The sequence below is a fragment of the Neorhizobium sp. CSC1952 genome, from assembly GCF_030378245.1.
GTDB classification, from domain to species: Bacteria; Pseudomonadota; Alphaproteobacteria; order Rhizobiales; family Rhizobiaceae; genus Neorhizobium; species Neorhizobium oryzae_A.
The window spans coordinates 1-446,108 of sequence record NZ_CP128416.1 but is presented as its reverse complement, the minus strand read 5'-3'; the positions used below and the strand labels follow the sequence as shown (position 1 = coordinate 446,108).

General features: G+C 62.9%; 446 protein-coding genes, 9 tRNA genes and 1 pseudogene (1 of these 456 running past the window's edge). 237 read left to right on the top strand and 219 right to left on the bottom strand.

Features of this window, described 5'->3' with window-relative positions:
* The 6 genes from QTA58_RS02285 to QTA58_RS02260 all read left to right on the top strand — a co-directional run.
* Positions 1-1,520 carry the 3' portion of a heme lyase CcmF/NrfE family subunit gene (locus QTA58_RS02285; protein ID WP_289671556.1) on the top strand. The gene continues 469 nt to the left of window position 1, outside the view, so 1,520 of the gene's 1,989 nt are visible here — the last part of the coding sequence; its start codon lies off the left edge, out of view; it ends in the stop codon at positions 1,518-1,520.
* 200 nt (positions 1,521-1,720) lie between these two features.
* Complete coding sequence (locus QTA58_RS02280) at positions 1,721-2,155, top strand: cytochrome c-type biogenesis protein (protein WP_289671555.1); 435 nt, start codon at positions 1,721-1,723, stop codon at positions 2,153-2,155.
* 152 nt (positions 2,156-2,307) lie between these two features.
* Positions 2,308-3,876, top strand: a complete 1,569-nt coding sequence (locus QTA58_RS02275) for a Do family serine endopeptidase (protein WP_085422780.1) — start codon at positions 2,308-2,310, stop codon at positions 3,874-3,876.
* An 81-nt stretch (positions 3,877-3,957) separates the two neighbouring features.
* Entirely contained in the window at positions 3,958-4,710 is a 753-nt protein-coding gene (locus QTA58_RS02270; RefSeq protein WP_289673340.1) for a response regulator transcription factor, read from the top strand.
* Between the two features lie 10 nt (positions 4,711-4,720).
* The gene (locus QTA58_RS02265) at positions 4,721-6,130 is read left to right on the top strand and encodes a HAMP domain-containing sensor histidine kinase (protein WP_143531676.1); all 1,410 of its coding nucleotides are present in this window, start codon (positions 4,721-4,723) and stop codon (positions 6,128-6,130) included.
* A gap of 33 nt (positions 6,131-6,163) precedes the next feature.
* Complete coding sequence (locus tag QTA58_RS02260; RefSeq protein ID WP_289671554.1) at positions 6,164-9,115, top strand: bifunctional [glutamine synthetase] adenylyltransferase/[glutamine synthetase]-adenylyl-L-tyrosine phosphorylase; 2,952 nt, start codon at positions 6,164-6,166, stop codon at positions 9,113-9,115.
* 185 nt (positions 9,116-9,300) lie between these two features.
* Here the strand turns inward: QTA58_RS02260 and QTA58_RS02255 are convergent, their stop codons facing one another.
* Positions 9,301-11,637 (bottom strand): ATP-binding protein, encoded by a 2,337-nt coding sequence (locus QTA58_RS02255; protein WP_289673339.1) that lies wholly within the window; start codon positions 11,635-11,637, stop codon positions 9,301-9,303.
* Between the two features lie 166 nt (positions 11,638-11,803).
* Complete coding sequence (locus QTA58_RS02250) at positions 11,804-13,003, bottom strand: MFS transporter (RefSeq protein ID WP_289671553.1); 1,200 nt, start codon at positions 13,001-13,003, stop codon at positions 11,804-11,806.
* 121 nt (positions 13,004-13,124) lie between these two features.
* On the opposite strand from QTA58_RS02250, the gene QTA58_RS02245 reads away from it, so the two are divergent.
* Entirely contained in the window at positions 13,125-13,700 is a 576-nt protein-coding gene (locus QTA58_RS02245; protein WP_289671552.1) for a TetR/AcrR family transcriptional regulator C-terminal ligand-binding domain-containing protein, read from the top strand.
* Between the two features lie 161 nt (positions 13,701-13,861).
* Here the strand turns inward: QTA58_RS02245 and pepN are convergent, their stop codons facing one another.
* Positions 13,862-16,510, bottom strand: a complete 2,649-nt coding sequence (gene pepN / locus QTA58_RS02240; protein WP_289671551.1) for an aminopeptidase N — start codon at positions 16,508-16,510, stop codon at positions 13,862-13,864.
* 313 nt (positions 16,511-16,823) lie between these two features.
* On the opposite strand from pepN, the gene QTA58_RS02235 reads away from it, so the two are divergent.
* Entirely contained in the window at positions 16,824-17,762 is a 939-nt protein-coding gene (locus tag QTA58_RS02235) for a DMT family transporter (protein ID WP_289671550.1), read from the top strand.
* Between the two features lie 12 nt (positions 17,763-17,774).
* Here QTA58_RS02235 and QTA58_RS02230 read toward each other — a convergent pair whose 3' ends face one another.
* The 5 genes from QTA58_RS02230 to QTA58_RS02210 all read right to left on the bottom strand — a co-directional run bounded on the left by QTA58_RS02230 (position 17,775) and on the right by QTA58_RS02210 (position 21,748).
* Positions 17,775-17,930 (bottom strand): hypothetical protein, encoded by a 156-nt coding sequence (locus QTA58_RS02230; protein WP_289671549.1) that lies wholly within the window; start codon positions 17,928-17,930, stop codon positions 17,775-17,777.
* A 25-nt stretch (positions 17,931-17,955) separates the two neighbouring features.
* Complete coding sequence (locus tag QTA58_RS02225) at positions 17,956-18,147, bottom strand: hypothetical protein (RefSeq protein WP_085422787.1); 192 nt, start codon at positions 18,145-18,147, stop codon at positions 17,956-17,958.
* A 172-nt stretch (positions 18,148-18,319) separates the two neighbouring features.
* Positions 18,320-19,225, bottom strand: coding sequence for a uracil-DNA glycosylase (locus QTA58_RS02220; RefSeq protein WP_289671548.1), 906 nt, complete (start codon positions 19,223-19,225; stop codon positions 18,320-18,322).
* A 195-nt stretch (positions 19,226-19,420) separates the two neighbouring features.
* Entirely contained in the window at positions 19,421-20,713 is a 1,293-nt protein-coding gene (locus tag QTA58_RS02215; protein ID WP_289671547.1) for an Hsp70 family protein, read from the bottom strand.
* Between the two features lie 144 nt (positions 20,714-20,857).
* On the bottom strand, positions 20,858-21,748 hold the full coding sequence (locus QTA58_RS02210; protein WP_085422791.1) for a LysR family transcriptional regulator: 891 nt from the start codon (positions 21,746-21,748) through the stop codon (positions 20,858-20,860).
* A 104-nt stretch (positions 21,749-21,852) separates the two neighbouring features.
* Here QTA58_RS02210 and blaOXA point away from each other — a divergent pair, with 104 nt between their 5' ends.
* A complete protein-coding gene (gene blaOXA / locus QTA58_RS02205) occupies positions 21,853-22,659 on the top strand; it encodes a class D beta-lactamase (RefSeq protein WP_289671546.1) in 807 nt (268 codons plus the stop codon).
* Positions 22,660-22,809: 150 nt separating this feature from the next.
* Here the strand turns inward: blaOXA and QTA58_RS02200 are convergent, their stop codons facing one another.
* The 5 genes from QTA58_RS02200 to QTA58_RS02180 form a co-directional block, all read right to left on the bottom strand.
* On the bottom strand, positions 22,810-25,935 hold the full coding sequence (locus QTA58_RS02200) for an efflux RND transporter permease subunit (RefSeq protein WP_289673337.1): 3,126 nt from the start codon (positions 25,933-25,935) through the stop codon (positions 22,810-22,812).
* Positions 25,935-27,176 carry an efflux RND transporter periplasmic adaptor subunit gene (locus tag QTA58_RS02195; RefSeq protein ID WP_289671545.1) on the bottom strand — a complete coding sequence of 414 codons (1,242 nt, stop codon included), beginning with the start codon at positions 27,174-27,176 and terminating at the stop codon, positions 25,935-25,937. The genes QTA58_RS02200 and QTA58_RS02195 overlap by 1 nt, the downstream gene beginning before the upstream one ends.
* Positions 27,177-27,373: 197 nt before the next feature.
* Positions 27,374-27,577, bottom strand: coding sequence for a hypothetical protein (locus tag QTA58_RS02190; protein ID WP_085423418.1), 204 nt, complete (start codon positions 27,575-27,577; stop codon positions 27,374-27,376).
* Positions 27,578-27,666: 89 nt separating this feature from the next.
* Entirely contained in the window at positions 27,667-27,999 is a 333-nt protein-coding gene (locus QTA58_RS02185) for a hypothetical protein (protein ID WP_289671544.1), read from the bottom strand.
* A gap of 106 nt (positions 28,000-28,105) precedes the next feature.
* Positions 28,106-28,909, bottom strand: coding sequence for an SDR family oxidoreductase (locus tag QTA58_RS02180; protein WP_289671543.1), 804 nt, complete (start codon positions 28,907-28,909; stop codon positions 28,106-28,108).
* A gap of 259 nt (positions 28,910-29,168) precedes the next feature.
* Here QTA58_RS02180 and QTA58_RS02175 point away from each other — a divergent pair, with 259 nt between their 5' ends.
* Positions 29,169-30,830 (top strand): electron transfer flavoprotein-ubiquinone oxidoreductase, encoded by a 1,662-nt coding sequence (locus QTA58_RS02175; RefSeq protein WP_289671542.1) that lies wholly within the window; start codon positions 29,169-29,171, stop codon positions 30,828-30,830.
* 115 nt (positions 30,831-30,945) lie between these two features.
* Here QTA58_RS02175 and QTA58_RS02170 read toward each other — a convergent pair whose 3' ends face one another.
* A complete protein-coding gene (locus tag QTA58_RS02170; RefSeq protein ID WP_341850286.1) occupies positions 30,946-31,149 on the bottom strand; it encodes a type II toxin-antitoxin system VapB family antitoxin in 204 nt (67 codons plus the stop codon).
* A gap of 204 nt (positions 31,150-31,353) precedes the next feature.
* On the opposite strand from QTA58_RS02170, the gene QTA58_RS02165 reads away from it, so the two are divergent.
* Complete coding sequence (locus QTA58_RS02165) at positions 31,354-31,971, top strand: L,D-transpeptidase (RefSeq protein ID WP_085422798.1); 618 nt, start codon at positions 31,354-31,356, stop codon at positions 31,969-31,971.
* Between the two features lie 30 nt (positions 31,972-32,001).
* Here the strand turns inward: QTA58_RS02165 and QTA58_RS02160 are convergent, their stop codons facing one another.
* Positions 32,002-32,418: a DoxX family protein gene (locus QTA58_RS02160; protein WP_085422799.1), complete on the bottom strand. Its 417-nt coding sequence runs from the start codon at positions 32,416-32,418 to the stop codon at positions 32,002-32,004.
* Positions 32,419-32,539: 121 nt separating this feature from the next.
* Positions 32,540-33,556 carry a zinc-binding alcohol dehydrogenase family protein gene (locus QTA58_RS02155; RefSeq protein ID WP_289671541.1) on the bottom strand — a complete coding sequence of 339 codons (1,017 nt, stop codon included), beginning with the start codon at positions 33,554-33,556 and terminating at the stop codon, positions 32,540-32,542.
* A gap of 126 nt (positions 33,557-33,682) precedes the next feature.
* On the opposite strand from QTA58_RS02155, the gene QTA58_RS02150 reads away from it, so the two are divergent.
* Complete coding sequence (locus QTA58_RS02150) at positions 33,683-34,078, top strand: helix-turn-helix domain-containing protein (protein ID WP_085422801.1); 396 nt, start codon at positions 33,683-33,685, stop codon at positions 34,076-34,078.
* Positions 34,079-34,081: 3 nt separating this feature from the next.
* On the opposite strand, the gene QTA58_RS02145 is transcribed toward QTA58_RS02150, so the two are convergent.
* Positions 34,082-35,323, bottom strand: coding sequence for an MFS transporter (locus QTA58_RS02145; RefSeq protein WP_289671540.1), 1,242 nt, complete (start codon positions 35,321-35,323; stop codon positions 34,082-34,084).
* 255 nt (positions 35,324-35,578) lie between these two features.
* Between QTA58_RS02145 and QTA58_RS02140 the strand changes: the two genes are divergently transcribed.
* The gene (locus QTA58_RS02140; RefSeq protein WP_289671539.1) at positions 35,579-36,517 is read left to right on the top strand and encodes a diacylglycerol kinase family protein; all 939 of its coding nucleotides are present in this window, start codon (positions 35,579-35,581) and stop codon (positions 36,515-36,517) included.
* A gap of 32 nt (positions 36,518-36,549) precedes the next feature.
* Here QTA58_RS02140 and QTA58_RS02135 read toward each other — a convergent pair whose 3' ends face one another.
* Together QTA58_RS02135 and QTA58_RS02130 are read right to left on the bottom strand one after the other, a co-directional pair.
* Positions 36,550-37,293, bottom strand: a complete 744-nt coding sequence (locus QTA58_RS02135; protein WP_085422803.1) for a GGDEF domain-containing protein — start codon at positions 37,291-37,293, stop codon at positions 36,550-36,552.
* Positions 37,294-37,392: 99 nt separating this feature from the next.
* Entirely contained in the window at positions 37,393-38,742 is a 1,350-nt protein-coding gene (locus QTA58_RS02130) for a glutamine synthetase family protein (protein WP_289671538.1), read from the bottom strand.
* A gap of 76 nt (positions 38,743-38,818) precedes the next feature.
* On the opposite strand from QTA58_RS02130, the gene QTA58_RS02125 reads away from it, so the two are divergent.
* Positions 38,819-40,186 carry an aspartate aminotransferase family protein gene (locus QTA58_RS02125; RefSeq protein WP_289671537.1) on the top strand — a complete coding sequence of 456 codons (1,368 nt, stop codon included), beginning with the start codon at positions 38,819-38,821 and terminating at the stop codon, positions 40,184-40,186.
* 3 nt (positions 40,187-40,189) lie between these two features.
* Here the strand turns inward: QTA58_RS02125 and QTA58_RS02120 are convergent, their stop codons facing one another.
* Genes QTA58_RS02120 through QTA58_RS02110 form a run of 3 tightly spaced genes read right to left on the bottom strand, consistent with a single transcriptional unit; the run spans position 40,190 to position 44,256 of the window.
* Complete coding sequence (locus QTA58_RS02120) at positions 40,190-41,713, bottom strand: glycosyltransferase family 39 protein (protein WP_289671536.1); 1,524 nt, start codon at positions 41,711-41,713, stop codon at positions 40,190-40,192.
* Positions 41,714-41,747: 34 nt separating this feature from the next.
* Positions 41,748-43,262 carry a glycosyltransferase family 39 protein gene (locus QTA58_RS02115; RefSeq protein ID WP_289671535.1) on the bottom strand — a complete coding sequence of 505 codons (1,515 nt, stop codon included), beginning with the start codon at positions 43,260-43,262 and terminating at the stop codon, positions 41,748-41,750.
* Complete coding sequence (locus QTA58_RS02110; RefSeq protein ID WP_289671534.1) at positions 43,237-44,256, bottom strand: glycosyltransferase family 2 protein; 1,020 nt, start codon at positions 44,254-44,256, stop codon at positions 43,237-43,239. Before QTA58_RS02110 ends, QTA58_RS02115 begins: the two co-directional genes overlap by 26 nt.
* A gap of 96 nt (positions 44,257-44,352) precedes the next feature.
* Here QTA58_RS02110 and QTA58_RS02105 point away from each other — a divergent pair, with 96 nt between their 5' ends.
* Positions 44,353-45,312, top strand: coding sequence for a lysylphosphatidylglycerol synthase domain-containing protein (locus QTA58_RS02105; RefSeq protein WP_289671533.1), 960 nt, complete (start codon positions 44,353-44,355; stop codon positions 45,310-45,312).
* On the opposite strand, the gene QTA58_RS02100 is transcribed toward QTA58_RS02105, so the two are convergent.
* From QTA58_RS02100 to QTA58_RS02055, 10 genes are all read right to left on the bottom strand, one after another.
* The gene (locus QTA58_RS02100; RefSeq protein ID WP_289671532.1) at positions 45,309-45,737 is read right to left on the bottom strand and encodes a type II toxin-antitoxin system VapC family toxin; all 429 of its coding nucleotides are present in this window, start codon (positions 45,735-45,737) and stop codon (positions 45,309-45,311) included. The two genes, QTA58_RS02105 and QTA58_RS02100, sit on opposite strands and share 4 nt — an antisense overlap.
* On the bottom strand, positions 45,734-46,012 hold the full coding sequence (locus tag QTA58_RS02095) for a type II toxin-antitoxin system VapB family antitoxin (protein ID WP_289671531.1): 279 nt from the start codon (positions 46,010-46,012) through the stop codon (positions 45,734-45,736). The genes QTA58_RS02100 and QTA58_RS02095 overlap by 4 nt, the downstream gene beginning before the upstream one ends.
* Positions 46,013-46,058: 46 nt before the next feature.
* The gene (amn, locus tag QTA58_RS02090; protein WP_289671530.1) at positions 46,059-47,561 is read right to left on the bottom strand and encodes an AMP nucleosidase; all 1,503 of its coding nucleotides are present in this window, start codon (positions 47,559-47,561) and stop codon (positions 46,059-46,061) included.
* A gap of 86 nt (positions 47,562-47,647) precedes the next feature.
* Positions 47,648-47,818, bottom strand: coding sequence for a hypothetical protein (locus tag QTA58_RS02085; protein WP_159457651.1), 171 nt, complete (start codon positions 47,816-47,818; stop codon positions 47,648-47,650).
* 284 nt (positions 47,819-48,102) lie between these two features.
* A complete protein-coding gene (locus QTA58_RS02080; protein WP_085422812.1) occupies positions 48,103-48,390 on the bottom strand; it encodes a hypothetical protein in 288 nt (95 codons plus the stop codon).
* 464 nt (positions 48,391-48,854) lie between these two features.
* A complete protein-coding gene (locus QTA58_RS02075; protein ID WP_085422813.1) occupies positions 48,855-49,115 on the bottom strand; it encodes a hypothetical protein in 261 nt (86 codons plus the stop codon).
* A gap of 88 nt (positions 49,116-49,203) precedes the next feature.
* On the bottom strand, positions 49,204-49,470 hold the full coding sequence (locus QTA58_RS02070; RefSeq protein ID WP_289671529.1) for a hypothetical protein: 267 nt from the start codon (positions 49,468-49,470) through the stop codon (positions 49,204-49,206).
* Between the two features lie 87 nt (positions 49,471-49,557).
* A complete protein-coding gene (locus QTA58_RS02065; protein ID WP_085422815.1) occupies positions 49,558-49,815 on the bottom strand; it encodes a hypothetical protein in 258 nt (85 codons plus the stop codon).
* 86 nt (positions 49,816-49,901) lie between these two features.
* Positions 49,902-50,126: a hypothetical protein gene (locus QTA58_RS02060; RefSeq protein ID WP_289671528.1), complete on the bottom strand. Its 225-nt coding sequence runs from the start codon at positions 50,124-50,126 to the stop codon at positions 49,902-49,904.
* Between the two features lie 574 nt (positions 50,127-50,700).
* Complete coding sequence (locus QTA58_RS02055) at positions 50,701-51,039, bottom strand: DUF2147 domain-containing protein (protein ID WP_085422817.1); 339 nt, start codon at positions 51,037-51,039, stop codon at positions 50,701-50,703.
* A 489-nt stretch (positions 51,040-51,528) separates the two neighbouring features.
* On the opposite strand from QTA58_RS02055, the gene QTA58_RS02050 reads away from it, so the two are divergent.
* Positions 51,529-51,795 carry a sel1 repeat family protein gene (locus tag QTA58_RS02050; protein WP_085422818.1) on the top strand — a complete coding sequence of 89 codons (267 nt, stop codon included), beginning with the start codon at positions 51,529-51,531 and terminating at the stop codon, positions 51,793-51,795.
* Between the two features lie 154 nt (positions 51,796-51,949).
* Here the strand turns inward: QTA58_RS02050 and QTA58_RS02045 are convergent, their stop codons facing one another.
* The 3 genes from QTA58_RS02045 to QTA58_RS02035 form a co-directional block, all read right to left on the bottom strand.
* Entirely contained in the window at positions 51,950-53,059 is a 1,110-nt protein-coding gene (locus QTA58_RS02045; protein ID WP_289671527.1) for a pyridoxal phosphate-dependent aminotransferase, read from the bottom strand.
* A 43-nt stretch (positions 53,060-53,102) separates the two neighbouring features.
* The gene (locus QTA58_RS02040; protein WP_289671526.1) at positions 53,103-53,996 is read right to left on the bottom strand and encodes a LysR family transcriptional regulator; all 894 of its coding nucleotides are present in this window, start codon (positions 53,994-53,996) and stop codon (positions 53,103-53,105) included.
* Between the two features lie 345 nt (positions 53,997-54,341).
* Entirely contained in the window at positions 54,342-54,695 is a 354-nt protein-coding gene (locus tag QTA58_RS02035) for a hypothetical protein (protein ID WP_085422822.1), read from the bottom strand.
* A gap of 244 nt (positions 54,696-54,939) precedes the next feature.
* On the opposite strand from QTA58_RS02035, the gene QTA58_RS02030 reads away from it, so the two are divergent.
* From QTA58_RS02030 to QTA58_RS02010, 5 genes are all read left to right on the top strand, one after another.
* Positions 54,940-56,163 (top strand): FAD/NAD(P)-binding oxidoreductase, encoded by a 1,224-nt coding sequence (locus tag QTA58_RS02030; protein ID WP_289671525.1) that lies wholly within the window; start codon positions 54,940-54,942, stop codon positions 56,161-56,163.
* A gap of 14 nt (positions 56,164-56,177) precedes the next feature.
* Positions 56,178-56,978 (top strand): HpcH/HpaI aldolase/citrate lyase family protein, encoded by an 801-nt coding sequence (locus tag QTA58_RS02025; RefSeq protein ID WP_289671524.1) that lies wholly within the window; start codon positions 56,178-56,180, stop codon positions 56,976-56,978.
* A 179-nt stretch (positions 56,979-57,157) separates the two neighbouring features.
* Positions 57,158-57,248 (top strand) — tRNA-Ser (locus QTA58_RS02020).
* Positions 57,249-57,669: 421 nt separating this feature from the next.
* Positions 57,670-58,722, top strand: a complete 1,053-nt coding sequence (locus QTA58_RS02015; protein WP_085422825.1) for a porin — start codon at positions 57,670-57,672, stop codon at positions 58,720-58,722.
* A gap of 178 nt (positions 58,723-58,900) precedes the next feature.
* Positions 58,901-59,932 carry a porin gene (locus QTA58_RS02010; RefSeq protein ID WP_085422826.1) on the top strand — a complete coding sequence of 344 codons (1,032 nt, stop codon included), beginning with the start codon at positions 58,901-58,903 and terminating at the stop codon, positions 59,930-59,932.
* A 319-nt stretch (positions 59,933-60,251) separates the two neighbouring features.
* On the opposite strand, the gene QTA58_RS02005 is transcribed toward QTA58_RS02010, so the two are convergent.
* Entirely contained in the window at positions 60,252-62,339 is a 2,088-nt protein-coding gene (locus QTA58_RS02005) for a lytic transglycosylase domain-containing protein (protein WP_289671523.1), read from the bottom strand.
* A gap of 286 nt (positions 62,340-62,625) precedes the next feature.
* On the opposite strand from QTA58_RS02005, the gene dapA reads away from it, so the two are divergent.
* The 5 genes from dapA to QTA58_RS01980 all read left to right on the top strand — a co-directional run bounded on the left by dapA (position 62,626) and on the right by QTA58_RS01980 (position 66,184).
* Complete coding sequence (dapA, locus tag QTA58_RS02000; protein WP_289671522.1) at positions 62,626-63,510, top strand: 4-hydroxy-tetrahydrodipicolinate synthase; 885 nt, start codon at positions 62,626-62,628, stop codon at positions 63,508-63,510.
* A 393-nt stretch (positions 63,511-63,903) separates the two neighbouring features.
* Positions 63,904-64,380 carry an SsrA-binding protein SmpB gene (gene smpB / locus QTA58_RS01995; RefSeq protein WP_085422829.1) on the top strand — a complete coding sequence of 159 codons (477 nt, stop codon included), beginning with the start codon at positions 63,904-63,906 and terminating at the stop codon, positions 64,378-64,380.
* A 6-nt stretch (positions 64,381-64,386) separates the two neighbouring features.
* The gene (locus QTA58_RS01990; protein WP_289671521.1) at positions 64,387-64,800 is read left to right on the top strand and encodes a DUF3830 family protein; all 414 of its coding nucleotides are present in this window, start codon (positions 64,387-64,389) and stop codon (positions 64,798-64,800) included.
* Positions 64,801-64,854: 54 nt separating this feature from the next.
* Positions 64,855-65,139 carry a WYL domain-containing protein gene (locus QTA58_RS01985; RefSeq protein ID WP_289671520.1) on the top strand — a complete coding sequence of 95 codons (285 nt, stop codon included), beginning with the start codon at positions 64,855-64,857 and terminating at the stop codon, positions 65,137-65,139.
* A gap of 67 nt (positions 65,140-65,206) precedes the next feature.
* The gene (locus tag QTA58_RS01980; RefSeq protein ID WP_289671519.1) at positions 65,207-66,184 is read left to right on the top strand and encodes a YbhN family protein; all 978 of its coding nucleotides are present in this window, start codon (positions 65,207-65,209) and stop codon (positions 66,182-66,184) included.
* 567 nt (positions 66,185-66,751) lie between these two features.
* Here QTA58_RS01980 and QTA58_RS01975 read toward each other — a convergent pair.
* Both QTA58_RS01975 and QTA58_RS01970 read right to left on the bottom strand, forming a co-directional pair.
* Complete coding sequence (locus QTA58_RS01975) at positions 66,752-67,816, bottom strand: trifunctional transcriptional activator/DNA repair protein Ada/methylated-DNA--[protein]-cysteine S-methyltransferase (protein WP_289671518.1); 1,065 nt, start codon at positions 67,814-67,816, stop codon at positions 66,752-66,754.
* 67 nt (positions 67,817-67,883) lie between these two features.
* Positions 67,884-68,459 carry an NYN domain-containing protein gene (locus QTA58_RS01970; protein WP_085422834.1) on the bottom strand — a complete coding sequence of 192 codons (576 nt, stop codon included), beginning with the start codon at positions 68,457-68,459 and terminating at the stop codon, positions 67,884-67,886.
* A 292-nt stretch (positions 68,460-68,751) separates the two neighbouring features.
* On the opposite strand from QTA58_RS01970, the gene rpoZ reads away from it, so the two are divergent.
* The 6 genes from rpoZ to QTA58_RS01940 all read left to right on the top strand — a co-directional run bounded on the left by rpoZ (position 68,752) and on the right by QTA58_RS01940 (position 73,435).
* On the top strand, positions 68,752-69,159 hold the full coding sequence (rpoZ, locus tag QTA58_RS01965) for a DNA-directed RNA polymerase subunit omega (RefSeq protein ID WP_085422835.1): 408 nt from the start codon (positions 68,752-68,754) through the stop codon (positions 69,157-69,159).
* Between the two features lie 128 nt (positions 69,160-69,287).
* The gene (locus QTA58_RS01960; RefSeq protein ID WP_085422836.1) at positions 69,288-71,501 is read left to right on the top strand and encodes a bifunctional (p)ppGpp synthetase/guanosine-3',5'-bis(diphosphate) 3'-pyrophosphohydrolase; all 2,214 of its coding nucleotides are present in this window, start codon (positions 69,288-69,290) and stop codon (positions 71,499-71,501) included.
* A 76-nt stretch (positions 71,502-71,577) separates the two neighbouring features.
* Positions 71,578-71,862, top strand: a complete 285-nt coding sequence (locus QTA58_RS01955; protein ID WP_289671517.1) for an acylphosphatase — start codon at positions 71,578-71,580, stop codon at positions 71,860-71,862.
* A 92-nt stretch (positions 71,863-71,954) separates the two neighbouring features.
* On the top strand, positions 71,955-72,422 hold the full coding sequence (locus QTA58_RS01950) for a DUF1801 domain-containing protein (RefSeq protein ID WP_289671516.1): 468 nt from the start codon (positions 71,955-71,957) through the stop codon (positions 72,420-72,422).
* A 165-nt stretch (positions 72,423-72,587) separates the two neighbouring features.
* Entirely contained in the window at positions 72,588-73,016 is a 429-nt protein-coding gene (locus QTA58_RS01945; RefSeq protein ID WP_289673334.1) for a helix-turn-helix transcriptional regulator, read from the top strand.
* Positions 73,013-73,435 (top strand): VOC family protein, encoded by a 423-nt coding sequence (locus tag QTA58_RS01940; protein WP_289671515.1) that lies wholly within the window; start codon positions 73,013-73,015, stop codon positions 73,433-73,435. Before QTA58_RS01945 ends, QTA58_RS01940 begins: the two co-directional genes overlap by 4 nt.
* Positions 73,436-73,528: 93 nt before the next feature.
* Here the strand turns inward: QTA58_RS01940 and QTA58_RS01935 are convergent, their stop codons facing one another.
* Entirely contained in the window at positions 73,529-73,897 is a 369-nt protein-coding gene (locus QTA58_RS01935; protein ID WP_289671513.1) for a DsrE family protein, read from the bottom strand.
* A 69-nt stretch (positions 73,898-73,966) separates the two neighbouring features.
* Between QTA58_RS01935 and QTA58_RS01930 the strand changes: the two genes are divergently transcribed.
* Entirely contained in the window at positions 73,967-74,965 is a 999-nt protein-coding gene (locus QTA58_RS01930; protein WP_289673332.1) for an AraC family transcriptional regulator, read from the top strand.
* Between the two features lie 55 nt (positions 74,966-75,020).
* Here QTA58_RS01930 and QTA58_RS01925 read toward each other — a convergent pair whose 3' ends face one another.
* On the bottom strand, positions 75,021-75,152 hold the full coding sequence (locus QTA58_RS01925) for a hypothetical protein (protein ID WP_289671512.1): 132 nt from the start codon (positions 75,150-75,152) through the stop codon (positions 75,021-75,023).
* Between QTA58_RS01925 and QTA58_RS01920 the strand changes: the two genes are divergently transcribed.
* The 6 genes from QTA58_RS01920 to era all read left to right on the top strand — a co-directional run bounded on the left by QTA58_RS01920 (position 75,151) and on the right by era (position 79,238).
* Positions 75,151-75,306: a DUF3563 family protein gene (locus QTA58_RS01920; protein ID WP_085422843.1), complete on the top strand. Its 156-nt coding sequence runs from the start codon at positions 75,151-75,153 to the stop codon at positions 75,304-75,306. The genes QTA58_RS01925 and QTA58_RS01920 overlap by 2 nt on opposite strands.
* A gap of 257 nt (positions 75,307-75,563) precedes the next feature.
* A complete protein-coding gene (locus QTA58_RS01915) occupies positions 75,564-76,124 on the top strand; it encodes a DUF2062 domain-containing protein (protein ID WP_289671511.1) in 561 nt (186 codons plus the stop codon).
* 84 nt (positions 76,125-76,208) lie between these two features.
* The gene (acpS, locus tag QTA58_RS01910; protein ID WP_289671510.1) at positions 76,209-76,613 is read left to right on the top strand and encodes a holo-ACP synthase; all 405 of its coding nucleotides are present in this window, start codon (positions 76,209-76,211) and stop codon (positions 76,611-76,613) included.
* 98 nt (positions 76,614-76,711) lie between these two features.
* Complete coding sequence (lepB, locus tag QTA58_RS01905) at positions 76,712-77,461, top strand: signal peptidase I (RefSeq protein ID WP_085422846.1); 750 nt, start codon at positions 76,712-76,714, stop codon at positions 77,459-77,461.
* Positions 77,458-78,177: a ribonuclease III gene (gene rnc, locus QTA58_RS01900; RefSeq protein WP_085422847.1), complete on the top strand. Its 720-nt coding sequence runs from the start codon at positions 77,458-77,460 to the stop codon at positions 78,175-78,177. The genes lepB and rnc overlap by 4 nt, the downstream gene beginning before the upstream one ends.
* A gap of 122 nt (positions 78,178-78,299) precedes the next feature.
* Entirely contained in the window at positions 78,300-79,238 is a 939-nt protein-coding gene (era, locus tag QTA58_RS01895) for a GTPase Era (protein ID WP_085423421.1), read from the top strand.
* A gap of 313 nt (positions 79,239-79,551) precedes the next feature.
* On the opposite strand, the gene QTA58_RS01890 is transcribed toward era, so the two are convergent.
* Entirely contained in the window at positions 79,552-79,947 is a 396-nt protein-coding gene (locus QTA58_RS01890) for a hypothetical protein (protein ID WP_085422848.1), read from the bottom strand.
* A 184-nt stretch (positions 79,948-80,131) separates the two neighbouring features.
* On the opposite strand from QTA58_RS01890, the gene recO reads away from it, so the two are divergent.
* The gene (gene recO, locus QTA58_RS01885; RefSeq protein WP_085422849.1) at positions 80,132-80,887 is read left to right on the top strand and encodes a DNA repair protein RecO; all 756 of its coding nucleotides are present in this window, start codon (positions 80,132-80,134) and stop codon (positions 80,885-80,887) included.
* Between the two features lie 10 nt (positions 80,888-80,897).
* Positions 80,898-81,290: a GFA family protein gene (locus QTA58_RS01880; protein WP_085422850.1), complete on the top strand. Its 393-nt coding sequence runs from the start codon at positions 80,898-80,900 to the stop codon at positions 81,288-81,290.
* A 22-nt stretch (positions 81,291-81,312) separates the two neighbouring features.
* Here QTA58_RS01880 and QTA58_RS01875 read toward each other — a convergent pair whose 3' ends face one another.
* The gene (locus QTA58_RS01875; protein ID WP_289671505.1) at positions 81,313-82,566 is read right to left on the bottom strand and encodes an MFS transporter; all 1,254 of its coding nucleotides are present in this window, start codon (positions 82,564-82,566) and stop codon (positions 81,313-81,315) included.
* 263 nt (positions 82,567-82,829) lie between these two features.
* Entirely contained in the window at positions 82,830-83,726 is an 897-nt protein-coding gene (locus tag QTA58_RS01870; RefSeq protein ID WP_289671504.1) for a DMT family transporter, read from the bottom strand.
* A gap of 321 nt (positions 83,727-84,047) precedes the next feature.
* Here QTA58_RS01870 and QTA58_RS01865 point away from each other — a divergent pair, with 321 nt between their 5' ends.
* Complete coding sequence (locus QTA58_RS01865) at positions 84,048-84,518, top strand: VOC family protein (RefSeq protein ID WP_289671503.1); 471 nt, start codon at positions 84,048-84,050, stop codon at positions 84,516-84,518.
* Between the two features lie 41 nt (positions 84,519-84,559).
* Here QTA58_RS01865 and QTA58_RS01860 read toward each other — a convergent pair whose 3' ends face one another.
* From QTA58_RS01860 to QTA58_RS01845, 4 genes are all read right to left on the bottom strand, one after another.
* On the bottom strand, positions 84,560-84,796 hold the full coding sequence (locus tag QTA58_RS01860) for a hypothetical protein (RefSeq protein ID WP_289673331.1): 237 nt from the start codon (positions 84,794-84,796) through the stop codon (positions 84,560-84,562).
* Between the two features lie 158 nt (positions 84,797-84,954).
* Positions 84,955-85,128 carry a hypothetical protein gene (locus QTA58_RS01855; RefSeq protein WP_159457653.1) on the bottom strand — a complete coding sequence of 58 codons (174 nt, stop codon included), beginning with the start codon at positions 85,126-85,128 and terminating at the stop codon, positions 84,955-84,957.
* Positions 85,129-85,384: 256 nt separating this feature from the next.
* Positions 85,385-85,579, bottom strand: a complete 195-nt coding sequence (locus QTA58_RS01850; protein ID WP_289671501.1) for a hypothetical protein — start codon at positions 85,577-85,579, stop codon at positions 85,385-85,387.
* Positions 85,580-85,657: 78 nt separating this feature from the next.
* A complete protein-coding gene (locus QTA58_RS01845; RefSeq protein WP_085422855.1) occupies positions 85,658-86,272 on the bottom strand; it encodes a TetR/AcrR family transcriptional regulator in 615 nt (204 codons plus the stop codon).
* 124 nt (positions 86,273-86,396) lie between these two features.
* Between QTA58_RS01845 and QTA58_RS01840 the strand changes: the two genes are divergently transcribed.
* Positions 86,397-87,632, top strand: a complete 1,236-nt coding sequence (locus QTA58_RS01840; RefSeq protein ID WP_289671499.1) for an MFS transporter — start codon at positions 86,397-86,399, stop codon at positions 87,630-87,632.
* 197 nt (positions 87,633-87,829) lie between these two features.
* Positions 87,830-88,486 carry a LysE family translocator gene (locus QTA58_RS01835; protein ID WP_289671498.1) on the top strand — a complete coding sequence of 219 codons (657 nt, stop codon included), beginning with the start codon at positions 87,830-87,832 and terminating at the stop codon, positions 88,484-88,486.
* A 30-nt stretch (positions 88,487-88,516) separates the two neighbouring features.
* On the opposite strand, the gene QTA58_RS01830 is transcribed toward QTA58_RS01835, so the two are convergent.
* Genes QTA58_RS01830 through QTA58_RS01820 form a run of 3 tightly spaced genes read right to left on the bottom strand, consistent with a single transcriptional unit; the run spans position 88,517 to position 92,820 of the window.
* The gene (locus QTA58_RS01830; protein WP_289671497.1) at positions 88,517-89,365 is read right to left on the bottom strand and encodes an MOSC domain-containing protein; all 849 of its coding nucleotides are present in this window, start codon (positions 89,363-89,365) and stop codon (positions 88,517-88,519) included.
* A 9-nt stretch (positions 89,366-89,374) separates the two neighbouring features.
* Entirely contained in the window at positions 89,375-90,025 is a 651-nt protein-coding gene (locus QTA58_RS01825) for an HD domain-containing protein (protein ID WP_289671496.1), read from the bottom strand.
* Complete coding sequence (locus tag QTA58_RS01820) at positions 90,022-92,820, bottom strand: DUF2339 domain-containing protein (protein ID WP_289671495.1); 2,799 nt, start codon at positions 92,818-92,820, stop codon at positions 90,022-90,024. The genes QTA58_RS01825 and QTA58_RS01820 overlap by 4 nt, the downstream gene beginning before the upstream one ends.
* A 239-nt stretch (positions 92,821-93,059) precedes the next feature.
* On the opposite strand from QTA58_RS01820, the gene QTA58_RS01815 reads away from it, so the two are divergent.
* From QTA58_RS01815 to QTA58_RS01795, 5 genes are all read left to right on the top strand, one after another.
* Entirely contained in the window at positions 93,060-94,091 is a 1,032-nt protein-coding gene (locus QTA58_RS01815) for an ABC transporter substrate-binding protein (RefSeq protein WP_289671494.1), read from the top strand.
* 197 nt (positions 94,092-94,288) lie between these two features.
* The gene (locus QTA58_RS01810) at positions 94,289-95,077 is read left to right on the top strand and encodes an ABC transporter ATP-binding protein (RefSeq protein WP_289671493.1); all 789 of its coding nucleotides are present in this window, start codon (positions 94,289-94,291) and stop codon (positions 95,075-95,077) included.
* Positions 95,074-95,895, top strand: a complete 822-nt coding sequence (locus tag QTA58_RS01805) for an ABC transporter permease (protein WP_085422861.1) — start codon at positions 95,074-95,076, stop codon at positions 95,893-95,895. The genes QTA58_RS01810 and QTA58_RS01805 overlap by 4 nt, the downstream gene beginning before the upstream one ends.
* 76 nt (positions 95,896-95,971) lie before the next feature.
* Complete coding sequence (locus tag QTA58_RS01800) at positions 95,972-96,361, top strand: MbcA/ParS/Xre antitoxin family protein (protein ID WP_289671492.1); 390 nt, start codon at positions 95,972-95,974, stop codon at positions 96,359-96,361.
* Positions 96,358-97,050 carry an RES family NAD+ phosphorylase gene (locus tag QTA58_RS01795; protein WP_289671491.1) on the top strand — a complete coding sequence of 231 codons (693 nt, stop codon included), beginning with the start codon at positions 96,358-96,360 and terminating at the stop codon, positions 97,048-97,050. The genes QTA58_RS01800 and QTA58_RS01795 overlap by 4 nt, the downstream gene beginning before the upstream one ends.
* A 281-nt stretch (positions 97,051-97,331) precedes the next feature.
* Here the strand turns inward: QTA58_RS01795 and QTA58_RS01790 are convergent, their stop codons facing one another.
* The 10 genes from QTA58_RS01790 to QTA58_RS01745 all read right to left on the bottom strand — a co-directional run bounded on the left by QTA58_RS01790 (position 97,332) and on the right by QTA58_RS01745 (position 103,401).
* Positions 97,332-98,228 carry a mechanosensitive ion channel family protein gene (locus QTA58_RS01790; RefSeq protein ID WP_143531628.1) on the bottom strand — a complete coding sequence of 299 codons (897 nt, stop codon included), beginning with the start codon at positions 98,226-98,228 and terminating at the stop codon, positions 97,332-97,334.
* Between the two features lie 65 nt (positions 98,229-98,293).
* Entirely contained in the window at positions 98,294-98,869 is a 576-nt protein-coding gene (locus QTA58_RS01785) for a tyrosine phosphatase family protein (protein ID WP_085422864.1), read from the bottom strand.
* Positions 98,866-99,483: an HD family hydrolase gene (locus QTA58_RS01780; protein WP_289673329.1), complete on the bottom strand. Its 618-nt coding sequence runs from the start codon at positions 99,481-99,483 to the stop codon at positions 98,866-98,868. The genes QTA58_RS01785 and QTA58_RS01780 overlap by 4 nt, the downstream gene beginning before the upstream one ends.
* Positions 99,484-99,539: 56 nt before the next feature.
* Positions 99,540-100,382, bottom strand: a complete 843-nt coding sequence (locus QTA58_RS01775; RefSeq protein WP_289671490.1) for a folate-binding protein YgfZ — start codon at positions 100,380-100,382, stop codon at positions 99,540-99,542.
* 315 nt (positions 100,383-100,697) lie between these two features.
* Positions 100,698-101,498, bottom strand: a complete 801-nt coding sequence (locus QTA58_RS01770; RefSeq protein ID WP_289671489.1) for a hypothetical protein — start codon at positions 101,496-101,498, stop codon at positions 100,698-100,700.
* 16 nt (positions 101,499-101,514) lie between these two features.
* Positions 101,515-101,772: a hypothetical protein gene (locus tag QTA58_RS01765; protein WP_085422867.1), complete on the bottom strand. Its 258-nt coding sequence runs from the start codon at positions 101,770-101,772 to the stop codon at positions 101,515-101,517.
* A 99-nt stretch (positions 101,773-101,871) separates the two neighbouring features.
* The gene (locus tag QTA58_RS01760) at positions 101,872-102,252 is read right to left on the bottom strand and encodes a TIGR02301 family protein (protein WP_289673327.1); all 381 of its coding nucleotides are present in this window, start codon (positions 102,250-102,252) and stop codon (positions 101,872-101,874) included.
* Between the two features lie 87 nt (positions 102,253-102,339).
* Positions 102,340-102,756 (bottom strand): NUDIX domain-containing protein, encoded by a 417-nt coding sequence (locus QTA58_RS01755; RefSeq protein ID WP_085422868.1) that lies wholly within the window; start codon positions 102,754-102,756, stop codon positions 102,340-102,342.
* 31 nt (positions 102,757-102,787) lie between these two features.
* Positions 102,788-103,096, bottom strand: a complete 309-nt coding sequence (locus QTA58_RS01750; protein ID WP_289671488.1) for a HigA family addiction module antitoxin — start codon at positions 103,094-103,096, stop codon at positions 102,788-102,790.
* 26 nt (positions 103,097-103,122) lie between these two features.
* Positions 103,123-103,401, bottom strand: a complete 279-nt coding sequence (locus tag QTA58_RS01745) for a type II toxin-antitoxin system RelE/ParE family toxin (protein WP_289671487.1) — start codon at positions 103,399-103,401, stop codon at positions 103,123-103,125.
* A gap of 149 nt (positions 103,402-103,550) precedes the next feature.
* On the opposite strand from QTA58_RS01745, the gene QTA58_RS01740 reads away from it, so the two are divergent.
* From QTA58_RS01740 to QTA58_RS01720, 5 genes are read left to right on the top strand one after another with little or no spacing between them, the layout of a single operon-like run.
* A complete protein-coding gene (locus tag QTA58_RS01740; protein ID WP_085422871.1) occupies positions 103,551-103,811 on the top strand; it encodes a type II toxin-antitoxin system ParD family antitoxin in 261 nt (86 codons plus the stop codon).
* Positions 103,807-104,109 (top strand): type II toxin-antitoxin system RelE/ParE family toxin, encoded by a 303-nt coding sequence (locus tag QTA58_RS01735; RefSeq protein WP_341850285.1) that lies wholly within the window; start codon positions 103,807-103,809, stop codon positions 104,107-104,109. Before QTA58_RS01740 ends, QTA58_RS01735 begins: the two co-directional genes overlap by 5 nt.
* Positions 104,110-104,116: 7 nt before the next feature.
* Entirely contained in the window at positions 104,117-104,443 is a 327-nt protein-coding gene (locus QTA58_RS01730; RefSeq protein WP_289671486.1) for a YnfA family protein, read from the top strand.
* A 47-nt stretch (positions 104,444-104,490) separates the two neighbouring features.
* Positions 104,491-105,258 carry an SOS response-associated peptidase gene (locus QTA58_RS01725; RefSeq protein ID WP_289671485.1) on the top strand — a complete coding sequence of 256 codons (768 nt, stop codon included), beginning with the start codon at positions 104,491-104,493 and terminating at the stop codon, positions 105,256-105,258.
* Between the two features lie 59 nt (positions 105,259-105,317).
* Entirely contained in the window at positions 105,318-105,935 is a 618-nt protein-coding gene (locus tag QTA58_RS01720; RefSeq protein ID WP_289673323.1) for a LysE/ArgO family amino acid transporter, read from the top strand.
* Positions 105,936-105,942: 7 nt separating this feature from the next.
* On the opposite strand, the gene QTA58_RS01715 is transcribed toward QTA58_RS01720, so the two are convergent.
* The 5 genes from QTA58_RS01715 to QTA58_RS01695 form a co-directional block, all read right to left on the bottom strand.
* Positions 105,943-106,080, bottom strand: coding sequence for a hypothetical protein (locus QTA58_RS01715; RefSeq protein ID WP_200814091.1), 138 nt, complete (start codon positions 106,078-106,080; stop codon positions 105,943-105,945).
* A gap of 171 nt (positions 106,081-106,251) precedes the next feature.
* On the bottom strand, positions 106,252-107,070 hold the full coding sequence (pssA, locus tag QTA58_RS01710; protein WP_085422876.1) for a CDP-diacylglycerol--serine O-phosphatidyltransferase: 819 nt from the start codon (positions 107,068-107,070) through the stop codon (positions 106,252-106,254).
* Between the two features lie 20 nt (positions 107,071-107,090).
* Positions 107,091-107,789: a phosphatidylserine decarboxylase gene (locus tag QTA58_RS01705; protein ID WP_289673322.1), complete on the bottom strand. Its 699-nt coding sequence runs from the start codon at positions 107,787-107,789 to the stop codon at positions 107,091-107,093.
* A 207-nt stretch (positions 107,790-107,996) separates the two neighbouring features.
* Complete coding sequence (locus tag QTA58_RS01700) at positions 107,997-108,380, bottom strand: YciI family protein (protein ID WP_289671484.1); 384 nt, start codon at positions 108,378-108,380, stop codon at positions 107,997-107,999.
* Between the two features lie 86 nt (positions 108,381-108,466).
* A complete protein-coding gene (locus QTA58_RS01695) occupies positions 108,467-108,595 on the bottom strand; it encodes a hypothetical protein (protein WP_289671483.1) in 129 nt (42 codons plus the stop codon).
* A gap of 319 nt (positions 108,596-108,914) precedes the next feature.
* On the opposite strand from QTA58_RS01695, the gene QTA58_RS01690 reads away from it, so the two are divergent.
* Positions 108,915-110,462 carry a class I SAM-dependent methyltransferase gene (locus tag QTA58_RS01690; RefSeq protein ID WP_289671482.1) on the top strand — a complete coding sequence of 516 codons (1,548 nt, stop codon included), beginning with the start codon at positions 108,915-108,917 and terminating at the stop codon, positions 110,460-110,462.
* A gap of 59 nt (positions 110,463-110,521) precedes the next feature.
* On the opposite strand, the gene QTA58_RS01685 is transcribed toward QTA58_RS01690, so the two are convergent.
* Entirely contained in the window at positions 110,522-112,411 is a 1,890-nt protein-coding gene (locus tag QTA58_RS01685) for an ABC transporter ATP-binding protein/permease (RefSeq protein ID WP_289671481.1), read from the bottom strand.
* Between the two features lie 179 nt (positions 112,412-112,590).
* Positions 112,591-112,845, bottom strand: a complete 255-nt coding sequence (locus QTA58_RS01680; protein WP_085423429.1) for a DUF982 domain-containing protein — start codon at positions 112,843-112,845, stop codon at positions 112,591-112,593.
* Between the two features lie 157 nt (positions 112,846-113,002).
* Between QTA58_RS01680 and QTA58_RS01675 the strand changes: the two genes are divergently transcribed.
* A complete protein-coding gene (locus QTA58_RS01675) occupies positions 113,003-113,188 on the top strand; it encodes a hypothetical protein (RefSeq protein ID WP_085423430.1) in 186 nt (61 codons plus the stop codon).
* A gap of 760 nt (positions 113,189-113,948) precedes the next feature.
* Here QTA58_RS01675 and QTA58_RS01670 read toward each other — a convergent pair.
* Positions 113,949-115,781 carry an Ig-like domain-containing protein gene (locus QTA58_RS01670; protein ID WP_289671479.1) on the bottom strand — a complete coding sequence of 611 codons (1,833 nt, stop codon included), beginning with the start codon at positions 115,779-115,781 and terminating at the stop codon, positions 113,949-113,951.
* Between the two features lie 215 nt (positions 115,782-115,996).
* Here QTA58_RS01670 and QTA58_RS01665 point away from each other — a divergent pair, with 215 nt between their 5' ends.
* Positions 115,997-116,602, top strand: coding sequence for a TIGR00730 family Rossman fold protein (locus tag QTA58_RS01665; protein WP_085422883.1), 606 nt, complete (start codon positions 115,997-115,999; stop codon positions 116,600-116,602).
* A 15-nt stretch (positions 116,603-116,617) separates the two neighbouring features.
* Here QTA58_RS01665 and rarD read toward each other — a convergent pair whose 3' ends face one another.
* The 16 genes from rarD to alr form a co-directional block, all read right to left on the bottom strand.
* A complete protein-coding gene (rarD, locus tag QTA58_RS01660; RefSeq protein ID WP_289673320.1) occupies positions 116,618-117,520 on the bottom strand; it encodes an EamA family transporter RarD in 903 nt (300 codons plus the stop codon).
* Between the two features lie 536 nt (positions 117,521-118,056).
* Positions 118,057-118,416, bottom strand: coding sequence for a hypothetical protein (locus QTA58_RS01655; RefSeq protein WP_085422885.1), 360 nt, complete (start codon positions 118,414-118,416; stop codon positions 118,057-118,059).
* 61 nt (positions 118,417-118,477) lie between these two features.
* Complete coding sequence (cimA, locus tag QTA58_RS01650) at positions 118,478-120,094, bottom strand: citramalate synthase (protein WP_289671478.1); 1,617 nt, start codon at positions 120,092-120,094, stop codon at positions 118,478-118,480.
* Between the two features lie 220 nt (positions 120,095-120,314).
* The gene (gene pip, locus QTA58_RS01645; protein ID WP_289671476.1) at positions 120,315-121,274 is read right to left on the bottom strand and encodes a prolyl aminopeptidase; all 960 of its coding nucleotides are present in this window, start codon (positions 121,272-121,274) and stop codon (positions 120,315-120,317) included.
* Positions 121,271-121,747, bottom strand: coding sequence for a GFA family protein (locus tag QTA58_RS01640; RefSeq protein ID WP_085422889.1), 477 nt, complete (start codon positions 121,745-121,747; stop codon positions 121,271-121,273). The genes pip and QTA58_RS01640 overlap by 4 nt, the downstream gene beginning before the upstream one ends.
* Positions 121,740-122,240, bottom strand: coding sequence for a GFA family protein (locus tag QTA58_RS01635; RefSeq protein ID WP_085422890.1), 501 nt, complete (start codon positions 122,238-122,240; stop codon positions 121,740-121,742). The genes QTA58_RS01640 and QTA58_RS01635 overlap by 8 nt, the downstream gene beginning before the upstream one ends.
* Entirely contained in the window at positions 122,237-122,722 is a 486-nt protein-coding gene (locus tag QTA58_RS01630) for a GFA family protein (RefSeq protein WP_289671473.1), read from the bottom strand. The genes QTA58_RS01635 and QTA58_RS01630 overlap by 4 nt, the downstream gene beginning before the upstream one ends.
* 248 nt (positions 122,723-122,970) lie before the next feature.
* Positions 122,971-123,333, bottom strand: a complete 363-nt coding sequence (locus tag QTA58_RS01625) for a DUF559 domain-containing protein (protein ID WP_085422892.1) — start codon at positions 123,331-123,333, stop codon at positions 122,971-122,973.
* A gap of 247 nt (positions 123,334-123,580) precedes the next feature.
* The gene (gene cysS / locus QTA58_RS01620; protein WP_289671472.1) at positions 123,581-124,966 is read right to left on the bottom strand and encodes a cysteine--tRNA ligase; all 1,386 of its coding nucleotides are present in this window, start codon (positions 124,964-124,966) and stop codon (positions 123,581-123,583) included.
* A gap of 274 nt (positions 124,967-125,240) precedes the next feature.
* The gene (locus QTA58_RS01615) at positions 125,241-125,981 is read right to left on the bottom strand and encodes an SDR family NAD(P)-dependent oxidoreductase (RefSeq protein ID WP_289671471.1); all 741 of its coding nucleotides are present in this window, start codon (positions 125,979-125,981) and stop codon (positions 125,241-125,243) included.
* A 385-nt stretch (positions 125,982-126,366) separates the two neighbouring features.
* Positions 126,367-127,869, bottom strand: coding sequence for an amidophosphoribosyltransferase (gene purF, locus QTA58_RS01610; protein ID WP_289671470.1), 1,503 nt, complete (start codon positions 127,867-127,869; stop codon positions 126,367-126,369).
* A gap of 139 nt (positions 127,870-128,008) precedes the next feature.
* The gene (locus QTA58_RS01605; RefSeq protein ID WP_085422895.1) at positions 128,009-128,596 is read right to left on the bottom strand and encodes a CvpA family protein; all 588 of its coding nucleotides are present in this window, start codon (positions 128,594-128,596) and stop codon (positions 128,009-128,011) included.
* A gap of 300 nt (positions 128,597-128,896) precedes the next feature.
* Positions 128,897-130,300: a DNA repair protein RadA gene (radA, locus tag QTA58_RS01600; RefSeq protein WP_289671469.1), complete on the bottom strand. Its 1,404-nt coding sequence runs from the start codon at positions 130,298-130,300 to the stop codon at positions 128,897-128,899.
* A gap of 9 nt (positions 130,301-130,309) precedes the next feature.
* Positions 130,310-130,621 (bottom strand): type II toxin-antitoxin system RelE/ParE family toxin, encoded by a 312-nt coding sequence (locus QTA58_RS01595; RefSeq protein ID WP_289673318.1) that lies wholly within the window; start codon positions 130,619-130,621, stop codon positions 130,310-130,312.
* Entirely contained in the window at positions 130,617-130,883 is a 267-nt protein-coding gene (locus QTA58_RS01590; RefSeq protein WP_289671467.1) for a type II toxin-antitoxin system ParD family antitoxin, read from the bottom strand. Before QTA58_RS01590 ends, QTA58_RS01595 begins: the two co-directional genes overlap by 5 nt.
* 67 nt (positions 130,884-130,950) lie before the next feature.
* The gene (gene alr / locus QTA58_RS01585) at positions 130,951-132,114 is read right to left on the bottom strand and encodes an alanine racemase (protein WP_289671466.1); all 1,164 of its coding nucleotides are present in this window, start codon (positions 132,112-132,114) and stop codon (positions 130,951-130,953) included.
* A 249-nt stretch (positions 132,115-132,363) separates the two neighbouring features.
* On the opposite strand from alr, the gene QTA58_RS01580 reads away from it, so the two are divergent.
* Entirely contained in the window at positions 132,364-133,590 is a 1,227-nt protein-coding gene (locus QTA58_RS01580) for an alpha-D-ribose 1-methylphosphonate 5-triphosphate diphosphatase (protein WP_289671464.1), read from the top strand.
* 70 nt (positions 133,591-133,660) lie between these two features.
* On the opposite strand, the gene QTA58_RS01575 is transcribed toward QTA58_RS01580, so the two are convergent.
* From QTA58_RS01575 to QTA58_RS01535, 9 genes are all read right to left on the bottom strand, one after another.
* A complete protein-coding gene (locus QTA58_RS01575) occupies positions 133,661-134,023 on the bottom strand; it encodes a transcriptional regulator (RefSeq protein ID WP_289671462.1) in 363 nt (120 codons plus the stop codon).
* Positions 134,020-134,307, bottom strand: a complete 288-nt coding sequence (locus QTA58_RS01570) for a DUF6516 family protein (RefSeq protein ID WP_289673317.1) — start codon at positions 134,305-134,307, stop codon at positions 134,020-134,022. Before QTA58_RS01570 ends, QTA58_RS01575 begins: the two co-directional genes overlap by 4 nt.
* 48 nt (positions 134,308-134,355) lie before the next feature.
* Positions 134,356-135,852, bottom strand: coding sequence for a replicative DNA helicase (locus QTA58_RS01565; protein WP_085422901.1), 1,497 nt, complete (start codon positions 135,850-135,852; stop codon positions 134,356-134,358).
* A gap of 263 nt (positions 135,853-136,115) precedes the next feature.
* Complete coding sequence (rplI, locus tag QTA58_RS01560; RefSeq protein WP_085422902.1) at positions 136,116-136,694, bottom strand: 50S ribosomal protein L9; 579 nt, start codon at positions 136,692-136,694, stop codon at positions 136,116-136,118.
* A 21-nt stretch (positions 136,695-136,715) separates the two neighbouring features.
* Positions 136,716-137,690, bottom strand: coding sequence for a DUF2232 domain-containing protein (locus QTA58_RS01555; protein ID WP_085422903.1), 975 nt, complete (start codon positions 137,688-137,690; stop codon positions 136,716-136,718).
* Between the two features lie 343 nt (positions 137,691-138,033).
* Positions 138,034-138,282, bottom strand: coding sequence for a 30S ribosomal protein S18 (rpsR, locus tag QTA58_RS01550; RefSeq protein ID WP_085422904.1), 249 nt, complete (start codon positions 138,280-138,282; stop codon positions 138,034-138,036).
* A gap of 22 nt (positions 138,283-138,304) precedes the next feature.
* Entirely contained in the window at positions 138,305-138,727 is a 423-nt protein-coding gene (gene rpsF / locus QTA58_RS01545; RefSeq protein WP_289671460.1) for a 30S ribosomal protein S6, read from the bottom strand.
* Between the two features lie 340 nt (positions 138,728-139,067).
* Positions 139,068-141,122 carry a DEAD/DEAH box helicase gene (locus QTA58_RS01540; RefSeq protein WP_289671458.1) on the bottom strand — a complete coding sequence of 685 codons (2,055 nt, stop codon included), beginning with the start codon at positions 141,120-141,122 and terminating at the stop codon, positions 139,068-139,070.
* 260 nt (positions 141,123-141,382) lie between these two features.
* Positions 141,383-142,426 carry an aldo/keto reductase gene (locus tag QTA58_RS01535; protein WP_289671456.1) on the bottom strand — a complete coding sequence of 348 codons (1,044 nt, stop codon included), beginning with the start codon at positions 142,424-142,426 and terminating at the stop codon, positions 141,383-141,385.
* Positions 142,427-142,590: 164 nt separating this feature from the next.
* On the opposite strand from QTA58_RS01535, the gene fabD reads away from it, so the two are divergent.
* The 7 genes from fabD to gmk all read left to right on the top strand — a co-directional run bounded on the left by fabD (position 142,591) and on the right by gmk (position 149,366).
* On the top strand, positions 142,591-143,535 hold the full coding sequence (gene fabD, locus QTA58_RS01530) for an ACP S-malonyltransferase (RefSeq protein ID WP_289671455.1): 945 nt from the start codon (positions 142,591-142,593) through the stop codon (positions 143,533-143,535).
* A 113-nt stretch (positions 143,536-143,648) separates the two neighbouring features.
* Entirely contained in the window at positions 143,649-144,386 is a 738-nt protein-coding gene (gene fabG / locus QTA58_RS01525) for a 3-oxoacyl-[acyl-carrier-protein] reductase (RefSeq protein WP_289671454.1), read from the top strand.
* Positions 144,387-144,675: 289 nt separating this feature from the next.
* Entirely contained in the window at positions 144,676-144,912 is a 237-nt protein-coding gene (locus tag QTA58_RS01520) for an acyl carrier protein (protein WP_003502080.1), read from the top strand.
* Positions 144,913-145,155: 243 nt separating this feature from the next.
* A complete protein-coding gene (gene fabF, locus QTA58_RS01515) occupies positions 145,156-146,418 on the top strand; it encodes a beta-ketoacyl-ACP synthase II (RefSeq protein WP_085422910.1) in 1,263 nt (420 codons plus the stop codon).
* Between the two features lie 124 nt (positions 146,419-146,542).
* Entirely contained in the window at positions 146,543-147,739 is a 1,197-nt protein-coding gene (gene mltG, locus QTA58_RS01510; protein WP_085422911.1) for an endolytic transglycosylase MltG, read from the top strand.
* A gap of 55 nt (positions 147,740-147,794) precedes the next feature.
* The gene (locus QTA58_RS01505) at positions 147,795-148,682 is read left to right on the top strand and encodes a YicC/YloC family endoribonuclease (protein WP_085422912.1); all 888 of its coding nucleotides are present in this window, start codon (positions 147,795-147,797) and stop codon (positions 148,680-148,682) included.
* 3 nt (positions 148,683-148,685) lie between these two features.
* Complete coding sequence (gene gmk / locus QTA58_RS01500; protein WP_289671436.1) at positions 148,686-149,366, top strand: guanylate kinase; 681 nt, start codon at positions 148,686-148,688, stop codon at positions 149,364-149,366.
* A gap of 86 nt (positions 149,367-149,452) precedes the next feature.
* Here the strand turns inward: gmk and QTA58_RS01495 are convergent, their stop codons facing one another.
* The 8 genes from QTA58_RS01495 to QTA58_RS01460 all read right to left on the bottom strand — a co-directional run bounded on the left by QTA58_RS01495 (position 149,453) and on the right by QTA58_RS01460 (position 159,803).
* On the bottom strand, positions 149,453-151,213 hold the full coding sequence (locus QTA58_RS01495) for a penicillin-binding protein 2 (protein WP_289671435.1): 1,761 nt from the start codon (positions 151,211-151,213) through the stop codon (positions 149,453-149,455).
* A 231-nt stretch (positions 151,214-151,444) separates the two neighbouring features.
* Positions 151,445-152,278 (bottom strand): 16S rRNA (adenine(1518)-N(6)/adenine(1519)-N(6))-dimethyltransferase RsmA, encoded by an 834-nt coding sequence (gene rsmA / locus QTA58_RS01490; protein ID WP_085422915.1) that lies wholly within the window; start codon positions 152,276-152,278, stop codon positions 151,445-151,447.
* Positions 152,278-153,303, bottom strand: coding sequence for a 4-hydroxythreonine-4-phosphate dehydrogenase PdxA (gene pdxA / locus QTA58_RS01485; RefSeq protein WP_289671433.1), 1,026 nt, complete (start codon positions 153,301-153,303; stop codon positions 152,278-152,280). Before pdxA ends, rsmA begins: the two co-directional genes overlap by 1 nt.
* Positions 153,304-153,317: 14 nt before the next feature.
* A complete protein-coding gene (locus tag QTA58_RS01480; protein ID WP_289671432.1) occupies positions 153,318-154,259 on the bottom strand; it encodes a SurA N-terminal domain-containing protein in 942 nt (313 codons plus the stop codon).
* Positions 154,260-154,395: 136 nt separating this feature from the next.
* The gene (locus tag QTA58_RS01475) at positions 154,396-156,726 is read right to left on the bottom strand and encodes an LPS-assembly protein LptD (RefSeq protein WP_085422917.1); all 2,331 of its coding nucleotides are present in this window, start codon (positions 156,724-156,726) and stop codon (positions 154,396-154,398) included.
* Entirely contained in the window at positions 156,726-157,814 is a 1,089-nt protein-coding gene (gene lptG / locus QTA58_RS01470; protein WP_085422918.1) for an LPS export ABC transporter permease LptG, read from the bottom strand. Before lptG ends, QTA58_RS01475 begins: the two co-directional genes overlap by 1 nt.
* A complete protein-coding gene (lptF, locus tag QTA58_RS01465) occupies positions 157,811-158,986 on the bottom strand; it encodes an LPS export ABC transporter permease LptF (RefSeq protein ID WP_085422919.1) in 1,176 nt (391 codons plus the stop codon). The genes lptG and lptF overlap by 4 nt, the downstream gene beginning before the upstream one ends.
* A 112-nt stretch (positions 158,987-159,098) precedes the next feature.
* A complete protein-coding gene (locus QTA58_RS01460; protein ID WP_289673315.1) occupies positions 159,099-159,803 on the bottom strand; it encodes a phosphatase PAP2 family protein in 705 nt (234 codons plus the stop codon).
* Between the two features lie 311 nt (positions 159,804-160,114).
* On the opposite strand from QTA58_RS01460, the gene QTA58_RS01455 reads away from it, so the two are divergent.
* A complete protein-coding gene (locus QTA58_RS01455) occupies positions 160,115-161,605 on the top strand; it encodes a leucyl aminopeptidase (protein WP_289671429.1) in 1,491 nt (496 codons plus the stop codon).
* Positions 161,605-162,054: a DNA polymerase III subunit chi gene (locus tag QTA58_RS01450; protein WP_085422921.1), complete on the top strand. Its 450-nt coding sequence runs from the start codon at positions 161,605-161,607 to the stop codon at positions 162,052-162,054. The genes QTA58_RS01455 and QTA58_RS01450 overlap by 1 nt, the downstream gene beginning before the upstream one ends.
* 59 nt (positions 162,055-162,113) lie before the next feature.
* On the opposite strand, the gene QTA58_RS01445 is transcribed toward QTA58_RS01450, so the two are convergent.
* The 5 genes from QTA58_RS01445 to QTA58_RS01425 all read right to left on the bottom strand — a co-directional run bounded on the left by QTA58_RS01445 (position 162,114) and on the right by QTA58_RS01425 (position 168,081).
* The gene (locus tag QTA58_RS01445) at positions 162,114-162,506 is read right to left on the bottom strand and encodes a type II toxin-antitoxin system VapC family toxin (protein WP_289671428.1); all 393 of its coding nucleotides are present in this window, start codon (positions 162,504-162,506) and stop codon (positions 162,114-162,116) included.
* Positions 162,493-162,771 (bottom strand): type II toxin-antitoxin system VapB family antitoxin, encoded by a 279-nt coding sequence (locus QTA58_RS01440; protein ID WP_289671427.1) that lies wholly within the window; start codon positions 162,769-162,771, stop codon positions 162,493-162,495. Before QTA58_RS01440 ends, QTA58_RS01445 begins: the two co-directional genes overlap by 14 nt.
* 62 nt (positions 162,772-162,833) lie before the next feature.
* On the bottom strand, positions 162,834-164,873 hold the full coding sequence (locus QTA58_RS01435) for a prolyl oligopeptidase family serine peptidase (RefSeq protein ID WP_289671426.1): 2,040 nt from the start codon (positions 164,871-164,873) through the stop codon (positions 162,834-162,836).
* A 220-nt stretch (positions 164,874-165,093) separates the two neighbouring features.
* Positions 165,094-166,977, bottom strand: a complete 1,884-nt coding sequence (locus tag QTA58_RS01430; RefSeq protein ID WP_289671425.1) for an ABC-F family ATP-binding cassette domain-containing protein — start codon at positions 166,975-166,977, stop codon at positions 165,094-165,096.
* A 78-nt stretch (positions 166,978-167,055) separates the two neighbouring features.
* Entirely contained in the window at positions 167,056-168,081 is a 1,026-nt protein-coding gene (locus tag QTA58_RS01425) for a GGDEF domain-containing protein (RefSeq protein ID WP_085422926.1), read from the bottom strand.
* Positions 168,082-168,290: 209 nt separating this feature from the next.
* On the opposite strand from QTA58_RS01425, the gene QTA58_RS01420 reads away from it, so the two are divergent.
* Together QTA58_RS01420 and ndk are read left to right on the top strand one after the other, a co-directional pair.
* Positions 168,291-168,980 (top strand): glutathione S-transferase family protein, encoded by a 690-nt coding sequence (locus QTA58_RS01420; protein ID WP_085422927.1) that lies wholly within the window; start codon positions 168,291-168,293, stop codon positions 168,978-168,980.
* Between the two features lie 82 nt (positions 168,981-169,062).
* Positions 169,063-169,485 carry a nucleoside-diphosphate kinase gene (gene ndk, locus QTA58_RS01415; RefSeq protein WP_085422928.1) on the top strand — a complete coding sequence of 141 codons (423 nt, stop codon included), beginning with the start codon at positions 169,063-169,065 and terminating at the stop codon, positions 169,483-169,485.
* Between the two features lie 273 nt (positions 169,486-169,758).
* Here ndk and QTA58_RS01410 read toward each other — a convergent pair whose 3' ends face one another.
* On the bottom strand, positions 169,759-170,259 hold the full coding sequence (locus QTA58_RS01410) for a hypothetical protein (RefSeq protein WP_143531679.1): 501 nt from the start codon (positions 170,257-170,259) through the stop codon (positions 169,759-169,761).
* Complete coding sequence (locus QTA58_RS01405) at positions 170,259-170,807, bottom strand: CGNR zinc finger domain-containing protein (protein WP_085422930.1); 549 nt, start codon at positions 170,805-170,807, stop codon at positions 170,259-170,261. The genes QTA58_RS01410 and QTA58_RS01405 overlap by 1 nt, the downstream gene beginning before the upstream one ends.
* 65 nt (positions 170,808-170,872) lie before the next feature.
* Here QTA58_RS01405 and QTA58_RS01400 point away from each other — a divergent pair, with 65 nt between their 5' ends.
* Positions 170,873-171,769, top strand: a complete 897-nt coding sequence (locus QTA58_RS01400) for a branched-chain amino acid ABC transporter permease (protein ID WP_085422931.1) — start codon at positions 170,873-170,875, stop codon at positions 171,767-171,769.
* Between the two features lie 3 nt (positions 171,770-171,772).
* Here the strand turns inward: QTA58_RS01400 and QTA58_RS01395 are convergent, their stop codons facing one another.
* The 4 genes from QTA58_RS01395 to uvrC all read right to left on the bottom strand — a co-directional run bounded on the left by QTA58_RS01395 (position 171,773) and on the right by uvrC (position 175,744).
* The gene (locus QTA58_RS01395) at positions 171,773-172,234 is read right to left on the bottom strand and encodes a molybdenum cofactor biosynthesis protein MoaE (protein WP_289671424.1); all 462 of its coding nucleotides are present in this window, start codon (positions 172,232-172,234) and stop codon (positions 171,773-171,775) included.
* Between the two features lie 261 nt (positions 172,235-172,495).
* The gene (gene moaD / locus QTA58_RS01390; protein ID WP_289671423.1) at positions 172,496-172,753 is read right to left on the bottom strand and encodes a molybdopterin converting factor subunit 1; all 258 of its coding nucleotides are present in this window, start codon (positions 172,751-172,753) and stop codon (positions 172,496-172,498) included.
* Positions 172,750-173,337 (bottom strand): CDP-diacylglycerol--glycerol-3-phosphate 3-phosphatidyltransferase, encoded by a 588-nt coding sequence (gene pgsA / locus QTA58_RS01385; protein ID WP_085422936.1) that lies wholly within the window; start codon positions 173,335-173,337, stop codon positions 172,750-172,752. The genes moaD and pgsA overlap by 4 nt, the downstream gene beginning before the upstream one ends.
* Before the next feature lie 346 nt (positions 173,338-173,683).
* The gene (uvrC, locus tag QTA58_RS01380; RefSeq protein WP_289671422.1) at positions 173,684-175,744 is read right to left on the bottom strand and encodes an excinuclease ABC subunit UvrC; all 2,061 of its coding nucleotides are present in this window, start codon (positions 175,742-175,744) and stop codon (positions 173,684-173,686) included.
* Between the two features lie 683 nt (positions 175,745-176,427).
* Here uvrC and QTA58_RS01375 point away from each other — a divergent pair.
* Positions 176,428-177,066 carry an outer membrane protein gene (locus tag QTA58_RS01375; RefSeq protein ID WP_085422938.1) on the top strand — a complete coding sequence of 213 codons (639 nt, stop codon included), beginning with the start codon at positions 176,428-176,430 and terminating at the stop codon, positions 177,064-177,066.
* Between the two features lie 69 nt (positions 177,067-177,135).
* On the opposite strand, the gene QTA58_RS01370 is transcribed toward QTA58_RS01375, so the two are convergent.
* Both QTA58_RS01370 and QTA58_RS01365 read right to left on the bottom strand, forming a co-directional pair.
* Positions 177,136-177,732 (bottom strand): glutathione S-transferase, encoded by a 597-nt coding sequence (locus tag QTA58_RS01370; protein ID WP_085422939.1) that lies wholly within the window; start codon positions 177,730-177,732, stop codon positions 177,136-177,138.
* A 26-nt stretch (positions 177,733-177,758) separates the two neighbouring features.
* Positions 177,759-178,388, bottom strand: coding sequence for a ribonuclease (locus QTA58_RS01365; protein ID WP_234811172.1), 630 nt, complete (start codon positions 178,386-178,388; stop codon positions 177,759-177,761).
* Between the two features lie 111 nt (positions 178,389-178,499).
* Here QTA58_RS01365 and QTA58_RS01360 point away from each other — a divergent pair, with 111 nt between their 5' ends.
* Positions 178,500-179,459: a lysylphosphatidylglycerol synthase domain-containing protein gene (locus tag QTA58_RS01360; RefSeq protein ID WP_085422941.1), complete on the top strand. Its 960-nt coding sequence runs from the start codon at positions 178,500-178,502 to the stop codon at positions 179,457-179,459.
* A gap of 3 nt (positions 179,460-179,462) precedes the next feature.
* Here QTA58_RS01360 and QTA58_RS01355 read toward each other — a convergent pair whose 3' ends face one another.
* Positions 179,463-180,311: a 23S rRNA (adenine(2030)-N(6))-methyltransferase RlmJ gene (locus QTA58_RS01355; protein ID WP_289671419.1), complete on the bottom strand. Its 849-nt coding sequence runs from the start codon at positions 180,309-180,311 to the stop codon at positions 179,463-179,465.
* A 15-nt stretch (positions 180,312-180,326) separates the two neighbouring features.
* On the opposite strand from QTA58_RS01355, the gene QTA58_RS01350 reads away from it, so the two are divergent.
* From QTA58_RS01350 to QTA58_RS01340, 3 genes are all read left to right on the top strand, one after another.
* Complete coding sequence (locus QTA58_RS01350) at positions 180,327-182,531, top strand: molybdopterin oxidoreductase family protein (RefSeq protein ID WP_289671418.1); 2,205 nt, start codon at positions 180,327-180,329, stop codon at positions 182,529-182,531.
* Positions 182,528-183,121, top strand: coding sequence for an NUDIX domain-containing protein (locus QTA58_RS01345; RefSeq protein WP_289671417.1), 594 nt, complete (start codon positions 182,528-182,530; stop codon positions 183,119-183,121). The genes QTA58_RS01350 and QTA58_RS01345 overlap by 4 nt, the downstream gene beginning before the upstream one ends.
* Before the next feature lie 65 nt (positions 183,122-183,186).
* A complete protein-coding gene (locus QTA58_RS01340; RefSeq protein ID WP_289671415.1) occupies positions 183,187-184,008 on the top strand; it encodes an alpha/beta hydrolase in 822 nt (273 codons plus the stop codon).
* On the opposite strand, the gene QTA58_RS01335 is transcribed toward QTA58_RS01340, so the two are convergent.
* The 4 genes from QTA58_RS01335 to purM form a co-directional block, all read right to left on the bottom strand.
* A complete protein-coding gene (locus QTA58_RS01335) occupies positions 184,009-184,524 on the bottom strand; it encodes an RES family NAD+ phosphorylase (RefSeq protein WP_289671414.1) in 516 nt (171 codons plus the stop codon).
* Positions 184,521-184,883 carry an antitoxin Xre/MbcA/ParS toxin-binding domain-containing protein gene (locus QTA58_RS01330; RefSeq protein WP_289671413.1) on the bottom strand — a complete coding sequence of 121 codons (363 nt, stop codon included), beginning with the start codon at positions 184,881-184,883 and terminating at the stop codon, positions 184,521-184,523. Before QTA58_RS01330 ends, QTA58_RS01335 begins: the two co-directional genes overlap by 4 nt.
* 69 nt (positions 184,884-184,952) lie before the next feature.
* On the bottom strand, positions 184,953-185,612 hold the full coding sequence (gene purN / locus QTA58_RS01325; protein WP_289671412.1) for a phosphoribosylglycinamide formyltransferase: 660 nt from the start codon (positions 185,610-185,612) through the stop codon (positions 184,953-184,955).
* Positions 185,609-186,682 carry a phosphoribosylformylglycinamidine cyclo-ligase gene (gene purM / locus QTA58_RS01320; RefSeq protein WP_289671411.1) on the bottom strand — a complete coding sequence of 358 codons (1,074 nt, stop codon included), beginning with the start codon at positions 186,680-186,682 and terminating at the stop codon, positions 185,609-185,611. Before purM ends, purN begins: the two co-directional genes overlap by 4 nt.
* Before the next feature lie 202 nt (positions 186,683-186,884).
* Here purM and QTA58_RS01315 point away from each other — a divergent pair, with 202 nt between their 5' ends.
* From QTA58_RS01315 to QTA58_RS01295, 5 genes are all read left to right on the top strand, one after another.
* On the top strand, positions 186,885-188,054 hold the full coding sequence (locus QTA58_RS01315) for an AI-2E family transporter (RefSeq protein ID WP_085422949.1): 1,170 nt from the start codon (positions 186,885-186,887) through the stop codon (positions 188,052-188,054).
* Complete coding sequence (hdaA, locus tag QTA58_RS01310; RefSeq protein WP_289671410.1) at positions 188,051-188,770, top strand: DnaA regulatory inactivator HdaA; 720 nt, start codon at positions 188,051-188,053, stop codon at positions 188,768-188,770. Before QTA58_RS01315 ends, hdaA begins: the two co-directional genes overlap by 4 nt.
* Positions 188,771-188,830: 60 nt before the next feature.
* Positions 188,831-191,023, top strand: a complete 2,193-nt coding sequence (locus tag QTA58_RS01305; protein WP_289671409.1) for an RNA degradosome polyphosphate kinase — start codon at positions 188,831-188,833, stop codon at positions 191,021-191,023.
* 10 nt (positions 191,024-191,033) lie between these two features.
* Positions 191,034-192,554, top strand: coding sequence for an exopolyphosphatase (gene ppx, locus QTA58_RS01300; protein ID WP_085422952.1), 1,521 nt, complete (start codon positions 191,034-191,036; stop codon positions 192,552-192,554).
* A gap of 311 nt (positions 192,555-192,865) precedes the next feature.
* Positions 192,866-193,117: a hypothetical protein gene (locus tag QTA58_RS01295; RefSeq protein WP_289671408.1), complete on the top strand. Its 252-nt coding sequence runs from the start codon at positions 192,866-192,868 to the stop codon at positions 193,115-193,117.
* Between the two features lie 70 nt (positions 193,118-193,187).
* Here the strand turns inward: QTA58_RS01295 and QTA58_RS01290 are convergent, their stop codons facing one another.
* Both QTA58_RS01290 and QTA58_RS01285 read right to left on the bottom strand, forming a co-directional pair.
* The gene (locus QTA58_RS01290; protein WP_289671407.1) at positions 193,188-194,546 is read right to left on the bottom strand and encodes an esterase-like activity of phytase family protein; all 1,359 of its coding nucleotides are present in this window, start codon (positions 194,544-194,546) and stop codon (positions 193,188-193,190) included.
* 128 nt (positions 194,547-194,674) lie between these two features.
* Positions 194,675-195,583, bottom strand: coding sequence for an AraC family transcriptional regulator (locus QTA58_RS01285; protein ID WP_289671406.1), 909 nt, complete (start codon positions 195,581-195,583; stop codon positions 194,675-194,677).
* On the opposite strand from QTA58_RS01285, the gene QTA58_RS01280 reads away from it, so the two are divergent.
* On the top strand, positions 195,582-195,989 hold the full coding sequence (locus tag QTA58_RS01280) for a DUF2000 family protein (protein ID WP_289671405.1): 408 nt from the start codon (positions 195,582-195,584) through the stop codon (positions 195,987-195,989). The two genes, QTA58_RS01285 and QTA58_RS01280, sit on opposite strands and share 2 nt — an antisense overlap.
* A 10-nt stretch (positions 195,990-195,999) precedes the next feature.
* Here QTA58_RS01280 and QTA58_RS01275 read toward each other — a convergent pair whose 3' ends face one another.
* Complete coding sequence (locus QTA58_RS01275; protein WP_289671404.1) at positions 196,000-197,004, bottom strand: DUF2891 domain-containing protein; 1,005 nt, start codon at positions 197,002-197,004, stop codon at positions 196,000-196,002.
* 78 nt (positions 197,005-197,082) lie between these two features.
* Between QTA58_RS01275 and QTA58_RS01270 the strand changes: the two genes are divergently transcribed.
* Positions 197,083-197,355: a hypothetical protein gene (locus tag QTA58_RS01270; protein ID WP_289671402.1), complete on the top strand. Its 273-nt coding sequence runs from the start codon at positions 197,083-197,085 to the stop codon at positions 197,353-197,355.
* On the top strand, positions 197,352-197,771 hold the full coding sequence (locus tag QTA58_RS01265) for a type II toxin-antitoxin system VapC family toxin (RefSeq protein WP_289671401.1): 420 nt from the start codon (positions 197,352-197,354) through the stop codon (positions 197,769-197,771). Before QTA58_RS01270 ends, QTA58_RS01265 begins: the two co-directional genes overlap by 4 nt.
* On the opposite strand, the gene rnd is transcribed toward QTA58_RS01265, so the two are convergent.
* Together rnd and QTA58_RS01255 are read right to left on the bottom strand one after the other, a co-directional pair.
* On the bottom strand, positions 197,768-198,913 hold the full coding sequence (rnd, locus tag QTA58_RS01260; protein ID WP_085422959.1) for a ribonuclease D: 1,146 nt from the start codon (positions 198,911-198,913) through the stop codon (positions 197,768-197,770). The genes QTA58_RS01265 and rnd overlap by 4 nt on opposite strands.
* A 77-nt stretch (positions 198,914-198,990) precedes the next feature.
* Positions 198,991-200,229 (bottom strand): MFS transporter, encoded by a 1,239-nt coding sequence (locus QTA58_RS01255; RefSeq protein WP_289671399.1) that lies wholly within the window; start codon positions 200,227-200,229, stop codon positions 198,991-198,993.
* A gap of 237 nt (positions 200,230-200,466) precedes the next feature.
* Here QTA58_RS01255 and aspS point away from each other — a divergent pair, with 237 nt between their 5' ends.
* Positions 200,467-202,254 (top strand): aspartate--tRNA ligase, encoded by a 1,788-nt coding sequence (gene aspS / locus QTA58_RS01250; protein ID WP_085422961.1) that lies wholly within the window; start codon positions 200,467-200,469, stop codon positions 202,252-202,254.
* Between the two features lie 79 nt (positions 202,255-202,333).
* On the opposite strand, the gene QTA58_RS01245 is transcribed toward aspS, so the two are convergent.
* Both QTA58_RS01245 and QTA58_RS01240 read right to left on the bottom strand, forming a co-directional pair.
* Positions 202,334-203,338: a lipid A biosynthesis lauroyl acyltransferase gene (locus QTA58_RS01245; protein WP_289673313.1), complete on the bottom strand. Its 1,005-nt coding sequence runs from the start codon at positions 203,336-203,338 to the stop codon at positions 202,334-202,336.
* 9 nt (positions 203,339-203,347) lie between these two features.
* Positions 203,348-204,760 carry a cytochrome P450 gene (locus QTA58_RS01240; protein WP_289671397.1) on the bottom strand — a complete coding sequence of 471 codons (1,413 nt, stop codon included), beginning with the start codon at positions 204,758-204,760 and terminating at the stop codon, positions 203,348-203,350.
* 197 nt (positions 204,761-204,957) lie between these two features.
* On the opposite strand from QTA58_RS01240, the gene QTA58_RS01235 reads away from it, so the two are divergent.
* Complete coding sequence (locus QTA58_RS01235) at positions 204,958-205,281, top strand: DUF1236 domain-containing protein (RefSeq protein WP_085422964.1); 324 nt, start codon at positions 204,958-204,960, stop codon at positions 205,279-205,281.
* Positions 205,282-205,515: 234 nt separating this feature from the next.
* On the opposite strand, the gene QTA58_RS01230 is transcribed toward QTA58_RS01235, so the two are convergent.
* A complete protein-coding gene (locus QTA58_RS01230; protein WP_289671395.1) occupies positions 205,516-206,706 on the bottom strand; it encodes a hypothetical protein in 1,191 nt (396 codons plus the stop codon).
* A 232-nt stretch (positions 206,707-206,938) separates the two neighbouring features.
* Here QTA58_RS01230 and parC point away from each other — a divergent pair, with 232 nt between their 5' ends.
* Complete coding sequence (gene parC / locus QTA58_RS01225; RefSeq protein ID WP_289671394.1) at positions 206,939-209,194, top strand: DNA topoisomerase IV subunit A; 2,256 nt, start codon at positions 206,939-206,941, stop codon at positions 209,192-209,194.
* Here parC and QTA58_RS01220 read toward each other — a convergent pair whose 3' ends face one another.
* The 6 genes from QTA58_RS01220 to QTA58_RS01195 all read right to left on the bottom strand — a co-directional run bounded on the left by QTA58_RS01220 (position 209,195) and on the right by QTA58_RS01195 (position 212,487).
* Complete coding sequence (locus QTA58_RS01220) at positions 209,195-209,584, bottom strand: type II toxin-antitoxin system death-on-curing family toxin (protein ID WP_289671393.1); 390 nt, start codon at positions 209,582-209,584, stop codon at positions 209,195-209,197.
* On the bottom strand, positions 209,581-209,802 hold the full coding sequence (locus QTA58_RS01215; RefSeq protein ID WP_085422968.1) for an AbrB/MazE/SpoVT family DNA-binding domain-containing protein: 222 nt from the start codon (positions 209,800-209,802) through the stop codon (positions 209,581-209,583). The genes QTA58_RS01220 and QTA58_RS01215 overlap by 4 nt, the downstream gene beginning before the upstream one ends.
* Positions 209,803-209,887: 85 nt before the next feature.
* Positions 209,888-210,796, bottom strand: a complete 909-nt coding sequence (locus QTA58_RS01210) for a DMT family transporter (RefSeq protein ID WP_289673312.1) — start codon at positions 210,794-210,796, stop codon at positions 209,888-209,890.
* Positions 210,793-211,554, bottom strand: coding sequence for an arginyltransferase (locus QTA58_RS01205; RefSeq protein WP_085422970.1), 762 nt, complete (start codon positions 211,552-211,554; stop codon positions 210,793-210,795). The genes QTA58_RS01210 and QTA58_RS01205 overlap by 4 nt, the downstream gene beginning before the upstream one ends.
* Before the next feature lie 129 nt (positions 211,555-211,683).
* Complete coding sequence (locus tag QTA58_RS01200; protein WP_085422971.1) at positions 211,684-212,142, bottom strand: RDD family protein; 459 nt, start codon at positions 212,140-212,142, stop codon at positions 211,684-211,686.
* Between the two features lie 78 nt (positions 212,143-212,220).
* Positions 212,221-212,487, bottom strand: coding sequence for a BrnA antitoxin family protein (locus tag QTA58_RS01195; protein ID WP_289671392.1), 267 nt, complete (start codon positions 212,485-212,487; stop codon positions 212,221-212,223).
* Positions 212,488-212,635: 148 nt separating this feature from the next.
* Between QTA58_RS01195 and QTA58_RS01190 the strand changes: the two genes are divergently transcribed.
* On the top strand, positions 212,636-212,863 hold the full coding sequence (locus QTA58_RS01190) for a hypothetical protein (protein ID WP_289671390.1): 228 nt from the start codon (positions 212,636-212,638) through the stop codon (positions 212,861-212,863).
* Positions 212,864-212,868: 5 nt separating this feature from the next.
* Here QTA58_RS01190 and hemB read toward each other — a convergent pair whose 3' ends face one another.
* A complete protein-coding gene (gene hemB / locus QTA58_RS01185; protein WP_289671389.1) occupies positions 212,869-213,879 on the bottom strand; it encodes a porphobilinogen synthase in 1,011 nt (336 codons plus the stop codon).
* Positions 213,880-214,015: 136 nt separating this feature from the next.
* Between hemB and QTA58_RS01180 the strand changes: the two genes are divergently transcribed.
* The 15 genes from QTA58_RS01180 (at position 214,016) to QTA58_RS01110 (ending at position 229,884) form a co-directional block, all read left to right on the top strand.
* Positions 214,016-214,453, top strand: a complete 438-nt coding sequence (locus tag QTA58_RS01180; RefSeq protein ID WP_085422975.1) for a DUF6163 family protein — start codon at positions 214,016-214,018, stop codon at positions 214,451-214,453.
* Between the two features lie 234 nt (positions 214,454-214,687).
* A complete protein-coding gene (locus QTA58_RS01175) occupies positions 214,688-215,203 on the top strand; it encodes a MarR family winged helix-turn-helix transcriptional regulator (protein WP_143531681.1) in 516 nt (171 codons plus the stop codon).
* 175 nt (positions 215,204-215,378) lie between these two features.
* Positions 215,379-215,948: an aminotriazole resistance protein gene (locus QTA58_RS01170; RefSeq protein ID WP_289671387.1), complete on the top strand. Its 570-nt coding sequence runs from the start codon at positions 215,379-215,381 to the stop codon at positions 215,946-215,948.
* A gap of 15 nt (positions 215,949-215,963) precedes the next feature.
* Positions 215,964-217,484 carry an ATP-binding cassette domain-containing protein gene (locus tag QTA58_RS01165; protein WP_289671386.1) on the top strand — a complete coding sequence of 507 codons (1,521 nt, stop codon included), beginning with the start codon at positions 215,964-215,966 and terminating at the stop codon, positions 217,482-217,484.
* Positions 217,481-218,158, top strand: coding sequence for an energy-coupling factor transporter transmembrane component T (locus tag QTA58_RS01160; protein WP_085422979.1), 678 nt, complete (start codon positions 217,481-217,483; stop codon positions 218,156-218,158). Before QTA58_RS01165 ends, QTA58_RS01160 begins: the two co-directional genes overlap by 4 nt.
* Positions 218,155-218,787, top strand: a complete 633-nt coding sequence (locus tag QTA58_RS01155; RefSeq protein WP_289671385.1) for a phosphoribosyltransferase family protein — start codon at positions 218,155-218,157, stop codon at positions 218,785-218,787. Before QTA58_RS01160 ends, QTA58_RS01155 begins: the two co-directional genes overlap by 4 nt.
* Before the next feature lie 251 nt (positions 218,788-219,038).
* Positions 219,039-220,370, top strand: coding sequence for a L,D-transpeptidase family protein (locus QTA58_RS01150; RefSeq protein ID WP_085422981.1), 1,332 nt, complete (start codon positions 219,039-219,041; stop codon positions 220,368-220,370).
* A gap of 304 nt (positions 220,371-220,674) precedes the next feature.
* Positions 220,675-221,964 (top strand): serine hydroxymethyltransferase, encoded by a 1,290-nt coding sequence (gene glyA, locus QTA58_RS01145; protein ID WP_085422982.1) that lies wholly within the window; start codon positions 220,675-220,677, stop codon positions 221,962-221,964.
* A 63-nt stretch (positions 221,965-222,027) separates the two neighbouring features.
* Positions 222,028-222,507, top strand: a complete 480-nt coding sequence (gene nrdR, locus QTA58_RS01140; RefSeq protein ID WP_085422983.1) for a transcriptional regulator NrdR — start codon at positions 222,028-222,030, stop codon at positions 222,505-222,507.
* Between the two features lie 5 nt (positions 222,508-222,512).
* On the top strand, positions 222,513-223,811 hold the full coding sequence (ribD, locus tag QTA58_RS01135) for a bifunctional diaminohydroxyphosphoribosylaminopyrimidine deaminase/5-amino-6-(5-phosphoribosylamino)uracil reductase RibD (RefSeq protein WP_289671384.1): 1,299 nt from the start codon (positions 222,513-222,515) through the stop codon (positions 223,809-223,811).
* Complete coding sequence (locus QTA58_RS01130) at positions 223,811-224,425, top strand: riboflavin synthase (protein ID WP_289671383.1); 615 nt, start codon at positions 223,811-223,813, stop codon at positions 224,423-224,425. The genes ribD and QTA58_RS01130 overlap by 1 nt, the downstream gene beginning before the upstream one ends.
* Positions 224,426-225,335: 910 nt before the next feature.
* On the top strand, positions 225,336-225,791 hold the full coding sequence (locus tag QTA58_RS01125; protein WP_289671382.1) for a 6,7-dimethyl-8-ribityllumazine synthase: 456 nt from the start codon (positions 225,336-225,338) through the stop codon (positions 225,789-225,791).
* 4 nt (positions 225,792-225,795) lie between these two features.
* On the top strand, positions 225,796-226,287 hold the full coding sequence (gene nusB, locus QTA58_RS01120; RefSeq protein ID WP_085423437.1) for a transcription antitermination factor NusB: 492 nt from the start codon (positions 225,796-225,798) through the stop codon (positions 226,285-226,287).
* 13 nt (positions 226,288-226,300) lie between these two features.
* On the top strand, positions 226,301-227,527 hold the full coding sequence (locus QTA58_RS01115) for an MFS transporter (RefSeq protein WP_289671381.1): 1,227 nt from the start codon (positions 226,301-226,303) through the stop codon (positions 227,525-227,527).
* Positions 227,528-227,742: 215 nt separating this feature from the next.
* On the top strand, positions 227,743-229,884 hold the full coding sequence (locus QTA58_RS01110; RefSeq protein ID WP_289671380.1) for a sodium-translocating pyrophosphatase: 2,142 nt from the start codon (positions 227,743-227,745) through the stop codon (positions 229,882-229,884).
* 72 nt (positions 229,885-229,956) lie between these two features.
* Here QTA58_RS01110 and QTA58_RS01105 read toward each other — a convergent pair whose 3' ends face one another.
* Entirely contained in the window at positions 229,957-230,487 is a 531-nt protein-coding gene (locus tag QTA58_RS01105) for an outer membrane protein assembly factor BamE (protein ID WP_085422989.1), read from the bottom strand.
* A gap of 237 nt (positions 230,488-230,724) precedes the next feature.
* On the opposite strand from QTA58_RS01105, the gene QTA58_RS01100 reads away from it, so the two are divergent.
* The 7 genes from QTA58_RS01100 (at position 230,725) to QTA58_RS01070 (ending at position 235,776) form a co-directional block, all read left to right on the top strand.
* The gene (locus tag QTA58_RS01100) at positions 230,725-231,285 is read left to right on the top strand and encodes a ubiquinol-cytochrome C chaperone family protein (RefSeq protein ID WP_289671379.1); all 561 of its coding nucleotides are present in this window, start codon (positions 230,725-230,727) and stop codon (positions 231,283-231,285) included.
* 6 nt (positions 231,286-231,291) lie between these two features.
* Positions 231,292-231,858, top strand: a complete 567-nt coding sequence (locus QTA58_RS01095) for a DUF177 domain-containing protein (RefSeq protein ID WP_085422991.1) — start codon at positions 231,292-231,294, stop codon at positions 231,856-231,858.
* 136 nt (positions 231,859-231,994) lie between these two features.
* A complete protein-coding gene (gene plsX, locus QTA58_RS01090) occupies positions 231,995-233,041 on the top strand; it encodes a phosphate acyltransferase PlsX (protein WP_289671378.1) in 1,047 nt (348 codons plus the stop codon).
* Positions 233,042-233,060: 19 nt separating this feature from the next.
* A complete protein-coding gene (locus QTA58_RS01085; RefSeq protein ID WP_289671377.1) occupies positions 233,061-234,032 on the top strand; it encodes a beta-ketoacyl-ACP synthase III in 972 nt (323 codons plus the stop codon).
* Positions 234,033-234,154: 122 nt separating this feature from the next.
* Entirely contained in the window at positions 234,155-234,493 is a 339-nt protein-coding gene (locus tag QTA58_RS01080) for an integration host factor subunit alpha (RefSeq protein ID WP_085422993.1), read from the top strand.
* A gap of 149 nt (positions 234,494-234,642) precedes the next feature.
* Positions 234,643-235,179, top strand: a complete 537-nt coding sequence (locus QTA58_RS01075) for a MerR family transcriptional regulator (protein WP_289671375.1) — start codon at positions 234,643-234,645, stop codon at positions 235,177-235,179.
* Positions 235,180-235,293: 114 nt separating this feature from the next.
* The gene (locus QTA58_RS01070) at positions 235,294-235,776 is read left to right on the top strand and encodes a BA14K family protein (protein WP_085422995.1); all 483 of its coding nucleotides are present in this window, start codon (positions 235,294-235,296) and stop codon (positions 235,774-235,776) included.
* Positions 235,777-235,899: 123 nt separating this feature from the next.
* On the opposite strand, the gene QTA58_RS01065 is transcribed toward QTA58_RS01070, so the two are convergent.
* The 9 genes from QTA58_RS01065 to QTA58_RS01025 form a co-directional block, all read right to left on the bottom strand.
* Positions 235,900-235,976: transfer RNA gene (locus tag QTA58_RS01065), tRNA-Pro, on the bottom strand.
* A gap of 144 nt (positions 235,977-236,120) precedes the next feature.
* Positions 236,121-236,447 carry a hypothetical protein gene (locus QTA58_RS01060; protein ID WP_085422996.1) on the bottom strand — a complete coding sequence of 109 codons (327 nt, stop codon included), beginning with the start codon at positions 236,445-236,447 and terminating at the stop codon, positions 236,121-236,123.
* Positions 236,448-236,635: 188 nt separating this feature from the next.
* Positions 236,636-236,824, bottom strand: coding sequence for a hypothetical protein (locus QTA58_RS01055; RefSeq protein ID WP_085422997.1), 189 nt, complete (start codon positions 236,822-236,824; stop codon positions 236,636-236,638).
* 103 nt (positions 236,825-236,927) lie between these two features.
* Positions 236,928-237,077 carry a hypothetical protein gene (locus QTA58_RS01050; RefSeq protein ID WP_200814093.1) on the bottom strand — a complete coding sequence of 50 codons (150 nt, stop codon included), beginning with the start codon at positions 237,075-237,077 and terminating at the stop codon, positions 236,928-236,930.
* Positions 237,078-237,160: 83 nt separating this feature from the next.
* A complete protein-coding gene (locus QTA58_RS01045) occupies positions 237,161-237,457 on the bottom strand; it encodes a helix-turn-helix transcriptional regulator (RefSeq protein WP_085422998.1) in 297 nt (98 codons plus the stop codon).
* 32 nt (positions 237,458-237,489) lie between these two features.
* Positions 237,490-238,761 carry an O-antigen ligase family protein gene (locus QTA58_RS01040; protein WP_289671373.1) on the bottom strand — a complete coding sequence of 424 codons (1,272 nt, stop codon included), beginning with the start codon at positions 238,759-238,761 and terminating at the stop codon, positions 237,490-237,492.
* A complete protein-coding gene (locus QTA58_RS01035; protein WP_289671372.1) occupies positions 238,758-240,311 on the bottom strand; it encodes an undecaprenyl-phosphate glucose phosphotransferase in 1,554 nt (517 codons plus the stop codon). The genes QTA58_RS01040 and QTA58_RS01035 overlap by 4 nt, the downstream gene beginning before the upstream one ends.
* An 81-nt stretch (positions 240,312-240,392) precedes the next feature.
* The gene (locus QTA58_RS01030; RefSeq protein ID WP_289671371.1) at positions 240,393-241,553 is read right to left on the bottom strand and encodes a glycosyltransferase family 4 protein; all 1,161 of its coding nucleotides are present in this window, start codon (positions 241,551-241,553) and stop codon (positions 240,393-240,395) included.
* 6 nt (positions 241,554-241,559) lie between these two features.
* Entirely contained in the window at positions 241,560-242,159 is a 600-nt protein-coding gene (locus tag QTA58_RS01025; RefSeq protein WP_289671370.1) for a polysaccharide biosynthesis/export family protein, read from the bottom strand.
* 184 nt (positions 242,160-242,343) lie between these two features.
* On the opposite strand from QTA58_RS01025, the gene QTA58_RS01020 reads away from it, so the two are divergent.
* Positions 242,344-244,587 carry an exopolysaccharide transport family protein gene (locus tag QTA58_RS01020; protein WP_289671369.1) on the top strand — a complete coding sequence of 748 codons (2,244 nt, stop codon included), beginning with the start codon at positions 242,344-242,346 and terminating at the stop codon, positions 244,585-244,587.
* A gap of 5 nt (positions 244,588-244,592) precedes the next feature.
* Here the strand turns inward: QTA58_RS01020 and QTA58_RS01015 are convergent, their stop codons facing one another.
* Positions 244,593-245,825, bottom strand: a complete 1,233-nt coding sequence (locus QTA58_RS01015; RefSeq protein WP_289671368.1) for a GNAT family N-acetyltransferase — start codon at positions 245,823-245,825, stop codon at positions 244,593-244,595.
* Positions 245,826-245,952: 127 nt separating this feature from the next.
* Positions 245,953-246,165, bottom strand: coding sequence for a DUF2842 domain-containing protein (locus QTA58_RS01010; protein ID WP_085423004.1), 213 nt, complete (start codon positions 246,163-246,165; stop codon positions 245,953-245,955).
* A gap of 189 nt (positions 246,166-246,354) precedes the next feature.
* Here QTA58_RS01010 and QTA58_RS01005 point away from each other — a divergent pair, with 189 nt between their 5' ends.
* Positions 246,355-247,455, top strand: coding sequence for a COX15/CtaA family protein (locus tag QTA58_RS01005; protein WP_289671367.1), 1,101 nt, complete (start codon positions 246,355-246,357; stop codon positions 247,453-247,455).
* A 98-nt stretch (positions 247,456-247,553) separates the two neighbouring features.
* Positions 247,554-247,979: a DoxX family protein gene (locus tag QTA58_RS01000; protein WP_289671366.1), complete on the top strand. Its 426-nt coding sequence runs from the start codon at positions 247,554-247,556 to the stop codon at positions 247,977-247,979.
* Here the strand turns inward: QTA58_RS01000 and QTA58_RS00995 are convergent.
* The 8 genes from QTA58_RS00995 to QTA58_RS00960 form a co-directional block, all read right to left on the bottom strand.
* Entirely contained in the window at positions 247,976-248,836 is an 861-nt protein-coding gene (locus tag QTA58_RS00995) for an aminoglycoside phosphotransferase family protein (RefSeq protein WP_289671365.1), read from the bottom strand. The two genes, QTA58_RS01000 and QTA58_RS00995, sit on opposite strands and share 4 nt — an antisense overlap.
* Complete coding sequence (gene argC / locus QTA58_RS00990) at positions 248,833-249,765, bottom strand: N-acetyl-gamma-glutamyl-phosphate reductase (RefSeq protein WP_289671363.1); 933 nt, start codon at positions 249,763-249,765, stop codon at positions 248,833-248,835. Before argC ends, QTA58_RS00995 begins: the two co-directional genes overlap by 4 nt.
* Before the next feature lie 73 nt (positions 249,766-249,838).
* Positions 249,839-250,789, bottom strand: a complete 951-nt coding sequence (gene speB, locus QTA58_RS00985; RefSeq protein WP_289671362.1) for an agmatinase — start codon at positions 250,787-250,789, stop codon at positions 249,839-249,841.
* Between the two features lie 11 nt (positions 250,790-250,800).
* Positions 250,801-251,130, bottom strand: coding sequence for an XRE family transcriptional regulator (locus QTA58_RS00980; protein ID WP_289671361.1), 330 nt, complete (start codon positions 251,128-251,130; stop codon positions 250,801-250,803).
* Positions 251,120-251,485 (bottom strand): type II toxin-antitoxin system RelE/ParE family toxin, encoded by a 366-nt coding sequence (locus tag QTA58_RS00975; RefSeq protein WP_289671360.1) that lies wholly within the window; start codon positions 251,483-251,485, stop codon positions 251,120-251,122. Before QTA58_RS00975 ends, QTA58_RS00980 begins: the two co-directional genes overlap by 11 nt.
* Before the next feature lie 110 nt (positions 251,486-251,595).
* Positions 251,596-252,063, bottom strand: a complete 468-nt coding sequence (gene rpsI / locus QTA58_RS00970; RefSeq protein WP_085423009.1) for a 30S ribosomal protein S9 — start codon at positions 252,061-252,063, stop codon at positions 251,596-251,598.
* A gap of 2 nt (positions 252,064-252,065) precedes the next feature.
* A complete protein-coding gene (rplM, locus tag QTA58_RS00965; protein WP_085423441.1) occupies positions 252,066-252,530 on the bottom strand; it encodes a 50S ribosomal protein L13 in 465 nt (154 codons plus the stop codon).
* An 815-nt stretch (positions 252,531-253,345) separates the two neighbouring features.
* Entirely contained in the window at positions 253,346-253,696 is a 351-nt protein-coding gene (locus QTA58_RS00960; protein ID WP_289671359.1) for a hypothetical protein, read from the bottom strand.
* Positions 253,697-253,783: 87 nt separating this feature from the next.
* Here QTA58_RS00960 and QTA58_RS00955 point away from each other — a divergent pair, with 87 nt between their 5' ends.
* From QTA58_RS00955 to QTA58_RS00945, 3 genes are all read left to right on the top strand, one after another.
* On the top strand, positions 253,784-254,212 hold the full coding sequence (locus QTA58_RS00955; RefSeq protein ID WP_289671357.1) for a CoA-binding protein: 429 nt from the start codon (positions 253,784-253,786) through the stop codon (positions 254,210-254,212).
* Positions 254,213-254,435: 223 nt separating this feature from the next.
* Positions 254,436-255,719, top strand: a complete 1,284-nt coding sequence (locus QTA58_RS00950) for an O-acetylhomoserine aminocarboxypropyltransferase (RefSeq protein ID WP_289671355.1) — start codon at positions 254,436-254,438, stop codon at positions 255,717-255,719.
* Between the two features lie 30 nt (positions 255,720-255,749).
* Positions 255,750-256,094, top strand: coding sequence for a cupin domain-containing protein (locus QTA58_RS00945; protein ID WP_085423011.1), 345 nt, complete (start codon positions 255,750-255,752; stop codon positions 256,092-256,094).
* 4 nt (positions 256,095-256,098) lie between these two features.
* Here QTA58_RS00945 and QTA58_RS00940 read toward each other — a convergent pair whose 3' ends face one another.
* Positions 256,099-256,575: a MarR family winged helix-turn-helix transcriptional regulator gene (locus QTA58_RS00940; RefSeq protein ID WP_289671354.1), complete on the bottom strand. Its 477-nt coding sequence runs from the start codon at positions 256,573-256,575 to the stop codon at positions 256,099-256,101.
* 154 nt (positions 256,576-256,729) lie between these two features.
* Between QTA58_RS00940 and QTA58_RS00935 the strand changes: the two genes are divergently transcribed.
* A complete protein-coding gene (locus QTA58_RS00935; protein WP_289671353.1) occupies positions 256,730-257,539 on the top strand; it encodes an SDR family oxidoreductase in 810 nt (269 codons plus the stop codon).
* Positions 257,540-257,610: 71 nt separating this feature from the next.
* On the opposite strand, the gene QTA58_RS00930 is transcribed toward QTA58_RS00935, so the two are convergent.
* The 5 genes from QTA58_RS00930 to QTA58_RS00910 form a co-directional block, all read right to left on the bottom strand.
* Entirely contained in the window at positions 257,611-258,012 is a 402-nt protein-coding gene (locus tag QTA58_RS00930; protein ID WP_289671351.1) for a type II TA system antitoxin MqsA family protein, read from the bottom strand.
* Positions 258,009-258,314: a type II toxin-antitoxin system MqsR family toxin gene (locus QTA58_RS00925; protein ID WP_289671350.1), complete on the bottom strand. Its 306-nt coding sequence runs from the start codon at positions 258,312-258,314 to the stop codon at positions 258,009-258,011. The genes QTA58_RS00930 and QTA58_RS00925 overlap by 4 nt, the downstream gene beginning before the upstream one ends.
* A gap of 35 nt (positions 258,315-258,349) precedes the next feature.
* Positions 258,350-259,609: a cytochrome P450 gene (locus QTA58_RS00920; protein WP_289671349.1), complete on the bottom strand. Its 1,260-nt coding sequence runs from the start codon at positions 259,607-259,609 to the stop codon at positions 258,350-258,352.
* A gap of 40 nt (positions 259,610-259,649) precedes the next feature.
* Positions 259,650-261,404, bottom strand: a complete 1,755-nt coding sequence (gene ggt / locus QTA58_RS00915) for a gamma-glutamyltransferase (protein WP_289671348.1) — start codon at positions 261,402-261,404, stop codon at positions 259,650-259,652.
* 99 nt (positions 261,405-261,503) lie between these two features.
* The gene (locus QTA58_RS00910) at positions 261,504-262,754 is read right to left on the bottom strand and encodes a GGDEF domain-containing protein (protein WP_289671347.1); all 1,251 of its coding nucleotides are present in this window, start codon (positions 262,752-262,754) and stop codon (positions 261,504-261,506) included.
* A 370-nt stretch (positions 262,755-263,124) separates the two neighbouring features.
* Between QTA58_RS00910 and clpP the strand changes: the two genes are divergently transcribed.
* The 5 genes from clpP to QTA58_RS00885 all read left to right on the top strand — a co-directional run bounded on the left by clpP (position 263,125) and on the right by QTA58_RS00885 (position 271,015).
* Positions 263,125-263,757, top strand: a complete 633-nt coding sequence (gene clpP / locus QTA58_RS00905; RefSeq protein ID WP_085423019.1) for an ATP-dependent Clp endopeptidase proteolytic subunit ClpP — start codon at positions 263,125-263,127, stop codon at positions 263,755-263,757.
* Positions 263,758-264,042: 285 nt separating this feature from the next.
* Positions 264,043-265,320: an ATP-dependent Clp protease ATP-binding subunit ClpX gene (gene clpX / locus QTA58_RS00900; RefSeq protein WP_085423020.1), complete on the top strand. Its 1,278-nt coding sequence runs from the start codon at positions 264,043-264,045 to the stop codon at positions 265,318-265,320.
* Between the two features lie 406 nt (positions 265,321-265,726).
* Positions 265,727-268,147: an endopeptidase La gene (gene lon, locus QTA58_RS00895; protein WP_085423021.1), complete on the top strand. Its 2,421-nt coding sequence runs from the start codon at positions 265,727-265,729 to the stop codon at positions 268,145-268,147.
* Positions 268,148-268,349: 202 nt separating this feature from the next.
* A complete protein-coding gene (gene hupB, locus QTA58_RS00890; RefSeq protein ID WP_085423022.1) occupies positions 268,350-268,625 on the top strand; it encodes a DNA-binding protein HupB in 276 nt (91 codons plus the stop codon).
* Positions 268,626-268,822: 197 nt separating this feature from the next.
* On the top strand, positions 268,823-271,015 hold the full coding sequence (locus QTA58_RS00885) for an esterase-like activity of phytase family protein (protein WP_289671346.1): 2,193 nt from the start codon (positions 268,823-268,825) through the stop codon (positions 271,013-271,015).
* Between the two features lie 196 nt (positions 271,016-271,211).
* Here QTA58_RS00885 and QTA58_RS00880 read toward each other — a convergent pair whose 3' ends face one another.
* Both QTA58_RS00880 and QTA58_RS00875 read right to left on the bottom strand, forming a co-directional pair.
* A complete protein-coding gene (locus QTA58_RS00880) occupies positions 271,212-271,988 on the bottom strand; it encodes an aminoglycoside adenylyltransferase family protein (RefSeq protein ID WP_289671345.1) in 777 nt (258 codons plus the stop codon).
* A gap of 46 nt (positions 271,989-272,034) precedes the next feature.
* Positions 272,035-273,021 carry an aldo/keto reductase gene (locus QTA58_RS00875; RefSeq protein WP_289671344.1) on the bottom strand — a complete coding sequence of 329 codons (987 nt, stop codon included), beginning with the start codon at positions 273,019-273,021 and terminating at the stop codon, positions 272,035-272,037.
* 95 nt (positions 273,022-273,116) lie between these two features.
* Between QTA58_RS00875 and QTA58_RS00870 the strand changes: the two genes are divergently transcribed.
* Positions 273,117-274,349: a DNA repair exonuclease gene (locus QTA58_RS00870; RefSeq protein ID WP_289671343.1), complete on the top strand. Its 1,233-nt coding sequence runs from the start codon at positions 273,117-273,119 to the stop codon at positions 274,347-274,349.
* Positions 274,349-277,801 (top strand): YhaN family protein, encoded by a 3,453-nt coding sequence (locus QTA58_RS00865; RefSeq protein WP_289671342.1) that lies wholly within the window; start codon positions 274,349-274,351, stop codon positions 277,799-277,801. The genes QTA58_RS00870 and QTA58_RS00865 overlap by 1 nt, the downstream gene beginning before the upstream one ends.
* On the opposite strand, the gene QTA58_RS00860 is transcribed toward QTA58_RS00865, so the two are convergent.
* Complete coding sequence (locus QTA58_RS00860; protein WP_289671341.1) at positions 277,798-278,649, bottom strand: DUF6030 family protein; 852 nt, start codon at positions 278,647-278,649, stop codon at positions 277,798-277,800. The two genes, QTA58_RS00865 and QTA58_RS00860, sit on opposite strands and share 4 nt — an antisense overlap.
* A 455-nt stretch (positions 278,650-279,104) precedes the next feature.
* Here QTA58_RS00860 and QTA58_RS00855 point away from each other — a divergent pair, with 455 nt between their 5' ends.
* The 4 genes from QTA58_RS00855 (at position 279,105) to QTA58_RS00840 (ending at position 290,221) form a co-directional block, all read left to right on the top strand.
* The gene (locus QTA58_RS00855; protein WP_085423029.1) at positions 279,105-280,292 is read left to right on the top strand and encodes a polysaccharide biosynthesis/export family protein; all 1,188 of its coding nucleotides are present in this window, start codon (positions 279,105-279,107) and stop codon (positions 280,290-280,292) included.
* Positions 280,293-280,526: 234 nt separating this feature from the next.
* Positions 280,527-287,972, top strand: coding sequence for a type I polyketide synthase (locus tag QTA58_RS00850; protein ID WP_289671340.1), 7,446 nt, complete (start codon positions 280,527-280,529; stop codon positions 287,970-287,972).
* The gene (locus QTA58_RS00845; protein ID WP_289671338.1) at positions 287,972-289,402 is read left to right on the top strand and encodes an aminotransferase class I/II-fold pyridoxal phosphate-dependent enzyme; all 1,431 of its coding nucleotides are present in this window, start codon (positions 287,972-287,974) and stop codon (positions 289,400-289,402) included. Before QTA58_RS00850 ends, QTA58_RS00845 begins: the two co-directional genes overlap by 1 nt.
* Positions 289,403-289,435: 33 nt before the next feature.
* Complete coding sequence (locus QTA58_RS00840) at positions 289,436-290,221, top strand: SDR family NAD(P)-dependent oxidoreductase (RefSeq protein WP_289671336.1); 786 nt, start codon at positions 289,436-289,438, stop codon at positions 290,219-290,221.
* A gap of 7 nt (positions 290,222-290,228) precedes the next feature.
* Here the strand turns inward: QTA58_RS00840 and QTA58_RS00835 are convergent, their stop codons facing one another.
* The 3 genes from QTA58_RS00835 to QTA58_RS00825 form a co-directional block, all read right to left on the bottom strand.
* A complete protein-coding gene (locus QTA58_RS00835; protein WP_289671335.1) occupies positions 290,229-291,014 on the bottom strand; it encodes a metallophosphoesterase family protein in 786 nt (261 codons plus the stop codon).
* 214 nt (positions 291,015-291,228) lie between these two features.
* Complete coding sequence (locus QTA58_RS00830; RefSeq protein WP_289671334.1) at positions 291,229-292,029, bottom strand: DUF6030 family protein; 801 nt, start codon at positions 292,027-292,029, stop codon at positions 291,229-291,231.
* 172 nt (positions 292,030-292,201) lie between these two features.
* Positions 292,202-292,789 carry a transglutaminase-like cysteine peptidase gene (locus tag QTA58_RS00825; protein WP_289671333.1) on the bottom strand — a complete coding sequence of 196 codons (588 nt, stop codon included), beginning with the start codon at positions 292,787-292,789 and terminating at the stop codon, positions 292,202-292,204.
* Positions 292,790-293,069: 280 nt separating this feature from the next.
* Between QTA58_RS00825 and QTA58_RS00820 the strand changes: the two genes are divergently transcribed.
* The 16 genes from QTA58_RS00820 (at position 293,070) to QTA58_RS00745 (ending at position 311,586) form a co-directional block, all read left to right on the top strand.
* Complete coding sequence (locus tag QTA58_RS00820; RefSeq protein WP_289671332.1) at positions 293,070-294,509, top strand: O-antigen ligase family protein; 1,440 nt, start codon at positions 293,070-293,072, stop codon at positions 294,507-294,509.
* Between the two features lie 133 nt (positions 294,510-294,642).
* The gene (locus QTA58_RS00815) at positions 294,643-295,824 is read left to right on the top strand and encodes a polysaccharide biosynthesis/export family protein (protein WP_341850276.1); all 1,182 of its coding nucleotides are present in this window, start codon (positions 294,643-294,645) and stop codon (positions 295,822-295,824) included.
* A gap of 143 nt (positions 295,825-295,967) precedes the next feature.
* Positions 295,968-296,726: a hypothetical protein gene (locus QTA58_RS00810; RefSeq protein WP_289671330.1), complete on the top strand. Its 759-nt coding sequence runs from the start codon at positions 295,968-295,970 to the stop codon at positions 296,724-296,726.
* Between the two features lie 54 nt (positions 296,727-296,780).
* Positions 296,781-299,057 carry a polysaccharide biosynthesis tyrosine autokinase gene (locus QTA58_RS00805; RefSeq protein ID WP_289671328.1) on the top strand — a complete coding sequence of 759 codons (2,277 nt, stop codon included), beginning with the start codon at positions 296,781-296,783 and terminating at the stop codon, positions 299,055-299,057.
* A complete protein-coding gene (locus QTA58_RS00800) occupies positions 299,047-299,751 on the top strand; it encodes a hypothetical protein (protein ID WP_289671326.1) in 705 nt (234 codons plus the stop codon). The genes QTA58_RS00805 and QTA58_RS00800 overlap by 11 nt, the downstream gene beginning before the upstream one ends.
* Positions 299,752-300,408: 657 nt before the next feature.
* Positions 300,409-300,612, top strand: a complete 204-nt coding sequence (locus tag QTA58_RS00795) for a KTSC domain-containing protein (RefSeq protein ID WP_085423041.1) — start codon at positions 300,409-300,411, stop codon at positions 300,610-300,612.
* Between the two features lie 541 nt (positions 300,613-301,153).
* On the top strand, positions 301,154-302,257 hold the full coding sequence (gmd, locus tag QTA58_RS00790) for a GDP-mannose 4,6-dehydratase (RefSeq protein WP_289671325.1): 1,104 nt from the start codon (positions 301,154-301,156) through the stop codon (positions 302,255-302,257).
* Complete coding sequence (locus QTA58_RS00785) at positions 302,250-303,221, top strand: GDP-L-fucose synthase (RefSeq protein ID WP_289671323.1); 972 nt, start codon at positions 302,250-302,252, stop codon at positions 303,219-303,221. Before gmd ends, QTA58_RS00785 begins: the two co-directional genes overlap by 8 nt.
* Positions 303,218-304,510 (top strand): WcaI family glycosyltransferase, encoded by a 1,293-nt coding sequence (locus tag QTA58_RS00780; RefSeq protein WP_289671322.1) that lies wholly within the window; start codon positions 303,218-303,220, stop codon positions 304,508-304,510. The genes QTA58_RS00785 and QTA58_RS00780 overlap by 4 nt, the downstream gene beginning before the upstream one ends.
* Positions 304,507-305,823 carry a lipopolysaccharide biosynthesis protein gene (locus QTA58_RS00775; protein WP_289671321.1) on the top strand — a complete coding sequence of 439 codons (1,317 nt, stop codon included), beginning with the start codon at positions 304,507-304,509 and terminating at the stop codon, positions 305,821-305,823. The genes QTA58_RS00780 and QTA58_RS00775 overlap by 4 nt, the downstream gene beginning before the upstream one ends.
* 27 nt (positions 305,824-305,850) lie before the next feature.
* On the top strand, positions 305,851-307,194 hold the full coding sequence (locus QTA58_RS00770) for a hypothetical protein (protein ID WP_289671320.1): 1,344 nt from the start codon (positions 305,851-305,853) through the stop codon (positions 307,192-307,194).
* On the top strand, positions 307,184-308,317 hold the full coding sequence (locus tag QTA58_RS00765) for a glycosyltransferase (RefSeq protein WP_289671319.1): 1,134 nt from the start codon (positions 307,184-307,186) through the stop codon (positions 308,315-308,317). The genes QTA58_RS00770 and QTA58_RS00765 overlap by 11 nt, the downstream gene beginning before the upstream one ends.
* A gap of 40 nt (positions 308,318-308,357) precedes the next feature.
* On the top strand, positions 308,358-308,933 hold the full coding sequence (locus QTA58_RS00760; protein WP_289671318.1) for a DapH/DapD/GlmU-related protein: 576 nt from the start codon (positions 308,358-308,360) through the stop codon (positions 308,931-308,933).
* Positions 308,930-310,060: a glycosyltransferase family 4 protein gene (locus QTA58_RS00755; RefSeq protein ID WP_289671317.1), complete on the top strand. Its 1,131-nt coding sequence runs from the start codon at positions 308,930-308,932 to the stop codon at positions 310,058-310,060. The genes QTA58_RS00760 and QTA58_RS00755 overlap by 4 nt, the downstream gene beginning before the upstream one ends.
* Positions 310,047-310,610, top strand: a complete 564-nt coding sequence (locus QTA58_RS00750; protein ID WP_289671316.1) for a DapH/DapD/GlmU-related protein — start codon at positions 310,047-310,049, stop codon at positions 310,608-310,610. The genes QTA58_RS00755 and QTA58_RS00750 overlap by 14 nt, the downstream gene beginning before the upstream one ends.
* A gap of 70 nt (positions 310,611-310,680) precedes the next feature.
* Positions 310,681-311,586, top strand: a complete 906-nt coding sequence (locus tag QTA58_RS00745) for a glycosyltransferase family 2 protein (protein ID WP_289671315.1) — start codon at positions 310,681-310,683, stop codon at positions 311,584-311,586.
* Between the two features lie 35 nt (positions 311,587-311,621).
* Here the strand turns inward: QTA58_RS00745 and QTA58_RS00740 are convergent, their stop codons facing one another.
* The 3 genes from QTA58_RS00740 to QTA58_RS00730 form a co-directional block, all read right to left on the bottom strand.
* Positions 311,622-312,389, bottom strand: a complete 768-nt coding sequence (locus tag QTA58_RS00740) for a hypothetical protein (RefSeq protein WP_289671314.1) — start codon at positions 312,387-312,389, stop codon at positions 311,622-311,624.
* 275 nt (positions 312,390-312,664) lie between these two features.
* Entirely contained in the window at positions 312,665-314,872 is a 2,208-nt protein-coding gene (locus QTA58_RS00735; RefSeq protein ID WP_289671313.1) for a right-handed parallel beta-helix repeat-containing protein, read from the bottom strand.
* 225 nt (positions 314,873-315,097) lie between these two features.
* Positions 315,098-315,173 (bottom strand) — tRNA-Val (locus QTA58_RS00730).
* Between the two features lie 263 nt (positions 315,174-315,436).
* On the opposite strand from QTA58_RS00730, the gene QTA58_RS00725 reads away from it, so the two are divergent.
* From QTA58_RS00725 to dnaE, 28 genes are all read left to right on the top strand, one after another.
* Positions 315,437-315,513: transfer RNA gene (locus QTA58_RS00725), tRNA-Asp, on the top strand.
* 71 nt (positions 315,514-315,584) lie between these two features.
* A tRNA-Asp gene (locus QTA58_RS00720) sits at positions 315,585-315,661 on the top strand.
* Positions 315,662-315,924: 263 nt separating this feature from the next.
* Positions 315,925-316,290, top strand: coding sequence for an NADH-quinone oxidoreductase subunit A (locus tag QTA58_RS00715; RefSeq protein ID WP_289671311.1), 366 nt, complete (start codon positions 315,925-315,927; stop codon positions 316,288-316,290).
* Positions 316,281-316,862: an NADH-quinone oxidoreductase subunit B gene (locus QTA58_RS00710; RefSeq protein WP_085423052.1), complete on the top strand. Its 582-nt coding sequence runs from the start codon at positions 316,281-316,283 to the stop codon at positions 316,860-316,862. Before QTA58_RS00715 ends, QTA58_RS00710 begins: the two co-directional genes overlap by 10 nt.
* Before the next feature lie 31 nt (positions 316,863-316,893).
* On the top strand, positions 316,894-317,496 hold the full coding sequence (locus QTA58_RS00705) for an NADH-quinone oxidoreductase subunit C (protein ID WP_289671310.1): 603 nt from the start codon (positions 316,894-316,896) through the stop codon (positions 317,494-317,496).
* A gap of 59 nt (positions 317,497-317,555) precedes the next feature.
* On the top strand, positions 317,556-317,930 hold the full coding sequence (locus QTA58_RS00700; protein ID WP_289673309.1) for a four helix bundle protein: 375 nt from the start codon (positions 317,556-317,558) through the stop codon (positions 317,928-317,930).
* Positions 317,931-317,986: 56 nt separating this feature from the next.
* Positions 317,987-319,177, top strand: a complete 1,191-nt coding sequence (locus tag QTA58_RS00695; RefSeq protein WP_289671309.1) for an NADH-quinone oxidoreductase subunit D — start codon at positions 317,987-317,989, stop codon at positions 319,175-319,177.
* A complete protein-coding gene (locus tag QTA58_RS00690; RefSeq protein WP_289671308.1) occupies positions 319,177-319,440 on the top strand; it encodes a hypothetical protein in 264 nt (87 codons plus the stop codon). Before QTA58_RS00695 ends, QTA58_RS00690 begins: the two co-directional genes overlap by 1 nt.
* A gap of 16 nt (positions 319,441-319,456) precedes the next feature.
* Positions 319,457-320,656 (top strand): NADH-quinone oxidoreductase subunit NuoE, encoded by a 1,200-nt coding sequence (gene nuoE / locus QTA58_RS00685; RefSeq protein WP_289671307.1) that lies wholly within the window; start codon positions 319,457-319,459, stop codon positions 320,654-320,656.
* Positions 320,657-320,666: 10 nt separating this feature from the next.
* Entirely contained in the window at positions 320,667-321,971 is a 1,305-nt protein-coding gene (gene nuoF / locus QTA58_RS00680) for an NADH-quinone oxidoreductase subunit NuoF (RefSeq protein WP_289671306.1), read from the top strand.
* Positions 321,972-321,976: 5 nt separating this feature from the next.
* Positions 321,977-322,693: a 5' DNA nuclease gene (locus QTA58_RS00675; RefSeq protein WP_289671305.1), complete on the top strand. Its 717-nt coding sequence runs from the start codon at positions 321,977-321,979 to the stop codon at positions 322,691-322,693.
* Positions 322,694-322,751: 58 nt separating this feature from the next.
* Positions 322,752-324,833, top strand: a complete 2,082-nt coding sequence (gene nuoG, locus QTA58_RS00670) for an NADH-quinone oxidoreductase subunit NuoG (RefSeq protein WP_085423059.1) — start codon at positions 322,752-322,754, stop codon at positions 324,831-324,833.
* An 8-nt stretch (positions 324,834-324,841) separates the two neighbouring features.
* Positions 324,842-325,885, top strand: a complete 1,044-nt coding sequence (gene nuoH, locus QTA58_RS00665; protein ID WP_289673307.1) for an NADH-quinone oxidoreductase subunit NuoH — start codon at positions 324,842-324,844, stop codon at positions 325,883-325,885.
* A gap of 52 nt (positions 325,886-325,937) precedes the next feature.
* Positions 325,938-326,429 carry an NADH-quinone oxidoreductase subunit NuoI gene (gene nuoI / locus QTA58_RS00660; protein ID WP_085423060.1) on the top strand — a complete coding sequence of 164 codons (492 nt, stop codon included), beginning with the start codon at positions 325,938-325,940 and terminating at the stop codon, positions 326,427-326,429.
* A gap of 133 nt (positions 326,430-326,562) precedes the next feature.
* Positions 326,563-327,177, top strand: coding sequence for an NADH-quinone oxidoreductase subunit J (locus QTA58_RS00655; RefSeq protein ID WP_085423061.1), 615 nt, complete (start codon positions 326,563-326,565; stop codon positions 327,175-327,177).
* A gap of 22 nt (positions 327,178-327,199) precedes the next feature.
* A complete protein-coding gene (gene nuoK / locus QTA58_RS00650; RefSeq protein WP_085423062.1) occupies positions 327,200-327,508 on the top strand; it encodes an NADH-quinone oxidoreductase subunit NuoK in 309 nt (102 codons plus the stop codon).
* A gap of 7 nt (positions 327,509-327,515) precedes the next feature.
* Positions 327,516-329,516 carry an NADH-quinone oxidoreductase subunit L gene (nuoL, locus tag QTA58_RS00645; RefSeq protein ID WP_289671303.1) on the top strand — a complete coding sequence of 667 codons (2,001 nt, stop codon included), beginning with the start codon at positions 327,516-327,518 and terminating at the stop codon, positions 329,514-329,516.
* On the top strand, positions 329,516-331,027 hold the full coding sequence (locus QTA58_RS00640) for an NADH-quinone oxidoreductase subunit M (protein ID WP_289671302.1): 1,512 nt from the start codon (positions 329,516-329,518) through the stop codon (positions 331,025-331,027). Before nuoL ends, QTA58_RS00640 begins: the two co-directional genes overlap by 1 nt.
* 18 nt (positions 331,028-331,045) lie before the next feature.
* On the top strand, positions 331,046-332,488 hold the full coding sequence (gene nuoN, locus QTA58_RS00635) for an NADH-quinone oxidoreductase subunit NuoN (RefSeq protein ID WP_289671301.1): 1,443 nt from the start codon (positions 331,046-331,048) through the stop codon (positions 332,486-332,488).
* Between the two features lie 2 nt (positions 332,489-332,490).
* Positions 332,491-333,261, top strand: coding sequence for a biotin--[acetyl-CoA-carboxylase] ligase (locus QTA58_RS00630; protein ID WP_289671300.1), 771 nt, complete (start codon positions 332,491-332,493; stop codon positions 333,259-333,261).
* Positions 333,262-333,269: 8 nt separating this feature from the next.
* Positions 333,270-334,937: a ribonuclease J gene (locus QTA58_RS00625; protein WP_289671299.1), complete on the top strand. Its 1,668-nt coding sequence runs from the start codon at positions 333,270-333,272 to the stop codon at positions 334,935-334,937.
* 258 nt (positions 334,938-335,195) lie between these two features.
* A complete protein-coding gene (gene mce / locus QTA58_RS00620; RefSeq protein ID WP_289671298.1) occupies positions 335,196-335,600 on the top strand; it encodes a methylmalonyl-CoA epimerase in 405 nt (134 codons plus the stop codon).
* Positions 335,601-335,860: 260 nt separating this feature from the next.
* The gene (locus tag QTA58_RS00615; RefSeq protein ID WP_289671297.1) at positions 335,861-336,130 is read left to right on the top strand and encodes a DUF1467 family protein; all 270 of its coding nucleotides are present in this window, start codon (positions 335,861-335,863) and stop codon (positions 336,128-336,130) included.
* Between the two features lie 558 nt (positions 336,131-336,688).
* On the top strand, positions 336,689-338,014 hold the full coding sequence (gene proS, locus QTA58_RS00610) for a proline--tRNA ligase (protein WP_289671296.1): 1,326 nt from the start codon (positions 336,689-336,691) through the stop codon (positions 338,012-338,014).
* A 115-nt stretch (positions 338,015-338,129) separates the two neighbouring features.
* A complete protein-coding gene (locus tag QTA58_RS00605; protein WP_289671295.1) occupies positions 338,130-339,440 on the top strand; it encodes a lipoprotein-releasing ABC transporter permease subunit in 1,311 nt (436 codons plus the stop codon).
* A 21-nt stretch (positions 339,441-339,461) separates the two neighbouring features.
* A complete protein-coding gene (locus QTA58_RS00600) occupies positions 339,462-340,145 on the top strand; it encodes an ABC transporter ATP-binding protein (RefSeq protein ID WP_085423071.1) in 684 nt (227 codons plus the stop codon).
* A 156-nt stretch (positions 340,146-340,301) separates the two neighbouring features.
* Entirely contained in the window at positions 340,302-341,015 is a 714-nt protein-coding gene (locus tag QTA58_RS00595) for a phosphatase PAP2 family protein (protein ID WP_289671294.1), read from the top strand.
* Positions 341,016-341,351: 336 nt separating this feature from the next.
* Positions 341,352-344,849 (top strand): DNA polymerase III subunit alpha, encoded by a 3,498-nt coding sequence (gene dnaE, locus QTA58_RS00590; RefSeq protein ID WP_289671293.1) that lies wholly within the window; start codon positions 341,352-341,354, stop codon positions 344,847-344,849.
* A gap of 13 nt (positions 344,850-344,862) precedes the next feature.
* Here the strand turns inward: dnaE and QTA58_RS00585 are convergent, their stop codons facing one another.
* Together QTA58_RS00585 and QTA58_RS00580 are read right to left on the bottom strand one after the other, a co-directional pair.
* Positions 344,863-346,221 (bottom strand): L,D-transpeptidase family protein, encoded by a 1,359-nt coding sequence (locus tag QTA58_RS00585; protein ID WP_289671292.1) that lies wholly within the window; start codon positions 346,219-346,221, stop codon positions 344,863-344,865.
* A 107-nt stretch (positions 346,222-346,328) separates the two neighbouring features.
* Positions 346,329-347,621: a DNA polymerase IV gene (locus tag QTA58_RS00580; protein WP_289671290.1), complete on the bottom strand. Its 1,293-nt coding sequence runs from the start codon at positions 347,619-347,621 to the stop codon at positions 346,329-346,331.
* A 72-nt stretch (positions 347,622-347,693) separates the two neighbouring features.
* Here QTA58_RS00580 and QTA58_RS00575 point away from each other — a divergent pair, with 72 nt between their 5' ends.
* Positions 347,694-348,272: a GNAT family N-acetyltransferase gene (locus QTA58_RS00575; protein ID WP_085423076.1), complete on the top strand. Its 579-nt coding sequence runs from the start codon at positions 347,694-347,696 to the stop codon at positions 348,270-348,272.
* A 2-nt stretch (positions 348,273-348,274) separates the two neighbouring features.
* Here the strand turns inward: QTA58_RS00575 and QTA58_RS00570 are convergent, their stop codons facing one another.
* Together QTA58_RS00570 and QTA58_RS00565 are read right to left on the bottom strand one after the other, a co-directional pair.
* Positions 348,275-348,928, bottom strand: coding sequence for a hypothetical protein (locus QTA58_RS00570; protein WP_289671289.1), 654 nt, complete (start codon positions 348,926-348,928; stop codon positions 348,275-348,277).
* 1 nt (position 348,929) lies between these two features.
* Positions 348,930-349,232 (bottom strand): DUF3572 domain-containing protein, encoded by a 303-nt coding sequence (locus tag QTA58_RS00565; protein ID WP_085423078.1) that lies wholly within the window; start codon positions 349,230-349,232, stop codon positions 348,930-348,932.
* 121 nt (positions 349,233-349,353) lie between these two features.
* Between QTA58_RS00565 and QTA58_RS00560 the strand changes: the two genes are divergently transcribed.
* Complete coding sequence (locus QTA58_RS00560) at positions 349,354-349,725, top strand: response regulator (protein WP_085423079.1); 372 nt, start codon at positions 349,354-349,356, stop codon at positions 349,723-349,725.
* Between the two features lie 16 nt (positions 349,726-349,741).
* Positions 349,742-351,112: a PleD family two-component system response regulator gene (locus QTA58_RS00555; RefSeq protein ID WP_085423080.1), complete on the top strand. Its 1,371-nt coding sequence runs from the start codon at positions 349,742-349,744 to the stop codon at positions 351,110-351,112.
* Positions 351,113-351,890: 778 nt separating this feature from the next.
* Here the strand turns inward: QTA58_RS00555 and rpmG are convergent.
* From rpmG to topA, 6 genes are all read right to left on the bottom strand, one after another.
* The gene (gene rpmG, locus QTA58_RS00550) at positions 351,891-352,058 is read right to left on the bottom strand and encodes a 50S ribosomal protein L33 (protein WP_003587245.1); all 168 of its coding nucleotides are present in this window, start codon (positions 352,056-352,058) and stop codon (positions 351,891-351,893) included.
* 91 nt (positions 352,059-352,149) lie between these two features.
* Positions 352,150-353,334 carry an MFS transporter gene (locus QTA58_RS00545; RefSeq protein WP_085423081.1) on the bottom strand — a complete coding sequence of 395 codons (1,185 nt, stop codon included), beginning with the start codon at positions 353,332-353,334 and terminating at the stop codon, positions 352,150-352,152.
* A 10-nt stretch (positions 353,335-353,344) separates the two neighbouring features.
* On the bottom strand, positions 353,345-353,995 hold the full coding sequence (locus tag QTA58_RS00540; RefSeq protein WP_289673305.1) for an NUDIX domain-containing protein: 651 nt from the start codon (positions 353,993-353,995) through the stop codon (positions 353,345-353,347).
* Positions 353,996-354,027: 32 nt separating this feature from the next.
* The gene (locus QTA58_RS00535) at positions 354,028-354,489 is read right to left on the bottom strand and encodes a DUF983 domain-containing protein (RefSeq protein ID WP_289671285.1); all 462 of its coding nucleotides are present in this window, start codon (positions 354,487-354,489) and stop codon (positions 354,028-354,030) included.
* 1 nt (position 354,490) lies between these two features.
* Positions 354,491-356,854 carry a ribonuclease R gene (gene rnr / locus QTA58_RS00530; RefSeq protein ID WP_289671284.1) on the bottom strand — a complete coding sequence of 788 codons (2,364 nt, stop codon included), beginning with the start codon at positions 356,852-356,854 and terminating at the stop codon, positions 354,491-354,493.
* On the bottom strand, positions 356,851-359,520 hold the full coding sequence (topA, locus tag QTA58_RS00525) for a type I DNA topoisomerase (RefSeq protein ID WP_289671283.1): 2,670 nt from the start codon (positions 359,518-359,520) through the stop codon (positions 356,851-356,853). The genes rnr and topA overlap by 4 nt, the downstream gene beginning before the upstream one ends.
* 248 nt (positions 359,521-359,768) lie before the next feature.
* Between topA and QTA58_RS00520 the strand changes: the two genes are divergently transcribed.
* Positions 359,769-359,987, top strand: a complete 219-nt coding sequence (locus tag QTA58_RS00520; RefSeq protein WP_085423085.1) for a hypothetical protein — start codon at positions 359,769-359,771, stop codon at positions 359,985-359,987.
* 5 nt (positions 359,988-359,992) lie between these two features.
* Here the strand turns inward: QTA58_RS00520 and QTA58_RS00515 are convergent, their stop codons facing one another.
* The 5 genes from QTA58_RS00515 to QTA58_RS00495 all read right to left on the bottom strand — a co-directional run bounded on the left by QTA58_RS00515 (position 359,993) and on the right by QTA58_RS00495 (position 364,674).
* The gene (locus QTA58_RS00515; protein WP_289671282.1) at positions 359,993-360,586 is read right to left on the bottom strand and encodes an SCO family protein; all 594 of its coding nucleotides are present in this window, start codon (positions 360,584-360,586) and stop codon (positions 359,993-359,995) included.
* Positions 360,587-360,674: 88 nt separating this feature from the next.
* Positions 360,675-361,814, bottom strand: coding sequence for a DNA-processing protein DprA (gene dprA, locus QTA58_RS00510; protein ID WP_289671281.1), 1,140 nt, complete (start codon positions 361,812-361,814; stop codon positions 360,675-360,677).
* 4 nt (positions 361,815-361,818) lie between these two features.
* Entirely contained in the window at positions 361,819-362,481 is a 663-nt protein-coding gene (gene plsY, locus QTA58_RS00505; RefSeq protein WP_289671280.1) for a glycerol-3-phosphate 1-O-acyltransferase PlsY, read from the bottom strand.
* Complete coding sequence (locus QTA58_RS00500) at positions 362,450-363,736, bottom strand: dihydroorotase (RefSeq protein ID WP_289671279.1); 1,287 nt, start codon at positions 363,734-363,736, stop codon at positions 362,450-362,452. Before QTA58_RS00500 ends, plsY begins: the two co-directional genes overlap by 32 nt.
* The gene (locus QTA58_RS00495) at positions 363,733-364,674 is read right to left on the bottom strand and encodes an aspartate carbamoyltransferase catalytic subunit (protein WP_085423090.1); all 942 of its coding nucleotides are present in this window, start codon (positions 364,672-364,674) and stop codon (positions 363,733-363,735) included. The genes QTA58_RS00500 and QTA58_RS00495 overlap by 4 nt, the downstream gene beginning before the upstream one ends.
* Before the next feature lie 198 nt (positions 364,675-364,872).
* On the opposite strand from QTA58_RS00495, the gene QTA58_RS00490 reads away from it, so the two are divergent.
* Positions 364,873-366,525, top strand: coding sequence for an acyl-CoA dehydrogenase family protein (locus QTA58_RS00490; RefSeq protein ID WP_289671277.1), 1,653 nt, complete (start codon positions 364,873-364,875; stop codon positions 366,523-366,525).
* Here QTA58_RS00490 and QTA58_RS00485 read toward each other — a convergent pair.
* Complete coding sequence (locus QTA58_RS00485; protein ID WP_289671276.1) at positions 366,507-367,442, bottom strand: AEC family transporter; 936 nt, start codon at positions 367,440-367,442, stop codon at positions 366,507-366,509. The two genes, QTA58_RS00490 and QTA58_RS00485, sit on opposite strands and share 19 nt — an antisense overlap.
* Positions 367,443-367,615: 173 nt before the next feature.
* Between QTA58_RS00485 and QTA58_RS00480 the strand changes: the two genes are divergently transcribed.
* Complete coding sequence (locus QTA58_RS00480; RefSeq protein ID WP_289671275.1) at positions 367,616-368,260, top strand: TetR/AcrR family transcriptional regulator; 645 nt, start codon at positions 367,616-367,618, stop codon at positions 368,258-368,260.
* Positions 368,261-368,552: 292 nt separating this feature from the next.
* Complete coding sequence (locus QTA58_RS00475; RefSeq protein WP_085423095.1) at positions 368,553-368,885, top strand: DUF6105 family protein; 333 nt, start codon at positions 368,553-368,555, stop codon at positions 368,883-368,885.
* Here QTA58_RS00475 and ruvX read toward each other — a convergent pair.
* On the bottom strand, positions 368,822-369,316 hold the full coding sequence (gene ruvX / locus QTA58_RS00470; RefSeq protein WP_289671274.1) for a Holliday junction resolvase RuvX: 495 nt from the start codon (positions 369,314-369,316) through the stop codon (positions 368,822-368,824). The genes QTA58_RS00475 and ruvX overlap by 64 nt on opposite strands.
* Before the next feature lie 379 nt (positions 369,317-369,695).
* On the opposite strand from ruvX, the gene QTA58_RS00465 reads away from it, so the two are divergent.
* From QTA58_RS00465 to QTA58_RS00445, 5 genes are all read left to right on the top strand, one after another.
* Positions 369,696-370,397: a metal-dependent hydrolase gene (locus QTA58_RS00465; RefSeq protein ID WP_289671273.1), complete on the top strand. Its 702-nt coding sequence runs from the start codon at positions 369,696-369,698 to the stop codon at positions 370,395-370,397.
* 197 nt (positions 370,398-370,594) lie between these two features.
* On the top strand, positions 370,595-370,882 hold the full coding sequence (gatC, locus tag QTA58_RS00460; RefSeq protein ID WP_085423098.1) for an Asp-tRNA(Asn)/Glu-tRNA(Gln) amidotransferase subunit GatC: 288 nt from the start codon (positions 370,595-370,597) through the stop codon (positions 370,880-370,882).
* A 56-nt stretch (positions 370,883-370,938) separates the two neighbouring features.
* The gene (gatA, locus tag QTA58_RS00455) at positions 370,939-372,420 is read left to right on the top strand and encodes an Asp-tRNA(Asn)/Glu-tRNA(Gln) amidotransferase subunit GatA (RefSeq protein ID WP_289671272.1); all 1,482 of its coding nucleotides are present in this window, start codon (positions 370,939-370,941) and stop codon (positions 372,418-372,420) included.
* Positions 372,411-372,905: a GNAT family N-acetyltransferase gene (locus tag QTA58_RS00450; RefSeq protein ID WP_341850275.1), complete on the top strand. Its 495-nt coding sequence runs from the start codon at positions 372,411-372,413 to the stop codon at positions 372,903-372,905. Before gatA ends, QTA58_RS00450 begins: the two co-directional genes overlap by 10 nt.
* A 24-nt stretch (positions 372,906-372,929) precedes the next feature.
* Positions 372,930-373,205 carry a hypothetical protein gene (locus QTA58_RS00445; RefSeq protein WP_289671271.1) on the top strand — a complete coding sequence of 92 codons (276 nt, stop codon included), beginning with the start codon at positions 372,930-372,932 and terminating at the stop codon, positions 373,203-373,205.
* Between the two features lie 66 nt (positions 373,206-373,271).
* On the opposite strand, the gene QTA58_RS00440 is transcribed toward QTA58_RS00445, so the two are convergent.
* Positions 373,272-373,529, bottom strand: a complete 258-nt coding sequence (locus QTA58_RS00440) for a YjhX family toxin (protein WP_289671269.1) — start codon at positions 373,527-373,529, stop codon at positions 373,272-373,274.
* Between the two features lie 280 nt (positions 373,530-373,809).
* Between QTA58_RS00440 and QTA58_RS00435 the strand changes: the two genes are divergently transcribed.
* From QTA58_RS00435 to QTA58_RS00410, 6 genes are all read left to right on the top strand, one after another.
* Complete coding sequence (locus QTA58_RS00435; RefSeq protein WP_289671268.1) at positions 373,810-374,319, top strand: GNAT family N-acetyltransferase; 510 nt, start codon at positions 373,810-373,812, stop codon at positions 374,317-374,319.
* A gap of 87 nt (positions 374,320-374,406) precedes the next feature.
* Positions 374,407-375,909 (top strand): Asp-tRNA(Asn)/Glu-tRNA(Gln) amidotransferase subunit GatB, encoded by a 1,503-nt coding sequence (gatB, locus tag QTA58_RS00430; protein WP_289671267.1) that lies wholly within the window; start codon positions 374,407-374,409, stop codon positions 375,907-375,909.
* 4 nt (positions 375,910-375,913) lie between these two features.
* Entirely contained in the window at positions 375,914-376,420 is a 507-nt protein-coding gene (locus tag QTA58_RS00425; RefSeq protein WP_289671266.1) for a GNAT family N-acetyltransferase, read from the top strand.
* A gap of 83 nt (positions 376,421-376,503) precedes the next feature.
* Positions 376,504-376,965, top strand: coding sequence for a GNAT family N-acetyltransferase (locus QTA58_RS00420; protein WP_289671265.1), 462 nt, complete (start codon positions 376,504-376,506; stop codon positions 376,963-376,965).
* A gap of 102 nt (positions 376,966-377,067) precedes the next feature.
* On the top strand, positions 377,068-377,466 hold the full coding sequence (locus QTA58_RS00415) for an NADH:ubiquinone oxidoreductase subunit NDUFA12 (protein WP_289671264.1): 399 nt from the start codon (positions 377,068-377,070) through the stop codon (positions 377,464-377,466).
* Between the two features lie 76 nt (positions 377,467-377,542).
* The gene (locus tag QTA58_RS00410; RefSeq protein ID WP_289671263.1) at positions 377,543-377,962 is read left to right on the top strand and encodes a DUF2155 domain-containing protein; all 420 of its coding nucleotides are present in this window, start codon (positions 377,543-377,545) and stop codon (positions 377,960-377,962) included.
* 4 nt (positions 377,963-377,966) lie between these two features.
* Here the strand turns inward: QTA58_RS00410 and aat are convergent, their stop codons facing one another.
* The 6 genes from aat to QTA58_RS00380 all read right to left on the bottom strand — a co-directional run bounded on the left by aat (position 377,967) and on the right by QTA58_RS00380 (position 384,994).
* Positions 377,967-378,584, bottom strand: coding sequence for a leucyl/phenylalanyl-tRNA--protein transferase (aat, locus tag QTA58_RS00405; RefSeq protein ID WP_289671262.1), 618 nt, complete (start codon positions 378,582-378,584; stop codon positions 377,967-377,969).
* Between the two features lie 8 nt (positions 378,585-378,592).
* Positions 378,593-379,939 (bottom strand): acetyl-CoA carboxylase biotin carboxylase subunit, encoded by a 1,347-nt coding sequence (accC, locus tag QTA58_RS00400; protein WP_289671261.1) that lies wholly within the window; start codon positions 379,937-379,939, stop codon positions 378,593-378,595.
* A gap of 5 nt (positions 379,940-379,944) precedes the next feature.
* Positions 379,945-380,412: an acetyl-CoA carboxylase biotin carboxyl carrier protein gene (gene accB, locus QTA58_RS00395; RefSeq protein ID WP_289671260.1), complete on the bottom strand. Its 468-nt coding sequence runs from the start codon at positions 380,410-380,412 to the stop codon at positions 379,945-379,947.
* Positions 380,413-380,440: 28 nt separating this feature from the next.
* The gene (gene aroQ / locus QTA58_RS00390) at positions 380,441-380,878 is read right to left on the bottom strand and encodes a type II 3-dehydroquinate dehydratase (protein ID WP_289671259.1); all 438 of its coding nucleotides are present in this window, start codon (positions 380,876-380,878) and stop codon (positions 380,441-380,443) included.
* 127 nt (positions 380,879-381,005) lie between these two features.
* Positions 381,006-381,761 (bottom strand): DsbA family protein, encoded by a 756-nt coding sequence (locus QTA58_RS00385; RefSeq protein ID WP_289671258.1) that lies wholly within the window; start codon positions 381,759-381,761, stop codon positions 381,006-381,008.
* A 308-nt stretch (positions 381,762-382,069) separates the two neighbouring features.
* Positions 382,070-384,994 (bottom strand): ribonuclease E/G, encoded by a 2,925-nt coding sequence (locus tag QTA58_RS00380; protein WP_289671257.1) that lies wholly within the window; start codon positions 384,992-384,994, stop codon positions 382,070-382,072.
* A gap of 721 nt (positions 384,995-385,715) precedes the next feature.
* Between QTA58_RS00380 and QTA58_RS00375 the strand changes: the two genes are divergently transcribed.
* The 3 genes from QTA58_RS00375 (at position 385,716) to prfB (ending at position 390,811) form a co-directional block, all read left to right on the top strand.
* Positions 385,716-386,861 (top strand): N-acetylmuramoyl-L-alanine amidase, encoded by a 1,146-nt coding sequence (locus QTA58_RS00375; protein WP_289673303.1) that lies wholly within the window; start codon positions 385,716-385,718, stop codon positions 386,859-386,861.
* A gap of 252 nt (positions 386,862-387,113) precedes the next feature.
* Positions 387,114-389,570, top strand: a complete 2,457-nt coding sequence (locus QTA58_RS00370) for a penicillin-binding protein 1A (protein WP_289671256.1) — start codon at positions 387,114-387,116, stop codon at positions 389,568-389,570.
* 109 nt (positions 389,571-389,679) lie between these two features.
* Positions 389,680-390,811 (top strand): peptide chain release factor 2 gene (prfB, locus tag QTA58_RS00365; RefSeq protein ID WP_143531644.1). Its coding sequence is split into 2 segments (ribosomal slippage): positions 389,680-389,748 and positions 389,750-390,811, totalling 1,131 coding nucleotides; the frame shifts between segments, so codons are not numbered across the junction.
* A gap of 73 nt (positions 390,812-390,884) precedes the next feature.
* Here prfB and QTA58_RS00360 read toward each other — a convergent pair.
* Complete coding sequence (locus QTA58_RS00360; protein WP_085423117.1) at positions 390,885-392,090, bottom strand: multidrug effflux MFS transporter; 1,206 nt, start codon at positions 392,088-392,090, stop codon at positions 390,885-390,887.
* 168 nt (positions 392,091-392,258) lie between these two features.
* Here QTA58_RS00360 and QTA58_RS00355 point away from each other — a divergent pair, with 168 nt between their 5' ends.
* Positions 392,259-392,915 carry a TetR/AcrR family transcriptional regulator gene (locus tag QTA58_RS00355; RefSeq protein ID WP_289671255.1) on the top strand — a complete coding sequence of 219 codons (657 nt, stop codon included), beginning with the start codon at positions 392,259-392,261 and terminating at the stop codon, positions 392,913-392,915.
* Between the two features lie 47 nt (positions 392,916-392,962).
* Here the strand turns inward: QTA58_RS00355 and QTA58_RS00350 are convergent, their stop codons facing one another.
* Entirely contained in the window at positions 392,963-393,736 is a 774-nt protein-coding gene (locus QTA58_RS00350; protein ID WP_085423119.1) for an NAD kinase, read from the bottom strand.
* Positions 393,737-393,990: 254 nt separating this feature from the next.
* On the opposite strand from QTA58_RS00350, the gene QTA58_RS00345 reads away from it, so the two are divergent.
* Positions 393,991-394,066 (top strand) — tRNA-Thr (locus QTA58_RS00345).
* A gap of 716 nt (positions 394,067-394,782) precedes the next feature.
* On the opposite strand, the gene QTA58_RS00340 is transcribed toward QTA58_RS00345, so the two are convergent.
* From QTA58_RS00340 to QTA58_RS00330, 3 genes are read right to left on the bottom strand one after another with little or no spacing between them, the layout of a single operon-like run.
* The gene (locus QTA58_RS00340) at positions 394,783-395,004 is read right to left on the bottom strand and encodes a hypothetical protein (protein ID WP_289671254.1); all 222 of its coding nucleotides are present in this window, start codon (positions 395,002-395,004) and stop codon (positions 394,783-394,785) included.
* Positions 395,001-395,486, bottom strand: a complete 486-nt coding sequence (locus tag QTA58_RS00335; RefSeq protein WP_289671253.1) for a hypothetical protein — start codon at positions 395,484-395,486, stop codon at positions 395,001-395,003. The genes QTA58_RS00340 and QTA58_RS00335 overlap by 4 nt, the downstream gene beginning before the upstream one ends.
* Positions 395,483-396,307, bottom strand: a complete 825-nt coding sequence (locus QTA58_RS00330; protein ID WP_289671252.1) for a hypothetical protein — start codon at positions 396,305-396,307, stop codon at positions 395,483-395,485. The genes QTA58_RS00335 and QTA58_RS00330 overlap by 4 nt, the downstream gene beginning before the upstream one ends.
* A gap of 540 nt (positions 396,308-396,847) precedes the next feature.
* Here QTA58_RS00330 and QTA58_RS00325 point away from each other — a divergent pair.
* The 8 genes from QTA58_RS00325 to QTA58_RS00285 all read left to right on the top strand — a co-directional run bounded on the left by QTA58_RS00325 (position 396,848) and on the right by QTA58_RS00285 (position 403,660).
* Positions 396,848-397,030, top strand: a complete 183-nt coding sequence (locus tag QTA58_RS00325; RefSeq protein ID WP_289671251.1) for a helix-turn-helix domain-containing protein — start codon at positions 396,848-396,850, stop codon at positions 397,028-397,030.
* 615 nt (positions 397,031-397,645) lie between these two features.
* The gene (locus QTA58_RS00315; protein ID WP_289671249.1) at positions 397,646-398,242 is read left to right on the top strand and encodes a hypothetical protein; all 597 of its coding nucleotides are present in this window, start codon (positions 397,646-397,648) and stop codon (positions 398,240-398,242) included.
* 95 nt (positions 398,243-398,337) lie between these two features.
* Positions 398,338-398,652 carry a DUF6074 family protein gene (locus tag QTA58_RS00310; protein ID WP_341850274.1) on the top strand — a complete coding sequence of 105 codons (315 nt, stop codon included), beginning with the start codon at positions 398,338-398,340 and terminating at the stop codon, positions 398,650-398,652.
* Complete coding sequence (locus QTA58_RS00305; RefSeq protein ID WP_289671248.1) at positions 398,649-399,752, top strand: hypothetical protein; 1,104 nt, start codon at positions 398,649-398,651, stop codon at positions 399,750-399,752. The genes QTA58_RS00310 and QTA58_RS00305 overlap by 4 nt, the downstream gene beginning before the upstream one ends.
* Positions 399,749-400,279 (top strand): ribonuclease H, encoded by a 531-nt coding sequence (locus QTA58_RS00300; RefSeq protein ID WP_289671247.1) that lies wholly within the window; start codon positions 399,749-399,751, stop codon positions 400,277-400,279. The genes QTA58_RS00305 and QTA58_RS00300 overlap by 4 nt, the downstream gene beginning before the upstream one ends.
* A gap of 79 nt (positions 400,280-400,358) precedes the next feature.
* Positions 400,359-400,868 (top strand): transcription termination/antitermination NusG family protein, encoded by a 510-nt coding sequence (locus tag QTA58_RS00295; protein WP_289671246.1) that lies wholly within the window; start codon positions 400,359-400,361, stop codon positions 400,866-400,868.
* Positions 400,869-401,478: 610 nt separating this feature from the next.
* Complete coding sequence (locus tag QTA58_RS00290) at positions 401,479-402,501, top strand: nucleoid-associated protein (protein ID WP_289671245.1); 1,023 nt, start codon at positions 401,479-401,481, stop codon at positions 402,499-402,501.
* A complete protein-coding gene (locus tag QTA58_RS00285) occupies positions 402,473-403,660 on the top strand; it encodes a hypothetical protein (protein WP_289671244.1) in 1,188 nt (395 codons plus the stop codon). The genes QTA58_RS00290 and QTA58_RS00285 overlap by 29 nt, the downstream gene beginning before the upstream one ends.
* A gap of 92 nt (positions 403,661-403,752) precedes the next feature.
* Here QTA58_RS00285 and QTA58_RS00280 read toward each other — a convergent pair whose 3' ends face one another.
* Positions 403,753-404,073, bottom strand: a complete 321-nt coding sequence (locus QTA58_RS00280; protein ID WP_289671243.1) for a BrnA antitoxin family protein — start codon at positions 404,071-404,073, stop codon at positions 403,753-403,755.
* Complete coding sequence (locus QTA58_RS00275) at positions 404,063-404,320, bottom strand: BrnT family toxin (RefSeq protein WP_289671242.1); 258 nt, start codon at positions 404,318-404,320, stop codon at positions 404,063-404,065. The genes QTA58_RS00280 and QTA58_RS00275 overlap by 11 nt, the downstream gene beginning before the upstream one ends.
* Positions 404,321-404,407: 87 nt before the next feature.
* Between QTA58_RS00275 and QTA58_RS00270 the strand changes: the two genes are divergently transcribed.
* The 13 genes from QTA58_RS00270 (at position 404,408) to QTA58_RS00210 (ending at position 417,970) form a co-directional block, all read left to right on the top strand.
* The gene (locus QTA58_RS00270; RefSeq protein ID WP_289671241.1) at positions 404,408-404,890 is read left to right on the top strand and encodes a DNA-packaging protein; all 483 of its coding nucleotides are present in this window, start codon (positions 404,408-404,410) and stop codon (positions 404,888-404,890) included.
* Entirely contained in the window at positions 404,887-406,245 is a 1,359-nt protein-coding gene (locus tag QTA58_RS00265; RefSeq protein WP_289671240.1) for a hypothetical protein, read from the top strand. The genes QTA58_RS00270 and QTA58_RS00265 overlap by 4 nt, the downstream gene beginning before the upstream one ends.
* A gap of 11 nt (positions 406,246-406,256) precedes the next feature.
* Positions 406,257-406,517 carry a hypothetical protein gene (locus tag QTA58_RS00260; RefSeq protein WP_289671239.1) on the top strand — a complete coding sequence of 87 codons (261 nt, stop codon included), beginning with the start codon at positions 406,257-406,259 and terminating at the stop codon, positions 406,515-406,517.
* A gap of 3 nt (positions 406,518-406,520) precedes the next feature.
* The gene (locus QTA58_RS00255) at positions 406,521-408,515 is read left to right on the top strand and encodes a hypothetical protein (RefSeq protein ID WP_289671238.1); all 1,995 of its coding nucleotides are present in this window, start codon (positions 406,521-406,523) and stop codon (positions 408,513-408,515) included.
* Between the two features lie 94 nt (positions 408,516-408,609).
* Positions 408,610-409,452 (top strand): hypothetical protein, encoded by an 843-nt coding sequence (locus QTA58_RS00250; RefSeq protein ID WP_289671236.1) that lies wholly within the window; start codon positions 408,610-408,612, stop codon positions 409,450-409,452.
* 38 nt (positions 409,453-409,490) lie between these two features.
* Positions 409,491-410,651, top strand: a complete 1,161-nt coding sequence (locus tag QTA58_RS00245) for a DUF4043 family protein (RefSeq protein WP_289671235.1) — start codon at positions 409,491-409,493, stop codon at positions 410,649-410,651.
* A 58-nt stretch (positions 410,652-410,709) separates the two neighbouring features.
* Positions 410,710-411,105, top strand: a complete 396-nt coding sequence (locus QTA58_RS00240) for a hypothetical protein (protein WP_289671233.1) — start codon at positions 410,710-410,712, stop codon at positions 411,103-411,105.
* A gap of 10 nt (positions 411,106-411,115) precedes the next feature.
* Positions 411,116-411,421 carry a hypothetical protein gene (locus tag QTA58_RS00235; RefSeq protein ID WP_289671232.1) on the top strand — a complete coding sequence of 102 codons (306 nt, stop codon included), beginning with the start codon at positions 411,116-411,118 and terminating at the stop codon, positions 411,419-411,421.
* A gap of 14 nt (positions 411,422-411,435) precedes the next feature.
* Positions 411,436-411,774, top strand: coding sequence for a hypothetical protein (locus QTA58_RS00230; protein WP_289671230.1), 339 nt, complete (start codon positions 411,436-411,438; stop codon positions 411,772-411,774).
* Positions 411,774-413,201: a packaged DNA stabilization protein gene (locus QTA58_RS00225; RefSeq protein ID WP_289671229.1), complete on the top strand. Its 1,428-nt coding sequence runs from the start codon at positions 411,774-411,776 to the stop codon at positions 413,199-413,201. The genes QTA58_RS00230 and QTA58_RS00225 overlap by 1 nt, the downstream gene beginning before the upstream one ends.
* Positions 413,202-413,364: 163 nt before the next feature.
* A complete protein-coding gene (locus QTA58_RS00220; protein WP_289671228.1) occupies positions 413,365-414,042 on the top strand; it encodes a hypothetical protein in 678 nt (225 codons plus the stop codon).
* Positions 414,042-415,877 carry a phage tail tip lysozyme gene (locus QTA58_RS00215; RefSeq protein WP_289671227.1) on the top strand — a complete coding sequence of 612 codons (1,836 nt, stop codon included), beginning with the start codon at positions 414,042-414,044 and terminating at the stop codon, positions 415,875-415,877. The genes QTA58_RS00220 and QTA58_RS00215 overlap by 1 nt, the downstream gene beginning before the upstream one ends.
* A complete protein-coding gene (locus QTA58_RS00210; RefSeq protein WP_289671226.1) occupies positions 415,874-417,970 on the top strand; it encodes a hypothetical protein in 2,097 nt (698 codons plus the stop codon). Before QTA58_RS00215 ends, QTA58_RS00210 begins: the two co-directional genes overlap by 4 nt.
* Here the strand turns inward: QTA58_RS00210 and QTA58_RS00205 are convergent.
* Positions 417,938-418,192 (bottom strand): hypothetical protein, encoded by a 255-nt coding sequence (locus tag QTA58_RS00205; protein ID WP_289671225.1) that lies wholly within the window; start codon positions 418,190-418,192, stop codon positions 417,938-417,940. The genes QTA58_RS00210 and QTA58_RS00205 overlap by 33 nt on opposite strands.
* 34 nt (positions 418,193-418,226) lie before the next feature.
* Here QTA58_RS00205 and QTA58_RS00200 point away from each other — a divergent pair, with 34 nt between their 5' ends.
* The 10 genes from QTA58_RS00200 to QTA58_RS00155 all read left to right on the top strand — a co-directional run bounded on the left by QTA58_RS00200 (position 418,227) and on the right by QTA58_RS00155 (position 426,395).
* Positions 418,227-419,162, top strand: a complete 936-nt coding sequence (locus QTA58_RS00200) for a hypothetical protein (RefSeq protein ID WP_289671224.1) — start codon at positions 418,227-418,229, stop codon at positions 419,160-419,162.
* Between the two features lie 2 nt (positions 419,163-419,164).
* Entirely contained in the window at positions 419,165-419,512 is a 348-nt protein-coding gene (locus QTA58_RS00195; RefSeq protein ID WP_289671223.1) for a hypothetical protein, read from the top strand.
* Positions 419,509-421,692: a glycosyl hydrolase family 28-related protein gene (locus tag QTA58_RS00190; protein WP_289671222.1), complete on the top strand. Its 2,184-nt coding sequence runs from the start codon at positions 419,509-419,511 to the stop codon at positions 421,690-421,692. Before QTA58_RS00195 ends, QTA58_RS00190 begins: the two co-directional genes overlap by 4 nt.
* A 217-nt stretch (positions 421,693-421,909) precedes the next feature.
* Positions 421,910-422,086 (top strand): hypothetical protein, encoded by a 177-nt coding sequence (locus QTA58_RS00185; RefSeq protein ID WP_289671221.1) that lies wholly within the window; start codon positions 421,910-421,912, stop codon positions 422,084-422,086.
* A 227-nt stretch (positions 422,087-422,313) separates the two neighbouring features.
* The gene (locus tag QTA58_RS00180) at positions 422,314-423,009 is read left to right on the top strand and encodes a hypothetical protein (protein ID WP_289671220.1); all 696 of its coding nucleotides are present in this window, start codon (positions 422,314-422,316) and stop codon (positions 423,007-423,009) included.
* Positions 423,010-424,025: 1,016 nt separating this feature from the next.
* Complete coding sequence (locus tag QTA58_RS00175; protein ID WP_289671219.1) at positions 424,026-424,796, top strand: N-acetylmuramoyl-L-alanine amidase; 771 nt, start codon at positions 424,026-424,028, stop codon at positions 424,794-424,796.
* Positions 424,797-424,818: 22 nt separating this feature from the next.
* A complete protein-coding gene (locus QTA58_RS00170) occupies positions 424,819-425,139 on the top strand; it encodes a cell wall anchor protein (protein WP_289671218.1) in 321 nt (106 codons plus the stop codon).
* 13 nt (positions 425,140-425,152) lie between these two features.
* A complete protein-coding gene (locus QTA58_RS00165) occupies positions 425,153-425,326 on the top strand; it encodes a hypothetical protein (RefSeq protein ID WP_289671211.1) in 174 nt (57 codons plus the stop codon).
* Complete coding sequence (locus tag QTA58_RS00160; protein ID WP_289671210.1) at positions 425,326-426,105, top strand: hypothetical protein; 780 nt, start codon at positions 425,326-425,328, stop codon at positions 426,103-426,105. Before QTA58_RS00165 ends, QTA58_RS00160 begins: the two co-directional genes overlap by 1 nt.
* A gap of 2 nt (positions 426,106-426,107) precedes the next feature.
* The gene (locus QTA58_RS00155) at positions 426,108-426,395 is read left to right on the top strand and encodes a hypothetical protein (RefSeq protein WP_289671209.1); all 288 of its coding nucleotides are present in this window, start codon (positions 426,108-426,110) and stop codon (positions 426,393-426,395) included.
* Positions 426,396-426,507: 112 nt separating this feature from the next.
* Here the strand turns inward: QTA58_RS00155 and QTA58_RS00150 are convergent, their stop codons facing one another.
* Positions 426,508-426,675 (bottom strand): hypothetical protein, encoded by a 168-nt coding sequence (locus tag QTA58_RS00150; protein WP_289671208.1) that lies wholly within the window; start codon positions 426,673-426,675, stop codon positions 426,508-426,510.
* Positions 426,676-427,739: 1,064 nt separating this feature from the next.
* Between QTA58_RS00150 and QTA58_RS00145 the strand changes: the two genes are divergently transcribed.
* Positions 427,740-428,261 (top strand): hypothetical protein, encoded by a 522-nt coding sequence (locus QTA58_RS00145; protein ID WP_289671206.1) that lies wholly within the window; start codon positions 427,740-427,742, stop codon positions 428,259-428,261.
* On the opposite strand, the gene QTA58_RS00140 is transcribed toward QTA58_RS00145, so the two are convergent.
* The 15 genes from QTA58_RS00140 to QTA58_RS00070 form a co-directional block, all read right to left on the bottom strand.
* Complete coding sequence (locus QTA58_RS00140) at positions 428,234-428,506, bottom strand: hypothetical protein (RefSeq protein WP_289671205.1); 273 nt, start codon at positions 428,504-428,506, stop codon at positions 428,234-428,236. The two genes, QTA58_RS00145 and QTA58_RS00140, sit on opposite strands and share 28 nt — an antisense overlap.
* Before the next feature lie 251 nt (positions 428,507-428,757).
* Positions 428,758-428,964, bottom strand: coding sequence for a CsbD family protein (locus tag QTA58_RS00135; RefSeq protein WP_289671204.1), 207 nt, complete (start codon positions 428,962-428,964; stop codon positions 428,758-428,760).
* Between the two features lie 71 nt (positions 428,965-429,035).
* Complete coding sequence (locus QTA58_RS00130; protein ID WP_289671203.1) at positions 429,036-429,191, bottom strand: hypothetical protein; 156 nt, start codon at positions 429,189-429,191, stop codon at positions 429,036-429,038.
* Positions 429,192-429,702: 511 nt separating this feature from the next.
* The gene (locus QTA58_RS00125; protein ID WP_289671202.1) at positions 429,703-430,461 is read right to left on the bottom strand and encodes a hypothetical protein; all 759 of its coding nucleotides are present in this window, start codon (positions 430,459-430,461) and stop codon (positions 429,703-429,705) included.
* Entirely contained in the window at positions 430,440-430,955 is a 516-nt protein-coding gene (locus QTA58_RS00120) for a hypothetical protein (protein WP_289671201.1), read from the bottom strand. The genes QTA58_RS00125 and QTA58_RS00120 overlap by 22 nt, the downstream gene beginning before the upstream one ends.
* Positions 430,956-431,012: 57 nt before the next feature.
* Positions 431,013-431,198: a hypothetical protein gene (locus QTA58_RS00115; protein WP_289671200.1), complete on the bottom strand. Its 186-nt coding sequence runs from the start codon at positions 431,196-431,198 to the stop codon at positions 431,013-431,015.
* A gap of 189 nt (positions 431,199-431,387) precedes the next feature.
* Positions 431,388-431,561, bottom strand: coding sequence for a hypothetical protein (locus QTA58_RS00110; RefSeq protein WP_289671198.1), 174 nt, complete (start codon positions 431,559-431,561; stop codon positions 431,388-431,390).
* Positions 431,562-431,635: 74 nt separating this feature from the next.
* Complete coding sequence (locus QTA58_RS00105; RefSeq protein ID WP_289671197.1) at positions 431,636-431,824, bottom strand: helix-turn-helix domain-containing protein; 189 nt, start codon at positions 431,822-431,824, stop codon at positions 431,636-431,638.
* 49 nt (positions 431,825-431,873) lie between these two features.
* Positions 431,874-432,104: a hypothetical protein gene (locus QTA58_RS00100; RefSeq protein ID WP_289671196.1), complete on the bottom strand. Its 231-nt coding sequence runs from the start codon at positions 432,102-432,104 to the stop codon at positions 431,874-431,876.
* A gap of 88 nt (positions 432,105-432,192) precedes the next feature.
* Positions 432,193-432,483, bottom strand: coding sequence for a hypothetical protein (locus QTA58_RS00095; RefSeq protein ID WP_289671195.1), 291 nt, complete (start codon positions 432,481-432,483; stop codon positions 432,193-432,195).
* Between the two features lie 30 nt (positions 432,484-432,513).
* The gene (locus QTA58_RS00090; RefSeq protein WP_289671194.1) at positions 432,514-433,833 is read right to left on the bottom strand and encodes a site-specific integrase; all 1,320 of its coding nucleotides are present in this window, start codon (positions 433,831-433,833) and stop codon (positions 432,514-432,516) included.
* Between the two features lie 296 nt (positions 433,834-434,129).
* A complete protein-coding gene (locus tag QTA58_RS00085) occupies positions 434,130-435,434 on the bottom strand; it encodes a UDP-glucose/GDP-mannose dehydrogenase family protein (protein ID WP_289671193.1) in 1,305 nt (434 codons plus the stop codon).
* Between the two features lie 229 nt (positions 435,435-435,663).
* On the bottom strand, positions 435,664-436,452 hold the full coding sequence (gene cysQ, locus QTA58_RS00080) for a 3'(2'),5'-bisphosphate nucleotidase CysQ (protein ID WP_289673300.1): 789 nt from the start codon (positions 436,450-436,452) through the stop codon (positions 435,664-435,666).
* An 80-nt stretch (positions 436,453-436,532) separates the two neighbouring features.
* The gene (locus QTA58_RS00075; RefSeq protein ID WP_289671191.1) at positions 436,533-437,102 is read right to left on the bottom strand and encodes a DUF982 domain-containing protein; all 570 of its coding nucleotides are present in this window, start codon (positions 437,100-437,102) and stop codon (positions 436,533-436,535) included.
* A 139-nt stretch (positions 437,103-437,241) separates the two neighbouring features.
* Positions 437,242-438,120: an RNA methyltransferase gene (locus QTA58_RS00070; RefSeq protein ID WP_289671190.1), complete on the bottom strand. Its 879-nt coding sequence runs from the start codon at positions 438,118-438,120 to the stop codon at positions 437,242-437,244.
* A 208-nt stretch (positions 438,121-438,328) separates the two neighbouring features.
* Between QTA58_RS00070 and QTA58_RS00065 the strand changes: the two genes are divergently transcribed.
* The 3 genes from QTA58_RS00065 to tuf all read left to right on the top strand — a co-directional run bounded on the left by QTA58_RS00065 (position 438,329) and on the right by tuf (position 439,938).
* Positions 438,329-438,413, top strand: a tRNA-Tyr gene (locus tag QTA58_RS00065).
* Between the two features lie 25 nt (positions 438,414-438,438).
* Positions 438,439-438,512: transfer RNA gene (locus QTA58_RS00060), tRNA-Gly, on the top strand.
* A gap of 250 nt (positions 438,513-438,762) precedes the next feature.
* Complete coding sequence (tuf, locus tag QTA58_RS00055; protein ID WP_085423122.1) at positions 438,763-439,938, top strand: elongation factor Tu; 1,176 nt, start codon at positions 438,763-438,765, stop codon at positions 439,936-439,938.
* Positions 439,939-440,026: 88 nt separating this feature from the next.
* Here tuf and QTA58_RS00050 read toward each other — a convergent pair whose 3' ends face one another.
* The gene (locus QTA58_RS00050) at positions 440,027-441,001 is read right to left on the bottom strand and encodes a capsular biosynthesis protein (protein WP_289673298.1); all 975 of its coding nucleotides are present in this window, start codon (positions 440,999-441,001) and stop codon (positions 440,027-440,029) included.
* Positions 441,002-441,012: 11 nt separating this feature from the next.
* Positions 441,013-441,333 (bottom strand): hypothetical protein, encoded by a 321-nt coding sequence (locus tag QTA58_RS00045; protein ID WP_289671217.1) that lies wholly within the window; start codon positions 441,331-441,333, stop codon positions 441,013-441,015.
* Between the two features lie 166 nt (positions 441,334-441,499).
* Here QTA58_RS00045 and QTA58_RS00040 point away from each other — a divergent pair, with 166 nt between their 5' ends.
* From QTA58_RS00040 to rplJ, 8 genes and pseudogenes are all read left to right on the top strand, one after another.
* Complete coding sequence (locus tag QTA58_RS00040; protein ID WP_289671216.1) at positions 441,500-442,264, top strand: hypothetical protein; 765 nt, start codon at positions 441,500-441,502, stop codon at positions 442,262-442,264.
* A complete protein-coding gene (locus tag QTA58_RS00035) occupies positions 442,228-442,875 on the top strand; it encodes a hypothetical protein (RefSeq protein ID WP_341850284.1) in 648 nt (215 codons plus the stop codon). The genes QTA58_RS00040 and QTA58_RS00035 overlap by 37 nt, the downstream gene beginning before the upstream one ends.
* 119 nt (positions 442,876-442,994) lie before the next feature.
* Positions 442,995-443,069: transfer RNA gene (locus tag QTA58_RS00030), tRNA-Trp, on the top strand.
* Positions 443,070-443,268: 199 nt separating this feature from the next.
* Positions 443,269-443,469 carry a preprotein translocase subunit SecE gene (secE, locus tag QTA58_RS00025; RefSeq protein WP_289671187.1) on the top strand — a complete coding sequence of 67 codons (201 nt, stop codon included), beginning with the start codon at positions 443,269-443,271 and terminating at the stop codon, positions 443,467-443,469.
* Positions 443,470-443,485: 16 nt separating this feature from the next.
* Complete coding sequence (gene nusG, locus QTA58_RS00020) at positions 443,486-444,016, top strand: transcription termination/antitermination protein NusG (protein ID WP_085423126.1); 531 nt, start codon at positions 443,486-443,488, stop codon at positions 444,014-444,016.
* Between the two features lie 179 nt (positions 444,017-444,195).
* The gene (gene rplK, locus QTA58_RS00015) at positions 444,196-444,627 is read left to right on the top strand and encodes a 50S ribosomal protein L11 (RefSeq protein WP_289671215.1); all 432 of its coding nucleotides are present in this window, start codon (positions 444,196-444,198) and stop codon (positions 444,625-444,627) included.
* A gap of 1 nt (position 444,628) precedes the next feature.
* A complete protein-coding gene (gene rplA, locus QTA58_RS00010; RefSeq protein ID WP_085423128.1) occupies positions 444,629-445,324 on the top strand; it encodes a 50S ribosomal protein L1 in 696 nt (231 codons plus the stop codon).
* 342 nt (positions 445,325-445,666) lie between these two features.
* Positions 445,667-446,108, top strand: a pseudogene (gene rplJ, locus QTA58_RS00005) (50S ribosomal protein L10); the annotation flags it as partial.

Here is a 446,108-nt window from a genome sequence, read left to right as displayed (position 1 = left end):
GGCAGGACCTGAACCCGATCCTGCAGGATCTCGGGCTGGCCATCCATCCGCCGCTGCTCTATCTCGGTTATGTCGGCTTTTCCGTCTGCTTCTCGTTTGCCGTCGCGGCGCTGATGGAAGGCCGCATCGATGCCGCCTGGGCGCGCTGGGTGCGGCCCTGGACGCTGGCTGCCTGGACCTTCCTGACGGCAGGCATTGCAATGGGGTCCTACTGGGCCTATTACGAGCTCGGCTGGGGCGGCTGGTGGTTCTGGGACCCGGTCGAGAACGCTTCCTTCATGCCCTGGCTCGCCGGCACGGCGCTGCTGCATTCGGCGCTGGTGATGGAAAAGCGCGAGGCGCTGAAGATCTGGACCGTGCTGCTCGCCATCATGACCTTCTCGCTGTCGCTGCTCGGCACCTTCCTGGTCCGTTCCGGCGTGCTGACCTCGGTCCATTCCTTCGCGACCGATCCCGCGCGCGGCATCTTCATCCTCTGCATTCTGGCAATCTTCATCGGCGGCGCTTTCACGCTGTTTGCCTGGCGGGCGCCGATGCTGAAGGCGGGCGGGCTTTTCGCGCCGATCTCGCGCGAAGGCGCGCTGGTCTTGAACAACCTGATCCTGACGGTGGCGACCGCGACCGTGCTGACCGGCACGCTCTATCCGCTGATCCTCGAAACGCTGACCGGCGAGAAGATTTCGGTCGGCGCGCCGTTCTTCAACATGACTTTCGGGCTTCTGATGCTGCCGCTTCTGGTCGCCGTGCCGTTCGGACCGATGCTTGCCTGGAAGCGAGGCGACCTGCCCGGCGCGCTGCAGCGGCTCTACGTCTTTGCCGGACTGGCGCTGTTTGCGGGGCTCGCCTTCTACTACGTCCAGAACGGCGGGCCGGTCATGGCGATCTTCGGCCTGACGCTTGGATTCTGGGGCATGGTCGGAGCGCTGGCAGACCTCTGGTATCGCGGGAATTTCGCCAAGGTGGGCTTTTCGGTAGGCCTGAAGCGGCTCGCCGGCCTGCCGCGTTCGGTGTTCGGCACGGCGATCGCCCATTTCGGGCTGGGCGTGACGGTGCTCGGCATCTTCGCCGCGACGACCTTCGGCACCGAGACGGTGGTCGAGATGAAGCCCGGCGCCTCGGTGGACGCGGGCGGCTATTCGCTGACCTTCGACGGCATGCGCGAGGCGATCGGCCCGAACTATACCGAGGAGCGCGGTCATTTCACCGCGAGCCGCGGCGGGGTTGCGGTTGCGGACGTCTGGTCGTCGAAGCGGCTTTATACGGCGCGGCGCATGCCGACGACGGAGGCCGGCATCCTGACCTTCGGGCTCAGCCAGCTCTACGTGTCGCTCGGCGATCCGATGGAAGGCGGCGGCATCGTTGTGCGCATCTGGTGGAAGCCGTTCATCCTCTGCATCTGGGGCGGCGCGCTGATCATGATGGTGGGCGGCTTCGTTTCGCTGTCGGACCGACGTTTGCGGGTCGGGGCGCCGAGCCGGAAGGCGAAGGCAGTGAAGCCGGTGCTGGAGGCGGCGGAGTGATGGAGGGGAAGGACGCCTTGCAACACCCCCCTCTGGCCTGCCGGCCATCTCCCCCACAAGGGGGGAGATCGACTCGCGGCGGCCTATCGCTCCCTCAAGGGGTTTATAATTGGGGGAAACCGGTGCGTCTTGCCAATCTCCCCCCTTGTGGGGGAGATGGCCGGCAGGCCAGAGGGGGGCTGATAGCACTCGCGCTGGCATTGATCCTGGCCATTCTCACCCCCCTCCCGGCGCTTGCCGTCAATCCGGACGAGGTGCTCTCCAACCCGGTTCTCGAACAGCGCGCCCGCAACCTTTCGGCGCAATTGCGCTGCATGGTCTGCCAGAACCAGTCGATCGACGATTCCAATGCGGAACTCGCCCGGGATCTCCGCGTGCTGGTGCGCGAGCGGCTGACGAACGGCGATACGGACCAGCAGGTCATCGACTACGTGGTGTCGCGCTACGGCGAATTCGTGCTTCTGAAGCCGCGCTTCAGCGTCAAGACGGCGATCCTCTGGGCGACGCCGATCCTGCTGCTTCTCATTGGCGCCATTGCGATTTTCGTCTTCGTCCGCACCCGGCCGAGTTCGCGGGCGGTTGCGGTGCTGTCGGCCGAGGAACAGGCCCGCATCGACGAGCTTCTGAAGAAGTAGCGGCCGGATTTCTTGCGCGTCAGCCGAACATTACGAAGATTTCATTCGCCCGCCACGTGCAGTTAACGTGTTGCCGCCTATATCTCTTGTCATCCACCGCCCGCCGGACCTCCGGCCAACAAGTGACTGAAGAGAAGAAGGTAGCTTAAAAGATGCGCAATATTGGACGTCCCTCCCTGAAGACCGTCTTGCAGACCACCACGGTTGCTGGTCTTGCGGCGGTCATGCTGTCGAGCGGCATCCCGGCTCAGGTCATGCAGTCCTTCGCTGCCCCGGTCAGCGTCACCGCGCCGCAGGCTCCGAGCTTTGCCGACGTCGTCTCCGCCGTTTCCCCCGCCGTCGTTTCCGTCCGCGTCCAGTCGGACGCCCAGGCCGCGTCCGACGACAGCGGCAATTTCTCCTTCAATTTCGGTGGCCGCGGCTTCGACCAGCTTCCCGATGACCATCCGCTGAAGCGTTTCTTCCGCGAATTCGGCGGCCAGATGCCGGGCGACCGCAATCAGGACCGCGCCGACCGCAACGGCCCGCGTGACCGCGACAACGGCAACCGCCCGCACCGCCTGCGCCCGACCGCGCAAGGTTCCGGCTTCTTCATTTCCGAAGACGGCTATCTCGTCACCAACAATCACGTCGTGTCGGACGGCTCGGCCTATACGGTCGTGATGAACGACGGCACCGAGCTCGAAGCCAAGCTGGTCGGCAGGGACAGCCGCACCGACCTCGCGGTGCTGAAGGTCGACGCCACCAGCCGCAAGTTCACCTATGTCAATTTCGCGGACGACAGCAAGGTTCGCGTCGGCGACTGGGTCGTCGCGGTCGGCAACCCGTTCGGCCTCGGCGGTACGGTAACGGCCGGCATCGTTTCGGCCCGCGGCCGCGACATCGGCTCCGGCCCCTATGACGACTATATCCAGGTCGACGCGGCCGTGAACCGCGGCAACTCGGGTGGCCCGACCTTCAACCTTTCGGGCGAAGTCGTCGGCATCAACACCGCGATCTTCTCGCCGTCCGGCGGTAACGTCGGCATCGCCTTCGCGATCCCCGCCTCCACGGCGCGGGATGTCGTCGCCGACCTCATGAAGGACGGCAAGGTCGAACGCGGCTGGCTCGGCGTGCAGATCCAGCCGGTCAACCAGGACATCGCCGACTCGCTCGGCCTGAAGGAAGCCGCCGGCGCCCTCGTCGTCGCTCCCCAGGAAGGTTCGCCAGGCCAGAAGGCCGGCATCCGGGAAGGCGACGTGATCACTGCCGTCAACGGTCAGCCGATCAAGGATGCCCGCGACCTCGCCAAGCGCGTCGCCGCCTTCGGCCCGAACACCAAGGTCGATGTCGATCTGTGGCGCGACGGCAAGGCTGAGACGATCCCGGTCACGCTCGGCAATCTTGCCAGCGACGAGGCGGCCGCGGCAGAACCGCAGCAGCCCGATGCGCCGGCCCCGTCCAGCGAGAAGGCGCTCGCCAGCCTCGGCATCACGGTCGCTCCGGCCGAGGACGGCTCCGGTCTTTCCGTCACGGATGTCGATCCCGATAGCGAGGCTGCGGCCCGCGGCCTGAAGAGCGGCGAAAAGATCGTCTCGGTCAACAACCGCAAGGTCGCGAGCGCCGCCGATGTCGGCAGCGTGATCGACCAGGCCCGCAAGGATGGCCGCACCCGCGCGCTGTTCCAGGTCGAATCCGGCGGCAACAGCCGCTTCGTGGCCCTGCCGATCGACGAAGGCTGATAGCCTCGGACTGCCAAGTGGTCGAGGGCGCCGCCGGCAACGGCCGGCGCCCTTTTCACGAGGGGAGAGTGAGAAATGGTGATGGATATCCGTTATTCTGCCGAAACCGACGAATCCCATGATGCAAAAACGGGCGGTGACGCTATTGTTCCGCACATGAAGATTCTGGTGATCGAAGACGATCTCGAAGCCGCAGCCTACATGACCAAGGCCTTTCGCGAGGCCGGGATCGTGGTCGACCATGCAAGCGACGGCGAAAGCGGCCTCTTCATGGGAACGGAGAATTCCTACGACGTGATGGTCATCGACCGCATGCTGCCGCGCCGCGACGGCCTATCCGTCATCAGCGAACTCAGGAAGCGCGGCGTCAACACGCCGGTCCTCATCCTCTCGGCGCTCGGCCAGGTGGACGACCGCGTGACGGGCCTGAGAGCCGGCGGCGACGACTATCTGCCGAAGCCCTATGCCTTTTCCGAACTGCTCGCCCGCGTCGAGGTGCTCGGCCGCCGCAAGGGCGCGCCGGAGCAGGACATGGTCTACCGGGTCGGCGACCTGGAGCTCGACCGGCTTTCCCACGAAGTGAAGCGCGCCGGCAAGGAAGTGCTCCTGCAGCCGCGCGAATTCCGCCTGCTCGAATATCTGATGAAGAATGCCGGCCAGGTGGTGACCCGCACCATGCTGCTCGAAAACGTCTGGGACTATCATTTCGACCCCCAGACCAACGTCATCGACGTGCATGTCTCGCGGCTGCGTTCGAAGATCGAGAAGGATTTCGACAAGCCGCTGCTCAAGACCATCCGCGGCGCCGGCTACATGATCAAGGACGAGGGGTGACCCTGGATTGCTGGCACGCGCCCGCCTGATGTTCCGTTCGACGGCCGTGCGGCTGTCGGCGCTTTATATCCTGCTTTTCGCGCTTTGCGCCGCTTTCCTCGTCTTCTACGTGACGGCGATGTCCGAACGGCTGCTCGCCCAGCAGACGCGCCAGACGCTGCAGGAGGAAGTGCTCGACATCCAGCGGGCCTACGAGAGGGGCGGCGTCAATCTCCTGCTCAGGATGATGGAGCGGCGCGCCCGCCAGCCGGGCGCAAATCTCTATGTGATCGCCGGACCGAACGGCGAGATGCTGGCCGGCAACGTCGCTTCCGTGCAGCCGGGCGTGCTCGACGAGCAGGGCTGGACCGCGGTTCCCTTCACCTACGAGCCCTATTCGGAAGTGGACGGCCCGCGCCGGCATCTGGCGCTCGCCAACGTCGTGCTTCTCGACAACGGCTTGCGGGTCATGGTGGGACGCGATCTCGGCGATCCGGGACGGTTCCGCGGGCTTGTGCGGCGGGCTCTCATGGTCGCGCTGACCATCATGGGCGTCGGGGCCCTGGTCATCTGGTTCGGCATCGGGCGCAACGCCCTGAAGCGCATCGACCGGATGTCCGCGGCGAGCCAGAAGATCATGGCCGGCGACCTTTCCCAGCGACTGCCGATCGGAAAATCCGGCGACGAGTTCGACCGGCTTTCGGATTCGCTGAACGCCATGCTGGGGCGCATCGAGAAGCTGAACGAGGGCCTGAGGCAGGTCTCCGACAACATCGCCCATGACCTGAAGACGCCATTGACGCGGCTGCGCAACAAGGCGGCCGATGCGCTCGCCGAAAACCGCGAGGACGTGCGGCGCGCAGCTCTTGAAGGCATTATCGGCGAATCCGACCAGCTCATCCGCACCTTCAATGCGCTGCTGATGATCTCCCGCGTCGAGGCGGGGTCGATCGCGGCGGAAATGTCCGATGTCGATCTTTCGGCGATCTCGGCCGACAGCGCCGAACTCTACGAGCCGGTGGCCGAAGAGGCGGGGCTTTCCCTTGCGACCGATCTGGAGCCGGGGCTGGTGGTGCACGGCAACCGGGAACTCATCGGCCAGGCGATCTTCAATCTGCTCGACAATGCGATCAAATATGCCGGGGAAGGCAGGGGCGAGCCGAAGATCGGCGTAAAGCTTGCCAAGACCGACGGCGCCATCCGGCTGTCGGTTTGCGACAACGGTCCCGGAATTCCGGCCGACAAGCGCGGCGAGGTCGTCAAGCGCTTCGTGCGGCTGGACGAAAGCCGCTCCAAGCCGGGTACGGGTCTCGGCTTGTCGTTGGTCGAGGCGGTGATGGAACTGCATGGCGGTTCGCTCGAGCTTTCCGCCACCCATCGGGACAACAAGGAGGCGCCCGGCCTGACGGTCACCATGGTCTTTCCGGCGCCGAAGCCCTAAGTGGGAAATGGAGGACGATTCGAGGAGGACGTGGTGTCGGAAAGACTGAGCCGGCTCGATGCGGTGAAGGCGGAGGTGATCCGTCCGCTGAACCAGACGGAAGCGAAGGCGGCGATGGCCGCCCTGAAGGATATCGGCAAGGCCGAGCCGGCGGTCGCCAGGCTGCTCGCCGGCGAAAGCCCGCTCAAGGATTTCGTCGTCGCTGCCTTCACCCTCTCGCCTTATCTAAGGGACACGGCAGCCGTTTCGCCGTCGCTCCTGGCAATGGCGATCGGCGAGCCGCTGGAACCGGCATTGGAGCGGCTGATCGGGACGGCGCGCAACGCCTGGCGGCCGAAGGATGGCAGGACGCCCTCCGAAAACGAGGTGATGACGGCGCTTCGGGCCGCCAAAAGAGGCTTGAGCTTTCTCGTCGCGCTGGCCGACCTCGCCCGCATCTTTACCGCCAAAGACACGACGCGCTGGCTGAGCGCGATCGCCGAGGCTTCCGTGGCGGCCACGGTCGACCACCTGCTGCTCGCGGCGCATGAGAGCGGCAAGCTGAAGCTTCTGGACGCAGCCGAGCCCAGCAAGGGTTCGGGTCTGATCGTGCTCGGCATGGGCAAGCTCGGCGGCCGCGAGCTCAACTATTCCTCCGACATCGATATCGTCGTCTTCTTCGACGCGGAAGCGGGCATCCTGACCGATCCGCTGGACACTTCGGAAACCTACGGCCGGATGATGCGGCGCCTCATCCGTATCCTGCAGGAGCGTACGGCCGACGGTTACGTCTTCCGCACCGACCTCAGGCTGCGTCCCGATCCCGGCTCGACGCCGCTTGCCGTCTCGCTCGATGCGGCGCTGATCTATTACGAGGGCAGGGGGCAGAACTGGGAGCGCGCCGCCTTCATCAAGGCGCGGCCGGTCGCCGGCGACATCGCGGCCGGCGACGATTTCGTACGGCTGCTGACCCCTTTCGTCTTCCGCAAATATCTCGATTACGCGGCGATCGCCGACATCCACTCGATCAAGCGGCAGATCCATGTGCACAAGGGCCATGGCGCGATCGCGGTGAAGGGCCATGACGTGAAGCTCGGCCGCGGCGGCATCCGCGAGATCGAGTTCTTCGCCCAGACGCAGCAGCTGATCGCCGGCGGGCGGATGCCGCCGTTGCGCGCCCGCGAGACGGAGACCGCCCTGAAGGCGCTTGCCGAGGCGAAATGGATCACGCCGGAGATCGCCGCCGAACTCACCGAATGCTACTGGTTCCTGCGCGACGTCGAGCATCGCATCCAGATGGTGCGCGACGAGCAGAGCCATAACCTGCCGGATACCGACGCCGAGCTGAAGCGCATCGCCTTCATGCTGGGCTTTGCCGATGTGGCGGGTTTCTCAGCCAGGCTGGAAGAGGTGCTGCGGACGGTCGAGAGGCGCTATGCGCGGCTCTTCGAGCAGGAGGTGAAGCTTTCCGGCGGCGACGGCAACCTCGTCTTTACCGGCCAGCAGGACGATCCGGGCACGCTGAAGACGCTCGCAGCGCTCGGTTTCGAGCGGCCGGCGGATATTTCCCGCGTCATCCGCACCTGGCATTACGGCCGCTATCGCGCGACGCAATCGGTCGAGGCGCGCGAGCGGCTGACCGAACTCATGCCGGCGCTGCTCCGGGCCTTCGGCGAAAGCAAGCGCGCCGACGACGCGCTGCTGCGTTTCGACCATTTTTTGAAAGGTCTGCCGGCGGGCATCCAGCTCTTCTCGCTGATCGGCAACAACCCGGCGCTGCTGGCGCTGATCGTGACGATCATGTCGTCCGCGCCGCGGCTTGCCGATATCATCGCCTCCAAGCCGCATGTCTTCGACGGCATGCTGGATCCCGGCCTGATGGCCGAGCTGCCGACCCGCGACTATCTCTCCCATCGTCTCTCCACGTTCATCGGCGGCGCAAGGGCTTACGAGGAACTGCTCGACCGCCTGCGCATCTTCGCGGCCGAGCAGCGTTTCCTGATCGGCATCCGCCTGTTGACCGGCGCGATCTCCGGGGCGGAGGCGGCGCGCGCCTTCACCCATCTCGCCGACCTCCTGATCGAGGCGGCGCTGAAGGCCGTGGTGGAGGAGATCCGGACCGCCCACGGTATCTATCCCGGCGGCCGCGTCGCGGTGATGGGCATGGGCAAGCTCGGCAGTTTCGAGCTGACCGCCGGTTCCGACGTCGATCTCATCCTCCTCTACGATTACGATAGCGATGCGATGGAGAGCGAAGGGCCGAAGCCGATCGATTCCACCCGTTATTTCACCCGCATCACGCAGCGGCTGATGGCGGCGCTGTCTGCGCCCATGGCCGAGGGAGTGATCTTCGAGGTCGACCTTCGCCTCAGGCCGTCCGGCAACAAGGGCCCGGTCGCGACCCGCATCAACGCCTTCGGCAAATACCAGCGCACGGAAGCCTGGACCTGGGAGCATATGGCGCTGACCCGCGCCCGTCTGGTCTGCGGCGACGAGAGCCTTGTGCGCGAGGCGAGAGACGTGATCGGCGAGGTGCTCTCAGCCGAGCGGGATGTCGGCAAGATCGCCCGGGACGTTGCCGAGATGCGCGAACTCATCGAGACGGAAAAGCCGCCGCGCGACATCTGGGACTTCAAGCTCATTCCCGGCGGGCTGATCGACATCGAATTCATTGCGCAATATCTGCGCCTCATCGCGCCCGCCAAGGGAGTAACGGCCGATACTTATGGCTTCTCGACGGCCGAAGCTCTGAAGGCGCTCGGGGAAAAGCTGACGAAGCCCGGCGATCTCGACATCTGCCTTGAGGCACTACGCCTCTTCACCGAACTCTCCCAGATCATAAGGCTTTGCGTCGACGGTCCGTTCGACCCGAAGGACGCCCCGGCCGGCCTGCTGGAACGCGTCTGCCGGGCCGGTGACTGCCCGGACATCCGGACGCTGGAGGGGGAGGTGAAGCGGTTGTCGAAAACTGTGCGGGAGGTTTTCCGGAGGACGGTGGGGGCTTGATCGAGGCATGGGATTTGCCCCTCATCCGCCTGCCGGCACCTTCTCCCCGCAGGCGGGGAGAAGGATATATGCCGCACCGTTTCCGCGTCTCCGGCATCGTGCATGGCACGTTCCCTCTTTCCGTCAGAACGGGGAGAGGGTGAGGGGCGATTGTAAAATGTCCAGCTCCCCTTAGAGCGTTTCCGTCAGGCCGGTCTTTTCCGGGTCGTCGCCTGCTGCGGCAGCTCGGGGATGTGCAGCGAAACGACGGTTCCCCTGCCGACCTGCGAGCGGATTCGCATCGTGCCGCCGTGGAGCGCGATCAGCGAGCGGGAGATGGCGAGCCCGAGGCCCGAGCCGCCCTTGCTCTTCGCATACTGGCTCTGCACCTGTTCGAAGGGCTGGCCGATCTTGCCGAGCGATTCCTGCGGAATCCCGATGCCGGTATCGGCGATGGTCAGCACCACGCCTTTCTCCAGCTTTCGGGCGCGGAGCTCCACCTTGCCGCCTTCGTTGGTGAACTTCACGGCGTTGGAAAGGAGGTTGAGCATGACCTGCTTCAAGGCCCGCCGGTCGCCGGCCATGTTCAGGTTGTCGCAAAGGCGCTGGCGGATGGCGATCGCCTTGTGCTCGGCGGCGATCGAGGTCAGGCGCAGGCTCTCCTCGATGAGCGGCTTCAGATCGACCGGCTCGCACTGGATGCGCATATGGCCGGCTTCGATCTTCGACATGTCGAGGATGTCGTTGATGACGTTCAGGAGGTGCTTGCCGCTGTCGTGGATGTCCTTGCAGTATTCGGAATATTTCGGCGAGCCGAGCGGGCCGAACATGCCGTTCACCAGGATTTCCGAGAAGCCGAGGATGGCGTTGAGCGGCGTCCTGAGCTCGTGCGACATGTTGGCGAGGAATTCCGACTTCGCCTTGTTGGCCGCCTCGGCACGTTCCTTCTCCGCCTGGTAATTGGCGTTGGCCACTGAAAGCTCGGCCTTCTGGCGCTCCAGCTTCTTCTGCGAGGAGGACAGGTCGCCGATCGTCGCCATCAGCCGGCGCTCGCTGTCGCGCAGCCGCTCCTGATGGCGCTTCAGGAGCGTGATGTCCGTTCCGACCGAAACGAGGCCGCCGTCGCGGGTGCGTCGCTCGTTGATCTGCAGCCAGCGCTCGTCGGCGAGCTGGACTTCCGTGGTGCGGGAAAAGCCGCTGCCGTCCGGATCGGCGACGCGCCGCTCGATGACCGGCCGGGCGGCCGCGGCGTTGACGGCGGCGCGCTCGGTGCCCGGCACCAGCACGCTGTCCGGCAGTCCGTAGGCCTGCTGGAAATGGGTGTTGCACATGACGAGCCGGTCGTTCTTGTCCCACAGCACGAAGGCTTCCGACGTGCATTCGATCGCGTCCGCCAGACGCTGGTCGGCCTCCGCATAACGCTGGGCGAGACGGTGCTGCTCGGTCACGTCCATGGCGATGCCGATGACATGAGTGCGGCCGGCGGCGGTCTTCACCACCTGGGCGCGGGCGCGCATCCAGACGTAATGGCCGGCCGCATGGCGCATGCGGAAAATCTGGTCCACCTGCTTGGCATTGCCGCGGCTGATCGCGCGGGCGAGCGAATAGATGTTGCCGTCGCTCGGGTGCATCATCCGCGCCGCGTCCGTAAACGAGATCACGTTGCCGGCGGGCGGCAGGCCGAGCATCTCGTACATCGAACCGGACCAGAAGAGCCGCTTGTTGGTGACGTCGAAATCCCAAAGGCCGCAGCGTCCGCGCGACAGCGCCGTCTCGATGCGCAGGTTGGATTCGACGAAGATCTCGTCGGCTTCTCGCGCGCGCCTCACCTGCATGTAGTAGGCGTAGAGGATGACGAGCAGGATCGCCGAGATGCCGGTGAAGAGCGTGACGTTGAGCGAGACTTCGTGACGCCACAGGCGGTTGATGTCTTCCAGCGAATGAGCCGCGACGATCAGCGCACCTTCGGTGCCGACCGGCCGGATCGCGGCATAGTGGGGGATTTCGCCGAAATAGGTCTCGATCACACCGCTGTCGTTGTCGAAACGGCGAAGCGCCGCGATCTCGGGCAGCACGGATGTCAGGCGCCGGCCGATATAGGCGGCGGCATCCGCGGTGCCGCCGAAAACGCGACCGGCCTGATCGACGAGGAGAACGAAGGCGCCGGATTGCAGATGGCCCTGCGGCAGGAAGGAGCCGAGACGCGTTTCGGCCGCGGCGCGATCGGCGCTGGAGAAGACGGCAACGTCGCCGGAGAAGGCTGCGCGTGCCGCGGTCGCGATCAGCGCGGTCGATCGCTGCGCGGCTTCCTGCATCCGGCCATGTTCGGCCATGATGCCCAGGATACGGGCGGCCGCGACGACGGTGAGGAAGGCGATGATGAGGAGCGGAATGGAACGCTTCAGGACCAGTTCCACCCGCGGCATCTGCCGGGCGAGCGGCCTGACGGCCTCGTTCGGAATGGCGCGCCCCAAACTTGCCAGGCTCGGAAATTTGAAACGCAGCCATCCTTCGGCCGCGGTTGCCCGCCGCACGTCCGCCATCGTCTTCATGTGGTCCCTCGTGATGATTCGGCGCGCCGCTCGCCCGAATCTGACTTAATGAATCACTAGTGATTCTTCGTGTCCAGAGGGTTGCTAAGATTTTTTTAACGATTTGATTCGATTGCGAATCGGCCAGATTCCCGGATGGCGAGGCGAGATCCGGCCGTCAGACGGCCGGGCTTTCGACGAGGCTGGTGCGGGTGGCGGCGATGGAAATCGCGGCAAGCAGGATGATCACGGCGCCGTAGATATAGGCCGTCATGGAGAGGCCGAGCGCCGGCGCGACAAGGCCGGCGACGATCGCGGGGACCGCGAAGGCAAGATAGCTTTCGACCAGAAAGGCGGCAAACAGGCCCGCCCGTTCATGGCTTTCGGCGAGCGGCATGACGATCTTCAGGATGTTGGCGAAGATCGATCCGAGGCCGAGGCCGGCAACGGCGGTGCCGAGGAAGAGAAGTCCGACGGCCTGTTCCTCCACGCCCACGAGCGTGATCAGAACGCCGGTGATGAGCCCGCTCGTCGCGGCGAACAGGACCCGCCGCGGGGCCAGCGTGCGGGAGACGAAGACCGAGATCGTGGCGCTCAGCATCGAGGTCGCGACGACCGCTCCGCCGACAAAAGGCGAAGCGATGCCCGTGGCGACCGCGACCAGCGTCGGCATGAGCGAGAGATAGAAACCGGCGAGCGCCCAGCCGGCCACGTTGACGGGCGTGACCTTGATGAGCGGTCCCCAGGCGCGTTGCGGCACGCTGATGCGCGGCCGCATCGCGCCGAGCGCGCCCGGCCGTCCCGCAGTGGTCTCGGGCATGAAGGCAAGGGCGATGATGCCGAAAATCGTCGCGACGAACAGGATCGCATAGATGAGATGCGTCGGTTCCGGCGCGAAGGCGACGAGCGTGCCGCCCGCAAGCGTGCCGATCGTTAGGCCTAGAAACGCGGTGATGCTGTTGAGGATCGGGCCGTTCCGCTTGTCCGTATCGAGGATCGCCGCGCCGAAGGTCGGGAAGGCGATGCCGGTCGCAATGCCCTGGACGATGCGGCCGGCGAGCAGCATGCCGCCGGAATCGGCCAGGAGGAAGATCACCAGCGCCGCGGCGTTGAAGAGGAGGGCGATGAGGATCAGCGGCCGGCGGCCGACATAGTCTGAAAGGCCGCCGAGCGTCAGAAGTGCCGCAAGCAGCGCGAAGGCGTAGGAGCCGAAGATGAAGGTGATCATCGCCGGCGAGAGATGGAAGAGTTCCTGATAGAGGTGATAGAGCGGCGTCGGGGCGCTGCTGGTCGCGGAGATCAGCACCGCGAAAATGAAGCTGTAGACGGTCATCCGGAAGGCCGCCGGAGAGGGAGAGGCGGAGAGCAGGCTGGTCATGGCTTTCACCTTAACGCAATTTTTTAGCGTTAGGCGCATATAGTTGCATTCAGCCGCTAATGCAATATCTTTGCATTAAGAGAAATGATTTTCCGGCAACACGCCGGCAGGGAGAAGAAAAATGGCCAGGGAGATGTTGCGGCAGGGCGGGCGTAGCGCCCGGATCCAGGAAGCGGTGCACCGCACTGTCCAGGAACTTCTGAAGAGGATGGACCGCAGCGGGATCACCGTGCCGATGATCGCCGAGAAGGCGGGGGTGACGCCGTCGACCATCTACCGGCGCTGGGGCGATCTTTCCGAGCTTCTGGCGGATGTCGCCGTCGCCCGCATGCGGCCGATCGCCGATCCGGAGGATACCGGCGCGATGGCCTCCGATCTCGAAACCTTCATGGTGCAATATGCCGAGGAAATGTCCTCGAAGGTCGGGCGTGCGATGATGTCGGACGTGCTGGCGAGCACGGAAGGCGAAGCCGCGGCACGCTGCTGCCAGTATACCTACCATCACCTGGAGACGTTGCGGGAACGGGCTGCGGCGCGCGGCGAGACGCCTTTCGACATCAACGAAGCGGTCGATCTCGTCGTGGCGCCGATCGTCTATCACATCCTGTTCCGGGATCGCGAACCGACGCCGGACTACTGCCGGTCGCTGGTCGGCCGATTTTTGGGAAGTAGGGCCGAATTTTCGAGGCTGGTCTAATGGCAAACCTCGCTTTCGGCGTCATCCTCGGGCTTGTCCCGAGGATCTGCAACGATGAGATAAGCAAGGGTTGCAGATGCTCGGGACAAGCCCGAGCATGACGGACGAGAGATTGGCGGGCCTGTCGAACCCCAATCCGCAAAACCTCCCGCGCTTGAGACTCACCCCTTCAGCATGCGCTCGACGATGTCGCGCACGTCGGTCGAAAGCGTTTCGGTGCGTTCGATCGTCATCAGTGCCGCGCGGGCATGATCGGCGCGCTGCGGCTCCAGAGACCGCCAGGAACGCATCGATGTGAGGATGCGTGCGGCAAGCTGCGGGTTCCTCGGATCGATCGCAAGGATCTGTTCGGCGAGGAACCGGTAGCCCTCGCCGTCTGCGCGGTTGAAGCCGGTCGGGTTGCCGAAGGCGAAGGTGCCGACCAGCGAACGGACCCGGTTCGGGTTGGTCGAGACGAAACGCGGGTTTTCCATCAGCTTCCGGACCCGGGAAAGCGCAGCCGCGCCCGGAATGGTCGCCTGGATCGAGAACCACTTGTCGATGACGAGCGCATTGCCGTCGAACCGCTTCAGGAACGTGTCGAGCGCATTGGCGGCCTCCGGTGCATCCGGGAAGCGATGGGCGAGAAGGGTCAGCGCCTGCGCCAGATCGGTCATGTTGTCTGCCGCGGCAAAGGCTTTCGCGGCGCGCTCCGGCGTTCCCTCCGCATAGGTGAGATAGGAAAGCGCGGTGTTGCGCAGGGACCGCTTGCCGGCGCTTCCCGCATCCGGCGTATAGGAGCCGGCGACCTTCATCCCGTCGAAAAGCGCGAGGAAAGTTTTCTCGCCTGCCTTTGCGATGGCCGACAGGATGGCGTTCCGGCCGGCATGGATGGCATCCGGATCGTTGTTGCTGCCGAGTTCGCGGGCGATGTCGGCTTCGCTCGGGAGCGTCAGCGCCTGGGCGCGGAAGGCGGGCTCCAGCGCCTCGTCGGCGGCGGCTTCCAGAAGGGCTGCGATCAGTGCCGGATCGCAGGCGATCTCCTTGCCGTCGCGGGCATCGCGCGCCGCCTGCATAAGGTTCGGCATGGCGAGGTCGGTGAGCGCCTGCCAGCGGGCGAAAAGGTCCGTGTCGTGGCGGGCGATATGGGCGAGATCGGCCGGCGTCTGGTCGAGGTGCAGGTTGATCGGCGCCGAGAAGGAACGGTTGAGCGACAGCACCGGGCGCGACGAGATGCCCGAGAAGGTGAAGGTCTGCCGGCGCTCGGTCAGATGCAGCACGTCGCCCGTCACTTCGCCGCCCTTGACTGCGGAGGGCGCCGCCAGCGAACCGTTGTCGAGGATGAGCGCGAACGAGAGCGGGATGTGCATCGGCTCCTTGTTCGGCTGCCCGGGCGTGGCCGGGATCATCTGCTCGAGCGAGAGCGTGAACGTTCCCTTCTTCTGGTCGTAGTCGCTCGAAACGGTGACGAGCGGCGTGCCGGCCTGGTGGTACCAGAGCGAGAACTGGGCAAGGTCGCGGCCGCTCGCATCCTCGAAGCATTTCACGTAATCTTCGACGGTGACGGCCTGGCCGTCATGGCGTTCGAAATAGAGGTCCATGCCCGCCTTGAAGTCCCCTCTGCCGAGCAGCGTGGCGATCATGCGGGTGACTTCCGAACCCTTCTCGTAGACGGTGGTCGTGTAGAAATTGTTGATCTCGCGGTATTTCGTCGGGCGGACGGGATGGGCGAGCGGTCCCGCATCCTCCGGAAACTGCTCCGATTTCAGGTGCCTCACCTCGGCGATGCGCTTCACCGGCCGCGACCGCATGTCGGCGGAGAATTCGTGATCGCGATAGACCGTCAGGCCTTCCTTGAGGCAGAGCTGGAACCAGTCGCGGCAGGTGATGCGGTTGCCGGTCCAGTTGTGGAAATATTCATGCGCGATGATCGCCTCGATATTCGCGTAATCCTGGTCGGTCGCGGTCTCGGGGTCGGCAAGCACGTATTTGTCGTTGAAGACGTTGAGGCCCTTGTTCTCCATGGCCCCCATGTTGAAGTCGGAGACGGCGACGATCATGAAGATGTCGAGGTCGTATTCGCGGCCGAACCGCTCCTCGTCCCATTTCATCGAGCGCTTCAGCGCATCCATGGCGTAGGCCGCGCGCGGCTCCTTGCCGTGCTCGACATAGATCTTCAGCTTCACCTCGCGGCCGGACATGGTCGTGAACGTGTCCTCGACCACGCCGAGATCGCCGGCGACCAGCGCGAAGAGATAGGCGGGTTTCGGATGCGGGTCGAACCAGGCGGCGAAATGCCGGCCTTCGTCGTAATTGCCGCCGCCCAGAAAATTGCCGTTCGACAGCATGACCGGATTGGCGGCCTTGTCGGCGATGATGGTGATCGTATAGGGCGCCAGCACGTCCGGCCGGTCCGGGAAATAGGTGATGCGGCGGAAGCCCTCGGCCTCGCACTGGGTGCAATAGACGCCGCTGGTGCGGTAGAGGCCCATCAGCTGGCTGTTGGCTTCCGGGTTGATGAAGGTCGTGACGGTGATCTCGAAGGGCGTTTCGGCCGGCAGGTCGCGGATCGTCAGGCTTTCCGGCGTCGCGTCGTATTGGCTGGCCGGGATTTCCGACTGGTCGAGCAGGAGGCCGGAAAGGGTGAGTTCGTCGCCGTCGAGTACAAGCGGAACGGAAGGATCGGCGCCCTCGCGCCGGTGGAAGATCAGCCGGGCCTCCACTTTCGTGTGGGTGGGATCGAGCTCGAAGGTCAGGTCGACCCGCTCCAGGACGAAATCGGTGGGGCGGTAATCTGCCAGATGGACGATCTGGCCCGTATCTGTTCGCATGTTGCTTCCTGAACCGGCTTTAATGAAATGGCGTCTGGAGCACTTTCGTGCCCGCTAATCTTAGCATTGCTCGATGTCGCGCGCATACTTGCACGCAATGCTAAACGATTGTTGAAACCGGGACCAAATGAAACACATTCTGTGCCTTTGTATTACATTTCGCGGAAATTTTCATCGAGTCACGGATATTGATGGACCTATCATCAGTTTTGATCCCGCTCATGCCACTTTTCCGTTACTCTGCCGACAAACTGAATCCTCCCGTCCAGCCAGGCTCCGTGCCCAACGGAGCCTGGAATTTCTTTGAGTCGTTATGGCCGCCGATGCCTTAAATCCCCTGCGGGGGATCATGTTCAAAGTCTCCTCCGTGGTGATTTTCGTGATGATGCAGACCTGTATCAAGTCCGCAGGTCCCGATATCCCGGCCGGCCAGATCACCTTCTATCGTTCCGCCTTCGCGCTCGTGCCGATCATGGCCTATCTCGCCGTCCAGGGCGAGCTGCGCGGCTCCTTCCACACCGACAGCCTGTCCGGCCATCTGAAACGCGGCTTCCTCGGCATCCTGTCGATGATCTGCGGCTTCTACGGGCTCGTGCACCTGCCGATGCCGGATGCGATCGCCATCGGCTATTCCTCGCCGCTGCTTGCCGTCGTCTTCGCGGCGATCTTTTTGAAGGAGACGGTGCGCGTCTATCGCTGGACGGCCGTCATGGTCGGCATGGTCGGCGTGGTGATCATCTCCTGGCCGAAGCTGACCATGTTCGAGGATGGCGGCATGGGCTCGGAACAGGCGATGGGTGCGGCGGCGGTTCTCCTCTCGGCCGTGCTTGCGGGTTTTGCGATGATCCAGACGCGCCAGCTCGTGCGCACCGAGAAGACGGCGACGATCGTGCTCTATTTCTCCCTGACGGCGGCGCTGTTCTCATTGCTCAGCCTGCCGTTCGGCTGGGTGGCGCCGACCGCGTCGGAAACGCTGTTCCTGATCGGCGCAGGCTTCTGCGGCGGGATCGGCCAGATCTTCCTGACCGAAAGCTATCGCAATGCCGACGTCTCGACGGTCGCGCCGTTCGAGTATACCTCGATCCTGCTCGGGATCGGCATCGCCTATGTTCTGTTCGGGGATGTGCCGACGGTGGCCATGCTTGTCGGCACGGCGATCACGGTATCGGCCGGGATTTTCATCATCTACCGCGAGCATCAGCTCGGACTGGAGCGGAAGGCGGCGCGCAAGGCTTCGCCGCCGGGGGCGTGAGACCCGAACGCTTCAGAGCGGAATGGCAGCCGTGACCGGATTGACCTTTTCGGAACTGTACCGGGCGGCGCCCGCACGGCTGAGTTCACGCGAGGCGTTCACGGCAACACCGATATGCGAGAGGTTTTCACGCAGCGCACGAATCGGATGGAGGAGGGCCGTCGTCATGGCAGCTTCCTTTTATTCAGTTCGATCAGCGTTCGCGGAAGTCGGCGAAGACGGCAGCCGGACGCGTGATGCCGGCCGGGCGGCCGAGCGCACGGGACGTCATCTGCTCGTTCGTCGCGGAGCCGAAACGGTGATAGCCCTGCGTCGACCGCGGCGGGAGGCCTGCGAGCCGGAGGGTTTCGAAGCCCGAATGGATCGGGCGGAAGCGCGTAGTCATGGCCTTGGTTCCTTAAACCTATTCCTCCCAAGACACGCCGTTAATATTGCAGTGCAACGTTGATTTTGCAATGCAACAGAACGCCGCACTGCCATGCGCTAAATGCATGGCGATCTTCATATTTTCGTAACCTTGCGCAAATTTCCGGCGCATTTGCCGGAAATGCGGGCAATCACGAGGCGGAAAGCCGCATTTTGAAGGTCAGAAGGTCCCGCCAGGCCAGCGCCTTGTTGGCCGGCGCGGCAAGAAGCTCCTGCGGATGCAGCGTCGCGACCGCCGCCGTATCGATCCCTGCAAACGCAATATCGCGCCACTCTCCGCGCATCGAGTGGATCGTGCCGTTGCCGCCGAAGAAGAAACGCGCGGGGAAATTGCCGAGCAGCAGTAGGAATTTCGGCTCGGCGAGCGCCACCTGCCGTTCGAGGAACGGACGGCAGATATCGAGCTCCGCCTGCGAAGGCATGCGGTTGCCGGGCGGCCGCCAGGGAATGACATTGGTGAGCAGCATCGCTTCGCGCGAAAGCCCGATCGCGCCGAGCATGCGGTCGAGAAGCTGCCCCTGTCTTCCGGAAAAAGGAATGCCGTCCCGGTCGTCGTCGGCATTCGGCATCGGGCCGATCACCATGAGGCGGGAGGCCGGATCGCCGCTCGCGAACACGGTGGAGCGGGCGCCGTTCTTGAGATTGCATCCGTTGAAGGCTTCGAGTGCCGTTCTGAGTTCGGAAAGCGACCGGGCGCTTTCGGCCGCAAACCGCGCCGCTGCGACCGCTTCTCCATCCGGCACCGCGACCGAGGGTGGGGAGGCGGGCGCTGCGGATCGCGCGGCCGGAGCGGTGCGTTTCTTCGACGAAGCAGCCGTCTCTCCCGTTCGCGACGTGGGGTTCTGCTCGTCCTGCGTGGGCTGCGGCTGCCGCGCCGTTGCCGGCATCCGCGCCTCCGCCTGCGCTGCCTTTTGCGCCGCGAACTGCGCGAACCGGTCGACCGGCTCGTCCTCGACGAGCCATTCCACACCCGAATCCGCATAGAAATGCAGAAGGGCGGCGAGCTCGGGCGGATCGAGGTCTTTGGCGGCGTTCATCACTTTACACTACAGCAACTCGGCCGGGAGTGGGAACCGGTTTTGCCTTTGGGCAAGCGATTGCACATGGAATTTGCCCCTCACCCTAGCCCTCTCCCCGCAGGCGGGGAGAGGGAACTGGAAGCTTGCGGCTTGCGTCCTTCCCCCCGCCTGCGGGGAGAAGGTGGCGGCAGCCGGATGAGGGGCATTGTCCCCTCACGCCGCCCATTGCTGGACGTTGTCGCTTTCGCCGATCAGCGCCAGACCATGTGCGATCGACAGCAACTCTCCGCCGCTTTCGATCTTTCCGTCATCGAACCGCCGGGTGAAGATGCGCCTGACCGCGGGCACGAACGAGGTGCCGCCGGTCAGAAATACCTTGTCGATTTCGGAAGGCTCGGTGCCGGTCTTTTCCAGCACCTCGTCCAGCGCGCCTTCGATACGGGCGAGATCCTCGGCGATCCAGCTTTCGAAATCGGCGCGCTTCACGGTTCTGCGGCCTGCGCGCCCAAGCGGCGCGAAATGGAACTCCGCCTCTTCGGCGCCCGACAGCGCCATCTTGGTGGCCGAGATCGCCTGGTAGAGCGGATATCCCTCGTCGTGTTCGACGAGATCGATGAACAGCTCCAGCTTGTCGGGGTCGAGCGCCGAGCGCACCAGCGATTTCAGGTCGTTGAATTCGCGCGTGGTCTTGAAGATCGAGAGCTGGTTCCAGCGGCTGAAATTGGCGTAGTAGCCGGACGGCACTTCCAGCACCTTGTCGAAGCTCTTGAAGAACGTGCCCTTGCCGATCTCCGGTGCAACCAGATTGTCGATCATGCGTGCGTCGAAATGATCGCCGGCGATGCCGACGCCCGAATGGCCGATCGGCGTCGCCGCGAGCTTGCCGACCTTGCGCTCGAAACGGATCAGCGAATAGTCCGTCGTGCCGCCGCCGAAATCGGCGACGAGAACGGTCGCGTCGCTCTTCAGCGTCTGCGCGAAGTAATAGGCCGCCGCCACCGGCTCGTAGACATAGTGGATTTCCGGAAAGCCGAGCCGCGTCAGCGCCGCGTTGTAGCGCTCGACGGCGAGTTTCGGATCGGGACTGGCGCCGGCGAAATGCACCGGACGGCCGGCGATGACGCGGGAGACTTCCGTCGGCCAGTTGTCGTCGGCATAGGTCTTCAGGCGGCGCAGGAATATCTCCATCAGGTCCTCGAAGACGTGCCGGCGGGCGAAGATCAGCGTGCCCTGGAAGAGGGCGCTCGCCGCAAAGGTCTTGATCGACTGCAGGAAGCGGCAGTCGCCCGGATTGTCGATGAACTGACGGATCGCCGCCTGCCCGGCCTCGACCTTCAGCGCCTGCGCACCCATGACCGGATCCTTCATGAAGGAGAGCGCGGTGCGCATCGTATCGGTCACGCCGGCGCTGCTGGCGAACGACATGGAATGCGTGGCCGCATCGCCGTCCGAAAGCGCCAGAACCGTATTCGTCGTGCCGAAATCAAGCCCGAGCGCCCGTGCCATGGCCGTGCTCCTTTTATCCCGCCGAAGACCGTTGAACCGGAGCCAATAAGGCCCCGAACGCGAAAAGGGCGCCTGGTCGCGCCCCGAATGTCTTGAGAGCGCGCGTGATCGCACAAGGGAAAGCGGATGGCAACCCCGGCCGCGTCAGTTTTCCGTCTGCCGCCGCGTCTCCTCCGCGCGCTCCGCGAGCCAGTTGCGGAACATCTCCATGGCCGGCGTCACGCTCCGCGACTTGAGCCGCGTCAGCCAATAGCTTCCCTTGGAAATATAGATGTCGAAAGGCTGCTCGATCGCGCCCGCCGCCAGCTGGCGGGAAAACATCAGCGGCGGGGCGAGCGCCACGCCGGCGCCCTGGAGCGCCGCCTCGATCATCAGCACGGATGAATCGAAAACCATGCCGCGGATCGGCGGCGAGGCGACGCCCGCCTCTTCGAACCAGCTCGGCCATTCGTCGGCGCGGTAGGAGCGGAGTAGCACCTGGTGCGCCACGTCTTCGGGCGATTTGAGCTGTCCGGCGATCGGCGGGATGCAGAGCACCGAAAGCGGCGCTTCGAACAGCGCTTCCGCCTCGATGTCGTGCCAGGCGCCGTTGCCGAACTTGATCGTGTAGTCGAGCCCTTCGGCGGCGATGTCGACGCGATTGTTGTTGGTGGAAAGCCTAAGGTCCACGAACGGATATTTCTCCCGGAAGTCGTGAAGCCGCGGCAGCAGCCAGCCGACCGCAAGCGTGCCGACCGCGCCGAGCTTCAGCACTTCCCGCACATGCCCGCCCTCGAACCGGTCCAGCATGTCGGCCATGCGGTCGAAGCTCTCCTGCAGCGAGGGTAAAAGCGCCAGCCCCTCCTCGGTGATCATCAGCCCGCGCGGCAGGCGGCGGAAGAGCGTCACGCCGAGCCGCTGTTCCAGAAGCTTCACCTGATGGCTGACGGCGGCCTGTGTGACGCAGAGTTCGATCGCCGCACGGGTGAAGGAAAGGTGCCGCGCGGCCGCCTCGAAGGCGCGCAGCGCGTTCAGCGGCAAATAAGGCCGGACCATGGCAATGCCCTAATTTGATTCATGCCTGACCGCAGATATCATCGTTTGATTGGGGCTCGCAAGGCGACCTAGAAAAGCCGTGTCCAACCCAGCGGAGTACGATCATGGCTTTCAGGAATTCTCTTCTTCTCGCCTTTTCTCTCGGAATTACAGCGGCTTTTCTCGATTGCGCGTCGGCGGAGGCGGCCGAACCGATCCGCTGCACCGTCATCATCGACGAGGATAGCGGCGAGCCGCTCTATCGCCAGGGCGCCTGCGATCAGGGCTTTTATCCCCAATCCACCTTCAAATTGCCTTTGGCCATGATGGGCTATGACGCGGGTGTCCTCACCGACGCGCAGAATCCGCGCTGGAAATACCAGGCGAAGTTCGGCGGTCCGGAACGGGTGAAGAAGGATGTCGATCCGGTCATCTGGGAGAAGGATTCGATCGTCTGGTATTCGCAGGAGATCGCCCGCAAGCTCGGCAGCAAAGCCTTTGCCGACTACATCCAGCGCTTCGGTTACGGCAACCGCGACGTTTCCGGCGGCCTGACCGAAGCCTGGCTGATGTCGTCGCTGAAGATCTCCGCGGACCAGCAGGTGCAGTTCATCCGCCGCTTCCTGACGGGCGGCCTGCCGATCTCCGAACACGCCGTCGACATGACGGTCGCTATCATCCCGCATTTTCCGGCGGGCGACGGCTGGGATATCCAGGGCAAGACCGGTTCCGGCTGGCTGCGCGACAAGGCCGGCAAGGTGGACTACGACCGCCCGCTCGGCTGGTTCGTCGGCTGGGCGATGAAGGACGAGCGCCGCGTCATCTTCGCAAGGCTGCTGGTGGATACGAAGCGCTACAAGGGCGACCCGATCAGCTTCGTGGTGCGGGACGGGCTGATCAGGGAGTTTCCGAAGCTGGCGGAGGGGTTTTGACCTTTTAGTCCGGCCTATGTGGGTTCCCCCTCATCCGCCTGCCGGCACCTTCTCCCCGCTGGGGAGAAGGGATTTGCCGCGCCGTTTCTATTCCCTCCTCTCCCCTTGGGGAGAGGGTGGCCGAGCGAAGCGGAGGCCGGGTGAGGGGGCTTACTCCGCCGCGATCGCCGCCGGCACATCGTCGTTCGCCTCATGCCGGTCGCCATCCTTCCTCCGGCCGAGCCTTCCCAGAAACCGCCCGAACCGATCCATTTCCACGAAAATGACAGGCGTGATGAACAGCGTCAGCGCCTGGCTGACGATCAGCCCGCCGACGACCGCGACGCCGAGGGGCTGGCGCAGCTCCGAGGAGGCGCCGGTGCCGAGCGCGATCGGCAGCGCGCCGAGCAGCGCGCAGAAGGTCGTCATCATGATCGGCCGGAAGCGCCTGACGCAGGCCTCGTGGATCGCCGCACTCGCCGTCTCCGACTTCGCGCGCATCGTCTCCACCGCCACGTCGATCATCATGATGGCGTTCTTCTTGACGATGCCGATCAGCATCAAAAGCCCGATCAGCGCGATGATCGACAGGTCGAAGCCGAAGATTTTCAGCGCCAGCAGCGCTCCGAAGGCCGCCGCCGGCAGGCCGGAGAGGATCGTCAGCGGGTGGATGAAGCTCTCGTAGAGCACGCCGAGCACCACATAGATGGTCAGAACGGCGGCGAGGATCAGAAGCGGCGTGTTGCCCTGGCTCTGCTGGAAGATCTGCGCCGTGCCGCCGTAGGAGGTGAACACGTCGTTCGGCATCTGCAGGTTCGCCTTGATCCCGTCGATCGCCGCCGTCGCGTCGGAGAGCGAAACGCCCGCCGGCAGGTTGAACGACACGGTGGTCGAGACGAGCTGGCCCGTCTGGTTGATCGTCACCGGCGCGGTCTGGCGCACCACCTCGGCGAAGTTCGAGAGCGGCACCAGCGAGCCGTTGGCGGACATCACCCGGATGTCCTGCAGCATCTGGTCGTTCCACTGCTTGGTATTGTCGAACTCGGTGATGACGTCGTAGCTGTCGCCGGTCGACTGGATCTCGGCCGCGGTATAGCCGCCGAAGGCCATCTGCAGCGTTTCGCGCAATTCCTGGTCGGTAATGCCGAACGACGCCGCCTTTTCCGGATCGACCTTGATGTTCGCCTCGATCGCGGCGTTCTGGGCATCCGAGGTCACGTCGGTGAAATGCGCTCGGTCGGCGCGCATCGCGGCCTGGATCTTGCCCGCCCATTCGTTCGTCTGGTCGGCGTCGAGCGCCTGCACGACGAGCTGGTACTGGCTGGCGGTGGAGCGGCCGCCGAAGCGCAGGCTCTGCTGCGGCGTGATGAAGGTCTTTATCCCGGCCACCTTGGACGTCGCCTGCCTCAGGTCGCGCAGCGTCTGGTCGAGCGGCGGGCGCTTTTCCCGGTCCTTCAGCTCCACGAAGATCGTGCCGTTGTTGAGCGAGCTGCGGCCGTTGCTGCCGACGATCGAGGTGATGTGGGCGACGGCCGGGTTCTTCTCGACGATCGTGGCCACCTGGCTTTGCAGGTCGCGCATGGCCGGATAGGAAATGTCCTCGCGGGCCTGCGTGGAGATGGTCAGCCGGCCGATATCCTCCTGCGGGAAGAAGCTCGTGGGCAGGGTCTTGAAGAGATAGGCCGAACCGCCCACCGAAGCGAGGAAGATGAGCATGACGATGCCGCGGTTTGCGAGGCACCAGCCGACGGCCTTGTCGTAACCCCTCAGCGTACGGCTGAAACCGGCATCGAAGACGCGCACCATCAGGCCGGGGCTGTGACGGCCGCCGGAAAGGCGCGAGCCGAGCATCGGCGTCACCGTCAGCGAGACGATCGCCGAGGCGACGATGGCGAGCGCCACGACCATGCCGAACTCATTGAAGAGCCGCCCGACCACCCCGCCCATCAGGAGGATCGGGATGAAGACGGCGATCAGCGACACCGACATGGAGACGATCGTATAGCTGACCTCCGACGCGCCCTGGATCGCCGCCTGCATCACCGGCATGCCGTCCTCGATATGCCGCATGATGTTTTCCAGCATGACGATCGCATCGTCCACCACCAGGCCGACCGAGAGCGTCAGCCCGAGCAGCGAGATGTTGTCGATGCTGTAGCCGAGCACATACATGGCGCCGAACGTGGTGATCAGCGACAGCGGCACGGCGAGCGCCGGCACGATGGTGGCGGTGATCCGGCCGAGGAAGAGATAGATGACAAGCACGACGAGCGCGATGGTCAGCATCAGCGTGAACTGCACGTCGGAAATCGAGGCGCGGATCGCCGTCGAGGCGTCGTTCATCACGTTGAGCGACACCGAGGCGGGCAGCTCGGCCGAAAGCGAGGGAAGCTTCGCCCGCACGGCGTCCACCACGTCCACCGTATTGGCGTCCGGCTGGCGCTGGATCGCGAGGATGATCGACTGGTTGCCGTCATACCAGCTTCCGGCGTCCAGATTTTCGACGCTGTCCTGAACGTCGGCGACGTCGCCGAGATGGATCGGCGCGCCGTTCGGGCTGGCGATCACCAGCGAGCGGAACTGATCCGCATTGGTGCGCTGCGTATCGGCGTTGATGGTGAGCCGCTGGGTGTTGTTTTCCAGCGAGCCGACCGGCGCCTGGCTGTTGGCATTGGCGATCGCGTTGGTGACGGTGTCGACGCCGAGATTGCGCGCCTGCAATCTGGCGGGATCGAGCTCGACGCGCACCGCATAGGTCTGGGCGCCGAAGATCGAGACTTCCGCGACGCCCGGCAGCGTCGAAAGGGCAGGGGACAGGACGTCCTCGGCGATCTCGTCGACCTTGCTGCGCGGCAGCGTATCGCTTTTGACCGCAAGCAGCAGCACCGGCGCATCGGCCGGGTTGGTCTTGCGATAGCTCGGCGGCGTCGTCATGTTGTCCGGCAGCTGCCGTGTCGCGTGCGAGATCGCCGCCTGCACGTCGGCCGCGGCCGCGTCGATATCCCGGTTGAGGTCGAACTGCAGCACGATCGACGTATTGCCGAGGGAGTTCGTGGCGCTGATCTCGCTGATGCCGGGGATCGTCTCGAACTGCTTGATGAGCGGCGTCGAAACCGCGGTCGCCATGGTCTGCGGCGAGGCGCCGGTGAGCTGGGCCGAGACGTTGATCGTCGGGAAATCCACCTGCGGCAGCGCGGCGACCGGCAGGAGCTGGTAGCCGGCAAGGCCGGCGAGTACGGCGCCGATCGCAAGCAGCGTGGTGGCGACAGGCCGGCGGATGCAGAATTGCGGGATCATCATTGCGCTTCTCCCACGTCCACCGGTTGATCGTCGTCGCCTGCGGAGGCGGTCTCGTTGGCCTGATCTCCGCCGAATTGCTCCGTCACGACCGCGCCGTCGAAGAGCTGCACCTGACCTTCCACGACCACATGCGTGCCTTCGGAAAGGCCGCTCGCGATCGCCGTGTCGGGGCCGTTCGAGCGGGCGATCCTGACCGGCGTCACATGCACCTTCCTGTCCTCGCCGACCGCATAGACGAACGGGGTGTCGACGCCCGGATTGACGGCCACCGTCGGTATGACCACGTCCTTCCGGCCGCTCTCGAAATGCACCGTGACGTTCAGCGATTGCCCTGGCCAGAGAGTGCCGGAGGGATTGTCGAATTTCGCCTTGGCGAGGATGGTGCCGGAGGCCGGATCCACCGTGTTGTCGAAGAAGCTCAGGGTTCCCCTGGCCGCCGTTCCGCCACCCTGCGGCACGGCGTCGACCGCGATCGTGCTGAGAGAGGCCCCCTGCTTCAACTCGCCGAGATAGGCTTCCGGCAGATGGAACCGCACATAGATCGGATCGTACTTGGCGATCGTCACGATCGCCGTTCCGGCACTCACATAGGCTCCCGTGCTCAGTGCGATGTCGCCCAGCCTGCCGTCGAACGGGGCGCGGATATCGGTGTTTTCCACCGCTACCTGATCGGCGGCGATGGCGGCCTTGTCGGCATCGACCGTGGCGGCCGCCGTGTCGCGGGCGGCGCGCGCCTCGTCGTCGGCCTGCTGCGTGCCGGCATTGCGCCGGACGAGGTCGTCGGCGCGGGCAAGCGCGGTTTCCGCCTGGGTGAGCGTCGCCTGGTCGCGCACGAGCAGCGCCTCGTCCTTGGCGAGCGCGGCTTTTGCGGTCCGGTCGTCGAGCTTGGCGATCAGGTCGCCGGCCTTCACGGATGCGCCGTCGCTCGCGGCGATGCTGACGACGAGGCCCTGTTCCTGCGCGGCGATCGTGGTGTTCTCGTCGGCATCGGCCGAACCCGCGGCGGCGACATCCATCGGCAGGGCGGTGCGGGTCGCGGCGACCGTCTTGACGGTAGGCGGCGGACCGCCTCCGCCGCGGCGCCGTTGCTGGCCCTGATCCGTTTGCGGCTGATTGCCGCCGGTATCGGCGGAAGCCTGCTGGATGAGAGATGAAAGGAATGGAAGCCGATCGCGGAATTCCCAGCCCGCAGCCCCGGCGACGATAAGAACGCCCGCAAAAATCCAGATCTTCTTCATGAGGTCACCGTCTGCCTCTGGTTTGCCCGATGATGTCGATCCATCGAGCTGCCCTTATTGCGGCGCAAAAAAGACCGATTCCGTCCTTGCCGCTCACGAGCCGGTGAAAGCGGATTAAATGTTAGTAATGAATGGGTTAGATGAACTGGAGTTAATCTTTCTCGCGCTTCGGCTGCGCTGCTCCAACTCGTATGCCGCTATCGGAGAAACCGCCGTGGAGCCCAGATGAGCAGAAGCCCGATGACGGCGGCGATCAAGCCGTTGATGATCCAGGGTGTCTGGTTGATCATGAAGCTCGTTGCCGGATAGGGGAAAGCGCCAGTCCCCTGGCCGATCCAGAGGAGGCCGAGAAGGACCAGCAGCGCGCCGACCACCGAAAGTGCCAGTCTTGCGATTTTCATGGGAGATCTCCGAAAGCTGAGGAAACTTCCGGAATCATAGTCCTCCGCCTTGCCCGCCGCGAAACGCATTCGCGTGATTTGGGCGCGGCTCAGACGTCTTCGTAATAGCGCGCGATCAGCGGCCTCGAGGCCTGTTCCTCGTGTTCGGACAGCACGAAGCCGGCGATGCGGCTCGAAGGCGAGAAGTTATCGAGGAGGTTGGCGATGACCGCATCTTCGACGGCACCCAGGGCTCTTGCGTGGAGGGTTGCCGACTTGGCAACTGCGGGGCGTGTCGCCCGGCGGCCGTCATCGCTGGCCGGCATGTCTTCGATCGCAAGCATCTCCGCGATCGCCGCGGCGGCGGAAACCGGTGCGGGCGGCGCGGAGGAGGAAATGTCCGGGGCGGAATCCTCGGCGGCCCCGGAAATGCTTTCGATCATGCCGGCGATCCTTGATGGAGAGGGCCGGCTTACCTTTTATGACAGGCGCCTTGAGAGACCGCCAACGGCGATCGCTCAATTTGAATCGATGTTTAGCGGCGGGAATTCAGATCGAGCGCGAGGCTCCGCCGTCGACCCGCAGCATCGTGCCGGTGACATAGCTTGCAGGGGCCGAGCAGAGGAAGGCGCCCGCGGCCGCGAACTCCTCCACCTTGCCGAGCCGCCCTGCGGGGATGGTTTTCAGCGAGGCGGTGCGGATCTCTTCGAGCGATTTGCCGTTGCGCTTGGCGTTCGCCCCGTCGAGTTCGTCGATACGGTCGGTGTGGATGCGGCCGGGCAGCAGCATGTTGGCGGTGATGCCGAAGCCGGCCACTTCCGCGGCGAGCGTCTTGTTCCAGCCGACCAGCGCCGAGCGCAGCGTGTTGGAAAGCGCAAGATTGGTGATCGGCTCGACCACGCCCGACGAGGCGACGGTCAGGATGCGGCCCCACCCTTGCTGCTTCATCTGCGGCAGGAGGGCATTGGTGAGGCCGATGACGCGCAGCACCATGGACTGGAAGAAACTGTCGAGCTTGTCGGCGGTCATGTCCTCGGTCGTGCCGGGCGTCGGGCCGCCGGTATTGTTGACGAGGATATCGATGCCGCCGAGCTTTTCCTTGACGGCATCGACCATGGCCTCGACGAAATTGTCGTCGGCGAGATCACCCCACACCCAGTCGGCCTTGCCTCCATTAGCCTTTCCTTGGCCTTCCGCATTGATCGCCTTGCAGTTTTCCGCCAGGCGGTCGCCCGAACGGCCGACGAGGAGAACGTTGGCTCCTTCCGCCGCGAGAGCCTTGGCGATGCCGAGGCCGAGGCCGCGCGACGAGGCGAGCACGAGTGCGCGTTTGCCGGTGATGCCGAGATCCATGATGCTGTTCCTTCCTTTATTCCTGTCATCGGTGTTTCGCCTTTATAACAGCGGCAGACCGGGGCGAAAGGCCGAACTTGCTTTCTCCGGTTCGGCTTCTATAATTGACGTGAACGTAAAAGTAATATGAGGGAACGGAAAACCGTTTTGCGCGAATGGCAAGGCGGAAGACGTTTTCCCGCCTCGACAAGTGGAATGGCTTTTGCCAAGACAGGTCGCCTGAATAATAGCCGGGAGGGGCCGGCGAGCGGAGTTTGAGATGAACGAACAGGACCTTCCCGAACGGGAGAGCATGGAATTCGACGTTGTGATCGTGGGCGCTGGGCCGGCGGGCCTGTCTGCGGCGATCCGGCTGAAGCAGGTCAATCCGGATTTGACCGTGGTCGTGCTCGAAAAGGGGTCTGAGGTCGGCGCCCATATCCTCTCGGGCGCGGTGGTCGATCCGGTCGGCATCGACGCGCTGCTGCCCGGCTGGCGCGAAGAGGAGGGCCATCCCTTCAAGACGCCTGTCACCGACGACCAGTTCCTGTTTTTAGGCCCTGCCGGCTCGGTCCGCCTGCCGAACGTCATGATGCCGCCCCTGATGAACAATCACGGCAATTACATCGTCTCGCTCGGAAACGTCTGTCGCTGGCTGGCCGAAAAGGCCGAAGCGCTCGGCGTCGAGATCTATCCGGGCTTTGCCGCGACCGACGTGCTCTACAATGAACAGGGTGCCGTGATCGGGGTGGCGACCGGCGACATGGGCATAGAGCGCAATGGCGAGCCCGGCCCGAACTTCACGCGCGGCATGGCGCTGCTGGGCAAATACGTGCTGATCGGCGAGGGCGTGCGCGGTTCGCTCGCAAAGCAGCTGATCCTGCGCTTCGGGCTGCAGGAGGATCGCGAGCCCCAGAAATACGGTATCGGCCTGAAGGAACTCTGGCAGGTGAAGCCGGAGAACCACAAGCCCGGCCTGGTGCAGCACTCCTTCGGCTGGCCGCTGGGCTTGTCGACCGGCGGCGGCTCCTTCCTCTATCACCTGGAGGACAATCTCGTCGCCGTCGGCTTCGTGGTGCACCTGAACTACAAGAACCCCTGGCTCTACCCGTTCGAGGAATTCCAGCGCTTCAAGACGCATCCTTCGATCCGCGGCACGTTCGAAGGGGGCAAGCGGCTGTCCTACGGCGCCCGCGCCATCACCGAGGGCGGGTACCAGTCGGTGCCGAAAATGTCCTTCCCCGGCGGCGCGCTGATCGGCTGCTCGGCCGGTCTCGTCAACGTGCCGCGCATCAAGGGCAGCCACAATGCGGTGCTTTCCGGCATGCTGGCGGCTGACAAGATCGCCGAAGCGATTGCCGCCGGCCGCGCCAATGACGAGCCGGCCGAGATCGAGGCCGGATGGCGCTCGACGGCGATCGGCAAGGACCTGAAGCGGGTGAGGAACGTCAAGCCGCTCTGGTCGCGGTTCGGCACGCTCGTCGGCATCGGGCTCGGCGGTCTCGACATGTGGACGAACCAGCTGTTCGGCCTGTCGATCTTCGGCACGCTGAAGCACGGCAAGACGGATGCGGCGAGCCTGGAGCCTGCCGCACAGCACAGGAAGATCGATTATCCGAAGCCGGACGGCGTCCTGACCTTCGACCGTCTCTCCTCGGTGTTCCTGTCGAACACCAACCATGAGGAGGACCAGCCGGTCCATCTTCAGGTGAAGGACATGGATCTGCAGAAGCGTTCCGAACTCGACGTCTATGGCGGACCGTCGACCCGCTACTGTCCGGCGGGCGTCTACGAATGGGTGGAGAAGGACGGCGAACCGACCTTCGTCATCAACGCCCAGAACTGCGTCCACTGCAAGACCTGCGACATCAAGGACCCCAACCAGAACATCAACTGGGTGCCGCCGCAGGGCGGCGAAGGACCGGTGTATCAGAATATGTGAATTGCCTATTCGGAATGGCCTATGCCCAGCGCCGCCGCGATCCGCGCGAGGCGCTTGTCGGGGTCCAGAGAAATGTGCCGGGCTTCAATTTGGCTGATGCCATTAGGTGTATCGATCACTCGGGATTACCGTCCCAAGTGCCGTTCGGATTCCAACGCCGCCGCGGAGGCGCTTCTACGTCCGGTCCGCTGCCGCCAAGCATGATCAATCTCTCCGCCGCCTCGTGCTGAACGAGCAGGATGAGGGCCTTCCTGATGACCGAAGAGGTCTCGGTAATGCCGGTAAATTCCTTGGCATTCGCGAGTAACTCGTCATCGATGGTAATGGTCGTTCCGCATGGCCAATCTCCCTTGGCTGCATCAAAAGTAGCATCGGATGATGCACTTTTCCATGCGCCCGCCCGCCATCACGACCCTGCCGCTGACACGTTCGTGATTAACTCCTGCATGCCCGACTTAGCACTTCATTAACCATAATCTTCCTAATTTCGGCGTCATCTTCTTGACGCACCAAGGACGCATTCATGTCAATTTCCCGTCGCGGCTTTTTGGTCGGCCTTCCGCTTGCGCTTGCCGGCTGCGCTTCCACGATTCCTGCGCAGACGAATTATGCGGCCCTGCCGCATGAAGAGTTTCCGCTGAAGGCAGTGCCGATCGACAAGATCAAGCCGGAACTACGCCGCACGGAAGTGGCCTATACGACGTCGCATCCCGCAGGCACCGTGGTCGTCGATACGCCGTCCCGCCGCGCCTATTACGTTCTCGGCGAGGGCCGGGCGATCCGCTATGGCGTCGGTGTCGGCCGCGCCGGCCTCGCGCTTGCCGGTAACGCCTATGTCGGTCGCAAGGCGGAATGGCCGAGCTGGACCCCGACGCTCAACATGCAGCGCCGCGAGGAGCGTTACCGCAAGCTGGCCGGCGGCCTGCCGGGCGGCCCGAACAACCCGCTCGGCGCGCGCGCCATCTATCTCTACCGCGGCGGCAACGACACGCATTTTCGCATTCACGGCACCAACCAGCCGGAATCGATCGGGCTCGCCATGTCGAGCGGCTGCATCCGCATGATGAACCACGACGTCATCGACCTTTACGAGCGCGTCAAGGTCGGCGCCCGGGTGGTCGTCATCCAGGCGGTTGCGTGAGGTCGGGCCGCCCTGACGGCAGCCCCGTGATCACCGCGATTTCCAGGCGACGACCATCAACGCGCCGATGACGGTGATGTGCTCCATCACCACATGAAACTCGATCGTCTTGAACGGTTCCTCCATCGCCCAGAAATTATGGGCGATCGGAATGGTGAGCGCGGTGAAGACGGCAAGCGCACCGGCACCCAGCCAGGTCCAGCGGTTGAGGATGATCAGCGCCGAACCGACCAGCTGCGTGACGATCGTCGCGATGTTGAAAAGTGCTGCGGGCTCCAGCCCGAAATGCGCCATCTCTCCGACGCCGGCCTGGAAGTCGATGATTTTCGAGAGCCCGCTTCCCCAGAACATGAAGGTGAGGACGATGCGCGCGAGATAGCCGAACCACGTCGCGCTCGTGATTGCAGAAACCGGATTCCCGAAACTGTTTGTCTGAACGCTCGCCATGAACTCCCCCCTTATCGATGCTCCCGCCATCTATAGCGGACCGCAGGTTCATCGATAAGGTGCGGCGAAGCCGAATACACCCATTTCGCGAAATGGAGGCTTTTCGGCAACATGGGCGAGGTCAGAAGCCGGAGAGCACGATCTTGCCCCTGGTGCGGCCGCTTTCGATCATCGCATGGGCTTTCTTGAGGTTCGCGGCGTTGATCGCGCCGAGCGTCTCCGACAGCGTCGTGCGGATTTTCTTCGCATCCACGAGTTCGGCCACGTGGTCCAGGAGCTTGTGCTGCTCGATCATGTCGGCGGTCTGCCAGACGGGCCGGGCGAACATCATTTCCCAATGGATCGAGAGTGCCTTGCGCTTGAACGGGCGCAGATCCATCGGCGCCTTCGGATCGTCGATCAGCGCGAAACGGCCCTGCGGAGCGATCAGTTCGAGGATATCGTCGACATGCTGCTCCGTCTCGGTCGTGGAGAAGACGAAGGCGGGATTGCCGATCGCCATTTCGGCGAGCTGCTTCGCCATCGGCTTCGAATGGTCGATGACGTGATGGGCGCCGAGTTCCCGGATCCAGGCTTGCGTTTCCGGCCGTGAACCGGTGCCTATCACGGTAACGTCGGAAAGCTCGCGGAGCAGCTGGATGGCGATCGAGCCGACGCCGCCCGCGCCGCCGATGACGAGCACGGCATTCCACGCGCCGGCCACCTTGTCCTGCACCTTCATGCGGTGGAACAGCGTCTCGTAGGCGGTGATCGCCGTCAGCGGCAGGGCGGCGGCCTCTTCGAAGCTCAGGCTTTTCGGCTTGAAGCCCACGATCCGCTCGTCGACCAGATGGAATTCCGCATTGGTCCCCGGCCGGTTGATCGCGCCGGCGTAATAGACCTCGTCGCCCGGCTTGAAGAGCTTGACGTCCGGGCCGGCGGCCTTCACCACGCCGGCCGCATCATAGCCGAGGATGCGGTGCTGGCCGGGTTCGACCGGGGCCGAGGCGCGCACCTTGGTGTCGACCGGGTTGACGGAGACCGCCTTGATCTCGACGAGCAGGTCGCGCCCCTTTGCCTCCGGAACGGAGAGCTCGATATCGATCAGCGAGGTTTCGGCACTGATGGGCTGGGGCGTGTTGAAGCCGACGGCGCGCATGGATGTCTCCTTGGTTCCTGTTGTCTGCGTTGCGTGGAGACTAGATGGCGCGTATGTTCCACGAGCGCAAGAATGCACATTTTTGGCCTATAGTGTCGAAAAGTATACCGTGAAAGGACGCCGCCCATGTCGAAACCGCGCGCCAAGCTGACCGGCAATTTTCCCGGCTGTCCGGTAGAATCGACGCTGAGCTTCCTCGACGGAAAATGGAAGGGTGTGATCCTCTATCACTTGCTCCAGGAGGGGACCCTGCGCTTCAACGAGCTTCGCCGCCGCATACCGTCGGTGACCCAGCGCATGCTGACGAAGCAGCTCAGGGAGCTGGAAGAGGCGGGGCTGGTGGAGCGCACCGTGTTTCCGGTTGTGCCGCCGCGCGTCGATTACAAGCTGACGCCGCTGGGTTTGAGCCTGGCACCGGTCGTCGAGGCGCTGCGCATATGGGGCAAGGAGCACGTCGTCTGCGAGAACGGCAGCAAATACGTGGTCATGCCCGAAGGGAAGGCCGCCTCGAAAGCGGCCTGACCGTCAGGCGGTCCCGCGTTTCTTCTCGAGCAGGACAGAGGCGAAGAAGACGCCGAGCCCCAGCAGCGACAGGAACGATCCGACATAGCCGGTGGCCGCAAAACCCCAACCCCAGGTGATCACCAGGCCGCCGAGCCAGGCGCCGAGCGCGTTGGCGATGTTGAAGGCCGAATGGTTCGAGGCAGCGGCGAGCGTCTGCGCGTCCGCCGCGACGTCCATCAGGCGGGTCTGCAGGGCAGGGCCGGCGGCGAATCCGCAGCCGATCAGGAAGACGCAGATGCCGAGCACGACCGGATACTGCGCGAAGAGCCCGAAGACGCCCATGACGACGATGTTGAACACCATCACGCCGCCGATCGTGCCCTTCAGCGATACGTCCGCCAGGCGCGAGCCCAGGATGTTGCCGACATTCATGCCGATGCCGAACAGCGCCAGCACGATCGAGACCATGGTCACCGGCATCCCCGCCGTCACCGTCGTGGTCGAGGCGATATAGCTGAAGACCGAGAACATGCCGCCGAAGCCGACGGCGGCGATCCCGAGCGTCAGCCACACCTGCGCGCGGCCGAAGGCGCCGAGCTCGCGCCGGATGCTCGCCCCTTCCTGCACCTTGTCGCGCGGCTGGAAATACCAGAGGAGCGCCACGGTGACGGCGCCGATGCCGCCGACCAGGAAGAAGGCGGCGCGCCAGTTGAGCATCTGGCCCATGAAGGTGGCGATCGGCGTGCCGATGAGCGTCGCGACGGTCAGCCCCAGCATGACGCGGCCGACGGCCCGGGCACGCTTGTCGAGCGGCACCATGGACGCGGCGACCAGCGCCGCCACGCCGAAATAAGCGCCATGCGGCAGGCCGGTGATGAAGCGCAGGATGGTGAAGCTCCAGAAATCCGGAGCGATGGCGCTCAGGATATTGCCGACCGCGAAGAGGCCCATCAGGCAGAGAAGCAGGGTCCGGCGCGGCAGGCGCGCCGAAAGCACCGCGATGATCGGCGCTCCCACCACGACGCCGAGCGCATAGGCGCTGATGACGTATCCCGCCATCGGAATGCTGACGTCATAGGTCGATGCCACGTCCGGAAGCAGGCCCATGATCGCGAATTCGCCGGTGCCTATGCCGAAGCCGCCGACCGCGAGAGCGATCTCTATGAGAATGACGGCGAGCCGGGAGAGGGCGGGAGCACTTTCGAGGACTTGCGGTTCCGAACGGTCGCGTGCGGAATCGAAGGGAGCGGCGGAATCGGTCATGATGTTGAATCAGCAGAAAAAAAGATGCGGGTAAGATGTGGGAGACATCCACCCGCTCTGGAGGTGAGCGGCCATCGAAATGACCTGAATGGAAGATTAGCATGTCGTTGTGCATCGCGGTAGGCCCCTTGCTCACTTCACGGGATTGTGTGCGCAGACCCGCGCGGCCGGAGCGGTGTTGATAAAACCGTCGGCCGCAACCATTTCTCAGATGAACCGTTGTCCCGCGCCGATCCCCGCGCAGAGCCTTATGCGATGAACCTGTTTGCCGTTTTCAACCGCGATGGCGGGACCTTCAGAACCACCGACATGGATGCTTATTGCGCCCGCGCCGTCGAGGCGTTCGAGTCTCAAGGACATCAGATCGAATGCCACGTGGTCTCCGGCGATCAGGTGGTGGCGACCATGGAGAAGGGTGCTGCCGCGAGCGGTGTCGAGGGCCTCGTCGCCGGCGGCGGCGACGGCACGATTTCCGCCGCGGCGGGCATCGCCTGGAAAAGCGGCATTGCGCTGGGCGTCGTGCCGGCCGGCACGATGAACCTCTTTGCCCGTTCCCTGAAGCTGCCGCTCGACATCTGGCAGGTGCTCGATGCGCTGGCGGTCGCCACCCCGGAGAATATCGACATAGCCAGCGCCAACGGCAGAAGCTTCGTGCACCAGTTCTCCGCCGGTATGCACGCCCGCCTGGTCCGGTACCGCAATTCGATGACCTTCGCCTCGCGGCTGGGAAAGATCCGCGCAAGCACGCGGGCGGCGATCGGCGTGATGTTCAATCCGCCGGAATTCGAGGTGGAGTTCAAGGCCGAGGGCAAGGTCGGGCATCGCAAGGTTTCGGCGATCTCCGTCTCCAACAACGAGTTCGGCCCCGATCCCTTGATGTATGCGGACAGTCTCACCCGCGGCCATCTCGGCTTCTATATCGCCGATCCTTTGAAGCCTGCGGGGGTGGCGAAACTGGCGTTTGACATCCTGCGCGGCCGGCTGAAGGAAAATCCCTCCGTCACGGCCATGACGGCGACCGAGGTCGAACTGCATTTCCCGCGCGAGCGGCACGATATCCGCTGCGTCATCGACGGCGAGCTCCTGCCGATGGACCGCGACGTGCTCTTGAAGGTCCATGCCGGAGAGTTGAAGGTGCTGGTCAACGAGCCGCAGCAGCGGGAGGAAGTCGAGCAGGACGGCAGCGGAATCTGAGCCCTGATGCCGATGACCATGCGGCCTTTCCTTCAGGTGGACGAGACGACCCGATTCCGGCCGCCGGCCTTGGCCTCGTAAAGATTGGCGTCGGCCGCCCTGAGGCTTTCGTGAGGATCGAAGCCCGTGGTGCAGTGAAAGGCGCCTATGCTTGCCGACACCGGGACGGCCGCGCCGAAGGGGGAACGCAGATCCATATGCTCGATAAGCCTGCGGACCTCCTCGCATCGTCCCGTCATTTCATCGATCGCCAGGCCGCCTTGAAAGAGGGCGAACTCTTCGCCCCCGAGACGGCCCGCTATGTCGAACCGCCCCCGATAGGTGGCGAGCATCTGCCCCGTCCGGCGGAGCGCCTCGTCGCCTGTCGCATGGCCGTAGCGGTCGTTGATCGACTTGAAATGGTCGAGGTCGAGGAAGATCAGCGTTCCGGTCACGCCCTCGCGGCTGAAAGCCTCCAGCTCCTCCATAAAGGCGCCCCGGTTCAATATGCCGGTCAGGCTGTCCCGGCGGGATTGCAGGCGGAGCTCTTCATAGGCGATCGCCAGCTTGCGTAGCGCGTCCGAGGCCGTCGCCTCCGCGCGCTTGATCCTTTCCGCCTGCCAGAAATGCACGGCCGAAGCCGGAATGGAGATGGCAAGCGGGCAGACGATGGTCATGACCAGTCCGGCCCCGGCCACCTGTCCGCCGAGCATGGGAACGAAGGTGAAGGAGATGGCCAGCGAAGCCAGCAGGGAGAACAGGCCCGTCAGAAGTGACTTGGCGAGAACAATACGCATCAAAGGTGCCAAAAGATATCAGGTATCCACTAGCCTCCCGGATTTAAGATAGGCTGAAGAAGTATCTTAAACATCAACGGTTATCCGGTTGGCGAACCGTCAGATTCTGGGCAGATAGGTCCGGTAGTCGAAATCGCTGACCGTGCGAAGATAGGTGATCGCCTCCTTGCGCTTCGTGTCGCCATAGAGCTTCTGGTAGCGTTCCCCGAAGACATCCCTGATGAAGGGCGAGGCGGCAAAGTCCTCGACCGCGGTCAGGAAATCATGCGTCAGCTTCCTTGCGCCTTCCGGCGCCGCCGCTCCGGGCTCGGTTGCGGGGCCGGGATCCAGCGTCCCGTCGAGGCCCAGGAGCATGCCGCCGAGGATGGCGGTCAGGAGCAGGTAGGGATTGGCGTCCGCCCCGGCGACGCGATGCTCGATACGGGCGGCAGGTCCATGGGCATCGGGGATCCGCACCGCCGTGCCGCGATGGCCGAAACCCCAGTCGATGTCGACCGGCGCGAAGGAGCCGGGCTGAAAGCGGCGGTAGGAATTGGCGAAAGGCGCGAAGATCAGCTGCGCGTCGCGCATCGTGTTCAACAGCCCGGCCGAGACGGATTTGAGCCGCGCCGGATCGCCGCCCTTCGCATCGAGCACGTTGTCGCCGTTGCGGTCGACGACGCTCGCATGCACATGCAGGCCGGAACCCGCCTGGTCGGCATAGGGTTTCGCCATGCAGGTGGATTTGAGGCCGTGTTTTCTGGCGGCCTGCTCGGCGATGCGCTTGAGGTAGATGCAGTCGTCCGCAGCCGCCAGCGCATCGGCCCGGTGAAGCAGGTTGATCTCGAACTGGCCGGGGCCGAATTCGGCGGCCGTCGCATCCGCCGGCAGGCCCTGCGCGCTCGCCCAGGCCCGCACGGTCTGCAGGTAATCGTCGAGCGCGTCGACGGCGCTCATGTCGTAGAGCTGGAAACCGTTCGGCTCGCCGCGATACGTCAGCCGTTCCGGCGGACGCGGTTTTCCGGTTTCGCGCCAATCGTCCTGCATCACGTAGAATTCGAGCTCGGTCGCCACCACCGGCGTCAATCCGCGCTCCTCGTAGCGCTTCAGCATGGCGGCAAGGATGCCGCGCGGGTCCATGAAACTCGGCTCGCCGGTGAGCTCGTGCATGGTGGAAAGCACCTGGCTCGATCCCGCCGGCGCCCAGGGCATCGGCGCAAGGCTGCGCCTGTCGGGAATGCAGACCCCGTCCGGATCGCCGATCGTCAGGGAAAGCCCGGTGATATCGTCGTTGTCGTCGCCCCAGATGTCGAGCGATTGCGTGGAGGTGGGCAGTCGCACGGCGCCGTCCCAGACCTTCTTCTCCTTGTCTAGGGGGATGCGCTTGCCGCGCAGGTCGCCGTTCATGCCGACGAGCAGGATTTCGATATAGGGCGGGGCGGTCTTCTCTGCGGACGTGGGGGCGGCCATCGGCAAGTCTTCTGAAGGGTTGCGGAACCTCGTTCGTAGCCGATAAGAATCGGTGGCACAATCAGAGGCCGAAACCATGAACGACAAGCCCGCCCTTTCCAATCTCGCCGCGATCGACGCCGCCCATCACCTGCATCCGTTTTCGGACATGAAGGAACTGAACGCCAGAGGCACGCGCATCATCGAACGGGCCGAAGGCGTCTTCATCTACGATTCGGCCGGCAGGAAATATCTCGATGCCTTTGCCGGGCTGTGGTGCGTCAATGTCGGCTACGGCCGCAAGTCGATCGCGGAAGCCGCCTACCGGCAGATGCAGGAACTGCCCTATTACAACAGCTTCTTCGGCACCACGACGCCGCCCGCGACGCTGCTCGCCCAGAAGATCGCCTCGCACGCGGGCGACAGGCTGAAGCGCGTCTTCTTCACCAATTCCGGCTCGGAGGCGACCGATACCTGGTTCCGCATGGCGCGGGTCTATTGGAAGGCGCTGGGCAAGCCTGGGAAGACTGAGGTCATCGCCCGCAGGAACGGCTACCACGGCTCGACAGTCGCCGGCGCCTCGCTCGGCGGCATGAAGCTCATGCACGAGCAGGGCAACCTGCCGATCGAAGGCATCCACCATATCGGCCAGCCCTATTGGTATGCGGAGGGCGGCGATCTCTCACCCTCCGAATTCGGCCTCAAGGCCGCCCGCGAACTGGAGGCGAAGATCGAGGAGCTCGGCGACGACCGTGTCGCCGCCTTCGTCGCCGAGCCGATCCAGGGGGCAGGGGGCGTGATCATCCCGCCGGAGACCTATTGGCCGGAGATCGCCCGCATCTGCAAGGCGAAGAACATCCTGCTCGTGGTGGACGAGGTGATCTGCGGTTTCGGGCGGTTGGGCGAGTGGTTCGGCCACCAGCATTACGGCGTCGAGCCGGATCTGGCGCCGATCGCCAAGGGCCTCTCCTCCGGCTACCTGCCGATCGGCGGCGTGCTGGTGTCCGATCGCGTCGCCGATGTCATGGTGGGCGAGCTCGGCGACTTCTATCACGGCTTCACCTATTCCGGTCATCCGGTGTCGGCCGCTGCCGCACTTGAAAACATCCGCATCATCGAGGAGGAAGGGCTGGTGGAGCGGGTGCGCGACGATATCGGCCCCTATTTCGCAAAAGCCTGGAAGAGCCTCGAGGATCACGCGGTGGTCGGCGAGGCCGAAAGCGTCGGCCTGATGGGAGGCCTGCAGCTTAGCCCTGACAAGGCGACCCGCCGCCGCTATGCGAAACCCGACGATGCCGGGATCCTGGTGCGCAATCACTGCCTCGAAAACGGCCTCGTCATGCGCGCGACGGCCGATCGCATGCTCGCTTCGCCGGCCCTGACCATCAGCCGCGCGGAGGTCGACGAGGTGGTCGAAAAGCTCCGCAAGGCGCTCGACCACCTGCGCGACACCATGAGGGAGTAGAGCTTACGGCGTAATCTCGACCAGGGCATAGGCGAACCGGTACCGGTCGTCCGGCTGCCCGTAATTGTAGGGAAGAGCGGTGATCCGGGCCTGCGGCACACTGCCGGCGATGCCGCGCTCCTGCAGATATTGCGTGAATTTCTCCGGGAAGCCGGAGGGCACGCTGCCGTCGGAATTCCGCCAGACGAACAGGATGCGCCGGTGGGGCGGCATCGGCAGCGCGTGGATATCTGTGGGCGTGGAGGTCGTCCTGACCGGGGTCGAGGGCAGATTGAACCGCAGGTTTCCGGCGAGTTGCCCATCGGAGGCGACGATCAGGGTCGGCACGGAAGCAGTGAGCGGCCGGATTTCGTCCGAAAATGCCTGAAAGGGATGATGGGAATATTGATACTTCCCCGTGATCGGGGCGGCGGCGAAGCGGCCGAAGAGGATCGACGGGATCAGCACCATGATGACGAGCGCCACGCCCCACATCCGCTTCAGGCCCGGCTGCAGCTCGATCGCCGCAGCGTCGACCTTCACCGTCAGATAAAGCGGCAGCACGAGGAGGATCGGCGTCAGCCACCGGTCCCGCACCCTCTCGACGCCCGCGAAAAGGATCAGCAGGACGATGAAGCCGAGCGAGAAGAGCAGGATCCGGCCGACGAGCCGCGTCCGGTCGTTTCGGGCCCGGATCACGTCGCGCAACCGTTCGCGATAGACCGCGGCGAAGATGATCACCGTCAGCGCGCCGAAGCCCAGCACGGCAAGCGCAAGCGAACCGAGGCCTTCGAAGATCGCCAGGATGAAATTGATGTCGTCGCCCAACAGCTTGCGCATCGTATGGCTGCTGGTCACCCCGAAATGCTCGGTGAGCCAGAGCGCGTGCGGCAGGACGATGAGGAGCGCCACCGCGCCCGCGATCAGGAGCCGCCAGTCGAGCAGGCGCCGTCGCCGGTCCGGGTCGCTCGCGAGAGCCAGGAAGGCTGCGGCCGGCAGCACGATGAAATTGTATTTGGCGATCCCGCCGATGCCGGTCGCGATACCGAGCAGGAGGAAGGAGCCGATCGAAGGCCGGTTGAGCGCCTTAAAGAGGGCATAGAGAAACAGCGAGGCGGCGAAGATGGTTGCGACGGTGTGGCTGAGATCGCGTTGCGCCTCGAACGCGACTTGCGGGATGGTCAGCAGGCCGAGGGCTGCGACGACGGCAAGCTGCCTGTCGCGCAGGATCTGGCGCGCCGCCAGCCAGTAGAAGAGATAGGACCCGAAGAGCAGCAGGTTCTTGAGCAGCGAGAGCGTTGCGAGCGACAGGCCGAAAATCTGCACGGTGCCATATTGCAGCCAATTGTAGAACGGCGGCTGCGAACTGTATCCCGCCAGCAGCCATTGGGAGAAATAGCTCTGTTCGGCTTCGTCCAGCTCCAGAGAATGCGGCAGCATCATCCGGAGGATGACGTTCACGGCGAAATAGACTGCCAGCACGATCAGCAGGACGTGGCGGCCGGAAGCCGTAGCGTCTTTTGCCGTCTCCGCGTTGTCTAGCCGCACCTGTTCTCTCCGCAATGAGATTGGGCTTCCTCGGTCAAGGCGTTCCATTCACCCAGGCATAGCCGAAGAGCACGTTGTGTCGTCCACCGGAAAAAAGATAAGGCACGGACATCGTCCGGGGCGCAAGACCGTCCGGCGGAATTCCCTGTTCGGCGGCATAAGCCTTGAGCAAGGCCAGAACCTCGGCATTTTCCGGCGCCGACCAGATGACCAGCCCCGGCCGGGCCCTGTCCGCCTCGCCAAGGGGCGGCGTCTGCTCAAAGGTCGGCAGCAGAACGCGCGCATCCGGCAGCTCCAGCCGCGCGATGGCAGCGAGGAACTGATCGGAGGCGATCACATAGGCGGGGTTCGCGCCCGGCCGTTCGGCCAGAACCTGCCTGATGAAAGGGCCGGCCGGAAGGTTTTCCTTTCCGTAGTCGCCGAAGCGCGGGCCTATCACGTTGGCAACGGCGAGATAGAGCACGAACCCGAGCGCCAGGGCCGCGACGGGAAAGAAGAGCCGCGGCACGCTGCGGCTCGTGTCGGCGCCGGCGGCATCGAGCTTCAGGCAGAGATAGAGCGGCAGAAGCAGGAGAAACGGCGAGAGCCATTTCTGGCTGATACTGGTGGCGCCGAAGCCGAGCCCGATGATGCCGACCCCGACCAGGCAGAGGAGGATCATGCGGCCGGTGACCCGCGTCCATTGGTTCTCGGCCCGCCAGGCGTGGACGAGCGTGCGGCGGAAGGCGAGAAGGAAGAAGCCGAGGACGGGAAGTCCGCCGTTGAGGGCGGCCGCAACCAGCGTGCCGATGCCGGAAAGTCCGTCGAGGACGACATTGCCCGAGGCATCCCGGCGCATTGCCTTGATCGTGCCCGCCGTCGCCTCCGTCAGGTTGCCAAGCACCCAGAGCCCGTGCGGCAGGCAGATGGCGGCGGCGACCAGTAGCGCCGGAATCAGCCGCCAGTCGAAGATGCGCTTGCGCAGGTCCGGTTCCGGCAGGATGGTGAGGATCGCCGCCACGGGCACGATGACGAAATTATACTTGGCGATGAGCCCGATGCCGACCGCAAGGCCGGTCAGCACGTAGCTCCACAGGCTCGGCCGCGTCAGCGTCCGGAAGAAGGCATAGGTGAACAGCGCGACGGCGAACAGCGTGGCGACCGCATGGGTGAGATCCCGCTGGGAAAGGACGCTCACCGCCGGCATGGCGATCACCCCGAGCATGGCGATCGCCGGGAGCCGCCGGTCCTTCAGCACGATCCGCGCCGCCAGCCCGTAGACGACGCAGCAGAGAAAGAGCAGCAGGTTCTTGACGAGCGAGATCGCGAAGATCGACGGGCCGATGAGCTGGATGACGCCGTATTGCAGCCAATTGTAGAAGGGCGGCTGCCGTCCGTATCCCATCAGCAGGAACTGCGACTGGAAAAGCTGCTCCGACTCGTCGCTCTGAAGCGCCTCCGAACGCAGCATCCTCAGGATGACGGCGATCGCGTAATATGCCGCGATCAGCCAGAGGACGAGGTCGGGCCGGCGGGCGAGCGCGTCACTGATGCGCCTGATCGCCCTCATAGACTTCCCTGACAATGTAGCTGAGTGCCGTGTCTTCGCGATAATAGGTTCGGGCGATCATTTCGGCGACGATGCCCGTGGTGATCATCTGCACCGCCGACAGGAACAGCATGACGCCGATCATGAAGAGCGGCCTTGTGCCGATGTCGTTGCCCATGATGAACTTGTCGACGAAGAGATAGGCGAGGATGACCGCCGACAGCGCGCCGAGGCCGAGCCCGAGCGAGCCGAAGAAGTGCCCCGGCCGCGCCTTGAAGCGCATGAAGAACATCACCGACAGGAGGTCGAGGATCACCCGGAAAGTGCGGGAAATGCCGTATTTGGAGACGCCGTGCTGGCGCGCGTGATGCGTCACCGGCATTTCGCCGATCCGCGAACTCGGCACCACGCCGGCCACCCAGGCCGGAATGAAGCGGTGCATCTCGCCCATCAGCTTCACCTGCTTGATGACCGAGCCGCGATAGATTTTCAGGCTGCAGCCGTAATCGTGGAGGCGCACGCCGGTGATGCGGCCGATCAGCCGGTTGGCGATCCAGGACGGCACTTTTCGGAGGATGAGCCCGTCCTGGCGGTTCTTGCGCCAGCCGACGAGCAGGTCGAGCTCGCGCCGCTCCAGTTCCGCGACCATGGTCGGAATGTCGCTCGGATCGTTCTGCAGGTCGCCGTCGAGCGTCGCGATCAGGCGGCCCTGTGCCTGGTTGATGCCGGCCTGCATGGCGGCCGTCTGGCCGAAATTGCGCTGCAGCGCGACGATCTTGAGATCGAGACCGGGGCGGTCGAGCGCGCGTCTTGCATTGGCGATCGTCGCATCCGTGCTGCCGTCGTCGACGAGGATGAGTTCCCAGGTCGCCGGATAATTGGCCATTGCCGAGCAGATCCGCTCGATGAGCGGGCCGACGCTTTCTTCTTCGTTGAAGAGCGGCACGACGAGGGACAGTTCGATCGGTTCGGCCGCCTCGATGCGGCTTGTGACCGACTCTGCGGTTGTACGCACCTTGTGTTTCTCCTAGAACCTCGGGCTTGAAACGGCGGCGTTACGATGCCGTCATCGGAACTCCACCCGAAACCGTCATATGGGGCACCCTACTATATGAAGAATTATCCGGTTGCCAGCCGCCGCGCATGGATAATTCGTCACGCCATGACGCTCGGAACCGTTGCGATCATTGCCGTCTACGCCGCCTTCATCCAGTGGGTATGGGGCTGGCAGAGCGTCGTGTCGCTCTGGAACGGCGCCGGCTGGACCTCGGCTCTCGTGGCTCTTGTCCTGCTTCTCGGCACCTATGTGCTGCGCACCTGGCGCATCTACGACTACTTTCCGAAGGAGACCGGCGGGCATTTCGGCACGCTGCTCAGGCTCGCGCAGGTCCATAACCTCTTGAACGTCATGCTGCCGTTCCGCACCGGCGAGGCGAGCTTTCCGCTGCTGATGAGACGCGAATTCGACGTCCCGCTCGCGCGCGGCACCTCGGCGCTCCTCGTCATGCGGCTCTTCGATCTTCATGCACTGCTCGCCGCCGCCGGCACGGGGCTCGCGCTGCAGACCGGCAAGGTCTGGGCCTGGGCGCTCTGGCTCCTTTTCCTGCTCCTGCCGGCGGTGGCCTTTGCCCTGCGCGGGCACGCTTTCCGGCTTTTTGCGAAAGTGCTGCCGGTGAAGGCGGGGAAGCTCCTGGACGAGGTGGAGGCCGGCCTGCCGTTCGATGCCGGAGCCTTCGCCCGGGCCTGGGGCGCGACGCTCGTCAACTGGTTCACCAAGATTGCCGTGCTCGCCTGGGTTCTCGGCCTGCTGGGCGGACTCTCCATCGCTCCGAGCTTCGGCGGCGCCTTGGGTGGCGAGCTTTCGTCCGTCCTGCCCGTGCACGCCCCCGCCGGCGTCGGCACCTATCCGGCCGGCATCACCGCCGGCGCTCTCGCCTTCGGCGCCGATGCGGGCAGGCAGGCCCTGGAGGAACTCGGCCAGGCGGCGGTGAACACGCATCTCCTGGTGATCGTATCCTCGCTTGTCGGCACGGCCCTGTCTCTGTTCGCGGCAAGGCCGAAGCGTGACTAGACGGTTTCGCCCAGCAGCATCGCTACGCCCCGATATTTCTCGTCCGGACTTTGCCGCAGCTTGCGAACGAGGCTTTCGTCGGCGGTGACGAAGCGGAAGTTTTCCTTCAACGCGAGTGCCAGATAGATGCAGTCATAGGCCGGATGATCGAGCTTCATCGCCAGTTCGACACTGGCCGTGAAAAATGGCAGCATTTCCCATAGCTGCAGGTCCGAGCTTTCGATGAGCCGCGCGGCAAAATGCGCTTCGGCCGCAGAAAGCTCGCCACGACGGGTCTTCTTCCAGAGTATATTGGCACACTCGGTAAGGATCAGCTCCGGGGCAACCAGCGTGTTGCCCTTGAGCAGAGACAGTGCTTCAGGAGTTCCCGTTTCCTGAACCACCCATTTGATGACGACGCTGGCGTCGATGACGAAGGTCGTCACCGTTCCTTGCGCCCTTCGCGCATCAGCATTTCTGAAGGCGTGTGATGGCGATCCGCGGTCAAAGCCCGAAATTCGGACGCCAATGTCTCGAAGGTGGGCCGGCTATGATGCGGACCGTCCCAGCCCATACCTTCCAGCTCATTCAGAGCCTGACGCTGGCGCTCGTTTGTGACGAATCGCCGAAGGATCTCCTCCACCGTTGCCGTTGTCGGCAAACCGGCGATTTCCTTCGCTTCGTTCAACAGATCATCATCGATACTCAAGGATGCGCGCATATGATCCTCCATACACGCAAGAATATAGTCCTAAATTATCCCGATGTCACTGAAACGCCGTCTCGTAGAAGCTTCTGAGCTTGCGCGAATGCAGCTTCTCGATCGGCATGGCGGCGAGCTTCTGCACGGCGCGGATGCCGATCTGCAGGTGCTGGCTGACCTGGCTGCGGTAGAAGGCGGTCGCCATGCCCGGAAGCTTCAGTTCGCCATGCAGCGGCCGGTCGGAGACGCAGAGCAGCGTCCCGTAGGGCACGCGGAAGCGGAAGCCGTTCGCCGCGATCGTCGCCGATTCCATGTCGAGCGCGATCGCCCGCGACTGCGACAGGCGCTTCACCGGCCCGCGCTGGTCGCGCAGTTCCCAGTTGCGGTTGTCGATCGTCGCGACGGTGCCGGTGCGCATGATCCGCTTCAGGTCGAAACCCTGGTAGCCGGTCACTTCCTCGACCGCGCTTTCCAGCGCCTGCTGCACTTCCGCGAGCGCCGGGATAGGCACCCAGACCGGCAGGTCGTCGTCGAGCACGTGGTCCTCGCGCACATAGGCATGGGCGAGTACGTAGTCGCCGAGCCGCTGGCTGTTGCGAAGCCCGGCGCAATGGCCGACCATTAGCCAGGCATGCGGACGGAGCACCGCGATATGGTCGGTGATCGTCTTGGCGTTCGACGGGCCGACGCCGATATTGACGAGCGTGATGCCGGCATGCCCCTTCTTCTTGAGGTGATAGGCGGGCATCTGCGGCAGCCGCACGACGGCATCCGTCTCCGGCTTGTCGGAGCCGGCCGGCGTGATGATGTTGCCGGGTTCGACGAAGGCCGTGTAGCCGTCACCGCCCTTGGCCATCAGCGCGCGCGCCCAGGCGGCGAACTCGTCGATATAGAACTGGTAGTTCGTGAAGAGCACGAAGTTCTGGAAGTGGTCCGCGCTGGTTGCCGTATAGTGGCTGAGGCGCGCGAGCGAATAATCGATGCGCTGCGCCGTGAAGGGGGCGAGGGGTGCGGGCTCGCCGGGCGTCTGGTCGTATTCGCCGTTGGCGATCAGGTCGTCGGTATTGTTGAGATCCGGCGTGTCGAACAGATCGCGCAAGGAGATGTCGGCAAGCGCGTTGGAGGCCGAGGCTTCCACATGCGCGCCCTCGCCGAAGGCGAAATGCAGCGGGATCGGCGTCGTCGATTCCGAAATCGTCACCGGAACGTTGTGATTGCGCATCAGGAGGTCGAGCTGCTCTTTCAGATAGTGCCGGAAGAGCTTCGGCCGGGTGATGGTGGTCGTGTATATGCCCGGTGCCGTCACATGGCCGTAGGAGAGGCGCGAATCGGCGTGCCCGAAGGACGTCGTCTCGATGCTGACCTGGGGATAGCAGGCGCGGTAGCGGCCGGTGACGGGGGCGCCGTCGGCAAGCGCGCCGAAAGCATCGATCAGGAAGCGCGTATTGCGCTCGTAGAGTTCAGTCAGGGCATCAACCGCTTCGACCGCGTTGTCGAACGCGCGCGGCTCGGCCGCGCTCGGGCTGATGAAGGGAAGCGGAGAGAGTGAAAAGATTCGTGTGTTCATGCGCCATTATAATGGGAACTCGTTGACAATCAAACGACGCTGCCAAACGACGCTGCGCTGCCGCCCGCGGTGGCCGCGCGAATTTCTCAAAGTGCTGCGACGCAGCCGGGCGTGGCGGGATGATAGCACTGTGCCGCCGTTCCGAGATGGACGCGCAGCTCCTTGCGGCTCGGCTCCGCGACAAGCGCGCCGAAAGCCAGCGCGAAGATTGTCATGATCAGCGTTACGATGGTCAAGCGGCGCACAAGAACGGACATGGCCTTCTCCCCGGTCCCAATAAGGGCAGAATGAAGGCGAGGGGCTGAATGTGTCCTGAGAGGCGGGTTCATCGGGTGTTCAGAATGATGAATGGCGGGCCGCATTTGAAGAATCGCCCTGCTCGCCGGGGGTGTCCGGGAATGGAAGCGAAGAGACCGAGGAGCGTCCTCCTCGGCCGGCGGTCCATGAAAAAAGCCGGCCCAGGGGACCGGCTTATCTCTTGAACTATGCTCCCGACCCAAGGCTGCGACCTGTGCGGGAGCCGGTATCTTGAATCAAATGCTTAGTTATGAGGCGTCAGAACGCCGTCATAATAATCGCCGGTGTCATGGCCGCCGTCGAGATCGGCGTCACCGGACGTGCTGTTGTTGTATCGGTACATTCCGGTGCTCGGATAGATGCTGCCGGTCGACATGGTGTCGATGTCCTGGCCGCGCGACTGCTGGATGGTCGGTGGGGACTGGGGCAGGGCATCCGGGTTCGAATAGACCGCATCCTGTGCGGCTGCGGCGCCGGCAAAGCCGGCGGAAACGATCAGCACTGCGATACCGGAAGTGAGATAGGTCTTCATTTTCCTGTCCTTTCCATGAGGTTTTATGCTGCGAAGCGATGTCGCGATCGCTCCGTCCAGATACAAATCCCTGGGCGGACGGATCGTTCCAACGTCCGCAAAACGGAATCGCCGCGGATCTCCCCCGAAAAACGGGGCGGAATCGGAAAATCGGAGGAATGTTTCGGGAGATGCGGTGAATGATGGGCGAAATCTCACGCCGATGAGCGTGATCGTGATTGATTCGCCGGAAAGCTTCACCTAATCTTGAATACGATGGCTGGTTTCAGAGTCCGGCCATCCTCGCACCGGAAAGACGATTGCGACCCGTCTTTCCAAATCGGTGTCTTGAATGAACTGCGAATACCAGCCGCTTGCGCGGCTGGTATTTCTATTTTCACCTACCATTTTCATGGCGATCCCGTGCGGGCCTTTGTGATCCGAGGCCTGTAGTCCTTGCGCGGGCTGCCGATCGCGAAACGCGATTAGTTCGGACGGCTGATGCCGTCGTAGTAGTCGCCGCTGTTCAGGAAGGTGGCGCGGTTGTCGTCGCGGCCGCCATTGCTGAGGCGCAGGCTGTTCGGGCGATCGCCGATGCTGCCGGTCCGGGTCGTATCGACCGAAGAGGAAGCGGCGGGAGTGCTCTTCTGAACGCCCTGGTAATAGTCGCCTTCGGCAAGAGCTGCACCGGCGAAGGAAGCCGAAGCGATGAGGGCTGCGGCGAGAGCGGAAGTGATCCTGGTCATTGTAATAGTCCTTTCAGAGTTTTCCGCACGGAGAAGTTTGCGACCTGACGTGCGGTGATATTCGATGTCTTGAGATACGCAGCCGCCGTTAGTTCGGGCGGACTGCACCTTCGTAATAGTCGCCGCGGCCGATGACTTCTTCAGCATTGGGAATCTGGCTGTTGGAGTCGTGACGGCGGACGACCTGGGCGCGGTCCTTGCCGACGCTTGCGGTGCGGACCGTGTCGACGGAGGCGGAAGCAGCGGGAGCACCCTTCTGAACGCCTTCGTAATAGTCGCCTTCAGCGAGGGCGACGCTGGCAAAAGAGGCCGTAGCGATCAAAGCTGCGGCGAAAGCCGAAGTGATCTTCGTCATTGTCTTAATCCTTGGTGGGAGCGGTCCGCCGCCTGAAGTTTGCGACCTGGCTGGCGGACGCTGTTCGGTGTTTTGAATGAACCGCGGTTAGTTCGGACGGTTGATGCCGTCGTAGTAGTCGCCGCTGTTCACAACGGTCTTGCCGGAAATGAAATCCTGGCCGGTAGCGCGGGAGATCGAGCCGGTGTAGCCGTAGCTGCCGGACTGGTGCGCGCGCTGAACCTGATGCTGCTGGACGTCACCCTTCTGGACGCCTTCGTAGTAGTCGCCTTCTGCAAGGGCGGCACCGGCGAAAGAGGCCGAAGCGATCAGGGCTGCGGCGATAGTGGAGGTAATGGTCTTCATTGTCTTGGTCCCTTCAGAGTTGTCCGCGGCTTTTAGTTTGCGACCTGGCCTGCGGACTTTGTTTCGGTGTTTTGAATGAGCTGCGATCAGTTCGGGCGGTTTGCGCCGGCGTAATAGTCGCCGTCTTCGACCGGAGCCGAAATTGCCTGGGCGTGCTGCTGGCCGTTCTGAGCGACGCTGCCCGTCTGGACGTGGTCGACGGCAGGAGCCTTGGAAACGCCTTCGTAATAGTCGCCTTCCGCGAAAGCGGCGCCAGCGAAGGAGGCCGAGGCGATTAGGGCCGCAGCCAGGGCAGAGGTGATGGTCTTCATTGTCTTAGTCCTTTTCGGTCTGGTATGGGTTCGGTCTTGGGTTCGAACCCGAGGGGAATTCGCTGCTTGCAACGCTCATATCGGACCGATCGGTTCGATCCGGAAGGCTTTATTTGGAAGACTGCTGTCAATGAAATGTTGACAGTGGAAATTGCCGCGACGGAAATGCACGTATAGGATGCTAAGCGTGCTAATTTTTTAGAGGTAGGCGCAAATAAACCGATTATGTTACGGAAATTTAAGATTATTTCCGTTTGAAATCAATGCGTTGGACGGACAAAAGAGATTTTGCACCCAGAGCGTGCAATTTTTTCTGAATTGTGTCTGATTGATGGCTTTTATGTGGCATTTGGAGGCATCAGGCCCGATTCAAGCTTTTCACAAAACTGTGACATCCGGATTCGGGAAAGAGTTTTGGCCAGAAATCGCTGCCATTTTCGTGATCACCCTGCTTTTTCCTGGTGCGACGCAGCAAAAATTTCGGGCAGGCCTTGAATTCGAAAAAGGGAAAACGGCCGCCCGTTGCCGGGTGCGGCCATTCGCTTGCTTCTCCATATATAAGGACGGTGAAGCCTCAGAGGCGGGTCCAGGTCTGCGATTTGCAGAGGACCTTCAGAACGCAGCCCTTCATCTTCAGCGCATTGCCGTTGACCGAGCCCGAGCCGCTATAGGTCTTGTCCTCGGCCGGATCGGTGATCTCGCCGGAATATTCGCCGGCCTTGCCGGAGAGCCGGCCGATCTGCTTGCCGGCGTACTTTCCGGTCTTGAGCGTCACGCAATAGGCTGTGCCGCATTTGCCGATCGCCGCGGTCTCGCCGCTCGCGGTCTTCCAGTTGCCCTCGATCGGCTCGGCCGCCTGGCTGACGGTGGCGGCAAGCGCCAGCGTCCCTGCGAGCATCAGTATCCGCATCATGAATGGATCTCCTCCTTGCGCCGCCAGGCCTCGGGCCTTCGCGGCATGTCCCTCCGCCGCGCTCCTACGCGCAGGCTTGCGAACGTTATCTTACGCGTACGTAAAGGTAAATAGCGCGCTTGCCGACGCATGATTTTCCACGTTTGCCGGCGTGGTTTTGCGATGAGGGTTCGGACGCGACCCGGATTTGTGGTTAGTTTTCGGTTTAAATCCATTTCTGAAGTTTTCGTAAAGATCGGTGCAAAATCCTTAAAATGCAGGGCATCCCATGTTTAACGAAAAACCAAATTTACGAAGCATTTGAACTTTGTTTTCCGCAAGTTAATCATGCTTTTTAGGCGTCTTTTGGAAGGTTTGGCCGATAGTCGGCTCATCAAGACGAGCGGGAAACCCGCCGGCCGGAAGGATCGGAAGAGCCGCGTTAGACGGCGGATCCGGACGGGAAAAACAGGGCAGATGAGAAACAGGCTTTAAACAGGGATCAAACCGATGGCACGCTTTGAAATGAACAATTCCGAAATGGCCACCATGGGTGGCGAAACCCGCGCCGACACGTTCTGCGAAATGGGTCTGATGTATGCGACCGGCCGCGGTTGCGAGGTGGACTTGGTCTCCGCGCACAAGTGGCTCAACATAGCGGCGATCAAGGGCTCCGACCGCGCCGCCGAACTGCGTGCGGACCTTGCCCAGACGATGACCAAGATGCAGCTCGCCGCGGCCCTCCGCGCCGCCCGCGAGTGGATGACCATGCACTGAGCTCTTCGGAGCGCCTGATCTGAAATTCCCCGCCAAAGGCGGACGACGGATAAATCCAAGAGGGAACGGGGGCGTCCGGTTCGGACGAGGGCCGATGCCCGAAATTCAGGACCGCGACCGGCAGGAACAAGGCCGGCGCGGTCCTTCTTTATCTCTATAGGCTCTTGAGCACTTTCGGCAGAGCCTCTTCCAGAAGCCGCATGTCCGATTCCGGTCCGGTGCTCACGCGGATGCAGCGGTTGAGCGGCGCGACCCCCGGCATGCGGATGAAGACGCCGTGTTCCATCAGCCCGTCGACGATCGAGCGGGCATGGGCGCCGTCGCGGCCGCAATCGATCGCCACGAAATTGGTGGCGGAGGCGAGCGGCTCCAGCCCGTTGGCCCGGGCAATGCCGGCGATACGGTCTCGCGAGCCCCTGATCCTGCCGATCACCTCGGAAAGATAGGCCTGGTCCTTGAGCGCGGCGAGTGCCGCGGAGATACCGATCCGGTTCATGCCGAAATGGTTGCGGACCTTGTCGAAGGCCTGCGCAGTCTCCGGCGTCGAGATCGCGTAACCCACCCGCGACCCCGCCATGCCGTAGGCCTTCGAGAAGGTGCGGGTGCGGATGATGTTCGGCCGGTCGATGAGGGCCGGGATCGCCGGCGTTGCCCCGGCAGGGCCGGTCTCGCAATAGGCCTCGTCGAGAATCATCAGGCAGGTTTCCGGCAGCGCCCCGGCGAAGGCGACGATGCTGTCGGCATCCCACCAGCTTCCCATTGGATTGTCGGGATTGGCGAAATAGACGAGCGGCGCATTCTCGCGGCGCACCGCTTCCAGAAGCCCGTCGAGGTCCTCGCGGTCGTTGGCGTAAGGCACGGTGACCAGCCGTCCGCCATGGCCGGCGACATGGAAGTTGAAGGTCGGATAGGCGCCGAAGGAGGTGACGACCGGCAGGCCGGGATCGATCACCATGCGGACGATCAGGCCGAGCAGGCTGTCAATGCCTTCGCCGACCGCGATATTCTCCGGCTTGCAGCCGAGATGCGCGGCGAGCGCCTGCTTGAGCGCGAAATTCTCCGGATCGGCATATTTCCAGGTCTCGCCGGCGGCCGCGCACATTGCCTCTATGACGGACGGGGCCGGTCCGAAGCCGTTTTCGTTGGCGCCGATGCGGGCTTTCACGGTGAGCCCCCGGTTGCGTTCGATGGCTTCCGGCCCGACGAAGGGCACGGTTGCGGGCAGGGCACTGATCAGCGGCGTGAAGCGCGGGAATGCAGGCATGGATTGTGTTCCGGTTTTCGAAAACCGGCACAATAAGAGCGATTCACCGCCGCGCAAGTATGGAAACGGAGGTTTGCGGCCCCGCGCCGGCGAATCTTTTCCCCTCGCGCTTGAAAAGCGCATCGAGCCTTTCGATCACCTGCCGCAGTTCGGGCCGGTGCCGGTCGTCGTCATTGGCGACGATCCAGAGCGTATAGGTGAGTTCCGCGATGATCTCTCTCTCCCGCACCAGGCCGGAGAACCGGTCGCCGATGAAGCAGGGCAGCACGCCGCGGCCGTTGCCGCCGGCGATCAGCCGCGGAAGGAGATCGGGCGAACTGGTCCACGTGCATATATCCGCTTCGTGGTGCTGGAAGACCCATTTGTCGGCCGGCGCGTGGGAGCTGTCGGTGCCGAGCGAAACCCACGGCAGGGCCTCGTTGCCGGCAAGCTCCTTCGCTTTATAGACCGCATACGCGACGGCGACCGACCGGCGGATGGCGACATTGCCGGATTCCGGGCGGCGGGCGACGAGCCCCACATCCGCCTCGCGATAGGTGAAGTCCATGCCCTTGTGGAGCGACTTGCAGCAGAGCCGGAACCGGTCGTGCTCGCCGCGGATATCCGCCGTGTGGTCGGCGATGAATTGCGAAAGCCAGGCATCGGCGCCGATCGATACGATCGGCATGGCGAAGGCCTGGCCCTTCCAGTCGGCGATGCTGTCGGCCGTCTTCTGCATGGCCCGCACGTGTTCGAGCAGCGTTTCTCCGTCCGGCGCCAGGCGATATCCCTGCTGGCTGCGCACGAAGAGCGTGCGGCCAGTCATCCGTTCGAGCAACCGCATGCGCCGGCCGATCGTCGGCGGGCTGAGCCCCGTGCGGCCCGCAGCGCCACTGAGTCCTCCCTCGGTCGCCACATGGAGGAAGAGTTTCAGGTCGTCCCAGCCAGCATCGGTCATGTCTGACACCTTATAGAGACTGCAGCGATCTTCCGATCGTTCACCGGTGAAAAGCGGCTTTCGCCGGCGCGTCTACACGCGGATACGGCAAGCCATTAGCTCCATGGCATCGCGTTCGTCACATTATAGATGGAGAGACCGCCATGCTTCTCAACTGGGCGAGGCTCTGGATTGAATTGAAGAGGGAGAACGACAGGCGCGGGCGGCATCCGCTTGCCGATCCGCTGGAGGGCGCCGAATGGCGCGGGCTCCTGTGGACCGTGCCGCTGTTCTCGCGGCTGACCGGCGGCAGCCGGAGGCCGCGGGCGGGCAGGGATACCCGCCGTCCGCCGCGCGGCATATCCGTCAGTGGCTGGTCTCGAAGCTCAGACGGACGACATGGTGCAGGAATTCCGGGTCGATCAGCATGTTGAAGCCGACCGTTACCTTCTCTTCCTCCCGCCGGATCACCGTGCAGCCGATCTCGTCATGGATGCCGAGGATCTCCAGGAAGAAATTGGTGGGTAGCGGCAGGTGCGGGCTGACCTCGAGTTCGGCGCCGTAGAGCGAGATCGTGCGGATCAGGCAGCGTAAGTTCGTCTTGGTGCTGAGGCGGCGGCCGACGAAGATGATCCTGCCGGGGCGGTCGATCGAGAATTTCTCGAATGCCTGGTCGCGCGGACCGTCTTGTTTTGTATCGCGATCGATGGTCAGGGGCATCAGAGCCTCCCTTTTTCACTCCCTGACGTGATCGTATTCCTCCTCTGCTGATGCATTCTGAAACGGATCGGTAAAATGCGATCGATCGCGCTTTTTCCTCTCCGCATATGCAGTTCGCAACTGAAAGCGTGCAATCGCCTCTGTCGCGCAGTTGACGGGCCGGTGTCGCAGCGATACCCCTTCCAGGCTCGATTATCGTGCTATCTCGGCGGAAAACATGAATTCTCGGCATGGGGAGTGAGGCGTGACAGACAGGTTGGTGATTGTCGGCGCGGGGCAGGCGGGTTTTGCGCTCGCCGCGAAGCTGCGGGCTCTGAAGGATGCGCGGCCGATTACGATCGTCGGTTCTGAGACCGTGATTCCCTATCAGCGGCCGCCGCTTTCCAAGAAGTACCTGCTCGGCGAGATGGAATTCGAGCGGCTGACCTTCCGCCCCGAGACCTGGTATCCCGAAAACAACGTCGAGCTTCTGCTGTCGACCTATGTCGAGGAGATCGACCGCAAGGCGAAACGCGTGCGCATGCAGGACGGCGCGGAACTCGAATACGCAACCCTGGCGCTCGCCACCGGCTCGACGCCGCGCACGCTGCCGGCGAGCGTCGGCGGCGATCTCGACGGCGTCTTCACCGTGCGCGACAAGCGGGATGCCGATCTGCTCGCGGGCGAAATGCGGCCCGGCCGGCGACTCCTTATTATAGGCGGCGGCTACATAGGCCTCGAAGCGGCGGCCGTCGCCCGCCATCTCGGCCTCGAAGTGACGCTGATCGAGATGGCCGACCGCATACTCCAGCGCGTCGCGGCCAAGGAGACCGCCGACGCGATGCGCGCCATCCATCAGAGCCACGGTGTCGTCATCCGCGAGAAGACTGGTCTGCATCGCCTGATCGGCAGCCCGGAAGGGAATCACGTGCGTGCCGCCGAGCTTTCCGACGGCAGCACGATCGACGTGGACTTCGTCATCGTCGGCATCGGTGTGGCGCCGAACGACCGGCTCGCCCAGGATTGCGGCCTGGAGGTCGGCAACGGTGTTGTCGTCGACGAGTTCGCCCGCACCTCCGATCCGTCGATCTTCGCGGTCGGCGATTGCGCCATGCTGCCGTGGAAGGGCAGGCGCATCCGTCTCGAATCGGTACAGAACGCCGTCGACCAGGCGGAGGCGGCGGCCGCGATCATCGCCGGCGGCAATGCACCCTATGATGCGAAACCCTGGTTCTGGTCCGACCAGTACGACGTGAAGCTGCAGATCGCCGGCTTCAACATGGGCTATGACGAGACGTTCGCGCGCCCGGGCGTCCGCGAAGGCAGCCTCTCCATCTGGTATTTCCGGGAAGGGCGGTTCATCGCGGTCGATGCGATCAACGACGCCAAGGCCTATGTGACCGGCAAGAAGATGCTCGAAACCGGCATCGAGCCGGACAGGGCGGTCCTTTCCGATCCGGCGGCCGACCTCAAGCAACTCCTCGCCTGAAAGGAAGGCGCGCCATGCCGGCTCCGAAGAATCACTTCAAGGCGGCGCTGAAGGCGCACCAGCCGCAGATCGGCCTCTGGCTCAACATGGGCGAGGCGCTGACGGCGGAGATTGCCGGTCACGCCGGTTTCGACTGGCTGGTGATCGACGGCGAGCACGGGCCGAACGACCTTCGCAGCATCCTGTCCCAGCTTCAGGCGCTGGCCGCGTCGCCTTCGGAAATCGTCGTGCGACCGCCGGTCGGCGAGACCTGGATCGTCAAGCAGCTGCTGGATATCGGCGCCCGCACGCTTCTCGTGCCGATGGTTGATTCGGCAAAGCAGGCGCAGGAACTCGTGCGCGCGGTGCGTTATCCGCCTCAGGGCGTCCGGGGCGTGGGCGCCGCGGTCGCGCGCGCCTCCCGCTTCAACGCCATCCCCGATTATGCCGAGACGGCGGCCGACGAGATATGTCTCATCGTGCAGGCGGAAACGATGGCGGCGATCCGCGATCTCGAGAATATCGCCGCGGTCGACGGCGTCGACGGCATTTTCATCGGCCCTGCCGATCTTTCCGCCGACATGGGCTATCTCGGCCGCATGGAGGCGCCCGAGGTGCAGGAGGTGATCGAGAAGGCGATCGCCACGATCGTCAAGGCCGGCAAGGCTGCGGGCATCCTGACATTCAGCGAATCTCTCAACCGCCACTATCTCGATCTCGGCGCGAGCTTCGTGGCCGTCGGCGCCGATGTGGCGGAGTTCTCCGGTGCGCTCCGTGCGCTCGCCAGCCGCTACGGCCGCGGCGCCGGAGCATTGAAGCCGCGGTCCGGCTATTGAGGAGCGCGGCAAACGCATGCGGGGCGGAGCCGGAAAAGCACCGTCGAATCAGGCCGTAAACGCCTGAACCTTCGCTCCTCCCTCCGTTCTGCGCCTCCCGCGCGATTCGCGTAAAACTTTGCCGCGCCCGTCACAAAGGCCTTGCATTCAGGGGGGCTCTAACATAGTTAGACCGCGACGGAGAGGTGGCCGAGTGGTCGAAGGCGCTCCCCTGCTAAGGGAGTATACGTCAAAAGCGTATCGTGGGTTCGAATCCCATCTTCTCCGCCATTTCCGGCCCCAAGCGGCCCTTTCATCCTGCATACGACTTCCCGTTTTGATTGATCTTGTGCCGCCGCCCCGCTCTCGGAAGAGACGGCCGGATGCGGCCGCGCGGCGATTGTCCCCGGCAGGGCGGCGCTTGCGCTAAGTGACTGCCGGATAAGCCCTTTCTTAACAAAGCGTAAAATAAGCTCCGGGGTCGCGAGCCTCTTTGTGTCCTTTCGGCAACAGACTTCTGGGAAGCGGGTTTCGGAAGCCTGTCCGGTTGAAGTTCCAGATTGCATGGTCATTCGCGTCTTGTATTTTCACATTCGGAAGCGAGGCGGTGGATCGTCCTTCTTCTGGTAATCGACGGGGATGGGGCAGGGAACGCTGTCCTTCAGCAAAAAGAACCCAAACCCACACGAAACTTTTGACTGGAGGTCAAATAATGAACATCAAGAGCCTTCTTCTCGGCTCCGCTGCTGCCCTCGCAGCAGTCTCCGGCGCTCAGGCTGCTGACGCCATCGTAGCTGCCGAGCCGGAGCCGCTTGAATACGTCCGCGTTTGCGACGCATTCGGCACCGGCTACTTCTACATCCCGGGCACCGAAACCTGCCTCAAGATCGGCGGTTATGTCCGTTACGAGCTCGGCTTTGGCCCGGACGCTTATAATCCGGACGGCGCGATCGAGGCGAACAACGAAAGCGACTGGGATTCCTTCGCTCGTGTTCAGCTCGACATAACGGCGAAGAGCGACACCGAGCTCGGCACTCTTACGGGCCTTGCATCGCTGCGCTGGGAAGCTGGTGCGGACACCACCTTTACCGATAACACCAACACCGTTTACATCAACGAAGCCTACATCCAGCTCGGCGGCTTCAAGGTTGGTCGTTACTACAACCCTTGGGATAAGGGCATCAACGGCGAATCTGACTGGAACTCGGCCGCGTCCCCGAGCACGACCCGCATGAACTCTGTCGGCTACTTCTACACCGGCGATGCGTTCTCGGCTGGCGTGCAGCTCGACGAGCTTTCTCGTTCAGGCGGGCAGGAACTCGGGCTTGAAGGTATCGTAACTGCAAAGTTTGGTAGCGTTGCCTTCGACTTGCTTGGTGCTTACGACTTCGGCGCTGAAGAAGGTGCAATTCGTGCCCTTCTCTCCGCTCCGGTTGGTCCGGGTACCCTCCAGGCTCTTGCCGTATACTCCACCGGTCCTGGCGATACCTATGGCAACGCCTACTATAACCGCGGTGAATGGGCTCTCGCTGCTTCCTACGCCTTCAAGGCCACGGACAGGCTGACCATCACCCCCGGCGGTACCTATGTCTGGAGCGCTGAGGCTATCGGTGATGATTGGGGCGGCGACGACGCTTGGCGCGCTGGCGTAACGGTCGATTACACGATCGTTCCGGGCTTTGTCGCCAAGGTCACCGCGAACTACAACGATACGCCGGTTAACGAGTTCTGGGACGGCTTCGTTCGCCTCGACCGCACGTTCTAATGAACTTGAGACTCCCCCGGTTCGGGGGAGTCTCTTGATAAAGATGGTTGGCCCACGTGGCCTCCATATGGGGAGCTGAGACCGGGGGAATTGGCTGCATCTGCGGCCTGCATGTGTTTGATCCTTGTTGGATCGGACGAGACTAGCATTCATGGTAATTTGACTGGAGGTCAAAAAGATGAACATTAAGAGCCTTCTTCTCGGTTCTGCTGCGGCCCTCGCGGCAGTATCCGGCGCTCAGGCTGCCGACGCGATTGTCGCCGCCGAGCCGGAACCCTTGGAATACGTGCGCGTCTGCGATGCTTTCGGCACGGGTTACTTCTACATCCCCGGTACGGAAACCTGCCTCAAGGTCGGCGGTTATGTCCGCTTTGAGGTTGGTTTCGGCCCGGGCGCATATCAGGTGACCAACGGTGCTGGTGTCGTCACCGGTAACAGCGACTGGGATACCTACACCCGCGCCCAGCTCGACTTCACGGCCAAGAGCGACACCGAACTCGGTACGCTGACCTCGGTTGCCTCGGTGCGTTTCGAGTATGGTGATGACACCGTATTTACCTCGAACTCGAACGACGTTTACATCAACGAAGCATCTATTCAGCTTGGCGGCTTCAAGATCGGTCGTTGGCTGAACTGGTGGGATGAATACGATCTCCCGGGCGAACTCGACAACCTCGGCTCCCTGCGTCTGAACTCGATTCAGTACATGTACACCAGCGATGCGTTCTTCGCCGGTATCCAGGCAGACGAGCTGTCGTATTCGGGCGGCAATGGTGTCGGTATCGAAGCGATCGCACAGGCTTCCTTTGGCCCTGCGACCCTTCAGATCCTCGGCTCCTACGATTTGGAAACTGACGACGGCGCGATCCGCGGTATCGGCAGCGTCGCTATCGGCCCGGGCACGTTCTACCTGTCAGGTTTGTACTCGACGGGTAGAAACGCCTACTACGACGTCGGCGAAGCAACCGTTGCTGTCGCCTATGCCTGGAAGGCCACCGACAAGCTGGAAATCATTCCGGAAGCCCAGTACATCTGGAACACGGAACTCGTTGGCGATGACTTCGGCGGCGACGACGCTTGGGGTGTTGGCGTAACCGTCAACTACGAGATCGTCGAAAACTTCGCTGCCAAGGTTGCTGTCAACTATCAGGAAGTTGGCGACGACGACGGCACCGTACAGGGCATCGTCCGCCTGCAGCGCAACTTCTAATCCGATCTGATCGGATCAAGTTCGGAAGCCCGGCCTTTGCGCCGGGCTTCTTGTTTTTGAAGATGACGATGGGGAGCTGCCGGAGCATTGCTGACACTCAGAGGATGCCCGGAATACATCCGCATGATCTTCCCGGCAGACAAGGCAACTCTCTGATGGAGCGGCGCGAAAGCCGGGTCCGATATCGGCGCTGGGGTCGGGTCGCGGTCGCATTGGCGACGTGGCTTGGAAGAAGCGTCACCGATCGGTTCATGCGGGATGAACGGCTGCGCACCGCGTCACAGGTCACGGAGATCGGCAGCAGGGGCCAAGCCGTCGGTTACTGTCGCCCAAGCCGCAGGTCTGTCTCGATGTCGGCTTTCTGGCCGAGGCGGACCTTGTAGACCTGATAATTCTCCATCACCCGTTGAACGTAGTTGCGGGTTTCGGGGAAGGGGATGCGCTCGATCCAGTCCACCACCTCGTCGAGGGATTTGCCGCGGGGGTCGCCATAACGGGCGATCCACTCGGGCACCCGGCGCGGCCCGGCATTATAGGCGATGAAGGTGAGGATATAGGAGCCCCCGAACCGGTCGATCTGTTCGCCGAGATAGTGCGCGCCGAGCGTGGCGTTGTAGCCCGCATCCGTCGTCAGCCGCGCTGCGGCGTAGGTGAGGCCGTGGCGCTTGGCGACGCCCTGGGCGGTGCCGGGCAGGAGCTGCAGCAGGCCGCGCGCATTGGCCGGCGACACCGCGGCCGGATTGAAGGCGCTCTCCTGGCGGGCGATGGCATAGGCGAGCGCCTTGCCGGAACCGGCGATATCGGCGCCGGCCGGGATGACGCCGATCGGATAGGCGAGCGCCGCCACCTCGATGCCGCGGCCGAATGCGGTCTTGCCGATCTGCAGCGAAAGGGCGTGATTGTCCTTTGCCTCCGCGCGGGCCGCCAGAACGGCGAGTTCGCCGGGACTGGTCAATTCTTCCGCGAGCGCCCGGTAGAGCGCTTCGGCGCGCTTGCTGTGGTCCGCCGCCTCAAGGCGGGCGATCGCCCTGACGGCCTCGCGGTTGTCGAAATTCTGGCGGTCGCCGGCCGTCGGCTTGGGATAGGTGACGTCGAGCGTCTTGATGCCGAGGCGGGCGGCCGCGAGCTGGCCGTAGAACGTGCCGGAATAATGCGCCGCCTTGGTGAAGAATTCGCGCGCCGTGCCGGGCCCGCCGTCTTCGGCCGCGCGGCCGAGCCAATACCAGGCGCGGGAGGCCGAAAGCGGCCTGTTCGATGTGTCGAGGAGCTTGCGGAAGTGCTTCTCGGCGGTAGCCGGGTCGCGCAGCGCCCGCAGCGCGTACCAGCCCGCATGGAATTCCGCGTCGACGATGTCGGTGGAGGAGGTCGCGGCGTAATTGGACACCACCTTGTAGGCGAGCTTGAAATCACCCTGGTCGGCAAGCCCGCGCGCCACGATGCGCCGCTCGTTCCACCATTCGCCCGGATTGACCAGCTTGGCCGTCTCGCGCGGCGCCTTGTCCAGAAGTGCCGCGGCATCGCGATATTTGTCCTGCCGGCGGAGATATTCGATGCGGGCGAAAAGATAGCCCGCATCGTCTCTCCAGGAGCCGTCGACGGCATTGAGCAGGGCGCCGGCGTCCTTGGCGTTGCCGATCACCGCAGCCCAGGCCTTGTAGAGCGATTGGGCCTTGCCGAGATCGGCGAAGCGCTTCGCCTGGCCCGCGCGGCTCCTATACATCAGGTAGTCCATGCGCGCCTTGTGATCGGCAGCGGAGAAGAGCGCGGAGAATTCGGCGAGGATCTTGTCCTCGGTCTGCTTGTCGAGAGGCTGGGAAATCCAGATCTGGCGGAGCGGGCGGGCCGCCTCGGCGCTCCTGCCGGAGGCCACGAGCGCGCGGGCGAGAATGATCGCGCCTTCCGTCGTTTCCGGCCGGGTGGAGCCGAAGGCGGCGAGCACGGCGGAAGCCGGCGGGTTTTCCCTGTAAAGGGCGCGTTCGGAATTGGCCCGCAGGCTCTTGAGCCCCGGCCAGCCCTGAAGCTCCCGCTGGGCGGCGGCGATTTCGCCGGAGGGCACGCCCGGCGCGCCGGAGGTGGCGATCGCCCAGGTCAGGATATGCCGGTCGAGCGAACCTTCGGCGAGGCCGTTGCGGATGGCGAGCGCCTGCGCGATATCGTTGTCGGAAAGCGCGTCGAGACCCTCCTTGAGCATGACGGCGGGCTGCGGCCGCCCCGTCCGCGGGATCGCCCCCGTGATGTCCGGCACGGGCATCGCCGCGGGCATCGGGACGGTCGCCGGCCTCTCTGGTCTGACGAACGGCAGCGGCGCGACGCTGTCGGGAAGCGAAGCGGCAAAGCTGCGCACGCTCGCCTCGCCAAGCCCCAGGGCGACACCCAGGGTCGCAACGATCAGAACGGGCCTGTTCATCCGGTAACTCGCGATAAAGATTATTGAACCCCTATTAGCCGTCCGCTGGATTAATGAAACCTTACCATACTTATGAAAATGCGCGATTTCTTATATGGGATTCCGCATGAAATCCGGTGTCGTCGCGCTTGTCGCCGCTTTCCCTCCGCTTTATGGTGCGCGACCTGCGAGGCTGTCGGAAAGATGGTCCGCCGCGTTGCGGTCCGGTCCGTCCGAAGTTCCTGGTCGCCTCGATTAATCACGGATTGCGGCCGAAGCATGAACTGCGGCCGATTGGGAGTTTTGCATGTTCAAGGGATCAATGCCCGCGCTCGTCACCCCCTTCACCGCCGAAGGCGCGGTGGATGAAGCGGCCTTTGCCGCCCATGTGGAATGGCAGATCGGCGAAGGCAGCAGCGGTCTGGTGCCGGTCGGCACGACCGGTGAATCGCCGACGCTCTCCCATGACGAGCACAAGCGCGTCGTGGAACTCTGCATCGAGGTGGCGAAAAAGCGGGTTCCCGTCATTGCCGGCGCCGGCTCCAACAACACCAGGGAAGCGGTCGAACTGGCCGTGCATGCGGAAAAGGCCGGCGCCGACGCCGTCCTGGTGGTGACGCCCTATTACAACAAGCCGACCCAGAAGGGCCTGATCGCGCATTTTTCGGCGATCGCCGAAGCCACGAAGCTGCCGATCATCATCTACAACATTCCGCCGCGCTCTGTCATCGACATGTCGCCGGAAACGATGGGCGCGCTCGTCAAGGCGCACCGGAACATCGTCGGCGTCAAGGATGCGACCGGCAAGCTGGAGCGTGTCTCGGAGCAGCGCATCACCTGCGGCAAGGATTTCATCCAGCTTTCGGGCGAGGATGCCACCGCGCTCGGCTTCAATGCGCATGGCGGCGTCGGCTGCATCTCGGTCACGGCCAATGTCGCGCCGCGTCTCTGTGCCGAATTCCAGGCGGCGACGCTTGCCGGCGATTACGGCAAGGCGCTGGAATACCAGGACCGGCTGATGCCGCTGCACAAGGCGATCTTCATGGAGCCCGGCCTCTGTGGCGCGAAATACGGCCTCCACAGGACCCGCGGCATGAACCGCACGGTGCGCTCGCCGCTCATCTCGACGCTGGAACCGGCGACCGAAGCCGCGATCGATGCGGCGCTGCGTCATGCGGGGCTGTTGAACTGAGCATTCCGGCAAGGGGCGGTGGCCGGCATATCTTTGGGCAGTCCGTAACACCCCCCTCTGTCCTGCCGGACATCTCCCCCTCAAGGGGGGAGATCGGATAACAGCCAAGTTCGGCTCTCTCAACAGAGGTCGAAGATGCCGAAGTGAAACGACGGTGATGTGGGAAGCCCATGCGTCTTGCCGATCTCCCCCCTTGAGGGGGAGATGTCCGGCAGGACAGAGGGGGGTAAAATCAGCCCGTGTCGCCATGGAATTTGCAGTAAACCAAAGACGCAAAAGCTTCACATTTCCCCTCTCGCGCATTAGATAGGACCGGAACCCCGCTCATAGCCCCATCGCTCGGGATTATGGGCGGGGATTTGTTTTCGATAAAGGGCGGAACGGAATTCGGTCATGGCACCCAAAGGCAGCCAGCGCACGGTGAACAAGATTGTCGCGGAGAACCGCAAGGCCCGCTTCAATTACGAAATCGTCGATACCTATGAGGCCGGCCTGGTGCTGACGGGGACCGAGGTCAAGTCGCTGCGCGACGGCAAGGCGAATATCGCCGAATCCTACGCGTCCGACGAAGGCGACGAGATGTGGCTGATCAATTCGCATCTGCCGGAATATCTCCAGGCCAACCGCTTCAATCACGAGCCGCGCCGCCGCCGCAAGCTTCTTTTGTCGAAGCGCGAGATCAACCGGCTGCGCGCCGCCATCAATCGCGAAGGCATGACGCTCGTGCCGCTGAAGATCTATTTCAACGACAAGGGCCGTGCCAAGCTGGAGCTCGCGCTCGCCAAGGGCAAGAAGCTGCACGACAAGCGCGAGACGGAGAAGGAACGCGACTGGAACCGCCAGAAGTCGCGGCTTCTGAAAGCGAACTGACCCGGCATGGAGAGCTTGCGCATCACTGTCGGCCCGTTCGCCTTCATGGCGCGCTTCGAGCGCGAGAAGGCACCGGAAACCTGCCGCATCTTCGAGACCTTCCTGCCGTTCCGCAACCAGGTCATCCATTCCCGCTGGAGCGGCGAGGCGGTCTGGGTACCGCTCGGCGATTTTGATTTCGGCGCCGGTTTCGAGAACCACACCTGCCACCCCTCGCGCGGCGATATCCTGCTTTATCCGGGAGGCCACAGCGAGACGGAACTGCTGTTTGCCTATGGCAGTTCCTCGTTTGCGAGCAAGATGGGGCCGCTTGCCGGCAACCATTTCCTGACCGTCACCGAAGGCCGCGAGCAGCTCGAGGAGATGGGCAGGCTGGTGCTGTGGAAAGGCGCTCAGGCGATCGGCTTCGAAGCGCTCTGAAGAACGGCCATGAACTTTGCCCTTCGCCATCCGTTGAGAGGGCGGAGGTTGCATATGGCCTATGCTGATATCATCAGGGATGCGATCGACCGGCGCAAGGTCCTCGAACTCCGCTACAAGGACGTGGCGCGCAAGGTGCGGCCGCATATCCTGGGTTATGTGGGCGAGGGGGAGCTGGCCCTGAGCGGCTGGCAGATTTCCGGCACCGGGGCCGGCTGGCGGCTTTTCCATGTGAACGACATCAGCGCGCTCTCCGAGACGGAACAGAGTTTTCACGGTACGGCGCGCGGTTACAATCGCAACGATCCGGCCTTCTCCCGCATCATCGACCGCATCTGACGCGCTGTCTCCAGGAACAAAGTCCGCGGCCGCCCGTTGGGCTTTCTTCTGTGAACGCGAGCGGGCGATGACGCGAAAGAAAATCCTCACCTGTCTCATGCTGGTGGTCGGCTTCGGCCTGGCGGGTTACCTTCTTTACCACACCTTCCGCGAACATTCGGTCTCGGAGATCGTCGAATCCGTCCGGGCCATCCCGACCGTCAACCTGCTGGCCGCGCTCGGCTTCGCCTTCGGCTCCTATCTCTGCCTGACCGGCTTCGACTGGACGGGCGTGCGCTACGTGAAGAACGGCCTTCCCTATCCCAAGATCGCGCTCGCCTCGTTCGTCTCGCTGTCGATCGGCCAGAGCGTCGGCCTCGCGGGCCTGAGCAGCGGCGCGCTGCGGTATCGCTATTATGCCCATTGGGGCATGAGCACCGAGGATATCGCCAAGATCGTGCTGCTCTCCGGGGTCACGGTGGGCATCGGCATGGCGGTGCTGTCCGGCATCGTCCTGGTGCTCAACCCCGGGGATGCCGCTGCCGTGCTGCATTTGAGGGAAGGCGTCATCGTCGGGATCGGCATCGCCTGTCTCGCCGCGACGGCCGGTTACCTCGCGCTTGCCGCTTTCGTCCGTGCGCCCTTGAAAATACGGTCCTGGACGTTCCGGATGCCGGTGCTGAAGATCGCGATCGCCCAGGTGGTGATCGGCACGCTGAACTTCGCGCTGGTCTCCGCGTGTCTGCGCGAGGTGATGGCGGCGAGCGCCGATGTCAGCTACCTGAAGGCCGCCACCGCCTTCGTGCTTGCCAATCTGGCGATCCTCATCACCCACGCGCCGGGCGGTCTCGGCGTGCTGGAGGCGACGGTCCGGCATGTGATGGGTGATGCCGCGTCGATCGGCTCGCTGGTCGCCTTCCGGGTGATCTACTTCTTCATCCCCTTGTTCATCGGCCTGCCGCTGTCGCTGATCGTCGAGGCGGTTTTCCGTGTCCGGAAGGCGAAACGGCAGTCGCAAGATGGACTTTCGCTGAGCGAGGTGGCGCCGGCCCAGAATCTTGTCTGATGAGTGTCGGAAGAGGAGGGTGGCAGGCCGCCCCTTCTCCCCAGCGGGGAGAAGGTGGTCCGCAGGACCGGATGAGGGGGCGAAGCCACCATCGGTCGATGCCGCATTTGCCGCATGTGCACCCCCTCATCGCCTCGCTTCGCTCGGCACTTCTCCCCGCTGGGGAGAAGAGGGCGCAAGCCGAACTGGCTCGCTTCCTCCATATGCGATTGCCCCCGCCCGCGAAGGAGATCCCAAGCAGCGCGCTCTCCCCTTCTCCCCAGCGGGGAGAAGGTGGTCCGCAGGACCGGATGAGGGGGGCGAAGCCAAAATCCGGCGCCGCGCCTGCCGCGTGTACACCCCCTCATCGCCTCGCTTCGCTCGGCACTTCTCCCCGCTGGGGAGAAGAGGAGTTCGTGCCACCGGCTTCCTCAGACAACCAGGTTTGCTACTTGGCATGTGCCGGGCAGGAAGTCCTGTTGTTTGGGGAAGACGGCGCTCCCATCCGATCTCCCCCCTTGAGGGGGAGATGCCCGGCAGGGCAGAGGGGGGTGACGCGACGCACACCGCCCGATCTTTCCGACTATCCTAACCGCCCCTCTTCACCGCCATCCGCCTTTCATGCTCCAGCAGCCAGCGCTTGCGCCAAAGCCCGCCGCCGTAGCCGGTCAGGCTGCCGTCGGCCGAGAGCACCCGGTGACAGGGGATGACGATGGCGATCTGGTTGGCGCCGTTGGCGCCGGCGACCGCGCGGGTGGAGGAGGGCAGGCCGAGTTCGGCGGCGATCGCGCCGTAGGTGCGCGATACGCCGACCGGAATGGCCCGGAGCGCCTCCCAGACCTGCCGCTGGAACGGCGAGCCGTGGCCGGCGATCCGCGTCTTGAAACCGAGATCCTCGCCTGCGAAATAGGCGTTCAGCTCGGCTTCGATCTCGTCGATCGGCGGGTGCCTGCCCATGACGATGCCGCTGCCGGTGAGTTTCTGCAGTCTGCGGATCTCGGCCGGCAGCGCCTTGCGCTCGGCGAATTCGAGAAGATGCAGGGCGTGGCCGTCGGCGATCGCCATCATCGGCCCGATCGGCGTCTCGATCCAGTCTGCCCGGAGCAGGGTCTTGTCGCGCAGGTTTGCCGGTGCCGCGCCGAAGAGTTTGGTGACGGCGCCGCGGAAGCCGCTGCCGGATTCGTAACCGGCGTCGAGCTGCGCGTCGATGACGCTCGCACCCGAGGTCAGCGTCTCGGCGGCCTTTCCCATGCGCCGCAGGCGGGCGATCTCCAGGAAGCTCATGCCGAACTGCCGCTTGAAGGCACGCCGCGCGGTGGAGGGATCGATGCCGAATGCGACGACGTCGTCCTCGCTCCAGCGCCGGTGCGGATCGGCATCGAGCGCATCGAGCAGCCGTGTCACCATCGGGTCGGCCTCGCCGAATTTCAGCATCGGCCGGCAGCGGCTGCAGGGGCGGAAACCCGCCTCCAGGCACTGCGCGATCGTTTCGAAGAAGGTGGTGTTCTCGCGCTTCGGCTTGCGGGCGGGGCAGGTGAGACGGCAGAAGATGCCGGTCGTCTTCACCGCCGCCCAGGCAAAGCCTTCGTAGGCCGCGTCGCGGGCGATGAGCGCGTCGTAGAGAATGTCGTCGGAAGGGCGTTCGAAAAGCATGTTGCTTTTCTAGCAGAAGGCGGAAAAAGGCGCCGCCGAAAAACGGGCGCCTATTCTTGTCCGCGGGTCAGAGATCGGCCGCCTCGGTCGGCTCCGTCGGACGGACGGGGCGCTCGGAGGGATCGCGGCCGACTTCGGCTTTGAGCGTCATCAGGTCGATGAAATGGTCGGCCTGGCGGCGCAGGTCGTCGGCGATCATCGGCGGCTGGGTCTGCATGGTCGAAACGACCGAAACCTTGCGGCCCTTGCGCTGCAGGGCTTCCACCAGCGTCGTGAAATCACCGTCGCCGGAGAAGAGCACCAGGTGGTCGACGGTCTCGGACTGTTCCATGGCGTCGATCGCGAGCTCGATGTCCATATTGCCCTTGATCTTGCGGCGACCCATCGAATCCGTGAATTCCTTGGCGGGCTTGGTGATGACCTTGTAGCCGTTGTAGTCGAGCCAGTCGATCAGCGGGCGGATGGAGGAATATTCCTGATCCTCGATCAGCGCGGTGTAATAATAAGCCCTCAGGAGATAGCCGCGCTTCTGGAAGGCCTTCAACAGTTTCCGGTAATCGATGTCGAAGCCCAGGCTTTTCGAAGCAGCGTAGAGGTTTGCGCCGTCAATGAAGAGAGCAATCTTCTCTCTTGGGTCAAACATTTGGTCTCCATCCCCTTAGTTCTTATGAACCTGCTTTGCAGGTGGAGCCTTGGTCAATATAAGTTGAACCAAATCCCCTATTAATCCACTACATTACGATCTATTCATATATTTGTCATTTATGGCACGATTTATAATAATCCAAGCAACTCATGATTGAATTTCGCAACTGTCCCAAGGGAGCGGGGCCGGAGGGCGGCCGAAAGCCGCTTGACAGGAAAAACTTGAATTTGCCGCGCAATGGCTGTATCGGGCGTAACAATTCCAGAAATCATGACCCAAAGGACAGGCAATGGCCCGTGTCACAGTAGAAGATTGCATTGACAAAGTCGACAACCGTTTCGAGCTGGTCCTGCTTGCGAGCCACCGCGCCCGCCAGATTTCGCAGGGTGCGCCGATCACGATCGACCGCGACAATGACAAGAACCCGGTCGTCGCCCTTCGCGAAATCGCCGACGAGACGCTCTCTCCGGACGACCTCAAGGAAGACCTCATCCATTCGCTGCAGAAGCATGTGGAAGTGGACGAGCCCGAGCCCGATCCGGCTTCGCTGATCGCCGCCGGTGGCGTCGCGGTCGCCTCCGATCGCGACGAGGAAGAGGACCTTCCGGAAACCGTCACTTTCGACCAGATGTCGGAAGAGGAGCTTCTGGCCGGCATCGAAGGCCTCGTGCCGCCGGAAAAGAGCGACGATTACTGAGCGTCAGCAAGTTTTCGTTCATCCTCTCGCCCTAATCTGGCTGGATGTCTTATGATGGCCGCGCCGATCGTCAGATCGGCGCGCCATTTTCTTTTCGTTCAGGGCGTCTATCGAGGACAGAATACAGGATGATGCGGCAATACGAGCTCGTGGAGCGGGTTCAGAAATACAAGCCCGAAGCCAACGAAGCTCTCCTCAACAAAGCCTATGTCTATGCCATGCAGAAGCATGGCCAGCAGAAGCGCGCCAGCGGCGACCCTTACATCTCCCATCCGCTCGAAGTCGCCGCCATCCTCACCGACATGCATCTCGACGAGTCGACGATCGCGGTCGCTCTGCTGCACGACACGATCGAGGACACGACCGCCACCCGCGCCGAGATCGACGAGCTCTTCGGCGAGGATATCGGCCGTCTGGTCGAGGGCCTCACCAAGCTGAAGCGGCTCGACCTCGTCTCCAAGAAGGCCAAGCAGGCGGAAAACCTTAGAAAGCTGCTGCTCGCCATTTCCGACGACGTGCGCGTGCTGCTCGTCAAGCTCGCCGACCGGCTCCACAACATGCGCACGCTGGAGCACATGAAGCCGGAGCAGAAGGCGCGCATTTCCGAAGAGACGATGGATATCTATGCGCCGCTCGCCGGCCGCATGGGCATGCAGGACATGCGCGACGAGCTGGAGGAGCTCTCCTTCCGCTACATGAATCCGGAAGCCTACGAGACCGTCACCAAGCGCCTTGCGGATCTCGAAGCCCGCAACCAGGGCCTCATCAAGAAGATCGAGGACGAGCTGCGCGAGCTCCTGATCGCCAACGGTCTCACCGATCCCTTCGTCAAGGGCCGGCAGAAGAAGCCCTATTCGGTCTTCCGCAAGATGCAGTCGAAGTCGCTTTCTTTCGAGCAGCTTTCGGACGTCTACGGTTTCCGCATCGTCGTCGGCGACATTCCGTCCTGCTACCGCGCGCTCGGCATCGTCCATACCCGCTGGCGCGTCGTGCCGGGCCGTTTCAAGGACTATATCTCTAACCCGAAGCAGAACGACTACCGTTCGATCCACACGACCATCGTCGGCCCGTCGCGCCAGCGCATTGAGCTGCAGATCCGCACCCAGCTCATGCAGGAGATCGCCGAATACGGGATCGCCGCCCATGCCCTCTACAAGGACGGCCGGGCAGGGGAGCTGCTGCCGAAGGAATCCAACGCCTATTCCTGGCTCCGCCACACGATCGAATCGCTGGCCGAAGGCGATAACCCGGAAGAGTTCCTGGAGCATACCAAGCTCGAACTCTTCCAGGACCAGGTCTTCTGCTTCACGCCCAAGGGCAAGCTGATCGCGCTCCCGCGTGGCGCCACCCCGATCGATTTCGCCTATGCGGTCCACACCAATATCGGCGACACGACGGTCGGCGCCAAGATCAACGGCCGCATCATGCCGCTCGTCACCCGCCTCAACAACGGCGACGAAGTGGAGATCATCCGTTCCGGCGTGCAGGTGCCCCCGGCCGCCTGGGAGGAGATCGTCGTTACCGGCAAGGCGCGCTCGGCGATCCGCCGCGCCACCCGCATGGCGATCCGCAAGCAATATGCCGGCCTCGGCCACCGCATCCTGGAGCGCACCTTCGAGCGCGCCGGCAAGGTCTTCTCCCGCGAGGCGCTGAAACCCGCGCTGCATCGGCTGGCCTACAAGGATGTCGAGGATGCGATCGCCGCCGTCGGCCGCGGCGAGCTCTCGTCGCTCGACGTGCTGCGCGCCGTCTTCCCGGACTACAAGGACGAGCGCGTCACCGTGAAGCCGGCCGATGACGGCTGGTTCAACATGCGCAGCGCGTCGGGCATGATCTTCAAGCTGCCGGACCAGCGGCGGATGGCGGCGGAGGAAGTCGAGGCGGGGCCGGACCCGCTGCCGATCCGCGGCCTTTCCGGCAACATACAGGTCAAGTTCGCCCCGAGCGGCGCGGTGCCCGGCGATCGCATCGTCGGCATCATGGAGAAGAACAGGGGCATCACCATCTATCCGATCCAGGCCTCCGCCCTGCAGCGCTTCGACGACCAGCCGGAGCGCTGGATCGACGTGCGCTGGGATCTCGACGAGGCGAACAAGTCCCGTTTCCCCGCCCGCATCGAGGTCAACACGCTGAACGAACCCGGCACGCTCGCGACCGTCGCCCAGACGATCGCCAGGCTTGACATCAACATCCGCACGCTGACCATGGGCAGCAACCGCGCCGACGATTTTTCCGAGATCACCATGGAAGTCGAGGTCTGGGACCTGCGCCAGCTGAACCAGCTCCTGTCGCAGCTGAAGGAGCTCGACGTCGTGGCGAACGTCAAACGGGTATATGACTGAGCCATCGGCTCGTCCGGGCGCTTGCCTTCCGCCCCGCGCATTCCACTTTAAATGCTGTGGCGGATAGGAGGCGGTTATGTCCGATGATCACAAGGCCGCCCTGGTGCGGATAACCGGTCGGGTGCAGGGCGTCAGTTACCGTATCTGGACGCGCAACGAGGCGACACGGCTCGGTTTGGCGGGCTGGGTCCGCAACGAGGAGGATGGCTCCGTCACCGCCTTGGTCGCAGGTCCCGATGCCGCGGTCTCGGCCATGATCGAGCGCTTCTGGCACGGGCCTCCCGGCGCATCGGTTTCCGGCGTGGAGACGCAACTGACCGAGCTCGCGGAGATGCCGGCGGGATTCCGCATCACCGGCTGATGCGGTCGGGGCATCCGGACGCTGTTGCCGTGGCGCCGTCATCTCGATCCGGCATGCCCAAACACGATTCGCTCATCGGAGGAGTGCACGTAATGGCTGACGAAGTGTCCGGCAAATCGGCGAAAGCCGCAAGAAAGACCACCGACAAGCCGGCGGCCGGAGAGCCGGTTCTTCTCTCGGGCGGAAACCCTCAGATCGCCAAGGGTTACGGCGATGCCCCGGTGCAGGCCTATATCGCGGCCATGCCGGGCTGGAAAAGCGATCTCGGCCGCCGCCTCGACGCGCTCATCGAGCGCGAGGTGCCCGGCGTGCGCAAGGCGGTCAAATGGAACACGCCTTTTTACGGCGTCGAGGACGACGTCTGGTTCGCGGCCTTCCACTGCTTCACGAAATACGTGAAGGTGACCTTCTTCCGCGGCACGTCGCTGCAGCCGGTTCCGCCCGGCACGTCCAAACATCCCGAGGTCCGTTACCTCGACATCCACGAAGGCCGGTTCGATGAAGCCCAGTTCGTCGATTGGGTGAAGCAGGCCAGCCGACTGCCCGGCGAACGCATGTGAGCGGGCGGCACGGGATGCTTGGTGTGAGCCGATATGGGAGACGGAGCCTTGACGAGGACGCCTGATCGGCCGCTCACGGGGACGGAGCGCGTGAGCAAGCAGGCGCGGGAGCGCATAGGCCAGCCTCCCGAGCTGTTGCGCCGCCTGCTGCGTGCGAAAGACCGGATGGATGCCGCCTCGCACGAGGAATGGCCCGTGCCGCGGCTGGCGCGCGTGAGCGGCGTCTCCGAGGCTCATTTCGCGCGATCGTTCAAGGAAGCCTTCGGCGTCCCGCCGCACCGCTATCTGCTGACGCGTCGCATCGAGCGGGCGAAGGCGCTGCTTCGGGATACTGACCTGCCGATCACCGAGATCGCGTTCCAGACGGGATGGAACAGCCTGGGTACGTTCGGGCGCACGTTCCGCGACGTCACCGGCGAGAGCCCCGGTGAGCTCCGTGCGCGTGAGAAAGCCGCTGGACACCAGCTCGAGCCGGTGCCGGCCTGCTTCCTCAGCGCCGCCCACAGGCCCGACCTCAAGACCGCAGTTTTGGAGAAGCGGCGGCAGGACGCGGACGGTAGTATGAGCGGGTCCCAACAGATGGAGGTCCCATGAGCCAGGGTGTCGGAGTAGTCGGTTTGTATGTTCGCGATCAGGAGGAAGCGCTCCAGTTCTATGTCGAGAAGCTCGGATTCCGCGTCCACACCGATGCGCGGAACGGCGATTACCGCTGGCTTACGGTGCAGCACCCCGACCAGCCGTCCTTCCAGCTCGGCCTGTTCATGCCGCAGCCGCCGGTGCTCGACGATGCGACCGCGCAGGCCCTGCGCGAGATCGTGGCGAAGGGAGCGATGCCGCCGCTCGTGCTCGTCGTCGACGACTGCCGCGCCGCCTACGAGCGGATGCGCGCCCGCGGAGTGGAGTTCACGCAGGAGCCCGTGGACCGCTACGGTTCCGTGGATGCCGGCTTCCGCGATCCGTCGGGGAACGGGTGGAAGATGATCGAAGCGCGGCGGGATGCCGGGCGAGCTTGAACGGCGCCCTGGTTGGGCGTCATAGGCGGCGAGCCGGGCAGGGCGTCTTTCGGGTTCCCCCGTCGCCCGGCCCGGCTGGATGCTTTATCGCGGTCAGAACGAGAGCGTGGCCGCTCCCTCCTTGATCTCGGCATGCATGGCGCTCGCACCGACGATGACGACGCCGTCGAGGAGGTCGTCCTGCTCGTAGCCGCGCGACTTCACGCAGGGCGGGCAGGCCCAGATCGTGCCGCCGCGGTTCTGGAAATCCTCGATCGATTTTGCGAGCGGATCGAGCGGGGGAACATGCGTCATGCGCTGGCCGCCCTTTCGCACCAGATCGATCGCCGTGCTGGTGAGGAATACCGAGACCTTGAGCCCCGCGGTGATGCCGCCGTTGGCGATGGTGAAGGCGACGGACGAAAGTTCGGAATCGATGCCCTTGGTGACAAGCACGACCAGTTTGTCAGTTGAAGTTTGCATAGTATTCTCCGGCGAGTGAGTTGAACGTATTCACTTTAGGAAGGCGGGCGGCACCCGTCTTTGGCCGAAATGCGGGAAACCTTGTCCGAAAATCCTGGACCTGCGCGCGGTGTGGCGCGGGACGACGTGCTGTCGGCGCTGCTGTCGACGATCCGCCTTTCGGGATCGCTGCAATTCTGCTTCATGCCCTCCGGCGACTGGCAGACCGACGATAAACCCGCCATGGCCGGCCTTTCGGGAAAGGCGGTCGGCACGATACCGTTTCACATCCTCGTCGCGGGCGATTGCTGGCTGAAGATGGAAGGCGAAGAGGCGAGGCTGGAGGCGGGCGACGTGCTTGTCTTCCCCTTTGGCACGGGACATCAGCTGGGCGCGGGAAGCGGCGGCGTGCTGGTCGATCCGGTGGGCGGATTGCCGCCGAAGCCCTGGCGGCAGATTCCCGTTCTCCGGCATGGCGACGGCTCGCAAGGGGCAAGGCTGCTTTGCGGTTATCTGGAGTGCGGTGCGCTGAGTTTCGCGCCGCTGAGACGGGCGCTGCCGAAGCTGATCCACGTGAAGACGCGCGGCGCCAACGACGGAGACTGGCTGCGCGCCACCATCGGGCAGATGGTGGACGAGGTCGACAGGCCGCGTGCGGGCGGGGTCTCCATGCTGCCGAAGCTCACCGAAATCATCTTCATCGAAATCCTGCGCCACCAGATCATGATGGCCGAACCGCGCGATGTCGGCTGGCTGGCGGCACTTGCCGACGCGGCGCTGTCGCGCTGCCTCTCCCTCATCCACGACGACCCGACGCGCGACTGGTCGCTGGAGGACCTGTCGGCCGCATCGGGCATGTCGCGCAGCGTGCTGGCGGAACGTTTCCAGACGATCCTCGGTACCCCGCCCATCAGATATGTGCGCGACTGGCGGCTTTATCTGGCGAGCGTGGCTCTGGCGACGACCGGCCGGGCGGTCGCGGCGATCGCATATGAAGCCGGATATGCGACGGAGGCGGCGTTCAATCGCGCCTTCTCGCGGGCCTTCGGCACGCCGCCGGCGACGTGGCGCGCGATGGCGAAGGCTTGAGCATGACCGTTTGGCTGCGTCATTCTCCCCTCGACGGCTTCCCCTGCCTTGCCGCTTATTTTCTCATCGTTCCGTCAAGCCGCCATGCTTCCGCTGCAAGGCTGACCAGCGGTTGCGGCGTTGGTAAAAAGCGCTTTTGCGTCTTATATTGCTGCAGTGCAATATGAGAGAGAAAGAAGACAGTCATGTTTGACTCCGTACGTAAATTCGCCCGCGCCTTCCGCGTTCCGTCTACCCAGGACCGTGAGATCGCTTACCTGAACGAAGCCAAGGACCGCATCGACCTCGAATACCGGATGCGCCAGATCGACCGCGGCATGTTCCGCAAGTCGGGCTTCTGAGAACACCAGCCGTTCGTTCCGCGCGGAAAGACGCCCGCGCGGTTTGCCCGCGCAATTTGCATGTCTCCGCATGCCGCAATCTTGCGATTGCGCCGGATCGGTTCCGCAAAAGGCGGCCGCTTCAAGAGGCGGGCCAATTTTCGCCATCATCTTCGGCTTGGGCTAGGATTACATATCCACCAGAGCCCCCGCAGCCGGCGGACGGATGTCCCGGGCTGCAGAACCCGGTCCGTCCCAGATTCGACCCAGATTCGACCATGCCGTTCCGCCGCCGCACCCCGCTTGGATTTCGTGAAAGACTGCGCCGGGCTATCCTGCCTCCGAAGGGCTTTCGCCGCAGCCTCGATTATTATCGCCTGAAGGTTTTGAGGATCGGCGGATCGCCGCATGCGGTGGCGGCCGGACTTGCGATTGGCGTCGTCAGCGCCTGGACGCCTTTCCTCGGTTTCCACATCCTGCTCGCCATTCCCGTCGCCTATCTCCTCGGCGGCAGCATCATCGCGGCTGCGCTCGGCACGGCCTTCGCCAATCCGCTGACCTGTCCGATCATCTGGCCGCTCACCTGGAAGATCGGCGAGATCATGCTCGGCCAGAGCGCCGCCGGCCATGACCGCCTCGATCTCGGCGCTCTCTTCCATCATCTCGATATCTCGCAGCTCTGGCGGCCCATCTTGGAACCGATGCTGATCGGCTCCATTCCGCCCGGCCTCCTCTCAGGCCTCGTTTTCTATGCCGTCACCTATTGGGGCGTGCGCAGCTTCCGCAACGCGCGGCTTCAGCGCTTGACGGCGCGTGCGGGAGCGCTCAAGTCAGTGTAGACTTGAGCGAGCATCGCGTGCCGCCCGAAAACGGGAACCGGTTTCCGTGAGGGACGGCATGCCGCAGGATAGTAAAGGAACCGCATGATCATCGGCATGGGCAGCGACCTGATCGACATCCGCCGGGTGGAGAAGTCCATCGAACGTTTCGGCGAGCGCTTCACGCACCGCTGTTTCACCGATATCGAGCGGGCGAAATCCGACCGCCGCCAGAACCGCGCCGCCTCCTATGCCAAGCGTTTCGCCGCCAAGGAGGCCTGTTCCAAGGCGCTCGGCACCGGCATCGCCCAAGGCATTTTCTGGAAGGACATGGGTGTGGTCAACCTGCCGGGGGGCAAGCCGACCATGGTTTTGACCGGCGGAGCGGCCGACCGCCTTGCCGAGATGATGCCGGCCGGTCACGAGCCGTTGATCCACATCACGATCACCGACGAATATCCCTATGCGCAGGCTTTTGTGGTGATCGAGGCGAGGCCGGTCGCCCGCTGATGGCCACCCGTGACCCGATGAGCCCCCGATGAGCCATTGCCGCGGCTGCGGGAAGGGGTTAGAAAGCGGCACTCCGCTGGTAAGAGAAAGTCCTTAACGTGTCCGACAAAGCCGAGACCAAATCGCAGAGCAGCCTTTGGGAAAACATCAAGGTCATCATCCAGGCATTGCTGCTGGCGATGGTGATCCGCACCGTTCTCTTCCAGCCGTTCACCATTCCGTCGGGCTCGATGATGCCGACCCTGCTTGTCGGCGACTATATCTTCGTCAACAAGTTCGCCTACGGCTATTCGAAATATTCGCTGCCCTTCTCGCCGAACCTGTTTTCCGGCCGCATCTTCGAATTCAACGAACCCGAGCGCGGCGACGTTATCGTCTTCCGCCTCCCTCAGCAGCCGGACATCGACTACATCAAGCGCCTGGTCGGTCTGCCAGGCGACCGCGTCCAGGTCACCAACGGCGTGCTCTTCATCAACGGCAAGCCGGTGCCGAAACAGGCGGACGGCACCTTCACCTCCGATTACGCGCTCGATCCGGGCACCGACGTGCCGGTCTTCCGCGAGACGCTCGACAACGGCGTGACCTATGACACGCTCGATCATTCGCAGGTATCGCGCGGCGACAACACGCCGGAGTTCATCGTCCCCGAAGGCCATTACTTCTTCATGGGCGACAACCGCGACAACTCGCTCGACAGCCGCTTCGACGTGGGCATGGTGCCCGCCGAAAACCTCGTCGGCCGCGCCAGCATCATCTTCTTCTCGCTCGGCAACGACACCTCGTTCCGCGAGGTCTGGAAATGGCCGACGAACATGCGCTGGGACAGGCTTTTCAAGGTCGTCGAATGATGAAGGCGAAACCGCTTTCGGCGGAGGAACGCGGTCAGCTTGAAAAGCTGATCGGCTATGAATTCGCCGACAAGCAATGGCTCGACCGGGCGCTCACCCATGCGAGCACCGGCTCGGCCAAGGGGGCCAATTACGAGCGGCTTGAGTTCCTGGGCGACCGCGTGCTGGGCCTCTGCGTCGCGGAGCTTCTCTTCAGGACCTTCCGCACCGCCACCGAAGGCGAGCTTTCGGTGCGGCTGAACCAGCTCGTCAGCGCCGAGAGCTGCGCCATCGTGGCGGACGAGCTCGAGCTGCACCGCTTCATCCGCACCGGCGCCGACGTCAAGAAACTGACCGGCAAGCGCATGATGAACGTGCGCGCCGACGTGGTGGAAAGCCTGATCGCCGCGCTCTATCTCGACGGGGGGCTGGAGGCAGCCCGCACCTTCATCCTCAAGCATTGGGAAAGCCGGGCCACCCGCGCCGACGGCGCGCGGCGCGACGCCAAGACCGAGCTGCAGGAATGGGCGCATGCGAAATTCGGACTGACGCCCTGTTACAGGGTCGACGACCGGTCCGGCCCCGATCACGATCCGCGCTTCACGGTGACGGTGGAAGTGGCCGGTGTCGCGCCGGAAACCGGCATCGACCGCTCCAAGCGGGCGGCCGAGCAGGTGGCGGCGACGAGGATGCTCGAACGCGAAGGCGTATGGCAGAAGAGTTCTGCGGACGCATAGCCCCGGAAATGGATGTCGATAAATCGATATCGATTTTCGGAAGGGACTATGCGCAATATCAACAGGATGCCGCGTTTTGCGCGTCCCCGGGGGACGCGGCGCGGCGGAATTGATTGGACGATATGACGGAAAACGAAAACATCGCCGGTGACGGGAAGGAGGCCGGTGCGACCCACTCCGGTTTCGTGGCGCTGATCGGCCCGACCAATGCCGGCAAGTCGACGCTGGTGAACCGGCTCGTCGGCGCCAAGGTCTCGATCGTCAGCCACAAGGTGCAGACGACGCGCGCCATCGTGCGCGGCATCGCGATCCACGGGAACGCCCAGATCGTCTTCATGGATACGCCCGGCATCTTCAAGCCGCGCCGCAGGCTCGACCGCGCCATGGTGACGAGCGCCTGGGGCGGCGCCAAGGATGCCGACCTCATCATGCTGCTGATCGACAGCGAGCGCGGCATCCGCGGCGATGCGGAGGCGATCCTCGAAGGCCTGAAAGAGGTTCGCCAGCCGAAGATCCTCGTCCTCAACAAGATCGACCGGGTGAGGCCGGAGGACCTTCTGAAGCTCGCGGCGGCGGCCAACGAGTTCGTGCCCTTCGAACGCACCTTCATGATCTCGGCCACGACCGGGTCGGGCTGCGAAGACCTGATGGATTACCTCGCCGGGACGCTTCCCGAAGGCCCCTGGTATTATCCGGAGGACCAGATCTCCGACCTGCCGATGCGCCAACTCGCCGCCGAGATCACCCGCGAAAAGCTCTTCCTCAGGCTCCACCAGGAGCTTCCCTATTCCTCGCATGTCGAGACGGAGAAATGGGAAGAGCGCAAGGACGGTTCGGTCAGGATCGAGCAGGTCATCTATGTGGAGCGCGACAGCCAGAAGAAGATCGCGCTCGGCAAGGGCGGCGAGGCGATCAAGGCGATCTCCACCGCCTCCCGCAAGGAGCTCTCCGAAATCCTGGAACAGCCGGTGCATCTCTTCCTGTTCGTGAAGGTGCGCGAGAACTGGGGCGACGACCCCGAACGGTTCCGCGAAATGGGGCTGGATTTTCCAAAAGGGTGATTTGAACTTTTGTTGCCCTAACCTCTCCCGCGAGCGGCGGGGCAATTTCATATGCAAAATATGCTGACGCTTCCTTGGAATGACGAGGCGGCAGCGCGCTCTTCCCTTCTCCCCATCGGGGAGAAGGTGGTCCGAAGGACCGGATGAGGGGGGCGAAGCCAAAATCCAGCAATGCGTTGCCGCATGGCCCCCTCATCGCCTCGCTTGGCTCGGCACTTCTCCCCGCTGGGGAGAAGAGGGCGCGAGCCGAACCTGCTCATTTCTTCATATGCGGTTGTCCTGCCGCGTGAGGGGACAATCCCCCACGCAGCCCTCACTTCTTCGCCCGGTCCATCAGCGCCTTGACCTCCAGGTAGCGCCGGCGGTTTTCCTGTTCCTGCTCGTTCGGGCCGTAGCAGGTGTCGGAAATGCAGAAACGCTGCAGGCTGAAGGGCGGCGTGGCCTTGTCGAATTCGCATTCGATCTCGTTGTTGAAGTCGGTGGGCTTCGCGTCCTCGCGGGTGGAATAGGTGAGCCGCGCCCCCGGCGGATCGAGCTCGGGGAAGGATTGCACGATGCCGGTCTTGATGTTCGGCACCAGCAGGAAGTTCTTGGCGACCGTCACGCAGGCCTGCTCGAGCTGCGGCGATTGCGCGGCGGCGGGCGGGGCGGCGACGAGAGCGGCAGGCATGGCGGTGAACAGGGCGGCGGCGAGGAGGGCGTGTCTCATAAGGGCTCCCGGGCGTTATGGTTTGACGTCGTGAATTTCGCACAGGAATCCAAATGGAGCCCGATTTGTTCCAGGCAAGCGGGAAGGCGGCATCCCGGCAAAAGGGCCGAGCCTAAAAAGCGATTCAGTCCGAGAGGCTTATGGGCTAGACTTGAATCGGCCTGAGAGGAGCTTGAAGAAAAGCATGCAGTGGCAGGACGAAGGGATCATCATCGGCGTCAAGCGCCACGGCGAGACGAGCGTCATCGCCGAGCTGATGACCCGTGAGCGCGGCCGGCATCTGGGCCTCGTCCGCTCCGGCCGATCGCGCGCGATGCAGCCGGTCCTGCAGCCGGGCAACCGGGTGGAGGCGGTCTGGCGGGCGCGGCTCGACGAACATCTCGGCGAATTCAGGCTGGAGCCGGTCAGGCTGCGGGCTGCGAAGCTGATGGAGACGGCAACCGCCGTCTACGGCGTGCAGGCCATGGGCGCGCTGCTCCGCCTGCTTCCCGAGCGCGACCCGCATCCGCATCTTTTCGAGGCGCTCGACATCATCCTCGATGCGCTGGACGATCCGGCCGATGCCGGCGAGCTTTTCGTGCGCTTCGAGCTTGCCGTGCTGAACGATCTCGGCTTCGGCCTCGACCTTTCCGAATGCGCCGCAACCGGCCTGCGCGAAAACCTCGTCTATGTCTCGCCGAAGACCGGCCGCGCCGTCAGCCGGGAAGCGGGCGCGCCCTATGCCGACCGCATGCTCGCGCTCCCCTCTTTCCTGAGCGAGGGGGCCGCCGGGGCGGCCGACCGGGAAAACATGGCGGCCGCCTTCCGGCTGACCGCCTTCTTCCTCCACCGGCATGTCTACGAACCCCGGGGGCTCACGGAAAACGCCGCCCGCGACGGTTTCGTCCAGGCGGCGCTGAAGGCGCTGTCGGCGCGCGATCCCGAGCGTCAGGCCGGCTGAAGGAGGGCGGATGGAACGGATAGCCACCTGCGCTTGCGGCAATCTTCGCGCCGTCTGCGAAGGCGAGCCGGCGAAGGTCTCGTTGTGCCATTGCCTTGAATGCCAGAAACGGACTGGCAGTGCCTATGGCATCGCCGCCTTCTTCGACCGCAGCCGCGTGCGCATCGAGGGCGAAAGCCGGACCTATACCCGTCCTTCCGACAGCGGCTTTGCGGTGCGGCTGCATTTCTGCCCGGATTGCGGTTCGACCGTCTTCTGGGAGCCTGAGCGCAAGCCGGATGCGATCGCGGTCGGCGTCGGTTCTTTCGCCGACCCGCACTTTCCCGCGCCGACGCAGGCGGTCTATGAGGAGCATCGCCATCCCTGGGTGCCTCCGCATCCCTGGGTGCCGCCGATCGGGTGATTTCCCGTTCCTCCGCTGTGCTCTATTCCGCCGGCTGCGCTGCCGGCATCGGCCGGCCGACCGGCTTTTCCTGGATCGGCCAGTGCACGATCGCGGCGAAGATGCCGAGCGCCACGCCGAGCCACCAGACCGGATCGTAGGAGCCGAAGCGGTCGTAGAGGAAGCCGCCCATCCACACCCCGAGGAACGAGCCCACCTGGTGCGACAGGAAGACGATGCCGCCGAGCAGGCCGAGATGCCGCGTGCCGAACATGATGGCGACGAGCGCGTTGGTCGGCGGCACGGTGGAGAGCCACAGAAGCCCCATGACGACCGCGAAGACGATCACCGACAAAGGCGTCTGCGGCAGGATGAGGAAGGCGGTCACCGCCACCGAGCGGGCGAGATAGATATAGGCGAGGAAATAGGGCTTCGAATAATGCTGGCCGATGATGCCGGCGCTGAACGAGCCGATGATGTTGAAGAAGCCGATCGCCGCCATGGCGATCACCGCGTAGCGCGCGTCGATGCCGATATCGCCGAGATAGGCGGGGAAATGCGCGGTGATGAAGGCGACCTGGAAGCCGCAGACGAAGAAGCCGGACGTGAGCAGGAGATAGCTCTGATGGCCGAACGCTTCCCTGAGCGCCTGGCCGACGGTCTGGTCGATCTCGCTCCTGGACTGCGTGCCCGACTTGGCATTGCCGCGCAACGGCAGGGCGAGTACCGGGATGGCGAGCATCATGAAGCCCATGACGACCAGGCTGTCGGACCAGCCGTAGGTGCTGATCAGCGCCTGGCTGAGCGGCGCAAAGAGGAACATGCCGGCGGAACCCGCCGCCGTGCCGATGCCGAAGGCGAGCGAGCGCTGCTCCGGTGTCACGTTGCGGGCGAAGGCGGAAAGGATCGTGCCGAAGGAGCCGGCGCCGACCGCAAGGCCGATCATGATCCCGCCGGAAAGGTGCAGCACGGGCACCGAATGGGCGGTCGACATCAGGAAAAGGCCCGCCGCGTAGAGCAGGCCGGAAAACGTCAGCACCCGTCCGGTGCCGTATTTGTCGGCGAGCGCCCCGAAGAGGGGCTGGCCGAGACCCCAGGCGAGGTTCTGGATCGCCATGGCGAGCCCGAAGGTGGAGCGGTCCCACCCCGTATCGGCGAGCATCGGAAGCTGGAAGAAGCCCATGGCGGAGCGCGGGCCGAAGGTCAGCATGGCGATCGATGCCCCGGCGAGGATGATCAGCCAGGGCATGGATGCGCGGGCGGCTCCAGGTCGGGACTGGGGCATGGGTTGCGGCATGGTTTCCTCCTCGGAGCGATGAGGAAACCATACCGCTTGCATCGCGGTACTTAAAACAACTTTTCCTCAATCAATCCATCACCGCATTTGATGCGGCATGCCGTCCTGAAATGTAGGTCGCCGCGGTGAAATCCCCCTCTGGCCTTGCTTGATCAACACATACGGACCTGGCGTTGGGGTTCTGCAGATGATCAGGCAGGACAGAGCGGCATATTTTCTCCCCCCTTGTGGGGGAGATGGCCGGCAGGCCAGAGGGGGTCTTCTCACGGCGTCCCCGGCGGGTCGATCGGCGGCGGCGTGCGGCCGAGTCGGGCCTCGCGCCAGATGGTGAAGATGCCGGCGGCGATCACGATGGCGCAGCCTGCGATCACGTTGGCGGTCATGACCTCGCCGAAGATGAAGACGCCGATCAGGCAGACCAGCACGGTCTGGATATAGGACATGGGCTGCACGACGACGGCGTCGAGCAGGCCGAAGGCCCGGATGAGAAGGTAGTGCCCGGTCATGCCGGTGACGCAGAGCACCAGCATCCAGAACCAGTCGCCGAACGTGATGTTCGCCCAGTAGAACGGGCCTATGAAGGTGATCGCCGCCGCGCCCGCGACGCCGGTGTAGAAGAAGGCGGTATCGGGCGTGTCGGTACGGCTCGCAAGCCTCGTCATCACCGAATAGAGCGCGAACATCAGCGTGGCGACGACCGGGATGACGATCTTGTAGTCGAACGTGGCGTGCAGCGGATTGACGATCAGGAGAATGCCGACGAAGCCGATGCCGATCGCCGTCCAGCGGCGCCAGCCGACCTTTTCGCCGAGCAGCGGCACGGAAAGACAGGCGACGACGAGCGGCGTCGCGGCGAAGATCGAGTGGCTTGCGGCGAGCCCCACCTGCGAAAAGGCGGTGATCGAAATGGCGATCTGCACCGCCAGAAGAACGCCGCGGGCGATCTGCAGCCGGAGCCGGTTGGCCGCGACGGCGCCCTTCAGCCCGGCCGTGGAGCGGCTCGCCAGAATGAGGGCGAAACCTGCAAACGCCCAGTAGCGGATCATCGTCACGAAGATCGGCGGATAGGCGGTGCCGAGATGTTTCGAGATGCCGTCCTGCACCGAGAAGATGGTCACCGCCGTCAAAGCGCAGAGGAGGCCGGTGGACCGAGGTGTCATGCGGGCAGTCTCTTTCGGGGCGCAGCCGGACGGAAGGCCGCCGGCTGGGAGCAGGGATAGGCAGGAAACGGGTGTCCGTTCCGTTTGACCGTGCGTCAGGCGGGCGGACAACCTGCTTTTTAGGAATAGCTGCCATGCGCTGCGCGGGATAGTGCTCCGCGGCGGATAACTGAGCCGCCCGGACTTCGGTCATCCGCTTCCGCATGCCGCCGCCGGTGCGGCGCGCGGCGATTTTTTCCAGACCCTGTCGGAATCGCGCCGCCCGTTTCGTCCTTGGATCGTATGCTCTTTCAGGGCCTGTCACGAAGGAAGGAACGCACGATGAAGGTTACGCAGCATCTCTGGTTCGAAAAGGACATGGAAACCGCGATCCGCTTCTACGCCTCGCTGATTCCCGGCTCGTCGGTCGAATGGATCTCGACCATCCCCGCCGAAACGCCGAGCGGCCCGCCGGGCAGCGTGAAGCTTGCGAGTTTCACGCTGGGCGACCAGCGTTACATGGCGATCGAGGCCGGGCCGCTCGATCCGTTCAACCACGCCTTCTCGATCATCGTCGAATGCGGGACGCAGGGTGAGATCGACCGTCTTTGGGAAGCGCTGAAGGAGGGCGGTTCAACGGAACAGTGCGGCTGGCTCAGAGACCGCTGGGGCCTCTCCTGGCAGATCACCCCCAAGCGGCTGGGCGAACTGATGGGCGACCCGGACCCCGCGAAGGCGAAGCGCGTCACCGAAGCCATGCTGAAGATGGTGAAGTTCGACATCGCCGCTCTGGAAGCAGCCGCCAGGGGCTGACCGGCGGATGGGGAACCCGGTTTCCCTGAAATCGCCGGTCCCTAGGCGTAGGCTCCGAAAATCAGCAGGATGGCGCCCGCGATCATCATGGCCAAGCCCGGCCAGTTCCTGCGGAGGCTCAGGAAGCCGACGCCTTGGCGCCGGGGTTCCAGGGTGGGCTTCGAACCGGCCTGAGCGGGACGATGCGGCTCGCTCAGCCGGCGGCGGCCAAGGGCCTCGCGGAACTGGTACAGCAGTCCCGCAACGACCAGGATCGCTCCCAAAACAATCGTCAGCACCGCGTCTGCCTCCTCTGGACGCCGTTCGATCAGTATAGCGGAAAGGCGCTCGATTGGGGAGTGGGCGTCGTTCTCGCGGGATGTCGGTTTGATCGCCATGGCCGGAGGCAGCGTGCGGGAACGAGGCGAGCAGTCCGCTTTTGCCTGCCGCATTGAGATCATTGGCCGGCAATGCCGATCTCGATCTCCGCGTCGCTCCAGCCCTGCACGCGGTAGAACCTGATCATCTCGCGAAGTGTCAGACACCCGATCCGCTGCAGCCATAATTCCGGCTGCAGCGGTGGCGGCTGCAAATGCTGTCGAGGCTCGGGCCTGCGGCGATCGTCTGCCATCTGGAGCACCTCCGGAAACGGAACATGCTCCCGCGCAAACCGCCGGGCTAGCTGGCCAAAATGAGTAGGGCAGGCGGGCAGCCTGCCTCTCCGTTGCCCCTTGTCATCGAGGCCCGCGCCTTGCATTCCCCCTTCGCGCGGGCCCCTCTGAGAGCCGAGGCGTTGAGCTGCTCGGATTTGGGAAACATCGACTGTACGATAGCGTACGAATGTTTCAACCTGCCCAAAAGTGGTAGAGGGATGCCGCAATCCGGCATCAGCGGTTCGGCTGTTGCAACCCCGGAAGCGCGTTCTGGTCCGACTGGCGCGCGGGAAGGCTGGTTTCGGAACCTTGCGAGTCCGGCGGATTGGAGGGCGCGCTGGGCGCGCCGGCAATGTAATATCCGAGACCCAAACCGCAGATGACGATGATGATCGCGCCCAGTATGGGAAGTAGCGGCCTTTCGAACATGTTCAGCTCCTTTTTGAGAAGCTAACAAGGGGCGCCGCGCTATGGTTCCGGCCGCCCGGGCATCCCGCCCGGACGGGTTTATGCGGGCGCTTTCTCCTTCAGCAATCCCGAGATCATGGCGTTGAACGCCTCGACCGCCTTTTTCGATACGGCCTGCGGGTCCTCCGCGCCGGCGATCCAGAGCGCCGCGCTGAGCGTCGCGCCGTTGACGAGCCGCGCGGTCGCTTCCGCATCCACCTTGCGGATGGTTCCCTCGTCGATCAGCTTCTGTATGCTGGCGGTGGTGGTGCGGATGCAGGCGTTCTGGTTCGGCCATTGCGACGGATCGCCGAGCACGGCCGGTCCGTCGAGCAGCATGATGCGCTGGATTTCCGGTTCCAGCGCCATTTCGATATAGGCGACGCTTTCGTCGACGAAGCCGCGCCAGGCGTTCTCCGCTTTGGCTGAAATGGCGCAGAGCCGGTCGGACATTTCCGCGTCGATCTCTGCGATCACCGCCTGCAGCAGTCCCTTCTTGTCGCCGAAATGATGGTAGAGCGCGCCGCGCGTCAGCCCGGCCTCGGCGGTGAAGTCGTCCATCGAGGCTTCCGCATAGCCTCGCGTCGCAAATGCCCGGCGGGCGGCGGCGATCAGCTTGCCCTTCGTTTCGGCGATCATTTCCTTGCGGGGCTTGTGCCCTATCTTCTGCGCCATACGGACTCCGAAAATTATTCGCATACGTCGCGTATGTGAATTGACATACGATACGTATGTGATTATTTAGCTCACATACGCGGCGTATGTAAGTGGTCATTCAAAATAACCCAAGGATTCCGATATGCCCAATCCCTATCGTGAAATATTCCGAAGGCCGGGGACGAAAGGTTTTGCCGCGGCCGCTTTCGTGGCCCGCCTGCCGCTGCCGATGACGACGATCGGCCTCGTCGCCATGCTTTCCCAGACGCATGGCGAATACTGGATCGCGGGCGCGGTCTCCGCCACCTTCGCGCTCGCCAATGCCTTCATCGCCCCGCAGGTCTCGCGCTGGGTGGATGCGAAAGGCCAGTCGGCCGTGCTGGTGCCGACGACGATCGTCACCGTCGCAGCGCTGCTGGCGCTCGCCGCGGCCGCCTGGTTGCGCTGGCCCAACTGGACATTGTTCGTCTTCGCGGTGATCGCCGGCATGATGCCGAGCATGATGGCGCTGGTCCGCGCCCGCTGGACGGAGATCTATCGCGACCGGCCGGAGCTCCACACCGCCTTCGCTTTCGAATCGGTCATCGACGAGGTCGTCTATATCTGCGGCCCGATCTTCGGCATCGGCCTGAGCGTCTCGCTTTTCCCGGAAGCGGGCGTGCTCGCCGCGGCCATGTTCCTCGCTGTCGGCACGACGCTGTTCGTCGCCCAGAAATCCACCGAACCGAAGGTCGATCCGTATAGGGCGAGGGGCGAAGGCTCGGTCATGCGGCTGTTGCCGATGTGGTTCCTGGTGACGGTTTTCGCCGGCATGGGCACGATTTTCGGCACGGCGGAAGTCTCGGTCGTCGCCTTCGCGGAAGCCGAAGGGCACAAGGGCGCGGCAAGCTATATCCTCGCGGCCTACGCCGCCGGTTCGTTCATCGTCGGTCTCGTCGTCGGCGCTATCAAGTTCAGGACGCCACTCGCCCGCCGCCTGGTTTTCGCGAGCCTGATCGCCGCCGTCACCACGCTCCCCATGCCCTTCGTCGGCAATCTCTGGGCGCTGACGCTGGTGGTCTTCCTGGCGGGTGCCGCCATCTCGCCGACCTTCATCACCGGCATGAGCCTGATCGAGCGCATCGTGCCGGCTTCGCAGCTCACCGAAGGCATCACCTATGCGATGACCGGCGTCGGCATCGGCTTTGCCGCCGGCTCCTCGCTCGCCGGCTGGACGATCGATGCCTATGGCGCTTCGAACGGCTTCTGGGTGGCGGTCGCCGGCGGCGCGGTGGCGTTTGCGACCATGCTCGCCGGCTATGGCCGCCTGAGCGACACCTCGCAGCAGGCGGTGCCACACTCCGCGGCCCTGAACCCGGCTGCGAACCCGGCGGAATAGCGGGCACGCGCAAATCCCGTTCCGTCGTATAGCCCGGATTGCACCATTGGCATTTCGTCCGCCCGCAGTAGAGTGCTGCGGGCGACGTCGGAACCGGGGTTCGCCGGCTTCTAGCCTCCCGCCGCGTTCGGGCGGAAACAATATCGAGCGCGGCAGATTTGACGGCCTGACACATCGCCATGACGGAGACCGGGACGATGCCCAACCTGACCACATTCCTGACCTTCTACGCCGCCGTGCTCGCAATCCAGCTGACGCCCGGGCCCGATATGATCCTCGTCATCGGGCGCGGCATCGGTCAGGGCCGGCGGATAGCGCTTCTGAGCGCCGTCGGCATGACCCTGCTGGCCGGTATCGTCCAGCTGTCGATGCTCGTGCTCGGCATCGCCTCATTGCTTGCGGCTTCGCCGCTGGCGTTCGAAATCCTCCGCTGGGCGGGCGCGGCCTATCTCATCTGGCTTGGGCTGAAGCTTCTCGTCGAATCGGGCAGGCACCCCGATCGGGCCGGCCCGGCTGTGCTCGTCTCCATGTCGGACGGCGCGGCATTGCGGGAAGGGGCCATCAACAATCTCACCAATCCCAAGTCGCTCGTTTTCCTCTTTGCGTTCCTGCCGCAGTTCGTGGACCCGGCCAACGGCTGGCCCGTAGCCGTGCAGCTTTTGCTGCTGGGAGCCGTCGCAAAGCTTACGAATTTCGTCATCCTGACCACCGTTGCGCTGGGGGCGGGAACGTTCGGCGGCTGGCTGGCGCGTCGTCCGGGACTTATCGCCTGGCAGAAGCGCTTTGCCGGCATCGTCATGATCGGGCTCGGCCTGCGGCTGGCGATCGGGGGAGACGCCCGCCCGGTCCGCTGAAGCAGCCGGACGGCGAAGGGCAGGACGCTGTCACGCCCGCCGCTTGATCGTCCAGGGTTCCCGCTCGGCCGTCACCGTCACTCCGTCTCCGATTTTGATCCGCCCGGTGCCGCGCGGCACGGCGTTCCAGCCGAAAAGCGGGCCGGGCACGCGCCGGTCGGCCGACATGCGGATGCGGCCCATCGCCGCCATCGGGCTCGGCGCCTCGCGCGAGCCGGTCCTCTGGTCCTGGGTCGTCATGATGCAGCGGGCGCAGGGTTTTGCGAAATCGAAGCGGATGCCGGCGATCTCGATGCCTTCCCACTGATCCTCCGCCCAGGGCTCGTCGTGATCGAGCACGATGTTCGGCCGGAACCGCTCCATGCCGACCTGTCCTTCGCCATGCTTTTCCATGTCGGCATTGAGCGCCTCGAGCGATCCGGTCGTGGTGACGAGCACCTGATAGCCGTCCGCGAAGGTGACGGGCGTATCCGGCCCCGCCCATTCGGCGTTGGCGGTGCGCCTGGCCCGGTCGTCGAAGAAGACGAGCCGCACGTCGCGCCCAAGCCAGCCGGAGAGGGTATCGTTCACCGCTTCCTCCGCGAGGGCGGCGTCGACGATCGACCTCCACACCGCCACGCTCAGGCGTCGGTCGGCCGGCGGCCGCGCCACGAAGATCTCGCCCTTGCCGTCCATCGCGAAGCGGAAGCCGTCCGCCTCCGGCGTCGCCTGCACCTGCGCCAGGGCCTGGAGTTCCCGTTGCGTGATGAAATGGCCGGAAGGGTCGGTCACCATCATCTGCCGGTCGCCGGGAATGCCGGTCGCCGTAATCTCGGCCTCGGAGAGCGCGATGCCGCGGCCGCTCTTCAGGGGATAGACATTGAGTTGGCTGACGCGCATGGCTTTTTCCTAGATTTCGTCGATGAAGAGGTCGAGCACGGTTTTCAGCCGCTCGTGACGCGCGGCCGCCAGCGCCCGGCCCGCCGCCGTCTGGAACCCGTCCGCGAGCTTGAACAGCTTCACCGCGAAATGGTCGATGGCGAAGGCCTTGTCGTCAAGCGGGCGGTCTTTTGCGAGCGGATCGGCCGGATCGTAAAGACCGGACCCCATCCGTCCGGCGATATAGAAGCAGCGCGCCGCGCCTACCATGCCGATCGCATCCAGCCGGTCGGCGTCCTGCAGGATCTTCGCCTCCAGCGTTTCCGGCGCGATATTCGCCGAGAAGCTGTGGGCCGCGACCGCATGGGCGGCGGCGGAAACATCCGCCTCGCTCCAGCCGAGGCCGGCCAATATTCCGGACGCCTTTTCCGCCGCCAGCCGCGAAGCCTGTGCCCTGAGCGGCGAGTTCTTCTCCACCGCCACGCAATCGTGCAGCAGCACGGCCGCCGCCAGCACCCTGCCGTCGCCGCCTTCCTCGGCCCGGATGCGCATGGCGTTCTTGAAGACGCGCAGGATATGGGCGATGTCGTGCGAGCCGTCGTCGCCTTCGGTCGCGTACGGGATCAGCGTTCGTGCGAGATCCTCGAAGGGCGAGAAGGCGGCGGCGATGGATGCGGTCACGGCGTGGATTCCTGGGAATCGGTTGGTGCGGGTTCACCATCCTTCTTCACCAGAATGCGCTGATAGAAAAGCCCGATCCCGATCAGCACCGCGCCGAGCCCGATGAAGGAGAGCGCCCTCAGGATTCCCTCGAGGTTCGACATGTCGATGAGGAACACCTTGGCGACCGCGATCAGCACGAGGCCCGCCGAGGCGAGCCGGAGGCTGCGCGCATCGAGCCGCGAGCCGAGCGCCAGGAGCGCCACGCCGATCAGCAGCCAGACGACCGAATAGGTATAGGTCTCGCCCTGCAGGAAACCCTTCCAGTCGGCAATGTTCTCGCCCTGCCAGAAGCGGCGGACGGAGAGCGTCGCCCAGAGGAAGCCGAGCACCGCGCCGGCCAGCGCCAGCATCACGACATAAGGCTGCGGCCGCCGCCCGCGCGCATACCAAGCGACGAGACCATAGGCGAGGGCCGGCAGCAGGTAGCCGAGGAGCAGCAGGTTGAAGAAGGGCCAGGGCCCGGTGTTCTCGCCGCTGAAATAGGGATTGAGCGCGAAGACGTGCAGCGAAAGGACGTTGACGGTCGCGATCACCCCGGCGATCATCGAGCCGAAACGGAAGACGGGGCTCGGGGATTTCAGGTCGAGCGTCATCAGCACGCCGGAGAAGCCGACCGCCAGCAGCGTATAGATCGACTGTTCGCCGAGCGTCGGGACGCGGCTGTCCAGCACGCCGCCGTTCATCGCATGCCGCACCAGCACGGCGACCGTCATCAGGCCGGCGAGCGAGGCGAGCGCCTGCATGACGTTGCGGATGCGGAAATCCGGCGAATCCTTGAGCATGTAGGCCGTGGCGGCGGCGAGCAGCGTCGGAATGCCGTAGCCGGGCAGCAGCGCGTTGAGGAAAGGCGTGGTGCCGAGGCTGTTCGGCCCGATCAGCGTCGGCTCCCAGGCGATGCGGCCGAAGACGATCAGCGTCGCCGCCGCCATCATCCAGGGCAGCGCCGGCCATGGTTTGAGACGCATCGCCAGCACATAGGCGAAGCCGAGCACCGAGACGAGGATGGTGGTGACGATGCCGTTGGTCAGCGCATGCAGCGAAAGCGTGAAGCCCGCAAACGAGCCAGCGACCAGCAGGTTGGCGGGCCAGTCGATGAGGGGAGCGATCCGCTCCTCCGGGGCCTCCTCGCTCCGTCGGAACAGCCATTCGGCGCCGGCGAGAAGCGCAAGGCCGAGCCCCAGCCCGTAAAGCCCGTGCGTCCAGTCGCGTCCGAGATTGCCGAAGTTCAGGAAGCTGACGAAAGCGAGCGTCGCCGGCACAGCAGGCATGAGGAATGCCCAGACGATAGAGAATTCCGGTTCGCTCTTGCGGAAACGCCGCAGGAAGACGAAGCCCAGGAAGGCGAAGACCGCGCCGAGCAGCAGGTAGACGGTGATCTCGTTGCCGAAGGTCAGGGGTGCCGGTGCAGGCTGGCCGTCGGCCGGGATCGGGACTGAGTAGTCGAGCCAGGAAAGTGCGGTGATGGCGATGCCGAACACCGCGCCGGCTGCGGCAATCAGCGCCGGCCAGACGGCCCAGGGGCGGCTGGCGCCGAGTGCCGCGACGGTCGCGATCACCGCGGCTGCGGCGAAGAGCACGATGCCGCCTTCCTCCGTCTGCCGCAGGATCATCACCAGCGCAGGCAAGAGGGCCATGATCGCGACGGAAAGCGTGATCTTGAGCGGCGGCCGCGTCAGGAGCCCGCGCCAGCCCGGCTTGGTCGGCAGATCGGTGCCATAGCGCGCGCCCGGCCAGAAGAAGCCGGTGCCGGCGATCATCACGATGAGGGCGAGCGCCGGCGGCATGGGATCGAATGTCTCGGCCCCCGCTGCATAGACGATCGCCCAGAGCCCGACGCCGATATTGGCGAGCATCGGCACGGTGGTCCATCGGCGGAAGCGCGAGGCCGCATTGACTGCGACCCAGGCGAGGCCGAGGAAGACGAACAGCGCGTTGGCGTTCGGCTCCTCGCTCGCGACGAGCGCCGGCGTCGCCAGCGAAGCGAGCAGGCCGAGCCCCGCCAGCGCCTGCCCGTGCAGCAGCGAGAGCGCGATCGTCGCGAACGAGACCAGCGCGAGCAGGATGAATGCGCTCGCCGGCCCGATGAAGCCGTAGATCGCATGGGCCGCATAGATGGCGCCGAGCAGCGTCACGGCGCCGGCGGCCGTCAGCACGCCGGGGATCATCGCGCCGGAAAGGGCATTGCCGTAGCGCTCCGAAATCTGCGGCATGGCCCAGGGGGAGAAACGGCGGCGCACGATCTCGCCGGCGGCCAGCAGGATCAGGCCGAAGATCGCGGCGAGGGTGAGCCGCGCGCCCGGTCCGAGCAGCCCGGCCTCGATCGAATAGCGCACGAGAAAGATGCCGCCGAAGGCGAGCGCCACGCCGCCCACCCAGACGGGCCAGCGGGCGCCGAGATAGCTTTCCAGGTTCTCGCGGCCCTTTGCCCGCGTCGTCGGGACGGCGGGGCCGGGTATCACCGTCTCGTGGCCGGTGCCGGCATCCTCCGAGACGACGGCCGCCTGCGTCTCCGGCGCGGCTTCCTCCTCGGCTGCCTCGCGGGCCGCGAGCTCGACGGGAGAGACCGGCTCGTCCTTCATCGCTTCGGCCGCGGCCTCCGCCGGGATCGCCGCCGGCAGGGCGGCCGCCTGGCGTTTGGCAAGATCCGCCTTGACCGCTTCCAGCTCCCTTTCGAGCGCGCCGACCCGGTTGGCGGTCCGGCTATGCAGGCCGATCATGACGATGACCAGGATGAGGAGCAGGAATACGATCATCGGCACGCTCGCGGTCTAGGGTTGTTGCTGCGGTTATACAGTTGCCGCACGAAGAAAGGAAAGAGTTGGGCGCTTGCCGAAAACATCATCACATTTCTGCATGCAAAATCAGCTTTTTGCATATTTATTGATCAATTATGAAATATGATTACATTATGTGCAATTTCGGCTTGCGCGGAAGCTGAAGAAACGCTTGGATGCAACCATCCGAACAAAAATCTTCAGGGGGACGACCTTTCATGATCTCGCGCAGACTGCTTTCGAAACTCTCCGCCGTCGCGGCGCTGGCGCTCGCCGCGGGCTTTTCCGCGCCGGCGCGGGCCGAGACCTCGATCAAGTTCACGCTCGACTGGAAGTTCGAAGGCCCGGCCGCCGGCTTCCTGCTCGCCCAGGACAAGGGGTATTTCAAGGCCGAGGGCCTGGACGTCACGATCGATACCGGCAACGGCTCGGTCGAGGCGATCCCGCGCGTGGCGACCGGCGCCTACCAGATGGGCTTCGGCGACATCAACTCGCTGATCAAGTTCCTGGACGAGGATCCGTCGCAGAAGGTCAAGGCGGCGATGATGATCTACGAGCGCCCGACCTTCGCGGTCGTCGGCCGCAAGTCGCTCGGCGTCACCGGCGATCCGAAGTCGCTGGAAGGCAAGAAGCTCGGCGCCCCGCCGCCGGACGGCGCCTTCGCCCAGTGGAAGGCCTTCAAGCAGGTCGCCAAGATCGACGACGGCAAGATCGCCATCGAATCGATCGGCTTCCCCGTCCGCGAGCCGATGCTGGCCCAGGGCAAGGTCGACGCCGTCTTCGGCTTCGCCTTCTCGGTGATCCTGAATTTGAAGGCCCAGGGCATCAAGGACGAGGACATCTCGACCATCCTGATGGCCGAGCACGGCTTGAATCTCTATGGCAACTCCGTGCTGGTAAACACTGATTTCGCCGAGAAAAACCCGGATGCCGTGAAGGGTTTCCTGAAGGCGCTCGCCAAGGGCTTCGCCGATGCCGTCGCCAACCCGGAAGAGGGCGCCGCCGCCGTCCTGAAGCGCAACGAGACGCTCAACAAGGATATCGAGACCGAGCGCCTCACCATGGCGAACGCCATGAACATCAAGACCCCCTACGTCGTGGAAAACGGTTTCGGCGGCATCGACCCCGCGCGGCTCGCCGCTTCGATCGAGACGCTCAAGGTCTCGATGGGATTGAAGGGCAATGTGAAGGCCGAACAGGTCTTCGACGCCGGCTTCCTGCCGCCGAAGGAAGAGCGGATGCTGCCTTGAATATTGTGGCTTCTTGCCGTTGCCCCTCACCCTAACCCTCTCCCCGCTCGCGAGGAGAGGGGACGTGCCGAGCGCGAGGCTGGCTGCAGCGGAAAACAGCGCGGCATATCCCTTCTCCCCGTCATGACGGGGAGAAGGTGGCGGCAGCCGGATGAGGGGCAATTAAAAGACGCGACTGCCCAAACAGAGAAAACCAAATGCCTCACCTCGTATCCATCGATAACGTCGACATGCGCTATGGCGGCGCGGGCGGCACGCTGGCCGTCTCGGGCCTCAGCCTGAAGGTCGGCAAGGGCGAGTTCGCCGCGGTCGTCGGCCCGTCCGGCTGCGGCAAGTCGACCCTGATGAAGCTCGTCACCGGCCTGCACATCCCGCAGAGCGGCGTGGTGGTCGTCGCGGGAAAGCAGGTCACCCAGCCGGTCTCGATCGTCGGCATGGCCTTCCAGAACCCGACCATGCTGCCCTGGCGCACGACGCTCGACAACATCCTCCTGCCGCTGGAGATCGTCGAGAAGCACCGCCGCCGGCTGCGCGCCCACAGACGAGAATACGTGGAGAAGGCCGAGCACCTGCTGGAGACCGTTGGCCTGAAGGGCTTCGGCTCGAAATTCCCCTGGCAGCTTTCCGGCGGCATGCAGCAGCGCGCCAATCTCTGCCGCGCCCTCATCCACGAACCGGAACTCCTGATGCTCGACGAGCCTTTCGGCGCGCTCGACGCCTTCACCCGCGAGGAGCTCTGGTGCGTCATCCGCGACCTGCACGCGGCTCAAGGGGTGACCATCATCCTCGTTACCCATGACCTGCGCGAGGCGACCTTCCTCGCCGACCGCATCTTCGTGATGAGCGCCAGGCCGGGCAGGGTGCTGAAGGAGCATGTCGTCCCCTTCGCGAGACCGCGCGCCCTCGATGTCATGTATGAAAAGGGCTTCAACGACATGGTGCAAGAGCTGCACGGCGAGATCGCCAGCGCGAGGATCGCCGCATGAGCACCGTCGCGGAAAACACCGCGGTCTCAGCCGCACCGCCCAAGCCGCTGATGGCCCGCATCAACTGGGTGAAGCTGGCGCCCTGGCTTTACACCATCGCGCTCTTCGTCCTCTGGGAACTGCTGGTGATCGTCCTCCAGACATCGCCGACCGTGCTGCCGGCGCCGTCGCGCGTCTTCCAGGCCGTCGCGCAATACTGGTCGCCGATCTGGAAGAACTCGCTGCAGACGCTCTATACGACGACGCTCGGTTTCGCGATCGCCGTCGCGGCGGGACTGGCGCTCGGCATCCTCGTCGGCTGGTCGAAGGCGATCTATGCCGGGCTCTACCCGCTGATGGTCGGCTTCAACGCCATCCCGAAGGTGGCGCTCGTGCCGATCCTCGTCATCTGGTACGGCATCGGCACCATCCCGGCGGTGCTGACCGCTTTCCTGATCTCCTTCTTCCCGATCGTCGTCAATGTCGCGACCGGGCTCGCCACCATAGAGCCGGAGACGGAGGACGTGCTGCGCGCACTCGGCGCGAAGAAGCTGGATATCCTGCTGAAGGTCGGCATTCCCCGCTCCATGCCCTATTTCTTCGGCTCCCTGAAGGTGGCGATCACGCTCGCCTTCGTCGGCTCGGTCGTCTCGGAGACGGTCGCCTCCAACTACGGCCTCGGCAACATGATGAGCTCGGCCCAGAGCCAGTTCAACGTGCCGCTCGTCTTCGCCGGTCTTTTGGCGCTCGCGGTGGAAGGCATCGCCATGTATGCGCTGATGGCCTGGATCGAGAGACGCATGACCGGCTGGGCGCACCGCTCCTCCATGTCGCACTGAACGGCGCAAGTCCATTTGGCCTTTACTTGCGGATCATATGGCCTATACTCCTTCTGAACGAAGGGAAGTCCCGGCCATGGAAGCTGCAGCGAAAGACCTGAAGGCGGAGCAGATGACCGCCGTGGCGCTCAAGGCGTTCGGTAACGTGATGAGCGAATGGGGCGTGCCGCTGAACGAGGCGGCGGCGCTGGCGGACATGTCTGAAAGCACCTGGAAACGGGCGAGGAAGCCCGGCTTTTCCGGCGGCCTCACCAAAGATCAGATGCTGCGGCTGAGCGCCGTGATCGGCATCTACAAGGCGCTGAAGCTCTATTTCAGCGATCCGATCGCGGTCAGATGGATGACGCTGCCGAACAACGGACCGCTCTTCGGCGGCGCGCGTCCGGTCGATACGCTGATCGAGGAGGGGCTGCCGCAGTTCCTCCGGGTCCGCAATTACCTCGACGCGCTGCGTGGTGGCGCGTGATCCTCACGGCGCTCAGCGATCGCGGATTGGTGCGGCTGATCCCGGCGACCTACCACAAGCCGCCTAGTCTGCGCGGGCTGGTGGACAGCGACGATGAACTGGAGATTCTTGCCGGGATCGAGGGCATGACCAGCGCCCGACTGATCGCCGAGCGCGGGCTGAACCTGCACCTGGACCGCCGCGAACTCGCCTGGAAGCGCCGCAAGCACGACCTGCAGGTCTATGGCAACAGCCACATCAACGCGGCCTTCACCTATACGCGCCAGGGCGGCAACCGCTTCAACGACGAGAGCCGCGGCGCCTGGTACTGCAGCTGGGACACGATGACCTCTGTCGCCGAGGTCGCCTTCCACAAGACGCGCGAGCTCCGGTTCGTCGGCCTCTTCGAGGAGACGGCGCGCTATGTCGAGCTGCTGGCCGACTTCATCGGCGAGTTTCCCGACATCACCGACGAAAGAGATCACCCCGCCCTCGATCCCGACCCGGCGATCGGCTATCCGGAAGGGCAGGCGCTTGCCGGGAAGCTGCGGCGGGATGGCCATGACGGCCTGATCTATCCCTCGGTGCGCCATGAAGAGGGCCGCTGCCTCGTCGCCTTCGAGCCGACGGCGATCCGCAACGTCCGCCCCGGCGCGTCATGGGAGATCGTGTGGGCGGGGTCCGAGGATTACGGCATCAACGCGGTCTGATGACGGACAGCGTGGTCCGTAACCATACCCCCCTCTGCCCTGCCGGGCATCTCCCCCACAAGGGGGGAGATTGGCTGGGCGCACTGGCTTCCCACATCACTAACGATGTCGGACGTAATTCGGCGGTGTCGAACCTTTTTTGAGGGCGAGGCCTTGCTGCTGTCCGATCTCCCCCCTTGTGGGGGAGATGTCCGGCAGGACAGAGGGGGGTAGGACACCCGCGAACATTTGCGCATCGGGTCCGGCTTCCTCGTAAAGCCGGACCCGATGCATCCTTTCCTTCAGGTCCGCGCGTTTGACGGCTCGTCCGCACCGTGAGGAGCCGGAGGTCCGCTCTCGCCGGAAACGGCGCGGGAATCTACCTGAGGGTCTGGAATGGCTCGTTCTGGCCGTTTGTCGAAGGCCAGCTTGATTTCTTTCGTAAGGTCGCGGCCGGCATCCCACCAGTCGCCGCTGGTCGTCCAATAGCGAAGGGTGAACTTGGCGCCGCCGGGATCGAATTCGGCCATGTAGGCCATCGGGGCCGGGTCCTTCAGCACGCGCTTGTCGCGCGCGGCGAGCGCAAGCAGCTTCGCCTGCGTGCGCCCCACGTCGTCATCCGCGCCGATGCTGACGGTAATCTCGTTGCGGCGCGTCTTCAGCCGGCTGTAATTGGTGATGGGCACGTTCCAGAGCGTGGAATTGGGCGCCAGCCGATAGACGCCGTCCGGCGTCCTGAGCTCCGTGGCGAACAGCCCGACATCGACGATCGTGCCGCTGACGCTGCCGGTCTCGATCGTTTCGCCGACCCGGAAGGGGCGCAGCACGAGCAGCATGATGCCGGCCGCGATGTTCTGCAGCGTGCCCTGCAGCGCGAGCCCGACCGCAAGGCCGATCGCGCCGAGCGCGGCAAGCACCGAGGCCGTCTGCACGCCGAACTGGCCGAGCACCATGACGACGACAAGGACCAGAATCACATAGCGGATGATGTTCGAGAAGAACTGCGCCAGCGTCGCGTCGAAGCCGCGGACGCGTGAAAGCCCGCGCAAGGCCCAGCGGCTCAGAAGGCCGGCGGCAAGCCAGCCGAGAACGAGAAGCAGGACCGCCCCGACCACGGAAAAGGAGTACTGCACCAGCAGCGCGCTCAACTGGGCGAGCGCCGATCGCGTGGCGACAACCAGATCCGATGCTTCGTCCATCCGCCGACATGCTCCTTTCGTGGCCGGTAATTGGCGCGGCGGAGCGAGAGGTCAAGCAAAAAGTTTCAAGCTTTTAGGCTTAAGCCTAAATTATTAGGAAAATTCAGCTTTCCGGCCTGACCGGGAATTTTGAGCGGCAGGATGAAGGATGCCCTGCCGTCCGTCTCCGCGCCGCGGCCGATTCCCTTGACGGCGGCGACGAGCCGGCCGCCGCGGCCGAGCATCCGGTCGCCGATCTCTATCAGCCGCGCATTCGGCGTTGCGTGCGGCGCCACCGCGCGCAGCCGCGCGGCGAGGGCGAAATCGTCCTCGTCGGGATGAAGGGACAAGGCGGCGATCACCGCCGCGGCCGGCGAGCGGGAGACGCCCATCCAGCAGTGGATGAGGATCGGCGCGGACTGGTCCCAGCCGCGCATGAAGGCGATCAGGCTTTCCACATGCGCCTCGCTCGGCGCCACGAGGTCGCCGGTGCCGGCAAAGCCGATATCGTTCATCGCGAGCTTCAGGTGGCGGTCCGCGGAAATCACGCCCGGCCGGTGGAAATCCTGTTTCTCGGCGATCAGGCTCACCATCTCGCGGGCGCGGTGCTTCACCGCCATTTCGGCGATGTTCGCAAGCGGACAGACGACGATCGCGGTCATGATGCCCGGCCCGCCTCATTGCCTGCCCCTTTGCCTGCCCCCTTGCCCGCAATACGGCTGCCCTCGATCGCCTGAAAACGGTCGAGGAAACGCCGCTGCGCTTCCAGAGCCGGCATCGGCTCGATCGGCAGCATGTCGCGGGTGATGCCGCGCGGCTGGCCGAAGAATTTCCGCGCCTCGGTGACGGAAAAGCCGGCAAGCTCGGTCGCCTCGAAAAAGGCGGCGATCGTATCGGCCTTCTTGATCAGGCCTTTCAGCTCGCGGGAGGGGTGCGGCGGCAGGCCGAAGCGCAGATGGACCGCGGCCTCCAATCGCTGCTCCACCGCCTTGTAGCCGCCGCCGACCACCGATTTGAACGGCGAGATCATGTCGCCGATGACATATTCCGGCGCATCGTGCAGCAGCGTCATCTGCAGCGCCTCAGGCGCGCAGGGCTCGTTGCAGCGGCGGAATATCTCCTCCACGACGAGGCAGTGCTGGGCGACGGAAAAGGCATGGTCGCCGCGCGTCTGGCCGTTCCAGCGGGCGACGCGGGCAAGCCCGTGGGCGATGTCGGAGATTTCGACGTCGAGCGGCGAGGGGTCGAGGAGATCGAGCCGCCGTCCCGACAGCATGCGCTGCCAGGCGCGGGCGCCGGAAGCCGGAATCGAGGGCGTCGTCGTGGCTGCGCTCACGGCTCGGCCTCTTGCGCCTCGACGGGGAAGGCGAGCCCCGTCCACTCCGGCAGCGCGAGCGTCACCGCCACATCGCCCGCGGCGAGAGGCAGGCCGCGCGCCAGCGCGTCGCCGACCCGGTCGATGCGGACGATCGCCAGCCCCTTGTTGCCGGAGACGGAGCCGAGCGTGCCGACCGGCTTGCCGCCGGCGGTGATCTCGGTGCCGGAGGCGGGCAGGCGCGCGTCGCCGGAGACGAGGGCCACGCGCCGTCTCGCCGTGCCGCGATGCTGCATGCGAGAGACGACTTCCTGGCCGACATAGCAGCCCTTGCGGAAGCCGAGTCCATCCGTCTTGTCGAGCAGCACGTCATGCGGAAACGCGTCCTGCAGCGCATAGTCGTGGCCGGAGAGCATGAGGCCGGCCTCCACCCGCAGCGCATGATAGGCCTCTTCCGGCCCCTCGGCTTTTCTGCCCGGCGCGCGGGTGAGCGCGATACCGGCCTTCGCGAAGGCCGCATCCTTCACCGTGCCCTTGTCCGCCTCGTCGCCCCAGAAGACCGTGACGCCGTCCTCCGCGACGGGTGTGATATCGACGGCCGCGCGCAGCTTGTACATGGTGAGCCGCCTCGCCAGCGCGTCCCGCTGCGAGGCATCGGTCTCGATCAGGAAACCGTCGCCGTCCCGCCAGATCGTGAAGTCGAAGAGGATCTTGCCCTGCGGCGTCAGGAGCGCGCCGGGACGCGCCTCGTTTTCCGGCAGCGAATCGATGTTGGTGGTGATCAGGTTCTGCAAGAAATCCTGGGCTTGGGCGCCGGAAAGGCGGATCAGGCTTCTCGTCGGAAGATAGGCGGCGGACATGGCACGGGAATCCGGTTGTTTCTGAGACTGAGAGTTAAGTCTTCCATGGAGCGGCGGCAAGACGTGCTTGCCAAGTGCCGGTGAAGTTCATGGGCTGAAATCAGCGAGGCAAGGCCAGATACTCGGTGAATGATCGTGGCACCTCTACCTCTCCCTTGGTGGGAGAGGTTACAAAATCACGATCTTAGCTTCAGCTAAGTCGTAGATTTTGTTGGTGAGGGGGTCTGATTGAAGAGAGACAACCTCTATTGATTTCGATAAGATGTTGAAATTCCACCGGAATGAGACAGGAAGTCCGCCTCGCCGCCTTGCTCTTCAATCGCCGCCGGAGAAGAACTTCCATTTGCCGTCCGGGCTTATCCCGGCGCGGAAGAAGTTGTAGTTGCCGTTGTCTTCCATGCCTGCGAGATCGCCGGCGGTGACGATGCGCAGGAGGTCGACCCGTTCCGGCGGCGTCAGGGCATCGAGCGCCTTGCCGGTAAAATAGGGCCAGACATAGGTCTCGTCCGGCGTGCCCGCGTCGAAACGCGCGGCCCCTGTGGAGAGAATATCGAGCATGATCGCCAGGATTTCCTGGCCGTCCGGATCGCCGGAAAAGCTTTTCAGCGTCTCGATCGGGTCGTCGCTTTCGCCGTTCATCACCGCCGTCTGGTCCGCACCCGAACCGAGCAGGGGGCGCAGGCGTTCGATATCGCCGGAAGCCGCCGCTTCGACGATCTGTTCCCGCATGCGCCTGACCGGTTCCGGCAGCTTCGACATGTCGACGATGATTTCCGTCGGAGGATCGGACGCGTCCGGCTGCGCCTGTGCCGCGTTCGGATCAGGCGATGCCGTGGGCTTTTCGTCGCCCTGCGCATCGCCGGCCGGTTTCTCGCCGGCTTGCGCGGATTGGTCGATGGCGGGGCCGGGCAGAGGCAGGGTCGTGCCTTCGAAGGCCTCCTGGACCTGTCCCTCGCGCCCGGTCTCGGCCTGGCGCGGCGCCTCGACGCTCGGGCGCAGCTCGGAAAGGGCGAAGGCATGGCTGGCGGCCGTCAGGCTTGTGGCGGCGGAAAGCAGCACGGCCAGCGAAAGGCGTGTGAGCATCTGGGATATTGTCGTTTCCGCTGCGTTCCGCATGGGAAACTCCGGCTGTTTATTGGATCGTGCGCTCGGGGGAGAACTCGCCGGCGAGCATGCGGGTACGGAGCGATTCGAGCATGGCTTCGGCTCCGAGTTCGCCATGGATGCGGATGGTTTCCCGCATGGCGAGCACCAGGGCCGCATCGGCGATGATTTCCGGTTCGATGCCGTCCGCCCGGCCGTCGGCCCAGGCTTCGCTCTGATATTCCAAGGCGGCCTGCATCTTCTCATGTACGATCATGTCGTCGATGTCGTTGCGGCCTGTCTGCATTCTGTTTTCCTCGGCGCCGTTTGTTACTAGCCCGTTAAAAACTTTATCAGCCTTTTATCAAAACGACACGGGCTCCCGCGAAAAGAGGTAAATAATCCTCTAATTTCCGAAGCGGGCGGCGATTTCTGTGGCAAGTGTTGCGCCTTCGGCACGGTATCGTTCCTCGGCGGTCCGCGCTGCGTCCGTGCAGGACGTGTGGACGGCGGCGAACGACCGATAGCCCCGATTGAAGGCAGCGGTCAATCGTTCCCGGCGTCTCGGCTCGTTCGCGGTATCGGCGTCGAGCAATTGCTGCATGGACTGGCGCCAGTCGGACGTCGGCGCGCCGCAGAGCGTCCTCAGATACTGGATCGAGCCCAGCACCTCCGCCAGCCGGGTGAACTGCGCGTCGTAGGGCGCCGGCTTTTCCTCGGCGGGCGGTGGGGGGACGACCGGGGCCGGCTGCTGTTTCACGGCCGGCTGCTTCGCCGTCTGGGCCATGAGCGGCGTCGCGGCAAAAAGGGCGATAAGCGGAAGTAGCGCGATGATTCTCATGAACGGGTTCCGGCGCGGCTGGACTGCCATCTCTTACCGGGCCTCGATCTCCGCCGCCAGCCTTTCGGCGCATTCGAGCACGCTCGGCGGCACCGGCAGCTTGCGGATTTCCTCGACCGTGTACCAGCCGGGATCGGCGGCATCGTCGGCGGCGATCGCTTCGGTATCCGCATCCGCCTCGACCCGGAAGACCGAGAGGAAGAAATGCCGGCTGTCGTCCTTGTCGCCGTTGAGATCGTAGGTGGCGAAAAGCACCGGATTGCGGGCGCGGATGCCGGTCTCCTCGAAGAATTCCCGCACGGCCGTCTCATCCGGCGTCTCGCCGGGCTCGGCGCGCCCGCCCGGAAAGGCGTAGAGATCCGCTGACGGCGGGTTCATCCGGCGGATCAGCAGGAACCGGCCGTCCCGTTCGAGGATCGCGGAAGAGGCGGCTTGCGGGAGAGGGGGCATGTCGTGGTCTTCCATCGGCCGCGAGGCTATCTCACGCCGCATTCAATGTCGGAATATTGCTGACATCCACCTCGCGTTCCGCATGCCAGGCGTCATAGGCGGTCTGCATCCGCAGCCAGATCGCCGCACCATCGCCGAACATCTTGCCGAGCCGGGCCGCGACATTCGGCGAGACAGGCTTGCGTTCGCGCAGGATGTCATAGAGCTGCTGGCGCGAGATGCCCAGAAGCTCGGCTATCTCCACCTTCGTCTTTCCCGTCGCCGGGATGATCTCCTCAAGCAGCGCGCCGGGATGGGAGGGGCAGCGCTGGATCGGTCGTTTCGGTTCATACTCCGCCATAGACGTCACTCCCCGGTTATACCCTTTTAATGATACTGCTCGAAATCGACGCGGACAGCATCCTTGCCGTCGAATTCGAATGTGATACACCATGGTCCGTTGACATGAACGGTATAGCGCGTTGGATTGAACCCATGCTGGGCGTGAAAATCAAAGCCTGGCAGATTCATATCCTCCGGGCGTTCTGCCACTTCGAGACGGTCCAGCCGCGCGAGGATGCGTTTGTGCATCTTTGCGTCGATCTTGCCCGTCTTGCCTGTCTCGAACAAAGCGGCAAGGGCTTTGCTCTTGAATGATTTGATCATGCGGCATGTAAGTATGTAGCTTACATCTCGTCAAGGGATGTCAGCAGGAAATTTACATCCATCCCGACAAGCTCGCGCTGCGGCAGCTCGTACGCCGATATTGTAAAAGTATTGTATTTTATCGTATGCTTTAGTCAAAGGAGCATGCGATGGCACGCGCGAAGACGTTCTCCCTCGGCGACACCTATGACGGCATTCTGGCCGATCTCGTCAAGAACGGCCGTTTCGGCACGGAGACGGAAGCCGTTCGCGCCGGCATCCGCATGCTTGCAGACTACGAGATGCGGATGCAATCGCTGCGGCAGGCGATCCATGCAGCGGATGCGGAAATCGAGGCGGGTCTGGGCAAGGAATATGTTTCCGGCGCCGATCTGCTCGCCGATGTCATGAACGAAGGCGACGACCATTAGCGGCCCGAAACGCCTCGTCGTCGCACCGCTGGCACGCGCGGACCTGCGCGCCATCCGCCGCTACATTGCCGAAAGCAGCCCGTTCTATGCACAGGAATTCATGGCGGACATTACCGCCAAGATCGCCTGGATCGCCGAAGTGGACTTCACCGGTTCGCCGCGTGACCACATCTCACCGGGATTGCGGAGTTTCCCCTATCGACAGCGCTGCATCTACTATCGTTCCCATCCCGACCGGATCGTGATCCTTCGCGTCATGCACATGGCGCAGGACGTGAAGCCGCGGGATTTCGAATAGGCACCCCATGAAAACCTACGCCCTCTACGCCTTTGCCGCTCTTGCCGAGATCGCCGGCTGCTTCGCCTTCTGGGCCTGGCTCCGGCTCGGAAAGCCCGTCTGGTGGCTGGCGCCGGGCATGGTTTCGCTCGTCCTCTTCGCCTGGGCCCTGGCGCTGGTGCCGAGCGAGGCGGCCGGGCGGGCCTATGCGGCCTATGGAGCGATCTATATCTTCGCCTCCATCCTCTGGCTCTGGGCGGTCGAGGCCCGCGTGCCGGACCGCTGGGATGTCATCGGCGTCGCCGTCTGCCTGGCAGGCGGGGCGATCATCCTCTTCGGCCCCAGAAGCGCATAGGCGCCGAACCGCTTGACCCGTTTCCGGGGCGGTGCCATGAAGTCCGCATGTGCGGACGCTACGCCCTGACGGCGACCCCCAGGGATATTTCGGAATTCTTCGGCCTGCTGGATCTCGACGATTTTCCGGCCCGCTACAATATCGCCCCGACGCAGCCGATCCTCGTCGTCGCGGCGTCGGAAAGGGCTGGGCCCGGCAGCAATCTGCCGGAGCGTCGCGCCTTTCTCGCCCGCTGGGGTTTTCTCCCCGGCTGGGTGAAGGACCCGAAGGAATTTCCGCTGCTGATCAACGCGCGCTCCGAGACGGCGATCGAAAAGGCATCGTTCCGCGCCGCCATGCGCCACCGCCGCATCCTCATCCCCGCGTCCGGCTTCTACGAATGGCGCCGGCCGCCGAAGGAGACGGGGGTCAAGCCGCAGGCCTATTGGGTGCGGCCGAGGAAGGGCGGCGTCATCGCCTTTGCCGGGCTGATGGAGACCTGGTCTTCCGCCGACGGTTCTGAAGTCGATACCGCCACGATCATGACGACCAGGGCGAATGCCGCGATCCGCCACATCCACGATCGCATGCCGGTCGTCATCCAGCCGGAGGATTTCGAGCGCTGGCTCGACTGCAAGACGCGCGAGCCGCGCGAGGTGACGGACCTGATGCGGCCGGTGCAGGAGGATTTCTTCGAGGCGCTGCCGGTTTCGGACCTGGTCAACAAGGTCGCCAACATGGGGCCGGAACTCCAGAAACCGGTCGCGGTCGCCTCCCCGGAAGAGGAACCGCCGAAGAAGCCGAAGCCCGACCAATCGCAGTTGTCGCTCTTCTGATCCCTCCGCTTTTCTTCTCCGATCCCTCCGCTTTTCTTCAAACAGACAATCCCATGAACCTGCTCTCTGCCGGCCTTTCCGGCCTCGCGCTCGGCGCCTCGCTCATCGTCGCCATCGGTGCCCAGAACGCATTCATCCTGCGCCAGGGTCTCATCCGCAGCCACGTCTTCGTGCTCTGCTTCATCTGCGCGCTGTCGGACGCGCTGCTGATCGCCGCGGGCGTCGGCGGCCTCGGCACGATCGTCTCGCAATCGCCGGTGCTGATCTCGGCGGTGACGCTCGGCGGCGCGGCCTTCCTCGGCACCTATGCGGCGATGGCCTTCCGCCGGGCGGCGAAGCCGGGCGCCATGGTGGCGGGCGCGCCGGAAGCGATGGGGTTGAAGGCGGCGGTGCTCACCTGCCTCGCCTTCACCTTCCTCAACCCGCATGTCTACCTGGATACGGTCGTGCTGCTCGGCAGCCTGTCGGCGGCCTTCGAAGGCATGGAACGCGTGGCCTATGGCGCCGGCGCGGCGATCGCCTCGTTCCTCTGGTTCTTCGGGCTGGGCTATGGGGCGCGGTTCTTGGCACCGCTCTTTGCCAGACCCGCCGCCTGGCGGGTTCTGGATGTCGTCATCGGCGTGGTGATGGGGCTGCTTGCGCTGGGGCTCTTGTTGAGCTTCCTGAGGGGCGGATGAGGCGGGCTCAGCCGGTCGGGGTGAGCTTCGGCTTGCGCTTCAGCATCAGGGCGGCGGCAACCACGGCCTTCAGCCCCAGCGGGCGGTAGGGCGTCGTCGGTTCCGGCTTGGCTTCGGTCTTCGTCTCTGGCTTGTCGGTGCTCATGGCTGTCTCCTCACACACGCGAATCTCTGCATTGCCTGGAATCGCGCCTGTCCGCATAAAAGCGGGCGGAATCGTGGCCGAAGAGCCGGCGCCATCGCCGGCCCTTCATAGAACTGTCATCTTGTCGGAAACTGTTGCGCGGAAGTTGCAACTTACGCCGCTCAAACGGTTTTACACGTTCGCACTGTCATCCTCGATTGTAATCGTGCCGTAGCGGCGCTGCCAGGCGCGGGCGCTGAAGGGCAGCACGCAGAGATAGGCGACGACGGTGATCGACAGCACCTGCCAGGTATAGCTCATCAAGAGCGCCACATAGAGCACCACGCCGAGCAGGATGGGCAGCATGAGGTCGCGGCGGATGCGGCGCGACTTGCCGGACCAGACCGGCAGGCGGGAAACGAGCAGGTAGCCGATCAGCACCGTATAGGCGACGCTTCCATAGACGAAGAGGGGCGTGGGCTCGACCCCGAGGAAGCCGAGATAGACCGGCAGCAGCACCAGCATGGCGCCCATCGGGGCGGGCACGCCGACGAAGAATTCCGATTGCCAGGGAGCCTTCACGTCGCGCTCGGCCATCACATTGAAGCGGGCAAGGCGAAGGCCGGCCGCGATGGCATAGAGGAGGGCGGCGATCCAGCCCGGCGAACGGGCGTTGTCGAGCAGGAAGGCGTAGGAGACGAGCGCCGGCGCCACGCCGAAATTGATGATGTCGGCAAGCGAATCCATCTGCACGCCGAATTTCGACGTGGCCTTGAGGAGACGCGCGACGCGCCCGTCTATGCCGTCCAGGAAGGCCGCCAGCAGCACCATGGCGACGGCCAGCTCGTAGCGGCCCTCGAAGGCGAGCCTTATGCCGGTCAGGCCCGCGCAGATGGCGAGCACGGTGATGAGGTTCGGCACCATGAGCCGGAGCGGGATTTCGCGCAGGCGCGGGCCGCGGGCCTCGTCATGGGCGCGGGGCGGTTCGGAAGGCGAGGGGGAGTTCTCCATGCGGCTCTCTCGTCCTTCGCTCAGCTACGTCGGCTGATGGTCGGGCCTTTGGCCGAGCCGAATTCCGCAAGCACGGTCTCGCCGCCGATGGCGAGCTGGCCGACGGAGACGCGCGGCTGGGCCCCTGCCGGCACGAAGACGTCGAGCCGCGAGCCGAAACGGATGAGGCCGAAGCGCTCGCCGGCATTGACCGGTTCGGTCGGCTTCACCCAGCAGACGATGCGCCGCGCCACCAGGCCGGCGATCTGCACGACGCCGATCTTGCCGTGGCGGCTTTCGATGACGAGGCCGTTGCGCTCGTTGTCCTCGGACGCCTTGTCGAGCTCGGCATTGACGAACTGGCCGGGCCGATATTCGATGCGGGTCACCTGGCCGCGCACCGGCGAGCGGTTGATGTGGCAGTCGAAGACGTTCATGAAGACGGAAATGCGCAGCATCGGCTCGGAGCCGAGCTCGAGCTCGGCCGGCGGCACGACCATCGCGACATGGCTGATCTTCCCGTCGGCGGGGCTCAGCACGAGGTCGTCGTCCTGCGGCACGGCGCGTTCCGGATCGCGGAAGAAATAGGCGCACCAGAGCGTCAGCACGAGCCCGACCCAGAACAGCGGTTCGAAAATCCAGCCGAGGATCAGCGAGGCGATGAAGAAGGCGGCGACGAAGACATAGCCTTCCTTATGGATCGGCACGAGCGTGTTGCGGATGGTGTCGAAGAGATTGATCAACCCTGGTTCTCCTGAGGCATGTCGCGCAAAAGTGCGTGGTTTTGCGATGACGGCATGCGAAACGCAAAATGGTCAGCGGGAACTGACTACAGAAAAACCGTTTTGGCGGCAATGCGGTTCCGTCGCCGCAACTTCAGGGATCGGTGATGGCCTCGCCTACGGCACCCCGGCCGCGCCAAGGACAGCACCCCGCGCGCCGAAGGTTTAGCCCTCGTCCCCGGATGCCAGTGGCGCGCCGGGCAGATAAAGCAGGATCGGCCGGATCTCGTAGACTGCGGTCGGATTGGCGCGGCGCAGCTCGCGCGCCGCCGCGACCGCATCGTCGAGGGTCGGAAAGTCCACGACATAGAAGCCGAGCAGCTGTTCCTTGGTTTCGTCAAACGGGCCGTCCGTGACGATGCCGTCACCCTTTCCCCGCAGGGTCACGGCGCGTTCCGTCGGGCCAAGCCGCGCGGCAGGCCCCAGATGCTTCTGTTTGACGAGACGGTCGTTGACCTGGAGCAGCTCGGCCATCAGCGCCGCATCCTCCTCCTTGGACCAGGATTCGACCACTCCTTCTGCGTGATAGGCCAGTATGGCGTAATACATGGATCGTTCCTCCCTTGTGGATCCGTCAATTTCCGCCGGCCGGGTTCCGTCCGGCCGGCGCCGCGCAAGCCTCGTCGGCGTGGCCTCTACTGCTCCACGAGCCCGAGCCACGTCGTCAGCGCGAGGAGCGGCGAGCCGTAGAACGTAAAGACGAGCAGATAGGCAAGCGCGACGCCGCCGAATACCGCCATTCTCTTGTTAAGATATCTCTTCATCCGTTCGTCCCGGTTTGGATTGCGGTCTGCAGCCGATTGACGTTCGGCTCGGCCTTCGAAGGCCCCGACTAGCAGAAAAACCGGTTCGGCGGCAAATGGTTGATATCCGGAAAAGCACATTCCCGGCCCGCCCGTGCCGTCTCGTCAGCGCGGCGCCAGCCCGCTGCTTTAAACGCTCACATTCAATTGAAGCCATAAACGAACAGTTGCAGCACGGCATGCCGGTTTTCCTGTTAAGGAATCGGCGGGCCACCGCGTCTGGTGCGGACATTCAAGTCATTGTTTTCAATTAAACATTATAAGAATCGAAAGGTAGATTATGCAGCACTGGACGTCGGGATATGTCGAGGGATTGGACTACACGCATGGTTTTTACCGCGAACTGACGCCGGCCTTGCTTGCGCTTGCCGCCCTGTCTCGCGGGCAGCGGTTCAATCTGGCGGCACCGCATCTCAAATATTGCGAACTCGGCTGCGGCCAGGGGTTTTCCGTCAATCTTCTGGCGGCGGCCAATCCCGGGATCGAATTCCACGCGAACGATTTCAATCCGGCGCATATCGCCGGCGCGCGCAGCCTTGCGAGTGAAGCCGGCTTGAAGAACGTGCATTTCTACGAGCACGCCTTTGCGGATTTCGCAGACGAACCGGCTTTGCCGGCCGATGGTTTCGACATCATCGCGCTGCACGGCATATATAGCTGGGTCTCGGCGGAGAACCGGCGGCATGTGATCGATTTCGTCGCGAGGAAGCTGAAGCCCGGCGGGCTCGTCTATGTCAGCTACAACGCGCTGCCCGGCTGGGCGGCCGCCATGCCGCTGCGGCGCATCCTGGTCGATTCCGCCGCGAGGCAGGCCGGGCCGATCGGTCCACGCATCGACGAGGCGCTGGCGTTCGCCGATTCGCTTCTGAAAGCCGAGGCCGGCTATTTCCGGCAGAACTCGGCGGTAGGCTCGCGGCTCGGCTCGATGATGCCCATGTCGCGCAACTATCTCGCCCATGAATATTTCAATCGCGACTGGACGCCCTTCTATTTCGAGGACGTGGCGGCGGAGCTCTCTTCCGCCAAGCTTTCCTACCTGGGCACCGTCAACCTGCTCGACCATGTCGACGAGATCTCGCTGACGGAAGGGCAGCAGAAGCTGCTGCAGGCGGAGACCGATCCCCTGCGCCGCGAGACCCTGCGCGACTTCCTGGTGAACGAGCTGTTCCGCAAGGATCTGTTTGCCAAGGGGGCCTTGCCGCATACGTTCCGCAGCGCTTGCGGCGTCTGGCTGGAAACGCGTTTTGCCCTTTCGGTGGCGCGCCCGCATGTACCTCCGACGATCAAGGGAGCGCGCGGCCGGATCGAGCTGCACGAAGCCTCATACACTCCGATCCTCGATGCCTTCGCCGGCGGACCGATCACGGTCCGCGAGCTCCTGACGCGGGGCGGCGGCCTCGGCATGAGCTGGGAGCAGGTGACCCGCGCCCTGACCGTCCTGGTCGGCGCCGGCCATCTGCAGCCGTGCCTGCCGGAGGAGGGCGAGGACCTGCGCGTGGAAAGCTGCCGCGCCTTCAATCTCGCTGTCTGCAAACGCGCCGAGGATAGCGAGGATCTGCAGTTTCTGGCTTCTCCCGTCACCGGCGGCGGGCTGTTCCTGGACCGGTTCGAACAGCTCTTCCTCCTCGCGATCGGCGAGGGGCTTCGGGAGCCGGGGCAATGGGCGGGCCTTGCCTGGCGTATCCTGGGGCCTCAGGGCCAGAGGCTTCTGAAGGACGGAAAGCCCCTGGAAACGGCGGAGGAGAATATCGCCGAGCTCTGCGCCCGGGCGGAAAAATTCGCAGAAACGCGGTTGCCTGTCTGCGAGCAGCTCCAGATCGTTTTCTGAGAAAAGACCGCGACGATCTGCCGGCAAGCCTTCTTCGCAGGAGGGCTTGGCCGGGCCGGTTATTCCGCCGCCGGCTGGCCGCGCAGCACGACGCCGAGGTCGTCGCTCTCGCGCACCTTTCTCAGCTGCTCCTCCGCCTGCACCGCCTCGCGCTGGCGGTTCCACATCGAGGCGTAGAGCCCGTTCGCTTCGAGCAGCGCCGCATGGGTGCCGCGCTCGGCGATCTGCCCGTCGCGCAGCACGATGATCTCGTCCGCATTGATGACGGTCGAGAGCCGGTGGGCGATGACCAGCGTCGTGCGGTTTTTCGAAACCGTGTCGAGCGCCGACTGGATCTCGTGCTCGGTCGTGGTGTCGAGCGCCGAGGTCGCCTCGTCGAGGATGAGGATCGGCGGGGCTTTCAGGATCGTGCGGGCGATCGCCACGCGCTGCTTCTCGCCGCCCGAGAGCTTCAGGCCGCGTTCGCCGACCTTGGTGTCGAAACTTTCCGGCAGGGTGCGGATGAAATGGCCGATCTGCGCGATCTCCGCGGCGGCGAGCACTTCCTCTTCCGTCGCCGAAGGCCGGCCGTAGCGGATGTTGTAGGCGATCGTGTCGTTGAACAGCACCGTATCCTGCGGCACCATGCCGATCGCGGCGCGCAGGGATTTTTGCGTGACGTCGCGCACGTCCTGTCCGTCGATGGTGATCGCGCCGTCCTGGATGTCGTAGAAGCGGTAGAGCAGGCGGGAAATGGTGGATTTGCCCGCGCCGGACGGGCCGACGATCGCCACCGTCTTTCCGGCCGGCACCTCGAAGGAGATGCCCTTGAGGATCGGCCGCGCCGGATCGTAGGAGAAATGCACGTCCTTGAAGGCGATCGACCCTTGCGCGATGGCGAGTTCCTGCGCACCCGGCCGGTCGGTGACTTCCGGCGCCACTTCCAGGAGATCGAACATCTGCTCGATGTCCGTGAGGCCCTGGCGGATTTCGCGATAGACGAAGCCGATGAAGTTGAGCGGCACGGCAAGCTGCATGAGCAGCGCGTTGACGAAGACGAAATCGCCGATCGTCTGCTCGCCGCGCTGCACGGCGAGCGCCGACATCACCATCATCACCGCCTGCCCGATGCCGAAGATGACGCCCTGGCCGAAGTTCAGCCAGCCGAGCGAGGTCCAGACGTCGGTCGCGGCCTTTTCGTAGCGCGCCATCGACGAGTCGAAGCGGCGGGCCTCCATTTCCTCGTTGCCGAAATACTTGACCGTCTCGAAGTTCAGAAGCGAGTCGATCGCCTTTGTATTGGCGTCCGTATCGCTGTCGTTCATCGAGCGGCGGATCGAAATGCGCCAGTCGCTCGCCCGGATCGTGAACCAGATATAGAGCCAGACGGTGACGGCGGTGACGAGAACGTACCAGAAGCCGTAGCTCGCCCAGAAGATGATCGCGGTGAGCAGGAATTCGAGCAGCGTCGGCACGGAATTGAGGATGGTGAAGCGGACGATCGTCTCGATGCCCTTGGTGCCGCGCTCGATGATGCGCGACAGCCCGCCCGTCTTGCGCTCCAGATGGAAGCGCAGCGAGAGCTGGTGCATGTGCACGAAGGTGCGGTAGGCGAGCTGGCGCACCGCATATTGCCCGACCGAGGCGAAGAGCGCGTCGCGGAGCTGGTTGAGGCCGAGCTGCAGGATGCGGGTAAGGTTATAGGCGATGACGAGGACGACCGCGCCGAGCAGGAAGGCCGGCAGGAGACCGGCCATGTCCAGCCTGCCGTTCAGGGCATCGGTGGCCCATTTGAAGAAATAGGGGACCGCGAGCAGCACGAACTTGGCGAGGAAGAGATAGAAGGTCGCCCAAAGCACGCGCGCCTTCAGGTCCGCCCGGCCCTCGGGCCACATATAGGGCCACAGGTTGACGAGGGTGCCGAGCGGATTGCTGGCATCCGCCGATACGGTCTTTTTCTTATCCGCCATGAATGTCTCCGCGCGGGCGCATCGAAACGCCACCCGGCACATAAGGGGCTGCGCGGCATGTTGCAATGACGGTTTTGTGAAAGATCCGTCTCTACGGGAGCAGGCATCGGTCTGTCAGGCCATGCGCAAGCCTGTCGCGGCGGCCCGCCGCCCGCCCGCCGACGGCAAAGGCCGTGGCCTTATTCGATCACCATCACCCGCGCCTCCCGGGCGGCGTTGATGAAGGCCTTGCGCACCTCGCCCGGCGAGACGAGATCGTGAATCCCGTCGAGGCAGGCTTTCACCGCTTCGCAGAAACGCTCTCCGCCGTCATCCGGCCATTCCTTGAGAAGCTCTTCCGCGGCTTCCTCGACCGAATGCACGACGCTGTACCGGCCTGTGCCATGCATGGCGAGGCCCACTGGCTGAAACTGGTGCAGACTGTCCGATTTCATGACGTTTTGCCTCTGTCTGTCTGCGACATTGGCAACGTTGCAATAACCATGCCGCATGTGGCGGCGGTAAAGCCCGATCCGCATCAACTTTTCATCTGGGAGATTTCGTACGAACCTTTTCGCCTGTACAATGTTCTCCCTACAGGAGGAGGAAGCCATGAAAGACCGGAACAACAGGCAGGTCCATAATCCTGGTCCGCGTGACCAAGACGTTTCGAAATACTGCAAGCGTTTGGGCGTTGACGTTGCCGAAGAGCGAAAGCTGCTGCGGCTGCTCGGGAAGCATGCGCCGTTGCACGAGATCCGGTCGAACCTGCCGCCTGGACAGCCGCGCTTCCGGTGATCGTCGAGAAATCAGCTTGAGAGAACTTGTCACGCGCCTTCGGCCGCGCCGGATTTTTCGTCCGCGCGGTTGAAATGGGAATGGGGCAGGCGGGGCATTTCGGGTGTTGGTTTTTCAGGCTTTCCGCCTGCCCCGATCGCTCGGAGGCGTTTCGGGAGGTACAGTCAGGTCTCCCTTGCGCTTCCACCGACCATCACCGGCAACCGGGCTCCTTCGAACCTGATGAGGAGGCCGGTTCCGGAACCCGGTTTCCCATCCGATGACCCGACGATTGTCGCGCGGCTTCGAGAGGCGGGGACGATGGGGGACGGCGACCTGAGTTAAGATGCTGAAATCGGTGCCGGAAACTTTTCAGGGAGGCGAAATCTGTCCACGGTCGCGGAGCACTTGAGGAACCGAACGAGTTCGGCTCGCTCTCCCTTCTCCCCAGCGGGGAGAAGTGCCGAGCAAAGCGAGGCGATGAGGGGGTGCGCATGCGGCAAACGCATTGCCCGATGGTGGCTTCGCCCCCCTCATCCGGTCCTTCGGACCACCTTCTCCCCGCTGGGGAGAAGGGGCGGCGCAATTTTGCTCAGATGCAATTGTCCTGCCATTCGCGGGGAGAGGGGCCCCGATACGGTGTGATGGATGCGGAAACGGCGCGGCATATCCCTTCTCCCCGCGTGCGGGGAGAAGGTGGCGGCAGCCGGATGAGGGGCTGTATCAGCCGGCAGCCGGATGAGGGGCCTGTGCCAGCCGGCAAGGCGGGAGGGGTGAAAGCCTACGACTTCCGGTGCAGCATCCGCTGGCGGTGGAGTTCTTCCGAATCCGGGCGGTATTCCTCCGGCACGCCGAAGATCTGGCCGGGCTGGATGATGTCCGGATTGCGGATCTGGTCCTCATTGGCGAGGTAGATCGTCGTGTAGCGGACACCCTGGCCGTAGACGCGGCGCGAGATCTGCCACAGCGTATCGCCCCGGCGAATGATCACGGATGCGCGCTCGCTCTGGGTGAGCGGCGCCTGCTGGATGGTCCGGGCGCTGCCGGCATCCGTCGCCGTGGCCGGTGCCGGCGCGGCGGCGGGCGCGTTCGCCGCCACCTCGACGCCGTCGAGTTCCCGGGCGATGGCGGGGCCGACGGCGCGGGCGATCAGGTCGCCGATCTGCTTCAGGCCGGCGCCGACGGCGGCGACGTCCTTCGGAAGCGCATCGAGCGCCGCGAGCGCGGCTGCGGCATCCTTGGACGTCGTCTCGGCGACCGCGCGGGCGGCGGCCGCGGCATCGGCCGGCAGGCGGTATTCGGCGAGCGATTTCAGCGCGATCGAGGTTGCGGACCGGGCGGCGACCATCTGTTCCAGGGAAGGGACCTGGCTATTGGCGTAAAGGCCGCGCAAGAGGTTGAAGGCGCGCACGGTCTCGTTGCGCAGCTTGTCGAAGGCGCCGGCTTCGATCATGGCCGCGGCATCGCCGCCGCGCGGCGCGGCGACGGCGGCGATCTGGTCGCCGGCCGGGCGGTTGAAGGGCACTTCGACGCGCACCAGGACCTCGCCGCCCGCGCCGAGCGCTTCGACGGAGATCCGGTGGTCGCCGACCGCAAGCTCGCGCGTTCCCTCGATCACGAAGCTGCCGTCCTGGCCGGCCCGGGCGGTGCCGATCGGCTGGCCGTCGGCCGCGCCGCGCAGCGACATGCCGGGCTTGGCAACGCCGGCGACGAAAATCTTGGTTCCCTCGATCTCGACGGCGGTGACCTGCAGTTCCGGCGCCGCGGCGGCAGCTCCCGGAAGCGGAGAGGCCGGCACGGCGGCGGGGATATTGGGTGCGGCGGCGGCGAGATCGGACGAGCCGGCCGGCAGGGCGGGCGTGCCGCCGGGCGCATTTGCAGCCGGTGCCGCGGAGGCCGCGGGGGCCTGAAGAGGCGAGGCGGCGGCGGTGTCGGTGGCGGCCGGTGCCGCCGGTGGTGCGGCTGCGGAAGATGCGGCGGGCTTGCCGGGCTCCTGCGGCGACGGCATGGCGACCACGCGGCTCGCCTTGCCCGGCTTGGTCACCAGGGCGAGCAGTTTGCCGCTGTCGTCCGTCGGGATGGAAATCGTCGCCGTCTCTTCGGAGATCGTCGTCTTGCCGTCCTTGCCGGTCGCCTTCAGCACGAGCTGGTGGTCGCCGGGCGGCAGAGGCTTGTCGAGGGGAATGGCGAAATCGCCGCTCGGGCCGACATCGACCTTGCCGATGACGGAGGTGCCGTCGGTGACCTCGAGCGTGGAATTGGGTTCGGCGCGGCCGGCGATGACGGTGGAGCCGTCCGGCTCGACGCGCAGCACGTCGAAGGAGGGAGACGTCATGCCGGCGGCGGGCTGCTGCGCCGCGGCGGGCGGATTAGCGGCCTGGGATGCCGCCGGTGCCGCGGGAACGGCGGCCTGCCCGGAAAGCGGGGTCTCCGGCGCCTTGGCGGCCTGCTGCGTTTCCGTCACCGCGTCCTTGACCGCATTGCCGGCCGCATTGATCGCATCTCCGAGCGGCTTTGCGTCATGGTTGATCCTCGGCAACACGAAGAACACCATCAGCAGCGATGCTATGGCGAGTACGAACAGGGCCAGCCAGCCGGCGCGGTTTCTGATCATCAATGTCTCTCCCGACGGGTCCCAAAATCCTTCCCGCAAAATTGCGTCGGATTTGAAGAACGATGCTCTACCGTCGCATATTCGGATTAACCCTTTCCTCCTGCCTCCACAAGCTTTTCGGGCTATAAACCCTTGCTCTTCCGGGCATTTCCCGTCAATTTCGACGATTGGGACCCCGTTCCCGCCCCTGCCTTGATGCCTTACGGAGAAAACTGTTGCCGATTCGATCCATCTGCGTTTACTGCGGCTCTCAGCCGGGACGCGATCCCGCCTATATCGCGGCGGGCCGCGAGCTCGGGAAATCCATCGCCGCCCACGGGCTTCGGCTTGTCTACGGCGGAGGCACGAAGGGCATCATGGGCGCGGTCGCGGCCGGCGTTCTGTCGAACGGCGGTCAGGTCACCGGCATCATTCCCGAATTTCTTGTCGATATGGAGGCGACCCGCCACTCTCTCGGCCAGCTCGACGAGCTGATTGTGACCGAGGACATGCATGCGCGCAAGCACAAGATGTTCGAACGGGCCGACGCTTTCGTGACCCTGCCGGGCGGCATCGGCACGCTGGAGGAGATCGTCGAGATCATGACCTGGGCGCAGCTCGGCCGTCACGAGAAGCCGATGGCCTTTGCCAATATCGGCGGCTTCTGGGATCCGATGCTGGACCTGATCACCCACATGCGCGAACAGGGTTTCATCCACCGCGCCCATCTCGTCCAGCCGCTGGTCATCACGGACGTGGATGAGATCGTCCCGGCGATCCTGGAGCGCGGCGAGGATCGCCCGCCGACGGACGGCGAGGAAGCGGTGATCTCCAAACTCTGAGGCGTCCCGGCGCGGCTACCGGCCGCGCGCCTGCCGGAGCATCGACCAGGTGTAGAGCACGAGCGCCGCCCAGATCAGCACGAAGGCGCCGAGCTTCACGGAGCCGAGGGGCTCGTGGAAAACGAAGACGGCGACCAGGAAGATCATCGTCGGCGCGATATACTGCATGATGCCGATGGTCGAGAGCTTCAGGAGCTTGGCGCCGTTGGCATAGATCATCAACGGCCCGGCGGTGACGATGCCCGCCGCCATCAGGATGAAGGCATCCCAGCCGCTCGAATTGGTGAGATGGCCCTGGCCCGTGGCCTCCAGCCAGATCACGTAGGGAAGGCAGGGAATGCTGATCAGAAGCACTTCCAGGAAGAAGCCCTGGTTCGGGCCGATCGGCAGCGTCTTGCGGAACAGCGCGTAGAAGCCCCAGGTGACGGTGAGCGCGATCGACACCCACGGCAGCCCGCCGGCATCGATCGTCAGGATCGCCACCGCGACGGCCGCAAGTCCGATCGCCGCCATCTGCGCCGGTGTCAGCCGCTCTTTCAGGATGAGGGCGGCGAGAAGGACGCTGAAGAGCGGGTTGATGAAATAGCCGAGCGCCGCATCCAGCGTGCGGCCGGCGGCGACCGACCAGACATAGATGCCCCAGTTGGCGCCGATGATCGCGGCCGTGAGCGAGGCCATGGCGAGCATGCGCGGGTTCTTCAGCGCGATCTTGAGGTCGCCCGTGCGGCGAAGCAGGACAAGCACGAGCCCCGCGAAGGGCACCGACCAGATGGCGCGGTTGGCCAGAACTTCCAGCGACGGAATGTGGGCGACCGCCTTCAGGTAAAGCGGCAGGAAGCCCCAGAGGAAATAGGCCGTCAGTCCGAAGGCGAAACCGCGCGGCGTGTCTTCGTTCTCCGGCGTGCCGTTCTTCGCCATGACGTCCTTCGCCAGGTCCGGGACGCTATCGGTGGCCATGAGGGTGTTTCCATGATGCTTGTTCTGGTTGCCTCCGCTCTAAACGAACAGGTTGAGCCGAACCAATTCATTTCGGTGAAGGATCCATGACCGGCCGCGATCCTGCCGGCGAGACCCAGGCATGCCGTGGCGGCCGGGTACGGGATGGAATGTACGCGCCGATAGAATGCGCACCGGGCGCGGCTCATCCCCCTCTGGCCTGCCGGCCATCTCCCCCACAGGTGGGGAGATCACAAGCGGCTCGGCTTTCCCGCCAAGCGAGCCTCGCGCCATGTAGCTGCGGTGTTGTTTGGGGAAGCCTGTGCGCCCATCCAATCTCCCCACCCGTGGGGGAGATGGCCGGCAGGCCAGAGGGGGCCTGTCGTTCGAGGAGGTCTGAGGCCGCGGCTTTCGGCATTCCCCTCGTTCGATGAAGGGATTTCGGAAGGCGCAACGAAGCAACCTGGCCGTATCAGTCCACGGCCAGGTGATTTGCTGCGCGAGGCCTCATGCGCGGGTTAATCACATTTATCCGGCGTGGCGGCCGCAGCGGCGGTTTCCCCGCCTTTCTGTTGCGCGACGGCGTCCTGGTTGGAGGTCGCAAGATTGCGGCTTTCACCCATCGGCATCGTTGCGCCGTCCTTCTGCGGTGGCTTGGTGGCGGCATCCGCGCTGGTGGTCGTCGTTCCGGTTGGGGTCTCCGTTCGGGCCTGCGTTCCCGCATTGCCTTCAAGGGGCGCGTGGGTGCCGTCCTTGGCGATGCCGCTGCGGGCCTCCTTGTTGACGGAACCGGTGACGTCGACGCAGTCGGCAAAGGCCGGCTGGAATGCAAAGGCTGCCATCCCGATGGCAGCCGCGGTCAAGGAAATTGGCTTCATGGGACTTCCTCCTGGTTGATCGTCCCTAACCATTCAGCCTACCTGAGGTTCCGCAAGAGCCTCACTCCGCCGCGATTTTCCCCGCCAGTTCCCGGTTCTTCATCAGCTTGTAGATGACGGAATCCATCAGCGCCTGGAAGGAGGCGTCGATGATGTTTTCCGAGACCCCGACGGTCCACCAGCGCACGCCGCTGGAATCGGTGGATTCGATCAGCACGCGGGTGATCGCCTCCGTGCCGCCGTTCAGGATACGCACCTTGAAGTCGGCGAGAACGAGGTCGTCGATCTCGTGCTGGTACTTGCCGAAATCCTTGCGCAGCGCCCGGTCGAGCGCGTTGACCGGACCGTCGCCTTCCGCGACGGACATATGTGTGTCGCCGTCGACGATAATCTTCACGACGGCTTCCGAGACGATCTTGATGCGGCCGTGGGAATCGAAGCGGCGCTCCACCATCACCCGGAAACCCTCGATCGAGAAGAAGTCCGGAATGGTGCCGAGCGTGCGGCGGGCGAGCAGTTCGAAGCTCGCGTCGGCGCCCTCGTAGGCGTAGCCGGAGGCCTCGCGGTCCTTGACGATGGCGATGAGCTTGTCGAGCTTCGGATCGTCCTTGGCGACCTCGATGCCGCGCCGCTTCAGGGCGTTGATGAAGTTCGATTTGCCGCCCTGGTCCGACACCATGACCTTGCGGAAATTGCCGACGCTTTCCGGCGTCACGTGCTCGTAGGTGCGCGGATCCTTCAGGAGTGCCGAGGCGTGGATGCCGGCCTTGGTAGCGAAGGCGGACGCGCCGACATAGGGGCTCTGGTGGTTCGGCGAGCGGTTCAGGAGCTCGTCGAAGGCGTGGCTGAGATTGGTGAGGCCGGAAAGCCGCTCCGCGTCGATCGCCGTCTCGAAGCGCGAGGAATAGGTTTCCTTCAGCGCCAGCGTGGCGATCAGCGTCACCAGATTGGCGTTGCCGCAGCGTTCGCCGATGCCGTTCAGCGTGCCCTGGATCTGCCGGCAGCCGGCCTCGACGGCGGCGAGCGAATTGGCGACCGCCTGGCCGGTGTCGTCATGGGCATGGATGCCGAGCGAGGCGCCCGGAATGCCGGAGGCGATCACGGCGGCGACGATCTCCCGCACTTCGCCCGGCTGCGTGCCGCCGTTCGTGTCGCAGAGCACGACCCAGCGCGCTCCGGCGTCGTAGGCCGTTCTCGCGCAGGCAAGCGCGTATTCGGGATTGGCCTTGTAGCCGTCGAAGAAATGCTCGCAGTCGACCATGGCTTCCTTGCCGGCATGCCGGGCGGCCTCGACGCTGTCGCGGATCGATTCCAGGTTCTCCTCGTTCGAACAGCCGAGCGCCACGCGCACGTGGTAGTCCCAGCTTTTCGCCACGAAGCAGATGGCATCGCTCTTCGCCTGCAGCAGGACGCTGAGCCCCGGATCGTTGGAGGCGGAGATGCCGGCGCGCTTGATCATGCCGAAGGCGACGAATTTCGATTTCTCCGTGCGCTTTTCGGAAAAGAAGGCGGTATCGGTCGGATTGGCACCGGGATAGCCGCCCTCGACATAATCGATGCCGAATTCGTCGAGCATGTCGGAAATGGCGATCTTGTCCTCGACGGAAAAATCGACGCCGGGCGTCTGCTGCCCGTCGCGGAGCGTGGTGTCGAAGAGATGGATGCGTTCGCGTGTCATGGGCGCTCCTCCTGGAGCGGGATCATTTTATTAATGAAGCCGGCACCCCCCTCTGCCCTGCCGGGCATCTCCCCCACAAGGAGGGAGATTGGAAGGGCTCGCCGGTTTCCCCCGATCTCCAGCATTCGCGGAGGGCGAAACGTTGCCGCGGACCGATCTCCCCCCTTGTGGGGGAGATGCCCGGCAGGGCAGAGGGGGGTAACGTCGGGGCACATCGGACTCAGACCTTCCCCGCAAACCGGTCCGTCGCGCGGATCAGCCTGTCGGTAATCCCCGGCTCGGAAACCGCATGCCCCGCGCCCTCGACGATATGGAAATCCGCGTCGGTCCAGACCTTCGAAAGCTGCCAGGCATATTTCAGCGGGCAGGGCATGTCGTAGCGTCCGTGCACGATGACGCCCGGGATGCCCCTGAGCTTCACCGCGTCGCGCAGGAGCTGCCCGTCGGTGAGCCAGCCGGCGTTCATGAAATAGTGGTTCTCGATGCGGGCGAAGGCCAGCGCATACATGTCCTCGTCATGGGAGGCCGCGAGCTGCGGATCGGGCAGCAGCGTGATGGTCGAGCCTTCCCAGACGCTCCAGGCCCTGGCGCAGCGGATCTGCTCGGCCTTGTCCGGGCCGGTGAGGCGCCGGTGGTAGGCGGCCATCATCTCGTGGCGTTCCTCTTCCGGAATGGGCGCGACGAAGGCCTCCCACTTGTCCGGGAACATTTCCGAGACGCCGAACTGGTAGTACCAGTCGAGCTCGGGCCGGGTCAGCGTATAGATGCCGCGCACCAGAAGCTCGCTCACCCGTTCGGGATGGGTTTGCGCATAGGCGAGCGCCAGCGTCGAGCCCCAGGAGCCGCCGAAGACCTGCCATGTCTCGACGCCGGCCATCTCGCGAAGCCGCTCGATATCGGCGACCAGATGCCAGGTCGTGTTGGCCTCCAGGCTCGCATGCGGCGTCGAGCGGCCGCAGCCGCGCTGGTCGAAGAGCAGCACGTCGTAGAGTTCCGGATCGAAGAGCCGCCGCTGGTTCGGATTGCAGCCGCCGCCCGGGCCGCCATGCAGGAAGACAGCCGGTTTGGCGCCCTTCGTGCCGACCCGTTCCCAGTAGATCACATGGCCGTCGCCGACATCGAGCCGGCCCGTCTCATAGGGTTCGATCTCGGGATAGAGCGTGCGCAGAACGTCCGTCATAGATGAAGTCCCTTTGCCGGCCAGTTCTCGGTGTCGTGGTCGGGGTGCTGGAAGGAGATGATCTGCTCCTGCTTGGCGATGTCCTCGGCGCTGTCGCGGATCGGGGCGTCGAAGATCGTCGTCACCCATGGGATATGCGAGGAATAGTTCACCTGGATCTTCGGGGCGAGGTCGTCCCGGTTGTCGAAGGCGCCGATCGCAAGCTCCAGCCCGCCGGGATAGCGGTAGGTGAGCGGCGTGCCGCAGTTCTCGCAGAAGCCGCGGTCGATATTGACGGAGGACTGGAAATATCTGGGTTCGCCGCGGGTCCATTCGACGCCGTCCCTGGGCGCGCTGACGAGCGGCCCGAAGAAGCCGCCGAAGGCCTTCTGGCACATACGGCAATGGCAGATCGAGGCCCGTCCCAGCTCGCCGTGGATGCGGAAGCGCACGGCGCCGCACTGGCAGCCGCCCGTTCTGAAGTGTTCAGTCATGCCTCTTCTCCTTCTGCCGGTTCTCCGGCGGCCAGGTTTCGGTGTCGTGGTCGGGGTGCTGGTAGGAAACGATGTCGTCCAGAAAGGGGGCGGAATCGATGTCGTCCATCGTATGCCGTCCGGGCAGCTCGTGCAGCCGGTCCACGAAGGGAAGCTTCGCCTCGATGCCGAACTGCACGACCGGCGGCAGCGATGCCGGATCGTCGAAGGCGCCTGCCGCAATCCCGATGCCGTCGGCGGCCTCATAGGTCATCGGCGTGCCGCACATCTCGCAGAAGCCGCGCCGCACGTGATTGGAAGACTGGAAATATCTGAGGCTTCCGCGCGTCCAGGTGAGCTCCGCCTCGCCGGTCGCCACGAGCGGAGCGTAATAGGCGCCGAACGCCTTCTGGCACATTCGGCAATGGCAGATGGACGAATCGAGAGGTTCTCCGGCGAGCCGGAAACGGATCGCGCCGCACTGACAGCCGCCGGTTCGGATGATGTCGCTCATGGATGCTCCTCCTGTGGCCAGACTTCCGTATCGTGATCCGGATGCTGGCGGTTGCCCGCCGCGACCTTCTTTTCCTCCTCGGGGGTCATGTCCATGGCCGCGTCGTGTTCCAGCCGGTCCAATTCGCCGAACCAGGACATCTTGCGGGCGAGATTGGTCTGCAGCCGGGGCTTCACGCTTTCCGGATCGTCGAGCGAGCCGAGCGTGACGCTGATATGGTCGCTCGAGCCGTCATAGAAGAGCGGCGTGCCGCATTTTTCGCAAAAACCGCGCCGCACGGTCCCGGAGGACCGGAACCAGGCCGGCTCGCCGCGGGTGAGCCTGAAACTCTCCCACTTCACGCCGGCAAGCGGCATGAAATAATTGCCCGCCGCCTTCTGGCACATGCGGCAATGGCACAGATGCGGAAAGCCGAGCTCGCCTTCCGCAAGATAGCGCACCGCGCCGCACTGGCACCCGCCGGTTCGGATGATGTCGCTCATGGATGCTCCTCCTGTGGCCAGATCAGCCGTGTGCTACCCCCCTCTGTCCTGCCGATCTCCCCGGGGGAGATCGGCAGGAGGCACCGGCTTCCCGAAACTGTAATGCCAGCCTGCCCCGCTTCGGCAATCACAAACGTGAACCGGAGGCGAGGCTTCGCTGCAATCCGATCTCCCCCCTTGTGGGGGAGATGCCCGGCAGGGCAGAGGGGGGTGCGTGCAACGGAGAAAGCCATGCCATTCATGATCGCCTAAGCCTCTCCGGCAATTGTCAGAATATGCAGGCAGACATTGTCGATGTCTTTCAAAACATCATCGTTCCAGAAGCGCAGAACTATCCAGCCATCCTTTTCGAGGCGCCGGGTCCGGTCAGCATCATAACGAAGATCGGCATCGTTGCCGTGCTGCGATCCGTCGATTTCCACGATCAGGCGATGCGTAGGACAGGCGAAATCGACGATGTAGCCGGCGATCGGCACCTGGCGGCGGAAACTCAGTCCCATCAGCCGGTGGGCGCGAAGCGCGTTCCAAAGCTTCAGCTCGGCATCGGTCAGGGCTTTCCGCATGCGACGCGCGTTGGCACGCCGCTGCGGCGGGACCGGTGCATGCGGCATTCGACCCTCCTTGAGATGACCTGCCCGGACTATACCCCCCTCTGCCCTGCCGGGCATCTCCCCCACAAGGGGGGAGATTGGATAGTAGCCGAGCGTCGCCTCCAATTCATGTTTGAGATTGCCGAAGCTGCACAGACCGACATTAATGTTTCGGGAAGCCGGCGCGTCTTGCCGATCTCCCCCCTTGAGGGGGAGATGCCCGGCAGGGCAGAGGGGGGTGGATGCGGGTGCCGCAACGGCGTCCATCCTACCTCTTCACCTCCCAGGTCGTGACGCGCTCGCCGGTGGCCGGGTCCTTGCCGTCCTTCAGCTGGATGCCCTTTTCGGAAAGCTCGTTGCGGATCTTGTCGGCCTCGGCGAAATTCTTCGCTTTCAGGAGTTCGAGCCGCATGGCGACCAGCGCATCGACGGCGGAAGCCAGCGCCTCGTCGATCTCGGTCTTCTGCGGCAGCACGCCGAGGAGGTCGGCGCTGGCGGCAAAGACCGGCAAAAGCGCCTTGTCGGATTGGGCCTCCTGCGCCAGCGCATGCAGCGCCTGCACGGCCGCGACCGTGTTGAGGTCGTCCGAAAGCGCCTCCAGCACGGTGTCGCAGGGGGCCGCGCCGGATGGGTCCGCCGCCGGCCATTTGGAGAGGAGCCGCTCTGCCTCTTCCAGCCGCTTCACCGAGAAATCGATCGGCTCGCGGTAATGCGTCATCAGCATGGCGAGCCTCAGCACGTCGCCCGGCCACTTTCGGCCGCCGAAGGTTTCGGTGTGCAGGAGATCGTAGATGGTGATGAAATTGCCTTCCGACTTCGACATCTTGCGGCCTTCGACCTGCACGAAGCCATTGTGCATCCACACGTTCGCCATCACGTCCGTGCCGTGGGCGCAGCGCGACTGGGCGATCTCGTTCTCGTGGTGCGGGAAGATGAGGTCCAGTCCGCCGCCATGGATGTCGAAGACCTCGCCAAGATAGCGCCCGCTCATCGCCGAGCATTCGATATGCCAGCCCGGCCGGCCGCGGCCCCAGGGGCTTTCCCAGCCGGGCTCGTTATGGCTCGACAGCTTCCACAGCACGAAGTCGCCGGGGTTCTTCTTGTGCGCGTCGACTGCGACGCGGGCGCCCGCCTGCTGCTCGTCGAGCGGGCGTTTGGAAAGCCGGCCGTAGTCGCGCATCGATTTCGTGTCGAACAGCACTTCGCCGCCCGCCACATAGGCATGGCCGTTGGCGATCAGCTTGTCGATGATGCCGATCATCTGTTCGATATTGTCGGTGGCGCGGGGCTCCACGGTCGGCTCCAGGCAGCCGAGCTCGGCCACATCCGCGTGGAACTGCCGCTCGGTCTTTTCGGTGACGGCGCGGATCGCCTCGTTGAGCGGCAGGCCGGGATGGTCGCGCAGCGCCCGGGCATTGATCTTGTCGTCCACGTCGGTGATGTTGCGGGCATAGGTGACGTGGTTTTCGCCGTAGACATGCCGGAGCAGCCGGAAGAGCACGTCGAAGACGATCACGGGCCGCGCATTGCCGATATGGGCGTAGTCGTAGACCGTCGGCCCGCAGACATACATGCGCACGTTCTGGCGGTCGATCGGTTTGAACTCCGCCTTCTCGCGGGTCAGCGTATTGTAGAGCTTGAGCGAAAAGCCCATCGAAAATCTCCCGACAGCAGGCGCCCGGCCGGACCGGGTCGTTTGTCTTCAAGGCTTTTCGAGAGACGAAAACGGCCGGGCCAGCGCGTACGCTAGCGAATAATGATCCCACAAATGGAAATCGCCGTTTTCATGGGCTTGGGTTATGGCGCGGAGCAGGGGTTTGGTCAAGGGGTGTTGCCTGTCCATGAGCGATTGAACGGCCCCTCATCCGGCTGCCGCCACCTTCTCCCCGCACGCGGGGAGAAGGTTAGGGTGAGGGACCAGGAGGGCTTCACTCAGGCATCCTGAAATCCACGAACCTGTTCTCGCGCACCACGAAGAGCCGGCCGCTGTCCTTCAGTTCGGGTGAGGCGAGGAAGAGGATTTTCTCGGCGACTTCGGAAGGATGCGGCAGGCTCTCGGGGTCTTCGCCGGGCATCGCCTGGGCGCGCATCGCCGTGCGGGTGGCGCCGGGATTGACGATATTGACCTTGAGCGGCGTATGGCTGGTTTCTGCCGCCCAGATGCGCGCCATGTTCTCCACCGCCGCCTTGGAGATCGCATAGGCGCCCCAGAAGGCCGGCGCCTTGCTGGCGACGCCAGACGACATGATCAGCGCCCGGCCGGCATCGGAGCGGACGAGCAGCGGCTCGACGGAGCGGATCAGCCGCCAGGTCGCCGTCACGTTGGTCAGCATCACCTTCTCGAACACCTTCGCCTCGATATGGCCGAGCGGCGAGATGACGCCGAGGATCCCCGCATTTGCGACAAGGATGTCGAGCTTGCCCCAGCGTTCGAAGATCGAGGCGCCGAGCCGGTCGATGGCAGCCATGTCGGTGATGTCGAAGGGCACGAGCGTGGCGGTGCCGCCGGCCGCCTTGATCGCGTCGTCGAGCTCTTCGAGGCCGCCGACCGTGCGGGCGGTGGCGATCACATGCGCGCCGGCACGCGCCAGACCCAATGCCGTGAAATAGCCGATGCCCCGCGACGCGCCGGTGACCAGCGCGATCCTGCCCTTCAGATCGATCGTCATGATGCCTTCCTCGAATTCTCCGCGCAGCCTCTGCCCGCGCTCCTCATCCTGTCCTTCGGATTGGACCGGAGGATTGTCACAGGGATACGGCGGGCGCAAGTGCCTGGGTGAGGGAGAGTCTTTCTGTCATGCGAAGAGCCGGCGTCCCGTCAAGCGTCGTGCCGTGCCCGCCCCCTCTGGCCTGCCGGCCATCTCCCCCACGGGTGGGGAGATCACAAGCGGCATGCTCTTCCCGCCAAAAGGACGATGCGGCAGGTAGGAGGCTGGTTATCTTGGGAAGCCGGTGCGCCCATCCAATCTCCCCACCTGTGGGGGAGATGGCTGGCAGGCCAGAGGGGGGCGGACACGGCACGACCCCTGAGTGCGGTCTTCGAAGGAGGCCCCCTCAGCCGTTGCTGGCGAGGACCGAAACCTTGCGTCCCATCGTCTCGCCGTCCTTGTCGAGCAGGCGGGTGGGATAGTCGCCGGTAAAGTAATGGTCGGTGAACTGCGGGCGGGCCTCGTTGCGGTCCTCGCCGCCGACGGCGCGGTAGAGGCCGTTGAGCGACAGGAATTCGAGCGAATCCGCGCCGATATACCGGCACATGGCCTCCAGGCTGTCGTACTGGTTGGCGAGCAGCTTTTCCCGGTCCGGCGTGTCGATGCCGTAGAAATCCGGATAATAGATCATCGGGCTGGCGACGCGGATATGCACTTCCCTGGCGCCGGCATCGCGGATCATCCGCACGATCTTCAGCGAGGTCGTGCCGCGCACGATCGAATCGTCGACCAGCACGACGCGCTTGCCCTCGATCATCGCCCGGTTGGCGGAATGCTTGAGCTTGACGCCGAAGGCGCGGATCTGCTGCGTCGGCTCGATGAAGGTGCGGCCGACGTAATGGTTGCGGATGATGCCGTATTCGAAGGGGATGCCGCTTTCCTGCGCATAGCCGAGCGCGGCAGGCGTGCCGCCGTCCGGCACCGGCACGACGACATCGGCTTCGACCGGCGCTTCCTTGGCGAGGTTGATGCCCATGTTCTTGCGCGCGACATAGACGCTGCGGCCGCCGACGACGGAATCCGGCCGGGCGAAATAGACGTATTCGAACAGGCAGAGGCGCTCCGGCTGGCCGTTGCCGGCCTTGCGGGCGTCGATGGTGATCGAGCCGTCCGGCTGGACCTCGCAGATGACGACCTCGCCGTTCTCCACGTCGCGGATGAATTTCGCGCCGATGATGTCGAGCGCGCAGGTTTCCGAGCAGAAGATCGGCTTGCCGTCGAGCTCGCCCATGACGAGCGGCCGGATGCCGGTGGGGTCGCGGGCGGCGATCAGCTTGGTGCGGGTCATGGCGAGCATGGAATAGCCGCCTTCCATCTGGCGGATCGCGTCGATGAAGCGGTCTGCGGTCGATGCGTAGCGCGAGCGGGCGATGAGATGCAGCACCACTTCGGTATCGGAGGTCGACTGACAGATGGCGCCGCCGGCGATCAGCTGCCGGCGCAGCGTCAGCCCGTTGGTGAAATTGCCGTTATGGGCGATCGCGATGCCGCCGACTTCCAGTTCGGCGAAGAGCGGCTGCACGTTGCGCAGCGCCACTTCGCCGGTGGTGGAATAGCGGTTATGGCCGATGGCGATGTTGCCGGGAAGTTTCGCGAGCGTCGCGGGATCGGTGTAATGGTCGCCGACGAGCCCCATGCGGCGTTCCGAATGGAAGCGCAGGCCGTCGAAGGAGACGATGCCGGCCGCCTCCTGGCCGCGATGCTGGAGCGCGTGCAGGCCGAGCGCCGTCAGCGTCGCCGCGTCGGGATGGCCGAGGATTCCGAAGACGCCGCATTCTTCGCGAAGCGTATCGCCATCCCATTCGTGGACGCTTCTTCCGTCAAACGTCTCGGAAACCGGCTCGCTCATCTTGGCCCCTTATCCCTTTCGGAAAAATGGAAAGGCCGGTCGGGGGAAATCTCTCCCCGGAACCCAGCCCGTTCTTCATGTGAACTCGAATGTTACCACAAATGGTGACGTTTCGCGCTGCATCAAGCGCAAGATAACGTCAATTATTTGTTGAAGGTGCGTCTTCGGCCGGCGGCTGATCCTGTCCTGCGGCACTATCGGCCGGCGCTTCCTCCCGGCCCATGATGCGGGCGCGGATCTGCGGCTCGATATCCTCGGGCAGGACCGCTTCCAGCCGCGCGACGAGCGTATCGAGGAAAGGCTTCGATTTCGCCTGCGTCACCCAGGCGGGCTGCGCGTTGGCGGCCACCAGCCAGTTCCAGAACGCCACGGCCACCACGAGCAGCAGGATGCCGCGGGCGGCGCCGAACAGGAAGCCGAGCGTGCGGTCGAGCGCGCCGATGCGGCTGTCGATGATGAAGTCCGCGATGCGCGCGGTGATGAAGGAGATGACGATCAGCGCGATCAGGAAGATGATGCCGGCGGAGGCGGCGATCGCGATGCGGTCATCGGCCGTGTAGTTCTTCGCGTAGGGAAGCAGCAGCGGATAGAGATAATAGGCGGCGGCGACCGAGCCCACCCAGCTTGCGATCGACAGCACTTCCCGCGAAAAACCGCGAACCATGGCAAGCACGGCGGAAAACAGCGTCACGCCGATGACGATACCGTCGAAAATCGTGATGGGCATATATGAACTACTCCGAACTGATCGACTTCGCGACAGCGCCCCGCCGTCTCGCAGCCGTCATACAACAGCGGACCTGTTAACGGAAGATCAATCATCTTCCGGGGCTTGCGGCATGTGGATGAATGGTCTGCCGCGCTGAATTCCTGGCATCAAAACCTCTCATGAGGATGTTTCTCTTCCAAAACCGAAATAGAGCGAGGGAGCCGCGAGTCTCCTTCTCCCCGTCAGAACGGGGAGAAGGTGCCCGGCAGGGCGGATGAGGGGCTGAAAACTTGCTTATGCCTTTATGCGTTCCGGCGCTCAATCCTCTTCCACGGCCGGCCGGAGCCGGTTGGAGGAGCCGGCGATGCGCGCCACCAGGTCCGGCAGGTCGTCGATCTCGGTCCAGCGTCCGTTTGCGCCCTTCGGCACTTCGGCCGAGCTTGCGGGCAGCATGGCGCCTGCAAAACCGAGCTTCTCGGCCTCTTTAAGGCGTTGCGCCGTCTGCGAAACCGGCCGCACGGCGCCCGAAAGGCTGATTTCGCCGAAATAGACGCAATCGGCGGGGAGCGCCAGGCCGGCGAGCGAGGAGACGAGTGCGGAGGCGACGGCGAGGTCCGCCGCCGGTTCCGAGATGCGGTAGCCGCCAGCCACGTTGAGATAGACGTCGTGCTGCCCGAGGCGGACGCCGCAATGGGCCTCCAGCACCGCGAGAATCATCGAAAGCCGCGACGAATCCCAGCCGACCACGGCGCGTCGCGGCGTGCCGAGCGAGGTCGGCGCCACCAGCGCCTGGACTTCCACCAGCACCGGCCGCGTGCCCTCCATGCCGGCGAAGACGGCGGCTCCCGGAGCCTTGGCGTTGCGCTCGCCCAAAAAAAGTTCGGAGGGGTTGGAGACTTCGCGAAGGCCCTTGTCGGACATTTCGAAGACGCCGATCTCGTCGGTCGGGCCGAATCGGTTCTTGACGGTGCGCAGGATGCGGTAATGGTGGCCGCGGTCGCCCTCGAAATAGAGAACGGCGTCGACCATGTGCTCGACGACGCGAGGTCCGGCGATCTGGCCCTCCTTGGTGACGTGGCCGACGAGCACCATGGCGGCGCCCGTCTGCTTGGCGAAGCGGATCATCGCCTGCACGCCGGTGCGAACCTGGGTGACGGTGCCGGGCGCCGAATCGGCCGTGTCGCTCCAGAGCGTCTGGATCGAATCGATGATGACGAGATCCGGCCGCTTGCCGTCCGAAACGGTGGCGAGAATGTCTTCCACATTCGTCTCGGCGGCGAGCAGCACGTCCGTATCGGCCGCACCCAGCCGCTGGGCGCGCAGCCTCACCTGCGCCACCGCCTCTTCGCCCGAGACATAGATGATACGGTGGCCGCGGCGGGAAAGGGCGGCGGCCGCCTGCATCAGCAGCGTCGACTTGCCGATGCCGGGATCGCCGCCGACGAGCACCGCCGAGCCGCGCACGAAACCGCCGCCGGTCGCCCGGTCGAGCTCGGAAATGCCGGTATGGATGCGCGGCGCCTGCTCGGTCTCGCCGGAAAGCGTGGTGAGCGCCACGGCACGGCCCTTCTTCGGCGCGCGTCCCGGACCGCCGCCGATGCCGCCCATCGGGTCTTCCTCGACGATCGTGTTCCACTCGCCGCAGCCGTCGCATTTGCCGGCCCAGCGGCTGTGCACCGTGCCGCAGTTCTGGCACACGAATTGGGTCTTTGCTTTTGCCATGGGGTCAGGTCAGTTTTCGTCAGTCTTGAAATAGTCGGGAGAGATTTCCTGATGGCCGTGCAGAACACGCACGACGACCAGTTCATTGCCCCGGATACGAAAGAAAATGATGCGTTCGCGATAAGCGATGCTGCGAAGGCCCTCGCCAAACTCAGAGCGGCTGACGCCCGTCAGGCCCAGCTCGGCCAAGGACCTGACTTTGGCAAAGATCGACAGTGCAAACCTGCTTGCAGCCAAAGGACTGGAAAGCGCGATATAGTCGTGATCGTCAACCACGTCGGCACGCGCCGTGGTGGTCCATCTGGCGCGCCGCCGTCTAATGGCCGGTACCCGTCTTCAGCTTGCGTTCGTTAGAGAGACGCTCGATGTCGGCGAGAAATTCCTCTGCCGTGTCGTAGCTATGAACGCGGCCTGCTTCCACGTCGTCCAACCCCGCCTGAATCAATTGCTGGAGGCTGGTATTGTGACGCTTCAATAGTCGGATGCCGGCCATTACGGCCTCGCTGACATCTGTATAACGCCCATCCTTTACCTGCTCCTCGATAAAGGCCCTGTCCTCTTCGCTGAGATGGATCTCGGTCATTTCGATCTCCTTTTGTTCTCTTGTAGCATGGTCGATCGCGGCTTCCAAGAGGAGAGGCGCACGTCACTCAGCCGTCGGGATAGACATACCGCCGCTCGTAGCGCAGACCGAGGCCGGTGAGCATCTCGTAGCCGATCGTGCCGGCCGCACGCGCCACCTCGTCGAGCGGCATGTTAGGGCCGAAGAGCTCGATATAGTCGCCGGCGCGGATGTCTGCTGCCGGAACGTCGGTGACGTCGAAGATCGTCAGGTCCATGGTGATGCGGCCGACGACCGGCACCCTGTGGCCTGCGACGAAGCCGTGAGCGCCCGGCGTGCCGCCGGCCCTGAGGGGCACACCCGAGCCGGAAAGCGAGCGGAGATAGCCGTCCGCATAGCCGGCCGCGGCGATGGCGAGCCGGCTGTTGCGCGACAGTCGATGCGTGGCGCCGTAGCTGACCGTGGTGCCTTCGTCGGCCTCGCGGATCTGGACGATGCGCGCCTCCGCCTTCGCGACGGGCTTGAGCGGCTTCATGCCCTGCACGGATTCGCCGCCATAAAGCGCGATGCCGGGCCGGGTGAGGTCGAAGTGGTATTCGGGACCGAGGAAAATGCCGGCGGATGCGGAGAGGCTTGATTCGATGCCTTCGAAAGCCTCGGCAACCCTCTGGAAAGATTCGAGCTGCTGCCTGTTGAGGGGCGAGGAGGGCGTATCTCCGCTGTGGAGATGCGAGAGCACCAGCACCGGCGAGAAGCTCGCCGGCCGCGAGACGTCCTCGGCAAGGGCGATCGCCTCATCGAGCGGGATTCCGAGCCGGTTGAAGCCGGTATCCACCTGCAGGGCGCAGGGGTGGTCGCCGTGTTCCGAAACGACGGACATCCAGAAGGCGAGCTGTTCCTCGGAGGCGAGCACCGGCACGAGATCGTTCTCGAAGAACGTGCGTTCCTGGCCCGGCCAGATGCCGGAGAGCACATAGATGCGGGCGTCCGGCGCATAGGCGCGCAGCGTCACCCCTTCCTGCACGACGGCGACGAAGAAATCCCGCGCGCCGGCTTCGTAAAGCGCGGTGCCGCAATCCTCGAGCCCGAGGCCGTAGGCGTCCGCCTTGAGGACCGCCGACGCCCTTGCGCTTCCCGAGCGCCGCGCCATCTCCCGCCAGTTGTCGACGAGTGCTCCGAGATCGACGGTCAGGCGTACCGGCGCGAAGTCGAAATCGTCGGGAGAGGAAAGTTCGGTCTCGAAATCGGTCATTTCTGCTCGTCGCGCATGAGGGGTGTTCCGGCGATCCTACCGCTTTCGAAGGCGGGAAAAAGACCGCGGCGTGAAAATCCTTCGCGCTGCACAACCTTTTGGGAGACGAAGCTCCGGAGGAGACTGCCGGAGCCGGTGCACAGGGAGCTTCGCAAATCTGTCACATCGGCTGGATAGAAGCGGCGGACGGCGCGCGGCCGGTCAGGTGACCAGGCCGCTGCGCCTCTTCTTTTTGCGGGGGCGGGACCGATGCAGAACAATCCGGCATTTGTGATCGAGGGGGCGAGCGTGGTTTTCGGCGATCGCCTGGCGCACGCCTCCGTCCGTGTCGAAGACGGGCGGATCACGGCGGTCGACGGCGCGCGAGACGGAGCGGATGTCATCGACGGCCGCGGCCATATCCTCGCGCCGGCCTTCGTGGATGTCCATGGCGACGCCTTCGAGCGGCAGATCATGCCGCGGCCCGGCACCATGCTTCCGGTCACCGCGGCGCTGCTCGACACGGACCGCCAGCTTGCGGCGAACGGCATCGCGACGGCCTACCATGCCCTGACGCTGAGCTGGGAGCCGGGGCTCAGGTCTGTGGAGAACGGCCGCTCCGTCGTCGCCGCCCTCGATGCGCTCTCCCCGCGGCTGACGGTGGACAACCGCGTGCAGCTGCGCTGGGAAACCTTCTGCTTCGAAGCCGTCGACCTGATCCGTGAGGCGCTTTCGGGCCCGCATCTGCCTTCGATCGCCTTCAACGATCATACGTCGATGGTGATGCTCGATCCCTCCGTGCCGTTGCAGGAGCGGCCGTTCGATCTCGATCCGGCCTTCCCGGCGGTCGATCCGCGATCGCCCGAATTCGCCGTGAAGATGGCCGAACGCGCCAAGCGTGCGCAGATCCCGGTGCCGGACATGGTCTCGCTCGTCCGCGACATGTGGGAGCGCCGGCCTGAGGTGCCCGGGGCGATCGAGGACGTGGCGGCGCTCGGCCGGGCGGCCGGCGCGCCGATGCTCTCGCACGACGACAGCCAGGTCGAGACGCGCGACTTCTTCCGCGCCCGCGGCGCGCGGATCAGCGAGTTCCCGATGAACAGGCGGGTGGCGCGGGCCGCCCGCGACGCCGGCGACTTCATCGTCTTCGGCGCGCCGAACGCGGCGCGCGGCGGCAGCCATCTGGCTTCCGTCGCCGCAGCCGACATGATCCGCGACGGTCTCTGCGACATTCTCGCCTCGGATTATTACTATCCGGCGATGCTGCTCGGCCTCGCGCGGCTCAAGGCCGACGGCGTCGCACCGCTCCACGCGCTCTGGCCGCTCGTATCGGGCAATCCGGCACGCGCTTCCGGGCTCGTCGATCGCGGCGTGATCGAAGTCGGCAGGCGGGCCGATCTCGTGCTGGTCGAGTGGCCGGAAGACGGCGTACCGGCGGTACGGCGCACCTGGTCCGCCGGCCGGGAAGCCTATCGGGCGGCGCCAGCGGGCCGTTGAAGGAACCCGGCATGCCGGTGACGGCATACGGTGCTGCGCAGAACCGGCAACGGTTGGACGCCACCTGAAATCAGGCTACGCTCCGCAGATCGAAATCCGCATGGATCACCTCGTAGGGCACGTGTATGCGGCCGTCCTCGTTGATTTCGACCAGTCCCCATTCGATCAGCACCGCCGTATCCTCATGAACGCGCTTCACATCGCGGGAAAGGGCATGAGCCAGAGCGCGATAGGTGGAGGGGCCGAGGCCTTGCAGGGTTTCGATCAGCGTCCACCGCTTCGGTGTCAGCACCGTAAAGAGCTGTTCGGGAGACGAGAAGCTGAAGACATGATCCTGCGGCTCGCCGGTTTTCCAAGCTTCGAGAAAGCCTTTGGCGGCCTGCTGAAGTACAGCCTCGTCGTCCTTCTGGATTCGGATCGTGGCGGTGGTCATCGGCGCTGTCTCCTTGCATGCACATCGGCAAGAAAATCCCGGATCAGAGCGTCGACAGTCGAAAAGGTATAGCTCTCTTCGTGGTCGTTAAGGTGCCGGTGATCGCCTTTGCCTCTTTCATTGTCGTAGCCGACGATCCGCCGTCCTTCGTAACCGTAGAACAGGCTGTATTTGTAGGCGTGTCGACTACCCAAGACGGGATGCGGAACCTTCCAGACGACCATCTCGACGATGGCACCATCCGATAGCACGCTTTTCGAGCGGTAAAGCAATTCCGCCTTCATGTTGGCGATCATGCCAACATGAAGGCGGTCTGTCAAATCGAGCTGATCTCAATGCTCTTCGTACTGCGTGAAGCTCGGATCGGCCAGGTCGGCGAAGCGGGTGTATTCCGACTGGAAGGCGAGTTTCACGGTGCCGGTCGGCCCGTGGCGCTGTTTGGCGATGATGACGTCGGCCGTGCCCTTCACCTTGTCCATATGCGCTTCCCATTCCGGATATTTCGGATCGGAAATATCGCGCGGCTCCAGGTTCTTCACGTAATATTCCTCGCGGAACACGAAGAGCACCACGTCGGCGTCCTGTTCGATCGAGCCGGATTCGCGAAGGTCGGAGAGCTGCGGGCGCTTGTCGTCGCGGCTTTCCACCTGGCGCGAGAGCTGCGACAGCGCGATGATCGGCACGTTCAGCTCCTTGCCGAGCGCCTTCAGGCCCGTGGTGATCTGGGTGATTTCCTGCACGCGGTTGTCGCCGGATTTGCCGGCGCCGGTCATGAGCTGGATATAGTCGACCACCAGGCAGTCGAGGCCGCGCTGGCGTTTCAGGCGCCTGGCGCGGGCGGAGAGCTGGGCGATCGAGATGCCGCCCGTCTGGTCGATGAAGAGCGGCACCTTCTGCATCATCTGGCTGCAGGCGACGAGTTTTTCGAAATCGGCTTCGGTGATGTCGCCGCGGCGGATCTTCGACGACGAGACTTCCGTCTGTTCGGAGATGATGCGGGTGGCGAGCTGTTCGGCCGACATTTCGAGCGAATAGAAGCCGACGACGCCGCCGTTCTTGGCCTTGAAGGACCCGTCCGGCATCACCTCCGGCTCGTAGGCGGCCGCGATATTGTAGGCGATGTTGGTGGCGAGCGAGGTCTTGCCCATGCCGGGGCGGCCGGCAAGCACGATCAGGTCGGAGCGCTGCAGCCCGCCCATCTTGGCGTCCAGCGACATGATGCCGGTCGAGATGCCGGAAAGATGCCCGTCGCGCTCGAAGGCCGCGCCCGCCATGTCGATCGCGAGCGCCACGGCATCGTTGAACGACTGGAAGCCGCCGTCGTAGCGGCCGTTCTCGGCAAGCTCGAAGAGACGGCGTTCGGTATCCTCGATCTGCGCCTGCGGCGGCATGTCGAGCGGCGCGTCATAGGCGATGTTGACCATGTCCTCGCCGATGGTGATCAGCGCGCGGCGCAGCGCCAGATCGTAGATCGCCCGGCCGTAGTCCTCGGCGTTGATGATCGACACGGCCTCGGCCGCGAGACGGGCGAGATACTGCGCCACAGTCAGGTCGCCGACCTTCTCCTCGGCCGGCAGGAAGGTCTTGATCGTCACCGGATTGGCGGTCTTGCCCATGCGGATGATATCGCCGGCGACCTCGAAGATCTTCCGGTGCAGGGGCTCGTAGAGATGGACGGGCTTCAGGAAGTCCGAGACGCGGTAATAGGCGTCGTTGTTGACGAGGATGGCGCCGAGCAGCGCCTGTTCGGCCTCGATATTGTTCGGAGCTTCGCGGTAATGGGGTTCGGCCGGCTGGAGATTGGCGAGCTTGCGCACGGCGTCATTCATGGTCTTTTTGTCCGTCCCTGTCCGTCAAGGTTTCGGTTGTAGAGGCTTCGGGCAAAGGGCGATACGCCAAAAGCGATTCCCACAGCAATTCACAGAGCCGCTCCAGTGCGGAAAACAAAAAACGCTGTGAAACGGTAAAACCGATTGACTGTATCAGGACGCCGAATCGCCCGGGCCATCCGACATTCTATACCGAAACGCATAAAAAAACGCCCGGACCTTGCGGGATCCGGGCGTCTTTTGAATAGGCAGCCGCGAAGCGATCAGGCTTCGTCTTCTTCCTCGCGGGCGGCTTCCGGATCGAAGAAATCTTCCGGACGCAGCGCGTCTTCGTCGACGCCGTAGATGGCTTCGGCGGAGGTGAGGCTCTCGCCCTTGGCCTGGCGCTCGGCTTCTTCCGGCGAACGGGCAACGTTCACGTCGATCGAGATCTCGACTTCCGCATGCAGGTGCAGCGTGACCTTGTGAATGCCGATCTCCTTGATCGGATGGTTGAGGTCGACTTGGTTGCGGCCGATGTTGAAGCCTTCGGCGGCAAGCGTCTCGACGATGTCACGGGCAGCGACGGAGCCGTAGAGCTGGCCGGTTTCGCCGGCGGCGCGGACGATGATGAAGGACTTGCCGTCGAGCACTTCGGCAACCTTCTGGGCTTCGCCCTTGCGCTCCAGGTTGCGGGCTTCGAGCGTGGCGCGCTCGGCTTCGAAACGCTTCTTGTTGGCGTCGTTGGCGCGCAGCGCCTTGCCCTGCGGCAGCAGGAAGTTACGGGCAAAACCGTCGCGAACCTTCACGACTTCGCCCATCTGGCCGAGCTTCGGCACGCGTTCGAGCAGGATGACTTGCATGGTGGGTTTCCTTTCTAAGTCTCAATTCTTGTTTTCATCGGGATTGGCGGAGGACCTGACCGGGGTGAGCGCGATCGTCCGCCGCGTGTCGGAGAGGCCGAGCACGAGGATGGCGATCGCCGGCAGCAGGAGCATGGAGGCGAGATAGCAGAGGACGAGGACCGGCACGCGCCAATCCTTGCCCTGGCTGCGGAAATGGATGGAGGCGAAACCCGCCATCAGGAAGCCGGCGCCGAACGTGCCGCAGATCACCGCGCCGATCATCGCCGGAACGCCGCCGACGAAGGTGAGCAGGATGCCGGCGAGAAAGATGAAGATGGCGTGCCGGTTCATGCGCAGCGCCGACGGCATGTCCTCGCGCGGGCGGAGCGCCCGGCCGGAGCGGGAGACGATGCGCACGGCGATGTAGAAGGCCGCGAACAGCAGCATGACCCAGATGCCGCCCTGCACGAGCGGCAGCATCAGCACGATCATCGCCTTGGTCTGCTCCATGCCGGCCGGGTCCGGCGTGAAGGCGGGCTCCTGGGACTTCAGCGCCTCCGTCATGGCATCGACCATCTGGCCGGTGAGTTCCGGTCCGTAGCCGATGACGACGCCGAGCGCGATGACCGCGACCGTGACGAGGCCGCACAGATGCAGCAGGATGTCGGAGATCGGATACCAGGCCATCAGGTTGTCCGGGCCGCCGAGTTCGGAGGCCGGGCGCGCCAGGTTGGCGAGGTGGCTGAGCCAGCCCGCCGGGATCAGCGTGAAGACCGCCATGGCGAGCGCGAAGAGCGGCGAGACGAGGAGGGCGCCGAGCACGGCGGCCGTCACGACGCCGACGATCGCGGCGCGGTTGCCCCAGCCGAGCCCGGCGACCAGGATCGGCAGCGCGGAGGCGGCATAAAGCACGGACGCGAAAGACGACTGCGCATTCGCACCCAGCACGAGCAGGGTGGCGGCGATGCCGGCGAGAATGCCGGTGGGCAGCACGGTCTGATACTTGTTCGTCACGGTCTCGCTGTCCTGCTAATTCAAGCAGTTAGGGGAGGGCACCTGAATCATCTTCTCAGGCACTTCATCCCCAACATGGGATTTAGGATTTCCGATCCGCGCCCATCGCGGAAGGGAGGTCCGACCCTTGAATTCCAAATCCAAGGGTCGGTTGGTTTGTTGGCAAACCTTGCCTCTTGCTCGGCGTCATCTTCGGCCTTGTGCCGAGGATCTGCATTCCTCGATAAAATCTTATCGTTGCAGATGCTCGGGACAAGCCCGAGCATGACGGAGGAGCGTGTGGCGGCTTTGCCGGCAGTCTGTCCGACCCTCAGATTAGGAATCTGAGGGTCGGTATTTCAAATCACGCTACGACGTAGGGCAGCAGGCCGAGGAAGCGGGCGCGCTTGATCGCCTGGGCGAGTTCGCGCTGCTTCTTCTGGGAAACGGCCGTGATGCGGGACGGAACGATCTTGCCGCGCTCGGAAATGTAGCGCTGCAGGAGGCGTACGTCCTTGTAGTCGATCCGCGGCGCATTGGCGCCCGAGAACGGGCAGGTCTTGCGGCGGCGGTGGAACGGGCGGCGTGCCGGAGCGGAGGATACGTCAGCCATTGTCTCTTCTCCTTATAGCCGATTACGCTTCGCGCGGCGTCGACGGACGCGGGGCGCGCTGGAATTCGCCGTCGCGGCGCGGCGGACGGTCGCCGAATTCGCGGCGCGGACGGTCGTCGCGGTCGCGCTTCTGCATCATCGCGGACGGGCCTTCCTCGTGCTTCTCGACGGCGATCGTCATGTAGCGGAGAACGTCTTCGTTGATGCGCATCTGGCGTTCCATCTCGTGCACGGCCGGTGCCGGAGCGTCGATGTCCATCAGTGCGTAATGAGCCTTGCGGTTCTTCTTGATGCGGTAGGTGAGGGACTTGAGGCCCCAGTTTTCTACGCGCCCGACCTTGCCGCCGTTTGCTTCGATGACGCCCTTGTACTGTTCGACGAGGGCATCAACCTGCTGCGGGGACATATCCTGCCGGGCAAGGAATACGTGTTCGTAAAGAGCCATGTAAGCTTTGCCTTTTCTTGCGGTTGTCTTGACCCGGACCTCGGCGGCTAAGCCTCAACGACTGCTCCTGAGAGGCTTCGAAAGCCAAGCAAGAAAAGTTGTTTGATCGAGACGGTCGAGAGCGGAGACACGGGAGGCTTGGACCCTTTGGTCCCTGCGGCCCGCTTTCGCGAGCCTGCCCTCCGTTCAGCCACCAGCCAGAAGACCGGGCATTTCGAACAGCGCGCCTTATACGGATTTTTGGGAAGAAGGCAAGGGGAAAGCCGGCGCGCGGTTCATTTCTGGTTCTGGCGATGGCAGGGGCGACGGTTCGGGCCTCGCCGCCTGCCGTTCGCCGGCGTTACTTCCGCCGTTCGAAATTCGCCTTGCCGCCCGATTTCGGGCCGTTGCTCTTGGGCTTGTCCTTCTTCTTGAAGGGCTTGTTGAAGGGCTTGTCGGCGCCGCCCTTGCCGAAAGGCTTCTCGCGGAATGGTTTGTCGAAGCTCCGCGCATCGCGGTTTCCGGCCCCGGCGGGCTTGGCTTTGCCCTTCGGCTTGGCGTCGCCCCAGACCGCGTCGTCGAGGCGCCGCCCCTCGTCGGCCTTGCCGCGGGCTTTTTCGCCGCTGAGCTTGCCCTTCCCCTGCCATTCCTTGCGGGGGCCATCCTTGAAAGACTTCTCTTTCCAGGGCTTGTCCATGCGCGGACCTTCTCGGCGGGCAAAACCGTCCTCGTCCTTCCCACGGGAGAACTTGCTGAAATCCGGTGCACCGTCGAGTCGCGTCACGCGGATGCCGCGTTCCATCATCCGGTCCTTGCCGAGCTTCTGCAGGAAGCGGTCGGCATGGTCGGCGGCGATCTCCACGAAGGTCTCGTCGGCCTGCATCTTGATCGCGCCGATCTCGTTCTTCGTCAGGTCGCCGTTGCGGCAGATTGTCGGGATGAGCCAGCGCGGCTCGGCGCGCTGCTTCCGGCCGACGGAGAGCGAGAACCAGGCGGCCGGGCCGAAATCGCCGCGCGGCGTCAGCGGCCGGGAAGCCGGGTCCCCTCCGTCACGGGCATTGCCGCGTCCGCCCTCGCGCGGCTTGCGGCTGCCGTCGAGCGACACTTCGACGATGTCTTCGGGGGCGGAATTCCTGCCGCGGTAGAGGCCGACAAAGGCGGTGGCGAGCTTTTCGGCGCCATATCGGGCGACGAGTTTCGCGACCAGCGCCTCTTCGTCCCCGTCGCGTGCGGCCTCTTCGAAGATCGGGTCGGCGAGCAGGCGCTCCTCGTCGCGGCGGATGACCTCTTCGGCCGAAGGCGGGCGGGCCCAGGTGGGCTCGATGCTCGCGCCGAACAGCAGGCGCTCGGCCTTGCGGCGCTGGTTGACCGGCACGATCAGCGCGCTGATGCCCTTGCGGCCGGCACGTCCTGTCCGGCCGCTGCGGTGAAGCAGGGTTTCCGAATTGGTCGGCAGGTCCGCGTGGATGACGAGGTCGAGACCGGGCAGGTCGATGCCGCGGGCGGCGACGTCGGTCGCGATGCAGACCCGGGCGCGGCCGTCGCGCATCGCCTGCAGCGCATGGGTGCGCTCGTTCTGGGTCAGCTCGCCGGACAGCGCGACGACGGAGAAATTGCGGTTGTTGAAACGCGCGGTCAGATGGTTCACGGCCGCGCGGGTCGAGCAGAACACGATCGCATTGGTCGCTTCGTAATAGCGGAGCACGTTGATGATCGCATTCTCGCGGTCGGCCGGTGCGACGACCAGCGCGCGGTATTCGATATCGACATGCTGCTTTTCCTCCGCCGCCGTCGAGATGCGCACCGCGTCCCGCTGATAGCTCCTGGCGAGCTTGGCGATCGCCGCCGGCACGGTTGCCGAGAACATCAGCGTCCGCCGGGCGTCGGGAGCGGATTCGAGGATGAATTCCAGATCCTCGCGGAAACCGAGATCGAGCATCTCGTCCGCCTCGTCCAATATGGCGACTTTGATCTCCGACATGTCGAGCGCATTGCGGCGGATGTGGTCGCAGAGACGGCCGGGCGTGCCGACGACGATATGGGCGCCGCGCTCCAGCGCCCGGCGCTCGCTGCGGATATCCATGCCGCCGACGCAGCTCGCGATTATCGCGCCGGTCATCTCGTAGAGCCATTCGAGCTCGCGCTTGACCTGCAGCGCGAGTTCGCGGGTCGGCGCGATGACGAGCGCGAGCGGGCTGCCGGCCCGGCGGAACTTTTCCTCTCCGCCGAGGAGGGTGGGAGCCATGGCAAGCCCGAAGGCGACCGTCTTGCCCGAGCCGGTCTGCGCCGAAACGAGCGCATCGGACCCGACGAGGGCGGGATCGAGCATCGCCTTCTGAACCGGGGTCAGGGTTGCGTAGCCGCGTTTCTCCAACGCCTTGGCGATCGCCGGGAGGGCGCCGTTGTAATCGGTCATCTGTCGGTCTTTCGGATTTCCTGGCGCGCGTGCGCCGTGGCCGCAAGGATCGCGGCCGCACATTGCGCCGGGTCCTACTCAGTCCGAAGGCAAATGTCAAAATCCGCGGCGATCATGGCCGCTCAGGCCTGCAGGCCCGGCTGCGGCGGAGGGCTCTGAGGGGCGCCCGTCGGGCAAAGGAATGGCACCGGGCTCGCCTCCGGATTGCCGGCGTGCCGGAGCAAGGCTCCCGGCACGGTTTTCGCATAGGCGCCGTCCGCTCACAGCGTCATCGGATATCGCCGGTAGACTTCTGCGATGTCTTTCATCGCCTCGTCCGAAAGCTTCAGGCCCGCTGCGGCCGTATCGGTCCTCAGCTGCGCCATCGATGTCGCGCCGATGATGACGGACGTCATGAAGGGCCGCGAGAGGCAGAAGGCGAGCGCCATCTGCGCCAGGTCCAGGCCGTGCTGCGCCGCCACCTCGGCATACGCCTTCACCGCCGGCTCCTGCAGCGGCTGCAGGCGTCCGCCGAGGTCCTTGTTGATCGTCGCGCGAGACCCTGCGGGGCGGGCGCCGTTCCGGTACTTGCCGGTCAGGATGCCGGCGGCGAGCGGCGAATAGGCCAACAGTCCGACATCCTCGTGATGGGCGACTTCCGCAAGGTCGAGGTCGAACTGCCGGTAGAGGAGGTTGTACTCGTTCTGGATCGAGGCGACGCGCGGCAGACCCTTCTCTTCGGAGAGGCGCAGGTATTTCAGCGTGCCCCAGGCGCTTTCGTTGGAAAGGCCGGCGGCGCGGATCTTGCCGTCTTTGACCAGCCCGCCCAGCGTTTCGAGGATTTCGGCGATTTCTTCTGCCACCTTCTCGCGATCCTGCGTCGTCGCGTCGAAGGTCCAGGAATTGCGGAAATGATAGGTGCCCCGGTTCGGCCAATGGATCTGGTAGAGATCGAGATAGTCGGTCTGCAGGCGCTTCAGGCTGGCGTCGAGCGCCTCGCGGATGGTCGTCGCGTCGATGCCGCGCCCGCCACGGATATGCGGCCGGCCGCTGCCGGCGATCTTCGAGGCGAGGACGAGGTCCTTGCGCCTGCCGCCTTTCTTCAGCCAGGTGCCGATGATCTCTTCCGTCCGGCCATATGTCTCCGGGCCCACCGGCGTGGTCGGATAGAGTTCGGCCGTGTCGAAGAAGTTGATGCCGTTCTCGAAAGCATAATCCATCTGCTCATGGGCTTCCGCTTCCGTATTCTGCGTGCCCCAGGTCATGGTGCCGAGGCAGATTTCCGACACGGAGAGTTCCGTGCGGCCGAGTCTCTTATATTTCATGAAATGAGGTCCCGTCTGAAATGCGTCCGGGACTTTAAGCGGGATTTGCTGCAGCGCAAGAGGCAATATCCAGGCTTTTCAGCGGTTTTGCGGGGGTGCTTCCTTGACTCGGGATGCCCAAATGTGAATGGAGAGGCGCAAAGCATGAGGGAAGGACATATCCCATGAGCATCGCATTCACGTTCCCGGGCCAGGGCAGCCAGGCCGTCGGCATGGGCAAGGATCTGGCGGACGCCTTTCCGGAGGCCCGTGCGGTTTTTGCCGCGGTCGACGAGGCGCTCGGCCAGAAACTCTCCGACATCATGTGGAACGGACCGGAAGAGACGCTGACGCTGACCGCTAATGCGCAGCCGGCGCTGATGGCCGTTTCGCTTGCCGCGATCCGCGTGCTCGAAGCCCGCGGCCTGAGCCTTGTCGACAAGGTCGCCTATGTCGCGGGCCATTCGCTCGGCGAATATTCCGCGCTCTGTGCGGCCGGAACCTTCTCGCTCGCCGACACGGCGCGGTTGCTGCGCATTCGCGGCGATGCCATGCAGACGGCGGTGCCGGTCGGGCAGGGCGCCATGGCGGCGATCATCGGCCTGGAGCATGGCGACGTGGAAGCCGTCTGCGCAGAGGCCCGCGACGTCGGCGTCTGCCAGATCGCCAACGACAACGGCGGCGGTCAGCTCGTCATTTCCGGCTCCAGGGCGGCGGTCGAGAAGGCAGCGGCGCTGGCGACGGAAAAGGGTGCCAAGCGCGCCATCATGCTGCCGGTCTCCGCCCCCTTCCACAGCGACCTGATGGCGCCGGCGGCCGACGCCATGCGCCACGCGCTGGACAAGGTGGAAAAGAAGAACCCGGTCGTCCCGGTGATCGCCAACGTGCGCGCCGCCCCGGCCTATGACGCCGACGAGATCGCCAAGCTGCTCGTCACCCAGGTGACCGGCCAGGTGCGCTGGCGCGAGACGGTCGAATGGTTCGGCGCCAATGGCGTGACGACGCTCTACGAGATCGGTTCGGGAAAGGTGCTGACCGGCCTTGCCCGCCGCATCGACAAGGATATTTCCGGCATTGCCGTCAATACGCCGGCCGATATCGACGCGGCGCTCGCCGCCATTGTTGGCTGATGGGAATAGCGAATAGGGAATAGGGAGTAGCGAATAGAAAGAGCCTGCGATGATGCGATGAAAATCATTCGCTATTCGCTATTCGCTATTCGCTCTAAAAAGAGGACGACATCATGTTTGATTTGACCGGCCGCAAGGCACTGGTGACGGGCGCAACCGGCGGGCTCGGCGAAGAGATCGCAAGGATGCTGCACAGGCAGGGCGCCGTGGTCGGCCTGCACGGCACGCGCGTCGAGAAGCTGGAGGCGCTGGCCGCCGAGCTCGGCGATCGGGTGAAGATCTTCCCGGCCAATCTCTCCGATCGCGCCGAGGTCAAGGCGCTCGGCGAGAAGGCCGAAGCCGAGCTCGGAGGCGTCGACATCCTCGTCAACAACGCCGGCATCACCAAGGACGGCCTCTTCGTGCGCATGAGCGACGAGGACTGGGATTCGGTGCTCGAAGTGAACCTGACGGCCGTCTTCCGCCTGACGCGCGAGCTCACCCATCCGATGATGCGCCGCCGCCACGGCCGCATCATCAACATCACCTCCGTCGTCGGCGTCACCGGCAACCCGGGCCAGGCGAACTACTGCGCCTCAAAGGCCGGCATGATCGGCTTCTCCAAGTCGCTCGCCCAGGAGATCGCCACCCGCAACGTGACGGTCAACTGCGTGGCGCCGGGCTTCATCGAAAGCGCCATGACCGGCAAGCTGAACGACAAGCAGAAGGAAGCGATCCTCGGGGCGATCCCGATGAAGCGCATGGGCGCCGGTGCCGACATCGCCGCCGCGGTCCTCTATCTTGCCTCCGACGAGGCGGGTTACGTCACGGGCCAGACGATTCACGTCAACGGCGGCATGGCAATGATCTGATCCGCCAAACGGCATCTCGAAGTGCGTTGCAATCGGTTGTTGGCGGCTGTGAGATGGAACAAATTCTGGCTTTGCGGAACACTGAAACCGTGTTAAGCGGGCCAATGACTGTGAATGGTCACCCCGGAATGCAGGCCGTCATATTGCGTGACTGCGACATGGCTGGAACCTGACAAGGGGCGAACGGGTTTGCCGGCATCGGCGTCGAGACGGCGGCGGTTGCGGGTTCTAACAGGGATGCGGATGCCGCTTGGGCATCCGATTAAGACAAAAGGTCGAGGAAACCGACATGAGCGATATCGCAGAACGCGTGAAGAAAATTGTTATTGACCATCTCGGCGTCGATGCCGACAAAGTCGTCGAAGGCGCCAGCTTCATCGACGATCTTGGCGCTGACTCGCTCGACACCGTCGAACTGGTCATGGCTTTCGAGGAAGAGTTCGGCGTTGAAATCCCGGACGACGCTGCCGATTCCATTCTGACCGTCGGCGATGCCGTGAAGTTCATCGAGAAGGCCCAGGCCTGATCGACGCGATAGATTGGGATAAAGCCTTGACGGCAGATCCCGAAAACGGCCCGCTCGCACGGGCCGTTTCAGCACTTAGGGTCGGGGCCTACAGCATCGGCCCGAAAATCGGAATCGATTTTCGGTAAGCACGATGCGTAGATTCAATAAGTTAGAGCGTCCTTTGCGCGTCCCTTCGGACGCACGGCGCTCTAAGGTGAGATACGTTCTAAACATGAGAAAATGCAGGGTGGAACGCTGGCGATGAGACGGGTCGTTATCACCGGTACCGGTATGGTATCTCCTCTTGGATGCGGAACGGAAGTGAGCTGGCAGCGCCTGCTCGCCGGCAAGAATGCCGCCCGCCTGGTGACGGAATTCGAGGTCGAGGACCTGCCGGCCAAGATCGCCTGCCGCATTCCGACCGGCGACGGCTCCGAAGGCACCTTCAATCCCGACGACTGGATGGAGCCGAAGGAACAGCGCAAGGTCGATCCCTTCATCATCTACGGCATGGCCGCCGCCGACATGGCGCTCGAGGATGCCGGCTGGCATCCGCAGACCGATGACGACCAGATCGCCACCGGCGTGCTGATCGGCTCGGGCATCGGCGGCCTCGAAGGCATCGTCGAGGCGGGCTACACGCTGCGCGACAAGGGGCCGCGCCGCATTTCGCCCTTCTTCATCCCCGGCCGCCTGATCAACCTGGTCTCCGGCCAGGTGTCGATCCGCCACAAGCTGCGCGGTCCGAACCACGCCGTCGTCACGGCCTGTTCCACCGGCGCGCATGCGATCGGCGACGCGGCGCGCCTCATCGCGCTCGGCGACGCCGACGTGATGGTCGCCGGCGGCGCGGAATCGCCGATCTGCCGCATCTCGCTGGCGGGCTTCGCCGCCTGCAAGGCGCTTTCCACCCAGCATAACGACGAGCCCCAGAAGGCTTCGCGTCCCTACGACCGCGACCGCGACGGTTTCGTCATGGGCGAGGGCGCCGGCATCGTCGTCCTCGAAGAGTTGGAGCACGCCAAGGCGCGCGGCGCCAAGATTTACGCCGAAGTCGTCGGCTACGGGCTTTCCGGCGACGCCTTCCACATCACCGCGCCGTCGGAAGACGGCGAGGGCGCCTACCGCTGCATGTCCGCGGCCCTGAAGCGGGCCGGCATCGCGGCTTCCGATATCGACTACATCAACGCTCACGGCACGTCGACCATGGCCGACACGATCGAGCTCGGCGCGGTCGAGCGCCTCGTCGGCAATGCCGCTTCGAAGATCTCGATGTCGTCGACGAAGTCGGCGATCGGCCATCTCCTGGGGGCTGCCGGGGCGGTCGAGGCGATCTTCTCGACGCTGGCGATCCGCGACAACATCGCGCCGCCGACGCTGAACCTCGACAATCCCGACGTCGAAACGGCGATCGACCTTGTGCCGCACAAGGCGCGCAAGCGCGAGATCAACGTGGCGCTGTCCAACTCCTTCGGTTTCGGCGGCACCAACGCCTCCCTCGTGCTGCGCCGGTACGACGCATAATTGAACGCCGTGGCCGGAATGACGACTGGACTCGCGAAGCGAGTTCGTATCATCTGCTGGACCTGTTTTTTGCCGCATTGCTTGGCCAAACAGCGGGCAAAAGCAACGAATCTAGGGGGCGTGGTTGAGCGATACGAATCCTGTGAGTGAGCAGCCGCCCGGCAATGGCAGGGGGCCGATCATCCCGAAATCGCCGAACGAGGCCCTGAAGCCGGAGCGTGTGCCCGAGCCCCCGCGGCGTTCGAAGAAGGCGCGCAGCCAGCTCGTCATCTTCCTGAATTTCGTGATGACGATGGTCGTCGTCATCTGCGTGGCCGCGGTCGCCGGCTTCTATTACATGATTTCCAGCTTCCAGGATCCGGGTCCGCTGGAGGCCAACACCCATTTCACGGTGCGTCCCGGCGCGGGCGTGGCGGAGATCGCCAACAACCTCGAGCGCAACGGCGTCATTTCCGATGCCCGCATCTTCCGCTATGTGACGGCGAGCTACCTGCGCGACGGCGAGACGCTGAAGGCGGGCGAATACGAGATCAAGGCCCGCGCCTCCATGAAGGACATCATGGAGCTTATCGAATCGGGTAAATCGATCCTCTATTCCGTCGTCCTGCCCGAAGGGCTGACCGTCAAGCAGATGATGCTGCGGCTGGCGGAAGATCCGGTGCTCGAAGGCGATCTGCCGGCCGAACTGCCGCCGGAGGGGAGCCTGCGCCCCGACACCTACAAGTTCTCGCGCGGCAGCAAGCGGGCCGACATCATCCAGCAGATGCGCGTGGCGCAACAGAAGATGATCGACCAGATCTGGGAGCGCCGCGATCCGGACCTGCCGATCAAGACGAAGGAAGAATTCGTCGTGCTCGCCTCGATCGTCGAGAAGGAGACCGGCAAGGAAGACGAGCGCGCCCATGTGGCTTCGGTCTTCATCAACCGGCTCCAGCGGGGCATGCGCCTGCAATCGGACCCGACGATCGTCTACGGCATTTTCGGAGGCGACGGCAAACCCTCCGACCGGCCGATCTTCAAGTCCGACCTCGCCAAGCAGACGCCCTACAACACCTACCAGATCAAGGGCCTGCCGCCGACGCCGATCTCCAATCCCGGCCGCGCGGCGCTGGAGGCCGTCGCCAATCCCTGGCGCACCAAGGACCTCTACTTCGTGGCCGACGGCACCGGCGGCCATGTCTTTGCCGCGACGCTGGAGGAACACAATGCCAATGTCCGCCGTTGGCGCAGGATAGAAGCCGACCGCGCCGCCAATCCGGAGGCCGTCGTCGATGGCCAGCCGGACGGTGAAGAGGCGGAAAAGCCGCCGACGAGCAATTGACACGCCTTCTCTCCTCAAAGCGCGGCAGCGGCCTGAACATTATCTGGAGACGTCGATGACCCTGCAGTCCATGACCGGTTTTGCCCGCAGCGAAGGGTCGAGCGGGCGCAATCGCTTTGCATGGGAACTGCGCTCGGTGAACGGCAAGGGTCTGGATATCCGGCTGCGCCTGCCGTCGGGCCTCGAACGGCTTGAACCGGACGTCCGCCGGCTGATCTCGGAAAAATTCTCCCGCGGCAACCTGCAGGCGACCCTCAGCCTGACCGTCACCGAGACCAAGGTGGAGGCGGTGCTGAACCGCGAAGCGCTGGCCGCGGTGCTGGCGCTGCGCGAGGAGCTCGGCGATCTCGTCGATCCGTCGCCGCTGCGGCTCGATACGCTGCTCGGCATCCGGGGGCTTGTCGACATCCGCGAGCCGGAAGAGGACGAGGAGGCGATCGCCGCCCGCGATGCCGCGATCCTCGCCGGCCTAAGCGAGGCGCTCGTCCGTCTCGGGCGGATGCGCGAGGGCGAGGGCGCGGCGCTTGCCGCGGTGCTGAAGGGGCAGGTCGCCCGTATCGCCGAACTGGCCGAGGTGGTGGAGGCCGATCCTTCCCGCCAGCCGGAGGAGATCGCAAAGCGGCTTTCCCTCCAGCTTGCGGCGCTGCTGCAGGAGGCGCCGACGCTCGACCGGGACCGGCTGCATGCGGAAGCGGCGCTGCTGGCCACCAAGGCGGATCTGCGCGAGGAAATCGACCGGCTGAGGGCGCATGTCGCCGCCGCCGGCGAGCTCATCGACAAGGGCGGGCCGGTGGGCCGCAGGCTGGATTTCCTTGCACAGGAATTTAACCGGGAATCGAATACGATCTGTTCCAAATCGAATTCGGCTGCTGTAACCGCAGCCGGTATCGAATTGAAAGTCGTTATCGACCAGTTCCGCGAACAGGTCCAGAATCTGGAGTAGGTCATGAGCCCGGCCCAATTGTCCGAGGGCAAGCCGTCCCCGCCCGTGAAGATCGCCCGGCGCGGGCTGATGTTGGTTCTCTCGTCCCCTTCGGGCGCCGGCAAGTCGACGATCGCCGGCAACCTGCTCAGGGACGACCACAGTCTGGAGATTTCCGTCAGCGTGACGACGCGGGCCAAGCGGCCGAGCGAGATCGCCGGCAAGCACTACCATTTCATCACCGTGCCGCAGTTCGAGAGAATGCGGGATGCCGGTGATCTTCTGGAATGGGCCGAGGTGCACGGCAATTTCTACGGTACGCCCCGCGAGCCGGTGGAGGCCGCCATGGCCGAGGGGCGTGACATGCTGTTCGACATCGACTGGCAGGGCGCGTTGCAGTTGCAAGAGAAGATGAAGGCGGATGTCGTGTCGATCTTCGTGCTGCCGCCGACCATGACCGAGCTGCAATCGCGCCTGCACCGGCGCGCTGAGGACAGCGAGGAGGTCATCCGCACGCGGCTCCTGAATTCCCGGGCCGAGATCGAGCGATGGCGCGAATACGACTATGTCATCGTCAACGACGATCTCGATGAAGCCTTCCGCAACGTGAGCTGCATCGTCAACGCCGAGCGCGTCCGCCGCGACCGCCGCCACGGCCTGTTCGATTTCGTCGAAAGCCTGCTGACGGAAGAGCCGAAGCTCTGAGGCGGTGGCCCGGACGGCGAATTTGACTGGTCCGAGCAATCCAGCTCCCGGGCCAGCCGACGGGATGCTTGGATTTCCGGCCTGATCTAATAATTCACCAGAGGATATTGTGCCTCCGGAGAGCCGAATCGGGGCTGCACGCCGAGGAGAGGCGCCGTTCGGCTGATGATCTGCTTGATCATGGGAGCGGCGGTCGAGGCTGCCGTCCGGCCTCCATGTTCTCCCGTCGTCGGTGCATCGATGATGGAAAGCACGATGTATTTGGGCTTGTCCATTGGAAAGGCTGCCACGAACGCATTGAAATTGATGTCTTTAGCGTATCGCCCGTTGATCACCTTGTCGGCGGTGCCCGTCTTGCCGCCTACGTTGAAGCCCTCGACCTGCGCACCACGGCCGGAACCCTTGATCCCGTTCCAGGTGAAGAGATAGCGCATGTCCGCGCTCGTCGTTTCCTTTATGACTGTGCGGGAAACCGATTTCGCCTCCTCCGGGGAGCGGGGGAGGAAGGTCGGAGCGATCAGGTTTCCGCCATTGATGAGCGACGCGGCTGCAACGGCGGTTTGCAGGGGGGTGGTCGCTACCCCGTGGCCGAACGAAATGGTGACCGAATTGATCTTCTTCCAGGCCCGCGGCTGGGTTGGCGTCGCCACGCCGGGCATCTCGGTTTCCATTCTCGACAGGAGCCCGAGCTTCGTGAGGAATTGCTGATGTCCCTCGATCCCTACTTTATCCGCAACCGCCGCGGTGCCGATATTCGATGAATACTGGAAAACCTCCGGGATGCTGAGCGGCCTGTTCTTTCCGCGAAAATCTTTGATCGTGAAGCCTCCCATGCGTATTGGCCGGGAAGCGTCGACAACCGAATTCAGAGTGATCTTGCTTTCGTCCAGCCCCATGGCCAGGGTGAAGCTCTTGAACGTGGACCCCATTTCGAATGTCGCGTTGCTCATCCGATTGAACCAGCCTTTTTCGTATTCCTTGTCCACGCTGCCGTCGGGCAATGTCCGGGAGGGCTGGTTCGGGTCGTAATCGGGCACCGATGCCATGGCCAGCACCTCGCCGGTCTCGACATCGAGGATCACCGCGCCGGCGGCTTCGGCCCTGTAGGCGGTCATCGCGTTCGCGACGACCTCGCGGACAATGCTCTGGACGCGAAGATCGATCGACAGTCTCACGGGTTCCAGGGGCGCGGCGCTGGTGAGACCAACCAGGCGAAGATCTGCGAGGCCCTGCTGGTCCAGATACCGTTCCATCCCCGCAAGGCCCTGGTTGTCCACATTCACATGACCAACGATGTGGGATGCGGTGACGCCGCCGGGATAGAACCGGCGCTTTTCCGGCCTGAAGCCGATGCCGGGAATGCCAAGGGCGAGAATATCGGCCTGTTGCCTTGGGGTCAGTTGTCGCCGCAACCATTGGAACGCCGTGCCGGAGCGCAATTTCTTGTGCGTTTCGCTCCAATCGAGATTGGGAATGACGTCCGCGAGCTTTTCCACGACTTCGTCGGCATCCACGATGCGGCGGGGATCGGCATAGAGGGATACCATGTTGAGATCGGTCGCCAGCAGTTTCCCGTTGCGGTCGACGATGTCCGGGCGGGATGCGGCGGTAGGGGCGCCGCCGCCGAACGATCCCGTCACCACAGGTCCGGCGAGACCGTATTGGACGAGACGCGTGCCGATCACCAGATAAACCGCGAGGAACGCGGTGATGATGATCCCGAGCCGCTGCCTTGTTCGACTTCTGCGGTGCGCATTGATGCCGATGAAAGCCCCGCTTTTCGCGGTGCGACCACTCGTCACGACAAAATGCGCACGGCTTCTGAGCCGGACGATAAAGGAGATCATCCCGAACAAATCCACGAATAGACCAGCAAAAGGCGAAGTGAGGCAGCCTGCCAGCCGCCGGGTTGAAGCCTGCACGTAGCCGGATCGAAAGCCAACAGGAGAGTGGGCGTGCCGTGGAAGACGTTTAAAGTTGCATTAATATACAATTAAAATTGCGCTAAATCACCGGCGAACGTTTAACCGGCTTTTGACACGGACCGTTGCTGAGAGGCGCTGTCGCGCCTCGCGGTCTCACAGGCAGTTCGCCAGCCGCACGAACTCTTCCACCGACAGCGTCTCGGCCCGCCTTTGCGGATCGATGCCGGCCTTGCCGAGCAGGGTCTCTCCGCCGAGCGGCTTCAGGCTCTGGCGCAGCATTTTCCGGCGCTGGCCGAAAGCGGCGTGGGTGACGCGCTCCAGCTTGTTCACGTCACAGGGCAGGGGATTTTCCCGCGGCGTCAGGTGCACGACCGTCGAGGTGACCTTCGGCGGCGGCGTGAAGGCCTGCGGCGGCACGTCGAAGACCATGCGCGCCTCCGTCCGCCAGCCGGCGAGCACGCCGAGCCGCCCGTAATGGTCGTCGTCCTCGTCCGCCACGATGCGCAGCCCCACTTCCTTCTGGAACATCAGCGTCAGGCTTTCCCAGAAGGGCGGCCATGTTCCGTCTTCCGGCAGCAGCCAGTTGATCAGCAGTTGCGTGCCGACGTTGTAGGGCAGGTTGGCGATGATCTTGACGGGGCCTTGCCCGGCGAGATCAGCAAAATCGGTCTTCAGCGCATCGCCTTCGATCACCTCGAGCCGGCCGGGATAATGTTCGCCGATCTCTTCGAGCGCCGGCAGGCAGCGGCTGTCCCGCTCGATGGCGATGAGCTTCTTCGCGCCGAGCGACAGGATCGCGCGGGTGAGCCCGCCGGGGCCGGGGCCGACCTCGATCACGGTAACGCCGTCGAGCGCTCCGGCGCTGCGGGCGATCTTCTGCGTGAGGTTGAGGTCGAGCAGGAAATTCTGTCCGAGCGCCTTTCGTGCATCGAGCCCGTGGCGCTGGATGACGTCGCGCAGCGGCGGCAGGCCGTCGAGCGTCGCCATTATGCCGTAGCCTTCGACGCCAGCTCGCCGGCGAGCCTGATCGCCTCGACGAGGCTCGTCTCGCGGGCGACCCCCTGGCCGGCGATGCCGAAGGCCGTGCCGTGGTCCGGCGAGGTGCGGATGAAGGGCAGGCCGAGCGTGACGTTGACGGACGTGTCGAAGCCGAGCGCCTTGGCGGGGATCAGCGCCTGGTCGTGATACATGCAGATCGCCGCGTCGTAGCGGGCGCGCGCCTCGTCGTGGAACATGGTGTCGGCGGGAAGCGGCCCGAAGACGTGGATGCCCTCGGCGCGCAGCTTGAAGATCGCCGGGTGGATGACGTCCTGGTCCTCCCGGCCGATCGCGCCGTCCTCGCCCGCATGCGGGTTGAGCCCGGCGACCGCGAGCCGCGGCTTCTCGATGCCGAAACGGGTCTTGAGATCGTGATGGGTGATCCGGCAGGTCTCGGCGATCAGCGCCTCGGTCAGCGCCGCCGGCACGTCCTTCAGAGGGATATGGATGGTGACCGGGATGGCTCTCAGCTTCGGACCGGCAAGCATCATCACCGGCAGGACCTTCGTGCCCGTCGCCTTCTCGGCGAGATCGGCCAGGAATTCGGTGTGGCCGGGAAAGCCGAAACCGGCCTGATAGAGGATCGACTTGGCGATCGGATTGGTGACGACTGCGGCGGCCCTGCCTTCGAAGCACAGGGAAACGGCCTTCTCGATCGCGCCGATCGTGCCCCTCGCGGTCGCCGCATGCGGCTCGCCGACGGCGACCTCCACGCCGGCCGGGACGGGCAGGACGGGCAGGGCGTCCGCAAAGGTGGAAACGGCGCTTTCCGCGTCCGCTTCCCGGATCGGCACGTCGATGCCGAGCAGCGCGGCACGGGATTTCAGCACGGCGGGATCGCCGAGGAAAAGGAAGGGCGGCAGGCCATATTTCTCGCGCGCCGCCCAGGCGGCGAGCGTGATGTCGGGGCCGATGCCGGCGGGATCGCCCTGGGTCAGCGCCAAGGGGCGGTCAAGCGGACGATCAAGCGGCATGGGCACTCCGGTTGTCAGCGGTAGTCGATCTGGGCCTTGCCGCGCAGTTCGTCGAGATATTTCTTCTCGTTCGGGTTCGCGCCTTCCTTCTGCGCCTTGGTGAGGTCCTCGGCGCGGAAGACCACTTCGGCGGCGAAGTCGTCGGAAACCTGGCGCTGGTTGCAGATCGCCAGGAACTCGACGCCGCGGTCGGTGACGCGGGTCGCCGTGGTGCCGCCCGAGGCCTTTTCGATCAGCGGCTTCCATTCGTCCGGCAGTTCCGGGGCGAGGACGCGGCCGAGGTTGCGGACCGAGACGTCGAGCATCGTCGCCGCGAACTGCTTGGACTGGTCGCAGCCCGGGAATTTCGAGCGGGAGGCATTTGCCTCCTGCTGGCGTTTACCGAGGATCGCGTTGCGCTTGGAGGCGGGCACGACGAAAATGATCTGCTGCAGGAAATACTCGGTGGTGACCGGCTTTTCCTTGTTTTCCATCATGCGGGTGACGAGCTCCTGGCTCGACATGCGGCCGCGGGCGCCGCCGTAGCGGGCGTTGACCAGGCGCGGCCAGCTCATCTGCACGGCGATGTAGTTCTTGAAATGCTCGACGCCGACGCCGGCCCGGTCGAGGACCTGGCCCATCTGCTGCGGCGTCATCTTGTTGCTGGCGGAGAAGCGCTGGAAGGCTTGATCGACGTCTTCGGTGCTGACCGACATCTTCACGCGGGCGATCTCCTGGCGTTTCAGGATCTCGTCCACCATCGCCTCGCGGGCCGTCTTGGTATCGGATTTCTGGCGCTGCAGCCTCAGGAAGGCGGCGCGTCGCGCCACGTCCGTGCTGGTGATCGGCGTCCTGTTGACGACGGCTGCGATCTCGCTGGCGGCCTGGGCCTGCTGGACGACCGGCTGGACGACGACGGAAGCGGCCAGGACGGCCACAGCCAGCGCCAGCCTGCGTGTTGCGGTCATTGCAAACATGATACCAATTCCTTTCCCGCCCCGGTGGGTTCTCAACCCGAACCCCGCCGGCCTCGCCTTTCTCTTACTCTATTTGCGCCCGCTTGCACAATTCTTGCGGCGAAACGATGACGACCGCCCGATCGGGCGGTCGCCGTCAGTACCGGTAATCCTGGTCGTAATCCGTCGTCGAGCCGATATTGATGTCGCCGAGCGTGCGGAAGCTCAGGCGTGCGCTGACGGTCCAGTCGTTGGCTGCCGTGTCCGAGGGCTTGTCCGTATAGGCAAGCGTGAAGATCGTGCACTCGTCCGCATAGCTGATGCCGATGCCGCGGCGGATCACGTCGTTCTCGGTGAGGTCCCAGGTGGCGGTGCCGGCGAGCGACCAGTTCTCGTTGATCCGGAAGGACATCGAGTGCTTGAGCACGTCGGTCGCGTCTTCCGAGCCGTATTGCGGCTGCGGATCGACCTGGGTGTAGACGAGCGTGCCGCTGAGGCGGGGCGTTGTGTAGCCGAACGAGAGGTCGGTGCGCTTCACCGCCAAGGTCTTCTCGTCGAAGCGGGTGTTGGCGGCGATCGTGAAGCCCTGCGGCAGGTCGATGGCGGCCATCGCGACATAGTCGGAAACCCGCGTTTCGAGACCTGAATTGGCGCCCGCCTGCACCAGGTCCTCGGTGGCGAAGGAATTTCTTCCGGCGATCTGGTAGGACTGGCCGAAAATGCCCCTCACGCCGATGCCGTTCGCGAACGAGCCGGTATAGCGCAGGCCGACATTGGCGCGCGTGCCGCCTTCGACGCGGTCGAAGCCCGAGAACTTGTCGCGCTCGAAAAGCGTGGTCGCGTCGAAGACGAAGCTCTGGGCATCCTCGTTCGGCAGGCTTCCGGCCATCTGTTCGTCGGGACGGACGAAGATCTGGGCGATCGGTTCGATGATATGGCTGCTGTTTTCGGTGGTGAGCAGGACCGGGTAGCGGGCTTCGAGCCCGGCGGTGACCATGTACCGGCCACTGCCGCCTTCCTCGAGGTCGCCGAGATAGACGCCGGGCGTGCCCGAGCTCGTCGTCCTGATGCCGTCGCCGCGGGCGGCGAGGATCGGCGTCAGAAGCAGGCCGTCGAACGTGTTGAAGGTGCGCTTCCATTCCGCTTCCGCGGTGAAGCGGCTGTAGCTGCCTTCGAGGCCCGGGAAGCGGTCGGTCGTGCCCTCGTGATACCAGTCGTCCTCCCGGCGGGAGAGATTGGTGAAGTTGGCGGTGACCGAGAACTCGCCGCCGAGGATCGGCTCCGGCGCATAATAGCTGTAGTCGAGCGAGGGATAGACGACCGCCTGCTGCCTCTCGCGCGTGTTTTCGTCCGCGTCGTCCTGGACGTTGAAGTAGTAGCCGTGCAGGTCGAAATAGTTCCGCGTCCCGAGGCCCGTCAGGTAGACGTCGTTGGTGAATATCTCGTTGTCGACACCTTCGAGGTTGTAGGTCCGCGAGAAGTTGTTGTCGGTCTGGGCCATGACGTTCCAGCCGAAGGTCCAGCGGGGATTGATCTGGAACTCGCCCTTGGAGGCGACCATGAAGCGGTTCTCGGATTCCCGGTCGCTGGTCCCGGAATTGAATACGCCGGTGTCCTGCTGGTGGATGCCGGCGAAACGGAACGTATGCTCGCCGTTGTCGAACCTGTTGCGGACCTCTCCCTCGATCAGCAGGCCCTGGGTCGAATAGTAGGTCGGGCTGATCGTGGCATCCATGCTTGGCGAGAAGACATGGTAATAGGGCACCGTCACGCCGAAGCCGAGATTGTCGCTGGCGCTGAAGCGCGGGAAGAGGAGGCCGGACTTGCGCTCGACCGTCTCGTCCGGCACCTCGATGGCGAAGGGCAGCCTGCCGATCGGCAGTCCGAAGAGTTCGAACTGAGCGTTTTCCAGGCGGATCGTGTGGGTCTGGCCGTTGCGGATGACGCGTTCGGCCTTGACCTGCCAGAGCGGCGCCTTGCCCGGCGTGCGGGTGCAGGGAAGGCAGGCGGTGTAGACGGTGTTGTTGAGCACCATCAGGTCGCCCTGCTGGCGCTCGGCGCTTTCCGCCGCCAGGCGTGTATTGTCGGTCGTCTCGACGCGAAGCGCGTTCAGGAAGCCTTCGCCGAAATCGTCGGTGATGTCGAGTTCGTCCGCATAGACGCGGGTTCCGCCGGGCTCGATCAGCTCGATATTGCCGGTCGCCATGACGCGGCCGGTGCGCTGGTCGTACTGCACGCGCTGCGCCACCATGCGGTAGCGGTTGTAATACATCTGCACGCCACCTGTGGCGGTGACCTGCTGGGCATCCTGATTGTAGACGAGTTCGTTGGCGCGCAAGAGAAGCTTGGCGTCATCCCCCGCTGCGGGCGCGGGTACCAGGCTTTGCGCATGCACTGTCGTTGCCGATACGCCGAGAACGCATACAGACACACCTGTCAACAGGGCGGCGGCGAGCCGTCTTATGTTTTTGCGGTCACTTACCGCCACTAGCCATCCTCCTGGTGAAGCAGAATCGTCGTCCCCAACGCCGTCGCGACGATGACTGGAATCCAGACCGCCACGAGAGGCGGAATCGCCCCGCTGCTCCCGAATGCTTTGACAAGCACCGTGACGACATAAAGCACGAAGCCGGAAACTATTCCACCCAGAATCACCGACCGGGACTGGGCGAACCGGCTGAATTTTAACGAGACTGTTGCAGCAATGAGAGTCATGGCGACGAGAAGGACCGGCAGGGAGAGCATGGAGTGATACTGCGTCTCGAGTGCCTTTGTAGATATGCCGAAGGATTTGCCGACCTCGATTTTTCTGGAAAGATCAAAAAACGCAACGGTTTCAGGCTGCGCCAGGCTTTCCTGGATATATTCCTGCTTCAAGTTGGTGCGAACCTGTGCAGTCTCGCGACGCGCCGGAATTTCGCCCGGCCGATTTTCCAGGACGTTGTTAAGCAGCCAGTAACCATCTTCCAACTTTGCGGTCTTGGCATCCTGCCGCATGATGACGCGGCCGTCCTTGTCGAAGTGGAACACGACCACGTCGACGAGGAAGGTCCCGTTCTCCTGGTAACTCTTGGCGCCGATGATCGTATCGTCGTCGCCGCTGATCTGGCGGATCCACGGTACGAACTTGGACGGGCGGCTGCGGTTGCTCGCCTCGCGCCAGTTCGCCTCCAGAGAGGCTGATTCGCGCTGCCCCCAGGCGGCGAGCGGATTGATGACGAGAAGCGTGGCAAGGCCGATCAGGAAGGCGCCGGCGATGAACGGGGAGACGAACTGCCAGACGGAAATGCCGGCCGCCCGCGTCACCACCAGTTCGTAGCGCCGGTTGAGCGCGATCAGCACCGTCATGCCGATGAACAGGCTCAGCGTCGGGATGACCTGCTGCAGGATGGACGGCACGCGCATGGCTGTCATCAGGAGCCCGCCGGAGACGCTGTACCCGACGAAACCCGACATGCGCCGGCTCGTCTCGCTGAAATCGGCGAGAAAGATGATGGCGCTGACGCCGAGCATGAACCAGAACGCGGTGACGATATAGCGGCGGAAGAAATACCGCCCGAGCGTCGAGAAGATCATGCCCCACCTCCGCCCGAGCTGGGCTTGGGATCGAGGCGCCGCTGCACGCTGCTCGTCAGGCGCGAAATGCCGCGGGTGAGGAAGGCGGGCGTCGAGAAATGCCTGTTGGTGGCGAGAAGGTAGAGCGCGATCAGCGAACTGACGATTGGAACCGCATAGGGGAGCGGCGCATAGAGCGGATTGCGCTCGACGAGATTGGTCGCCGAGAAGCCGAGCCAGCGGATGATGAAGGCGAGGAACAGCGCATAGACCATCGGATGCACGCGCAGCTGCCGGTGCGACCGGGTGTTGCCGGCAATGACCAGCGAGATCAGCGCGAAGGCCATGGGGTAAAGCCAGTCCGACAGGCGGCGGTGAAGCTCGGCGCGATAGGCGTGCGGCGACTTCTGGTAGACCGGATCGTTGGGGTCCGGGTTCAGCAGGAAGGCGAGGCTGCGGTCGGTGGAATATTGCGGCAGTCCGCCTTCCGATTTCGCCATGGCTGAAAGGTCGAAGGCGTAGGAGACGAACTTGATGATCGAGATGCGCCCGTCGGCGGCTTTGCGGTGCACCTCGCCGTCGCGCATGGTCAGCGACGTGCCGCTTTCGTCGATCGATCCCTCGCGGGCGTAATAGATCAGGTCGAAATTCGGGTCGCGGTAGTCGACGACGAACAGGCCCTTCAGGATGCGGCCGGAATGACGTTCCGAGATCTGCACGTAGAGCCCGTTCTCGATGCTGCGGAAGGTCTTTTCCTCGATCACCGAGGAGAGCAGGTCCGCATAGGCCGCGGCGACCATCTGGCGCGCGGCGACGCGCGACGGCGGCTCGACGAAGTTCGTCACCAGGAAGGAGAACAGGCTGAGCGCGATGCCGAGCATCAGCACCGGCCGGTAGATGATGCTGCGGGTGGCGCCGGCGGCGTCGATGACCGGCAGCTCCGAATCGTTGTTCATCGCCGTCAGCGTCTGGGTGATGCCGATGACCAGCGCAAAGGGCACGACGACGGGAATGATGGTGGGCAGGATATAGGTGGCAAGCGTCGCGAACGAACCCATCGACTGGCCCGTATCCGTGACCAGGTTGATGCGTCCGAGCACCTGGATGGTCCAGATGATGGTGAGCACCGGCAGGAGCGTCACCAGAAACATCTGAAAGATCCGGCGCAATATGTAGCGTTCGAGAAGCTTCATCCGGCCTAGACGTCTTGCATTTCTGTCATCCCGAGGGAACCGCAATTGTCGCCCACCGATGACGGTCGCGCTTATCTAAGCGATTGGCGCGGGGTTTGCGACAGGGCCCGCGTCACAAATTTGTTTGCGGATTCAGTTTTCTTCGCGGCTGTGACATTTCGAAACATGCCGCCACCCCCGCATAGACCACCAGCGACGACAGCCAGCCGAGCGTCACGTCGGACAGGTAGTGGCCGCCGAAGGATGCTCTCAGCGCCGGCGAGATGAGCGATATGGCGATCAGCGGCGGGCCGAGCGCCGGGCGGAGCGGCTTCGGCAGAAGCACGATCAGACAGGCGAGCCACCCCGCGCCGGCGGCCTCTCCGGAGATGAAGGAACAGTTGCCGTCGCAGGCGCCCCGGAAGTCGCCGGCCGGCATGAAAACATTCCCGCCGCCGAAGAGATCGGTCTGATGGGGGCGCGGACGGTCGGAAACCTCCTTCAGGATCATGTTCACCAGAAACAGGGGGCCGAGCAGAAAGGCCGTCAGCGCAACCGAACAGTCGCGCGTCTTGCGCCGGCAATAGGTGACGCCGTGATGCTGGAGATTGGCGATGAGAAGATAGAGGAGACAAAGCGCGGCCACGGCGGGCAGATAGAAGAGAATGCGCCGGAGGGCGATGAAGGCCGCTTGCGTCCCGTAGGGAAAGCTGCCGCAAATCCGCACCGCGCCGGACGGGCTGCCGCACGCCGCTTCGATGAAGAAGGCGTCCGCCGTCCACAGATCGAGCTGCGGGAAGGCGTGGAATATCGCGAGCAGCAGCCACCATGTCCCCATCAGCACGACGAACAACCCTGAAGGGCTCGAAAAGAACTGCCTCGCGGTCCGGGGCCGACCCTCAAGAACGGATGGAGCATACGACATCGAACGGGTGCCTGATGAGCCTGATGAAGCGCCCGGGCCGGAATGGAACCCGGGGCGGCACTTGCTTCGCATGGCAGTGTGAAGGACGTTTGATGGACTCGTGTCGGCGGCATGTCATCCGTGTGTCAGAACTCATCGTGATTGCGGCGCTTTCTCTTTCCCTTGCGTTCGCTGCCGAAACCGCGATGATCGCCGTTCGTCTCGAAAAGCCTTCTGGAGTCGCAATGTCCCTGAAATTCGATATCTCCTTCGCCAAATCCGCCAAGCTCGAGGGCGGGCTTGCCATTCAGCTCAAGCTTGCCGGCGACGGGCCGGCGGCGGGGGCGGCGGAAGCCGATCCGGCAGGCATCGTCGCGAGAGCCTCCGAGATCGGCAAATTCTCCGGCAAGCCCATGACGACGCTCGACGTCATCGCGCCGCAGGGTTCGCCGGCAGACCGGCTCGTGGTGCTGGGCCTCGGCAAGGCGGAGGCCCTGACGGCCCACGACTGGCTGAAGGCGGGCGGCGTTGCGGCGGCCTGCGTCAGGTCGATGACCAAAGTGGCGATTTACCTGGATGTCCCGGGCTTGACGGTCGGCGGCGCCGAGGCCGCCGGTTTCGCGCTCGGCATGCTGCTGCGTGCCTATAGTTTCGACGCCTACAAGACGAAGAAGGGCGATGACGAGGACAAGGCTCCGAAGGCGGTGAAGGTGACGATCGTCACCGCCGCGCATGCGGCCGCCAGGAAGGCCTTTTCCGAATCGGAAGCGATCGCCGGCGGCGTCCTCCTGGCGCGCGACCTCGTCAACCTGCCGCCGAACGCGCTCGGCCCGGTCGAATTCGCCGACAAGGCGAAGGAGCTCGAAAAGCTCGGCGTCGAGGTGGAGATATTGACCGAGAAGGAAATGAGGAAGCTCGGCATGGGCGCGCTGCTCGGCGTAGCGCAGGGCTCTGTCCGGCCGCCGCGGCTTGCCGTCATGCACTGGAAGGGCGGCAAGGCGAAGGATGCGCCGGTCGCCTTCATCGGCAAGGGGGTGGTCTTTGACACCGGCGGCATTTCCATCAAGCCCGGCGCCGGCATGGAGGACATGAAGGGGGATATGGGCGGCGCCGCCGCCGTCACCGGGCTCATCCACACCCTCGCCGCCCGCAAGGCGAAGGCCAATGTCGTCGGCATCATCGGCCTTGTCGAGAACATGCCGGACGGCAATGCGCAGCGCCCCGGCGATATCGTCACCACCATGTCGGGCCAGACGATCGAGATCATCAACACCGATGCGGAAGGCCGGCTCGTGCTCGCCGATGCGCTCTTTTACTGCAACGAGCGCTTCAAGCCGCGCTTCATGATCAACCTCGCGACGCTGACGGGCGCGATCATGGTGGCGCTCGGCAACCTGCATGCCGGCCTGTTTTCCAACGACGACACGCTCGCCGGCCAGCTGACGTCGGTCGGCGAGGTGACGGGCGAGCGCCTGTGGCGCATGCCGCTCGGCAAGGACTACGACAAGATGATCGATTCCAAGTTCGCCGACATGAAGAACACCGGCGGGCGCTACGCCGGTTCGATCACCGCCGCCCAGCTTTTGAAGCGCTTTGTCGGCGAAACGCCCTGGGCGCATCTCGACATCGCCGGGACGGCGATGAATTCGCCTGCCAGCGAGATCAACCAGTCCTGGGGCTCGGGCTACGGCGTGCGCCTGCTGGACGAACTGGTTCGCGCGCATTACGAGGGCTGATGACGGAAATTCTCTTCTACCATCTGACCGAGTCCAAGCTCGAGGACGCCCTGCCGGCGCTTTTGGAAAAAAGCGTCGAGCGCGGCTGGAAGGTGGTCGTGCAGACGAATGCGGAAGCGCGGCGGGATTTTCTCGACGCGCATCTGTGGACCTTCCGCGAGGACAGTTTCCTTCCGCACGGCACGGACGCCGCGCCGATGGCCGACGCCCAGCCCGTGCTGCTGACCGCCGACGCCGAAAACCGCAACGGCGCGAACGTGCGGTTTCTGGTGGACGGCGCCGAGCCGCCGCCGGTGGCCGACTATGAGCGGATCGTCTTCATGTTCGACGGCTACGACGCAGCCCAGCTCGAAGGTGCCCGCGCCCAGTGGAAGAGGCTGAAGGGAGAAGGACACACGCTGACCTATTGGCAGCAGTCGGAAGACGGTCGCTGGGTGAAGAAGGCCTGACGCATGTCGCGCCAAGTGCTCCGGCTGTTTGCGACACCGAAACGCGATGTGCTTCCGGTTCAGGCAAGGTCCGTTTGGGCGAAATCCTCGCCGACATAGAGCAGGGGAGTGCCTGCCTCCCTGGCGCCGGCATAGCTGAAGCAATCGCCGAAATTCAGTTTGGCGGGATGCCGGCCCTTGCCGTAGCGGGCGAAGGCGTCGGTGGCGGCGATCGCCGTCGAGCGGGTCATCGGAATGACTTCCACGTCGAGTTCGTCAAGGAATTCCAGTACGAAATTCCTTGCGGTGACGACGTCTTTTCGCGTCTCGCGCGCCAGCACGACGCTCGTTTCGTATATCACGGTCGCACTGGTGGATAACGGCGTGGAGGCTGCTGCAAGGCGTTCGAGCAACTTCTGGCGCCGTGGAGCGAGAGACAGGATTTCGACGAGAGCCGAACTATCGATGAACATCGTTATCGCCCCACATCTCGTCCAGGAACGCCTTCTCGTCGAGATGCTCCAGGGACTCGTAGGGCGGCATATCGTACTTGGCTCGCAACCTCTCGATCCGCTCTTCCAGGGACGCTTTTTTCTCTCTGACCGCTGTCTCGGAAGGCGTTTCCACCACCCGCTCCAGGGCCTGCCGGATGGCATCCGTCTTGGTGGGCGCTTTCAGAATCTTCTGCGCCTGCTGGGCAAGCTGGTTGACGCGTTCGTCGCGAACGTAAAGGGGCATCTTGGCACCTCGTGAATATACATCTGAAGATAGTGTATATTCACGAGAGCAACAAGACGTCACTAAGCCATGATCGTCTGACGCAGGAAGCTGTAGCCCATGGCCTGCCGCTCCGCCATTTCGGTCGTATCGCCCGCGCCGCCATGGCCGCCGGAGCCATACTCCCGAAAGAACGGTTCATGTCCTTCCTCCAGAAGCCGCTTGGCGAAGCGGCGGGCGTGGGAGGGATGCACCCGGTCGTCGTTGGTCGAGCTTTCCACATAGACCGCCGGATAGGTGATTTCGCTCGCCGGCTTCACCTGATGCAGGGGCGAATAGGAAAGCATGTAGTCGAGCTCGTCCGCCACATCCGGGTTGCCGTACTCGTCCATCCAGGCCTTGCCGGAGGGGAAGAGGTGGAAACGCGACATGTCGATGACCGGCACGGAGGTCCACACCGCGCCGAAATCCTCCGGATAGCGGGTCAGCATCACCGAGGTGAGCAATCCGCCATTGCTGCCGCCGTTGCAGGCGATGCGCGACGGCTTGGTATAGCCGCGCTTCACGAGATCGCGGGCGACCGCGACGAAGTCCTCGAACGCCTTGTGCCGGCCCTTTCCCTTGGCGGTCTTGTGCCAGTCGGGGCCGAGTTCGCCGCCGCCGCGGATATAGGCCTGCACGAAGGCGCCGCCCTGTCCGAGCCACAGCCCGTAGGCGCCGGAATAGACGGGCGACAGCGGCACCGCAAAGCCGCCGTAGCCGTACATCAGCACCGGCAGCTCGCCCTTCGTCCAGGTTTTCGGAAACACGATGTGATAGGGCACCTTGGTGCCGTCTTCCGAAGTCGCCTCCAGAAGTTCGGAGCGCATGCCCTCGGCATCGAAATAGGCGGGCGACGAGCCGGCCGGAACGAGTTCCGGCTTCCTGCTGCGGTCGGTGAGGTCGAGGCGGTAGGCACTGGAAGGGAGGAGAAAGCCCTGGCCGACGACGGTGAGGATTTCCTCGCCGAGCGTCAGCTCGGCATCGAGCAGGCGAAAGCCGACGGTCTGTAGGCCGGCCGGCAGCGGCAGTTCCTGCGGCTCCGCCTCCGGCTTCGTCAGGTCGAGGAGGAAGAGCTTCGGCACCATCCGGTCGCGGACCACGAATACGGCCCAGGTCTTCAGCAGTGCGAATTGCGAGACCGACTGGCCCTCTTTTGGCGCGAAGAGCACGCGGGCCTTGCCGAGCGGTTCGGAAGCGAACGGGGCGAAATCCTGCAGGATGAGGCTTCCGCTCGGATAGCGCTCGTCGGTCTTCGCCCGCCACAGGACGTGGTTGTGGTTGTAGTCGATATCCGATTCCGTCGGCAGGTCGAGACGGCGGAGGTTCCCGTCGGCGTCCCGCACCTCGTAACTCGCCTTGCCGATGTCGTTGACGGCCGTGAATATCTCGATCGGCCGCTCCTTCGGCGCGCCGCCCCAATAGAGCGGATCGATGATGCCGCCCATGCCCGTGACGTCGTCCTTGCCGGCTTCGTACAGGATCGGGGCATTCTTCGGATCGACGCCGCGCCGGAGGCGCCGGCCGACGCGCGGCCAGCCGGAGCGGGTGGCGGAGAATTCGTCGACCGAGCCGAAATAGGCGATCTCGTCGGGACCGAGCCAGGCGGCATGTGCCCGCGCCGGCGGCGTATCGAACCCGCCATCGACGATCGCCTTCGCTTCCGTGTCGAATTCCAGGAGCCGCAGCTGGTCGGAGCCGCCGTCGGACAGGATCAGCAGCACGCGCGTCGGCTCGTATGGGGAGGTGATCGCGCCGGAATAGATCCAGCGCTTGCCTTCCTGTCTGCAGAACGCGTCGACATCGAAGACGGTTTCCCAAGGGGCGTTCGGGCGAGGCTCCTGCTCGGCGGGCAGGCGCCGCCAGATGCCGAGCGGATTGTTCTTCGAACGGTGGAAATCGAACAGCCACCTGCCGCGCCGGGTCGGCACGATCAGCCGGTCCTCTCGCTCGATCATCGCTTTCAGGGCATCCCGGTCCTTCTCGAATTCCGGCGTCCTGAACCGGCGGTCGGAATGTTCGTTGCGTTCGGCAACGAAGGCGATCGTCTTCGGGTCGTCGTCGGCTTCGAGAAAAAGGTCCATGAAAGAGCATCCTCTGGTGGTTGGAAGCTCTTACCTAGGCATGGCGGAGGGGCGGGACAACCGGTGCTGCGTCAATCCGGAATGATGTGCCTGAGCCTCGATCTGCTCCGCCGTCATGCTCTGGCCTGTCCCGAGCATCTGCGGCGGTTCGATTTTTCGCTACGCGCTTGGATCCTCGGCACAAGGCCGAGAATGACGATCGTGAACGCGGAAGTCCGCGTCACCCCGCCATCGCCTCTTCGTATTCGGAAGAAAGCGACAGCCATTCCTCTTCCGCCGCCGCGAGCTTTGCGGCCGCTTCGCCGCGTTCCTTGGCCTTGCTCGCTGCCTTGGCCGGCGCCTTGTCGTAGAGCGCCGGGTCCGCAAGCTCCCTGTCAAGCGCCTCTATCTGCTTCTCAAGCTTTGCCGTCAGGGATTCGATTTCGTTGATCTTTTTCCTGAGCGGGGCGAGCGAGGCGCGCTTTTCCGCATTCACCTTGCGCTGTTCCGATTTCGAGGCCGGCTCGTCGGAGGCCTGCGGCTTCTCCTCCTTCCTGCGGCCGGCGGAGACGATCAGGTCGCGGTATTCGTCGAGGTCGCCTTCGAACACCTTGACCGTGCCTTCGTTGACCAGCCACAGCCGGTCGACCGTCGCCTCGATCAGGTGCCGGTCGTGCGAAATCAGGATGACGGCGCCGTCGTAATCGTTCAGCGCCTCGATCAGGGCGCGGCGGCTGTCGATGTCGAGATGGTTGGTCGGTTCGTCGAGGATCAGCAGGTTCGGCGCATGGAAGGCGGCGAGCCCCATCAGCAGGCGCGCCTTCTCGCCGCCGGAAAGATCCTTGGCGGCGGTCGCCATCTTCTCGGTCGCCAGCCCCATCTGCGCGACGCGGGCCCGCACCTGCGCCTCGGGGGCCTGCGGCATCAGCCGGCGGACGTGATCGACCGGCGTTTCGTTGGGGATCAGGTCGTCGAGCTGGTGCTGGGCGAAGAAGCCGATCTTCAGGCCGGGCGCCAGCCTGATCTCGCCGCTTTCGGCCGAAAGCCGGCCGGAGATGAGCTTGGCGAAGGTCGATTTGCCGTTGCCGTTCGAGCCGAGCAGCGCGATGCGGTCGTCGTTGTCGATCCTCAGATTGATGTTCTTCAGCACCGGCTTGCCGGGCACGTAGCCGACAGCACCCTTGCTGATCGAAACGATCGGCGAGGCGGGCTGCTTTTCCGGTTCGGGAAAGGTGATCGGCTGGACATGGTCCTCGATGACCGCCGCCACCGTGCCCATGCGCTCCAGCGCCTTGATGCGGCTCTGCGCCTGCCGGGCCTTGGAAGCCTTGTAGCGGAAGCGGTCGATATAGCTCTGGATGTGTTTCCGCGCGGCGTCGCTCTTCGCCTTCGCCTTCATCTGCAATTCGTCGGCTTCCGCCTTCTGCCGCTCGAACTGGTCGTATCCGCCGCGATAGAAGGTCAGCTTTTGCCTGTCGAGGTGGACGATCGAGTTGACCGCGTTGTTGAGCAGATCGCGGTCGTGGCTGATGATGATGACCGTGTGCGGATAGCGCCGCACATAGTCCTCCAGCCACATCGTGCCTTCGAGATCGAGATAGTTGGTCGGCTCGTCGAGGAGAAGCAGGTCCGGCTCGGCGAAAAGCACCGCCGCCAGCGCCACGCGCATGCGCCAGCCGCCGGAAAAAGAGGAGGCGGGGCGATGCTGCGCCTGCGCGTCGAAGCCGAGGCCGGCGAGGATGCTGGCGGCGCGCGCCTCGGCCGAATGGGCGTCGATATCGACGAGCCGCATCTGGATCTCGGCGATGCGGTGCGGGTCGGTCGCGGTCTCTGCCTCCTCAAGCAGCGCGGTGCGCTCCTTGTCGGCGGAAAGCACGATGGTGATCAGCGATTCCTCCGTGCCCGGCGCTTCCTGCGCCACCTGGCCGATGCGGGCATTCTTCGGAATGGTGACCGAACCGCTTTCCGCGGCGAGGTCGCCGGTGATCACCCGGAAGAGCGTCGACTTGCCGGCGCCGTTGCGGCCCACGAGCCCGGCCTTCGTGCCCGCCGGAAGCGTCACGCTGGCATTGTCGAGGAGAAGGCGCCCGGCGATGCGGGCGGAAAGGTCGGTGATCGTGATCATGGCGGCGGTTTTGGCCGAAACTCGCCGGGAAGGCAAGACGGCGCGCGCGGGTGCCGCCGCCGCCCTCCGCACCGAAGGCTATGCGGTTTCTCCCGGGATAAAGACGGCCGGCCGTCCGTTGGCCTTCGACATTTCCAGCGCGGCGGTCGCCTGCAGGCGCAATTGCTGCGGGGAGAACGCGTCCCGCGTCAGCGCCGCGCCGATCGAAAGCCCGAGCGTTGCGGCAGCCCGGTCGGAAGCGGCGAAGACGAGGTTGTCGGCGAGCGAGGCGGCGAGCCGTTCGGCGATCGGATGCACGCTGTCCCGGCTGACGTCTTTCAGCACGAAGGCGAAGTCGCCCCGGCCGATGCGCGCCAGGAAGTCGTTCTTCTTGATCGCCTTGCGGAAGATGGTGGCGGTCTTCCGGATGATCCGGTTGATGGCCGGTTCGCCATAGGTCCGCACGAGTTCCGGCAGGTCGGAGATGGTCACCAGGAAGAGCGCGGCGTCGCGGCCGTCCGCATCGCCGCCGTAAAGCGCCTCAAGGCGCTCGGCGAGCGCGGCATGGTTCGGCAGGGCCGTCAGCCGGTCGCGCAGCGTGACGGCGCGGGCGGCGGAGGCGTCCCGTTCCGCCTTGATGATGCGTTCGGCGCCGTCCTTCAGCGCCGCTTCCAGTTCCGTTTCGGCCACCACCGCATCGGAGAGCGAGACGCTCAGGTATTCGATTTCGGCCAGGATATCGCGAGGGCCGGCATCGCTGTCTTCGCGAAGGCTTCGGGCGACGGCCTCGAGCACGCGGGTAAAGCCCTGCTTCTGGGCGACGCCGCTTGCCATCTTCTCCCTCAGTTCCGAAAGCAGCTTGATCTCGTGGCCGCGGCCCGCTGGGATGGCGAGCGCGATGAAGCCCGGGAGCCGATGCCTGATGCCGATCTCGTCGAGAATTGCCTGCGACGGTGCGGCCGGCAGCGCCGCCACTTCGCGGGAAAGCGCCGCGTCGGCACCCGACAGGGCCTCGTGAAAGAGTTCGTAATTGCGCGGCAGGCCGCTCACCTCCAGCCTCGCCATATGCTGGCTCACCATCTGCAGGTTCCGGTCCCACGCCCTCTTGCTGGTTTCGCCGGCCATGTTCGCCCTCTGGGGTTCCGATCATTGTTCGATAGTGCGGCAACCTATCGGCGATCGTCCTTTAACATCTGCTGAAAAGCGGTCGTTCGGCTGCTGTTACGGTTAAGAAAAGGTGCAGGCGCTCCCCGAATGCCATCCATGAATTTTCCTGATTGGATTTTGACGGCGGATTTGTCTCCACTAGGCGTGACCGGACATCAGGAGCTGACATGACCCGCATCCTCTATTCGCTCTGCGGCGCCGACGAGAGCCGCCCCTTTTCGCCCCATTGCTGGAAGGTGGTGCTGGCGCTGCGCCACAAGCAGCTGGACTTTGTCGAAAGGCCGACGCCTTTCACGGAAATCCCGAAGCTGGAGAACGGCTTCTCGAAGACGGTGCCGATTTTGCGGGACGGCAACGAGCTCATCCGCGACAGTTTCGATATCGCGCTTTACCTGGAGGAGGCCTATCCCGACCGGCCGACGCTGTTCGCGGGCGAGGGCGGCAAGGCGCTGTCGCGCTTCGTCGAGCGCTTTTCGCAAACCATCATCCATCCGGCGATCGTCAGGATCGCCGTTGCCGACATTCATGACATGCTCGGCGATACCGATCAGGTCTATTTCCGCAAGAGCCGCGAGGCCGCCCTCGGCAGGACGCTGGAGGAGGTGAAGGCCGGGCGCGACGCGGAGATCGAAGCCTTCGCGGCCAAGCTGGAACCGGTGCGGCAAACCCTGAAATATCAGGAGTTTCTCGGCGGCGACGGCCCGCTCTTCGCCGATTACATCCTTTTCGGCGCGCTGCAGTGGATGCGCATCACGGCCGGCACCGGGATCCTCGCCGGCGACGATCCAGTGGCATCGTGGTTCGAACGCTGCCTCGATCTGCATGACGCGGCCGGCCGCCGTGTGACAGCGGCGTGAAATTGCCGAAACCCCCTTGTTTCCGGCGGAAGGGGCGGGTAAAGACCGCCCACTTTCCCTCTTGGAAACAAAGGATAGAACAATGGCGATTGAACGCACATTTTCGATGATCAAGCCGGATGCCACCAAGCGCAACCTGACCGGCGCCATCACCAAGGTATTTGAAGACAATGGCCTGCGCGTCATCGCTTCCAAGCGCGTCTGGATGAGCAAGCGCGAAGCCGAAGGTTTCTATGCCGTCCACAAGGACCGTCCCTTCTTCGGCGAACTCGTCGAAGGCATGACCTCCGGCCCGACCGTCGTCCAGGTCCTGGAAGGCGAGAACGCCATCCTGAAGAACCGCGAGATCATGGGCGCCACCAACCCGGCGAACGCCGCCGAAGGCACGATCCGCAAGACCTTCGCCCTGTCGATCGGCGAAAACTCCGTCCACGGCTCCGACGCTCCGGAAACCGCCGTCCAGGAAATCGCCTACTGGTTCTCCGAAACCGAGATCGTCGGCTGATCGACGCAGGCAGTGATTGAACAAAAAAAGCCGGGGTTCTGCCCCGGCTTTTTTGTTGGCAAAGCTGGAAGCCTTTGCCTTCCTCTGTGGACGCGAGACGGTGCGCATATCGATCTCCCCCCTTGAGGGGGAGATGCCCGGCAGGGCAGAGGGGGGTGTTTCGGCATATTCTTCTGCCATCGAGTTTGTGGCGTCCCCTCTGTCACCTACGGTGACATTTCCCCCCTCAAGGGGGAGATCGGCGGGAGTCTGCCACCGGGGAAAAAGGGAACTTCACGCCGGACAGTTGTCTTCCTTGCCGTAATCCGCCGTGCCGTCGGCGTGAAAGACCTCCGGATTGGGCGTATAGAGAGGCCCGACCACCAGCGGCTTCGACGGCATGATGGTCTGGTCCGCGTCGGACGTGATGCTCGTCTCGATCGTCTGCAGCGGCTCGCCACCGGCACCGACCAGGCGGATCCTGACCGAATACGGCCTGTCCTTCTTCACGCATTTGAGGTTCGGGCTTTGCAGCACGATCTTTTCCATGACCGGGAAAAGCGTCTGCCGCACCACGAACGGCGCGCCGCCCTCAGGGTTCTCGAATTCCGCTTCCGCATAGGCGCCCTCCGGCAGGGGCGCCGTCTTGCGCAGCGTGACGAGATAGTTCGCCGTAGCCACGCGGTAGTTGAAGACGAACATCCGGCCGGAAAGCTCCGCGAATTTTCCGTCCGCCTCCCGCTGGCAGGAGACCAGCAGAACCATGGCAAGGCCGCAGGCAAGGAGGCGGCGCATCATGACGCGGCCTCCTTCTTCTTCCGGCGATAGTGGCGGCTCGCTTTGACCCGGTTGCCGCAGACGGCCATGTCGCACCACGCGCGGCTGCGGTTCCGGCTGCGGTCGATGAACAGCCAGCCGCAATTGCCGCAGATCTTGAGGCGCGCGATTTCCTCTTCCGCCAGAAGCCTCAATGCCGAACGGGCGGTCGCCGCCTCGAGCGACCCTTCCTCCGCGCGGCGCAGGATAACGGCCGCGGCTTCGAGAAAATCGGCGAGCAGCCCGTGGGTGTCATCCCCCAGGATACGGGCGCGAAAGTAGCGGTCGATCGCCTCCCGCAACGCGAGGAAAGGCACACGGTTTCCCGGCCGCACCGGCGCCGGCTCGCCGAACAGGGCGCGTTCGGCGCAGAATTGCTGTGCCGCCCTCGGAAAGGCGTCCATCTGCCCGGGCTCGGCGAAACGGTCGATGCTGCGCTCGGGATCGAAGCGCATGATGACGCTGTTGGCGACGTCCAGCGCCAGCGCGCCGCCGGCGAAACGATGCGGGGTCCAGGAAAAGCTCATGCTCCGGATTATAACTGGCAAAATGAAGTTTACCAGTTATATTCGAAGCCCGTGACGGAGTGCCCATGGCCTATCTGCTGCAGCAATTGGCGAACGCGTTTCCGCTGGCGGCGCTTTATGCGGCGCTTGCCTTCGGTTATGCGATCGCCTTCGCGGTGACGAAGCGGGCGGATATCACCTACGGAGCGATCTTCGCCTTTTCGGGCCATACCTATCTGCTCTTCGCCCATATCGGCTGGGACCGGTTCTGGTTGATCTTTCCGGCCGCGCTGGCCATGGGGGCCGCGGGGGCGCTTGTCGGCGGCGTCGGGGCAGGGGTGGCGATCGGGCGGTTCGTCATGCGGCCGCTTGCGAAAATCTCGCCGAATGCGGTGATCGTCGCCTCGCTCGGTGTGCTGATGGTGCTGATGGAAGGGGCGCGGCTCGCCTCCGACACGCGCGAGCTCTGGCTGCCGCCCTTCATGAACGAGGCGGTTGTCTTCTGGCGCGGCGACGGCTTTCCGGTAATCCTGACGCGGATACAGCTCATCAACGTCGCCGTGATGCTGGCGATGATCGGCGCGGGCCATCTGGTCCTGGCTCGCACCCGTTGGGGCCGCATGTGGCGGGCGGTCGCCGACGACCCGCTGGCGGCGGAACTCTCCGGCACCGATGCCTCCCGCGTTTTCGTCACGGCCTACGCTTCCGCAGCGCTCTTCGCCTCGATCTGCGGCGTGCTGGCGACTTCCCATTACGGCACGATGGATTTCGGCGCCGGCCTGCTGTTCGGGCTGAAAGTCGTGCTGATCGCCGCCGCGGGCGGCCATTCCAATCCGCTCCGCTCGGCGGCGGGCGCGGCCGTCGTCGGCTTCGCGGAGACCCTCTGGAGCGGCTACGGCCCGATCGTCTGGCGGGATTTCGTGATCGTCTCGATCCTGGTTGCGGTACTCGTCATGAGCCGGCGGGAGAGGGCGGTGCCGTGACGGTTACCGCCACTTGTCGCGCGCCCTGTCGTCGGCATCCTTGGCGGCGACCCAATCGCCTTGTGAACCGTCGGCGGCGTGTTCCTTCTTCCAGAAAGGAGCCGAGGTCTTCAGGAAATCCATCATGAAGCCCGCGCCGTCGAAAGCCGCCTGCCGGTGGGGGGCGGCTGCGACGACGAGCACGATGTTCTCGCCCGGCAGGATCTTCCCGTAGCGATGCACGGCGGTGAGGCCGAGGAGCGAGAAGCGCTCGATGGCGAGCTCGGCGATCCGGCGCATCTCCGCCTCCGCCATGCCGGGATAATGTTCGAGCTCCAGCGCCGAAAGCTGGCCCTGTTCGTCGCGGCAGAGACCGGCGAAGGTGACGACCGCGCCGATATCCCTGCGGCCGGCGGTCAGCGCCTCGATTTCGGCTTGCAGGTCGAAATCGGCCGATTGGACGCGGATGGTGGGGGCAACTGTCATTGCAGATGCCTCCATGGTTTTGAAGCGCCGGGGGGGATGAGGGAAGGGGCATGCCGTGCAGGCCCCCCTCTGCCCTGCCGGGCATCTCCCCCACGGGTGGGGAGATCACAAGCGGCATGGTCTTCCCGCCAAACTGATGGTGTGTCGAACCGCAGCGCTTGTTGTTTGGGGAAACCGGTGCGTCTATCCAATCTCCCTCCTTGTGGGGGAGATGCCCGGCAGGGCAGAGGGGGGTATCGGCACGGCACGGCCATCACCATCTCACCCACCCGTCATCGGCGGAAATATTCCGATCTCGCGCGCGCCGGCGATCTTTTCGTCGTGCTCCACATGCTCCTGGTCGATCGCGACGCGGATCACGTCGGGATATTGAAGCGCGTTCTCGTATTCCTCGCCCAAACTCTTGAGGTGATTCAGCAAATCGCGCACGGTGACGACGCCCGCCGGCAGGTCGAGTTCCTCCTCCGGCTTGCCGATCCGCTCGCGCACCCAGGCGAAATAGACGAGTTTCGTGCTCATTCCTCATCCACCAGATGTTTCAGGCCGGCTTTGAAATAGTCGTAGCCGGTGTAGAAGGTCAGGATCGCGGCGATCCAGAGCAGCGTGATGCCGAGTTCGGTGATGTAAGGCATGATCTTGTCGCCGGCGGGGCCGGCGAGCAGGAAGGCGATCGCCACCATCTGGATCGTCGTCTTCCATTTGGCGATGCGCGTCACCGGCACGGAAACCTTCAGCGCCGCGAGATATTCGCGAAGCCCCGAAACGAGGATTTCGCGGCACAATATGGTGATCGCCGCCCAGAGCGACCATCCGGCGATCGTCCCGTCGGCCGCCATCAGGAGCAGCACCGAGGCGACCAGCAGCTTGTCGGCGATCGGATCGAGCATGCGGCCGATATTGGAGGTCTGGTTCCAGATGCGGGCGAGATATCCGTCGAGATAGTCGGTGATCGAGGCGACGACGAAGATCGTCAGCCCCGTCCAGCGGGCGAAGTCCGAGCTTTCCAGCCGGCCTTCGATGAAGAAGCACAGCACGATCACCGGCACCGCCAGGATGCGCGCATAGGTGAGCAGGTTGGGGATGTTGTATGCGCGGGAAGCCATGGACGACCTATTGCGATGTTTGCCTCTAGTTGAAACTTTGAGGCCCCAGCGTCAACATGTTCCCGCGGCTTTTTTGCAGCCGATTGCGGCAGCCCCTCTGCTCCGGCTCCTATTGCCCCTCAACCCGGCCCTCTCCTCGCTGTGGCCGGGGGAGAGAACATGCCATACGCAGCGTCGAGGGAGGAAACGGTGCGGCATATCCCTTCTCCCCAGCGGGGAGAAGGTGCCCGGCAGGGCGGATGAGGGGGCAACAGGCGGGGCGAACCCGGCCCTTCGCCTTGGGCTCAGGGCGTTCGTCATTCGAAACGATTCACTGGATCGTTTCGTCGGCTGCGCCGACCATTCCTCACCCCGCCCGGCTCTCGTGAAAGTGATTGTAGATCAGCTTCGCGACGGCTTCGGAAATGCCCTCCACGGCCATGAGGTCGGTCAGTCCCGCGCGGGAGACGGCTTTCGCCGTGCCGAAATGCTGCAGCAGCTTGCGCTTGCGGCCGGGTCCGATGCCGGAAATCTCGTCGAGCGGGTTCCTGACCATCTCCTTCTTGCGCCGCGCGCGGTGCGAGCCGATCGCGAAGCGGTGCGCCTCGTCGCGCAGCCGCTGGATGAAATAGAGAACCGGATCGCGCGGCGGCAGCGAGAAGTCGCTTTTGCCGTCGGCGAAGAAACGCTCGCGGCCGGCCTCGCGGTCGACGCCCTTGGCCACCCCGATCGCGGTGACGACATCGCGGATGCCGAGCTCGTCGAGGATGGCGCGCACGGCCGTCATCTGGCCCTGGCCCCCGTCGATCAGGATCACGTCGGGCCAGGCGGGGAAAGAAGCGTCGGGGAAGGCGGCATCGTTGAGATCGTCGCTTCCGGCGGCCGCAGCCGCATCGGCGCTGCGGTCCGGAAGGCCCTCTTCCTTGAGGAGGCGCGAGAAGCGGCGGGTCATCACTTCCCGCATCATGCCGAAGTCGTCGCCGGGGGTGATGTCGGTCGATTTGATGTTGAACTTGCGGTACTGGCTCTTCACGAAGCCTTCCGGCCCCGCCACGACCATGCCGCCGACGGCATTGGCGCCCATGATATGCGAGTTGTCGTAGATCTCGATGCGGCGCGGCACCCGGGCAAGCCCGAAGGTCTCGGCCAGGCCCTGCAGCAGGCGGGCCTGCGACGAGGTCTCCGCCAGCTTGCGGCCATGCGCCTCGCGGGCGTTGGCGAGCACGTGGCCGACGAGGTCCTTCTTCTCGCCGCGCTGGGGCACGGAGATCGCCACCCTGTGGCCGGCCTTTTCGGAAAGGGCCTGGGCCAGCAATTCCTGTTCCTCGACCGCTTCGGAAAGCAGGATCTGCTTCGGCACCGGCTTGTCGTCGTAGAACTGGGCGAGAAACGCGTTGAGCACTTCCGCACCCGAAAGCTGCGGATCCGCCTTCGGGAAATAGGCGCGGTTGCCCCAGTTCTGGCCGGTCCTGAAAAAGAAGACCTGAATGCAGGAAAGCCCGCCTTCGTGATGGATGGCGAAGACATCCGCCTCCTCGACGCCTGCGGGATTGATGCCCTGATGGCTCTGGACATGCGAGAGCGCCGCGAGCCGGTCGCGATAGACCGCGGCGCGCTCGAAGTCGAGGTCTTCGGAAGCTTCCGCCATCTGCGCGGCGATCGCGGACTTCACGTTCTGGCTCTTGCCGGAGAGGAAGTCCTTCGCCTCGCGCACGAGGCCGGCATAGTCCTCGTCGCTGATCTCGTATGTGCAGGGGCCGGAACAGCGCTTGATCTGGAAGAGCAGGCAGGGGCGGGTGCGCGTCTCGAAGACGCTGTCGGTGCAGGTGCGCAGCAGGAAGGCCCGCTGCAGCGAATTGATGGTGCGGCCGACGGCGGCGGCGGATGCGAAGGGGCCGAAATAATCGCCCTTGCGGGCGCGGGCGCCGCGGTGCTTGAAGATGGCGGGCGCCCGGTGGTCGCCGGTGATCAGGATATACGGAAACGACTTGTCGTCGCGCAGAAGCACGTTGAAGCGCGGGCGCAGGCGCTTGATGAGATTCGCCTCCAGCAGCAGCGCCTCGGTCTCCGTCCGCGTCGTGACGAATTCCATATGGGTGGTTTCACGCACCATCCGGGCGATGCGGTTGGAATGGACGCGGCCCTGCGCGTAATTGCCGACGCGCTTCTTGAGGCTGCGCGCCTTGCCGACATAGAGCACGTCGCCCGCCTCGTTGAACATGCGGTAGACGCCCGGCCCGTTCGGTAGGTGCTTGACGAATTCGGCGATGAGCTCGGCGCCCTTCAGCCCCGTCTCGTTCTTGAGCGCCTCGTTCCAGTCGATCGATGCGGCCGGTCCCTCAGACGGCTCGCTCGAAAGCGCGTCGTCGTCGTCATCCTCGGTCTCGTCGTAGAGAACGCCGCCGTCGGGCAGCTTCGTTCCGTTCATTCCAAAGTCTCCGCCAGAACCGGCCCGGAATCGGGTTTGCCGATGCCCGAGAACTGGCCATCATCGATTCGAACCATGGGCCCGCGATCGGCCGCTTGTCAAAGATTGAGGGCAACCCGGCCGGATTTCATGGCCGCGGGCCGCTGCCGCAGACATAGTGACTCGGGGCCGATTTTGAAAGCCGGAACCGGATTTCCAAGCCGCCGCGAAAACCGGCCTCCGGGGCCTGCTTTTCTTGAGGCAAAAATGGGGCGGAATGCTTGGTTGATCCGCTCTCCTGACGGCACGACGGCCCGGAAGCGTTTATTTCTCATGTCTAAAACGCTCGAAGCGCGCAGGGGATGGAGCCTTTTTCTGAGGGTCTAAGTCGAGGCGAAAAGATGCCGGGACGAACGGCCGCGGGAGGAAATATATTGACGAAGGTTTTCTTCCGCTTTAAAGAGTAATTTGCGAAGGTGAAAATATTTTTACTTTAAGTAAGGTTCTCTTAAGGTTAATGAAATACCTGTTGCGATACAGCAACATCAAACTTTCGCCTTCTGTTTGCCACAATCAATTCACATTTCGGCTCTTTCTATTCCTCAATTCGCATCCACATTCGGCCTCAGCGGGCAGGGAACAATCCGTCGCCACCTACGTTCTTGCGACGAGATTCCCGGCACAGCAGTAAAAGGAGAAAATGTATGCGTATTCTCATCGCAACTCTGATGGCCTCGGCAGCCAGCTTCATCGCAATCTCCGCGGCCAATGCCGCTGATGCCGTTGAGCAGATTCCTCAGGCCCCGGTAGCCGTCGAAGAGCCGGCACCGGTAAGAACCTGGGAAGGTTTCTACCTCGGTGGTTACGGCGAATATGACTGGGGCCGTTTCGGCGGCGGTGACTACGATGCCGACGGTTTCGGCGGCGGTGTCTTTACCGGTTACAACTTCCAGAACGGCCCGATCATCTACGGTATCGAAGCTGACGTCGGCTACAACAATCTGGATGGTCCGAGCCCGAACGGCTATACCGGTGAAGGCGGCTGGAAGGGCTCCGTCCGCGGCCGTATCGGTTACGACCTGAACCCGTTCATGATCTATGGTACGGCCGGTGTGGCCTTCCAGAACAACGAACTGAGCGACGGCGTCTCTTCCGACAAGAACACCCAGGTCGGTTATACGGTCGGTGCCGGTGCGGAAGCGTTCGTGACCGACAACATCACGGCTCGTATCGAATACCGCTACACGGATTTCGCAGCCGACGACTACAACCTTGCCACCGGCACGGTCTCGAAGGGCTTCGACGACCACAGCGTCAAGGTCGGTATCGGCGTCAAGTTCTAAGCCTCGCTCAGCAGGCTGGGGAAAGCCCGGACTTCGGTCCGGGCTTTTTTGATTCGTGGTTTTTTTGATTTAGGCGCCCGATTTCATCGAGCCGTAGTCGGAAAACCGCTTGGCGAAGACGTCGGGCCAGGAGGCGAGTTCCGGGCGGCCCTCCGCCCACTGGCCGTTGAAGCGCAGGTCGAGATAACCGATCAGCGCGGCGAGCGCGAAATGGCCGCCGTTGAGCTTCTTGCCGGTCTTCGGCAGATTGTTTTCGAGATGGTCGAGCCCGCGCACCACCTTTTCCCATTGCCGGTCGATCCAGCCCTGGTGGATTTTCTCCTCCGGACGGAAGCGGCGTTCGTAGACGATCGCCAGCAGGCAGTCGGTGATGCCGTCGCAGAGCGATTCGAGAACTTCCGCCTCGGTTCGCTTCTCATCCTTCTTCGGATAGAGCTTCCCGCCCGAGAGCCGGTCGAGATAGTGCATGATGGCGACGCTGTCGTAGATCGGCGGTTCGTCCTTGCGGATCAGCACCGGAATCTTGCCGATCGGATTGCTGTCGATGAGTTCCGGCGGATTGGCGTTGGTATCGGTCTTCACCTCGACGATCTTGATGCCGAGATGGCGGGCCGCCATGCGCACCTTGGCGGAATAGGGGGAGGCCGGCGAATAGAGCAGCTTCATGGGCTTTTCCTTTTTCAGGTCGGAATTCAGCGTGCGGGCGGCAGGGTGATCTGGCTGATCCTGCAGCCGTCGGCGTCCACTTCCGCGCAGTCGCGGAATTGCAGGTCCTTGGTGAGGCAGATGCGGACTTCTTCGAGCCTGCGGCCTTCGCAGCTCGTGGAGATGCCACGGCGGCTCATGCCCGGATTGGCCGCGATGAACTTTTCCTCGATCTCGTCGGCCGACAACGTGACGGCTGTCTCGCCGCGGGCAAGGTCGGAAGGAAGCCGGATGCGCTCGAAAGCCTGCCGGATCCTGGTAAAATAGTCGCGCTGGCCGAGTCCCGTGCAGCTTCCGTGCTTGCGCCACTGATGGCCGATCAGACCCATGGACGGCATGATGTCGAAGAGCGGTTCGCCGACGGAGCGCGGCACCCGGCGCGGTTCGCGGGTTTCGCAGAACTCCGGATAGCCCTTCTCGTATTGCGGCCACAATCCGTGGACGATGAAGCGGAAATCCTTGTCCGCATCGCATTGCCGGTCGTTCCGCTCGCCCTGCTGCGAGGCGCAGAAGGTCGGCGACCAGGAGAGCGAGAGCACGTAGAAATCGAATGCGCCGGCGCGGTCCTGCGCTTTGGCGGCGGCGGCCGACACGAGAAAAATGAAGAAGAACAGCAAGAAAGAGCGCTGTAGAGGTTGATCTGTCAAACGTGCGTTCCCTAAAGTCATTGGTTCGACCGAGGCCTTGCGGCAGGATTTAAACAGGGGTGGAAGGAACGGCAATATCGGATGGCTTTCAAGACGTACTTTTGGCCCGCGGTCGGCGCGGTGACGGTAACGGTTTCGGCCTGGCTCCTCTACAAGGAACTGCGCGGCCTGTCCCTCGATGAACTGGGCCGCAGCTTCGGCGCGATTTCGCCGCTGAACTGGCTTCTGTGCGGCCTCGCCACTCTGCTCGCCTATGCCGCGCTGGCCGGATACGACCGTATCGCCTTGCTGCATCTGGGACGCAAGATCGACTGGCTCTTCATCACCGTCTGCTCCTTCACCACCTACGCGCTTTCGCACAATGTCGGCGCCTCGGTCGTATCGGGCGGTGTGGTGCGATACCGCGCCTATTCCTCGAAGGGGCTGGCGCCCGCCGAGATAGGCATCCTGATCGCGATGTGTTCCTTCACCTTCGCGCTCGGTACCGTGCTGCTCGCCGGGCTGGTGCTGATCCTCGAGCCCGGCATAACGGAGCGCTTCGGGGATCTGTTGCCCATGTCGGCGTCGGCCGCCACCGGCTATGTCATCCTGGCGCTCGTCGCGCTCTATGTCGCCGGCAGCTTCCTGAAGCTCCGCGGCTTCGCGATCGGCCCCATCCGGATCGTCTATCCGTCGCCCCGCGTCACGCTGATGCAGCTCGTCATCGCGCCGCTGGAACTGATCGGCGCGGCCGGCATCATCTATTTCGCTCTGCCTGAGGCGGGAAATCCGGGATTCCTGATCGTCCTCGGGATATTCCTCGTGTCGTTTTCGGCCGCGCTGATCAGCCATGTCCCGGGCGGACTCGGGGTGCTCGAACTGGTTTTCGTCATGGGGCTTCCCGACATGGACCCCGCCGATATCATCGCCGCGCTCCTGGTGTTCCGGCTGTTCTACCTGCTGATACCCTTCGCGATGGCGCTGGTGGTGATCCTTCTTTTCGAACGCTCCCAATTCGCATCCGAAAAGCCGGACCGGCCACGCGACGACGCCGCGCCCTGACGCCTATTCGCCTTGCAGCCAGAAGGCGCGCTGCGAGGCGAAGCGGTCCTGCGCCAGGACGGTCTTCAGGACCGGCAGGAGGGCGTGCAGCTCGTCCTTCAGCGTGAAGGGCGGATTGACGACGATCAGGCCGGAACCGGTGAGGCCGGTCGTCTCCCGGTCGCTTTTCACGATGAGCTCCGCACAGAGCATTTTCGGGATTTCCAGCCCCTGCAGCTCCTCGTGGAAGGCCTTGACCGGCGCGCCTTTCTTGACCGGATACCAGAGGCAGTAGGTGCCGCCCGGAAAGCGTCTGTAGGCACCGGCGAGGCCCTTGACGAGCCGCTTGTATTCGCCTTCCTCCTCGAAGGGCGGGTCGACCAGGATGATGCCGCGCTTCTCCTTCGGCGGCAGATGCGCGCCGAGCGCCAGCCAGCCGTCGAGCTCGGTCACCCGCACCTGGAAATCGCCTTGGAAGAGATTGTGCAGACGGTTGCAGTCTTCCGGATGCAGTTCCATGGCCGAAAGCCGGTCCTGCGGCCGGAAGAGCATGCGGGCGAGCTTCGGCGAGCCGGGATAGAGCTTGAGCGCCCCATCCCGGTTGAGCTCCCTCACCACGGCGAGATAGGGTTCCAGCAGTTCGGAGACATCGGCCGGCAGGTCGGCCTCCATCAGCCGGCCGATGCCGTCTCGCCATTCGCCGGTCTTCTGCGCCTCTTCCGAGGAAAGATCGTAAAGCCCGATGCCGGCATGGGTGTCGAGCACGCGGAAAGCCTTGTCCTTCTTCTGCGCATAGCGGATGAGCCGCGCCAGCACGGCGTGTTTCAGGACATCGGCGAAATTGCCCGCGTGGTAGATATGCCGGTAGTTCATTTGGTCCGCTCGGGGATGAATAAAATTGATGCGCCGCAAATCGCACTTTTTGCGCGGCTTGGCATGCAATATAGAAAACCCATGAACGTTGCGACCCAAATCACCGAGAAAACCGCCCTCGGCCACAATTCCGTCGGCCACACCGTCTGTCCGCACGACTGTCCTTCCGCCTGCGCGCTGGATGTGGACCTGACCGCCGACGGCAGGATCGGCCGGGTGCGCGGTTCTGCCGACAACACCTATACGGCCGGCGTCATCTGCGCCAAGGTCGCGCGCTATTCCGAACGCATCTACCATCCCGGCCGGCTGATGGTGCCGAAGCGCCGCAAGGGCCGCAAAGGCGAGGGCGGCTGGCAGGATCTCTCCTGGGAAGCGGCGCTCGACGAGATCGCCGACGCTTTCGTCAAGGCCGAGGCGAAACACGGTTCGGAAGCCGTCTGGCCCTATTTCTACGCCGGCACGATGGGCCAGGTGCAGCGCGATTCGATCGAGCGCCTGCGGCACGCCAAGAAGTATTCGGGCTTCTTCGGCACGATCTGCACCAACATGGCCTGGACCGGCTATGTGATGGGCACAGGCGCCCTGCGCGGGCCCGATCCTCGCGAGATGGCGAAATCCGATTGCGTGGTGATCTGGGGAACGAATGCCGTCTCCACGCAGGTCAACGTCATGACCCATGCGGTGAAGGCCCGCAAGGAACGCGGTGCGAAGATCGTCGTCATCGACATCTACGACAACCCGACCATGAAACAGGCCGACATGGCGCTGACGGTCCGGCCCGGCACGGATGCGGCGCTCGCCTGCGCCGTCATGCACATCGCCTTCCGCGACGGTTACGCCGATCGCGACTATATGGAAAAGTATGCCGACGATCCGGCCGGGCTCGAAAGGCACCTTGCAGCGAAGACGCCCGAATGGGCCTCGGCCATCACGGGCTTGTCCGTCGAGGAGATCGAGACCTTCGCAAAGCTCGTCGGCACCACGAAGAAGAGCTTCTTCCGCCTGGGATACGGTTTTGCACGCCAGCGTAACGGCACGGTCGCCATGCATGCGGCGCTCTCGATCGCAACCGTCCTCGGCTCCTGGCAATACGAGGGCGGCGGCGCTTTCCACAACAACGGTGAAATCTTCCGGCTCAACAAGTCGGAGCTGATGGGCAGTTCTTACGCCGATCCCGATATCCGCCAGCTCGACCAGTCGCAGATCGGCCGGGTGCTGACCGGCGACGCCGAGGCGCTCCGCTACGGCGGGCCGGTGACGGCCATGCTCATCCAGAACACCAATCCGATGAACGTCGCGCCCGAACAGCGCCTCGTTCGCCGGGGCTTCATGCGGGACGACCTGTTTGTGGCGGTCCACGAGCAGTTCATGACCGATACGGCCGATGTCGCCGATATCGTGCTTCCGGCCACCATGTTCCTGGAGCACGACGACATCTACCGCGCCGGCGGCCAGCAGCACATCCTGCTCGGACCCAAGCTCGTGGAGCCGCCGCCGACGGTGCGCACCAATCTCTTCGTCATCGAGGAACTGGCCAAACGCCTCGGCGTCGACCATTATCAGGGCTTCAGGATGAACGAGCGCGAGCATATCGACCGCATCCTGAAGGACAGCCGCTGGCCGGGTGTCGACGTGCTGGAGCGCGAGAAGTGGATCGACGCTCAGCCTGATTTCGAAACCGCCCATTATATCAAGGGCTTCGGCTATCCGGACGGAAAATTCCGTTTCCGGCCGGACTGGGCGAACGGCCCGTCGCCCGACAAGCCGCCGAGGAATGTCGGCCCGCTGGGACCGATCGGCGAACTGCCGGTCTTCCCGGACCAGGTCGACGTGATCGAAGTGGCGGACGAGGCGCATCCCTTCCGGCTGGCGACCTCGCCGGCCCGTAGCTTCCTCAATTCCTCCTTCAGCGAGACGAAGAGCTCCTACGAGCGGGAAGGGCGGCCGGAGGTGATGATCGAGCCTTCGGATGCCGGGCGTCTGGGCATCGCCGACGGCGATGTCGTGCGGCTCGGCAACCAGCGCGGCGAGATCCGGCTGCACGCGCGGATCGTTCCCGGCGCGCGCCCGGGCGTGCTGATCGCCGAAGGGCTCTGGCCGAACGGAAAACATCTCGACGGCGAGGGCATCAACGTGCTGACCGGCGCCGATGCGGTGGCCCCCTATGGCGGCGCGGCCTTCCACGACAACAAGGTCTGGCTTCGCAAGGACGCCGCATGACGGACCAGGACGGCCGGCTCAGGATCGTCGGCGAGAAGACGCTGTCCGACGGCTGGACGCGGCTGTCGGCCTACGAGCTCGACTATGTTGACCGCTCGGGCGAGATCCACCGGCTGCACCGGGAAATCTATCACCGCACGCCCGCCGCCTGCATCCTGCTTTACGATGCGAAACGGGACAGGGTCGTGCTGGTGAAGCAGTTCCGCCTGCCGGTCCATCTGTCCGGCGAACCCGCCTGGCTGACCGAGGTGCCCGCCGGGCTTCTCGACGAGGATCATCCGGAGGATGCGATCCGCCGCGAGGCGATGGAGGAGACCGGTTACCGGCTGCGCGACGTGCGCTTCCTCTTCAAGGCCTTCATGTCTCCCGGCGCCATTACCGAACTCGTGCATTTCTTCTTCGCGCCCGTCGACCTCGCCGACCGGATCAACGGCGGCGGCGGGCTTGCCGAGGAGCATGAGGATATCGAGGTGGTGGAACTGCCGCTCGACGAGGCGGCGGCGATGATCGGGAGCGGCGACATTGCCGACGCCAAGACGATCATGCTCCTGCAATGGGCCGTCATCAACCGGGCGGCGATTTCGGGTTGAGCCCGGCCGGAACATTGGGATAGCCGCGCCGTTAAGGAGAAATCCCCACCAGCGAGGATTTTCCGATGACGATGATCAAGACGCGTGACGACACCGAGCTTTACGTCAAGGACTGGGGCAGGGGCCGCCCGGTCATCCTTCTGCACGGCTGGCCGCTCACCTGCGATACCTGGGACGATTTCGCCATGGTCGCGGCCGAGGCGGGATTTCGTGCGATCTCCTACGACCGCCGCGGCTTCGGGCGCTCGGACCAGCCCTGGCAGGGTTATGACTACGACACGCTTTCCGACGACCTGGCGGATGTGATCGCCGCGACCGAAGCCGAGGATGCGGCGCTGTTCGGCTTTTCGATGGGCGGCGGCGAGGTCGCCCGCTACATGTCGCGCCATGGCGGCAAGGGCATCTCGAAGGCCGCGCTGATCGCCTCCGTCGTGCCTTACATGCTGCAGACCTCCGACAATCCGGACGGCGTGCCGCAATCGGTCTTCGACGGGATGACCAAAGGCATGAAGGAGGACCGGGCGAATTTCTTCGCGGGGTTCTTCAAGAGCTTCTTCGGCGTCGGCGTCTTCACCGGCTCGGTGAGCGAAGAGGTGCTCGACTGGTCCTTCAACCAGACGATGATGGCGGGGCTCAAGCCGACGCTCGCCTGCGCAAAGGCCTTCGCGACGACCGATTTCCGGCCGGACCTGACGAGCTTCAGGGTGCCGACGCTGATCATCCACGGCACCGGCGACCAGACCGTCCCGATCGACACCTCCGCCCGTGCGGCAGCCGCGGCGATTCCTGGTTCGAAGCTGATCGAATACGACGGCGCGCCGCACGGCCTCTTCGCGTCTCACAAGGAGCGCCTGACGGAGGACCTCATGACGTTCTTGAGGAGTTGATCACTCCCAGGATTTCTGATTCTTCGGCAGCCGGCCGGTCGGGTCGATCACCTCGACCTTGTGCGGCGGTGCGGTGCTCCAATCCCAGAGCACGAGATTGCTGATCGAAGGTCCGGCACGATGAGCGAAGGATGGTACGAGGATGCCGGCGTATCGGTGGTGAAGCTGGTCGTAGATTGTCCATGCCTCAGGCCGCCTGCTCTCGGACAGGGCCGTCGCCCATGCCGATCCCATCACATCGAGCGCGATGCCGAGTTCCTTTCGCGACGCTTCCGCGGTCAGGTCGGCGATGTCGTCGCAATCCACGTCGTAGGAGCAGATCGTCAGCGGGTGGATCTTGTGGCCGAACCCCTGGCTCGCTTCGATGATCGCGCCTTCGATGGAGGTGGAGAGATAGAGAGCCGGCACCCCTTTGGGATTGAAGCGCGCGCCGCGAATGGCGGCACCATCGCCGGATGTGGGACTTATCGCCCATCGTGGATCGTGGGCGCGGTAGCAGACGCCCTGGAATCTCAAGCGAAGCCGCCGAGCGCCAGATGATCGAGGTAGTCGCGGACTGCCGCCGCCTTGCCGCTTTTGACGACGCTCTCTGCGGTGCGTCCGCCAAAGGCCGGCAGAGGCTCAGCCCGGTACCAGGCGAGCGCCTGCCGCTCGCTGCCCGCCCATTCGCTCACGCGATGGATGATCTCCGCCATTTCGCCGATGCGTGCGGCGACGGCAGGGGCTTGTGCCCGCTCCTTGCGCTGGACGGTATTGACGGAAAGGCCGGCGGTTTCGGCCAGTTCCCGCTTTGAAATGCCGAGGCGCGCCGAGACTGCCTCGATTTCCATCGAGGGCATATCGCTGGTGACCTGTACCTTTGCATGTCTGCCCATGTCGGCCTCATTGTACGTATCTCGCGTACAAATTTAGGTCGGAAGCGTAACTTTGTCGAGTCGGACGGTTTAGAGTGCCGGCGAGATGAGCTTCGCCTCGTCCTTCGCCGGAAGATCGCTGAAGACCGCCTTTGCGCCCTCCATCCTGACCTTTTCCTCCGCCAGCAGCTTGAGCGACAGCGGATAGAGCCTGTGCTCGACGGTGAGGATGCGGGCGGCGAGCGTCTCGGCCGTGTCGTCTGCTAGCACCGGCACGGCGCCCTGCGCGACGATCGGGCCTTCGTCCATGCCTTCGGTCACGAAATGCACGGTGCAGCCGGCGATCTTCATGCCGGCGTCGATGGCGCGCTGGTGCGTGTGGAGGCCGGGGAAGAGCGGCAGCAGGGCAGGGTGGATGTTGAGGATGCGGCCCTCGTAACGGCTGATGAAATCGCCGGAGAAGAGCCGCATATAGCCCGCGAGGCAGAGGATGTCCGGCTTCACCTCGTCGAGTGCGGCAAGGATCGCCGCCTCGTGCTCGGGTTTGCCGGCAAACTGCTTGCGTTCGAAGACGAGCGTCCTGATGCCGCGCGCTTCCGCCTTCTCGATGCCGCCGGCGGAAGGCTTGTCCGAGATGACGGCGACGATCTCGGCCGGGAAATCCGGCGCGGCGCAGGCATCCGCGAGCGCCAGCATGTTCGAGCCGCTGCCGGAGATGAAGACGGCGACGCGTTTACGGATTCCCGTCATAGGCCGAGCGTGCCCTTGTAGATGACGCCGGCGCCGCCTTCCTCACGCTCCACCATGCGGCCGAGCGGCACGACGATCTCGCCTTCGCCGGTCAGGATGTCGGAAACCGCCTGGGCATTCTCGGCGGAAACGACGACGATCATGCCGATGCCGCAGTTGAAGGTCCTGAGCATTTCCTTTGCCTGCACGCCGCCGGTCTTGGCGAGCCAGGAGAAGACGGGCGGCACGGGAATGCCGTCGAGGTCGATTTCGGCGGCAAGGTTCTTCGGCAGCACCCGCGGGATGTTTTCCGGAAAGCCGCCGCCGGTGATGTGGGCGAGCGCCTTCAGCGCCCCCGTCTGACGGATCGCCTTGAGCAGCGGCTTCACGTAGATGCGGGTCGGCACGAGCAGCGCCTCACCCAGAGTCATGCCGTCACGGAAGGGAGCGGGCGCGTCCCAGGCGAGGCCGGAGAGCGCGACGATCTTGCGCACCAGCGAAAAGCCGTTGGAATGGACGCCTGAGGAGGTGAGGCCGAGGATGACGTCGCCGGCCGCGATGTCGCCGACGGGCAGCAGCTGGCCGCGCTCGGCGGCACCCACCGCAAAGCCTGCGAGGTCGTAGTCGCCGTCGGAATACATGCCCGGCATCTCGGCGGTCTCGCCGCCGATCAGCGCGCAGCCCGCCTCGCGGCAGCCGGCCGCGATGCCGGAGACGATCGCGGCGCCCTGGTCGGGATCGAGCTTGCCGGTCGCGAAATAGTCGAGGAAGAAGAGCGGTTCGGCGCCCTGCACCACGAGGTCGTTGACGCACATGGCGACGAGGTCGATGCCGACCGTATCGTGGAAATCCGCATCGATGGCGATCTTGAGCTTGGTGCCGACGCCGTCATTGGCCGCGACCAGGACCGGATCGGTGAACCCCGCGGCCCTGAGGTCGAAGAGCCCGCCGAAGCCGCCGATCTCGCCGTCGGCGCCGGGACGGCGGGTGGAGCGCACGGCCGGCTTGATCTTCTCGACCATGAGATTGCCCGCATCGATATCGACTCCGGCATCGCTGTAGGTGAGACCGTTCTTGCCCCCGCTCATCATTCATCTCCAATGATTGCTGTAGCGGCCCGCAATTGCACGTCATGGCGGCGGATGCAAGCGTTGAGGGCGGTTTTGAAGGCTTTTCACAGCCTCCGCTGCGGTGCGTCCGAACTCTTGACCTTTCGGGCGGCCGCATCCTATCCCTGTCCTCGACCCCCGGTTACTCTGAAAGGGCCCGGGCACTCTGAAAGGGAAAACGGCGATGCCATACCATGTCAGCGGTGCGAGCCTCAGGCGCCACATCCTGTTCTGGATCGGCGCCCTGGCGATCTTGGTCCTGTTCCTCTGGTTCTTCCGCTCGATCCTGCTCCCTTTCGTGGCCGGCATGGCGCTCGCCTATTTCCTCGATCCGGTGGCCGACTGGCTGCAGCGCAGGGGGCTGAGCCGCCTGATGGCGACCGTCGTGATCCTCGTCTGCTTCGTGCTGGTCTTCGCATTGTCGCTGATGCTGGTGATCCCGATCGTCATCAACCAGTTCACCGAGTTCGCGGCCGCGCTTCCGGGCTATATCTCGCAGTTGCAGGCGATCATCTCGAGCCCCGAGACCTCGTTCCTGCCAGACTGGATCGGAGCGCAGATCGAGACCGTCAAGCAGAACTTTTCCGAAGTGCTGAGCCAGGGCGCCGGCTTCGTCGGTTCGTTGCTCGCCCAGATATGGAATTCCGGCAAGGCGATCGTCGACGTCGTGTCGCTGCTGATCGTCACGCCGGTTGTCGCCTTCTACATCCTGCTCGACTGGGACCGCATGGTCTCCAAGGTGGATAGCTGGGTGCCGCGCGACCAGGTCGATACGGTCCGCCAGATCGCCCGGGAAATGGATCAATCGGTCGCCGGCTTCATCCGCGGCCAAGGCTCGCTCTGCCTCATCCTCGGCATTTTCTATGCGGTCGGACTGTCGCTGGTCGGGTTGAATTTCGGTCTTCTGATCGGCTTCGTCTCCGGCATGATCAGCTTCATTCCCTATATCGGCTCGCTGGTCGGCCTCGTGCTTTCGGTCGGCGTCGCCTTCGTGCAGTTCTGGCCGGACTACCCCTGGATCGTCGCGGTTGCCGGCGTCTTCTTCGTCGGCCAGTTCCTCGAAGGCAATATCCTGCAGCCGAAACTGGTCGGCCAGAGCGTCGGCCTGCATCCGGTCTGGCTGATGTTCGCGCTCTTCGCCTTCGGCGCCATGTTCGGCTTCGTCGGCCTGCTGATCGCCGTGCCGGCGGCGGCCGTGGTCGGCGTCCTTGTCCGCTTCGCGCTCTCGCGGTATCTTGACAGCGACATCTATTACGGCCGGACGGCCACTCTTCCGTGGGAGGAGGCGCCGCCGCCCCGTGTGCTGGAACATGAAGACGCCGGCGCGCAGAGAACCGCTCAGAAAGACCAATGACAGAGACGAGCGAACGCGAGCGGCGGAAAAGCGAACAGCTGCCGCTGCAATTCACCCATGATACGGCGAGAAGCCGGGAAGACCTGCTGGTCTCGGCGCGGCTGGCCGCGGCCGTCGCGATCGTCGACGAGTGGCCGGCCTGGCCGTCGCCGGTCGTCGTGCTGGCCGGACCCGTCGGCTCGGGAAAATCGCATCTCGCGCATATCTGGCGGGAGAGGGCGGGCGCGGCGGATATCCATCCGGTCGCGGGCTCCGACGCCGCGGCGCTTGCCGCCGCCGGCCCGGTTCTGTTCGAGGATGCCGAGCGGCGCGGCTTCGACGACACGGAACTCTTCCATGTCATCAACAGCGTGCGCGAGAACGGCCACAGCCTTCTGATGACCTCGCGCCTCTGGCCGGTCTCGTGGGGCGTCGTGCTGCCGGACCTGAAATCCAGGCTGAAGGCCGCGACCGTGGTGGAGATCGGCGAGCCGGACGAGGACCTGCTCGCGCAGGTGATCGTGAAACTCTTCGCCGACCGGCAGCTTTATATCGATGACAAACTGGTCGGCTATATCGTCAACCGGATGGAACGCTCGCTCGGCGCGGCGCAGTCGATCGTCGAGCGGCTGGATCGCCTGGCGCTCGCCCGCGGCACCAGGATAACCCGTCCGCTGGCGGCCGAGGTGTTGAACGATTTCGGGAATTCCGGCGCCGGCGTCGGGGACGGTGATTGACTGTGACACTTTCCTCGTCGAACTTGGCATGGACCCCAGCGGGTTGGCGGAGGCTGTGAAATGGATTCGATGACGACGGAAACACCCGAGCCGGAGACGGCGGCCGCAGCCCCCTCCGACGAACTCCTGGCGAGCCCGGACCGCTTCATCAATCGCGAGTTCTCCTGGCTGCAGTTCAACCGGCGCGTTCTCGAAGAAACGCTGAACACCGCCCATCCGCTCCTGGAGCGGGTCCGCTTCCTGTCGATTTCGGCCGCCAATCTCGACGAATTCTTCATGGTCCGCGTCGCCGGTCTCGAAGGCCAGGTGCGGCAGGGCATCGCCATCCGCAGCCCGGACGGCAAGACGCCGGCCGAGCAGCTCGACGCCATCCTCCAGGAGATCGACAACCTGCAGATGGAGCAGCAGGCTTCGCTCGCGGTGCTGCAGCAGTATCTCGCCAAGGAGGACATCCTGATCGTTCGCCCGGCCGCTCTTTCGGCCGAGGACCGCACGTGGCTCGCGACCGATTTCGAGGACGATCTCTTCCCGGTCCTGACGCCGCTGTCGATCGATCCGGCCCATCCGTTCCCCTTCATTCCGAATCTCGGCTTTTCCATGGGCCTGCAGCTCGTCAGCAAGCTCGGCAAGGAGCCGATGACGGCGCTCCTGCGCCTGCCGCCGACGCTCGACCGCTTCATCCGGCTGCCGGACGACAAGGCGACGATCCGCTACATCACGCTGGAGGATGTGGTCGGCATGTTCATCGACCGGCTCTTCCCCGGCTACGAGGTGAAGGGCGCCGGCACGTTCCGCATCATCCGCGACAGCGATATCGAAGTGGAGGAAGAGGCCGAGGACCTGGTGCGCTTCTTCGAGACGGCGCTGAAACGCCGCCGCCGCGGCAAGGTCATCCGCATCGAGACGGATTCGGAAATGCCGGCTTCGCTGCGCCAGTTCGTGGTGCAGGAGCTCGGCGTGCCGGACAACCGCGTCGCGGTGCTGCCGGGGCTTCTGGCGCTCAACACGCTTTCGGAGATCACCAAGGCGCCGCGCGACGACCTGAAGTTCGAGACCTACAATGCCCGATTTCCCGAACGCGTCCGCGAGCATGCCGGAGACTGCCTCGCCGCCATCCGCGAAAAGGACATGGTGGTCCATCATCCGTACGAATCCTTTGACGTGGTTGTGCAGTTTCTTCTGCAGGCGGCGCGCGACCCCGACGTCCTCGCCATCAAGCAGACCCTCTACCGAACCTCGAACGACAGCCCGATCGTCCGAGCCCTGATCGATGCGGCCGAAATGGGCAAGTCGGTCACCGCGCTGGTCGAACTGAAGGCCCGTTTCGACGAGGAGGCGAATATCCGCTGGGCGCGCGACCTGGAACGCGCCGGCGTGCAGGTGGTCTTCGGCTTCATCGAGCTGAAGACGCATGCGAAAATGTCCATGGTGGTGCGCCGCGAGGAGGGCAGGCTCCGCACATATTGCCATCTCGGCACGGGCAACTATCATCCCGTTACCGCGAAGATCTATACGGACCTCTCCTTCTTCACCTGCAATCCGAAGATCGCCCACGACATGGCGAACGTCTTCAATTTCATCACCGGCTATGGCGAGCCGGCGGAAAGCATGAAGCTCGCCGTCTCGCCCTATACGCTGCGCCCGCGCATCCTCCGCCACATCGAGGAGGAGATCTGCCACGCGCAGAACGGCAAGCCGGCGGCGATCTGGATGAAGATGAACTCGCTCGTCGATCCGGAGATCATCGACGCGCTCTATCGGGCGAGCCGGGCCGGCGTCGAGATCGACCTCGTCGTGCGCGGCATCTGCTGCCTGCGCCCGCAGGTGCCGGGGCTTTCCGAAAACATCCGCGTGAAGTCCATCGTCGGCCGCTTCCTGGAACACAGCCGCATCTTCTGCTTCGGCAACGGCTACGGCCTGCCGTCGGACAAGGCGCTCGTCTATATCGGCTCGGCCGACATGATGCCGCGCAACCTCGACCGGCGTGTCGAAACCCTCGTGCCGCTGCTCAATCCGACTGTGCATGAGCAGGTTCTTTCGCAGATCATGCTGGGCAACCTGATTGACAATCAGCAGAGCTACGAGATATTGCCCGACGGCACGTCGCGGCGCATGGAAGTGCGCAAGGGTGAGGAACCTTTCAACGCGCAGCATTATTTCATGACCAACCCGAGCCTGTCAGGCCGTGGTGAAGCTTTGAAGTCGAGTGCTCCGAAACTGATTGCCGGCCTGATGTCCGGACGGAAGAAATAAGTAAGACAGCATGGTACGATCAGAAGCCCAGGGGCGCCTTCCGGGGATCGCTCCTGTCTCCGTCATCGACATTGGCTCGAATTCCGTCCGCGTCGTCATCTACGAAGGCCTGTCGCGCGCGCCGACGGTTCTCTTCAACGAGAAGGTCCTGTGCGGCCTCGGCAAGGGCCTCGGCTCCAGCGGCCGGATGGACGAAGAGGCTGTCCAGCGTGCGCTCGCGGCATTGAGGCGTTTCCGGGCACTCTCCACCCAGGCGCGCGCCACGGAAACCTACGTGCTCGCGACCGCCGCCGCCCGCGAGGCCTCGAACGGCCCGGAATTCATCCGCGACGTGGAGGATATCCTCGGTCAGCCGGTGCAGCTGCTTTCCGGCGAGGAAGAGGCGCGCTACTCGGCGCTCGGCATCATCAGCGGCTTCCATGATCCGGACGGTATCGCCGGCGACCTTGGGGGCGGCTCGCTCGAGCTCATCGACATCAGGGGGCAGGAATTCGGTCGGGGCATCACGCTGCCGCTCGGCGGCCTGAGGCTTTCGGAAACCTCCGGCAATTCGCTCTCCAAGGCGCGCACCTTCGCCCGCAAGCAGGTCAATACCGCGCGTTTCCTGGAACACGGCGCGGGCCGCACCTTCTATGCGGTCGGGGGCACGTGGCGAAACATCGCCAAGCTGCACATGGAGATGACCAGGTACCCGCTGCACATGATGCAGGGCTACGAACTGCCGCTCGCCGAGATCCAGAAATTCCTCGAAGAGGTGATCGCCGCCAAGGACTCCAAGGATCCCGCCTGGCAGGCGGTTTCCAAGAGCCGCCGTTCGCTTCTGCCCTTCGGCGCCATCGCCATGCAGGAGGTGCTGACCGCCATGAAGCCCGCCAAGGTGAGCTTTTCGGCGCAGGGGGTTCGCGAAGGCTATCTCTATTCCCGGCTGTCCGACGAGGAACAGGCGAGCGATCCGCTGCTCGTCGCGGCCGACCAGCTCGCCATCCTGCGTGCCCGCTCGCCGGAACACGCCCGCGAGCTCGCCGAATGGACCGGCCGCATGGTGCCGGTGTTCGGCATCGAGGAGACGGAGGAGGAGAGCCGCTACCGGCAAGCCGCCTGCCTGCTGGCCGACATAAGCTGGCGCGCCCATCCCGATTATCGCGGCCTGCAGGCGCTGAACCTGATCGCCCATTCCTCCTTCGTCGGCATCACCCATGCGGGCCGCGCCTATCTGGCGCTCGCCAACTACCACCGTTTCGAAGGGCTGCACGACGACGGCACGACCGGCCCGCTCGCCACCATCGCCACGCCGCGTCTGCTCGATCTCGCCAAGCTTCTCGGCGGCCTGCTGCGCGTCGTCTACCTCTTCTCGGCCTCCATGCCCGGCGTCGTCCACAACCTGACCTTCCGCCCGTCGTCCGACCCCGATCTCGATCTGGAATTCGTGGTGCCGCATGCCTACCGCGATTTCGCCGGCGAACGGCTGGATGGCCGCCTGCAGCAGCTCGCAAGGCTCACCGGCAAGCGACTGGCGTTCCGGTTCGAGTAGATTTTCGGGAGGTCCGGCTGCCGCTTTTTTTAGCTTTACGGGCGGCTCGGCGGGACCGTAAAAAACATGTGACCACTCTTGAAAAAAGAGCAGGCCGGGTTCCGCGGAGATGGCCGCGTCATTTAACCCATTGATATCGCACGATGCGTGAGCCGGGCGTGATCCGATCGTGATTGTTGTCTTTTACTGCATAAAGCGATTAGTTTTTCGGCGGTAATAAATCCGCGGCCCAGTTCCGATTTGTGATGCATGCCGGTTGGCCACCGAGGTCTTCCAAGAAGCCGGCGTAAAGCAAAGAAGGAAACATGGACATGAAAAAGATAGTCGCAATCGCCCTTCTCACCGCCGTTGCAGGCGGTTCTTCGGCCTTCGCCCTGGAGCCGATCCCGGGCAGCATCACCTATGGCGGACAGCCGGCGACACGGCTGGAAAAAGCCCCGGTCGGCAGCCCCGTGCCGCATCAGTTCCGCGCCAACGGCCAGCTCTACAACGAGACCTATATCATTCAGCCGGACCGCAGCCTGAAGCTCGTCAGCCGCAGGACCTCTTCCGTCGCGAACTGACGCCGGACCGGAAAGGGCATGAACGGAAAAGAGCGTCCGGTTTCCGCCGGACGCTCTTTCGTTTTATGGCCTACTTCGCAGCCAGGAACTCGGCGGCTTCGATCAGGCTGAACTCGTTGTTGTCGGCCTTGTCGACGGCGCGGCCGGCGGAGAAGGGCAGGTTGTTGTCGTTGCCGATGACGAGGTGCGTGGCGTCGACCACGTCGACGTTCTCGATCGTCACGAAGGGCATGTTGTAGACGCCCGCCACATTGCCGGCCTTCTTCCTGTTGTCCGGGTCCTGGATGTTCATGAGATCGATGTAGCCGATCTTGCGGACCGCCTTGCCGGCATTGGCGTCGTTCATCTCGATCTTGTAGACGCGCTTGTGCCTGGCGGGCGCGTTGAAGCAGGTCGGCTCGGGCTTCGCCGGATCGGCACAGGCCTTGTCGGCGGTGCCGGCCCCGTTGTCGCGCTCGATGACGAGGGCGGTGGTGGCGTCGATCATGTTGAAGTCGCCGATCGCCTCGCCGCCCTTGGAGAGCGGATAGAGCCAGGAGCGGCCGGTCCAGGTCTTGGCGGCGACGTCGAATTCGATGACGCGCAGCGCGGTCAGGCCGTCGGCCTGCTCCACCTGGCCGTCCTCCTTGTAAAGCGGGCCTTCCAGGAGACCGTAAAGCCTGGAGCCGTCCTTCGACATGGCAAGCCCCTCATAGCCGCCCGAGCGCTTCACGTTGAAGGCCGGCATCTTCGAAACCGGGTTGCCGGGAAGCTGGATGAGCGGGTTGTCGGGGGAGGTGACCGGCTTGCCGTCGACCATGGTCGGGATGACGTCGGTCAGGCGGCCCTCGTTATCGACCTTGAGCAGGTAGGGCCCGAACTCGTCGCCGAGCCAGAAACCGTCGGCGACGGGCTGGATGGATTCGATGTCGAAATCGGCGCCGGTGAGGTAACGGGTGTCCGAACCTTCCATGGCGATCGGGAAGGGCGCGACCTTGTTCGGGTCGGACAGGAAGACGTGCTTGACCATCTCCGCCTTGTTGGTCGTCCAGTCGAACTTCATCTGGTGCAGGAAGAGCATGGAGTCGGAAGAAGTCGCCTTCGAGCCGAAGCCGTTGTCCGACAGCGTCCAGAACGTGCCGTCGGGCATGGTCTTGATGCCGGAGAAACCCTGGACCGGCTGGCCGTCGAGCGGCAGCTTGACGTCGGTGACGCGCGCCCCGTCCTTGCCGGGCAGCGTGCCGAGCGCTTCGGTGCGCTTGCGGTCGGACGTGGTGAATTTGCCGGACGTCTTCAGGAAGGCGGGCGCATCGGCCGGCGCCGGCACGACGGTGTTGGCCGGCAGGATGGCCTGGCCGGCGAGCCTGGCCGGAAAGACCTTGTCGTCGGCGGAAGCGGAGCCGCCGATCAGCGCGGCGAGCGCAACGGTGGCGAGCAGAAGTCGGGTCATGGAAGCACCTGTTGGTTGGCGTGTCGAAGACGCCAATCGGTTAAGGTGCCTGCGTGACGGTGAGGTGATGGAACCTTGAAGCTTCGATGAAGCTTTGATGACCGGATTTTTACAGGCGTTTGAGAGTTTTAGGCGCTTCTCTGCAGCGCCTGCCAGCGGCCGGGCGTCATGCCGAACGTCTTCTTGAAATGGCGGGTGAAGTGGGCCTGGTCGGCAAAGCCGGCATCGGCCGCCGCATCCGCCAGGCTGCCGCCCCGCGACAGCAGGGCCTTCGCGCGGTCGAGCCGCCGCATGACGAGGTAGCGGTGCGGGCTCGTGCCGAGAAGGCGGCGGAACTGCCGCGCGGTCGTATAGCGGTCGAAGCCGCTGATCTCTTCGAGTTCTTCGGAAGAAACCGTCCGGTCGCAGTTTTCCCGCAGGTGGTCCCGGCAGCGCAGAACCGCGGCTTGCGCAGGCGGCGTTCCCGCATCGGCCTTCCGGGCGTCCGCATGGCGCCAGAGGCCTGCCGAAAGCCGCACGACCAGGTCGTCGAGCAGCAGTTCCTGCGGTTCGGCGTCGAGATCGTCGAGCGCTTCGGCAAGACATTGGCGGAACTCGGCGTCCGAGATCACCGGATTGGGCACGAAGGGCAGGCCCCCTCTACCTGCCGCCGCTTCGATCAGCCGCTCCGGCGGCAGGTAGAGCATGCGGTAGCGCAGGCCGTCGTCCGTGCCGGCGGCGCCGTCATGCACCTCGTCTGGATGCAGCACGATGACGTTGCCGGGCAGGCTGGCGCGCGCGGCGCCCCGATAGTGAAAGGTCTGCACGCCGGAAAGCGTGAGCCCCAGCGCATAGGTATCGTGCCGGTGCGGCGAAAAGCCGTTGCCGTGGAACCGCGCCTCGATCCGCTCGATGCCGCGCGAGGAAGGGGCCTCGACGATGCCGTCCGGCTTCTCCGCCCCTTCGCACGATCGTTCAAGACGGCCCGCATCCGCGGCGGCTATCTCGTTCGGGTCTGCATAATCCCGGGCATAGCCCTCGACGGAGTTTCTCTTCATGTTCGATACCAAGATCGCGATCGTGCTTCGCGATGACCTCGCCCCCTGGCAAGGGCTCAACGTGACCGCATTCCTGATGAGCGGCGTCGTCGCCCAAAGCCCTGCGATCATCGGCGAACCATACCGGGATGCGGCGGGGAATGTCTACAATCCGCTGAGCGTCCAGCCGGTCGTGGTGCTGTCCGCCGACCAGGAGACGCTCAGGACCATTCACCGCCGCGCGCTGGAACGCGAGGTGACGACCTCCGCCTATGTCGAGGAAATGTTCGCGACCGGCCACGACGCGGCCAACCGCGAAGTCTTTTCCCGGTTCTCGCCCGACGATGCGAAGCTGGTCGGCATCGCGCTGAGGGCCGATAAGAAGATCGTCGACAAGATCACCAGGGGTGCGAGGATGCACGCCTAGGGCAGTGTCCTCACGCTTCGAGCGCCAATGTCGCGAAGCTGGCGAGCCAGTGTTCGCCCATATAGTCGCCCGCGACATGGGGGAGGGCGCCGGCGAGATGCTCCCCGGCCGCCTTCTCCATGATCGGCCGGCGCGGGTCGCCTTCCGGCAGAGCCCTGGCGAGCGAACGCCAGCACCAGGCGCGGGAGAGGTTGAGCCCGTCGAGATGGGCGATCTTGCCGTCCGAACGATCGGAGACGGAGGCCGGCGAGAAGAGGGTGGCGGGTTTTCGGGCCTCGATCTCCGGCAGGAAACGATCGAACCACGGCAGAAAATCCTGCCGCGGCATCAGCCGCCGCATGCATTCGGCCTCGACGAGTGCGGAGGACAGGAAATCGTCGCCGGAGGGCTCGCCCCAGGCCGGGCAGGCCTCGTCCTGACCGTACCAGCCAAGCGCCGTCTCCCGAAGAAGTTGGCCGAGCGCCGCGTCCTCCACGCTCTCGGCATAGTCGGCCGCGAGCCGCATTGCGAAAGCGGTGTTGAAATGCGTGCCGACCCGTACCGGATAGGTGGCGATCGGCAGGAAATCGGTGAACCTCTGCACGAAGACATCGGAAAGAGGCTTCAGGTTCCGGAACCACCGCCGGTCGTCGAGCAGCGAAAGTTCGGCCGAAAGCTTCAGCAGCCAGCCCCAGCCATAGGGGCGCTCGAAACCGCGGGCGAGCGGATGCGCCATGGTGGAGCACTCGCCCTCGACCTTTTCCGGCACCAGCATCTCGTTAAACAGGGCGCGGATGTCTTCTGCGGCCGGGATGTCCGGAAATTTCCGGAGGATGTGTGCCATCATCCAGTAGCCGTGGACACAGGAATGCCAGTCGAGGCTGCCGTGGAAGATCGGGAAAAGCTGGCTCGGGGTCCTGGCGTCCTCAGGTCCGGCGAAGGCATTGGCCGGCTTGTTCGGATACTCCCGCCTCACATGCCCGAGCGCGATCGTGGCGAAATGCTGGGCCGTCTCGGCGGTGAGGGTATGCGGCATCAGGAAGGGCTCTCGTTGAAAAGCAAGGGATGAACGAATATCATATCCGCGAGCAGAATGAGATCGGAGGGTGACACGATGAACGCCATCACCATAAGAAACCTTTCCGATGAGGCGAGCCGGGCGCTGGAAGTGCTCGCGGAGGAGAACGGCACCACTACGGAAGCCGAGGCGGAGCGTATTTTGAATGACGCTCTGTCTACGCCCGAACTCAAGCCCGGCCCCGAGGCGGAGAAACCAAAGGAGGGGCTGGTTGCTGCGTTTCAGAAGTTGCGCGAAAAATATCCCGAGCTGGAAGATATCGAGTTTTCGCGCGATCAAACGCCGGCCAAGGGTGTCTCGTTTGAATGATCATTCTGGACACGAATGTGATTTCCGAAATCAAGAAGATCGAAATTCACCGCGGAGTGGAGGACTGGCTTCACCGTCAGGAACCTGGCGCTCTTTTTGCAACTGCCATCAGTCTGGCGGAAGTGATGTGCGGGATCGAGATATTGCCGGATGGCCGGCGCAAGTCTGCGCTGAGGAGTGATATGGAGCGTACTTTCGCTCACCAGTTCGAAAGCCGCATCCTCCCCTTTGACGAGCGTGCCGCCCGTGCCTATGGCCGAATCGTGGCCTCCGCTCGCGCCAAGGGACGATCGATCCTGATGGCCGACGGTCAGATTGCCGCCATCGCCCGGGTGCACGGCTTTGCCGTCGCCACACGCGATACGCTGCCGTTCGAGGCGGCGGGCGTGCCGGTGATCAACCCGTGGGAGCCCTAAAGGTCCACCGCCTCGACCTTCTTGTTGACGAAGCGCAGCCCGACGCCGCCGTCGATCAGTTTCAGCGCGGTGTTGCCGAAAAGCTCGCGCCGCCAGCCGGAAAGGGCGGCGACATCCGCCTTCTCCCCTTCGGAGGCGATCTTTTCCAGATCGTCCGTGTTGGCGATGATCTTGGCGGCCACGCCCTCGCGGTCGGAGATCAGCTTCAGCAGAACCTTGAGGAGTTCGACCGCCGCCGCCGTCCCCTCCGGCACATGCACGTGCTTCGGCGGATGCGGCATCTCGGTCTTCGGCAGCGCCAGCGCCGCATTGACCGCTTCGACGATCGCCGTGCCCGAGGCGGAGCGTTCCCACCCCTTCGGGATGGTGCGGAGCCGTGACAGGGCTTCCGAATCCTTCGGCTGCTGCTGGGCGATCTCGTAGATCGCATCGTCCTTCAAGACGCGGGAGCGCGGCACGTTGCGGCTGCGGGCCTCGCGCTCGCGCCAGGCGGCGACGAATTTCAGGACGGCGAGTTCGGTGGGCTTGCGAAGGCGTGCCTTCAATCTCAGCCAGGCATCGTCCGGATGCAGGTCGTAGGTCTCGGCGGATTCGAGGATCGCCATTTCCTCGGTGAGCCACAGCGCGCGGCCTTCGCGCTCCAGTTCCGCCTTCAGATAAAGATAGACGTCGCGAAGGTGGGTGACGTCGGCCAGCGCATATTCGAGCTGCTTGTCGGAAAGCGGCCGCCGGCTCCAGTCGGTGAAGCGCGAGGACTTGTCGATCTGCACGCCCTTGATGCGGTTGACGAGCTGGTCGTAGGAGACCGAGTCGCCGAAGCCGCAGACCATGGCGGCGACCTGCGTGTCGAAGATCGGATGCGGCACGAGATTGCCGAGATGGTAGACGATCTCGATGTCCTGGCGGGCGGCGTGGAAGACCTTGGTGACCGAAGGGTTCGCCATCAGCGCGAAGAAGGGCCTGAGGTCCAGTCCCTTGGCGAGCGGATCGACCAGCACCTCGAGCTCCGGGCTCGCCATCTGGATCAGGCAGAGTTCCGGCCAGAAGGTCGTCTCCCTGAGGAATTCGGTGTCGATGGTGATGAAGTCCGATTGAGCCAGCTTGGCGCAGGCTTCCTCGAGGGCGGCGGTTGTTTCGATCATCGTTGCGTTCAAATAAAGAAGATCAACCTTCCTTTCCCGTCCGGCCGCATATGTCAATACAGAACGACATTTAACCTCTACTCGCGCTCATCTTTATCAGGCGGGCTGGCGAGTTTGTTGAAATAGGCCGAGGTCCTGAGAAGCGAGCGGAAGCGCGAAGAACGTTCCGACGGCGGCACGGGAGGACGTGCCCGCATCCGGCGCAGGGTGAAGACGAGGAAGCCCGCGAAGATGAAGGACGTATAGAGGAAGAAGGCCCGCGGGCCGTAATATTCGAGCAGTATCGAGGCAAGCAGCGGCCCGACCGTCGCGCCGATCGACCAGTAGAACAGCAGGCCGGCGGAAACCAGCGCATGCTCGCCGGGCTTCGCATAGTCGTTGCCGTGCGCCGAGCAGAGCGAATAGAGCGGCATGGAAAAGGCGCCGAACAGGAAGACGCCGACGATGTTCGCCGTCTCGTTGGTGCCTGCGCCGAAGGAGAGATAGGCGCCGGTGATGATCGACCCGATCGTCGTCCAGACGATGACGCGGCGGCGGTCGAGCTTGTCCGAATAGATGCCGAGCGGATATTGCAGCACCACGCCGCCGATGATCCCGGCGCTCATGAAGGTGGCGATGGCGGTGATGCTCATGCCGAGCTCTTCGGCATAGATCGGTCCGATATTGCGGAAGGCCGCCATGGAAAGCCCGACGGCGACGACGCCGACGACCGCGAGCGGAGAGATGCGCCAGACGGCCTTCAGGTCGAAGGCGATCGTCTCCGGCGGCGCCGGGCCCGACTTGTCGGCGAGCGAGATCGGCACGAGGGACAGCGTCAGCGCGATCGCGATGATGTTGAAGACGAGCGGCCCGTCTATCCCGGCGGCGGGGATGATATATTGCGCGACCGTCACCGAGGTGAGATCGACCAGGCGGTAGACCGACAGCGTGCGGGCGCGGTTGGCATTGGTGACCTTGGCGTTGATCCAGCTCTCGACGGTGGCGAAGAGGCTCGCGACCGCGATGCCGGTCACGAAGCGCATCGCGAACCAGAAGGTCGGATCGATGATCATCGACATGCCGATGGCCGAAGCGGCCGAAACCGAGGCCATGGCCGAGAAGGTGCGGATATGGCCGATGGCGCGCAGGAACCGCGTCACGTAGATGCAGCCGATCGCGAAGCCGACGCTGTAGCCCGCCCCGATCATGCCGATGATGGAGGGCGAGAAGCCCTCCGCCGAGCCGCGCAGCGCGATATACGTTCCCTGCAGTCCGTTGCCGCCGATCAGGATGCCTGCGGTGACGAGAAGGGGGATCAGCGGACGGATATGGCTCATCGAAGACTTTGGAGACTGCGGGCAGGGGCTTGCGGGAACGTCGTTCCGGCGTGGTACTCGTCTTAGACGAGCCATACCCCGAAAGACAGCGCAAAACGTGCTGCACTGCGACAAACCGTGACAAGTCTTGACAAAGCAGGCCCATCATGCGCTTTTCGCGCCGATTTTCCATAAGATCGGCCGGCGGAGCTTTGCACGCCGAGAGACCGTAAAAAGCACCAGTCCAGGAAACTTGAAATGCATCGTTACCGCAGCCATACCTGTGCCGCCCTCCGGAAGTCCGATGTCGGCTCCACCGTCCGCCTTGCCGGCTGGGTGCATCGCGTGCGAGATCATGGCGGCGTTCTCTTCATCGACCTGCGCGACCACTACGGCACGACTCAGATCGTCGCCGATCCGGACAGCCCGGCCTTCAAGGCGGCCGAAGCCGTGCGCGGCGAATGGGTGATCCGCGTCGACGGCCTCGTCAAGGCGCGCTCCGAAGATACCGTCAACAAGGCGATGGCGACCGGCGAGGTCGAGCTCTACGCGCAGGAGATCGAAGTGCTCTCCGCGGCACGGGAGCTGCCGCTGCCGGTCTTCGGCGAGCCGGACTACCCCGAAGACGTGCGCCTGCGCTACCGCTTCCTCGACCTGCGCCGCGAGACGCTGCACAGGAACATCGTCAAGCGCACGCAGATCATCTCGGCCATGCGCCGCGAGATGACCAATGTCGGCTTCACGGAATACACGACGCCGATCCTGACGGCGTCCTCGCCGGAAGGCGCGCGCGACTTCCTGGTGCCCTCCCGCATCCACCAGGGCAAGTTCTTCGCCCTGCCGCAGGCGCCGCAGCAATACAAGCAGCTCCTGATGGTCGCGGGCTTCGACCGCTATTTCCAGATCGCGCCCTGCTTCCGCGACGAGGATCCGCGCGCCGACCGCTTGCCGGGCGAGTTCTACCAGCTCGACCTCGAAATGAGCTTCGTGACCCAGGAGGACGTCTGGAACACGATGGGCCCGCTGATGACCTCGATCTTCGAGGAATTCGCCGACGGCAAGCCGGTCACCAAGGAATGGCCGCGCATCCCCTATGACGTGGCGATCCGCAAGTATGGCTCCGACAAGCCGGACCTCAGGAACCCGATCGTCATGGAGGCGGTGACCGACCATTTCGCGGGCTCCGGCTTCAAGGTCTTCGCCAACATGATCGCCTCGAACCCGAAGGTCGAGGTCTGGGGCATCCCGGCCAAGACCGGCGGCTCGCGCGCCTTCTGCGATCGCATGAACGCCTGGGCCCAGCAGCAGGGCCAGCCGGGCCTCGGTTACATCTTCTGGCGCAAGGAAGGCGACAAGCTGGAGGGCGCCGGTCCGCTCGCCAAGAATATCGGCGAGGAGCGCACCGAGGCGATCCGCACCCAGCTCGGCCTCGACGACGGCGACGCCTGCTTCTTCGTCGCCGGCGATCCGGACAAGTTCTACAAGTTCGCAGGCGAGGCCCGTACCCGCGTCGGCGAGGAGCTGAACCTCACCGACAAGGATCGCTTCGAGCTCTGCTGGATCGTCGACTTCCCGTTCTTCGAATATAACGAGGAAGAAAAGAAGATCGATTTCGCCCACAACCCGTTCTCCATGCCGCAGGGCGGCCTGGAGGCGCTGGAAGGCAAGGAGCCGCTGGCGATCAAGGCCTACCAGTACGACGCGGTCTGCAACGGCTTCGAGATCGCCTCTGGCTCGATCCGCAACCAGCTGCCGGAAGTCATGGTCAAGGCCTTCGAGATGGTGGGCCTCAGCCGGCAGGACGTGGAAGACCGCTTCGGCGGCCTCTACCGCGCCTTCCAGTACGGCGCTCCGCCACACGGCGGCGCCGCCTTCGGCATCGACCGCATCGTCATGCTTCTGACGGGCGCGAAGAATCTCCGCGAGATCACGCTCTTCCCGATGAACCAGCAGGCGCAGGACCTCCTGATGGGCGCGCCTTCGGAGGCGACCCCGACGCAGCTCCGGGAGCTCTCGATCCGGGTGATCCCGCCGAAGAAGGACTGATTTTCCTTTTCAAGCGAGAGGTTTTGGCGGCGGCTTTCGGGCCGCCGTTTTTACACCCGTGTGCTGGGTGAACCTAAACTCAGAGCGGCACGATCCGGTTGTCGAGGAAGAACCACTGGCCCGGATTGGCGGCGATGACGGGCTCTACGACGGAATTGAGCAGCATCACGTCCTCGGCCAGCCGGCTCCCCCGGATTTCCTCCGGCGGCAATTCGACCGGCGGCAGCGCATGGAAGGCGAAGCGTATGCCGCCTTCGCGCGTGAGATAGACGGGGCGGATGAGCGCGCCCGTCTTGCGCGCCATGCGGACGACCACCGCGTAGTTGCTGTGCAGATGCATGGGACGCCCGAAGAACGGAGCGCGCAGCTTTCCGCCGAAACCCTCGTCGCAATAGATGATCAGCTTTCCGCCCGCCTCCAGGATCCTGAGCGCGGGCCGGACGTAGCTTATCCCGGGCGGAAGGAGCCCGAGCCCCCCGCGCCGGCGGACCCTGTTGGTGATCCATTGGTGCGACCGTCGCTTCGGCGGATCGTAATTGGTGGTGACGTCGAGCCCCATGCCGATCAGGCATTGCCAGAGCAGTTCCAGGTTTCCCGTGTGGAAGCCGATGAAGATCACGGGACGGCCGGAACATTGCGCCGCCATGTCTTCGGTGCCCACATGGCGGATGTTTGAGCCATCCGCGGCGATCCTCCGGAGGACGGAATATTCCGCCCGCTGGCGCCCCTGGGAATCGGCGAACTCTTCCGCCCACCGGTCGATATCCGCGTCCGAGGCGTCCGGCCGGATGGTCCTGAGATTGCTCCGCACGCGGGAAAGCGCCTTCTTGTGCCAGCGCGGCATTGCGAAACGGCCGAGAAAGCCGCCGATGTCGGAGACGAGGGCGGCCGGCAGCAGCTTGAAGGCGAAAAACATCAGGATTTCGCCGGCATTGCCGACATTGTCGCGCAGCCAGAAATCGACGAATCGCCGCCGCGCCTCGCCGCCGGCGAGGAAATCCGCAAGCGGCGGGGCGCCCGGCTCCCTGTAAAGCCAGGCCTTGCGTTTGGTCGGGTTTTCGTCGGGCGTCCGTCCGGGCTCCATCGTCACGGGTCACCGGCGGTGCAGCGTCACGGGCAGGCCGCCGCGCGGCCTGAGCGTCAGGCGGGATACGGGCTCCACCCTGTGGCCTTCCGGCACGCGCAGCCTGAAGCGCTGGGCGAGCACGGCGAGGCAGAGGATGGCCTCGGTGAGGCCGAACTGCAGGCCGGGGCAGATGCGCGGGCCGCTCGCGAAGGGAATGTAGCTGTAGGGCACCGGCCGTTTCTCGATGAAGCGCTCCGGCTTGAAGAGATGCGGGTCCGGGAAGAGCGAAGGCGTCCGGTGCAGCACCCAGGGCACGATCATGACGAGCGAGGCCGGCTTGACCTCCAGGTTGCCGATCCGGTCGGCCTGCCTGGCCTGGCGGGCGAGGATGGGCACCGGCGGATAGAGCCTCAGCGTCTCCTCGATGACGGCCGTGCACCACTTGAGCTTCGGCACGTCGGCCACCGTGGGCACATTGCCGCCGCAAACCTCTTCGATCTCCGCATGCACGGCTTCCTCGATCCAGGGCGCCTTGGAGAGCAGATACCAGGCCCAGGTGAGCGTCGCCGCCGTCGTCTCGTGGCCGGCCATGAAGATGGTGGCGGCTTCGTTGCGCAGCGCCACGACGTCGAGCTTGAGTTCCGGATTGCGTTGCTGCCTGCGCACCAGGAGCTCGACCATGGAATTGTCGTCGCCCCTGCCGGCCAGATGGTCCTCGATCACCTGGTCGATGATGCGGTGGATGCGCTTGACCGAGCGGCGCAGCGTGGGCGTCTTGAAGAGCGGCAGGCCGTCGTCGAAGCCCAGGAAATAACCGATATTGATGGAATCGATCAGCGACTGGTAGCTGGTGAAGCCGTCGGTGACCATGCCGGCGCGTTCCTCGCCGAGATCGTTGCCGAAGACGCTGCGGGAGATGATCTCCGCAGTCAGCCCCGCCATCTCGTAGAGCGCGTTGACGGAGGCGCCGTCGCCGAGCCTGTTCCAGCGCTCGACGAGTTCCAGCGACGTGTTCTTCATGATGTCGCCGAAGGCGGGAACGCGATGCTTGTGGACGATATCGGCGACGAGCGGGCGCCTCTGCTTCCATGTCTCGCCGTCCGAGATGAACAGGCCGTCGCCGAGCAGGTATTCCAGCGCCCGGCGCATCTGCGGGGTCTTGCGCTCGAAATTCTCATGCCGCGTCGCCACGACATATTTGATCGCCTCGGGGGAGTTCACGGCGATGATCTGCCGCCCGAGAAGGGTGACGGCATTGACCACCTCCTTGTGGTCGCTCTGCCGCCAGATCGACAGGAAGTCGCGCCGCGCGGTCAGGAGCCGCTGCAGCTGATTGCCCGGCTTGCCGCTGTAATAGGAGGGGTGGGCGGGCTCGAAACGCTTCCGGGGACTGTCGAGGGTCTCGATCGTCTGGGTTTCGGCCGCAAGCCAGGACAGCATGAAAAAGAAAGCCTTTCGTCGAGATTACGGCCCTTTCCGGCGACGGGTAACCGTCGTGCCGCACCGCACAGTGGTTTTCACTCGCCTTTGCCCGCGGCGTCAAGGTGCCGCGATGCACTCGGCATGTGTCGGGAAGGGATTGGGAACCTTCTTTGTGCCTTTGTTGTTAGGGCGCCGCAAGCACAGGGAGAAAGAATATGCGCAAGACTCTGCTCGCCGCCTCCGCGGCCCTGATCGCGCTTTCGGGCGCAGCCTATGCTCAGACGACGGTCATCACCAAGGACCCGGCCGTCACCGGCTCGACGACGGTGGAACTTCCGGGCGAGGTCCGCACCTATGTGATGGAACAGAGCGTTCCGTCGGTCACGTATGACGGCACGGTCGCGGTCGGCACCACATTGCCGGATACCGTCGAGGTCCACACGATTCAGGAGCATCCGGATTACGCCTACACGGTGGTCAACGAGCGCCGCGTGATCGTCAATCCGCAGACCCGGGCGGTGATCCAGGTTCTGGAATAACGCTTTTCACGAGCGGTGGAAAACCCGGCGCCCGCGTGCCGGGTCAGCTTGATGACAAACCTCGCTTCTTGCTCGGCGTCATCCTCGGCCTTGTGCCGAGGATCTATAAACGTCAACGGTTTGCAGATGCTCGGGACAGGCCCGAGCATGACGATCGGAGATTTTCGAACCTTTGTCAGCAGTCTGACCCGGCGCCCGCGTGCCGGGTTTTCCTTTGCCGGGGCGGAAAGGGCCTCAGTCGTTCGCCGTCACCTTGACGCCGAGCACCTGCGGCAAGGTGTTCGGCGCGCCCATGGCCGCCCCCATGATCATCGGGAAGGGCACGGCGTTGTCCGGCTCGGCGCTGATCGTGAAGCTGCCGGGATTGTCGAGATAGGTGTTGGCCGCAGCGCTCAGCATGTTCTGCAGTTCCGGCAGGTTGTATTGCGCCAGCACCAGCGGCGTCATGCCTTTCAGCATCTGCGCCATCTGCTCGCCCGTGGTGCCCTGGCTCTTGCCGGCGAAGTCGAGCGCCCGCTTGGTGATGCCGGCATCCTCGAAGCGGATTTCCGCGCTGTTGAAGGTGAGCCGCTGCATCAGGCCGAGCATGGCGAGGTTTGCCGCCTGCTGCGCCTCTTCCCGGTTGGGATTGGCCTCCATCGCCTTCACGGTCTCGTTCACGGACTTGGCGAAATCCAGCGTGTAGCCGGCCACGCTGAGGGCGATGTTGAAACGGCCGATATTGGCGAAGTCGAAGGCATATTCGTCGACATCGATCGTGCCGTCCGCGAGCGTCCAGTTTCCGCGCATGGTGATCTTGCCGTCGATCGACGTCAGGCCGAGCTGCTGGATCGTATCCTTGGCCTTGGGGTCTTCCACGAGGCTGAGGTCGCTCTTGATGCCGTTGGCCTGGAAATCGAAGCCGATCGAGGAGGAGTCGGCGGCGATATCGGTGGTGGTGGTCACTTCGTCGACGGAGAAGGCCGGCTTGCCGTCGATCGTCGCGGCGATCCTGCCGACATGCGCCGTGTCGTAGAGCAGGAGGGCGTCCAGGCTGTCGGCATTCGGATCGGACGGAATGACGAGGCCGCTCATGGAGATGTCCGAGGCCGTGAAGTTCATCCCTTCGTTGGTGACGTTGACGTTGTCGAAGGAGACGGTTTCGACCGTGTAGCCGCCGTTGTCTTCCGCGACACCTTCGAAGCTGATCGTTCCGAGCGGAAAGCTCTGCTTGCCGCCGTTGGCCGTGAACCTCGCATTGGTGAGCGTCACGTCCTGGCCGTTGACCGCGACCGATTCCGCGGAGAAACCGCCGCCGCTCTGCACCGAGAGCACGGTGTTGATCTTGGCGACGAGATCGTTGCCGTCGAGCGCGAAGGCCGGGCCGGCGAACACGGAAAGCGCGGCACCGGCGAGAAGAAGCCGGGCCTTGGTGGAGTATTGCATCGATTTTCCTCCTGGCGGGCGAAGGTCCGGCCCGCGGTCGTTATGGGGTCCTGCGGCAGTTATATGGAAGGACGATAAAACATCCATGGCCTTGTTCGATATTCCTCGCGGCGAAATTGCGACACTGGCCGAAAGGTAAACGAAAGATCAAATTCCATTTTTCCCGCCGTTCTCCACAATCGCTTCCCCTGTGATTCTTGCCGGGAATCAGGCTTTCCGCTAGTCAAGGCCCATGGGACAAAATCTGACACCACCCCCCGGCGACGGGGGCGATCACATTCTTCCGGTGGACCTCAAGGCGGCGCTCGAGGAGCGTTACCTTTCCTATGCGCTGTCCACCATCACCCAGCGCGCCCTGCCGGACGTGCGCGATGGGCTGAAGCCCGTCCATCGCCGCATCGTTTATGCGATGAGCGAGATGGGCCTTCGTCCGAACGCCGCATTCCGCAAATGCGCCAAGATCGTCGGCGAGGTGATGGGTAACTACCATCCCCATGGCGACCAGTCCATTTACGACGCGCTGGCGCGCCTGGCCCAGGATTTTTCGCTGCGCTACCCGCTCGTCAACGGGCAGGGGAACTTCGGCAATATCGACGGCGACAGTCCCGCCGCCATGCGTTACACCGAGAGCAAGATGACGGCGGTGGCCGAGCTTCTGCTCGAAGGCATCGACCAGGACGCGGTGGACTTCCGCGACACCTACGACGAGTCCAATTCCGAGCCGGTCGTCCTGCCCGGCGCCTTCCCGAACCTGCTCGCGAACGGTTCGTCGGGCATCGCGGTCGGCATGGCGACGTCGATCCCCCCGCACAACGCCCACGAGCTCTGCGATGCCGCGCTGCATCTGATCAAGCATCCGGACGCGACGGTCGAGAAGCTCGTGGAATTCGTGCCGGGACCGGACCTGCCGACCGGCGGCATCATCATCGACAGCCGCGAGAGCATCATCGAATCCTACAAGACCGGCCGCGGCGGCTTCCGCGTCCGCGCCAGGTGGGAGACCGAGGATCTCGGCCGCGGCGGCTACCAGATCGTCGTGACCGAAATCCCGTTCCAGGTGCAGAAGTCGCGGCTGATCGAGAAGATCGCCGAGCTGCTCGTCGCCCGCAAGCTGCCGCTGCTCGAAGACGTGCGCGACGAATCGGCGGAAGACATCCGCATCGTGCTGGTGCCGAAGAGCCGCACGGTCGACGCGACGCTTCTGATGGAATCGCTCTTCAAGCTCACCGAGCTTGAAAGCCGCCTGCCGCTCAACATGAACGTGCTCTCCATGGGGCGCGTGCCGAAGGTGATGGCGCTGAACGAAGTGCTGGTCGAATGGCTGGCGCATCGCAAGGACGTGCTGATCCGCCGCTCGCGTTTCCGGCTGGCGGCGATCGACCGGCGTTTGGAAATCCTGGGCGGCCTGCTCGTCGCCTACCTCAACATCGACGAGGTGATCCGCATCATCCGCGAGGAGGACGAGCCGAAGCCGGTGATGATGGAGCGCTGGTCGCTCACCGACCTCCAGGTCGAGGCGATCCTCAACATGCGGCTGCGGGCCTTGCGCAAGCTCGAAGAGATCGAGATCCGCACCGAGCACGACACTCTCACCAAGGAAAAGGCGGATATCGAAGCGCTGCTCGCCTCCGACGAGAAGCAGTGGCAGACCGTCGCCTGGGAAATCCAGGAGGTGAAGAAGCAGTTTGCCAAGGCGACCGAGCTCGGCCGCCGCCGTACCCAGTTCGCCGAAGCGCCGGAGGCCGATGTCGAGGCGATCCAGCAGGCGATGATCGAGAAGGAGCCGATCACCGTCGTCGTCTCGCAGAAGGGCTGGATCCGCGCGCTGAAAGGGCACATGTCCGATACGTCCGGCCTCACCTTCAAGGAGGGCGACGGGCCGAAGCTCGCCTTCCCGGCGCAGACCACCGACAAGCTGCTGCTCGTCACCACCGGCGGCAAGGCCTATACGCTCGGCGCGGACAAGCTGCCGGGCGGCCGCGGCCACGGCGAGCCGGTGCGCATCATGGTCGACATGGAGAACGACCAGGACATCCTGACCGCCTTCGTGCACGACCCGTCGCGCAAGCTGATCCTCGCCTCCACCGCCGGCAACGGCTTCGTCGTCGCGGAAAGCGAGATGGTCGCCAATACCCGCAAGGGCAAGCAGATTATGAACGTGTCGATGCCGGACGAGGCGAGATTGGTCGTGCCGGTGTCGGGCGATCATGTCGCGGTGGTCGGCGAGAACCGCAAGCTACTGGTCTTCCCGCTCGCACAGCTTCCGGAGATGACCCGCGGCAAGGGCGTGCGCCTGCAGCGCTACAAGGACGGCGGCATTTCCGACGTGAAGTGCTTCGCGATGGCCGACGGCCTCTCCTGGGAAGACAGCGCCGGCCGCTCCTTCACGCGCAGCAAGGACGAGCTTGCCGAATGGATGGGCGACCGCGCCTCCGCCGGCCGCCTCGTGCCGAAGGGCTTTCCGAGAAGCGGCAAGTTTTCGGGGTGATCATGGATAGGGGACGGTGTGATCGCGCAGGAACCGCGTCGCACCTTCCTCGTCGATTTCACCGGCGGCGACTGTAAGGACGAGTTCGATGATTTCAGCCTGTGTGGCTTCGATAAGGTAGCCGTTGATCAGCAGAAAGGCGAAGACCGCCAGATATGCTGTACGCTTGTTGCCGTCCGAAAAGGGATGATTGCGGGCCAGACCATAGAGATAGGCGGCCGCCAGCACGAAGACATCTTCCTCTCCATAGGCGTGCTTATGGAGAGGGCGCGCAAGAGCTGCCTCCAGCGCGTTTTCATCCTTCAGTCCCGGCAGGCCGCCGTGTTCTGCCAACTGTTCCGCATGGATGATCTCTATAGCTTGCCGTGAAAGCCATTTTACGGCTTTCACTTCGCAAGCTCCCGAAGCGCCACACGATACTTCTGCATGCCGAGGCGCGCAGCCTTGAGTTGCTCGGCGAGATCCGCCTGTTCCGGAACGAGCTCGATATTGCCGTCGTTCTCGCGAATCTCCAGCGTGTCGCCCGTCTTCAATCCCATGCGGTCGAGCACTTCCTTGGGAATGATGATGCCTTCGGAATTACCGATCTTGCGAATGGTGGCGTTCATGTTCACACTCCGGAACGGGACAGGTGTCGCAACGATGTTGCAACGGCGTTATAACATGATGCCGCTTTAGATGCAATGCGATCAGCTAGGCTGCCGGTTGCGCCCTCAACCTCTCCACCCGCCGCATCTGCCGGAGCGAATAGCCGATCAGCGCAAGCACGAGGATCGCGCCGCCGAGGAGCGTGCGGGAAGAGGGGATTTCGGAAAAGATCAGCCAGACCCAGATCGGCGCGAGGATCGTCTCGAGCAGGTAGAACATGCCGACTTCCGGGCCGGAGAGGTATTTCGGGCCGGTCGCGAGGCACCAGAAGGCGAGCGGCATGATCACGGCGCCGTCGAGCATCACCCAGAACGGATCGGCGACCGAGAAGCCGCCGGTACCGGCCCGGAAGGACGCGCCGACGAAGGAAAGCCCGATCAGCGCCGGGATGACGGTCGCGACGAGCGGCACGAAACCCATGTCGATGCGCGCCGCCCTGCCGATGGTGATCGCCAGCGCCAGGAGGAGCGAGACGGTGGCCGCGAGGATGTCGCCGAGAAGATGCCCGCCGGCGAGCCCGCCCGAGACGATCAGCCCGACGCCCGCAAGCATCGCCAGCATGGTGAGAAGCGTCGAGGGCGAGGGACGCTCCTTCAGGAAGAGCCAGCCGAGCAGGGCCGCGAACATCGGCGTGAACGCGACGATGAAGACGACGTTTGCGGTCGCCGTGTTGAAGACGGCGCCGAGGAAGGCGATCGTCGAAATGCCGTAGCAGAGGCCGGCGGCGAGGCCGGCTCTGCCGGGCACCAGCACTGGCCGGGCGGAGCCGAAGCGGCGCAGAAGCAGCCAGAGGACGATCGCCGCGGCGAAGGTGGTGACGCTGCGCAGCGCGAGCGTGGACCAGAGTTCGCCGTGGCCGAGCCTCATGAGCGGCACGTCGAAGGAGAGCGCGAGCCCGCCGATGGTGGTGAGCACGAGGCCCTTCTTGTGATTGTCCATGGAGAATGATGTCAGGCGTCGGTTGAGGGATCGTAGAGTTCCCAGCCACGCGGGGTCAGGTGCTCCTGCGGCTGGAAGCGGGTCTTGTAGCCCATCTTCGCCGAACCCTTGACCCAGTAGCCGAGATAGACATGCGGCAGGCCGAGTGCTTTCGTGCGGTTGATGTGGTCGAGGATCATGAACGTGCCGAGCGAACGCCGTTCCAGCTCGGGATTGAAGAAGGAATAGACCATCGAAAGCCCGTCGCTCATCATGTCCGTCAGCGCGACGGCCATCAGTTCGCCCCTCGGTTCTGCGCCGATGCCGGAGCCCGGTTGGCGGCGCCGGTATTCGATGATGCGGGTGTTGACGTGGGTGTCTTCCACCATGATCGCATAGTCGAGCGCCGACATGTCGGACATGCCGCCGCGCTGGTGCCGGTCGTCGAGATAGCGGCGGAAGAGGGAGAACTGTTCCGTCGAAGGCTGCGCCGGATAGACCGTCGCGACCACGTCCCGGTTGGTGGCGAGCACGCGCCGCATCGAGCGGTTGGGCTCGAATTCGCCGGCGAGGATGCGCACCGATATGCAGGCGCGGCAGGATTCGCAGGCCGGGCGATAGGCGATGTTCTGGGAGCGCCGGAAGCCGCCCTGCGTCAGGAGGTCGTTCATCTCGGCGGCCCGCGGGCCGACCAGGTGGGTGAAGACCTTGCGCTCCATTTCACCGGGAAGATAGGGACAAACTGCCGGGGCCGTCAGATAGAACTGCGGTGAGGGCGTTGCCTGGGTGTTCATTGCGTCGCGGGGGTCCCGTCTTTATTCACGTCAATGTCATACCATGGCGCATAAAAGCGAAACGTCAACCATGCGCCGTGCTGCGCAGCACGGCTTGCACGACAAATCTTTGCGCAGGTAACGCTTTGTTTACGAGGTCCGGACGACCACCGTGCCGAGCAGCAGGTCGTGCACGAGGCGCGAGCGCTCGATGAAGAGGCCCGCGAGCAGGATCAGCGGCGTCAGCACCGAATTGATGATCCAGAAGATGACGGTATGCGCCACCGCCGTCAGGAAATCCATCCGCCGTCCGTCGAGCCGCACCATGGCGAGGCCCATGGCGCGCATGCCGGGAGAGGCTTGCGCCGGCCCGCCGAGGGTGAAGCCGAAATAGAAGAGCGCCACGATCACGAAGAGGGCCGGATAGAGCATGAAGCCGAGGCCGAGCGTGATGATGCCGAGGAAGAAGACGACGACCGCCGCCGGAATGCAGAGCAGCAGCACGATCAGATAGTCGATGATGAAGGCGAAGACCCGCCGGGACAGGACGCCGCTATAGGCGCGCCAGTCGTCGGGCGCGGCATAGGTGGGGTTCGGGTCGAGGCTCATCGCGTTTCGTCTCCTGTTTCTGCCCGAAATATGGGAGGGAAGGCCTCCGAATGCAACGCCCTGCTTTGAGGGGAGAAATCAGCCGGCCTTGCGATGGGTCTCCATATATCTGCGGAGAACGGCGTTCATGCGGGTCTGATAGCCGCGCCCTCCGGATTTGAACCAATCGAGCACGTCGCTGTCCAGCTTGATGCCGACCGGAACCTTCACCGGGATGTTGACCGCCCTTGCCCATTCCTCGTCGCTCATCGGCGGACCGTCCTCGTCGGCCGCTGCGATTGCCTCGATCTCCTCGTCGGTCATGGCATCGAGGCGGGCGTAATCGGTTTTGTTTTCAAACGGCACGAGGCTTCCGTCGGGCCTGCGTTCATACACGACCCCGTCATATAATACTGCTTTACCCTTGCCGATTGTCATAGCGCCTTTGCTCCCGATCGTTGGCTTTCCGCGCCGATATTATCCACGTTATGTCGCCGCGGACGGTGAACGTGACATGGAAGAGGCGACTGTTGATCCGCCCGAGCAAATTCCATCGCGTCTCGCCATAGTTCCTGCGGTCGTCGATGACAATGAGCCGATGGGGATCGAAAAATGCAGGGAGAATTTCCCCGAAATCCAACCCGCGTTCTATGAGGGTCTTTTGCCGTTTCGGTTCATGCCAATCGAATTCCATGAAGATACCCCATCAGCAGACAGAAATATAGATAAAAATATAGACTAGGCAGCTCACCCCTTGGCCAGCTTCCTCGCCACATCCACCGCGAAATAGGTGAGGATGCCGTCGCAGCCGGCGCGCTTGAAGCAGAGCAGCGTCTCCATCATGATCCGCTCGCCGTCGATCCAGCCGTTCATCGCGGCCGCCTTGATCTGCGTGTATTCGCCGGAGACCTGGTAGGCGAAGGTCGGCAGGCCGAAGGCTTCCTTGAGGCGCCAGCAGATGTCGAGATAGGCGAGCCCCGGCTTCACCATCAGCATGTCGGCGCCTTCCTCGACGTCGAGTGCGGCGTCGCGCACCGCCTCCGTGCCGTTGGCCGGCGAGATGTAATAGCTGTTCTTGTCGCCCTTGAGCAGCCCGCTCGTGTTGATCGCCTCGCGGTAGGGGCCGTAGAAGCCGGAGGAGAATTTCGTCGCATAGGACATGATGCCGACGTCCTGGTGGCCGGCGGCGTCGAGCCCGCGGCGGATGGCGCCGATGCGGCCGTCCATCATTTCCGACGGGGCGATGATGTCGGCGCCCGCATCCGCCTGCATGATCGCGGCCCGGACCACCTGGTCCACGGTCTCGTCGTTGACGATCACGCCGTCGCGCAGGATGCCGTCATGGCCGTGGCTGGTGAAGGGGTCGAGCGCCACGTCGGTGATGACGCCGATGTTCGGTACCGCCTTCTTGATCGCCGCGGTCGCCTGGTTGATCAGGTTGTCGGCGACCAGGCTCTGCGATCCGGTGACGTCGCGCAGCTCCATCTCGATGTCGGGGAAGGTGGCGATCGCCGGAATTCCGAGATCGGCAGCCTCCTTCACCGCTTCCACCGCCTTGTCGACGCTCATCCGGTTGACGCCCGGCATGGCGGCGATCGGATCGACGATGCCGGTGCCGGGCACGATGAAGATCGGCCAGATGAGGTCGTCCACGGTCAGGCGGCTTTCCTGTACGAGCCGGCGCGTCCAGTCGGCCTTGCGGTTGCGCCGCATGCGGCGGTGGCCGGTGATCTCGTCGACCAGATGCGTCTTGTCCATGGCGGTGTGTCTCCGTTCTTCTGTCGTTGCGCCGCTCCATAGCACGCGGCATAGTGTTTATGAATGGGCGGGATCGCCGCAGCGCCGGTCGCCTTTGCGGCTGGCGGTGGCGGCCTGCGATGGGTAAAGTGGCGGCATGGAGCCTGATTCACTGAACGTCCCGAGGCGCACGCTGACGGAAATCCTTTACGTGGTCTTCCTCAGGATGATCGCGGTCACCTGTTTCTGGTTCGGCCTGCAATACTGGGCGATGCTGGTCGGCTATTCCCTGCACGGCATGGCGCGCTTCGATCTCCTGAGCCTGCCCTGGAAGGTGGCGGCCTCCTCGCTCGCCGTGCTTTTTCCGGTCGCCTCGCTCGGCCTCTGGCTCACGGTTTCCTGGGGGCCGGTGCTCTGGGCGATCGCCGCCGTCTCTCAGGTCCTCATGTATATGATGTGGCCCGAAGTCTTCGGACACAACCGGCTCGTGCCCCTGATGCACGGCTTTGTGGCGGCGCTTTACATCGTTTTTCGCCTCTCCCTGTGGCTCGAAGCGCGCCGGAAGGCGGAGCAGGTAAGGATTGATTTACCCTGAAATTAAAGCTTTCGCGGCTCGATTTGCGGGAAAAATCGACTCTAAGTCATTGATTTATAACGAAGGAGAATAATCGCGCCGAGTGTCGGTGGCCGGCCCCCGGAATTCGCCGGAACGCGTTAAGCACTTGTTAAGCCTATGTTTTAAGTCGAATTTTATGCGTATTGGATAGTGTCTGTCTCAAGGCGGGAAGAAAACAAACACCGCCAAACAAAACAGAGTGAGGCAGTCATGATGAACACGAAACTGAAGCCGCAGGCGGCACCGGCAGTAGCAGATCCGCATGAAGACACCATTCGCGCCCTTTATATGGAATCGCTGCATCTGGTCGAACGCCTGCACCGCCGTCTTCTCGATGTGATCAAGGACGAGTTCGACCGCCAGGGTCGCGACGACGTCAACGCCGTCCAGGCGCTCCTGCTGTTCAACATCGGCAATTCGGAACTGACGGCCGGCGAACTGCGCTCCCGCGGTTACTATCTCGGCTCCAACGTCTCCTACAACGTCAAGAAGCTGGTCGATCTCGGCTTCATCAACCATGCCCGGTCGCGCATCGACCGCCGGTCGGTCCGCATCAGCCTGACGCCGGCAGGCCAGGAGATCGCCGAAACCGTGGCCAAGCTCTACGAGCGCCACATCGGCTCGATCGAAAAGGTCGGCGGCATCGGCGAAGGCGAGTTCACCCAGATGAACAAGCTGCTCCAGCGCCTCGACCGCTTCTGGAACGACCAGATCCTCTATCGGCTGTAATCGACAACCCCGGCGGCCACCCGATCCACGGGCGACCGCAGGTAAAAGACCTCCAGCAGCGATCGGAACCGGATGCGTCCCCTGCGCATCCGGTTTTCGCGATCCAGCGACCCAGGCTACCCGTTCGGCACGCATCTTGCTTCGTAAAACCCGCACTTTTTGAGGGGTTTCGAAGATGCAACAGACCATCACCAAGACCGACGGCAATATTCTCTTTCCCATCGTGCTCTCCATCGTCGCGGCTGCGGCGACAGGGGTTCTCTGGGCTTATGCCAATCCGATCCAGCTCGTGCCCGGCGTCATCCAGTGGCGCATCTTCGCCTTCCTGCCGCCGCTCGTCGGCATCCTGCTCGGCTGGAAAAGCGGCTTCATCTGCGGTTATCTCGGCACGCTCGTCTGGTCGCTTCTGGCCGGCACCTTCATTCCTGCCCATTCGCTGATCGTCGACGGCATCATGGTGGGCCTGACCGGTCTCGTTCCCGGCTTGCTCTTCGATCCGGCAAAGACGACCTTCGACCGCATAACGCTGATCAAAATTGCGGCAGTCTGCCTGATTGTTGGGTTGGTCATGGTTGTGTTTGTGTCGGCGAGCCTTGCCTATCTCGGCATCTTCCCGTTCTGGTGGGCGGTCGGCTATCTCGGCCTTTCGGACATCGTGCCGATGATCATCGGCACGCCGCTTCTGGTCGTCCCGGCGCTGAAGATTCTGAAGAGCGCCCATCCGGCGGGCTTCACCAGGTTCTAGGGACTTCTTGGACCCGTGCTCGATATCCGTGATCTGACTGTCGGCTTCGGTGGTGACGCGCCCGTCATCGCCGATGCCGATCTCTCCGTCGAAGCCGGCCAGCGGCTTCTCGTCTGCGGCGCTGCCGGAAGCGGCAAGTCGACGCTTCTGAACGTCGTCGCCGGCATCATTCCGGGGCTCGTCGCCGCGCCGGCTTTCGCCGGTTCGGTCATGTTCTGCGGCCGGCCGATGGCGGAATTGGCGAAGGACGAACTCTTCAGCGCGATCGCCAGCCTCGCCCAGAACGCCGAGGACCAGCTCTGGGACCTGAATGTCGAGGATCTGATCGCTTTCCCATTGGAAAATCGCGGGGTGGCGAAGGCCGCAATCCGCGACCGGCTGCAGGCCTTGCTCACGGAAATGGAGCTCAGCGCCTTGCGGGGCCGAAGGGTGCTGACGCTGTCTGGGGGCGAAAGGCGCATGGTGGCGATCGCTGCGGCTCTCGCCGCACCGCCGGACCTTCTCGTCCTCGACGAGCCGACGACCGGGCTCGATCCGGCCGCGCGCCGCAGGCTGGTGCGGCTGATCGAAAGGCTTGCCGGCCAGGTGCCGGCCCTCGTGGTTTCCGAACAGGATCCGGCGGCCCTGGAGACGGTGGCGGATCGGGTGGCGCTTCTCTCGAAGGGCCGGCTTTCGGAGGTCCGGCCGGCTGCGGATTTGATGCCGCTTCGGGCGCCCTGGATCGAGGCGGGCATCCTGCCTCCGCGGCGGCAATCCGTTCCCCGAAAAGGCTTTCCGACCGGAGGTCCGCTTCTCGCCGTCGATCGTATCCGCACCGAACTGAGGCGCGCCGACGGCCGGGCGGTGCTGGAAGATGTCGGCTTCGAGCTCAAGGCCGGCGAGACGGTGGGGCTGATCGGCCGCAACGGGGCCGGCAAGACGACGCTGTTCCAGTCGATTCTCGGACTTTCGAAAATCCGCGAGGGTTCGATCTCCATCGCCGGCGAAAAGGCGGACGGCTGGACGCCGGCCCGGCGCGCCCGGCAGATCGCCTATCTGCCGCAGAACATGCGACGCATTCTCTTCAACATGACCCTGACCGAGGAAGTCGCTTTCGCCATGACGGCGAAGACGGGCACTCCGGACGCGGACGTTGCCGGAAGGGCGCGGGACATGCTTTCGGGATATGGTCTCGGTGCGCTGTCCGAGGCCAATCCGTTCTCGCTTTCCGCCCGCCAGCAGGCCTTGCTGGGGCTTGCTTGCGCCGAAGCGGCGGCGGTGCGGGTGGCGATTCTCGACGAGCCGCTCCTGGCGCGTGATATCGAGGGCCGGCGCATGCTTGACCGGTTCCTGGATGCCATGCTTTCGGCCGGAAATGCCGTCATGCTGATTTCGCACGACCTGGAGCTGATCGACGATGTCGCGTCGCGCACGTTGATCCTCGAGGATGGCCGCATCGCTTTCGACGGCGCGACGCGGAACGGCTGGACAAGCCGTGCGTTTCGCGAACTCGGCTGGCCGGCACCTTATGCGGACGGGCGAGGGGAGGCGGCATGAGGGCCCTCTACGATCTCAATTTCTTCGTCAAGCTGGCATGTGCCTTTCTGGTCATGCTCGCCGCCTGGCTGGTGCCCGGCTGGGTCTACGGCCTGCCGCTGTCGATCCTGATGGTCCTGTTCTTGTGGGTGGCCCGCACGCCGGGCTTCCGCGCCTATCTGAAGGGCGCCGTCCTGCTGACGCTGCTCGTCGTCGCGAGCTGGAGCGTCAATCTTCTGATCCAGGGCATGCCGGTCCTGGAGGCGGTCCAGGTGGCGCTCGGCATGGCGGCCAGGCTCGTCACCACCACGGCGGCCTTCTTTTTCGTGATGGAGACCAGTTCGCCGGGCTCGATCCTGGCGGCCTGCAGCGCGCTCCGCCTTCCGCCGATCGTCACGCTCGTCCTGTCGCTCACCTTCGGCATGATCCCGATGCTGCGCGAGGATTTCGAGCGGATCGCCGATGCGCAGCGCGCCCGCGGCATGGAAATCGACGCGGTCTCCTTTCCGACGCGGCTGCGGTTTGCGCTGGCGCGCGGCGTGCCGCTGCTCGTGCAGGCGATCCGCACCGCCCACGCGATCTCGCTGTCGCTGTCGATCTACGGCTTCGACCTGAAGCGCAAACGCACCACCTGGCGCAATGTCGGCCTCCTGGTCGAGCCGCGCTTTCCCCTATCGAAGGATGAGAAGAGATGACGTCCGAAACCTCGCCGCTGACCGGCTCCAGTTACAGCCTCGATGTCGCCGGTTTTCCCGTCGACCTGCCGATCGTCGCGATCAAGCCCGATTTCGCCATTTCGCTGATGATGGTGATCGATCTCGGCGTCCGCTTCGGCGAGCATGTCGGCAGGAAGCTCGCCGAGAAGCTGGCGCCGCTGAAGCCAGACGTCATCGTCGGCGCGGCGACGCTCGGCATCCCGGTGGCGATCGAGGTCACCCGCGCGCTCGGCCTCGACCATTACGTCATCCTGCAGAAGTCTCCGAAAATCCATCTGGGCGACGCGCTGGTGCAGACGATCTCGTCGATCACCTCCAAGGGCGAACAGCGCCTGCTGCTCGACCGCCAGGCGGTACCGCTGATCGAGGGCAAGCGGGTGGTCGTGGTGGACGATGTGGTCGCCTCCGGATCGAGCATCAGGGGATCGGTGGAGCTCGTGCGGGCGGCGGGCGGCGATGTCGTCGGCATCGGCGTCATCCTGACGGAGGCGCGCGACTGGCAGGAGACGCTCGGGGAGGATGCGGCCCTGATCCGAAGCCTCGCGCACATCCCGCAATTTGCGGCCGTCGGCGGCAGATGGGAGCCGATTCCCGGGACCTTCCTCTGAGGCCCGCCGCCCGCCGCAAGCGGCGGCAAAAATCACACAGGCCCACACGGCTTTGTGACAGGTTCTTACCTGACACCAATTCGCCATATTGCTATGGGACCGGCAGAGGCATGGGCCGGCGGGAATTCGCGTTTTCACAAACATTGCGATGACGGCGGAAGCCGAGCCGGCGGCGCGTCGTTTTTGCGCGTTTGTTAACCATATCCCTGTAGGCGTCTTGATGAGATGCTCGGGACCAGATGGGTAGTGTGATGTCGAAGAAGATCGGATCTGAAGCTCTTTCCCGCCGCGCGCTCCTGCGTTCGGCCGTTTCCGCCGGTGCTGCGGCGCTTGCAGCCCCCGCTCTTGCCCAGTCGGCATTCGACGATCTCCTCAATGCGCCGCGCCGCGGCACCTGGGACGACCAGTTCGACGCCAAGGCCGCCTCGCGCACCGCCGTCGGCGTCGTCTCCAACAATCCGATCCTCGGCCCCAGCGGTCCGGCGAACATCCAGCAGGCGATCTTCGACTACCAGCAGATCGTTTCGAACGGCGGCTGGCCGGAGGTCAATTCCGGCGGCCAGAGCCTGCGCCTCGGCGTGGTCGATCCGTCCGTCCAGGCGCTGCGCCAGCGCCTGATGATTTCCGGCGATCTGCCGCGCGAGGCAGGCATGTCGTCCTCGTTCGATTCCTACGTCGACGGCGCGGTGAAGCGCTTCCAGGCGCGCCACGGCCTGCCGGCCGACGGCGTCATGGGCGAATATTCCGTCAAGGCGATGAACATTTCGGCGGACGTGCGCCTGCGCCAGCTCGAGACGAACCTCGTGAGGCTTCAGTCCATGTCCGGCGATCTCGGCCCGCGCTACGTCATGGTCAATATCCCGGCCGCCTATATCGAGGCGGTGGAGAACGACCGCGTGGCGCTGCGCAACAGCGCGGTCGTCGGCCGCATCGACCGCCCGACGCATGCCATCAACTCGAAGATCTACGAGGTCATCCTGAACCCTTACTGGACCGCGCCGCGCTCGATCGTCGAGAAGGACATCGTTCCGCTGATGCGCAAGGATCCGACCTATCTCACCCGCAACAACATCCGCCTGATCGACGGCAAGGGCAACGAAGTGGCGCCGGAAACGGTCGACTGGTTCGCGCCGAAGGCTCCGAACCTGATGTTCCGGCAGGACCCGGGCAAGATCAACGCCATGGCCTCGACGAAGATCAACTTCCACAATCCGAACAACGAATACATGCACGACACGCCCCAGCAGGGCCTGTTCAACAAGCTGATGCGCTTCGAATCCTCCGGCTGCATCCGCGTGCAGAACGTGCGCGACCTCATCACCTGGCTCCTGCGCGACACGCCCGGCTGGTCGCGCCAGGAGATCGAACGGGTGATCTCGACCCGCCAGAACAACCCGATCAGGCTGGCGCAGGAAGTGCCGGTCTATATCGTCTACGTCACCGCCTGGTCGGCCAAGGACCGCGTCGTCCAGTTCCGCGACGACATCTACGAACGCGACGGCAACCAGGAGCTCGCGCTGCAGACCACGACCGGCATCGAACGCCCCGCCGGTTCGGTCGAGGACGACATGCTGCCGCAATAAGACCGGCGCTCGCTCTTCATCTTGTTTGCCCCTCATCCGGCTGCCGCCACCTTCTCCCCGCACGCGGGGAGAAGGAAATATGCCGCGTCGATTCCCCTCCCATATACCTGGCGCGAGGCACGTTCCCTCTCCCCGCGGGCGGGGAGAGGGCTAGGGTGAGGGGCAAGAGCAACCGTCGCCCCAACGAAGCCACTATGTCGCGCGCCTTCCGGCCGGCAAATGTCGCTCCCCCATATTGCCCTGCGAAAGCCGGAACGCTAAGACGCGACATTCGCATGCCCACCCCGTTTGAGGAGCTTCGCACATGTCGAACGCCAATGCCTTCTTTTCTCGCCCGCTCGCAGAATCCGATCCGGAAATCTTTGGCGCGATCGAAAAGGAGCTGGGTCGCCAGCGCCACGAGATCGAACTGATCGCATCGGAAAACATCGTTTCCCGCGCCGTGCTCGAAGCCCAGGGGTCGATCATGACCAACAAGTACGCCGAGGGTTATCCGGGCAAGCGTTATTACGGCGGCTGCCAGTTCGTCGATATCGCCGAGGAACTCGCCATCGAGCGCGCCAAAAAGCTCTTCGGCGTCGATTTCGTCAACGTCCAGCCGAATTCCGGTTCGCAGATGAACCAGGCGGTCTTCCTGGCGCTCCTGCAGCCGGGCGACACGTTCATGGGCCTCGACCTCAACTCCGGGGGACACCTGACCCACGGCTCGCCCGTCAACATGTCCGGCAAGTGGTTCAACGTCGTCTCCTACGGCGTGCGCGAGGGCGACAACCTGCTCGACATGGACGAGGTGCAGAAGAAGGCGGAGGAACACAAGCCGAAGCTGATCATCGCCGGCGGCACCGCCTATTCCCGCATCTGGGACTGGAAGCGTTTCCGCGAGATCGCCGATTCGATCGGCGCCTATCTGATGGTCGACATGGCCCATATCGCCGGCCTCGTCGCGGGCGGCCAGCATCCGTCGCCGTTCCCGCACTGCCATGTGGCGACCACCACGACGCACAAGTCGCTGCGCGGCCCGCGCGGCGGCGTCGTTCTGACCAATGACGAGGAACTGGCGAAGAAGATCAACTCGGCCGTCTTCCCAGGCCTGCAGGGCGGCCCGCTGATGCACATCATCGCCGCCAAGGCGGTCGCCTTCGGCGAGGCGCTGCAGCCGGAGTTCAAGGACTACGCCGCCCAGATCGTCAAGAACGCCAAGACGCTCGCCGAGACGTTGAAGGCCGGCGGCCTCGACATCGTTTCCGGCGGCACCGACAACCACCTGATGCTGGTGGACCTGCGCAAGAAGAACGCTACCGGCAAGCGCGCCGAGGCCGCGCTCGGCCGCGGTTACATCACCACCAACAAGAACGGCATTCCCTTCGATCCGGAAAAGCCCTTCGTCACGTCGGGCATCCGTCTCGGCACGCCGGCCGGCACGACGCGTGGCTTCAAGGAGGCGGAGTTCAAGGAGATCGGCAACCTCATCATCGAGGTTCTCGACGGCCTGAAGATCGCCAATTCCGACGAGGGCAATGCGGGCGTCGAGGCCGCCGTGCGGGAAAAGGTCGTGAAGCTCACCGACCGCTTCCCCATGTACCCCTATATGTGAGCAATTCCAGGAAAAGTGTGAGGCGGTTTTCCGTCCGGAATCGCGAGAAAACAAGGAAATCCGATGCGCTGCCCCTATTGCGGTTCGGAAGACACGCAGGTCAAGGATTCGCGTCCGGCGGAGGATTACACCTCCATCCGCCGGCGGCGCATCTGCCCGGATTGCGGCGGCCGCTTCACCACGTTCGAGCGGGTGCAGCTGCGCGAGCTGATGGTCATCAAGAAGACCGGCCGCAAGGTGCCCTTCGACCGCAACAAGCTGGTGCGCTCCTTCCAGATCGCGCTGCGCAAGCGGCCGGTCGACAACGACCGCATCGAGCGGGCGGTGTCCGGCATCGTCCGCAGGCTGGAAAGCTCCGGCGAGAACGAGATCTCGTCGGAAGAGATCGGCCTGCAGGTGCTGGAGGCGCTGAAGAGCCTCGATGACGTGGCCTTCGTGCGTTACGCTTCCGTCTACCGCGATTTCTCCCATGCGGAGGATTTCGAGAAGGTGATTGCCGAGATCAACGCCAAGATCGCCCGCGATACGGGCGAGGAGCCCTGACGGTCATGGGCGCTGCGCCCGAAGATCGCGAATTCATGGCGGCGGCGATCCGCCTGTCGCGCCGCAATCTCGGGCTCACCGGCACCAATCCCTCCGTCGGCTGCGTCATCGTTAAGGACGGCGAGGTCGTCGGCGAGGCGGTGACCGCGCCGGGTGGGCGGCCGCATGCGGAAACCCAGGCGCTCGATATCGCGGGCGGGAAGGCGAGGGGCGCGACGGTCTACGTCACGCTCGAACCCTGCTCCCATTACGGCCGCACGCCGCCCTGCGCCAACGCGCTGGTGGAAGCCGGCGTCGCCCGCGTCGTCGTCTGCCTCACCGATCCCGATCCGCGCGTTTCCGGCCGCGGCCTGGCGATCTTAAGGGACGCGGGCATCGCGGTCGAGACCGGCCTGATGGAGGAGGAGGGGCGCCGGGCGCTCGCCGGCTATCTCATGCGCCAGACGAAGGGCCGCCCCTATGTGACTCTGAAACTTGCGGTTTCGGCCGACGGCAAGCTCGGCCGGCGCGGCGAGGAAGTGGCGATCACCGGACCCGAGGCGCGCGCCGAGGTGCATCGGCTGCGGGCGCAATCGGACGCCATCCTCGTCGGCATCGGCACGGCGCTGTCCGACGATCCGGAACTGACCGTGCGCCTTCCCGGCATGGAGGATCGCTCGCCCATCCGCATCGTCCTGGACCGCCGGCTGCAGCTTCCCCTGGATTCGAAGCTGGTCCGGACGGCACGGGATGTCCCGGTGATCGTGGTTGCAGCGCCTTCTTCAGTCTTTCCGGCCGATGCTCCATTAACACCCCCCTCTGCCCTGCCGGGCATCTCCCCCTCAAGGGGGGAGATCGATGGAGCCGCCGCTCGCTCCACATCTTCCCCTGATGCGGTTGAGCCGCCCTCCGGTTCGGCAGATGAGACGACAAAAGCTGGAAGAGGTGCCGGCTCCTTGCCCATCTCCCCACCCGTGGGGGAGATGCCCGGCAGGGCAGAGGGGGGCGAGCTTGCTCGAAGGGTCGATGGGTTGAAGGCCGCAGGCGTCGAGATCATGGAAACCTCCGACCTCGACATCCTGCTGGCGATCTTCGCCGCCCGCGGCATTTCCTCGCTGCTCGTCGAGGGCGGTGCCATCGTCGCGAAAGCCTTCCTGGAGGCCGGCCTCATCGACCATGTCCTGCTCTTCCAGGGCGCCGGCGCGATCGGCGAGGGCGGGCTTGAATCGCCGCTGACGCCATCCGATATGCCGGCAGGGTTCACGCTGGTCCGGGAAAGCGCTTTCGGCGCCGACCGTCTGTTCGAATACGAGAGGGGTTTTTGATGTTCACCGGAATTGTCACGGATGTCGGCACGGTCGCGGCGATGACGCCGCTGGACGAGGGCGTCAAGCTTCGCATCTCCACCAATTACGATCCGAAGACCATCGATATGGGCGCCTCGATCGCCCATGGCGGCGTCTGCCTGACGGTGACCGGCCTGCCGGAGGACGGCAGCAACGAGCGCTGGTTCGAGGTGGAGGCCTGGGAAGAGGCGCTGCGCCTGACGACGGTTTCCACCTGGAGCGAAGGCACGCGGGTCAATCTCGAGCGCGCGCTGAAGATCGGCGACGAGCTCGGCGGCCATATCGTCTCCGGCCATGTGGACGGCAAGGCGGAAATCCTCTCCGTCGAGCCGGAGGGGGAGGCGGTGCGCATCCGCCTGCGTGCGCCCGAAAACCTCGCCCGCTTCGTCGCGCCGAAGGGCTCCGTCGCCCTCGACGGTACGTCGCTGACGGTCAATGCCGTCGACGGCACGGACTTCGACGTCCTGCTGATCCGCCACACGCTCGCCGTCACCACCTGGGGCGACCGCCAGCCGGGCGATTTCGTCAATTTCGAGGTCGATACCATGGCCCGCTACGCCGCACGGCTGGCGGAGTTTCCAGGCAAGGGGTGAGGAGCGGTGCCGCGAAGCGGCAGCAATCGATCCAGTGAATCGATTGCAGCGACGAACGCCCTGAGCCGGAGCGAAGGGCCGGGAGACGGTGCTTCAGTATGGCTTGCATTTGGCTTATCCAACGCAATCGGACCGCCACCCCCCTCTGCCCTGCCGGGCATCTCCCCCACAAGGGGGGAGATCACAAGCGGCACGGTCTTCCCGTCTCATTTGGCGTGTGCCGGGTAGAAGGTTAATTTGTTTGGGGAAGCCCGCGCCCCCATCCGATCTCCCCCCTTGAGGGGGAGATGCCCGGCAGGGCAGAGGGGGGTACCACAAGGCAAATCAATGCCTTGAAAAAAACCGCCGGAAAAAACCGCCTCCGTTCATCCCCGCCCCCTCAAACCCATGCCATCCTTCTCCCCGTTCCGTTTCGGCTACACCGGTTACGCATCGCCGGCGAGACGGGACCGGTGCCCTGGCGGTCTGCCGTTGATGCAGGCGGGCCATCAGGGGCTGCGCAGAAAATGGTCCCCCTCTCGCCTTCAAGGCGGGGCGTGCGTGTGTCGCACACAACCCGGTATGGCATCCGCAAGGACGTAAGACCATATCGCCGCAGAGGAACCGGAGTTGCGCGGAAAAACTGACCGAACGGGACACGTCGCGTGTCATATATAAAAATTCAATACGAGGCACACGACGTGTCCCGGCCGAAACAAGAAACACCAAGATCGCCAAGGGTGGAGTATGCCTGCTCGTCGCCTTTCGCGAACCGGCGCGCGATCCCGGAGGCAAGTCGGGCGCATCTGCCGGCAAGGCTGCCGTGCCGGTGCTGCAGGGCTGGAACTCGAAAAACACTTGCCATCCGCCGTCCGTCATGGTTTGACCCGGCAACTCGCGGCTTTTGGGCCGACAACCAGCAGGAATTCCCATGTCCGACACCAAGCCCCATATCCTGATCGTCGAGGCGCGTTTCTACGACGACATGTCCGATGCGCTGCTGGACGGCGCGACCCATGCGCTGAAAGAGGCCGGCGCCACCTATGACGTCGTCACCGTGCCGGGTGCGCTGGAAATCCCGCCGGCGATCTCCATGGCGCTCGACGCGGCCGAAGAAGGGGGCGTGAACTACGACGGCTTCGTCGCGCTCGGCATGGTCATCCGCGGCGAGACCTACCATTTCGACATCGTCTCCAACGAATCCTCCCGCGCCCTGATGGACCTTGCGGTGTCGGAAGCGCTGGCGATCGGCAACGGCATCCTGACGGTCGAAAACGACGAGCAGGCCTGGGCGCGCGCCCGCCGTTCGGACAAGGACAAGGGCGGTTTTGCCGCCCGGGCGGCGCTGACCATGATCGCGCTGCGCGAAAAGCTTTACGGTGGTTGATTTGATGGCCCGGGAAGGTGGAAGGGAAGGCGAACATCCGGTCAAGCCCGCCAACCAGCGGGGCGCCGCCCGCCTTGCGGCCGTGCAGGCGCTCTACCAGATGGATATCGGCGGCACCGGCGTGCTGGAGGTCGTGGCCGAATACGAGGCCCATCGCCTCGGCCAGGAGCTCGACGGCGAGACCTACCTGAAGGCGGATGCCTCCTGGTTCCGCTCGATCGTCTCCGGCGTCGTGCGCGACCAGACGAAGATCGATCCGCTGATCCGTTCGTCGCTGCAGGAGGACTGGCCGCTGTCGCGCCTCGATTCGACGCTGCGCGCGATTCTGAGGGCCGGCACTTTCGAGATCCTGGAGCGCAAGGACGTGCCCGTCGCCGTCATCGTGACCGAATATGTCGAGATCGCCCGCGCCTTCTTCGAGGAGGAGGAGCCGCGCATCGTCAACGCCGTTCTCGACCGCATCGCCAAGCAGGTGCGCGGCGAAACGAAGAAATAGCGGGCAGGGCATCATGGACGCTGGGCTGGACGGTCTTCAGGCGCAGATGCGCACTGCCCGGCGCAGCGTCGGCCTGCTGGCCGCGGCCCAGGCGATCCTCGGCGCGGCTCCGCCCCTGGTCTTCGCGCTGGGCGGCCTTGCCGGCTACCAGCTCCTCGGCGAGGACAAGTCGCTTTCGACCGCGCCGCTGACCGGTTTCAACGTCGGTGTCGCCGTGGGTGCGGTCGTGATTGCGATCGCGTCGCGCTTCCTCGGCCGCAAGGCAAGCTTCATGCTCGGCTCCGTCCTCGGCGCGCTTGGTGCCGCGATCGCCGCGGTCGCGCTCTTCCAGTCGAGTTTCTGGCTCTTTGCCTTCGGCCTGCTGCTGATCGGCCTCTGCGGCGGCTTCACCCAGAAAATCCGCTTCGCCGCGGCGGATGCCTCGCCCTCCTTCTACAAGCCGAAGGCGATCTCCTGGATTCTGGGCGCCGGCATCGTGTCGGCCGTCCTCGGCCCGCAGCTCGCGATCTGGAGCAAGGACCTGCTGGCGCCGGTGCTCTTTGCCGGCGCCTTCATCATCCTCATCCCGCTCTATTTCGTCGCCATCCTCATCCTGTCGCCTCTGAACCTGCCGGAAATGGCGGGCGATCCGGCGGCGGCCGCCGCGCCGGCCCGTCCGCTCGGCGAGATCGTCGTCAGCCAGCGGTTCCTGACCGGCATGATCTGCGGCATCGCCTCCTACGCGCTGATGACCTTCATGATGACCGGCGCGCCGCTCGCCATGGTGATCGGCTGCGGTTTCCCCTCCGAAATGGCGACCCTCGGCATCCAGTGGCACGTGCTCGGCATGTTCGCGCCGAGCTTCTTCACGGGCATGCTGATCTCCCGATTCGGCGTCGAGAAGGTCGTCGCGGCCGGTTTCGTCGTCCTGATGGGCTGCGCCGTCGTCGCCCATATGGGCATAGAGCTCTGGAACTTCTGGGCGGCGCTGGTCCTGCTCGGCATCGGCTGGAACTTCGCCTTCATCGGCTCGACGGCCATCGTCGCTTCGAGCTACCGGCCGCATGAAGCCGACAAGGTGCAGGGTTTCCACGACATCATCCTGTTCACGACCGTTGCGCTGTCGTCCTTTTCCTCCGGCAAGGTCTTCACCGCCTATGGCTGGTCGTTCATGAACCTCATCGTCTGGCCGGTGACCGTCGTCTGCCTCGGCCTCGTCGCGGCGCTGATGTTCAGATCCCGTTCTGCGAAATCAGCATGATCACTTGCCCTCTCGGGGCTTGACGGCAATTCATCCTCACAGCAATCTCGCGTCCGCGTGGCGATCCCGGAATCCTTGGGAGGGGAGCGGTCGCCGCGTTGAAATGCGCTGTGGAGTGTTGTGGCGCTATCCGTACATCCGGGAGGTGTGCGGCGCCGCAGGGTGCATGGCCGGATGGAATGTGCCAGCCGGCAATCAGGGAGAGGAAGAAGCGAATGACCGTAATTCTGGGTGTGATCGTCTGCGGCCTGCTGTCGATCATTTATGCCGTATGGGCGACGCGTTCGGTGCTGGCTGCCGATCAGGGCAATCCGCGCATGCAGGAAATCGCCGGTTATATCCGTGAAGGCGCGCAGGCCTATCTGACGCGTCAGTACATGACCATCGCCATCGTCGGCATCGTCGTCGCGATCCTGGCCTGGCTGCTGCTCTCCGGCACGGCCGCGCTCGGCTTCGTCATCGGCGCCGTGCTCTCGGGGGCTGCCGGTTTCATCGGCATGCATGTCTCCGTCCGCGCCAATGTGCGCACCGCCCAGGCTTCTTCGCAGAGCCTTGCCGCCGGCCTCGACATCGCCTTCAAGTCCGGCGCCATCACCGGCATGCTGGTGGCGGGTCTCGCTCTCCTCGGCGTCTCCATCTACTACTGGATCCTGACCGTGGGTCTCGGTCATCCCGCCGGTTCCCGCGAAGTCATCGATGCGCTTGTGGCGCTCGGTTTCGGCGCCTCGCTCATCTCGATCTTCGCCCGCCTCGGCGGCGGCATCTTCACCAAGGGTGCGGATGTCGGCGGCGACCTCGTCGGCAAGGTCGAGGCCGGCATTCCGGAAGACGATCCGCGCAACCCGGCCACCATCGCCGACAACGTCGGCGACAATGTCGGCGATTGCGCCGGCATGGCGGCGGACCTCTTCGAGACCTACGCGGTCTCCGTCGTCGCCACCATGGTGCTTGCGGCGATCTTCTTTGCCGGCGCGCCGGTTCTCGAAACCGCGATGATCTATCCGCTGGCGATCTGCGGCGCCTGCATCGTCACCTCGATCATCGGCACCTTCTTCGTGAAGCTCGGCTCCAACGGCTCGATCATGGGCGCGCTCTACAGGGGCCTGATCGTCACCGGCCTCCTGTCGATCCTCGGCCTCGGTGCCGCCACCTCGCTCACCATCGGCTGGGGTACAGTCGGCACCGTTGCGGGGCTCGAAATCACCGGCACCAGGCTCTTCGTCTGCGGCCTGCTCGGCCTCGTCGTGACGGCGCTGATCGTGGTGATCACCGAATACTATACCGGCACCAACAAGCGCCCGGTGAACTCCATCGCCCAGGCCTCGGTGACCGGCCACGGCACCAACGTCATCCAGGGCCTTGCCGTCTCGCTGGAATCGACGGCGCTGCCGGCGATCGTCATCGTCGGCGGCATCATCGCCACCTACCAGCTCGGCGGCCTGTTCGGCACCGGCATCGCGGTCACCGCCATGCTCGGCCTTGCCGGCATGATCGTCGCGCTCGACGCCTTCGGTCCGGTCACCGACAACGCGGGCGGCATCGCCGAAATGTCCCACCTGCCGCCGGAAGTGCGCAAGTCCACCGACGCGCTCGATGCCGTCGGCAACACGACCAAGGCGGTCACCAAGGGCTATGCGATCGGTTCGGCCGGTCTCGGCGCCCTGGTGCTCTTCGCCGCCTATGCCAACGACCTGCAGTACTTCGCCGCCAACGCCGCCCAGTATCCCTATTTCGAAGGCATCGGCGAAATCTCCTTCAGCCTGTCGAACCCCTACGTCGTCGCGGGCCTGATCTTCGGCGGCCTCATCCCCTATCTCTTCGGCGGCATCGCGATGACCGCCGTCGGCCGCGCGGCGGGCTCGATCGTCGAGGAGGTGCGCAAGCAGTTCCGGGACAGGCCGGGCATCATGGCGGGTACGGAAAAGCCGGATTACGGCCGGGCCGTCGATCTCCTCACGCGTGCCGCGATCCGCGAAATGATCATCCCGTCGCTGCTCCCGGTCCTGGCGCCGATCGTCGTCTATTTCGGCGTGCTGCTGATCTCCGGCGGCGACAAGGCGTCCGCCTTCGCAGCGCTTGGCGCATCCCTGCTCGGCGTCATCGTCAACGGCCTCTTCGTGGCGGTCTCGATGACGTCAGGCGGCGGCGCCTGGGACAATGCCAAGAAGAGCTTCGAGGACGGTTTCGTCGACAAGGACGGCGTCAAGCACTTCAAGGGCTCGGAGGCCCACAAGGCCTCCGTCACCGGCGATACCGTCGGCGACCCTTACAAGGACACGGCGGGCCCAGCCGTCAACCCGGCGATCAAGATCACCAACATCGTGGCGCTGCTGCTGCTGGCGGTCCTCGCCGGCTGATATCGGTTCCCCCGAAACAAAAAAGCCCGCGGAGAGCGATCTCCGCGGGCTTTGTTCCGGATGGATGAGGGCTTATCTGCCCATGCCCATGTTCTGCAGGATGCCGCGGGCTGCCGCCGCGCCGCCGCTATTGGCCCCGGCACCGCCCGAGAGAAGCTGCTGCAGGAAGGTGAGGTCGCGGCCGCCGGTCGGCGTCGTGCGCGAGATCGAGTCGAACACCTTGCCGTCCTGGAGCGTGTAGTTGGCGCGGTTTGCCACGACGCCGTTCTTGTCGAAATAGATCGCCAGCACCGACTGCTCGACGATCCGCGGCTTCATGAAGGCGGCCGCCCGCTGGCGCTTCTGCGAGATGTAGTAGAAGACCTCGTTGTCGAAGGTGGCGGTGGTCGAGGGCGTGCCCATGGTGAGCAGCACCTGCTCGCGGCTCGAGCCGACCGGGATGAGCTCCAGCGACTGCTGGTCGACGACGTAGCCGTTGTACATCGTGTCGCCGATTTGCATGGAAGTGCAGCCCGAGACGGTGATGGAAGCGACGACCATTGCCATCGCGGTCTTACTCAAGAATGTCATCTCGTATCCGAAAACCCGCTTGTTCAACCGCATCCCCAAACTCGACTCGCCCCCGCTGCTCATACAATCCCTGCTGTTATACCATTGTGGCTATTCGGGGACGTAAAGACCGGCCCGGCCGCATGTCACAGCAAAGATCGACGCTCCGTTCGCCGATCCTCCGAACGGCATTGCAATTCGTGCATGCTTCGGTAAACCAGCTTTCGTTTCCATGCAACACGGCTTGGCGCCGTCATAACCCATTCGTGGAGATCAGAAGCGGGAATTTGAATGATCTTCGGCCTTTTCAAGAAGAAGAACCAAAATCAGTCGATCGTCGACCGGCAGTACACGGCCTTGACATCGGCCGCGCGCGTTCCTTTCTTCTACAGCGATCTCGATGTGCCCGACACGGTCATGGGCCGGTTCGAGATGCTTTCGATCGTGATGATCCTGTTCTTCCGCCGCACGGCGAAATCCGGCGCCAGCGGCCAGGAACTGGCGCAGGAGATCGTCGATGCCTTTTTCCAGGATATCGACCATTCGATCCGGGAGCTCGGGATCGGCGACCAGAGCGTGCCGAAGCGCATGAAGAAACTGGCCGGCATGTTCTACGGGCGGCTGGAGGCCTATGCGGCGGCTCTGGAGGCCCGGGACGGCGAGGGGCTTGCTGAGGCGCTCCGGCGCAACATCTATCCCGAGAGAGAGGGCGCGCCCGGTATGCGCGGCCTGGCCGATTGGATGATCGTGGCGGAAACCGCGCTCGCCGGCATTTCCGAAGACGAGATTTCCCGCGGGCAGGCCGTTCTGCCGGTTCCGGGCCCCCTGGCGGGCCCTCCGGCGGAAAAGTGAGGTTCCATGAAGAATGACGATGACGGAGGCGGCAAGCCTCCCTTTTCCTATCCCGTCAAGGTCGGGCATATTTCCGCCAATCCGGTGACGGTCCGGCTGGAAGCCGATGCGCAGGAGCTCAAGGATCTGGCGAAGCTCTGGCAGGTGCTCGCCGTCAATTCGCTGAAGGCCGAGCTGCAGGTCGCCCGCTGGAAGAAGGACGGCGTGCGCCTCAAGGGCCGGGTCGAGGCGGATATCGTCCAGGCCTGCGTCGTCACGCTCGAGCCGGTCGAATCCAGAATAGACGAACATTTCGAGCAGGTCTTCGTGCCCGAAGGCTCGAAGCTTGCGCGGATCGTCACCAATGAAGCCGCCGAAATGGTGCTCGATCCGGAAGGGCCGGACCTGCCGGAGGCTTTCTCTGGCGATACGATCGATGCCGGCGCGGCGGTGGCGGAATTCGCGGCACTCGCCATCGATCCCTATCCGCGCAAGCCGGGCGTGGAATTCTCCGATCACATCGAGAGCGACGCGGACGGAAAGTCCGGCCGACCCAATCCGTTCGCAGTCCTGAAAGATTGGAAAAAGGACTGAGGGCTGTTGTACGCGGCGACAAAAACTATATTTTGGCCACGAATTCGCCGGCAGGGCCGCGCATGAGGCCGCTGGAGACGCTAGAACTGGCGCATGACGAGTGCATGCGTCCGGCGAAGATAAGGATCAGGGACGCGTGATCAGAATTTCTCTCGACGCCATGGGTGGCGATTTTGGTCCCGAGGTCGTCATTCCGGGTGCCGCCAAGGCGTTGGACCGCCATCCGGGCATGACCTTCCTCATCTACGGACTGAAAGCCGAGTGCGAGCCATGGTTGGCGAAGTATCCGAAACTTAAGGAAAAGTCGGTCTTTCATGAATGCGAACTCGCCGTCTCGATGGACGAGAAGCCGAGCCAGGCGCTGCGCCGCGGCCGCTATGTCTCGACCATGTGGCGTGCGATCGAGGCGGTGAAGCTCGGCCAGGCGGATGTCGCGGTTTCGGCCGGCAATACCGGCGCCCTGATGGCCATGGCGAAATTCTGTCTCCGCACGATGGCCAATATCGAGCGCCCGGCGATCGCCGGCATCTGGCCGACGCTGAAGGGCGAAAGCATCGTCCTCGATATCGGTGCGACGATCGGCGCCGACAGCCAGCAGCTCCTCGATTTCGCGCTGATGGGCGGCGCCATGGCGCGTGCCCTGTTCGAGATCGACCGGCCGACCGTCGGACTTCTGAATGTCGGCGTCGAGGAGGTGAAGGGCCAGGAAGAGGTGAGGGACGCCGGGCGGCTGATCCGCGAGGCCAACCTCCCGACGATCGCCTATCACGGCTTCGTCGAGGGCGACGACATCGGCAAGGGCACCGTCGACGTGGTGGTGACCGAGGGCTTTACCGGCAATATCGCGCTCAAGGCGGCGGAAGGAACGGCCAGGCAGATCTCCACGCTTCTGCGGGAGGCGATGTCGCGTACCATCTTCGCCAAGATCGGCTATCTGTTCGCCAGGGGCGCCTTCGACCGGCTGCGGGAAAAGATGGACCCGAACAAGGTCAATGGCGGCGTTTTCCTGGGTCTGAACGGCATCGTCATCAAGAGCCACGGCGGGACCAATGCCGACGGCTTCGCCGCCGCGATCGATGTCGGTTACGACATGGCGCGCAACGATCTGAACGCCAAGATCGCGCAGGATTTGGATTTTTATCATGCCCGCCGCCAGCCTCCGGCTGGCCCCGAAGCGGCATGACGACAGGATGTGAAGAAGAATGATCCGTTCAGTGGTTCGCGGTTACGGGGCAGCGCTCCCGAAACGGGTAATGACCAATCGGGAATTGGAGGGCATCGTCGAAACCTCCGACGAATGGATCGTGCAGCGCACGGGCATCCGTCAGCGCTATATCGCGGGTGAGGGAGAGACCACCGCCTCGCTCGGCGAGCAGGCGGCGCGCGCCGCGCTTCAAAACGCGGGCCTGACGCCCGACGATATCGACCTCGTGCTGGTCGCGACCTCGACGCCCGACAACACCTTTCCGGCGACCGCCGTCGATATCCAGAACCGTCTCGGCATGACGCACGGCTATGCCTTCGACATGCAGGCCGTCTGCACCGGTTTCGTCTATGCCATGGCGACCGCCGACCTCCATATCCGTGGCGGCATGGCAAGGCGCGCCCTGGTCATCGGCGCGGAGACCTTCTCGCGCATCCTCGACTGGAAGGACCGCACAACCTGCGTGCTCTTCGGCGACGGCGCCGGCGCGCTCGTGCTGGAGGCCGAGGAAGGCGAGGGGACGATCGCCGACCGCGGCATCCTGACCGCCCATCTGCGCTCCGACGGCTCCCATAAGGAGAAGCTCTATGTCGACGGCGGCCCGTCCTCGACCGGCACCGTCGGCCATCTGCGCATGGAAGGCCGCGAGGTCTTCAAGCATGCCGTCGCGATGATCACCGACGTGATCGAAGGCGCGTTCGACGCCACCGGCACGACGGCCGAGGATCTCGACTGGCTGGTCCCGCATCAGGCCAACCGCCGCATCATCGACGGTTCGGCGAAGAAACTCGGCATTTCGCCCGAGAAGGTGGTGGTGACGGTCGATCTGCACGGCAATACGTCGGCGGCGTCGATTCCGCTGGCGCTTTCGGTCGCCGCGGGCGACGGCCGCATCAAGAAAGGCGATCTGGTGATGCTGGAAGCCATGGGCGGCGGTTTCACCTGGGGGGCGCTGCTCGTGCGGTGGTAAAATCCACGCCCTAAGCCAAAAAGGCAAATAAGCGATTGCGCACAGGCGCTTGACCCTCGCGCCCAAGCAAAATACTCTCTATCGGCTTTGAAAAGATCAATCTCAGAAATTGGGCGGGGATCATGGCCGGCAAGACAGTAACACGGGCGGATCTGGCGGAATCGGTATTCCGCAAGGTCGGGCTTTCGCGGACCGAATCGGCCGAGCTCGTCGAAACGGTCATCGATGAAATCTGCAACGCCATCGTGCGGGGCGAAGTCGTCAAGCTCTCCTCCTTCGCAACATTCCAGGTCCGCTCCAAGAACGAGCGGATCGGCCGCAACCCGAAAACCGGTGAGGAAGTGCCCATTTCGCCGCGCCGGGTGATGACTTTCAAGGCGTCCAACGTGCTGAAAAACCGCATCCTGAAGGCCCATACGGCACGCAAGGCGAAGCAGAAGCCGGCAAGCCCGGTCGCGTGAAACAGGCTGCGGCCTTTCTCCAATCTTGTGAACATACTTGAATCTCCCGGCTTAAACCGTTGAGATATGTCCGATTCGTCGCATAATCGGTGCGAGACTCGACGCCAGTCGCCGTCAGGAATCGGCCGTTCGCAGTTGGAGTGTGACACTTGGAGAAGAGCCCGGACGCCTTTCGAACGATCAGCGAGGTCGCCGACGATCTCGACCTTCCACAGCACGTGCTGCGCTTCTGGGAGACGCGGTTTCCGCAGATCCGGCCGATGAAGCGCGGCGGCGGGCGGCGCTATTACCGCCCCGAGGACGTGGACCTGCTGAAGGGCATCCGCCACCTGCTCTATGACCATGGCTATACGATCAAGGGCGTCCAGAAGCTTCTGAAGACGAACGGCAACAAGTTCGTCGCGGCGATCGCCTCGGGCGACCTCGCCACGATGGAAGCGATCATGGCGGCCAACAGCGAGAAGCATGTGGAGCCGAAGATCGCCGCCGCCGAGGAGGACCAGATCGTCGGACGTCCCAAGGTGAAGCCGAGCGGCCGTTTCTTCGGCTTCGGCTCCTCGCATGACGACGACGTTCCGGAAGTGTCGGTCGGCAAATCGAGCGTCGGCAAGGAAGACCGCGCGCTGCTGCAGGAAGCGCTGTTCGACCTCCTCGAATGCAAGCGCCTCCTCGATCAGGTCCGTTAGGGGAACCTAAAAAACACAGCTTCAGGGAACGTTACGCCGAATTTACCATTCACCTCTGGTTCAGATGAAAAAGAGGATCATTTCCTCATAGGAAAACATAAGAGGAGGTGAGTCATGAAGAAAAAGATCACCGTCGTCATGTTGTCTTTGGTGACGGCTCTTAGCGGCATCGCGCCTGCCCAGGCGTTCCCGTCTATCAGCGCCCCGAAGATCGAAGCACCCCAGCAGGTGCAGAATGTGCAGTATTGGCGCGACGGTCCCCAATTGCGTGGCCGGGATCGCTGGGAACGCCGCCGCTATTATCGCGACCGGTATTACGGCCCCCGCCGCGGTTACTATCGCGACCGGTACTACGGACATCGCTACCACCGGCGTTATGATCGTGGGCCCAATGTCGGGGCGATCATCGGCGGCCTTGCTGCCGGAGCCATCATCGGCGGCGCCCTGGCGCAGCCGCGCTACGCTCCGCCGCGCCGTTACGTGGGCGGCAACTCGCATGTGAACTGGTGCTACTCGCGGTACCGTTCCTACAGGGCCTATGACAATACCTATCAGCCCTATAACGGCCCGCGCCGGCAGTGCTATTCGCCCTATTGAGGCGAGGCCCATATTGAAGGCGATAAGCCCGCCCTGCCCAATCGGTGGGGCGGGCAAGTTGTGTCTGGAGAAAGGGCCCGACTGAACAGGCAATCGATCTGACTGAGATTTCAAGGGGATAAATGGTCGGGGCGACTGGACTTGAACCAGCGACCCCTTGACCCCCAGTCAAGTGCGCTACCGGGCTGCGCTACGCCCCGACCAGCTTCGTTCGAAGCATGCCTTCCATACTGACATGCCACTCCCGGTGCAAGGGAAAAATCCCGAATGCGCCAATCTCGCCGTCATGATGCCTCAAGAAAATCCCCGCCTCGGGGGCGGGGGGCTTGAGCGGCCGGGGACGATCAGATCTCCGGACAGCCGCGACGGTTGGCGAAGCGGATGCGGTCCGGACCGTTTCTCGTCCAGCCTTCGACGGTTATGCTGCGATCTGTGACGCGGACGACTTCCGGACGGCGAAAGCCCTCGTCGCGGGCGGCAGCGCGCGCTTCGCCAGGGCTGCAGCCGCCGCGATAGTCACGATCCCGATCGCGATCGCGGAATTCCGGCCGAACGCCGTCCGGGCCGATGCGGAGCTGGAGATCCTGGGCAGACGCGGGAACGATGGATGAGGCGCCAAAGGCGCCAAGCAGTAGGACGGCCGAAAGCCCGGCTCTGGAAAGTATCCTCATGGTTTTCCTCCTTTCGCCCTGTAACGAAGGGCGCGGTTTGGTCCCTGTGGAGCAAACCAGGGGAGGCGATAAAGGTTCCGCAGAAGAAAAGCCGCCAGTAAAGGCGGCCCAGTAAAGCGTCTTGGACTTGCCCGGAGGCCCGGCTGGAAAGGGCGCGCGCCGGTATACCGACAGGTCCTGTCGTCAGTTCAGCGGAAGCGCGGCGCCCGGCTGGCATTCATCAGAAGTTCCTGCTGCGAAGCGAACGGTCCGAGAAGTTTCAGGAGGCGGGCTTCCTCTGCCTTGTCGAGGCGGTAGCGCTTGGCGAACTCGGCCACGCTCCAGACCTTCTTCGCACCCTTGTTCTCGATTTCCCCGGCTTTCAGATGCGTTGTCATGAGAACCCCTCTTTCCCGACCGTGCGAACCTGAACTCACATGGTGAATTTTTGTTCCACGAAATTCTGCGCCTTTATTGTTAAAAATATACTCCAAGTAATTTTCAGTTTTCCTCGACCTTTATACCATTCTCGCCGATGCTGATCTGCACGCCTTCGGGTTTTGTTTCTTCCCGGTAGACGTAAAAGCCCAGTCCGGCGACGACCAGGATCAAGGCGCCGATGATAAGGTAGAGATTGTTGGTGCGCGTCATGCATGCCCCCTGCAGGATTGAACGGCGGGAAAACGCATGGGAACTCAAAGAGTTCCCGGCCCGCAGAGACAATTTGGGAGGGGTCAGTCGTCGTTCGCGGCGTTGAGGTTCTGCGGGCGGATGCCCTCGTCATGGGACCGCTGGCGCAGCCTGACGCCCGGTCCCGCGCCGGGATCGTCGCCGTCGCCGGCGCCCAGGAAGAGGATGCCTCTCGCTTCGAAGATGGCGCGCAGGCGGTCCGAGACCTCGGCGCCTGCGAAGACCTTGGCGGCTTCGGCTTCCTCGATGGCGGATCTGGAAAGGCCCGAGATGGCGGCGAGTTCCTCCACCGTCATTCCCGTCATGGCGCGCGCGGCGCGCAATTGAGACGCTGTCAGCATGGGATTTGATCTGGAGCGGAGGGGGCCGGAAGTCAAGTCCGGGGCGGGGCCGGACGGCGGTTCATGGCCTGCGATCGCCGGTAGCGGTGCTCGAGGGCCGCGCAGCCCCAGACGATGCCGAGCAGCAGGTAGAAATGCCGCCAGTGGTCTGTATCGATGACGTTGCCGATGATGGCGTGGCCGAGGATCATCACCCAGGCGATCATCAGATAGGGCTGCCAGGGACGCTCGCGCAGCATGTAGCGGAAGCCGAACCAGAGGGTGGACCAGATCGTGATCTGATAGGTCACCGCACCCAGCCAGCCGTAGGTGGTGAGCGTCTTCAGCCAGATATTGTGCTCGTCCTCGCCGAACATCTTGCCGAACGTCATCGGCCCGAGGCCGAGCGGCCGCTCCATGGCCATGAGGAAGCCGATCTTGTGGCGCTCGAAGCGGCCGAGGCGCGCTCCGTCATACTCCTGCACCAGCCGGGCGCGGTTCATGAAGAGATCGGAAACCTGCGGGAACTGCAGCGCGACGGCAAGCACGAGCACCAGGAAAAGGGCGGCCCCGATCGCGATCGCCAGGATCTTGAAGCGGAAGGCGGTCGTCCGCTCCTTCAGCAGCATGATGACGACGAGGGCCGCACCGCCGAAGACGAGCAGGCCCCAGGCGGCGCGCGAGAAGGACAGGAAGATGCCGAAGGCGAGGACGAGGATGCCGAGGATCAGGAGCGGCGTCCTGACGAGCGGCCCCGTCAGCAGGCGGTAGAGCAGATAGAGGAGGGGTGCCACGAGATAGGGGCCGAAGACGTTGGGGTCCTGGAAGGCGCCCATGGCGCGGTCGTAGCGGGTGAAGACATGCGCGCCCGGAAAGGCGTTGAAATACCCGGCGATGCCGAGCAGGGCGGTGATGATCGCCGCCGCGACCCAGGCCTTGAAGACGAGGGAGAGCCGCCGGTGGTCGTCTTCGACGATGGCCGCGAAGAAGACCGAGCTCAGCGCCAGGAAGACCGAGACGGCGAAGTACATCGGCGCGCCGCTCATGTCCTTCATGGCGAACATGGTGGTGAGGCCGCTCAGGTTGAAGATCATGAGCAGGACGAGCAGCGACGCGACGGTGCGGGATATTTTCAGGCCCAGCAGGAACCAGACGGCGACCTGCCCCACCATGATCAGTTCGTAAGGGGCGGGCTCCGACATGACGAAGCCGGAAAGGAAGACGCCGAAGGCGATCATAGCCGACCCGGCAAGCCTCATGGCGGCCAGCCGGCTGTCGAACCGCTCCGGATGGTCGCTCCGGGGATTGTAAGCGAGCGAACTCAATAGGCGTTGTCCGTGTTGAGCAGCCGGATCGGCGTCAGGAACAGGATCTTGAGGTCGAAGAGGAGAGACCAGTTCTCGATATAGTCGAGGTCATAGGCCGTGCGGGCGCGGATCTTCTCGTCGCTGTCGAGCTCGCCGCGAAGCCCGTTGATCTGCGCCCAGCCTGTGACGCCGGGCTTGACGCGGTGGCGTGCGAAATAGCTCTCGACCACATCGACATACTTGCGGTCGCCGGTCTGGGCATGCACCGCATGCGGACGCGGGCCGACGAGCGAGAGCTCGCCACGCAGGACGTTGAAGAGCTGCGGCAGCTCGTCGACCGAGGACTTGCGCAGGAAGCGGCCGACCGGCGTGACCCGCGGATCGCCCTTGGTGACCGCCCTGATCGCGGTCTGGTCGCCCATGTTCGTGTACATGGAACGGAACTTCAGGACCTCGATCACTTCGTTGTTGAAGCCGTGGCGCTTCTGGCGGAAGAGGACGGGGCCTTTCGACGTGGCCTTCACGGCGATCGCCGCCCCCAGCATGACCGGCCAGAGCAGCACGATCGCGACGACGGAGAAGACGATGTCGAAGATGCGCTTGGCGACCGAATCCCAGTCGCGGATCGGCTTGTCGAAAATGTCGAACATCGGCACCGCGCCGACATGCGAATAGGAGCGGGGGCGGAAGCGCAGGCGGTTCGCATGGGCGGCGAGGCGGATGTCGACCGGCAGCACCCAGAGCTTTCTCAGGAGCTGCAGGATGCGCTGTTCGGCGCTTGCCGGCAGTGCGATGATCAGCATGTCGATCCGGGCGAGACGCGCGAATTCCACCAGCTCGGCAAAGGTGCCGAGCTTCGGATAGCCCGCGACGACGGTCGGCGAGCGCTCGCTGTTGCGATCGTCGAAGATGCCGCAGATGCGGATGTCGTTGTCGGGTTGCGCTTCGAGCTGGCGGACGAGCTGCTTGGCGGGCTCCCCGCCGCCGACGATGACGGCACGGCGCTCCATCACGCCGTTGCGGGCCCAGTTGCGGATGGCGAAGGCGGTGAGTTGCCGCTCGAGGAGCAGGAAGCCGGCGCCGGCAACGAACCAGACGAGAAGAGCGGCAAGAGGGTAGGGGCGGGATTCGGCCAGGTAAAGGACCGCGGCCGTCGCCAGAAAACCGATCGTCCAGCCGGTGAAGACGCGTCTGGCGGCCCGGCTGGCGCCGCGCAGCGACGGGATCTGATAGGTATCGGCGATCTGCAGGAGCAGGACGGTAAGGGTCGATCCGGCGGCGATCAGGGCGAAACGGGCGAGGAAGCCGCCGGCTTCGACCGGCGCCATCAGTGCGCCGACGAGGAGGCCGATCGCCAGCAGGGCGGCAAGCTCGAACAGCCGGAACTGGCCGATCAGTATGGTGGGCGACGTGCTGTCGTCGCGGAACTGCTCGGCGATCTGCCGGGCGAGAGGATTGAGCGCCGTGGCGTTTGCCGGAGCCTGCTTCTCTTCGCCGGCGCGGATTTCCGCAACCTTCCTGCGAAGATCCTCGACATCGAACTGTTCGGACTTGTTCGGCTGGCTCATCGACCGATCCCTCTGGCGTCCCATGCCCCGACGGAGCTGGAAGTATTTGGAACACCTAACAGAAAGAGGTGAAGGAAGCCTTTAGGGTTGCCCGGGCGCGGCGGCCGTGGCCAGCAGATTCCGGTACAGGTCGAGCATGTCGCGGGCCATGACAGAGGCGGAGAAGACCGCCTTGAACGCCTCCGGCTTCGGCATGACCTGATCCTTCCAGCCGGGCGTGGTGACGGCTTGCGTCATGATGCGGGCAAGATCGTCCGCATCGCCGGGATTGGCGAGCGCCGCGCTCGTTTCTCCCAGCACTTCCGGAATGCCGCCGACCCGCGAGGCGATCACCGCCTTGCCGGCCGCAAGCGCCTCCAGCACGATATAGGGCATGGCCTCGGCGCGGGAGGGCACGACGACGGTCCTTGCGAGCGCGAAGGCCTCGCGTGCCGGCATGGCAGGCCGCATCTCGATGCGGCGGCCGAGGCCGCGTTCGGCCATCATCGCCTCGTAGCGGTCGCGGTCCGGGCCGTCGCCCACCATCAGCGCCGAAAGCGGATGGCCGACGGCGCGCTCCGTGCGGGCGAAGGCGTCGATGAAGACGTCCGGACCCTTGAGGTCGCGCAGCATGCCGATATAGAGGAAATGCGGCGCCTCCCGGCCGGCTTCGATCGCCTCGAACTCGGCGTCCTTGATGCCGTTGTAGATGACGCGGGTGACGGCGCGCGGTTTGCCGACCTTCGCCTCGTAGGTGCGCCGCTCGTAATCGCAGACGAAGACGAGGCCGTCGCCGAAATGCTCCTGAAAGCGCTCGAGGCGAAGCACGACCTGACCGGAGAGGTTCGCCCGGTCGAAATGCAGGCTGCCGCCATGCGGGGAATAAAGGCGGGCTACGCGATACCTGTTGACCCGCAGGGCTGAGCCGATCAGCCGGGCAAGGACGCCGCCCTTGGCGCCATGCCCGTGCACGATGTCCGGCTGCAAGCTCTTGATATGTTTGTAGCTTCGGTAGATGGCTGCGAGATCGGAAGGGGCGATCGCGCGGCGTATCGGGATGCGGGTGAGGCCGAGCGAGAGCTGCGGCCGAATGCTGTCGAAGAGCCGGTCCTCATGCGCTCCGCCGGTGGAGCTGTCGCACAGGATGCCGACCTCGTGGCCGGCTGCGCGGTGCTCCTCGACCAGATCGCGCACATGGCGGAAGATTCCGCCGACGGGGGACCGGAAGCAGTGGAGTATCCGCAGGGGAGCGTTCTCCGACATGATCCCTCAAAAGAGCCGCTCGCGAACGTAGATCGTATCCCCCGCCAGAACCGGGGCGGAGACCGCGGTGCGGCCGGTGATCACCTGGCCGTTGATCTTGCGGGTGACATCGACGTCGCGCTGATTGCCACGGGAGGTGAACCCGCCGGCGATCGCGACGGCATTCTGGGCGGTCATGCCGGGAACGTAGGAATACTGCCCCGGCCGGCCCACCTCGCCCATGACGAAGACGGGCCGGTAGCGATCGACTTCGATCGTCACGTCGGGATCGCGCAGATAGCCCTGGCGGAGGCGTGCGGCGATCGCGCCCTCCAGCGCCGGCAGGGTCTGCCCGCGGGCGGCGATCTGGCCGATCAGGGGGAAGGCGACGTAGCCGGCCTGGTCGACCGTATAGGTGTTGGTCAGGCCCGGCTGGTCGAAGACGCTGATGCGCAGCCGGTCGCCGCTATCGAGCCGGTAGGGCTGGATCGTTGCTTCCTGAAAGCTTTTCGGCGCAGGCGCACTGCTTGTGCAGCCTGCAAGCGCTGTTGCGGCAAGTGCAAGCGCCAGCACGTGTTTGGCCAGCACGTGTGTGGCCAGAACATGTTTGGATTGGGCGAAGGACATTTCCGCGTAGGGCTCCGGCTATTCCAGCATCTGGGCCCGTTATCGATCCGTTAGGGTTAATGCCCGGTAAAGATGCGAGGAATTTTATGATTTTCTTATATGCCGCCGGCACGCGAGGCGCCATTAACCCTCGCGTTACCATGATCCTTTACCATTTGCCGAAACCGATCAGCGGGAGCGTATCATGTCAGGCGTAAACGGCGGCAATCAGGACGTGGACATCGACCTTGGGCGGATCGTGTCGGCGGTCTGGGAGCGCAAGGCGAGGATCATCGGCGTGACGGTTGTCGCCGCTGCCGCCGCTCTCGTGGCAACCAGCCTGACGACGCCGAGCTACAGGGGCGAAACGCGGCTCCTGATCGAATCCCGCTCGCCCAACCTGACCGGAGGCGAGGGCGCGCCGCAGGCCAACGACCCGGTTCTCGACGCGCTCAACATCACCAGCCAGGCGCAGGTCCTGCAATCGACCGACCTGATCAGGCGCGTGGCCCGCGAGCTCAACCTCGCCGAGCTCAAGGAGTTCGATCCGGCCGCGCAGTCGGTCCTTCCCGACCCGCTGGTGCTGATCGGGCTCAAGCAGGACCCGATGAAGCTCGATGCGGAAGACCGGGTGATCCGGGAATTCCGCGACAAGCTCGAGGTCTATCCGGTGGAGAATTCCCGCGTCATCGCGATCGAGTTCTCCTCGCACGATCCGAAGCTCGCCGCCGACATTCCGAACAAGATGGCGGAAGTCTATCTGGAGATCCAGAGCGGCGCTAAGCTCGATACCCATTCCGAAACCGCCAAATGGCTCGAGCCGGAAATCGCCACCTTGACCCAGAAGGTCCAGGAGGCGGAAAGAAAGGTGGCGGACTACCGTTCCTCCAACGGCCTCTTCCAGACGACCGAGACCAACAGCTTCTCCGCCCAGCAGCTCAACGACATTTCCACCGAGCTTGCCCGCGTGCGGGCGGAGCGGGCGAATGCCGAGGCGCGCGCCGAAAACGTCCGCGCGGCGCTCAAGGCCGGCCGCGATTCCGATACCCTGACCGACGTGGTCGGCTCCCAGGTGATCCAGCGTCTCAAGGAGGCCGAAGCCAACCTTCAGGCCCAGATATCGGATCAATCCACGCAACTTCTGGACGGCCATCCGCGGCTGAGAGGCCTGCGCGCCCAGCTCGCCGGCATCCGCCAGCAGATCGACAGCGAAACGAAGAAGATCCTTGCGAGCCTCGACAACGAGGCGGAAGTGTCGCGCCTGCGCGAGCGTCAGCTCATGGGGCAACTCAACGGACTGAAGGCCGATTCCGCCAAGGCCGGCGAAGAGGAGGTGGGCCTGCGGGCGCTCGAACGCGAGGCGACGGCGCAGCGCCAGCTTCTCGAGACCTATCTCGCCCGCTATCGCGAGGCGACCTCCCGTATCGAGAGCAATTCCAGCCCCGCCGATGCCCGCGTCGTCTCGCGCGCCGTCGAGCCCTCCGAACCCTATTTCCCGAAGATCATCCCGATCGTCGTCGTCGTGTCGCTCGCGACCTTCATCCTCGGCTGCCTGATGGTCATGGTCGTCGAGCTCTTTTCCGGCCGGGCGCTGCGTCCGTCAGGTCTGCGGGATGCCGAGCCCGAGGCCGAAGTCGAGGCCACGCCGGCGCCTGCTGCTCCTGCCGAGACCGACGCGGCTGCGCCGCTGCCGATCCACCGGATGCAGGCCGAGGCCGCGCGGTTCAGCCGTCCGGAGCCGGCGCAGGAAGAGGAGACGGCCGCGGCCGCGACACCTTCCGAACCTGAGGAGCCGGCCAAGGAAACTCCTGCCGCACGGCCGGCCGAGGAGCGGGATGTGGCGGCAGCCGGCGACCAGGCTTTCACGATCGCTTCCGTCGCGCATTACCTCCTGCGTCACGGCATTCCGGTGGCGATCGGCATCTCGCCGGGCGGTGACGAGGGATCGAGCGCCAGCGTCATGCTTGCCCGCGAGATCGCCGGACGCGGCCGGACCGTCGTGCTGGTCGACATGACCGGCTCGGCCTGCCCGACGCGCCTGATGGCGGACGAACCCGGACTGCCGGGCATCACCGATCTTCTCTGCGGCGAGACCGCCTTCGGCGACGCGATCCATCGGGACCGGCTTTCAAACGCTCATATCATCCCGCATGGGGCCTCCGATCCCGCCCAGGCGATGCGCGGCGCCGACCGCCTGACGATGATCATCGATGCGCTGGCGGATGCCTACGATCTCGTTCTGGTCGAATGCGGTCCGGCCGAAATTTCCGGCGTTTCGCGCCTGACCCGGAATGGGTTGGCCGAGATCGTTCTCTCGGTGCCGGGCTTCAAGGACGAGGACGTGGCCACGCTGGTGACGGATTTCGAAACGGCCGGATACCGCAACGTGCTGGTCATGACGGAAGCCGGCGACCGGCGCTCGCCGCGCCCGGGCCGCCGCGCGGCTTGAGGCCGTCAATCGCCGTCGGAAACGGCTGCCTCCGGTGGCCTTGAAGGTTGGCCGGCCCGCCATCGCTGCACCATCGCATAGAGGTGCGGGCTGCGCTTGATCGCGGCCTTCGCCCTGGTTCTGCCGATCAGCAGGGGGCGTGCGATCGATCCCTTCCATGTCAGCGGCAGCAGGATGTCGTGCTGCACGGTTTCCCGGCTGCACCAGTTGCGCTTGTAGGGCTGGTCGCCGATGCCGAAATCGAAGACCGAGACGCCGTCGCGGCAGGATCGTTCGATCATCAGCCAGAAGAGAAGCTCGCCGGGGCTTGCCTCCGGGCAGATCGTCTCGTCGATCGAGCTGAACTGGCAGATGACGTAGTCGCCCTTGCGGGACAGGCCGGCGATCGCGGGGATATGGCCCTCGTGCTCGCCGCGCAGCCGGATGGCATGCAGGATGAGCGGCGTATCGCCGCCTTCTTCCGGAACGTCGAGAAGCCGATGGAAGAAATCGCGCGTCTCCGGGGGCTGAAAGACGTCCGGCAGGCCGAACAGGCGCAGCCGCGCGCCTTTCTGGCGGAAGAAGAGGTCGAGGAGGGCGTGCTTCTCGCCATGCTCCCTCGGGACGATATACTCGTAGCCGCCGATCGCCTCGATCTTGCGGCTGGAGGAGCGGAACTTCTTGCGGCGGCTCTTGGCGTTGAGCTGGGCGATCGTCGCCTCGAAATCGGCAAAGAGGGGGAGCTGGAAGGAGCGGTTCTGGTTCTCGATCGTCGCAAGACCCGCGAGCGGATGCCGCATGCCGCGCCAGTGGAGCGGGATATTGTCGAGCACGACGAGATCGGCCTTGTCCTGAAGCGCGGTTCTCAGCGCATAGGCGAAGTTCTGGAGTTCTTCCGTGTCCGGAGCCGCGAGGTCGGGATCGAAAAGGCCGGTATTGCCGTTGTTGAAGCGGTCGCCCGGAAAGCGGGCGATCCTGACGCCTTTTTCCAGGACGATTTCGAGGGGCAGGATGAGATGCGTGCGGCCGTCCGCAACACCTCTAACGACCGCAAGCTCCCGGCCGTGCGCTTCGGTCCAGGCGAGGCACCAGTCGAGACCCTGATGCAGCGAGTTGATCGCGAGGTTTTCGAGCCGTCGCCATTCGCCTTCGGCGGATCGCGGATCGCCGGCGGCGTCGATCGTCAGCGCGGAGAAGCGGACAGCTTCCGCGCCGGTCCGCCCGCCGGGCGTCTCGACGATCGCTTCTTCGTATTGCATCTTCCGCTGCATGGCTTCGCCCGCATCTGCCGTTTGCAGGCAGGATGGGCCGAAGACGCCAAAAATCGGTTTATGGTCAGGCGGAGGGCCGGGGAAACCGGCGCTGCTGGTTAATCGCCGGTAAAGCTCAGCCCTTCGGTTTCGGCCCGGCCATCCATTTGATGATCAGCATCGCGGGCAGGATCCAGAGAAGGCCGGACAGCAGGAAATAGAGGAAGTGCACCCACCAGGGCGAGGTGGCGAGAAGCAGCGTCGCGACGGTCGTGGCGGCGAGCGCATAGACGATCACCAGGACGATGATCAGAATGGTGCCGATGAAACTTCTCAAACGCGGGACCAAAATGCCTTCTCCTCTATGGCGGCCGCCGGCCTGTGATCATGCGGCCGCGACCGCTGTCCGCGACTGGATGCCGCAAAGCGCCGGGGCTTGTTTTGCACGGGTCGATGAGGCAAAGCAACGCGAAATGCTTGTGGATGCGCCTCCTGTGGATGGAGGCGCCTTTTGGCGTGAGCGACAGGAGCGTGCCCCATGTCGGCGACCGATGCCGTGATCATCGATGTCATCAACCGGACGAAGCGCCGCGAGCGCGACCGCAAGGCGGTGCGCATCTGGCTGGGCGTCGTCATCTTCACGCTCTTCTGTCTGGTGCTGGTGGGAGGGGCCACGCGGCTCACCGATTCCGGCCTCTCGATCACCGAATGGAAGCCGATCCACGGCGTGATCCCGCCGCTTTCGGCCGAGGAATGGGATGAGGAGTTCCGCCTCTACCAGCGCATCCCGCAATACCAGCAGGTCAACAAGGGCATGACGGTCGACGAGTTCAAGTCGATTTTCTGGTGGGAATGGGCGCACCGTTTCCTCGCCCGCTCGATCGGCGTGGTCTTCGCCCTGCCGCTGATCTTCTTCTGGGTGACCGGCCGCATCGAGAAACGGCTGCGCTGGCCGCTCGTGGGCGTGCTGGCGCTCGGGGGCTTCCAGGGCTTCATCGGCTGGTGGATGGTCTCCTCGGGCCTGACCAAGCTTGTCAGCGTCTCGCAATACCGGCTGGCGACGCACCTGGTGATCGCCTGCCTGATCTTCGCGGCCTGTGTATGGATCATGCGGGGCCTGTCGCCGCACAGCGACGACGCGGCGCCGGAAGGCCGGGCGAAGGCCGGCGCCGTGCTGGTGGCGGCGATGAGCCTTTTCCAGATCTATCTCGGCGCGCTGGTCGCCGGCCTCGATGCGGGCTTCTCCTACAATACCTGGCCGCTGATGGACGGCGCGGTGATCCCGGGCGATCTCTTCATTCAGCAGCCCTGGTGGATCAACCTCTTCGAAAACCCGAAGACCGTGCAGTTCGTCCACCGCATCGGGGCCTATGCGCTCCTCGCGGTCGCGCTGTGGCACATGGTGGCGGTGCTGAGGGCCGCGCCGGGAACGACCCATGCACGGCGCTCGGTGCTGCTCTTCGGCCTCATCTGTCTCCAGGCCGTGATCGGCATCGCGACGCTTCTCATGCAGGTGCCGCTCGACCTGGCGCTGGCGCATCAGGCCGGTGCGCTGATCGTTCTCGGCTTTGCCGTCGCCCACTGGCGCGGCTTCGTCGGCGAATACGCGCCGGAGACGGTGGTCGAAATCCGGAGCTGACCTCGAAGAAATTTTTCAGCCCTATGTCGGAAGACGTTCCGGCTCCCCGTCCTTGAAGCAGAGTTCAACGGCTGCGGCCAGGGACAGGAGACACGACAATGGCAAGGACAAGCGCAATTCTCGTCGCAAGGCTGATCTTCGGCGGCCTGTTCGTCATGGCGGCGACCTTCAAGTTCATCGATATGCAGACGACCGCAAACGCCATCGCGGGTGCCGGCTTTCCGTTCCCGCTGTTTCTTGCGTGGTGTGCCGCGATCTTCGAACTGGGATTGGCGGCGGCCTTCCTGACCGGCGCTTTCTTTTCGGAAGCTGCCGTGCTGGCCGGCGCCTACGTCATCTTCCTGGCTTTCGCCTTCCATGGCCCGGGGCGCTGGGAAGGCAACCAGGCGGAATTCGGCTTCTTCGTCGACCACTTCACCTTCCTGGCCGGCCTGCTGTTCGCCGCCGTGCATGGACCCGGTGAAAGGCTTGCGGTCCATCTGGGACTGAAGCAGGTCTTCGCGCCGGTGCGGCAGATCGCTTAAGCCTGACGAAGGACGTTCTTGATCGCGGCGACGACGGCCAACTCGTTGTCGCGCTCCTCCTCGTTGCCGTCCTCCTCATGCCAGCTAGCCGACAGGCAGCCGTAGGAGAAGGCATAACGCAGGATGGTGCGGACGTCTCGCTTGAGCGTTTCGGCGAAGATAGAGGCCATCGAGGCGATCCGTCCTTCATCGCGGGTGAGATCGAAACGGTCGAGCGGATTGGAAAACATGTTGGCGACGTCTAGCGCCGCATCGCCGATCAGCCCGGCCGGATCGATGATCAGCCAGCCGCGGGGGCCGAACATGATGTTCTCGTGATGCAGGTCGCCATGCAGCGGCTTGATGTCCCGCTGATCTGAGATCAGCTCTTCGGCCATCGCCGCCGCTTCGAGGTAGGGGCTTTCGATCCCTTCCTTGCGATCTTCCCCGGCCTTCCTGAACAGGCTTGCGAAATAGCCGGAAAGCGGCAGCAGGCCGGCAGGCGGCGGCGTGACGGACGGGCGATGATATTCCACGAGCACTTCGGCCGCGATCCGCGTCGCCTGTTCGTCCCCATGCGTGGCGATGCGGTCGCGGAGCGTTTCCCTGCCGGCATGTTCGAGCAGGATGACGTTTTCCGAGCGCGCCAACAGGCGGATGGCGCCGACGCCATCGCGCCATTCCAGGAAATCGACACCGCGAAGATTGTCGGCAAGCACCTTCGGCTTCAGCACCTTGACGATGTCGATCTCTCCGCCCGCCCGGCTCACCTCATAGACGGTGCCGGCCACAGTGTCGGCAATCCGGTCAGCGCTTTCGATACGCCATTCGGGCGGAAAGGCAGAGATATTCTTCGCCGTCATCTCGTTGCCGGTCATGCCGAAAGCATCAGGTCCATGTTCTGGACGGCTGCACCGGATGCGCCCTTGCCGAGATTGTCGAGGAGCGCCACGAGGTTGACATGCGCTCCGCCCGGCGTGCCGAACACGAAAAGCTTCATCCTGTCGGTATCGACGAGCTCTTCCGCATCGACGCGCGGCAGCGCCCTGCTTTCTTCCAGCGGCACGACGGTGACGACATCCTGGCCGGCATAGTGCTCGGTGAGGGCCTTGTGGATGCCCTCGATCGTTGCGTCGCCCGTGAGGTCTTCGAGGAAGAGCGGCACCTGCACGATCATGCCCTGCGGGAAACGTCCGACCGACGGCGAGAAGAGGGGGGCGCGGTCGAGCCGGCCGTGGACCTTCATCTCCGGCACGTGCTTGTGCTTGAGCGGCAGGCCGTAGAGGAAATTGTTGGCGCTGATCGCGTCTTCCCGGGACTGGTCTTCCATCTGCGCGATGAGCTGCTTGCCGCCGCCGGTATATCCGGAGACCGCGTTGACGGTGACCGGATAGCCGTCCGGCAGGATGCCGGCGGCGCGCAGCGGCCGGATGAGGCCGATCGCGCCGGTCGGATAGCAGCCCGGATTGGCGACGTGGCGGGCTGACCTGATCCTGTCGGCCTGCGCCTTGTCCATCTCCGCGAAGCCATAGGCCCAGGCGGGATCGACGCGGAAGGCGGTCGAGGTGTCGATCACCCGCACCTTGTTGTTGCCGGAGAGCATCGAGACCGCCTCTTTCGAGGCTTCGTCGGGCAGGCAGAGGATGGCGATGTCGGCGCTGTTCAGCAGGTCTTCCCGCATAGCGGCGTTGCGCCGCTCCGCTTCCGGGATCGACAGCAGCTCCACGTCGCGGCGGCCGGCCATGCGGGTGCGGATCTGCAGTCCCGTCGTGCCGTGTTCGCCGTCGATGAAGATTTTCGCTGTCATGGTCTTTGTCCTGTAGGATCAGTGCCTTGGATTGAGAGCCGGAATCATTTTACCAGCCGGTTGAGAAAGAAATTCAACGCGCGGCTCGTCGTTCCGCGCGAAGCCCGAGCATATACATCGCAACCGTCGCCCCCGCAATGGCGGTGATATCGGCATGGTCGTAAGCCGGCGCCACCTCGACGACATCCGCGCCGCGGATATCGAGAGGGCCGAGCTTGCCGAGCACCGAGAGGATTTTCGCGCTCGACGGGCCGCCCGCGACCGGCGTGCCGGTGCCCGGCGCAAAGGCCGGATCGAGGCAATCGATATCGAAGGTGAGATAGGCGGGGCGCCCGCCCGTATGATCGAGGATCGCCCTGGCGATCTCCGCCGCCGTCATCTCCTCGACCTCATGGCCATAGATCAGGCGGATGCCGAAATCCTCCGGCGCATGGGTGCGGATGCCGACCTGGATCGAGCGGGCGGGGTCTATGACGCCGTCCCGCACGGCGCGCGCCACGAAGGAGCCGTGATCGATCCTTTTGCCGTCGTCGAACCAGGTGTCCTGATGGGCATCGAACTGGACGAGGGCGAGCGGCCCGTGCCGGGCGGCATGTGCCTTTAGCAGCGGCCAGGTGATGAAGTGGTCGCCGCCGAGGGTGAGCAGGAACGCGCCGCTTGCGAGGATTTTCGCGGCCTCCCGCTCGATCGTCGCGGGCGTCCTGTGATGATTGCCGTAATCGAGCAGGCAGTCGCCGTAGTCGATCACCGCCATGTCGGCGAAGAGATCGCGCGAGAAGGGATATTGCGGATCGTTGTCGAAAATGGCCGACGCCCGGCGGATCGCCTGCGGTCCGAAGCGGGCGCCCGGCCGGTTGGAGGTCGCCGCATCGAAGGGAATGCCCCAGACCACCGCGTCGACACCCTTGAGGCTCTTGGTGAACCGCCGGCGCATGAAGGAAAGCGCGCCCGCGAACGTCGGGTCGGTCGCCGCCGAGGTCAGGCTCCTGGCGGTGAAGGCGTGGTCGATGGTCTTGGAGGGCATAGTATGGCTGCTCACTTGTCGCTATTGGAGAGATCGGAAAAGTTCCGGATTTTCACGGTGTGACCGTGGAAGCGGGCGACAATTTCCAGTTCTCCGCCCATCGCCTCGATAAACCTGCGTAGCGTACCGACATACATGTCGGCACGCTTTTCGAGCTTCGCCACGGAGCTCTGGCCGATCTGCAGCGCTTGTGCGATTTCATCCTGCGACAACTTCAGGGCCAGCCGCACCTCTGCGAGGTCCATTTCGCCATCGAGCTTCAATGCTTCGGCCTCGGCCTTGGCTCGCGCTTCCTTCGTCATCCGGTTACGCAGCTCGGCGAAACTGTGTCTACCGCTCATTGCCTTTCTCCTTCGCCAACTCAGCCGAATGCTCGTCATAGAGATCATCGGCAATCGGAATCATGCGTTCATAGAACCGCTTGTCGCCCGTTTTATCTCCGCCGATCAGCAGGATCGCCATCCGACGGGGATCGAAAGCGTAGAAAATCCGCAGGGGCTTTCCGCCGCTTTGAACGCGCAATTCGCGCATATGCGCGTGCCGCGAGCCATGAATGCCACTGGAATAGGGAAACGGAAGATTGGGGCCTCGTTGCTCCAGCTTACGGACATGGGCGTCGATACTGATGTGATCGCTCTCGTCGAGGGTCTCCCACCAGGCACCAAATTCGTCCGTGTATTCGACCGTATATTCCATTTTGGAATATTATGCCTTCAGGAGAATAATTCAAGCTCCGAGCCAGAGACCGAAAAACGAAAAAGGCGGAGCCGAAGCCCCGCCTTTCGCAAGTCCAAATCCAGAAGCGATCAGCGCTTGGAGAACTGGAAGGAGCGGCGGGCCTTGGCCTTGCCGTACTTCTTACGCTCGACGACGCGGCTGTCGCGGGTCAGGAAGCCACCCTTCTTGAGAACCGAGCGAAGGCCCGGCTCGAAATAGGTCAGCGCCTTGGAGAGGCCGTGGCGCACGGCGCCGGCCTGACCGGAAAGGCCGCCGCCGGTGACGGTCGCGACGATGTCGAACTGGCCGCCGCGGTTCGCAGCGACGATCGGCTGCTGCAGGATCATCTGCAGGACCGGACGGGCGAAATAGGCGGAGAAGTCCTTGCCGTTGACGATGATCTTGCCCGAGCCGGCCTTGACCCAGACGCGGGCGACGGCGTTCTTGCGCTTGCCGGTCGCGTAGGAGCGGCCGAGATTGTCGACCTTGCGGACGTGGACCGGAGCCTGGTTTTCGGCCGCCGGAGCGAGATCCTTCAGAGAGGAGAGATCGGCCATTATCAGGCGCTCCTTACATTCTTCTTGTTCAGCGCGGCGATGTCGAGGGCGACCGGCTGCTGTGCTTCATGGGGATGGTTGGAACCGGCATAGACGCGCAGGTTCTTCATCTGGCGACGGCCGAGCGGACCGCGCGGGATCATGCGCTCGACGGCCTTTTCGATGACGCGCTCCGGGAAGCGGCCTTCGATGATCTGGCGCGCGGTGCGCTCCTTGATGCCGCCCGGATAGCCGGTGTGCCAGTAATAGACCTTGTCGGAATATTTCTTGCCGGTGAGGGCGACCTTTTCCGCATTGATGACGATCACGTTGTCGCCGTCATCGACATGGGGGGTATAGGTGGCCTTGTGCTTGCCGCGGAGCCGGTTGGCGACGATGGTGGCGAGGCGACCGACGACGAGACCTTCGGCGTCGATGATCACCCACTTCTTCTCCACCTCGGCGGGCTTCTGAACGAAGGTTGACATGATTTTCTCTTTCATCTGGACCCGCGACATCCGAAAGTCGGACGCGAAGGCGTTTCTTGTTGCTTGGATTGCCGGCCGATCACCTGTTGGCAAAAGGGCGGCAAAAAGAATGCGGGCCCGCTAAGGTCCGCAATCTGCGGCGCTTATACCGGGGCGGTGCGAAAGCGTCAAGATGGCCGGTTCGCAAGGAGTGAAAATAGATATAGTAAAATCAATGGCTTATCAATGTGGTCTTATAATACCACATCTTCTTCGGATCAATTGAAGCGCTCAGGGGCGCCTGAGCCGGCGGCTTTCCGACCTTTTCATGAAGGGCGGCTAGCTGAGGCGAGGCGGACATCCGGGTCTTTTCGGGAACTTTCGAGAAAGCTGCTGGGCACAATCGGATGTCGTGGCCGCTTGGCAAGCCTCATTCTGGGGAGGTCGCCTCCCGAAATCTCACTCGCAAAAAAATGGGGTAGCCGCTACTTGTGTGGCCAGCTGCACTGCAAATATACAATTAATAATTGTATTCGAGGCGGAGAAAATAGCCCGTTCGGGAATGACAAAAACCCCTAAAAATTTATTGGTTTTGATGAGACTATTGGGATAAGTCACGTTTTCTATTCATATTTTTTGCTGTGCTGCGGGATTGCATGGAGATGATTCGTTGAAGAACTTATAGAATTAGATTTAACTAATGAAAATTAGTAGCATATTCTAATTCAACTATGAGGTGATGCTAATATGAGATCGTACGGAAACGGAAAATTTTGGGAACATTTGCAGAACCCATTGTTTCTGCTGGGGTTTACGATTTTTTGATCAAATTTCGGCTAAAATCGGAAGCAGCCCGGCTGCAGCGGAAAACAGTCTTCCGGGTCGGGTCTTCTTTTGCAGGCGCGAACGGGGCAGCTCGGCGTATCGGCGGTGGGCACCGCCGCGCGGTCGGCGAATTCGTGTCCGTCGCAGAAGCGGCTGTCGGCGACATAGCGATCGTAGAGGGTGAGTCGCGCCCCGTTTTGGGAAGGGTAGCGGAGGATGGCGGCGCCTTCGCGGGCGATCGTCCGCTGCACGGCGGCACAGGACATGCCTGTCGAATTGTAGCGCGAGACGGCAAGCGCAGGCTCGGCCGCGAGCAGCGCCGCGCAGACGGTGAAGGCGAGGCCTGCAAGAATTTTTTTCATGACCTTCATCCCTTTTGACAGGCTGCCGACTTACATAGGGCGGAAGGGTCGTGCCGCCAGCGGCACGCCACCACGGGAGCCCGCCGCATGAACCATGACCGTTACGACAATACTTACATCGCCGACATCCTGAAGACGACCAGGACCATCGCGCTTCTCGGCGCCTCTCCGAACCCGGATCGGCCGAGCAACCGGGTCATGGGTTTCCTGCTGTCGAAGGGCTATACGGTCTTTCCGGTCAATCCCGGCCAGGCGGGCAAGCAGATCCACGGCCGGACGGTCTACCGGACGCTGGCGGACGTGCCGCAGCCGGTCGATATGGTCGACGTCTTCCGTGCCGCCGAATATCTGGACGGCGTGGTGGACGAGGCGCTCGCGCTGGAGACCAGGCCCAAGGTCATCTGGGGGCAGCTCGGCGTCCGCGACGACAAGGCGGCCGACAGGGCGGAGGCGGCCGGCATCAGCGTCGTCATGGACCGCTGCCCGGCGATCGAATATCCGCGCCTCGTCGCCTGATCTCGTCGCCGCCCGATCTCACCGTCACCCGATCTCACCGTGAACTGTCGGCAAGCCGTTCCGGCCGCGGCGGTCGTTGCCCATCGTCAACTCCTCTCTATTTCCAAGGAGGACGGGTTCCGCGGAAAGATATGCCTTGATCGCCGCCGCTCGCCGGGGTCTGCTGGAGGGAAGGACGAATGCCTTTCAAAAGGGAGGCGCCTTTCAAAAGGGAGGGATGAGGATGCCGACGATCAATCCGGGATTTTCGACACTGGCCGTGCATGCGGGCGCGGCACCCGATCCGGCGACCGGGGCGCGGGCGACGCCGATCTATCAGACGACGTCCTTCGTGTTCGAAAATGCCGACCATGCCGCAGCCCTCTTCGGCCTGCAGCAGTTCGGCAATATCTATACCCGCATCATGAACCCGACCCAGGCGGTGCTGGAGGAACGCGTCGCCGCGCTCGAAGGCGGCACGGCGGCGCTGGCGACCGGCTCCGGCCATGCGGCGCAGCTGCTGACCTTCCACACGATCATGCAGCCGGGCGACAATTTCGTGGCGGCGCGCAAGCTCTATGGCGGCTCGATCAACCAGTTCGGCCATGCGTTCAAAAGTTTCGACTGGCAGGTCCGCTGGGCCGACACGGACGATCCGGCAAGCTTCGAGAACGGGATCGACGAGCGCACCCGCGCCATCTTCATCGAAAGCCTTGCCAATCCCGGCGGCACTTTCGTGGATATAGCGGCGATCGCCGGGATCGCGCAGCGCAACGGCATACCGCTGATCGTCGACAATACGATGGCGAGCCCCTATCTCGTCCGGCCGCTGGAGCACGGCGCCGACATCGTCGTCCATTCGCTGACGAAATTCCTGGGCGGCCACGGCAATTCCATGGGCGGCATCGTCGTGGACGGCGGCACGTTCGACTGGTCGAAATCCGGCAATTACCCGATGCTCTCGGAGCCGCGGCCGGAATATGCGGGCATCGTGCTGCACCAGACCTTCGGCAATATCGGCTTCGCGATCGCCGCCCGGGTGCTGGGTCTGCGCGACCTCGGCCCGGCCATCTCCCCCTTCAACGCCTTCATGATCCTCACCGGCATCGAGACCCTTCCCTTGAGAATGCAGAGACAGTGCGACAACGCGCTTGCCGCCGCCAGATGGCTGAAGAGCCATCCCAAGGTCACATGGGTGAGCTATGCCGGCCTGGAGGACGACCCGAACCATGCGCTGCAGCAGCGCTACTCGCCCAAGGGGGCAGGCGCCGTCTTCACCTTCGGCGTGACGGGCGGTTACGAGGCGGGAAAAACCCTGGTGGAAGGGCTGCAGCTTTTCTCGCACCTCGCCAATGTCGGCGACACGCGGTCCCTGGTCATCCATCCGGCCTCGACCACTCACCGGCAACTGACGGAGGAACAGCAGATCGCCGCAGGCGCCGGACCGGACGTGGTCCGGCTCTCGATCGGCATAGAGGACATCGCCGACATCATCGCCGACCTCGATCAGGCGCTTTCCAAGATTTGAATGTGGCCAAGGTTTGGATTTGAGGCGAGCATGAGCGACTGGATCAAGTTCGATATCGAAGCGGTCGATCCGGAGGAGGGCGCGCCTGCTCCCGACCGGCTGATTTCCGGCAATCCGACCTTCCGCACCTGGAATGTCGAGGAGGCGGAAGGCGGGCTTTATGCCGGCATCTGGGAGGCGACGCCCGGCAAGTGGAAGATCGTCTATGACGAATGGGAGTATTTCCACATCCTCTCCGGCCATTCGATCGTCACGGAAGAGGGCGGCGAGCCCGTTCATCTGAAGTCCGGCGACAGCATGGTGCTGAGACCGGGCTTCAAGGGAAGCTGGGAAGTCGTTGAAACGACTCGCAAGGACTATGTGATCCGGGTTTGAAACGTCAGTCCGCTTCCCCTTTGCCGAAGCTCCTTGCAAAATCCGGCGAAGAGATGAAGGCGAGGGTACGCCGCAGCTCTTCCGACTTCTCCTTGCCGAAAGCCCTGTCGAACCGGTCCTGGGCGACCTGCCAGCGGGCGGTGAGCTCCCGCTGCTTCGCCGTGCCGGTCTCCGTCAGGCGCACGCGCTTCACCCGCCGGTCGCTGCCGTCCGGCACCAGTTCCACCAGCCCGTCGCGCAGCAGCGGCTTCAGCGTGTGGCCCAGGGCCGAGAGGTCCATCACCATGGCTTCCGCGAGGTTCTTCAAGCTTGGGCTCCCGGAGCGGGCGATCTGCGAGAGAAGCGAGAATTGCGTGCCTTTGAGGCCCGTGTCGCCCATCGCATCCTCGTAGAGCTGGCCGAGCTGCCGCGAGGCGCGGCGCACGGCGCTGTTGCTGCAAAGGAGCCAGATGCCGTCTTCGATATGCCTGTCGTCCGTCATGTTCCGTCCTGATGTCGGGTTCGGCAGAATGCCCGCTTTTGGCCGACGCTTCCACTCCCGATAAAAATTTGCGGGCCTCCTCTTGCGGTCTTGCGGCCTCCTTTTCATATATAGTGGCATATGCCAGTAAATTCCAATCGAAGGAGATGGACCCATGACAAAGGCATCGAAACTCGGAACCGCACTCGTGACCGGCGCATCCTCCGGCATCGGGGCGACCTATGCCGACCGGCTTGCAAAGCGCGGTTACGATCTCGTTCTCGTTGCCCGCGACGCCGAGCGTCTGAAGGCGCTTGCCGAGCGGCTCACGCGGGAGAACGGCATTCAGGCGGATGTTCTGCGCGCCGACCTGACCGAGCGCGCCGACGTGCTTGCGGTGGAAAAGCGTCTGCGCCAGGACGGCTCGATCACGCTCTTCGTCAACAATGCGGGCATCGGGCCCAAGGGATCGTTGCTGACGAGCGCCCCCGACTATCTCGACCGGATGGTGGAGCTCAATGTCACGGCCGCGAACCGGCTGGCGGTCGCCGCCGCCCAGGCTTTCGTTAAAAGAGGCGAGGGCGCGATCATCAACACGGCCTCCGTCGTCGCGCTGTGGCCGCAGGCCTTCAGCGGCACGTACACCGCCAGCAAGGCCTTCGTCCTCATCCTGACGGAATCGCTCGCGGCCGAACTTGCCGGCACCGGCGTGCGCATCCAGGCGGTCCTGCCGGGCCTGACCCGTACGGAAATCTTCGACCGCGTCGGCGGCTCGTTCGACAACATGGACCCGAACATGGTGATGGACGTCACCGACCTGGTCGACGCGGCGCTTGCCGGTTTCGATCAGGGCGAGTTGATCACCATTCCCTCGCTCGCGGACAAGGCGCTTTATGACAAGCTCGAAACGGCCCGCGGCGAGTTGCGGCCGCACCTCTCATTGAGCAGGCCGGCTGCGCGCTATCTTGCTGCTGCCGCTGCCTGATCGCGACATCTGCTAACAGCGCCTGGAATTTCATGCGACGGCTGGCACAGGCATGCACCGGCCGTCCCGCGTCAGGCCGCGCGAATTTCCTGAAGGAGTTCGGGATGTTTGTCGAGAAGCTTCAACAACTTGACCAACGCCACGGGAGGCTTCGTTTTCCCGTTTTCATAGCGGGAAAACGCGTTGACGCCGCCGCCGAAAATGTCGCCGGCTTCCTTCTGGTCCAGCTTTAGCTTCTTGCGAACGGATGCCACGAACGCTGGATCGACGCTGCCAGCGTTCACTTGCTTGTTAAATTCCAGCATGGCGGCATTGATCCGCCTGGCTTCGGCGTCGCCTAGAACGATCTCGCCGCAGGCCGCGCAAAAATCACCGGTTACACTCGCGATCGTGGTCTCTTCCCCTTTATAGGAGTAGGGCAAGTCACGGGTCTGGCGGGAAAGTTCTGCCTCACCGCAAGCCGGGCACTTCATTCGTTCAACTCCTTGAAGGACACGATCAGCACGTCATCGACGACGGTCAGTTTCAGATAAATCCGCCCCGCCTTCGTCATCGGCCGATATACATCCTGCCAGACCTTGTGGTCGGCATAGGTCGTCATCGATTTGTAAAAGTCGGTAAGGGTCAACGCCAGAACCGTCTCGTACATTTCGGAAAGCGTGAAATCGAGCCGCGATGCGCCAGCCAAGGCGGAGTAGGTCGTACGGACCTGACCTGCTTTGACAAGCGATTTCACTCTTTCCAACGGGCAGTGCGCCTTCCGCTTCTCGTTCATAAAATAACCTATTAGGTTAATTATTCAAGATGCCGTCACCAGGCCAAGTCCAGCCGCTCCAGCCCGTGGAAATGGTAGACGTCCTTCACCGTCGGCGTCCTGGCGATTCTCATTCCGGGCAGGCGCTTGAAGAGGATCGGCAGCACGGTGTTGAGTTCCAGCCGGGCGAGCGGTGCGCCGATGCAGAAATGGATGCCGGCGCCGAAGGAGAGGTTCGGCGCTTCCTGGCGGTCGGGCTTGAAGGCGAGCGGATCGGAGAACTTCTTCGGATCGAGGTTGGCCGCGGCGAGGATGAGGCTCACCTTGTCGCCGCGCTTGAAGGAAAGCCCGTCGATCTCGACGTCTTCGAGCGCCCAGCGCTGGAAGATGTGCACCGGCGCGCAGATGCGCAGCGTCTCCTCGACGGTCTGTTCCGTCATCGCCTCGTCGCGGAAGAGATCGGCAGGCGCCACCCCGCTTTTCCGGCCGCTTTCCAGGATGACCCGCACCGAATTGCCGATCTGGTGGACGGTCGCCTCATGGCCCGCGTTCAAGAGCACGATGGTGGTCGAGACCAGTTCGTCGTCGGTGAGGTACTGGCCCCTGTGCTCGGTATGGATCATGTGGGTGAGCAGGTCTTCGCGCGGCGCTCTGCGGCGCTCGGCGACAAGGCCCTTCACATAGTCTGCAAATTCCTTCGCCGCGCGGTCGGCGGCATGTTCGTCCTCGCGCGTCCGCTTGAACATGTACATGCCGACATAGGCATGCGACCAGGCAAGAAGCTGCGGTCCCATCTCGTCCGGAATGCCGATCATCCGGGCGATCATCGTCACGGGAATGATGTCGGCGAAGGAGGAGAGCAGTTCCGTTCCGCCGTCCTTCTCGAACCCGTCGATGAGCTTTTCCGCAAGCGCGGCGATCTCCGGCCGCAGCCTTTCGATATGGCGGGAGACGAAGGCGCGGTTGACGAGGGTTCTGAGCCGCGTGTGTTCCGGCGGTTCGATCTCCAGCAGCGAATGGCGCTCGGCAAGGTCGAAGTTCTGAAGATGCGGCTGGGGCGCCGGCAGGCCGAGTGCCTCGCGGCTGGCGATATGCAGGATCTGCCTGCCGAAGCGCCGGTCGCGCAAAAGCCCGTTCACATGGTCATAGCCGGTGAAGAACCATTGCCGCTGCTCTTCCCAGTAGAAGGTGGGACAATGCTCGTGCAGGAGGGCATAGACGCGGTTCGGGTCGCTGTAGAAGGCCGGATCGCGGCCGTCGAGCGAGACGCGGCGGGTTGCGGGATCGATGCGGAGGAAGTCGGGCAAAGCGGTCATGCCCGATGCGTAACGCAATCTCTTATGACGCGGAAGATGCCTATTCGCCCACCGCGACACCCTCGCGGCGCGGATCGGCGCTGCCTGCCAGGCCGTTCGCCGTGATCTCGATCGTATGCAGGCCGGAATTCATCTCGCCTGGCTTCACCTCGTAGCCGAGCGCCTTCAGCGGTTCGGCCATCTGCTCGGCCGCCGTGCCGGCCTCGATCTCGTAGGTTCCGAAACGGTTGATGAGATGCGGCTGGGCGACGATCTGTTCGACCGGCATGCCCCAGTCGATATAGGCGATCAGGGCCTGCGCCACGTAGCCGATGATCTGGCTGCCGCCCGGCGAGCCGATGGCGATGAGCGGCTTGCCGTCCTTCATGACGATCGTCGGCGACATGGAAGAGCGCGGCCGTTTCCCCGGCTCGACACGGTTTGCGACGGGCAGGCTGCCGTCATGGGTCTTGAAGGAGAAATCGGTGAGCTCGTTGTTGAGCAGGAAACCGTTCGTCATCAGGCGCGAGCCGAAGCCGCTTTCGATCGTGGTCGTCATAGAGACGACATTGCCTTCCTTGTCGACGATCGCGAAATGGCTGGTGGACGGGAGTTCGATCGCGGCGTCCCGGCCGAAGAGGAGCGCATGGTCCCATTCCGGTTCGCCGGCCTTCACTGCATCCGCCGCAAGCGCCTTGTCTCCGTCGAGAAGCGCCGCGCGCTGGCCGAGATAGTCTTTCTTCAGGAGGCCCTTGATCGGCGAGGGCACGAAATCCGTGTCGGCGAGGTAGCGTTCCCGATCGGCGAAGGCGAGACGCTGGGCGTCGCCGATGATGCGCCAGCTTTCGGCATTTAGCGGCCCGAGCCCTTTGATGTCGAAATTCTCGATGATGCCGAGCATCTGGCCGATGGCGACGGCGCCGGAAGAGGGCGGCCCCATGCCGCAGATGTCGAGCGCGCGGTAGCTGACGCAGACCGGTTCGCGTTCCTTGATCCGGTAGTTGGCGAGATCGGCCACCGAGAGCACGCCCGGATTGCCGGCCGCCTCGCGCACCGTTTTGACGATCGCCTCCGCGATCGGGCCGTTATAGAAGGCGTCGGCTCCGCCGGCCGCAATGGTTTTCAGCGTTTCCGCATAGGCGGGGTTCTTGAGGACCGCGCCGGCCTTCAGAGGCGCACCGGATGCGTCGTAGAAATAGCTCCGCGGCCCGTCGTATTTCTTCAGCCTGTCGCCTTCGGCGGCGATCAGCGATGCGAGGCGGGGGGACACCTCGAAACCTTCGGCCGCAAGGGTCTCGGCCCGTTCGAAAAGGCTCGCCCATTCCGATTTGCCGTAGCGCTTGTGAACCTCGTGGAGTAGCCGCACGGTGCCGGGCGTGCCGACCGAACGGCCGCCGACCACCGCATCCATGAACTTCAGCGGCTGGCCCTGTGCATCGAGGAAAAGTTTCGGCGTCGCCTCCATCGGCGCGGTCTCGCGGCCGTCGAAGGTGGTGATCCTGTTTGCCGCCGCGTCGTAATAGACGAGGAAGGAGCCGCCGCCGAGGCCCGAGCTCTGCGGCTCGACGAGCCCGAGAACCGTCTGCACCGCGACGAGGGCGTCGATCGCGTTGCCGCCCTTGGCGATCACGTCGCGACCGGCTTCCGCCGCCAGCGGATTGGCTGCGGCCACCATGAAGCTCTTCGTTTCGACGCGCTTTGCCGCGCTGAAACCGGTCGCGCGCTCGGGCGCCACCGTATCCGAAGCCTGTTGCGCCAGCGCCCCGGTCGCGACCAGAAGAGAAAGCATGATGCCCGTTGAAGTCTTCATCCACATGGCGGCGCCCTCCGCAGCTTCGATCCCTGAAGTTGATTTGGGTTTCGCGAAGCGGGAGGCAAGAGGGCCGAGGGCAAGAGAGCGGGAGACGGAGGCAGATCAGCGCTTGCCGAGCGCGGCGAGGCGTTTCAGGGCCGCCACTTGGTGGTTGGCGCGCAGGTCGCTTGGCCCTTCCTCCTCCCCCTGACGGTCGGCTGCGGGAACGATGGAAGCTTCCGCGCCGGTATCGATCGCGGTCCGGTCCCGGCCGCTTTCCTTGGCGGTATAGAGCGCCCGGTCGGCGGCGCTCAGCAGGAGGTCGAGATCCGCGCCGTCGACTGTCGCAAGGGCAATGCCGGCGCTGACCGTGACCTTGATCCTGTGCTCGCCGGCTATGATCGTCTGGTGCTTGAGGGTGAGGCGGATCGCCTCGGCGATGCTCGCGGCCTCCACCATGTCGGCGACGCGCAGGATCGAGGCGAATTCCTCGCCGCCCATGCCGCCGAAGAGACCGCGTCCGCGCAGTGAAGTCGAGCCGATCTTGGAAAATGCGACGAGCACCGCATCGCCTGCCTGATGGCCGCAGCGGTCGTTGATCTGCTTGAAACTGTCGAGGTCGAAATGCAGGAGCGCGATCAACGGTTTCTCGGCATTGTCGACGCTGCGAAGCCCGTGGAATTCATCGATCAGGCCGCGCCTGTTGAGGGCGCCGGTCAATGGATCGGTGACGGCGAGCGCCTTAAGCTTCTCCTCGGAGCGTTCGGTGAGCATTTTTCCGCCGCTCATGATGCCGGCGATGAAGCAGAAGGCGGCCGGGAAGAAGAGCCAGGCGGCATTCGGGGAGGTTTCGAACGATTGCGCGTCGGCAACGACGCTCATAGCGGCGACCACGCCGCTGGAGATGAGCTGGATTCCGATGAAGCATGCCATCAGGCGCCGCGTCGTCCTGGATGCGCCGTTATGCCGGAGGAGGAGGCCGACCATGATCGCATAGCCGACCATGGCCGCGCCGTTGTAGAGCGCGACGCGGTTCGAGAAGTCCTCGCGCACGGGGTTGAGGAACATGCCCGCCACCCAGATGAGCGCCGGAATGGCGACATAGCCCTGCACGGGTTTGTTGTCGAACTGCAGGAGGCCGGTGATCCATAGGCCCATGCCCGCAAGCGCCATCGTATTGGCGATCTCGATGGAGACGAAGTCGGGGATGTCGCCGCGAAGCGCGACCAGCGCCACGCCGGCGCCGTGCAGCGCGAAGCCACCGCCCCAGCTCAGGTAGAAATCATCCCGTTGGTAAAGCCAGCGTGACCAGAGAAGAGCGGCAAGCGTCAGCGCTTCCGCCGCCCAGATCATCAGCCCCGTCAAAATATCCACGCCTAACCCCTGCGTCCCGTTCCGGACGGGGGCAACAATGAATGAGAGTCTTTAAGACGAAGTTGCCGGGCCACCGAAATCCGGCACATCCTGCAGGGTAAAGCAGGCGAGAGCCGCGCGCCTTCACGCCTGCTTTACCCTGACCGCGCAAAAATGTGTGCGCGCCCGCAGGCGGACCTTCCGGCGGGCTGCGATGTCGGGAAATCGTCCCTATGGCGGGCTCTGCCTTTGAGGTTCAGCCCGGCCAATTAAGGATATCGGGCGCTCCGTCTTGAAGTACCGGGCGTTGACACTCTATGTAGGGGATGACCCATTCTATTTGATTCCGGAGCGCCTGGCTGCCTTCGGCAAGTGCTGACAAAGGACGGACATGAGAAATCCAGTTGATACCGCAATGGCCCTGGTGCCGATGGTCGTAGAACAGACCAATCGCGGTGAGCGCTCCTACGACATCTATTCGCGCCTTCTGAAGGAGCGCATCATCTTCCTGACCGGCCCGGTGGAAGACCATATGGCGTCGCTCGTCTGCGCCCAGCTTCTCTTCCTCGAGGCGGAAAACCCGAAGAAGGAAATCGCGCTCTACATCAATTCGCCGGGCGGCGTCGTCACTGCCGGCATGGCGATCTACGATACGATGCAGTTCATCAAGCCTGCCGTATCGACGCTGTGCATCGGCCAGGCGGCCTCCATGGGCTCGCTTCTGCTGGCCGCCGGCGAGAAGGGCATGCGTTTCGCCACTCCGAACGCCCGCATCATGGTCCACCAGCCGTCGGGCGGGTTCCAGGGTCAGGCGTCGGACATCGAGCGCCATGCCCGTGACATATTGAAGATGAAAAGGCGCCTGAACGAGGTCTACGTGAAACATACCGGCCGCACCTACGAGGAAGTCGAGAAGACCCTCGACCGCGACCACTTCATGGATGCGGACGAAGCACAGGAATGGGGCGTCATCGACAAGATCCTGACATCGCGTCTGGAAATCGAGGGCAGCTCCGGAGAATGAGGGCGATGGCGTAACCGTGGTCTCACCCCGTTGTGAGCAAAAAAGGGTTTCAAGTCCCACGGAAAACGCTATTAGTACCTATTAATGCTATGTTGAACTTTTATGACATGGCGTACGTTTCTTTAGGGGTTTCGTTGCCGCCGATCTGCATAATGTGCCCGGATCGGTAGAGTACCCCTAGGGCAAAGCAGGCACGTGAGGCCCGTCGGGCGCGCGTGCCGGCAGGCGGTAAAATGGACAGCGCCCGTTTTTGACGTGAGCGTGGAGTGCTGGAAGGAAAGTGATATGAGCAAAGTCAGCAGCGGCAACGGCGGCGACTCCAAGAATACCCTCTACTGCTCTTTCTGCGGAAAGAGCCAGCACGAGGTCCGGAAACTGATTGCCGGGCCGACCGTATTCATCTGCGATGAATGCGTCGAACTGTGCATGGACATCATCCGCGAAGAGAACAAGACCTCGATGGTCAAGTCCCGCGACGGCGTTCCGACGCCCCAGGACATCATCAAGGTCCTCGATGAATACGTCATCGGCCAGAAGCAGGCCAAGCGCATTCTGTCGGTCGCGGTGCACAACCATTACAAGCGCCTGGCGCATGCCTCCAAGGGCGGCGACGTGGAGCTGGCGAAGTCGAACATCATGCTGGTCGGCCCGACCGGCTGCGGCAAGACCTATCTCGCCCAGACGCTCGCCCGCATCATCGACGTGCCCTTCACCATGGCTGACGCCACGACGCTGACCGAGGCCGGTTACGTCGGCGAAGACGTCGAAAACATCATCCTGAAGCTTCTCCAGGCTGCCGACTACAATGTCGAGCGCGCCCAGCGCGGCATCGTCTATATCGACGAAGTGGACAAGATTTCCCGCAAGTCCGACAACCCGTCGATCACCCGCGACGTCTCGGGCGAGGGCGTGCAGCAGGCGCTTCTGAAGATCATGGAAGGCACGGTCGCTTCCGTGCCGCCGCAGGGCGGCCGCAAGCACCCGCAGCAGGAATTCCTGCAGGTCGACACGACGAACATCCTGTTCATCTGCGGCGGCGCCTTCGCCGGCCTCGACAAGATCATCTCCGCCCGCGGCGAGAAGACGTCGATCGGCTTCGGCGCGACCGTCAAGGCGCAGGACGAGCGCCGCGTCGGCGAAGTGCTGCGCGAGCTCGAGCCGGAGGACCTGGTGAAGTTCGGTCTCATCCCGGAATTCATCGGCCGTCTGCCGGTTCTGGCGACGCTGGAGGACCTTGACGAGGATGCTCTGATCCAGATCCTCTCGGAGCCCAAGAACGCGCTCGTCAAGCAGTACCAGCGCCTGTTCGAGATGGAAGACGTGGACCTGACCTTCCACGAGGACGCGCTGCGCGAGATCGCCAAGAAGGCGATCGTCCGCAAGACCGGCGCGCGCGGCCTGCGTTCGATCATGGAAAAGATCCTGCTCGACACCATGTTCGAGCTTCCGGCGCTGGAAGGCGTGCGCGAAGTGGTCATTTCCGAGGACGTGGTCCGCGGCACCGCGCGTCCGCTCTACATCTACGCCGACCGGCAGGAAGAGAAGGCCAACGTTTCGGCCTGATCGTCTCCGCCACGGATGTCGTTCTGAAGAGGCCCCCGGCGGGGCCTCTTTTCATGCCGGCATCCGGTCTTGCTTTTTTTGCTTATTCCACCATTTTCGCTTCGCGAAGAGTTGCGCCGCGTTCATCTTGCATTAGAAGCTGTGCGGGAAGATCATAGTCATGCCGGCTGCTTCGCCTGCTTCTGGTGCAGGTCCGCATCGCCGGCAATCGCGTCCCGTGTGCCTTGGCGTTCTGCATGAAGCGTTGTGAACACGCTTTGTAATACCACTGTCACAAAGCTTTCGCGGCGGCGGCCTTGCAAGGCTTGAAATCAATTTTCAAAAACTCCACTTTGGGCGGGAGTGAAGTGCCTGGGTCATCGGCCCGGGACGTATCCCGGAAACGGGACGATGGAAAGGAAATGAAATGACGAATTCAACGTCTGCGGCACCTGGCGGCGAAACCTATCCGGTGCTGCCGCTGCGCGACATTGTGGTCTTTCCGCATATGATCGTGCCCCTGTTCGTCGGACGGGAGAAATCCATTCGCGCCCTCGAAGAAGTCATGGGTTCCGACAAGCAGATCATGCTCGTCACCCAGATCAACGCCGGCGACGATGATCCCGAGCCGTCCGCGATCTACAAGGTCGGTACGGTCGCCAACGTATTGCAGCTTCTGAAGCTTCCCGACGGGACCGTGAAGGTGCTGGTCGAAGGCCGCTCGCGCGCCAAGATCGACGGCTACACGGATCGCGAGGAGTTCTACGAGGCGCGGGCGCATACCCTCGGCGAACCTGAAGAGGACGCCGTCGAGGTCGAGGCGCTCTCCCGCTCCGTAGTCTCCGAATTCGAGAACTACGTGAAGCTGAACAAGAAGATCTCCCCGGAAGTGGTCGGCGCCGCAAGCCAGATCGAAGACTATTCGAAGCTCGCCGATACGGTCGCTTCGCACCTGTCGATCAAGATCACCGAAAAGCAGGAAATGCTGGAGACCGTCAGCGTCAAGCTGCGGCTTGAAAAGGCGCTCGGCTTCATGGAAGGCGAGATCTCCGTCCTGCAGGTGGAAAAGCGCATCCGCTCGCGCGTCAAGCGCCAGATGGAGAAGACCCAGCGCGAATATTACCTCAACGAGCAGATGAAGGCGATCCAGAAGGAGCTCGGCGACGGCGAGGAAGGCCGCGACGAGATGGCCGAGATCGAGGAGCGCATCTCCAAGACGAAGCTCTCCAAGGAAGCCCGCGAAAAGGCCGAGGCCGAGCTGAAGAAGCTGCGGCAGATGAGCCCGATGTCGGCGGAAGCCACCGTCGTGCGCAACTATCTCGACTGGCTGCTCGGCATTCCGTGGGGCAAGAAGTCGAAGATCAAGGCGGACCTCAACAATGCCGAGAAGATCCTCGAGCAGGATCACTTCGGTCTGGACAAGGTCAAGGAACGCATCATCGAGTATCTCGCCGTCCAGGCGCGCGCGACCAAGATCAAGGGTCCGATCCTTTGCCTCGTCGGCCCTCCGGGCGTCGGCAAGACCTCGCTCGCCCAGTCGATCGCCAAGGCGACCGGCCGCGAATACGTCCGCATGGCGCTCGGCGGCGTCCGTGACGAAGCCGAGATCCGCGGCCACCGCCGCACCTATATCGGCTCGATGCCCGGCAAGGTCGTCCAGTCGATGAAGAAGGCGAAGAAGTCCAACCCGCTCTTCCTGCTCGACGAGATCGACAAGATGGGCATGGATTTCCGCGGCGATCCGTCCTCGGCGCTTCTCGAAGTGCTGGACCCGGCGCAGAACTCGACGTTCATGGACCATTATCTGGAGGTCGAATACGACCTGTCCGACGTGATGTTCATCACCACGGCGAACACGCTGAACATCCCGGCTCCGCTGATGGACCGCATGGAGATCATCCGCATCGCCGGTTACACGGAAGATGAGAAGCGGGAGATCGCCAAGCGTCACCTTCTGCCGAAGGCCATCAAGGAGCATGCGCTGCAGCCGAACGAATTCTCGGTCAGCGACGACGCCCTGATGGCGGTCATCCAGCAGTATACCCGCGAGGCAGGCGTCCGTAACTTCGAGCGCGAACTGATGAAGCTCGCCCGCAAGGCGGTCACCGAGATCATCAAGGGCAAGACGAAGTCGGTCGAAGTCACCGCGGCCAACGTCCACGACTATCTCGGCGTGCCGCGCTTCCGCCATGGCGAAGCCGAGCGCGAGGATCAGGTCGGCGTCGTCACCGGTCTTGCCTGGACGGAAGTCGGCGGCGAGCTCCTGACGATCGAAGGCGTGATGATGCCGGGCAAGGGCCGCATGACGGTCACCGGCAATCTGAAGGACGTGATGAAGGAATCGATCTCCGCGGCGGCCTCCTATGTCCGCAGCAGAGCCGTCGATTTCGGCATCGAGCCGCCGCGCTTCGACAAGTCGGACATCCACGTGCACGTTCCGGAAGGGGCGACCCCGAAGGATGGCCCGTCGGCGGGCGTTGCCATGGCGACCGCGATCGTCTCGGTCATGACCGGCATTCCGGTCTCCAAGGATATCGCAATGACCGGCGAGATCACGCTGCGCGGACGCGTGCTGCCGATCGGCGGCCTCAAGGAGAAGCTCCTTGCAGCACTCCGCGGCGGCATCAAGAAGGTTCTGATCCCGGAAGAAAACGCCAAGGATCTGGCGGAGATTCCGGACAACGTGAAGAACAACATGGAGATCGTTCCGGTCTCGCGCATGGGCGAAGTGATCCGCCACGCGCTAGTCCGCCAGCCCGAACCGATCGACTGGGACGGCACGGTGGAAACGCCGGTGATCGCCACCGTCGAGGGCGTGGACGACGTCGGAGCGGCCGTCGCGCACTGATCGATGGGGCCTTTTGGTTATGCCAAATTGACACCATCCACGAAAAAAGCCGGCTTTCTGCCGGCTTTTTTTGTGAAAACTAACGCATCCCCCTTGTTTTTCAGGCGATTGCGGAGCTTTTGGGTTGCCAAGGCACGACACCAAATTATTGTCGAGCCCGAAATACATGAGTCGTTCCAAAACCGTTGAAAGGGGTGGAAACATGAACAAGAACGAGCTGGTATCCGCAGTGGCCGAAAAAGCCGGCCTCTCCAAGGCTGATGCCGCATCTGCCGTGGATGCCGTTTTCGAGACTGTACAGGGTGAACTGAAGAAGGGTGGCGATATTCGTCTTGCCGGTTTCGGCAGCTTCTCCGTTTCCCGCCGTGAAGCGTCCAAGGGTCGCAACCCCTCGACCGGCGCTGAAGTTGACATCCCGGCCCGCAACGTGCCGAAGTTCTCGGCCGGCAAGGGCCTGAAGGACGCTGTCAACAGCTAAGGCGGGTGCCTTCGGGCAACCTGTGACACTCGAAAGGCTCGGGCAAGCGCCCCGGGCCTTTTTCATTTCCGGCAGAATGTTCCGGACTTTCGCTCCCCGGCCGAGCAGGCCACCGCCCTAACGTGTGAAAACTGTCATCCGCCTGTCATGCCCGTGGCTCAAAAGCCACCCGTGGTTTCATGGCCAGGAGGGCTCCTATGACATTCCGTATTCACGCCGCGCTGACGGCGGCGCTTCTCGCATCGGCCGCGGCGCCTGCCGGCGCAGAGCAGGTCTTCAACCGCATCGCATCCTTCCCCGTCGCCAATAATCTTCCCGCCGGCAAGGACAAGCTCACCACCACTTCTGCCGAGATCGTCACCGCCAGCGAGGACGGCAATACGCTCATCTATTCCGACAGCCCGCTCGGTGCGATCGGCTTTATCGACATCACCGATCCCAGGGCTCCGAAGGCGCTTGGCGCCCTCACGTTCGATGGCGAGCCGACCTCCGTCGCCTCCGCCGGTTCCAAGGTTCTCGCCGCCGTCAACACAAGCGAAAGCAAGACCAAGCCCTCCGGCGTCCTCGCCGTCGTCGATCTCGCCACGAAGAAGGTGGACCTCACCTGCGATCTCGGCGGCCAGCCGGATTCGATCGCCGTTTCCAAGGACAAGACCTTTGCGGCGATCGCCATCGAGAACGAACGTGACGAGGACGTGAACGACGGTGCCCTCCCGCAGATGCCGGCGGGCGACCTCGTCATCGTCTCCCTGAAGGACGGCACCGCTGACTGCGCTTCCATAAAGCATGTCGCGCTGACCGGGATTGCCGACGTCGCGCCCGAGGATCCGGAACCGGAATTCGTCGCCATCAACGACGCCGGCGAGATCGCCGTCACGCTGCAGGAGAACAACCATGTCGCCATCGTCGACGGCAAGACGGCCAAGGTCGTCGGCCACTTCTCTGCCGGCAAGGCGGATCTGGAAGGCATCGACAACAAGACTAACGGCCAGCTCTCGTTCACCGGCAAGGCTGAAGGCGTGGTCCGCGAGCCGGACGCCATCAAGTGGCTCGACGACAACCGTCTCATCGTGGCCAACGAAGGCGACTGGAAGGGCGGCTCGCGCGGCTTCACCATCTTCGACCGCACCGGCAAGGTTCTCCATGAAGCCGGCGCCTCGCTGGAACGCGAGATTGCCCGCATCGGCCATTTTCCGGAACACCGCGCCAAATCCAAGGGCATCGAGCCCGAGGGCATGGAATTCGCGGCCTTCAACGGCCAGAACTACGTCTTCATCCTGTCCGAGCGCGCCTCGGTCGTCGGCGTCTACAAGGATACGGGCGCGGAGCCCGAACTTGTCCAGCTCCTGCCGTCGGGCGTTTCGCCGGAAGGGGCGGTCGCCATTCCCGGCCGCAACCTGTTCGCCACCGCCAACGAAGTCGATCTCGGCGAGGACGGCGGGGCCCGCTCGCATGTGATGATCTACGAGCTTGCGGAAGGTCAGCCGAACTACCCGACGCTCGTTTCCAACGATGTCGACGGCAACGTGCTCGGCTGGGGCGCGCTCTCGGGCCTGGTCGGAGATGCGGAGAAGGACGGTATCCTCCATGCCGTCAGCGATAGCGTCTACGGCATGCAGCCATCGATCTTCACCATCGACACCACCAGGAAGCCGGCCGAGATCACCGGCGTGGTGCGCGTGACCCGGAACGGCCAGGCGGCCCAGAAGCTCGATATCGAAGGCATCGCGCTGGACGGCAACGGCGGCTTCTGGCTCGCCTCCGAAGGCGACTCCGCCAAGCTCGTCGGCCATGGTCTTTACAACGTCAACGCCAAGGGCGAGATCAAGGCCGAGATCGGCCTGCCGGCCGAGCTGCTCGCCGGCGAGACCCGTTACGGTTTCGAAGGCATCACGACCGTCGGCTCCGGCGACGACCTGACGCTCTGGATGGCAATCCAGCGCGAATGGAAGGACGATCCGAAGGGCACCGTGAAGCTCGTTTCCTACAAGCCGAAGACCAAGGAATGGGGCGCCGTCCGTTATCCGATCGAGAAGGCCGATGCCGGCTGGGTCGGCCTCTCGGAAATCACCGCTTACGGCGATCACGTCTATCTGGTCGAACGCGACAACCAGCTCGGCGACAATGCCAAGCTGAAGAAGCTCTATCGCGTCGCGATCGCCGACCTGAAGCCGGGCAAGCTCGGCGGCGAGCTGCCGCTCGTGAAGAAGGAGGAAGTCCACGACTTCATCGCCGATCTGAAGCAGACCAACGGCTATGTGGCCGACAAGCTCGAAGGCTTCGCTTTCGACAAGTCGGGCAAGGCCTTCGCGGTGACGGACAACGACGGCGTGGACGATTCCTCCGGCGAAACGCTGTTCTTCCCGGTCGAGCTGAAGGCGATCAACTAAGGCTGGCACGAACTGAAACGCAGAGGCCGGGGATGCCCGGCCTCTGCTTGATGACAAACTCTTGCTCGACGTCATCCTCGGCCTTGTGCCGACGATCTATAAACGTCAACGGTTTGCAGATGCTCGGGACGGGTTTGGGCATGACGAAAGAAGGGTTGCGGCCTCAGTTGTGAATGGGTCCGATGCCTGCAGATTCTCAATCGAGCAACGCCTTTATGTGCCGGCCCAGTTCGTCCGCGACATCGCGGACCTCGTCCTGGCGGGTACCCCAATCGTCGTTGACCATGCCCAGATAGGCTTCCCGGGCATGGGCGATCGATGCGCCGGCCGCGGCAGGCAAGCGCTCGATGGCCCATTCGGCCGCGACGTCCTTGGGAACGAAGTCGCCCGTCGCCAGCGTCCGCCACATCCGTGCCAGGGTCAGCAGGACATTGCGTTCGTCCCCCGTGAGCGTGCCGAGCAGCGCCGGGAGCGCTGCCCCGATAGCGCGGCGTATGTCCGCCTCCGGGATAAGCGGGAGGAGCTCGTGGGGACCGGGGCCGATCAACGGCTTTGCTTCCCGTCGTGCCTGGGCCAGCAGGAGCGTGAACTCCGGGTCGGATGCGGGGGCGGGCACGATCCCGGCTTCGAATTCGTCCCGCAGCCATTCGCCATAAACGAACTCGCTGCGGGCGGGAAAGAGCGCTGCGGAAAGATCGGCATGGCGGAAGATGATCAGTTCCAGAGGGCGCCGGTCACGGGTTTTGCGCGGATCCCCCGAAATCTTCATCAGCGCGCTTACCAGGCGCGCTCGCATTTCATGCGTCGTGGGAGGCTCGATGACCACAAGCAGATCCACGTCGCTCTGCGGACGCAAGCCGCCCGCTACCGCCGAGCCGTGGAGATAGGCCGCTACGATCGCGTCCCCGAGGCATTGCCGGGCGGCCAGCAATGCCTGTTCGGCTTCGACGGGCGGTTTCGCAATCTCGTCCATGGTTCCGAATGCTCCGGCTTTTGTCTCCATGCGGATCGTGGAACTCCTACCAGCGCTGATGCACATGCGGGGCGATCAGCCGCGCATAGATTTCCTTCGCCGCCGTCATCACGTCACCGGAAAGGGCGGCAAGGTCGGCCGCCGCCGCATTGCCCTTCGCCTGCGCCGCATTGCGGGCGCCGGGGATGACGACGGTGACCGCCTCGTTCATCAGGATCCATTTGAGCGCGAAGGCGGCCATGGAGGCGCCTGCCGGCACCAGCTTGCGGACTTCCTCGACCGCTTCGAGGCCGACCTCGAACGGCACGCCGGCAAAGGTCTCGCCGACATCGAACGCCTCGCCATGTCGGTTGAAGTTGCGGTGGTCGTCCCTGGCGAAGGCCGTGTCGCGGGTGATCTTGCCGGAGAGCAGGCCGCTTGCCAGCGGCACGCGCACGATCACGGCGACGTTTTTCCGCTTCGCTTCCTTGAAGAACAGGTCGGCCGGGCGCTGGCGGAAGATGTTGTAGATGATCTGGATGCTGACGACATCGGGATATTCGATCGCCTTCAGCGCTTCCTCCACCTTCTCGACGCTGACGCCGTAGTTCCCGATCTTGCCGGCCCGCCGAAGATCGTCCAGCGCGCCGAACACGTCCGGGCGGTAGAGGACTTCGGTCGGCGGGCAGTGCAGCTGTACGAGATCGAGGCTGTCGACTTCGAGGTTCCTGAGGCTGCGGTCGATAAAGCTTTCGAGATTGGCTTTTGTGTAGCCGTCGGCGACATGCGGGCTTAACCGCCGGCCGGCCTTGGTGGCGACCATGGGACGGGCACCGCCGCGGGATTTCAGCACACCGGCGATGATCTTTTCCGAGCGGCCGTCGCCGTAGACATCGGCGGTGTCGATGAAGGTGACGCCGGCGTCGAGCGCCGCTTCCAGCGCGGCCCGGCCGTCCGCTTCGCTGACATCGCCCCAGGCGCCGCCGATCTGCCAGGCACCGAAGCCGATCTCGCTGACGGTGAAGGAAGTGCGTCCGAACGCGTGCTGTCTCATGATGTCCTCCGATCTATCCACAGGCGGCGCTTCCGCCTTGCCCGGCATTTGCCTAAAACACATGCTCAAGCTGGGCAATCAAAACAAGCGAATCGATGACGTCCTTCCGTTTCATTCACGCCGCCGACCTGCACCTCGGCAGTCCCTTCCAGGGGCTGGCGCTGAAGGATGCGGCGATCGCGGAACTCTTCATCGAGGCGAGCCGCAAGGCCTTTTCGGCATTGGTGGACCAGGCGGTCGAGCGCGGGGTAGATTTCTTCATCGTCGCGGGCGACGTTTATGACGGCGACTGGAAGGACAACAAGATCGGCCTGTTCTTCAACCGCGAAGTGGCGCGGCTGGAGCGCGCCGGCATTCCGGTCTTCCTGCTGAAGGGCAATCACGACGCCGAAAGCGTCATCACCAAGACCATCACCCTGCCGAGGAACGTCAGCGAGTTCCCGGTCGCCAGGCCCGGCACGTTCAAGCTGGAGCATCTGAAGGTGGCGCTGCACGGTCAGGGCTTTGCCGAACGCTCGGCGAGCGAAAACCTGGCGCTGGCCTATCCGAAGCCGGAGGCCGGCTGGTTCAACATCGGCGTGCTGCATACCTCGCTCACCGGCCGGGAACCGCATGCGCCCTATGCGCCGTGCTCGGTCGAGGATCTGCGCTCGCGCGGCTACGATTACTGGGCGCTCGGCCACGTGCATGATTTCGAGATCGTCGCCGAGGATCCGCTGGTGGTTTTCCCCGGCAACCTGCAGGGCCGCTCGATCCGCGAGCAGGGGGCGAAGGGCGCGGTCCTGGTGACGATGGAGGACGGCCGCGTGACCCACGAACGGATCATCACCGACAGCGCCCGGTTCGCCGAACTCGCCGTCGCGGTTGAGCCGGACGACGATATCCCGGCCATTCTGCGCCGGCTGGAAGATGCGCTGGAGGCGGTCGCCGAGAAGATGGAAGGCCGGCCGCTGGCGCTGCGCATCCGGCTCGGCGGCAGGAGCCGCTTCCGCAAGGAGCTGATGGCCCGAGCCGACGACTTTCGCGACGAGGTACAGGCCGCCTGCCACCGCTGCCACGAGGATATCTGGCTCGAGAAGCTGGACGTGCGGGTAGAGCCGGAAGCGGGTGGGGCCACGGCATCGGCGGACATGCTCGGCCTCGAAGGGCTGATCCCGATGGGGGGCTTTCCGCCGGAACTGCTGTCGGACGCCGAGGCCAGGATCGCCGAGATCGCCGCGCGCCTGCCGGGCGGCACCGGCGCCGGCGAACTGGCGCTCGGAGACGATGCGGAAGCGCTGCTCGAGGAAGCGCGCGACCTCCTGCTCTTGCGGGCGGCGAGGGGCTGATGCGTTTCAACCGTCTCGACATTCTCCGCTACGGTGCATTGACCGACCGGACATTGACCTTCCGGCCGGATGCGAAGCTGCATGTGATCTACGGCCCGAACGAGGCGGGCAAGTCTTCGGCACTCTCCGCCATCTCCGATCTGCTCTTCGGTTTCCCCAATGCCGCCGAAATGAGCTTTCTGCACGACCCCGCCTCGTTGAGGGTGGGGGCGGAAATCGCCGCGCGCGACGGCCAGACGCTCGCCTTCCGACGCCGGCGCGGCCGCAAGAACACGCTGCTTGCGGCAAGCGAGGCCGAGGATGCGCTGCCGGAGGACGCGCTGGCGCCGTTCCTCGGCACGCTCTCCCGCGACGTCTTCGAACGCGCCTTCGGCCTCGACTCCGCATCGCTGCGCGCCGGCGGCGAGACCATGCTGAAGAGCGGCGGCGAGATCGGCAGCCTCCTGTTCTCGGCCGCCTCCGGCCTGACGGGGCTTTCCGATCTACGCAAGCAGTTCGAGGCGGAGGCCGACGGCATTTTCGCGCAGCGGAAATCGAAGGACCGGCTTTTCTATCAGGCCCTCGATGCGCACGAGGAGGCCCGCAAGGCGGAGCGCGACAGCGAGCTGAAATCCGGCGACTGGAAGAAGCTTATCGCCGAGCAGGCGGAAATCGAGGCGGAGCTCGCTGCCGTCCAGGCCGAAAGGCAGGAAGCCAAGCACACGCTCGACCGCCTGCGAAGACTTCTGGCGCTGGAACCGGTTCTGCGGGAGATCGACCGGGAGCAGCAGGCTCTTGCGCAATATGCGGAATTTGCCGCGCTGCCGCCCGGTTTCGAGGAGCGGCTTGCCCGGGCTCTCGATGCCTTCCGCCAGAATGTCGAGGCGCATCGCGCGGCCGAGGCGGAAGTAAAGCGGCTCGGGGACGAGATCGAAGCCGTGCATGTGGACGAGGCGCTAATCGCGGCGGCTCCCAAAATCCTCGCGGCCCATGCGGAAAAGGGCGCCTACCTGAAGGCGCGGGAGGACATCGCCCGCGTGCGGGGCGAAGTGGATGATTTCGACCTTCGCCTTTCCCAGGCGGCGCGGCGGCTCGGTTTCGCCAAGCTGGATGACCTGCAGCGCGCCCAGCCGGCCGACGCCGATCTTGCCCGCCTTCGAAAGCTGGTCGAGGAGGGAAGCGAGCTCGACCGCAGCCTGAAGCAGCTCCGCCAGCGCATCGGGGAGGAGCGCGAGACGCTGCGGCGGCTGCAAGCAGACGGCGCCGACGGCCGCCTGATCGATCCCAAGCCCTGGATGGAGCAGCTTGCCGCTCTCAGGCCGGACATCGGTGCAATCGGGGACCTCGAAAACCTGCAGGTCAGGGTGGCGAGGGCCGAGGCCAATTTCAATGCCGCGGCCGGCCGGCTCGATCCGCCTGTCCGGGATGTGGAAAGGCTTCTTTCCGCACCGCTGCCGGACCTTGCGGAGCTGACGAACCATCGCCGCCTGATCGACGCGGCCAAGGCCGAGAGCGCGCAGGCGGCCCAGAAGCTTGCGGCGCTATGCGGCGAAACGGAGGCGATCGCCGGCCAGCTTGCGGCTCTCGAAGGGCAGGGGCGGATCGTCTCACGCGAAGACATCACGGCTGCCCGTGCAACGCGGGACGAGCGCCTCGATGCGCTGGCGGCGAAGCCTTCCACCGGGAAATTGGACGAGCTGAAAACCGCGATCGGCGAAGCCGACCGGCTGGCGGATGCCGCACTTGCAGATGCCGAGCGGGTCTCGCGCCATGCGCAGCTCATGCTTCGGCAGCGGGAGCTGACGCAGGCGATCGGTGCGGCCGAACGCGCCGCGAAAGAGGCCGAGATCGCGGCCTCCGATGCCATCACCGAATTTGAGGACCTATTCCATGCCGCGCCCGTGTCTCCCTCGACGCCGGAACGGATGACCGAGTGGCGCAGGGCGGTCGACGGGCTCTCCCTTCTGTCGGACGCGCTGAACGGGGCAAGGGATGAGGCAGAGGCGCTGCGCCTGAAGGAGGAAAAGCTGAAGCCGGCCCTTCTGGCGCTCGCCGATGCGATCGGCCTCGCCTCCGCAGCCCTGCCGCCGCTGGCCCTTGCCCGCGCGCTCGACCGCCGGATCGGCGAGATCGCCGAGCGCTGGACCGAGAGCCGGTCGCTGGAGGGCAAGCGCCATTCAGCCGAAGAGGCTCTGGAGCGGCTGGAGGAGCGCGAGACCGCCTTGCGCCGCGATGCGGAGCGCTGGCGTGCCGACTTCACCGGCGCTGCGGTTCTTGCCGGCCTTACGGAGGAGGCGACGGTCGACATGGCGGTCGCGGCGCTGGATGTCTGGCGCATCGTGCCCGATCTCCTTTCCGAAAGGGAAAACCGTGACCGCCGCGTCCGCGGCATGACGCGCGACATGGAGGCGTTCGAGGAGGAGGTCCGGAACCTTTCACGCGAAATCGCCCCCGATCTCGCCCTGGTTCAAGCCGACGTGGCCGCAAGCCTGCTGAACGACCGGGCGATGGCCGCCAAAACCGCCGAAAACCAGCGCATGACGCTGTCCGCGGCGCTGGAGCGTGCCGAAATCGCCCTGGCGCGGCATGCCGCCGAAGCGGGAGAACTGCAGAACCAGCTCGCGGAGCTTGCCGCGGCGGTCTCGAAACCCGTTTCCGGTCTCGACGCCGTGCTCGAAGATCTGCGGCAGCGCAGCCACATCGAGAAAGACCTCCGGCAATGCCGCGTCCGGTTCGCCGAGCAGGCGGAGGGAGCGGACGAAGAAGAGGTGCGCGCCGCACTTGCCGGCTTCGATCGCATTGCCGCCGGACTGGAGATCGAGCGGCTGGAGGCGGAGGACGGCCGGCAGGTCGACCGGATTTCCGTGCTGCGAACCGCCGAAGCCGACAATCTCCGTCGCCGCCGCGAGCTGGAGACCGGCATCGGCGCCGAACGCGCGGTGTTCCAGAAGCTTGCCGCCGAGGCCGAGGCGAAGGAGCTCGCGCGGCGCTGGGTGGTGCTCAAGCTGGCGTCCAGCCTTCTGGCGAACTCCATGGAAGCCTATCGCGAACGCCAGGCCGACCCGGTGATGAAGCGCGCGGGAGACATCTTTTCCGATCTCACCGGCGGCCGCTTCTCGCGTCTCGTCCAGCTTTACGACGAAGCGGACGAGCTGCAGCTCGCCGTCGAGCGGAACAGCGGCGAGCAGGTTCCGCTTAAAGGCCTCAGCGAAGGAACCGGCGACCAGCTCTATCTGGCGCTGCGGCTTGCCTTCCTCGAAGATTATTGCAGCCGCAACGAGCCTGCGCCGCTGATCCTCGACGACATCTTCCAGACTTTCGACGACGAGCGCACGGCGGCCGGCATCCGCACGCTGGCCGCGGCGGGCGAAAGATTCCAGACCGTGCTCTTCACCCACCAGATGAGCCTGGTGGAGGCTGCCCGCCGCGAGATCGGCGACAACCTCGATCTCGTGCTTCTGGAAACGCTCTAAGTGGCGGATTGCGGCTGGGCAGGAATGCCGCGCAAGGCCAGGCAGCCGACTGGCATGGGGTATGTCGGCGTATTGCCTCTGCCAGGCGGCGTTGGCGGCGGCTCGCCGCATGCGACGGTCTGCAGATCCGGCTGAATGAGAAGATTGTATCGCCGCGCGTCCGTCATTTCCCGGCTGAAGGTCATCCGGTAATTCTCCACGATCGACGTGAAGTCGGTGCGCGCGAGAATCTTGTCGGCGAGATAGGTCCTGGTCTCGGGCGTCATCGGCAAGCCGAAGCGCTGCAAGGCGGCGATCGCGGCATCGAGCACGGAACGTTCGGCGGGAGGGTCCAGGAGGCTGAGCTTCAGCCGCAGGATGCGCACCACGTCCGGCTCCTTGCCCCTGGCCTGAACGAAAAGCGAGGCGGGTTCGGCGGAGGTGCCGAATTCTTCGAAAAACAGGCATTCCCATTCATCGTCGCCACCGGTGAATGCCGGCTCGATGCCCCTTTCGTTCGCCAGCCGGTCGCAGCGCTCTTCGGCGGAGAGCGACAGAGCCCTTTCGAAGACGGCGCTCCGTTCGAGGCCGGCTCTGAGAAGCCAGGGCGGATAATGGCCCGCCGGGGGCTGCGCCTTCTGCCTGCCGATACGCAGATCGGGAGGAGGGCGCGCGGGAAGGAGATAGTTCTCCAGCCCGAACTCCCGGACGAGACGCTGATAGTTCCGGCCGTTGTTGACCGCGAGCACGGTCGTCGCAAGCCCCGCCAGCACGAGGGCAAGGAAGAGGCCGAAGACGAGAGCGGCGGTGCGCTGCCTGCGGCGCCGGTCGATGGGTGTCAGAATGTTTGCCTTGTCCTCTTCCGGCATGATCTCCATTTCCGATCGAGGAATGTCCGGCGGTCGGCAATGCGCATAACATACTAGCGGGCAACCTGAAACCGCCCCGTCAAGAACGGACTATGCCGAATTCCGATGGAAGAATGATGGCCGGTGCGGTGCTCGGCCGGTCTTCGCCGACGGCGGGAAAGATGCCGGGAAAAGGGGGATTTCAGGTGCCGGCGAGTTCCTGCAAGTGGCCGGGTGGGAGCCGCGCCGTTAACCAACTTCATTAGAAGGCATTTAACTCAACTTGTTTAGGTTCGCTTGAGAATATTAAGTTGCCGTGGACTATGGCCTTAAAAGCGCACACGAATTTTATTTTTGGTGGCTCCTTGCAATCCGGCTTGTTGTTGAAGGCCCGGTGTGCTTTTCAGAGGCGGTTGGATTCACGCGAGGAGCCATGTCGCCCGGCAGGCACATGGCCCGGACTTGGAGTGCCGAATTTGGTTCGAGTGACTGCGATCATGATCTGTGCGGTTCTGGCAGGCTGTCAGGCCGTACCTGGTGAAGGACCATTGACCTCGGACATCAAGGCTGCTGCAGGTCAATCCCCTGCCCAGATCGGCCGCATCGATGCGGCGGTGTTCGACATCGTCAGCGTGGACAGCCGGACTGCGAAGCTCGTTTCCGATTATGTCGCGACGGCTCTCAATCGCCGATTCGGCATTGGCGGCGGCGGCGGTCGGGTGGTCATCGGCGTCGGCGACCAGCTCAAGATCAGCATCTTCGAAGCGGGCGCGGACGGCCTGTTTTCCACATCCGAATCGAAGCAGACCAATCTCGATGTCGTCGTGCAGCCGGACGGCACCGCCGCGATCCCCTATGTCGGCTCGGTACGTTTTTCCGGCAGGACGCTTGAGGAAGCGCGGCAGGCCATCCTGTCGGCGCTGGCAAGCAAGGCTGTCGAGCCCGATGTCATCGTTTCCAGCGTCAACACGGCGTCCCGCAAGGTCACGGTTTCGGGTGCCGTGGGGAGTTCGTCGCAAGTATCTCTTGGCCTGGTCGGGGAAAAGATCACGGATGTGATCGCCAAGGCCGGCGGTCCGACCGGGCAGCCTTACGAAACCTATGTCACGCTCGTGCGCGGCAAGAGGACCGGAACCGCGCTTCTCTCCTCCGTCATCGGCAATCCCAGCGAGAACATCTATGTTCAGCCGGGAGACCAGATTTTCGTCTCCCGCGATCCGCGCACCTTCACCCTGCTGGGTGCGGTCAGGGAGAACGCCCGCATCAACTTCGGCGCCAGCGACCTCAACCTTCTCGAAGCCGTGGCGCTTGGCGGCGGCGGCAACGACGCCGCGGTCGATGCCAAGGGATATTTCCTCTTCCGCTACGAAGAGCCGGACATCGTGATGGGTCTGCTCGGCACGCAGCGCTTCAACGAACTCCTGAGCAAGGGGATGAAGCCGGATAGGGAAGGGCGCTACCCGATCGTCTACAGCTTCGACATGACGCATCCGGACAGCCTGCTGGTCGGGCAGACGTTCCCGGTCAAGAACCGCGACGTGATCTATGCGTCCCGCCATAATTCCGTCGACCTCAGGAAATTCCTGACGCTGATCGGCGCGCCTATCGGCATTGCGTCGCAGGGCGCAGGCGTTGCCTACAATCTGGAGCGGATCAGCAACTGAGCCGAACGTGCCGGCACAGTTTTTCGAGTATCGTCACGGCAGCCGGATTTTCCGGCTTCGAAGTTCTGTGGGTTTTGCTATCCGGGCGAAGATTTCGTGACGACTTAGTCTTTGTGCGAAGGTTCGAATGCAAGCGGATTTTTTCGTGACAACCTTCGATAAGTATGTTGTTAGAGTCATATTCCGGGATGGCGAGTGCCTTGCCACGGTAGATGTGACGAACACCGAGTGACCATGACGATCGAAATCATCGGCAGGGCCAGCGTTGCCCCAGGTGCAAAATCTGTACAAGATCTACAGAAGGTTCTGAGCGAAGGGCGTTGCACGATCACTCGGATACCGGATGACCGGTGGGACAGTGCCCGCTTTTGGCATCCGGCCCAGGGCGTACCCGGAAAGACCTACACGTTCGCCGCCGGTGTTCTCGGCGATATCTATGCTTTCGATCCGGCTGTCTTCGGCCTGTCGCAGCGCGAAGCGATGCAGATGGACCCGCAGCAGCGCGTTCTCCTCAATCTGGTCTGGCAGGCGCTGGAGGATGCGAACCTGCCGGTGAGCAAGCTCGCCGAAGAACGGGTCGGCGTCTATATCGGCGCGTCCAGCCTTGAGGCCGGCAATCTGATTTCCGAGGATCCGGCTGCGGGCAGCCCGTATTTCATGACGGGCAACACGCTCTCGATCGTCTCCAACCGCATCTCGCATGTCTTCGGCCTCAAGGGGCCGAGCATGACGATCGATACGGCCTGTTCCTCCTCGCTGGTCGCCCTCGACCAGGCCGTCGCCGCTCTGGAAAGGGACGATATCGACACGGCGATCGTCGGCGGCATCAATCTGCTCGTCCATCCGCTGTCCTTCGTCGGCTTTGCGCAGGCGCGCATGCTGTCGCCGGAAGGGCTCTGCCGTGCCTACGACACCAACGGCCACGGCTATGTGCGTTCGGAAGGCGGCGTTGCGATCATCCTTCGCCGCTCGGACAGGGCGCGACAGGAGCAGGACCGCAGCTATGCCCGGCTGCATGCGGTCGCGGTCAATTCCTCCGGTCGGACGAACTTCATCAGCCTGCCTTCCCGCGAGGCCCAGGCGGAGCTCCTGCGTTCGATCTACGAGAACAACGAGATCGATGTGAACCGTCTCGCCTTCATCGAAGGCCACGGCACGGGCACCCGGGTCGGCGATCCGGCCGAAGTCTGGGCGATCGGCACGGTGATCGGCAAGAGGCGCCGCGCGCCGGTACCGATCGGTTCGATCAAGACCAACATCGGACATACCGAGCCCGCTTCCGGCCTGTTCGGCCTTCTGAAGGCGATGATCGCGCTCGAGAACAATTTCCTGCCGGCCTCGCTGCATATCGAGAAGGTCAACGAGGACATTGACTTCGACGAGTTGAACGTACGGGTCAACACGTCCGCGGTGAAATTGCTTCCGGCCAAGGAGGCTCGCTATGCGGGCATCAACTCCTTCGGGTTCGGCGGAACCAACGCGCATGTGGTGATCAGCGATCCGGAGCGGGTGGCACCGCTCGATCCTCCGAAGAGCGAGGGCGCCCTGTTCGTCGCGAGCGCTCACACGGCATCCGCCCTTTCGCGGCTTCTCGAAGAGTACCGGAACCGCCTTTCCGGAGCCGCGCCGGACGAAGCGCGCCGCATCGTCGGCGCCGCGGCGGCCAACCGGGAGGCTTTGCGCCACCGTTTCGCCGTCGAGGCCAAGGACAGCGAAGGTGTCCTGACGGCGATCGAAGCTCATCTCGCGGGCGAGGCATCGCAGGGCGAACGCGGCGAAGCGCCCGTTCAAAGTGCGAAGATCGCCTTCGTCTTCTCCGGAAATGGCGCACAATGGGCCGGCATGGGCGTCGAGGCCTATCAGGAGAACCGCCACTTCCGGCAGTGTTTCCAGTCCTTCAGCGCGCTCTTCGAATATCATCTCGGAGAGAAGCTCACCGATCTGATCGTCTCGCCTGACCTCGCTCTTCGGCTCGGCGATACGAAGATCGCCCAGCCTCTGCTGTTTGCGGTGCAGGCTTCGCTTTCCGACTGCCTGGTTGCGCTCGGCGTTCGGCCGGAAGCCGTTTTCGGCCACTCCGTCGGTGAGATCGCCGCGGCTTATGCGGCAAAGGCTCTGACGGCTGCCGAAGCGGTCGCGATCGTCGCCAAGCGCTCCCGGTATCAGGACCTTTTCGCCGGCCAGGGCAGGATGGCGGCTGTCGTGCTGAACGAGGAGGCGGCGCTCGCCTTCGCCAAGTCGAACGGCCTTGACGACATCTGCATCGCGGCGATCAATGCGCCGAATTCCGTGACGATTTCCGGTCCGACCGAGGAGATCCAGGCGTTCCGTGACGCGGCCCGCAAGGCGCAGATCGTCGCCCATGTTCTGGACATCAACTATCCGTTCCACCATCCGATCATCGACGGCGCGAAGGACGCGTTCCTTGCCGACCTGCCGCAGATCGAGCCGGAAACGGGAACCTGTACCTATATTTCGACCGTGACCGGCGCCGTTCAAGACGGCCGGGGCCTGGATGCCGAATACTGGTGGCATAACGTCCGCGAGCCTGTCCTGTTCAAGGCTGCGGCACAGGTCGCAATGGACATGGGCTGCAATCTCTTCATCGAAATCTCGCCGCGGCCGATCCTTTCGAACTATCTCGGCGATATCGCCAAGCAGCAGTCCGTGCAGGCCGTCGTCACGGCGACGCTGCAGCGCGAGACGCCGGTGCCGGGCAGGGACCCGGTCGCGCAATCCTTCGCCCGCGCGGTTGCCCATGGCGCTTCGCCGCTCCTGTCGCGCCACAGCGGCAAACGCAATGCCTTCGTCGACCTGCCGAACCTGCCGTTCGAACCGATCGAAATGAAAAGCCCGTCGACGACCGACGAGGTCGACGTCTTCGGCCGCAACGGAAGGAAGCCCTATACGCTGCTCGGCTGGCGCACCGATCCCAATGCGTCGCACTGGAAGAACCATATCGACGCGCGGCTCTTCCCCGATCTTGCCGAACACGTGGTGGATTCGCGCGCCATCCTGCCGGGCAGCGGCTTCATCGAGATCGCCGTGACGGCCGCTCAGCGCTATTACGGCACGGATGAGGTCGAAATCTCCAACCTGGAGATCGTCCGCCCTCTGGAGCTGCGCCAGGACCGCATTGCCGAACTGTCGACGCTGCTGTCGCCGGAAACCGGCAATATCGAGATCCGGTCGCGCGAGCGGCTGAGCCATGACGACTGGACAGTGCACGCGGTTGCCCGCAGCCGCCGCCCCATCGAGGAGGAGTACGACGCGCCCGCAGCAGGGCCCGACGGCGGGCAGGGCATGGTCGTGACGTCGGACGAGGCCTATGAAATGGCCGAGCGCTTCGGTCTTCAATATGGCCCCCGTTTCCAGCTTCTGTCCAAGGCGACGGCCTTTGGGCGCACCTTTGTCGAGGTGGAGCTGAAGCCCGCGGAGGCGCCGGCGCATCCTCATGTCGAGTATAACCTGAACCCCTTCTCGGTCGACGCCGCATTCCATGGTCTGGTCGCGCTGTTCGATCAGCTCTCCGGAAACGGGGCCGGCGCGCCCTATATCCCCGTCCGGTTCGGCTCGGTCCGCGTCTCGGGCAAGGGTGGTCCGATCGCCCGCGCGATCATCGAGATCGAGCGGTTCAGCGGCTATTCCATCAAGGTCCGTTTCCAGATGCTGGATGCGGAAGGAACCTGCGTGGCGACCTTGGACGACTGCCGTTTCCGCCGCACGTCGCTGCGTCGCCATCACACGCTGGCGTCCGTCGCATTCCATTATGAAACCGTGCCGGCAACGCTGCTTGCCGGGCGCGAGACCGTACGGCACGATATCTCGAAGGCATTCGGGACTGCTCAGTCCAAGCCCTCCGACAACGCGACGCTGCTTCTCGATGCGGCGATCTACCGGGCCTGTCATGAGATCGCGGCGGTGATCGCCGACCGGAGGGGTGTCGTTTCCGCCCGGCGCCTGCCCGCGGACGGAGAATTCCGCTCCTTCCTCACCAATTGCCTCTTCATCCTTGAAGATGCCGGCATCGCCACGGCGGACGAGGACGAATGGCATATCCCGCAGGAGTTCACGCTGCCGCCGGTGAGCGAGATCCTGCAGGAAGTCTATCGTGAGGATGCCGGCCGCGTGGCGGAGGCGGTGCTGGTCAACAATGCCTATCGCGATGCGCTGGAACGCCTCTCTGTCGCGGCTCACCGCGACGGTGGCGAAAAGGCCGATACGACCAGCGAAGCGATGCTCGACCATGTCCTCATCCACTCGCCGCTCGCCGAAAGGCGCCTTGCCGCGGCGGTTGAGGCCGTGGACGCAGCACTGGCCGGGGGGCAGGGTGGAATTCGCCATGTCCTGGAAGCTGGTGCGACCTCGGTCGCCATGAGCCGCCGGCTGGCGGCGATCGCCGCGGAAAACGGAGCGATGCTGATCATCGCCGAACCGCGCGAGAGCCTCCGCCGGACGCTCGAAATCGCCTTCGAACAGGACGTGCACGTGGTCCTTCCGGAAGTCGATAAGCTCGGCGCGCAGCCCGTCGCGGATCTGGTGATCGCGGCCGGTACGCAGAGCCAGAAGCTCCTGTCGGGCCATGAGGAACTCCGTTCGGCAATCCGCGCCGCCTCGGGCAACGGCGCAGCGCTCATCTTTGCCGATCGCGCGCCCTCGGCGTTCAACGATTTCGTATTCGGACAATCGGAGGCCTGGTTCGAAAACAGCCAGTCCGCGGAGTTCCCGGTCGGTCGGCTTGGCACGGCACTTCAGGTGAAGGAGTTGATCGCCGCTCTCGGCTTCACCAAGCCGAATGTCGAGGAACGCACCTATCCTCAAGGAACGCTGATCCTGGCAGCCGCGGCCTCGAAGGCCTCGCCTCGCGAGGCGGCTGCAAGCGAAGCTGCCGGCCCGGTCCTGGTATTTGCCGAAAAGATGGATCGCCCGATCGCGATCGGCGATGCAAAGCTCGAGATGGTCGATATCGACGCCGGAGACGCTGCGCTTGCAGAAACGTTCGGGCGTATCGAAGGGCAGCCGCTTCAATTGCTCTATGTCGCGGAACGCGAGGAGGATCGCGACGCCTCCCTGCTTTCCCGGGATCGCCTGCGGCGTCTGGGGCTCCTCGCAGAGACCCTTGCCGCCCATGTGAGGGAAGCCGGAGCCTCCGCCGCCAAGCCGAAGCTCGTCATCGTGGCGCCGGGCGGTTCGCCGCTCGCCGGCGAGCTGACGGACGGGGCCAATGCCGGCCTATGGGCCTTCGCCCGCGTCCTGCAGAACGAATACGACGCATTCGATGTCCACCTGCTGGATGCCGAAGTCCAAGGCGCGGCCCTGTCGCCGGCTCTGGCCGAGATATTCTCCGCCCCGACCAACAACCGCGAATGGATGATCGTCGATGGCCGCGTTCGGGAAGTTCGCGCCGCCGCCGGCCCGTTCCCGTCTTCCGACGTCATGCGTGACGATTACGAGGCGGCGACCATACGCCAGCTCGTCAACGGCCGTGTCGACAGCATCGCATGGGAAGAATGCGACCTGCCTGTTCCGAACGAAGACGAGGTGGTGATCGCCGTCGAGGCGACCGGCCTGAACTTCCGTGACGTCATGTGGGCCATGGGCCTGCTGCCCGAAGAAGCGCTGGAGGACGGCTTTGCCGGCGCGACGATCGGCATGGAACTGGCCGGACGCGTGGTCGAGGTCGGATCGGCCGTGGACGACCTTCAACCCGGCGACCGGGTGATGGGGATCGCGCCCGCCGCCTTCTCGACGCATGTCCGGGTTCGCCGGGACGGTGTCACGAAATTCCCGGACCGGATGGCTTTCCCGGCTGCCGCGACCGTGCCGGTTGCGTTCCTGACCGCCTATTACGCCATGGTCCACCTCGGCCATATAGAGAAAGGCGAGACGATCCTCATCCACGGTGCCGCGGGCGGTGTCGGCCTTGCGGCGCTTCAGATCGCCAAGCTGAAGGGGGCGATTGTGATCGCCACCGCCGGGACTGTCGAGAAGCGCCGCTTCCTCGAAGCATTGGGCGCCGACCACATCTTCGATTCCCGCTCGCTCGATTTCGTCGCCCGCGTGCGCGGCATCACCAATGGGGAAGGCGTCGATCTCGTCCTGAATTCGCTCTTCTCTGAAGCGATGGAGCGCAGCATCGAACTCGTGAAGCCGTTCGGCCGCTTCCTCGAACTCGGCAAGCGCGACTATTATTCCGACCGCAAGATCGGGCTCAGGCCTTTCCGCCGCAATATCAGCTATTTCGGCATCGACGCCGACCAGCTTCTGGTCAATCAGCCGGCGGTCACCAAAAAGATCTTTGCGGAAATCGGCCGGCTGTTTGCGGAAAATAAGCTGACGCCGCTTCCCTATCGCGCCTTCGGCCATGACGAGATCGGCAGCGCCTTCCGGCTGATGCAGAACGCCGGTCACATCGGCAAGATCGTCGTCCGGCCTCCCGCCATCGGCAGAGACAAGGTTCTCACCGCCCCCGGCAAGCCGCTGCGCTTCTCGGCGGACGGCATTTTCCTGGTCGCCGGCGGCATCGGCGGCTTCGGCCTGGTGGCGGCGGAGTGGCTGGCCGCCAAGGGCGTTCGCCGTCTTGCGCTGTGCTCGCGCCGTGGGATTGCCGATGGCGAGACCGAAGCCGCGATCGCCGAGTGGCGAAAGAGGGGCGTCCATGCGACCGTCCACGCCTGCGACATCACCGACGAGGCGGCGACCGCTTCGCTGATGGAACGCCTTCGGGCCGAAGCGCCCGTGAAGGGCATCATCCATGCGGCCATGGTTCTCGACGACGCGCTGCTTTCGAACCTGACGCCCGAGCGCAACAGGCCGGTCGTGGACGTGAAGGTGAGAGGCGCCGAGGTCCTGCACCGCCTGACCGAGAAGGACGATCTCGAGCTCTTCCTGCTCTTCTCGTCGGCGACCACGATGATCGGCAATCCGGGGCAGGCGAATTACGTCATCGCCAACGGTTATCTCGAAGGCCTGGCGCGTGCCCGCCGCGCGGCCGGCCTTCCCGCCCTGGCCGTCGGCTTCGGCGCGATCGCCGACACCGGCTTCCTCGCCCGCAATGCCGAAGTCAACGAGATACTCGCCAAGCGCATCGGCAAGACCGCGATGAAGGCGCGCGAGGCGCTGGAGCAGGTGGAACGCTACCTCGTCGCCGACACGGGCAGCATCGACGCGGCGGCAGTGATGATTGCGGAGGTCGATTGGAGCGCCGTGCGCATGCTGCCGGTCGCCAAGGGTGCGATCTTCGAAACGATCATTCGCCACGCCGGCAGCAATGCCGCTTCGAGCGATGGCGATACGATCGATCTGGAGGAGATGATCCGCGGAAAATCGGCGGAGGAAGCGCAGCAGATTCTCCACAAGCTGGTCGCCGGCGAGATCGCTGCGATCCTGCGTGTGACGGAAGACGCGATCACGCCGGACAAGATTCTGAAGGATATCGGGCTCGACAGCCTGATGGCCATGGAGCTCGGCATGGGCTTCCAGCAGAAGACCGGATTCGATATTCCGTTGAGCGGCGTCGGCGACGATACGACCGTCGGCGACGTCGTCACGCGTCTGCGCGAGCGCGTGTCGAAGCATAACGACGAGAGCGAGGGGGCGGCGCCGGCCCAGAGCGCGGTGGTCGACAGGCTCGTGAAGAGCCACTCCGTCTCTCAGCAGCAGAAAGCAGCGACGCAGTGATGAGCAAAGGTCCGGATGATGAAACCCCCTCTGGGCTGGGCGCTGAGGGAAAGCGCGGTCTATTGGACAAGATGCGCCGGACAAGCGAATCATCCGGACGCAACCGCGCTGCGCGGCTGAACCGCCAGCCGCAGCCGCCGGCCCGCCAGGTCCTGCGCTTCGATGAGCTTGCCGAATACCAGCGCGTCCAGCTTCAGCGTATGGCCGGCGAGCTGACGGGCGTCGCCAATCCTTTCTTTCGCTCCCACGACAGGGCAGCCGGTGCGACCACGACGATGGCCGGGCGAGAGTTCATCAATTTCGCGTCCTACGACTATCTGGCGACGAATACCGATCCGCGGACGGCGGAAAGGGCCAAGACCGCGATCGACCGGTTCGGAATTTCCGCTTCCGCCAGCCGTCTCGTTGCCGGCGAGCGGCCGGTGCATACCGAACTCGAAGCCGATCTCGCCTCGATCTACGGTGTCGACGCCGCGGTTTGTTTCGTCAGCGGATATCTGACGAATGTCGCCGCGATAAGCTGTCTCATGGGGCCGCAGGATCTCGTCATTCACGACGAGTTCATTCACAACAGCGCGCTTGCCGGCATCAAGCAGTCCGGCGCGACACGACGGCTCTTCCGGCACAACGACATCGAGAACCTGGAATCCGTGCTTCGCACACTATCGGCCGACTTCCGGCGGATCATGGTCATCGTCGAAGGCGTCTATTCCATGGACGGCGATATCGCCGATCTGCCGGGGCTTCTGGAATTGCGGTCCCGCTACGGTTTCTGGCTCATGGTGGACGAGGCCCATGCGCTCGGCGTGCTCGGCAGGAACGGCCGCGGCACGTTCGAACATTTCGATATCGATCCGCGCGAGATCGACATCTGGATGGGAACGCTCTCCAAGACGACATCGAGCTGCGGCGGCTATATCGCCGGCTCCCAGGCGCTTGTCGATATCCTCAAGGCAGAGGCCGGCGGGTTCGTCTACAGCGTCGGCCTGGCGCCCGTTCTGGCGGCGGCGGCGCGTTCGGGGCTGCATATCCTCAGTACGGAGCCGGAGCGGACCGAACGGCTGCATCGCAACGGAGCGCTCTTCCTCGAATGCGCGAAAAAGGCAGGCCTCGATACGGGATTGAGCGTCGGCTTTTCCGTCGTGCCGGTGATCGTCGGCGATTCTCTCCGCGCCGTGCAGCTTTCCAACGATCTCCTGGAAGAGGGGATCAACGTCCTGCCGATCATCCATCCCGCCGTGCCGGAAGGCATGGCAAGGCTTCGCTTCTTCATCACCTGCAACCATACCGAAGAGCAGATCCGCCACTCGGTCGAAGTCACGGCCCGCAAGCTCAAAGATTTACAGGATCGCAATTTCGGCCTAGCGTCGCTCGATATGGAAAAGGTGATGCAGCTTTCGCCGCTGCTGCAGGGCACCGGCAAGACCTGAACCCGCCAACGCCAACTCCGGACACATAGCGCCATGCACGTCATCGTCACCGGGGGATCGAGCGGGATCGGTCTGGAGGTTGCAAGGCTCTATGCCGGGCGCGGCGCGCGCCTGACGCTCGTCGCCCGCGATCCCGTGAAACTGGAAAATGCCCGCCGGGAGCTTCTTTCCTCGGGGCGTATCCAGGATACGGATCTCCATGTCGCCATGGCGGACGTGGGGCACGACTCCGATGTCTCGGCCGCGATCGCCGATGCGGAGGCACGGCTCGGCCCGTGCGATGTCCTGGTCGCGTCGGCGGGCATCGTCGAGCCGGGGCCGTTCGAGACTCTCTCCGGCGACGGATTTGACAGGCCGGTAACGACCAACCTCCTGGGCACGGCCAATGCCGTGAGGGCCGTCTACGCTGGCATGAAAGCGCGAGGGCGCGGCCGTATCATGATCGTGTCCTCCGGGGCCGCCCTGATCGGCCTCCACGGCTATACGGCCTATTGCGCCTCCAAGTCGGCGCTGACGGGCTTTGCCGAAGCGCTTGCATTCGAGGCCGCCGGATCGGGTGTCGGCATCTCGATCTGCTTCCCCCCCGATACGTTTACGGCGCAGCTCGAAAGGGAACTGGCGAAACGCTCGCCTCAGGCTCAGGCTCTCATGGGGAAAGCCCCGCCCTGGACCGCGCCTGCGGTCGCCAGGCGTATCGTCGGGGCGATCGATCGCGGCACGCCGAAGCTCTATTTCGGGTTTTCGATAACGGCGCTCGGCCTTTTCGGCTCGCTGATCAAACCGGTCCTGATGTGGTGGTACACCCGAAAACGGTCTTGAGGCCGCTCTATAGAATGGCGGCCTGTCCGCCGTCCATCTTCAGGACCGACAGCCTGCCGGTATAATAGGCGCCGGTGTCGATGCCGATGCGGCCGGGGCCGATATCCGGTTCGGCGGTCGGCGTATGGCCATGGACGACGAGAAGGGGGATCTGCGGCCCCGAGGTGAGGAATGGCTCGCGGATCCAGAGAAGATCCTCGTCGTCCTGTTCATCAAGAGGGATTCCCGGCCGGACCCCGGCATGCACGAAGAGCATGTCGCCGATTTTGAGACAGATCGGCAGCTCGAAGAGGAATTGCCTGTGCGACATGGGGACGGCCTCGGTCAGGAGCTCGCCAAGTTTCGCGCCGCGGCCCTTCTGGCGGGAGCTCAGGTGCTGCAGGTCGATACCATAGGAGATGAGCGTCTGCTCTCCGCCCAGCCCCAGCCATTCGGTATAGAGCTCCGGCTCCCTCAGGAAGCGCGAGAAGACGTCATCGTGGTTGCCGCAGAGAGGAAGCCTTTTCAGACCGAGCTCGCTCGGCCTGATGAGGTGTTCCAGGACATGGCGCGAACTCGGCCCGCGATCGATATAGTCGCCGAGCAGGATGACGAGCCCGCTGCGTTCGGTTGCCTGGATATCCGCCGCGATCCGCGCTTCGGCATCCTTCAATTCGTTGATGCAGCCGTGAACGTCTCCGATGACATAGATGGGGTAGCCGGGCGGGTTCGGGCCGAGATCGATCCGGCGCCGGCGGGGTTCCGGCACCTGGTTCGGTCGGCGTCTTGAAAGCCAGTCCGTCAACTTACGCATGCTTGCTGTCATCCGCCTTGTATGAGAATCGTGCCGACAATGAGAAATGGCTGCCTAAGGGACCATTAACAACCCTCATGCGCCGCTTACCCATTGGAAAACTTCGATCCTCTCCAGCATCGGCCCGAAAATCGGAATCGATTTTCGGTAAGCACGATGCGTAGATTCAATAAGTTAGAGCGTCCTTTGTGCGTCCGTTCGGACGCACGGCGCTCTAGGGGGCTTGCGTGGCGAGGGACGAGAGCCGCGAACCTTTGCCGATACGGACATTCCGATCTGCGTCTGCCCTGGCGGTCGCCGCAATCGGCCTCCGCGACAGTTCGCTCGCCGGAACGGGCCGGTTGACCGCGATCATGTTGAAGCGGGTCGCCTCGCTGATCTCCTGTTTGAAGGTGATCGGATAATAGCCCAGCAGGAAGTAAAAATCAGTCCCGGACATCAGCTTCTGCTTCAGCGCGGCTTCCATATCGGCACTGGCCGGCAGGGGCCTGATGCCGGCAGCCACGAGCCGGGATGCCTCGTCGCCGAGGCTGGTCCGCATGCCGCCGTCGCCGAGATTGAACTTGATGCGGAACCCGGAAAACGTGCCGTCCTGCATGCCTCTCATCTGAACGAACAACGAGGATCGGCCTTCGGGAGCGGCGTATTCCCTGAGGTTCGTGCACTCCCAGCTGCCGCTTTCCCCGGTGACGAGGGAGGGCGGCTCCTGGCCGTCTTCCGCTATGGAATTGCATATCTCCGCAGGCGCCGGGTTGGGCTGCAGCGCGATGCCTTCCGCTATGAGAAGAGGACGCCATGGCCATCCCGCATTCGCGGCCGGCCGTCCCGTGAGGTCGGCAGGCTCCGCGGCCGGTCCGGAGGTTCGCCCGAACCGCAGGTCGATGTCGAGCGCTTTCGCCAAAGCCAGAATGTTCCGCCCTTCGTTGGCGAAGAGGACGGTCATCGTCAGAACCGCGACGACCAGGATTATCAGCAGGAACAGCACTGCGAAGCCGCGTGGCCTGGGGGGCTGCATTGCCGTATCGGCTGAAGGCCCGGCGACCGGCTCAGGGCCGGTCTTCGATGGGAAAATCCTGGTCAATCGGCAATACAAACCGCTTTTGCTGCCGCAGGAGAGCCGGATTGTCTTCTTTCAAGGAAGCTGAACCATGCGCTCGTCTTGGCTCACGAATATACGGTGAGAATAGTCAGATTTCGTTCCAATACAAAGGATTCTTCGGAGACTGGATCATGACCCAGCGCAGATCCGTGTCACGCCAGTTCAAGACTGCGTTATTTCTATTGTCCAGGACCAGATCGCCCTTCGTCGTGCTGACGACGAGCACCGCATGGCCGTTGTTGTTGGGCGTATAGGCGATGGCGATGCGCAGGGCATTCGCAGGCCATCCGAGCTCGATCAGCCGGCGCCGCTTGGTGAGCACATAGTCTTCGCAATCGCCGGCGACAACATCGGCCTGCCACTCGTCGGTATCCGGATCGTCGTAAAGGGGCTCGATCGATCGATTGACCTGAATGTTCACCTGCCGCAGCTGGCGAAGCTGCTTTGCCGAAACCGCGACGGTTTCAGGTCCGTGGCCTTCGGCGCAGTCGGCGGCATTCGCGACGCAGTATTTCACGTATGCGAAGGGCGCGAGCGTCGGCTTCTGCACGACGATGTTGAGCGGACGCAGCTTTGACGGAACGGCCATGCCCGCCGGACCGATCGCGTGGGCCGCCGGCGCCGATAAGGAGAAGAGCATGCCTGCCATTGCCGCAACGAGATGCTTCGTAGTCATAGGTATGTCCCATCTTGTTCTTCATTGCCGAAGCGCATCGGCCCTGGGACATGCTTCTACACGCCAAACTATTCGGCCCTTTTAAGTAGATATCTCGTATTTTAACGATGTGGCTTTTTCGGACAGGATTCGCGGCAGGCGGAAATATAAGCGATACGTCACAAAGCTTTTTTGCTGCGCCACTCTGGAACTATATTGAGAAATAGTCGGGGGCGTGTAGAAACGACGGCGATCCTTGCATCTTTCAGGTGCCGGCGTTTCCATCTGGGGTGACTGCTGCATGCAAATCCGGCGCGAAGCCGTCGACCGGTCCTGGACCATGAAGACGATATCGAGAACGATCCCGGTCGTATTCTTCCTGCTGTCTTTCGGGATCGTTCTTTTGACCGACGGCGGGGTCTATCCGTCGTCGCTGGCCGTCGCGGTCATTTTCATGGCCCTGGCGCTTGCTGTGGCGGGGCTTCTCGAGGGGCTGCACCGGGAAACGTCGGGATTGTTCGGCTTCGTGCTGGTTTTATGGCTGGTGCTGATCGCATGGACCTCGTTTCAGGCGCTTTCCCTGCCGTCCGGTCTCTTTGCCAATCCCGCCTGGCTGAGCCTTCGGGAGGCGGGGATAGAAGCGCCGGGTCGCATTTCGGTCGTTCCGGGCGATACGATCGCTTCGCTGCTGCCGATAAGCCTTCCGTTCATGACCTTGCTCGCCGCGCTTTTACTGTTCCGCAGCGACCGGCAGGTGGAAAGCGCTCTTCAGGTATTCGCACTGTGCGGCGGCGCATTTGCGGTCTTCGCGATCGTGCAATCCGTGCTGTTTCCCCATACGCTGATGTTTGCCCCCAAGACGCATTACATCGGCAACCTGACGGCACCCTTCGTCAATCGCAACACGGCGGCGACGTTCTACGGTCTCGTCGCGGTGGCGTCGATCGTCTGCTTCGCCCTGGCGGCGGCGAGTTCCGACCATCGGCGGGGGCGCAGCTCCGACCGGCAGATGCCGCGGCGCGCCTGGGTCTTTCTCCTCATGGCCCTTGCGGCGGTCGTCGCCTTGGCATTGACCCGCTCCCGCGGCGGCGTGGCGGCATCTTTTCTGGGATGCGGCGCCCTGCTCGTGACGCTGCCCATCCATTTCGCGGGAAAGAAAACGTCCCTGCCGATGCAATCGGCCGGACGGAAGGCGTGGGGCCGTCAGGCCGCACTGGCTCTTGTTACGCTCGCTGTTGTCCTCGTAGTCGGTTCCCTCGTATTCGCCCGCGCCATTCTAAGAGCGGAAGTCCAGGCGATCGACGAAGGAAGACTGTGCATAATTCCCGGTATCTGGCAGGCGATACGGGACAACTTTATTCTTGGAATAGGCTCCGGTTCCTTCCGTTTTTATTTTCCTGCCTACCGCGATCCGGATTGCGGTCTTGCCGCTACCTGGTTCAAGGCACACAATTTCTATCTGGACGCGATGCTGGCTCTGGGTTTCCTTGTGTCCGTCGCCATGTTTGTTGCCATTGCCGCCATGCTGCTGAGGGTCTACGGAACGGGGCTTCGGCGCCGGAAGAGCAAAAAGCCTGTCGTTCTCGGAGGAATCGCAGCGATTCTACTAGTCGCCTTGCATTCATTCCCGGATTTTTCGCTACAGGTCCCGGGTTTCGCGATGTCGTTTGCGTTATTTCTCGGACTTACTGCAACAATAAGCTTGAATTCGACAGATATACGAAGCATTCGTAATTTATGAATTACATAGTATGTGTTGTATTTGCTACACAGGTGGCAATTCCAGAGTTAAATTTCTGTCATCTCCAAAAATATCTGGCGCCTCAAAGTTCACGAAAGTATATCGAAATCGTGGGACTTTGATGGCGGGGCACATGATCAATTCTTATAAAGCTATTTTAGCGCTCTCTACTATTGCGCTTCTTTCAGGGTGCGCGGGTCTTCCAAGGTCTGGACCGGATCCGCATCTCGTTGAATCCAATGCTGCGGTGAAGGTTTCTGCGGCGGAAAAGAAAGTCGGAATCGATTACGCTCTCGTCGACATCAACAAGGCCGTTCTGGCTCATGTGTCGAAGGCGGAGAAGCCGAGCCTGAGGGGAGGCTTCGGCGGTGGTCGGGGCGGTCCGCCGAACATCGTGCTCGGCGTCGGCGACGTGGTTCAGGTTTCCGTGTTCGAAGCGCAGGCGGGCGGCCTGTTCATCCCTGCGGAGGCGGGGTCGCGTCCGGGCAACTTCATCACCCTGCCGAGCCAGACGATCGGCCGCGACGGCACGCTCAGCGTACCCTATGCGGGCAAGGTCAATGCCGCCGGCCGTCCGATCGACGCGGTGCAGCTCGATATCGCGCAGCGCCTGGCAAATCGCGCCATCGAGCCCCAGGTCGTGATCTCGACGGTCACCAACCGCTCGATGGAGGCCTCGGTTCTCGGCGATGTGAAACAGCCCCAGAAGGTGGAGCTCAGCCCGGCGGGCGAGCGCGTCATCGACGTGATTTCCGAAGCGGGCGGTCTGAGCGCTCCGGGCGATGAAACGACGGTGACGCTGCAGCGCGGCGGCCGCAGCGTGACCGTCGCATATAACACGCTGAGCGAAAATCCGCGGGAGAATATCTACGTTCAGCCCGGGGATACGCTCTTCGTCAACCGCGACCGCCGAACGTTCCTCGCCTTCGGCGTGACGGGCGAGAGCGGCCGGTATGACTTCGACGACTCCAATCTTTCACTCGGCGAGGCGCTGGCGAAGGCCGGCGGCTTGCTCGACGACAAGGCCGAGCCGCAAGCCGTTCTGCTTTATCGTGTCGTCGATTGCGATTTCCTGCGCAGCCTTGGCGTGGACGTGAGCCGCTTCAAGGGTGACCAGGTTCCGGTGATCTTCCGGGCCAATCTGCGGGATCCGGCCGCCTTCTTCGCGGTTCAGCAATTCCCGATGCAGAACAAGGATGTCATCTACGTTTCTACGTCTGACGCAGTTGAACTTGTGAAGTTCCTCACGATCGTCAATTCGGTCACGTCTTCGACCCGTGACATCGTGGATACGCACGACACGTTGCGTGACTAAAACTAAGGCGGCGACTGGCCGCCTTAACTTTAATATTTGATTTATCCGGTTCGGCTGCTGCAATTCCAAATAAAAGATTGCAATCCATGTAGAACCGGATATTTCTTAACGAAATACTACTTTTGGGTCACTGGGGTGCTGCGATGATTGTACGTTCTATACTGATGCGATCTGCTGCGATCGGAATTTTCATGATGGGTACCGGTGTGGCGTTTGCGCAGAACGCCCCTCTGCAGGGCGTTTCGCTTCCCGCTGGGACGATCGCACCGCAAGTCTCGGTGGCGGACGTCCAGGCGTTCATGGCTAATCCGAACACGCTTCTGGCGCAGTTTCCCACCGGCGGACCGGAACTGCAGGCGCGCATCGAGGCTCTGCTTGCGGTCGCGGCTGCGAACGGTCTGCTGCCGGGCATGATGACGGCGATACAAAGCGCGATCACCGCCGGCGCTCTGAGCCCTGCCCAGATCGTTGCGATTGCGGCCGGAGCCAACGCCGCTGCCGCGGCCTTGGTCGCGGCCGGCAATCAGGCCGCCGCGGTTACGATCCAGGCGACCATGGCCAATCCGCAGGTGGCCGCGGCCACTCAGGCGGCGGCCCAGCAAGCAGGGCAGCAGGCTGCGAACCAGCAGCCCGGCGTTCCTCAGACGTCGGAAATCAACGGCGGTGCTCCCGGCGGCGCATCTCCTCCCGGTTCTGAAATCGGTGGAGCGGGTGCAACTGGCGGCGGTGCCGGTGGCGCCGGATCCAGCTCCGGTACCACGGCTGCTGCCGGTGGTGCGGGTGGCGGCGGTGGCGTCTCCAGCGGTGGCGGCACCTTCGGCGGCGCTTCCGGTGGCGGTGGCGGCGGTGGCAATAACAACGACGACGATGACGACGATACGAGCCCCGTCGTTCGGAGCTGAAAACGTCATGCGTCTTAAGGTTGCTCTGGCGCTTCCATTCCATCGGGCTACGTGATGAACCAGAGACCTGTTTTCCTCGCCAATCAGGATGACGAACTCCCGGAGCAAAGTGCTCCGGGATTGGATTTTGACAATCTGATCGCCGTTGCGCGGCGACAATGGCGCGTTGTCGCCATGTCCGTTGTCATTTTCCTCCTCCTGGGCATCTGTTACGTCCTGACCGCGGTGCCGCGCTACACGGCGAAGACGAGCGTTCTCATCGACAGAGGCAACAGCCAGGTCGTGGAGCAGCTGTCGACGATCGGCGGCGTCCTGGACGACGAGGCTTCGGTCCTCAGCCAGGTCGAGCTTCTCAAGTCCGAGACGATCGGCCTCTCGGCTGTCGACAGGCTGAAGCTGCAGGACAATCCGGAATTCATGGAGGGCGGCCGGAACCCGCTTCTCGCCGCTGTCTCCTATGTCGTTTCCACGCTCAACCCGAAGCACTGGCTGGGCGGCGGCGACGAAGCGCTTCTCGATCCGGCGGAAGCCAAGCGCCGCGAGGCGCTTTCGCGGATTCTCGATGATATGGAAGTTGCGCGCGTCGGGCGCTCCTACGTGCTGGAAATCTCGTTTACGGCCACGTCGCCGCAGCTCGCGGCGTCGGTCGCCAGGGCGATCTCGGATGCCTATCTGACGGACAAGCTGAATGCGAAATATGATGCGACGCGGCGGGCGGGGGCCTGGCTGCAGGAGCGTATCGAGGAACTGCGGCAGCGCTCCCTGGAATCCGATCTCGCCGTTCAGAAGTTTCGCGCGGCAAATGGCCTGGTTGTCGCAAACGACAAGCTCGTCTCCGACCAGCAGCTGACCGAGCTCAACAGCGCGCTCATCGTCGCGCGTGCCGATACCGCAAGGGCGCAGGCGCGCTTTGACCGCATCCGGTCGATCATAGCCAGCGGCCAGACCGATGCGATCGTTACCGATGCGCTCGACAGTTCGGTCATCAACACGCTTCGCGAGAAATACCTGGACGCTTCCAAGCGGGAGTCCGAGATCAGCAAGCGGCTCGGGGAAGGGCACATTCAGGCGATCCGTCTGCGCCAGGAAATGGCCGAATACAACCGGCTCATGTTCGACGAGCTGCGGCGCATCGCCGAAAGCTATCAAAGCGAGCTCGAAGTTGCGCAGTCCCGCGAACGCCAGATCACCCAGGGCGTCGAGAACGCCACGAATGTCAGCGTCAACGCAAGCGAGACGCAGGTTCAGCTGCGCGAACTCGAACGGAGCGCGGAAACCTACAAGAACCTCTACCAGACGTTCCTGCAGCGGTACCAGGAAGCCGTGCAGCAGCAGTCCTTCCCGGTCACCGAAGCGCGTGTCATTTCCCGTGCCGTGCCTCCGAACAGGCCGAGCGAACCGCGCGTCCCGCTGGTCCTGGCGCTCTGCATCGTTCTCGGCGGTGCCGTCGGCGGAGGCGCTGCGGCGTTCCGGGAATTCCGGGATCGCTTCTTCCGCACCGGCGAGCAGGTGAGGGACGTTCTCGGCCTGGAATATCTCGGGGCCGTTCCGCTGGTCGAGCCTTCGAAGAGCAAGCTGATCCCGGGCGATCCGATCCGGGGCGAGGTTTACAAGAGGAGCCAGGTTTCCAACTTCGCGCTGGAGCATCCCCTGTCCTCCTTTGCCGAAACCCTTCGCAGCGCGAGGATTGCCGCGGATCTCCATATCGGCAAACCTCAGAAGATCATCGGCATCGTCTCCGCCCTTCCGGGTGAAGGCAAGTCCACGATCGCGGTGAATTTCGCCCAGACCCTCGCCAAGAGCGCCAGGACCCTGCTGATCGATGCGGACCTCAGAAATCCCGGTGCGACGAGGGCGCTCGGCCAGCATGCCGACGAGGGCTTGCTGGAAGTGCTGCTGGAGAACCATGCGCCGTCGTCGGCGGTGCTGACCGATCCGGATTCGGGCCTCAAGTTTCTGCCTGCGGTCGTGAAGCGCCGGGTGCCGCATTCCTCCGAGCTTCTGGCTTCGCCGCAGATGATGAAGCTGCTCACGCAGGCATGCGGCGAGTTCGAATATATCGTCATCGATCTGCCGCCGCTCGGACCCGTCGTGGATGCGCGCGCGATCGCCTCGAGGATCGACGGCTTCGTCGTGGTCGTGGAATGGGGCGAGACGTCGCGCAAGGTCGTCAAGGACACGTTGAATGCCGAACCGCAGATTACCGGCCGCTGCCTTGGCGTGATCCTGAACAAGGTCGACAACGACAAGATGAGACTCTATCGCGAATACGGGTCGTCGGAATATTACGCCTCGCGCTATACATCCTATTACCACGATAATGCTTCGTAATCCGAGGCGGAACTTCGTCTGCCTTCTCGCCGTGCTGGCATCCTTGCTCATCGGGGCTGTCGCGGTGGGCGATCTTGCCACGACCGCCAGATATGGCAGCTATCTCGCGATCGATTCGCTGTTGGCGAACGACAAGCCGGTTTCGGCTCAGGTGATTGCGGATTATGCGCAGCGCCTGTCGAAATCGCCGCAGACCTGCCGTACCGATATCCTGAATTCGGCTGTCGACATCGCGATGCGGAATGTCGAGCAGGAGACGGCCTCCTTCGATCGGACGGCATGGATCGCCTCGCTCAGATCCCTGGAGCCTTTGCTGCGCGACAGTCTGGCCTGCATGCCGACGAACGGTCTCTTATGGGCGCGTTTGGCCGTCGTGAGATGGCTTCTCGGCGGAACGGCGGAAGAGCAGGCCTCCCTGCTGACGATGTCTCAGGCCTATGCGCCATCCGAGCTTCGGGTTATCCGCAGCCGCATGGTTCAATGGAGGCGGGTTTCGCCGAAGGTCTTGGAGCTGGCGGAGCGCGCGCTCCGATCGGACGTAAGGACCATTCTCAACTATGCCGAGGTTTCTGCGGCGAAGCGGCTTCTTGCCGATGTTCCCCCGCTGGTGAAGCCGTTCGTCGCCGAGGAAGCCCTTGTCCTGCCACAGGAGCGGCGAACTGCCTTCGTTCAGGCAGGAATTCCGCTTGATTAGGATTGGGCCCCGTATCCGTTGAGTTCGCCCGCTCCGCGAAAGCGGATTGTGGCCCCGGCGATGACACTTCCAGCAGACCCGAACCCTTCCGTCGCCGTCAATAGGCCGGCTTGTAACACACGGCAACGACCTCGGTCTTTTCGGGATAGGTCACGGTCAGGTCGTCGCATACCCGGACCCTCTTGCAGCGATGGCCGCAGGTTGGCACCGGAGCATGGCGATGGCTCGAGACTTTCGGAGCTTCGCTGGCGGTGAGATCGGCGGCAAGGGCCCCGGAAAAGGAGAAAAGCCCGGAAGAGGAGAAAAGCAAGGCGGCCAGAACAACGGCGAGAGATTTTCCGGATCTAAACGACATTTATTTCCTCCATGCAAAGCTGTAGCATGGAGCATATTCTCCCGCATAAATATTAAGGTTCGGTACTTGCTTCGATTTCAGGAATATATACGCACGTCTTGATGCATGTGCTTGCGGTCGGCGGCATGGTCCGGTGCCGCTCCGGCAGCGGGTTTCGGAAGAATAGCCGAAAGAATATTCACTCCTCCCGATCTGTTCGTCCGGGAACGGGGGACTTCGGATCAGCCCAGGCGCTCGTGCTTTTCTCTTGAAATTTTTGCACCGCACAATATTCTGGCGGCCTGCCATGGTCGGGTGACGCTATGCGGGTAGAGTTGAGATCAAGACTGATCGAGGCTGCCTCATATGAGGAGGATGCGCGGCTCATGCGTATCTTCATGACGAACGGGCAGTTGCGGGAATTCGTTGGTGTTCCCAGACAGGTGTTCGAGAGCCTGATCGCCGCGCCTTCCGCCGGCACCTACTACATGCAGCAGATCAGGGGCCGCTTTTCTTCTCCGGAATAAACAAGAACACCAGCTTTGGTTCGGGCCATGCGGGGCGTGGTGGGTGAGGACCATTTTCTTCATGCGGGGCTCCGGAAGAAAAGCACGGCTTTGATACCGGGTGGTCGCGGACTCTTCCGGCGTTGGAGAAGGCGCCTGTTTGGGTTACACTTGGCGGGCAGGCTTCCTCCGAGAAGTTATGCCTTCGTGGCCTTCCGGCTGCGGTAAATTTGCATCGGAGGCTGATTAATATCGGATCGTTTGTCGATTGCTTCGTTGTTTGTAAAGCCTTTGCCTTCGATCTTTGCCATAAAGTGAATCGTGATGGTCTTACTCTCTTTATCGGGTGTTGCCCTTTGTCAAATATAGTCAAGTGCTAATATTTTGAGCTATTTGACTAGGCGATGGGCAATTAACCACCTCGTATGCAAATCATTGCTTCGAAGGTGCCTGTATAGTACGGAGAGACTGCAAGACGATGCTTTATGTAATTGGCGCCTGTACATGAGAGCCGGCTACCTGAAGTAAGTTATGACTGACGGATTCCGTTAGGGGGAATATGATGAATGCAAGTGTGAAGAGCAGTGGCAAGGTTGCGCTGATTACCGGCGTGACCGGCCAGGATGGTGCCTATCTGGCGGAGCTATTGCTGGAGAAGGGATATACCGTCCATGGCATCAAGCGGCGTTCTTCAAGTTTCAACACCAACCGCATCGAGCATCTTTACGAAGATCCGCATGTGGAGGATCCGCGCTTCATCCTGCATTTCGGCGACATGACGGATTCCACCAACCTGATCCGCGTCGTACAGGAAACCCAGCCGGACGAGATCTACAATCTGGCCGCCCAGAGCCACGTGCAGGTGTCCTTCGAGACGCCGGAATATACCGCCAACGCGGATGGAACCGGCACGCTGCGTCTTCTGGAGGCGATCCGTCTCCTGGGGCTGACGAAGAAGACCCGCTTCTACCAGGCTTCGACCTCGGAGCTTTACGGCAAGGTGCAGGAAGTGCCGCAGAGCGAGACGACGCCCTTCTATCCCCGCAGTCCCTACGCGGCCGCAAAGCTCTATGCCTATTGGATCGTCGTGAATTATCGCGAGGCCTACGGCATGCACGCTTCCAACGGCATCCTGTTCAATCACGAAAGCCCGATCCGCGGCGAGACCTTCGTCACCCGCAAGATCACCCGCGCGGCGGCTGCCATCCATCTCGGCCTGCAGGAACGTCTTTACCTTGGCAATCTCGACGCCAAGCGCGACTGGGGCCATGCGCGCGAATATGTGCGGGGTATGTGGCTGATGCTGCAGCAGGACGAGCCGGACGATTACGTGCTGGCGACCGGCGAGACCCATACGGTCCGGTCCTTCGTGGAGAAAGCTTTCGCCAAGGTCGGCATGCCGATCGAGTGGCGCGGCGAGGGTGTGGATGAGAAAGGCTATGACGCGACGTCCGGCCAATGCGTGGTCGAAATCGACCCCCGCTATTTCCGTCCCACCGAGGTGGATCTCCTGATCGGCAATCCGGCCAAGGCGCATCAGATGCTTGGCTGGAGGCACGAAACCAATCTCGATCAGCTTGTCGCCGAAATGGTCCGGGAGGACCTGAAGGTCATGGCGCGCAACGTGCCGGCTGCCGGCGCCAACAAGGGGCTCGCGCATGCCTGAGGCGATCTACAGCCTTGCGGGCAGGAAGGTCTATGTCGCGGGGCACCGCGGCATGGTCGGCTCGGCGATCGTCCGCCGGCTGGCGTCCGAGCGCTGCCAGATCCTGACTGCCACGCGGGCTGAGCTCGATCTCACCCGGCAGGAGGAGGTGGAGGCATGGATGGAGAGGAACCGTCCCGATGCGGTCTTCCTCGCCGCCGCCAAGGTCGGCGGCATCCTCGCCAATGACAGCTATCCGGCCGACTTCCTCTACGACAACTTGATCCTGGAGGCGAACATCATCCATGCGGCTCACAAGGTGGGCGTGCAGAAGCTGATGTTCCTCGGTTCCTCCTGCATCTATCCGAAATTCGCAGATCAGCCGATTGCCGAGGAGGCGCTGCTGACGGGGCCTCTGGAGCCGACCAACGAATGGTATGCGATCGCCAAGATCGCCGGCATCAAGCTCTGCCAGGCCTATCGCAGGCAGCATGGCGACGATTTCATCTCGGCCATGCCGACGAACCTTTACGGTCCGGGCGACAATTTCGATTTGAAGTCGAGCCATGTCATGCCGGCGCTGATCCGCAAGGCGCATGAGGCGAAGATCGATCGCTTGCCGGAGATCACCATCTGGGGCACCGGCAAGCCGCGCCGCGAATTCCTGCATGTGGACGATTGCGCCGATGCCTGCGTCCATCTGATGAAGACCTATTCGGATGACATGCATGTCAACGTGGGCTCCGGGAAGGACATCACCATCCTGGAACTGGCCGAGCTCGTCTCCAGGGTCGTCGGCTTCAAGGGCAGGGTAGCCCATGACCTGACGAAGCCCGACGGCACCCCGCGCAAGCTGATGAGCGCCGATAAGCTTCGCGGTCTCGGCTGGACGCCGAGGATCGGACTTCAGGAAGGTGTCGCCAACGCTTACGAGGCGTTCCTCAAGGGGGAATATCTCGAACGCACGCAGGGAGATGCCGCGTGACGACAGCGACGGCGGAAGTCCTGAGTGATGACGGATCCGCCGATGCCGCCCGAGAGGCGGTCGCTGCGGTTGCACAGCAAACGAAAAGAAGCGTCGTCGTCTACGGGATGAACTACGCCCCCGAAATTGCCGGCGTCGGGAAATATACCGGTGAAATCGCCGAGCATCTGGCTGCCGAGGGCATGGACGTGACGGTGGTCACGACCCCTCCGCATTATCCTGGCTGGAAGGTTCAACCCGGTTACGGAAACCGGTATTCGTCGTCGAGAGAGAATGGTGTCGGCATCATCCGCACGCCGCTGATTTTGCGGCAGAGGATGAAAGGTATCTGGCGGCTTGTGGCGCCGCTGTCCTTTGCGCTGAGCTCCGCTCCCGTCATATTCTGGCAAATCCTGCGCCGCCGCCCCGGGACCGTGTTCTGCGTCGAGCCGACCCTTTTCGCCGCGCCTGTCGCCCAGCTTGCGGCAAGGCTCGTCGGAGCGCAGACCGTCCTGCATGTGCAGGACCTCGAAGTGGATGCGGCCTTTGCGGTCGGCCATCTCGGCGGGAGAGCCTGGATCAGGAAGCTCGGTTGCGCCTTCGAGCGTTCGACCCTTCGAGGCTTCGACAAGGTCATCACCATCTCCGACCGCATGGCCGAGAAGCTGCGCGAAAAGGGGATTTTCGAGAGCAAGGTTTCGGTGGTCCGGAACTGGGTGGATCTCTCCCACATCTATCCGCTGGAAGAAGTAAGCCCCTATCGCGCCGAACTCGGCTTTTCGAGCGGCGATTTCGTCGTGCTCTATTCCGGCAATATCGGCGCCAAGCAGGGATTGAACGTCCTGCTCGAGGCTGCCGAACGCCTGAAGGAGGAAGTGCATATTCATTTCGTGATTGCCGGCGAGGGGCCGCTGAAGGCGGACCTCCTGGCACGTTACGGCCACCTGAAGAATGTCCGCTTTCTGCCGTTCCAGCCCTATGCGCGGCTGAACGAATTCCTGAACATGCCGGATCTGCATGTCCTGCCGCAGGAGAGGGGGGCTGCCGATCTGGTCCTGCCCTCCAAGCTCGGCGGCATGCTGGCCAGCGGCCGGCCGATCCTGGTGACGGCGGACGAGGGGACGGAGCTTGCAGGATTTCTGGGCGATTGCGTCCTGCGCGTTCCTCCCGGTGAAGCAGAGGCCCTGTGCACCGCAATCAGGTCCTTGCCGGACAGCAAGACGGAAGCATTTCAGGCAGGCATGGCGCTTGCGCAGAGATTGTCGAAGCCCAAAGCCCTTGGCGAGTTGTTCGAAGCTTCCAGCCGATGACGATCGTCGCCAACATTTTTCGCAGCAGCGTCGCCAATGCCATCGGGATAGGGATCAGCGCTTTCGTGCAGCTCGTCAGCGTCCCCGTGCTTGCTTCTGCCTGGGGGCCCGAAGTCTACGGCACCTGGCTGATGCTGACCACCATACCGACCTATCTTGCACTGACCGATTTGGGTTTCGTTCAGGCCGCTACCAGCGACATGACGATGAAGTCGGCAAAGGGTGAGAAGCAGGCGATCGTTCAGATATTCAGTTCTGTTTTCGCGCTGTTCGTCGCCTTCGCGGTCATTGTAAACGTGGTTGTTGCCGCAGCTGTCCGGATTGCGGTTCTTGCCGATGTCGGCTGGGTGACGGATTACCAGCTGTATCTGCACATGCTGGCCTTCTATTCGTCGTTGACCCTGCTGTCGCGGGTAAATCTGGCCGGTTTCCGGGCAAACGGAATGTATGCGGCCGGGACCGTGAGCTACGATACCTTGGTATTGTGCGAAGGGCTTCTGACCTTGCTGGTCGTTACGTTGCACGGCGGGTTCGCGGCCGCCATATCGACGATGATCGTCGGCCGTCTGCTGAACATGCTGCTGCTCTATGCGCTCCTGCGCCGCCGCCTGCCGTGGCTGAGCTACGACATGGAAGCCGTTTCCTGGGCCGAATTGAAGCGGCTCTTCAAGCCGGCTGTCGGCGGGATGGCCATTCCGGTCTCGTTGTCCTTCACGCTGCAGGGCACGGTCGTGCTGGTGGGGGCCGTTATTTCCCCGGCCGCGGCGGCGATCTTCACGCCTGTCCGAACCATCAGCCGCATCGCCATCCAGCTCGTGGGCATCGTGAACAGGGCGACCATGCCGGAAATCGCCCATACCTTGGCGAAGGGCGACAGGAGAAAGATCTCGCAGCTTGTGCTGTTGAACTGTGCGCTCGCGGTTTTTGTCCTGGTTCCGGCCGGAATTGTTTTCGGATTCTTCGGCGACAGGATCGTCAGCGCCTGGACGAGAGGGATTATCCAGCCCGACAGGATCTTCGTGGCCGCCATGGCCGTCTCCATGGTTCTTCATGGAGGGTGGTACCTGGTCTCCAACATGCTTCTGGCCACCAATTCCCATGGCGACTTCTCGAAGATCATGATCCTGTCCGCGCCGCTTACCGTCGTTCTGGTCTATATCGGCGCCTCGATCGGAGAGCTCACGGGCGTGGCCCTCGCCACGATCGCCTGCGAGGCCTTCTGCGTGGCCGGAGCCCTATTCGCACTCAGAAGAACGCCGTTCAATCCGGCTTATGAGCGGATGGCTTCAAAGAAAGATAATTTGGGACGTTGATGCTGTTCAAGTCGGAGAGGCGATGAAATGGAAGGTTTGCTGCTCTGCTTGTATGTTTTGATAGTGACATGGGCTATCGCGAGATTCCGTTCAATCAACTACAGGAATATTCAGTTCCATGATGGCATCTTGGTCGGTATGGGCTTTTTTTTAATTGCGCCTATTACTTTGACTTTGATTTATGGCGATATAGCCAGTGTCGAAATGCGAGCAGGCCCCTACGAGCCGGTCGATGACTGGCAGACATCGTTAAACCTTGCACTCGGAGCGGCTGTAGTTCTTCTTTTTCATACTTCAGCTCCCCGTCTAGCGAAGGGAGGATATAAGAAAAGAGAAGACGGTGGGATTGCGCTGATTTTAGTATTATTGATTTTATACATAGGGTGCGCAGTCTTCACGTTTTTCTATTCGGGCCGTGCTGGTGGTGGGCATTGGCAGGGTAATCTGGAAGCTAGCCTACGGAGTAGCCCTCTATTGATTATAATTGGTAACTTCGCGAACGTTTATCGGGGCGCTATTTTCGGTGTTTTATACAATCTTTGGGCAAGTGGAAAATTTTCAAAGCTTACGGTTTTTTCTTTTTGCTTCTTTATATGTTTAGTGGATATTATGATTACTTTCAATAGGATTACCATTGCTTACTTTGCAATAGTTACGTTGTTGATGTTTAGATCGCATTTTGTAAAAATATTATTGGTATCTTTGCCTATGCTTCCGTTTATCAGTTACTTCAGTAGCTTGTGGACAGCAATTCGTGGACTCGCGCTTATGGATGGTTATTCGATTTCAGGTTTTATAAATGCCTTTGAGACTGCAAGGAGCGTTAGTAGCTATGGTGACGGGCGCTCTACCAATGCGATATTTGATTCGGAAAATATTATTGTCTTTGACTGGCTGGTAAAACATACGGGAGACTATTTCCCGGTGCTATATGGGTCCACGTTCATCGTGCGACCGCTTACGGTTTTTATTCCTTCGACCTTGTGGCCCAATAAGCCCGGAGTTTTCGGTGTCGATGTCGGAACCAGCCTCCAGGGTGTCCCAGGTCTTGCGTTGAATTCAACTCTTTTTGGCGAAGCATATGGCAATTTCCTCTATTTTTGGCCGCTTGCATTACTTTCAATGTTGTACCTTCTGTCCTGGATATTCGGAACGTTGAGTCGTCGATGGTCGTTTGTAAATGGCGCTAGCTTTTTTATCGGTTTTGCGCTTTGGCGCTTCGACATGTCCTCCGCCTTCATTGGGTTGGTAGCCCTTTTTGCATTCCAATTCGTATTTCGATTGTCATGTGTTCCGATCCAGGCTCTGCTGGCGATCAGGATCGCTAAAGGCGGTCCTAGGATGCGAAGGATGAACTTCAATGGGCGTTAATGTTTGCGTTATCTATCACCATTATCCCCATTATAGGGCGCCTATATTGAGGGAGTTAAAGATAAATGGGGAGAATAATTATGAGTTTTGGGGTGATGTTGAAGAAATTTCAGGAATAAATCCTTTTGCAGGTGATGAAATAGTAGAAATAAAGCGACTATCGTTTCGTCGATGGGGGCCGGTGTGGATTTTGAGCGGGTATTGGAAGGTTTTATTTAGAAATAATTTAAAAGTATTTATAGTATTGGGAAACCCAAATATGCCGGCTAGCTGGATAATAGCATGTGTTGGGCGAGCTTTGGGAAAAAAGGTGCTGTTCTGGAGCCATGGCTGGCGCAAACCCGAGCCGCCAATAAAGGCTAGGATTAGAAATATTTATTTCCGGCTCTGCAATAAGGTCTTGGTCTATGGCAAGCGTGCCAAGTCCATTGCCGTCGCGGGGGGATTTCCCGAAAAAAATGTTGCCGTGATATATAATAGCTTGGACTTTGATAAGTCGGAAAAGATCTTGAAGCGCATATTTATGGATGAGGATAACGATGCAGGGAGGCCTCAACTTTTTTTTGAGAAAAGAAAAAACCCAGTAATCATTTGCACCGCCCGATTAATAAGGAGTTGCCGTTTTGATTTACTTTTCGAAGCTGCTGCTGAAATGAAACGGCGCGACTGCCCGATTAATATTCTATTGGTGGGCGACGGGCCTGAGCGTATGGATTTAGAGGCTATGGCTAAAGATTTGGCGCTTGATGTTCATTTTTTTGGTGCATGTTACAATGAAGAAGTGCTGGGGAAGTTGATATATTTTTCAGACTTGACGGTATCTCCTGGAAAGATTGGTCTCACGGTTATCCATAGCCTGACTTATGGGACGCCAGCGATTACACACGGCGATATGGATTTTCAGATGCCGGAGGCCGAAGCGATTATTCCTAATGTCACCGGGGCGTTTTTTGAACGTGGGAACTACTTGGATCTGGCTGATAAGATTCAGGGGTGGTTAGATCGATCAACAGACAGGAATTTTGTGAGGGGCGCGTGCATGGCTGAAATTAAGGAGCATTGGACGCCTCGAAATCAGAGGCGTCTTATAGATCAGGCGATATCGCAGTTATATGCTTCGTAAGATGAATAGAAGAGGGGCTTTACCAGAGGTGCCGAAGCCTATGTCTGTTCGGCCGGAAATATTGGCGCGCTGCAAAGCGATCGTGGACGGCAGGATAAAGTCAACTGCTCGGAAAGCTTTGAATTATTACATTGCTACTCGATGGCGATTGGCGGAAGTTGGAGAAGGTTTTCAGTCTTCTATCGTAACCAGAATTCCTCCTGGCAGTAGGATCGGCAGCTTTGCCTATATAGGCAAAAATTTCTACTCCGCCGGACCTATTAGTTTGGGAGATTTGGCTATGATCTCGACGTCTGTAACCATCGTTGGAAATGACCATGGTTTCGACGACGAGCAAACCCCGATGCGTCTTGCGTTTAGATGGATGCAAAACATCACCATCTTCGAAGCGGATGTCTGGGTGGGCCACGGCGCCGTAATCAAGGCGGGCATCACCGTTGGCAAGGGATCGGTTATCGCAGCGGGTGCGATCGTGACGAAGAATGTTGAACCATACAGCATTGTTGCCGGCAATCCGGCTCGAGTCATCAAAAGGCGGTTCTCCGACAGTGCGACTGAACGTTACGATCGCACGTTGTACGAGGAGCGGCTAGTGCCCTCTCAGGAGAGAGCATGAAGATCAACATCGTCGTAGGCCCGTTTTATCCCATTCCGCCGGTGAGGGGACTGGCCGTCGAGAAGCGCCAATACGCAATGGCCCTGGAATATGCCAAGGCCGGGCATGACGTGACGGTGATTTCAAGGCGATTTTCCGACTTTCCGAGCCGGGAAACCAAAGACGGCGTGAAACACATCCGGGTTCCTTCGTTCGATCCACCGAAACCCGGGCTTAAATATCGGCTGATGGACGTGCTCTATAGCATCCGCGTTGGCTTCCATATGCCGAAAGCCGACGTGACCGTCACCAACAGCGTCAGCGCTCCGCTCATTCTGCCTCTTCGAAAAGCCGGGAAGATTGCCGTCAGCGTCGGCCGTTACCCGAAGGGGCAGATGGCCCTTTACAGGCGTGCGGCTCGCCTGCATGCCGCATCACGATACATCGCCGATGCTGTCATCGAACAGTCGCCCGGCGTTGCGTCCAAGGTGCACGTGGTCAACAACGCCATCAGCCATGATTTCGCCCAGGCAATCGAAACTGAACGAGGTCCGAGAGAGAGGGAAATCGCCTATCTGGGGCGCATCAGTCGAGAGAAGGGCATCGATATCCTGCTGAAGGCTTTCGTGGCTCTCGCTCCCCGTTTTCCGGATTGGCGGCTCACTCTGATCGGCCCCTGGGAAATCGCGCGCGGCGGTGATGGCGATGACTATCTTGCGGAGTTGAAGGCGCTGACGGCGGGCGTGGAAGATCGCGTCCGCTTCGCGGGGCCGATCTATGATGGGAGGGACATCATCTCCCATCTGAGGAAGGCGGATATCTTCGTCTATCCCTCGATCGCGGAAAAGGGAGAAGCTTTCGGCGTCGCCCCGGTCGAGGCCATGGCCTGCGGATGTGCGCTCATCCTTTCAGCTCTGAAATGTTTCGAGGATTTCGTGCAATCGGAGGAAAACGGTCTGGTCTTCGATCACCGCCGCGATGCGGATACCAATCTCGCATCCGCCCTCGAACGATTGATGCAGGATGCCGCGTTGCGCGAAAGGCTGGGGCTTGCTGCCATGGAGACTGCCCGAAGGTTTACGCCTGCCAGAATTGCCGAGGCGATGTTGATGGATTTTCAGAGATTGGCAGGGCATGGCGCAACTTAAGCAGTTCGATCATCAGAAGGCGCCGAACGACAGCCCCTGGTCGCTGAGAATGCGCGTCGCGATGCTGGCCTGGGAATATTGCTGGTTGCTTTTCTGCGTCTGGACTCCCAAACCGGCAAACCGATGGCGATTGTTGGTTCTGCGAGCCTTCGGTGCCAAGATCAAGGGACGTCCCTTCGTGCACCAGCGCGCCCGGATCCAGATCCCCTGGCACGTGACCTTGCATCATCGTGCCACTCTAGGGGACCGCAGCAATCTTTACAGTCTTGGCGAGATCGAAATCGGCGCTCGGGCCACTGTGGGGCAGGAAGCCTACATTTGCACCGGTACCCATGATTTCGACGATCCGTCCCTTCGCCTCGTCACGGCGAAGATCACGGTGGAGGAAGACGCCTTCATCGGTGCACGTGCTTTTGTCATGCCGGGGATTACCGTCGGGCGCTATGCCCTTGTCGGGGCTTGCTCCGTGGTAACGCGGGATGTCGAACCTTTTACTGTCGTGGCCGGCAATCCTGCCCGCGCCACCACCAGGCGCAGGAGAGATTCGTAGTGGGAGCAAGAGAATTCTTCAATGGAAGCGCTGTACGGTAGACGGAACAAATAAACGAAGATTGTGACGAATGGTTGCTGTGCTGATCCTCACCTATAACGAAGAGCGCCATATCGCCCGAGCGATCGAGAGCGTCTCTTCCTTTGCGTCCGAAGTGTTTGTCGTCGACTCCTTCTCCACTGACAAGACGGTGGAGATCGCACGTTCCCTCGGTGCGGCGGTACTCAGCAATCCTTGGACCAACTATTCCAAGCAATTTCAGTGGGGTCTCGACAATGCGCCGATAACTGCGGATTGGGTGATGCGGCTGGATGCCGACGAGGTGATTGAACAGGAGCTGGCGCGGGAGATCGTCGAAAAGCTTCCGAGGCTGGGTCCCGATATTGTCGGTGTCAATCTAAAGCGCAAGCATATCTTCCTTGGGCGCTGGATTCGCCATGGGGGGCGCTATCCATTGATCCTCACCCGCATCTGGCGAAAGGGGCAGGGGCGCATTGAGGACCGCTGGATGGACGAGCATGTCATCGTGTGGGGCGGGCATACGGTGCTCTTCGACGCCCCTTTCGCCGATCACAACCTCAACGATCTCGGCTTCTTCACCGAAAAACACAACAAATATGCGACACGCGAGGCCGTCGACGTTCTCAACCAACGCTACGGCCTGTTTGCCGAGGATGTGCGGTTGACGAGCGAAGGCTCGTCGCTACAGGCCTCTGCCAAGCGGTTCATCAAGGAACGCATCTACAACAGGATTTCGTTTCCTCTTTCCACGCTGAGCTATTTCCTCGTCCGCTACATCATCCAACTCGGCTTCCTGGATGGGCGCGAGGGGCTGATTTATCATTTTCTGCAGGGCTATTGGTACCGTTTCCTCGTCGGCGCCAAGGTGCTGGAACTTGACCGGACGATCCGTGCGCTTCCAACGCCCGAGGAGAAGCGCACGGTTCTGGCACAGCTCACCGGTTTGGCCCTCTAGCATGCCATTGCGTCAACCGACTGTAAAATGTGGGCTTATTCGTATGCGGTCCGGAATTTGCCTGTAATAAGAGTAATTTCCGCACGGGTGGCACGACGGTTGAGGCCAAGGTAAGCATATTGGCGCCCACCGGTGAAGAGTGACGGGTTATTGCCATTGTTATAAGCGCAAAGTGCAATGGGCGAAGTGGTTCCAGCTGGAGTACCGCTCGGTGTGCCGCTGGCTTCAAGAATACCATCAACATAAAGCTCAATCGCGTCTGCGTTACCGGTCATGACCACGACATGGTCGGAAGTGGTGAGGTTGCTTTGCCCAACAAGTGCTTCCGCCGATGCTCCCCAACCTGCTCGTGCGACACTGCCTGCACCAGATGTCCCCAACACCGCTCGATTGTTGGAGGCACTGTTGCCTCCCCCGAGAACGATTTGATTGGTCCCCGAGAGCCGCCCCGCGAATGCCAGGGTGAGCGCGGCGGTTGGGATAAAGGTCGTCAGGAGCCGGTCGTCGCTGGCGTCCGGCTGTAGATACGGCTTTCCATTATTGGCTCGCCAGAGAGGCCGTGATGATGCGGTGGTCTGGACAGCATTGCAGGCATTGCCGCTGCTGTCTCCGGCGTACCCCACGGGATCATTGTCCGCCGCCACGGCGGCAGTGGCTGCGCTATCCTGAAAGAGCCTTGAAAGATCGCCCAGCGGATAGATCAGGAAGCCGCTTTCGCCGTTGGCGAACAGCGAGAGAAGGCTTTTGTCGTTGCTCCGATTGAGAGCGGGCGGTCCTTTGAGAGAAAGGCTGAGATCGAGCATCAGGACCTCCCGTCATGGGCGGCAGCCGTTGTGGCGCCGGCAAGCCTTCGCCCTGCGAATGACAGGTCGCGCGCGACGGCAATCTCGCCGTGGTGTTTCGGTCGGCTCTTTGCCGATACCTTTGAAATCTGCATGTCCGTTCCTGCTCCTTCATGTTCATCGGACAAAAGCCGGCCGATGGTGGCCGGAAGTTTGCCTTTGATTGTAGGAACAGGTTCGGGGAGGGGGATGAAATGTCGGAAGAAATCTGCGGAACAGGCTGCACCACAGAAACCCTATGGTCCGCCAACCATCTGATCCGGCTTGCGGATCGGCTGTCTGACCGGTATTCGCACATCGCTCATGACATTGTCCCGGAGGGTCAGTTCGTCCACGCCTTGCCCGATATCGATGCCGATATCGGTCCGCGTGATCTCGTTCTGCTCGATCAGGACGTTTCGAATAGCGGGCGCAGTTGCCGAGCGGCCATCCACCCGGATCGTCGCAGCCGCGCGCAGCCGGTTCTGCCGGATGACCGTCCCGAAGGCGAGAAGGGTGTCGTTGTCCTTGAACTGCCGGCCGGCAATATCGATGCGGGCTGCATGCTGGAAAGCCGGTCCGGTGACCTCGTTGTTCAGAAACTGGATATAGAAATTCGGCTGCAGATGTTTGTAGTAGAGTGAGGTCGCGCCGAAACCGGTGCTCCTCAATGCCGTGTTGTCGGCAAAGACATGCTTGTAACCTGCGCCGTAGATCTGGATTTGGCCGACGTCTTCGAAGTGGTTGCCGACGATCAGATAGTTTTCCTGCATCGGCAGGATCGAAACGATGGAGCCGATCTCCGCCAGTCCGGAGATGTCCCGGTCCAGGTCGAGAACATCGCCGGCTTTTTTGACAATTCTCGCCACGAGCCCCAGCCCCTGGCCCTTCACCACAAACAGACCCGCTCCCTCCCAGTTCCGCTCCTTGAGCACGCCGGGGCCGGCGGGATCTATCCGCACCGATCGGTCGAGCACCGCGGCCAGAGGCCCGCTGTAATAGCCGCCGGGACCGTCGGAGGTCATGGCCTCGCGGTCGTTGCCGTACATGGTCTCGAACCGGTTGTTGCGGATGAGCACGTTGCGGGCGGAGACATAGCCTTCGAGGGTATTGATTCCGCCGCCGGAGGCCTGCAGGTCCGTCCCTATGATGCGGTTGTTTTCAAAGAGAACCCCGTCCGGCCCCGAAATGCTGTACCAGCCGCGGCGGCCGGTGCGGAACGTGTTGCCGGTAAGACGCGCGCCTTTCGGCCCCATGAGCAGGAACGGGCGCATGGAGGAAAGTATGTCGCAATCCTCGACGACGATGTTGCTTCCCCCGAGCAGAAGGCCGACGACGCCTGATTGACGATGTCCCCGCATGGCTTGCAGCCGCTGGGCCGCGTCCTCGTCCGTCATTCGTCCGAGGAAGGACGATGCCCGGACGATCACTCTTCTGACGGCGACGTTCCGGCCGCTGGCCTTTCCCGACCGCGGATCGAAGCCGCCCTTGATGATATCGAAATGGCGGAAGGCGTTGATCGTCATGTCTTCCACGGAAAAATCGCGCACTCCCTCGATCAGCGCGCCCGGAGGGGTTTCGGTATCCTTCCATATCAGCGTCACGAGATCGTTCGACTCGCCCTTGAGGACGACGCCCTCCGGAATTTCGAGCGTTCCCGTCAGCCGGTAGATGCCGTAATGCAGCAGCAGCGTACCGCCGCCCCGCTTGTGCAGGGCTCCCATGGCCGCGTTGATCCGCGCGGTATCGTCGTGATCGGCGCTGTCCGGCTGGTTGCTGAAGAGCTCCATGACCGGCCGTTCCGCTTGCGGCCCGGATTCTATCTCGATCGTGCCGGCATCCCGCCAGGCGGAGGCGTCGCCCGCTCCGTTCCAGAGGCGGACACGGTAGGAGCCGGCCGGCGCCTCGTCGGGGATGGGGAAGGATGCCGACCATATGTCGGGGCCTGCAACGTTCAGAGGGATTTCCTTGGCATCCTCCCCGATCAGCTTGGCCACGGCCCTGTCGGTCACGGCCATGTTGCGTCCCGACAATCGCAGCCAGCCGCCGGGCGTGGCCGCCGGCCCTCTGTCGCCCTGCGCCCAATAGATATCGGGAGCGTTGAGCTGGAAGCTGGAGGTCGTATCTTCGGACCGAAGCGTGACAGAGAAAACCCCTGGCGCAAAATGCTTGGGCAGAATGAAGGATAGGCTGCTGTCGGATTTCGCCAGCGCTTCGGCCTGTTCCGGCTCCGGCCGGCTGGCCGTCCTGTCTTCAGCGTGATCAATTAGCCGGGAGACCTCCACCTTTTCGACCGCGGCAAGCCCCATCCCGCTGACCTGAACGGTCTGCCCCGGCTTCACCGGATCGCTCGCCCAGAAGATATGAGGGGCGTCTGCCGCGGCGGGGCCGGAGAGGCCGAGTGCCGACAGCATAAAGACGATCGGCAGCAGTCGGCGGCCGAGGCGGGGGAGGCGGAAGCGCATGACCTACCTTTGCGGACGTGGGCGGATGCAGATGCGGGAAAATAAATCGATCTTTGTGACACTTTATCGATTGTTTGCTGCAAGACAATAACGGCACCGGCAGCCCGAACGGCAATTTGTCGTCGCTTTCGCATGGAAGACGATCAAGGCCACGTGCTTGGAGAAACTACAGCGCTCACGCGCAGCAACCCGCGGTGCGGCTCTTCGATAAGTTTAAAGGAGAAATGGTGGGCGATGAGAGACTCGAACTCCCGACATCCTCGGTGTAAACGAGGCGCTCTACCAACTGAGCTAATCGCCCTTCGCGGATGCGGGGCTTCGGCCCCGCCGCATCGGTGGCCGTGATCTATGCGGATCGCGGAAAAACCGCAAGAGCTTTCATGATGTTTTTTTGAAATTTTTGGAGAAGTCGTGGCGCGGCAAGGGCAGGAGAGGGGAAAGCGGCGAGCCGTCATCCTTTTGTCTTGAAACCTGCTTGACACGAAAACACGAACCTCTTAGTTAGCCGCTCAACCGAGCGGTCGAGGCCGCCGGCCGCGGGGCTTCGTGCCTCACGAGTAATGCGCGGGTGTAGCTCAGTCGGTTAGAGTGCCGGCCTGTCACGCCGGAGGTCGCGGGTTCGAGCCCCGTCACTCGCGCCATCTCTCCTCGAAACGATCCGCTGCTTGGCGCTCCGGCGCAAAGAGGCGGCTGCCGCAAGTCGGCATCATGCGCGGGTGTAGCTCAGTCGGTTAGAGTGCCGGCCTGTCACGCCGGAGGTCGCGGGTTCGAGCCCCGTCACTCGCGCCACTTGTTTCCTTATTCTTCGGCATATGCATTAAAACGATTTGGGTTTCGGATATCCTTCACGAACGGAGCCCGTCGTCGTCGTCCTGATGCGGGTGCCCGCAATCGTTTGAAGTGCTCCATTTTGGCGCAGGATGCGACATTCAAAAAGCTTGCGCCGGGGCTTCGGCTGCGCTAGTCACGGCTTGCTGCAATGCACGTTCGCTTGCCCGTGCATTGATTTTAGAGCGTCGCCCGGCGCTTCAGGCAAGCTGGGATCGAATACCATGAGTGAACTCCTCACTTCCTACATCCCGATCGCGATCTTCATCGGAATCTCCCTGGTGATCGGCATCGCGCTTTTGGTCGCGCCCTTTGCGGTGGCGTACAAGGCGCCCGACTCGGAAAAGCTCTCGGCCTATGAATGCGGCTTCAATGCCTTCGACGATGCGCGCATGAAGTTCGACATCCGATTCTATCTGGTCTCGATCCTCTTCATCATCTTCGACCTCGAGGTGGCTTTCCTGTTTCCCTGGGCGGTCTCTTTCGGCGACCTCGGCTGGTTCGGCTTCTGGTCGATGATGGTTTTCCTGGCCGTCCTGACGGTCGGCTTCATCTATGAATGGAAGAAAGGAGCGCTGGAATGGGAGTAGTCGATAGCGGCAGCACTCTCGTCGCGCCGAAGCCGAAGGGCATTATCGATCCGAATACCGGCAAGCCCATCGGCAGCGACGACGCGTTCTTCGGCGAGATCAACAACGAGCTCGCCGACAAGGGTTTTCTCGTCACCTCCACCGACGAGCTGATCAACTGGGCCCGCACGGGTTCGCTGATGTGGATGACGTTCGGTCTGGCCTGCTGCGCAGTCGAGATGATGCAGCTCTCCATGCCGCGCTACGACGTCGAGCGCTTCGGTTTCGCGCCGCGCGCCTCGCCGCGCCAGTCGGACGTGATGATCGTCGCCGGCACGCTGACCAACAAGATGGCGCCCGCGCTGCGCAAGGTCTATGACCAGATGCCGGAGCCGCGCTACGTCATTTCGATGGGGTCCTGCGCCAACGGCGGCGGTTACTATCATTATTCCTATTCGGTGGTGCGCGGCTGCGACCGCGTCGTGCCGATCGATATCTACGTTCCGGGCTGTCCCCCCACGGCGGAGGCGCTGCTTTACGGCGTGCTTCTGCTGCAGAAGAAGATCCGGCGGACCGGCACGATCGAGCGCTGAAGGCCAAAGGCTAGGGTAACAGGACAAGAATATGAGTGAAGCCCTGAACGAGCTTTCGATCTATATCCGCGAAGCGCGCTCCGCTCTCGTGGAGGATGCGGTTCTCGCCTATGGCGAGCTGACGCTGACGGCGAAGCCGGAAAATCTGGTGCCGCTGCTCACGTTCCTGCGGGACGATGTCCAGTGTGGTTTCGTCAGCTTCATCGATATCTGCGGCGTGGACTATCCGGCGCGCGAGAAGCGCTTCGATGTGGTCTATCATCTGCTCTCGCCGCGCCAGAACCTGCGCATCCGCGTCAAGGTCGCCGTGGCCGAGGACGAGCCGGTGCCGTCCGCCTGCGCGGTCTATCCGGGCGCCGACTGGTTCGAGCGCGAGGCTTGGGACATGTACGGCATCCTGTTCACCGGGCATCCGGACCTGCGCCGCATCCTGACGGATTACGGCTTCGAAGGCCACCCGCTGCGCAAGGATTTCCCGACGACCGGTTTCGTCGAGGTTCGTTACGACGACAGCGCCAAGCGCGTCGTCTACGAGCCCGTGGAGCTGCGCCAGGAGTTTCGTAACTTTGATTTCTTGAGTCCCTGGGAAGGCACGGATTATGTGCTGCCGGGGGATGAAAAAGCTAAGGCCTGATTTCAGGCAGTAGGCAATGGGCAATAGGCAGTAGTTTTTAGGAGAACGGGCAAACGGCGATAAATTCCTATCAGGATCTTGTAGTGTGGCAACGCTCCATGGACCTGGCGGTTGCGTGTTACGAGCTGACCAAAGATTTTCCTAAAGAGGAAATCTACGGGTTGGTTTCACAGATAAGGCGCTCGGCAGCATCTGTGGCAGCCAATATCGCTGAAGGTTACGAGCGTGACGCTACCGGTGCTTATGTGCAACATTTGAAGATTGCTCAAGGCTCGCTGAAGGAATTGGAAACGCATCTGATACTCTCGACACGCGTAGGGATCATTGCAGCAGGTAATATTCAGCCGGCGATGCTTCTGAGTGACGAGATTGGGAAGATGTTGCGGTCGCTTATTCGCCGTTTGCAGGATGGACGGAATGATGATGAGAACTGAAAACGGGCTACTGCCTACTGCCTACTGCCTAATTCCTACAAGCGCGGAGCGCGCCCATGACTGAACACAACGTCCGCAACTTCAACATCAATTTCGGACCGCAGCATCCGGCGGCGCACGGCGTGTTGCGGCTTGTGCTGGAGCTGGACGGCGAGATCGTCGAGCGCGTCGACCCGCATATCGGCCTGCTGCACCGCGGCACCGAGAAGCTGATCGAGACGAAGACCTATCTGCAGGCCGTTCCCTATTTCGACCGGCTCGATTACGTCGCGCCGATGAACCAGGAGCACGCTTTCGCGCTTGCGGTCGAGAAGCTGGTCGGCATCGAGATTCCGATCCGCGGCCAGTTGATCCGCGTTCTGTATTCGGAAATCGGCCGCATCCTGTCGCATCTTTTGAACGTCACGACGCAGGCCATGGACGTCGGTGCTCTCACGCCGCCGCTCTGGGGTTTCGAAGAGCGCGAGAAGCTGATGGTCTTCTACGAGCGTGCCTCGGGCGCCCGCATGCACGCGGCCTATTTCCGCCCGGGCGGCGTGCACCAGGACCTGCCGCACGAGCTGGTCGAGGATATCGGCAAGTGGTGCGACGAATTCCCGTCGAAGCTCGACGATATCGACGATCTCTTGACCGGCAACCGCATCTTCAAGCAGCGCAACGTCGATATCGGCGTCGTGAAGCTGGAGGATGCCTGGGCCTGGGGCTTCTCGGGCGTCATGGTGCGCGGTTCGGGCGCGGCCTGGGACCTGCGTCGCGCGCAGCCCTATGAATGCTATTCCGAACTCGATTTCGACATCCCGATCGGCAAGAACGGCGACTGCTACGACCGCTATCTGATCCGCATGATCGAAATGCGCGAATCCTGCAAGATCATGAAGCAGTGCGTCGACCGTTTGCTGGGCGATGCCAAGACCGGCCCTTTCTCGTCGGCGGACGGCAAGGTCGTGCCGCCGAAGCGCGGCGAGATGAAGCGCTCGATGGAAGCGCTGATCCATCACTTCAAGCTCTACACGGAAGGCTATCACGTGCCGGCCGGCGAAGTGTACGCTGCGGTCGAGGCCCCGAAGGGCGAATTCGGCGTCTTCCTCGTCGCCGACGGCACCAACAAACCCTATCGTTGCAAGATCCGTGCTCCGGGTTATGCCCATCTGCAGGCGATGGATTTCATCTGTCGGGGGCACCAGTTGGCGGACGTTTCGGCTGTCCTCGGCTCGCTCGACATCGTGTTCGGTGAGGTGGACCGCTGATGATCCGCGCCGTCGTTTTCGCAAGTCTGCTCCTGGCCGCGCCGGCTGCGTTCGCGCAGCAGGGTCAGTCGGCTGAGCAGTTCGGCGGATCGACGGAAAGCGGCGGATCGAAATCCATGGGGGATCTCCTGTCGGAAGGATATGAGATCAAAGCTTCCGCACCCAGCGGAACAAAGTTCATAGTGTTCATGCAGAAAGACAAGTCTGCCTATGCCTGCGAATTCGTGTCGCTGACGCGCTCGCGGTGTGGAACCATAAACTGATAAGGCGTGGAAAAGAATGTCCGTTCGTCGATTAGCCGAAGACAAGGTGCAGCCGGCAGTATTCGCCTTCAATGACGAGAATGCCGTCTGGGCCGAGGCAACGATCAGGAAATATCCCGAAGGCCGGCAGCAGTCCGCCGTCATTCCGCTTCTCATGCGCGCGCAGGAGCAGGACGGTTGGGTCACCCGCGCGGCGATCGAATATGTCGCGAACAAGCTGGACATGCCGCTCATCCGGGTGCTGGAGGTCGCGACCTTCTATACGCAGTTCCAGCTGAAGCCGGTCGGCACCCGCGCCCATATCCAGGTCTGCGGCACGACGCCCTGCATGCTGCGCGGCGCGGAAGACCTGATGAAGGTCTGTCAGCATAAGATCCACCACGACCCGTTCGAGCTGAATGCCGACGGCACGCTCTCTTGGGAAGAGGTCGAGTGTCAGGGCGCCTGCGTCAACGCGCCGATGGTCATCATCTTCAAGGATGCCTATGAGGACCTGACGCCGGAGCGCCTCGAGGAGATCATCGACGCTTTCGAAGCGGGCAGGGGCCACGAGATCAAGCCCGGCCCGCAGATCGACCGGCATTTCGCCGCGCCGGAAGGTGGGCCGCTGACGCTTCTGGAAGACGTGAAGCCGGTTCGCACCAATCTCGAGCCGCAGCCGGCCGCCGATGCAGCCCCGGTTCCGCCGGCCGATGCCGCCCGCCCGAAGGATACGGCGCCGGAAACGGATCCGAAGCTCAAGACGCCCGCCACCGCGCCTAAAGCCGCCGCGAAGAACGCCAAAGCTGCGGAAGCCCAGCCGCTCTCGGGCACCGCCAAGAGCGAGCCGGACCCGAAGGCCGTCGGCAGCGCGGCCGAAGGCGCGCCAGCCGAACCCGGTGCCGCGACGGCGCCGGCCAGGCCGGCCGCCGCCAGGGCTGAAAAGCCGTCGCTCGAGGACAAGAACCGCCCGAAGGGGATCGAGAAGCCGGCCACGCCGGACGATCTCAAGATGATCTCCGGCGTCGGGCCGAAGATCGAGGCCATTCTGCACGAACTCGGCATCTTCACTTTCGCGCAAGTCGCTGCCTGGAAGAAGGCGGAACGCGAATGGGTCGACGGATATCTGAATTTCAGGGGCCGCATCGAACGCGACGACTGGGTGAAGCAGGCGAAGGCGCTCGCCAAGGGCGGCGAGGCCGAATACATTAAAGTCTTCGGCAAGAAGCCGCGGTAAGGGGTGAGACATGCTTAAGGATCAGGATCGCATCTTCACCAACATCTACGGTCTCAAGGACAAGTCGCTCAAAGGCGCGATGAGCCGCGGCCATTGGGACGGCACCAGGCAGATTCTCGAAAAGGGCCGCGACTGGATCATCAACGAGATGAAGGCGTCAGGCCTTCGCGGCCGCGGCGGCGCAGGCTTCCCGACCGGCCTCAAATGGTCCTTCATGCCGAAGGAATCGGACGGCCGCCCGCATTACCTCGTGGTCAACGCCGACGAATCCGAGCCCGGCACCTGCAAGGACCGCGAGATCATGCGCCACGATCCGCATACGCTGATCGAAGGCTGCGTCATCGCCGGTTTCGCCATGGGCGCCCATACGGCCTACATCTACGTTCGCGGCGAATATATGCGCGAGCGCGAGGCGCTGCAGGCGGCGATCGACGAGTGCTATGACTTCGGCCTGCTCGGCAAGAACAACAAGCTCGGCTGGGACTTCGACATCTACGTCCATCACGGCGCCGGCGCCTACATCTGCGGCGAAGAGACGGCACTGCTCGAAAGCCTCGAAGGCAAGAAGGGCCAGCCGCGCCTGAAGCCGCCGTTCCCGGCGAATATGGGCCTCTACGGCTGCCCGACGACGGTCAACAACGTCGAGTCGATCGCGGTCGCGCCGACCATTCTGCGTCGCGGCGCCGGCTGGTTCTCGTCGATCGGCCGCCCGAACAATGTCGGCACCAAGCTCTTCATGATCTCGGGCCACGTGAACAAGCCCTGCACGGTCGAGGAAGCCATGAGCATTCCCTTCCGCGAGCTGATCGAGAAGCATGCCGGCGGCATCCGTGGTGGTTGGGACAATCTCCTCGGCGTCATTCCGGGCGGCGCATCCTGCCCGATCATTCGCGGCGAGGACATGGACGACGCCATCATGGACTTCGACGGCATGCGCGACAAGAAGTCGTCGTTCGGCACGGCGGCCATCATCGTCATGGACAAGTCGACCGACGTCATCAAGGCGATCGCCCGCCTCTCGGCCTTCTTCAAGCACGAGAGCTGCGGGCAGTGCACGCCCTGCCGCGAAGGCACGGGCTGGATGTGGCGCGTCATGGAGCGCATGGTGAGGGGCAACGCGCAGAAGCGCGAGATCGACATGCTCTTCCAGGTCTCCAAACAGATCGAAGGCCATACGATCTGCGCGCTCGGTGATGCGGCCGCCTGGCCGGTCCAGGGTCTCATCCGCAACTTCCGTGCGGAGATCGAAGCGCGTATCGACCAGTACACCTACAACGCCATGGACCATGGTGCCGTTCTGGAAGCTGCGGAGTAAGGATTTTGACGAAGAAAGGCGAGGATCGGCGGGATATGGAGGCGGCGGATCAGCATCCGGCGTTCGATCCCACGCGCCTGCCTTATTTTTCCGAAGCGCTGTCGCTCAATCCGCTGCTGGCGCATCCGGCGGCCGCCATGGCCGCGGCCACTGCGATCGGTTTCGGTTTCGCGAACCAGATGGCGAGCGCCTTCTTCGGCGTGCTGCAGGGGGCCATGGAGGCGGCTAACCAGCGCAATCAGCCGGCGGGGGCCGAAGTTTCTGCTCCGGTCGAGAAGCCTGTGACGTCGCGCGCCGCCGCCGTGGCAGAACCGGTGCCGCCGGTCGCCGAAAAGCCGAAGGCTAAGCCGGTTCGCAAGGCCGCAAAGCCGGCTGCAGAGAAGAAGGTCGTTGCTCCGGCGGATACGGCCGCCAAGACCAAGGCAGCGCCGAAGCCCGCAGCCGGAGTTTCTGTTAAGGCCCCGGCTGGCAAGGTTCCGGTACGGAAGCCGGCCAAGGCAAAGCCCGCGGCAAAGGCGTCTGCCTCGGCCGACGACCTGAAGCGGATTTCGGGCATCGGCCCGAAGCTGGAGGGGGTTCTGAAGGGCATGGGCGTCACCGGTCTTGCCGAGATCGCCGCCTGGAACGATGCCGACATTGCCCGCTTCGACAAGGAATTGGGTTTCGAAGGGCGCATCCGGCGGGACGATTGGGTCGGCCAGGCGAAAGCTCTGTTGAAATAAGAGATCATGTCCCGGGCGCTTGGCGCCGAGGGATGGAACTAAGGACGTTAGTGAGACGATGGTTAAGCTGAAGGTAGACGGCAAGGAAATCGAGGTTCCGGATCATTTCACGCTGCTCCAGGCGTGCGAGGAAGCCGGTGCCGAGGTTCCGCGCTTTTGTTTTCACGAGCGTCTTTCGGTCGCGGGCAACTGCCGCATGTGCCTGATCGAGGTGAAGGGCGGGCCGCCGAAGCCGGCCGCCTCCTGCGCCATGGGCGTGCGCGATATCCGTGGCGGCCCGAACGGCGAGCTGCCGGAAGTCTTTACCAACACGCCGATGGTCAAGAAGGCCCGCGAAGGCGTGATGGAATTCCTGCTGATCAACCATCCGCTCGATTGCCCGATCTGCGACCAGGGCGGCGAATGCGACCTGCAGGACCAGGCCATGGCCTTCGGCATCGACAGTTCGCGCTACACGGAAAACAAGCGTGCCGTCGAAGACAAGTATATCGGACCGCTCGTCAAGACCGTGATGAACCGCTGCATCCACTGCACGCGCTGCGTCCGCTTCACGACGGAAGTCGGCGGCATTTCCGAGCTCGGTCTGATCGGCCGCGGCGAGGATGCCGAAATCACCACCTATCTCGAACAGGCCATGACCTCCGAGCTGCAGGGCAATGTCATCGACCTTTGCCCGGTCGGCGCGCTGACCTCCAGGCCCTTCGCCTTCACCGCCCGCCCGTGGGAGCTCGGCAAGACCGAATCGATCGACGTGATGGATGCGGTCGGCTCCGCGATCCGCGTCGATACGCGCGGCCGTGAAGTCATGCGCATTATGCCGCGCGTCAACGAGCAGGTGAACGAGGAGTGGATTTCCGACAAGACCCGCTTCATCTGGGACGGCCTGAAGACCCAGCGCCTCGACCGGCCCTATGTCCGCAAGAACGGTCGTCTGCAGGCCGCCTCCTGGGGCGAGGCCTTCGGTGCCATCAAGGCTGCGGTTTCGGCGGCCTCTGCCGACAAGATCGGCGCGATCGCCGGCGATCTCGCCTCGGTCGAGGAAATGTATGCGCTGAAGGAACTGATCAAATCGCTCGGTTCGGAAAACCTCGACTGTCGCCAGGACGGGACGGCGCTTGATCCGTCGCTCGGTCGTGCAAGCTACCTTTTCAACCCGACGATCGAGGGCATCGAACAGGCGGGCGCACTGCTTCTGATCGGCGCCAATCCGCGCCTCGAAGCCGCCGTCCTCAACGCCCGCATCCGCAAGCGCTTCCGTCGCGGCAACTTCCCGATCGGCGTGATCGGCGAAGTCAGCGAACTGCGCTACGTCTACGACTATCTCGGTGCGGGCCCGGAAACGCTTTCCGATCTTGCTTCCGGCGCCAACAGCTTCGTCGACAAGCTGCGCAACGCCAAGAACCCGATGATCATCGTAGGGCAGGGGGCTCTTGCCCGCCCGGATGGTGCAGCGGTTCTGGCGGCTGCCGCTCAGCTTGCCGGCTCCGTCGGTGCCTTGACGGAAGACTGGAACGGTTTTGCCGTGCTGCACACGGCCGCTTCCCGCGTCGGCGGCCTCGATCTCGGCTTCGTGCCGGGCGCCAAGGGTGCCGATGCCGCTCACATGCTCGCCGGCATGGATGTGCTCTTCCTGCTCGGTGCCGATGAGCTCGACTTCTCGAAGAAGAACGCCGGGTTCACCGTCTATATCGGCAGCCATGGCGATGCCGGTGCTCATACCGCCGACGTCATCCTGCCGGGCGCTGCCTATACGGAAAAGTCCGGCACCTGGGTCAATACCGAGGGCCGCGTCCAGATGGGCAACCGCGCCGGTTTCGCGCCGGGCGAGGCCCGCGAGGACTGGGCGATCCTGCGCGCGCTCTCGGATGTGCTCGGCAGGAAGCTGCCCTTCGATTCTCTCGCGCAGCTCCGCACGAAACTCTATGAAGCCTATCCGCACTTCGCCGCCATCGACGAGATCGCGGCCGGCTCGGTCAACGAAATTGCCGCACTTGGTCAAAAAGCTGGTGCTATGACGAAGTCCGGGTTTGCGTCTCCGATCAAAGACTTCTATTTGACGAACCCGATCGCCCGCGCTTCCGCCGTCATGGCTGAATGCTCGGCATTGGCCCGCAACAATTTCCAGGCTGCGGCGGAGTAATTATGAACATGGATTCGTTCTTTTCGACCTACGTCTGGCCGGCGATCGTCATGATCGGACAGTCGCTGCTGCTCTTGGTCTGCCTGCTTGTCTTCATCGCCTACATCCTGCTCGCCGACCGCAAGATCTGGGCGGCCGTGCAGTTGCGCCGCGGCCCGAACGTCGTCGGTCCCTTCGGTCTCTTCCAGTCCTTCGCGGACCTTTTGAAGTTCGTCTTCAAGGAGCCGGTCGTTCCGGCCGGCGCCAACAAGGGCGTCTTCCTGCTCGCCCCGCTGGTCGCCGTGACGCTGGCGCTCGCCACCTGGGCGGTGATCCCGGTGAACCAGAACTGGGTGATCGCCAACATCAATGTCGGCATCCTCTACGTTTTCGCGATCTCCTCGCTCGAAGTCTACGGCATCATCATGGGCGGCTGGGCTTCGAACTCGAAGTATCCGTTCCTCGGCGCGCTCCGTTCGGCGGCGCAGATGGTGTCCTACGAGGTCTCGATCGGCTTCGTCATCGTCACCGTGCTGCTCTGCGTCGGTTCGCTGAACCTCACCGATATCGTCAACGCGCAGAACAGCGGCCTCGGAACGATGCTCGGCCTACCGGCTTCCTTCCTCGACTGGCACTGGCTGGCGCTGTTCCCGATGTTCGTCGTCTTCTTCATCTCGGCGCTGGCGGAAACCAATCGCCCGCCCTTCGACCTTCCGGAAGCGGAATCGGAACTCGTCGCCGGCTTCATGGTCGAATACGGCTCGACCCCGTACATGATGTTCATGCTCGGCGAATACGCAGCCGTCGTGCTGATGTGCTCGCTGACGACCATCCTATTCCTGGGCGGCTGGCTGCCGCCGGTCGATATCGCGATCCTCAACTGGGTGCCGGGCATCATCTGGTTCGTGCTGAAGGCGACGCTCGTCTTCTTCATGTTCGCCATGGTGAAGGCCTTCGTACCGCGCTACCGCTACGACCAGCTCATGCGTCTCGGCTGGAAGGTCTTCCTGCCGCTGTCGCTCGCCATGGTCGTCATTACCGCATTCGTGCTGAAGCTTATGGGATGGGCTTGAAGATGCCTGTTGAGATATTCGCCCAAGCTTCTGGCATCATTGGAGAATAAAGATGGCAAGTCTCGGCCAGGCCGTGAATTCGCTGTTCCTGAAGGAGTTCGTCGGCGCCTTCTTCCTGTCGATGCGCTACTTCTTCAAGCAGAAGGCGACGATCAACTATCCGTTCGAGAAGGGGCCGGTCTCCCCGCGCTTCCGCGGCGAACATGCGCTGCGCCGCTATCCGAACGGCGAGGAGCGCTGCATCGCCTGCAAGCTCTGCGAGGCGATCTGTCCTGCCCAGGCGATCACCATCGAAGCAGGCCCGCGCCGCAACGACGGCACCCGCCGCACGGTGCGCTACGATATCGACATGGTGAAGTGCATCTATTGCGGCTTCTGCCAGGAGGCCTGCCCGGTCGATGCGATCGTCGAGGGGCCGAACTTCGAGTTCTCGACCGAGACGCGCGAGGAGCTTTACTTCGACAAGGCGCGGCTCTTGGAAAACGGCGACCGCTGGGAGCGGGAGATCGCCCGCAATATCGCTTTGGATGCGCCCTACCGCTGAGGCGGGATGCATCTTTCCGGTGCCGCCGGCACTGGTGACATTGGATGAAATGCCCGGTGCGGAAACGACGGCGCCGGGTTTCGACGGGAAGGGGCGTCCGCCCCGGTCCCGGTGAGGACGAAAAGGCACCACGATGGGTCTGCAGGCTATCTTCTTCTATCTCTTTGCGTTCGTCGCGGTGGCGTCGGCGTTCATGGTCATCTCGGCCAGGAACCCGGTCCACTCGGTGCTCTTCCTCATCCTGGTCTTCTTCAACGCGGCGGGTCTCTTCCTGCTGACCGGCGCCGAATTCCTGGCGATGATCCTCCTGGTCGTCTATATCGGCGCGGTCGCGGTCCTCTTCCTCTTCGTCGTCATGATGCTCGACATCGACTTCGCGGAACTGCGCTCCGGCGTGCTGCAATATGCGCCGATCGGCATCCTGATCGGCCTCATCGTCGCGGCCGAGCTCATCGTCGTCATCGGCGGCAGTGTTCTGACCACGGATGCGGCGCGGGCGATCACCATGCCGATCCCCAATCCGGCGGAACGCACCAATACGGCCGCGCTCGGCGACGTGCTCTATACGAATTACGTCTACTTCTTCCAGATCGCCGGCCTGGTGCTTCTGGTGGCGATGATCGGCGCCATCGTATTGACGCTGCGTCACCGCACCAACATCAAGCGGCAGGATATTTCCAGGCAGGTGGCCCGTACGCCCGCGACCGCCGTCGAGGTGGTCAAGGTCAAGCCGGGCCAGGGCGTCTGAGACAGGGAACAGGAATAGAAAAATGGAAATCGGACTTTCCCATTATCTCACGGTCAGCGCCATCCTCTTCATCCTCGGCGTTTTCGGCATCTTCCTGAACCGCAAGAACGTCATCATCATCCTGATGTCGGTGGAGCTCATTCTGCTCTCGGTCAACCTCAACATGGTGGCCTTCTCCTCCTTCCTGAACGACATCGTCGGCCAGGTCTTCGCATTGTTCATTCTGACCGTCGCGGCCGCCGAAGCCGCCATCGGTCTTGCAATTCTCGTCGTCTTCTACCGCAACCGCGGTTCGATCGCCGTCGAAGACGTCAATATGATGAAGGGCTGATCGGGTCATGATCTACCAGGCTATCGTCTTCCTTCCCCTGATCGGCTTCCTCATCGCCGGCCTCTTCGGCCGCCAGATCGGCGCCAAGACGTCCGAATACGTCACCAGCGGCCTGATGGTCGTCGCGGCCGTTCTGTCCTGGATCGTCTTCTTCAACGTCGCGCTCGCCCACGGCGAAGCCGGCGAGGTCATCAAGGTTCCGGTGATGCGCTGGATCCAGTCCGGCGGCATCGATGTCGAGTGGGCTTTCCGGATCGATACGCTGACGGCGGTCATGTTCGTGGTCGTCAACACGGTCTCGTCGCTGGTGCATATCTATTCGATCGGCTACATGCACCATGACCCGCACCGGCCGCGCTTCTTCGCCTATCTGTCGCTCTTCACCTTCGCGATGCTGATGCTCGTCACGTCGGACAACCTTGCCCAGATGTTCTTCGGCTGGGAAGGCGTGGGTCTGGCGTCCTATCTTCTCATCGGTTTCTGGTACAAGAAGCCCTCGGCCTCCGCCGCAGCGATGAAGGCCTTCATCGTCAACCGTGTCGGCGATTTCGGCTTCGTGCTCGGCATTGCCGGCGTCTTCGTGCTCTTCGGCTCGATCAGCTTCGAGACGATCTTCGCCGCCGCCGCTACCTATCTGCCGGCCGAAGGGTCGCCGGAAGCGGGGCAGGCGATCGTCAACATCTTCGGCCTGCAGCTCGACAAGGCGGGCGCGATGACCGTCGTCTGCCTGCTGCTCTTCATGGGGGCGATGGGTAAGTCGGCACAGTTCCTGCTGCACACCTGGCTGCCGGACGCCATGGAAGGCCCGACCCCGGTCTCAGCCCTCATCCATGCCGCGACCATGGTCACCGCCGGCGTGTTCCTGGTCGCCCGCATGTCGCCGCTCTTCGAACTGTCGCATGACGCGCTGCTCGTGGTGACGATCATCGGGGCGATCACCGCCTTCTTCGCGGCGACCGTCGGCCTCGTCCAGAACGACATCAAGCGCGTCATCGCCTATTCCACCTGCTCGCAGCTCGGCTACATGTTCGTGGCGCTCGGGGTAGGGGCGTATGGGGCGGCGATCTTCCACCTCTTCACGCACGCCTTCTTCAAGGCGCTGCTGTTCCTGGGCGCCGGCTCGGTCATCCATGCCGTCGATGGCGAGCAGGACATGCGCTACATGGGCGGGCTCAGGAAGCACATCCCGATCACCTTCTGGATGATGACGATCGGCACGCTGGCGCTGACCGGCGTCGGCATCCCCGGCACGATGATCGGCTTTGCCGGCTTCTTCTCCAAGGACGTGATCATCGAGAGCGCCTTCGCCTCCCATTCGGTGGCTTCGGGCTTCGCCTTCACGCTGCTGGTCATCGCTGCTCTCTTCACCAGCTTCTATTCCTGGCGTCTCGCCTTCCTGACCTTCTTCGGCAAGCCGCGCGCGTCCGCCGACGTGATGCACCACGTGCATGAATCGCCGGCGGTCATGCTGGTTCCGCTCTACATCCTCGGCATCGGCGCGGTTCTCGCCGGCGTGATCTTCGAAGGCTATTTCTTCGGCCATGAATATGCAGAGTTCTGGAAGGGCGCGCTGTTCACCCTGCCGGAAAACGAGATCCTCGAGGAGTTCCACCACGTGCCGCTGCTGGTGAAGTGGAGCCCGTTCATCGCCATGGCGATCGGCTTCGTCACCGCCTGGTACTTCTATATCAAGTCGCCGGAAACGCCCCGCCGTCTCGCCGCGTCGCAGAGGGTTCTCTACGAATTCCTGCTCAACAAGTGGTATTTCGACGAAATCTACGACTTCCTCTTCGTCCGCTCCGCCAAGGCGCTTGGCCGGTTCCTGTGGCAGAAGGGTGATATCGGCGTCATCGATACCTACGGCCCGAACGGCGTTGCCGCCCGCGTGGTCGACGTCACCAGCCGGGTCGTCAAGCTGCAGTCCGGTTATCTCTATCACTATGCGTTCGCGATGCTGATCGGCATCGCCGCCCTCGTCACCTGGATGATGCTCGGGAGCTCAATGTAATGACCGACTGGCCAATTCTCTCGACGGTCACCTTTCTGCCGCTGGTCGGCGTTCTTCTGCTGCTTCTGACGCGGGAGGACGGGCCCCATGGCCGCCGCAACATCCTGAACGTCTCGCTATTCACGACGGTTTTCACCTTCGTCGTCTCGCTCTTCATCTGGATCGGCTTCGACAATTCGAACCCCGGCTTCCAGATGGTCGAGAAGCATGCCTGGCTCGGCACCGGCATCTCCTACCATCTCGGCGTCGACGGCATCTCCATGCTGTTCGTCATCCTGACGACCTTCCTGATGCCCTTCTGCGTGCTGGCGAGCTGGGAATCGGTCGAGAAGCGCCTCAAGGAATACATGATCGCCTTCCTGCTCCTGGAAGTGGTCATGGTCGGCGTCTTCGTCTCGCTCGATATCGTGCTCTTCTATGTCTTCTTCGAAGCGACCCTCATCCCGATGTTCGTCATCATCGGCGTCTGGGGCGGCAAGGATCGCGTCTACGCCTCCTACAAGTTCTTCCTCTATACGCTGCTCGGCTCGGTGCTGATGATGCTCGCCATCATGGCGATGTATTGGCAGGCCGGCACGACCGACATTACCGAACTCCTGAAATACGGTTTCCCGGCCGGCATGCAGACCTGGCTGTGGCTCGCCTGCTTTGCGGCCTTCTCGGTCAAGATGCCGATGTGGCCGGTCCATACCTGGCTTCCGGACGCGCACGTCCAGGCTCCGACCGCGGGTTCTGTCATCCTGGCGGGCGTCATGCTGAAGCTCGGCGGCTATGGTTTCGTACGCTTCTCGCTTGCGATGTTCCCGCTGGCGTCGGACTATTTCGCGCCCTTCGTCTTCACGCTGTCGGTGCTCGCCATCATCTACACCTCGCTGGTGGCGATGATGCAGGTCGACATCAAGAAGCTGATCGCCTATTCGTCCGTCGCGCACATGGGCTATGTCACCATGGGCATCTTCGCGGCGAACGTTCAGGGTCTCCAGGGCGCGCTCTTCCAGATGCTGTCGCACGGCATCGTCTCCGGCGCGCTCTTCCTCTGCGTCGGCGTCGTCTATGACCGGCTGCACACCCGCGAGATCGCGGCCTATGGCGGCCTCGTCAACAACATGCCGAAATATGCCGTCGCCTTCATGATCTTCACGATGGCGAATGTCGGCCTGCCGGGCACGTCCGGTTTCGTCGGCGAGTTCCTGACGATCATCGGCGTCTTCCGGGTCAACACTTGGGTGGCGCTCTTCGCGGCGACCGGCGTCATCCTGTCGGCCTCCTATGCGCTCTGGCTCTACCGCCGGGTGATCTTCGGCGCGCTGGAGAAGGAAAGCCTGAAGGCGCTGCTCGACCTTTCCGCCCGCGAAAAGCTCATCCTCTATCCGCTGATCGCCATCACCATCTTCTACGGCTTCTATCCGGCCCCGATCTTCGATGCGACGGCTGCCTCGGTGGATCAGCTGGTGAACAATTATTCCGCAGCCCTGCAGGCGGCGAAAGACCTTGCACTCAACGTGCACTGAGACGGGACACGACTGGACATGACCGCTGAACTACTTTCCCTCAGCCTGCAACTCTCCATGCCGGAGATCATCCTGGCCGTGGGCGCGCTCGCTCTCCTGATGATCGGCGTCTTCTCCGGTGAGAAGTCCGGACCGCTGGTGACGGGGCTTGCGGTGGCGCTGCTGGCCGTCGCCGGCCTCTGGCTGATCTTCATGCCGGGCGAAGGCGAAGCCTATGGCGGTGCCTTCCTGCTCGATCCCTTCGCCCGTTTCATGAAGGTCCTCGCGCTGATCGGCTCGATCGTCGCGATGGTCATGTCGGTCGGCAGCGGCCGGTCCGATCAGCTCGACCGTTTCGAGTTTCCGGTCCTGCTGGTGCTCTCCACCCTCGGCATGCTGCTGCTGATTTCGGCGAACGATCTGATCGCCTTCTATCTCGCGCTCGAATTGATGTCGCTGGCGCTCTATGTCGTCGCCGCCTTCAACCGCGACAGCGTGCGCTCGACCGAAGCGGGCCTGAAATATTTCGTCCTCGGCGCGCTGTCCTCGGGCATGATGCTTTACGGCATGTCGCTGGTCTACGGCTTCACCGGCAACACCGGTTTCGACGAGATCGCCGGCGTCCTCTCCGCCGAGACGCGTCATATGGGCCTCATCTTCGGGATGGTCTTCGTGCTCGCCGGCGCCTGCTTCAAGATCTCGGCCGTGCCGTTCCACATGTGGACGCCGGACGTCTATGAAGGCGCCCCGACGCCGGTCACCGCCTTCTTTGCCGCCGGCCCGAAGGTCGCCGCGATGGCGATCCTCGTCCGTATCGTGTCGGAGGCCTTCCTGCCGATCGTCGCCGACTGGCGCCAGATCATCGTCTTCGTGTCGATCGCCTCCATGCTGCTCGGCTCGTTCGCTGCGATCGGACAGCGCAACATCAAGCGCCTGATGGCCTATTCCTCGATCGGCCACATGGGCTATGCGCTCGTCGGCCTTGCGGCGGGCACCGAGACCGGCGTCTCCGGGGTCGCGCTCTACATGGCCATCTACATGGTCATGACGCTTGGTACGTTTGCCTGCATCATGGCGATGCGCCGCAAGGAAGGCGGCAATGTCGAGAATGTCGACGATCTCGCCGGTCTTTCGTCGACCAAGCCCTTCATGGCGGTCGTGCTGACGGCGCTGATGTTCTCCATGGCCGGCATTCCGCCGCTCGCGGGCTTCTTCGCCAAGTATTTCGTCTTCGTGGCGGCGATCGAGGCGAAGCTTTACGCGCTGGCGATCATCGGCGTTATCTCGTCGGTCATCGGCGCCTATTATTACCTGCGCATCGTCAAGCTGATGTGGTTCGACGAGGCCAAGGGCGAGTTCGCCCGCATCTCCGGCGAACTGCGCCTGGTCTTCGGTCTTTCCGGCCTCTTCGTCACGGCCTATGTGCTGTTCGGCGGTCCGATCGGCACGGCCGCGAACGCGGCCGCCAAGTCCTTCTTCTGAGAATGACGGATCCAAGGGGACGCTTCTCGCTCGATGCCTTTCGCCACGAAGCTCTGAGCGAGATTGGCTCCACCAATAGCGAATGTCTCGCCCGCGCCCGCGCGGGCGATTCCGGTTTGTTATGGATTACCGCGGGCCGGCAGCTCACCGGCCGCGGCCGGCGCGGCAGGGCCTGGACCTCGGAACCCGGCAATCTCTACGCCTCCCTGCTGCTCATCGATCCGGCGCCTGCCGAGCGCATCGCCTCGCTGCCGCTGGCGGTTGCGGTGGCCGTGCATGCGGCGATCCGTTCCGTGCTGCCGCCTGGCGGCGAGCCGCTGGAGGTCAAATGGCCGAACGATATCCTGATCGGCCGCAAGAAGACCTGCGGCATTCTTCTGGAAGGCGAGGCCCTGCCGGACGGCCGCCGCGCGCTGGTGATCGGGATCGGCATCAATATCCGCCATATGCCTGATGACGCCCCCTATGGCGTCACGCGGCTTGCCGATCATGGCGCGGGTGCGTCGCCGGATGAGGTTTTCGCGCATCTTTTCAGAGAGATGGCCGATGTTCTGGACGCATGGGATAAAGGACGGGGGACGGCGGAAATCAGCCGGCGCTGGCGCAAGGTCGCCTGCGGCATCGGTGAAAAAATCACCGTGAACCTGACGGACCGCTCGCTTGTTGGAACATTCACGGGTATCGATGATAGGGGATTTCTGATGCTCGACACCGGCGAGGGCGCTCCGATGCCGATCGCCGCCGGTGATGTATTTTTTGAAAGAACGGATTAAGAGAAGAAATGGCAAACCAAGAAGAACTGGTGTTTCTGCCGCTTGGCGGCGTGGGCGAGATCGGCATGAACCTCGCCCTTTACGGCTATGGTGCGCCGGAGAAACGCCAGTGGATCATGGTCGATTGCGGCGTCACCTTTCCCGGACCGGAACTGCCGGGCGTCGATCTGGTGCTGCCGGATATCCGTTACCTCGCAAGCCAGCGCCAGAACCTCAAGGCAATGATCATCACCCATGCGCACGAGGATCACTACGGCGCGATGAACGACCTCTGGCCGGGCCTCAACGTGCCGGTCTATGCCTCGCCGTTTACCGCCGGCATGCTGGAGGCGAAGCGCGACTACGAAGGCTCGCGCGCCGATATCCCGGTCACGATCTTCAAGGCCGGCGACCGTATCACGGTCGGCCCGTTCGAGATCGAAGCGGTTGGCGTCAACCACTCCATCCCCGAGCCCATGTCGCTGGTCATCCGCACGCCGCTCGGCAATGTCGTCCATACCGGCGACTGGAAGATCGATCACGCCCCTTCGCTCGGCCCGGTCACCGACGAGGCCCGCTTCCGGGCGCTGGGCGACGAGGGCGTTCTGGCACTCATGTGCGACAGCACCAATGCGTTGCGCGAAGGCATATCTCCCTCGGAGGAGGAGGTGTCGGAAGGCCTGCGCAAGATCATCGAGGAAGCCGAGGGCAGGGTGGCGATCACCACTTTTTCCTCCAATGTTGGCCGCATCCGCTCGGTTGCCCAGGCCGCCGAAGCCGCCGGCCGCGAAGTGCTGCTGCTCGGCAGTTCCCTGAAACGCGTCGTCGATGTCGCCCGCGACATCGGTATCATGGAGGGGCTGAAGCCCTTCATCGCCGAGGACGAATACGGTTATATCCCGCGCGACAAGGTCGTCGTCATCCTGACCGGCAGCCAGGGCGAGCCGCGCGCGGCCCTTGCCAAGATTGCCCGTGACGAGATGCGCAACGTGGCGCTGGCATCCGGCGATACGGTGGTGTTCTCCTCGCGCACCATTCCCGGCAACGAGAAGGCGATCATCGAGATCAAGAACGGCTTGATCGAGCAGGGCATCAAGGTGGTGACGGATTCGGATGCCCTGGTGCACGTCTCCGGCCATCCGCGCCGCAACGAACTCCTGAAGATGTACGAATGGACCCGGCCGCAGATCCTCGTGCCGGTGCATGGCGAGGCCGCGCATCTGACGGCCCAGGCGGAGCTCGGCGCATCCGCCGGCATCAAGACCATTCCGCGCGTCCGCAACGGCGATATCCTGCGGCTTGCACCCGGGCCGGCCGAGGTGATCGATGAGGCGCCGCACGGCCGCATCTTCAAGGACGGCAAGCTGATCGGTGATTTCGACGAGATGGGCATCGGCGACCGCCGCAAGCTCTCCTTCGTGGGGCACGTTTCGGTGAACATCCTGCTCGACAATCGCTATGACTTCCTGACCGATCCCGACGTCGTTGCCTTCGGGCTTCCGGAGTTCGACGACGAAGGCGAGGACATGGAGGACACGCTCTATGATGCGGTGCTCGGCGCGGTCGAAAGCATTCCGCGCGCCCGCCGCAAGGATCTCGACATGCTGCGCGAAGCCGTCCGCCGGGCGGTGCGCGCCGCCGCCAACGAGGCCTGGGGCAAGAAGCCGGTCGTGACGGTGTTTGTGACGAGGCTGTAGCCGATCTGGAGTGAGGATTTGCGCATGGGGAGGAAGACAGTGCGGCAGACCGATCTCCCCCCTTGTGGGGGAGATGCCCGGCAGGGCAGAGGGGGGTATCGTCTCGACACCTTGTCTTCTTTTTCCTTTGCCGCGCCGTTGCCACCCCCCTCTGTCACCTTCGGTGACATCTCCCCCTCAAGGGGGGAGATCGTTGGGAGTTTGCTGCAGCGCTTCACGTCCCCTTGTGCGATTGCTCTGCATCGGGGGAGGTGAACCATGCTCGGACGCGTCAACCACATCGCCATCGCCGTGCCGGATCTCGCCGCCGCCACCGCGACCTATCGCGACACGCTCGGCGCGCGCGTTTCCCAGGCTCAGGCGCTGCCGGAACATGGCGTGACGGTGGTTTTCGTGGAGCTTTCCAACACCAAGGTGGAACTTCTGGAGCCGCTTGGTGCCGATTCCCCGATCGCAGCCTTTCTGGAGAAGAACCCGTCGGGCGGCATGCACCATATCTGCTACGAAGTGGACGACATCATTGCCGCCCGCGATAGGCTGCAGGCCTCCGGCGCTCGCGTGCTCGGCGACGGGGAGCCGAAGACCGGCGCCCATGGCAAGCCGGTGCTCTTCCTGCATCCCAAGGATTTTTGCGGCACGCTGGTCGAGCTGGAGCAGGTGTGAGCCTGGGTATTTTCAATTCGCCGGCGCTCTAACCTCTCCTCGCATGCGGGGAGAGGGACGTGCCAGGCCGTGCCTTCGAGATTGGGGATGCCGGTGCGGCATATTTCCTTCTCCCCGCTGGCGGGGAGAAGGTGGCGGCAGCCGGATGGGGCGGCCTCATCAGCCGAGCCGGCCTGCGGCATCGCGTCCCCTCGGCTCCGTTTGAGCTTGCCGGCCTTTCGGCCTATAACGCCGCTCTGAACAGAAACCGGAACCCATTCATGTCGTTGCTGACGATCGCCGCAATCTATTTCATCCTCTGGTGGACGGTGCTCTTCATCGTCCTGCCGCTCGGCTACCGCAGCCAGCGGGAAGATGGCGAGGTGACTGCCGGAACGGTCGAGAGTGCGCCCGCGAAATTCCGCGGCGGCCGCGTCGTGCTTCTGACGACGGTGATTTCGGCAGTGCTTTATGCGGCCTATCATGTCGCCTCGACCTATTTCGGCTTCGGCGTTGCCGACATCCCGGTCATCGTGCCGGATTTCAAATAGATCAGTCTGGCGGAGAAGGCTGTCATCTGCCTGTCATCAATCGCAGGCATAGGAGACGCCGATAGAGAGGACGCCATGTTCTGGCGTGTCCCTCAAGAAAGCAAAAAAAAAACAAGGCGGTGAAGCCTTGTTTTCTAGTTTCGCGTGATCCTTCACCGTTGCCGGGGCAGCGAATAAACGCGCCTAAGATCTGATCCTCCCAAGACTTGACCGCGAAATGGCAAGAATTTGAACTCCTTGCCTCTTTTGTGAGCTGAACCTAGCTCAAAGGTTGGGCTTTGTCACTCGATTTTTTTGTATTTTTGCTACACTCGGACAAAATTTTTCAGTTGACAAAAATGTCGCACGCTCGCCACGAAATTTCCACTTTTTGCGGGTCTGCCGGTATTCGTCCAAACTTGCGCCCACGTGCCGCCAAGATCGTGAACATCGCGTGATTCCTGCGGGAGCGGGTTCCCTTGAGAGCCCGGAACGGCTATGTACCGCACGCAATATTACTCAAGAAGTGGCCGATTCCCGACGTTGCGAGGATAGGCCTGGCAACTCTCGGAAATCTCGATGCGCCTCTCCCGCTATTTCATGCCCATCCTGAAGGAAAACCCCAAGGAAGCGGAAATCGTGTCCCACCGGCTGATGCTGCGTGCCGGCATGATTCGCCAGCAGAGCCAGGGCATTTACTCCTGGCTGCCGCTCGGCAAGCGGGTGCTCGACAAGGTCAATGCCATCATCCGCGAGGAGCAGAACCGCTCCGGCGCCATCGAACTCCTCATGCCGACGCTGCAATCCGCCGAACTCTGGCAGGAGAGCGGCCGCTATGACGCCTATGGCAAGGAAATGCTGCGCATCAAGGACCGGCAGGACCGGCCGATGCTCTACGGCCCCACCAACGAGGAGATGATCACGGACATTTTCCGGTCCTACGTCAAATCCTACAAGAACCTGCCGCTCAACCTCTACCATATCCAGCTGAAGTTCCGCGACGAGATCCGCCCCCGTTTCGGCACCATGCGCTCGCGCGAGTTCCTGATGAAGGACGCCTATTCCTTCGATCTCACGAAGGAGGGGGCCGAACATTCCTACCGCAAGATGTTCGCGGCCTATCTGCGCACCTTCTCGCGGCTTGGGCTCAGGGCGATCCCGATGCGCGCCGATACCGGCCCGATCGGCGGCAACCTCTCGCACGAGTTCATCATCCTCGCCGATACGGGTGAATCGGAAGTCTTCTCTCACAAGGATTTCGTCAATTTCGACATCCCCGGCATCGACACCAATTTCGATGATGTCGATGCGATGAAGGCGATCTTCGACAAGTGGACCTCGGTCTACGCCGCGACGTCGGAAATGCATGACGAGGCGGCCTTCAACGCCATTCCCGAAGCGGACCGGCTTTCCGCCCGCGGCATCGAGGTCGGCCACATCTTCTATTTCGGCACCAAATACTCCGAGCCGATGGGTGCGAAGGTCCAGGGGCCGGACGGCAAGGAGCACCTTGTCCACATGGGTTCCTACGGCATCGGCCCGACCCGCCTTGTTCCCGCCATCATCGAAGCATCGCATGACGAGAACGGAATCATCTGGCCGGCTTCCGTGGCGCCCTTCGACGTCGTGGTGATCAACATGAAGCCCGGCGACGATGCCTGCGACCGTCTCTGCGAGACCCTCTACGGCGGCCTTTCGACGGTCGGCAAGGACTTGCTCTACGACGACACGGACGAGCGCGCCGGCACCAAGTTCGCGACCGCCGATCTGATCGGCGTGCCGGTTCAGGTGATCGTCGGACCCCGTTCCGCCGCCTCGGGCGAGGTGGAGGTCAAGGACCGCAAGACGGGCGAGCGCGAGACGTTGACCCTCGAAGCGGCCATGAACAGGCTCGCCGGCCGATAACCGGCGAGGCCGGTGGGAGCAATTCCAGGAAAAGTGTGCAGCGGTTTTCCGTCCGGAATTGAGACAAGGCAAAGCGACAAGGCGGAATTCCCCGCCGGCAGGTTGAGGAAACGGCATGGCGAGCGTCGCAACGAATGGTGAAGCGGAAAAGGCAGGGCAGCAATCGCCTTCGGCCGGCCCCTTCTCGGCCTTCGAGCGCATGGTCGCCTGGCGTTACCTGCGTTCGCGCCGTCGCGAAGCCTTCATCTCCGTCATTGCCGGCTTTTCCTTCATCGGCATCATGCTCGGGGTCGCCACCCTCATCATCGTCATGGCGGTGATGAACGGGTTCCGCACCGAGCTGATCTCCCGCATTTTGGGCATCAACGGCCATATGATCGTCCAGCCGATCGACGGGCCGCTCACCGATTACGCCGAGCTTACGCAGAAATTCGCCGCCGTGCCGGGCGTCAAGATGGCGCTGCCGCTGGTGGAAGGCCAGACGCTCGCTTCGGGTCGCGGCGGTGCAGGCTCCGGCGCGCTGGTGCGCGGTGTGCGTCCGGAGGATATCGAAAAGCTCACCGAGGTGGCCGGCAACGTTAAGTCGGGCGATCTGGTCGGCTTCGCCTCGGGGGAGGGCGTGCTGGTCGGCTCGCGGCTCGCGGCGCAGCTCGGATTGGGCGCCGGAGACCAGATCACGCTGATCTCGCCGGAAGGCGACGTGACGCCCATGGGCGTCAATCCCCGCGTCAAGTCCTATACGATCTCCGGCATATTCGAGATCGGCATGTCGGAATATGACGCGACGATCATCTACATGCCGCTGGAGGAATCGCAGCTCTATTTCAATGCCGACGGCATCGTGCAGTCGATCGAACTCTTCATCGACAATCCCGACAATGTCGACGGCATCCGGCCGCTGGTCGAAGCTGCCGCCGGCCGGCAGATCTTCATCACCGACTGGCGCCAGCGCAACCAGACCTTCTTCTCCGCCCTGCAGGTGGAGCGCAACGTGATGTTCATGATCCTGACGCTGATCGTGCTGGTCGCCGCGCTCAACATCATCTCCGGCCTCATCATGCTGGTGAAGGACAAGGGCAGCGATATCGCGATCCTGCGCACCATGGGCGCCGGTTCCGGCGCGATCATGCGCATCTTCTTCATGACCGGGGCTGCGATCGGCATCGTCGGGACCGTCGCCGGCGTGCTTCTGGGCGTCGTCGTCTGCCTCAATATCGAATCGATCCGCCAGTTCTTCTCCTGGCTTTCGGGCACGGTTCTCTTCGATCCGGAGCTCTATTTCCTGAGCCAGCTGCCGGCCGAGATGAGCTTCCGCGAGACGCTGTCGGTGGTCATCATGGCGCTGGCGCTCTCCTTCATGGCCACCATCTTCCCCGCATGGCGGGCCTCCAAGCTGGACCCTGTCCAGGCCCTCCGCTACGAATAGAGAATAGGATCCGCATCCTTCATGGCACGCAAACCCGTCTTGCAGCTCTCGGGCGTCGAACGTCACTACGGCCAGGGCGAGACCATGCTTTCGATCCTGAAGGGCGCCGATTTCGAGCTCAACAGCGGCGAGATCGTCGCGCTGGTGGCTCCCTCCGGCACGGGCAAATCGACGCTGCTGCATCTTGCCGGCCTGCTCGAGCATCCGGACGGCGGCGAGGTCTTCGTCGGCGGTCAGCCCTGCAACGGTCTCCCGGACAACGAGCGCACCGCGATCCGCCGTTCCGAGATCGGTTTCGTCTACCAGTTCCACCATCTTCTCCCGGAATTCTCGGCGCTCGAGAACATCATGATGCCGCAGCTGATCTCCGGGCTTTCGAAGGCTGAGGCGAAGGAGCGGGCGGCCCAGCTTCTCGACTACATGCGCATCGGCCACCGCGCCGACCACCGCCCGGCCGAGCTTTCCGGTGGCGAGCAGCAGCGCGTGGCGATCGCCCGCGCAGTCGCCAATGCGCCGCGCGTGCTCCTGGCCGACGAGCCGACCGGCAATCTCGACCCGAAGACGGCATCCTATGTCTTCGACGCACTGGAGGCGCTGGTGCGCCAGTCCGGCCTTGCGGCGCTGATCGCCACCCACAACCACGAGCTCGCCGGGCGTATGGACCGCCGCGTCACGATCGAAGGCGGCAAGGTCGCGGAAATGTAGAGGCTGGCCCGCGCCGGCATGGTCTGACGGCCAAAAAGTCAGGCGTCGCGGTTGATGCGGTGGCCCTTCGGTCCCTATCTGTTGGAAACGGTCGGTCTTTATCGTGTTCCGCGCGGGTCAGACCGGCGGCGTATTCGGCAGAAACGAAAGGACACCATGGCCTTCCACTCCCGCGTCAGACAAAAGATCGTCGAAAGGTTCATGACGTTCGAGCCGATCGGCCTGACGATGTTCGCATTGCTGGCCGGCGGCCTGTTGCTGTTCTTCAGCCTGACCGGCGAGGTTCTGGAAGGGGAGACGCGTGCGTTCGATGAGCGCATCCTGCTTGCCTTGCGCAGCGCCGACGACCTGTCCGCACCGATCGGCCCCTATTGGCTGAACCATGCCATGGGCGATATCACTGCGCTCGGCGGTACGACGGTGCTGTCGTTGATGACGGTATTGGGGACCACCTATCTTCTGCTGGCGCGGCAGAAGGCCATTGCCGCCTTCATGTTCCTGTCGATCCTGGGCGGCTGGCTTGTGAGCAACGCGTTGAAGCTCGGCGTGGCGCGCCCACGGCCGGACATCGTCCCGCATCTGGTGGAAGTCTATGACCTCAGCTTTCCGAGCGGGCATGCGATGCTTTCCGCCGTCACCTACCTCACTCTCGGGGCGCTGCTGTCGCGGGCGCAGCCCTACCGGTCGACACGGATTTTTCTGATCTTCGCGGCCATCTTCCTGACATCGCTCATCGGGCTCAGCCGCGTCTATCTCGGCGTCCACTATCCGACCGACGTGCTCGGAGGCTGGTGCGCCGGGGCGACCTGGGCGCTGGGCTGCTGGATGATCGCAAGGCGCTTCATCTCTGCAAAACCTGCCGGTGAATGAGAGGGCCCGGGCCGGCGCGCCGGCTCGATCTTAACCATAATCGCGATTCCGTGTTTCTTGTTTTGTTCTCTTGTTGACTCTCAAACAAAATGAGAACAAAGTAAAAACATAAAGGAACACGGGAGACGACGATGACTGACATTCTTCGTGACATTGCCGCATTCGCTTCCATCGCCACCTTCGTGGCCAGCCTGTCCATGATCGTCATGGCGATGTGATCCGGTTCTTCGCTCAGGCTCCGTCGTTCGAAAGAGGTTGAGCGAGGAAATCCGAACTGGACTCTCCGTCGGCCACACCGGAAAATAGCCTGATTCATGAGAATGGTAGGGTGCGGATATGGCGGACGCGGCGGACGTAAAATCGGGATCGGAAGAACTCGGGGCAACCCCGCAATTCGTCCACCTGCGCGTTCACTCCGCCTATTCCCTTCTTGAGGGCGCTCTGCCGCTGAAGAAGATCCTGTCGAAGGCGGTCGCGGACCATCAGCCTGCGATCGCGATTACCGATACCAACAATCTTTTCGTCGCGCTGGAATTCGCCCAGAAAGCGATCGGTGACGGGCTGCAGCCGATCATCGGTTGCCAGCTTTCGATCGACATGGAGGACCAGGCGGACGAGCGGCGAAACGGCCAGCAGCAGCTTGCGAAGCTGCCGGCGATCGTCGTGCTCGCTGCGACCGCCGCGGGCTACGAGAGGCTCGTCGACCTCATCAGCCGCGCTTATCTCGGCGGCGAAGGACATGGCGCCGTGCATATCCGCCGCTCCTGGCTGGAAGAGAGCGGTACGGAAGGGCTGATCGCGCTGACAGGCGCATCGAGCGGGCCGGTCGACATGGCTCTGAAGGACGGCAATGCCGCGCTCGCCGAGGCGCGTCTGTTGAAGCTGAGAGAGGCCTTCGGCGACAGGCTGTATGTGGAGCTGCAGCGCCATGGGTCCTATGACCGGCGGCACGAGCAGAAGATGGTGGCGCTGGCCTATGACCATGACCTGCCGCTGGTCGCGACGAACGAGGCCTTCTTTCCGTCGAAGGCGGATTACGACGCCCATGACGCGCTGATGGCGGTCGCCCATAACGCGATCGTCTCGGACGACAACCGCTTTCGCCTGACGCCGGATCATTATCTGAAAAGCCGGAAGGAAATGGCGGCGCTGTTTTCCGACCTGCCGGAGGCGCTGGAGAACACGGTCGAGATCGCCCGGCGCTGCTCCTTCATATTGAATACGCGCAATCCGATCCTGCCGCGCTTCACCGGCGCGACCGGTGATCAGGAGGAGGCTGAACGGGCCGAGGCGGACGAGCTGCGCCGCCAGGCGGTCGAGGGGCTGGAGGATCGCATCGCAACCCTCGGCATGACGCCCGGTTATACGGAACAGGATTATCGGGAACGTCTGGATTACGAGCTCGGCATCATCGAGCGCATGAAGTTCCCCGGCTACTTCCTGATCGTCTCGGACTTCATCAAATGGGCGAAGGTCCATAACATTCCGGTCGGCCCGGGCCGCGGGTCGGGTGCGGGCTCGCTGGTCGCTTACGCGCTGACCATTACCGACGTCGATCCGCTGCGCTTCTCGCTGCTCTTCGAACGCTTCCTCAATCCGGAACGCGTCTCGATGCCGGACTTCGACATCGACTTCTGCCAGGACCGCCGCGAAGAGGTGATCCGCTACGTGCAGCAGAAATACGGCCGCGAACAGGTGGCGCAGATCATCACCTTCGGTTCGCTGCAGGCGCGTGCCGCATTGCGCGACGTCGGCCGCGTGCTCGAGATGCCTTATGGCCAGGTCGACAAGATCTGCAAGCTGGTGCCGAACAACCCGGCCAATCCGACGCCGCTTTCGAAGGCGATCGAAGAGGAACCGAAACTGCAGGAAGAGGCCGAGAAGGAGCCGGTCGTCGCGCGCCTCCTCGACATCGCCCAGAAGATCGAAGGCCTCTACCGCCACGCCTCGACCCACGCCGCCGGCATCGTCATCGGCGACCGGCCGCTGTCGAAGCTCGTGCCGATGTACCGGGACCCGCGTTCGGACATGCCGGTCACCCAGTTCAACATGAAATGGGTGGAGCAGGCCGGCCTTGTGAAGTTCGACTTCCTGGGGCTGAAGACGCTGACGGTGCTGAAGACCGCCGTCGATTTCTGCAGGAAGCGCGGCATCGAGGTCGATCTCGCAAAGATCCCGCTGGATGATCAGAAGACCTACGAAATGCTCTCGCGCGGCGAGACGGTCGGCGTGTTCCAGGTGGAAAGTGCCGGCATGCGCAAGGCGCTGATCGGCATGCGGCCGGACTGCATCGAGGACATCATCGCGCTCGTCGCGCTCTACCGTCCGGGCCCGATGGAGAACATTCCGGTCTACAACGCCCGCAAGCACGGCGAGGAGGAGATCGAGTCGATCCATCCGATGATCGACCACCTCCTGAAGGAGACCCAAGGGGTTATCGTCTATCAGGAACAGGTCATGCAGATCGCCCAGGTGCTCTCGGGCTATTCGCTCGGAGAGGCCGACCTGCTCCGCCGCGCCATGGGCAAGAAGATCAAGGAGGAGATGGACAAGCAGCGCGCCCGTTTCGTCGATGGCGCGGTGAAGAACGGCGTCTCGAAGCCCCAGGCCGACCTGATCTTCGACCTGCTTGCCAAATTCGCGAACTACGGCTTCAACAAGTCGCACGCCGCGGCCTATGCGATCGTTTCCTACCAGACCGCCTACATGAAGGCGCATTACCCCGTCGAATTCCTGGCCGCGTCGATGACCTACGATATGTCGAACAGCGAGAAGCTGAACGACTTCCGGCAGGATGCGGGACGCCTCGGCATCGCCGTCATACCGCCTTCGGTTCAGACGTCCTACCGGCATTTCGAAACAGGCGAGAACAAGATCTATTATGCGCTCGCGGCCATCAAGGGTGTCGGTGAATCGGCCGTCGATCATATCACCGAGGTGCGCGGCGACCGGCCGTTCAAGAGCATCGAGGATTTCTGCCTCAGGATCGATCCGAAGCAGATCAACCGCCGCGTCATGGAAAGCCTGATCTCGGCCGGCGCCTTCGATTGCTTCGGCATCGATCGTGCGGAGCTCGTCGGTGGTCTCGACCGGATCATCGGTTATGCGCAGCGCGCCCAGGAGGAGAAGGTCAGCGGCCAGTCGGATTTCTTCGGCTCGTCCGCCAGCGCGGGACCCGAAAAGCTGATCCTGCCGCCTTTCAATCCCTGGACGCCCTCCGAGAAGCTGATGCGCGAATACCAGGTGCTCGGCTTCTACCTCTCGGCCCATCCGCTCGACTCTTATGCGAACATCCTTGCCAAGATGCGGGTGCAGACCTTTGCGGAATTCTCCGTCTCGGTGAAGGGAGGGGCAAGCTTCGGAAAGCTGGCGGGCACGGTGACGAGCCGTCAGGAGCGCAAGACCCGCACCGGCAACAAGATGGGCATCGTCGCCTTCTCCGACTCCTCCGGCCAGTTCGAGGCGGTCTTGTTCTCCGAAGGCCTGGCGCAGTATCGCGATCTGCTGGAACCCGGCAAATCGCTGCTCATCACCGTGCAGGCGGAAGAGCGGCCGGAAGGCATCGGATTGCGTATCCAGACGGCGCAGTCGCTGGAAGAGAAATCGGTGCAGATGCAGAAGGCGCTGCGTGTCTATGTCCGCGATTCCGGCCCGCTGAAGACGGTTGCACGGCATCTGAACGCCAAGGGCGACGGGCTCGTCTCCTTCGTGGTCATCAAGGACGACGGCAAGAGGGAGATCGAGGTGGAACTGACGGAGAAATACCGCATTTCGCCGGAGATCGCCGCGGCGCTTCGCGCGGCCCCCGGCGTCCTCGATGTCGAGCTGGTTTGATCGCTGACGTTTCTCAATAAAGGCCGATCGTGCGGTACCTCGGCGCAGCTTGAGGCTGGCGCACCGGACGGGGCTTGGCGATGGATGTCTCGGCTGCGGCAACCTTGGGCTGGGACCGCGTGATCGTTACGAAGTCCGTACCTTTCCCGGTTTCCGGTCCGAGGCCCTCGTCATTGATCGTGATCGACGTGCCGTCGGTCATCAGCGTTTCGATCCGGTCCCGGATATCGGCCGGAATCTCGATGCGATCGATTGTCCGCGCGGCGGCACCGGAAGCGTTTGGATCGTCGGCGACGGTGATCCCGAGCCGCCGCATCGTCGCGGCGCTGAGCTCGTTCGGCACCGTCATGCCATGCCATTCGGCGGTTTCTGCACGGCGGTCCAGCTTGTCGACGGTGAGGAAATGCGTGCCGAGCGCGATTTCCGGGTCCTTGATCCCGACCGGCGCTTCGAACAGCGGCTCGAAATTCTGCCGCACCATGATCTGGCCGGCCGGCGGCTGCGTCTTGCCGGCGGACTCGTAGAGAGCGGCCAGGAATTCCGGGGTCACCAGCGGCCCTTTGGGGGAAATGTTCTTCCAGCGCTTGAAGCCGGCGATCGCGCTGCGGGTCATGGGACCGGCCAAACCGTCGGTGCCGCCGGTCTCGAAACCGAGGTCCTGCAGCAGCACCTGGGCGTCCATCAGCGTTTCGCGCTCGCCGCGGCGGGTGATGAGGATGCGCAGCGGTGCTGCGTCTTGGTCTTCCGCCCCGGCCGCCGGCGCATCCGTCACGACGTCCGAATGCGTAGCGGCGGGATTGTTCGGCACGACGTTCATCGCCACTTCGACCGGTTTGGACGTTCCCCGGATCGACGAGGTCCGCAGCTCGACATCCGGAAAGAGCGGCCCATTCGGCAAAGGTTTGCGGGGCAGGAAGAGTGCAGCGCTCTCGATCCGCTCCGGCGTGACCGGAGCGTCGGTGACGATCACATGCGCACCCCGTTCCGTCATCTGGTAGAGCGACTGGGCGAATGCGCCGGGCATTCGGATGCAGCCGTGCGAGGCGGGATAATTCGGCACCACGCCTTCGTGAAGCGCGATGCCGGACCAGGTCAGCCGCTGCATCCACGGCATGGGCGCGTTCGAATAGATGTTCGATTCGTGATATTTGCGCTTTTCGAGAATGGAGAAGATGCCGCTCGGCGTCGTGTGGCCGGCCTTGCCGGTAGATACTTTCGACGTGGTCACGACCGTATCGCCGTCATAGACGGTAAGCGATTGTTTATCCTTGGAAATGACGATCTGCAGGGTGCCACCCGCTCCCGCGAAGGCCGTATGCGACAGCATCGTCGCAGACAGGAGACCAAACCCGAACACCAGGTGACGCAACATACCAGACCCCATACGCAATACACGATCCGCATATTAGCGCATCAGGTTAAGGAAGATTTTCGGCAGTGCGTATAATCTTAGGATCATGGTTAAAAACGGGTCACACGTCACGGATCCCGCCGGCGGTTCCCGAATGTGTATCCGGTCTCCACCGCCGCTTTGCCGAACTTGTCGCGCAGCTTGTCCATGGCCGCTTCGGCGGCGGCGCGACGGCCGGCCTGCCGGTCGACGAGATCAGGCGGATCGGCGAGCGCCGGATCGACGAGATCGGTGACGCCGATGCCGATGAGGCGGAATTTCGTGCCGTCGGTCTCGCGTTCCATCAGCGAAAGCCCGGTCCGGAAAATGCGGTCCGCGAGCTGCGTCGGGTCTTCCAGCCTCCTGTTGCGGGTGCGGATCTTGAAGTCGGCCGTCTTCATCTTGAGCACCACGGTCTGGCCGGCGATGCCGTGCTTTTTCAGCCGCGTCGAAACCTTTTCGGAAAGCCGCCGCAGGATCGGCACGAGCTCGTCGCGGCGGGAAATGTCGTCGAAGAACGTGGTTTCGGCCGAGACGCTTTTCGCCGCCTCGTTGGGATGCACCTCCCGGTCGTCGATCCCGCGTGAAAGCCGGTAGAGCCGCTGGCCCATCGTGCCGTAGCGGCGCATCAGGTCGGCCTCCTCCATGGTCTGAAGCTGCCCGATGGTGCGGATACCGTCCGCTTCCAGCGACGCGTTGAAGGCCTTGCCGACGCCCCAGATCGTCGTGACGGGGCGTGCCGCCAGGAATTCCAGGGCCTCCTGCCGGCCGATCACCGAAAAGCCGCGCGGCTTCTGGAGGTCTGAAGCGACCTTGGCGAGGAACTTGCAATAGGAGAGGCCGATGGAGATGGTGATGCCGAGCTCGTTCTGGACGCGCGTTGCAAGCCTGGCGAGGATGCGCGCCGGCGGATCGTGGTGCAGCCGTTCGGTGCCGGCGAGCTCGAGGAAGGCTTCGTCGATGGAAAGCGGCTGCACGAGGGGCGTCAGATCCATCATCATCTGCCGCACCTGGCGGCCGACAGTCACGTATTTCTCCATGTTCGGCGGGATGACGACGGCCTCGGGGCAGAGTTCCAGCGCCTTGAACATGGGCATGGCCGAGCGTACGCCGTTGATACGGGCGATATAGCAGGCGGTCGAGACGACGCCACGCTTTCCGCCGCCGATGATCACCGGCTTGTCGGCGAGGTCGGGATTGTCGCGTTTCTCGATCGTCGCGTAGAAGGCGTCGCAGTCGATATGCGCCAGCGTGAGATCGTAGAGTTCCCCGTGATAGACGAGGCGCGGGCTGCCGCAGGCACGGCATCGGCGTGTGTCCGCCTTCTGCTCCGCAAGGCAGTCGCGACAGAAGCCGGGTGTCTTGTCAGGTGCAGGTGCCATGACCGGAACAAAGGTTGAACGCCGCGACAATAGGCCTTAAGCTTGTGAGTCTCAAGAGATGAGCGAGCCGGTATGGACGTCTTCGCCGCCTATCCACTGACGCCCGACAGGTGGGACGATTTCGTGACCCTCTTCGGGCCGAACGGCGCCTGTTACGGCTGCTGGTGCACCTATTTCCGGGTGCCTGCTGCCGAACGCAAGGCGCTTGATGGGGCTGCGAAGAAGGAATTCATTCACAGGCGCCTCGAAAACGGGCCGCCGCCCGGCCTGCTGGGCTATGTCGGTGATCGGCCGGCCGGCTGGGTGCAGGTGGGGCCCCGCGCAGACGTTCCGCAGTGGAACTCGCCGCGCACCGTATCGCGGCCATTGGACCCGGCCGACGCGGAAGATCCTTCGGTGTGGGCCGTGAGCTGTTTCTTCATCGGCAGCCGTTATCGCGGCAAGGGCAACAGCCATCGGATTCTGGATGCCGCGGTCCGTTTTGCCCGGGAAAGCGGCGCGCGCATCCTCGAAAGCTGTCCCATGGAACAGGCGAAGACGTCGAAATCGCTCGGCCTTTATGTCGGGTCGATGCGGGTATTCGAGGGGGCGGGCTTCAGGGAAATCGCGCGGCGAAAGGACGGACGGCCGCTGATGCGGCTGGAATTGTGATCTCACGCTGCTTTCGGCTGGATATGCGCACGGATCAGCGCCGCGGCATGCGGCCAGTCGGTCGCCCGCACGATGTCTTCGGCGGGCTTCGGAGCGAGGACATGCAGGGGAGAGTCGGGCATCATGTGCAGGAGCAGGGATTGAGGGAGATGGTCCCGTACGGACTGGAGTTGATGAGCCATGTCGTCGATGAAGACCGAGGGCAGGGGCCGGTCCGCATGCAGTCGCCGCATGATCAGCCCTTTGGGCTCTTCGTCGCTGGCGATCAGCGGGAAGGCCAGTCCTATCCGGTCGAGCAGGCGACGGCGCTGCTCCTGATAGCGCGAGGGCATGGCGGTAAGGAAGACGATGTCGGCTTCGCTGGAAAGACCCTCCAGGGTCTGGATGACGAGATCGAACGGGACCTGCCAGTTTTCCTGCGCCTCGAAAAACGCCTCGATCAGCCGGCGGACGTCCGTTTGTTCGAGCGCGGCCTCGGTCGCGATGGAAAGGATATTGCCGGTAAGCCGGAAGGAGCGAGGCACGAGCTGATAACCTTCGCCGCGCAGGAAATCCTGGAAGGGCGCTACGAAATGCAGCACCACGTCATCCACGTCGCAGACGATGAGCGGCCGGTCGCCGAGGCGGATATGGGAGAGGTCGAGGATTTCCGTCATCTCAGAACTCGCCGGAAACGGGGCCGGAGTAATGGCGCCAGGCTGCAGCTACGGTTTCCGGTTTTGTACCCGTCGCCTCGCAGAAGGCAAGCAGCGTCGGCTCGTGTCCCATCAGGAAGTCGATCATTCCAGAAAGAAAACCCGGATCGTTCACCGCGCCGCGCAACTGGTTCGGCTGCAGGCCGGACAACGCCAGGAAGCGGCCAAGCATATCCGGTTCGTTGGCGAGCCAGCCGAGAATGGCGGCCGCCGTTTCTTCGGCATCGGCCGAATTGCGTCGATTGTAGTCGGGTTCGCGCGGCATCGTCTGTCAAGTTACCTATTTTTCAACTAAATGGTCTTACCGTGTCTGAAGGGGGGCTCTGTGGAAACGACCGTTCCGCGAGCTTATATACCGAAGGCACGCTTGCAAGGAACGGATAGCCATGCCCAAACGGGTGATGATTGTCGAGGACAATGAGCTGAATATGAAGCTCTTCCGCGACCTGATCGAAGCATCCGGCTACGATACGATCCAGACCCGCAACGGGATGGAAGCGCTCGATCTCGCCCGCAAGCATCGCCCCGACCTCATCCTCATGGATATCCAGCTTCCGGAAGTTTCCGGCCTCGAAGTCACCAAATGGCTCAAGGAGGACGACGAGCTGCACATCATTCCAGTGATCGCGGTGACCGCTTTCGCCATGAAGGGAGACGAGGAGCGCATCCGCCAGGGCGGTTGCGAGGCCTATGTCTCCAAGCCCATTTCGGTGCCGAAATTCATCGAGACAATCAAGACCTATTTGGGCGACGCATGAGATCGGGACGAACGTCATGACGGCGCGCATATTGGTAGTCGACGATATTCCGGCGAATGTGAAGCTGCTCGAAGCCCGGCTGCTGGCGGAATATTTCGACGTCCTGACGGCCGATGACGGCTACAAGGCGCTGGCGATCTGCGACAGCACCCATGTGGATCTGATCCTGCTCGACATCATGATGCCGGGTCTCGACGGCTTCGAGGTCTGCGAGCGGCTGAAGGCCAATCCGCGCACCGCCCATATCCCGGTCGTCATCGTCACCGCGCTCGATCAGCCTTCCGACCGCGTGCGCGGCCTGAAGGCCGGCGCCGACGATTTCCTGACCAAGCCGGTCAACGACCTGCAGCTCATCTCGCGGGTGAAGAGCCTTGTGCGGCTGAAGGCGCTGAGCGACGAGCTGCGCATCCGTGCCGATACGGCGCACAACATCGCGCTCGAGGACATGCTGAAAGGGACGGACGGCCGTGACGAGACGGCCCAGGTCCTGCTCGTCGACGGGCGCGCGAGTTCGCAGGAGCGCATCATCAAGGCGCTGAAGCCGATCGCCGAGGTGATCGCCATGTCGGACCCGCAGGCAGCGCTTTTCGAGGCGGCCGAAAACCCGGTCGACCTGGTGATCGTCAATGCCAATTTCGACGAATACGATCCCTTGCGCCTCTGCTCGCAGCTCCGCTCTCTGGAACGCACGCGCTTCCTGCCGCTGCTCCTGGTGACGGAGCTTGGCGCCGACGACGTCATTGTTCGGGCACTGGAACTCGGCGTCAACGACTACATCGTCCGGCCGATCGATCCGAACGAGCTTGTCGCCCGCGTGCTCACCCAGATCAAGCGCAAGCGCTACAACGACCGCTTGAGGATGAGCGTCCGCCAGACGATCGAGCTTGCCGTGACCGACGGGCTGACCGGCCTCAGCAACCGGCGTTATCTCGACAATCACCTCAAGGTGCTGTTCGACCGTGCCGCCGCCCGTTCGCGGCCGCTCTCGGTCTGCATCACCGATATCGACCGCTTCAAGTCGGTCAACGATACCTACGGGCATGATGCGGGAGACGAAGTGCTGAAGGAATTCGCAGCGCGCGTCCGCTCGACGGTGAGGGGGGCAGATCTTGCCTGCCGCTATGGCGGCGAAGAATTCGTTGTCGTCATGCCCGATACGGATGCCGCTGCGGCTGCCGCGATCGCCGAACGCCTCCGCGGCATCATAGAGAGCCAGCCTTTCGCGCTGAAGGCGGCGGGTCTCATGCTCAACATCACCGCGTCGCTCGGCATCGCCTGCAGCACTTACGGCGCCGAAACCCCGGAACAATTGCTGAAGCAGGCCGACCGGGCGCTTTACGAAGCCAAGAACGGCGGGCGCAACAGGGTCGTTGCAGCCGCTGCCTGAGGGCCGTTTTCACTGCCGCTGGGCACCATCGGACTGCTTGCGCCCACAAGCGCTGTGGAAAAAAGTTTCCGATCTGTAACTGTCGAATGTGGATGCTATTTTTCGCAGGTGCGAATTGACGCAAGAATTTTGATGAACAGTAGTCAGAAAATTCTCTTGTTGCAGTGCACTCAAGAAATTTCAAATGTATCCTCTGACGTTATAGGTCGGTCGCTGGAGAATACCTGAGCCCGCCAGCATCTGGATTTTCGCCCGTTTGAAGGCGATGATCGGTCATCCCTCAAGTTATTCTTCAATGCGGCGAAATGTTTCAAGAATTTAAGCGAATGTAAAAATACGATATTCTTGAGTCAACTTTCAGTATGTAAGGGAAAAGAGAGCGCGGACGTGGTTTTCCGTTGCGAATTTTAACCACAACCGAAATAGATCGGAGCCGCAATTAAGAATCTGTTGATTTTCTTTTCGTTTTGCGCAATTTTGAGGCCAACGAAGGTGTAGCTCCTGAAAAGGACAGCCATGCCCCATGATGCTCAGGTCCGCCGCATCTCCTGGGTCGTGGGGTCGGTCGACCGGCAGGCATGCTAAAGCGGTTCCTCGTGCCGTGATTGCAGGCTGGTCGACCCCCGTTTCAAAGGCGCCGCATCCTGACGAAGGAGCGGCGCTTTTTTATTTCCGCGCAGCCCGCTTCGTTTTAGATCACATGATTCCGGGAAAAAGGCAAAAGAAAAGGCGCTCGGCCTGGTCGACCAGCGCCTTCCGGTAACCTCGGGATCAAGACTTACTTGATCTTGGTTTCCTTGAACTCGACATGCTTCTTGGCAATCGGGTCGTACTTGGTCTTCGTCATCTTGTCCGTCATCGTACGGCTGTTCTTCGTCGTGACGTAGAAGAAACCGGTGTCAGCCGTCGACAGCAGCTTGATCTTGATGGTCGTAGCTTTCGCCATGGTCGTTCTGCCTCTGAGAAAAATGAAGCCGTGGACGCGGGTGGGGTCCACGGCAAAATCTGGCGCGAAATTACAAATCGCGCTCGAAAAGTCAACTCCGTTTTGACCGGAAAAGCAAACGGCAGGCGGAAACCAGCACGTAAAAGCCGAAGAATGCGGCAAGCGCCCAGGCAAAACCGTCATTGCCGGCGACGTCGATCGCGGCGCCGATGCCCTGCGGACCGGCCACCGTGCCGACGGCGTAGCAGAAGATGAAGGCGGCGTTGGCGGCCACGAGATCGGGGCCGCTGAGGCGCGAGCCGAGATGGGCGAGGCCCACCGTGTAAAGGCCGGAGACGCAGCCGCCCCAGAAGAAGAGGAGCACCGCCATCAGCAGCCAGTTCTGGATCAGGAGGGGCAGCGCGAGCGACCCCAGGACGCCGAGGACCGCCATGGCGGTCAGGAGCGGCCGCCGGTCGCGCAGCCGGTCGGAGAAGAGCCCGAGCGGGATCTGGAAAGCCATGTTGCCGATGCCCATGACCGTGAGCAGCACGGCCGCTTGCGACTCGCTGAGCTGCTCGCGAAGCGCATAGATCGGGAAGAGCGACAGGCCGCCCGCGGAGACCGCGCCGAAGGCGAAGACCGCAGCCGTCGCGGTCGGCACCAGGAAGATGTAATGGAAGAAATGCCGTTCCGGCTTGGTGTCGAGCACGGGACTTTCATGCCGGGCGATGAAGATCGGGATGACGGCGAGCAGGATAATGGCGGCGCCGACCAGGAAGGGCAGGATGCCCTCGCTGCCGAGCGCGGAGAAGAGCAGGGGGCCGATGGCGAAGCCGACGGCCAGGACGGTCGCATAAATGCCGAGCACGAGGCCGCGGCGCCGTGGCGGGGCCGCTTCGTTGATCCAGAATTCCGACAGGATGAAGAGCGTCGTCGTCGCGCCGTGGAAGGTGAAGCGCAGCGGAAACCACATCCAGAAGGCATCCGCATAATAAAAGCCGATGGCGCTCAGGGCCGCGATCAGCACGGCGAACATCATGGTTTTCGCGACGCCATGGTCGTGCGCGAGCTTGGTGGTGACGGGAGCCGCGAGCATGGAGGCTATGCCGGCCATGGCCGCGTTCAGGCCGATCAGGGTGGAGGGGATGCCGCGCTTTTCCAGGATGATGCTGAGGAGCGGCAGGCCGAGGCCGATGGCAATGCCGACCGCACTGATGGCGGAGATGGCGGCGATCAGCGATGGCCAGTGGATCTCCTCGACATGGCCGTTGGCGTCGGTCGTCGGCTGAGGCATTCAATATTCCTTACAGTCGGCTGCGGACGAAGCGCCCGTGACGCATGAAGTAGAAGGATACCGGGGTTCCGAACGGCAAAGAGGGATCGGCCGCCATCAGGTTTTGCACATCCTCCAGTACCGCCTGCGTGATGCGCGGGAGTTTCAGACCTGAAAGCTCGGCAATGTCAAGCCAGCGCACGTCCTGAAGCTCGCTGGAATCACCCAAAAGCGTCATGTCAAACGGGGTTTCATCCGAAAAGGTGAGGAAGAAGCGGGTGTCGTAGCGCCGCACGTTGCCGGGCGGAGTGATCGCGCGGGCGACATAGCGCAGCCGGGAAAGATCGGCGGATGCCGCGCCGGCAAGCCCGGTTTCTTCGCGAAGTTCCCTGAGTGCTGCGAGCGCCAGGGCGCGCGCGCGGCTCGGCGTCATGCGCGACGAGGTGCCGGAGAGCAGCTTTTCGAGGACCAGCCGATCGAGATCGGTCCCGAAGGGAAGCGCATGGTCGCGGGCATCGCGCCGCCCGCCCGGAAAGACGTAGACATCGGGCATGAAGACATGGCCGCTGCCGCGCCGGCCCATCAGCACCCGCGGGCTTTTCGTCGAACGGTCGATCAGGATCAGCGATGCCGCATCCTTCGGCTTCACGCCCGCAATCCGCGCATGTTTCGGCGCGTCCATGGCGGACGGCACGTGTTCCTCGGCGGAGGAGATCATGCGGTCGGCCCGCCCCTGCGGGAATCAGTGCCGGGATCGGCCGCCTCGTCGTCGTGGCCGCCGAAGCCATGCATCTTCAGCGCCCATTGCAGGCCGATGACGCCGCCCTTGATCGGCTGGATGGTCACAAGTGCTGCCAGAACCGCAATCGGCACCCAGATGGCGAGATGGACCCAGGGAGAGACGCGGAAGGCCATGTCGGTGAGCATATAGCCGGTCAGAAGCACGTGGCCGACGACGACGATGACGAGATAGGCCGGCAAGTCGTCGGCCCGATGATGAAACATTTCCTCGCCGCAGGCGGCGCAGGCGTCGACCGGCTTCAGGAAAGCCCGGAACAGGCGGCCCGTGCCGCAATTGGGGCACCGGTTGAGCATGCCGCGCTGGATGGAGCGCCCGAGCGGCCGTTCGACCCCCTGGCCGCCGCCATACCGGACCATCTGTTCGCTTTTCTGCATCCTATCTCCTTCGGCCGCGCGGCGGCCTCGTGCCGGGTTTCGCCCGGCCGGTGGATCGATCGCGCCTCCCGGATTTATGGAAGGAACGGATCGCGGTCGGCAGCTTCTTGCCCTCGCTCAGCATCTCGAACCGCAGCGCGCCTGCAAGCGGGATCGCTTCCGCAAGCCGCACGTCGACCGTATCGCCGAGCTGGTAGCCGAGGCCGGTCTTCTCTCCGGAGAGCGCCTGATGCGCCTCGTCGTAGATGAAGTAGTCGTTGCCGAGCGTGGATATAGGGATGAAACCGTCCGCGCCATAGGTCGGAAGCGAGACAAAAAGTCCTGCCTTCGTGACACCGGAAACGCGGCCTTCGAATTCCTCGCCGATTCTCGTCGAAAGATGGTGCGCGATCAGGCGGTTGATAGTATCGCGCTCCGCCGCCATGGCGCGCCGCTCGAAGGTGGAGATTTCCGCGGCGATATCGTCGAGCTGCGCCTCTTCGTCCGGCGTGATGCCGCCTTCGCCGAGCCCCAGCGAGCCGACGAGCGCGCGATGCACGATCAGGTCCGCATAGCGGCGGATCGGCGAGGTGAAATGGGCGTATTTCATCAGGTTGAGGCCGAAATGGCCGATATTTTCGGGGCTGTAGATCGCCTGGCTCTGCGAGCGCAGCACCATTTCGTTGACCATCGTCTGGTGCGGCGTGTCCTCGGCCCTGGCGAGGATGCCGTTGAAGGAATTGGCGCGCACCTGCCCACCCTTGGCCATGGATATGCCGAGCGTCGCCAGGAATTCGCGCAGGCTCTCCTGCTTGGCGAGCGAGGGGGCGTCATGGATGCGGTAGACCAGCGGCTGGCGCTTCTTCTCCAGCGTTTCGGCCGCCGCGACATTCGCCTGGATCATCATCTCTTCGATGAGCTTGTGCGCGTCCAGCCGGTCCGGCACGAAGACCCGGTCGACGGTGCCGTCTGCTTTCAGGACGATCTTGCGCTCCGGCATGTCGAGTTCGAGCGGCTGGCGGCGGTCGCGGCCGCGCTTCAGCACGGAATAGGCATGCCAGAGCGGTTTCAGGATCGGTTCGAGGAGCGGGCCGGTCTTGTCGTCCGGCTTGCCGTCGATCGCAGCCTGGGCCTGTTGGTAGGAGAGCTTGGCGGCACTCTTCATCATGATGCGATGGAAGGTGTGGCCCGCTTTGCGGCCCTCTTTCGAGAAGACCATGCGCACGGCGATCGCCGGCCGGTCCTCGCCTTCGCGCAGCGAGCAGAGGTCGTTGGAGATGCGCTCGGGCAGCATCGGCACGACACGGTCCGGAAAATAGACGGAGTTGCCGCGTTTCAGCGCCTCGCGGTCGAGCGGCGAGCCGGCGCGGACATACCAGGAGACGTCGGCGATCGCGACGGTGACGATCACACCGTCCGGATTGTCGGGCGAGGGGTCGGGCTCGGCATAGACGGCGTCGTCGTGATCCTTGGCGTCGGCCGGGTCGATGGTGATGAGCGGCAGGTCGCGCCAGTCTTCGCGTTTCGACATGGTGGCGGGCTTGGCTGCCTCTGCTTCGTCCATCACCTGCTTCGGAAAGATATGAGGAATTCCGTGGGCATAGATGGCGATCATCGAGATCGCCTTTTCCGAGGCAACCGACCCGATGACCGAGAGAACGCGGGCGCGCGGCAGGCCGAAGCGGCTGGAGCGGGCGACTTCCGTCTCGACCAGATCGCCGTCCTTCGCCTCGCCGAGATCCTCGCGCTCGATGATCATCTCCTCGCCGCGCCGGTCCACCGGCAGCAGGCGGATTTCGCCGTTTGCAAGCATCTTGACGACGCCGAGCGAGGCATTGCTGCGACGGTCGAGGAGCTTGATGACCCTTGCAGTATAGGCGGGGCCGGTCCGGTCCTTGTTCGGGAAGATTTTCGCAAGCACCCGGTCGTTCAGGCCCGCGGCCGGCGTCTTGCCCTTGCCCCTCGGTTCCGACGGCTGGCGGATGAGCACGGCCGGTGCCACGCCCTGTTCGTCGGGCCATTCCGCCGGACGGCCGATGAGATCGCCGTCCTTGTCGCGGGTGGTGATGTCGAGCACGGTGACCGGCGGCAGGGCGCCGGGGCGGCTTAGCGACTTTCGGTTCTTCGTGAGGAGGCCTTCCTCCTCCAGCGCCCTGAGCAGGTCCTTCAGCTCCACGCGGGTCTCGCCCTTCAGTCCGAAGGCCTTGGCGATCTCCCGCTTCGAGGCACGGTCGGGATTGTCGGCGATGAATTCGAGCAGAACCTCGCGCGGCGGCACGGCTCCGTGGATGATGGCGGACTTTTCGCCCGCCGAAGGGGTTTTCCCGCGGGCGGTTCTGTCGTGGCGTCTGCCCGCAGGTCTCGATCTGTCGCGCGGTTCTCTCACGTGCCCGTCTTCTTCGCCTTGGGAGCGGCTGCCTTCTTTGTCGCAGCCTTGGCCGCCGTCTTGGCCTTGGGAGCGGCCTTTTTTGTGTCGCCGCTGGCTTTGGCTGCAGCTTTCTTCGATTTTGCCTTGCCGGAGGAGGCCTTGCCGCCTTTCTCAACGATGAGGGCGATCGCCTGTTCCATCGTCACCGATTGCGGGTCCATCCCCTTCGGCAGCGTCGCATTGACCTTGCCCCAGTTGACGTAAGGCCCGTAGCGGCCGTCACGCACGGTGACGGCGCCGCCGTCCGGATGGTCGCCGAGCTCCTTCAGCGCCGCGGGCGTGCCGCGCGTGCGGCCGTTCGCGCCGTTCTTGCTCTGCTTTTCGGCAAGCACGGTGACGGCGCGGTTGAGGCCGATGGTGAACACGTCCTCGACCGATTCCAGGTTGGCATAGGTGCCGTCATGCAGCACGAAGGGGCCGTAGCGGCCGATGCCGGTCGAGATCATCTTGCCGGTTTCCGGGTGCTTGCCCACGTCGCGCGGCAGGCTGATCAGCGCCAGCGCCTTTTCGTAATCGATATCCTCCGGCTTCCAGCCCTTCGGCAGCGAGGAGCGCTTGGCTTCCTTGCCGTCGCCGCGCTGGACATAGGGCCCGAAACGGCCCGAACGGAGGGTAAGCGGCTCGCCGGTATGCGGATCGTTGCCGAGCGCCTTCGGTTCGTTGAGGCCGTTCGCCTCCGCCTCCGCGCCGCCTTCGGAAGAAAGCTGGCGCGTGTAGTTGCATTCTGGATAGTTCGAGCAGCCGACGAAGGCGCCGTACTTGCCGAGCTTCAGCGAAAGCTGGCCGGTGCCGCAGACCTGGCAGATGCGCGGGTCGCTGCCGTCGTCCCGTTTCGGGAAGACGAGTGGCGCCAGTGCCTCGTTCAGCGCATCGAGCACATTGGTAACGCGCAGCTCCTTGGTATCTTCGATCTGGCTGAAGAAATCCTGCCAGAACTCGCGAAGCACCTGTTTCCAGTCGAGTTCGCCGGCGGAGATCTTGTCGAGCTTCTCCTCGAGGTCGGCCGTGAAGTCGTATTCCACGTATTTGGTGAAGAAGCTTTCGAGGAAGGCGGTCACCAGCCGGCCCTTGGCCTCCGGCACGAGCTTGCGCTTGTCGATCGTCACGTATTCGCGGTCGCGCAGCGTCGCGAGCGTCGCGGCATAAGTGGAGGGCCGGCCGATGCCGAGCTCTTCCATCTTCTTGATCAGCGAGGCTTCCGAATAGCGCGGCGGCGGTTCGGTGAAGTGCTGGCTCGCATCCACCTTGCGCTTGTCCAGCTTTTCCCGGGCATTGATCTCGGGAAGGCGGCCATCCTCCTCATCGTCCTCGCCCTTATCGCCTTCTTCGCGCTGATCCATGTAGGCGCCGAGGAAGCCGTCGAAACGGACGACGGAACCGACGGCCCGGAGACCCGCCTTGTGGCCGTTGTTGTCGGCGAGGATATCGACCGTGGTCCGCTCGATCTCGGCCGACGCCATCTGGCTCGCGATGCCGCGCTTCCAGATGAGTTCGTAGAGCCGGGCTTGGTCGGCGTCGAGATAACGGCGCACCTTGTCCGGCGTGCGGTTGAAATCGGTCGGGCGGATCGCTTCGTGGGCTTCCTGGGCGTTCTTCGCCTTCGTGGAGTAGAAGCGCGGCTTTTCCGGCAGGTAGCGAGCGCCGAACTGTTCGCCGATCGCGCTGCGGGCGCCGTCGATCGCCTCCGGTGCCATCTGCACGCCGTCCGTACGCATATAGGTGATGAGGCCGACCGTCTCGCCGCCGATATCGACGCCTTCGTAGAGCTTCTGGGCCACCTGCATTGTACGCGACGCATTGAAGCCGAGATTGGAGGACGCCGCCTGCTGCAGGGTCGACGTGGTGAAGGGCGGCCCCGGATTGCGTTTGACGGGCTTCGCCTCGACCGAGTCAACGACATAGGTCGCACCCTCGAGCAGCGTCTTCAGCCGGTTGGCGTCGTCGCCGGTCTTGATGCCGCGGGGCGGCAAGCGCTTGCCGTCGGCCGAAACGAGGCGTGCCTCGAAGTCGTCGCCGCGCGGCGTGCGGAGCAGCGCCGAGAGGTTCCAGTATTCTTCCGAGACGAAGCGCTCGATCTCCGATTCCCGGTCGCAGACGAGGCGCAGCGCAACCGACTGCACGCGGCCGGCGGAACGGGCGCCCGGCAGCTTGCGCCAGAGCACCGGCGACAGGTTGAAGCCGACGAGATAATCGAGCGCGCGGCGGGCGAGATAGGCATCCACCAGCGGCACGTCGATGTCGCGCGGGCTGGCCATGGCGTCGAGCACGGCCTTCTTGGTGATGGCGTTGAAGACGACGCGCTTGACCGGCTTGTCGCCGAGAACCCGCCTCTTCTTCAAGAGATCGAGCACGTGCCAGGAGATCGCTTCGCCTTCGCGATCGGGGTCGGTTGCGAGGATGAGCCCGTCCGAGCCCTTCACGGCATCGGCGATGTCCTTGATGCGCTTCTGGGACGCGTTGTCGACCTCCCAGGACATTTCGAAATCCTGGTCGGGAAGCACCGAGCCGTCCTTGGCCGGAAGATCGCGCACATGGCCGAAAGAGGCGAGAACCTTGTAGCCGGAGCCGAGATACTTGTTGATTGTCTTGGCCTTGGCTGGAGATTCTACAACGACAACATTCATCTTGCTTCTCTGGAAAAAGAGGAGTGGCCCGGTACCTTTGCAGTCCAGGCGGAAATCTGACCTCCCGACATGGAGGGCGTTTGCGCCGCGGTCAAGAGGGCAGCCACCAAATTCTGACGCACAACGCGATACAACCTAAGGAGGCTTTGCAATTGGTTGCAATCTTAAATAAATGCGATATGGTTCGCCGCATACTCCCGATATGCACATATCCGACTCGCGGTCGCAATTTTCGACAGGAATGGAATATGGTCCCTCAGAACGAGATGAACGGCCGGCGCGAGGACAATACGAGGGAAAACATCGCCTACATAAGGCAGATGCTCGGCGAGCTGCGGCAGGTGGCGTTGGGCGAGGGCGCCGACATGCTCTGCTATCTGATCGAGATGGCCTATGTGGAGGCGGGAGACCTGCAGGCGGGCCGGCGCCCGCGTTCGCTTTCAAATCGTGGACCGGTCAATTCCTGATACCGTCAGGTTTGCTTGAGGAGAACGGTGCGGATTTTCTCCAGCGCCTCTTCCTGTTGGGTTCCGTAGGGAATGAGGCCCTTCAGCCGGCCGTCTGCGCCGACGAGGAAGAGCGTCAGCGTGTGATCCATGCTGTAGCCGCCGCTGCCGTCCGGTACCTTTTCCGCATGCACCCGCCAGCCGTCGACGACCTTGCGCATTTCGGCCGGATCGCCGGTAAAGCCGGTGATGCGGTCGGTGAAGGCCGTCACATAGCCGTTCACGACGTCCTGGCTGTCCCGCTCCGGGTCGATCGTGAAGAAATAGCCTTTCAGGGCTTTGCCTTCTTCTCCCAGCTGGTCGAAGAAACCGGCCATTTCATAAAGCGTGGTCGGGCAGGCGACCGGGCAATGGGTATAGCCGAAATAGACGAGCGAAGGCTGGCCGTGGAAGACGCTCCGGTCCGCCGGTCGTCCGAGGTGATCGACGAGCGAGAATTCGGCGCTGAACGGGCCGGTCCGGGGCTCGCTGGCATATATCCAGCCCATCAAGCCGGAAAGCGAGAGCAGGGTGACCGCGGCAAGGCCGGTGGCGATGATGGCGAGACGATTGCGGAACATCGGGCTTTACTCGCTTGATTGCATGTCAGGGCAATTAAGCGATGATCTTCGGTCCGCTCAATGTGGCAATTCAACTCAATGTGGCAATTCAACCCATCGCCAGCGACACCATGCCGCCCGGATGCCGGTGCAGCAGCCCGGCGAGATCGAGCTCCAGCAGGATGAGATAGACGGAAGAGGCGGAGAGCCCGGTATGGCGGATGATGTCGTCGATATCGACCGGCGTCGGACCGAGCGCCGAGACGATCATCGACCGGTCGTCGTCGTTGGGCGGCAGCATGTCGCCGGTCTTTTCCGGCTCCTCCACGACCGGGCCGGCGAACAGATCGAGCTGTGACAGCGGGGCGAGTGCTTCGATGACGTCGTCCGAGCCGGTGGTGACGATCGCGCCCTGTTTGAGAAGGCCGTTGGTGCCGTGGCAGCGCGGATCGAGCGGCGAGCCCGGAACGGCGAAGACAAGCCGGCCGAAATCGGTCGCCATGCGCGCCGTGATCAGCGAGCCGGAGCGTTCCGCCGCTTCCACGACGACGACGCCCAGCGAAATGCCCGATATCAGCCGGTTGCGGCGGGGGAAATCCCGCGCCCGCGGCTCCCACCCGAAGGGCATTTCGCTGACCGCAAGCCCGGCGCCGTCGGTGATCTCGTCGAGGAGAGGAACGTTTTCCGGAGGGTAGGGCTGATCGAGGCCGCCCGCCAGAACGGCGATCGTACCTGTCTCCAGGCTGGCGCGGTGGGCGGCGGTGTCGATGCCGCGGGCAAGACCGGAGGTGATCGTATATCCGGCGCGGCCGCAATCCCGCGCGATCATCGCCGCGAACTTGGCGCCTGCGATCGAAGCGTTGCGGGAGCCGACGATGCCGACGGACGGACGCGTGGCGGCGGCGAGATCGCCCTTGACGGCGAGCAGCGGCGGGGCGCCTTCGATCTGGCGCAGGGCAGGCGGATAATCCGGCTCGCCGATGCCGATAAAGCGGGCGCCGTGGCGGCGGGCGGCTTCCAGCTCCCGTTCGGCTTCCTGCACGGTGGCGATGCGGATCGCGCGCGTCGCGCCGCCGCGGGCGGAAAGTTCCGGCAGCATCGCAAGCGCGTTTTCCGCCGAGCCGCAATGGTTGATGAGGTCTCTGAATGTGGCGGGTCCGACATTGTCGGAGCGGATCAGCCTCAGCCAGGCGATCCTCTGCCTTTCCGTCAGCGCAATTCCCGTCCGCCTTGCGCTGCCGTCCGGCATGTTCTCATCCCTTTTGCCCGATCCTGCTTTCGGTGCCGGCGATCAGTCGCTCGATATTGGTCTTGTGCTTTACCCAGGAGATCACGGTCATGATCGCCATGACGAGCGCGATCTTCGGTTCATCTATGAACCACAGCACAACCGGAATGACAAGCGTTGCAACCAGCGCGGACAGCGAGGAATATTTGCTGAGCTTGGCGACCGACAGCCAGATGAGTGCGAAAACCAGCACCATCCACGGCGCGACGCCGAGCAGCATGCCGATATAGGTCGCGACACCCTTGCCGCCCTTGAAGCCGAGCCAGACCGGAAAGAGGTGGCCCAGGAAGGCCGCGAAGCCGGCGATCAGGCCTGCCTCCTCGCCGAAGAAATACCAGCCGATCAGCGCCGCGGCGGTGGCTTTCAGCGCATCGAGGAGCAGGGTGGCGGCAGCGAGCTTCCTGTTGCCGGTGCGCAGCACGTTGGTCGCGCCGATATTGCCGGAACCGATCGAGCGGATGTCGCCGAGCCCCGCTGCGCGCGTCAGGATCAGGCCGAACGGGATCGAGCCCAGCAGGTAACCGAAGACGAGCGCGGCAAGCGCGATGGGCAGGCTGATCTGCCAGTTGAAAAGCTCACTCACGCTTCTTCCCCAGTCAAAGCGAATGAACGCACTTGCCCGCCACATAGGTGGCGACGGCACGGCCCGAAAAACGCGCATCCTCGAAGGGCGTGTTCTTCGAACGGGACAAAAGCATATCCTTCGAAACGATCCAAGGCTCGTCGAGATCGATGAGCGTGATATCCGCTTTCGCGCCCGGCTTCAGCGTGCCGGCGTCGAGGCCGAAGATCTGTGCCGGCCGGGTCGACATGGCATCGATCAGCCGCATCAGCGGCACGCGGCCGTCGTGATGCAGGCGAAGCGCCGCGGCAAGCATGGTCTCGAGCCCGATCGCCCCGTCGGCGGCATCCGCAAAGGGCAGGCGCTTGGTGTCGACGTCCTGCGGATCGTGCGAGGAGACGATGATGTCGATCGTGCCGTCGGCGACCGCATCGGCCATGGCCACCCGGTCGCCCTCGGAGCGCAGCGGCGGCGAGAGCTTGAAGAAGGTGCGGTATTCGCCGATGTCGTTTTCGTTGAGCGAGAGATGGTTGATCGACACGCCGCAGGTGACGTTGGCGCCGCGCGAGCGGGCGAGCCGCATCGCTTCCGCCGATTCCGCCACGGAAATCTTGGCCGCATGATATTTCGCCCGCGTCAGGCCGGCGATCCGAAGATCCCGTTCGAGCGGAATGATCTCGGCCTCCTTCGGCACGCCGGAGAGGCCGAGCCAGCTTGCGAAGAGTCCTTCGTTCATGACGCCGCTGCCGAGATATTTTTCGCGCAGTTCGAGCGAGATGACCGCATCGAATTCGCGCGCATAGGTCATCGCTCGGCGCAGGAGCAGCGTATCCGAAAGGCCTCGGCGGCCGTTGGTGAAGGCGACGGCGCCGGATTGCTGCAGCAGGCCGATCTCGGTCATCTCCTCGCCGGCAAGACCCTTGGTGAGTGCGGCCGCCGGATGGACGTTGACGACGGCCTTGTCGCGGGCGGTCTTCTGCACGAACTCGACGAGCGCGATATCGTCCAGCACCGGATCGGTGTCCGGCATCATGATGAAGGAGGTGATGCCGCCGGCCGCTGCCGCGCGGCTTGCCGACTCGATCGTCTCGCGGTGTTCGGCGCCCGGCTCGCCGACATAGACGCGGGCGTCGACGAGGCCCGGCGTCGCGACGAGGCCCTTGCAATCCCTCACCGTTGCGCCGTCCGGAGCTCCCTGGTTCTGCGCATCCCTGCCGGCAGCGAGAATGCGGCCGTCGTCGCCGACGACGATGGTGCCGGTCTCGTCGAGATTGCGCGACGGATCGACGATCCGGAGATTCTTGAGGACCGTTGCGGTCATGCGCGTTCTCCCTGGTTTTGAGAGACGAGCAGCGCCTCCATCACGGCCATGCGCACGGCGACCCCCATTTCCACCTGCTGCTCGATGACGCTCTGCGGGCCGTCTGCCACTTCGGAGGCGATCTCGACGCCGCGGTTCATCGGGCCGGGATGCATGACGAGCGCGTCTTCCTTCGCTGCCTTCAGCTTTTCCGCATCGAGGCCGTAGAAGCGGAAATACTCGCGCACCGACGGCACGAAAGCTCCGGCCATGCGCTCGCGCTGCAGGCGCAGCATCATCACCACGTCGGCGTCCTTCAGGCCGTCCTCCATGGAATGGAAGACCTCGACGCCCATCTCGCGGATGCCGGAAGGAAGCAGCGTAGAGGGCGCCACGACCCTGACCCGCGCGCCCATGGCGTTGAGCAGCAGGATGTTGGAGCGCGCGACGCGCGAATGCAGCACGTCGCCGCAGATCGCCACGATGATGCGCGAGAGCTTGCCCTTGGCGCGGCGGATGGTCAGCGCATCGAGCAGCGCTTGGGTCGGGTGTTCGTGTTGGCCGTCGCCCGCGTTGACGACCGAGCAGGCGACCTTCTGTGCGAGCAGGGCGGCCGCCCCGGCGGAGGAGTGGCGCAGCACCAGCACGTCAGGCCGCATGGCGTTCAGCGTCATCGCCGTGTCGATCAGCGTTTCGCCCTTCTTCACCGAGGAATTGCCGACCGACATGTTCATCACGTCGGCGCCGAGCCGTTTTCCGGCGAGCTCGAAGGAGGATTGCGTGCGGGTGGAGGCTTCGAAGAACAGGTTGATCTGCGTGAGACCTCTGAGCGTCGAGGTCTTTTTCTCCCGCTGCCGGGAAATCTTCACGGCCTCGTCGGCCTTGTCGAGAAGAAAGGTGATGTCCTGCTCGGTGAGGCCCTTGATGCCGAGGAGATGGCGATGGGGGAAGAAGACCATAAGTCGTGTCTCCGCTTGCGTTCGGCGGTCTATAAGGTCTGGCGGAGAGACCCGCAAGCGGGCGCGGACTTTATCTTACCGCTTGTTTCATGAGCTTGTCTCTCGCAGACGGCACTTTGGCTGCCTTTTGTTGAGAATGCGGGAATTCCTCTTTCGCTGCCGTTCCCAGGCCCGGTAACTTCCGCTAGAACCGCTCCCATGAACCAGATGTCGCGCACCGAAGAAAAATTTGCCGAATTGAACCAGCCCAAACCCTGGTCCGGCATCAACGCCTATCGATCCGACCCGCTTGTCGTCGATCTGACGAGCACCCTTAATCGCACGATCCGGGAAGAATACGATCAGCTCGGCCGTTACGTTACCTCGCCGGAGGCGCAGGAACTGGCGCGCATGGCCAACGAGAACCCGCCGAAGCTGAAGACCCACGGCCCCCGCGGCGAGCGGCTGGATGTGGTCGAATTCCATCCGGCCTGGCATGCGTTGATGCGCCGGTCCATGCAGACGGGCCTGCATTCCTCCGTCTGGGAAAGCATTTCGGAAGCCAAGGGCCACGAGCACAAAGCGCGTGCGACCCGCTTTTACATGACGGCGCAGCTCGAATGCGGGCATCTGTGCCCGCTTACCATGACCAGCGCCTCGATCGCCGCGCTGATGGCCGCGCCGCGCGTCCAGAAGGAATGGGCGCCGAAAATCCTGTCGCGCAAATATGATTCGACCAATCGTCCGGCGCTGCAGAAGACGGCCGTGACGCTCGGCATGGGCATGACCGAGAAGCAGGGCGGCACGGATGTGCGCGCCAACCGTTCCACGGCCGAGCGGGTGGGCGAGGGCATCTATCGTCTTTCCGGTCACAAGTGGTTCATGTCGGCTCCGATGAGCGACGGTTTCATCATGCTTGCCAAGACCCACGAGGGGATAGGCTGTTTCCTCGTGCCGCGGCTCCTGGAGGATGGTTCGGCGAACGGCCTGCAGTTCCAGCGCCTGAAGGACAAGCTCGGCAACCGCTCGAACGCCTCGTCGGAAGTCGAGTTCACCGATGCCTTCGGTTACCTTCTTGGCGATCCCGGCGCAGGCGTCCGCACGATCCTCGACATGGTGACGCTGACCAGGCTCGACTGCGCGCTGGCTTCGGCCGGCATCATGCGCGCCTCGCTGTCCGAGGCCGTTCATCACACGCGAGGCCGCAGCGTCTTCGGCAAGAAACTGATCGATCAGCCGCTGATGACACGCGTGCTCGCCGACATGGCGCTCGACGTCGCGGCGGCGACGGCGCTCAGCTTCCGCCTGGCCGATGCCTTCGACAAAGCCGCGTCGAGCCCGGCCGATGCCGCCTTCGCGCGGGTCATGACGCCCGTCGTCAAATACTGGAACTGCAAGATCGCCCCGTCGCTGATCTACGAGGCGATGGAGTGCCTCGGCGGCAACGGTTATATCGAGGAGCGGCCGATCGCCCGGCACTACCGCGAGGCGCCCGTCAACGCGATCTGGGAAGGCTCCGGCAACGTGATGGCGCTCGACGTGCTGCGCGTGCTGTCGCGCGGCAGGGACCTATTCAACACGGTGCTCGCCGGTTTCGAGCGTGATCTCGGCGCGTCCGGCAGGAAGACGGTCGAGGTGCTGCGCGCCGCCATGGCGCTTTGCGAAACGGACGAGGGGGCGGCAAGGCTTCTGGTGGAGCAGCTCGCGCTTGCGGCAGGCGCTTCCGAACTGGTGCGGCTCGGCGCCGGCAAGATCGCCGATGCCTTCCTGGAAACGCGGCTGGCTGGCGGCTGGCGCTCGACCTACGGCATGCTCGATTCCCGCTTCGACGCCCGCTACATCATCGATCTTCTCTATCCGGCGGCGAGCTGACCGGCGAATAGCAGTACCGCGGGGATGGTGAGGAAGGAGGCGGCCGTCTGCACCGTGGCGGTGGCGGCATAAAGCTCAGCATCGCCTCCCATCTTCTTCGCGAGGATGTAGCCGTTCATCGCGGTCGGCACCGCGGCGCTCAGCGCCAGAAGCACGAGCGGCTGGCCGCCGATGCCGACGAGCGTCGCGATGCCGATCATCACCACTGGAAAGACGATGAGCTTGATGGCGGTGCCGACCAGCACCATCGGCCGCGGCCTTACGGCATCTCTCACCTTCAGGCCTGCGCCGACCGCAATGAGGCCGAGGCTGAGCGACGCCTGGGCGACGAGCCCGACTGCCACCATCAGCGGCTCGTAGATCGGGATGCCGAGAAGGTTCACCGCAACGCCGAGCGCGCTGCTGACGATCTGCGGATTGCTGATGACGCGGAGCGTGAACTGCCAGTATCCGCGATGGGCGCCGGAGAACCATAGCAACACCGAGACATTGATGAAGTTCAGCGGAATGATGATCGCCGCCATGACGACCGCGACGACGGTCAGTCCCGTGGCACCGTAGAGCTTGTCGGCGATCGCCAGTGCGATGAACGAGTTCCAGCGCGTGGCGGCCTGGAAAAGCGAGCTGAAGGCCGGCGCCCTGACCCCGATCCTGCGAAGAGCCGGCCAGAGCAGCAGGACGAAAAGGCACATCAGGAGCACGACGCCGATAGCGGTCATGCCGACCACATGCAGGTCGATGCTGGTAAAATCCGCGCGCGCCAGCGTGTGGAAGAGGAGTGCGGGAAAGAGGACGTAATAGCCGCATTGCTCCAGCCCGTTCCAGAACGTCCCGTCGATCAGCGGGCTTCGCCGGAGCGCGACGCCCAGGAGGACGAGCAGGAAGATCGGCAGGATGCTTTCGAAAATGGCGAGCATGGGAGACGGACAGAGGAGAGAGACCCTCCTCGTAGTCGTTTGCGGCCGGGTGCGCAATGCAGGAATGCCCCTTCCGCGCTGCGTTATCCTGTGCATCGTCTCCGGCAGCGGCTTGCGGCATCGAGAACGGCGCACTATCGCGGTTAACGGGTCTTAACGAATACGGACGGAAAATGCTGCAAATCCCTGAAGTGACGGCGCAGGAAGGTTCGGTCGCAAAGGTGCGCAACCGCGCCGGCACCGAACGGGCGATCTTCGTCGCCGCGCGCGACCTTCTCGCCGAACAGGGCTTTCAGGGTTTCGGCATCAACGCGGTGGCACGCCGCGCCGGTTGCGACAAGCAGCTCATCTACCGCTATTACGGCGGCCTGGACGGATTGATCGAGGCGATCGGCGCCGATCTCGGCACCTGGGTCAAGGATCGAATTCCGGAAGACACGGGCGGCATGTTCCTGTTGACCTACGGCGACCTGATGGAGAAGCTGGCGATCTACTTCATGGAGGCGCTGCGTGGCGATCCGCTCGTCTGCAAGATCGTCGCCTGGGAGGTTTCTCAGGATACGCCGCAGGTGCGGCGTCTTTCCGAAGCGCGCACCAAGGCGCTCGGCAAATGGCTCGAGCGCATGCGCGGCTCGTTGACGCCGCCGAAGGGTGTCGACGCTGCGACCACCAATGCGCTGCTCTTTGCCGCGATCCAGCATCTCGTGATCTCCGCCGCCGTCAGCGGCCAGTTTGCCGGCGTGGCGCTCAGCACCGAGAAGGATTGGGAGAAGGTCGCCGGCGCGATCCGCCGCCTTGTCCGCGCGATCTACGGCTAACCTTTTTCCACAGACCGTGCCTTTCGCATTAACCATGCCTGCCGGTTTCCGTTGCGGGAAATCCGCCGCCGTTTAAGGTCGGCATTAACGCATTGTTAACCACGAATGGGCCGGACATGCTCGGGATGGGAACTGCTATCAGGGATGGGGCATTGCTGGCCGTCATGACGACGATCTTCGCAGCGCTGGCCCTCGATATTTCTGTTCCCGCAGTGGTCCTGAGCGTCATGGCTTTATCGAGATGGCTCGTGTCGCCGGAGATTTATCCGGTGGAACCGAGGGGGAAGGCCGCATGAAGTGGTTCCTGATTTTATGGGCAGGCCCCGTGCTTCTGCTGACGGGCTGGTACGGACTTTCCTATTACGACATGAGCTTCGGCATCTTCATGCTGACCCGCCATGCGCATGACCTGGTCTTCCAGGTCTATGGCCATATTCTGGGCATCCCTCCGGAAACCATTCCGCCGCTGGTCGCCCGCGCAATCGCTTTCGACAGCCTGATCGTGTTCGGCATCATCGCCTTCCGCAAGAGGAAGGCGATCGCCGCCTGGTGGCAGAGGCGTCAGGCGTCGAAATCCGGCAAGCTTGCCCTGCCGAGCGAGGAAAGCCTGTCGAGCGCGCCCTGAAGAATGAAGCTCGCCGCGGCGGAATCGATCCGCTCGGCGCGTTTTGCCCGCGACACGTCCATTTCCAGAAGCGCCCGCTCGGCGGCGACCGTCGAAAGCCTCTCGTCCCAGAAGACGAAGGGGATACCCGTCTTCTCACCCATGGAACGCACGAAGGCGCGCGTCGCCTGGACGCGGGGGCCTGTCGATCCGTCCATGTTCATCGGCAGGCCGATGACGAAGCCCGCGATCTTCTCCTTTTCCGCAAAGGCGAGGAGGACTTCCGCATCCTTGGTGAACTTGACGCGCTTGATGACAGGCCGCGGCGAAGCGAACCGCCGGCCGATATCGGACATCGCAAGCCCGATCGTCTTCGTGCCGAGGTCGAGCCCGGCTATCGGCTGTCCGGGCCGAAGCGTTTCAGCCAGTTCTTCGATCGTCATCACCGTCATGCGTTCGTCATTTCCCTGCATGGAAAGGGCGGCTTGTCCATCTCCTGTCCCACTTTCCTTTCTCGCCACATGGGCTATCTGGCTGAAGCCGGTGGACCGCACCAAGCTTTGAAATCGTACGGCATCATGCTATATGTCTGGGTCAGGAGGTGAGACGACTTTCCTTCCGGTGGGAGCCGGGCTTTCGCCCGACCCCCGTTTTCTTAGCTGATTATCAGGGTGAACCGCCAAGTCCTGAACCTGATCGTCAGCGTAAGCCGGATTTTCAATCGTCTCACCTCCTTTCCTTTGCCGAAGCATTTGCCTCGACGGTTTCCTTCTATCAAAATTCCACTTGGTGTCGTTACCGTCCTTACATCGTATTGGAGGAAATTTTTCCATGAAGATCACTTGGCTCGCCCACTCCGCCTTCCGCATCGAAACCGCGAAGGCGAAGATCCTGATCGACCCGTTCCTGACGTACAATCCTGCTTTTGCAGGTCAGGATGCCAAGGCGGCTGCGGAAGGCCTCACCCATATCCTGCTCACCCACGGCCATGGCGACCATGTTGGCGACGCGGTGCAGATCGCTAAGGAAACCGGCGCTGTCGTCCTTGCCAATTACGACCTCGGTGTCTGGCTGGCGAAGAAGGGCGTCGAGAAGCTGGAAATGGGCAATACCGGTGGCACGATCGATCTCGGCGGCTTCATCGCCACGTTCACGCAGGCGCTGCATTCGTCGGCGCAGATCACGGAAGACGGCGTCTCCCATTGCCTCGGCAACGCCAACGGGCTGATGCTGCATTTCGACGACGAGCCCTCCGTCCTCCATATGGGCGATACGGACATCTTCACCGACATGGGCCTGATCAACGAGCTGCATCAGCCGGATATCGGCATTGTGCCGATCGGCGACCGGTTCACCATGGGCGGTGCGGTGGCGGCACTCGCCTGCCAGCGCTTCTTCGATTTCAAGCACGCCATTCCCTGCCATTACGGCCTGCCGGGCGTCGATCAGACGCCGGAGAAATTCGTGAAGGGCATGGAAGGCTCGCGCACCCGCGTCGAAACGCCGGCCCCGGGCGGCAGCCTCAGCTATTAAGCGGTCGGCTTTGCCGATCCGCAACGGTCGGCTTTGCCGATCCGCAACGGTCGGCTTTGCCGATCCGCAAGCGGTCAGCTCGCTGATCCGCAACCGATCTCGGTGGTGCGCCTTCATGAAATTGAGGCGCGCTGCCTGTTGCGAAGGGCGGGCATGGTCATTATAGCGGGTAGGAAATTTCCCATCGGAGTTATGCCATGTCCGTCGATCTCGCCACCGTCAAACGCGTCGCGCGCCTTGCCCGCATTGCGGTCACCGAGGAAGACGCCAATCGCATGGTCGGCGAGCTGAACGGCATCCTCGGCTTCGTCGAGCAGCTTTCCGAAGTGGACGTGACGGGTGTCGAGCCGATGACCTCGGTGACACCGATGGACATGCGCAAGCGGCAGGACGATGTGACGGACGGCGACAAGGCCCTCGATATCGTCGCCAATGCGCCGGCCACCGACCACAATTTCTTCCTCGTGCCGAAGGTCGTCGAGTGAGCGCTTGAGCAGCGCTGCCTCCGCCTTTTACCGCATTCGAACGTTTTGAAGAGACCATGACCGAACTCACCAGCCTCACCATTGCCGAAGCCCGCGAGAAGCTGAAGGCCAAGGAATTCACCTCCGTCGAGCTGACGAAGGCCTATCTCGATGCGATCGAAGCGGCCAACGGCGTGCTGAACGCCTATGTCGCGGTGACGCCGGAGAAGGCGCTCGAAATGGCGAAGTCCTCCGACGAGCGCCGTGCGGCCGGCCGGGTCGGCGCATTGGAAGGCATCCCGCTCGGCATCAAGGACCTGTTCGGCACCCGCGACGTCCATACCCAGGCTTGCAGCCACATCCTCGACGGCTTCAAGCCGAAATACGAATCGACCGTCTCCCAGAACATCTGGGACGATGGCGCCGTCATGCTCGGCAAGCTCAACATGGACGAGTTCGCCATGGGCTCCTCCAACGAGACCTCCCATTACGGCGCCGTGATCAACCCCTGGAAGGCGAAGGATTCCAACCAGCAGCTCGTGCCGGGCGGCTCCTCTGGTGGTTCGGCCGCGGCGGTTGCCGCACATCTCTGCGCCGGTGCGACCGCCACCGATACCGGCGGCTCGATCCGCCAGCCGGCTGCCTTCACCGGCACCGTCGGCATCAAGCCGACCTATGGCCGCTGCTCGCGCTGGGGCATCGTCGCTTTCGCCTCGTCGCTGGATCAGGCCGGGCCGATCGCCCGCGACGTGCGCGATGCCGCGATCATGCTGAAATCCATGGCGAGCATCGATCTGAAGGACACCACCTCCGTCGATATTCCGGTGCCGGATTACGAGGCCTCGCTCGGCCAGTCGGTCAAGGGCATGAAGATCGGCATTCCGAAGGAATACCGCGTCGACGGCATGCCGGAAGAGATCGAGGCGCTCTGGCAACAGGGTATCGCCTGGCTGAAGGATGCCGGCGCCAAGATCGTCGACATCACTCTGCCGCACACCAAATATGCGCTCCCGGCCTACTACATCGTGGCCCCCGCGGAGGCCTCTTCGAACCTCGCCCGTTACGACGGCGTGCGCTACGGCCTGCGCGTCGACGGCAAGGACATCATCGACATGTACGAGAAGACCCGGGCCGCCGGTTTCGGCCAGGAGGTCAAACGCCGCATCATGATCGGCACCTATGTGCTTTCGGCCGGTTACTACGACGCCTATTACCTGAGGGCGCAGAAGGTCCGCACCCTCATCAAGCGCGACTTCGAGACCGTCTTCGATGCCGGCGTCGATGCGATCCTGACGCCCGCGACCCCGTCTTCCGCCTTCGGCGTCGCCGACGAGAACCTCGCCTCCGATCCGGTCAAGATGTACCTGAACGACATTTTCACGGTGACGGTGAACATGGCGGGCCTTCCGGGCATCGCCGTTCCCGCCGGCCTCGACCATAAGGGCCTGCCGCTCGGCCTGCAGCTTATCGGCAAGCCGTTCGAGGAAGAGACGCTCTTCCGCACCGCTCATGTGATCGAAAAGGCGGCCGGCAGGTTCACGCCGGCCAAGTGGTGGTAAGCGGGCTTGTCATTCGAAGAATAACGACCGCTGATCATGCCGCGGTCGACCGGGTCGGTTTTGCCGCCTGGCAATCCAGCGATGCCTTCAAGGGGATCGACCTCGACAGCGATGTCATCGCGCGGACGAGGCAGGCTTTTGCCGTCTTTCCCGCAGAGACGGATGCCGAGGTTCATGTCGCCGAACTCGACGGGATCGTCGTCGGATGGGGCGCCCGCGACCGCGCGCCGGATTATATATCCGACCTCTGGGTCGATCCGGCTCATCAGGGCAGGGGTATCGGCAAGGCGCTCATCGAGCGTCTTTGTGAACGCATCCGGGCCGACGGTCATGAGAACGTCCGCATCGATACCCAGGGCCGCAATACAGGCGGCATCCGCCTCTACGAACGTTGCGGCTTCTCGATCACCTGGCGAGGGATCGAACATTCGAAAAGCATGGGGATCGATCTGGAAAAGGTCCATTTGGAGAAGCCGTTGAGCTGAGCGGATGCTGAGGAAGGAGACCTCATGTCGGAACCAGATCTTGCGCGATTGATCGAGGCATTCGATCGCCTCGCCGCCACCGGCTTCGCCATGGGTGCCGATTGGGAGGCAGTCCACGAAATCTGCCAGGCGCATGAAGGCGAGAAGCCGTTCGACTGGGGCCACGCCCTCTGCCACCGCATCGAAGGCGACGACTGGAATGCCGGTTACTGGTACCGCCGCGCCGGAAAGCCGCGCCCGTCGGCGTCGATTGCCGAGGAGTGGGCCGCGATGAAGGCGGAATTGTCGACACTTATTTGAGCGCAGACAGCCAAGGCCCCGTAAAGGCCGCGCATCAGAAGCGACGCGCGGCCCGTTTGCAGCGAGCTACCTGTTGTCCTGCTCGGCTCTCACCAGCACCAGTCCCCGTTCGGTGATGCGGTAGGGCCTGCCGCCTTGAGATTTGATCGCCTTCTTCTGCTTGAGCTTTCGGAAGGTGACGAGGTCCAATGCGGAGAACACCCAGCCTTCGCGGGTGAAGAGCTGCAGCTTCTCGATCTTGCGGTTCTCGTCGCGGGTGATCTCTATCCTGCCGCCCTGGGCGAGCAGGTGGAGGATGCGCTGTTCGGCGCGGGAAATATCCATGGTTTCGATGTCCGGAGAAACGCCCGTGGTGGGCGCACAAAAACGTTACCGGCGCTTGTTCAGCGTCGGCGCTCTCGTTTTTGTCTGGGCCGGTGCGCCTGTTCGGGCGGCCGGCCCCTTACCGGGTCTCTTTCGAAGAGAACATCAAAACTCCATCTATGCAGAATGGGAGCTAGGCGTGTTTTCCCCAGCCGTCAAGCGCTGCAGCGCAATAGACGATATGTTGTGCTGGTAAATGCCTGAACTCGGTGTTCTACTGGGCGCTGCAACAGGGGATGCCATGGCCATCATTCGCAATGCACGCGAAGACGAAACGGATTTTTTGAGCGAGGTCGGTTTCCGCGCCTGGGAAAAGGCCATGAATGCCATCGGCGAGATGACCGACATGCGTGCGAGCGCCCGCAGCGCTTTCCAGAATTTCACGCGGTCCTCCTGGCTCACCGTCACCGTCATCGAGCAGGGCGGCACCGTGGCCGGTTGGGCGGCGCGCGAGAACCTCGACGAGCTGATCTCCGATTTCTGGATCGACCCCGCCTTCCAGGGGCATGGCCTTGGCCGCGCACTGATCGCCGAGATCGAGGGCGAGATCGTCCGTCAAGGGTTCGAGGTCGCCCGCATCGAGACCCATGCCCAGAATGCCGAAGCGGTCGGCTTCTTCGAAAAGCACGGCTATTCGATCAATTGGCTGTCGGTCGCCTATTCGCCGAAGATCGATCGCGACGTGCAGTCGGTGGGGCTTTCCAAGCGGCTGGTGACGGAAGAACCCGAGACTTACGGCCCCGGCTTCTGACTGGCCAAGGCGTCAGATAAGCTTGCGCCGCACCACCATTTGTTCTACCTCCAGAAAACCTAATCGAGACCATTCGAAGAGCATCAGATGACCATTGTCGACGTCCGCACGCCCGATCCGAAACGCTTGATTCCCGGCGCCACAGGCGACTGGGAAGTCATCATCGGCATGGAGGTGCACGCCCAGGTTCTTTCCAATTCCAAGCTCTTTTCCGGCGCTTCGACCGAATTCGGCAGGCCCGCCAACTCCAACGTCTCGCTCGTCGATGCCGCGATGCCGGGCATGCTGCCGGTCATCAACGAGGAATGCGTGAAGCAGGCGGTGCGCACCGGCCTCGGCCTGAAGGCGCAGATCAACAACCGTTCGGTCTTTGACCGCAAGAACTATTTCTATCCGGATCTTCCGCAGGGCTATCAGATCTCCCAGTACAAGGATCCGATCGTCGGCGAGGGCAAGATCGTGATCTCGCTCGGCCCCGACCGCCAGGGCCAGTTCGAGGATATCGAGATCGGCATCGAGCGGCTGCATCTCGAACAGGATGCCGGCAAGTCGATGCACGACCAGCATCCGACCATGTCCTATGTGGACCTGAACCGCTCCGGCGTGGCGCTGATGGAGATCGTCTCCAAGCCCGATATGCGCTCCTCTGACGAGGCCAAGGCCTATATGACGAAGCTGCGTTCGATCGTGCGCTATCTCGGCACCTGCGACGGCAACATGGACGAGGGCTCGATGCGCGCCGACGTGAACGTCTCGGTGCGCCGTCCGGGCGAGGCTTTCGGCACGCGCTGCGAGATCAAGAACGTCAACTCCATCCGCTTCATCGGGCAGGCGATCGAATTCGAGGCGCGCCGCCAGATCGGCATTCTGGAAGAGGGCGGCACGATCGACCAGGAGACCCGTCTCTTCGATCCGGGCAAGGGCGAGACGCGTTCGATGCGCTCCAAGGAAGAGGCTCATGATTACCGTTATTTCCCCGATCCCGATCTCCTGCCGCTCGAATTCGACGATGCCTTCGTCGAAGAATTGAAGAAGGACCTGCCGGAACTGCCGGACGACAAGAAGGCCCGCTTCGTGCGCGAGCTCGGCCTCTCCGTCTACGACGCCTCGGTCTTGGTCTCGGAAAAGGCGATCGCCGATTATTTCGAGGCGGTGGCCGAAGGCCGCGACGGCAAGACGGCTGCCAACTGGGTCATCAACGACCTGCTGGGCGCCTTGAACAGAACCGGCAAAGACATTGAAGAGACTCCGGTTTCGCCCGCTCAGCTCGGCGGTATCATCGACCTCATCAAGGCCGAGACCATTTCCGGCAAGATCGCCAAGGACCTCTTCGAGATCGTCTGGAACGAGGGCGGCGATCCGGCCGAAATCGTCGAGGCGCGCGGCATGAAGCAGGTGACCGACACGGGCGCGATCGAAAAGGCGGTCGACGAGATCATCGCCGCCAATCCGGATCAGGTCGCCAAGGTGAAGGCGAAGCCGACGCTGGCCGGCTGGTTCGTCGGTCAGGTGATGAAGGCGACGGGCGGCAAGGCCAATCCGCAGGCCGTCCAGGCGCTCGTCAAGGCCAAGCTGGGGATCGAGGAGTAGACTTATGGTCTACTTCGTCCGCACCGCCAGCGAACGAGACGTCGGACAGGTTCGGACCCTCTTGGCCGACACCTTTCACGCCACCTACGATCCCTTCTACGGCGCGCTCCAGGTGCAGCGGATGATCGACGGCTGGAACTCGCCGGCTGCGATCCGCGCGCGAATTCTGAAGAGGGGCGGCGAGTTTCTGGTAGCCGACGACGGCAAGGATATCGGCGGCATGGGTTATGCCGCCATGTATCCGAAGATGGCGAAGACCGCGATGCTGCACCAGCTCTACGTCAAGCCGTCCTGTCAGGGCGAGGGCATCGGCCGTGATATCTTCGCCGAACTCGAAACCTGCTTTCCGGATGCGGAGATCATGCGGGTCGAGGTGGCGCTGCAGAATGTCCGCGCGCTTTCCTTCTATGAAAGACTGGGGTTTTCCGAGGTAGACCGCATGGAGGAATGGGGCGCGCCCAATTCCGGCCTGCCGGCGATCATTCTGGAGAAGAGATTGTTGGCGCATTAGCGCATGTCCCCGAAAGCGGGAACCGGTTCGGGTGACATGCGCTAGTGAAAATGTTCAATGCGTGTAAAGGGAGGGGCTTTCGCATGGCTGACATCACGATCCGCAGGGCAAGGGAATCCGATCTTCATCAACTGATCGCTCTTTTCGCGGCGGACGATATCGGCGGCCATGGCGACACGACGGACCCGGAAGCCTTTGAGAATTATCTTCGTGCCTTCCATGTGATCGACGCTTCGCCGAACGAGCAGCTTTTCGTCGCGGAACTGGCCGGCGAGGTCGTCGGCACCTTTCAGATTGTCTTCAACCGCACGCTGACGGGCAGGGGATCGCTGTCGATGATCGTCGAGGCGGTGCAGACGCGCGCGGACATGCGGGGCAAGGGCATCGGGGCGCAGATGATAGGCTACGCGATCGAGGAGGCGAAGCGCCGCGATTGCCGCCTCGTCCAGCTCTCGTCCAATATGGCGCGCATCGACGCGCATCGCTTCTACGAGCGGCTCGGGTTCGCCAAAAGCCATTTCGGCTTCAAGATGAAGCTCAAATGACGTGTGCGGCAATGCAGAAACACTGGACATGAGCGGCATCAAGCGGCATAAGCGGATCAGCCCTTCTATGGCCTTCCTGTTTGCCAAGCCGATGGAAAACCCATGAAAAACCTCCTGCTGCAGATCTTCACCTGGTGGAACGGACAGACGCTCGGTACGCGGTTCTTCACCTGGCGTTTCGGCAAGAAGGTGGGGGAAGACGAGTTGGGCAACGTCTATTACGAGGGCCCGATGACCTCCTGGGGCAAACCGAAGCGCTGGGTGATCTACAAGGATTATGCCGAGGCCTCCGCGATTCCCTCGGGCTGGCACGGCTGGATGCATTACCGCACCGACGTTCCGCCGTCGAAGGAAGACTACAAGGCCCGCGAATGGCAGAAGCAGCACAAGCTGAACCTGACCGGCACGCCCTTTGCCTATCGGCCGAAGGGTTCGCTCGCCGCCACCGGTGAACGCCCCCGCGTCACCGGCGACTACGATGCCTGGACGCCCGGCAACTGACACCTGTTTTGCCACAATCGCACTCTAGGTCCCGACACTGTCTGAAACTGTCGAAACGGGAAGCATGATGGGGTTGATGAGGGTTTTTCCACGCAAGCGGTTGATCGGCGGCTTGACGGTGCTGGTTTGCCTTCTTGCCCTGGATGGGGCCACGGCCGCGCGGCTTTCCAATCCCGTCGCCGTATTCAAGGGCATCGACAAGATCACCGGCCGCATCACGACATTCGATGTCTATATCGACGAGACCGTGCAGTACGGGGCGCTGCAGGTGACGCCGAAGGTCTGCTATTCCCGCGACGAGACGGAAGCCCAGAAGATCGACGGCTTCGTCGAGGTGGACGAAATCACCCTCGATCGCAAGATCCGCCGGATCTTCACCGGCTGGATGTTCGCCGACAGTCCCGGTCTGAATGCCGTGGAGCACCCGATCTACGATATCTGGCTGACCGGCTGCAAGCAGAGCTCCGACGTCCCGCCGCCCAACGCGACCAACTGAACTTTCAGAATTGCTTGTGCGGTGAATCGACCGCCGCTCTCAGCAGGGTGAGATAATCGTCCTTCGGGATATCGATCGCGCCGAACGTCTTCAGGTGTTCGGTGGTGAACTGGGTGTCGAGAAGGGTGAAGCCGTTCTTCTTCAAACGATCCACCAGATGCACGAGACAGATTTTCGAGGCATTGGCACGTCTTGAAAACATGCTCTCGCCGAAGAAGCCCGAGCCGAGCGAAACGCCGTAAAGCCCGCCGACCAGTTCGTCGCCTTCCCAGGCTTCGACGCTGTGGGCGTGGCCCATTCGGTGCAATTCCGAATAAAGTTTGCGGATGGTGGCGTTGATCCAGGTGCTCGGCCGGTCCTCGGCCGGTTCGGCGCAAAGTGCGATCACCCGTTCGAAGGCCGTATCGAAGCGAATGTCGAAGGGTTTCCGGCGGACCGCCTTGGCGAGGCTTTTCGAGACATGGAATTGATCGAGCGGCAGGATGCCGCGCATTTCCGGCTCGACCCAGAAGATTTCCGGGTCGTCGGCGGATTCGGCCATGGGGAAGAGGCCGATGGAATAGGCACGCAACAGGATGTCCGGAGTAATCGCCGGATAATATCTGCCGCGTCGCCCTGCCATCTAACTCCCTAGTGCGTTTTGTCTCCGGCTAGGTAATGTTCCAGCCAGTGGATGTCGTAGTCGCCGTTGGCAATATCCGGGTTCGAGACGAGGTCCTGGAAAAGCGGCAGCGTCGTCTTGATGCCGTCCACCACGAATTCGTCCAGAACCCGGCGAAGGCGCATCATGCATTCGACGCGGGTACGTCCGTGCACGATGAGCTTGCCGATCAAGCTATCGTAATAGGGCGGAATGCGATAGCCCGCATAGGCGCCCGAATCGACGCGCACGCCGAGCCCGCCCGGCGCATGGAAATGCGTGATCGTGCCGGGCGAGGGCACGAAGGTGCGCGGATCCTCGGCATTGATGCGGCATTCGATCGCGTGGCCCTGGAAGGTCACGTCTTCCTGCGTCACGGAAAGGCCGCCGCCGGAGGCGACACGGATCTGCTCATGCACGAGGTCGATGCCGGTGATCGCCTCGGTGACCGGATGCTCCACCTGCAGGCGGGTGTTCATTTCGATGAAATAGAACTCGCCGTTCTCGTAGAGGAACTCGATCGTGCCGGCGCCGCGATATTTCAGCTTCTTCATCGCGTCGGCGCAGATCTGGCCGATCTTCATGCGCTGCTCGACATTGAGGGCAGGGGAATTGGCCTCTTCCCAGACCTTCTGGTGGCGGCGCTGCAGCGAGCAGTCGCGCTCGCCGAGATGGATCGCATTGCCTTCCCCGTCGCCGACCACCTGGATCTCGATATGCCGCGGCTTTCCGAGGTATTTCTCCATATAGACGGCCGCATTGCCGAAGGCGGCCGCGGCTTCCGAACGGGCGGTGTTGAGGGCTTCGTCGAGATCGGCCTCGGTCTTGGCGACCTTCATGCCGCGTCCGCCGCCGCCGGCCGTCGCCTTGATGAGCACCGGAAAACCGATCTGCCTGGCGGTTTCGAGCGCGTTCTCGGGAAGCACTTCGCCGTCGGAGCCGGGAACGACCGGAATGCCGAGTTCCATCGCCGTCTGCTTGGCGGTGATCTTGTCGCCCATCAGCCGGATATGCTCGGCGGTCGGGCCGATGAAGGTGATGCCGTGCGCTTCCAGAATATCGGCGAACTTGGCGTTCTCGGAGAGGAAGCCATAGCCCGGATGCACTGCGTCGGCGCCGGTGATCTCACAGGCGGCGACGATCTGGTGGATGTTCAGATAGCTTTCACGCGACGGCGGCGGTCCGATGCAGACGCTCTCGTCGGCGAGGCGCACATGCATGGCATCCGCGTCCGCGGTGGAATGGACCGCGACCGTCGCTATGCCGAGTTCCTTGCAGGCGCGCAGGACGCGAAGTGCGATCTCGCCGCGATTGGCTATGAGGATCTTGGAAATCATGGGCCTTACTCGATGACGACGAGCGGCTGGCCATATTCGACGGGCTGCGCGTCATTGACCAGGATATCCGTGATCTTGCCGGACCGGGGAGAGGGGATCTGGTTCATCGTCTTCATGGCTTCGATGATGAGAAGTGTCTGGCCCTCCTTGATCGTCGCACCCACTTCGATGAAGGGACGTGCACCCGGCGCCGGGGCGAGGTAGGCGGTGCCGACCATCGGCGCGGTCACGGCATTCTTGTTGTCCTGGGGCGCGGCGGCTGGTGCGGCCGCAGCCGGAGCGGGCGTTGCAGCCGGAGCAAAGGCGGGAGCCGCAGCGATCGGCGCCTGGACATACTGCGTCGTGCCGGCGCGGGAAACGCGGATGCGCAGGTCGTCCTGTTCGACTTCGATCTCGGTGAGGTCGGTATCGTTGAGGATGTTCGCGAGGTCGCGGATCAGTCCCTTGTCGATCCCGTTCTTCTTCTCAGACATGGCAAACCCTATTGTTCTGTTTATCTTGTCAGGCGGTAATGGATTTCAAGGCGTGCAGCGCGAGGGTATAGCTCGCGGTGCCAAAACCACAGATCACGCCTTTTGCGGCCGGTGCGATCATCGAATGATGGCGGAATTCCTCCCGCGCATGGACATTCGAGATATGGAGTTCGATCACCGGCACGGAAACCGCCTTGATGGCGTCGTGCAATGCGATCGAGGTATGGGTATAGGCGCCGGCATTGATGGCGACGCCGACGGCTTTGTCGCCGGCTTCGTGAATCCAGTCGATCAGCACGCCTTCATGGTTGCTCTGGCGGAAATCGACCGTGAAGCCAAGCTCCCTGCCGGCTGCAACGCACTCGTCCTCGACATCCTTCAGCGTTTTGCCGCCATAGATGCCCGGCTCGCGCTTTCCCAGCATGTTGAGGTTGGGGCCGTTGAGGACGAAGACCGTCTTGCTCATCAGTGATCTATTGTTCCATCCAGAAATTCAGGGCCACCTATAGACCGGCAGGACGGCAAGGAAAAGCCCCCGGCTCGCCGAAAGCCGGTGCGTCCACTGCCGAGAGGCGGAGATCGGTGATTGCGGATCAGCAGCTCGCCTTGCCGCAGGCGCGGACATTGGCCACCTTCTCCTCGATCGCCTCGATGCCGACCGCGCCGAAGACGGCTTCGTTGCCCACGACATAGGTCGGCGTGCCGGTAATGCCGATGGCATTGGCGAGCTGGTAGTTCTGGCGCACCAGATCGTCGTTCGGATTTTCAGCCATGGACTTCCGGATCGCCGCCTCGTCGAGCCCGAGCGAGGTAGCGACCGCGATCGCCGTCTCTTCGGAGGCATGGTCCTGGCCGCCGAGGAGTGTGCGGTGGAACTCGGCATATTTCTCCGGCGCCAGCAGGCGCACGGCATTCGCGACCCGGTGCGCCGCAAGCGAATCCGGTCCCAGAATCGGGAATTCCTTCAGGATGAAGCGGATGTTCTTGTCCTTGGCAAGGATCTCCTCCATGTCGGCGAGCGCTCGCTTGCAGTAACCGCAATTGTAGTCGAAGAACTCGACGATCGTGACGTCGCCTGAAGCATTGCCGAGGGTGATATCGGTGGGGGAGGAGAAGATCGCGTCCTTGTTGTCCGCTATGCCCTTGAGGGACTGTTCGGAGCGCTGAGCCTGCTGTTTCGCCTGCAGGGCATCCTGCGCCTCGATCAGGACTTCCGGGTTCTGGAGGAGATATTCGCGGATGAACTCGCCCATCTCCTTTTTCTGCTGGTCGTCCAGCGCGACAGCGGGGGCGGAAAGTGCGAGAGCCAGCATGGAGCCGGCGGCAAGCGTCTTGAAAAGGCGGGTCATCCGTTTCCTCATCGGTGGGCACGCGAATCCGGTGCACCGTTGTTGCGATTTGCGCCGAAAGTAAGCCAGCCGGGCCCGTCAAGAAACTGCAAAATCGTGGCCGAGCGGTTTCGTCGGCTTCACAACTGCGTTTGGAATACTTTCCACGCCGCAGAGTGGCTTTAATTTCAAGGCCTTGGAAGCGTTTCCGGAATCTGTCCGGCAGGCAGTTGAACCGGTTTCCCGTTCTTTCCTCAGGAGGTGACGGGCACCAAATCAAAACGGCCGCGCTTGGCGCGGCCGTTCTGTTCCGTGAATCGGAGCGCTTCTCAGAAGAAGCCGCGGCGCTGCCACCAGCCGGCTTTCTTCGGCTTCGGCGGTTCGCCGTCGCCATCCGATGCCTTCGGTTCGGAGCTTTTCACGATCGCTTCGCTGGAGGAGGATATGTTCGAGGCGCGATTGGCGCGCACGGGCTTCGCCTCGCCGGCATCGGCTTCTTCCGCGTCCGTAGCGGAAACTTCCTCGATAGGGGCCTCGACGGCCTTGGGCTCTTCGCCCAAAGCGGCCTCGACCTGCTCGACGACGGTTTCCGCCGGAGCGGATGTCTCCTCCGCAGGCGGAGCCTCGGCTGCTGCCGCAGCCTTGCCCCGGCGCGAGCGGCGCGGCTTTACCGGAGCTGCTTCCGCTGGCGCTTCTTGAATTTCGACGGAAGCCGGCACGGCCTCGGCGACAGCCGCTTCTGCAGCTTCCGCCACACCTGCGGCGTCATCACCTTCGCCTTCTTCGTCCGCCTCGTCCGAGCCCTCGCCATCGTCGGCGCTCAGCTCGTTGCCTTCCTCGCCGTTGCGGTTGCGGCGGCCGCCGCGCTTGCCGCGCCGGCGGCGCTTGCGGCGGGAACCTTCTTCCCCTTCGGCAACGGCACTGGCTTCCGATGCTTCGGAAACGTCGTCCTCGCCCTCATCGCCCTCATAGTCGTCGCCGGAGGCGAGCTCGTCGCTGCCGGCCTGAACCGCCTGAGCCTCACCGCCACGCTCACCGTTGCGGTTGCGGCGGCGACGGCGACGCTTGCGCTTGCGTCCGCCCTGTTCCTCGCCGTGCTGGCCCCGATCCGTGGCGGAGGAGGCCTGCGCTTCGCCGATCTCCTCGTCGTCCTCGTCCAGCTCGAGAACGACGTCATCGTCGTCCTCTTCGACGGGGATCGCCGCGAACTGCATGAGGCTTTCGATCTTGACCGGGTTTTCCACCGGTTCGCCGCGGTCGATCGCGAAATGGCTCGAGCCGATGCCGACGTCCGATTCGATGAAGATCGAGACGCCGAAGCGCTTCTCGTAGTCCATCACGCTTACACGCTTGTGGTTGAGCAGGTAGAGCGCAATGTCCGGCGTGGTGCGGACGGTGATGTCGTGCGTGGTGTTCTTGAGGAGGTATTCCTCGATGCCGCGCAGCACGTGCAGCGCGATCGAGGACTGGGAGCGCACATGGCCGGTGCCGCCGCAATGCGAGCAGATCTGCGTCGTCGATTCGAGCACCGAGGCGCGGATGCGCTGGCGCGACATTTCGAGCAGACCGAAATGCGAGATGCGGCCGACCTGGATGCGGGCGCGGTCGTTCTTCAGGCAGTCCTTCAGCTTCTTCTCGACGGCGCGGTTGTTGCGCTTCTCCTCCATGTCGATGAAGTCGATGACGATGAGGCCGGCGAGGTCACGCAGACGCAGCTGGCGGGCCACTTCCTCGGCCGCTTCCAGGTTGGTCTGGAGCGCCGTTTCCTCGATCGAATGTTCGCGGGTCGAACGGCCGGAGTTGACGTCGATGGCGACCAGCGCTTCCGTCTGGTTGATGATCAGGTAGCCGCCGGATTTCAGCGTCACCTGCGGCTGCAGCATGCGGTCGAGCTGCGCCTCGATGCCGGAGCGCGAGAAGATCGGATGCAGGTCGCGATAGGGCTGGACGACCTTCGCATGGCTCGGCATCAGCATCTTCATGAAGTCTTTCGCTTCACGATAGCCTTCCTCGCCGGAGACGATGATCTCGGAAATGTCCTTGTTGTAGAGGTCGCGGATCGAGCGCTTGATCAGCGAGCCTTCCTCGTAGACGAGGCAGGGAGCGGTCGAATTCAGCGTCAGCGTGCGGACGTTTTCCCAAAGCCGCATCAGGTATTCGAAGTCGCGCTTGATCTCGACGCGGGTGCGGTTGGCGCCGGCCGTGCGCAGGATGACGCCCATGCCCTGCGGCACGTCGAGCTCGCGGGCGATTTCCTTCAGCCGCTTGCGGTCCTGCGGATTGGTGATCTTGCGGGAAATGCCGCCGCCGCGCGCCGTGTTCGGCATCAGCACCGAATAGCGGCCGGCAAGCGAGAGATAGGTGGTGAGGGCAGCGCCCTTGTTGCCGCGCTCTTCCTTGGCGACCTGGACCAGCAGGATCTGGCGGCGCTTGATGACTTCCTGGATGCGGTATTGCTTGCGCGGCTTGCGCACGACGCGATCCGGAACCTCTTCCATCGCGTCTTCGGCGCCGACCGATTCGATCACTTCCTTCTCGTGCGTGTCCTCATCGTCGTCGTCATCGAGGTCGTCGTCGTGGCGGCGGCGGGCATCGACCTCTTCGGAGATCGAATCCGTCTCGACCATCGCGGCCATCTCGCCGGGTGTCGAGCCTTCGTCGTCGCCATTGCCGGAAGAGGGGGCACTTTCGCCTTCGGGTGCCGCGGCTTCCGCGGCGGGAGCCTCTTCCGTGGCTGATTCGGCCGCCTTCTTGCGGGAACGGCTGCGCTTCGGTTTGGCCTTCGGCTTCTCCGTCTCCTCGACGGGTGCGGCCTCGGAGGAAGCGGCTTCCGTCTGCTCGGCGGGGGCCTCGGCCGGTTGCTTGCTTTCGGCCGGCTCGGCGCCGGTGATGCCGATATCGGGCTGTTCTTCGTTGGCGAGGTCGACCACCGGATCGGCGGCCTCGGCTTCCGCTATCTTGCGCTGGTCCTCGGCCTCCTGCTGCATCAGGGCCTGACGATCGGCAAGCGGGATCTGGTAATAGTCGGGATGGATTTCGGCAAAGGCGAGGAAGCCGTGCCGGTTCCCGCCGTAATCGACGAAAGCGGCCTGCAAGGAGGGTTCGACCCTCGTTACTTTCGCCAGATAGATATTGCCGCGTATCTGTTTCTTATGCTGCGATTCGAAATCGAATTCTTCGATCCGGTTGCCGCGAACGACGACTACGCGCGTCTCCTCTTCGTGAGACGCGTCGATAAGCATTTTGTCTGCCATTGATATTCTGCTCCTCGGCGCCGCCGTGGGAATGCAGAAAGGCCTGCCGTGAGGTCAGGCCTTTCGTGCGATGCGGTCGTTGCGCCGGATAAAGATGTTCCCGTCGGGCATGGCTGTGACGGCAACCGGAAAGATGACGGGGCCTCTTGCTCCCTCAATCTCTCCAGGTTCTGAAAATTGTGCCGCGACATTAAAAACCAAACGAGAATGACGATACCATAGGCCCTCAGGCCCGATGAATGTGCTCCGTATGAGCGGTGGGTGGCACGCCACCCGGGACTTGTTCCGGCCACCGCCGGATGGATCGAGTATCAGGAGAAAGTGTAGCGACGGCGGATGACTGTCGGTCTTCGGCGCCAGATTCCGTTGCGGCTGGCAGCCTATCGGCAGACTATCCCGTCAACACTTTAACCCTCATGCGCGTTGTATGGTTTATCTGTCACAATAGCAAGGGAAAAGCCGGCTTTGCCATATTCTGGATGGAATTGAGGGCCTTATGGATGGCAGGGAACGGGTGGTTGATTCGCATTTTCCGACGTGCAAATGCCTTCTGGAGCGGGCACTTCGATGCGGATTTCCGATGGGCGGCGGGTTTTTGAATGCGAGTTTCGGTTTGAGGGCGGGTGTGAAGGCAAGCGCGGTTGAAGCCCGCGGCACGGGCCGGAATGGCGTTTTGGCGCGAATCGCTTTCGCGCTGCTGTTCCTCGCGGGCCTTGCCGCGATGGTTCCCGCTCCGGCGCGTTCGGCGGAAAAGCCGCTTCTCGCCTTTAGCGCACGGGTCGCCGGCGACGATGCGCGTACCCGGATCGTCATCGATTTCGAGCAGAAGCCGGAATTTTCGGTCCACTATGTCGCCGCGCCGGAGCGGGTGATCATCGATCTGCCGGCGACCGCCTTCGGTTTTCCGGCCGAAAACCTTTCCGCCCGCGGTCTCTTCAGGGATATCCGTTACGGAACGATGGACGAAACGAGCGCCCGCATCGTCCTGACGGCCCGGAAGCCCGTGAAGCTGGCTCTGGCCGAGGTTCAGCCGAACGACGACGGCAGCTATCGCCTCGTGCTGGATGCGGAGATGACCTCCGGGGAAGCCTTTGCCGAGCTCGTCAAGACGCAGAGCTGGGACATGCCCGCCGCGCCGGCTCGCGATCCGCTGGCGATGGTCGAGAAGGATGATGTCTTCACCGTCGCCGTCGATGCCGGTCACGGCGGTATCGATGCCGGCGCAACCGGGGCGGGAACGAAGACACCGGAAAAGACCATCACGCTCGCTTTCGCCAGGATACTTGCCGACCGGCTGAACAGGATCGACGGCGTCAAGGCTTTCCTGACCCGCGACGACGATACGTTCCTGTCCCTTTCCGAACGGGTCACGCTCGCCCGCCAGGGGCATGCGGATCTCTTCATTTCGCTGCATGCCGATACGCTGGCGCAGAAGGATATCCGCGGCGCGACCGTCTACACGCTTTCCGACAGGGCTTCCGACCGCATGGCGGAAAACCTCGCCGCCCGCGAAAACCTTTCCGACGAACTCGCCGGCTTCAGCATCAAGAGCGGCCCTCCGGAAGTGGCCGATATCCTGCTCGATCTGGCGCGGCGCGAAACGCAGGCCTTTTCGACCGCGCTGGCCGCCAATGTCGTCGAATCGTTCGAAGGTCAGGTCGGGCTCATCAACAACCCGCATCGTTACGCCGGTTTCCAGGTGCTCCGCGCGCCCGACATTCCGTCGGTGCTGCTGGAGCTCGGTTTCCTGTCCAACGAGGAGGATGAGAAGCTGCTGCTGGACGAATCCTGGCGCGGAAAGGTGGCCGAGCGCATTGCCGATGCGGTAAGGCGCTATCGCGACCGTGCGGTGCAGAACGGCGGTTGAACAGGCCTTCCGTGGCCGCGCCGCCACAGGCGTCCGCGGAATGTCGAGGCGCGGCGCGGAGGGGCGGGAAATCGCAAGCGGGAGCCCTATTTTACTCACATTCCGGCGGTTACTCGGTGGAAATCAGATGCGATGGATGACGGACGATTGATCCGCTTTCGCCTTGCGCTGCTTCAATCACCGTGCAAAACGCCTCAAACCATGCGATGGTATGTTCCATGCGCCGAATGAAAGCCGAACGGTAGCTCCGATATGGTCAGATTGATTGGTTATTTCTTTGGATTGGCCTGCGTGCTGTTTCTGGTCGTGGCTGCCGGTGTGGGCATTTACCTCGGCGGAATGACCAAGGATCTGCCGAACTACGAAGTGCTTGCATCCTACGAGCCGCCGGTCGCCACGCGCGTTCATGCCGGCAACGGCGCGCTGATGGCGGAATATGCCCGTGAACGGCGCCTCTTCCTGCCCATTCAGGCCGTGCCCGATCGCGTCAAGGCGGCTTTCCTTTCGGCGGAAGACAAGAATTTCTACAATCACTCGGGTATCGATCCCGCCGGTCTTGCGCGCGCGGTCGTTTCCAATATCCAGAATCTCGGCTCGGGCCGACGCCCGGAAGGCGCATCGACCATCACCCAGCAGGTGGCGAAGAACTTCCTTCTGACCTCCGACCAGACGATCGACCGCAAGGTCAAGGAAGCGATCCTCTCCTTCCGCATCGAGCAGACCTATTCGAAGGACAAGATCCTCGAACTCTATCTGAACGAGATCTTCTTCGGCCTGAATTCCTATGGCATCGCCGGCGCGGCGCTCACCTATTTCGACAAGGCGGTGACCGAACTGACGACGGCCGAGGCAGCCTATCTCGCGGCCCTTCCCAAGGGACCGGCCAACTACCATCCGTTCCGCCGGGAAAAGCAGGCGATCGAGCGCCGCAACTGGGTCATCGACCGCATGGCCGAGAACGGCTACATCACGCAGGCTGATGCGGACGAGGCCAAGCAGCAGCCGCTCGGGGTCAAGCAGCGCCGCAGCGGCACGCATCTCTTCGCCTCGGACTTCTTCTCGGAAGAAGTCCGACGCCAGATCATCGAACGCTATGGCGATAAGGCGCTTTACGAAGGCGGCCTTTCGGTGCGCACCTCGCTCGATCCCGACCTGCAGGTGATCGCGCGCCATACCCTCCAGAACGGTCTCGTGGAATACGACGAGCGGCGCGGCTTCCATGGCCCGATCGCCGAGATCGGCGTCGCGGGAGATTGGGGGCCGGAACTCGCAAAGCTGCCGTCTCTCCGCGACGTGCCGGAATGGAAGCTTGCGGTCGTCACCGACGTGTCGGCGAAGTCCGTATCGATCGGCCTGCAGCCCTCGACGGATGCGAACGGCAAGGTCGATCCCGCCCGCGAGACCGGCACGATTGCCGCCGAGGACATGAAATGGGCTTTTCGTGATGCGACCGGCGCCCGCAAGACGACGAAGTCGCCGGAAGGCGTGCTGAAGCCGGGCGACGTCGTCTATGCCGAACCGATCGACGCGGCGGCGAAGACGTACAGGCTCCGCCAGCCGCCGAAGGTCCAGGGCGGTCTCGTCGCCATGGACCCGAATACGGGCCGCGTGCTCGCCATGGTCGGCGGCTTCTCCTATGCGCAGTCGGAATTCAACCGCGCCACCCAGGCGATGCGTCAGCCGGGCTCTTCCTTCAAGCCGTTCGTCTATGCGGCCGCACTCGACAACGGCTATACGCCGGCATCCGTCATTCTCGACGCCCCGATCGAGGTCGTTTCGGGCGGCCAGGTCTGGAAGCCCGAGAACTACGGCGGGGAATCCGCCGGCCCCTCGACGCTGAGGACCGGCATCGAAAAGTCCCGCAACCAGATGACCGTGCGTCTCGCGCAGGACATGGGCATGGAACTGGTCGCCGAATATGCGGAGCGGTTCGGCATCTATGACAAGATGCTGCCGGTGCTCGCCATGTCTCTCGGCTCCGGCGAGACGACCGTCATGCGCATGGTGTCGGCCTATGCCGTGATCGCCAATGGCGGCAAGCAGATCAAGCCGACCGTCATCGACCGCATCCAGGACCGTTACGGCAAGACGATCTTCCGCCATGAGGAGCGCGCCTGCGACGGCTGCAACTACAATGAATGGGCCAATCAGGAAGAGCCGACGATCGTCGACAATCGCGAGCAGGTCCTCGACCCGATGACCGCCTACCAGATCACCTCGATGATGCAGGGCGTCGTCCAGCGCGGGACGGCCGCCGGCAAGATTCCGGTCAAGGATCGCGATGTCGCAGGCAAGACCGGCACCACCAACGACGAGAAGGACGCCTGGTTCGTGGGCTTCACCCCGAACCTCGTCGCCGGCCTCTATGTCGGCTACGACACCCCGACGCCGCTCGGCCGGGCCGGGACCGGCAGCGGGCTTGCCGCGCCGATCTTCGGCCAGTTCCTGGCGGAGGCCGCCAAGCTCATGCCGGCCGAAAAATTCCATGTGCCGGAGGGCATGCAGCTGATCGCCGTCAACCGCAAGACGGGCATGGGAGCGATGGAAGGCGAACCGGATACGATCGTCGAAGCGTTCAAGCCCGGCACCGGCCCGGCCGACGTCTTCCAGGTCATCGGCGATGGCGAATACATGACGCAGGACCAGATCTTCAGCAATTCGCCGCAGGCGCAGCAGGCCGTGACCTCCGGCATGCCGGGGCTGTTCTGATAATTCCACGACCGGTTTGCGGGCAGGTCCGGGCTTTACATCCGGGCCTCGGGCAACTATGTCCACGGCACCTTTAAATTCCAGACATAGAGAGTGAAGAACCAACGCCATGCGTGCGGAAATCATCAATGTAGTCGACGAAATCAAGCAGGCCATAAGCCTGCTGAGGAGGCATCTTTGACTGGGACCAGGCGGTAAGACGACTGGACTGGTTGAACAACAAGGCGGAGGATCCGAACCTCTGGAACGATGCCGCGGAAGCGCAGAAGCTGATGCGCGAGCGCCAGCAGCTCGAGGACGGCATCAGCGGCGTAAAAGCCCTCGAACAGCAGCTTTCCGACAATATCGAGCTGATTGAGCTCGGCGAGGAAGAGGGCGACGAGGCGATCGTCCGGGAAGCGGAGGACGCGCTGAAGGCGCTGAAGGCCGAAGCTGCCCGCCGCCAGGTCGAAGCCATGCTCTCCGGCGAGGCCGACGGCAACGACACCTATCTGGAAGTCCATTCCGGCGCCGGCGGCACGGAAAGCCAGGACTGGGCGAACATGCTTCTGCGCATGTACACCCGCTGGGCCGAACGCCAGCGTTTCAAGGTGGAGCTTCTGGAAGTCCATGACGGTGAAGAGGCGGGCATCAAGTCCGCGACGATCCTCGTCAAGGGCCACAACGCCTATGGCTGGCTGAAGACCGAATCGGGCGTCCACCGCCTGGTCCGCATCTCGCCCTATGACAGCAACGCGCGCCGGCACACCTCCTTCTCGTCGATCTGGGTCTATCCGGTCGTCGACGATTCGATCAATATCGAGATCAACGAGAGCGACTGCCGCATAGATACCTACCGGTCTTCGGGCGCGGGCGGCCAGCACGTCAACACGACCGACTCGGCGGTGCGCATCACGCATATCCCGTCGGGCATCGTCGTGCAGTGCCAACAGGAGCGCTCGCAGCACAAGAACCGTGCCAAGGCCTGGGACATGCTGCGCGCCCGCCTTTACGAGGCGGAGCTGAAGAAGCGCGAGGAAGCGGCCAACGCCGAAGCGGCCTCCAAGACGGATATCGGCTGGGGCCATCAGATCCGCTCCTACGTGCTGCAGCCCTATCAGCTCGTCAAGGACCTGCGCACCGGCATCGCCAGTACCGCACCTGACGACGTGCTGGACGGCGATCTGAACGAATTCATGGAAGCCGCGCTCGCCCACCGCATCAGCGGCAAGCCGGATGTCGAAGTCGCAGACGTGGACTAAGGCGTTTTGCAGAGACGAATGAAAGCGGCCGGGCTTTGCAGTCCGGCCGCTTTTTTGTTGCTTGGAGGGCAGTTCATTCCGCAGCAGCCGCCATGGCGGGCTGCCGGCTGCGCAGGACGACGATCGACAGCAGGAAGACGACGACCGAGCAGACGGCGATGACGGTGACCATGGGCAGCGAGGTCCCGTCGGCGAACAGGCCGCCGACGCCCACGACCACCGCCGAGGTGACGAACTGGATCGTGCCCATCATCGCCGAAGCCGTGCCGGCTATCCGTCCGTGATGTTCGAGCGCCAGCACCGCGGCCGTCGGGATGATCATACCGAGGAAGCCGTAGCCGCCGAAGAGAAACGCTGCCATGATGTCGAGCCGGTCGAGACCGAGGGATGTGACAAGCGCCAGCGTGACCATCATCGCCGCATAGCCGAGGACCGCGCCGCGGATCACCTTCCTGAGGCCGATCTTGCGGGACAGCCAGCCGTTCATCTGCGACATGCCGATGAAGGCAACCGCGTTGCAGGAGAAGACGACGCTGTAGAAGGACGGCGTGAGGCCATAGTGCTCGATCAGCACGAAGGAGGAATTGGCCACATAGATCATGTAGCTCGACATGCCGAAGGAGGCGATGAAGACGAGCCCGAGATAATAGGGATCCCTGAGCAACGTGCCGTAAGCCCTGAGCGCGCTGCCGACGCTGCTTTCGCTGCGGGCGGCGGGCAGGCGCGTTTCCTCAAGGAAGAAGAGGGCGACGACGAGGCCGACGGCGCCGGCGCCGACCATGACCCAGAAGATCAGCCGCCAGCTGCCGAAGACGGTGACGATGCTGCCGGCGAGGGGCGCGAGGATAGGCGAGACGCTGAAGACCAGCATCAGCCGCGACATGAGCTGGGCCGCGGCCGGGCCGGTATGCAGGTCGCGGACGATGGCGCGGGAGATGACGACGCCGGCGCAGGCGCCCATGCCCTGGAGAAAGCGGAAGGCGATCAGCCACTCGATCGACGGCGAGAGCGCGCAGCCGATCGCGCCGACGGCATAGAGGCCGAGCCCCGCATAGAGCGGCGGCTTGCGGCCGAACATGTCGGACAGGGGACCATAGACGATCTGCGAAACGGCCATGGCGGCGAAGAAGGAGATCAGGCTCGCCTGAACCGCATGGCTGTCGGCATTCAGGTTGGCGCTGATGGTGGGAAGAGCTGGAAGATACATGTCGAGGGCGAAAAGCCCGATAGCGGAGAGCAGCCCGAGCGACAGGGCATGCGAAGGAGCTCTGCTTTGCATTGGAAAAAACCTTTCCCGTCACCACATCTGCCGTGATACGGCAGGACGGAGGACGATTATGGGAGCTGATTATGAAAGCCGGCCGAGATGGGAGGATGGGCGCACGCAATCATGTAAAAGATTTTGGACACGATTGTCCAATCCGTCAAGTGCCGATATGGTAATGTCATGAAAAATTCGTCTGCCGAACTTACGCGCGATCACGACACCTGGCCTCCGGCGCAGAACAAGCGCCAGGCGATCCTCAATGCCGCGGCCGATGTTTTCGCCGAACAGGGCTTTGCCGGCGCCAGCATCGACGCGATCGCGGCAAGGGCAGGGGTCTCGCGCCAGACGATCTACAACCAGCTGGGCGACAAGGATAATCTCTTCAAGGTCGTCGTCGCCGAGATTACCGACCGGTCCAGCGCCGGTTTCTTCCGTGTGCTCGACACGTTCCCCGTCGCGCCGCAGGATCTGGAAAAGGAGCTGACCGCCTTTTCGGCGCAGCTTCTGCGCAAGGCGATCTGCGATCCGAACGGCCGCTGGCTGCGCAAGCTGGTGGAGACGGAGGGTGCCCGGTTTCCCGAGCTTTTCGAGACCTGGAAGGAATACGGGCCCGGCAAGAAATATCCGGCCATCGCCGCACGCCTTGCCCAGCTCGCCCATGCCGGTTATCTCGACATCGACGATCCGGCGCTCGCCGCCCGCCAGTACATGGCGCTTCTCGCGACCGACCTTCGCTACGACCAGCAGCTCGGAAGGCAGACGCCGGACACCGAGATCGATCGGATGGCGGCGAATGCGACCAACACTTTTCTGCGCGCCTTCGCCCGCAGATCCTGACCCTTACGTAAGGTTGGGCATTGGCCTCGAGCCGGCTTGACGTCGGGTCAGTTGTTGAACTGTTCGGCGAGGATCCGGTCCGACCATGAATGGTCCGGATCGGACAGAATGCGCGCGGTCACCTCGGCCGACTGCGCCACCCGCACATGCAGCACGGATTTGACCTCGACATTGTCGGCGACCGCGTTGACCGGCCGCTTGTCCGGTTCGAGGATGTCGAGATCGACACAGACATGGTTCGGCAGCAGCGCGCCGCGCCAACGCCGTGGGCGGAAGGCCGAAACCGGCGTCATGGCGAGCAGCGGCGCTTCGAGCGGCAGGATCGGCCCGTGAGCGGAGAGATTGTAGGCGGTGGAGCCGGCAGGGGTTGCGATCATCAGGCCGTCGCAGATGAGCTCCTCCAGCCGCACGTGGCCGTCGATTTCCACCTTGAGTTTGGCTGCCTGATAGGACTGCCGGAAGAGGTAGACTTCGTTGATGGCGAGCGCGATGGATGTGGAGCCGTCCTCGTTGGTGGTCGTCATCTTCAGCGGGTGGAATTCGTTCTCGACGGCCGCTTCGATGCGGTCGTGGAGTTTCTCCGTGCGGTAGTTGTTCATCAGGAAGCCGACCGAGCCGCGGTTCATGCCGTAGACGCTCTTTCCGGTATTGATCGTCTCGCGCAGCGTCTGCAGCATGAAGCCGTCGCCGCCGAGCGCCACGATCACGTCGGCTTCCTCGGTAGGCACATTGCCGTAGAGGCGCACCAGTTCTTCCAGTCCGGACTGCGCTTCCGGTCCGGTGGAAGCGATGAAGGAAAGCTTTTTGGGCTGGGACGACATGAACGGGCCTTTGACGGTGCCGCTGCCCGACTGGGCGCGCTGGGGGACGCTGTAACCGGTTGACCTAACACGATCCTGTGACAGGACCATGCCGACGTGACGGTCTTTGGTACAGGAAAAACCGGTTCCTGGACAAGCGTCTTGGCATGCCGAAGCGGCTTGGATTTCCCCAGACATGGCGTCCCGGTTTAAACCATAATGGCGATTTTCCCTTTACAGGAGGGGAAAATCTGGTAACTCCCCGTCTCGAAAGTGCCCTTGTAGCTCAGTTGGTAGAGCACCTGATTTGTAATCAGGGGGTCGCGGGTTCGAACCCTGCCGGGGGCACCAATAAATTCAACTGGTTAATCATCGCTCAAATTTGAGCTTACCCCTGGGGGTAACGCGTGGGGTAACGGTCGTAGAGGAGTCGTCAACTTTGCGACTCCTCGAATGCTGGTTGACGTAAGCGAAAAGTTTTCGTTTGCGTCCCCACGGCCTGTGGCCGCGTCTGTCTCCGCCGAGAAAAACGTAGTGGACAAGTTGTCCGTTACGTCCCCGCGCCCCCCATAACCGCGTTGGCTGGAACGGCGGAAAAGTTTTCCGCCGTCGCGTTTCCTTTGCCACCGGCTACATCAGCGGTCGTCGCGCTGCCATTCTGCGCGTGTCGCTCGTGGCACTCTCAATTCTAGCGCTGCCTCAACAGTGGCGCGGTCCTCTTGCGTAAGTTCGAGTTGATCGAGCCGGTAGGATGCGTTTTCCCAAAACACGATCCGGTGATTCACAGGCATCTTAGTGCGGATCGATCCCAGGTAAGCAATCTGGCGTTGGCGAGGGGGAAGCCCTGGCCCAGGACGATGGCTTTCGACAAGGCGCGCGAGGAGCGAATCGCCCAGACTGGGGCTTCTGCTTTTCTTGCGGACAGACCATTTCACAAACATTGTAGTGCCCACGTTTCCGACAAGTTTGCCATATCGTGGGCACTACGCGATGTCAATCTTTTGCGTGTCATAACTGTTTCAGCAAAGGACGCACTCGCCAAGTTGGCGTTTGCGTCTCCGCGGCCCTTAATTTTTGAACTGGCCTTGTACGAGTTCCCTTTTGCTCCGTTCGCAATTTGCAGCCAAGCCAAAGACGGAAGGCATATCGTCCGCTGGGTTCATCTCCTTCCCAACTAGGTGAAACGTTGCGCAGGATTTGTGCTTGTCGCAGGCAAGGCATGAAAGGAAGACGGACAGCTTCGCAAGGCTCGCGGGTGACAGGCTGGCAAGTTTGTCGCTGATATTCATCGCCGGGTCTCCTTCGTCTTGCGGATCGGGTGGGCCTCCAGGAATGCCTCGTCCTTAATGATGAACTCGTTCAATTGCTCGTGGGTGATGCACCCGCGCCAGCTCGCTTCGTCGGCAAGTCTCCGTTTTTTCCATTCAATCGCCGCTTGATCTGGCGCGGGGGCTCGGAGCTGTGCCGCCGTCGCCGCTCGCATCTTTTGCATCAGGTCGGATAACCTGTGAGAGAACATGTCCTCGTCCTGTTCAGTCATTTCCTGTCCCGCTACGTCTCGGTCGAAGATGTAAATGGCGAAGTGCAGTTGATAGCGCGCTGACCAGAGACCAAGCGTGGCTTTCGCTTTCTTCCATTCGACGTAGCGGGCCTCGCGAGCCATCCGGTTGTATTCGATGTCGGCCAGAATCTCTTCGGACAGAGGCTCCATCAGGCGGTGCATGAACCGGTCGAGCTGCTTACGGCCCTTTGCGGAAATGGTCGTCCTCATGCCTGCTCTCCCGCAATGCGAAGGATCGACTGAGCGAGGCAAACTCCAATGTCCACGGACTTGCCCTTATCGTCTTTGACCGAGAAGAGGGTTAGGTATCCGTTCCCGATTTCGTGAGCCCTTGCCATTACCTGGGCCTTGATGATGATGCCGATCATCGATGTTTCCGACACGCTCACGACTTGCTTGATGAGTTCCATGAGGGCGAACTCTGCTTCGAGGTAGCGCTTGGTCGCGGCTTCGACGCCGGACGCCGCACGGATGCGCTGGCACTGTGCCTCGTAGTCGCGGGCAACGCCGATAAGCTCATAATCCTCCGCAAGCTTTACCTCCCACTGCTCCCGTGTAAGGCGCTGAACCTTCTTTCGATGGGCGAATGTCTTGTTCCTAAGGATGCCCTCTGCAAATCGGATATCGTACGCGATGTCCTCGACGCTACGGACGCAGCGTCCTCGTGACCCGCTGTATGGCGAGCCACCTTGAACAGCGTGGCCCTGCAGGTCGCGTTCGTAGTTGTCTGTATTCCAGCCGTTGTAAACCAGAGCCTCCGGTGCGGCCGGCCATTTCGGCGACCATTCGTTGACGATCTGCTGAAGAGCGGCACGCGCGGCGACCAATTCGTCGGCCATCGCATGCCATTGATCGCCAAGGCGGACGAGTTCAGGATTTTCCTGCGCGGACGTGACCACGGCTGACGCGGCCGCGTCGGGGGCGGTCATAGCCGCAGCGGTCGCGGATGCAGCGGCAAGGCCCATAAGCAGGCGGCGGCGGTGAATGCTAGGCAAGCCTTCGGCGGCTGCCTGAACGAGTGCGTTAGGCATGGTGATCTCCGATCTTGTGAAAAGCGCTAACGCCGCTTGTAACTTACTGAAAACTGCGTTAACTTGCGTTTAACATAAGTTATGTATGAGCAGGGCGCAAGAGAAAACTTACGAAAAAGGAAAGTTATGATATCCCCTGCACAATGTCGTGCCGCGCGCGCGTTGCTAGAATGGACCCAGGCGGACCTTGCCGAGAAGGTGTCACTGAGTGCCGTTTCGATCCGAGCTTTCGAGAAAGGAGGGGAGATGCGCGACTCAAATCGAAAACTTTTACGCATGACGTTCGAAGACGCGGGAGTGGTTTTCATAGCTGAGAATGGCGGCGGTGCGGGAGTTCGACTTGCGAAGCCCGGCGTCAAGTAATCGCATCCGGGCAATAGTGGAACTAAGACGGGGAATGCATAATTTTATGTATGTCCCCGATTTATTTGGGGAATAAAGGGTGAACGCCGGTCGCGAGGATTCATTTCCTTTCGCGAAAATGCTATATCAATCATGTGTCCAACAGGATTCACGCTCGGACGAAAGGAGTAATGCTGCATGACGTATTTAACGGCCGCTCAGGTAAGGGAGCGGTTCAAGATAAGTGACCCGACTTTGTATCGTTGGACTAGAGATCCAGGTCTCAAGTTTCCTCAACCGCTTAAGATCAAGCGCCGGAAGCTATTCGATGAAGCGAAGTTGAACGAATGGGAGCGGTCCCGCTCCGGGGAGGCTGCATGACCGGCCTCACAAACGAAAAGCAGCAGGGTCCACGCCGGCAAGCACAGAACCCTGCTGCTCAAAACGAAACGCTTTTCCAGCGTTCCCCCTCCATCAATGACAGGATCATCAATGGCGACTCCCATTAGACCGCAGCATTCCCTCCGAGTCCAGATTCTTGACGACAATAACCGACCGAGTGGCCTTCCGATCACAGTTATTGGTCGCGAAAGCTGGACCCTTCGCAAGCTAATTGGAGCTGGCGAACGAGGCATCTCCTCCCTGGATAATATCGGCCCAAGAATTTCCCACTACGTCTGGAAGCTCCGGGGCTATGGATTGGCAATTGAGACAATCCAGGAGAGACACGGCGGCGAATTTCCGGGAATCCATGCTCGCTATAAATTGTGCAGCAAACTTGAAGTGCTGTCAGACGCCAAGAGGGTCGCTGCTTGATGACAGCCCCTCACGAGGACCCGAAGGTTAGCGCAGCGGCGCGTTGGCTTTCCCAGCAGTCCAGCCCCCCTCGTAACGTTATTCGCGTAATCCGCGAACAATTTCAGCTCTCCGCTTGGCAGGCCTGCGAAGCCTGCCGAGTTGCCCAGTCAATCCGCGATCCGCGAGGGATACCAGCAGATGCCAGAATTTAATCCTCGCGACAAAAGCCGTACCACGCGCGGCAAGACGTTCAATGAAATCCGCAAGAATAGCAGACCCCCTTCACAAGGCGCTGCTAGCGCAGATAGCTCGCAGCGATGGCAGTGGTTGACGGTCGAACTTCTTTCGTCGCCAGCCTTCCGCACCCTAAGCCCGAACGCGTCTAGGGCATTCTTCAGGATCATTATCGAGCATGCAGCACACGGGGCTTTGGAGAACGGAAAACTAATCGTCACGCACCCCCAGTTCGTGGAGCACGGCGTAACGGGCGAGTACGTGGCCGACGCGATTGATGAGCTTGAATACAAGGGCCTCATCAAGATTAAACGCGGCCGTGCGGGCGCCGGAACGGCTCACCCCAATCTCTATACGCTGACGTTCAGCGGTGATTACGAGGGTGCACCCGCAACGAACGAGTGGCGGAAATGCTCTCTGGAAAGATGCCGACGATGGGACGAGGTTGATCGCAAAATTGCGAAAGCTAACCGAGAAAAGTTGGGCCGAAAGAAAATAGCCTCACTTCGGAATCCCGAAATGCGCCCGCTTCGGAATCCCGAAATGCGCAAGGCTGGATGAGGTTTGTTGATGGATAAAAGGTCAACGAATTCAAAGCTGCAGCCAATTTCGGGATTCCGAAATGCTATACATATTATGGGCAGGAGGCAGAGCAGATGAGTAAGCGGAGCATGGACAGCATGCCTCTCTCAGACTGGCGCCCAGAGTGCCGGATAATCCCTTACCCGATGGTAAACAGGGTGGGAAAAATTCGGGATGTGGCAGCGAAACTGTTGGATAAGCCGACCGAAAAAAGTGCTTCGCACTATCGAACGGTTGTGACCGAGGCAATCGTTGCCAGTCTTGCAAAAATTGGACTTTCGGAAAACGCGATCGATGAGGAAGTGGGCTGCTTTTGGCAGGCCGTTGAACACGAAACTCGGGGGCATGCTTACGGCTGGCACGGCGATCCAGATGGAGGCGCCGCATGACGATAGCTGAACGCAAAGCGCCAGCTCTGACTGAAGCGCGGCACTTTCCCATTTTTGACAAACGTCCTCACGAAGAGTTCGTTGAGCGCTGGAAAGAGTATATCGCGGAAACCGGCTACCCCGAATTGTTCGAAAACGTCTCGACATCCCGCCCGTACGACATGGCAGGGATTGTGGTCTTGTCTGGCGAGCTGAAAATTCCACGTGTGCGCCGCCTTGATGGCGCACTGGTGCCTTGTCCGCTGTGCTCAGCAGGAGCGCCAAAATTTGAGATAGGCGTTCTAGCGTGGTTCCCGGCGGAAAGAACAATCATGTGCATCGGGCACGACTGCGCACGCCGGCATCTGGGGGAGGAATATGTAGCCGCCCGACAGGTCTATAATCGAGAATCAAAGGCAAGGCGGTTTGTCGACGTGTGGTCTGAGCTTCAGGAGAGGGCGCCGCGCCTGCGGGAAATCGGCTGGCAGCTAATGCCGATTGCAACAGCGATAGAGAATGCGAGGAAGCAGTTCGAGAACGAAGCTCCGGGATTTCTCGATGTCATCCATGGTGAGTACTTGATCAACAGCGGGCGGATTTCCACTGTCGTGGATACCGGGCTCAGAGATCAAAGGAGGAGGAAGGTCTACGAGACCGTCCAGATAGGCACGCTGGTCGGGCGTGAGTTTCTTGAAAATAAAGCCCCAGCGAAGACGCTCCGCGCCATTCTTCGAACCCTCGATGGCATTGACGAACCTCTGCCCAACTGGACGCCAGGAGACGAGAGCAATGATGCCCTAGATGAGATTTTGCGTCGTGGGCGTGAAATAATTCCGGCCATTCAGAAGATGAAGCTGGTACGGGATTATGTCGCTGACGCTCGGCTATTTCTCCACGAGAACAATCTGAAGCTCTTCGAACGCTGGGGAGAGCTGGAAAACTCGCCATTCGAGCGGCTGGAGTTCAGAAGAAGGGGATCGTGGATATTCCTGGATTCGGTCTCGTTCCATGGTCGGCACAAAGCCTATTTCCGGATTTCGGAAGACATGTTCATGCCGCTACCGGAGGCGAGTGATTCAAGCTTCTCGATCCACGGCTTCGGAAAGGTTGGTGAGTTTTGAGCTACGGGTTCCCTTTCAAGCGCAAGAAAAGCAACGCGCCGGCTATCGATCACCGCACATACGAAACCGGCCTCCACGTCTTTGCCGATGGGGCTTGCGAGCCAAATCCAGGCCCCGGCGGATGGGCATTCGTCGTCTTCAAGGATGGGGATGAAGTCCACTCCGAAGGTGGCGGTTTGGCGCAGACCACAAACAACATCATGGAAATGACCGGCGCCCTCAGGGCGCTGGAGTGGCTGGCAAAGAACTGCCCCGATAGGCAGGCAAGCCTTCACTGCGACAGCCAATACGTGGTCAACGGCTGTAACGACTGGCGGCATAGCTGGAAATCGAAAGGATGGACGCGCGGCAAGGAGGAGGTCAAAAACCTGGCTCTCTGGCAATTGCTCGATGCTGCGCTTGAGAGCTATCCGCTTCGATTGACGTGGTGCAAGGGCCATGCCGGCATCAAGGGCAATGAGCGTGCCGATGCGCTCTCCGTCGAAGCCATGCGTGACGTGACGACAGCAGCGATTGGCTCGCACTGAATGTGGGGAGCAGCGAGGGGGTGCGGAATTCATGCAAATCAGGTAATGTAATTTCATTACCCAAAGACGAGGGTGTCTAATGGAATGGTATGTGACGCGAACGGTGCCAGGGCAGTACAAGCGGGCGCTGTCCGAGTTGATGGAAGCAGGGATTGAAGCTTATTGCCCGATGGTCCGGCGGGAAATCCGACATCATCAGACGAAAGCCTGGATCATGCGGGAGTTCCAGCTTTTCACGGGGTACATATTCGCAAAGCGGGCGAATGGGGTTTTCTTCGAGGAGCTTCATCGTATGCGCTACGTCGGGTCGGTGCTTGGCGGCGTGAACGGCCCGATATCGATCGCTGACACAGAGGTGAGGGCTATCAAGGAGGCTGAGGAGCGAGGCGAGTTCGACATCCTGCGGCCTCCTCCGGTCACTACGCTGAAGCCGGACAGCCGCGTCTATATTCAGTCCGGTCCGCTAGCGGGTCACTATGCGAGCGTGGTGAAACCAAAAGGGAAGAAGGCCATCAAAGCTGTGGTTGAAAGCCTTGGGAATGCCCGTGAAATCGAATTGAGCATTGCAAATCTCAAGCTTGTCGCTTAGATTGTGCGCAACTTATTTGTGCCTGATGCAGTTGGGGACCATCGAGCCACCCACGGGGCCATAGGGGGAGCTAGTTGCTCCTCCGCGCAGCCCGCATTGCATTTGAAGTCCTCCGCTTTACTGGTTGATGAACATCCCACCCTGGGGCGGATGGCATAGCCAGGCGGTCAAGCGTAGTGCGCGAGAGCATCCGGTAGAGGCGCCCTCGCGCGGTTGATCAGATCGAGCCGAATGCCTTCAGGATGGCCAGAGCCAACGGCAAAGCCGTGATCAGGTTGATCTGCAGTCTGATTGAGAGATGAAAGTTCATTAATGACCTTTCGGTTTGGAGTGATGCCGGCAAATTTGCCGGTAGGGTTTGATACGGCGCGGATGGTTGAGATCACCAACACATCGCACGTTTTCTTCACTGTCGGACGGAGGTCTAAAAACGTCTAGTCCGGCTCGCGGATCCTTTATCCGTATAGGAGGCGATAAGCCGCGTGGGCAGAGATTGGCGCGGTAGCTGTGTCCTGGCAATGAAGGAGTTTCCTGAGGCCCCAGCCGTAGCCTGTTGGCATCCGGTGTAGACTCAGACTAGTCTACAACCGCTGCTACATGGGGGGAATGCATGGCGAACAGGATCGTGAACGCTCAGATCCATGATCTGGTGCGTGATGAACAGGGTTTTAGAGTTGTTCTTGGTAAGCCAGACTTTGAGGTGACAAAGACTGCACAATGGGTGATCGACAGCCTATATGAATTGTACCGGCGCAGGTCGTCCAAGTCTCACGGCAAATTCGCAGCCAACGATGATCTCTATCCCACTCAGCGGCAGATGAAGCGGTATGTTGAGGGCAAGTTCAAGGACTTCGTGGCCTTGACCACCGGCCTTATGGAAACCCTGAAGATGCAGGCGGGACATAAAGGTGCGGCCACCGGTGGCCATGTTTTCTTTGCGCACTTCCAAGCTGAGGGTAAAGACTTCCTCCTGGTTGCGATTATCAACGAAAAGCTCGGCGCAGCTATTACAAAGGATCTCGACGTCCAAGATGTGCAGCACCTTGACCTAGACGGTTTCAAGTTTGCCGGGCGAATCAACATTAGTGCCTGGGCTAAACAAGAGGAGCGTTACATCAGCTTTTTAAAGGGCAAAGGAAACGTCGCAGACTACTTCAAGGAGTTTCTCGGTTGCGAAACACCAGTGCTTGAGAAGCAGGATACGCTTGGCTTGGTCGCTGCTCTCAAGAGTTACGCTGACGAACAGAAGATGGAGCAAGCAGAGCGCGATCTGTTTCTCAAGAAGGCGAAAGACATATGCACCGGGTACTCAGCTCGACGCGAAGAACTGAGTTTCGAAGCGTTATCGAATCAATTGGTTCCGGACGCTCCAAGGAAGCTCCTTGATGCTCTTACTGATCCAGACCTACTGCTTAACGACCAGTTCGTCCCAGATCGTCGAGCGTTAGGGTCTCTAGTCAAATTCCAGGGTCATGCTAAGAACTGGCGTATCGAATTTGACCGCGATGCCATCACCGGCGGCGAAATCAAGTTTCATGCTGCCTCAAATTCACTGACTGTCACCAACCTCCCTGAGGATCTGGTTGCCCAGCTCAAAGACGAATATGGCAATGACGAGCCCAACGTTCGATGATCTCATCAAGGTATATCGACGGCTAGCTTTTCGTGAGGTTGGAAACGAGGCGGCATACCTCCTGAGCGACGCTGAGTCGCTTTCTCTTATCAAACAGCTAGCGGATGAAACTGCGACCACAGGTATCCATGCTCTTGTAGACCTTGACCGAGCAAAGATTGGTGACGAAGTCATACTTGAGGTTACAAAGCCGAAGCTTCACCTGGGGGCCTTCGCTAAGACTTTTGATGAGCTTCTCCTTTATCCAAAGGCTAGGCTCCGAGAATACGATGCTTACTTCATAGTTGACGGAGCAATTGAACGCAATTCGGTACCCGAGGCGGATGTTCAACGTCGCTACCGCCTTTGTTTGAAACTACTCTCCCTCCTCATGCAGGCTGCATCTTATTTCGACGAGAGTCGGGAGGAGCTAGTATTCATCGAACAGGCGAAAACCGTAGTTCCTGTCGCGTATGATGTAGACACCTTACTTCAAGTAGATATTCGGCAAGTCGCGACCTTGATCGATCTGTTTCAAGGCGACATCCACCTCGACCAGAAGCTATCCCTTTTAGCAGAATCGGTCACACGAATAAGCGCAGCTCACCCGCTAAATAGCCGTTTCCGATACCTCCTCCTGAACCTGGAGGTCGTGGCAGAAGACCTAAGGCAGGGTTATCGGCTATTTGCGTCGAGCTTTTCCTACTCAAAAATTCGGAACGAGATCGAGACAGCTCGGGTAGAGTACCTTGGAAAAATCCACAAGACCATCGTGGACATCCAAAACCAGCTGTTGGGGATACCGGTCGCAACGATTATCGTGGCATCCCAACTAAAGAATGTCAGCGAATGCGGCCTCGTCTTCTACACAAATTGGGCGGTGGTCGCAGGCGCCTGGATTTTCCTTATTCTCCTAACGGTCGCTATAGTCAATCAATGGTTGACCCTTTCTGCTCTTCGTACGGAAATCGGCAACCAACGGGAAAAGCTTAATCGTGAGTATGAGGCAATCGGCACAGAATTCGCAGACCGCTTCAATGGATTGCTCACGCGTATATGCTGGCATCAGGCTGGCTTAGTAGTGGTCTTGTCTATCGCTACCGCGGGCGCATTTTTCGCCACCATCGCGTTCAACAAGGTTACAACGCCAACGATCTCGGCCTGCATGGCGGCAGCCTAGTGGGGCACCGGCTCCTGCCAGCCCTATGTTGATGATTTCGTCATCCCGAACCAATTCGACGAAATTCGTCGCTTTAGTTTTGTGAGGCAGTCTTACAGGCCGGCAGCCTTACGTAGATCATCATTCATTCGGCTCTGCCAGCCTTTGCCGGTTGCCTTGTAGTGGTCGATAACATCGGGATCGAGGCGCAGAGATACATGCTGACGAGGCTTCTCAACGGGAGGTCGGCCGCGCCTAGCTCTTTCCCGGTCAATGCTTGCTGCCAGCTCAGGTAGAGCTTCACGGAATGGCCTACCCTTGGCAAGCTGCTCATCGGTAGCTTCCGGGGAGTCCGGATCGGATGCGATAGCCTTCTGGATTTCGGCTTCTTCCGCATCGGTTAGCGGGCGTTTCGCTGAAAACTTAGTAGCCATGGGTTTCCCTTTCCTTCCTGCTTGCGTGCCGCATTGAGATGACGGAAATGGCTTCCGATCCAAGCGGCTTGAAGATCACGACGAGGATGATCTGGCCTTTGAATTCACCGATCGCCATGAGGCGGTCGTCCTTTGCTGGATAGATCGTCGCGCCTTCGAAGAAATCCATATCGAGATCGGCAAAGTCGAGGCCGAAGTGCTTCTCGATATTGGTCAGGCGCTTGTTTTCGTCATAAGTGATCTTCATGATTTTGTGTAGCACATTTAATGTGCCGCGCCAAGAATAAAAGTGCTACGTTTAATATTTTGTGGCACGGAAAATAGGAGTTGACGAATGGCAGATCGCGATCCTGGAACGGGTCGCTTCCTCCCCGGCAACCGCTTTTGGGAGGCGCGTTCCTCTCATGGTGCAAAGCCCAAGTTCGAAAACGGAGACGACTTGTGGTCTGCCTGCTGCGAGTACTTCGAATGGATTGAGTGCAATCCTCTCTATGAGGACAAGGTCACGTCCTTCCAGGGCATCAACACCCATGAGCCGATCGCCAAAATGCGAGCGATGACGTTGCAAGGCCTTTGCCTCTTCATAGATATCGACTTCTCGACATGGGTCGAGTGGAAGAAAAACCGTTCCGATTTATCCAACATCATCTCGCGAGTTGAGGCTGTCATCTATCAGCAGAAGTTCGCCGGAGCTGCTGCGGACCTGCTGAATCCGAACATTATTGCCCGTGATCTTGGTCTTGCCGACAAGCAGGAACATTCCGGCGACATGACCGTCACGTTCCAGACCGTGTACGAAGCCGCGCCTGAAAAGTGACCATCCATCAATTCCGTGTTCGCTGGTATCAAAGGCGATTCCACGAGGCGCTTGTTCACCGGACGCATGACCGACTGATTGCCATATGGCATCGACGCGCCGGCAAGGACGAGATTGTCCTGAACGCGATGCGGGAATTGGCCTGGAAAGACCCGGGTACATACTGGCATTGCTTCCCCGAGCAGAAGCAGGCGCGCAAGGCCATCTGGAACGGCGTCAACGGTCACACGGGCAAGCGAAGGATATTCGAGTCCTTCCCGCCTCAGATCATCAAGCGCATGCAGGACGATGACATGTTCATCGAACTGAACAATGGCGCGACGTTCCAGCTCATCGGCTCGGATCGGTACGATAGCACGGTCGGCTCCGGTCCGAAGGGGATAGCCTATTCGGAATGGGCGCTGAGCAACCCGAGCGCGTGGGCGTATCATTCGCCGATGATCCGAGAGACCGGCGGATTTGCAGCGTTCATCACGACGCCGCGCGGCAACAACCACGCCAAGACGATGTATGACAGGGCGAAGGGGAACGACGGCTGGTTCTCTGAGCTGCTGTCGATCAACGACACGAAAGCGCTGAGCGAAACCGATCTGGCGGAAGCGCTGCAAGAATATCAGGACATGCACGGCATCGACCTGGGCCGGGCAATCTTCGAACAGGAATATCACTGCTCCTTCGCCGGAGCCATGGTCGGCGCGTATTGGGGCGCTGAGATGGCGAACGCGGAACGTGAGGACCGTATCCGCTGTGTCGAGATAGACGAGCGATATCCGGTTCATACCGCGTGGGACTTGGGCAAGGCGGTGAACAACCCGATCTGGTGTTTTCAGGTCATCAAGGGCCGCCCCTACATCGTGGACTTCTACCGGCCGGAATCGGACGACGTTGCCGACTGGTGCAAATGGCTGGACGATCGAGGCTATCACGGCACGGATTACGTTCCACACGATGCGATCAACACGGAATGGGGATCGAGCAGGACGCGCATCGAAATCCTGACCTCGCTCAAGCGCAATCCTCACAGGGTCGCTAAGGTCTCGGTTGCCGATGGTCTTTCAGCCGGTCGCGAGACGATCAAGCTTGCTCTCTTCCACAGAGGCGAAGACGAGCGCGGCACTCGAATGGAACTCGGTGTCGATGGCTTGAAAAACTATCGCCGGGAATGGGACGACGAGTTGAAGACGTTCCGCGAAAACCCGGTGAAGGATTGGGCGGAGCATATAGGGTCTGCCTTCCGCTATCTCGGCCTGGCATGGCGAGAAGCAGCCAAGGAAGAGCCGCCAGAGCCAAAGCGGCATCAGGATTACCGGCCCGCGCAAGACCCAGCGGAAGCCAACGACTGGATGACATACTAGGAGCGCATACCATGGCAGCAACGAATCCTTATGGCGCCGATGTCGATGTGCTCGGACCCGCTTCGAATGCGGAGGCCGTCACGCCAAGCGACAGCACGGACCTGACGCATGTTTCGCGGGGCCTGTATGTCGGCGTGGCTGGCGATATTTCCGTCATCATGCGCGGCGGCCAGACCGTGACCATTTCCGTGCAGGCAGGCCTTCATCCGCTTGCCGTCTCCCGCGTTCGGGCATCCGGCACGACCGCGACCGGCATCGTAGCGATCTGGTAAGCCATGCTCGGCAACCACACCGGCTATACGCAAGGCAGCGGACCGGCTCAAGGGCCGACTGCCGCGACCTATGAGTCCGACCTCTCGGCCTTGAAGAAGGGATACCTCGCGTATCTCGAAACCAAGAACGAGGAGATCAAGGAGCAGCAGAACGCGCGCCGGTATTACCACGGCAGCCAGTGGACCGATAAGCAGATCAAGGCGTTCAACCAGCGCCGTCAGCCTGTCGTTACGTACAATCGCATCGGCAGGAAGATCAACGCGGTTGTGGGCCTCCTGGAAAGGCAAAGGCAGGATCCTCGCGGCTTCCCGAGAACGCCGAAGCATGAGGAGGGCGCGGAGATTGCGACCGCCGTGCTTCGCTATGTCTGCGATGAGCAGGATTGGGCGAGCAAATCACCGATCTGCGGGCTTAACGGCGCGGTCGATGGTATCGGCGGTGTGGAGCTGCTGCTTGAGCAGGGCGACAGGGGAGATGTTGAAGTCGGGTTCGAGATTGTCGATCCTTCCTCGTATTTCTACGACCCTCGCTCGCTGAAGATGGACTTCTCCGATGCCCGCTATCAGGGCATGGGCAAGTGGGCTGATCTTGAGGCAGCGATCGAGCAGTTTCCGGACAAGGCCGATGAAATCAGGGCATCGCTGGAAAGCGGCTCGGAACTGACCAGCAACCCGGACACGGACAACAAGTGGTATTCGACCGGCGAGAACGGCAACCGCATCCGCATTGTCGATCACTGGTATATCAGGAACGGGCAATGGCGCTGGTGCATCTATACGGGAGCCACGATCCTGGCAGAGGGAGAAAGCCCGTTCATTGATGAAAAGGGCAACACCTTCTGCAAATACATCATGTACTCAGCCAATATCGACCACGACGGAGACCGCTACGGTTTCGTGCGGAACATGAAGTCGTCGCAGGATGAGATCAACCAGCGCAGGTCCAAGGGGCTGCATATCCTCAACAGCCGCCGCATCATCATCCCGACCGGGACAGGCGCCGATATCGAGAAAATCAGGCGGGAAGCGGCACGCCCTGACGGTGTCATTGATTTTCCTCAGGGCTCTCAGTCTCCGCAGTTCGATGATTCCGCCAAGGGTACGGAGCTTCAAGGGCAGATCGCATTCCTTGAGGACGCAAAGAACGAGATCGAGAACTACGGCTTCAACCCGGCCCTGATCGGGCAGGGCGTCGATAAGCTCTCCGGCCGTGCGATGCAGATACAGCAGCAGGCGGGGATTGCCGAGCTTGGCCCGTATCTCCTGGCCTACAAGGGCTGGAAGCTCCGGGTTTACCGGGCGCTATGGAACGCCATTCAGCGCCATTGGACGGCAGAGCGGTGGATTCGCGTGACGGATGACAATCAGGTCGCGCAGTTCTTCGCGGTCAACCAGATGGGCATTGATCCGAATACGGGCATGCCGACGCTGGTCAACGCTCTCGGCTCGCTTGACGTGGATATCATCATCGATGAAGGCCCCGACACGATCAACATGCAGCAGGACGCCTACGATACCCTGACCGTTATGGCGACGAAGGGCCAGAACGTGCCGCCAGAACTGCTGATCGAGCTTTCGCCGCTTACAGGTTCGGTGAAGAAGAAGGCGCTCGATATCCTTGAGAAGGCCGCTAACCAGCCTCCGAATCCTCTGGCGGTTGCCGGGGCCGAAGCTGAGATTGCCGAAAAGCAGTCCAGCGCCATTCTCAAGCAGGCTCAGGCCCGCAAGGCGATTGCCGATGCTGGTACGGCTGGAATGACCGGCGAACAGGGCCCGACCGATATCGAGGTTGCGCAGGCGCTGGCCGAAATCCGCAACAAGAACGCCTCGACAGAAAAGGTTGTTGCCGAAACCGACAAGATCAGGACGGAAACCGCTCTTGCTCCGGTCGAGATGGCAAACCAGCAGATCGAGCAGGAGCGCAGCCGCGAAGAGCGGATGACCGTTCACAAGGATACGATGCGTCAGGCATCCCAGGATAGGAGCCGCCGTCCTTAACGGGCGAAAATAGTGCCGCCGACTTGAGACGGGCGACAAGCCGCCGCCGGGCCACGGGCGAATTCGTGACTTCCAACGACATCGGAGAGCATCAGTGAATGAACTGGACGAAATCATGTCCGGTACTGGCGAAGCCATGCCGGCCGCTCAGCAGGAGCAGAAAAACGATCAGCCCCGCGACGATATCGGGCGCTTCGCAGCCAAGCAGGAAGAACAGCCTGCCGTTGTCGAAGAGCCCGTGGTTGCGGAACAGCAGCCGGTACAGGAGGAGCAGCACGACAAGGGCGGCATTCCTCCAGCGCGGCTGAAAGCAGAAGCGGAAAAGCGCCGGGAAGCGGAGGCAGCAAACGAAGCACTTCGGCGTGAACTCGCAGAACTTCGCGGCATGGTCATGGCCCAGCGCCAGCCCGCGCCGCAGCCGCAGCAGGAACAGCCCCCGGCATCCCTCTGGGACGATCCGGATGCCTACCTGAAAAGCCAGCTCACGCCCGTCCAGCAGCAGATGCAGGAAACGCGTGAGATGTTGTGGGAGCTTCAGGCAGCCCAGCTTCACGGAGCCGAAAAGCTCGCCGCAGCGAAGGAAGCCGCAAACGCTCTATCGGGGACGCAACAGGGTCGCGCTCTGCACCAGCAGATCATGGCCGGCGGTAATCCCTACGACAATCTGGTGAAGTGGCACACCCAGAACCAGCTCATGCAGCGGATCGGCAATGATCCGGACGCATGGCTGAATGCCGAGATCGAACGGCGTCTCAGCGATCCAGCCGAACAGGCGAAGATCATGGAGCGCATTCGCGGCACGGCTTCTGCAAACACCAATCGTTCACAGCCTGTCACCAACCTTCCCCCATCCCTCAGCCGTCTTCCGGCCGGTGGCAACACGCCTGCCGACAATGACGTGAGCGACGGGGCGCTTTTCAACTTCGCTACGCGGTGACCTGACACGGCGCCGCCCGTCTCAAAAGGAAAACGCACATGTCCATGACCACGGTCCAGGACAACAACAAGCTTGTTGTCTACACCAAGGAAATCAACCGCGAATTCGTTCGCGAGAACATGTTCTCCCCCTACATGGGGCAGGATCTGAACGCCATCATCCGCATCCGTCAGGAGCTGAAGAGCGGCGGCGAGCAGATGAATATCCCGCTCGTCACCAAGCTTCGCGGCAAGGGCAAGGGCGCCGGTACTCTCGTCGGCAACGAAGAGAAGATCGACAACTACGGCATGCGCCTGTGGATCGATTGGGCTCGCCACGCCGTCGCCACAAAGAAGAACGAGCAGCACAAGGACTCTGCCGATGTGTTCGGTGAGGCAAAGCCGCTCCTCTCGGATTGGGGCAAGGAACGCCAGCGTGACGACCTCATCGAAGCCTTCATGGCTCTCCCGGCCGAAACCGCGCCAGCGGGTCTCGGCTCCGACGACGGCGACACCATCAACGGCATCCGCTACGAGGCGGCCACAGCAGCCCAGCGCAACACCTGGAATGCGGCCAACTCCGACCGCGTGCTGTACGGTTCGGCCGTCAGCAACTACAACGCCACGCATGCCACGGCTCTCGCCAACATCGATACGACCAACGACAAGGCAAGCTTTGCCCAGATCACCTTGGCGAAGCGTGTCGCGAAGCTGGCCGATCCGGCGATCAAGCCCTACAAGACCAAGAACGGCTACGAATATTTCGTGACGTTCGCAGGCACCAACGCCTTCCGCGACTACAAGAACGATCCGACCATCATCCAGCTCAACCGGGACGCCCGCGCCCGGGAAGGCAACGGCATGAACAACAACCCGCTGTTTCAGGACGGCGACCTGTTGGTCGATGGCGTGATCATCCGCGAAGTCCCGGAAATCTCGCAGTACGTGACCAACGTCTGGACCTCGCTCCTCACGGCCGGCAACTCGTCCGCTCGTGTCGAGCCGGTGTTCCTCTGCGGCCAGCAGGCGGCGGTTCTCGGCTGGGGCCAGATGGCAAAGCCGACGTTCCGCAAGGAAGACGACTACGGGTTCATCACGGGCGTTGGCACCGAAATGGCCTTCGGCGTCTCCAAGATGTTCAAGAAGCACCCGATGGACGGCACCAACCTGAAGCAATGGGGCGTCGTCACCTGCTTTGTCGCTGCCGCGGCTGATGCCTGATGAGCGATAGGGCGGCTTCGGTCGCCCTTCATCTTTCTCCGGAAAAAGGAACAGGACCATGGGTCTCAATCGCAAAATCCCGGCTCGCGATGCCGGTACGCAGCAAGTGCATTTCATCCGCAAGACGATCGGTGTCGCAGACATGGGCGCCGTCGTGAAGCTCGGCACCATCCCGGCCGGCGCTCTCATCCTCAAGGCGCTGTCGGGCGTCCAGGTCAATACGGTGTTCAACTCGGCCACCACGACCGTTCTCGACATCGGCACGTCGGCGGACGGTGACCTCTACGGCACCGATCTGGACGTGAAGACCGCTGCGGCTTTTGTGCCGCTGGATGAGGCGGTCAGCATGGTTGTCACGTCCGATACCGAACTGACGTGCCAGCTTGCGGAAACGGGAACGGCGGCAACGGCCGGCTCCGCCGTCGTCGTTATCGCCTTCCTCCCGAACAACTGAGGAACCGATCATGGCTAAGGTCAAGTACAAGCCCGGCACTACCTCGCAGTACGGCTATGATTTCGCGGATGGCAAAGCCGTCGAAGTCACGGACGCCAAGCACCTCGCGAAGTTTCGCGGCAACCCCTTCTTCGAGGTTATCGAGGCCAAGGAGCCCGCGAAGTCTGAAGATAACGAACTGAAGGCCGTGCATCGCGGTCGTGGCTCGTTCTCGATCATGCAGGGTGACAAGGAATTGAAGGAAGGCCTCTCGAAAGAGGATGCCGACGCCTTCAACGCCATGTCTGACGGCGAAAAAGCCGAATACGTGAAGTAACAGGACCGGCGGCGATGAAAACCAGACAAGACCTGATCGAGCGAACGCTTGATCTCCTCAACGTCATTGCCGCCGGTCAATCCCCAGAGGCGGAAGATGTCCAGCAGATCGACAAGCTGATTGACGGCAAGATAGCCGAACTGAACGCCCGCGACATCTATTACACCTCCGACACGACGCAATTCGAAGACCAGTATCTCGACGCGCTGGCAACCATCATTGGCGACATGGCCGCCCCGGACTTCGGGCAGGCCCGCAATGAAGAGCGTGTGCTGGCTGCGGTCAATCGCATCCGGGAAATGAAGCCATCGACCTACGTTCCCGGTTCCACGCTCCAGGTTGATTATTTCTGATGGTCGAGATTGTCTTTCCGATCACGACGGCGCCAGGGGAGCGCCCCGGCGAGGGTGCCGGCCGTCTGATCAACTGCTACGCCGAGAAATTGCAGGGTGGCGCAAGGGCTCAATATGCCCGTCGCCGTTCTCCAGGACTGCGCGCCATGGCTCTGAGCGAGCACAACGGCATGCGCGGCATGCATTTCGACGGCAACGGAACGCTCTACATCGCGCAGGCGGAGAGGCTGTCAAAGGTCACGGTGGTGCTTGGCGAATTCGCCGTCACCGATCTTGGCGAGCTTCCTGGAACGGGAAGGGTGACATTCGCACGCAACAACAAGGCTCCGGTCCCAGATATCCTGTGCGTGACGGAAAACGACGTTTACGTGGTGGACGACACGGCGCCGCCTGTTTCGCTGGGAGAAGGTGATCTTCCCCAGCCGCTCACCGTCTGCTTCCTGGCCGGCTATTTCATCTTCGCCATTCGCGACGGGCGGGTGTTCTTTTCCGCCATCAACGATACGACGGTTTCCGCGCTGGACTTCGGCAAGGCCGAGAACCGGCCCGGCGGCATTTATGGCGCTTACCCCTATGGCGAGCTTCTGTTGCTCTGTGGTCCTTCCTCGATCGAGGTATGGCAGAACGCGGGGAATGCGACAGGCTCGCCGTTTTCCCGTGCGGCGGTCATCCCGCGCGGTATCGCTTCGACGTTTGCCATAGCTGGTTTTGAGGACGGGTTCTCGTCCATCGTTTTCGTAGGCGACGATAACGGCGTCTATCTCCTTTCTGGTGGGTACACACCGACGAAGATTTCGACGCCCGACCTCGATCGTCTGATTGAGAAGGTGACGGACAAGACGACGCTTGATGTCACGGTATCGGTGACCTCGGGCCATAATTGGGTCGCCGTGACCGGCCCGGGCTTTACGTGGGAATACGAGGTTCAAACGGGCCTCTGGCACGAGCGCAAGAGCTACCAGATACCGAACTGGCGAGCGATTTGCTCCGCTCAGGCTTTTGGCGGGTGGGTGGTAGGAGACCGCGAGACGGGTCAGGTCTGGATGCTGGACGCCGCTTACCAGCGCGAAGGCCTTGAGCCTCTGGTGATGAGTGTTTTTTCCCAGCCGGCGAGTGGGTTTCCGAACCGCGTTTCCATCCCAAGAGCGGATTTTGACTTCATCGTCGGGCAGGGTCTCGTGGCCGGTGAGCAACCGATCGAAACCGATCCTGTCGTTCTGATTTCGTGGTCCGATGATGGCGGGAACGCCTTCGGAATACCTGTCCAGAGAAAATTGGGCCCGGTCGGTCGCTTCGGTAATCGGGTGACTGTCAATCGCTGCGGTGTCGCTGGCCCATACGGGCGGGTGTGGAGGCTGGATATCAGCGATCCGGTCTATGCGTCCCTTCAGGCTGGTCAGATGGATGTGGATCCAAGGTCACGCTGATGGCTACGAACCTCACGCCGTTACCCCCCATACCGCCACCTCAAGAGCCGATGGTTGACCCGAGGACCGGGCGCGTCACCCAGACTTGGTACCTCTACCTGAAGAGGGTGGACGATCATATCCGCGATATCGAACGCCGCATTGATGATTTGGAGACGCCATAATGGGCTTTCTTGATTCCCTTCTTGGTTTGAATGCCGGTGACCCGACCATCAAGGCCGCGAAGAAGAACAGACAGGTTCTCTCCGATCTGGAGCGTACCGGATTCGGCTACATCAACAGCGGCGAGCAGAAATCTGCGGGAGCACTGAACAAGGCGATTGCCGGCTATAACCCCTATACCGCCGCTGGCGCGGATGCGGTCGGCATGTATTCCAATGCGTTAGGCTTGAACGGAGCAGATGGCAGCGCGGCTGCCACGGAAGCCTTCCAGACCGGACCCGGATATCAGTTCGCGATGGATCAAGGCACGCAGGCGGCGCTTAGAGGAGCGTCGGCGGCCGGGATGCTGAACAGCGGCAACACCCTGACTGCCTTGACGCAGTACGGACAGGGGCTCGCCAACCAGGAATACGGGTCATGGCTGGACCGGCTTTCAGGCCTCACCGATACCGGCCTGTCGGCAACCAACGGTCAGGCGAATGCCTATGGTGGGCTGGCGAGTCTGTATCAGGGCACGACGGACGACCGTCTCAGCCTCGCAAGTGGTGTCGCTCAAGGCCGCATGGGGCTGAACAACCAGATGGCGCAGGGGCAGACGGCGAATAATTCCGCGCTTAGCGGCCTGTTCGGCAATCTCGTGAGCGGCGGGGCGAAAATCATCAGCGGAGGGCTTTTCTGATGGCAATCGCAAGCCTTCTTGTTCCTGGCGTCTCTATTCCGCAGCCGAACACCTCATGGCTTGCCGATCTCGGGGAGACGATCGGAGACGGCCTGAAGCTCCAGCGTCAGAACAAGTCGTTCAACCGGCTTGCCGATCTGATCGGAGAGCAGCCGGATGCCGCCCCCATGGCCGCCATGCCGTCTTCTCCGCAGTCGTTCGCCGCTCCGGTTACACCGGTTGAGCGTAGCGCTCCGCAGGGCAGCACCTACCAGCCGTTCATCGATACGGTCAGAACCCGCGTCAACAATCCCTATGCGCTTTCGGCAATCGCCGCGACGGGCAGGGCGGAAAGCGGATGGAACGGCGCGAACGCTGACCGCACGTGGGCTGATCCGTCGCAATCGGGGCAGGCTGGCACGTCGGGGGGTATCCTGTCGTGGCGCGGTCCTCGTCTGGCAAGCCTCCAGGCCTATGCGAAGAGCAAGGGCGAGCAGGGGAACGGCTCTCCCCAGACGCAGGCGGAATTCTTCCTCCAGGAAAACCCGCAGCTCATCGAAAGCCTGAACAACGCCAAGTCCCCACAGGAAGCGGCTGACATCATGGCGAACGCATGGCGCTTTGCCGGATATGACAATCCCGGCGGCGGCGAAGCTGCACGGCGCCGTGCGCTGGCGCAGAACTACTATGCCCAGGAATTCGGCCGTGGGAATGCCACTTCGGCGGCAATCGATGTCGTTGCGCCTCCGTCCGGCTCTATCGGCGGCTTTGATGCCGATCGGTTCGGCTCTGGAACCCCTGTCCAAGGCCGCGCAGCGCTTGCCGGCGAGCTTGCCGCGACCAACCAGCCGCAAGCCTATGTCGATCCCGTCGTGTCGGCTCCCAACTCCGGCGCGCCGATGCAGGCGGCAGATGCCTCAGGTATGATTGCGGCGGGTGTCACGCCTGTTGCACGTGGCGGCGTCCCGATCTCGATCATTCAGGAAATGCTTCGCGATCCGAACCTGCGTCAGGCAGGCCTTCAGCTCTGGCAGCAGAACGTGACCGGCAAGACAGCGGAGCCATGGCAGTTCGTCACGCTCCCGGATGGGACGTTGGCAAGGGCGAACCAGCAGACGGGTGAAGTCCAGACCGTCGGCCGTTTCCCGAAGGCTGCGAGCGGGAATGGCCTTGGGGCGAACGAGGCTGGTCTGAATCTTGTTTACGGCCAGGACGCAGAAGGAAACACCGTCGCATTCCAGCCGCTCAAGGGCGGTGGCTTGCGCCGGGTAGAACTGCCGGAGGGCGTTATCCTCACACCCGGCATCAGCAACATCGACACCGGAACCGGAACGCTTACGATCAACAATCGGACGGGCGCACCGATTACCCGGACCTCGAAGGATGTTTCCGGGGCCGCCCAGCAGAAGAAGGAAGGGGAAAACACCGCCGAGGCGATTGCCGCTCTTCCGCAGGTGGAGGCCTCCGCAAATCAAATGCTGGCGTCGATCGACAGCCTGGCGAACGATTCCTACCTGCCTAACATGCTCGGGCCGTATAACAGCCGCCTCAAGAACATCTCGGCGGATTCGGAGCGGGTTCAGTCCAAGATGGACCAGATCGGCGGGCAGTCGTTCCTCCAGGCCTACAACGCGCTGCGCGGCGCGGGGCAGATCACCGAAGAAGAAGGCAAGCGAGCCACGGCCGCGATGGGACGTTTGAACGTCGCCCAGAATGAACGCGACTACCGAGAAGCCTTGGCCGAATTGCGGGCCGTTGTTCAGGGCAGTCTTGATCGCGCTCGCAAAAAAGCCGGGTCGAGGACGCCGACCGGAAACCAGACATCGTCGGGCGTGACATGGAGCATTGAGGAATGACCGTTCTCAACATTGCCGGTCGCCGGGTAACGGTCGATGATAGCTTCAAGAATCTCACGCCGGAGCAGCAGAACGCTACGGTGGAGGAAATCGCCAAGCGGCTCGGGGCATCAGCGGACGGAAACCCAACGCGACCAACAGTCAAAGCCGCTGTTTCTCCTGAGGAGGATGAAAGAGATAACTTTTTGGCCAAGGCTGACACGTTCATGCGGGGGGCCGCCGACACGCTCTCTTTCGGTCTCGCCGATGAAATCGCCGCTGGCGGAGATGCGCTCTTCAACCCGATCTTCGGCACGGGGGAGGGGGGCGGCTCGATCTCCGAGCGTTACAGCCGCAACCTTGAGCGCCAGCGGGCCGTGGACGCCGCCGACAGCCGGGATCGTTTCGGCTATCGGCTCGCCGGACAGATCGGTGGCGGGTTGACTGGTGGCGCGGGGCTCGCAAGATCCGGCCTGTCGGCAACAGCCAACGCAATCGAGCGTGGGGCGAGCCTCGCCCGTGTTGCCGGCGCCAGTGCCGGTGAGGGGGCTGTCCTGGGAGGGCTTCAGGGATTCGGCAGTGGCGAAGGCGGTTTCCTAAATCGTCTTGGGTCGGGCGGCGTAAGCGGCGCGGTCGGTCTTGCGGGTGGCGCCGCGGCGCCTTACGCCATTGCAGGGGGTGGAGCATTCCTCGGTTCGCTCGCTGCTCCTATCATGGCCCGCTTGCGACCTGAACATGCTGCAAATCGCGCTCTTGCAACCGCCATGCAGCGTTCGGGCAAGACGCCGGAGCAAGTCGCAAGAATCCTCCAGAGCGCCGCGGACGACGGTCAGAGCGAATACGCTCTTGTCGATGCCTTGGGCAACGCCGGCCAGAGAATGCTTTCCTCCGTGACAAGAACCCCCAACGAGGCTCGTCAGGAGGTTATCGAGCAGCTGATGAGGCGGCAGGGAGGGCAGGGCGACCGTCTGGCCAATGCATTGGCGGAGGGCTTCAACGCGCCTGACACCGCGTTGCAGCGTACGGCGCGCCTGACACAAGCCCGCGATACGGAAGCCAATGGACTTTATGAGGCCGCGAGACGGCAGGCCGGCGCTGTCAATGTAACTCCGATCATCGAACAGCTCGACGAGACGCTGCAGCCCGGCGTCAATCAGATCGTCAACCCTCAGAACAATATCGCCTGGGATGATATCGAAACCGCACTGGCCCGGGTGAAATCGCGTCTCACGGACGGTAATTCGCAGATCACCGACTTCAACGCCCTCTTTCGCGTGAAGCTGAACCTCGACGACACCATTGCCAAGGCTGAAGCTCAGGGGCTTGGGAATAAAGTCTTCGCGCTGCGAGCCGTGAAACGGCGAGTCGACAATGCCTTGGAAGAGGCCTCCCCCGCGTTTCGCGAGGCCAACGATACCTTTGCCCGCCAAAGCGGAGTGATTGACGCTGTGGACGCAGGTAGAGCGGCCACGAGCGGTCGCCGCCGTGCCGCAGACACGATCGAAGAATTCAGCGCGATGTCCCCTGATCAGCAGGCGGCATACCGAGCCGGCTATGCCGATCCACTGATCGCCCGTGTGGAGGGAGCCGCGTCTTCTCCGACGACGAACAAGGCTCGAATGCTGATGACACCAAAGTTCAGGGAAGAGTTTCAGGCGGTTGCCGATCCCGAACAGGTCACCAGGCTGGGACGCCGCATTGGCCGTGAGCAGCGCATGTTCGAAACGATCAACCAGGCGACGGGAGGTTCAAGGACGGCTGACAATCTCGCCGACTTCGATGATCTCGCGAATTTCGACCCGACCCTATTGTCCAACCTGATGAAAGGACAATGGAAGACCGCGGCTCTCACTGCTGTGACCAAGGCTTTGAACGAGGGAAAGGGCCTTCCGCCCCGTGTTATCGAACGCGTCGGTCGCGCACTGATGGAGACTGATCCGGAACATGCCCGGCGCCTGCTGACAGTCGCCAGCAGCACGAAGATGGATGACAACGCAAAGCGCGGAATGGCTACTGCCATCCTCAATTCGATGACGACGAGCGCGCCACCTCGTATTCTCGGTCAGGATCGGCGGCCGCCCCTAGAAATCAGTGTTCCGGTTCCGGTCAGGTGATTTTCGGCGCCAATTGGCAGGCACCTTGTTACCGGTCAGGTCGATCGCCCATCCGGCTAATGTACATCCCAGACCAAGCCCCAGTGCCAGCGAAACCCAATCGATCTCGCGCGTGAAGATGTTCAGCGCGAGGATCACTCCGATCACCGGGAATACCCACCGCCATGGCCCGGGGCCACGGTCAATCTTCGGCTCTTCGGGGTCATGATCGATCATCTTCATCGGAAAACCATGCATCAACCAGCAGGAAACCGCAATGAGTGGATTCTGGCCGCAATCCTTTTCCCAAATGAATGACCTGAACGGCAAGCCGATCGTCGGCGCCAAGGCCTTTTTTTATGAGGGCGGCACCACGACACCGATTTCCGTGTTCAGGGATTACGGGCTTCTTACGCCGCACCCGAACCCGCTTTCGACAGACGGCTTTGGGCGGTTCCCGGCTGTCTACATGGATGAAGAGGATGGCTTTTACCGTGTCCGCGTCACGACCTCCGGCGGCGTCATTCTCTACGATGCCGATCAAATCCCGATCATTGGCCCGACCGAGAGCGGGGGCGGCTCTCCGCCTGCTCCTGTCGATCCAAACGCGATCTACAAGACCGGTGACCTTAAGGTCCGATACGGAGAGGGCTTCCTGGAAGGCTACGTCCGGAGCAATGGAAGGTCTATCGGCACGGCGACCAGTGGCGCAACTGAGCGGGCGAACTCCGACTGCCAAGCTCTCTATGAATTCCTTTGGAATGCCGATCCGAACCTTGTTGTTGCTGGCGGTCGGGGAGGGAGCGCCGCTGCCGATTGGGGAGCGAACAAGCCGCTGGAACTTCCGGATTTCCGTGGCAAGGCCATCGTTGGTCTTGACGACATGGGCAACATTGCCGCCGGCATCCTGAACGCGGCTACCGTTCTCGGTTGGAGAGGCGGCAGTGAGACACATACTCTGGTCGTGGACGAGATGCCGTCACACAATCACTCTGCAACGGCAGTCCCGGCGGGCGGCCACTTTCACAGAATTCCAAAAGGCGGTTCCGGCGGCGGCCAGGGAGCCCAGAACGGCCCGACCGATAACACTTATTTCGACAGCGAGCCCGTAAACGACCACACGCATGGCGTGACAATCGGCGCAAGAGGTGGAGGCGCGGCACACAACAACGTCCAGCCGTCTCTTGCCATCACCGTCTATATCAGGCTTTGACCATGTATCAGGCCAATCTCTCTCCCATCTCCAATCGTGCTGACTGGTCGCAACCCTTCGAAATTGTCGATGATAACACGGGCGAGGCCATTACCGATTTCACGGGCGTCTCCGTTCTTGTCGAGGTGCGCGAGCAGGGCTGCTATTCGCCTCGCCTGTCCGCCAGCATAGAAAACGGCAAGATTACCGATCTCGGCAATGGCGTCCTGGAATGGACTTTCCTCCGCACCGAAATGACCGGGCTTTGTGCCGGGACATACGAAATCGGCGTGACGATCGAGCGCGACGATTACACCACTCAATACCTTATCGGCACCCTGCCAGTTCTTGACGGGATCGTTTCCAGATGACCAGCCTTCGCCTTCGCGTCCTTCCCCGCTACCCTGCACGCATTTCCGGAACCAATGGCCTCACCGTCGATCGGGAAGACGCTGATCTTGTCGTGAAGCCTGACTACGAGCAGTTGGCTGTTGTGCCGGCGGTGCCGGATCAGGACGAAACCTTCTTTCAGGCATGGACCCGGGATATCGACAGTTACAATATCATCCCGTTTTCCTCGCTGGTCGCGAACATTCAGGATGTCATCATCGGCCCCAATCTGGCGGCTATCGATCAGGTGACGACGGGTTCCGATGTCGGAATCTATTATACCGGGGAAGGTGAGGCGGCGACTTATACCGTCTCGTCCTTCATGCGCGACCTGTCCGCCAGCGAAGACGATGCAGCATTCAAAAGCGCGCTCGGGCTTGGATCGGCAGCTGATGAAGACGTGAATGCTTTTGCAACGGCGGCAGAGGGTATCCTCGCCTCAACGGCCATGCAGCCCGCCACCTACGACCCCACGGGCAAGAACCAAAACGTCTACGCACAAGCCTTCCGCGACGACTCCCCCCGCTATTTCGGGGCAACGGGCGATGGCACGACGGACGACACGACCGCTTACCAGTTGGCGGAGGCCGGTCTTTCCTCCGTCTTCCTCCCGGGCGGCAATGTTTTCGATATCGAGACCGCCATTCCTGCCAAACCTATCCACGGCCCGGGCTCGATCATCTCTGATGGGGTGACGCTGGATGGAGCGCAAATCCTTCATTACGCCGACCGCTCTTCGGTCGTCGTAATCCCCCGCACCTACACTGACGACGATTGGCTTTATGAGGAGTTCCCCGCCTCATCGAACCAGGGCAACACGATGTTCGGTGCGGGTATCCAGAACACTCTGGATTCGAACACGGTTCGAACGACGGCGTTCGGCTCCTTGGTGTTGACCAAGGCCCAGAACGTGGATCGAGTGAGCGTTTACGGCCAGGGCGCTATGCGAAATACTAAATTTGCGCAGCGCATTGACGGCTTCGGCTCACTCGTGATGCAGTGGGGCGGCGCAGTTCTCACCGACGATACCAGCGGAAAGTTCTACCACCATGATCTGATCTTCAACGGCGGTGGGGCAATGCTGGTATTGGGTGATCCCGGCGCGTACACCCTCAACCCGGCGTGGACTGCCAGCAATCTCTATGGTCTCCCGTCTTCGGTTGGACAGGCGATTGTGGATTGGATCAATTCCGATCCGTGGCCAACGTCGAATACCGACTTTTCCTACAATCAGGCGTTCGGCCGTGATGCGCTTTGCGAAATCATCAAGGGGAGCGGAAACGTTGCGGTGGGCTACCGCGCCGATTCTCTCTTGCTTCAGGGCAACGACAATACGGCCATCGGCAACAACGCGCTGTTCAAGCTTGTCTTCGGCGACAATAACACGGCGCTTGGCAAGAATGCAGGCTGGCAGCATCGGACAGGCAACGGCAACACATATCTGGGCCGAAATGCCGGTTACTCTCACGATGCAGGCGGCAGCTCCGTCTTTATCGGCAATAACGCGGGTAATGGTTCGGGCGGTGATCTCTTTACCGCCGATTGGTCCGTTTTTATCGGCCAGGATGCAGGTGTAAACCCCGATGGAACGGTCAACGCAAACCTATCCAATCGTCTGTTCATCCAGGATCGATTTACCCGCAGCCCGCTCATCTCTGGCGACTTTGCGAGCGGAAAAATCGGCGTAAACCTGCCGATCGCCAACCCGTGGCGCGGCATGTTTCACCTGTTCCAGGGCGCATCCGGGCTGAATATTTCAGATGTCGCCGCCACTGGCGCAGATGGCTTCGTCCTTGAGAATAGCGCTCATACGGGCTTCACCATCTTGACGCCGAACACGCAGATCGGCGGGCTCTACTTTGCTGACCCCGAAGGACTGCAGCAGGGTGGCGTCTCCTACAACCATTCCAACGATCAGCTTCGCCTGAGGATCGCGGGTTCGAATTCCTTCGTAATTAGCACGACCCTTGCTAACTCGCTGGTCCCTTTCGCACGCAACGGCATCCAGGTTCTGGACACCCGGCAAACGGGATGGGGCGCCCCTACCGGTACGGCCACACGCACGACGTTTGCCACCAGCACCGTGACGCTCCCACAACTGGCGGAACACGTCAAAGCGCTTATCGATGACCTCACCTCTCACGGACTTATCGGAGCATAAAGGAGAAAGACATGAGACACTCGATGTTTGGGCAGTTTACCATGGAATGGCGGGGCTCAGGGGACGAGTCGCTCCAAATCGATAGGATCGATCGGGGCCCATCGCCGGAGCAGTTTTCCCCATATATGGGGAGAGGCGCGCCTGGGGCTGACTGCGGCAGCGGATTGCGTAGCTGCCCTGTTCCAGCAGCCCCGGATGTAAGCGAGGAGAAACACTGATGAAACTCGACAGCGAAAAGGACCGGGGCCTCCTCCTCGGGCTCATTCACGAATCCACCCTGCGGGGTTCGGACATCTTTGTGATCGGTGATCTGGTGAAGCGCATCCAGGTGGCGCAGATCGAGAAGCCAGCCGAACCGCCGGCAGAGAAGCCGGTGAAGAAAGGTGAGGCCTGACGCGTCACTTCGCCAAGTGCAGTGCCGGCAGATGGCGTTCGGGCGGTAAATTGACATCGCGGAGCCCCCGCCAGAGTCGCTTTCCGCAGCCACGCCCTCGCCTCTCCTCCGTGCTCGACGGCAATACCTATATCCAGAACTGCTGCCATCAATCTCGTGTGCAACTTGTTGGCTAACGAATTATTCCTGCTACACTGCTCCTCGTTGGCTTGAGAAGATTTGCGACGATGACCTCAATACGTGAGATGATTATCGCGAGACTTGATCCGAAAGTCCGCGCTCTGCACGACGAAATCGAAGAAAAACTGGGCCGCCATATTAAGTACGCTTACGATCAATGGCGCGAATGTCCTGCGGTCGCAGTGCAATTTAATCTAGTTGACCTCAGAATTCATCACCGAGACATTAGCTCACAAGAAGTTCTGCATGAGCTTTTGCATGCAAAACGATACCTTATAGACAAGGTGCCCAAACTTGTGCCCAAGGTCGATAATCCCAACGATAGTGACATGATGGCAGTATTAGAAAATGAAATTGAACATGTCGCGATTGTCCCGATGGAAGCTGATTACGGTTATGACCCTTATCCGTACTGGAACGAACTTTGCCGGACTAGATGGAAGAAATACCCATGGGCTTTCAGCGGGAACGTGCTGCGGACCAATGTGATGCTCGGGGTGTTGAATTTGACCAGGGTTAACGACCAAGTTGCTAGCGCTTACGCGTGGGATGTCATTAGAAAATCACCATACAAAAGCGATGCGGAAAACTTGTTCCGGAGAATTCAAGATTTCCAAAATGATAAGCCGAAACTTGGAGCTTGCGTGATGCGATTCTTGAAAATTCCCAGAAACGACGTTTTGCTGTTATATAATGACGCCGACCGGCAGCGTCAGTATCTCGTCGAGCTTCCCCTTCATTAAGCAATTCCGGTGCTGATAACTCGGCCGTTGAGCCTTCTCTTTTCCGGCGACAGAGAAGCCTCGTCGATCCGTTACCCGCGCCACATCGCTATGGCTTCAGAGCCGAGATTGAAGAATTGTCGGATATGCCTCGCCATGATCGCAGGGGTCGAGAGGCCGGTGCGCGAATGGGTAACGCAACCGGCCTCCGGCCACGGCCCGGAGGTGTTGGAACTCACGGGCCGCAGCATATTCCAACTGCCGCGTGGCCGCCTCGTTCCAATGGGCTGCGCATACACCTTGAGTGGACAAGGGTAACTGCCTACCTCGAATATTCACCATGGCATATTGGTGGTTGACGAAAACGTGATCGACCCCCTTAATTTCACTGGGGTTTGAATGCGCCCTTCTGGGGCTGGGGGCTCCAAGAAAATACCCTGCTTACTCCGGAGCTCTTGGCCCTGGACTAACTGGCCCGCCTCTTGATCCACCGAGAGGCGGGTCTTTTCATACCACTTGCGTTTGCCTTTGCATTAGATGTCGTAGGGCTTAGCGGTTGGGACATGAAATACGACAGTTACAGTATTCCGACCGCTCGGCAGAGATCACCCAGAACATGCGGGATCACGCCGAGGACAATGGCAGAGAGAAGTGCTCCGATGGCGTAAGGTGTCAAGTCTTCCGGCATTCGGGCTCTCTAACTTACCGATTGATGGCCTCAATCACAATCCAGACCGGGACGGCGACGGTACCTACGGCGATAGCAAACGCTGCTGACATCTTGATCATGGAGGCTCTGCGAGCTTTCCGCGTATCCCACTCGTACAGCAACAGCCGCTCCTCACTCCGGTTGTGTCGAGCAGTGAAGCGTGCCTTGGGGAAGGAGTCGAGTGCATATTTGCAACAATGCTGAATTAGAAGATGCGAGAGGTCGGCGCGAATGGGCGAAGCAACCGGGGCTCCGACTACGGCTCATGAAGGGCAGCCTCATCTAACCACCGCGTAATCGCGCCGTTGCTTCGAAATCGGAGACATCGATGAAAACGACCGTGCAGGATCTGCAGCGGCGCTTGATCGCGCTCGGCTTTCCGCTTCCCAAATTCGGACCGGACGGCGATTTCGGAGCCGAGAGCATCGCCGCCATCAACAATGCCCTCGATGAACTTGCCATGTGGCGGGACGTGGGGGAAAAGGAGGCTGCCAAGGGAGCACCCCTGGCCATTCTCGACATCGCAGGTACCGGATCCACAACCGTGGCCGGCGCTAGGGCAAACCTCGATCTTGGCCAGCCCATTCCCGCAGACTGGATGCCCGACGCGAAGATATCCCGCATCATCTTCCACTGGACGGCCGGCCAGAACAAGGCGAGCGATCTGGATCGTGAGCATTACCATATCCTCATCGAGGGTGACGGGAAGCTCGTCCGCGGCAAGCCCTCGATCGCACTCAACAGCGAGCCGAAGACGAAGGCCGGATATGCCGCCCACACGCTGAACTGCAACACCGGCTCCATCGGCGTATCGCTCTGCGGCATGGCAGGAGCGGTGGAAAGCCCGTTCAATCCCGGCAAGCAGCCAATCACCCGCATGCAATGGGAGGCTCTGACGAGCGTCCTGGCGCAGCTCTGCAAGCGCTACTCCATCCCGGTCGACCGTAAGACGGTCCTCAGCCACGCCGAAGTCCAGCCGACGCTCAAGATCACCCAGAAGGGCAAATGGGACATTTCCCGGCTTCCCTTCGATCCCTCCATCCAGGGCGCAATCGCCATCGGCGATCAGATGCGCGCCATGGTGAAATCCCGCCTCTAACCTCACGACAAGGAACGACCTTATGAAACGCACTGCGATCCTCGCAGCGGCGGCCGTCGCGCTGTCCGCATGCACCACCACCGGCTCGATCGATACCGCGATCAAGAACAACCTGCCGAAGACCTGTGCCCTGATCCAGACGGCGCACGCGGCATTCGTCGCCGCATCCGCCTCCGGCAACATCAAGGCCCCGACCATCCGCAGGGAGGCTGCCGCCTACGAAGGCGTGCAGGTGATCTGCGACGATCCCGAAAGCGTCACGGCCGCAAACGCTCTTGTCGTCGCGGCCACGGCATACGCGACCGTCTCTCTCGCCCTCAAGGAAGCCCGTGCGGCTCAGTAAAGGAGAACCACCCATGCAGAAGGTTTCGAAAGCTATCGCGGCTGCCGCCGGCGGCGCACTCACCGGTACGGCCGGTATCCCGTTCATGCCGGATGATACGCCCTGGTACGGCTATCTGGCGCTCTATGCGCTGACGATCGGCCTGCCGGCACTGCTGACCTACTTCGCACCGAAGAACGCGTCGTAATGCGGCTGGCGCTCGACCTTTCCCTCTCCGGGCTCCCCGTCGTCCTCAACGGCGGCGGGGCGCCCTACGATCCGATCGCCGCGCTCGGGGCCAATCTCCTGTGCTGGTGGGATGCGGATCATGCGGATCTGATCACACGGGCTGGTGGTTTCGTCTCCTCCTGGGCCGACCGGGTCACCGGCTTTGCATTGACCGCGGCCGGAGCGATGCAGCCGCAGTATCTGCCTACCGCCTTCAACGGGCGTCCGTCCGTCGTCTTCGATGGTGTGGATGATGTCTTGACCGGATCAGGCTTGCCGCCCGGCGTTCCGAGCGGTTCGAACCCTGTCCGCATGTTCGTGCTCATCGATCAGCAGGCCCTTGCGACGGACACGACGCAGAACCCGCGCCTTGCATTTGCCTATGGTGGCAATGTCGCGAATAGCCGCCGATTGCAGCGTCTTGCCAATACCGGCGTGAACCGGGGCGAGGCATCGCAGGGGAACGGAACGTCAGGCGTGTCGGCCCTCAACCGGGATGTCGATCTCACCGGCCGCCACGTCATGCAGGCGATTATTGCGGCCGATAGCGTCAGCGTTATCGTCGACAATGCGCCTGTCGTCACGACCGCTGTCACCCCAGCAACAAACACGGACCGGACCCGCATCGGTGGCTCGACCGCCAGCCCCACGAGTTCAAACTACTGGCTCGGTGGCGTTGCCGCTGTCCTCATCTGTGCTTTCAACACGCCGCAGGTTCAGCTCGACGGGCTGCACGCGTGGCTCATGTCACGGAGGTAAAAGTGGCGAACAAAGTCGTTATCTTCCCCGAGGGGAAAGAGGCCGAAGCCCGCGCCTATGCGGCCTGGACCGATCAGCACAATCCTTGGACGCCGGAGCCACCCGCCGACCCGACAGGATCATGGTCTTACGTGCGCAACGATGCGTTCGGGCAGTGGGTCGTTCCGTTCCTCGGCGACCCCTTCGAGTTTCCGGTTGGAACTCCATTCCCGGAGCCGGAAGGCGGCGAGGCCATGCGAGCGGATGGTGTCTTGCACGACTATGCGATTTGGCCGCCGGAAGAGCTTTAGGGAACTTGCCTCAGTTCAGCCATCGAAGGGTTCGCCGCGTCACGAGGACGGTGATCTTAAAATTCGGCGTCTCTTAATGCTCGATCGAGTGATGACCAAGTGCATTCATGTTTCAGGGTAGAAAATACCAAAGTAGCGTGGCCACAATCATCCCGGCGACGAAGCCTTGCAGACGATGAATGTGAGGTGCCCATTTCATGGCATCCTCATACTGGCTGATAGTCGTTGCCAACCTCGCCACGTCATCTTCGAAGCGCTTCTCCACATCCAAGTTCTTCATATCGATCTCGTTGATAACGTCTCGCGAGTGCTAACGAAGTAGAGACGGACGACAATGTCGCGCTATTATAATTTCCGAACTATACTGCCATATATTTGCGCCTCGGTCGATATTTCATTTGGTCCATGAGACAGGAACATCCGACCTCATCCCGAAAACAGAGCGGCCGGGCTCACACTAGCCCCGGCCGCCAGAACTCCGATACCTGCGGCTTCGATGGCTGGCGGCAGAAAAGCTCGTTAGTCGTTTGATCACAACTCCCAGTCAACAGAGAAAATAAAGTATCAATCCGGAGGGGACTTTGGGTGATCCGCCAGTCGTCTCCGGATCACCCAAAGCGTTTGAACCTCTCCAATAGGGTCGGAAACAAAGGAGAGGGGCGAATTCTACGCTGCCGTCGGCTGGGTTCAACTTGTCCGAAAGCAGTAGCTGAGGTGCCGCGAGAGCTGCGGATTTAGGATGGGCACATGTTCTGGAGAGAACATTGCTCTCGCGGCTCGTCTCGAACTCTGAATGGAGCATCTGGTTCCCGCCACTTGATGCGAGCGGTGGCTTTTCTCCGAGCCGGGCAATGCGTTTGACGATTCTGCCACCAATGCTTAATTTTTTAGAATGATCTAATAAACTGGGAACCGAAAAGAACGAGCGCCGAACGAATCATCTACAAAGGCTAATGTAACTAGCAATTTCAATTGGTTCTTATACATCTTTTTGTATGTGATAATTAGGTAGTCACTTCAACCGCATCGATGCACTTGCCGGCGCGAGGCAATGGCCTTCAAATCCAGGCCTACAGGTGCTTTCCATCGATGTCGTCATCCCAACCACTGTCGCGTTGCAGATATGGGGATGAATCGTTGCCGCCTGGAGAAAGCGGCCGGAGCTCCACGTTCCGGCCGCTGCGCTTACAAACATGTATCTCACCACGTGCAACAAGCGGCTTCAATTTATGGGCAAGGGAGAAGACGTCAACGGGTCCGGCAGCCCGCAATGATTGCCGTCCACGCTTTTTGAATTTCTCGAATGCTGAAAGGGCATGGGGACTGATGGCAGGGAATGACGACATGGCAAACGGAAACGACCACCGCGTTTATACAGATGCCGTCACGGCACAGCTCGGGGAGCGGGTCACCAACCTTGGCCGCCGGCAGACCGACATGGAATCGGAGATGCGGGCAGGCTTCAAGGCGATGGAAGCTGCGGTCACCTCATTGGCGAATGAGACGAGGGCGTCGATCGCGGCCCTGTCCACGAACCTTGCCGAGAGGAACAAGCCGCAATGGCAGGCGCTCGGCGTGGCCCTGACCTTTGCCGCCATGCTCGGCGGCCTTGCATATCTGCCGATCCGGGAAGCCACCAGCGATCTAAAGGCGAGCGTATCAGCGTTGGGGAGCAGGGTAGTCACCCGCGACGAGATGGAATGGCGCACCGCGCGCGCGGCGGAGGATCGGGCGAGAACCGATGCCGGTGTGAAAGAGCTTCGCGATGCCCAGGTGCCCCGCGCGGAGCTCGACCGCATCCTGCTTTATCTGGGAGAGCGAATTGACCGGATCGAGCGTCAGCGGCTGTCGCAGGCGGTTGAATGAACGGCGTTACCATCGGTAAAGGCTCCGTCTTTCCCGTTAGGTGTACATCCCAGCATCGACATCAATTGATGTTCGTCACGGACGCCCATCTGGATAAGGTCGAAGATGTGGGATGCGACAGAGACTGCTGCGGCAGTGTTCTTTTCTAAGCCCCGTTGACGACATGCTGCATCGAAAACGAGTTGCAGCAGCGCCAATTCCTCCGGTTCAAAGACGGCCGTAGACGTGAGATGACGCGTAAACATGGTATCTCGACCCCCGAAAAGTACTCAACATCAGCGTCTTACGAGATTTTTGCGGAACGGCAATATCAAATGATATTTCCCGAGGTCAGTGAATTATTGGGATAGTGATTGGAGCAGGACGGAAGGAAACGCTTGAGGGTAACGGGAAGTTCGTCAGAGAGATGCCCCGAGCTCCCGGCAGTTCCAATCAACGGGGAGTGAGCCGTTCATAGGCGGGGTAAGAAAAGCCCCGCCGGAGCGGGGCTGATACGTCAATGGAAGTTCTGACGACCATACCAGTCGTCAACATCCTTGCGGGTGCGATCCTTCTCATAGCCGTATCGTTCCTGGATCTTGCCCTCAAGCTGATCGCGCTTGCCGGCGATCTGGTCAAGGTCGTCATCGGTGAGTTTACCCCACTGTTCCTTGACCTTGCCCTTCATCTGCTTCCAGTTACCTTCAACTTGATTCCAGTCCATGGCTAGTGTCTCCTCCTATTGTTCAAGGAATAAGCTCCTAACCATCAATTCGCGGAAATGTTCTCACGATGCTATTCCAGCTTCCGCTTCATCGCCTTCAGCAGCGCGTCGAGTTCCGCATTATTGACGTTCACCAGCATGAGGTTGTCCGCGACCTCGATGATTGCCGCCAGGACTTCCGTTTCGTCCCAGCCGACCTGCACTGCTTCTTCGATCAGATCCTGCAACGGTATCTCCACTGCCATCTGGCAGAGCAGGTGGCGGTTCTCTTCGTCAGGGGGAGGTGGGGGAGGGATGTCGCTCATCCAGTAGAGGATAGAGCGTGCCGATCAGTTATCTAGGCATGGGCGGGCGATTGCAAAGCCCCGCCGGAGCAGGACACTCAGCGGGGCCTCTGGAGCGCTGCGAAAGCTTCCCAAGACTAAGCGCGCGCGTCCTGGTTACCCGAACCCGCCGATCCGACAGATGTTCCGTTCGGCGGGTCTCACGCTCTGATGAACAGGCATCCAGCCAATAGAAAAAGCGCGCTCGCCTGCATGATCCACATCGGCCATTCTTGAGCCATTGTTTCCTCCCTTTTGGGGGGGAAAGGCTCAGGGAAAAGGATCGTTCCAAATGTCTGGCGGAACAATGCCGCGACTGCGGGCTTGTGAGTGATTGGAAGTTTGGCAGAGACTTTGCAAATGTTTGGCAAAAAGAAACCCGCCGGAGCCGGCTCAGGTTTTAGTAAGATTTCGATTAAGCGGCTTTCCGGTAGTCTTCCAATGAAGCCTTGGCGGCAACAACACTATCGGCGGATGACGACAGGATTTGTCGCATCGGGGCATCTGTCCTGTCATAATCAGAAAGAACGATAACCGTTCTCGGTCTGTCGAACATAGCAGAGATATCGCCAATCTTCATATGAGCGAAGGCTATCGAGGGCGGGGCGGGGGTCACAAATTCGAATACCGCTTCAACTCTGTTAGCAGCGATAACTGCAGCGTCAACTTCCCATTCCTTGGATGATCCGCGAACCGCAGCGTCAAAAACAGCCCTGTCGCCGAACGCCTCGGTGATCCGATTCACGAACAGTTCTCTCGATGCTTTTATTTTTAGTCGTTCCATCGCCTGAATAGTTCTGTCAACCGCCGATGAGGAGGCATTCGCGATTATGGCGACAGCGGCCGGCAATTGATTACGGCGAACCTGGAGAATGAAGAAAGAGCGCTGATCATACTCGACGGAAAACCGCTTTGCGACCTCGGACGCTATCCTGGCAAATACATGAAGGCCGCCGAACAACTCGGCATTTAGATTGGCTTGGCCATCATCAGACACGAAGAAATATTCTCCATCGTGATCGATCCTGACTACGACCGACGAACCATTAGGATAATTCACTGCCGTGGTGATGAACGCCGACCGCCCCTCAATCATGGCATACGAAAGGGATCGCGCTACCTCATCGGCAATCGATTGCAGATCATCGGCGTTTAGACCAATCGACGCGACCATGGCGGCGGTGGTACCTTTTCAACATCAGGGCATTTCCATATTGCCCCGCAGAAATGAAGATAGTCTGAAAAGGAATCGATGTCATCCGGTAACGGCACAGCCGCGCCGGCAGATCCCTGCAAGAATATAGTGACGCCTCTTTCTTTATTCAAATCAAAAGGATGCCACCGGTCTTTGTACGTCGCTAAAGAGTGCGGGGCCGGAACCCACATTTGATTTCGATGGTCGCTTCGAGGTCTCCACTCCGCAGGATTTAACCTCAGCCGTCGCGGGCCAAGCGCCGGTATAGCCACCTCGATATGCCCGTACACATCAAGTTCCCATACATCTGCCGGCGTCGCAAACCGGATAGAAACGCCGCCGCCTAGGATGCCGTTCAGCCTGACTGCGGCGGTCCAGTACAATTTTCCTGACGGGCGGCTCGTGACCAGAGCCCATTCTGGCAAGCTATCGAGAGTTTTCGGAGCTGCATCGATTTCGGTCAGCCGCTCCATAACTGCTTCTTCGTCCGATGCTGACAATGCCATTAATGCGATGCGCCCCCACGCTGACTATTCGCCGCCGCCTTGTTTTACCCGCTCCCATTCTTCCGCCGATAGCGCGGCCTCAAGGATGACATCCACCTCCGGCAGATAGCTTTCCCACATCGGCCGGCCTTCGAACATGGTATTCTCCGGAACGCCGTTGAAGCGGCAGAGCGCGCGGGCGGCACGTTCGCGGGGAGGCTTCGTCTTCACTGCAGCGCCTCCCCATCAGATTCCTGATCCCCCGAGTTCAGCAAATCCACCACCGCGTCGGCCTTGTCGAGCTTGAGGCCCGCGCGCGGCTTCCCGCCGATTGATACCGTGCACCCGGTCTCAGTGTCGAATATCTCCCAGTGTCGTATCCGTCCTTGCGGAGGTCGAAGCGATGGTTCCGGGAAGGTATCATGTTGGTTTGGTGTTCAGCGTGCTGGCCAGCTTGTCGGCTTCCATCATCGTAAGCCCTGTTGTGGCTATTCCGTCGATGACCGCAAGCTTGCAGGTCGCGACGTCAAAGACGGACCATTTACCGCTACCGGCGCGACGTAACGCAAAGATGCTCCCTTGAGGCGTAGTCATGAATCTCCTCCACGGTAGCCGCCGTCTAGTTCACGTCGGTTCATCAGGTGAAGGTGACAGGATGCACCCGGGAGTCAAGCTTCCGCTTGATCCTCGAAGGCAATGACATCAACCGCGCGTACTCTTAACAGCTTCCCTCCAACCTTGAAGGCAGGAAGGTGACCATTGCGGATAAGGTTGCGGACATGCCGCTCCGAACACTGCCAGCGATGGGCCAGCATCTGCGGGCTGAACACCTTAGGCTGAGAACTATTGTTTTCCATATACCCTCGCATCGAAGACAGGCGGTCAAAGGTGCACGCCTAGGTCAAGCTACAGAGCAAAATCGTCGGGAAGGGGCTTTCTTCGTGCTTTCCATCTCGCTAGAGCCGCCTCTGCTTCTTCTTCCCGTGATAGCTTCGGGACGATCATCTTTGGCGGTCTGAATGGCATCACGCGCATAATTGTGCCATCGCGTTCGAGTTCGACGGTTACGCCTTCAGAGTTCGCCACTTGGGCCATGCGCTTGAGTTCGCCTGCGGAGATCATCGGCTTTCTGGTCATGAACACAAGCTGCCAAAGCTCCGGTTCGAAAGCAATATCTCACTTGGAGGGGGCCTGCTCCGGCGACATGAAGCGGCAGCGGGTGGGGTTACCGTCGTTCAATTTTTCTTAGCAGGTTCAATGCTTCTCGGGTGTCGCTGCCCTTCGAGCGCACCCGTGATTTGCCGGTAACCATCCCGATCGATGATCCGGAGCGCCATCGGCTTGCCTCCAGGATCGCGTCCACATCCTCCGCCGTCAGGACCATACGATTGCCGAGGACCCGGCAGGCGCCTATCTCCCGCGCCTTTGCCCGCAACCGTCGAGGCGACCAACCGAAGTGGGCCGCGACTTCCTCCGGGCTGAACACTGCAGGTAGCTCGCGTTCTTTGTCCTTCATCTGTTCAGACTAGCAGTTGGCGCGGTTCATTTAGCACCGCTTCTCGTCTCCCTTGGATGTCTCCGGCGAGATCCTGCATGTGGTTTCCTCTTTAGCGTTGACCAGACTTGCAACGTGTGCAGCCCATCCACTCAGGGCAACTCGTTTTTCATCTGCATAGTCGTACCGATTATAAACCGCCGCGACCCCTTTGATCGATCCCGATCGGTGGTTAAGTACGGCTTCCACTACATGGACAGGAACGTTAAGGCGAGCCATGCCGCTGGCCGCGGTACGTCGAAGGTCGTGGAATGTCCAAGCGTCCACCTCGACGCCCTCCGGGTCATTACCACGCTTTGTTGCCTCCCGTTGGGCAATCGACAGCATTTCCTTATCGAGCAGCGCTTTGGCTTTTGAGAAACCTGACACAGGCGTCTTGCCGCTCGTCGTGAACAGGAAGATGGGCTTTGCCTTGTCGTCTTCAGATGGCTTGATGCGCGGCAACGCATGGACCAACTCCAGCGCTAGAGAGGCGAGGGGGACGAAATGTTCCTTTCGGTTCTTCGATCTCTCCGGCGGAATAACCCATAGCTGATCATTCCCCTCGATTTCCATCTCTACCCATTGCGCGCCGGCTACCTCGCTGCGCCGCTGGCCGGTCAGGAGCAGCAGCTTGACCATGGGGCCGAACGGATATCCAAGATTTTCAGCCGCAAGCCATATCAGGCGGATTTCCTCGTCTGTTAGAATGCGGTCGCGGCTCTTCTCTTCCGATGGAGCCTTGATCGAAACAACTGGAGAGGCCGCGACGATATCGCGTTCAACAGCCCAAGCGAAGAACTTGCTCAGCAGCGCTCTCACGCGGTTCGCCATGGTGGGTGCGCCTCGGTCAACAATCTCGTCCAGCAGATTGAGAATGTCCCGCTTGGTCACAGTTTTGATGAGCTTCTGTTTCCATCGCGGCTTCAGGTCGGCCTCAATGATCCTCTTCGTCTCGTCGATGTAGGATTGGCGGTTCTTCACCTCGACATACCGGGTAACAAACTCGTCCAGGACGGCGGGCATTAGGTCCATATGCGCCGGCCGCTCTTTTTCCCGCTCCGTCTTCTCGGTTGCCGGGTCTCTCCCCTCCGTCACCATGCGCAGAGCTTTCTGCGCTTCTTTCCTCGCGTCAGCCAAGCCGATCGCAGGATAACCTCCTATCGTCATCTTCCGGGGTTTCCCCGCATGGCGATATCGGACGGCCCAGCTCTTCAAGCCTGATGGCTGGACGATCAGGTAAAGCCCCTGCAACCCTCCATCGGCTATTTCCTTCCGGGAGCTTTCGGCTTTGGCGGCTTCGACTGATTTGACGGTGAGAGGGGCTGGCATTCGGGGTAACACCGGGGTAACAGAATTGCGTGACAGGTGATGAAAGGTCACGCTATCTTATGGCGGTGCGATTTGCCAATAAGCTCTTGTTCTCAGGGCCTTTCAGCGCTGTGGATGAATCGCTATGAAATGCCGCGCAAGGTTCGGTTTCCTGATTTGTAATCAGGGGGTCGCGGGTTCGAACCCTGCCGGGGGCACCACTTCCACGCTGCAGCAGACAGCTTTTCCGCGGTTTCGAAATCGACAGGCCCATGGTGTTGGGCAGGCGCAGAGCTTTGCCCCGCGCCCCGCTTTCGTCATCCGGCCTTGCCTACGCCCGTATAGGTGAAGCCGTGGGCCTCCACTTCGGGCCTGCGGTAGACGTTGCGCAAATCGACGAGGACCGGCGCCTTCATGACGGACTTCAGGCGTTCGAGATCGAGTGCGCGGAGCTCGTTCCATTCCGTGACGAGGACGGCGACATCGGCGCCCTCGGCCGCCTGGTAAGGCCCGCTTGCAAATTCGATCTCCATGAGCTGCCTGGCGTTTTCCATGCCTTCCGGATCGTAGCCGGAAACGATCGCCCCGGCATCCTTCAGCGTCTGGACGACGGCGATCGCGGGGCTGTCGCGCATGTCGTCCGTGTTCGGCTTGAAGGTGAGGCCGAGGACGGCGACCTTCTTGCCGCGCACGTCCCCGCCGGCGGCGGCGATCACCTTGCGGCCCATGGCGCGCTTGCGGTTGTCGTTGATGGCGATGGTCGTCTCGATCAGGCGAACCGGGCTGTCATGGTCCTGCGCGGTCTTGGCAAGTGCCAGCGTGTCCTTCGGAAAGCACGAGCCGCCGTAACCGGGACCGGCATGCAGGAATTTCGAGCCGATGCGGCCGTCGAGGCCGATGCCGCGCGAAACGTCCTGCACGTCGGCGCCGACGCGCTCGCACAGATCGGCCATCTCGTTGATGAAGGTGATCTTCATCGCCAGGAAGCCGTTCGCGGCATATTTGATGAGCTCCGACGTGCGGCGGCTGGTGAAGAGAAGCGGCGACTGGTTGAGATAAAGCGGGCGGTAGACCTCGGTCATGACGCCGCGGGCGCGTTCGTCGGAAAGGCCGACGACGATGCGGTCCGGCCGCTTGAAGTCCTCGATCGCCGCACCCTCCCGCAGGAATTCCGGATTGGAGACCACGGCGAAATCCGCATCCGGATTGGTTTCCCGGATGATCCGCTCCACTTCGTCGCCGGTGCCCACCGGAACGGTGGATTTGGTGACCACGACGGTGAAGCCCTTCATCGCCGCGGCGATCTCGCGGGACGCGGCATAGACGTAGCCGAGGTCGGCATGACCGTCGCCGCGGCGGGACGGCGTGCCGACCGCGATGAAGACGACATCGGCGTCCGCGACCGCGCTGCCGAGATCGGTGGTGAAGGAAAGACGTCCGGCCTTGACGTTCGATTCGACCAGCGCGTCCAGTCCCGGCTCGAAGATCGGGATGACGCCCTTCTTCAGCGCCTCGATCTTTTCCACCGCCTTGTCCACGCAGATCACGTCATGTCCGAAATCCGCAAAGCAGGCTCCCGAAACCAGGCCAACGTAACCCGATCCAACCATTACAATACGCATCAGCAATCCCCGTCATGGTTAAGCAGAACGTCTACTCTCATCTGCAATTTTTCCTATTCGTATCGAGTTTTTATTGCAACGCATCATCCGAGATTACGATTAATTCGAGCGGCATTTGCGTGGGAGAACCTCAGATCTATGCGATTCGGTGAAGTTGGCGTCGTGGGCCCGAAAATCGGCGGTCTCTGTGACCATGGTATGACCGGCTGCGATCCGTTGGCCTGTGACCTCAGGCCGGGTCCGCACGCCGTCCCCAGGCGATGAAATCGGGATTGACGAAATCCACCATGCCGGTCCGCCCGGTCTTGCCGTAGCGGAGTGGTCCGCCGTCAAGCTGGAGCGTCGCGCCGCCCGCCGCACGCAGCACCGCGTCGCCGGCCGCCGTATCCCATTCCATCGTCCGCCCGAAACGGGGATAGAGGTCGGCCGCCCCTTCCGCCAGCAGGCAGAATTTCAGGGACGAGCCGATGCAGCGGATGTCCGACGCCCCCGATGTCTTGAGAAAGGCTTCGGTCTCGGCTGAGCTATGGGAGCGGCTGGCTACCGCGACCGGCGGCGTCTCGACCGGTCTGGCCGAGATCGCTTCCCGGCTGGATACCGCCATGTCCTCATCGATGACGAGCTTCACCGCTTCCCCGCCGCCGCCGAGATAGGCGACATGTAGGGCAGGGGCGTAAACGACGCCGAGCACCGGTACGCCGTCCTCGATCAGGGCGATGTTGACCGTGAAGTCGGGATATCCGCTGATGAACTCCTTGGTGCCGTCGAGCGGATCGACAAGGATGAAGGAGCGCCCTTCGATCGCGGGAATGCGTCCGATCGCAACCGCCTCCTCGGCGACCACCGGGATATCCGGACACGCCCGGGCGAGCTCGGCCAGAATGATCGCCTCGGCCTGCTCGTCTGCCTCCGTCACCGGCGAACGGTCGGCTTTGTAGCTGGTATTCGGCCCGGCTTTTTGGACATCCAGAATGGCCTTGCCCGCGACAAGCGCGGCTTTTTCGAACGTGGCGAGCATGGAATTCATGGTGGGCGGTCACATCGATTTGCGAAGGACCTGCAATGACATGTTTGCGCGCCGCTTGGGAGTCTTAAAAACTAGCGGACCCCGCGATTCGGCCTTCGCCAGGCATCGATGTCGATGTTCAGGAGATCGGCCGCATTCCTGCATGTCTCCAGAAGGATCATGCCCAGGATTTCCACCAGCCGCGTGAGCAATTCCCGCATCCCGACCCTCTCGGATCGAGGCGCATGGGACGGCGGCAGATCCCAGGAAATGACAGGACCGGATATCCGCCTTTCCTCGAAGACATCTGCTTGTGGGACAGGTGGCGCCGCGCCGGTATAGGCCGGTTCGAAATGCTCCTGGAGATCATGGCTGAGGCTGGGAAACAGGCTCCATTGGGCGTCCAGGAAGGTTTCCGGCTGAACGTGGTACCCCGCATCCAAAGCCGCCTCTATGAAGTCGGCGCGTGCCAGGCCCGCTATGGCTCTCCCGGTCAGGACATCGCGGCAGGTCGTCACCGCCGTCATGTGTGCCTCGCTCCGCTTTGCGGGCCAGGCGCCGAGAAGCATCAGAGCAGCCTCCAGCGTATCGGAAACGGTCACCAGACCGGGCCGTCCATACATTTCCAGAACGACGGGCTTTCTCCAGGTTCCGCGATCCATCCCCATCTCCCAGCAAGAACATTAGGAAGATTTCATATAAAGCTTGCGCGAAGATGGATTTCGACCGGCAGTTGAGATGAAGGATTATCCCAACTTCAGTCGTGATGCTTTGCGTCGAACACCTGGTGGGAATCAAATGTCAAGTTCGCTCCGCCAGATGCTGCCGAGTGGCATAAAGCGCCACGGCGGCCGCATTCGAGACGTTGAGCGATTTGATCGCGCCCGGCATGTCGAGCCTTGCCAGCGCGGTTACGGTTTCGCGGGTCTTCTGCCGCAGGCCCTTGCCCTCGGACCCGAGCACCAGCGCGATCCGGTCGCCGGCGAACGTGCCTTCCAGCGGCGCCGGTCCCTCCGAATCGAGCCCGATCGTCTGGAAGCCGAGCCGGTGCAACTCGCCGAGCGCATCGGCGAGATTGGTGATCTGTATATAAGGTATGAGCTCGAGCGCGCCGGAGGCCGATTTGGCAAGCACGCCGGACTCCGTCGGGCTGTGTCTCTGGGTGGTGATGATCGCTCCCGCGCCGAAGGCGACGGCCGAACGCATGATCGCCCCGACATTGTGCGGGTCGGTCACCTGGTCGAGGACGAGGAGCAGCGGGCTTTCCTTCAGCGCCTCCAGCCGGCGCACTGGAAGTGGCCGGGTCTCAAGCATGACGCCCTGGTGGATGGCCTCGGGGCCGAGCACCCTGTCGATATCCTGGGGTGATACGAATTCCACCGGGAAAGAAAGGGCGGATGCCTCGCCGGCATCGAGCCGCGCAAAGGCGTTCTGTGTCACCGACAGCTTGATCAGCTTGCGCTCGGGGTTGTCGAGCGCGGCGCGTACGGTGTGCAGGCCATAGAGAAAGACCTGATCCGGCTGAAGCTGCGGCGGCTTCCAGTCCTTGTTGGATTTCGGCCGCTTCTGCGGCGGCGTCGGAATTTCGCCGCGCTCGCGCTTGGCGTCGCGCACGGCACGGCGCAGCGAGGCGTAATGGCTGTCGCGGCCGGATTTGTCCTGTCGGTCTTCCTTGCTCATGGCGCCTTATAGCGGTGCCGGGCCGTTCGGCAAAGCCCTCCCGCGGCCGGGAGGCGCAGGTCGCGGGGCAATTTATTTTTTCGTCATTTTTCCAAAAGCCTCGTGTTGACAGACGGGAACGGTGCGGTCATATACGCGGCGCAGATCGCGGGACGGGGAAACGTTCTTCGGTCTGACGAGCTTGGTCAGCAGATCCAGACGGAAAACTGGAGGGATGCCCGAGTGGTTAAAGGGGACGGACTGTAAATCCGTTGGCTCAGCCTACGTTGGTTCAAATCCAACTCCCTCCACCATTCTGTCGCCGGATCGGACCACCCCGCGGGTATAGCTCAATGGTAGAGCAGCAGCCTTCCAAGCTGAATACGCGGGTTCGATTCCCGCTACCCGCTCCAATCTTCATCCGTTTGGCTATTCTGCATCTCACGCGTTGCCTCGGCCGGTGCTTTGCGTATGGCATCCGGTGAGGCCGCCGGTCGCCGCCGGCGACGTGACCTTCTCCGCCCTGTCCGGTACGGTTTTCGAGGCTCCCCCTTGTCCCGGCGCGTGTCGTAATTATGTCTTGCGCATTCTTTGGGAAAGCCTTAAACGGCGACACCAAACCCGCTCGCCGGGTCCACCTCTTATGTTCACAGGAAGCATTCAATGGCAAAGAGCAAGTTTGAGCGGAACAAGCCGCACGTCAACATTGGCACGATTGGTCACGTTGACCATGGGAAGACGTCGTTGACGGCAGCGATCACGAAGTATTTCGGCGAGTTCAAGGCGTATGACCAGATCGACGCGGCTCCTGAGGAGAAGGCGCGCGGGATCACGATTTCGACGGCGCACGTGGAATACGAGACGCCGAACCGTCACTATGCTCACGTCGACTGCCCCGGCCACGCCGACTATGTGAAGAACATGATCACGGGTGCGGCGCAGATGGACGGCGCGATCCTGGTCGTGTCGGCTGCCGACGGCCCGATGCCGCAGACGCGCGAGCACATCCTGCTGGCCCGCCAGGTCGGCGTTCCGGCGATCGTCGTGTTCCTGAACAAGGTCGACCAGGTCGACGACGCGGAGCTTCTGGAGCTTGTCGAGCTTGAAGTGCGCGAGCTTCTGTCGTCCTACGACTTCCCGGGCGACGACATTCCGATCGTCAAGGGTTCTGCGCTTGCGGCGCTGGAAGATTCGGACAAGAAGATCGGCGAAGACGCGATCCGCGAGCTGATGGCGCAGGTTGATGCCTATATCCCGACGCCGGAGCGTCCGATCGACCAGCCGTTCCTGATGCCGATCGAAGACGTGTTCTCGATCTCGGGCCGCGGCACGGTTGTGACGGGCCGCGTCGAGCGCGGCATCATCAAGGTCGGTGAGGAAGTCGAGATCGTCGGCATCCGTCCGACGACGAAGACGACCTGCACGGGCGTCGAGATGTTCCGCAAGCTGCTGGACCAGGGCCAGGCCGGCGACAACATCGGCGCGCTGCTGCGCGGTGTCGACCGCAACGGCGTCGAGCGCGGCCAGATCCTGTGCAAGCCGGGTTCGGTGAAGCCGCACAAGAAGTTCAAGGCCGAAGCCTACATCCTGACGAAGGAAGAGGGCGGCCGTCATACGCCGTTCTTCACGAACTACCGTCCGCAGTTCTACTTCCGCACGACGGACGTGACGGGCATCGTGACGCTGCCGGAAGGCACGGAAATGGTGATGCCGGGCGACAACGTGACGGTCGACGTGGAGCTGATCGTGCCGATCGCGATGGAAGAGAAGCTGCGCTTCGCCATCCGTGAAGGCGGCCGCACCGTCGGCGCAGGCATCGTCGCTTCCATCGTCGAGTAATCGACGGCGACATCGAAATAGGAAGGGCCTCGCCGGAAACGGCGGGGCCTTTTTGCTTTTCGGGGCGCAGCAGGGCCGGTCGGCCGCCTTACCTTGGGTCAATTCCGGAAAAGAGTTCCTTCTCGTAACGGAAGGATACGGGATCGCGCGGCTTTCGAAAGGCGAGGGGAAGCCTGTCTTCCGTCTCCATGAGCCGTTCGGCAACGTGTTCGACACCGGCGCTGATCGCTTCCCTGCCGATGAAGCCGCCGCGCACCTGCGTGGTCGCCGCGAGCGCCCGCATGAAGGCATCGAAGAGAGCCGGGTCCGGAGCCGAAGGCCTCTGCCAGAAGGCGGCGAGGCTTTCCTGGAAGGTGAGCCCGGGCACATCGTAGATCGCCGATCCCAGGACAATGACCGGCTTTCCGGCGGCGAGCGCCGTCAGCCCCACCGTCGAATTGACCGTCACGACGCCCCTGGACTTTTGGATCAACGCGTCCGTATCGCCGCCGTCCGCGACGAATACCCGACCGGCGACGCCGTGCCGTCCCGCCGTTTTGCCGATGCGATCCGGCCAGCGCGACAGGCCGTTGTCGATCGGATGGACCTTGAAGAGCAGCCGGCTTCCGGCCGGGACATGCCGGGCGAAGGATGCGATGGCCGCGTCGGCGAGCCTGAAGAGATCGCCTCCGGGCGCATGCCGGCGGATCTGATAGTCTCCGGGAAGTTGAAGGGGAAACAGGAAGAAATCTGCATTGCCGTCCGGGTCGGGGGCCAGAGCGGCCGCGATCGCCTTCTCGGCCTCGCGCCGGCGCTTTCCCGCCGTCAGGCCTTTCCAGATCCAGCCGCTGTACTCGACCAGCGGATGGACCGGGCCATGCGTCCGGTAGTGCGGATGAACGAGCCGGCCGAGAACGACGTTCGGAATGTGGAAGGCGAGGTCGTAAAGCGCATAGGTGAGAAAGCTCGACCGGTAAAGGCCGCCGGACGGGACTGCCGGCTTGCCCGCGGCCAGCGCTTCGATCTCGCGCGGCTTCCGCGGGAAGCGGGAATGAGCGGACATGCCGTCGGGTTCGACCGTCAGCCAGTCAGGCCTCAGATAACCGTGTTCCAGGATGTGGACGCGAAGTCCCCGCGGATGCCGATGTCCGCGGCGGCTGCATGGGTGCGTCGGCCATCACCTAACATGACAATGTCGGTGATATTGTGATCGCGGATGTAGCATTCGAGATACGCGGGCCACTTATCGTTGCGATCTCTGAAGAAGTCGCTTTCCCTCGGCCACCAGAAGACCAGATCCCCGAGGCAGACGCCGATTTTTTTAACGGAAGCGCCTTTCTTTTCAATTGCTTCCGCCAGCAGCCTGAGGAAGGGTGAAGCTGGCCCCTGAAGGAACAGGAACGTGCGTGATTTCATGGCGCGCAACCTGTGGGAATGATATAAGGCGTCGGGTTTGGCATTGACGGAGGAGCTGCCTTGATGAAAATACCCGCGATGTTTAGCGGCAAATCACGCAATTGACACCGCTTTTTGTCCAGTCGTCCGGCGCGTAACCCGAGTCACAAGCAGCATTGGCTTTCGCATGACCAAAGTCCTCTTCCTGCAGGGTCCTCCTTCCGTTTTCTGGCGAGAGCTGGCCGAAGCGTTCGAGGCGCAGGGTATCGGAACGAAACGCGTGAACTTTTCGTTCGGCGACCAGCTCTATTGGCGCCGGCGCGGAGCGATCAACTATCGCGGCACCTTGCGGGGCTGGCCGCGCTACCTGGCGGACCTGGTTCGCCGGGAAGGCGTCACCGATATCCTCTATTATGCGGACCGCTTGCCTTATCACCGGCTGGCGACACGCATGGCCCGCAAGCTCGGTGTTCGATGTCATGCCGTGGAATTCGGCTATTTGAGGCCGGACTGGATCACCCTGGAACGGAACGGCATGGGACGGTTCTCCCATTTTCCGAGCGATCCGGATCACATCCGCCGGATTGCGAAACAGGTGGGCATTCCCGATCTGAAGGCTCATTACGGCCATACCTTCGGGCAGGAGGCGACGAATGAGGTCGTCTACAACCTCGCCGCCTATTTCGGCCGGGCGATGTTTCCGTTTTACCGTTCGGACAAATATTACGATCCGCTTTTCGACTATCTCTCCTGGCTGCCGCGCATGTTCCGTCCGCGGCACGACCTTCCGGAAGGTTTCCTGGAGGACGAGAGCAAGGTCAACTACCTGCTGGCGCTGCAGTTGCAGAGCGACTACCAGATCCGTGCGAATTCGCCCTACCGGCACCTTTCGCAGATGCTCGACCAGGTGATGCAATCCTTGCGCGCCATGCGCCGGAAGGCAGCCGGCTGATCGTCAAGCAGCATCCGCTCGACAACGATCTGGAGGGATGGCGTAAAGTGGTGGCGCAACTCGCGGCGCGTCATCGCATCGCCGGCCGGGTTGTCTTCATCGAGAAGGGCGATCTCGGCAGGATCCTCAAGAGGTCTCGTGGCGTCGTCATCGTCAATTCCACCACCGGCCTTCAGAGCCTGCGCCTCGGCATACCGACCATCGCTCTCGGTTCGGCGATCTACAACGTCCGGGGCCTGACCCATCAAGATGGGCTGGACAGTTTTTGGCGCCATCCTGAGGCGATCGACACCGAATTGCTAGCCGATTTCGTCAAGGCTCTGGCCGGCACCATTCAGGTGAAAGGCAATTTCTACCACGAAGAAGGCCGCAAGGTCGCCATCGAGACCATCGTCGCTCGCGTGGCCGGGGAAATGGTCAACCAGCCGGACGCTTATGTGGAAAGGCCGCCGCGCCTTTCCTGGCGGCGCCTCCCGCCGATGCCGGGAAGAAGCGCCCAGTCCTCGGGTATCCTGTCGGGCACGGAAATCTTCGTCGGCGGCCCGGAGCCGGCGCTTTCGGTCGGGCGCTTTGCGGACGCTTCCGACCCCCGCAACAGAAACCCGGGATAGAAGGCGGCGATATTCAAAAACGCTCTTGCAAAGCGCGGCGCATCCCCTTAAAGGGAGCGCCTAGCTCGCTGGCGGCAAATGGATTGTCCCAAATGGATTGTCTGATCCGCCGGGGTCGAAGGGGTATAGCTCAGTTGGTAGAGCGGCGGTCTCCAAAACCGCAGGTCGGGGTTCGAGCCCCTCTGCCCCTGCCATTTCCGATGATTGGCGCGAGATTGACCGCAGCGGAATTGTCTGAAACTGGCGTGCCGAACGAAGCGACGAAATTTCATCGAACACTGTTTTCCCTCTTGTGTAAAGGGGAAGGGGTGTTTATGTAGGGTTCAAAACAGACACGCGGTGCGTGGGGCTGAGCGAGGTCAGCTTTACGCGCCGTAATTGCGTGGGCAGTCGATGGCATCCAAAACCAATCCCGTTACGTTTCTGCGCCAGGTGCGCTCTGAAGCGGCTAAAATTCATTGGCCGTCTCGGCGCGAGACGATGATCTCTACGGCCATGGTGCTGGTGATGGTTGTTTTTGCTGCGCTGTTTTTCTTCGCTGCGGACCAGTTGATCGGCTGGTTGTTACGTCTCGTACTGAACGTCAGCGTTTGATTCTTGGAGAATGAAGATGGCGGCGCGCTGGTACATCGTCCACGCATATTCCAATTTTGAGAAGAAGGTTGCCGAGGATATCGAGAACAAGGCTCGCCAGAAGGGGCTTGAGCATCTGTTCGAGAAGATCCTGGTGCCGACCGAAAAGGTCGTCGAGGTGCGCCGCGGCCGCAAGGTCGATTCCGAGCGCAAGTTCTTCCCCGGCTATGTGCTTGTCCGGGCGAATCTGACCGATGAGGCTTATCACCTCATCAAGAACACGCCGAAGGTCACCGGCTTTCTCGGTTCCGACAACAAGCCGGTTCCGATCCCGGATTTCGAGGCCGAGCGCATCCTTGGTCAGGTCCAGGAGGGCGTTGAGCGGCCGAAGTCCTCGATCACGTTCGAGATCGGCGAGCAGGTCCGCGTCTCGGATGGCCCCTTCGCTTCTTTCAACGGCACCGTGCAGGATGTCGACGAGGAGCGTTCCCGCCTCAAGGTGGAGGTCTCGATCTTCGGCCGCGCGACCCCGGTCGAGCTCGAATACGGTCAGGTCGAAAAGGTCTGATGAATTTCGAAATGGGGCTGGCTGCTCGCGCGGTCGGCCTCGTGCGGCGTTTGCCGCAAATCGCGTGGGAGGCATGGCGCCTTTAGCCGGACGCCTTGGCCGAACCACGCAACCGCAGCCGCCGGAGAAGTCCGGCATGTCGGGCCGGGAAGCCGGTCCATAACGAAAGGCAGAGAGAAATGGCTAAGAAGGTAGCAGGCCAGCTCAAGCTGCAGGTCAAGGCAGGATCGGCAAACCCGTCCCCGCCGATCGGCCCGGCGCTTGGTCAGCGTGGCATCAACATCATGGAATTCTGCAAGGCGTTCAACGCCGCCACGCAGGAAATGGAAAAGGGCATGCCGATCCCGGTCGTCATCACCTATTACCAGGACAAGTCCTTCACCTTCGCGATGAAGCAGCCGCCGGTCAGCTGCTTCCTCAAGAAGGAAGCGAAGATCCAGTCCGGTTCGAAGACCCCGGGCAAGGGCGCCAAGGCCGGTACCCTCACCAAGGCTCAGATCAAGTCGATCGCCGAAGCCAAGATGAAGGACCTGAATGCCGCGGATATCGAAGGCGCAATGGCCATGATCGAGGGCTCCGCCCGCGCCATGGGCCTGGAAGTGGTGGCGTAACATGGCAAAGCTTGCAAAGCGTATTCAGAAGATCCGCGAAGGCGTCGATCCGACCAAGCTCGTCGCGCTCAACGACGCCATCAAGATGGTCAAGGACCGTGCGACCGCGAAGTTCGACGAGACTGTCGAAATTGCCATGAACCTCGGCGTCGATCCACGTCATGCGGACCAGATGGTCCGCGGCGTCGTCAACCTGCCGAACGGCACCGGCCGTGACGTTCGCGTCGCCGTTTTCGCCCGTGGCGCCAAGGCTGACGAAGCCAAGGCCGCCGGCGCGGACATCGTCGGCGCCGAAGACCTGGTCGAAATCGTTCAGGGCGGCAAGATCGATTTCGATCGCTGCATCGCCACCCCGGACATGATGCCGCTCGTCGGCCGCCTCGGTAAGGTTCTCGGCCCGCGCGGCATGATGCCGAACCCGAAGGTCGGCACCGTGACCATGGACGTCACCGGTGCGGTCAAGGCTTCCAAGGGCGGCGCCGTCGAGTTCCGCGTCGAGAAGGCCGGTATCGTTCACGCCGGCATCGGCAAGGCCTCCTTCGAGGCCAAGGCTCTGGAAGAGAACATCAAGGCGTTCGCCGATGCCGTTATCAAGGCGAAGCCGGCCGGCGCCAAGGGCAACTACGTCAAGCGCGTAGCGATCTCCTCGACCATGGGTCCGGGCGTCAAGATCGATCCGTCGACGGTGACGGTTTAAAGGTTCATCCGGAGCCTCCGGGCTCCGGATCGCATGAATTCCCGGTCCTTCGGGGCCGGGGATTTTCCGGAGAAATCCGGAATTCCTGTCCGAGATTGCAGGTGGTTTCGACCTTAATCACTTGAACCTGCATGAGACGGGTAAGACCCGAGATTAAAGGACGCTGAGGCGTCCCGCAGTTCGGTTCGAGCCTAGTGTGCCTTGTGCCTGGAACCCGAAAGGGGACAGTGCGAGGGGACAGGATCCTCAAGCGTCGCTTGGGATCTTTTAAAGTGGATCCCTTGAGGCAAAGGCAAACCCGGTGGGGCCTGCAGGATTGCGGTCCCGCCAACTGGAGACACAGTGGAAAGAGCGGAAAAACGCGAATTCGTCACGGAGCTGAACGAAGTCTTCAAGGCTTCCGGTTCGGTTGTCGTGGCCCACTATGCTGGTGTCACAGTCGCGCAGATGAACGACTTCCGTTCCAAGATGCGCGCTGCTGGCGGCACCGTCAAAGTCGCGAAGAACCGCCTGGCCAAGATCGCTCTTCAGGGCACGGAGTCGGAAGGGATGTCGGACCTGTTCAAAGGGTCAGACGCTCATTGCCTACAGCAATGACCCGGTCGTCGCTCCGAAGGTCGTCTCGGATTTCGCCAAGACCAATGACAAGCTCATTGTTCTCGGCGGCTCCATGGGATCGACCACGCTCAACGCGGAAGGCGTCAAGTCGCTTGCGACCCTGCCTTCGCTGGACGAGCTGCGTGCAAAGCTGCTGGGCATGATTCAGACCCCGGCAACCCGCATT

What these genes read in the sequence shown, in the direction of transcription:
- QTA58_RS02275 (WP_085422780.1), top strand. Translation starts at nt 2,308, where the DNA reads ATGCGCAATATTGGACGTCCCTCCCTGAAGACCGTCTTGCAGACCACC.
- QTA58_RS02270 (WP_289673340.1), top strand. Translation starts at nt 3,958, where the DNA reads ATGGATATCCGTTATTCTGCCGAAACCGACGAATCCCATGATGCAAAA.
- QTA58_RS02255 (WP_289673339.1), bottom strand. Translation starts at nt 11,637, where the DNA reads ATGGCGGACGTGCGGCGGGCAACCGCGGCCGAAGGATGGCTGCGTTTC.
- QTA58_RS02250 (WP_289671553.1), bottom strand. Translation starts at nt 13,003, where the DNA reads ATGACCAGCCTGCTCTCCGCCTCTCCCTCTCCGGCGGCCTTCCGGATG.
- QTA58_RS02245 (WP_289671552.1), top strand. Translation starts at nt 13,125, where the DNA reads ATGGCCAGGGAGATGTTGCGGCAGGGCGGGCGTAGCGCCCGGATCCAG.
- pepN (WP_289671551.1), bottom strand. Translation starts at nt 16,510, where the DNA reads ATGCGAACAGATACGGGCCAGATCGTCCATCTGGCAGATTACCGCCCC.
- QTA58_RS02235 (WP_289671550.1), top strand. Translation starts at nt 16,824, where the DNA reads ATGGCCGCCGATGCCTTAAATCCCCTGCGGGGGATCATGTTCAAAGTC.
- QTA58_RS02230 (WP_289671549.1), bottom strand. Translation starts at nt 17,930, where the DNA reads ATGACGACGGCCCTCCTCCATCCGATTCGTGCGCTGCGTGAAAACCTC.
- QTA58_RS02225 (WP_085422787.1), bottom strand. Translation starts at nt 18,147, where the DNA reads ATGACTACGCGCTTCCGCCCGATCCATTCGGGCTTCGAAACCCTCCGG.
- QTA58_RS02220 (WP_289671548.1), bottom strand. Translation starts at nt 19,225, where the DNA reads ATGAACGCCGCCAAAGACCTCGATCCGCCCGAGCTCGCCGCCCTTCTG.
- QTA58_RS02215 (WP_289671547.1), bottom strand. Translation starts at nt 20,713, where the DNA reads ATGGCACGGGCGCTCGGGCTTGATTTCGGCACGACGAATACGGTTCTG.
- QTA58_RS02210 (WP_085422791.1), bottom strand. Translation starts at nt 21,748, where the DNA reads ATGGTCCGGCCTTATTTGCCGCTGAACGCGCTGCGCGCCTTCGAGGCG.
- blaOXA (WP_289671546.1), top strand. Translation starts at nt 21,853, where the DNA reads ATGGCTTTCAGGAATTCTCTTCTTCTCGCCTTTTCTCTCGGAATTACA.
- QTA58_RS02200 (WP_289673337.1), bottom strand. Translation starts at nt 25,935, where the DNA reads ATGATCCCGCAATTCTGCATCCGCCGGCCTGTCGCCACCACGCTGCTT.
- QTA58_RS02195 (WP_289671545.1), bottom strand. Translation starts at nt 27,176, where the DNA reads ATGAAGAAGATCTGGATTTTTGCGGGCGTTCTTATCGTCGCCGGGGCT.
- QTA58_RS02190 (WP_085423418.1), bottom strand. Translation starts at nt 27,577, where the DNA reads ATGAAAATCGCAAGACTGGCACTTTCGGTGGTCGGCGCGCTGCTGGTC.
- QTA58_RS02185 (WP_289671544.1), bottom strand. Translation starts at nt 27,999, where the DNA reads ATGATCGAAAGCATTTCCGGGGCCGCCGAGGATTCCGCCCCGGACATT.
- QTA58_RS02180 (WP_289671543.1), bottom strand. Translation starts at nt 28,909, where the DNA reads ATGGATCTCGGCATCACCGGCAAACGCGCACTCGTGCTCGCCTCGTCG.
- QTA58_RS02175 (WP_289671542.1), top strand. Translation starts at nt 29,169, where the DNA reads ATGAACGAACAGGACCTTCCCGAACGGGAGAGCATGGAATTCGACGTT.
- QTA58_RS02165 (WP_085422798.1), top strand. Translation starts at nt 31,354, where the DNA reads ATGTCAATTTCCCGTCGCGGCTTTTTGGTCGGCCTTCCGCTTGCGCTT.
- QTA58_RS02160 (WP_085422799.1), bottom strand. Translation starts at nt 32,418, where the DNA reads ATGGCGAGCGTTCAGACAAACAGTTTCGGGAATCCGGTTTCTGCAATC.
- QTA58_RS02155 (WP_289671541.1), bottom strand. Translation starts at nt 33,556, where the DNA reads ATGCGCGCCGTCGGCTTCAACACGCCCCAGCCCATCAGTGCCGAAACC.
- QTA58_RS02150 (WP_085422801.1), top strand. Translation starts at nt 33,683, where the DNA reads ATGTCGAAACCGCGCGCCAAGCTGACCGGCAATTTTCCCGGCTGTCCG.
- QTA58_RS02145 (WP_289671540.1), bottom strand. Translation starts at nt 35,323, where the DNA reads ATGACCGATTCCGCCGCTCCCTTCGATTCCGCACGCGACCGTTCGGAA.
- QTA58_RS02140 (WP_289671539.1), top strand. Translation starts at nt 35,579, where the DNA reads ATGAACCTGTTTGCCGTTTTCAACCGCGATGGCGGGACCTTCAGAACC.
- QTA58_RS02135 (WP_085422803.1), bottom strand. Translation starts at nt 37,293, where the DNA reads ATGCGTATTGTTCTCGCCAAGTCACTTCTGACGGGCCTGTTCTCCCTG.
- QTA58_RS02130 (WP_289671538.1), bottom strand. Translation starts at nt 38,742, where the DNA reads ATGGCCGCCCCCACGTCCGCAGAGAAGACCGCCCCGCCCTATATCGAA.
- QTA58_RS02125 (WP_289671537.1), top strand. Translation starts at nt 38,819, where the DNA reads ATGAACGACAAGCCCGCCCTTTCCAATCTCGCCGCGATCGACGCCGCC.
- QTA58_RS02115 (WP_289671535.1), bottom strand. Translation starts at nt 43,262, where the DNA reads ATGAGGGCGATCAGGCGCATCAGTGACGCGCTCGCCCGCCGGCCCGAC.
- QTA58_RS02105 (WP_289671533.1), top strand. Translation starts at nt 44,353, where the DNA reads ATGAAGAATTATCCGGTTGCCAGCCGCCGCGCATGGATAATTCGTCAC.
- QTA58_RS02095 (WP_289671531.1), bottom strand. Translation starts at nt 46,012, where the DNA reads ATGCGCGCATCCTTGAGTATCGATGATGATCTGTTGAACGAAGCGAAG.
- amn (WP_289671530.1), bottom strand. Translation starts at nt 47,561, where the DNA reads ATGAACACACGAATCTTTTCACTCTCTCCGCTTCCCTTCATCAGCCCG.
- QTA58_RS02085 (WP_159457651.1), bottom strand. Translation starts at nt 47,818, where the DNA reads ATGTCCGTTCTTGTGCGCCGCTTGACCATCGTAACGCTGATCATGACA.
- QTA58_RS02080 (WP_085422812.1), bottom strand. Translation starts at nt 48,390, where the DNA reads ATGAAGACCTATCTCACTTCCGGTATCGCAGTGCTGATCGTTTCCGCC.
- QTA58_RS02075 (WP_085422813.1), bottom strand. Translation starts at nt 49,115, where the DNA reads ATGACCAGGATCACTTCCGCTCTCGCCGCAGCCCTCATCGCTTCGGCT.
- QTA58_RS02070 (WP_289671529.1), bottom strand. Translation starts at nt 49,470, where the DNA reads ATGACGAAGATCACTTCGGCTTTCGCCGCAGCTTTGATCGCTACGGCC.
- QTA58_RS02065 (WP_085422815.1), bottom strand. Translation starts at nt 49,815, where the DNA reads ATGAAGACCATTACCTCCACTATCGCCGCAGCCCTGATCGCTTCGGCC.
- QTA58_RS02060 (WP_289671528.1), bottom strand. Translation starts at nt 50,126, where the DNA reads ATGAAGACCATCACCTCTGCCCTGGCTGCGGCCCTAATCGCCTCGGCC.
- QTA58_RS02055 (WP_085422817.1), bottom strand. Translation starts at nt 51,039, where the DNA reads ATGATGCGGATACTGATGCTCGCAGGGACGCTGGCGCTTGCCGCCACC.
- QTA58_RS02050 (WP_085422818.1), top strand. Translation starts at nt 51,529, where the DNA reads ATGGCACGCTTTGAAATGAACAATTCCGAAATGGCCACCATGGGTGGC.
- QTA58_RS02045 (WP_289671527.1), bottom strand. Translation starts at nt 53,059, where the DNA reads ATGCCTGCATTCCCGCGCTTCACGCCGCTGATCAGTGCCCTGCCCGCA.
- QTA58_RS02040 (WP_289671526.1), bottom strand. Translation starts at nt 53,996, where the DNA reads ATGACCGATGCTGGCTGGGACGACCTGAAACTCTTCCTCCATGTGGCG.
- QTA58_RS02035 (WP_085422822.1), bottom strand. Translation starts at nt 54,695, where the DNA reads ATGCCCCTGACCATCGATCGCGATACAAAACAAGACGGTCCGCGCGAC.
- QTA58_RS02025 (WP_289671524.1), top strand. Translation starts at nt 56,178, where the DNA reads ATGCCGGCTCCGAAGAATCACTTCAAGGCGGCGCTGAAGGCGCACCAG.
- QTA58_RS02015 (WP_085422825.1), top strand. Translation starts at nt 57,670, where the DNA reads ATGAACATCAAGAGCCTTCTTCTCGGCTCCGCTGCTGCCCTCGCAGCA.
- QTA58_RS02010 (WP_085422826.1), top strand. Translation starts at nt 58,901, where the DNA reads ATGAACATTAAGAGCCTTCTTCTCGGTTCTGCTGCGGCCCTCGCGGCA.
- QTA58_RS02005 (WP_289671523.1), bottom strand. Translation starts at nt 62,339, where the DNA reads ATGAACAGGCCCGTTCTGATCGTTGCGACCCTGGGTGTCGCCCTGGGG.
- dapA (WP_289671522.1), top strand. Translation starts at nt 62,626, where the DNA reads ATGTTCAAGGGATCAATGCCCGCGCTCGTCACCCCCTTCACCGCCGAA.
- smpB (WP_085422829.1), top strand. Translation starts at nt 63,904, where the DNA reads ATGGCACCCAAAGGCAGCCAGCGCACGGTGAACAAGATTGTCGCGGAG.
- QTA58_RS01990 (WP_289671521.1), top strand. Translation starts at nt 64,387, where the DNA reads ATGGAGAGCTTGCGCATCACTGTCGGCCCGTTCGCCTTCATGGCGCGC.
- QTA58_RS01985 (WP_289671520.1), top strand. Translation starts at nt 64,855, where the DNA reads ATGGCCTATGCTGATATCATCAGGGATGCGATCGACCGGCGCAAGGTC.
- QTA58_RS01980 (WP_289671519.1), top strand. Translation starts at nt 65,207, where the DNA reads ATGACGCGAAAGAAAATCCTCACCTGTCTCATGCTGGTGGTCGGCTTC.
- QTA58_RS01975 (WP_289671518.1), bottom strand. Translation starts at nt 67,816, where the DNA reads ATGCTTTTCGAACGCCCTTCCGACGACATTCTCTACGACGCGCTCATC.
- QTA58_RS01970 (WP_085422834.1), bottom strand. Translation starts at nt 68,459, where the DNA reads ATGTTTGACCCAAGAGAGAAGATTGCTCTCTTCATTGACGGCGCAAAC.
- rpoZ (WP_085422835.1), top strand. Translation starts at nt 68,752, where the DNA reads ATGGCCCGTGTCACAGTAGAAGATTGCATTGACAAAGTCGACAACCGT.
- QTA58_RS01960 (WP_085422836.1), top strand. Translation starts at nt 69,288, where the DNA reads ATGATGCGGCAATACGAGCTCGTGGAGCGGGTTCAGAAATACAAGCCC.
- QTA58_RS01955 (WP_289671517.1), top strand. Translation starts at nt 71,578, where the DNA reads ATGTCCGATGATCACAAGGCCGCCCTGGTGCGGATAACCGGTCGGGTG.
- QTA58_RS01950 (WP_289671516.1), top strand. Translation starts at nt 71,955, where the DNA reads ATGGCTGACGAAGTGTCCGGCAAATCGGCGAAAGCCGCAAGAAAGACC.
- QTA58_RS01945 (WP_289673334.1), top strand. Translation starts at nt 72,588, where the DNA reads ATGGATGCCGCCTCGCACGAGGAATGGCCCGTGCCGCGGCTGGCGCGC.
- QTA58_RS01940 (WP_289671515.1), top strand. Translation starts at nt 73,013, where the DNA reads ATGAGCCAGGGTGTCGGAGTAGTCGGTTTGTATGTTCGCGATCAGGAG.
- QTA58_RS01935 (WP_289671513.1), bottom strand. Translation starts at nt 73,897, where the DNA reads ATGCAAACTTCAACTGACAAACTGGTCGTGCTTGTCACCAAGGGCATC.
- QTA58_RS01930 (WP_289673332.1), top strand. Translation starts at nt 73,967, where the DNA reads ATGCGGGAAACCTTGTCCGAAAATCCTGGACCTGCGCGCGGTGTGGCG.
- QTA58_RS01920 (WP_085422843.1), top strand. Translation starts at nt 75,151, where the DNA reads ATGTTTGACTCCGTACGTAAATTCGCCCGCGCCTTCCGCGTTCCGTCT.
- QTA58_RS01925 (WP_289671512.1), bottom strand. Translation starts at nt 75,152, where the DNA reads ATGACTGTCTTCTTTCTCTCTCATATTGCACTGCAGCAATATAAGACG.
- QTA58_RS01915 (WP_289671511.1), top strand. Translation starts at nt 75,564, where the DNA reads ATGCCGTTCCGCCGCCGCACCCCGCTTGGATTTCGTGAAAGACTGCGC.
- acpS (WP_289671510.1), top strand. Translation starts at nt 76,209, where the DNA reads ATGATCATCGGCATGGGCAGCGACCTGATCGACATCCGCCGGGTGGAG.
- rnc (WP_085422847.1), top strand. Translation starts at nt 77,458, where the DNA reads ATGATGAAGGCGAAACCGCTTTCGGCGGAGGAACGCGGTCAGCTTGAA.
- era (WP_085423421.1), top strand. Translation starts at nt 78,300, where the DNA reads ATGACGGAAAACGAAAACATCGCCGGTGACGGGAAGGAGGCCGGTGCG.
- QTA58_RS01890 (WP_085422848.1), bottom strand. Translation starts at nt 79,947, where the DNA reads ATGAGACACGCCCTCCTCGCCGCCGCCCTGTTCACCGCCATGCCTGCC.
- recO (WP_085422849.1), top strand. Translation starts at nt 80,132, where the DNA reads ATGCAGTGGCAGGACGAAGGGATCATCATCGGCGTCAAGCGCCACGGC.
- QTA58_RS01880 (WP_085422850.1), top strand. Translation starts at nt 80,898, where the DNA reads ATGGAACGGATAGCCACCTGCGCTTGCGGCAATCTTCGCGCCGTCTGC.
- QTA58_RS01875 (WP_289671505.1), bottom strand. Translation starts at nt 82,566, where the DNA reads ATGCCGCAACCCATGCCCCAGTCCCGACCTGGAGCCGCCCGCGCATCC.
- QTA58_RS01870 (WP_289671504.1), bottom strand. Translation starts at nt 83,726, where the DNA reads ATGACACCTCGGTCCACCGGCCTCCTCTGCGCTTTGACGGCGGTGACC.
- QTA58_RS01865 (WP_289671503.1), top strand. Translation starts at nt 84,048, where the DNA reads ATGAAGGTTACGCAGCATCTCTGGTTCGAAAAGGACATGGAAACCGCG.
- QTA58_RS01855 (WP_159457653.1), bottom strand. Translation starts at nt 85,128, where the DNA reads ATGGCAGACGATCGCCGCAGGCCCGAGCCTCGACAGCATTTGCAGCCG.
- QTA58_RS01850 (WP_289671501.1), bottom strand. Translation starts at nt 85,579, where the DNA reads ATGTTCGAAAGGCCGCTACTTCCCATACTGGGCGCGATCATCATCGTC.
- QTA58_RS01845 (WP_085422855.1), bottom strand. Translation starts at nt 86,272, where the DNA reads ATGGCGCAGAAGATAGGGCACAAGCCCCGCAAGGAAATGATCGCCGAA.
- QTA58_RS01840 (WP_289671499.1), top strand. Translation starts at nt 86,397, where the DNA reads ATGCCCAATCCCTATCGTGAAATATTCCGAAGGCCGGGGACGAAAGGT.
- QTA58_RS01835 (WP_289671498.1), top strand. Translation starts at nt 87,830, where the DNA reads ATGCCCAACCTGACCACATTCCTGACCTTCTACGCCGCCGTGCTCGCA.
- QTA58_RS01830 (WP_289671497.1), bottom strand. Translation starts at nt 89,365, where the DNA reads ATGCGCGTCAGCCAACTCAATGTCTATCCCCTGAAGAGCGGCCGCGGC.
- QTA58_RS01820 (WP_289671495.1), bottom strand. Translation starts at nt 92,820, where the DNA reads ATGATCGTATTCCTGCTCCTCATCCTGGTCATCGTCATGATCGGCCTG.
- QTA58_RS01815 (WP_289671494.1), top strand. Translation starts at nt 93,060, where the DNA reads ATGATCTCGCGCAGACTGCTTTCGAAACTCTCCGCCGTCGCGGCGCTG.
- QTA58_RS01810 (WP_289671493.1), top strand. Translation starts at nt 94,289, where the DNA reads ATGCCTCACCTCGTATCCATCGATAACGTCGACATGCGCTATGGCGGC.
- QTA58_RS01805 (WP_085422861.1), top strand. Translation starts at nt 95,074, where the DNA reads ATGAGCACCGTCGCGGAAAACACCGCGGTCTCAGCCGCACCGCCCAAG.
- QTA58_RS01800 (WP_289671492.1), top strand. Translation starts at nt 95,972, where the DNA reads ATGGAAGCTGCAGCGAAAGACCTGAAGGCGGAGCAGATGACCGCCGTG.
- QTA58_RS01790 (WP_143531628.1), bottom strand. Translation starts at nt 98,228, where the DNA reads ATGGACGAAGCATCGGATCTGGTTGTCGCCACGCGATCGGCGCTCGCC.
- QTA58_RS01785 (WP_085422864.1), bottom strand. Translation starts at nt 98,869, where the DNA reads ATGACCGCGATCGTCGTCTGTCCGCTTGCGAACATCGCCGAAATGGCG.
- QTA58_RS01780 (WP_289673329.1), bottom strand. Translation starts at nt 99,483, where the DNA reads ATGCTGTCGGGACGGCGGCTCGATCTCCTCGACCCCTCGCCGCTCGAC.
- QTA58_RS01775 (WP_289671490.1), bottom strand. Translation starts at nt 100,382, where the DNA reads ATGTCCGCCGCCTATCTTCCGACGAGAAGCCTGATCCGCCTTTCCGGC.
- QTA58_RS01770 (WP_289671489.1), bottom strand. Translation starts at nt 101,498, where the DNA reads ATGCGGAACGCAGCGGAAACGACAATATCCCAGATGCTCACACGCCTT.
- QTA58_RS01765 (WP_085422867.1), bottom strand. Translation starts at nt 101,772, where the DNA reads ATGCAGACAGGCCGCAACGACATCGACGACATGATCGTACATGAGAAG.
- QTA58_RS01760 (WP_289673327.1), bottom strand. Translation starts at nt 102,252, where the DNA reads ATGGCCCAGACGGCGAAGCAGCCGGCCGTGAAACAGCAGCCGGCCCCG.
- QTA58_RS01755 (WP_085422868.1), bottom strand. Translation starts at nt 102,756, where the DNA reads ATGCCCCCTCTCCCGCAAGCCGCCTCTTCCGCGATCCTCGAACGGGAC.
- QTA58_RS01750 (WP_289671488.1), bottom strand. Translation starts at nt 103,096, where the DNA reads ATGGCGGAGTATGAACCGAAACGACCGATCCAGCGCTGCCCCTCCCAT.
- QTA58_RS01745 (WP_289671487.1), bottom strand. Translation starts at nt 103,401, where the DNA reads ATGATCAAATCATTCAAGAGCAAAGCCCTTGCCGCTTTGTTCGAGACA.
- QTA58_RS01740 (WP_085422871.1), top strand. Translation starts at nt 103,551, where the DNA reads ATGGCACGCGCGAAGACGTTCTCCCTCGGCGACACCTATGACGGCATT.
- QTA58_RS01730 (WP_289671486.1), top strand. Translation starts at nt 104,117, where the DNA reads ATGAAAACCTACGCCCTCTACGCCTTTGCCGCTCTTGCCGAGATCGCC.
- QTA58_RS01725 (WP_289671485.1), top strand. Translation starts at nt 104,491, where the DNA reads ATGTGCGGACGCTACGCCCTGACGGCGACCCCCAGGGATATTTCGGAA.
- QTA58_RS01715 (WP_200814091.1), bottom strand. Translation starts at nt 106,080, where the DNA reads ATGAGCACCGACAAGCCAGAGACGAAGACCGAAGCCAAGCCGGAACCG.
- pssA (WP_085422876.1), bottom strand. Translation starts at nt 107,070, where the DNA reads ATGGAGAACTCCCCCTCGCCTTCCGAACCGCCCCGCGCCCATGACGAG.
- QTA58_RS01700 (WP_289671484.1), bottom strand. Translation starts at nt 108,380, where the DNA reads ATGTATTACGCCATACTGGCCTATCACGCAGAAGGAGTGGTCGAATCC.
- QTA58_RS01695 (WP_289671483.1), bottom strand. Translation starts at nt 108,595, where the DNA reads ATGAAGAGATATCTTAACAAGAGAATGGCGGTATTCGGCGGCGTCGCG.
- QTA58_RS01690 (WP_289671482.1), top strand. Translation starts at nt 108,915, where the DNA reads ATGCAGCACTGGACGTCGGGATATGTCGAGGGATTGGACTACACGCAT.
- QTA58_RS01685 (WP_289671481.1), bottom strand. Translation starts at nt 112,411, where the DNA reads ATGGCGGATAAGAAAAAGACCGTATCGGCGGATGCCAGCAATCCGCTC.
- QTA58_RS01680 (WP_085423429.1), bottom strand. Translation starts at nt 112,845, where the DNA reads ATGAAATCGGACAGTCTGCACCAGTTTCAGCCAGTGGGCCTCGCCATG.
- QTA58_RS01675 (WP_085423430.1), top strand. Translation starts at nt 113,003, where the DNA reads ATGAAAGACCGGAACAACAGGCAGGTCCATAATCCTGGTCCGCGTGAC.
- QTA58_RS01670 (WP_289671479.1), bottom strand. Translation starts at nt 115,781, where the DNA reads ATGATCAGAAACCGCGCCGGCTGGCTGGCCCTGTTCGTACTCGCCATA.
- rarD (WP_289673320.1), bottom strand. Translation starts at nt 117,520, where the DNA reads ATGGCGAAGAACGGCACGCCGGAGAACGAAGACACGCCGCGCGGTTTC.
- QTA58_RS01655 (WP_085422885.1), bottom strand. Translation starts at nt 118,416, where the DNA reads ATGAAGCCAATTTCCTTGACCGCGGCTGCCATCGGGATGGCAGCCTTT.
- cimA (WP_289671478.1), bottom strand. Translation starts at nt 120,094, where the DNA reads ATGACACGCGAACGCATCCATCTCTTCGACACCACGCTCCGCGACGGG.
- pip (WP_289671476.1), bottom strand. Translation starts at nt 121,274, where the DNA reads ATGACGGACGTTCTGCGCACGCTCTATCCCGAGATCGAACCCTATGAG.
- QTA58_RS01640 (WP_085422889.1), bottom strand. Translation starts at nt 121,747, where the DNA reads ATGACTGAACACTTCAGAACGGGCGGCTGCCAGTGCGGCGCCGTGCGC.
- QTA58_RS01635 (WP_085422890.1), bottom strand. Translation starts at nt 122,240, where the DNA reads ATGAGCGACATCATCCGAACCGGCGGCTGTCAGTGCGGCGCGATCCGT.
- QTA58_RS01630 (WP_289671473.1), bottom strand. Translation starts at nt 122,722, where the DNA reads ATGAGCGACATCATCCGAACCGGCGGGTGCCAGTGCGGCGCGGTGCGC.
- QTA58_RS01625 (WP_085422892.1), bottom strand. Translation starts at nt 123,333, where the DNA reads ATGCCGCATGCACCGGTCCCGCCGCAGCGGCGTGCCAACGCGCGTCGC.
- cysS (WP_289671472.1), bottom strand. Translation starts at nt 124,966, where the DNA reads ATGGGCTTTTCGCTCAAGCTCTACAATACGCTGACCCGCGAGAAGGCG.
- QTA58_RS01615 (WP_289671471.1), bottom strand. Translation starts at nt 125,981, where the DNA reads ATGACGATCGATCTGAAGGGCAGGATCGCGCTGGTCACCGGCGCGTCG.
- purF (WP_289671470.1), bottom strand. Translation starts at nt 127,869, where the DNA reads ATGAGCGAGCCGGTTTCCGAGACGTTTGACGGAAGAAGCGTCCACGAA.
- QTA58_RS01605 (WP_085422895.1), bottom strand. Translation starts at nt 128,596, where the DNA reads ATGCCCATCACGATTTTCGACGGTATCGTCATCGGCGTGACGCTGTTT.
- radA (WP_289671469.1), bottom strand. Translation starts at nt 130,300, where the DNA reads ATGGCAAAAGCAAAGACCCAATTCGTGTGCCAGAACTGCGGCACGGTG.
- QTA58_RS01590 (WP_289671467.1), bottom strand. Translation starts at nt 130,883, where the DNA reads ATGACCGAGATCCATCTCAGCGAAGAGGACAGGGCCTTTATCGAGGAG.
- alr (WP_289671466.1), bottom strand. Translation starts at nt 132,114, where the DNA reads ATGACCGATTTCGAGACCGAACTTTCCTCTCCCGACGATTTCGACTTC.
- QTA58_RS01580 (WP_289671464.1), top strand. Translation starts at nt 132,364, where the DNA reads ATGCAGAACAATCCGGCATTTGTGATCGAGGGGGCGAGCGTGGTTTTC.
- QTA58_RS01575 (WP_289671462.1), bottom strand. Translation starts at nt 134,023, where the DNA reads ATGACCACCGCCACGATCCGAATCCAGAAGGACGACGAGGCTGTACTT.
- QTA58_RS01570 (WP_289673317.1), bottom strand. Translation starts at nt 134,307, where the DNA reads ATGAAGGCGGAATTGCTTTACCGCTCGAAAAGCGTGCTATCGGATGGT.
- QTA58_RS01565 (WP_085422901.1), bottom strand. Translation starts at nt 135,852, where the DNA reads ATGAATGACGCCGTGCGCAAGCTCGCCAATCTCCAGCCGGCCGAACCC.
- rplI (WP_085422902.1), bottom strand. Translation starts at nt 136,694, where the DNA reads ATGCAAGTCATCCTGCTCGAACGCGTGCCGAAGCTCGGCCAGATGGGC.
- rpsR (WP_085422904.1), bottom strand. Translation starts at nt 138,282, where the DNA reads ATGGCTGACGTATCCTCCGCTCCGGCACGCCGCCCGTTCCACCGCCGC.
- rpsF (WP_289671460.1), bottom strand. Translation starts at nt 138,727, where the DNA reads ATGGCTCTTTACGAACACGTATTCCTTGCCCGGCAGGATATGTCCCCG.
- QTA58_RS01540 (WP_289671458.1), bottom strand. Translation starts at nt 141,122, where the DNA reads ATGACCGATTACAACGGCGCCCTCCCGGCGATCGCCAAGGCGTTGGAG.
- QTA58_RS01535 (WP_289671456.1), bottom strand. Translation starts at nt 142,426, where the DNA reads ATGAAATATAAGAGACTCGGCCGCACGGAACTCTCCGTGTCGGAAATC.
- fabD (WP_289671455.1), top strand. Translation starts at nt 142,591, where the DNA reads ATGAGCATCGCATTCACGTTCCCGGGCCAGGGCAGCCAGGCCGTCGGC.
- fabG (WP_289671454.1), top strand. Translation starts at nt 143,649, where the DNA reads ATGTTTGATTTGACCGGCCGCAAGGCACTGGTGACGGGCGCAACCGGC.
- QTA58_RS01520 (WP_003502080.1), top strand. Translation starts at nt 144,676, where the DNA reads ATGAGCGATATCGCAGAACGCGTGAAGAAAATTGTTATTGACCATCTC.
- fabF (WP_085422910.1), top strand. Translation starts at nt 145,156, where the DNA reads ATGAGACGGGTCGTTATCACCGGTACCGGTATGGTATCTCCTCTTGGA.
- QTA58_RS01505 (WP_085422912.1), top strand. Translation starts at nt 147,795, where the DNA reads ATGACCCTGCAGTCCATGACCGGTTTTGCCCGCAGCGAAGGGTCGAGC.
- gmk (WP_289671436.1), top strand. Translation starts at nt 148,686, where the DNA reads ATGAGCCCGGCCCAATTGTCCGAGGGCAAGCCGTCCCCGCCCGTGAAG.
- QTA58_RS01495 (WP_289671435.1), bottom strand. Translation starts at nt 151,213, where the DNA reads ATGATCTCCTTTATCGTCCGGCTCAGAAGCCGTGCGCATTTTGTCGTG.
- rsmA (WP_085422915.1), bottom strand. Translation starts at nt 152,278, where the DNA reads ATGGCGACGCTCGACGGCCTGCCGCCGCTGCGCGACGTCATCCAGCGC.
- pdxA (WP_289671433.1), bottom strand. Translation starts at nt 153,303, where the DNA reads ATGCCGCTTGATCGTCCGCTTGACCGCCCCTTGGCGCTGACCCAGGGC.
- QTA58_RS01480 (WP_289671432.1), bottom strand. Translation starts at nt 154,259, where the DNA reads ATGTTTGCAATGACCGCAACACGCAGGCTGGCGCTGGCTGTGGCCGTC.
- lptG (WP_085422918.1), bottom strand. Translation starts at nt 157,814, where the DNA reads ATGATCTTCTCGACGCTCGGGCGGTATTTCTTCCGCCGCTATATCGTC.
- lptF (WP_085422919.1), bottom strand. Translation starts at nt 158,986, where the DNA reads ATGAAGCTTCTCGAACGCTACATATTGCGCCGGATCTTTCAGATGTTT.
- QTA58_RS01460 (WP_289673315.1), bottom strand. Translation starts at nt 159,803, where the DNA reads ATGGGGACATGGTGGCTGCTGCTCGCGATATTCCACGCCTTCCCGCAG.
- QTA58_RS01455 (WP_289671429.1), top strand. Translation starts at nt 160,115, where the DNA reads ATGTCCCTGAAATTCGATATCTCCTTCGCCAAATCCGCCAAGCTCGAG.
- QTA58_RS01450 (WP_085422921.1), top strand. Translation starts at nt 161,605, where the DNA reads ATGACGGAAATTCTCTTCTACCATCTGACCGAGTCCAAGCTCGAGGAC.
- QTA58_RS01445 (WP_289671428.1), bottom strand. Translation starts at nt 162,506, where the DNA reads ATGTTCATCGATAGTTCGGCTCTCGTCGAAATCCTGTCTCTCGCTCCA.
- QTA58_RS01440 (WP_289671427.1), bottom strand. Translation starts at nt 162,771, where the DNA reads ATGCCCCTTTACGTTCGCGACGAACGCGTCAACCAGCTTGCCCAGCAG.
- QTA58_RS01435 (WP_289671426.1), bottom strand. Translation starts at nt 164,873, where the DNA reads ATGGACCTTTTTCTCGAAGCCGACGACGACCCGAAGACGATCGCCTTC.
- QTA58_RS01430 (WP_289671425.1), bottom strand. Translation starts at nt 166,977, where the DNA reads ATGATCACGATCACCGACCTTTCCGCCCGCATCGCCGGGCGCCTTCTC.
- QTA58_RS01425 (WP_085422926.1), bottom strand. Translation starts at nt 168,081, where the DNA reads ATGGCCGGCGAAACCAGCAAGAGGGCGTGGGACCGGAACCTGCAGATG.
- QTA58_RS01420 (WP_085422927.1), top strand. Translation starts at nt 168,291, where the DNA reads ATGACCCGCATCCTCTATTCGCTCTGCGGCGCCGACGAGAGCCGCCCC.
- ndk (WP_085422928.1), top strand. Translation starts at nt 169,063, where the DNA reads ATGGCGATTGAACGCACATTTTCGATGATCAAGCCGGATGCCACCAAG.
- QTA58_RS01410 (WP_143531679.1), bottom strand. Translation starts at nt 170,259, where the DNA reads ATGCGCCGCCTCCTTGCCTGCGGCCTTGCCATGGTTCTGCTGGTCTCC.
- QTA58_RS01405 (WP_085422930.1), bottom strand. Translation starts at nt 170,807, where the DNA reads ATGAGCTTTTCCTGGACCCCGCATCGTTTCGCCGGCGGCGCGCTGGCG.
- QTA58_RS01400 (WP_085422931.1), top strand. Translation starts at nt 170,873, where the DNA reads ATGGCCTATCTGCTGCAGCAATTGGCGAACGCGTTTCCGCTGGCGGCG.
- QTA58_RS01395 (WP_289671424.1), bottom strand. Translation starts at nt 172,234, where the DNA reads ATGACAGTTGCCCCCACCATCCGCGTCCAATCGGCCGATTTCGACCTG.
- moaD (WP_289671423.1), bottom strand. Translation starts at nt 172,753, where the DNA reads ATGAGCACGAAACTCGTCTATTTCGCCTGGGTGCGCGAGCGGATCGGC.
- pgsA (WP_085422936.1), bottom strand. Translation starts at nt 173,337, where the DNA reads ATGGCTTCCCGCGCATACAACATCCCCAACCTGCTCACCTATGCGCGC.
- uvrC (WP_289671422.1), bottom strand. Translation starts at nt 175,744, where the DNA reads ATGAACGGAACGAAGCTGCCCGACGGCGGCGTTCTCTACGACGAGACC.
- QTA58_RS01375 (WP_085422938.1), top strand. Translation starts at nt 176,428, where the DNA reads ATGCGTATTCTCATCGCAACTCTGATGGCCTCGGCAGCCAGCTTCATC.
- QTA58_RS01370 (WP_085422939.1), bottom strand. Translation starts at nt 177,732, where the DNA reads ATGAAGCTGCTCTATTCGCCGGCCTCCCCCTATTCCGCCAAGGTGCGC.
- QTA58_RS01360 (WP_085422941.1), top strand. Translation starts at nt 178,500, where the DNA reads ATGGCTTTCAAGACGTACTTTTGGCCCGCGGTCGGCGCGGTGACGGTA.
- QTA58_RS01355 (WP_289671419.1), bottom strand. Translation starts at nt 180,311, where the DNA reads ATGAACTACCGGCATATCTACCACGCGGGCAATTTCGCCGATGTCCTG.
- QTA58_RS01350 (WP_289671418.1), top strand. Translation starts at nt 180,327, where the DNA reads ATGAATAAAATTGATGCGCCGCAAATCGCACTTTTTGCGCGGCTTGGC.
- QTA58_RS01345 (WP_289671417.1), top strand. Translation starts at nt 182,528, where the DNA reads ATGACGGACCAGGACGGCCGGCTCAGGATCGTCGGCGAGAAGACGCTG.
- QTA58_RS01340 (WP_289671415.1), top strand. Translation starts at nt 183,187, where the DNA reads ATGACGATGATCAAGACGCGTGACGACACCGAGCTTTACGTCAAGGAC.
- QTA58_RS01330 (WP_289671413.1), bottom strand. Translation starts at nt 184,883, where the DNA reads ATGGGCAGACATGCAAAGGTACAGGTCACCAGCGATATGCCCTCGATG.
- purN (WP_289671412.1), bottom strand. Translation starts at nt 185,612, where the DNA reads ATGACGGGAATCCGTAAACGCGTCGCCGTCTTCATCTCCGGCAGCGGC.
- purM (WP_289671411.1), bottom strand. Translation starts at nt 186,682, where the DNA reads ATGATGAGCGGGGGCAAGAACGGTCTCACCTACAGCGATGCCGGAGTC.
- QTA58_RS01315 (WP_085422949.1), top strand. Translation starts at nt 186,885, where the DNA reads ATGCCATACCATGTCAGCGGTGCGAGCCTCAGGCGCCACATCCTGTTC.
- hdaA (WP_289671410.1), top strand. Translation starts at nt 188,051, where the DNA reads ATGACAGAGACGAGCGAACGCGAGCGGCGGAAAAGCGAACAGCTGCCG.
- QTA58_RS01305 (WP_289671409.1), top strand. Translation starts at nt 188,831, where the DNA reads ATGGATTCGATGACGACGGAAACACCCGAGCCGGAGACGGCGGCCGCA.
- ppx (WP_085422952.1), top strand. Translation starts at nt 191,034, where the DNA reads ATGGTACGATCAGAAGCCCAGGGGCGCCTTCCGGGGATCGCTCCTGTC.
- QTA58_RS01295 (WP_289671408.1), top strand. Translation starts at nt 192,866, where the DNA reads ATGAAAAAGATAGTCGCAATCGCCCTTCTCACCGCCGTTGCAGGCGGT.
- QTA58_RS01290 (WP_289671407.1), bottom strand. Translation starts at nt 194,546, where the DNA reads ATGACCCGACTTCTGCTCGCCACCGTTGCGCTCGCCGCGCTGATCGGC.
- QTA58_RS01280 (WP_289671405.1), top strand. Translation starts at nt 195,582, where the DNA reads ATGTTCGATACCAAGATCGCGATCGTGCTTCGCGATGACCTCGCCCCC.
- QTA58_RS01285 (WP_289671406.1), bottom strand. Translation starts at nt 195,583, where the DNA reads ATGAAGAGAAACTCCGTCGAGGGCTATGCCCGGGATTATGCAGACCCG.
- QTA58_RS01275 (WP_289671404.1), bottom strand. Translation starts at nt 197,004, where the DNA reads ATGCCGCATACCCTCACCGCCGAGACGGCCCAGCATTTCGCCACGATC.
- QTA58_RS01270 (WP_289671402.1), top strand. Translation starts at nt 197,083, where the DNA reads ATGAACGCCATCACCATAAGAAACCTTTCCGATGAGGCGAGCCGGGCG.
- QTA58_RS01265 (WP_289671401.1), top strand. Translation starts at nt 197,352, where the DNA reads ATGATCATTCTGGACACGAATGTGATTTCCGAAATCAAGAAGATCGAA.
- rnd (WP_085422959.1), bottom strand. Translation starts at nt 198,913, where the DNA reads ATGATCGAAACAACCGCCGCCCTCGAGGAAGCCTGCGCCAAGCTGGCT.
- QTA58_RS01255 (WP_289671399.1), bottom strand. Translation starts at nt 200,229, where the DNA reads ATGAGCCATATCCGTCCGCTGATCCCCCTTCTCGTCACCGCAGGCATC.
- aspS (WP_085422961.1), top strand. Translation starts at nt 200,467, where the DNA reads ATGCATCGTTACCGCAGCCATACCTGTGCCGCCCTCCGGAAGTCCGAT.
- QTA58_RS01245 (WP_289673313.1), bottom strand. Translation starts at nt 203,338, where the DNA reads ATGGAGCCCGGACGGACGCCCGACGAAAACCCGACCAAACGCAAGGCC.
- QTA58_RS01240 (WP_289671397.1), bottom strand. Translation starts at nt 204,760, where the DNA reads ATGCTGTCCTGGCTTGCGGCCGAAACCCAGACGATCGAGACCCTCGAC.
- QTA58_RS01235 (WP_085422964.1), top strand. Translation starts at nt 204,958, where the DNA reads ATGCGCAAGACTCTGCTCGCCGCCTCCGCGGCCCTGATCGCGCTTTCG.
- QTA58_RS01230 (WP_289671395.1), bottom strand. Translation starts at nt 206,706, where the DNA reads ATGCAATACTCCACCAAGGCCCGGCTTCTTCTCGCCGGTGCCGCGCTT.
- parC (WP_289671394.1), top strand. Translation starts at nt 206,939, where the DNA reads ATGGGACAAAATCTGACACCACCCCCCGGCGACGGGGGCGATCACATT.
- QTA58_RS01215 (WP_085422968.1), bottom strand. Translation starts at nt 209,802, where the DNA reads ATGAACGCCACCATTCGCAAGATCGGTAATTCCGAAGGCATCATCATT.
- QTA58_RS01205 (WP_085422970.1), bottom strand. Translation starts at nt 211,554, where the DNA reads ATGAACACCCAGGCAACGCCCTCACCGCAGTTCTATCTGACGGCCCCG.
- QTA58_RS01200 (WP_085422971.1), bottom strand. Translation starts at nt 212,142, where the DNA reads ATGAGCCTCGACCCGAACCCCACCTATGCCGCGCCCGACGACTGGCGC.
- QTA58_RS01190 (WP_289671390.1), top strand. Translation starts at nt 212,636, where the DNA reads ATGGAAGAGGCGACTGTTGATCCGCCCGAGCAAATTCCATCGCGTCTC.
- hemB (WP_289671389.1), bottom strand. Translation starts at nt 213,879, where the DNA reads ATGGACAAGACGCATCTGGTCGACGAGATCACCGGCCACCGCCGCATG.
- QTA58_RS01180 (WP_085422975.1), top strand. Translation starts at nt 214,016, where the DNA reads ATGGAGCCTGATTCACTGAACGTCCCGAGGCGCACGCTGACGGAAATC.
- QTA58_RS01175 (WP_143531681.1), top strand. Translation starts at nt 214,688, where the DNA reads ATGAACACGAAACTGAAGCCGCAGGCGGCACCGGCAGTAGCAGATCCG.
- QTA58_RS01170 (WP_289671387.1), top strand. Translation starts at nt 215,379, where the DNA reads ATGCAACAGACCATCACCAAGACCGACGGCAATATTCTCTTTCCCATC.
- QTA58_RS01160 (WP_085422979.1), top strand. Translation starts at nt 217,481, where the DNA reads ATGAGGGCCCTCTACGATCTCAATTTCTTCGTCAAGCTGGCATGTGCC.
- QTA58_RS01155 (WP_289671385.1), top strand. Translation starts at nt 218,155, where the DNA reads ATGACGTCCGAAACCTCGCCGCTGACCGGCTCCAGTTACAGCCTCGAT.
- QTA58_RS01150 (WP_085422981.1), top strand. Translation starts at nt 219,039, where the DNA reads ATGTCGAAGAAGATCGGATCTGAAGCTCTTTCCCGCCGCGCGCTCCTG.
- glyA (WP_085422982.1), top strand. Translation starts at nt 220,675, where the DNA reads ATGTCGAACGCCAATGCCTTCTTTTCTCGCCCGCTCGCAGAATCCGAT.
- nrdR (WP_085422983.1), top strand. Translation starts at nt 222,028, where the DNA reads ATGCGCTGCCCCTATTGCGGTTCGGAAGACACGCAGGTCAAGGATTCG.
- ribD (WP_289671384.1), top strand. Translation starts at nt 222,513, where the DNA reads ATGGGCGCTGCGCCCGAAGATCGCGAATTCATGGCGGCGGCGATCCGC.
- QTA58_RS01130 (WP_289671383.1), top strand. Translation starts at nt 223,811, where the DNA reads ATGTTCACCGGAATTGTCACGGATGTCGGCACGGTCGCGGCGATGACG.
- QTA58_RS01125 (WP_289671382.1), top strand. Translation starts at nt 225,336, where the DNA reads ATGTCCGACACCAAGCCCCATATCCTGATCGTCGAGGCGCGTTTCTAC.
- nusB (WP_085423437.1), top strand. Translation starts at nt 225,796, where the DNA reads ATGGCCCGGGAAGGTGGAAGGGAAGGCGAACATCCGGTCAAGCCCGCC.
- QTA58_RS01115 (WP_289671381.1), top strand. Translation starts at nt 226,301, where the DNA reads ATGGACGCTGGGCTGGACGGTCTTCAGGCGCAGATGCGCACTGCCCGG.
- QTA58_RS01110 (WP_289671380.1), top strand. Translation starts at nt 227,743, where the DNA reads ATGACCGTAATTCTGGGTGTGATCGTCTGCGGCCTGCTGTCGATCATT.
- QTA58_RS01105 (WP_085422989.1), bottom strand. Translation starts at nt 230,487, where the DNA reads ATGCGGTTGAACAAGCGGGTTTTCGGATACGAGATGACATTCTTGAGT.
- QTA58_RS01100 (WP_289671379.1), top strand. Translation starts at nt 230,725, where the DNA reads ATGATCTTCGGCCTTTTCAAGAAGAAGAACCAAAATCAGTCGATCGTC.
- QTA58_RS01095 (WP_085422991.1), top strand. Translation starts at nt 231,292, where the DNA reads ATGAAGAATGACGATGACGGAGGCGGCAAGCCTCCCTTTTCCTATCCC.
- QTA58_RS01085 (WP_289671377.1), top strand. Translation starts at nt 233,061, where the DNA reads ATGATCCGTTCAGTGGTTCGCGGTTACGGGGCAGCGCTCCCGAAACGG.
- QTA58_RS01080 (WP_085422993.1), top strand. Translation starts at nt 234,155, where the DNA reads ATGGCCGGCAAGACAGTAACACGGGCGGATCTGGCGGAATCGGTATTC.
- QTA58_RS01070 (WP_085422995.1), top strand. Translation starts at nt 235,294, where the DNA reads ATGAAGAAAAAGATCACCGTCGTCATGTTGTCTTTGGTGACGGCTCTT.
- QTA58_RS01060 (WP_085422996.1), bottom strand. Translation starts at nt 236,447, where the DNA reads ATGAGGATACTTTCCAGAGCCGGGCTTTCGGCCGTCCTACTGCTTGGC.
- QTA58_RS01055 (WP_085422997.1), bottom strand. Translation starts at nt 236,824, where the DNA reads ATGACAACGCATCTGAAAGCCGGGGAAATCGAGAACAAGGGTGCGAAG.
- QTA58_RS01050 (WP_200814093.1), bottom strand. Translation starts at nt 237,077, where the DNA reads ATGACGCGCACCAACAATCTCTACCTTATCATCGGCGCCTTGATCCTG.
- QTA58_RS01045 (WP_085422998.1), bottom strand. Translation starts at nt 237,457, where the DNA reads ATGCTGACAGCGTCTCAATTGCGCGCCGCGCGCGCCATGACGGGAATG.
- QTA58_RS01035 (WP_289671372.1), bottom strand. Translation starts at nt 240,311, where the DNA reads ATGAGCCAGCCGAACAAGTCCGAACAGTTCGATGTCGAGGATCTTCGC.
- QTA58_RS01030 (WP_289671371.1), bottom strand. Translation starts at nt 241,553, where the DNA reads ATGTCGGAGAACGCTCCCCTGCGGATACTCCACTGCTTCCGGTCCCCC.
- QTA58_RS01025 (WP_289671370.1), bottom strand. Translation starts at nt 242,159, where the DNA reads ATGTCCTTCGCCCAATCCAAACATGTTCTGGCCACACACGTGCTGGCC.
- QTA58_RS01020 (WP_289671369.1), top strand. Translation starts at nt 242,344, where the DNA reads ATGTCAGGCGTAAACGGCGGCAATCAGGACGTGGACATCGACCTTGGG.
- QTA58_RS01015 (WP_289671368.1), bottom strand. Translation starts at nt 245,825, where the DNA reads ATGCAATACGAAGAAGCGATCGTCGAGACGCCCGGCGGGCGGACCGGC.
- QTA58_RS01005 (WP_289671367.1), top strand. Translation starts at nt 246,355, where the DNA reads ATGTCGGCGACCGATGCCGTGATCATCGATGTCATCAACCGGACGAAG.
- QTA58_RS01000 (WP_289671366.1), top strand. Translation starts at nt 247,554, where the DNA reads ATGGCAAGGACAAGCGCAATTCTCGTCGCAAGGCTGATCTTCGGCGGC.
- QTA58_RS00995 (WP_289671365.1), bottom strand. Translation starts at nt 248,836, where the DNA reads ATGACCGGCAACGAGATGACGGCGAAGAATATCTCTGCCTTTCCGCCC.
- argC (WP_289671363.1), bottom strand. Translation starts at nt 249,765, where the DNA reads ATGACAGCGAAAATCTTCATCGACGGCGAACACGGCACGACGGGACTG.
- speB (WP_289671362.1), bottom strand. Translation starts at nt 250,789, where the DNA reads ATGCCCTCCAAGACCATCGACCACGCCTTCACCGCCAGGAGCCTGACC.
- QTA58_RS00980 (WP_289671361.1), bottom strand. Translation starts at nt 251,130, where the DNA reads ATGAGCGGTAGACACAGTTTCGCCGAGCTGCGTAACCGGATGACGAAG.
- QTA58_RS00975 (WP_289671360.1), bottom strand. Translation starts at nt 251,485, where the DNA reads ATGGAATATACGGTCGAATACACGGACGAATTTGGTGCCTGGTGGGAG.
- rpsI (WP_085423009.1), bottom strand. Translation starts at nt 252,063, where the DNA reads ATGGCCGATCTCTCCTCTCTGAAGGATCTCGCTCCGGCGGCCGAAAAC.
- rplM (WP_085423441.1), bottom strand. Translation starts at nt 252,530, where the DNA reads ATGTCAACCTTCGTTCAGAAGCCCGCCGAGGTGGAGAAGAAGTGGGTG.
- QTA58_RS00960 (WP_289671359.1), bottom strand. Translation starts at nt 253,696, where the DNA reads ATGAAAAAAATTCTTGCAGGCCTCGCCTTCACCGTCTGCGCGGCGCTG.
- QTA58_RS00955 (WP_289671357.1), top strand. Translation starts at nt 253,784, where the DNA reads ATGAACCATGACCGTTACGACAATACTTACATCGCCGACATCCTGAAG.
- QTA58_RS00950 (WP_289671355.1), top strand. Translation starts at nt 254,436, where the DNA reads ATGCCGACGATCAATCCGGGATTTTCGACACTGGCCGTGCATGCGGGC.
- QTA58_RS00945 (WP_085423011.1), top strand. Translation starts at nt 255,750, where the DNA reads ATGAGCGACTGGATCAAGTTCGATATCGAAGCGGTCGATCCGGAGGAG.
- QTA58_RS00940 (WP_289671354.1), bottom strand. Translation starts at nt 256,575, where the DNA reads ATGACGGACGACAGGCATATCGAAGACGGCATCTGGCTCCTTTGCAGC.
- QTA58_RS00935 (WP_289671353.1), top strand. Translation starts at nt 256,730, where the DNA reads ATGACAAAGGCATCGAAACTCGGAACCGCACTCGTGACCGGCGCATCC.
- QTA58_RS00930 (WP_289671351.1), bottom strand. Translation starts at nt 258,012, where the DNA reads ATGAAGTGCCCGGCTTGCGGTGAGGCAGAACTTTCCCGCCAGACCCGT.
- QTA58_RS00925 (WP_289671350.1), bottom strand. Translation starts at nt 258,314, where the DNA reads ATGAACGAGAAGCGGAAGGCGCACTGCCCGTTGGAAAGAGTGAAATCG.
- QTA58_RS00920 (WP_289671349.1), bottom strand. Translation starts at nt 259,609, where the DNA reads ATGACCGCTTTGCCCGACTTCCTCCGCATCGATCCCGCAACCCGCCGC.
- ggt (WP_289671348.1), bottom strand. Translation starts at nt 261,404, where the DNA reads ATGTGGATGAAGACTTCAACGGGCATCATGCTTTCTCTTCTGGTCGCG.
- clpP (WP_085423019.1), top strand. Translation starts at nt 263,125, where the DNA reads ATGAGAAATCCAGTTGATACCGCAATGGCCCTGGTGCCGATGGTCGTA.
- clpX (WP_085423020.1), top strand. Translation starts at nt 264,043, where the DNA reads ATGAGCAAAGTCAGCAGCGGCAACGGCGGCGACTCCAAGAATACCCTC.
- lon (WP_085423021.1), top strand. Translation starts at nt 265,727, where the DNA reads ATGACGAATTCAACGTCTGCGGCACCTGGCGGCGAAACCTATCCGGTG.
- hupB (WP_085423022.1), top strand. Translation starts at nt 268,350, where the DNA reads ATGAACAAGAACGAGCTGGTATCCGCAGTGGCCGAAAAAGCCGGCCTC.
- QTA58_RS00885 (WP_289671346.1), top strand. Translation starts at nt 268,823, where the DNA reads ATGACATTCCGTATTCACGCCGCGCTGACGGCGGCGCTTCTCGCATCG.
- QTA58_RS00880 (WP_289671345.1), bottom strand. Translation starts at nt 271,988, where the DNA reads ATGGACGAGATTGCGAAACCGCCCGTCGAAGCCGAACAGGCATTGCTG.
- QTA58_RS00875 (WP_289671344.1), bottom strand. Translation starts at nt 273,021, where the DNA reads ATGAGACAGCACGCGTTCGGACGCACTTCCTTCACCGTCAGCGAGATC.
- QTA58_RS00870 (WP_289671343.1), top strand. Translation starts at nt 273,117, where the DNA reads ATGACGTCCTTCCGTTTCATTCACGCCGCCGACCTGCACCTCGGCAGT.
- QTA58_RS00865 (WP_289671342.1), top strand. Translation starts at nt 274,349, where the DNA reads ATGCGTTTCAACCGTCTCGACATTCTCCGCTACGGTGCATTGACCGAC.
- QTA58_RS00860 (WP_289671341.1), bottom strand. Translation starts at nt 278,649, where the DNA reads ATGCCGGAAGAGGACAAGGCAAACATTCTGACACCCATCGACCGGCGC.
- QTA58_RS00850 (WP_289671340.1), top strand. Translation starts at nt 280,527, where the DNA reads ATGACGATCGAAATCATCGGCAGGGCCAGCGTTGCCCCAGGTGCAAAA.
- QTA58_RS00845 (WP_289671338.1), top strand. Translation starts at nt 287,972, where the DNA reads ATGAGCAAAGGTCCGGATGATGAAACCCCCTCTGGGCTGGGCGCTGAG.
- QTA58_RS00840 (WP_289671336.1), top strand. Translation starts at nt 289,436, where the DNA reads ATGCACGTCATCGTCACCGGGGGATCGAGCGGGATCGGTCTGGAGGTT.
- QTA58_RS00835 (WP_289671335.1), bottom strand. Translation starts at nt 291,014, where the DNA reads ATGCGTAAGTTGACGGACTGGCTTTCAAGACGCCGACCGAACCAGGTG.
- QTA58_RS00830 (WP_289671334.1), bottom strand. Translation starts at nt 292,029, where the DNA reads ATGCAGCCCCCCAGGCCACGCGGCTTCGCAGTGCTGTTCCTGCTGATA.
- QTA58_RS00825 (WP_289671333.1), bottom strand. Translation starts at nt 292,789, where the DNA reads ATGACTACGAAGCATCTCGTTGCGGCAATGGCAGGCATGCTCTTCTCC.
- QTA58_RS00820 (WP_289671332.1), top strand. Translation starts at nt 293,070, where the DNA reads ATGCAAATCCGGCGCGAAGCCGTCGACCGGTCCTGGACCATGAAGACG.
- QTA58_RS00815 (WP_341850276.1), top strand. Translation starts at nt 294,643, where the DNA reads ATGATCAATTCTTATAAAGCTATTTTAGCGCTCTCTACTATTGCGCTT.
- QTA58_RS00810 (WP_289671330.1), top strand. Translation starts at nt 295,968, where the DNA reads ATGATTGTACGTTCTATACTGATGCGATCTGCTGCGATCGGAATTTTC.
- QTA58_RS00805 (WP_289671328.1), top strand. Translation starts at nt 296,781, where the DNA reads ATGAACCAGAGACCTGTTTTCCTCGCCAATCAGGATGACGAACTCCCG.
- QTA58_RS00800 (WP_289671326.1), top strand. Translation starts at nt 299,047, where the DNA reads ATGCTTCGTAATCCGAGGCGGAACTTCGTCTGCCTTCTCGCCGTGCTG.
- QTA58_RS00795 (WP_085423041.1), top strand. Translation starts at nt 300,409, where the DNA reads ATGCGGGTAGAGTTGAGATCAAGACTGATCGAGGCTGCCTCATATGAG.
- gmd (WP_289671325.1), top strand. Translation starts at nt 301,154, where the DNA reads ATGAATGCAAGTGTGAAGAGCAGTGGCAAGGTTGCGCTGATTACCGGC.
- QTA58_RS00785 (WP_289671323.1), top strand. Translation starts at nt 302,250, where the DNA reads ATGCCTGAGGCGATCTACAGCCTTGCGGGCAGGAAGGTCTATGTCGCG.
- QTA58_RS00775 (WP_289671321.1), top strand. Translation starts at nt 304,507, where the DNA reads ATGACGATCGTCGCCAACATTTTTCGCAGCAGCGTCGCCAATGCCATC.
- QTA58_RS00770 (WP_289671320.1), top strand. Translation starts at nt 305,851, where the DNA reads ATGGAAGGTTTGCTGCTCTGCTTGTATGTTTTGATAGTGACATGGGCT.
- QTA58_RS00765 (WP_289671319.1), top strand. Translation starts at nt 307,184, where the DNA reads ATGGGCGTTAATGTTTGCGTTATCTATCACCATTATCCCCATTATAGG.
- QTA58_RS00760 (WP_289671318.1), top strand. Translation starts at nt 308,358, where the DNA reads ATGTCTGTTCGGCCGGAAATATTGGCGCGCTGCAAAGCGATCGTGGAC.
- QTA58_RS00755 (WP_289671317.1), top strand. Translation starts at nt 308,930, where the DNA reads ATGAAGATCAACATCGTCGTAGGCCCGTTTTATCCCATTCCGCCGGTG.
- QTA58_RS00750 (WP_289671316.1), top strand. Translation starts at nt 310,047, where the DNA reads ATGGCGCAACTTAAGCAGTTCGATCATCAGAAGGCGCCGAACGACAGC.
- QTA58_RS00745 (WP_289671315.1), top strand. Translation starts at nt 310,681, where the DNA reads ATGGTTGCTGTGCTGATCCTCACCTATAACGAAGAGCGCCATATCGCC.
- QTA58_RS00740 (WP_289671314.1), bottom strand. Translation starts at nt 312,389, where the DNA reads ATGCTCGATCTCAGCCTTTCTCTCAAAGGACCGCCCGCTCTCAATCGG.
- QTA58_RS00735 (WP_289671313.1), bottom strand. Translation starts at nt 314,872, where the DNA reads ATGCGCTTCCGCCTCCCCCGCCTCGGCCGCCGACTGCTGCCGATCGTC.
- QTA58_RS00715 (WP_289671311.1), top strand. Translation starts at nt 315,925, where the DNA reads ATGAGTGAACTCCTCACTTCCTACATCCCGATCGCGATCTTCATCGGA.
- QTA58_RS00710 (WP_085423052.1), top strand. Translation starts at nt 316,281, where the DNA reads ATGGGAGTAGTCGATAGCGGCAGCACTCTCGTCGCGCCGAAGCCGAAG.
- QTA58_RS00705 (WP_289671310.1), top strand. Translation starts at nt 316,894, where the DNA reads ATGAGTGAAGCCCTGAACGAGCTTTCGATCTATATCCGCGAAGCGCGC.
- QTA58_RS00695 (WP_289671309.1), top strand. Translation starts at nt 317,987, where the DNA reads ATGACTGAACACAACGTCCGCAACTTCAACATCAATTTCGGACCGCAG.
- QTA58_RS00690 (WP_289671308.1), top strand. Translation starts at nt 319,177, where the DNA reads ATGATCCGCGCCGTCGTTTTCGCAAGTCTGCTCCTGGCCGCGCCGGCT.
- nuoE (WP_289671307.1), top strand. Translation starts at nt 319,457, where the DNA reads ATGTCCGTTCGTCGATTAGCCGAAGACAAGGTGCAGCCGGCAGTATTC.
- nuoF (WP_289671306.1), top strand. Translation starts at nt 320,667, where the DNA reads ATGCTTAAGGATCAGGATCGCATCTTCACCAACATCTACGGTCTCAAG.
- nuoG (WP_085423059.1), top strand. Translation starts at nt 322,752, where the DNA reads ATGGTTAAGCTGAAGGTAGACGGCAAGGAAATCGAGGTTCCGGATCAT.
- nuoH (WP_289673307.1), top strand. Translation starts at nt 324,842, where the DNA reads ATGGATTCGTTCTTTTCGACCTACGTCTGGCCGGCGATCGTCATGATC.
- nuoI (WP_085423060.1), top strand. Translation starts at nt 325,938, where the DNA reads ATGGCAAGTCTCGGCCAGGCCGTGAATTCGCTGTTCCTGAAGGAGTTC.
- QTA58_RS00655 (WP_085423061.1), top strand. Translation starts at nt 326,563, where the DNA reads ATGGGTCTGCAGGCTATCTTCTTCTATCTCTTTGCGTTCGTCGCGGTG.
- nuoK (WP_085423062.1), top strand. Translation starts at nt 327,200, where the DNA reads ATGGAAATCGGACTTTCCCATTATCTCACGGTCAGCGCCATCCTCTTC.
- nuoL (WP_289671303.1), top strand. Translation starts at nt 327,516, where the DNA reads ATGATCTACCAGGCTATCGTCTTCCTTCCCCTGATCGGCTTCCTCATC.
- QTA58_RS00640 (WP_289671302.1), top strand. Translation starts at nt 329,516, where the DNA reads ATGACCGACTGGCCAATTCTCTCGACGGTCACCTTTCTGCCGCTGGTC.
- nuoN (WP_289671301.1), top strand. Translation starts at nt 331,046, where the DNA reads ATGACCGCTGAACTACTTTCCCTCAGCCTGCAACTCTCCATGCCGGAG.
- QTA58_RS00630 (WP_289671300.1), top strand. Translation starts at nt 332,491, where the DNA reads ATGACGGATCCAAGGGGACGCTTCTCGCTCGATGCCTTTCGCCACGAA.
- QTA58_RS00625 (WP_289671299.1), top strand. Translation starts at nt 333,270, where the DNA reads ATGGCAAACCAAGAAGAACTGGTGTTTCTGCCGCTTGGCGGCGTGGGC.
- mce (WP_289671298.1), top strand. Translation starts at nt 335,196, where the DNA reads ATGCTCGGACGCGTCAACCACATCGCCATCGCCGTGCCGGATCTCGCC.
- QTA58_RS00615 (WP_289671297.1), top strand. Translation starts at nt 335,861, where the DNA reads ATGTCGTTGCTGACGATCGCCGCAATCTATTTCATCCTCTGGTGGACG.
- proS (WP_289671296.1), top strand. Translation starts at nt 336,689, where the DNA reads ATGCGCCTCTCCCGCTATTTCATGCCCATCCTGAAGGAAAACCCCAAG.
- QTA58_RS00605 (WP_289671295.1), top strand. Translation starts at nt 338,130, where the DNA reads ATGGCGAGCGTCGCAACGAATGGTGAAGCGGAAAAGGCAGGGCAGCAA.
- QTA58_RS00600 (WP_085423071.1), top strand. Translation starts at nt 339,462, where the DNA reads ATGGCACGCAAACCCGTCTTGCAGCTCTCGGGCGTCGAACGTCACTAC.
- QTA58_RS00595 (WP_289671294.1), top strand. Translation starts at nt 340,302, where the DNA reads ATGGCCTTCCACTCCCGCGTCAGACAAAAGATCGTCGAAAGGTTCATG.
- dnaE (WP_289671293.1), top strand. Translation starts at nt 341,352, where the DNA reads ATGGCGGACGCGGCGGACGTAAAATCGGGATCGGAAGAACTCGGGGCA.
- QTA58_RS00585 (WP_289671292.1), bottom strand. Translation starts at nt 346,221, where the DNA reads ATGTTGCGTCACCTGGTGTTCGGGTTTGGTCTCCTGTCTGCGACGATG.
- QTA58_RS00580 (WP_289671290.1), bottom strand. Translation starts at nt 347,621, where the DNA reads ATGGCACCTGCACCTGACAAGACACCCGGCTTCTGTCGCGACTGCCTT.
- QTA58_RS00575 (WP_085423076.1), top strand. Translation starts at nt 347,694, where the DNA reads ATGGACGTCTTCGCCGCCTATCCACTGACGCCCGACAGGTGGGACGAT.
- QTA58_RS00570 (WP_289671289.1), bottom strand. Translation starts at nt 348,928, where the DNA reads ATGACGGAAATCCTCGACCTCTCCCATATCCGCCTCGGCGACCGGCCG.
- QTA58_RS00565 (WP_085423078.1), bottom strand. Translation starts at nt 349,232, where the DNA reads ATGCCGCGCGAACCCGACTACAATCGACGCAATTCGGCCGATGCCGAA.
- QTA58_RS00560 (WP_085423079.1), top strand. Translation starts at nt 349,354, where the DNA reads ATGCCCAAACGGGTGATGATTGTCGAGGACAATGAGCTGAATATGAAG.
- QTA58_RS00555 (WP_085423080.1), top strand. Translation starts at nt 349,742, where the DNA reads ATGACGGCGCGCATATTGGTAGTCGACGATATTCCGGCGAATGTGAAG.
- rpmG (WP_003587245.1), bottom strand. Translation starts at nt 352,058, where the DNA reads ATGGCGAAAGCTACGACCATCAAGATCAAGCTGCTGTCGACGGCTGAC.
- QTA58_RS00545 (WP_085423081.1), bottom strand. Translation starts at nt 353,334, where the DNA reads ATGCCTCAGCCGACGACCGACGCCAACGGCCATGTCGAGGAGATCCAC.
- QTA58_RS00540 (WP_289673305.1), bottom strand. Translation starts at nt 353,995, where the DNA reads ATGGACGCGCCGAAACATGCGCGGATTGCGGGCGTGAAGCCGAAGGAT.
- QTA58_RS00535 (WP_289671285.1), bottom strand. Translation starts at nt 354,489, where the DNA reads ATGCAGAAAAGCGAACAGATGGTCCGGTATGGCGGCGGCCAGGGGGTC.
- topA (WP_289671283.1), bottom strand. Translation starts at nt 359,520, where the DNA reads ATGAATGTTGTCGTTGTAGAATCTCCAGCCAAGGCCAAGACAATCAAC.
- QTA58_RS00520 (WP_085423085.1), top strand. Translation starts at nt 359,769, where the DNA reads ATGGTCCCTCAGAACGAGATGAACGGCCGGCGCGAGGACAATACGAGG.
- QTA58_RS00515 (WP_289671282.1), bottom strand. Translation starts at nt 360,586, where the DNA reads ATGTTCCGCAATCGTCTCGCCATCATCGCCACCGGCCTTGCCGCGGTC.
- dprA (WP_289671281.1), bottom strand. Translation starts at nt 361,814, where the DNA reads ATGCCGGACGGCAGCGCAAGGCGGACGGGAATTGCGCTGACGGAAAGG.
- plsY (WP_289671280.1), bottom strand. Translation starts at nt 362,481, where the DNA reads ATGTGGCGGGCAAGTGCGTTCATTCGCTTTGACTGGGGAAGAAGCGTG.
- QTA58_RS00500 (WP_289671279.1), bottom strand. Translation starts at nt 363,736, where the DNA reads ATGACCGCAACGGTCCTCAAGAATCTCCGGATCGTCGATCCGTCGCGC.
- QTA58_RS00495 (WP_085423090.1), bottom strand. Translation starts at nt 364,674, where the DNA reads ATGGTCTTCTTCCCCCATCGCCATCTCCTCGGCATCAAGGGCCTCACC.
- QTA58_RS00490 (WP_289671277.1), top strand. Translation starts at nt 364,873, where the DNA reads ATGAACCAGATGTCGCGCACCGAAGAAAAATTTGCCGAATTGAACCAG.
- QTA58_RS00485 (WP_289671276.1), bottom strand. Translation starts at nt 367,442, where the DNA reads ATGCTCGCCATTTTCGAAAGCATCCTGCCGATCTTCCTGCTCGTCCTC.
- QTA58_RS00480 (WP_289671275.1), top strand. Translation starts at nt 367,616, where the DNA reads ATGCTGCAAATCCCTGAAGTGACGGCGCAGGAAGGTTCGGTCGCAAAG.
- QTA58_RS00475 (WP_085423095.1), top strand. Translation starts at nt 368,553, where the DNA reads ATGAAGTGGTTCCTGATTTTATGGGCAGGCCCCGTGCTTCTGCTGACG.
- ruvX (WP_289671274.1), bottom strand. Translation starts at nt 369,316, where the DNA reads ATGACGGTGATGACGATCGAAGAACTGGCTGAAACGCTTCGGCCCGGA.
- QTA58_RS00465 (WP_289671273.1), top strand. Translation starts at nt 369,696, where the DNA reads ATGAAGATCACTTGGCTCGCCCACTCCGCCTTCCGCATCGAAACCGCG.
- gatC (WP_085423098.1), top strand. Translation starts at nt 370,595, where the DNA reads ATGTCCGTCGATCTCGCCACCGTCAAACGCGTCGCGCGCCTTGCCCGC.
- gatA (WP_289671272.1), top strand. Translation starts at nt 370,939, where the DNA reads ATGACCGAACTCACCAGCCTCACCATTGCCGAAGCCCGCGAGAAGCTG.
- QTA58_RS00445 (WP_289671271.1), top strand. Translation starts at nt 372,930, where the DNA reads ATGTCGGAACCAGATCTTGCGCGATTGATCGAGGCATTCGATCGCCTC.
- QTA58_RS00440 (WP_289671269.1), bottom strand. Translation starts at nt 373,529, where the DNA reads ATGGATATTTCCCGCGCCGAACAGCGCATCCTCCACCTGCTCGCCCAG.
- QTA58_RS00435 (WP_289671268.1), top strand. Translation starts at nt 373,810, where the DNA reads ATGGCCATCATTCGCAATGCACGCGAAGACGAAACGGATTTTTTGAGC.
- gatB (WP_289671267.1), top strand. Translation starts at nt 374,407, where the DNA reads ATGACCATTGTCGACGTCCGCACGCCCGATCCGAAACGCTTGATTCCC.
- QTA58_RS00425 (WP_289671266.1), top strand. Translation starts at nt 375,914, where the DNA reads ATGGTCTACTTCGTCCGCACCGCCAGCGAACGAGACGTCGGACAGGTT.
- QTA58_RS00420 (WP_289671265.1), top strand. Translation starts at nt 376,504, where the DNA reads ATGGCTGACATCACGATCCGCAGGGCAAGGGAATCCGATCTTCATCAA.
- QTA58_RS00415 (WP_289671264.1), top strand. Translation starts at nt 377,068, where the DNA reads ATGAAAAACCTCCTGCTGCAGATCTTCACCTGGTGGAACGGACAGACG.
- QTA58_RS00410 (WP_289671263.1), top strand. Translation starts at nt 377,543, where the DNA reads ATGAGGGTTTTTCCACGCAAGCGGTTGATCGGCGGCTTGACGGTGCTG.
- aat (WP_289671262.1), bottom strand. Translation starts at nt 378,584, where the DNA reads ATGGCAGGGCGACGCGGCAGATATTATCCGGCGATTACTCCGGACATC.
- accC (WP_289671261.1), bottom strand. Translation starts at nt 379,939, where the DNA reads ATGATTTCCAAGATCCTCATAGCCAATCGCGGCGAGATCGCACTTCGC.
- accB (WP_289671260.1), bottom strand. Translation starts at nt 380,412, where the DNA reads ATGTCTGAGAAGAAGAACGGGATCGACAAGGGACTGATCCGCGACCTC.
- aroQ (WP_289671259.1), bottom strand. Translation starts at nt 380,878, where the DNA reads ATGAGCAAGACGGTCTTCGTCCTCAACGGCCCCAACCTCAACATGCTG.
- QTA58_RS00385 (WP_289671258.1), bottom strand. Translation starts at nt 381,761, where the DNA reads ATGACCCGCCTTTTCAAGACGCTTGCCGCCGGCTCCATGCTGGCTCTC.
- QTA58_RS00380 (WP_289671257.1), bottom strand. Translation starts at nt 384,994, where the DNA reads ATGGCAGACAAAATGCTTATCGACGCGTCTCACGAAGAGGAGACGCGC.
- QTA58_RS00375 (WP_289673303.1), top strand. Translation starts at nt 385,716, where the DNA reads ATGGTTCCCGCTCCGGCGCGTTCGGCGGAAAAGCCGCTTCTCGCCTTT.
- QTA58_RS00370 (WP_289671256.1), top strand. Translation starts at nt 387,114, where the DNA reads ATGGTCAGATTGATTGGTTATTTCTTTGGATTGGCCTGCGTGCTGTTT.
- QTA58_RS00360 (WP_085423117.1), bottom strand. Translation starts at nt 392,090, where the DNA reads ATGCAAAGCAGAGCTCCTTCGCATGCCCTGTCGCTCGGGCTGCTCTCC.
- QTA58_RS00355 (WP_289671255.1), top strand. Translation starts at nt 392,259, where the DNA reads ATGAAAAATTCGTCTGCCGAACTTACGCGCGATCACGACACCTGGCCT.
- QTA58_RS00350 (WP_085423119.1), bottom strand. Translation starts at nt 393,736, where the DNA reads ATGTCGTCCCAGCCCAAAAAGCTTTCCTTCATCGCTTCCACCGGACCG.
- QTA58_RS00340 (WP_289671254.1), bottom strand. Translation starts at nt 395,004, where the DNA reads ATGAATATCAGCGACAAACTTGCCAGCCTGTCACCCGCGAGCCTTGCG.
- QTA58_RS00335 (WP_289671253.1), bottom strand. Translation starts at nt 395,486, where the DNA reads ATGAGGACGACCATTTCCGCAAAGGGCCGTAAGCAGCTCGACCGGTTC.
- QTA58_RS00330 (WP_289671252.1), bottom strand. Translation starts at nt 396,307, where the DNA reads ATGCCTAACGCACTCGTTCAGGCAGCCGCCGAAGGCTTGCCTAGCATT.
- QTA58_RS00325 (WP_289671251.1), top strand. Translation starts at nt 396,848, where the DNA reads ATGACGTATTTAACGGCCGCTCAGGTAAGGGAGCGGTTCAAGATAAGT.
- QTA58_RS00315 (WP_289671249.1), top strand. Translation starts at nt 397,646, where the DNA reads ATGCCAGAATTTAATCCTCGCGACAAAAGCCGTACCACGCGCGGCAAG.
- QTA58_RS00310 (WP_341850274.1), top strand. Translation starts at nt 398,338, where the DNA reads ATGAGTAAGCGGAGCATGGACAGCATGCCTCTCTCAGACTGGCGCCCA.
- QTA58_RS00305 (WP_289671248.1), top strand. Translation starts at nt 398,649, where the DNA reads ATGACGATAGCTGAACGCAAAGCGCCAGCTCTGACTGAAGCGCGGCAC.
- QTA58_RS00295 (WP_289671246.1), top strand. Translation starts at nt 400,359, where the DNA reads ATGGAATGGTATGTGACGCGAACGGTGCCAGGGCAGTACAAGCGGGCG.
- QTA58_RS00290 (WP_289671245.1), top strand. Translation starts at nt 401,479, where the DNA reads ATGGCGAACAGGATCGTGAACGCTCAGATCCATGATCTGGTGCGTGAT.
- QTA58_RS00285 (WP_289671244.1), top strand. Translation starts at nt 402,473, where the DNA reads ATGGCAATGACGAGCCCAACGTTCGATGATCTCATCAAGGTATATCGA.
- QTA58_RS00280 (WP_289671243.1), bottom strand. Translation starts at nt 404,073, where the DNA reads ATGGCTACTAAGTTTTCAGCGAAACGCCCGCTAACCGATGCGGAAGAA.
- QTA58_RS00275 (WP_289671242.1), bottom strand. Translation starts at nt 404,320, where the DNA reads ATGAAGATCACTTATGACGAAAACAAGCGCCTGACCAATATCGAGAAG.
- QTA58_RS00270 (WP_289671241.1), top strand. Translation starts at nt 404,408, where the DNA reads ATGGCAGATCGCGATCCTGGAACGGGTCGCTTCCTCCCCGGCAACCGC.
- QTA58_RS00260 (WP_289671239.1), top strand. Translation starts at nt 406,257, where the DNA reads ATGGCAGCAACGAATCCTTATGGCGCCGATGTCGATGTGCTCGGACCC.
- QTA58_RS00255 (WP_289671238.1), top strand. Translation starts at nt 406,521, where the DNA reads ATGCTCGGCAACCACACCGGCTATACGCAAGGCAGCGGACCGGCTCAA.
- QTA58_RS00245 (WP_289671235.1), top strand. Translation starts at nt 409,491, where the DNA reads ATGTCCATGACCACGGTCCAGGACAACAACAAGCTTGTTGTCTACACC.
- QTA58_RS00240 (WP_289671233.1), top strand. Translation starts at nt 410,710, where the DNA reads ATGGGTCTCAATCGCAAAATCCCGGCTCGCGATGCCGGTACGCAGCAA.
- QTA58_RS00235 (WP_289671232.1), top strand. Translation starts at nt 411,116, where the DNA reads ATGGCTAAGGTCAAGTACAAGCCCGGCACTACCTCGCAGTACGGCTAT.
- QTA58_RS00230 (WP_289671230.1), top strand. Translation starts at nt 411,436, where the DNA reads ATGAAAACCAGACAAGACCTGATCGAGCGAACGCTTGATCTCCTCAAC.
- QTA58_RS00225 (WP_289671229.1), top strand. Translation starts at nt 411,774, where the DNA reads ATGGTCGAGATTGTCTTTCCGATCACGACGGCGCCAGGGGAGCGCCCC.
- QTA58_RS00220 (WP_289671228.1), top strand. Translation starts at nt 413,365, where the DNA reads ATGGGCTTTCTTGATTCCCTTCTTGGTTTGAATGCCGGTGACCCGACC.
- QTA58_RS00215 (WP_289671227.1), top strand. Translation starts at nt 414,042, where the DNA reads ATGGCAATCGCAAGCCTTCTTGTTCCTGGCGTCTCTATTCCGCAGCCG.
- QTA58_RS00210 (WP_289671226.1), top strand. Translation starts at nt 415,874, where the DNA reads ATGACCGTTCTCAACATTGCCGGTCGCCGGGTAACGGTCGATGATAGC.
- QTA58_RS00205 (WP_289671225.1), bottom strand. Translation starts at nt 418,192, where the DNA reads ATGAAGATGATCGATCATGACCCCGAAGAGCCGAAGATTGACCGTGGC.
- QTA58_RS00200 (WP_289671224.1), top strand. Translation starts at nt 418,227, where the DNA reads ATGAGTGGATTCTGGCCGCAATCCTTTTCCCAAATGAATGACCTGAAC.
- QTA58_RS00195 (WP_289671223.1), top strand. Translation starts at nt 419,165, where the DNA reads ATGTATCAGGCCAATCTCTCTCCCATCTCCAATCGTGCTGACTGGTCG.
- QTA58_RS00190 (WP_289671222.1), top strand. Translation starts at nt 419,509, where the DNA reads ATGACCAGCCTTCGCCTTCGCGTCCTTCCCCGCTACCCTGCACGCATT.
- QTA58_RS00185 (WP_289671221.1), top strand. Translation starts at nt 421,910, where the DNA reads ATGAAACTCGACAGCGAAAAGGACCGGGGCCTCCTCCTCGGGCTCATT.
- QTA58_RS00180 (WP_289671220.1), top strand. Translation starts at nt 422,314, where the DNA reads ATGACCTCAATACGTGAGATGATTATCGCGAGACTTGATCCGAAAGTC.
- QTA58_RS00175 (WP_289671219.1), top strand. Translation starts at nt 424,026, where the DNA reads ATGAAAACGACCGTGCAGGATCTGCAGCGGCGCTTGATCGCGCTCGGC.
- QTA58_RS00170 (WP_289671218.1), top strand. Translation starts at nt 424,819, where the DNA reads ATGAAACGCACTGCGATCCTCGCAGCGGCGGCCGTCGCGCTGTCCGCA.
- QTA58_RS00165 (WP_289671211.1), top strand. Translation starts at nt 425,153, where the DNA reads ATGCAGAAGGTTTCGAAAGCTATCGCGGCTGCCGCCGGCGGCGCACTC.
- QTA58_RS00160 (WP_289671210.1), top strand. Translation starts at nt 425,326, where the DNA reads ATGCGGCTGGCGCTCGACCTTTCCCTCTCCGGGCTCCCCGTCGTCCTC.
- QTA58_RS00150 (WP_289671208.1), bottom strand. Translation starts at nt 426,675, where the DNA reads ATGAAGAACTTGGATGTGGAGAAGCGCTTCGAAGATGACGTGGCGAGG.
- QTA58_RS00145 (WP_289671206.1), top strand. Translation starts at nt 427,740, where the DNA reads ATGGCAAACGGAAACGACCACCGCGTTTATACAGATGCCGTCACGGCA.
- QTA58_RS00140 (WP_289671205.1), bottom strand. Translation starts at nt 428,506, where the DNA reads ATGTTTACGCGTCATCTCACGTCTACGGCCGTCTTTGAACCGGAGGAA.
- QTA58_RS00135 (WP_289671204.1), bottom strand. Translation starts at nt 428,964, where the DNA reads ATGGACTGGAATCAAGTTGAAGGTAACTGGAAGCAGATGAAGGGCAAG.
- QTA58_RS00125 (WP_289671202.1), bottom strand. Translation starts at nt 430,461, where the DNA reads ATGGTCGCGTCGATTGGTCTAAACGCCGATGATCTGCAATCGATTGCC.
- QTA58_RS00120 (WP_289671201.1), bottom strand. Translation starts at nt 430,955, where the DNA reads ATGGAGCGGCTGACCGAAATCGATGCAGCTCCGAAAACTCTCGATAGC.
- QTA58_RS00110 (WP_289671198.1), bottom strand. Translation starts at nt 431,561, where the DNA reads ATGACTACGCCTCAAGGGAGCATCTTTGCGTTACGTCGCGCCGGTAGC.
- QTA58_RS00105 (WP_289671197.1), bottom strand. Translation starts at nt 431,824, where the DNA reads ATGGAAAACAATAGTTCTCAGCCTAAGGTGTTCAGCCCGCAGATGCTG.
- QTA58_RS00100 (WP_289671196.1), bottom strand. Translation starts at nt 432,104, where the DNA reads ATGACCAGAAAGCCGATGATCTCCGCAGGCGAACTCAAGCGCATGGCC.
- QTA58_RS00095 (WP_289671195.1), bottom strand. Translation starts at nt 432,483, where the DNA reads ATGAAGGACAAAGAACGCGAGCTACCTGCAGTGTTCAGCCCGGAGGAA.
- QTA58_RS00090 (WP_289671194.1), bottom strand. Translation starts at nt 433,833, where the DNA reads ATGCCAGCCCCTCTCACCGTCAAATCAGTCGAAGCCGCCAAAGCCGAA.
- QTA58_RS00085 (WP_289671193.1), bottom strand. Translation starts at nt 435,434, where the DNA reads ATGCGTATTGTAATGGTTGGATCGGGTTACGTTGGCCTGGTTTCGGGA.
- cysQ (WP_289673300.1), bottom strand. Translation starts at nt 436,452, where the DNA reads ATGCTCGCCACGTTCGAAAAAGCCGCGCTTGTCGCGGGCAAGGCCATT.
- QTA58_RS00075 (WP_289671191.1), bottom strand. Translation starts at nt 437,102, where the DNA reads ATGGATCGCGGAACCTGGAGAAAGCCCGTCGTTCTGGAAATGTATGGA.
- QTA58_RS00070 (WP_289671190.1), bottom strand. Translation starts at nt 438,120, where the DNA reads ATGAGCAAGGAAGACCGACAGGACAAATCCGGCCGCGACAGCCATTAC.
- tuf (WP_085423122.1), top strand. Translation starts at nt 438,763, where the DNA reads ATGGCAAAGAGCAAGTTTGAGCGGAACAAGCCGCACGTCAACATTGGC.
- QTA58_RS00045 (WP_289671217.1), bottom strand. Translation starts at nt 441,333, where the DNA reads ATGAAATCACGCACGTTCCTGTTCCTTCAGGGGCCAGCTTCACCCTTC.
- QTA58_RS00040 (WP_289671216.1), top strand. Translation starts at nt 441,500, where the DNA reads ATGACCAAAGTCCTCTTCCTGCAGGGTCCTCCTTCCGTTTTCTGGCGA.
- secE (WP_289671187.1), top strand. Translation starts at nt 443,269, where the DNA reads ATGGCATCCAAAACCAATCCCGTTACGTTTCTGCGCCAGGTGCGCTCT.
- nusG (WP_085423126.1), top strand. Translation starts at nt 443,486, where the DNA reads ATGGCGGCGCGCTGGTACATCGTCCACGCATATTCCAATTTTGAGAAG.
- rplK (WP_289671215.1), top strand. Translation starts at nt 444,196, where the DNA reads ATGGCTAAGAAGGTAGCAGGCCAGCTCAAGCTGCAGGTCAAGGCAGGA.
- rplA (WP_085423128.1), top strand. Translation starts at nt 444,629, where the DNA reads ATGGCAAAGCTTGCAAAGCGTATTCAGAAGATCCGCGAAGGCGTCGAT.